The 456,595-nt window shown below is 66.1% G+C and carries 411 protein-coding genes, 10 tRNA genes and 2 pseudogenes (2 of these 423 cut by a window edge); 232 read left to right on the top strand and 191 right to left on the bottom strand.

Annotation, left to right across the window (positions count from 1 at the left end):
• Positions 1–222 carry the final stretch of a metalloprotease TldD gene (gene tldD, locus AC5P57_RS08610; RefSeq protein WP_099555017.1) on the top strand. The gene continues 1,224 nt to the left of window position 1, outside the view, so the window shows 222 of its 1,446 coding nt (coding positions 1,225–1,446); the start codon falls outside the window, past its left edge; it ends in the stop codon at positions 220–222.
• Between the two features lie 41 nt (positions 223–263).
• Here tldD and yjgA read toward each other — a convergent pair whose 3' ends face one another.
• Positions 264–851: a ribosome biogenesis factor YjgA gene (gene yjgA / locus AC5P57_RS08615; RefSeq protein WP_262234734.1), complete on the bottom strand. Its 588-nt coding sequence runs from the start codon at positions 849–851 to the stop codon at positions 264–266.
• Between the two features lie 68 nt (positions 852–919).
• Between yjgA and pmbA the strand changes: the two genes are divergently transcribed.
• Positions 920–2,287, top strand: coding sequence for a metalloprotease PmbA (pmbA, locus tag AC5P57_RS08620; protein ID WP_099555013.1), 1,368 nt, complete (start codon positions 920–922; stop codon positions 2,285–2,287).
• 87 nt (positions 2,288–2,374) lie between these two features.
• A complete protein-coding gene (locus tag AC5P57_RS08625; protein WP_142806490.1) occupies positions 2,375–2,749 on the top strand; it encodes a DUF4870 domain-containing protein in 375 nt (124 codons plus the stop codon).
• 81 nt (positions 2,750–2,830) lie between these two features.
• Here the strand turns inward: AC5P57_RS08625 and AC5P57_RS08630 are convergent, their stop codons facing one another.
• The 5 genes from AC5P57_RS08630 to AC5P57_RS08650 form a co-directional block, all read right to left on the bottom strand.
• The gene (locus AC5P57_RS08630) at positions 2,831–3,709 is read right to left on the bottom strand and encodes a polyprenyl synthetase family protein (protein ID WP_099555009.1); all 879 of its coding nucleotides are present in this window, start codon (positions 3,707–3,709) and stop codon (positions 2,831–2,833) included.
• Positions 3,699–3,959, bottom strand: a complete 261-nt coding sequence (locus AC5P57_RS08635; protein ID WP_005410522.1) for an exodeoxyribonuclease VII small subunit — start codon at positions 3,957–3,959, stop codon at positions 3,699–3,701. Before AC5P57_RS08635 ends, AC5P57_RS08630 begins: the two co-directional genes overlap by 11 nt.
• 36 nt (positions 3,960–3,995) lie before the next feature.
• Positions 3,996–5,282: a tRNA lysidine(34) synthetase TilS gene (gene tilS / locus AC5P57_RS08640; protein WP_262234735.1), complete on the bottom strand. Its 1,287-nt coding sequence runs from the start codon at positions 5,280–5,282 to the stop codon at positions 3,996–3,998.
• Positions 5,283–5,823: 541 nt separating this feature from the next.
• Positions 5,824–6,369 carry a WG repeat-containing protein gene (locus AC5P57_RS08645; protein WP_495219535.1) on the bottom strand — a complete coding sequence of 182 codons (546 nt, stop codon included), beginning with the start codon at positions 6,367–6,369 and terminating at the stop codon, positions 5,824–5,826.
• A complete protein-coding gene (locus AC5P57_RS08650; RefSeq protein ID WP_099555003.1) occupies positions 6,366–8,072 on the bottom strand; it encodes an alkaline phosphatase in 1,707 nt (568 codons plus the stop codon). The genes AC5P57_RS08645 and AC5P57_RS08650 overlap by 4 nt, the downstream gene beginning before the upstream one ends.
• A 154-nt stretch (positions 8,073–8,226) precedes the next feature.
• Here AC5P57_RS08650 and AC5P57_RS08655 point away from each other — a divergent pair, with 154 nt between their 5' ends.
• Positions 8,227–9,561 (top strand): dicarboxylate/amino acid:cation symporter, encoded by a 1,335-nt coding sequence (locus tag AC5P57_RS08655; RefSeq protein WP_099555001.1) that lies wholly within the window; start codon positions 8,227–8,229, stop codon positions 9,559–9,561.
• 255 nt (positions 9,562–9,816) lie between these two features.
• Here the strand turns inward: AC5P57_RS08655 and AC5P57_RS08660 are convergent, their stop codons facing one another.
• Together AC5P57_RS08660 and AC5P57_RS08665 are read right to left on the bottom strand one after the other, a co-directional pair.
• Positions 9,817–10,590, bottom strand: coding sequence for a C40 family peptidase (locus tag AC5P57_RS08660; protein ID WP_099554999.1), 774 nt, complete (start codon positions 10,588–10,590; stop codon positions 9,817–9,819).
• A 131-nt stretch (positions 10,591–10,721) separates the two neighbouring features.
• Positions 10,722–11,261, bottom strand: a complete 540-nt coding sequence (locus AC5P57_RS08665; RefSeq protein ID WP_049430125.1) for a C40 family peptidase — start codon at positions 11,259–11,261, stop codon at positions 10,722–10,724.
• 111 nt (positions 11,262–11,372) lie between these two features.
• Between AC5P57_RS08665 and AC5P57_RS08670 the strand changes: the two genes are divergently transcribed.
• The 8 genes from AC5P57_RS08670 (at position 11,373) to AC5P57_RS08705 (ending at position 18,750) form a co-directional block, all read left to right on the top strand.
• Positions 11,373–11,855 (top strand): FKBP-type peptidyl-prolyl cis-trans isomerase, encoded by a 483-nt coding sequence (locus AC5P57_RS08670; protein ID WP_099554997.1) that lies wholly within the window; start codon positions 11,373–11,375, stop codon positions 11,853–11,855.
• A 99-nt stretch (positions 11,856–11,954) separates the two neighbouring features.
• On the top strand, positions 11,955–13,199 hold the full coding sequence (locus tag AC5P57_RS08675) for a DUF418 domain-containing protein (RefSeq protein WP_262234740.1): 1,245 nt from the start codon (positions 11,955–11,957) through the stop codon (positions 13,197–13,199).
• Between the two features lie 3 nt (positions 13,200–13,202).
• Positions 13,203–14,453: an FAD-dependent oxidoreductase gene (locus tag AC5P57_RS08680; protein ID WP_262234741.1), complete on the top strand. Its 1,251-nt coding sequence runs from the start codon at positions 13,203–13,205 to the stop codon at positions 14,451–14,453.
• A complete protein-coding gene (gene gorA, locus AC5P57_RS08685) occupies positions 14,450–15,808 on the top strand; it encodes a glutathione-disulfide reductase (protein WP_099554990.1) in 1,359 nt (452 codons plus the stop codon). Before AC5P57_RS08680 ends, gorA begins: the two co-directional genes overlap by 4 nt.
• Before the next feature lie 160 nt (positions 15,809–15,968).
• Complete coding sequence (locus AC5P57_RS08690; protein WP_262234743.1) at positions 15,969–16,889, top strand: DMT family transporter; 921 nt, start codon at positions 15,969–15,971, stop codon at positions 16,887–16,889.
• Positions 16,889–17,224, top strand: coding sequence for an MGMT family protein (locus AC5P57_RS08695; RefSeq protein WP_262234745.1), 336 nt, complete (start codon positions 16,889–16,891; stop codon positions 17,222–17,224). The genes AC5P57_RS08690 and AC5P57_RS08695 overlap by 1 nt, the downstream gene beginning before the upstream one ends.
• Before the next feature lie 93 nt (positions 17,225–17,317).
• The gene (locus AC5P57_RS08700; RefSeq protein WP_262234747.1) at positions 17,318–17,992 is read left to right on the top strand and encodes a rhomboid family intramembrane serine protease; all 675 of its coding nucleotides are present in this window, start codon (positions 17,318–17,320) and stop codon (positions 17,990–17,992) included.
• 167 nt (positions 17,993–18,159) lie between these two features.
• The gene (locus AC5P57_RS08705; RefSeq protein WP_099554988.1) at positions 18,160–18,750 is read left to right on the top strand and encodes an imm11 family protein; all 591 of its coding nucleotides are present in this window, start codon (positions 18,160–18,162) and stop codon (positions 18,748–18,750) included.
• 65 nt (positions 18,751–18,815) lie between these two features.
• On the opposite strand, the gene AC5P57_RS08710 is transcribed toward AC5P57_RS08705, so the two are convergent.
• The 7 genes from AC5P57_RS08710 to AC5P57_RS08740 form a co-directional block, all read right to left on the bottom strand.
• Complete coding sequence (locus tag AC5P57_RS08710) at positions 18,816–20,399, bottom strand: phytoene desaturase family protein (protein WP_262234749.1); 1,584 nt, start codon at positions 20,397–20,399, stop codon at positions 18,816–18,818.
• A 76-nt stretch (positions 20,400–20,475) separates the two neighbouring features.
• Positions 20,476–20,970, bottom strand: coding sequence for a VOC family protein (locus AC5P57_RS08715; protein WP_262234751.1), 495 nt, complete (start codon positions 20,968–20,970; stop codon positions 20,476–20,478).
• 125 nt (positions 20,971–21,095) lie between these two features.
• On the bottom strand, positions 21,096–23,105 hold the full coding sequence (locus AC5P57_RS08720; protein WP_099554982.1) for a M13 family metallopeptidase: 2,010 nt from the start codon (positions 23,103–23,105) through the stop codon (positions 21,096–21,098).
• 222 nt (positions 23,106–23,327) lie between these two features.
• Positions 23,328–25,430: a M13 family metallopeptidase gene (locus AC5P57_RS08725; RefSeq protein ID WP_262234754.1), complete on the bottom strand. Its 2,103-nt coding sequence runs from the start codon at positions 25,428–25,430 to the stop codon at positions 23,328–23,330.
• A 170-nt stretch (positions 25,431–25,600) separates the two neighbouring features.
• Positions 25,601–27,634, bottom strand: coding sequence for an alpha/beta hydrolase family protein (locus AC5P57_RS08730; protein WP_099554980.1), 2,034 nt, complete (start codon positions 27,632–27,634; stop codon positions 25,601–25,603).
• A gap of 97 nt (positions 27,635–27,731) precedes the next feature.
• A complete protein-coding gene (locus AC5P57_RS08735; protein ID WP_099554978.1) occupies positions 27,732–30,680 on the bottom strand; it encodes a TonB-dependent receptor plug domain-containing protein in 2,949 nt (982 codons plus the stop codon).
• A gap of 381 nt (positions 30,681–31,061) precedes the next feature.
• On the bottom strand, positions 31,062–33,869 hold the full coding sequence (locus tag AC5P57_RS08740; RefSeq protein ID WP_049433599.1) for a TonB-dependent receptor plug domain-containing protein: 2,808 nt from the start codon (positions 33,867–33,869) through the stop codon (positions 31,062–31,064).
• Positions 33,870–34,081: 212 nt separating this feature from the next.
• On the opposite strand from AC5P57_RS08740, the gene apbC reads away from it, so the two are divergent.
• Complete coding sequence (apbC, locus tag AC5P57_RS08745) at positions 34,082–34,936, top strand: iron-sulfur cluster carrier protein ApbC (protein WP_099554976.1); 855 nt, start codon at positions 34,082–34,084, stop codon at positions 34,934–34,936.
• A 72-nt stretch (positions 34,937–35,008) separates the two neighbouring features.
• On the opposite strand, the gene AC5P57_RS08750 is transcribed toward apbC, so the two are convergent.
• On the bottom strand, positions 35,009–38,074 hold the full coding sequence (locus AC5P57_RS08750) for a TonB-dependent receptor (protein ID WP_262234755.1): 3,066 nt from the start codon (positions 38,072–38,074) through the stop codon (positions 35,009–35,011).
• Between the two features lie 421 nt (positions 38,075–38,495).
• Between AC5P57_RS08750 and dcd the strand changes: the two genes are divergently transcribed.
• Positions 38,496–39,068: a dCTP deaminase gene (gene dcd, locus AC5P57_RS08755; RefSeq protein ID WP_005410499.1), complete on the top strand. Its 573-nt coding sequence runs from the start codon at positions 38,496–38,498 to the stop codon at positions 39,066–39,068.
• Positions 39,069–39,166: 98 nt separating this feature from the next.
• On the opposite strand, the gene AC5P57_RS08760 is transcribed toward dcd, so the two are convergent.
• From AC5P57_RS08760 to AC5P57_RS08770, 3 genes are read right to left on the bottom strand one after another with little or no spacing between them, the layout of a single operon-like run.
• Positions 39,167–39,334, bottom strand: a complete 168-nt coding sequence (locus AC5P57_RS08760) for a LiaI-LiaF-like domain-containing protein (RefSeq protein ID WP_005418011.1) — start codon at positions 39,332–39,334, stop codon at positions 39,167–39,169.
• Positions 39,335–39,349: 15 nt separating this feature from the next.
• Positions 39,350–39,772 carry an HIT domain-containing protein gene (locus AC5P57_RS08765; protein ID WP_010483023.1) on the bottom strand — a complete coding sequence of 141 codons (423 nt, stop codon included), beginning with the start codon at positions 39,770–39,772 and terminating at the stop codon, positions 39,350–39,352.
• The gene (locus tag AC5P57_RS08770) at positions 39,769–40,440 is read right to left on the bottom strand and encodes a dienelactone hydrolase family protein (protein WP_262234756.1); all 672 of its coding nucleotides are present in this window, start codon (positions 40,438–40,440) and stop codon (positions 39,769–39,771) included. Before AC5P57_RS08770 ends, AC5P57_RS08765 begins: the two co-directional genes overlap by 4 nt.
• Before the next feature lie 204 nt (positions 40,441–40,644).
• On the opposite strand from AC5P57_RS08770, the gene rimO reads away from it, so the two are divergent.
• Both rimO and AC5P57_RS08780 read left to right on the top strand, forming a co-directional pair.
• The gene (gene rimO, locus AC5P57_RS08775) at positions 40,645–42,006 is read left to right on the top strand and encodes a 30S ribosomal protein S12 methylthiotransferase RimO (protein WP_262234757.1); all 1,362 of its coding nucleotides are present in this window, start codon (positions 40,645–40,647) and stop codon (positions 42,004–42,006) included.
• A complete protein-coding gene (locus AC5P57_RS08780) occupies positions 42,003–42,839 on the top strand; it encodes a DUF3025 domain-containing protein (protein ID WP_262234758.1) in 837 nt (278 codons plus the stop codon). Before rimO ends, AC5P57_RS08780 begins: the two co-directional genes overlap by 4 nt.
• A gap of 156 nt (positions 42,840–42,995) precedes the next feature.
• On the opposite strand, the gene greB is transcribed toward AC5P57_RS08780, so the two are convergent.
• Together greB and AC5P57_RS08790 are read right to left on the bottom strand one after the other, a co-directional pair.
• Positions 42,996–43,502, bottom strand: a complete 507-nt coding sequence (gene greB, locus AC5P57_RS08785; protein ID WP_262234759.1) for a transcription elongation factor GreB — start codon at positions 43,500–43,502, stop codon at positions 42,996–42,998.
• Between the two features lie 85 nt (positions 43,503–43,587).
• Entirely contained in the window at positions 43,588–45,093 is a 1,506-nt protein-coding gene (locus AC5P57_RS08790) for a DUF853 domain-containing protein (protein ID WP_262234760.1), read from the bottom strand.
• 122 nt (positions 45,094–45,215) lie between these two features.
• Between AC5P57_RS08790 and AC5P57_RS08795 the strand changes: the two genes are divergently transcribed.
• Together AC5P57_RS08795 and AC5P57_RS08800 are read left to right on the top strand one after the other, a co-directional pair.
• Positions 45,216–46,820 carry a transglycosylase SLT domain-containing protein gene (locus AC5P57_RS08795; protein WP_262234761.1) on the top strand — a complete coding sequence of 535 codons (1,605 nt, stop codon included), beginning with the start codon at positions 45,216–45,218 and terminating at the stop codon, positions 46,818–46,820.
• 24 nt (positions 46,821–46,844) lie between these two features.
• Complete coding sequence (locus tag AC5P57_RS08800; protein ID WP_262234762.1) at positions 46,845–47,192, top strand: ribonuclease E inhibitor RraB; 348 nt, start codon at positions 46,845–46,847, stop codon at positions 47,190–47,192.
• A 112-nt stretch (positions 47,193–47,304) separates the two neighbouring features.
• On the opposite strand, the gene asd is transcribed toward AC5P57_RS08800, so the two are convergent.
• Together asd and AC5P57_RS08810 are read right to left on the bottom strand one after the other, a co-directional pair.
• Complete coding sequence (asd, locus tag AC5P57_RS08805) at positions 47,305–48,147, bottom strand: archaetidylserine decarboxylase (RefSeq protein ID WP_099554933.1); 843 nt, start codon at positions 48,145–48,147, stop codon at positions 47,305–47,307.
• The gene (locus AC5P57_RS08810; RefSeq protein ID WP_142806470.1) at positions 48,144–48,794 is read right to left on the bottom strand and encodes an SCO family protein; all 651 of its coding nucleotides are present in this window, start codon (positions 48,792–48,794) and stop codon (positions 48,144–48,146) included. Before AC5P57_RS08810 ends, asd begins: the two co-directional genes overlap by 4 nt.
• Before the next feature lie 122 nt (positions 48,795–48,916).
• Here AC5P57_RS08810 and prmB point away from each other — a divergent pair, with 122 nt between their 5' ends.
• From prmB to AC5P57_RS08875, 13 genes are all read left to right on the top strand, one after another.
• Positions 48,917–49,846 (top strand): 50S ribosomal protein L3 N(5)-glutamine methyltransferase, encoded by a 930-nt coding sequence (gene prmB, locus AC5P57_RS08815; protein WP_005410487.1) that lies wholly within the window; start codon positions 48,917–48,919, stop codon positions 49,844–49,846.
• Positions 49,843–50,946 (top strand): chorismate synthase, encoded by a 1,104-nt coding sequence (gene aroC / locus AC5P57_RS08820; protein ID WP_142806469.1) that lies wholly within the window; start codon positions 49,843–49,845, stop codon positions 50,944–50,946. The genes prmB and aroC overlap by 4 nt, the downstream gene beginning before the upstream one ends.
• Positions 50,939–51,976, top strand: a complete 1,038-nt coding sequence (locus AC5P57_RS08825; RefSeq protein WP_099554929.1) for a 2-hydroxyacid dehydrogenase — start codon at positions 50,939–50,941, stop codon at positions 51,974–51,976. The genes aroC and AC5P57_RS08825 overlap by 8 nt, the downstream gene beginning before the upstream one ends.
• Before the next feature lie 92 nt (positions 51,977–52,068).
• The gene (locus AC5P57_RS08830) at positions 52,069–53,097 is read left to right on the top strand and encodes an aspartate-semialdehyde dehydrogenase (protein ID WP_053500248.1); all 1,029 of its coding nucleotides are present in this window, start codon (positions 52,069–52,071) and stop codon (positions 53,095–53,097) included.
• A 104-nt stretch (positions 53,098–53,201) separates the two neighbouring features.
• Positions 53,202–55,244 (top strand): motility hub landmark protein FimV, encoded by a 2,043-nt coding sequence (locus tag AC5P57_RS08835; RefSeq protein ID WP_262234766.1) that lies wholly within the window; start codon positions 53,202–53,204, stop codon positions 55,242–55,244.
• Positions 55,245–55,270: 26 nt separating this feature from the next.
• The gene (locus AC5P57_RS08840) at positions 55,271–55,633 is read left to right on the top strand and encodes a VOC family protein (protein WP_049429540.1); all 363 of its coding nucleotides are present in this window, start codon (positions 55,271–55,273) and stop codon (positions 55,631–55,633) included.
• Positions 55,634–55,665: 32 nt separating this feature from the next.
• Positions 55,666–56,436 (top strand): tRNA pseudouridine(38-40) synthase TruA, encoded by a 771-nt coding sequence (gene truA / locus AC5P57_RS08845; protein ID WP_049429514.1) that lies wholly within the window; start codon positions 55,666–55,668, stop codon positions 56,434–56,436.
• Positions 56,433–57,089: a phosphoribosylanthranilate isomerase gene (locus AC5P57_RS08850; RefSeq protein WP_019660598.1), complete on the top strand. Its 657-nt coding sequence runs from the start codon at positions 56,433–56,435 to the stop codon at positions 57,087–57,089. The genes truA and AC5P57_RS08850 overlap by 4 nt, the downstream gene beginning before the upstream one ends.
• Before the next feature lie 168 nt (positions 57,090–57,257).
• Positions 57,258–57,929, top strand: coding sequence for a YqiJ family protein (locus AC5P57_RS08855; protein ID WP_262234767.1), 672 nt, complete (start codon positions 57,258–57,260; stop codon positions 57,927–57,929).
• On the top strand, positions 57,929–59,947 hold the full coding sequence (locus AC5P57_RS08860; protein WP_197577770.1) for a hypothetical protein: 2,019 nt from the start codon (positions 57,929–57,931) through the stop codon (positions 59,945–59,947). The genes AC5P57_RS08855 and AC5P57_RS08860 overlap by 1 nt, the downstream gene beginning before the upstream one ends.
• Before the next feature lie 84 nt (positions 59,948–60,031).
• Positions 60,032–65,428, top strand: a complete 5,397-nt coding sequence (locus tag AC5P57_RS08865) for a DNA repair ATPase (protein WP_262234768.1) — start codon at positions 60,032–60,034, stop codon at positions 65,426–65,428.
• On the top strand, positions 65,425–66,132 hold the full coding sequence (locus tag AC5P57_RS08870; RefSeq protein ID WP_262234769.1) for a hypothetical protein: 708 nt from the start codon (positions 65,425–65,427) through the stop codon (positions 66,130–66,132). Before AC5P57_RS08865 ends, AC5P57_RS08870 begins: the two co-directional genes overlap by 4 nt.
• Positions 66,133–66,172: 40 nt before the next feature.
• Positions 66,173–67,282, top strand: a complete 1,110-nt coding sequence (locus AC5P57_RS08875) for a toxic anion resistance protein (RefSeq protein WP_262234770.1) — start codon at positions 66,173–66,175, stop codon at positions 67,280–67,282.
• Positions 67,283–67,354: 72 nt separating this feature from the next.
• Here AC5P57_RS08875 and AC5P57_RS08880 read toward each other — a convergent pair whose 3' ends face one another.
• On the bottom strand, positions 67,355–68,242 hold the full coding sequence (locus AC5P57_RS08880; protein WP_099554915.1) for a LysR family transcriptional regulator: 888 nt from the start codon (positions 68,240–68,242) through the stop codon (positions 67,355–67,357).
• Between the two features lie 96 nt (positions 68,243–68,338).
• Between AC5P57_RS08880 and trpB the strand changes: the two genes are divergently transcribed.
• The 6 genes from trpB to AC5P57_RS08910 all read left to right on the top strand — a co-directional run bounded on the left by trpB (position 68,339) and on the right by AC5P57_RS08910 (position 74,282).
• Positions 68,339–69,556 (top strand): tryptophan synthase subunit beta, encoded by a 1,218-nt coding sequence (gene trpB / locus AC5P57_RS08885; protein ID WP_142806463.1) that lies wholly within the window; start codon positions 68,339–68,341, stop codon positions 69,554–69,556.
• Positions 69,553–70,233, top strand: coding sequence for a hypothetical protein (locus AC5P57_RS08890; RefSeq protein ID WP_262234771.1), 681 nt, complete (start codon positions 69,553–69,555; stop codon positions 70,231–70,233). Before trpB ends, AC5P57_RS08890 begins: the two co-directional genes overlap by 4 nt.
• 1 nt (position 70,234) lies before the next feature.
• Positions 70,235–71,044 carry a tryptophan synthase subunit alpha gene (gene trpA / locus AC5P57_RS08895; RefSeq protein WP_262234772.1) on the top strand — a complete coding sequence of 270 codons (810 nt, stop codon included), beginning with the start codon at positions 70,235–70,237 and terminating at the stop codon, positions 71,042–71,044.
• 260 nt (positions 71,045–71,304) lie between these two features.
• On the top strand, positions 71,305–72,180 hold the full coding sequence (accD, locus tag AC5P57_RS08900; protein ID WP_005410473.1) for an acetyl-CoA carboxylase, carboxyltransferase subunit beta: 876 nt from the start codon (positions 71,305–71,307) through the stop codon (positions 72,178–72,180).
• Positions 72,180–73,541 (top strand): phosphoglucosamine mutase, encoded by a 1,362-nt coding sequence (glmM, locus tag AC5P57_RS08905; protein ID WP_262234773.1) that lies wholly within the window; start codon positions 72,180–72,182, stop codon positions 73,539–73,541. Before accD ends, glmM begins: the two co-directional genes overlap by 1 nt.
• Before the next feature lie 258 nt (positions 73,542–73,799).
• Complete coding sequence (locus tag AC5P57_RS08910) at positions 73,800–74,282, top strand: RcnB family protein (protein WP_142806458.1); 483 nt, start codon at positions 73,800–73,802, stop codon at positions 74,280–74,282.
• 19 nt (positions 74,283–74,301) lie between these two features.
• Here the strand turns inward: AC5P57_RS08910 and galE are convergent, their stop codons facing one another.
• From galE to AC5P57_RS08930, 4 genes are all read right to left on the bottom strand, one after another.
• On the bottom strand, positions 74,302–75,342 hold the full coding sequence (gene galE, locus AC5P57_RS08915) for a UDP-glucose 4-epimerase GalE (protein WP_262234774.1): 1,041 nt from the start codon (positions 75,340–75,342) through the stop codon (positions 74,302–74,304).
• A 68-nt stretch (positions 75,343–75,410) separates the two neighbouring features.
• On the bottom strand, positions 75,411–76,268 hold the full coding sequence (locus AC5P57_RS08920; protein WP_005410470.1) for a polysaccharide deacetylase family protein: 858 nt from the start codon (positions 76,266–76,268) through the stop codon (positions 75,411–75,413).
• A complete protein-coding gene (locus AC5P57_RS08925) occupies positions 76,261–77,406 on the bottom strand; it encodes a glycosyltransferase family 4 protein (RefSeq protein WP_262234776.1) in 1,146 nt (381 codons plus the stop codon). The genes AC5P57_RS08920 and AC5P57_RS08925 overlap by 8 nt, the downstream gene beginning before the upstream one ends.
• Before the next feature lie 18 nt (positions 77,407–77,424).
• Positions 77,425–79,305, bottom strand: coding sequence for a DUF3413 domain-containing protein (locus tag AC5P57_RS08930; RefSeq protein WP_262234777.1), 1,881 nt, complete (start codon positions 79,303–79,305; stop codon positions 77,425–77,427).
• Positions 79,306–79,456: 151 nt separating this feature from the next.
• Here AC5P57_RS08930 and AC5P57_RS08935 point away from each other — a divergent pair, with 151 nt between their 5' ends.
• The 27 genes from AC5P57_RS08935 to pnp all read left to right on the top strand — a co-directional run bounded on the left by AC5P57_RS08935 (position 79,457) and on the right by pnp (position 107,333).
• Positions 79,457–80,434 (top strand): isopenicillin N synthase family dioxygenase, encoded by a 978-nt coding sequence (locus tag AC5P57_RS08935; RefSeq protein ID WP_099554899.1) that lies wholly within the window; start codon positions 79,457–79,459, stop codon positions 80,432–80,434.
• Positions 80,435–81,133: 699 nt separating this feature from the next.
• Positions 81,134–81,889, top strand: a complete 756-nt coding sequence (gene tpiA / locus AC5P57_RS08940) for a triose-phosphate isomerase (RefSeq protein WP_099551937.1) — start codon at positions 81,134–81,136, stop codon at positions 81,887–81,889.
• 31 nt (positions 81,890–81,920) lie between these two features.
• Positions 81,921–82,358: a preprotein translocase subunit SecG gene (gene secG / locus AC5P57_RS08945; RefSeq protein WP_099551936.1), complete on the top strand. Its 438-nt coding sequence runs from the start codon at positions 81,921–81,923 to the stop codon at positions 82,356–82,358.
• Positions 82,359–82,409: 51 nt separating this feature from the next.
• Positions 82,410–82,494: transfer RNA gene (locus AC5P57_RS08950), tRNA-Leu, on the top strand.
• 111 nt (positions 82,495–82,605) lie between these two features.
• Complete coding sequence (locus AC5P57_RS08955) at positions 82,606–82,962, top strand: NADH-quinone oxidoreductase subunit A (protein ID WP_005414075.1); 357 nt, start codon at positions 82,606–82,608, stop codon at positions 82,960–82,962.
• Positions 82,953–83,507: a NuoB/complex I 20 kDa subunit family protein gene (locus tag AC5P57_RS08960; RefSeq protein ID WP_005410463.1), complete on the top strand. Its 555-nt coding sequence runs from the start codon at positions 82,953–82,955 to the stop codon at positions 83,505–83,507. The genes AC5P57_RS08955 and AC5P57_RS08960 overlap by 10 nt, the downstream gene beginning before the upstream one ends.
• 33 nt (positions 83,508–83,540) lie before the next feature.
• Positions 83,541–84,290, top strand: coding sequence for an NADH-quinone oxidoreductase subunit C (locus tag AC5P57_RS08965; RefSeq protein WP_262234780.1), 750 nt, complete (start codon positions 83,541–83,543; stop codon positions 84,288–84,290).
• Positions 84,287–85,594 (top strand): NADH-quinone oxidoreductase subunit D, encoded by a 1,308-nt coding sequence (locus AC5P57_RS08970; protein WP_099551934.1) that lies wholly within the window; start codon positions 84,287–84,289, stop codon positions 85,592–85,594. The genes AC5P57_RS08965 and AC5P57_RS08970 overlap by 4 nt, the downstream gene beginning before the upstream one ends.
• Positions 85,595–85,691: 97 nt before the next feature.
• A complete protein-coding gene (gene nuoE / locus AC5P57_RS08975) occupies positions 85,692–86,219 on the top strand; it encodes an NADH-quinone oxidoreductase subunit NuoE (protein WP_006381132.1) in 528 nt (175 codons plus the stop codon).
• A gap of 4 nt (positions 86,220–86,223) precedes the next feature.
• The gene (nuoF, locus tag AC5P57_RS08980; protein WP_005410459.1) at positions 86,224–87,564 is read left to right on the top strand and encodes an NADH-quinone oxidoreductase subunit NuoF; all 1,341 of its coding nucleotides are present in this window, start codon (positions 86,224–86,226) and stop codon (positions 87,562–87,564) included.
• Positions 87,561–89,795, top strand: a complete 2,235-nt coding sequence (gene nuoG, locus AC5P57_RS08985) for an NADH-quinone oxidoreductase subunit NuoG (protein WP_262234782.1) — start codon at positions 87,561–87,563, stop codon at positions 89,793–89,795. The genes nuoF and nuoG overlap by 4 nt, the downstream gene beginning before the upstream one ends.
• Positions 89,792–90,886, top strand: coding sequence for an NADH-quinone oxidoreductase subunit NuoH (nuoH, locus tag AC5P57_RS08990; protein ID WP_005410457.1), 1,095 nt, complete (start codon positions 89,792–89,794; stop codon positions 90,884–90,886). Before nuoG ends, nuoH begins: the two co-directional genes overlap by 4 nt.
• Before the next feature lie 4 nt (positions 90,887–90,890).
• On the top strand, positions 90,891–91,379 hold the full coding sequence (gene nuoI / locus AC5P57_RS08995) for an NADH-quinone oxidoreductase subunit NuoI (RefSeq protein WP_005410456.1): 489 nt from the start codon (positions 90,891–90,893) through the stop codon (positions 91,377–91,379).
• Positions 91,380–91,388: 9 nt separating this feature from the next.
• Positions 91,389–92,045: an NADH-quinone oxidoreductase subunit J gene (locus tag AC5P57_RS09000; RefSeq protein ID WP_099551932.1), complete on the top strand. Its 657-nt coding sequence runs from the start codon at positions 91,389–91,391 to the stop codon at positions 92,043–92,045.
• Entirely contained in the window at positions 92,042–92,347 is a 306-nt protein-coding gene (gene nuoK, locus AC5P57_RS09005; protein ID WP_005410454.1) for an NADH-quinone oxidoreductase subunit NuoK, read from the top strand. The genes AC5P57_RS09000 and nuoK overlap by 4 nt, the downstream gene beginning before the upstream one ends.
• A gap of 7 nt (positions 92,348–92,354) precedes the next feature.
• Positions 92,355–94,529 (top strand): NADH-quinone oxidoreductase subunit L, encoded by a 2,175-nt coding sequence (gene nuoL, locus AC5P57_RS09010; RefSeq protein ID WP_099551931.1) that lies wholly within the window; start codon positions 92,355–92,357, stop codon positions 94,527–94,529.
• Between the two features lie 23 nt (positions 94,530–94,552).
• Positions 94,553–96,061, top strand: a complete 1,509-nt coding sequence (locus AC5P57_RS09015; RefSeq protein WP_262234784.1) for an NADH-quinone oxidoreductase subunit M — start codon at positions 94,553–94,555, stop codon at positions 96,059–96,061.
• Between the two features lie 15 nt (positions 96,062–96,076).
• Entirely contained in the window at positions 96,077–97,537 is a 1,461-nt protein-coding gene (gene nuoN / locus AC5P57_RS09020; RefSeq protein ID WP_099551930.1) for an NADH-quinone oxidoreductase subunit NuoN, read from the top strand.
• A 127-nt stretch (positions 97,538–97,664) separates the two neighbouring features.
• Positions 97,665–97,741: transfer RNA gene (locus AC5P57_RS09025), tRNA-Met, on the top strand.
• An 82-nt stretch (positions 97,742–97,823) separates the two neighbouring features.
• Positions 97,824–97,900: transfer RNA gene (locus AC5P57_RS09030), tRNA-Met, on the top strand.
• Positions 97,901–98,266: 366 nt separating this feature from the next.
• Entirely contained in the window at positions 98,267–98,857 is a 591-nt protein-coding gene (rimP, locus tag AC5P57_RS09035; protein ID WP_100473464.1) for a ribosome maturation factor RimP, read from the top strand.
• A 4-nt stretch (positions 98,858–98,861) separates the two neighbouring features.
• Entirely contained in the window at positions 98,862–100,373 is a 1,512-nt protein-coding gene (gene nusA, locus AC5P57_RS09040; protein WP_006458580.1) for a transcription termination factor NusA, read from the top strand.
• 92 nt (positions 100,374–100,465) lie between these two features.
• Positions 100,466–103,108 (top strand): translation initiation factor IF-2, encoded by a 2,643-nt coding sequence (gene infB / locus AC5P57_RS09045; protein ID WP_099551929.1) that lies wholly within the window; start codon positions 100,466–100,468, stop codon positions 103,106–103,108.
• Between the two features lie 129 nt (positions 103,109–103,237).
• Positions 103,238–103,621: a 30S ribosome-binding factor RbfA gene (gene rbfA, locus AC5P57_RS09050; protein ID WP_005410447.1), complete on the top strand. Its 384-nt coding sequence runs from the start codon at positions 103,238–103,240 to the stop codon at positions 103,619–103,621.
• 109 nt (positions 103,622–103,730) lie between these two features.
• Positions 103,731–104,639 (top strand): tRNA pseudouridine(55) synthase TruB, encoded by a 909-nt coding sequence (gene truB / locus AC5P57_RS09055; protein ID WP_099551928.1) that lies wholly within the window; start codon positions 103,731–103,733, stop codon positions 104,637–104,639.
• 173 nt (positions 104,640–104,812) lie between these two features.
• Complete coding sequence (rpsO, locus tag AC5P57_RS09060; RefSeq protein ID WP_005410445.1) at positions 104,813–105,073, top strand: 30S ribosomal protein S15; 261 nt, start codon at positions 104,813–104,815, stop codon at positions 105,071–105,073.
• Between the two features lie 151 nt (positions 105,074–105,224).
• Positions 105,225–107,333: a polyribonucleotide nucleotidyltransferase gene (pnp, locus tag AC5P57_RS09065; protein WP_032128652.1), complete on the top strand. Its 2,109-nt coding sequence runs from the start codon at positions 105,225–105,227 to the stop codon at positions 107,331–107,333.
• Between the two features lie 125 nt (positions 107,334–107,458).
• On the opposite strand, the gene AC5P57_RS09070 is transcribed toward pnp, so the two are convergent.
• Entirely contained in the window at positions 107,459–108,454 is a 996-nt protein-coding gene (locus AC5P57_RS09070; RefSeq protein WP_262234787.1) for a tetratricopeptide repeat protein, read from the bottom strand.
• A 216-nt stretch (positions 108,455–108,670) separates the two neighbouring features.
• On the opposite strand from AC5P57_RS09070, the gene AC5P57_RS09075 reads away from it, so the two are divergent.
• Both AC5P57_RS09075 and AC5P57_RS09080 read left to right on the top strand, forming a co-directional pair.
• The gene (locus tag AC5P57_RS09075; protein WP_262234788.1) at positions 108,671–109,861 is read left to right on the top strand and encodes a glycoside hydrolase family 18 protein; all 1,191 of its coding nucleotides are present in this window, start codon (positions 108,671–108,673) and stop codon (positions 109,859–109,861) included.
• A 97-nt stretch (positions 109,862–109,958) separates the two neighbouring features.
• Positions 109,959–110,363 carry a VOC family protein gene (locus tag AC5P57_RS09080; protein WP_262234789.1) on the top strand — a complete coding sequence of 135 codons (405 nt, stop codon included), beginning with the start codon at positions 109,959–109,961 and terminating at the stop codon, positions 110,361–110,363.
• Positions 110,364–110,387: 24 nt separating this feature from the next.
• Here AC5P57_RS09080 and AC5P57_RS09085 read toward each other — a convergent pair whose 3' ends face one another.
• Genes AC5P57_RS09085 through AC5P57_RS09095 form a run of 3 tightly spaced genes read right to left on the bottom strand, consistent with a single transcriptional unit; the run spans position 110,388 to position 112,517 of the window.
• Positions 110,388–111,947: a PepSY-associated TM helix domain-containing protein gene (locus AC5P57_RS09085; RefSeq protein ID WP_099551924.1), complete on the bottom strand. Its 1,560-nt coding sequence runs from the start codon at positions 111,945–111,947 to the stop codon at positions 110,388–110,390.
• Between the two features lie 10 nt (positions 111,948–111,957).
• Positions 111,958–112,221, bottom strand: coding sequence for a hypothetical protein (locus AC5P57_RS09090; protein ID WP_099551923.1), 264 nt, complete (start codon positions 112,219–112,221; stop codon positions 111,958–111,960).
• A complete protein-coding gene (locus AC5P57_RS09095; protein ID WP_005410439.1) occupies positions 112,221–112,517 on the bottom strand; it encodes a hypothetical protein in 297 nt (98 codons plus the stop codon). Before AC5P57_RS09095 ends, AC5P57_RS09090 begins: the two co-directional genes overlap by 1 nt.
• A 429-nt stretch (positions 112,518–112,946) precedes the next feature.
• Between AC5P57_RS09095 and thrS the strand changes: the two genes are divergently transcribed.
• The 11 genes from thrS to AC5P57_RS09150 all read left to right on the top strand — a co-directional run bounded on the left by thrS (position 112,947) and on the right by AC5P57_RS09150 (position 121,432).
• Positions 112,947–114,848, top strand: a complete 1,902-nt coding sequence (gene thrS, locus AC5P57_RS09100; protein ID WP_142806442.1) for a threonine--tRNA ligase — start codon at positions 112,947–112,949, stop codon at positions 114,846–114,848.
• A 48-nt stretch (positions 114,849–114,896) separates the two neighbouring features.
• Positions 114,897–115,439 (top strand): translation initiation factor IF-3, encoded by a 543-nt coding sequence (gene infC / locus AC5P57_RS09105; protein ID WP_079222586.1) that lies wholly within the window; start codon positions 114,897–114,899, stop codon positions 115,437–115,439.
• 266 nt (positions 115,440–115,705) lie between these two features.
• Positions 115,706–115,903 carry a 50S ribosomal protein L35 gene (gene rpmI / locus AC5P57_RS09110; RefSeq protein ID WP_005410436.1) on the top strand — a complete coding sequence of 66 codons (198 nt, stop codon included), beginning with the start codon at positions 115,706–115,708 and terminating at the stop codon, positions 115,901–115,903.
• A gap of 11 nt (positions 115,904–115,914) precedes the next feature.
• Positions 115,915–116,274 carry a 50S ribosomal protein L20 gene (gene rplT, locus AC5P57_RS09115; RefSeq protein WP_005410435.1) on the top strand — a complete coding sequence of 120 codons (360 nt, stop codon included), beginning with the start codon at positions 115,915–115,917 and terminating at the stop codon, positions 116,272–116,274.
• Between the two features lie 194 nt (positions 116,275–116,468).
• The gene (locus AC5P57_RS09120; RefSeq protein WP_005417865.1) at positions 116,469–117,464 is read left to right on the top strand and encodes a phenylalanine--tRNA ligase subunit alpha; all 996 of its coding nucleotides are present in this window, start codon (positions 116,469–116,471) and stop codon (positions 117,462–117,464) included.
• A gap of 121 nt (positions 117,465–117,585) precedes the next feature.
• The gene (pheT, locus tag AC5P57_RS09125) at positions 117,586–119,967 is read left to right on the top strand and encodes a phenylalanine--tRNA ligase subunit beta (protein WP_262234792.1); all 2,382 of its coding nucleotides are present in this window, start codon (positions 117,586–117,588) and stop codon (positions 119,965–119,967) included.
• Between the two features lie 27 nt (positions 119,968–119,994).
• Positions 119,995–120,294 carry an integration host factor subunit alpha gene (locus AC5P57_RS09130; RefSeq protein ID WP_005410432.1) on the top strand — a complete coding sequence of 100 codons (300 nt, stop codon included), beginning with the start codon at positions 119,995–119,997 and terminating at the stop codon, positions 120,292–120,294.
• Positions 120,275–120,631, top strand: a complete 357-nt coding sequence (locus AC5P57_RS09135; RefSeq protein ID WP_005410431.1) for a MerR family transcriptional regulator — start codon at positions 120,275–120,277, stop codon at positions 120,629–120,631. The genes AC5P57_RS09130 and AC5P57_RS09135 overlap by 20 nt, the downstream gene beginning before the upstream one ends.
• Before the next feature lie 68 nt (positions 120,632–120,699).
• Positions 120,700–120,776, top strand: a tRNA-Pro gene (locus tag AC5P57_RS09140).
• Positions 120,777–120,893: 117 nt separating this feature from the next.
• Positions 120,894–121,094: a hypothetical protein gene (locus AC5P57_RS09145; protein ID WP_099551920.1), complete on the top strand. Its 201-nt coding sequence runs from the start codon at positions 120,894–120,896 to the stop codon at positions 121,092–121,094.
• Positions 121,091–121,432, top strand: a complete 342-nt coding sequence (locus AC5P57_RS09150; protein ID WP_099551919.1) for a low molecular weight protein tyrosine phosphatase family protein — start codon at positions 121,091–121,093, stop codon at positions 121,430–121,432. Before AC5P57_RS09145 ends, AC5P57_RS09150 begins: the two co-directional genes overlap by 4 nt.
• Here AC5P57_RS09150 and AC5P57_RS09155 read toward each other — a convergent pair.
• Together AC5P57_RS09155 and AC5P57_RS09160 are read right to left on the bottom strand one after the other, a co-directional pair.
• Positions 121,420–121,575: pseudogene (locus AC5P57_RS09155) on the bottom strand (GNAT family N-acetyltransferase); the annotation flags it as partial. The gene AC5P57_RS09150 and the pseudogene AC5P57_RS09155 sit on opposite strands and share 13 nt — an antisense overlap.
• 38 nt (positions 121,576–121,613) lie before the next feature.
• Positions 121,614–122,123, bottom strand: a complete 510-nt coding sequence (locus AC5P57_RS09160) for a DUF3011 domain-containing protein (protein WP_262234793.1) — start codon at positions 122,121–122,123, stop codon at positions 121,614–121,616.
• Between the two features lie 241 nt (positions 122,124–122,364).
• Here AC5P57_RS09160 and AC5P57_RS09165 point away from each other — a divergent pair, with 241 nt between their 5' ends.
• A complete protein-coding gene (locus AC5P57_RS09165; protein ID WP_099551917.1) occupies positions 122,365–122,760 on the top strand; it encodes a hypothetical protein in 396 nt (131 codons plus the stop codon).
• A 24-nt stretch (positions 122,761–122,784) separates the two neighbouring features.
• On the opposite strand, the gene AC5P57_RS09170 is transcribed toward AC5P57_RS09165, so the two are convergent.
• Complete coding sequence (locus AC5P57_RS09170; protein ID WP_142806437.1) at positions 122,785–123,477, bottom strand: aspartate/glutamate racemase family protein; 693 nt, start codon at positions 123,475–123,477, stop codon at positions 122,785–122,787.
• A gap of 153 nt (positions 123,478–123,630) precedes the next feature.
• Here AC5P57_RS09170 and AC5P57_RS09175 point away from each other — a divergent pair, with 153 nt between their 5' ends.
• Both AC5P57_RS09175 and AC5P57_RS09180 read left to right on the top strand, forming a co-directional pair.
• A complete protein-coding gene (locus tag AC5P57_RS09175; RefSeq protein WP_262234794.1) occupies positions 123,631–124,272 on the top strand; it encodes a LysE family translocator in 642 nt (213 codons plus the stop codon).
• Between the two features lie 94 nt (positions 124,273–124,366).
• Positions 124,367–124,540: a DUF1328 domain-containing protein gene (locus tag AC5P57_RS09180; RefSeq protein ID WP_005410424.1), complete on the top strand. Its 174-nt coding sequence runs from the start codon at positions 124,367–124,369 to the stop codon at positions 124,538–124,540.
• A gap of 22 nt (positions 124,541–124,562) precedes the next feature.
• On the opposite strand, the gene AC5P57_RS09185 is transcribed toward AC5P57_RS09180, so the two are convergent.
• The 4 genes from AC5P57_RS09185 to AC5P57_RS09200 all read right to left on the bottom strand — a co-directional run bounded on the left by AC5P57_RS09185 (position 124,563) and on the right by AC5P57_RS09200 (position 126,092).
• Positions 124,563–124,895 carry an SMR family transporter gene (locus AC5P57_RS09185; protein WP_005410423.1) on the bottom strand — a complete coding sequence of 111 codons (333 nt, stop codon included), beginning with the start codon at positions 124,893–124,895 and terminating at the stop codon, positions 124,563–124,565.
• Positions 124,896–124,908: 13 nt separating this feature from the next.
• Positions 124,909–125,481, bottom strand: a complete 573-nt coding sequence (locus AC5P57_RS09190; protein ID WP_099551914.1) for a TetR/AcrR family transcriptional regulator — start codon at positions 125,479–125,481, stop codon at positions 124,909–124,911.
• 89 nt (positions 125,482–125,570) lie between these two features.
• Positions 125,571–125,804, bottom strand: coding sequence for a DUF1653 domain-containing protein (locus AC5P57_RS09195; protein WP_019660549.1), 234 nt, complete (start codon positions 125,802–125,804; stop codon positions 125,571–125,573).
• Positions 125,805–125,816: 12 nt separating this feature from the next.
• A complete protein-coding gene (locus tag AC5P57_RS09200; protein WP_099551913.1) occupies positions 125,817–126,092 on the bottom strand; it encodes a hypothetical protein in 276 nt (91 codons plus the stop codon).
• Between the two features lie 402 nt (positions 126,093–126,494).
• Here AC5P57_RS09200 and AC5P57_RS09205 point away from each other — a divergent pair, with 402 nt between their 5' ends.
• From AC5P57_RS09205 to AC5P57_RS09215, 3 genes are all read left to right on the top strand, one after another.
• The gene (locus AC5P57_RS09205) at positions 126,495–126,701 is read left to right on the top strand and encodes a hypothetical protein (RefSeq protein ID WP_099551912.1); all 207 of its coding nucleotides are present in this window, start codon (positions 126,495–126,497) and stop codon (positions 126,699–126,701) included.
• 133 nt (positions 126,702–126,834) lie between these two features.
• Positions 126,835–127,398 (top strand): DUF3011 domain-containing protein, encoded by a 564-nt coding sequence (locus tag AC5P57_RS09210; protein WP_262234795.1) that lies wholly within the window; start codon positions 126,835–126,837, stop codon positions 127,396–127,398.
• A gap of 166 nt (positions 127,399–127,564) precedes the next feature.
• Positions 127,565–127,768: a hypothetical protein gene (locus AC5P57_RS09215; RefSeq protein WP_005410416.1), complete on the top strand. Its 204-nt coding sequence runs from the start codon at positions 127,565–127,567 to the stop codon at positions 127,766–127,768.
• A gap of 152 nt (positions 127,769–127,920) precedes the next feature.
• On the opposite strand, the gene dxs is transcribed toward AC5P57_RS09215, so the two are convergent.
• The 7 genes from dxs to AC5P57_RS09250 all read right to left on the bottom strand — a co-directional run bounded on the left by dxs (position 127,921) and on the right by AC5P57_RS09250 (position 134,665).
• On the bottom strand, positions 127,921–129,828 hold the full coding sequence (gene dxs / locus AC5P57_RS09220; RefSeq protein WP_099551941.1) for a 1-deoxy-D-xylulose-5-phosphate synthase: 1,908 nt from the start codon (positions 129,826–129,828) through the stop codon (positions 127,921–127,923).
• Positions 129,829–129,933: 105 nt separating this feature from the next.
• Complete coding sequence (locus tag AC5P57_RS09225; RefSeq protein WP_019336875.1) at positions 129,934–130,599, bottom strand: HNH endonuclease; 666 nt, start codon at positions 130,597–130,599, stop codon at positions 129,934–129,936.
• A gap of 584 nt (positions 130,600–131,183) precedes the next feature.
• Positions 131,184–132,974, bottom strand: coding sequence for an acyl-CoA dehydrogenase C-terminal domain-containing protein (locus tag AC5P57_RS09230; protein ID WP_106548805.1), 1,791 nt, complete (start codon positions 132,972–132,974; stop codon positions 131,184–131,186).
• A 65-nt stretch (positions 132,975–133,039) separates the two neighbouring features.
• A complete protein-coding gene (locus AC5P57_RS09235) occupies positions 133,040–133,516 on the bottom strand; it encodes an LEA/WHy family protein (protein ID WP_099604028.1) in 477 nt (158 codons plus the stop codon).
• 169 nt (positions 133,517–133,685) lie between these two features.
• Complete coding sequence (locus tag AC5P57_RS09240) at positions 133,686–134,237, bottom strand: lipocalin family protein (RefSeq protein ID WP_099551908.1); 552 nt, start codon at positions 134,235–134,237, stop codon at positions 133,686–133,688.
• A gap of 204 nt (positions 134,238–134,441) precedes the next feature.
• Positions 134,442–134,517: transfer RNA gene (locus tag AC5P57_RS09245), tRNA-Phe, on the bottom strand.
• Positions 134,518–134,589: 72 nt separating this feature from the next.
• Positions 134,590–134,665 (bottom strand) — tRNA-Phe (locus AC5P57_RS09250).
• A gap of 366 nt (positions 134,666–135,031) precedes the next feature.
• Between AC5P57_RS09250 and curA the strand changes: the two genes are divergently transcribed.
• Positions 135,032–136,057: an NADPH-dependent curcumin/dihydrocurcumin reductase gene (gene curA, locus AC5P57_RS09255; RefSeq protein ID WP_262234797.1), complete on the top strand. Its 1,026-nt coding sequence runs from the start codon at positions 135,032–135,034 to the stop codon at positions 136,055–136,057.
• A gap of 73 nt (positions 136,058–136,130) precedes the next feature.
• Here the strand turns inward: curA and AC5P57_RS09260 are convergent, their stop codons facing one another.
• Positions 136,131–136,973 (bottom strand): bifunctional transcriptional activator/DNA repair enzyme AdaA, encoded by an 843-nt coding sequence (locus AC5P57_RS09260; RefSeq protein ID WP_088429438.1) that lies wholly within the window; start codon positions 136,971–136,973, stop codon positions 136,131–136,133.
• A gap of 132 nt (positions 136,974–137,105) precedes the next feature.
• On the opposite strand from AC5P57_RS09260, the gene AC5P57_RS09265 reads away from it, so the two are divergent.
• A complete protein-coding gene (locus AC5P57_RS09265; RefSeq protein ID WP_099551905.1) occupies positions 137,106–137,867 on the top strand; it encodes an SDR family oxidoreductase in 762 nt (253 codons plus the stop codon).
• Between the two features lie 6 nt (positions 137,868–137,873).
• On the opposite strand, the pseudogene AC5P57_RS09270 reads toward AC5P57_RS09265, so the two are convergent.
• Positions 137,874–138,359 (bottom strand): annotated as a pseudogene (locus tag AC5P57_RS09270) (hypothetical protein).
• Positions 138,360–138,520: 161 nt separating this feature from the next.
• On the opposite strand from AC5P57_RS09270, the gene AC5P57_RS09275 reads away from it, so the two are divergent.
• The gene (locus AC5P57_RS09275) at positions 138,521–138,691 is read left to right on the top strand and encodes a hypothetical protein (RefSeq protein ID WP_262234800.1); all 171 of its coding nucleotides are present in this window, start codon (positions 138,521–138,523) and stop codon (positions 138,689–138,691) included.
• A gap of 61 nt (positions 138,692–138,752) precedes the next feature.
• On the opposite strand, the gene AC5P57_RS09280 is transcribed toward AC5P57_RS09275, so the two are convergent.
• The 4 genes from AC5P57_RS09280 to AC5P57_RS09295 form a co-directional block, all read right to left on the bottom strand.
• Positions 138,753–138,828, bottom strand: a tRNA-Ala gene (locus tag AC5P57_RS09280).
• Positions 138,829–138,922: 94 nt separating this feature from the next.
• Entirely contained in the window at positions 138,923–139,849 is a 927-nt protein-coding gene (locus AC5P57_RS09285; protein ID WP_262234801.1) for an alpha/beta hydrolase, read from the bottom strand.
• Positions 139,839–140,732: an alpha/beta fold hydrolase gene (locus AC5P57_RS09290; protein ID WP_262234802.1), complete on the bottom strand. Its 894-nt coding sequence runs from the start codon at positions 140,730–140,732 to the stop codon at positions 139,839–139,841. The genes AC5P57_RS09285 and AC5P57_RS09290 overlap by 11 nt, the downstream gene beginning before the upstream one ends.
• A 22-nt stretch (positions 140,733–140,754) precedes the next feature.
• Positions 140,755–141,810 (bottom strand): sugar phosphate isomerase/epimerase family protein, encoded by a 1,056-nt coding sequence (locus tag AC5P57_RS09295; protein ID WP_262234803.1) that lies wholly within the window; start codon positions 141,808–141,810, stop codon positions 140,755–140,757.
• Between the two features lie 101 nt (positions 141,811–141,911).
• Between AC5P57_RS09295 and AC5P57_RS09300 the strand changes: the two genes are divergently transcribed.
• Together AC5P57_RS09300 and AC5P57_RS09305 are read left to right on the top strand one after the other, a co-directional pair.
• Positions 141,912–142,493, top strand: coding sequence for a TetR/AcrR family transcriptional regulator (locus AC5P57_RS09300; RefSeq protein WP_262234804.1), 582 nt, complete (start codon positions 141,912–141,914; stop codon positions 142,491–142,493).
• Positions 142,494–142,673: 180 nt separating this feature from the next.
• Positions 142,674–145,004: a TonB-dependent receptor gene (locus tag AC5P57_RS09305; protein WP_262234805.1), complete on the top strand. Its 2,331-nt coding sequence runs from the start codon at positions 142,674–142,676 to the stop codon at positions 145,002–145,004.
• An 88-nt stretch (positions 145,005–145,092) separates the two neighbouring features.
• Here the strand turns inward: AC5P57_RS09305 and AC5P57_RS09310 are convergent, their stop codons facing one another.
• Together AC5P57_RS09310 and rnd are read right to left on the bottom strand one after the other, a co-directional pair.
• Positions 145,093–147,132, bottom strand: coding sequence for a DUF4034 domain-containing protein (locus AC5P57_RS09310; protein WP_239503784.1), 2,040 nt, complete (start codon positions 147,130–147,132; stop codon positions 145,093–145,095).
• 150 nt (positions 147,133–147,282) lie between these two features.
• Positions 147,283–148,362, bottom strand: coding sequence for a ribonuclease D (rnd, locus tag AC5P57_RS09315; protein WP_099551896.1), 1,080 nt, complete (start codon positions 148,360–148,362; stop codon positions 147,283–147,285).
• Between the two features lie 84 nt (positions 148,363–148,446).
• Between rnd and AC5P57_RS09320 the strand changes: the two genes are divergently transcribed.
• Positions 148,447–150,339, top strand: a complete 1,893-nt coding sequence (locus AC5P57_RS09320) for a formylglycine-generating enzyme family protein (RefSeq protein WP_262234806.1) — start codon at positions 148,447–148,449, stop codon at positions 150,337–150,339.
• Positions 150,340–150,427: 88 nt separating this feature from the next.
• Complete coding sequence (locus tag AC5P57_RS09325) at positions 150,428–151,324, top strand: M48 family metallopeptidase (RefSeq protein WP_262234808.1); 897 nt, start codon at positions 150,428–150,430, stop codon at positions 151,322–151,324.
• 539 nt (positions 151,325–151,863) lie between these two features.
• Here AC5P57_RS09325 and xseA read toward each other — a convergent pair.
• Together xseA and queG are read right to left on the bottom strand one after the other, a co-directional pair.
• Positions 151,864–153,195: an exodeoxyribonuclease VII large subunit gene (gene xseA, locus AC5P57_RS09330; RefSeq protein ID WP_262234809.1), complete on the bottom strand. Its 1,332-nt coding sequence runs from the start codon at positions 153,193–153,195 to the stop codon at positions 151,864–151,866.
• Positions 153,196–153,239: 44 nt separating this feature from the next.
• Positions 153,240–154,310 (bottom strand): tRNA epoxyqueuosine(34) reductase QueG, encoded by a 1,071-nt coding sequence (gene queG, locus AC5P57_RS09335; RefSeq protein WP_495219543.1) that lies wholly within the window; start codon positions 154,308–154,310, stop codon positions 153,240–153,242.
• Positions 154,311–154,333: 23 nt separating this feature from the next.
• Between queG and AC5P57_RS09340 the strand changes: the two genes are divergently transcribed.
• The 6 genes from AC5P57_RS09340 to AC5P57_RS09365 all read left to right on the top strand — a co-directional run bounded on the left by AC5P57_RS09340 (position 154,334) and on the right by AC5P57_RS09365 (position 161,874).
• Positions 154,334–155,818: an NAD(P)H-hydrate dehydratase gene (locus AC5P57_RS09340; protein ID WP_099551891.1), complete on the top strand. Its 1,485-nt coding sequence runs from the start codon at positions 154,334–154,336 to the stop codon at positions 155,816–155,818.
• Positions 155,815–156,297, top strand: a complete 483-nt coding sequence (tsaE, locus tag AC5P57_RS09345; protein ID WP_099551890.1) for a tRNA (adenosine(37)-N6)-threonylcarbamoyltransferase complex ATPase subunit type 1 TsaE — start codon at positions 155,815–155,817, stop codon at positions 156,295–156,297. The genes AC5P57_RS09340 and tsaE overlap by 4 nt, the downstream gene beginning before the upstream one ends.
• Before the next feature lie 82 nt (positions 156,298–156,379).
• Entirely contained in the window at positions 156,380–157,942 is a 1,563-nt protein-coding gene (locus AC5P57_RS09350) for an N-acetylmuramoyl-L-alanine amidase (protein WP_099551889.1), read from the top strand.
• Between the two features lie 134 nt (positions 157,943–158,076).
• Complete coding sequence (gene mutL, locus AC5P57_RS09355) at positions 158,077–159,981, top strand: DNA mismatch repair endonuclease MutL (RefSeq protein WP_099551888.1); 1,905 nt, start codon at positions 158,077–158,079, stop codon at positions 159,979–159,981.
• Positions 159,982–159,992: 11 nt separating this feature from the next.
• A complete protein-coding gene (locus tag AC5P57_RS09360) occupies positions 159,993–160,922 on the top strand; it encodes a DUF1684 domain-containing protein (RefSeq protein ID WP_262234811.1) in 930 nt (309 codons plus the stop codon).
• Between the two features lies 1 nt (position 160,923).
• On the top strand, positions 160,924–161,874 hold the full coding sequence (locus AC5P57_RS09365; protein WP_262234812.1) for a TraB/GumN family protein: 951 nt from the start codon (positions 160,924–160,926) through the stop codon (positions 161,872–161,874).
• Positions 161,875–161,948: 74 nt separating this feature from the next.
• Here AC5P57_RS09365 and phaR read toward each other — a convergent pair whose 3' ends face one another.
• The 3 genes from phaR to gluQRS form a co-directional block, all read right to left on the bottom strand.
• Positions 161,949–162,488 (bottom strand): polyhydroxyalkanoate synthesis repressor PhaR, encoded by a 540-nt coding sequence (gene phaR / locus AC5P57_RS09370; RefSeq protein ID WP_099551885.1) that lies wholly within the window; start codon positions 162,486–162,488, stop codon positions 161,949–161,951.
• 185 nt (positions 162,489–162,673) lie between these two features.
• The gene (phbB, locus tag AC5P57_RS09375; RefSeq protein ID WP_111202896.1) at positions 162,674–163,414 is read right to left on the bottom strand and encodes an acetoacetyl-CoA reductase; all 741 of its coding nucleotides are present in this window, start codon (positions 163,412–163,414) and stop codon (positions 162,674–162,676) included.
• 17 nt (positions 163,415–163,431) lie between these two features.
• Positions 163,432–164,352 (bottom strand): tRNA glutamyl-Q(34) synthetase GluQRS, encoded by a 921-nt coding sequence (gene gluQRS, locus AC5P57_RS09380; protein ID WP_099551883.1) that lies wholly within the window; start codon positions 164,350–164,352, stop codon positions 163,432–163,434.
• 93 nt (positions 164,353–164,445) lie between these two features.
• Between gluQRS and htpX the strand changes: the two genes are divergently transcribed.
• Complete coding sequence (htpX, locus tag AC5P57_RS09385) at positions 164,446–165,312, top strand: protease HtpX (RefSeq protein WP_010486600.1); 867 nt, start codon at positions 164,446–164,448, stop codon at positions 165,310–165,312.
• 762 nt (positions 165,313–166,074) lie between these two features.
• Here htpX and AC5P57_RS09390 read toward each other — a convergent pair.
• Complete coding sequence (locus AC5P57_RS09390) at positions 166,075–166,902, bottom strand: inositol monophosphatase family protein (RefSeq protein ID WP_005417749.1); 828 nt, start codon at positions 166,900–166,902, stop codon at positions 166,075–166,077.
• Between the two features lie 120 nt (positions 166,903–167,022).
• On the opposite strand from AC5P57_RS09390, the gene AC5P57_RS09395 reads away from it, so the two are divergent.
• From AC5P57_RS09395 to AC5P57_RS09405, 3 genes are read left to right on the top strand one after another with little or no spacing between them, the layout of a single operon-like run.
• Positions 167,023–167,793, top strand: coding sequence for an RNA methyltransferase (locus AC5P57_RS09395; RefSeq protein ID WP_099551882.1), 771 nt, complete (start codon positions 167,023–167,025; stop codon positions 167,791–167,793).
• Between the two features lie 46 nt (positions 167,794–167,839).
• A complete protein-coding gene (locus AC5P57_RS09400) occupies positions 167,840–168,772 on the top strand; it encodes a phosphate/phosphite/phosphonate ABC transporter substrate-binding protein (RefSeq protein ID WP_262234816.1) in 933 nt (310 codons plus the stop codon).
• Positions 168,769–170,895, top strand: a complete 2,127-nt coding sequence (locus AC5P57_RS09405; protein ID WP_099551880.1) for a putative bifunctional diguanylate cyclase/phosphodiesterase — start codon at positions 168,769–168,771, stop codon at positions 170,893–170,895. Before AC5P57_RS09400 ends, AC5P57_RS09405 begins: the two co-directional genes overlap by 4 nt.
• Positions 170,896–170,969: 74 nt before the next feature.
• Here AC5P57_RS09405 and epmB read toward each other — a convergent pair whose 3' ends face one another.
• Positions 170,970–172,010, bottom strand: coding sequence for an EF-P beta-lysylation protein EpmB (gene epmB, locus AC5P57_RS09410; RefSeq protein WP_262234817.1), 1,041 nt, complete (start codon positions 172,008–172,010; stop codon positions 170,970–170,972).
• A 96-nt stretch (positions 172,011–172,106) separates the two neighbouring features.
• On the opposite strand from epmB, the gene efp reads away from it, so the two are divergent.
• From efp to AC5P57_RS09435, 5 genes are all read left to right on the top strand, one after another.
• Positions 172,107–172,673, top strand: a complete 567-nt coding sequence (gene efp, locus AC5P57_RS09415) for an elongation factor P (RefSeq protein ID WP_006457340.1) — start codon at positions 172,107–172,109, stop codon at positions 172,671–172,673.
• 206 nt (positions 172,674–172,879) lie between these two features.
• On the top strand, positions 172,880–174,223 hold the full coding sequence (locus tag AC5P57_RS09420) for a TRZ/ATZ family hydrolase (RefSeq protein WP_099551878.1): 1,344 nt from the start codon (positions 172,880–172,882) through the stop codon (positions 174,221–174,223).
• A 25-nt stretch (positions 174,224–174,248) separates the two neighbouring features.
• Entirely contained in the window at positions 174,249–174,965 is a 717-nt protein-coding gene (ubiG, locus tag AC5P57_RS09425) for a bifunctional 2-polyprenyl-6-hydroxyphenol methylase/3-demethylubiquinol 3-O-methyltransferase UbiG (RefSeq protein ID WP_099551877.1), read from the top strand.
• Positions 174,962–175,657 (top strand): phosphoglycolate phosphatase, encoded by a 696-nt coding sequence (locus AC5P57_RS09430; protein ID WP_099551876.1) that lies wholly within the window; start codon positions 174,962–174,964, stop codon positions 175,655–175,657. The genes ubiG and AC5P57_RS09430 overlap by 4 nt, the downstream gene beginning before the upstream one ends.
• A gap of 11 nt (positions 175,658–175,668) precedes the next feature.
• Positions 175,669–176,373 (top strand): isoprenoid biosynthesis enzyme family protein, encoded by a 705-nt coding sequence (locus tag AC5P57_RS09435; RefSeq protein ID WP_134528709.1) that lies wholly within the window; start codon positions 175,669–175,671, stop codon positions 176,371–176,373.
• A gap of 102 nt (positions 176,374–176,475) precedes the next feature.
• Here AC5P57_RS09435 and AC5P57_RS09440 read toward each other — a convergent pair whose 3' ends face one another.
• The 4 genes from AC5P57_RS09440 to yidD form a co-directional block, all read right to left on the bottom strand.
• Positions 176,476–177,987 (bottom strand): gliding motility protein, encoded by a 1,512-nt coding sequence (locus AC5P57_RS09440; protein WP_099551874.1) that lies wholly within the window; start codon positions 177,985–177,987, stop codon positions 176,476–176,478.
• Between the two features lie 99 nt (positions 177,988–178,086).
• The gene (locus AC5P57_RS09445; protein WP_099551873.1) at positions 178,087–178,935 is read right to left on the bottom strand and encodes a M23 family metallopeptidase; all 849 of its coding nucleotides are present in this window, start codon (positions 178,933–178,935) and stop codon (positions 178,087–178,089) included.
• Entirely contained in the window at positions 178,935–180,281 is a 1,347-nt protein-coding gene (locus AC5P57_RS09450) for a dihydroorotase (protein ID WP_012480835.1), read from the bottom strand. The genes AC5P57_RS09445 and AC5P57_RS09450 overlap by 1 nt, the downstream gene beginning before the upstream one ends.
• Before the next feature lies 1 nt (position 180,282).
• Positions 180,283–180,537 carry a membrane protein insertion efficiency factor YidD gene (gene yidD, locus AC5P57_RS09455; protein ID WP_005414016.1) on the bottom strand — a complete coding sequence of 85 codons (255 nt, stop codon included), beginning with the start codon at positions 180,535–180,537 and terminating at the stop codon, positions 180,283–180,285.
• Positions 180,538–180,809: 272 nt separating this feature from the next.
• Here yidD and dksA point away from each other — a divergent pair, with 272 nt between their 5' ends.
• A complete protein-coding gene (gene dksA / locus AC5P57_RS09460) occupies positions 180,810–182,039 on the top strand; it encodes an RNA polymerase-binding protein DksA (RefSeq protein ID WP_099551872.1) in 1,230 nt (409 codons plus the stop codon).
• A gap of 601 nt (positions 182,040–182,640) precedes the next feature.
• Here dksA and AC5P57_RS09465 read toward each other — a convergent pair.
• From AC5P57_RS09465 to cysS, 3 genes are read right to left on the bottom strand one after another with little or no spacing between them, the layout of a single operon-like run.
• On the bottom strand, positions 182,641–183,888 hold the full coding sequence (locus AC5P57_RS09465) for an MFS transporter (protein ID WP_099551871.1): 1,248 nt from the start codon (positions 183,886–183,888) through the stop codon (positions 182,641–182,643).
• Positions 183,885–184,337, bottom strand: coding sequence for a SufE family protein (locus AC5P57_RS09470; RefSeq protein WP_005410372.1), 453 nt, complete (start codon positions 184,335–184,337; stop codon positions 183,885–183,887). Before AC5P57_RS09470 ends, AC5P57_RS09465 begins: the two co-directional genes overlap by 4 nt.
• Positions 184,338–184,391: 54 nt before the next feature.
• The gene (cysS, locus tag AC5P57_RS09475; protein ID WP_099551870.1) at positions 184,392–185,768 is read right to left on the bottom strand and encodes a cysteine--tRNA ligase; all 1,377 of its coding nucleotides are present in this window, start codon (positions 185,766–185,768) and stop codon (positions 184,392–184,394) included.
• Between the two features lie 203 nt (positions 185,769–185,971).
• On the opposite strand from cysS, the gene AC5P57_RS09480 reads away from it, so the two are divergent.
• The 11 genes from AC5P57_RS09480 to AC5P57_RS09530 all read left to right on the top strand — a co-directional run bounded on the left by AC5P57_RS09480 (position 185,972) and on the right by AC5P57_RS09530 (position 197,275).
• Positions 185,972–186,520: a glycine zipper 2TM domain-containing protein gene (locus tag AC5P57_RS09480; RefSeq protein WP_241896738.1), complete on the top strand. Its 549-nt coding sequence runs from the start codon at positions 185,972–185,974 to the stop codon at positions 186,518–186,520.
• Positions 186,521–186,839: 319 nt separating this feature from the next.
• Positions 186,840–187,850, top strand: a complete 1,011-nt coding sequence (locus tag AC5P57_RS09485; RefSeq protein WP_099551868.1) for an N-acetylornithine carbamoyltransferase — start codon at positions 186,840–186,842, stop codon at positions 187,848–187,850.
• Between the two features lie 68 nt (positions 187,851–187,918).
• Positions 187,919–189,112, top strand: coding sequence for an argininosuccinate synthase (locus tag AC5P57_RS09490; protein WP_010486639.1), 1,194 nt, complete (start codon positions 187,919–187,921; stop codon positions 189,110–189,112).
• Between the two features lie 148 nt (positions 189,113–189,260).
• Positions 189,261–190,349 (top strand): acetylornithine deacetylase, encoded by a 1,089-nt coding sequence (locus AC5P57_RS09495; RefSeq protein ID WP_099551867.1) that lies wholly within the window; start codon positions 189,261–189,263, stop codon positions 190,347–190,349.
• 25 nt (positions 190,350–190,374) lie between these two features.
• Positions 190,375–191,703 carry an acetylglutamate kinase gene (locus tag AC5P57_RS09500; protein ID WP_099551866.1) on the top strand — a complete coding sequence of 443 codons (1,329 nt, stop codon included), beginning with the start codon at positions 190,375–190,377 and terminating at the stop codon, positions 191,701–191,703.
• A 3-nt stretch (positions 191,704–191,706) separates the two neighbouring features.
• Entirely contained in the window at positions 191,707–192,309 is a 603-nt protein-coding gene (locus AC5P57_RS09505; protein ID WP_262234818.1) for a GNAT family N-acetyltransferase, read from the top strand.
• Positions 192,306–193,259: an N-acetyl-gamma-glutamyl-phosphate reductase gene (gene argC, locus AC5P57_RS09510; RefSeq protein WP_099551864.1), complete on the top strand. Its 954-nt coding sequence runs from the start codon at positions 192,306–192,308 to the stop codon at positions 193,257–193,259. The genes AC5P57_RS09505 and argC overlap by 4 nt, the downstream gene beginning before the upstream one ends.
• A gap of 20 nt (positions 193,260–193,279) precedes the next feature.
• Entirely contained in the window at positions 193,280–194,575 is a 1,296-nt protein-coding gene (gene argH, locus AC5P57_RS09515; protein ID WP_099551863.1) for an argininosuccinate lyase, read from the top strand.
• Complete coding sequence (locus AC5P57_RS09520; protein ID WP_099551862.1) at positions 194,575–194,838, top strand: YciI family protein; 264 nt, start codon at positions 194,575–194,577, stop codon at positions 194,836–194,838. Before argH ends, AC5P57_RS09520 begins: the two co-directional genes overlap by 1 nt.
• Positions 194,839–194,849: 11 nt before the next feature.
• Positions 194,850–196,007, top strand: coding sequence for a glutamate 5-kinase (gene proB, locus AC5P57_RS09525; protein ID WP_099551861.1), 1,158 nt, complete (start codon positions 194,850–194,852; stop codon positions 196,005–196,007).
• Positions 196,004–197,275, top strand: a complete 1,272-nt coding sequence (locus AC5P57_RS09530) for a glutamate-5-semialdehyde dehydrogenase (RefSeq protein WP_099551860.1) — start codon at positions 196,004–196,006, stop codon at positions 197,273–197,275. Before proB ends, AC5P57_RS09530 begins: the two co-directional genes overlap by 4 nt.
• Before the next feature lie 140 nt (positions 197,276–197,415).
• Here the strand turns inward: AC5P57_RS09530 and pgaD are convergent, their stop codons facing one another.
• The 10 genes from pgaD to AC5P57_RS09580 all read right to left on the bottom strand — a co-directional run bounded on the left by pgaD (position 197,416) and on the right by AC5P57_RS09580 (position 208,108).
• On the bottom strand, positions 197,416–197,886 hold the full coding sequence (gene pgaD, locus AC5P57_RS09535) for a poly-beta-1,6-N-acetyl-D-glucosamine biosynthesis protein PgaD (protein WP_099551859.1): 471 nt from the start codon (positions 197,884–197,886) through the stop codon (positions 197,416–197,418).
• On the bottom strand, positions 197,883–199,139 hold the full coding sequence (pgaC, locus tag AC5P57_RS09540; RefSeq protein ID WP_099551858.1) for a poly-beta-1,6-N-acetyl-D-glucosamine synthase: 1,257 nt from the start codon (positions 199,137–199,139) through the stop codon (positions 197,883–197,885). Before pgaC ends, pgaD begins: the two co-directional genes overlap by 4 nt.
• A gap of 1 nt (position 199,140) precedes the next feature.
• Positions 199,141–201,027: a poly-beta-1,6-N-acetyl-D-glucosamine N-deacetylase PgaB gene (pgaB, locus tag AC5P57_RS09545; RefSeq protein WP_099551857.1), complete on the bottom strand. Its 1,887-nt coding sequence runs from the start codon at positions 201,025–201,027 to the stop codon at positions 199,141–199,143.
• 1 nt (position 201,028) lies between these two features.
• Positions 201,029–203,056, bottom strand: coding sequence for a poly-beta-1,6 N-acetyl-D-glucosamine export porin PgaA (gene pgaA / locus AC5P57_RS09550; RefSeq protein ID WP_262234820.1), 2,028 nt, complete (start codon positions 203,054–203,056; stop codon positions 201,029–201,031).
• Between the two features lie 344 nt (positions 203,057–203,400).
• Complete coding sequence (locus tag AC5P57_RS09555; RefSeq protein ID WP_099551855.1) at positions 203,401–204,606, bottom strand: CynX/NimT family MFS transporter; 1,206 nt, start codon at positions 204,604–204,606, stop codon at positions 203,401–203,403.
• A gap of 221 nt (positions 204,607–204,827) precedes the next feature.
• A tRNA-Pro gene (locus tag AC5P57_RS09560) sits at positions 204,828–204,904 on the bottom strand.
• A 140-nt stretch (positions 204,905–205,044) separates the two neighbouring features.
• A tRNA-Pro gene (locus tag AC5P57_RS09565) sits at positions 205,045–205,121 on the bottom strand.
• 55 nt (positions 205,122–205,176) lie between these two features.
• The gene (cydX, locus tag AC5P57_RS09570) at positions 205,177–205,293 is read right to left on the bottom strand and encodes a cytochrome bd-I oxidase subunit CydX (RefSeq protein ID WP_005410354.1); all 117 of its coding nucleotides are present in this window, start codon (positions 205,291–205,293) and stop codon (positions 205,177–205,179) included.
• A 58-nt stretch (positions 205,294–205,351) separates the two neighbouring features.
• The gene (cydB, locus tag AC5P57_RS09575) at positions 205,352–206,503 is read right to left on the bottom strand and encodes a cytochrome d ubiquinol oxidase subunit II (RefSeq protein WP_099551854.1); all 1,152 of its coding nucleotides are present in this window, start codon (positions 206,501–206,503) and stop codon (positions 205,352–205,354) included.
• A gap of 15 nt (positions 206,504–206,518) precedes the next feature.
• Complete coding sequence (locus AC5P57_RS09580) at positions 206,519–208,108, bottom strand: cytochrome ubiquinol oxidase subunit I (RefSeq protein ID WP_262234821.1); 1,590 nt, start codon at positions 208,106–208,108, stop codon at positions 206,519–206,521.
• A 228-nt stretch (positions 208,109–208,336) separates the two neighbouring features.
• Here AC5P57_RS09580 and cydD point away from each other — a divergent pair, with 228 nt between their 5' ends.
• Positions 208,337–210,082, top strand: a complete 1,746-nt coding sequence (gene cydD, locus AC5P57_RS09585; protein ID WP_262234822.1) for a thiol reductant ABC exporter subunit CydD — start codon at positions 208,337–208,339, stop codon at positions 210,080–210,082.
• Complete coding sequence (gene cydC / locus AC5P57_RS09590) at positions 210,079–211,752, top strand: thiol reductant ABC exporter subunit CydC (protein ID WP_099551852.1); 1,674 nt, start codon at positions 210,079–210,081, stop codon at positions 211,750–211,752. The genes cydD and cydC overlap by 4 nt, the downstream gene beginning before the upstream one ends.
• A 90-nt stretch (positions 211,753–211,842) precedes the next feature.
• Here the strand turns inward: cydC and AC5P57_RS09595 are convergent, their stop codons facing one another.
• From AC5P57_RS09595 to ccmA, 11 genes are all read right to left on the bottom strand, one after another.
• Positions 211,843–212,187, bottom strand: a complete 345-nt coding sequence (locus AC5P57_RS09595; protein ID WP_142806394.1) for a DUF1294 domain-containing protein — start codon at positions 212,185–212,187, stop codon at positions 211,843–211,845.
• The gene (gene metX / locus AC5P57_RS09600; RefSeq protein WP_099551850.1) at positions 212,188–213,300 is read right to left on the bottom strand and encodes a homoserine O-acetyltransferase MetX; all 1,113 of its coding nucleotides are present in this window, start codon (positions 213,298–213,300) and stop codon (positions 212,188–212,190) included.
• Positions 213,301–213,443: 143 nt separating this feature from the next.
• Positions 213,444–214,430 (bottom strand): tetratricopeptide repeat protein, encoded by a 987-nt coding sequence (locus AC5P57_RS09605; protein WP_142806392.1) that lies wholly within the window; start codon positions 214,428–214,430, stop codon positions 213,444–213,446.
• Complete coding sequence (locus tag AC5P57_RS09610) at positions 214,424–214,873, bottom strand: cytochrome c-type biogenesis protein (RefSeq protein WP_142806391.1); 450 nt, start codon at positions 214,871–214,873, stop codon at positions 214,424–214,426. The genes AC5P57_RS09605 and AC5P57_RS09610 overlap by 7 nt, the downstream gene beginning before the upstream one ends.
• A gap of 4 nt (positions 214,874–214,877) precedes the next feature.
• Positions 214,878–215,495 carry a DsbE family thiol:disulfide interchange protein gene (locus AC5P57_RS09615; RefSeq protein ID WP_099551847.1) on the bottom strand — a complete coding sequence of 206 codons (618 nt, stop codon included), beginning with the start codon at positions 215,493–215,495 and terminating at the stop codon, positions 214,878–214,880.
• Between the two features lie 8 nt (positions 215,496–215,503).
• On the bottom strand, positions 215,504–217,423 hold the full coding sequence (locus AC5P57_RS09620; RefSeq protein ID WP_262234823.1) for a heme lyase CcmF/NrfE family subunit: 1,920 nt from the start codon (positions 217,421–217,423) through the stop codon (positions 215,504–215,506).
• Entirely contained in the window at positions 217,424–217,885 is a 462-nt protein-coding gene (ccmE, locus tag AC5P57_RS09625; protein WP_262234824.1) for a cytochrome c maturation protein CcmE, read from the bottom strand.
• Positions 217,882–218,070 carry a heme exporter protein CcmD gene (locus tag AC5P57_RS09630; RefSeq protein WP_099551844.1) on the bottom strand — a complete coding sequence of 63 codons (189 nt, stop codon included), beginning with the start codon at positions 218,068–218,070 and terminating at the stop codon, positions 217,882–217,884. Before AC5P57_RS09630 ends, ccmE begins: the two co-directional genes overlap by 4 nt.
• A complete protein-coding gene (gene ccmC / locus AC5P57_RS09635) occupies positions 218,067–218,837 on the bottom strand; it encodes a heme ABC transporter permease CcmC (protein WP_142806387.1) in 771 nt (256 codons plus the stop codon). Before ccmC ends, AC5P57_RS09630 begins: the two co-directional genes overlap by 4 nt.
• Before the next feature lie 43 nt (positions 218,838–218,880).
• On the bottom strand, positions 218,881–219,576 hold the full coding sequence (gene ccmB, locus AC5P57_RS09640) for a heme exporter protein CcmB (RefSeq protein ID WP_142806386.1): 696 nt from the start codon (positions 219,574–219,576) through the stop codon (positions 218,881–218,883).
• Positions 219,573–220,334 (bottom strand): heme ABC exporter ATP-binding protein CcmA, encoded by a 762-nt coding sequence (ccmA, locus tag AC5P57_RS09645; protein WP_430542859.1) that lies wholly within the window; start codon positions 220,332–220,334, stop codon positions 219,573–219,575. Before ccmA ends, ccmB begins: the two co-directional genes overlap by 4 nt.
• Before the next feature lie 55 nt (positions 220,335–220,389).
• On the opposite strand from ccmA, the gene AC5P57_RS09650 reads away from it, so the two are divergent.
• The 3 genes from AC5P57_RS09650 (at position 220,390) to AC5P57_RS09660 (ending at position 222,897) form a co-directional block, all read left to right on the top strand.
• Positions 220,390–221,538, top strand: a complete 1,149-nt coding sequence (locus tag AC5P57_RS09650; protein WP_262234825.1) for a pyridoxal phosphate-dependent aminotransferase — start codon at positions 220,390–220,392, stop codon at positions 221,536–221,538.
• Between the two features lie 14 nt (positions 221,539–221,552).
• Entirely contained in the window at positions 221,553–222,359 is an 807-nt protein-coding gene (locus AC5P57_RS09655; RefSeq protein WP_099551839.1) for an amidohydrolase, read from the top strand.
• Between the two features lie 103 nt (positions 222,360–222,462).
• Positions 222,463–222,897 carry a hypothetical protein gene (locus tag AC5P57_RS09660; protein WP_262234826.1) on the top strand — a complete coding sequence of 145 codons (435 nt, stop codon included), beginning with the start codon at positions 222,463–222,465 and terminating at the stop codon, positions 222,895–222,897.
• Here the strand turns inward: AC5P57_RS09660 and AC5P57_RS09665 are convergent.
• Complete coding sequence (locus tag AC5P57_RS09665) at positions 222,878–224,014, bottom strand: MFS transporter (RefSeq protein WP_099551837.1); 1,137 nt, start codon at positions 224,012–224,014, stop codon at positions 222,878–222,880. The genes AC5P57_RS09660 and AC5P57_RS09665 overlap by 20 nt on opposite strands.
• Before the next feature lie 78 nt (positions 224,015–224,092).
• Between AC5P57_RS09665 and AC5P57_RS09670 the strand changes: the two genes are divergently transcribed.
• Positions 224,093–224,893, top strand: a complete 801-nt coding sequence (locus AC5P57_RS09670; RefSeq protein ID WP_239503741.1) for an AraC family transcriptional regulator — start codon at positions 224,093–224,095, stop codon at positions 224,891–224,893.
• Positions 224,894–224,961: 68 nt separating this feature from the next.
• On the opposite strand, the gene AC5P57_RS09675 is transcribed toward AC5P57_RS09670, so the two are convergent.
• The 4 genes from AC5P57_RS09675 to AC5P57_RS09690 form a co-directional block, all read right to left on the bottom strand.
• Positions 224,962–225,252 (bottom strand): protein L, encoded by a 291-nt coding sequence (locus tag AC5P57_RS09675; protein WP_495219558.1) that lies wholly within the window; start codon positions 225,250–225,252, stop codon positions 224,962–224,964.
• 163 nt (positions 225,253–225,415) lie between these two features.
• Positions 225,416–227,050, bottom strand: coding sequence for a pseudouridine synthase (locus AC5P57_RS09680; RefSeq protein WP_262234827.1), 1,635 nt, complete (start codon positions 227,048–227,050; stop codon positions 225,416–225,418).
• Positions 227,043–227,918, bottom strand: a complete 876-nt coding sequence (scpB, locus tag AC5P57_RS09685; protein ID WP_262234828.1) for an SMC-Scp complex subunit ScpB — start codon at positions 227,916–227,918, stop codon at positions 227,043–227,045. The genes AC5P57_RS09680 and scpB overlap by 8 nt, the downstream gene beginning before the upstream one ends.
• A gap of 13 nt (positions 227,919–227,931) precedes the next feature.
• Complete coding sequence (locus AC5P57_RS09690; RefSeq protein ID WP_106550038.1) at positions 227,932–228,837, bottom strand: segregation and condensation protein A; 906 nt, start codon at positions 228,835–228,837, stop codon at positions 227,932–227,934.
• Between the two features lie 374 nt (positions 228,838–229,211).
• Here AC5P57_RS09690 and AC5P57_RS09695 point away from each other — a divergent pair, with 374 nt between their 5' ends.
• From AC5P57_RS09695 to AC5P57_RS09740, 10 genes are all read left to right on the top strand, one after another.
• Positions 229,212–229,511: a YciI family protein gene (locus tag AC5P57_RS09695; protein WP_005410329.1), complete on the top strand. Its 300-nt coding sequence runs from the start codon at positions 229,212–229,214 to the stop codon at positions 229,509–229,511.
• Positions 229,508–229,783 carry a BolA family protein gene (locus AC5P57_RS09700; protein ID WP_430542860.1) on the top strand — a complete coding sequence of 92 codons (276 nt, stop codon included), beginning with the start codon at positions 229,508–229,510 and terminating at the stop codon, positions 229,781–229,783. Before AC5P57_RS09695 ends, AC5P57_RS09700 begins: the two co-directional genes overlap by 4 nt.
• Before the next feature lie 149 nt (positions 229,784–229,932).
• The gene (locus AC5P57_RS09705; RefSeq protein WP_099551832.1) at positions 229,933–230,970 is read left to right on the top strand and encodes a LacI family DNA-binding transcriptional regulator; all 1,038 of its coding nucleotides are present in this window, start codon (positions 229,933–229,935) and stop codon (positions 230,968–230,970) included.
• Between the two features lie 76 nt (positions 230,971–231,046).
• Positions 231,047–234,103, top strand: coding sequence for a TonB-dependent receptor (locus AC5P57_RS09710; RefSeq protein WP_099551831.1), 3,057 nt, complete (start codon positions 231,047–231,049; stop codon positions 234,101–234,103).
• Between the two features lie 250 nt (positions 234,104–234,353).
• Entirely contained in the window at positions 234,354–235,958 is a 1,605-nt protein-coding gene (locus AC5P57_RS09715; RefSeq protein ID WP_099551830.1) for a glucoamylase family protein, read from the top strand.
• 4 nt (positions 235,959–235,962) lie between these two features.
• The gene (locus AC5P57_RS09720; RefSeq protein ID WP_262234829.1) at positions 235,963–237,303 is read left to right on the top strand and encodes a sugar ABC transporter substrate-binding protein; all 1,341 of its coding nucleotides are present in this window, start codon (positions 235,963–235,965) and stop codon (positions 237,301–237,303) included.
• Positions 237,300–238,181 carry a carbohydrate ABC transporter permease gene (locus AC5P57_RS09725; protein ID WP_005410323.1) on the top strand — a complete coding sequence of 294 codons (882 nt, stop codon included), beginning with the start codon at positions 237,300–237,302 and terminating at the stop codon, positions 238,179–238,181. Before AC5P57_RS09720 ends, AC5P57_RS09725 begins: the two co-directional genes overlap by 4 nt.
• Positions 238,178–239,014: a carbohydrate ABC transporter permease gene (locus AC5P57_RS09730; protein WP_262234830.1), complete on the top strand. Its 837-nt coding sequence runs from the start codon at positions 238,178–238,180 to the stop codon at positions 239,012–239,014. The genes AC5P57_RS09725 and AC5P57_RS09730 overlap by 4 nt, the downstream gene beginning before the upstream one ends.
• Positions 239,011–242,178 carry a discoidin domain-containing protein gene (locus tag AC5P57_RS09735; protein WP_142806376.1) on the top strand — a complete coding sequence of 1,056 codons (3,168 nt, stop codon included), beginning with the start codon at positions 239,011–239,013 and terminating at the stop codon, positions 242,176–242,178. Before AC5P57_RS09730 ends, AC5P57_RS09735 begins: the two co-directional genes overlap by 4 nt.
• 2 nt (positions 242,179–242,180) lie before the next feature.
• Positions 242,181–243,065 (top strand): endonuclease/exonuclease/phosphatase family protein, encoded by an 885-nt coding sequence (locus AC5P57_RS09740; RefSeq protein ID WP_262234831.1) that lies wholly within the window; start codon positions 242,181–242,183, stop codon positions 243,063–243,065.
• 285 nt (positions 243,066–243,350) lie between these two features.
• On the opposite strand, the gene rne is transcribed toward AC5P57_RS09740, so the two are convergent.
• On the bottom strand, positions 243,351–246,650 hold the full coding sequence (rne, locus tag AC5P57_RS09745) for a ribonuclease E (RefSeq protein WP_099551825.1): 3,300 nt from the start codon (positions 246,648–246,650) through the stop codon (positions 243,351–243,353).
• A gap of 407 nt (positions 246,651–247,057) precedes the next feature.
• Between rne and AC5P57_RS09750 the strand changes: the two genes are divergently transcribed.
• Complete coding sequence (locus AC5P57_RS09750; RefSeq protein WP_029550681.1) at positions 247,058–248,032, top strand: RluA family pseudouridine synthase; 975 nt, start codon at positions 247,058–247,060, stop codon at positions 248,030–248,032.
• Between the two features lie 51 nt (positions 248,033–248,083).
• Here the strand turns inward: AC5P57_RS09750 and zupT are convergent, their stop codons facing one another.
• The 3 genes from zupT to AC5P57_RS09765 all read right to left on the bottom strand — a co-directional run bounded on the left by zupT (position 248,084) and on the right by AC5P57_RS09765 (position 249,755).
• Positions 248,084–248,893 (bottom strand): zinc transporter ZupT, encoded by an 810-nt coding sequence (gene zupT / locus AC5P57_RS09755; protein WP_010486740.1) that lies wholly within the window; start codon positions 248,891–248,893, stop codon positions 248,084–248,086.
• A 98-nt stretch (positions 248,894–248,991) separates the two neighbouring features.
• Positions 248,992–249,408, bottom strand: a complete 417-nt coding sequence (locus AC5P57_RS09760) for an energy transducer TonB (RefSeq protein WP_262234832.1) — start codon at positions 249,406–249,408, stop codon at positions 248,992–248,994.
• Positions 249,405–249,755 (bottom strand): 4a-hydroxytetrahydrobiopterin dehydratase, encoded by a 351-nt coding sequence (locus tag AC5P57_RS09765; RefSeq protein WP_099551824.1) that lies wholly within the window; start codon positions 249,753–249,755, stop codon positions 249,405–249,407. The genes AC5P57_RS09760 and AC5P57_RS09765 overlap by 4 nt, the downstream gene beginning before the upstream one ends.
• A gap of 90 nt (positions 249,756–249,845) precedes the next feature.
• Between AC5P57_RS09765 and AC5P57_RS09770 the strand changes: the two genes are divergently transcribed.
• Together AC5P57_RS09770 and AC5P57_RS09775 are read left to right on the top strand one after the other, a co-directional pair.
• On the top strand, positions 249,846–250,445 hold the full coding sequence (locus AC5P57_RS09770) for an NfuA family Fe-S biogenesis protein (protein WP_049429107.1): 600 nt from the start codon (positions 249,846–249,848) through the stop codon (positions 250,443–250,445).
• 10 nt (positions 250,446–250,455) lie between these two features.
• The gene (locus AC5P57_RS09775) at positions 250,456–252,225 is read left to right on the top strand and encodes a hypothetical protein (protein WP_495219559.1); all 1,770 of its coding nucleotides are present in this window, start codon (positions 250,456–250,458) and stop codon (positions 252,223–252,225) included.
• A 141-nt stretch (positions 252,226–252,366) separates the two neighbouring features.
• Here the strand turns inward: AC5P57_RS09775 and AC5P57_RS09780 are convergent, their stop codons facing one another.
• Positions 252,367–252,780 (bottom strand): barstar family protein, encoded by a 414-nt coding sequence (locus AC5P57_RS09780; protein WP_142806369.1) that lies wholly within the window; start codon positions 252,778–252,780, stop codon positions 252,367–252,369.
• The gene (locus AC5P57_RS09785) at positions 252,780–253,232 is read right to left on the bottom strand and encodes a guanyl-specific ribonuclease (protein ID WP_142808067.1); all 453 of its coding nucleotides are present in this window, start codon (positions 253,230–253,232) and stop codon (positions 252,780–252,782) included. The genes AC5P57_RS09780 and AC5P57_RS09785 overlap by 1 nt, the downstream gene beginning before the upstream one ends.
• Before the next feature lie 221 nt (positions 253,233–253,453).
• Here AC5P57_RS09785 and AC5P57_RS09790 point away from each other — a divergent pair, with 221 nt between their 5' ends.
• Positions 253,454–254,065, top strand: coding sequence for a superoxide dismutase (locus tag AC5P57_RS09790; protein WP_005410310.1), 612 nt, complete (start codon positions 253,454–253,456; stop codon positions 254,063–254,065).
• A gap of 90 nt (positions 254,066–254,155) precedes the next feature.
• Here the strand turns inward: AC5P57_RS09790 and AC5P57_RS09795 are convergent, their stop codons facing one another.
• Entirely contained in the window at positions 254,156–255,004 is an 849-nt protein-coding gene (locus AC5P57_RS09795) for an endonuclease/exonuclease/phosphatase family protein (RefSeq protein WP_262234834.1), read from the bottom strand.
• Positions 255,005–255,166: 162 nt separating this feature from the next.
• Between AC5P57_RS09795 and AC5P57_RS09800 the strand changes: the two genes are divergently transcribed.
• Both AC5P57_RS09800 and AC5P57_RS09805 read left to right on the top strand, forming a co-directional pair.
• Positions 255,167–256,732, top strand: a complete 1,566-nt coding sequence (locus AC5P57_RS09800; protein WP_142806367.1) for a POT-type proton-dependent oligopeptide transporter — start codon at positions 255,167–255,169, stop codon at positions 256,730–256,732.
• Between the two features lie 7 nt (positions 256,733–256,739).
• Positions 256,740–257,366: a rhomboid family intramembrane serine protease gene (locus tag AC5P57_RS09805; RefSeq protein ID WP_057500143.1), complete on the top strand. Its 627-nt coding sequence runs from the start codon at positions 256,740–256,742 to the stop codon at positions 257,364–257,366.
• 43 nt (positions 257,367–257,409) lie between these two features.
• Here AC5P57_RS09805 and AC5P57_RS09810 read toward each other — a convergent pair whose 3' ends face one another.
• Positions 257,410–257,571, bottom strand: a complete 162-nt coding sequence (locus tag AC5P57_RS09810) for a hypothetical protein (RefSeq protein WP_165929939.1) — start codon at positions 257,569–257,571, stop codon at positions 257,410–257,412.
• A gap of 209 nt (positions 257,572–257,780) precedes the next feature.
• Between AC5P57_RS09810 and AC5P57_RS09815 the strand changes: the two genes are divergently transcribed.
• Genes AC5P57_RS09815 through cfa form a run of 3 tightly spaced genes read left to right on the top strand, consistent with a single transcriptional unit; the run spans position 257,781 to position 260,137 of the window.
• Complete coding sequence (locus tag AC5P57_RS09815) at positions 257,781–258,083, top strand: GNAT family N-acetyltransferase (RefSeq protein WP_006455911.1); 303 nt, start codon at positions 257,781–257,783, stop codon at positions 258,081–258,083.
• A gap of 37 nt (positions 258,084–258,120) precedes the next feature.
• A complete protein-coding gene (locus AC5P57_RS09820; protein ID WP_262234836.1) occupies positions 258,121–259,002 on the top strand; it encodes a DUF3298 and DUF4163 domain-containing protein in 882 nt (293 codons plus the stop codon).
• A gap of 19 nt (positions 259,003–259,021) precedes the next feature.
• Positions 259,022–260,137 carry a cyclopropane fatty acyl phospholipid synthase gene (gene cfa, locus AC5P57_RS09825; protein WP_142806365.1) on the top strand — a complete coding sequence of 372 codons (1,116 nt, stop codon included), beginning with the start codon at positions 259,022–259,024 and terminating at the stop codon, positions 260,135–260,137.
• Positions 260,138–260,340: 203 nt separating this feature from the next.
• On the opposite strand, the gene AC5P57_RS09830 is transcribed toward cfa, so the two are convergent.
• Positions 260,341–262,509: a M3 family metallopeptidase gene (locus tag AC5P57_RS09830; RefSeq protein WP_099551816.1), complete on the bottom strand. Its 2,169-nt coding sequence runs from the start codon at positions 262,507–262,509 to the stop codon at positions 260,341–260,343.
• A gap of 175 nt (positions 262,510–262,684) precedes the next feature.
• On the opposite strand from AC5P57_RS09830, the gene AC5P57_RS09835 reads away from it, so the two are divergent.
• Positions 262,685–263,164: a glutathione peroxidase gene (locus AC5P57_RS09835; RefSeq protein WP_142806364.1), complete on the top strand. Its 480-nt coding sequence runs from the start codon at positions 262,685–262,687 to the stop codon at positions 263,162–263,164.
• Between the two features lie 79 nt (positions 263,165–263,243).
• Here AC5P57_RS09835 and AC5P57_RS09840 read toward each other — a convergent pair whose 3' ends face one another.
• From AC5P57_RS09840 to AC5P57_RS09855, 4 genes are all read right to left on the bottom strand, one after another.
• The gene (locus AC5P57_RS09840; protein ID WP_046984352.1) at positions 263,244–264,023 is read right to left on the bottom strand and encodes a ferredoxin--NADP reductase; all 780 of its coding nucleotides are present in this window, start codon (positions 264,021–264,023) and stop codon (positions 263,244–263,246) included.
• A gap of 80 nt (positions 264,024–264,103) precedes the next feature.
• Positions 264,104–265,981, bottom strand: a complete 1,878-nt coding sequence (locus tag AC5P57_RS09845) for an ABC transporter ATP-binding protein (RefSeq protein WP_262234839.1) — start codon at positions 265,979–265,981, stop codon at positions 264,104–264,106.
• Positions 265,982–266,348: 367 nt separating this feature from the next.
• Complete coding sequence (locus AC5P57_RS09850; protein ID WP_108765615.1) at positions 266,349–266,798, bottom strand: carboxymuconolactone decarboxylase family protein; 450 nt, start codon at positions 266,796–266,798, stop codon at positions 266,349–266,351.
• Between the two features lie 36 nt (positions 266,799–266,834).
• Positions 266,835–267,731, bottom strand: a complete 897-nt coding sequence (locus AC5P57_RS09855) for an RNA polymerase sigma-70 factor (RefSeq protein WP_262234843.1) — start codon at positions 267,729–267,731, stop codon at positions 266,835–266,837.
• A 155-nt stretch (positions 267,732–267,886) separates the two neighbouring features.
• Between AC5P57_RS09855 and AC5P57_RS09860 the strand changes: the two genes are divergently transcribed.
• The 3 genes from AC5P57_RS09860 to AC5P57_RS09870 all read left to right on the top strand — a co-directional run bounded on the left by AC5P57_RS09860 (position 267,887) and on the right by AC5P57_RS09870 (position 270,558).
• On the top strand, positions 267,887–269,404 hold the full coding sequence (locus AC5P57_RS09860; RefSeq protein ID WP_142806360.1) for a fumarate hydratase: 1,518 nt from the start codon (positions 267,887–267,889) through the stop codon (positions 269,402–269,404).
• A gap of 121 nt (positions 269,405–269,525) precedes the next feature.
• Positions 269,526–269,864: a hypothetical protein gene (locus AC5P57_RS09865; RefSeq protein ID WP_099551812.1), complete on the top strand. Its 339-nt coding sequence runs from the start codon at positions 269,526–269,528 to the stop codon at positions 269,862–269,864.
• A 58-nt stretch (positions 269,865–269,922) separates the two neighbouring features.
• Positions 269,923–270,558 (top strand): glutathione S-transferase family protein, encoded by a 636-nt coding sequence (locus AC5P57_RS09870; protein ID WP_262234844.1) that lies wholly within the window; start codon positions 269,923–269,925, stop codon positions 270,556–270,558.
• Between the two features lie 92 nt (positions 270,559–270,650).
• On the opposite strand, the gene arsC is transcribed toward AC5P57_RS09870, so the two are convergent.
• From arsC to AC5P57_RS09885, 3 genes are all read right to left on the bottom strand, one after another.
• Positions 270,651–270,992, bottom strand: coding sequence for an arsenate reductase (glutaredoxin) (arsC, locus tag AC5P57_RS09875; RefSeq protein ID WP_099551810.1), 342 nt, complete (start codon positions 270,990–270,992; stop codon positions 270,651–270,653).
• Positions 270,992–272,146, bottom strand: a complete 1,155-nt coding sequence (locus tag AC5P57_RS09880) for a phospholipase A (RefSeq protein ID WP_142806357.1) — start codon at positions 272,144–272,146, stop codon at positions 270,992–270,994. The genes arsC and AC5P57_RS09880 overlap by 1 nt, the downstream gene beginning before the upstream one ends.
• 119 nt (positions 272,147–272,265) lie before the next feature.
• A complete protein-coding gene (locus AC5P57_RS09885) occupies positions 272,266–272,751 on the bottom strand; it encodes a DUF456 domain-containing protein (protein WP_049429424.1) in 486 nt (161 codons plus the stop codon).
• Positions 272,752–272,987: 236 nt separating this feature from the next.
• On the opposite strand from AC5P57_RS09885, the gene AC5P57_RS09890 reads away from it, so the two are divergent.
• Positions 272,988–273,197: a cold-shock protein gene (locus tag AC5P57_RS09890; protein ID WP_005410290.1), complete on the top strand. Its 210-nt coding sequence runs from the start codon at positions 272,988–272,990 to the stop codon at positions 273,195–273,197.
• Positions 273,198–273,270: 73 nt separating this feature from the next.
• Here AC5P57_RS09890 and AC5P57_RS09895 read toward each other — a convergent pair whose 3' ends face one another.
• Both AC5P57_RS09895 and AC5P57_RS09900 read right to left on the bottom strand, forming a co-directional pair.
• Positions 273,271–273,765 (bottom strand): glycine zipper 2TM domain-containing protein, encoded by a 495-nt coding sequence (locus AC5P57_RS09895; RefSeq protein WP_005410289.1) that lies wholly within the window; start codon positions 273,763–273,765, stop codon positions 273,271–273,273.
• Between the two features lie 136 nt (positions 273,766–273,901).
• The gene (locus AC5P57_RS09900) at positions 273,902–274,336 is read right to left on the bottom strand and encodes a cytochrome c (protein ID WP_049420899.1); all 435 of its coding nucleotides are present in this window, start codon (positions 274,334–274,336) and stop codon (positions 273,902–273,904) included.
• 80 nt (positions 274,337–274,416) lie between these two features.
• On the opposite strand from AC5P57_RS09900, the gene AC5P57_RS09905 reads away from it, so the two are divergent.
• Entirely contained in the window at positions 274,417–275,244 is an 828-nt protein-coding gene (locus tag AC5P57_RS09905; RefSeq protein WP_033835434.1) for a tRNA threonylcarbamoyladenosine dehydratase, read from the top strand.
• Positions 275,245–275,321: 77 nt separating this feature from the next.
• Here AC5P57_RS09905 and AC5P57_RS09910 read toward each other — a convergent pair whose 3' ends face one another.
• Positions 275,322–276,095 (bottom strand): TatD family hydrolase, encoded by a 774-nt coding sequence (locus AC5P57_RS09910; protein WP_099552512.1) that lies wholly within the window; start codon positions 276,093–276,095, stop codon positions 275,322–275,324.
• Entirely contained in the window at positions 276,092–276,310 is a 219-nt protein-coding gene (locus tag AC5P57_RS09915; RefSeq protein ID WP_005410285.1) for a DUF6116 family protein, read from the bottom strand. Before AC5P57_RS09915 ends, AC5P57_RS09910 begins: the two co-directional genes overlap by 4 nt.
• Positions 276,311–276,473: 163 nt before the next feature.
• Between AC5P57_RS09915 and AC5P57_RS09920 the strand changes: the two genes are divergently transcribed.
• The 11 genes from AC5P57_RS09920 to AC5P57_RS09970 all read left to right on the top strand — a co-directional run bounded on the left by AC5P57_RS09920 (position 276,474) and on the right by AC5P57_RS09970 (position 290,183).
• Entirely contained in the window at positions 276,474–277,319 is an 846-nt protein-coding gene (locus AC5P57_RS09920) for a glycine zipper 2TM domain-containing protein (protein WP_099552514.1), read from the top strand.
• A 126-nt stretch (positions 277,320–277,445) separates the two neighbouring features.
• The gene (locus AC5P57_RS09925) at positions 277,446–277,988 is read left to right on the top strand and encodes a GNAT family N-acetyltransferase (protein WP_099552511.1); all 543 of its coding nucleotides are present in this window, start codon (positions 277,446–277,448) and stop codon (positions 277,986–277,988) included.
• 175 nt (positions 277,989–278,163) lie between these two features.
• Positions 278,164–278,820 (top strand): glutathione S-transferase family protein, encoded by a 657-nt coding sequence (locus AC5P57_RS09930; protein WP_099552513.1) that lies wholly within the window; start codon positions 278,164–278,166, stop codon positions 278,818–278,820.
• 77 nt (positions 278,821–278,897) lie between these two features.
• The gene (locus tag AC5P57_RS09935) at positions 278,898–281,177 is read left to right on the top strand and encodes a transketolase C-terminal domain-containing protein (protein ID WP_262234845.1); all 2,280 of its coding nucleotides are present in this window, start codon (positions 278,898–278,900) and stop codon (positions 281,175–281,177) included.
• 3 nt (positions 281,178–281,180) lie between these two features.
• The gene (gene asnB, locus AC5P57_RS09940; RefSeq protein WP_099552509.1) at positions 281,181–283,124 is read left to right on the top strand and encodes an asparagine synthase (glutamine-hydrolyzing); all 1,944 of its coding nucleotides are present in this window, start codon (positions 281,181–281,183) and stop codon (positions 283,122–283,124) included.
• Positions 283,125–283,190: 66 nt separating this feature from the next.
• Entirely contained in the window at positions 283,191–283,751 is a 561-nt protein-coding gene (locus tag AC5P57_RS09945) for an NADPH-dependent FMN reductase (RefSeq protein WP_099603905.1), read from the top strand.
• Positions 283,752–284,070: 319 nt separating this feature from the next.
• Positions 284,071–285,501 (top strand): replicative DNA helicase, encoded by a 1,431-nt coding sequence (locus AC5P57_RS09950; protein ID WP_099552507.1) that lies wholly within the window; start codon positions 284,071–284,073, stop codon positions 285,499–285,501.
• Between the two features lie 173 nt (positions 285,502–285,674).
• Positions 285,675–287,918, top strand: a complete 2,244-nt coding sequence (locus AC5P57_RS09955; protein WP_099552506.1) for a TonB-dependent receptor family protein — start codon at positions 285,675–285,677, stop codon at positions 287,916–287,918.
• Positions 287,918–289,510 carry an alkaline phosphatase D family protein gene (locus tag AC5P57_RS09960; RefSeq protein WP_262234846.1) on the top strand — a complete coding sequence of 531 codons (1,593 nt, stop codon included), beginning with the start codon at positions 287,918–287,920 and terminating at the stop codon, positions 289,508–289,510. Before AC5P57_RS09955 ends, AC5P57_RS09960 begins: the two co-directional genes overlap by 1 nt.
• Before the next feature lie 215 nt (positions 289,511–289,725).
• On the top strand, positions 289,726–289,938 hold the full coding sequence (locus AC5P57_RS09965; RefSeq protein WP_010486834.1) for a hypothetical protein: 213 nt from the start codon (positions 289,726–289,728) through the stop codon (positions 289,936–289,938).
• Positions 289,935–290,183 (top strand): hypothetical protein, encoded by a 249-nt coding sequence (locus tag AC5P57_RS09970; RefSeq protein ID WP_099552504.1) that lies wholly within the window; start codon positions 289,935–289,937, stop codon positions 290,181–290,183. Before AC5P57_RS09965 ends, AC5P57_RS09970 begins: the two co-directional genes overlap by 4 nt.
• Positions 290,184–290,208: 25 nt before the next feature.
• Here the strand turns inward: AC5P57_RS09970 and gstA are convergent, their stop codons facing one another.
• Entirely contained in the window at positions 290,209–290,811 is a 603-nt protein-coding gene (gstA, locus tag AC5P57_RS09975) for a glutathione transferase GstA (RefSeq protein ID WP_099552503.1), read from the bottom strand.
• 123 nt (positions 290,812–290,934) lie between these two features.
• Between gstA and AC5P57_RS09980 the strand changes: the two genes are divergently transcribed.
• On the top strand, positions 290,935–291,831 hold the full coding sequence (locus tag AC5P57_RS09980) for a LysR family transcriptional regulator (protein WP_239503834.1): 897 nt from the start codon (positions 290,935–290,937) through the stop codon (positions 291,829–291,831).
• Between the two features lie 136 nt (positions 291,832–291,967).
• Here the strand turns inward: AC5P57_RS09980 and lpdA are convergent, their stop codons facing one another.
• From lpdA to purB, 6 genes are all read right to left on the bottom strand, one after another.
• Positions 291,968–293,404: a dihydrolipoyl dehydrogenase gene (lpdA, locus tag AC5P57_RS09985; protein WP_008264626.1), complete on the bottom strand. Its 1,437-nt coding sequence runs from the start codon at positions 293,402–293,404 to the stop codon at positions 291,968–291,970.
• Between the two features lie 63 nt (positions 293,405–293,467).
• Positions 293,468–294,670, bottom strand: coding sequence for a dihydrolipoyllysine-residue succinyltransferase (gene sucB, locus AC5P57_RS09990; RefSeq protein WP_099552501.1), 1,203 nt, complete (start codon positions 294,668–294,670; stop codon positions 293,468–293,470).
• A 40-nt stretch (positions 294,671–294,710) separates the two neighbouring features.
• The gene (locus AC5P57_RS09995; RefSeq protein WP_099552500.1) at positions 294,711–297,542 is read right to left on the bottom strand and encodes a 2-oxoglutarate dehydrogenase E1 component; all 2,832 of its coding nucleotides are present in this window, start codon (positions 297,540–297,542) and stop codon (positions 294,711–294,713) included.
• A 186-nt stretch (positions 297,543–297,728) separates the two neighbouring features.
• Entirely contained in the window at positions 297,729–298,625 is an 897-nt protein-coding gene (locus AC5P57_RS10000; protein WP_262234847.1) for a GNAT family N-acetyltransferase, read from the bottom strand.
• An 8-nt stretch (positions 298,626–298,633) separates the two neighbouring features.
• Positions 298,634–300,049 (bottom strand): ribosomal protein uL16 3-hydroxylase, encoded by a 1,416-nt coding sequence (locus tag AC5P57_RS10005; RefSeq protein ID WP_262234848.1) that lies wholly within the window; start codon positions 300,047–300,049, stop codon positions 298,634–298,636.
• A gap of 659 nt (positions 300,050–300,708) precedes the next feature.
• Positions 300,709–302,076 (bottom strand): adenylosuccinate lyase, encoded by a 1,368-nt coding sequence (gene purB / locus AC5P57_RS10010; protein ID WP_262234849.1) that lies wholly within the window; start codon positions 302,074–302,076, stop codon positions 300,709–300,711.
• Between the two features lie 293 nt (positions 302,077–302,369).
• Here purB and AC5P57_RS10015 point away from each other — a divergent pair, with 293 nt between their 5' ends.
• A complete protein-coding gene (locus AC5P57_RS10015) occupies positions 302,370–303,806 on the top strand; it encodes a class II fumarate hydratase (protein WP_262234850.1) in 1,437 nt (478 codons plus the stop codon).
• Positions 303,807–303,909: 103 nt separating this feature from the next.
• On the opposite strand, the gene AC5P57_RS10020 is transcribed toward AC5P57_RS10015, so the two are convergent.
• From AC5P57_RS10020 to AC5P57_RS10050, 7 genes are all read right to left on the bottom strand, one after another.
• On the bottom strand, positions 303,910–304,335 hold the full coding sequence (locus tag AC5P57_RS10020) for a hypothetical protein (protein ID WP_033833950.1): 426 nt from the start codon (positions 304,333–304,335) through the stop codon (positions 303,910–303,912).
• 100 nt (positions 304,336–304,435) lie between these two features.
• The gene (locus AC5P57_RS10025; RefSeq protein ID WP_099552632.1) at positions 304,436–305,047 is read right to left on the bottom strand and encodes a DUF2884 family protein; all 612 of its coding nucleotides are present in this window, start codon (positions 305,045–305,047) and stop codon (positions 304,436–304,438) included.
• Between the two features lie 30 nt (positions 305,048–305,077).
• Positions 305,078–305,965 carry a DUF4097 family beta strand repeat-containing protein gene (locus AC5P57_RS10030; RefSeq protein ID WP_262234852.1) on the bottom strand — a complete coding sequence of 296 codons (888 nt, stop codon included), beginning with the start codon at positions 305,963–305,965 and terminating at the stop codon, positions 305,078–305,080.
• A 25-nt stretch (positions 305,966–305,990) separates the two neighbouring features.
• Positions 305,991–307,019, bottom strand: a complete 1,029-nt coding sequence (locus AC5P57_RS10035; protein ID WP_099552634.1) for an ABC-2 transporter permease — start codon at positions 307,017–307,019, stop codon at positions 305,991–305,993.
• Positions 307,016–307,891 carry an ABC transporter ATP-binding protein gene (locus tag AC5P57_RS10040; protein WP_099552635.1) on the bottom strand — a complete coding sequence of 292 codons (876 nt, stop codon included), beginning with the start codon at positions 307,889–307,891 and terminating at the stop codon, positions 307,016–307,018. Before AC5P57_RS10040 ends, AC5P57_RS10035 begins: the two co-directional genes overlap by 4 nt.
• On the bottom strand, positions 307,891–308,250 hold the full coding sequence (locus AC5P57_RS10045) for a GntR family transcriptional regulator (protein WP_079222416.1): 360 nt from the start codon (positions 308,248–308,250) through the stop codon (positions 307,891–307,893). Before AC5P57_RS10045 ends, AC5P57_RS10040 begins: the two co-directional genes overlap by 1 nt.
• A 2-nt stretch (positions 308,251–308,252) precedes the next feature.
• Positions 308,253–308,492, bottom strand: coding sequence for a hypothetical protein (locus AC5P57_RS10050; RefSeq protein WP_142806340.1), 240 nt, complete (start codon positions 308,490–308,492; stop codon positions 308,253–308,255).
• 367 nt (positions 308,493–308,859) lie between these two features.
• Here AC5P57_RS10050 and AC5P57_RS10055 point away from each other — a divergent pair, with 367 nt between their 5' ends.
• From AC5P57_RS10055 to AC5P57_RS10075, 5 genes are all read left to right on the top strand, one after another.
• A complete protein-coding gene (locus tag AC5P57_RS10055) occupies positions 308,860–309,447 on the top strand; it encodes a glutathione peroxidase (protein ID WP_099552399.1) in 588 nt (195 codons plus the stop codon).
• A 96-nt stretch (positions 309,448–309,543) separates the two neighbouring features.
• On the top strand, positions 309,544–310,521 hold the full coding sequence (locus tag AC5P57_RS10060) for an FKBP-type peptidyl-prolyl cis-trans isomerase (RefSeq protein ID WP_262234856.1): 978 nt from the start codon (positions 309,544–309,546) through the stop codon (positions 310,519–310,521).
• A 23-nt stretch (positions 310,522–310,544) separates the two neighbouring features.
• Positions 310,545–311,894, top strand: a complete 1,350-nt coding sequence (locus tag AC5P57_RS10065; RefSeq protein WP_099552391.1) for a UDP-glucose dehydrogenase family protein — start codon at positions 310,545–310,547, stop codon at positions 311,892–311,894.
• The gene (locus tag AC5P57_RS10070; RefSeq protein ID WP_005410256.1) at positions 311,887–312,129 is read left to right on the top strand and encodes a SlyX family protein; all 243 of its coding nucleotides are present in this window, start codon (positions 311,887–311,889) and stop codon (positions 312,127–312,129) included. Before AC5P57_RS10065 ends, AC5P57_RS10070 begins: the two co-directional genes overlap by 8 nt.
• A 10-nt stretch (positions 312,130–312,139) precedes the next feature.
• Complete coding sequence (locus tag AC5P57_RS10075; protein WP_142806338.1) at positions 312,140–312,835, top strand: DUF2058 domain-containing protein; 696 nt, start codon at positions 312,140–312,142, stop codon at positions 312,833–312,835.
• A 48-nt stretch (positions 312,836–312,883) separates the two neighbouring features.
• Here AC5P57_RS10075 and AC5P57_RS10080 read toward each other — a convergent pair whose 3' ends face one another.
• The 4 genes from AC5P57_RS10080 to AC5P57_RS10095 form a co-directional block, all read right to left on the bottom strand.
• Positions 312,884–314,071, bottom strand: a complete 1,188-nt coding sequence (locus AC5P57_RS10080) for an MFS transporter (protein WP_262234857.1) — start codon at positions 314,069–314,071, stop codon at positions 312,884–312,886.
• An 85-nt stretch (positions 314,072–314,156) separates the two neighbouring features.
• A complete protein-coding gene (metH, locus tag AC5P57_RS10085) occupies positions 314,157–316,841 on the bottom strand; it encodes a methionine synthase (RefSeq protein WP_262234858.1) in 2,685 nt (894 codons plus the stop codon).
• A gap of 57 nt (positions 316,842–316,898) precedes the next feature.
• Positions 316,899–317,990, bottom strand: coding sequence for a homocysteine S-methyltransferase family protein (locus AC5P57_RS10090; protein ID WP_099552387.1), 1,092 nt, complete (start codon positions 317,988–317,990; stop codon positions 316,899–316,901).
• Between the two features lie 13 nt (positions 317,991–318,003).
• Positions 318,004–318,933, bottom strand: a complete 930-nt coding sequence (locus AC5P57_RS10095) for an ArsR/SmtB family transcription factor (RefSeq protein ID WP_014037755.1) — start codon at positions 318,931–318,933, stop codon at positions 318,004–318,006.
• A 153-nt stretch (positions 318,934–319,086) separates the two neighbouring features.
• Here AC5P57_RS10095 and AC5P57_RS10100 point away from each other — a divergent pair, with 153 nt between their 5' ends.
• Complete coding sequence (locus AC5P57_RS10100; protein ID WP_099552385.1) at positions 319,087–320,235, top strand: acyl-CoA dehydrogenase family protein; 1,149 nt, start codon at positions 319,087–319,089, stop codon at positions 320,233–320,235.
• 45 nt (positions 320,236–320,280) lie between these two features.
• Here the strand turns inward: AC5P57_RS10100 and AC5P57_RS10105 are convergent, their stop codons facing one another.
• Positions 320,281–321,198, bottom strand: coding sequence for a hypothetical protein (locus AC5P57_RS10105; protein WP_262234859.1), 918 nt, complete (start codon positions 321,196–321,198; stop codon positions 320,281–320,283).
• A gap of 287 nt (positions 321,199–321,485) precedes the next feature.
• On the opposite strand from AC5P57_RS10105, the gene AC5P57_RS10110 reads away from it, so the two are divergent.
• Positions 321,486–321,779: a hypothetical protein gene (locus tag AC5P57_RS10110; protein ID WP_099552383.1), complete on the top strand. Its 294-nt coding sequence runs from the start codon at positions 321,486–321,488 to the stop codon at positions 321,777–321,779.
• Between the two features lie 152 nt (positions 321,780–321,931).
• On the opposite strand, the gene AC5P57_RS10115 is transcribed toward AC5P57_RS10110, so the two are convergent.
• From AC5P57_RS10115 to AC5P57_RS10125, 3 genes are read right to left on the bottom strand one after another with little or no spacing between them, the layout of a single operon-like run.
• Positions 321,932–325,105, bottom strand: a complete 3,174-nt coding sequence (locus AC5P57_RS10115; protein ID WP_262234860.1) for a multidrug efflux RND transporter permease subunit — start codon at positions 325,103–325,105, stop codon at positions 321,932–321,934.
• 15 nt (positions 325,106–325,120) lie between these two features.
• The gene (locus tag AC5P57_RS10120) at positions 325,121–326,386 is read right to left on the bottom strand and encodes an efflux RND transporter periplasmic adaptor subunit (RefSeq protein WP_099552381.1); all 1,266 of its coding nucleotides are present in this window, start codon (positions 326,384–326,386) and stop codon (positions 325,121–325,123) included.
• Positions 326,386–327,042 carry a TetR/AcrR family transcriptional regulator gene (locus AC5P57_RS10125; protein WP_049428357.1) on the bottom strand — a complete coding sequence of 219 codons (657 nt, stop codon included), beginning with the start codon at positions 327,040–327,042 and terminating at the stop codon, positions 326,386–326,388. Before AC5P57_RS10125 ends, AC5P57_RS10120 begins: the two co-directional genes overlap by 1 nt.
• 250 nt (positions 327,043–327,292) lie before the next feature.
• Here AC5P57_RS10125 and AC5P57_RS10130 point away from each other — a divergent pair, with 250 nt between their 5' ends.
• The 3 genes from AC5P57_RS10130 to AC5P57_RS10140 all read left to right on the top strand — a co-directional run bounded on the left by AC5P57_RS10130 (position 327,293) and on the right by AC5P57_RS10140 (position 334,215).
• Positions 327,293–332,269 carry an NAD-glutamate dehydrogenase gene (locus AC5P57_RS10130; RefSeq protein ID WP_262234861.1) on the top strand — a complete coding sequence of 1,659 codons (4,977 nt, stop codon included), beginning with the start codon at positions 327,293–327,295 and terminating at the stop codon, positions 332,267–332,269.
• Between the two features lie 180 nt (positions 332,270–332,449).
• Positions 332,450–333,223, top strand: a complete 774-nt coding sequence (locus tag AC5P57_RS10135) for an NAD kinase (protein ID WP_049428363.1) — start codon at positions 332,450–332,452, stop codon at positions 333,221–333,223.
• A 47-nt stretch (positions 333,224–333,270) separates the two neighbouring features.
• Positions 333,271–334,215 (top strand): 5'-nucleotidase, encoded by a 945-nt coding sequence (locus tag AC5P57_RS10140; RefSeq protein WP_005410242.1) that lies wholly within the window; start codon positions 333,271–333,273, stop codon positions 334,213–334,215.
• Between the two features lie 443 nt (positions 334,216–334,658).
• Here AC5P57_RS10140 and AC5P57_RS10145 read toward each other — a convergent pair whose 3' ends face one another.
• From AC5P57_RS10145 to asnS, 11 genes are all read right to left on the bottom strand, one after another.
• Entirely contained in the window at positions 334,659–335,210 is a 552-nt protein-coding gene (locus AC5P57_RS10145; RefSeq protein WP_262234862.1) for a DUF2939 domain-containing protein, read from the bottom strand.
• Positions 335,211–335,265: 55 nt separating this feature from the next.
• Positions 335,266–335,952, bottom strand: a complete 687-nt coding sequence (locus AC5P57_RS10150) for a DUF2461 domain-containing protein (protein ID WP_005410240.1) — start codon at positions 335,950–335,952, stop codon at positions 335,266–335,268.
• On the bottom strand, positions 335,949–337,388 hold the full coding sequence (gene sbcB, locus AC5P57_RS10155; protein WP_099552377.1) for an exodeoxyribonuclease I: 1,440 nt from the start codon (positions 337,386–337,388) through the stop codon (positions 335,949–335,951). The genes AC5P57_RS10150 and sbcB overlap by 4 nt, the downstream gene beginning before the upstream one ends.
• Complete coding sequence (locus tag AC5P57_RS10160) at positions 337,388–338,755, bottom strand: FAD-dependent oxidoreductase (protein WP_099552376.1); 1,368 nt, start codon at positions 338,753–338,755, stop codon at positions 337,388–337,390. Before AC5P57_RS10160 ends, sbcB begins: the two co-directional genes overlap by 1 nt.
• A 31-nt stretch (positions 338,756–338,786) precedes the next feature.
• Positions 338,787–340,061, bottom strand: a complete 1,275-nt coding sequence (gene kynU, locus AC5P57_RS10165; RefSeq protein WP_262234863.1) for a kynureninase — start codon at positions 340,059–340,061, stop codon at positions 338,787–338,789.
• A 162-nt stretch (positions 340,062–340,223) separates the two neighbouring features.
• Entirely contained in the window at positions 340,224–340,745 is a 522-nt protein-coding gene (locus AC5P57_RS10170) for a 3-hydroxyanthranilate 3,4-dioxygenase (protein WP_099552398.1), read from the bottom strand.
• A 19-nt stretch (positions 340,746–340,764) separates the two neighbouring features.
• Entirely contained in the window at positions 340,765–341,427 is a 663-nt protein-coding gene (can, locus tag AC5P57_RS10175; RefSeq protein ID WP_014037740.1) for a carbonate dehydratase, read from the bottom strand.
• A gap of 72 nt (positions 341,428–341,499) precedes the next feature.
• A complete protein-coding gene (locus AC5P57_RS10180) occupies positions 341,500–342,138 on the bottom strand; it encodes an FMN-binding negative transcriptional regulator (RefSeq protein WP_262234864.1) in 639 nt (212 codons plus the stop codon).
• A 7-nt stretch (positions 342,139–342,145) separates the two neighbouring features.
• Complete coding sequence (locus AC5P57_RS10185) at positions 342,146–342,460, bottom strand: hypothetical protein (RefSeq protein WP_006453002.1); 315 nt, start codon at positions 342,458–342,460, stop codon at positions 342,146–342,148.
• A gap of 7 nt (positions 342,461–342,467) precedes the next feature.
• On the bottom strand, positions 342,468–342,767 hold the full coding sequence (locus AC5P57_RS10190; protein ID WP_005410232.1) for a hypothetical protein: 300 nt from the start codon (positions 342,765–342,767) through the stop codon (positions 342,468–342,470).
• A 29-nt stretch (positions 342,768–342,796) separates the two neighbouring features.
• Complete coding sequence (gene asnS / locus AC5P57_RS10195; RefSeq protein ID WP_099552373.1) at positions 342,797–344,191, bottom strand: asparagine--tRNA ligase; 1,395 nt, start codon at positions 344,189–344,191, stop codon at positions 342,797–342,799.
• Positions 344,192–344,319: 128 nt separating this feature from the next.
• Between asnS and AC5P57_RS10200 the strand changes: the two genes are divergently transcribed.
• The 7 genes from AC5P57_RS10200 to zipA all read left to right on the top strand — a co-directional run bounded on the left by AC5P57_RS10200 (position 344,320) and on the right by zipA (position 351,235).
• Positions 344,320–344,658: a HesB/IscA family protein gene (locus AC5P57_RS10200; protein WP_262234865.1), complete on the top strand. Its 339-nt coding sequence runs from the start codon at positions 344,320–344,322 to the stop codon at positions 344,656–344,658.
• Positions 344,659–344,742: 84 nt separating this feature from the next.
• A complete protein-coding gene (locus AC5P57_RS10205; protein WP_262234866.1) occupies positions 344,743–345,285 on the top strand; it encodes a CbrC family protein in 543 nt (180 codons plus the stop codon).
• Between the two features lie 169 nt (positions 345,286–345,454).
• The gene (rpsF, locus tag AC5P57_RS10210; RefSeq protein ID WP_005410228.1) at positions 345,455–345,892 is read left to right on the top strand and encodes a 30S ribosomal protein S6; all 438 of its coding nucleotides are present in this window, start codon (positions 345,455–345,457) and stop codon (positions 345,890–345,892) included.
• Positions 345,893–345,903: 11 nt separating this feature from the next.
• Positions 345,904–346,134, top strand: coding sequence for a 30S ribosomal protein S18 (gene rpsR, locus AC5P57_RS10215; protein WP_002804494.1), 231 nt, complete (start codon positions 345,904–345,906; stop codon positions 346,132–346,134).
• A 104-nt stretch (positions 346,135–346,238) separates the two neighbouring features.
• Entirely contained in the window at positions 346,239–346,688 is a 450-nt protein-coding gene (gene rplI / locus AC5P57_RS10220) for a 50S ribosomal protein L9 (RefSeq protein ID WP_014037734.1), read from the top strand.
• Positions 346,689–346,947: 259 nt separating this feature from the next.
• Positions 346,948–350,451: a chromosome segregation protein SMC gene (gene smc / locus AC5P57_RS10225; RefSeq protein ID WP_262234867.1), complete on the top strand. Its 3,504-nt coding sequence runs from the start codon at positions 346,948–346,950 to the stop codon at positions 350,449–350,451.
• 46 nt (positions 350,452–350,497) lie between these two features.
• Positions 350,498–351,235 (top strand): cell division protein ZipA, encoded by a 738-nt coding sequence (gene zipA / locus AC5P57_RS10230; protein ID WP_099552369.1) that lies wholly within the window; start codon positions 350,498–350,500, stop codon positions 351,233–351,235.
• Between the two features lie 95 nt (positions 351,236–351,330).
• Here the strand turns inward: zipA and AC5P57_RS10235 are convergent, their stop codons facing one another.
• Positions 351,331–352,461, bottom strand: a complete 1,131-nt coding sequence (locus tag AC5P57_RS10235) for a pyridoxal phosphate-dependent aminotransferase (RefSeq protein WP_262234868.1) — start codon at positions 352,459–352,461, stop codon at positions 351,331–351,333.
• Between the two features lie 119 nt (positions 352,462–352,580).
• Between AC5P57_RS10235 and ligA the strand changes: the two genes are divergently transcribed.
• From ligA to AC5P57_RS10270, 7 genes are all read left to right on the top strand, one after another.
• Complete coding sequence (gene ligA, locus AC5P57_RS10240; protein ID WP_262234869.1) at positions 352,581–355,073, top strand: NAD-dependent DNA ligase LigA; 2,493 nt, start codon at positions 352,581–352,583, stop codon at positions 355,071–355,073.
• 50 nt (positions 355,074–355,123) lie between these two features.
• Positions 355,124–355,609, top strand: coding sequence for a GNAT family N-acetyltransferase (locus AC5P57_RS10245; RefSeq protein WP_024957227.1), 486 nt, complete (start codon positions 355,124–355,126; stop codon positions 355,607–355,609).
• Complete coding sequence (gene epmA / locus AC5P57_RS10250; protein WP_262234870.1) at positions 355,606–356,562, top strand: EF-P lysine aminoacylase EpmA; 957 nt, start codon at positions 355,606–355,608, stop codon at positions 356,560–356,562. Before AC5P57_RS10245 ends, epmA begins: the two co-directional genes overlap by 4 nt.
• A 138-nt stretch (positions 356,563–356,700) precedes the next feature.
• Positions 356,701–357,429, top strand: a complete 729-nt coding sequence (locus AC5P57_RS10255; protein ID WP_099552365.1) for a DUF3011 domain-containing protein — start codon at positions 356,701–356,703, stop codon at positions 357,427–357,429.
• 47 nt (positions 357,430–357,476) lie between these two features.
• On the top strand, positions 357,477–358,541 hold the full coding sequence (mtnA, locus tag AC5P57_RS10260) for an S-methyl-5-thioribose-1-phosphate isomerase (RefSeq protein WP_262234871.1): 1,065 nt from the start codon (positions 357,477–357,479) through the stop codon (positions 358,539–358,541).
• A gap of 236 nt (positions 358,542–358,777) precedes the next feature.
• Positions 358,778–361,492: a DNA gyrase subunit A gene (gene gyrA, locus AC5P57_RS10265; RefSeq protein WP_099552363.1), complete on the top strand. Its 2,715-nt coding sequence runs from the start codon at positions 358,778–358,780 to the stop codon at positions 361,490–361,492.
• Positions 361,493–361,623: 131 nt separating this feature from the next.
• On the top strand, positions 361,624–364,152 hold the full coding sequence (locus AC5P57_RS10270; RefSeq protein WP_262234872.1) for a membrane-bound PQQ-dependent dehydrogenase, glucose/quinate/shikimate family: 2,529 nt from the start codon (positions 361,624–361,626) through the stop codon (positions 364,150–364,152).
• Positions 364,153–364,195: 43 nt separating this feature from the next.
• Here AC5P57_RS10270 and AC5P57_RS10275 read toward each other — a convergent pair whose 3' ends face one another.
• Positions 364,196–365,185, bottom strand: a complete 990-nt coding sequence (locus tag AC5P57_RS10275; RefSeq protein ID WP_262234873.1) for a zinc-dependent alcohol dehydrogenase family protein — start codon at positions 365,183–365,185, stop codon at positions 364,196–364,198.
• Between the two features lie 119 nt (positions 365,186–365,304).
• Here AC5P57_RS10275 and AC5P57_RS10280 point away from each other — a divergent pair, with 119 nt between their 5' ends.
• Complete coding sequence (locus AC5P57_RS10280; RefSeq protein ID WP_099552361.1) at positions 365,305–366,210, top strand: LysR family transcriptional regulator; 906 nt, start codon at positions 365,305–365,307, stop codon at positions 366,208–366,210.
• 63 nt (positions 366,211–366,273) lie between these two features.
• Complete coding sequence (locus AC5P57_RS10285) at positions 366,274–366,762, top strand: DUF4952 domain-containing protein (RefSeq protein WP_262234874.1); 489 nt, start codon at positions 366,274–366,276, stop codon at positions 366,760–366,762.
• 318 nt (positions 366,763–367,080) lie between these two features.
• Here the strand turns inward: AC5P57_RS10285 and AC5P57_RS10290 are convergent, their stop codons facing one another.
• The 4 genes from AC5P57_RS10290 to AC5P57_RS10305 all read right to left on the bottom strand — a co-directional run bounded on the left by AC5P57_RS10290 (position 367,081) and on the right by AC5P57_RS10305 (position 370,254).
• On the bottom strand, positions 367,081–367,482 hold the full coding sequence (locus AC5P57_RS10290) for a DUF3037 domain-containing protein (RefSeq protein ID WP_262234875.1): 402 nt from the start codon (positions 367,480–367,482) through the stop codon (positions 367,081–367,083).
• Positions 367,460–368,236, bottom strand: a complete 777-nt coding sequence (locus AC5P57_RS10295) for a HipA family kinase (protein ID WP_021202746.1) — start codon at positions 368,234–368,236, stop codon at positions 367,460–367,462. The genes AC5P57_RS10290 and AC5P57_RS10295 overlap by 23 nt, the downstream gene beginning before the upstream one ends.
• Positions 368,237–368,306: 70 nt before the next feature.
• Positions 368,307–369,734: an XVIPCD domain-containing protein gene (locus tag AC5P57_RS10300; protein ID WP_262234876.1), complete on the bottom strand. Its 1,428-nt coding sequence runs from the start codon at positions 369,732–369,734 to the stop codon at positions 368,307–368,309.
• Between the two features lie 13 nt (positions 369,735–369,747).
• Positions 369,748–370,254: a hypothetical protein gene (locus AC5P57_RS10305; RefSeq protein ID WP_262234877.1), complete on the bottom strand. Its 507-nt coding sequence runs from the start codon at positions 370,252–370,254 to the stop codon at positions 369,748–369,750.
• 506 nt (positions 370,255–370,760) lie between these two features.
• On the opposite strand from AC5P57_RS10305, the gene AC5P57_RS10310 reads away from it, so the two are divergent.
• The 3 genes from AC5P57_RS10310 to AC5P57_RS10320 all read left to right on the top strand — a co-directional run bounded on the left by AC5P57_RS10310 (position 370,761) and on the right by AC5P57_RS10320 (position 374,243).
• On the top strand, positions 370,761–371,090 hold the full coding sequence (locus AC5P57_RS10310) for a hypothetical protein (protein WP_142806309.1): 330 nt from the start codon (positions 370,761–370,763) through the stop codon (positions 371,088–371,090).
• A gap of 167 nt (positions 371,091–371,257) precedes the next feature.
• Positions 371,258–373,720, top strand: coding sequence for a S9 family peptidase (locus AC5P57_RS10315; RefSeq protein WP_262234878.1), 2,463 nt, complete (start codon positions 371,258–371,260; stop codon positions 373,718–373,720).
• A 202-nt stretch (positions 373,721–373,922) separates the two neighbouring features.
• Positions 373,923–374,243 (top strand): hypothetical protein, encoded by a 321-nt coding sequence (locus AC5P57_RS10320; protein WP_262234879.1) that lies wholly within the window; start codon positions 373,923–373,925, stop codon positions 374,241–374,243.
• 13 nt (positions 374,244–374,256) lie between these two features.
• Here the strand turns inward: AC5P57_RS10320 and AC5P57_RS10325 are convergent, their stop codons facing one another.
• On the bottom strand, positions 374,257–375,240 hold the full coding sequence (locus tag AC5P57_RS10325; RefSeq protein WP_262234880.1) for a hypothetical protein: 984 nt from the start codon (positions 375,238–375,240) through the stop codon (positions 374,257–374,259).
• 138 nt (positions 375,241–375,378) lie between these two features.
• Here AC5P57_RS10325 and AC5P57_RS10330 point away from each other — a divergent pair, with 138 nt between their 5' ends.
• From AC5P57_RS10330 to AC5P57_RS10345, 4 genes are read left to right on the top strand one after another with little or no spacing between them, the layout of a single operon-like run.
• Entirely contained in the window at positions 375,379–376,344 is a 966-nt protein-coding gene (locus AC5P57_RS10330; RefSeq protein ID WP_262234881.1) for a DUF2268 domain-containing protein, read from the top strand.
• Between the two features lie 53 nt (positions 376,345–376,397).
• A complete protein-coding gene (locus AC5P57_RS10335) occupies positions 376,398–377,219 on the top strand; it encodes a hypothetical protein (protein ID WP_142806305.1) in 822 nt (273 codons plus the stop codon).
• The gene (locus tag AC5P57_RS10340; protein ID WP_262234882.1) at positions 377,219–378,811 is read left to right on the top strand and encodes an FAD-binding protein; all 1,593 of its coding nucleotides are present in this window, start codon (positions 377,219–377,221) and stop codon (positions 378,809–378,811) included. The genes AC5P57_RS10335 and AC5P57_RS10340 overlap by 1 nt, the downstream gene beginning before the upstream one ends.
• A gap of 11 nt (positions 378,812–378,822) precedes the next feature.
• Positions 378,823–379,602, top strand: a complete 780-nt coding sequence (locus AC5P57_RS10345; protein WP_099552349.1) for an SGNH/GDSL hydrolase family protein — start codon at positions 378,823–378,825, stop codon at positions 379,600–379,602.
• Here the strand turns inward: AC5P57_RS10345 and AC5P57_RS10350 are convergent.
• Complete coding sequence (locus tag AC5P57_RS10350) at positions 379,577–380,461, bottom strand: LysR family transcriptional regulator (RefSeq protein WP_262234883.1); 885 nt, start codon at positions 380,459–380,461, stop codon at positions 379,577–379,579. The two genes, AC5P57_RS10345 and AC5P57_RS10350, sit on opposite strands and share 26 nt — an antisense overlap.
• A gap of 105 nt (positions 380,462–380,566) precedes the next feature.
• On the opposite strand from AC5P57_RS10350, the gene AC5P57_RS10355 reads away from it, so the two are divergent.
• On the top strand, positions 380,567–381,700 hold the full coding sequence (locus AC5P57_RS10355; RefSeq protein WP_099552347.1) for an agmatine deiminase family protein: 1,134 nt from the start codon (positions 380,567–380,569) through the stop codon (positions 381,698–381,700).
• Between the two features lie 6 nt (positions 381,701–381,706).
• Here the strand turns inward: AC5P57_RS10355 and AC5P57_RS10360 are convergent, their stop codons facing one another.
• Positions 381,707–382,252 (bottom strand): thioesterase family protein, encoded by a 546-nt coding sequence (locus tag AC5P57_RS10360; protein WP_262234884.1) that lies wholly within the window; start codon positions 382,250–382,252, stop codon positions 381,707–381,709.
• A gap of 69 nt (positions 382,253–382,321) precedes the next feature.
• Between AC5P57_RS10360 and AC5P57_RS10365 the strand changes: the two genes are divergently transcribed.
• On the top strand, positions 382,322–382,897 hold the full coding sequence (locus AC5P57_RS10365) for a TetR/AcrR family transcriptional regulator (protein ID WP_262234885.1): 576 nt from the start codon (positions 382,322–382,324) through the stop codon (positions 382,895–382,897).
• A 34-nt stretch (positions 382,898–382,931) separates the two neighbouring features.
• On the opposite strand, the gene AC5P57_RS10370 is transcribed toward AC5P57_RS10365, so the two are convergent.
• Positions 382,932–383,243 (bottom strand): hypothetical protein, encoded by a 312-nt coding sequence (locus tag AC5P57_RS10370; protein ID WP_262234886.1) that lies wholly within the window; start codon positions 383,241–383,243, stop codon positions 382,932–382,934.
• Between the two features lie 424 nt (positions 383,244–383,667).
• Between AC5P57_RS10370 and AC5P57_RS10375 the strand changes: the two genes are divergently transcribed.
• Genes AC5P57_RS10375 through AC5P57_RS10385 form a run of 3 tightly spaced genes read left to right on the top strand, consistent with a single transcriptional unit; the run spans position 383,668 to position 385,914 of the window.
• Entirely contained in the window at positions 383,668–384,513 is an 846-nt protein-coding gene (locus tag AC5P57_RS10375; protein ID WP_262234887.1) for an energy transducer TonB, read from the top strand.
• Positions 384,513–385,382, top strand: a complete 870-nt coding sequence (locus AC5P57_RS10380) for a hypothetical protein (protein WP_262234888.1) — start codon at positions 384,513–384,515, stop codon at positions 385,380–385,382. The genes AC5P57_RS10375 and AC5P57_RS10380 overlap by 1 nt, the downstream gene beginning before the upstream one ends.
• A gap of 13 nt (positions 385,383–385,395) precedes the next feature.
• Positions 385,396–385,914, top strand: a complete 519-nt coding sequence (locus AC5P57_RS10385) for a hypothetical protein (RefSeq protein ID WP_315974196.1) — start codon at positions 385,396–385,398, stop codon at positions 385,912–385,914.
• A 46-nt stretch (positions 385,915–385,960) separates the two neighbouring features.
• Here the strand turns inward: AC5P57_RS10385 and AC5P57_RS10390 are convergent, their stop codons facing one another.
• The 8 genes from AC5P57_RS10390 to hutI all read right to left on the bottom strand — a co-directional run bounded on the left by AC5P57_RS10390 (position 385,961) and on the right by hutI (position 396,440).
• Positions 385,961–388,072: a TonB-dependent receptor family protein gene (locus tag AC5P57_RS10390; RefSeq protein WP_495219561.1), complete on the bottom strand. Its 2,112-nt coding sequence runs from the start codon at positions 388,070–388,072 to the stop codon at positions 385,961–385,963.
• Between the two features lie 147 nt (positions 388,073–388,219).
• Complete coding sequence (locus AC5P57_RS10395) at positions 388,220–389,656, bottom strand: serine hydrolase domain-containing protein (protein WP_262234891.1); 1,437 nt, start codon at positions 389,654–389,656, stop codon at positions 388,220–388,222.
• 273 nt (positions 389,657–389,929) lie between these two features.
• Positions 389,930–390,586 carry a hypothetical protein gene (locus tag AC5P57_RS10400; protein ID WP_143567601.1) on the bottom strand — a complete coding sequence of 219 codons (657 nt, stop codon included), beginning with the start codon at positions 390,584–390,586 and terminating at the stop codon, positions 389,930–389,932.
• Between the two features lie 93 nt (positions 390,587–390,679).
• Entirely contained in the window at positions 390,680–390,901 is a 222-nt protein-coding gene (locus AC5P57_RS10405) for a hypothetical protein (protein WP_049443231.1), read from the bottom strand.
• A gap of 262 nt (positions 390,902–391,163) precedes the next feature.
• Positions 391,164–392,831: a urocanate hydratase gene (hutU, locus tag AC5P57_RS10410; RefSeq protein WP_262234892.1), complete on the bottom strand. Its 1,668-nt coding sequence runs from the start codon at positions 392,829–392,831 to the stop codon at positions 391,164–391,166.
• Positions 392,828–393,682, bottom strand: coding sequence for an N-formylglutamate deformylase (gene hutG, locus AC5P57_RS10415; RefSeq protein WP_262234893.1), 855 nt, complete (start codon positions 393,680–393,682; stop codon positions 392,828–392,830). The genes hutU and hutG overlap by 4 nt, the downstream gene beginning before the upstream one ends.
• Positions 393,679–395,220, bottom strand: coding sequence for a histidine ammonia-lyase (gene hutH, locus AC5P57_RS10420; RefSeq protein WP_262234894.1), 1,542 nt, complete (start codon positions 395,218–395,220; stop codon positions 393,679–393,681). The genes hutG and hutH overlap by 4 nt, the downstream gene beginning before the upstream one ends.
• On the bottom strand, positions 395,217–396,440 hold the full coding sequence (hutI, locus tag AC5P57_RS10425; RefSeq protein ID WP_262234895.1) for an imidazolonepropionase: 1,224 nt from the start codon (positions 396,438–396,440) through the stop codon (positions 395,217–395,219). Before hutI ends, hutH begins: the two co-directional genes overlap by 4 nt.
• Positions 396,441–396,507: 67 nt before the next feature.
• Here hutI and AC5P57_RS10430 point away from each other — a divergent pair, with 67 nt between their 5' ends.
• The 4 genes from AC5P57_RS10430 (at position 396,508) to AC5P57_RS10445 (ending at position 399,313) form a co-directional block, all read left to right on the top strand.
• Positions 396,508–397,878 carry a formimidoylglutamate deiminase gene (locus tag AC5P57_RS10430; protein ID WP_262234896.1) on the top strand — a complete coding sequence of 457 codons (1,371 nt, stop codon included), beginning with the start codon at positions 396,508–396,510 and terminating at the stop codon, positions 397,876–397,878.
• Between the two features lie 28 nt (positions 397,879–397,906).
• Complete coding sequence (gene hutC, locus AC5P57_RS10435) at positions 397,907–398,635, top strand: histidine utilization transcriptional repressor HutC (RefSeq protein ID WP_062607337.1); 729 nt, start codon at positions 397,907–397,909, stop codon at positions 398,633–398,635.
• A 94-nt stretch (positions 398,636–398,729) separates the two neighbouring features.
• Positions 398,730–398,912 carry a type II toxin-antitoxin system HicA family toxin gene (locus AC5P57_RS10440; RefSeq protein WP_099552393.1) on the top strand — a complete coding sequence of 61 codons (183 nt, stop codon included), beginning with the start codon at positions 398,730–398,732 and terminating at the stop codon, positions 398,910–398,912.
• Between the two features lie 23 nt (positions 398,913–398,935).
• The gene (locus AC5P57_RS10445; protein WP_262234897.1) at positions 398,936–399,313 is read left to right on the top strand and encodes a type II toxin-antitoxin system HicB family antitoxin; all 378 of its coding nucleotides are present in this window, start codon (positions 398,936–398,938) and stop codon (positions 399,311–399,313) included.
• 162 nt (positions 399,314–399,475) lie between these two features.
• Here the strand turns inward: AC5P57_RS10445 and AC5P57_RS10450 are convergent, their stop codons facing one another.
• The 3 genes from AC5P57_RS10450 to AC5P57_RS10460 form a co-directional block, all read right to left on the bottom strand.
• Positions 399,476–400,486, bottom strand: coding sequence for a restriction endonuclease (locus AC5P57_RS10450; protein ID WP_262234898.1), 1,011 nt, complete (start codon positions 400,484–400,486; stop codon positions 399,476–399,478).
• Between the two features lie 237 nt (positions 400,487–400,723).
• Positions 400,724–401,215: a phasin family protein gene (locus AC5P57_RS10455; RefSeq protein ID WP_099552331.1), complete on the bottom strand. Its 492-nt coding sequence runs from the start codon at positions 401,213–401,215 to the stop codon at positions 400,724–400,726.
• Between the two features lie 80 nt (positions 401,216–401,295).
• On the bottom strand, positions 401,296–401,571 hold the full coding sequence (locus tag AC5P57_RS10460) for a polyhydroxyalkanoic acid system family protein (RefSeq protein ID WP_005417302.1): 276 nt from the start codon (positions 401,569–401,571) through the stop codon (positions 401,296–401,298).
• A gap of 125 nt (positions 401,572–401,696) precedes the next feature.
• Between AC5P57_RS10460 and AC5P57_RS10465 the strand changes: the two genes are divergently transcribed.
• The 4 genes from AC5P57_RS10465 to aroA all read left to right on the top strand — a co-directional run bounded on the left by AC5P57_RS10465 (position 401,697) and on the right by aroA (position 406,466).
• Positions 401,697–402,503 (top strand): FHA domain-containing protein, encoded by an 807-nt coding sequence (locus tag AC5P57_RS10465; RefSeq protein WP_099552330.1) that lies wholly within the window; start codon positions 401,697–401,699, stop codon positions 402,501–402,503.
• Between the two features lie 236 nt (positions 402,504–402,739).
• Entirely contained in the window at positions 402,740–403,825 is a 1,086-nt protein-coding gene (serC, locus tag AC5P57_RS10470) for a 3-phosphoserine/phosphohydroxythreonine transaminase (protein ID WP_099552329.1), read from the top strand.
• A 51-nt stretch (positions 403,826–403,876) separates the two neighbouring features.
• Positions 403,877–405,082, top strand: a complete 1,206-nt coding sequence (gene pheA, locus AC5P57_RS10475; protein WP_057503311.1) for a prephenate dehydratase — start codon at positions 403,877–403,879, stop codon at positions 405,080–405,082.
• Between the two features lie 76 nt (positions 405,083–405,158).
• The gene (gene aroA / locus AC5P57_RS10480; RefSeq protein ID WP_099552327.1) at positions 405,159–406,466 is read left to right on the top strand and encodes a 3-phosphoshikimate 1-carboxyvinyltransferase; all 1,308 of its coding nucleotides are present in this window, start codon (positions 405,159–405,161) and stop codon (positions 406,464–406,466) included.
• A gap of 250 nt (positions 406,467–406,716) precedes the next feature.
• Here aroA and AC5P57_RS10485 read toward each other — a convergent pair whose 3' ends face one another.
• The gene (locus tag AC5P57_RS10485) at positions 406,717–407,289 is read right to left on the bottom strand and encodes an energy transducer TonB (protein WP_262234899.1); all 573 of its coding nucleotides are present in this window, start codon (positions 407,287–407,289) and stop codon (positions 406,717–406,719) included.
• Between the two features lie 119 nt (positions 407,290–407,408).
• The gene (locus tag AC5P57_RS10490; protein WP_099552325.1) at positions 407,409–408,047 is read right to left on the bottom strand and encodes an energy transducer TonB; all 639 of its coding nucleotides are present in this window, start codon (positions 408,045–408,047) and stop codon (positions 407,409–407,411) included.
• A gap of 113 nt (positions 408,048–408,160) precedes the next feature.
• On the opposite strand from AC5P57_RS10490, the gene serS reads away from it, so the two are divergent.
• Positions 408,161–409,441 (top strand): serine--tRNA ligase, encoded by a 1,281-nt coding sequence (gene serS / locus AC5P57_RS10495; RefSeq protein WP_262234901.1) that lies wholly within the window; start codon positions 408,161–408,163, stop codon positions 409,439–409,441.
• Between the two features lie 141 nt (positions 409,442–409,582).
• Here serS and AC5P57_RS10500 read toward each other — a convergent pair whose 3' ends face one another.
• Positions 409,583–409,933 carry an SH3 domain-containing protein gene (locus AC5P57_RS10500; protein ID WP_262234902.1) on the bottom strand — a complete coding sequence of 117 codons (351 nt, stop codon included), beginning with the start codon at positions 409,931–409,933 and terminating at the stop codon, positions 409,583–409,585.
• A 222-nt stretch (positions 409,934–410,155) separates the two neighbouring features.
• On the bottom strand, positions 410,156–410,743 hold the full coding sequence (locus tag AC5P57_RS10505; protein WP_099552322.1) for an FMN-dependent NADH-azoreductase: 588 nt from the start codon (positions 410,741–410,743) through the stop codon (positions 410,156–410,158).
• Between the two features lie 122 nt (positions 410,744–410,865).
• Between AC5P57_RS10505 and AC5P57_RS10510 the strand changes: the two genes are divergently transcribed.
• Complete coding sequence (locus AC5P57_RS10510) at positions 410,866–411,858, top strand: LysR family transcriptional regulator (protein ID WP_049429058.1); 993 nt, start codon at positions 410,866–410,868, stop codon at positions 411,856–411,858.
• An 81-nt stretch (positions 411,859–411,939) separates the two neighbouring features.
• Here AC5P57_RS10510 and AC5P57_RS10515 read toward each other — a convergent pair whose 3' ends face one another.
• A complete protein-coding gene (locus AC5P57_RS10515) occupies positions 411,940–413,010 on the bottom strand; it encodes a DUF4241 domain-containing protein (RefSeq protein ID WP_262234903.1) in 1,071 nt (356 codons plus the stop codon).
• Between the two features lie 124 nt (positions 413,011–413,134).
• Between AC5P57_RS10515 and AC5P57_RS10520 the strand changes: the two genes are divergently transcribed.
• The 3 genes from AC5P57_RS10520 (at position 413,135) to AC5P57_RS10530 (ending at position 418,561) form a co-directional block, all read left to right on the top strand.
• Positions 413,135–413,224: transfer RNA gene (locus tag AC5P57_RS10520), tRNA-Ser, on the top strand.
• A 593-nt stretch (positions 413,225–413,817) separates the two neighbouring features.
• Positions 413,818–418,173 carry an RHS repeat-associated core domain-containing protein gene (locus AC5P57_RS10525; protein ID WP_495219577.1) on the top strand — a complete coding sequence of 1,452 codons (4,356 nt, stop codon included), beginning with the start codon at positions 413,818–413,820 and terminating at the stop codon, positions 418,171–418,173.
• A complete protein-coding gene (locus AC5P57_RS10530) occupies positions 418,160–418,561 on the top strand; it encodes an ankyrin repeat domain-containing protein (RefSeq protein ID WP_099550971.1) in 402 nt (133 codons plus the stop codon). Before AC5P57_RS10525 ends, AC5P57_RS10530 begins: the two co-directional genes overlap by 14 nt.
• Before the next feature lie 1,218 nt (positions 418,562–419,779).
• Here the strand turns inward: AC5P57_RS10530 and AC5P57_RS10535 are convergent.
• The 3 genes from AC5P57_RS10535 to acuI form a co-directional block, all read right to left on the bottom strand.
• Positions 419,780–422,533 (bottom strand): UvrD-helicase domain-containing protein, encoded by a 2,754-nt coding sequence (locus AC5P57_RS10535; protein ID WP_262235183.1) that lies wholly within the window; start codon positions 422,531–422,533, stop codon positions 419,780–419,782.
• Between the two features lie 107 nt (positions 422,534–422,640).
• Positions 422,641–422,961, bottom strand: coding sequence for a hypothetical protein (locus tag AC5P57_RS10540; RefSeq protein ID WP_142806279.1), 321 nt, complete (start codon positions 422,959–422,961; stop codon positions 422,641–422,643).
• A 146-nt stretch (positions 422,962–423,107) separates the two neighbouring features.
• Positions 423,108–424,097, bottom strand: a complete 990-nt coding sequence (gene acuI / locus AC5P57_RS10545; RefSeq protein WP_262234905.1) for an acrylyl-CoA reductase (NADPH) — start codon at positions 424,095–424,097, stop codon at positions 423,108–423,110.
• Positions 424,098–424,199: 102 nt separating this feature from the next.
• Between acuI and AC5P57_RS10550 the strand changes: the two genes are divergently transcribed.
• Positions 424,200–424,538 (top strand): winged helix-turn-helix transcriptional regulator, encoded by a 339-nt coding sequence (locus tag AC5P57_RS10550; protein ID WP_099550975.1) that lies wholly within the window; start codon positions 424,200–424,202, stop codon positions 424,536–424,538.
• A gap of 86 nt (positions 424,539–424,624) precedes the next feature.
• Here AC5P57_RS10550 and AC5P57_RS10555 read toward each other — a convergent pair whose 3' ends face one another.
• From AC5P57_RS10555 to AC5P57_RS10590, 8 genes are all read right to left on the bottom strand, one after another.
• On the bottom strand, positions 424,625–424,822 hold the full coding sequence (locus AC5P57_RS10555) for a hypothetical protein (RefSeq protein WP_080355030.1): 198 nt from the start codon (positions 424,820–424,822) through the stop codon (positions 424,625–424,627).
• Between the two features lie 115 nt (positions 424,823–424,937).
• Positions 424,938–425,315, bottom strand: a complete 378-nt coding sequence (locus AC5P57_RS10560) for an EF-hand domain-containing protein (protein ID WP_099550976.1) — start codon at positions 425,313–425,315, stop codon at positions 424,938–424,940.
• Positions 425,316–425,342: 27 nt separating this feature from the next.
• The gene (locus AC5P57_RS10565; RefSeq protein ID WP_262234906.1) at positions 425,343–425,729 is read right to left on the bottom strand and encodes a hypothetical protein; all 387 of its coding nucleotides are present in this window, start codon (positions 425,727–425,729) and stop codon (positions 425,343–425,345) included.
• A gap of 90 nt (positions 425,730–425,819) precedes the next feature.
• Positions 425,820–427,772, bottom strand: coding sequence for a MacB family efflux pump subunit (locus tag AC5P57_RS10570; RefSeq protein WP_495219562.1), 1,953 nt, complete (start codon positions 427,770–427,772; stop codon positions 425,820–425,822).
• Between the two features lie 11 nt (positions 427,773–427,783).
• The gene (locus AC5P57_RS10575; RefSeq protein ID WP_262234908.1) at positions 427,784–428,971 is read right to left on the bottom strand and encodes an efflux RND transporter periplasmic adaptor subunit; all 1,188 of its coding nucleotides are present in this window, start codon (positions 428,969–428,971) and stop codon (positions 427,784–427,786) included.
• A 135-nt stretch (positions 428,972–429,106) separates the two neighbouring features.
• On the bottom strand, positions 429,107–429,529 hold the full coding sequence (locus AC5P57_RS10580) for a hypothetical protein (RefSeq protein ID WP_495219563.1): 423 nt from the start codon (positions 429,527–429,529) through the stop codon (positions 429,107–429,109).
• Between the two features lie 317 nt (positions 429,530–429,846).
• Positions 429,847–431,196, bottom strand: a complete 1,350-nt coding sequence (locus AC5P57_RS10585; protein WP_495219564.1) for a sensor histidine kinase — start codon at positions 431,194–431,196, stop codon at positions 429,847–429,849.
• Positions 431,196–431,870 carry a response regulator transcription factor gene (locus AC5P57_RS10590; RefSeq protein ID WP_495219565.1) on the bottom strand — a complete coding sequence of 225 codons (675 nt, stop codon included), beginning with the start codon at positions 431,868–431,870 and terminating at the stop codon, positions 431,196–431,198. Before AC5P57_RS10590 ends, AC5P57_RS10585 begins: the two co-directional genes overlap by 1 nt.
• Positions 431,871–432,081: 211 nt before the next feature.
• On the opposite strand from AC5P57_RS10590, the gene AC5P57_RS10595 reads away from it, so the two are divergent.
• Positions 432,082–432,363 (top strand): hypothetical protein, encoded by a 282-nt coding sequence (locus AC5P57_RS10595; RefSeq protein WP_010484816.1) that lies wholly within the window; start codon positions 432,082–432,084, stop codon positions 432,361–432,363.
• Positions 432,364–432,471: 108 nt separating this feature from the next.
• Here the strand turns inward: AC5P57_RS10595 and AC5P57_RS10600 are convergent, their stop codons facing one another.
• Positions 432,472–434,613 carry a TonB-dependent siderophore receptor gene (locus AC5P57_RS10600; protein WP_495219566.1) on the bottom strand — a complete coding sequence of 714 codons (2,142 nt, stop codon included), beginning with the start codon at positions 434,611–434,613 and terminating at the stop codon, positions 432,472–432,474.
• Between the two features lie 74 nt (positions 434,614–434,687).
• The gene (locus tag AC5P57_RS10605) at positions 434,688–435,332 is read right to left on the bottom strand and encodes a TetR/AcrR family transcriptional regulator (RefSeq protein ID WP_099550983.1); all 645 of its coding nucleotides are present in this window, start codon (positions 435,330–435,332) and stop codon (positions 434,688–434,690) included.
• A gap of 82 nt (positions 435,333–435,414) precedes the next feature.
• On the opposite strand from AC5P57_RS10605, the gene AC5P57_RS10610 reads away from it, so the two are divergent.
• Positions 435,415–436,944 (top strand): FAD-dependent monooxygenase, encoded by a 1,530-nt coding sequence (locus tag AC5P57_RS10610; RefSeq protein WP_262234913.1) that lies wholly within the window; start codon positions 435,415–435,417, stop codon positions 436,942–436,944.
• 45 nt (positions 436,945–436,989) lie between these two features.
• Here AC5P57_RS10610 and AC5P57_RS10615 read toward each other — a convergent pair whose 3' ends face one another.
• From AC5P57_RS10615 to AC5P57_RS10630, 4 genes are all read right to left on the bottom strand, one after another.
• The gene (locus AC5P57_RS10615; RefSeq protein ID WP_054172026.1) at positions 436,990–437,235 is read right to left on the bottom strand and encodes a hypothetical protein; all 246 of its coding nucleotides are present in this window, start codon (positions 437,233–437,235) and stop codon (positions 436,990–436,992) included.
• Between the two features lie 125 nt (positions 437,236–437,360).
• Positions 437,361–437,630, bottom strand: coding sequence for a hypothetical protein (locus AC5P57_RS10620; RefSeq protein WP_099550985.1), 270 nt, complete (start codon positions 437,628–437,630; stop codon positions 437,361–437,363).
• 103 nt (positions 437,631–437,733) lie between these two features.
• Positions 437,734–438,210 carry a hypothetical protein gene (locus AC5P57_RS10625; protein WP_262234914.1) on the bottom strand — a complete coding sequence of 159 codons (477 nt, stop codon included), beginning with the start codon at positions 438,208–438,210 and terminating at the stop codon, positions 437,734–437,736.
• Between the two features lie 94 nt (positions 438,211–438,304).
• Positions 438,305–439,543, bottom strand: coding sequence for an NADH:flavin oxidoreductase/NADH oxidase family protein (locus AC5P57_RS10630; RefSeq protein ID WP_099550987.1), 1,239 nt, complete (start codon positions 439,541–439,543; stop codon positions 438,305–438,307).
• A gap of 89 nt (positions 439,544–439,632) precedes the next feature.
• Here AC5P57_RS10630 and AC5P57_RS10635 point away from each other — a divergent pair, with 89 nt between their 5' ends.
• Complete coding sequence (locus tag AC5P57_RS10635) at positions 439,633–440,112, top strand: MerR family transcriptional regulator (protein WP_099550988.1); 480 nt, start codon at positions 439,633–439,635, stop codon at positions 440,110–440,112.
• Between the two features lie 16 nt (positions 440,113–440,128).
• On the opposite strand, the gene AC5P57_RS10640 is transcribed toward AC5P57_RS10635, so the two are convergent.
• Complete coding sequence (locus tag AC5P57_RS10640) at positions 440,129–441,340, bottom strand: MFS transporter (protein WP_262234916.1); 1,212 nt, start codon at positions 441,338–441,340, stop codon at positions 440,129–440,131.
• Positions 441,341–441,578: 238 nt separating this feature from the next.
• Here AC5P57_RS10640 and AC5P57_RS10645 point away from each other — a divergent pair, with 238 nt between their 5' ends.
• The 16 genes from AC5P57_RS10645 to AC5P57_RS10720 form a co-directional block, all read left to right on the top strand.
• The gene (locus tag AC5P57_RS10645) at positions 441,579–441,836 is read left to right on the top strand and encodes a hypothetical protein (RefSeq protein WP_099550990.1); all 258 of its coding nucleotides are present in this window, start codon (positions 441,579–441,581) and stop codon (positions 441,834–441,836) included.
• Between the two features lie 36 nt (positions 441,837–441,872).
• Complete coding sequence (locus AC5P57_RS10650; protein WP_262234917.1) at positions 441,873–443,552, top strand: type IV secretory system conjugative DNA transfer family protein; 1,680 nt, start codon at positions 441,873–441,875, stop codon at positions 443,550–443,552.
• A gap of 430 nt (positions 443,553–443,982) precedes the next feature.
• Entirely contained in the window at positions 443,983–444,429 is a 447-nt protein-coding gene (locus AC5P57_RS10655) for a hypothetical protein (protein ID WP_099550992.1), read from the top strand.
• Positions 444,430–444,518: 89 nt separating this feature from the next.
• Positions 444,519–445,565 carry a VirB8 family type IV secretion system protein gene (locus tag AC5P57_RS10660; RefSeq protein ID WP_142806264.1) on the top strand — a complete coding sequence of 349 codons (1,047 nt, stop codon included), beginning with the start codon at positions 444,519–444,521 and terminating at the stop codon, positions 445,563–445,565.
• Positions 445,562–446,341: a TrbG/VirB9 family P-type conjugative transfer protein gene (locus AC5P57_RS10665; RefSeq protein ID WP_049402208.1), complete on the top strand. Its 780-nt coding sequence runs from the start codon at positions 445,562–445,564 to the stop codon at positions 446,339–446,341. Before AC5P57_RS10660 ends, AC5P57_RS10665 begins: the two co-directional genes overlap by 4 nt.
• Positions 446,338–447,591 carry a TrbI/VirB10 family protein gene (locus tag AC5P57_RS10670; protein WP_142806263.1) on the top strand — a complete coding sequence of 418 codons (1,254 nt, stop codon included), beginning with the start codon at positions 446,338–446,340 and terminating at the stop codon, positions 447,589–447,591. The genes AC5P57_RS10665 and AC5P57_RS10670 overlap by 4 nt, the downstream gene beginning before the upstream one ends.
• A gap of 14 nt (positions 447,592–447,605) precedes the next feature.
• On the top strand, positions 447,606–448,649 hold the full coding sequence (gene virB11, locus AC5P57_RS10675; protein WP_099550995.1) for a P-type DNA transfer ATPase VirB11: 1,044 nt from the start codon (positions 447,606–447,608) through the stop codon (positions 448,647–448,649).
• A 3-nt stretch (positions 448,650–448,652) separates the two neighbouring features.
• Complete coding sequence (locus AC5P57_RS10680; protein WP_142806262.1) at positions 448,653–449,618, top strand: lytic transglycosylase domain-containing protein; 966 nt, start codon at positions 448,653–448,655, stop codon at positions 449,616–449,618.
• A gap of 73 nt (positions 449,619–449,691) precedes the next feature.
• Positions 449,692–450,114, top strand: coding sequence for a TrbC/VirB2 family protein (locus AC5P57_RS10685; protein ID WP_111113698.1), 423 nt, complete (start codon positions 449,692–449,694; stop codon positions 450,112–450,114).
• Positions 450,107–450,415 (top strand): VirB3 family type IV secretion system protein, encoded by a 309-nt coding sequence (locus AC5P57_RS10690; RefSeq protein WP_142806261.1) that lies wholly within the window; start codon positions 450,107–450,109, stop codon positions 450,413–450,415. Before AC5P57_RS10685 ends, AC5P57_RS10690 begins: the two co-directional genes overlap by 8 nt.
• Before the next feature lie 84 nt (positions 450,416–450,499).
• Positions 450,500–452,947 carry a VirB4 family type IV secretion/conjugal transfer ATPase gene (locus tag AC5P57_RS10695; RefSeq protein WP_495219567.1) on the top strand — a complete coding sequence of 816 codons (2,448 nt, stop codon included), beginning with the start codon at positions 450,500–450,502 and terminating at the stop codon, positions 452,945–452,947.
• Between the two features lie 51 nt (positions 452,948–452,998).
• Entirely contained in the window at positions 452,999–453,799 is an 801-nt protein-coding gene (locus tag AC5P57_RS10700; protein WP_142806260.1) for a hypothetical protein, read from the top strand.
• 74 nt (positions 453,800–453,873) lie between these two features.
• On the top strand, positions 453,874–455,031 hold the full coding sequence (locus AC5P57_RS10705) for a TrbL/VirB6 family protein (RefSeq protein WP_099551001.1): 1,158 nt from the start codon (positions 453,874–453,876) through the stop codon (positions 455,029–455,031).
• A 14-nt stretch (positions 455,032–455,045) separates the two neighbouring features.
• Positions 455,046–455,564, top strand: coding sequence for a DUF4189 domain-containing protein (locus AC5P57_RS10710; protein ID WP_223846428.1), 519 nt, complete (start codon positions 455,046–455,048; stop codon positions 455,562–455,564).
• Positions 455,565–455,674: 110 nt separating this feature from the next.
• Positions 455,675–456,076: a DUF4189 domain-containing protein gene (locus tag AC5P57_RS10715; protein WP_430542862.1), complete on the top strand. Its 402-nt coding sequence runs from the start codon at positions 455,675–455,677 to the stop codon at positions 456,074–456,076.
• Between the two features lie 275 nt (positions 456,077–456,351).
• Positions 456,352–456,595, top strand: the 5' portion of a protein-coding gene (locus AC5P57_RS10720) for a DUF4189 domain-containing protein (RefSeq protein WP_495219569.1). The gene runs 194 nt beyond the window's last position; 244 of the gene's 438 nt are visible here — the first part of the coding sequence; its start codon is at positions 456,352–456,354; its stop codon lies beyond the right edge, outside the window.

Genomic DNA, 456,595 nt, shown 5'->3' on the forward strand with positions numbered 1-456,595 from the left:
GCCTACCTGATCGAGGATGGCCGCATCACCGCGCCGGTGAAGGGGGCGACGCTGATCGGCAACGGTCCGGAAACCATGCAGAAGGTGCGCATGGTCGGCAACGACCTGGCCCTGGACGAGGGCGTGGGTATCTGTGGCAAGGACGGGCAGAGCGTGCCGGTGGGGGTTGGCCAGCCGTCGCTGTTGATCGAGGGCATCACCGTCGGCGGTACCCAGGCCTGAGCCGGGCGATGGCCAGCGCCACCGCCCCGCTCGGCGGGGACTCAGCCCTCGTCGGCTTCGTCGGTCTCGACGGGGTCGGCGTCTTCGGCGCTGGCCTTCAGGCCCAGCGCGGCCGGCAGCATCAGGGCGCGCAGCACCTGGAAGATTTCGCGGTAGGCGCGCGGCGGCTTGTTCTTGGCCTTCTCGGCCTGCGCATTGCGCACCAGCGTGCGCAGCTGCTGGCGGTCGGCCTGCGGGTAGTCGTCCAGCAGTGCAGCCAGCGCCTTGTCACCCTCGGCCAGCAGGCGGTCGCGCCAGTCTTCCGCGCGGTGCATCATCGCCACTTCACGGCGACCGGTTTCGCTGTTGGCGTCCAGCGCATCGCGGATCGCATCCAGCGTGGCGTCTTCTTCGCGGCGCATGTGCTTGGCCAGGAACGCCAGCTGGCGCTTGTGGGCGATGTGGGCGGTGATGCGCTTGCACTCGGCGATATGCGGCAGCAGGTCTTCCGGGATCGGCAGGCGTGCCAGCTGGGCCGGGGTCAACGACACCAGCTTCTCGCCCAGGGCCAGGACGTCGAGCGCGTCGCGCCGGTTCTGGCTGCGGCTCTTGTCGTGGAATTCACCGGTTTCTTCGTCGCGTCCGCGCATCGTTCCTACCTGATCTCAAAAAAAGTCGCCCGGCGTGATGCCGGGCCCAACCCGTACAGGATAAAGCATTGAACGTGATCGCCCCTGAAGTCGCTGTCGGCGACGACAGCCCGGCCCGGCTGGAACGGCTGGCCGACCTTTCCCAGCAGCTGCTCGACCGCGCCCGTGCGCTGGGCGCCAGCCAGGCCGAGGTCAGCTGCAGCGAAGACCGTGGCCTGGAGGTCAATGTCCGCCTTGGCGAGGTTGAGACCGTGCAGTCCACCCGTGACCGCGGTATCGCCGTCACCGTCTATTTCGGCCAACGCAAGGGCAGCGCCAGCACCGGCGACCTGAACGAGGCCAGCCTTGCCGCCACGGTCGAACAGGCCTGTGCGATCGCCCGGCATACCGAAGACGACCCGGCCGCCGGCCTGGCCGAGGCGGACCTGATGGCCACCCACTTCCCGGACCTGGACGGCTGGCACCCGTGGCCGCTGCAGGCCGACGAGGCGGTGGACCTGGCCCTGGCCTGCGAAGCCGCAGGCCGTGAGGCCGATGCGCAGATCCGCAATTCCGACGGCGCCTCGGTGTCGAGCATGCAGAGCCTGTCGGTCTATGCCAATTCGCATGGCTTCATCGGCCGTGAGCGCGGCACCCACCATTCGGTCGGTTGTGCGCTGATCGCCGGGCAGGGCGATGGCATGCAGCGAGATGGCTGGTACACCAGTGCGCTGGCCCGCGAGGATCTGGAAGAGGTGGGCCTGGTCGGTCGTCGTGCCGCCGAGCGCACTGTCGCCCGCTTGCAGCCGCGATCGCTGGCCACCGGCAGCATGCCGGTGCTGTTCGCCCCGGAAGTTGCGCGCAGCCTGGTCGGGCACCTGCTGTCGGCGGTGTCCGGCGGTGCCCTGTATCGCCAGGCCAGTTTCCTGCTGGACAGCGTTGGCCAGCGCCTGTTCCCGGAATGGATGCAGATCGAGGAGCTGCCGCACCTGCGCCGTGGCCTGCGCTCGGCGGCCTTCGACGGCGACGGCGTCGCCACCCGCGCCTCGGCCCTGGTCCGCGACGGCGTGCTGCAACGCTATGTGCTGGGCAGCTACTCGGCACGCAAGCTGGGCCTGCAGACTACTGCCAACGCCGGTGGCGTGCATAACCTGCAGCTGGCGGCCAATGCCGGCTCCCTGCAGGACATCGCGCGGCAGATGGGCGACGGCCTGCTGGTGACCGAGCTGATGGGGCAGGGCGTGAACGGCGTGACCGGCGACTATTCGCGTGGCGCGGGTGGCTTCCGGATCGAGAACGGCGAGATCCAGTACCCGGTGGACGGCATCACCATCGCCGGCAACCTGCGCGAGATGTTCAGCAGCATCGAGGCGGTCGGCAGCGACGTTGATCCCCGCTCGCACATCCGGACCGGTTCGATCCTGTTGGGGCGGATGACCATCGCCGGTAATGATTGATGCCGTCGATGGCGTAAGCTATGCCCGCCTGACGCAATCAGCTGGGTGCTGGTTGGTCAAGACCACCCAATGAAAAGGAGTTTTGTCGTGAGCGAATTCGATAACGTCCCGCCGCCGCCGCCGGCCATCACCGACGTCCCGGCCGACCAGCGCACCATGGCCCTGGCCGCGCACCTGCTGGGCATCTTCACCGGCTTCATCGGCGCGCTGATCATCTGGCTGATCAACAAGGATGACGCGGGCAAGGCCTTCGTGACCGACCAGGCCAAGGAAGCCCTTAACTTCCAGATCACCGTGACCATCGCCATGGTCATCAGCATGATCCTGATGATCGTGATCATCGGCGGTATCCTGGCGCCGATCGTCGGCATCATCAGCCTGGTGTTCAGCATCATCGCTGCGGTCAAGGCCAACAACGGCGAAGCCTACCGCTACCCGTTCGCGCTGCGCCTGATCAAGTAAGATCGTCCGCACGCGGAACTGAAAACGCCCGGCACTGCCGGGCGTTTTCGTGTGCGGGAAATGCCCGGCCGTGTATAGCGATCAGTGATCGCGTTCCACCGCCAGCGTCGCCAACGCGCGCAGTGCATCGGCTTCGTCGCCATGCCCGGCCAGGATCGACTGCATGCGTGCAGCGAGCTCGTGCAGCTGCGCCTTCGCACCGTCCATGCCGAGCAGGGCGGGGAAGGTGCTCTTGTCCTGTGCCTGGTCCTTGCCGGCGGTCTTGCCCAGCTGTTCGGAACTGGCTTCGACATCGAGGATGTCATCGCGCACCTGGAAGGCCAGGCCGAGCGCGTCGGCGAAGCTGTCCAGCTGGGCCAGCTGCGGTTCGTGGGCCTGGCCGCACAGCGCGCCCATGCGTACTGCCGCCCGGATCAGGGCGCCGGTCTTCAGGGCATGCATGCGGGTCAATGCTGCCAGCGTCTGCTGCTGGCCGGTGGCATCGATGTCCAGCGCCTGGCCGCCGCACATGCCTGAAGCACCCGAGGCATGGGCCAGGGTCTGCAGGCAGGCCACGCGCAAGGTGGCTGGCAGCGGTGCATCGGCCAGCAGGCCGAAGGCACGGGTCTGCAGGGCGTCACCGGCAAGGATCGCGGTGGCTTCGTCGAAGGCGATGTGGGTGGTCGGCTTGCCGCGACGCAGGGCGTCGTCATCCATTGCCGGAAGGTCGTCGTGCACCAGCGAATAGGCATGGATCAGCTCGACGGCCATCGCGGCCGCGTCCAGGCTTTCCGGTTGCGCGCCGAACAGGTGACCACTGGCGTACACCAGCAGCGGCCGCATGCGCTTGCCGCCACCCAGCACCGAATAGCGCATGGCCTGGTGCAGGCGCTGCGGTGCTTCGGCAGGCGAGGGCAGAGCGGCGTCGAGCTGGCTTTCGATACGGTCGCGCCAGCGCGCGAACAGAACCTCAGCCGTCATGGCTGGGCGGGTCGAAGGGCTCGGAGGCTTCCGGCTGCGCCGGATCGCTGAGCAGGCGCACGCGCAGTTCCGCCTGCTCCAGCGCCTGCTGGCACTGGCGGTACAGACCGACACCACGCTCGTAAGCGCTGAGCGAAGCTTCCAGGCTCAGCTCGCCGGTTTCCATCTGCTCCACCAGCTGTTCCAGCGATTCGAGCGACTGCTCGAACTGGGCGACCGGGGAGGCGTTTTCGGGGGACTTCTTGGCCATGCGGCAAGTGTGGACGGGCTGCGCGCGGGGGTCAATTCACCAGCCGCCGGGACGCCACTGCAGCTGTGCGTCGTTCGCCTGCATCCAGGCCTGCAAGGGCGCGCCGATGACCACGTCGGCGGCGGCCAGCAACTGCGGGCCATCAAAGATCAACGGCAGCTGCGCGCGCCGCCACGGGGCAAGGTGCTCACGCTGCAGGCAGTCCTTCAATGCGTGCGAATGCTGGCGGCCGGGCAGCAGAATGCGCTCACCGCCCACGCGTGCACGGACCTGCAGCGGGCGTTCGAAGGCCGGGGTGCCCTGCAGGCGCAGTTGTCCACCATCGGGCAATGGCAGCGGTGCGCGTCCATCCCATTCGGCCTGCCACGCGAGGGGAAGCGCAGGCAGCCGGGCCGGCAGCAGGTAGGCGTGGTCGCGCCATTGCTGGATCGCGTGATCGTGCCAGCTCACACGGGCCTGACGATCGTTGTCGGCCGGCAACAGCTCGTCCAGCGCCTGCTGCAGCACGGTGGCCGGCAGCGGTGCCGCACCGTGGCCGGCCGCCCAGGCACGCAGCACGCGTGCGGCGCGCCCTGGTGAGACCTGGCGCAGCAGCTGCAGCGACAGCACGCGCGGTGCCACTTCCAGGTGCGCGATCAGCTCGGCGTCTTCCTCGTCCAGCAGTTCACGGGTCTGCCGACAGTGCGTCGCGCTGCCCGCCAATGCTGCAGCCGCATGCGGCCAGCGCCGGCGCAGCAACGGCAGCACCTGCAGGCGCAGGAAGTTGCGATCGGCGTGGTCGTCGCCATTGCTGGGGTCTTCGATCCAGCGCAGCGCGTGCTGGCGCGCGTAGTCGAGCAGTGCACTGCGTGGCACCGCCAGCAGCGGGCGCCACAAGGAATGTTCGCCAAGGCGGCTGTGCATGGACATCGCCGCCAGGCCATCGACGCCGGAAGCGCGCAGGGCGCGCAACAGGAAAGTCTCGGCCTGGTCGTCCTGGTGCTGTGCCAGCGCCAGCGTTTCGCCGTTGCGCAGTTCGGTCGCGAACGCGGCGCGTCGCGCCAGTCGCGCGGCACCCTCGGTGCCCAGGCCTGTGCCGTTCTCGACCTGCACGCGGTGCACGGCCAGTTCGATGCCCCAGGCGTCGCATTGCTGCTGGCAGTGCAGCACCCAGTCATCCGCATCGGGCTGCAGGCCGTGGTGCACGTGCACCGCGCGCAGCGAAGTGCCGGAAGCCTGCGCGCAGCGCCACAGCCAGTGCAGCAGCACGGTGGAGTCGACACCACCGCTGTAGCCCACCAGCAGCGGCGCATCCAGCGGAACGAGGGCAGGGAAGGCAGTCACGGCGGCAAGTATAGGGTTGCTCGGCAGGGCTGCGCCCTGCACCCGCTACGAGCCAGAGCAACAGCAACAGCAGAAGCTGGTTTCCTGAAGGATGGCGGGGTGGGTCCGGTTGCGGGAGACGCCGTAAACCCATCCATGGGGGCTTGGCCGCCGCATCCATGCCGCGGACACTCCCGCAACCGGACCCACCCCGCCTTCGACAGTTGGCCGCGATCTGTTGGAACGACGTATTGCCTTGGTAGGTGTCGACCTTGGTCGACACAGTAGATCCACGCCATGCGTGGATGACTCATTCGATATCTGACAGATGTGTCGACCAAGGTCGACACCTACCAACAGCCGCCGGAATCTGTCGAAGGCGGGGCACTGTGGGTTTGCGGGGTGTGAGCCGCATGGATGCGGCGACCAAGCCCCCAGGGACGGGTTTACGGCGTCCCCGCAAACCCACAGTGCCCCGCCATCCCACGGAGCGCACGCTGTTGCTGTTGCTTCGGCCGTTGCCGTTGCGTCTGCAGGTGCAGGGCGCAGCCCTGCCGAAACCCTACTTCACCCGACGGCCCGAGCGGTCGATGCGGAACCGCTCTCCGCCTTCCATCGGCGTGTGGCCATCGCCATCCGGCGTGCCGCGACGGCAGCCGTTGCAGACCTCGGCCACGCCGTCCTGGAACGGCCAACCGAAATCGAAGGTGCCGGGCACCACCTGGCGGAACTTCAGGTCGAAGTAGCCCACGCGGTGGCCGACGCGGGCGCGCAGCAGGCCTTCCTGCGGTGTTTTCGGACCGTTGTCCCAGGTCAGCACCGGCAGGCTGCGACCCTTGCGGTTGACGTAGTGGAAGCCCTGGTCGGCGTACACCACCGCCAGGCCGTGGTCATCAAAATTCAGGTCCTTCAGCGTGTCGGGCTGGATCTTCGGCCGGTGGTCGACCACCTCGCAGTTGGGCAGCGGCCACAACCCGTGTTCGTCGGTCAGCAGCTTGCACGCCGGTGCCTGTGCCGCTGCATTGGCACTGACCAGCACGCCAAGCAGGGCCAGCGACCGCGCGGAGCGGCCGCTGGCAGGGGCAGGGCGGGCCTGCCGTGCGATCACTTGGCCTCGGCCTTGCGCTCGAAGGCCGTCGGTGCCGGCAGCTGAACCGGCACGCCCTTGTCATCGCAGGTGCCGGCCTGGCACAGGCGCTCGCGCAGGGCCGGCGTGGCCTGCACGATCATGTGGTAGATCGCGTTCTGTTCCAGCGTGCCGCGGATCGCCTTGCTGCCGGGGCCGCGTGCCCAGATACCGACGTCTTCGCCGCCGTGCGACTCGGACTTCATCGGCACCAGCGCTTCCTGCATGTAATCCGGATGCTCGGTGTCGACCTCGCGCAGGTTCGGGCGGCCGTTGGCCGGTTCGAAGCTGCTCGGGTTGTGCGGGTAGCGCTTCGGGCCGGCCGGCTGCTGGTTGCTGCTGCCGGTATGGCCCGGGCCGTTGGCATAGCTCAGCGTGGTGTACGGCTGGCCGGTGCCGTCCAGCGCGTAATCCAGCTTGCCGGCGCCATCTTCGCCGCCCTTGTCCTTCACCTTGCCCAGGATCGGGTTGCCGCGCGCCGGGTAGCCGACGAAGTTCAGCGTGTGCGAGTGGTCGGCGGTGACGATGATCAGGGTGTCGTCGGCCGAGGTCAGCTCGTTGGCCACGCGCACCGCGTCGGACAGGGCCACGGTCTCGGTCAGCGCACGGTAGGCGTTGCCGCTGTGGTTGGCGTGGTCGATGCGCGCGCCTTCGATCATCAGCACGTAGCCTTCCTGGTGCTTGGCCAGATTCCTGATCGCTGCGGCGGTCAGTTCGGCCAGGCTCGGCTCACCGCCCGGATCCTGCGGGCGCTCGTACTCGTAGCGCATGTGGTCTGGCTCGAACAGGCCGAGGATGGCCGGCGCGTTCGCGGCGGCGGCCAGCTGCTTGCTGTTCCAGACGTAGGCACCCTGCGGGTGTGCCTGCTGCCATTCCTGCACCAGGCTGCGGCCATCCAGGCGCTGGCCGACCTTGTCGTCGTACTCCGGATCGCGCTCTTCCACAGTGGTGAATTCACCGCGGCCGCCGCCGAGGGCAACCAGCGGGCCACGGCCATAGCGCGAGGTCGACAGCAGCTGCTGGGCGATGTCCTTGCAGCCTGCGGCCTTGGCCGCGTCGGTCAGGTCGGTGTCGTTTTCCCAGTTGCGCTCGGGCGAGTGCGCATAGGTCGCCGCCGGGGTGGCATGGGTCAGGCGCGCGGTGGACACCACGCCGGTGGCCAGGCCGGCGCTGTCGGCCAGCTGCAGCCAGGTCAGCAGGCCCTTGGACAGGCTGTCGGCGCAGTCGGTGCGGCTGCCGGCACTGACGCCGATTGCACCCATATGGGTCTTCACGCCGGTGGTGATGGCGGTCATGGTGCCGGCCGAATCCGGGGTCTGCGAATCGGTGTTGTAGGTCTTGCTGAACGCCGTGGCCGGGAAGCGCTCCCAGGACAGCAGGTTCTCTTCACCGGAGCCGCCCTTCTGCTGGCCCTCGTAGATGCGCGAGGCGGCCACCGTGGTCAGGCTCATGCCGTCACCGAGGAACAGGATGACGTTCTTGGCCTTGCCGGACATCGCACCGTTGGCGGCGGCCTGGGCGGCGCCACTGCGGTACCACCACTGCGGCGTCTCACCGGCCGGATGGGCGACGGGGTCGACGGCGACCTTCAGGCCGGTCGGGGCAGCGGCGGGGGTGGTGCTGGCGCAGGCGCCCAGCAGCAGGGTGGTGGCGCAGGCGGCCAACAGGGAGACGGAACGGCGCATGGACGCTGGGATCTCACAAACTGTAACGGGACGTTCATTATGCCCGGTGCCGCAAGGCACGCCGATGACACACTGATTTGCCGGCCGGGCGGTCGTTCTGCGGGCCGCCTTGGGCTATCGTGCCAGCATCCCTTCCTTCCCCTCTGGATTGCCTATGAAGCTGGTCTCTGCCTGGCTGCGGATTCCATTCTGGCAGCGCGTGGTCGGTGGCTTCGTGCTCGGCGCGCTGGCCGGCTGGGCGCTTGGCCCTGCCGCGGAAACGTGGTTCGGCCCGCTCGGCGAGCTGTACGTCACCCTGATCAAGATGATCGCCGTGCCGCTGGTGTTCTTCGCGGTCATCAACGCGATCTCGTCGCTGCACGGCCAGAAGTCGGTCGCCGCGCTCAGTGGCCGCACCTTCCTGTGGTTCGTGATCACCGCCGCGCTGGCGGTGTGCGTCGGCCTGGGCGTGGGCACCGTGCTGCAGCCTGGCGCCGGTGGACTGCAGCTGTCGATGGCCAGCAACTATGTGCCGCGCGAAGTGCCCAGCGTAGTGCAGGTGCTGCTGGACGTGGTGCCGGCCAATGTCTTCTATGCGCTGTCGGGCATCGGCACCAAGGTCAACGCGGCCGGTGAGACCGTGCTGGCCGCCGGCCGTGGCTCGATCCTGCCGGTGATCTTCTTCGCCGGCCTGGTGGGTTTTGCCATCGTCAAGCTGGGCGAGAAGGTGACCGAGGCGCGCAAGCTGGTCGGCCAGATGAGCGACATCATGATCCAGGTGACCCGCTTCGTGCTGGAAGTCACCCCGATCGGCACCTTCGGCCTGATCGCCGGCCTGGTCGGCAGCTATGGCTTCGAGAAGCTGCTGCCGCTGGGTCATTTCGTGCTGGCCCTGTACGTGGCCTGCGCCCTGCACATCGTGGTGGTCTACAGCGCACTGCTGCTGGCGCACGGCCTGAACCCGCTGAAGTTCTTCCGCGGCGCGGCGCCGGGCATGCAGGTGGCCTTCGTCAGCTCGTCCAGCTTCGCGGCGATGCCGGTGGCGCTGCGTTCGATCACCCACAACCTGGGCGTGAACAAGGACTACGGCTCGTTCGCGGTGCCGCTGGGTGCCAGCATCAAGATGGACGGCTGCGGTGCGATCTACCCGGCGCTGTGCGCGGTGTTCATCTCGCAGTACAGCGGGGTGCCGCTGACCCCGGAACAGTACGTGGTGGTGCTGATCGCCTCTGTGCTGGGCAGCTTCGGTACCGCCGGCGTGCCGGGCACCGCGGTGATCATGGCCACGGTGGTGCTGAGCGCAGCCAATCTGCCGCTGGAAACCATCGGCTACCTGTATGCCATCGACCGCATCCTGGACATGATGCGCACGATGACGAATGTGACGGGCCAGATGCTGGTGCCGGTGATCGTGGCCAAGGAAACCGGGCTGCTCGACCAGGCGGTGTATGACAACCCGTCCAGCAATGTCGGCGTGGACGATCCGGACCCGACACCGCCACGCGCCTGAGGTTGCGTGGAGATGAAAGGCCCGCCCTGACCGGCGGGCTTTTTGTTTTCTCCTGGTGGATCCACGCCATGCGTGTGGGTGGAAGCAGTGCCGACCAAGGTCGGCACCCACCAGAGGACAGTAGCTCCACGCCATGCGTGGATGAGGGCGATGCCGACCGAGGTCGGCAGCTACCCACCATTGCGCGGGCTCAACAAAAAAGCCGCTGCAGGGCAGCGGCTTTCTCGTGTCAGGCGGCGCCGTAGCGCCAGCGGGTCAGAGGTCGACCCGGCGGGCCTGCATGAACTTGTTGCCCCAGTAGCCACTGAGCAGGGTGTCCACGCGGACGTCCTTGCCCGAGCTCGGTGCGTGCAGGAAGCGGCCATCGCCGACATAGATGCCGACATGGTCGACGCGGCCCTTGCGGCCGAAGAAGACCAGGTCACCCGCCGCCAGCGCAGTGCGGTCGTTGATCAGTTCGGCATTGTCGTCGTGCGCCATCTCGCGGGAGACGCGCGGCAGCTCGATACCCAGGGCCGAGCGGAACACGTAGCCGACCAGGCCACTGCAGTCGAAGCCGCTGTCCGGGTTGCTGCCGCCCCAACGGTACGGGGTGCCCAGCAGGGTCATCGCGCGGCGCAGCAGCGACTGCACCTTGCCGTTGTCGGCCGCGGTGCCGACAACACTGCCATTGGCAGCGCTGCTGGTGTCGTAGTTGGCGAGGAGGCGGCTGAGGTCACCGGCCACCACGGCCGAGCGGTCCATCAGCGGAATGGTGTCGTTGGCGGCCAGGTGCGGCAGCAGGGCGGCCAGGGTAGCGCTGGCGGCGGCGTCGACGCGGCTGCGCTGCGGAGCGGCAGCTTCGGCCTTGGCGGCCGGTCGGGCGGTGTTCTCGGCCAGCGGGGCCGGGGTCACATCGGAACGGTTCGGAGCAGTCTGCGACCAGGCCGGGAGGCTGGTCAGACACAGTGCCAGGCCCAGCAACAACGGGCGGGCACTGCGTGAAGATACGGAAGTCTGGCCTTCGCTTTTCAGGTCGTCAGTCGTCACGCGTCGGTCACAGGAAAAAAACGATGGGGCATCATGCCCTGTAAAAGCGCGGATAAGTTAAAAATTCCGTTAGTAATTCGTTAGCTTCAAGGTGATGATCGTCACAGTTTTGAACATATCGCCTGTTCATTTTAGCGAAGGACACGTTTCGCGCCGGTGTAGTGGTCTTTCCAGTAGGGGCCGCTGAGCGAGTCCAGCCGCACGGTGCCACCGGTGCTTGGCGCGTGCACGAAACGCCCTTCACCTACATAAATACCAACGTGGGTGACGCTGCCGCGGCTGCCGAAGAACACTAGGTCGCCGGTGGCCAGGCGTTGCGGATCGATCTTCGGACCCTGTACCGCCGCCAGGTCACGCGAAGTACGTGGCAGCTTGAGGTCCAGCATCTCGCGGTAGACATAGGCGACCAGGCCGCTGCAGTCGAAGCCCGAATCGGGGGTGTTGCCGCCATAGCGGTAGGGGGTGCCGACCAGGCTGATGGCGCGCATCAGCACCGAGTTGGCCGCCTCCGGGTTGTCCGGCACGGTCTTTGGCCAGTTCGCCGTTGGCGGGGGCGGCGCAGGGCGGGTGGCCTTGCCACCGCCGCAGGCGGTCATCAGCAGGGGCAGGGCCAGCAGCAGGGCCGGGGCGAGAAGCCGGCGCAGGCCGGACGAAACTGGCGTGATGTGCATGATCTCCGGATAATGCGCCACCTTGGATTGGCCGTCATGATGGCGGCGTCCCCGCCGGGCGACAACCCGCCCCAACCCGCCTGCCTCCGGCAGATCCAGACAGAGTTGCGCATGAAGATCGAAAAAGACCGCGTTGTCCGCTTCCACTACACCGTTTCCGAAGTCGGCCAGGAGCCGATCGAATCGTCCAAGGACCGCGGCGAGCCGCTGGCGATCCTGATCGGCCACGGCAACATCATCCCGGGCCTGGAAAACGCCATGATGGACAAGGAAGCCGGCGCGACCTTCAGCGTCGATGTCAATGCTGCCGACGCCTACGGCGAGCGCCGTGAGGGCCTGTCCCAGCGCGTGCCGAAGAAGCACTTCGGCAACACCAAGCTGGCTCCGGGCCAGCAGGTCGTGCTGCAGACCAATTTCGGCCCGCGTGCGGTGACCGTGCAGAAGGTCGGCATGAGCGTCGTCGACGTGGACCTGAACCACCCGATGGCTGGCAAGGATCTGCACTTCGACGTGGAAATCGTCGATGTGCGCGAAGCCGGCCAGGAAGAGATCGATCACGGCCACGTCCACGGCGACGGTGGTCACCACCACTGATCGCAGCGCGATCGTGATGTCAGCAACGGCCCGCTTCGGCGGGCCGTTGCGTTTCTGGAATACGGCGCGCCCATCCACGGCGCGCGGGCCGGCGGCATAATGGTGGACCTGACCGACGGATGCCCCGTGAACGCCGCTTCTCCTTCCCTGCAGCCGTTGGCCTCCGGCGAACGCATCGCCGTGCTGGACGTGCTGCGCGGTGCCGCGCTGCTGGGCATCCTGCTGATGAACATCGAGGCCTTCAGCGGGCCGCTGGACCTGGCGTTCACTGCCATCGACGTGCATTGGCATGGCATCGACTACTGGGCCGATGCCTTTGTCTATGTGTTCGTGCAGGGCAAGTTCTTCACCCTGTTCTCGCTGTTGTTCGGCGCCGGCTTTGCGGTGATGGCGCAACGCGCCGAGCTGGCAGGGCGTGATTTCACCCCGTTCTACCTGCGTCGCAGTGCCGGTCTGCTGCTGATCGGCCTGTGCCACGCGCTGCTGGTCTGGTCCGGCGACATCCTTGTGCTGTACGCACTGGTCTCGTTGCCGCTGCTGGCCTGCCGCGAGGCGCCGCGCAGCTGGCTGCCGTGGATGGGCGCGACGCTCTATCTCGGCGGCGTGGCGATGATGCTGCTGGTCGGCGCGATGGTGTCGATGGCCTCGGCGGACGAGGTGCGGGGAATGCTCACCGAGGCGCAGCAGAGCATCGATCTGCAGCGCCAGGTGTACGGGCACGGCAGCTGGATGCAGGCCAATGCGCAGCGGCTGAGCGAGTTTGGCACGTCGATGGGGGCGATGCTGATCACCGGCCCGGAAGTGCTGGGCATGTTCCTGATCGGCAGCTGGTTTGCCGGTAGCGGTGCGCTGTCGGCGCCAGAGCGCTTCCCGCGGCTGTATGCGGTGTTGCGTTGGGTGGCGCTGCCCCTCGGCCTGCTGGTCACGCTGTTGGGTGTTGCCTGGAAGCCGTATCTGGCGCCGGGTGCCTACGATCTGCCGGTGACGGCGGCGATGGCGCTGCTGACGATCGGCGGCCTGCCGATGTGCCTGGGCTACCTGGCCTGGATCGTGCACTGGCGCGCGCGGCTGGGCTGGCTGGCGCCGGTCGGGCGCATGGCGTTGACCCATTACCTCGGCCAGTCCCTGCTGTGCACCTGGTTGTTCTACCACTACGGCCTGGGCGCGTTCGAAATGATGCCACGCAGTGTGCAGCTGCTGTTCGCGCTGCTGCTGTTCGCCGTGCAGGTGGGCATCTCGCACGTCTGGCTGCGCCACTTCCGCTTTGGGCCGATGGAATGGCTGTGGCGCGCGATGACCTACCGGCAGTGGCCGCCGATGCGGCGCGGAGCCGGGCAGGGCTGATCGATGCTGGGCGCGCGCGAGGATGTGATCGTGGTGGGCGCCGGTGCCATCGGTCTGGCCGCCGCGCTCGCACTGTGCGCGCAGGGCCGGCAGGTGCGTGTGATCGAGCGTGGCCGCATTGGTGCGGCAACCTCGCACGGCAACTGCGGCACCGTCACCCCCAGCCATGCACCTCCACTGGCTGCGCCTGGCGTGCCACTGCGCGCATTGCGCTGGATGCTCGATCCGCGCGCGCCGCTGTATGTGCGCACCCGGCTGGATCCGGCGTTGTGGCGCTGGTTGCTTCAGTTCGGTGCGCGCTGCAACGCGCGTGACTGGCTGCAATCCACGCGGGCACGGGGTGCATTGCTGAACGACTCGCGGTTGCGCTTGGCCGATTGGGTGCAGGCGCATGCACTGGAATGCGAATTCGATACGCGCGGGCTGGACTATGTGTTCGGCGATGCGCGCAACTTCGACCACTACGCGGCCGAGTGCGAAGCACTGAACAGGCAGGGTATCGCCACGGCCTGCATCGACGGGGCCGGCTACGCACGCGCCAATCCGGCCTTCCACGACCGTCTGGCCGGCGCGATCCACTTTCCCGGTGATGCGCAGCTGCGGCCGGACCGCTACACCGCGGAGCTGGCGCGTGTACTGCGCGCGCAGGGCGTGATGATCGACGAGCAGAAGGACGTGCAGGGCTTCAGCGACGATGCACAGGGGGTACGCGTGCAGGTTGGCAGGCAGACCCTGCGGGCACGTGAGCTGGTGCTGGCCACCGGGCCGTGGTCGCGCGACTGGGCACGGCAACTGGATCTGCGCGTGCCGATCCAGCCCGGCAAGGGCTACTCGCTGACCTGGTCGCGACCGGCGCAGGTGCCACAGCGCCCGGTGGTGCTGAAAGACCATTCCGTGTTCGTGATCGCCTGGCGCGACGCGCTGCGGCTGGGCGGCACCATGGAATTCGCCGGTGCCGATCCGCAGCTGCGCACGGCCCGCCTGCAGGCTTTGCAGCAGGCCGCCGACCACTACCTGCGCGCGCCACGCGGTGCGCAGCTGCAGGAGCAGTGGTGCGGGTGGCGCCCCATGAGCGTGGACGACGTGCCATTGATCGGCCGTGCACCCGCGCATCCTCACGTCTGGCTTGCAGCGGGGCATGGCATGCTCGGCATCAGCATGAGCGCCGGCACCGGCCAGCTGATCGCCGATCTCGTCTGCGGCCGCACCCCAGCGATCGATCCTGCCCCTTACCGACCCGAGCGATTCCGATGAGCACTGCACCCTATGATTACGACCTGATTGTCCTTGGCGGTGGCTCCGCCGGCCTGGCCGGTGCGATCCGCGCGGCGCAGCATGGCAAGCGCGTGGCGATGCTGGAGCCCGGTGAACTGGGCGGTACCTGTGTCAATGTTGGCTGCGTGCCGAAGAAGGCGATGTGGCTGGCGGCCGACCTGCACGAGCGCATCGGCCTGGCCAGTGCGATGGGTTTCGATGTCGAGGCACGCCCGGCGTTGTCGTGGAAGGAACTGGTGATCCATCGCCAAGCCTACATCAGCAATATCCACGTCAGCTACCACAAGCGCCTTGATGAAACCGGCGTGGTGCGCATTCCGGCGCGTGGCCATCTGCTTGATGCGCATACGGTGGCCTGCAGCGATGGCGTGCGTTACAGCGCCGAACACATCCTGATCGCCACCGGCGCGCACCCGCTGCGCCCGGATATTCCCGGTGCCGAACTGGGCCTGGTTTCCGATGACTTCTTCGATCTGCGCGCGGCACCGGCCGAGGTCGCGATCATCGGCGGTGGCTACATTGCAGTGGAACTGGCCGGCCTGCTGCAGGCGCTGGGCAGCAGGGTGAGCCTGCTTGTGCGCGGAAAGCGCTTGCTGGAACGCTTCGACTACGAGCTGACCGACCAGCTGGCCGAGAACCTGAAGCAGCAGGGCGTGCGCATCCATTTCGACTACCGCCTGCGCGAACTGCAGCGCGATGGCGAACGCGTGCGTGCGTTCGGCCATGACGGCCCGATCGACAGCGTGTTCGACGCAGTGTTCTTCGCCACCGGTCGTCGCGGCAACAGTCGTGACCTGGGCCTGGAAGCGCTGGGCATCGGGATCGGAGAGCATCAACAGGTGGAGGTGGATGAATGGCAGACCACGAGCGTGCCGAGCGTGCATGCAGTCGGTGACATCGCCGGCAAGGTCGGCCTGACGCCGGTGGCGGTGGCTGCATCGCGGCGCCTGATGGATCGCCTTTTCGGCGGCCGCCCGCAGTCGAAGATGGACTATGAAAACGTAGCCAGCGTGGTGTTCTCGCATCCTCCGCTGGGCGCGGTGGGCATGAGCGAAGAAGAGGCGCGCGCCCGTTTCGATCAGGTGAGCGTGTACCACAGCCGTTTCCGCCCGATGCTGCAAGCGCTGGCCAACGGCACCCAGCGCAGCCTGTTCAAGATGGTCTGCGCGGGCCCGGAAGAGCGGGTGGTGGGCATCCATCTGCTGGGTGAAGCGGCCGACGAGATCCTGCAGGGTTTCGCGGTGGCGGTGAAGATGGGCGCGACCAAGGCCCAGTTCGACGATACCGTGGCGATCCATCCGACGTCTGCCGAAGAAGTGGTGTTGATGCGCTGAGCTGGGCGGTTGTAGAGCCGAGCCTATGCTCGGCTGCGTTCCGTGCAGACATGGTGCAGCTGAGCGCAGGCTCGGCTCTACAGGTCACCTGGCGCCCCCATGCGATAATGGGTGCCCCCATGCGTTTCCGGGCCGCCCTATGCGGCCCGCCGTCGTCCTGATGTCCAGCCCCGCCTCCCGTATCGCTACCGCTTCCCCACGCATCGCGCTGGGGGGCATCGGCCTGGCCGCGATCGGCGCCATCGCCGCCTCCGGCAAGGCCATCATCGTCAAGCTCGGCCTGCGTCACGGCGTCGATGCCACCACGCTGCTGGCGCTGCGCATGCTGATGGCGCTGCCCTTGTTCGCGCTGATGGCGTTGTGGGCCGCGCGCCGGGCCGAGCCGCTGTCCTGGGCCGACCGCGCCCGCGTGCTGTGGCTGGGTTTCACCGGCTACTACCTGTCGAGCCTGCTCGACTTCCAGGGCCTGCAGTACATCAGCGTCACGCTGGAGCGGTTGATCCTGTACTTGAACCCGACCCTGGTGCTGCTGATCAACGTGTTGCTGGCGCGGCAGCGCCCCGGCCGCTGGCAGATCGGCGCGCTGGTGCTGAGCTATCTGGGCGTGCTGCTGGCCTTCGGCCATGACCTGCAGCGCGAGGGTGGGCAGATCATCGTCGGCAGCCTGCTGGTACTGGGCAGTGCGCTCAGCTACGCGCTGTACCTGTTCGGCAGCGGCCAGGTGGTGGCGCGCATCGGCGCGGTACGGCTGACCGCCTACGCCAGCTGCGTGGCCAGCGTGCTGGTGCTGCTGCACTTTGCGGTGACCCATCCGCTGCCGCTGCTGTGGCAGGCGCCGCCACCGGTGCAGTGGCTGTCGCTGGTCAATGCCACCGTGTGCACGGTGCTGCCGGTGCTGGCGATCATGCTGGCGGTGCAGCGCGTGGGTTCGTCGCTGGCCGCGCAGGTCGGTATGCTGGGCCCTGTTTCCACCATCGTGATGAGCCTATGGCTGCTCGACGAACCGATGGGGCCGGCGCAGATCGCCGGCACCGTGCTGGTGCTGATCGGCGTATTGCTGGTGACCCGCCTGCGGCGCTGATGCCTGAGCAGGCGCGTGCGCGCATCCTGGCGGTGATCCGCGCGATCCCGGCGGGGCAGGTGATGGGCTATGGCCAGGTGGCGATGCGTGCCGGCCTGCCGGGGCGTGCGCGCTTGACCGCTCGCATCCTGGGCCAGAACGACGATCCCGACCTGCCCTGGCATCGCGTGCTGCGCTCGGACGGGCGCATTGCCATGGAAGAAGGGTCGGCCGGTTGGCGAGAGCAGTCACAGCGGCTACGCGCCGAGGGCGTGGTGGTGGAGAAGGGCCGGGTGCGCATGCCGCCCACCGATCCGGCCGCGGCGCTGGATGCGGCCGTGTGGGGGCCCGGCTGAGCGCCGCTGGCGACTGAACGGGCCACGCCTGAGGGGCGCCAACAAGACACGGTGCTGCGGCTATGATGGAGGCCGTTCCATGCCGGTGCTCCCATGTTCCCGCGACTGCCTACCGTCACCAAGGCCCTGCTGATCGCCAACGCGATCCTGTTCCTGCTGCAGCAGCCGTTCCTGCTCGGCATGCAGACCTTCGAGCCGTTCATGCTGCAACCGCTGCAGCAGGGCTTCGACGCGTTCTCGCCGGGCGGTAATTTCCAGCCGTGGCAGCTGCTGACCTATGGCTTCCTGCATGGCAGCTTCGGGCATCTGTTCTTCAACATGCTGGCGGTCTTCATGTTCGGCGCACCACTGGAGCAGACCTGGGGCGAGAAGCGCTTCCTGCTGTATTACCTGGTGTGCGTGGCCGGTGCCGGTGTCTGCCAGCTGCTGGTGGGTACGCTGCTGGAAAACCCGGCGACGGTGCTGGGCGCCTCCGGCGGCGTGTTCGGCCTGCTGCTGGCCTACGGCATGCTGTTCCCGAACCAGCGGGTGATGCTGCTGTTCCCGCCGATCCCGATGAAGGCGCGGACCTTCGTGATCCTGTTCGGCGTGGGTGAGCTGGTGCTGGGCATGACCGGCTGGCAGCCGGGCGTGGCCCACTTCGCGCATCTGGGCGGCATGCTGTTCGGCTGGCTGCTGATCTGCTACTGGCGCGGGCAATCGCCGTTCAACAAGCGCCGCCCGCCGGGCCCGCCGAAGCGCCCGAACCATCTGCGCAGCGTCAAATGATCCGAAGGATCATTTGACGCTGTAGGTGCCAGAGAATCATCTGACGTCCGGGCGCTGTTCCGGGTTGTCGGATGGCGTTGAGAGTGGCTGTTGCACAGGCAATCAGGTAATTGACTTTGCATCCCCGGGCTTCGAATGATGTTTCTTACATCAATTGGAAATTCGGTATGGGCTATCTGCTGACGACTGTCGGAAACTCATACGGGCTATTGAATTATGCTCATGATGAATCGGAGGACTACCTGCTGTTCAGGGCGGGCATCCGGCTTGAAGGGCTAGAGCCTGTGCTTTCCTACCAGGCTACAAGCCGGGCGGCTCTGAAGCGCCTAAGGAAGCACCACATTGTCTCAAGCACTGGACCTGACCTGGTCAGCAGAGAGCTCAGGACAGCCTTGGAAGCCTTGGCGCCTTCGGATGTCGAATTTTTCGACGCCGCGGTTGTATTCGGTGACGATGTCGTAGAAGGCTACAGCGCGATCAATATCCCGAACCTCGCCGGTTGCTGCGACATGACGGTGAGCGAGTACGAGCTTACGAACTTTGATCCCGCGAACCCGAGCTATATGTTCTTGTATACCGTGATCAGGGAAGAGTCGCCCGACGATTTCGATGTTGTCAGGTGTCGTGAAAGGCCTGCTTCCATCATCGTAAGCAACCGCATGAAAGAGCAATTGATGAAGAGCGGCTTGTCGGGATTGGCCTTCTGCAGGTCGCTGGACCTAACCCCGCAAGGTAGAACTATCTACGAATACTGCTAGACGCGTTTGCTCTCCCCACGATCCATGCAGTCGCCGGTTGAGTACCGCATTCACACAGGGGCTGCCTACAGATCCTGCAGCATCACCTGCGCTGCATTATGTCCCGGTGCGCCGGTGACGCCGCCGCCGGGATGGGTGCCCGACCCACACAGGTACAACCCGGGCAGGGCACCGCGATAGCCGGCCTGGCCGACCATCGGCCGTGCCGAGAACAACTGGTTGGCACTGAGCGCACCGTGGAAGATGTCGCCACCGATCAGGCCGAAGGTACGCTCCAGATCCAGCGGCGACAGCACCTGACGGCCCAGTACGCTGTCAGCGAAACCTGGCGCATAGCGTTCAACGGTGGCGATCATCAGGTCGGCCACGGTCTCGCGGTGGTCATCCCAGTGACGCCCATCAGGCAGCACCGGCGCCACGTGCTGGCAGAACAGGCTGGCCACATGCTGGCCAGGCGGCGCCAGCGAATCGTCCAGCGTGCTGGGAATCAGCATTTCCACGATCGGTTCGCGCGACCAGCCGTCGCGTCGCGCATCCAGCCACGCGCGATCCATGTAGTCCAGGCTGGGTGCCATGATGATGCCGGCACTGAGGTGATCGCCGGGGCCGGGCAGGGCGCTGAACTCCGGCAGCCGCGACAGTGCCACGTTCATCCGGAAGGTGCCGGAACCGCAGCGCCAGTTCGTCATGCGCTCGCGCGTGGCCGCCGGTACCTGTGCCGGTTCCAGCAAGTGCTCGTACAGCAGTTTCGGATTGACGTTGGCAACCACCGCGCGGGCGCGCAGGGTTTCGCCGCTGGCCAGTTCCACTCCTGCTGCGCGGCCCTGTTCGGTCAGTACGCGCTGCACGCCGGCGTCCACCCGCAGTTCGGCACCGGCCTCGCGCGCCGCGCTGGCGATGGCCTGGCTTATCGCGCCCATGCCACCAATTGCATGGCCCCATGCACCCTTCACGCCATTGCACTGGCCGAACACGTGGTGCAGCAACACGTAAGCGCTGCCCGGAGTGTACGGACTGGCGTAGTTGCCGACGATGCCGTCGAAGCCGAACAGCGCCTTGATGGGGGCGCTCTCGAACCAGCGGTCCAGGTACTCCGCTGCCGAAAGCGTGAACAGGTCCAGCAGTTCCTGGCGTAGCGAAGCATCCAGCGCTGCCAGTTCGCGGCCGAGACGGCCCATCTGCAACAGCGCGGGCAGGGCGCGCCAGCCACCTGCAATGCCGATGTCTGGCGGCGCGCGCAGGGCCCACGCACGCAGTACGTCGGCGAAGATCTCCAGACGCGCTTCATACGCTGGCAGCACCTGCGCATCGCGTTCGGAAAATTTCGCGACTTCAGCCCGGGTACGGCCAGGTGCCGACAACAGGTAGCGGTCGTCGGGCAATGGCAGGAAGTTGTTGGCCGGACGCGCGACGATGCGCAGCCCATGCGCATGCAGCTGCAGGTCGTCGATCACCTTCGGCTGCAGCAATGACACCGTGTAGGACGCCACCGAGTTGCGGAAGCCGGGATGGAATTCCTCGGTGACTGCAGCGCCGCCAAGGACGCCGCGACGTTCCAGTACCAGTACCTGCTTGCCAGCGCGCGCCAGATAAGCCGCGCAGACCAGGCCGTTGTGGCCACCACCGATGATGATCACATCCCAAGACATCAACACCTCGGGAAAAGGGGACGGAGGGGATTAAGTCGCAATTGGCACGGGGCCAGCGGCGATGGGGAGAAACGACTTAATCCCCTCCGTCCCCTTTTTGGATTGCGGCCTGGATGGTGGCGATGTCGATCTTCTTCATCGGCATCATCGCGTTGAACGCGCGCTTGGCCAGTGCCTTGTCTTTGCTGGTCACCGCTTCGATCAGCATGCGCGGGCTGATCTGCCAGGAAATGCCCCAGCGGTCCTTGCACCAGCCGCACTGGCTCTCCTGGCCACCGTTGCCGACGATCGCGTTCCACAGGCGGTCGGTCTCGGCCTGGTCTTCGGTCTGGATCTGGAAGGAGAAGGCTTCGCTGTGCTTGAACGCGGTGCCGCCGTTGAGGCCGACGCAGGGAATGCCGCAGACGGTGAATTCGACGGTCAGCACATTGCCTTCCTTGCCGTCGGGGTAGTCGCCAGGTGCGTGATGCACGGCGGTCACCGCGCTGTCGGGCAGGAAGCTGGCATAGAAGGTGGCGGCCTCGAGTGCGCCGTTGTCATACCAGATGCAGATCGTGTTCTTGTGTGCCATGTCGGGTCTCCGCGATGGACGAAGCCGCAGCGATAGCACGCCGGGTGTTAACCCGGGATCGTGCTGCACCCGCAAAAAAAAGGGCGCCCGAAGGCGCCCTCTGCATTACCCGTGTGGCAGCTGGCTCAGCGCCAGACCTTGATCTGCTCGGCTTCGCTGCGCTGCATTGGCTGGCCGGCCTTGCAGCTGAAAGTAGCGCCGAACGCCGGCAGGTTGGCCAGCGTGCCGTTGCTGCGCCACAGGCCCGGCGCGCGGATGTCAGCAGTCAGGCGGCGCACGGCCTCGTTCGGTGCCAGCTGCTGTGCCCACAGCGCCGACCAGGCGCGGAAGAAGCCCTGCTGCTGTGCCTGCTTGGCCTTCGGCTCCTGCGCGGTGTACGCGGCCCAGGCCAGTTCCAGGCCGGCGATGTCGGCCAGGTTTTCTTCCTGGGTGAGCGTGCCGTTGACCTTGGCCCCCTTCACGCCCGGGAAGTCGTAGGCGCTGTACTGCGCGGCCACGCGGTTACCGAGCAGGGTCCAGGCGGTCTTGTCGGCCGGGGTCCACCAGCTGCGCAGCTCGCCCTTGGCGTCGACCAGCGCGCCCTTGGCATCGATCGCGCGGGTCAGCTCGTGGCCGACCAGGCCACCGAAGCTGCCGAACTTGTCGGCAGCATCGGCCTTGGCGTTGAACACCGGGCCCTGCAGGATCGCGGCGGTGACGATCAGGCGGTTCTGCGCCAGGTCGTAGGCCAGCGAAGGCTGCTGCGGCAGCACGTCCCAGCGGCGGTCGGCATTGCCCTTGCCGATGCGCTTCATTTCCTCGCGATGGCGCCAGGTCGAGGCGATCAGCATGTTGCCGCCGAACGAGCCGCGGCCCATCGGCTGCACGCTGTAGTCGAGGTCACGCAGCGGGGTGCCGATCTCGATCTTCAGCGCGGCCAGCTTGGCCTGCGCTTCGGTCTTGGCTTCGGCGCTCATCCAGCTGCTGTTCTTGACCGCTTCGATCTGCACTTCGCGCACCTTGTCGACGATCCACGCCGCCTGGCGACGGTCCTCGGCCGACAGGTAGCGGGCGGCGTACTCGCGGCCGACCATCGGGCCGGCGGCCACGTTGATCGCGTCCAGCACGTCTTCCCAGCGCTGCGGCGGCAGGGTTTCGCCACGCAGCACGCGGCCGCGGAATTCGAACTCGGCGTCGCGGTAGGCCTTGGACAGGTACGGCGCCATCGAGTCGCCCACGCGCCAGCGCAGGTAGGCCTTCCACTGGTCCGGCTTGAGCTTGGTGACCATGCCGTCGAGCTGCTTGAACAGGCCCGGGTCGGCCAGCGAGACCAGGTCGTCGTCCACGCCCTGTGCCTTCAGGAAGGCATCCAGCTGCAGGTTGCGGTAGCGGCTGTTGAGCTCCTTGGTGGAGATCGGCGCGTAGTTGTTGAACGGGTTGTTGATGCCGGCCAGCGACTGCGCGTTGCGTGCCAGCTCGGTTTCCAGCGCGATCACCGATTGCGACTCGGCATCCAGCTTGGCGGCCGGGGTACCGGTCAGTGCCAGGATCTGCTTGACGTAGTTGCGGTAGCGGCCCATCAGGGCCACGGTATCGGCGTCGGTGCGGGTGTAGAACGCCGGGTCCGGCAGGCCCATGCCGCCCTGCATGAAGTAGCCGATGTGGCGGTCCAGCGCCTTCAGATCGACGTCGGGGCCGAAGTTGAAGGCTACGGGAATGCCAACCTGGTGCAGTGCGGCGATCGAAGCTGGCACATCCTTGGCCTTCTTGATGGCGTTGATGCGGGTCAGCAGCGGGGCGATCGGATTGGAGCCGTCGGCTTCCACGGCAGCTTCGTCCAGGCCGCTGGCCCAGAAGTCGCCCAGCAGTTTCTGCACGTTGCCCTGCGGCGCCTTCATCGCTGCGTCGAGCAGTTCACGCTGCTGCTGGCGGCTGCGGTCGACCAGCTGGCCCAGCGCGGTGGTGGCACCGGTCTGCGGCACCGGGTTGGCCTTCAGCCAGCCTGCGTTGGTGGCGTCATAGAAGTCGCTGCACTGGGCACTGACAGCCGGGGCGCGGGCGGCCTTCTTCTTGGCGGCGGCGAACGCATCGTGGGTCGGGACCAGGGTCGCCAGGCTGATGCCCAGGGCGATGGCAAGCGGACGGAAATTGGGCATGTGGAACGAATCCGTGATGGATTGAGGGCGCGCGCACTATAGCAAGCCGGGCATGGGCGCGGGATGCACGCGTCGCGGTGCATTCGCCGACCAAGGTCGGCAGCGACCGGGGAGCGCCGGGATCAGTAGATCCACGCCATGCGTGGATGAAAGACACCCCAGAAAAACAAAGGCCCGGGAATTCCCGGGCCTTTGCAGGTCTGCAACAGCGTCAGCCGCGGCTTACCAGATCACCACCTGCTGGTCGCCGCTGCGGGCCATCGGCGAACCGGCCTTGCACTGGAACGCGGCCGCAAAGGTCGGCAGGTTCGACGGTGCACCCATGGCGCGGAACTGCGCCGGGGCGTGCGGGTCGGTCGCCAGGCGGACCTTGGCGTTCTCCGGGGTGTACTTGGTACGCCACACGGTGGCCCAGTTGAAGAAGAAGCGCTGGTCGCGGGTGAAGCCATCGACCTTCGCGTCTTCCTTGCCTGCGCTGGCCTTCTGCAGTGCGTCGTAAGCAGTGGCCAGGCCGCCCAGGTCGGCGATGTTCTCGCCCAGGGTCAGGTGGCCGTTCACCGCCTGGCCGTCGACCTTGTACTGGTCGAACTGCTTGACCAGCTTGCCGGTCAGGCCTTCGAAGTTCTTCTTGTCAGCGGCGGTCCACCAGTCTTCCATGTTGCCGGTCGGCCCGAAACGTGCGCCCTGGTCGTCGTAGCCGTGGGTCATTTCGTGGCCGATCACCGCGCCGATGCCACCGTAGTTCAGCGCGTCGTCGGCCTTCGGATCGAAGAACGGCGGCTGCAGGATGGCGGCCGGGAACACGATCTCGTTCTGCAGCGGGTTGTAGTAGGCGTTGACCGTCTGCGGGGTCATGCCCCATTCGGTCTTGTCCACCGGCTTGCCGATCTTGGACAGGTTGAACTTGTAGTTGAACTCGTTGGCTGCGCGCACGTTGCCCAGGAAGCTGTCGCGCTGGGTCTGCAGGCCCGACCAGTCACGCCACTTGTCCGGGTAGCCGATCTTCGGGGTGAAGGTTTCCCACTTGGCGATGGCCTTGGCCTTGGTCTCATCGCTCATCCAGCTCAGGCCCTGGATGCGTTCCTTCAGCGAGGCGGCCAGGTTCTTCACCAGCTCTTCCATCTTGGCCTTGGCTTCGGGCGAGAAGGCCACCTTCACGTACAGCTGGCCGAAGGCTTCACCGGCGTCGTTTTCAATGGTGCCCAGCACGCGCTTCCAGCGCGGCTTCTGTTCCTTCTGGCCGTTGAGGGTCTTGCCGTAGAACTCGTAGTTCTCCTGCACGAAGGCGTCGGCCAGGTACGGCGAGGCACTGTCCACGGTGTGGAAGCGCAGGTAGGCACGCCACACCGACGGATCGGTGTCGCCCAGCGCCTTGCTCACTTCCTCATGGAAGGCCGGCATGGCCAGCGAGAACTTCTCCGGTGCGGCCACGCCCTGCGACTTGAAGAACTCGGTCCAGCTGAAGTTCGGGGTCAGCTTGTCTGCGTCGGCCAGGGTGACCGGGTTGTAGTACAGCTCGACGTTGCGCGACAGTTCGACGCGCGACTTGGAGGCCTTGGCCAGGCGGGTCTCGAACTTGACCACGTCCTCGGCCTGCTTGGCAGCGTCGGCAGCGGCGACGCCGGACAGCTCCAGCACCTTGGCGACGTGTGCCTGGTAGGCCTTCAGCTTGTCGGCGTTCTTGGCGTCGGTGTAGTAGGTGCTGTCCGGCAGGCCCAGGCCGCCCTGGCTGGCGTAGGCCAGGTTCACGGCCGAGTTCTTGAAGTCGGCTTCAGCGCCAAAGCCGAACAGGACGTTGTCACCCTTGGCTGCGCTGGTGCGCAGGTAGTTGGCAATGGCCGCCTTGTCCTGCAGGCCATCGATCGCGGTCAGGTCGGCCTTCAGCGGCTCGATGCCCTGGGCGTTGATCTTGGCCTCGTCCATGCCGGTGGCCCACAGGTCGCCGACGATCTTCTCGATGTGGTTCGGGGTCTTCACCTGCGCCACCTGTTCGGCCAGCTGGTGCTGCACGGCCACCGAACGCTCGTCGAGGATGGTGAAGGCGCCCCAGCTGGTGCGGTCGCCCGGGATTTCATTGGCGGCCAGCCACTTGCTGTTGACGTAGTCGCCGAAGGCGCCACAGGCGTCCTTGCTGGTATCGAGGTCGCTGGGCTGGAAGGCGTTGTAGGCCGGCAGCTTGCTCTCGTCCAGGGTGTACTGGGTGGCTTCGGCGGCAGCCGGCGTGGAGGCGGTGGCGTCCTTGGCCGGGGTTTCGTTCTTGCCGCAGCCAACCAGCGCGGCCGAAACGGCCAGGGTCAGCAGCACGATCTTGGGAGTACGGGTCACTTTGATGGCCTCCAGGCCGAGTGAGTCAGGGAAGGGCCGCAGGGACGGCCGTGGGCCGAACGATACGCCGCCGGCCTGCCCTGCAAGGGTGTCGAAGGTCATGGCCGGGCGCAAGGGCCAGAACGAGCAAGGGCGCCCGGTGGGGCGCCCTTGCGTGGGTAACGCATCGATTACAGGCCGCCGCCGCCGCAGCCCTTGCCCAGGTAGTCGTCGATCAACCTGAGCTGGTCACCCATGATCGCGCGGGTCCAGGCGGGCCCATGCGCATAGTCGGCGATGGCGTGGAACTCGACCGGCTGCCCCGAGCCCTTGGCCTTGTTCACGAACCACTCCGACTGCTCGATGGGAACCGTACGATCGCGGTCACCGTGGTAGACCATCAGCGGAATCTTCATCTCTCCCGCCTTGTCCAGCGGGTTCAGGCCGTCCACGGTCTTCGACTGCGCTTGGCGGAAGAACGGATTGGTATAGAAACGCGCCCAGATCTTCTTGATGTCCGAGACGCCGGCGCCGGCAATCGCGCACTTGTACAGGCCGTTCGGGCGGACCGAGGCCGCAAACGCTGAGTAGCCGCCATAGGAGAAGCCGAACATGGCGATGTGGCCGGGCTGGGCGATCTTCTGGTCGATCATCCACTTGGCGCCATCATCCTTGTCGTCCTGCATCTTCTGGCCCCATTCGGCGTCACCGGCCATCCACAGCTTGCGGCTCCAGTCGGCCGAACCGCGGAACTGTGGCCGCAGGACCGCCATGCAGCGCGATGCCATCAGCGGCACCCACATCGAGCCATCGAAGTCCATGCCGTCGCGCGCCCATGGGCCGCCGTGCGGATGCACCACCGCCTTCCACGGGCCAGCACCGCACAGTTCGGTGTTCGGTGTGGTCAGGAACGCCGGAATATCCAGCCCATCGCGGGCCTTGTAATAGACCAGCCTGGTATCGCCCAGCGCAGCCGGATCAATCTTTGGATAGGACTTGGCCAGCAGGGTCAGCTTGCCGTTGCGCAGCAGGTGGTACTCAGGCGGATTGGCCGGTCCAGAGACGGCCAGCACGAAGGTCTTCAGGTCCTTGCTGTAGTCAACGACACGCACCGCACGGCCTGTGTCGGCCTGGGTGGTCGCGCGCTGGCCCGTCGCGGGATCGACCAAGGTGACGTCGCTGGACTGGATGCCCAGGGCCTGGCGCACGCCTTGGTTGAGGCCCTTGAATACCGGATGGGTCCACTCAACTTCGTTCTCGCGAGGGCCACTGTAGGTCACGCCAAGCAGTGCGCCGAAGGGCACGCCCTCCACATCCTTGTAGCGGTTCACATGAACCGAACCCGCATTGAAGAATTTGTGTTCGAACAGCACTTCCCGCTGTTTGCGCGCAGTGATGTCGTACTCGTAGATGATGGTCTTGTCGCGGCCGACGTTGCTCTGGATGAAGGCGATGTTCGGGTCATCGGCGAAACCGACGACCTGGGTGATGTCGCGGTCCTTCACGTGCGAGCGGAAGTGTTCTTCCCACGCGTTGGTGGCCGGGTTGCGGAATTCGGTGGCGACGTAGGCACCGGTACCGTCCACGTCCTGGCGCAGGCGTGCGCGCAGTTCGCTGTTCAGGTCGGTGAGGTAACCGGCGACGCGTTCTTCGGTCTTCTGGATGCGCTGGGATGTGAAGCTGCGCAGGTTGACCTTGTAGACGTCTCCCGAGTTGCTGCCCGAGCCGTTGACCACCAGGATGTGATCCGGGTCGTTGGGCAGCGTGTCCAGCACCGTGGCATTGGACAGTGCCTGCTCCAGTTCTTCATTGCGGCTGGTGGCACGTGGAACGCTGATCGGTTCCTTCCACTGCTTGCCTTCGGTATCAGTGATGAAGAACTTGCTGATGAACGTCTTGTTGACCCGGTCGGTGCGCAGGTCGAATGGCTGCCAGAGGGTGACTGCCAGCAGTCCGTCCTTGATGAAACTCACGCTCTGGAACTTCATGCGGCCTGCGCCGATCGTGGTAGGCGCTGCGCTGAGGTTGTCGGTCTTCCAGACCAGGATCACGCGATCTTCGCCGCGGGCTTGAAGCCCGGCGATCTGAGTACCGTCTGGAGACACGGAAAGACTTGATATGTCCGGGAAGGCGGCCAGCTGTTCGATCGTGGGGACCGTCGGCTTGGCATGGAGGTGCAGCGGCGCGGCGACGGCCAGCGCGGCCAGCAGCAGATAGTGCTTCATGCTACGTCTCACTGTATCCGAGCGATGGGAGAGTGGGCATTGCACCCACCCCAAAATACAGCCGCCGCCCGGAAGGGCGGCGGCTGGTGGTGCAGGCTTAGAACTTCTTGCTGAGGTTCACGAAGAACGTACGGCCGAAGTAGTCGTAGCCACTGTACAGCGGGGCATTGCCGATGGTGTTGTAGATGCCGGCACCCGGGCTGATGGTCGGCGGTTCCTTGTCAGCGAAGTTGCGCACGCCAGCGGTGGCCTGCCACTTGTCGGCGGTGTACTGAACCGAGAAGTCCTGGGTGATGTAGTTCGGCACGGCCAGCTTGTACGCCGAGGTTGCGGGATCTTCCTCGTAGTACGCATAGCTGGACATGTTGTCCACCCAGTTCATGCCATAGCGCACACGCCATTCCTTGAACTTGTAGGTCAGGTCCAGCTGGCCGGTGAACTTCGGGTTGTTGATCCGGCCGTTGGCATCAACCAGCGGATCGTCCTCGAACACCTTGCCGGACTGCTCCAGGAACCGCGAGACCTGCACGTTGGCGCGGAATTCGCCCGGACCGATGTCGCGAACGTAGCGGGTGGTGAAGTCCAGACCGCGCACCTTGTCGGTGGCCAGGTTGGCATAGCCGTTCTGGACGGTCAGGGTGTTGTTGGGCGAACGGCTGATCAGGCGGCACAGACCATTGTTGGCGGCGAAGTCGCCGGTGGTGCCGTTGTAGCAGGTGCTCAGGATGTAGGTGGCACCCATCTGGGCAACGCCGTTCTCCACTTCGATGTCGTAGTAATCGACGGCGAAGGACAGATCACCGAAGCCGCTGCCGAACTCCGGCTGCAACACCAGGCCGACGGTGAACGCGTCGGAGGTTTCGGCCTTCAGGTTGGCACCGACCAGGCCACCACCGATGGAGTCCACACGTACCGAGTTGGTCGCGGTGAAGCTGGTGGGCAGGCCCTGGGACGCGCAGTTGATGTAACGCGGGCTGGTCGGATTGCGCGACCCGTAGTTATTGCAGGGATCGCTGGAAGCGTTCAGGAAGCCGCTGGTGGCGCCCAGGAACTGTTCGAACAGCGCCGGGGCACGGTACGAGGTGCCGTAGGAGGCACGCAGCGACAGCCACTTGACCGGCGTCCACAGGCCACCCAGCTTCCAGGTGGTGTCCGAACCATACGACTTGTAGTCGGTGTATCGGGCCGAGGCGTTGAAGGTCAGTTCCTCGGCAGCGGTGACGCCGGACAGCAGCGGCAGCTCGATTTCGCCGTAGGCTTCCCACACCGAATCGCTGCCGCGGGTCGGGTCGGAGCTGGTCAGGTTGTACAGGTTGCGGTTGATCGAGTGGATGCTCGGGGTATCGTCGATCTTGGCCTTGCGGTATTCGACACCGAAGGCGCCGGCGGCGGTACCGCCCGGCAGGTCGAACAACGGACCATTGACGTTCAGGTTCGCGGTCGATTCCTTGTAACTGGTGTTGCCGGTGACCGGGGTGTAGACGAAGTTCTTCCACTCGTACGGCAGTTTGCCGGCCAGCGTCTGCGCGTTGAGCATCGGTGCGGCAACGCAGCCGTTGGCCGGGTCCACGCACCTGAAGCCACCGGCGCCGTCGGACACCACGTTCAGGCTCTGTGCCAGGCGATCAGTCAGGAACGTGTTGAAGGTGTAGTCCGCATCGGAGTCGGCATGGCTGACCATGAAGTCATAGTTCCACTCCGAACCGAGCCGGCCGCGCACGCCGGCGGTGGCACGGAAGAAGTCCACCGACTGCTTGCTGCGGTCGTTGCCGAAGCCGATGAAGGTGCGGGCCGACACGTTCTTGCCATTGGACGTTTCCGTCGGCAGGGCGAAGGCCGGCAGGTTGGCCAGGTCACCGAGCAGCGGATTGCCGACCGAGTAGTCATAGGACAGCTGGCGGTAGCCGGTCTGGGTGGAGTCGCGCTTGTTGCCGAGGAACTCGTAGTAGAACTCGGCATCTCCCATCACGCCCAGATCCACGCCACCCTGGAAGAACAGAGTGTGGGTGGTGGCCGGGGACACCAGCGATTCCTTCAGCAGGCCTGGATCGAAGGTGTCGCGGTCGTAGTAGCCGACAGACTCATAGCCCGGCAGGCGGCCGGTGGTGACGGCGGGATTCGGACGCCAGCGGTTGAACCCACCAAAGGTGGCGGTGCCCAGGGTATTGATGGTCACGCCGCCGGAATCGAGCGTGAAGCACTTCGACTTGCCGGTGGTCGGATCGATGTAGTCGCCGCTACCGAAGTAGTTGCCCACGGTCATGTCGCGCAGGTTGTCGGTCGGACAGCTGGCCCAGCTGCGATCACCCACGGTCATTTCATTGCGGCGGTAGTGCTCGTATGAGCCGGAGAAGTGCGAGCGTTCGCCGGTGCTGCCGAACACGATCGAGTATCGGGTTTCGTCACCGCCACCGCTCTCGGTGGCGTTGTGCTGGAACTCGGCCTCAACACCGTCCACGTTCTTGCGGGTGATGATGTTGACAACGCCGGCCACAGCGTCCGAACCGTAGATGGACGAAGCACCGTCCTTCAGGATTTCCACGCGGTCGACCATCGCGCTGGGCAGCACGTTCAGGTCGGCCGAGCCGACCGAGCCGCGCGAGCCTGCCGGTGCAACGCGGCGGCCGTTGAGCAGGATCAGAGTACGGGTGGCGCCCAGGCCACGCAGCGACAGGGTATTGGCACCCGGGCCGCCATTGGTGACATAGCCACCGAAGGAGTTGTTGATCTGTGCGCTGCCGGCAGTGACGCTGTTGCTCTGCAGCGCGGCGGCGGTCGAGTTGAAGCCCGCCAGGGTGGTTTCCTCACGGGTTACGACCTGCACCGGCGAAACCGAGTTGAACACGTCGCGGCTGATGCGCGAACCGGTGACGGTCACCGTGTCCAGGTTGGTCGCCTTGGACTTCGGTGTTTCTTTCGGTGTGTCTTGTGCCGTCTGCGTCGAACCCGCGTCCTGGGCGAATGCCGGAGCGGCTGCGATGAGCAGCACGGCAGAAGCGAGGGCAAAGCTCAGCGGATGCCTGCCGAGCGACTTGCGATTGATCATCTGAAATCCCCTTGAATCCAATGATTGCGTCGTACACCGGGGACATTGCCTTGCGGGCGTCTCCGTGTGCCCCTTGCCCGGTGTTGGCAGTGGTTCTGCCCCCGGTTGCACCGGCTTCACGGGCCGGTAACTCGAGATTAACATGACATTAACCGAGCCTGTCAAACGTTCATTGCGCAGTCATCAAATTTTTGCAAAGACGCTTTCCGTCCCCGGGAAATTCGCCTGTCGTTGTTGTATCTATTTGATTTTCAATAAATTTTATTGATACGCTTGATGGTGTCTGGATGCTGAATGGACGGGCGATCGGAGCCCGCCCCAAAAAAAAGGCCCCGCCGAAGCGGGGCCTGGTCCAGACACGAAGTCCGGAAAACGACGGGATCAGAAGTTGTACTTGACCTGGGCCGAGATCTGGCGGCCGTAGACGCTGTAGAAGCCGTCATTGAACGGGGTCGATTCGTTGCCCGGGTAGTTGTAGCGCTGGCCTTCCGGCAGCTTGTTGAACACGTTGTTGACCATCAGCGACAGGACCAGATCGTCCTGTGCCTGGTAGTTCATGCTCAGGTTGTACGTGGTGTACGAACCCCACTTGCCGGCCTTGGCGCCGGACGAGTGGACGTAGCCGTAGCTGCGGCCGGTGTAGGCCAGGTAGTTCGGAGTGCTGCCGACGTAGTTGGCGTACACGGTGGTGGTGAACTTGGCGATGTTCCAGGCCACCGACAGATCGCCACGGACCTTGGCGAAGTTGTCGTAGTACCACATGTTGTACGGATCGCTCAGCAGGTCGAGCTTGGCGGCGCCCGGCATCGGCTGCACTTCACGCTTCAGCATGTTGGTGTAGTTGCCGGAGAACATCAGCGAGCCGAAGCGACCGATATCCTGCTGGTACTTGGCCGCCACCGTCACCGCTTCCAGGTTCTGGCTGGCGACGTTGAGCTTCGGCGTGTACACGCGGGTCAGGTTGCCGCCGGCATCGCGCGACACCCAGTCGGTGACGTTCTGGCAGCTGGCCGAGGTGTTGTTCGGCAGGCCGTTGTGGCACTGGTACTCGGCCAGCAGCAGCTGGTCGGTGCTCAGGGTCTTGACCTCGTTCTTGATCTTCCAGTTGTAGTAGTCGGCCGACAGCGAGAAGTTGCTCACAGGGGCCCACACCACGCCTGCGCTCCACACGTCGGCGGTGATCGGCTTCAGGTCCGGATTGCCGGACTTTTCGCTGTACACCGAGGTGTTCTTGTAGAACGAGCAGGCCTCGTCACGCAGGCCGTAGCCCAGCTGGCTGCAGCGGTAGTAGTCGTTCTGGCCGGACGAGTACGAGCCGCTCATGCCCTGGAAGGCATCGGACAGGGTCGGTGCACGGAAGGCGGTGCCGTACTTGCCGCGCAGCAGCAGGCTCTCGATCGGACGGAATTCCAGACCGATGCTGTAAGTAGCCTTGTCGACGGTCTTGTCGGCGATCTTGAACGCGTCATAACGGCCCGAGGCGCTGACGGTCAGCTTCTCCAGCAGCGGCATGCGCAGTTCGCTGGTGACCGCGTAGTTGCTGCGGTGGCCGGCACCGGCGACGGCGGTGGTGCCCCACACGTTGCCGTCGACGAAGGCCTGGTCCGGCGAGTAGTCCCAACCTTCGCTGCCACCTTCCAGCACGACGGCCAGGCCGGCGTCACCGCCCGGCAGGCTGAACAGCGAGCCGTTGGTCACCTGCACGCGACCCAGGTTCTGCCAGGTCTTGCTGCGGTGGGTACCGTAGCCGGTGAAGCTGGCGAACTGGTCCGGGGTGATCGGCGAGTAGAAGGCAGCGTAGTTCGGGTTGTAGATGCCGAACGTGGCGGTCGGGTCCTTCGGGTCGGTGTAGGTGCCCAGGCGCGGGCCCAGCACGGTCTGGCCGAAGAAGTCCTCGATCTTGTCCTTCCAGCGCACGAAGCGGTTCTGGTCCAGGCGGTACTCGCCACGGGTGAAGCTGGCGCTGTAATCCCAGTCGCCGACCATGCCCTTGCCGCCCAGGGTGACCTGGTAGGCGCGGCTCTCATCGGAGTTCAGGATGTTGTTGTAGTCGCCCGCGCCGATCTCCTCCGGCGCGAAGGCGCGCTGCAGGTTCACGACCTTGCCGGCGCCCTGGTCGTAGAAGCCGCCCATGACCGACTTCGTGCCCCACCACAGGGCGCTGGAGCCGGAGGTGAACTCGGTCTTTTCCTTGCTGTACAGCACGTCGGCGAACAGCTGGAAGTTGTCGTTCACGTCGAAGGTCATCGACGAGTAGAACTGGCCGCTGTTCTTGCCGTTCTTCAGGGTCTTGTAGCCGGCGCTGTACACCGAACCGCAGGACTCGCCCGACGCGCGCTTGCCGACGACGGTGGTGCCGTCGTACAGGCCTGCCACGTTGGCGCAGCGGCTCGGGTCCATCATCAGCAGCTTGTTGTCTGCATTGGTGATGACGGCGAAGTCGTTCGACGGCACCTGCGCGGTGTAGCCGACCGGGTTGTTCTGCTTGGTGATGTCACGCTGGTAGCCCCAGATCGGGCTGCCGTTCTCGATCTGCACGTTGACCAGCGCGTGGAAGCGGTCGTCGAACGCGTTGAAGCCCTTGGCTGCGCTGAAGCGGATGTTGCTGCCGCCGCCTTCGGTGTAGGTGCCGCCACGGACGGTCATCGTACCGCCGTCCATGCGCTCCTTCAGGATGATGTTGACCACACCGGCGATCGCGTCCGAGCCGTACAGCGAGGACTGGCCACCCGGCAGCACTTCGATGCGCTCGACGATGTCGATCGGAATGCCGCTGATGTTGTTGAAGGTGTCGCTACCGTTGTACAGCGCCGGATACGAGAGCATCGGGCGGCCGTTGATCAGGTACTTGGTGTAACCCGGGTTCAGGCCGAACATGCCGGCTGCTTCAGCGCCCTGCGTGAACGAACCCGAGGTCTGGCCGCCCTGCAGGCCGCCGGTGGTCAGCGACGACTGCTGCAGCACTTCAGCAACGCTGCTGAAGCCGCGGGTCTGGATGTCTTCGGCGGTGATGGACATCACCGGGGTCTGGGTTTCAACCTGGGTCTGCGGGATCAGCGAACCGGTGACGGTGATCTTGTCCAGGTTGGTCGCCTTGTCCTGGGCCATTGCCGGGGCGGCGGCCATCAGGGCGGAAATCAGGGCGACAGCGAGCGTGTTGCGACGTGCGGTGTTGCTTACGTATTTCATGTAGTTCCAATAGAGAGCAAAAACAAAAACGGCACTGCGCATGCGCCATCGTGCGCGCTGGGAACCAGCTTCGCAGCCCAAAACAGTGCTTCAGGAACGTAACATGAACTTAACAATCTGTGCACGAATCTGTAGCAATCCTGAATTTCAGTCAGGCTACGTCCAGCTTGTATGATGTTGGGTTATTCCCCCTGATACAGCTGGTGCCCGTTGTGAACAGTTCCCCCCGCCGCCCCCATGCCAGCCAGGTCCAGAAGGGACTGACGCCACATGCCCGCATCCGCAATGTCATCGCGGTCGGCTCGGGCAAGGGCGGTGTGGGCAAGTCGACCACGGCGGTCAATCTGGCCGTCGCGCTGCAGCAGCTGGGCGCACGTGTTGGCGTGCTGGACGCGGACATCTACGGCCCCAGCGTGCCCGCCATGCTGGGCTTGTCCGGTCGCCCGGAAAGTCCCGACAACAAGAGCATCGAACCGCTGCGCGCGTTCGGTGTGGACACCATGTCGATCGGCTATCTGATCGAAGAGGACACGCCGATGATCTGGCGTGGGCCGATGGCCACCTCGGCAATGACCCAGCTGTTCAACGACACCCTGTGGGACGATCTGGATTTCCTGCTGATCGATCTGCCGCCAGGCACCGGTGACATCCAGCTGACCCTGACCCAGAAGATCCCGCTGGCCGGTGCGGTGATCGTCACCACGCCGCAGGACATCGCCACGCTGGATGCAAAGAAGGCGCTGAAGATGTTCGAGAAGGTCGAGGTGCCGGTGCTGGGCATCGTCGAGAACATGGCGGTGCATACCTGCAGCAACTGCGGGCATGTCGAGCACCTGTTCGGTGAAGGCGGCGGCGAGCGCATGGCGGCCCAGTACGGCGTACCGCTGCTGGGTTCGTTGCCGCTGCAGATCGGCATCCGCGAGCAGGGCGACAGCGGTACCCCGATCACCGTGGCGCAGCCCGATTCGATACCGGCCCAGGCGTACCGCCATGCCGCGCAGCGCCTGATCGAGGAAGTGGGCAAGCGCCCGCGGGCATCGATCCCGATCCTGTCGTCGCTGCTCTGACTGCGGCCGCAAAGAAAAAGCCGCCGGCGCGAGGCCGGCGGCAATCTGAGACGTTCCTGGAGAGGAAGCCGCTTACCAGTCGTACTGGACCTGGAAGCGGACGTAGCGCGGATCGTTGAAATACTTCGGCGTGTTGTAGTTGTAGTAGGTGCGGATGGTCTCGGCAGCGCTCGGGCGGCCGTACTTGGTCTCGTACACCTGCACGGGCTTGATGTTGTTGAAGGCGTTGAGCACGGACACCTGCACGCTCAGGCCTTCCATCCACTTCGGGGTGTAGGTGATGTTCGGGCTGACAGTGAACTGCCAGGGCGTGCGGCCGGCGTTTCCCACCTTGGCGATGTCATCCGCACTGGTGAAGCCGTCGGCCTGCAGCTGGCAGCTGTGGAAGACGCCGGTGTAGCCATACTCGGTGCCGAAGCTGCCCCAGCCGCCGCCCAGGCAGCTCTTGGGGGCGCCGGACTGCGCCAGCACATTCACGCCGACGGACCATTCATCGTTGAACTTGAAGCCACCGAACAGCTTGATGCTGTGGCGATGGTCATTGAACAGGTAACCGTCCGAGCCGTACATGATTTCGGCAAAGTCGAAGTCCGACGTGGTGCCGGTGTCGTCCTGGCCGTTGGTACTCTTGACCAGGCCCTCATAGTTGCCCTCCAGCTTGGACCAGGTGTACGAGAAGCTGGCATACCAGCGCTCGGTCTGCTTGTCCGCGCTGAGCGTGACGGCCTTGTAGGTACGCTTGGCCTTCGGGCCGAGGGTCGAGCCCGGCACGGTGATTTCCTCCGTGGTGCCATTGCCGTCCACGTCGAGCGTGACCTTCAGGTCGCTGCCCGGGTTGTAGATCCAGCAGCCCGGCAGGCCCTCCGGCACGGTCCATGGGTCGGACCAGTTGGACAGGTCGTAGCCGGCTGCGACGGCCGCGTTGTAAAGCGAACGCGAGTCACAGGTGTCATCGATCGCCTTGTTGATGCGTCGATAGGTGGCCTTGATGCCCAGCGTCCAGTCGTTGAAGAAGTCGATCGGCGAACTGATCTGCTGCTGGTAGCCCAGGATCACCTCGTCCTGCGTGTAGGGCTTCAGTCCCTTGGACGCCACGGCGCGGGGATCTGGAGTGGTGCCGCCCTCGCCGTTGATGACCGAGTCGATGGCGCCGTCTTCATAGCGGCCGGTGATGTTCGGCGCGCCGTTGGCGCCGATTCCATCGTAGGTGTAGTACTGATCCAGATAGTACGAAGCACTGGCTGCGCGCAGCGCCACGTTTGCAGCGATGGGCAGGGAGTAGCGGCCTACCGAAGCGAACAGCTTGCTGCGGCCATCCCCCAGCAGATCCCACGAGAAGCCCAGACGCGGCTGCCAGATGTTGTCCTGCTTGACGAAGCTGATGCCGTCCGAATTCTTGTTGTTGAAGGAATCGTTACGGACGCCGGCATACAGCATGAAGTTGTCGGTGATCTGCCAGTTGTCCTGCAGGTACCACGACTTCTGCTTGATTTCGATCGAACCACCATTGCGGAAGTTCACGAGGTTGGCGTACTCATCTTCCAGGTACCACAATGCGCCGCCGGAGTAGGACGTGCCCTGCACGGAGGTCCATTTCTCATCGCTGTAGCCGAAGCCGATCTTGTGGTCGCCCAGCTGCCAGTCGAAGTCAAGGCGGGTACCCTTGCGCTCGTTGCGGCCGCCGAACATGCCGACGGTGCTTGCCACGGCACAGCCGATACGGCGACCGGTGCCGCCGGTTTCCGACCGGTAGTCCAGCACATATGGGCATGCGCCCTGCGGGCTGTTGATGTCGCCGTTGTAGGCGTCGAAGACACCGTCAGGGCTGATGGTGTGCTCCGAAGCCCGGTTACGCATCTGCCCATACTGCAGCGATCCGGTCAGGTTCTCGGTCAGATAGCTGGTCCACTTGAACACGTCGGTCTGGCCGCCGCTCTTGCCGACCAGTTCGCCGAGATAGCTGGTCTTGGCCGGCTCGCCGCCTGCATCAGGACGGTCGTAGAGCGCGTTGTAGTAGTCATAGGAGTAGCGTCGGCTGTTGTCGAAGCCGGTGTACTCCAGGTGGTTGTTTTCGTTGAGGTACCAGTCAACCTTCAGCAGCCAGTAAGGCGTCTTGGACTCATAGTCGTAGGCCGTGGTGGACAGGGCTGCTGCCGACGGGGGGCGCCCGTTGGTGGTGTACTGGGAGCCACGATTGCTGAAGCTGGTGGTCTTCGAGTCGCTGAACTGGCCCATGGCGAACACGAACAGCTTGTCTTCGATCAGCGGACCGCCGACCCATACACTGTAGACGTTCGAGCTGCTGCTGTTCTTGTCATAGGAGCGGAAGATCGAGCCGTCGTCATAGTAGGTATCGGGCGCGCTCTCACGCAGTGAATCAGGTGCGCCAGTCCAGCTGAAGCCGCCTTTCCACTCATTGGTGCCACGCTTGACGTTGACGCTGGTCACGCCGCCGGTGGAGAAGCCGTACTGAGCACCATAGCCACCGGTCTGCACGTCCAGCTGGTCGATGGCCTGATAGGGGATTTCCGAGAAGGACAGGCTGTCGTACAGGTTGGTGACATTGAATCCGTTGACGTAGTAGCTGTTCTCCGCAGCCGATGCGCCACCGAAGGAGGCCGGGCCGAAGTAGCCGCTGGCCGCCACGGTGCCCGGGGTGAGCAGGGAGACGCTTGTGACATCGCGGGCGACCGGCAACGAGTTGAGTTTGTCGGCGGTGAAGGTGGTTCGCGATTCAACGCTGCCCAGATCGATCGTGTTGGCCGCGCCCAGTGCGCGCACGTTGACGGTATCGAGCGAAGTGGCATTGCCGCCGCTTGCAGAGGCGAATGTTGCGAAGGACTGTTGGCCCGCCACCACAGTGACGCGGGTGGTCGCAACCGGGCTGCCACCACTGACCGTGGTGACCTCGTAGGTGCCGGTGGGCAGCTGGGAGATGCGGAAACGGCCATCCGCGCTGACGTTCACTTCGCGGGTAGCACCGGAGGCCAGGCTTTTGACCTGCACTTTTTCAGCAGAAGCTGCGGTACCGACGATATCGCCAGAGGTGCTCTGGGCATAGCTGGTGCCGGCGAGGGCTCCCAGCACCATGGCCAGGGCGGTGCGCTTCAGGCTGCGTCCATTGAAGTTCAGATTCATCGTGTTCCTTTGCGGTTGCAGAGGGAAATCGGTTCAATTCAAGCGGACCTGAACGAATTGTTCAGGATGAATGAAACCGTAACGATGAAGTTTTTTTCGTGCAACGTTCATCTGGCGCTCATGAATAGCTTGGCGCTGAAAAATGCTCTCAGGTTGTTGAATTAAAAGAAATTCTATTTTTTGTTTCGGTTTGTTTCGTGTCTGACGAGATGATTGAAAGTGACACAAATGTATGCTAATTGAACTGAAGTGCGACGATAAGTCTCATTTGTTATTCATGGTTGTGAGGCATCGGTCTTGGGCGTGGTGCCGTGAAGTGGCTCTCTGGACCGAGGGGCAAGCATGGCCGCCGCAGGGAGGCCACCTGTAGAATCGCCGCCTCGGGCGCAGCCCCATTCCCCCTCGTTCAACAGGACAGAGCATGAGCATCAAGAGTGACCGTTGGATCCGCCGCATGTCCGAGCAGCACGGCATGATCGAGCCGTTCGAGGCAGGGCAGGTCAAGCAGGCCAACGGCGAGCGCATCGTCAGCTATGGCACGTCCAGCTACGGTTACGACGTGCGCTGCTCGCGTGAGTTCAAGGTGTTCACCAACATCAACTCGACCATCGTCGATCCCAAGCATTTCGACTCGGGCAGCTTCGTCGACATCACCGCCGATGAGTGCATCATCCCGCCGAACAGCTTCGCGCTGGCGCGCACCGTGGAGTACTTCCGAATTCCCCGCGACACCCTGGTGGTGTGCCTGGGCAAGAGCACCTATGCGCGCTGCGGCATCATCGTCAACGTGACCCCGCTGGAACCGGAGTGGGAAGGCCACGTCACCCTGGAATTCAGCAACACCACGCCGCTGCCGGCGCGCATCTATGCCAATGAGGGCGTGGCGCAGATGCTGTTCTTCCAGGCCGCCGCCGATGACATCTGCGAGACCTCATACCGCGATCGCGGCGGCAAGTACCAGGGCCAGACCGGCGTGACCCTGCCGCGGACCTGACCGGCGCGCCATCGCATGACGAGAAAACGCCGGGCATGCCCGGCGTTTTCATGGGTGCGGCCACATGCTGCGCTCGCCGGGCATGGCCCGGCACCAGCTTATTTCCCGCGACCGAACAGCATCGCGATGCCGACACCCACCAGCGCCACCGGCCACCAGGTCAACAGCAGCTTGGACAGGTTCAGGTGCGTCCAGCCGAGGTTGCTGGCGAGCATGAACAGGCCGATCAGGATCAGCAGGACGGCGGCAACGAGGTTGAATCGCATCGGGTCGGCAAACGCTCAGGACTGGGCTGGATATCCTAGCCGTTCCTTCCAGTAGGCGACATGCTGGTCCAGCGCACCCGGCTCGTAGCGGTGCGCGGGGCCGCTGCCCCAGACCGGGCCCGGCCACGCGGGGTCGCCGTCATGGCGGCCGATCACATGGAAATGCAGCTGGCGCACGATGTTGCCCAGCGCACCGATATTGATCTTCTCCACCCCGTCGGCGCCCTTCAGGGCCTTGCAGGCGCGGTTGAGCTCGGTGCGCAGCTTGTCCTGCTGCTCGCCGTCCAGCTCGATCCACTCGGTCACCCCGGCCAGGCGCGGTACCAGCACCAGCCAGGGGAATCGTTCGTCGTTCATCAGCCGCACTTGCGACAACGGTCCTTCCGCCACCAGCACGCTATCGGTGGCCAGGCGTGAATCGAGTTCGAAATCGCTCATCCAAGATGCTCCGAGAAGAAGTCCAGGGTGCGTTGCAGCGCCAGGGTGGCGCTGTCTGGATCATACGCATGTCCGACCTCCCGGTTGAAGGCGTGGTCGGCCGGATAGACGAAGGTGGCCATCTGCGGCAGCTTCTCGCGGTGGGCCTGGACGGCCTCCGGCGGGATGCTCCTGTCCTGGGCGCCGAAGTGGAAGATCACCGGTGCCTTCGGCGTCTCATCGAGGAACTGGACATTGCGCGCACCGTAGTAGCTGACAGAGGGGAGGCCCAGACGCACTGCGGACAGCATCGCCACCGTGCCGCCCCAGCAGTAGCCGACGGTGCCGACCTTGCCGTAGGGGGCCAGGCGGGTGGCCGCCGCGCGGACCACTTCCAGTGCCCGTTCGATGCCCAGCGCGGCTACCCGTTCCAGCCCCAGCTTCACGCCGTCGGCGTCGTAGGGCAGGGCATCCGGGTCGGCATCCGGGCCATCGACAAGATCGAAGAACGATGGGGCCAGCACTGCATAGCCTTCGGCGGCAAAGCGCTCGGCCACGCTGCGGATATGCGGGTTGGCACCGAAGATTTCCTGCACCACCACCAGCCCACCGCGCGCGGTGCCCTCAGGGAGTGCCTGCCAGGCCCGTACCGGGCCGTGGTGCGTATCCAAGGTGATCCACTCGGCCATCACCATCTACCTCGTTGTAGGGAACAGGGCTGCATTGTCGGCGCTGCGGCGGTTAGCGCGGCGTCAGAGGCTGTGCGCGATCGGGCGGCTGGCCATTCAGAGCGTGGCCGCCAACCCCGGTATACTGGCGCCCTTTCAGGCCCCGGCCCCCAGGAACCCCTGCCACGCCGGCAGGGGCCCAGGCCCCCAGAGTCCCGCGATTCCATGTCCCAGCTGAACCCCAAAGTCGGCTTCGTCAGCCTTGGCTGCCCGAAGGCCCTTGTCGATTCCGAGCGCATCCTTACCCAGCTCCGCTCGGAAGGCTACGACATCGTCCCGTCCTACGATTCGGCCGACGTGGTGGTGGTCAACACCTGCGGCTTCATCGATTCGGCGGTGACCGAGTCGCTGGACGCCATCGGCGAGGCGATGAACCAGAACGGCAAGGTCATCGTCACCGGCTGCCTGGGCAAGCGCCCGGAGCAGATCCGCGAGGCGTACCCCAACGTGCTGGCGGTGTCCGGCCCGCAGGATTACCAGAGCGTGATGGAAGCGGTGCATGAGGCACTGCCGCCCAAGCACGATCCGTTCGTGGACCTGGTGCCCGACTACGGCATCAAGCTGACCCCACGCCACTACGCTTACCTGAAGATTTCCGAAGGCTGCAACCACAAGTGCAGCTTCTGCATCATCCCGTCGATGCGCGGCAAGCTGGTTTCGCGCCCGGTCGATGAGGTGCTGCGTGAGGCTGAGCGCCTGGTGCGTGGCGGCGTGCGTGAGCTGCTGGTGGTGTCGCAGGACACCTCGGCCTATGGCGTGGACGTGAAGTACGCCGAGAAGATGTGGCGCGACAAGGCCTACCAGACCCGCCTGAAGGCGCTGTGCGAAGGCCTGTCCGAGCTGGATGCGTGGGTGCGCATGCACTACGTCTACCCGTACCCGCACGTGGACGAGGTGGTGCCGCTGATGGCCGAGAACCGCATCCTGCCGTACCTGGACATCCCGTTCCAGCACGCCAGCCCGCGCATCCTGCGCCTGATGAAGCGTCCGGGTGCGGTCGAGAAGACCCTTGAGCGTGTGCAGAACTGGCGCCGCATCGCCCCGGACATCACTGTGCGTTCGACCTTCATCGTCGGTTTCCCCGGCGAGACCGAAGCCGAGTTCGAAGAGCTGCTGTCGTTCCTCGACGAAGCGCAGCTGGACCGCGTGGGCGCGTTCGCCTATTCGCCGGTCGAGGGTGCCACCGCCAACGATCTGCCCGATGCGGTGCCGGAAGAAGTGAAGCAGGAGCGCCTGGCCCGTTTCATGGAGAAGCAGGCGCAGATTTCCGCCGCGCGCCTGGAAGCCAAGATCGGTACCGTGCAGCAGTGCCTGGTCGATGCCATCGAAGGTGACATCGCGGTGGCCCGTTCCAGGGCCGATGCGCCGGAGATCGACGGCCTGGTCCACATCCAGAACGCCGATCAGGTGTCGCTGCGCGTGGGCGAGTTCGTCGACGTGGAAATCACCGAGAGCGACGAGCACGACCTGTACGGCGATGCGCTGCCAGCCAACACCCGCCCTGCGTTCGACCTCAAGGTGCTGTGACCGCAGCGACGACCGCCGCTGGCGACGGCGGCGGTTCCCGGCGCTTCGTGCCGCCGCCGCGTGCGGCGGTCGATCTGCAGGTGTTTGAACATCCGCTGTTCGCCGGCTTGCACGACTTCCGTGATCTGCTGGTCTGCACGGCATGGCCGCCCATCGCTGCGCTCGATGCACGCCTGGCATTGCCCGGCAAGCGCCTGGTGGAACAGGACGCCGCGTTGCTGGCCGACGGCCTGCATTACGAAGCGCGCATCGCGCAGGGGCATATCGCCACCCGTGCCGGCAACTGGCATGACCTGTTCAATGCGCTGGTGTGGGCATGCCACCCGCAGCTGAAGCAGGCACTCAACGCACAGCAGTGCCTGCATATCGCTGTCATGCCGCCCGGCCAGCGCAATCGCGCACAGGCTGCACTGACGCAGTTCGATGAAACCGGCGTCATCGTGCGCGTGCGCGATGAGGACGTGTTGGCCGCATGGGACGTGCATGATTGGCCGGCGTTGTTCGAGCCTGCGCGCTGGCAGAGTGGTGACATCGCTATCGCTGCGATATTCGGGCACGCGCTGATGGAGCAGGCGCTGCTGCCGGGGCGCCTGCTGGTCGGCAAGTGTGTGGTGGTGCAGGGCGCCGATGACGATGCCTGCATTGCCACGGTGGCTGCGGCCATCGGCGAGGGCAGGGCGGCGACCGATCCACTGCAGCTGCGTCCGCTGCCACTGGCTGGCGTTCCGGGCTGGCACCAGAGGCAGGATGCCGCCTTCTACGCCAACAGCGATTACTTCCGCCCGTTGCGTACCGGGCGGAAGTACCCGTCGCCGCTGCACGTGCCCCTGTAAAGTCGAGTGTCAGTCGACTGCTCTTCGTTCCGAGGCCGTGAACGCCCGACAGATGGCTCCGGCGAGTCATCGCCGCGATGGGGACAACGGTGTGTTTGCCGTCCGGCTGCGGAGGTTTGTGCCGCGCTTCGCGCGGTAGTCGACTGACAGTCGACGCTACAGCGGTTCGTATTCCACGCTGATCACCGCGAAGGTGAACTGGCCGCCGGGCAGCTCCACTGAAAACTCGTCATCCACCCGCTTCTTCAGCAGCGCCCGGGCCAGTGGCGAATCGATGCTGATCCAGCCCAGTCCGGCGTCGGTCTCATCCGGTCCGACGATGCGGTAGCGGCTGGTGTCACCGCTGTCCACGTTCTCCAACTCCACCCACGCACCGAAGAACACTGCCTGCGGATCGGTCGGTGTGGTGTCGACCACGCGCAGCGATTCCAGCCGCTTGGTCAGGTAGCGCACGCGACGGTCGATCTCCCCCAGCTGCTTCTTGCGGTAGGTGTACTCGGCATTCTCGGAGCGGTCGCCCTCCGCAGCAGCGGCGGCCAGTGCCTTTACCACTTCGGGGCGGCGTACACGCCACAGGTCATCCAGTTCAGCTTTCAGCCGGGCGTGGCCGGAAGCGGTGATCAGGGCTGTACTTTTTTCTGCGGGCGGGCGCCAACGGGACATGCGGTAAGACTTCTTTCCAGGGGAACGATTGGGGTCGGAGCCCTTCCATCCGGAAGGAGTCCGACCCCAGCGGCGGCGAATCAGATCAGCGCTTGCCGCCGAAGATGCCACCCAGGATGCCGCGCACGATCTGGTTGCCCAGCTTGGTACCGACGGTGCGCGTGGTCTGCTTGGCCATGGTCTCGATCATGCCCTGGCGGCGCTTGGTGCCGAAGATCGCATCCTTGATCGACTGGCCGAAGCCTCCTTCCTGCGCCTCGTCCTGCTCACGGCTGCGGGCGGCAGGTGCCTCGGCCTTCTCGACCGCCTTCTGCGCGCGCTGGGCCAGCAGCTCGGCGGCCGACTCACGGTTGATCGCCGTGTCGTAGCGGCTGCCGACCGGGCTGCCGGCGCGCACCTGAGCGCGCTCGGCGTCGGTGATCGGTCCCATCCGGCAGCGTGGCGGAGCGATCATCGTCTGCTGCACCGGCATCGGCACGCCCTTGTCCTGCAGCGTGGACACCAGCGCCTCGCCGGTGCCCAGCTGGCTCAGCACCTTGGCCACGTCCAGTTTCGGGTTCGGTACGAAAGTCTCGGCAGCGGTCTTCACCGCCTTCTGGTCGCGCGGGGTGAACGCACGCAGCGCGTGCTGAACGCGGTTGCCCAGCTGGCCGAGGATGTTGCCCGGCACGTCGTCGGGGAACTGCGAGCAGAAGTACACGCCCACGCCCTTGGAGCGGATCAGCCGCACCACCTGCTCGATGCGCTGCACCAGCGAGGCGGGCGCGTCATCGAACAGCAGGTGTGCTTCGTCGAAGATGAAGACCAGCTTCGGCTTGTCCAGGTCGCCCACTTCCGGCAACTGTTCGAACAGTTCCGACAGCAGCCACAGCAGGAAGGTCGAATACAGCTTGGGCTTGAGCACCAGCTGGTCGGCGGCGAGGATGCCGATCATGCCGCGGCCGTCGTGATTGACCCGCATGATGTCGGCCAGTTCCAGTGCCGGTTCGCCGAAGAAATTCTCGCCACCGTCCTGCGCAAGGCGCAGTACCGAGCGCTGGATCGCGGCGATCGACTGCGCGCTGACCAGGCCGTACTCGGTGGAAATGTCCTTGCGCTCCTCGGCCACCAGGCCGAGCAGGGCACGCAGGTCGTCCATGTCCAGCAGCAGCAGGCCACGGTCATCGGCCAGCTTGAACACGATGTCGAGCACGCCGGCCTGGGTGTCGTTCAGTTCGAGGATGCGCGACAGCAGGGTCGGGCCCATCTCGCTGACCGTGGTGCGCACCGGATGGCCGAGCTTGCCGTACAGGTCCCAGAAAATGGTCGGGCTTGCCGCCGGCGCATACTCCGCCACGCCGATCTCGGCGGCGCGCTGGAGCAGGTTCTCGGCGCCAGTGCCGGGCACGGCCAGGCCAGACACGTCGCCCTTCACATCGGCCAGGAACACCGGTACGCCCAGCCGCGAGAAGCCCTCGGCCAGGGTCATCAGGGTCACCGTCTTGCCGGTACCGGTGGCGCCGGCCACCAGGCCGTGGCGGTTGCCGAGTTTCGGCAGCAGGGTGACGGCAATATCGTCGGTAATGCCTTTGCCGAGCAGAATCGGATCCATGGTCCAGCCCTTGTGGTGAATAGCCCAATGTTAACCGCCGGCGGTGACGGGCCGAAGGTCGGCTTGCCCGGACCTTGGCGGCGCCGCTACTCTGCCTGCCTGTTTCGCACACAGTGCCATCAATGCCCGTTCCTGTCCTGATTTCCCGTGGTTGGCCGCTGCTGGCCCTGGCCGGCCTGGTTTCCCTGGCGCCCGACGCCCATGCGCAGCGGGTTTCGGCCCGGGACAAGGTGAAGGTGGATGCGCTGCAGCAGCGCATGAGCACCGCCGAGAAGCGCTACAGCGACGCCCTGCTGCTGGTCGCCAATTCCGATCCGAAGGGCAGCAACGAGGCCGATGCCGCGCTGGAGGACATGGAAGACGTCCTCAACGACTGCGTGAAGCAGAAGGGCTGCCAGATGGGCACCCTGCTGGCCAGCTACAAGCGCCTGCTCAAGCACGACGCAGATGCGGCGGGCAGCGATGAGGTGACCGACGAGAGTGGTGACCGCCTGGAAGCCGACCCCGACCATATCGGCCCGCTCACCGCCGACGTGCCCGAGGCCGCCCGCGCCGCCGCGCTGCTCAACGACAAGCGGCACGCCTTCGACACCATGGTCGAGTACAACCCGGCCGTGCAGGCCGGCATCCGCCGCTGGCTGACCGACATGCGCCCGGCGCTGCTGACCAGCTACGAGAACTACCAGAACCTGCGCGCGGTGATGTGGCCGGAGTGGGAAAAGCGCGGCCTGCCCGAAGCGCTGCTGTTCGGCATCATGGCCAAGGAATCCAATGGCCGCGTGCATGCCTCCTCGCGCGCCGGCGCGGCGGGCCTGATGCAGTTCATGCCGGCCACCGGCCGCCGCTTCGGCCTCGGCCCGGACGGCACCGGCTTCGATACGCGCTTCGATGCACGCAGCGCCGCCGAGGCCAGCGCCAGCTATCTCAACGAACGCCTGCGCGAACTGAACAACAATGTGGAGATGTCGGTGGCCGCCTACAACGGTGGTGAGGGCCGTGCGGCGCGGGTGTTCAAGCAGAGCGGCGGGCAGAGCTTCTGGACCGACAGCGTCTACAACCAGTTCCCGGGCGAGACCAAGGACTACGTGCCGATGGTGATCGCCGCGGCGTGGATCTTCCTGCACCCGCAGCAGTACGGCGTGGAGTTCCCGAAGATCAGCGCACAGCCGGCCACGCTGCGCCTGGCCAAATCCACCACCATCTACGAGCTGACCATCTGCCTGGGCAGCCACGGCACGCGTGATGGTTACATGCGCGTGCTGCGCAACCTCAACCCGCGTTATGAGGCCGACGGCTGGATCCCGGCCGGCACGCTGATCAACGCGACGACGCGCATCGCCGGCCTGTACCAGCGCAACTGCGTCAGCGGCCCGCGCGCCGATCTGGCCCGTACGCTGATCACGGCCGATCTGAACGCGGCGATCAAGCGCCCGACCGCGGCCAGCTACACCGGCAGTGTGGCCGTGGGGGGCGTGGTGCCGGTGGCCGACGCCGCGGCCTCCACCAGCGTGCCGACCACACCGGTCGCTCCGGTAGCCACGCCGCGCCCGGCGGCACGGCCGAAGCCGGTGCGCAGCCACAAGGTGGGCAAGGGCGAGACCCTGGGCGCCATCGCGGCGAAATTCCAGTGCGACGTGCCCACCCTGGCCCGCGCCAACGGCCTGAAAGCCCCGGCCTACAGCCTGCGCCACGGCCAGACGCTGAAGCTGCAGGGCTGCGACAAGTAATCCCCCACGACCCCTGGAATCCGCATGGACCTCGAAGACACCCGCAACCTGTTCGCCAACCTCCGCGAAAACACCGACTGGGACATCACCGGCCCGTTGCTGTGGGGGTACTTCTTCGTGCACTCCACTGCTGAGCCGTTGCAGGCGCTGGCTGACCATCTGCAGGCGCAGGGCTACACCTTCGTGGAACTGTTCGAGCAGGAGCCGGAAGATGGCGACGCGCCGTTCCACGTGCTGCATGTGGAGCGCGTGGAGATTCACGACGAAGCCTCGCTGGACCGTCGCAACCAGGAGTTCGCGGCGCTGGCCGCGGAGAAGGGCGTGGAAGACTACGATGGCATGGACGTCGGCCCGGCCCCGTCCCTGCAGTAACGCGCGTACCGGTAGTGCCGGCCGCCGGCCGGCATTCCGTTGTGGAAAAAGGGGACGGAGGGGATTAAGTCGTTTATGCATAAACGACTTAATCCCCTCCGTCCCCTTTTTGTCAGCGCAGCCTGGCCAACGCCTGGCCCAGCTGCACCGGACTTTCAGCGCCCAGCTGCGCGGCGAAGTCGGCCACGCCCGGCGGCAGCAGCACGATCACGGTCGAACCGTAGTTGAAGCGCGCCATCTCGGCGAAACGCTCCAGCCTGATGCCCTGGCCGCGGTAATCCTTGCGGGTGATGCGGTCACCGTAGGCCGGGATCTCCTCCCCGCTCCATACGGTTTCCACGCCGGACACCAGCAGTGCCCCCACCATCACGCTGACCATCGGGCCGAAGCTGGTATCGAAATGGCAGACCAGGCGCTCGTTGCGCGCGAACAGGCGCGGCACCCCATTCACCGCAGCCGGGCCGACGCTGAACAGGCGGCCAGGCACGTGCACGGTCTCGCGCAGGGTGCCGGTCCACGGCATGTGCACGCGGTGGTAGTCGCGCGGCGACAGGTACACGGTGGCGTAGAGGCCGTCGTTGTACGGCTTGGCGTCTTCGTCGCTGCCCAGCAGCTCGGCGGCGGTGAACGACTGGCCCTTGGCCTGGAAGATGCGGCCGGCCTCGATCCTGCCGAGCTGGCTGATGCGGCCGTCGGCCGGCATCACCAGGCTGCGCGGATCGGCATCGGCCACGCGCGCGCCCGGCTTCAGCGCACGGGTGAAGAACTGGTTGAAGGTGGCGTAGCTGCGCGGGTCCGGGTTGGCCGCTTCGTCCAGGTTGACGTTGAACTTGCGGGTGACCGTGTCGATCAGCCAGCGCGACACGCGCGGATCGTCCGAGTACGCCAGCGAACGCGCCATCGAGGACAGCAGGCGGTGGGGCAGGGCGTACGTCAGGGCGGTGGTGAGGCTCATGGGGCGGTTTTCTCGGTCAGCTTCTGCAGGTCGCGGGCAATGGCCGGCGCGTTGAACGGGGGGCGTACCAGGCCGGCAAGCCGGCCCTGCGGGTCGAGCACGGCCAGGCTGGCCGAATGCTCGACGGTGTAATCCTCGGGGTTTTCGTCGAAGTGCTTGCCCGGCACCTTCTGGAACACGAAGCCCAGCGAGGTGGCAAAGCGCTCCAGCGAGGGCACATCGGCAGTGGCGGCCAGGGTGTCCTTGTGGAACCCGTGCACGTACTCGCCCAGCCGCGTGGCGCTGTCGCGGTCCGGGTCGACCGAGATGAACAGCACGCGCGGGCGCAGGCCGTCTGGCAGGGCTTCCCACTGGTTCTGCGCGCCGGCCAGCTCGGCCAGCGTGGTCGGGCAGACGTCCGGGCAGAAGGTGAAGCCCAGGAATACCAGGGTCCAGTGGCCCTTCAGTTCGCCCGGGATCAGGCGGGTGCCGTCGGACTGGGCCAGGTTGAAGTCGGGCAGTTCACGCGGCTGCGGGTACAGCGTGACCGCTTCGGTGGCCGGGGCGTTGGCCGGCGGCTTCGGCGCAAACACCTGCTGGGCGGCCAGCAGGCCCAGGCCCGCCGCCAGGGCGATCAGCAGGATGATGCCGGCGTTGCGATTGAACATGGGTGCCCCCGCGCGAAGTAGGCTCCATCATACCGGCTGCGGCCCGATCGTTTCCGCCGCAACGGATGCCGCCGCGGGCGCCAGCCCCTATAATCGGGGGCCACTTTGCCCGCAGTACCGCCATGACCGCTGAAACGGCCGCCGAACTCCACACGATCATCGATCTGATCCGCTACGGCACCAGCCGTTTCAACGAAGCCGGGCTGACCTTCGGTCACAGCTACGACAATGCGCTGGACGAGGCCACCCAGCTGGTGCTGCACAGCCTGCACCTGCCGCACGACCTCGGCCCGGCGTACGGCCAGGCGCGCCTGCTTCAAGCCGAGAAGCTGCGCGTGCTGGAACTGTTCCAGCGCCGCATCGACGAACGCATCCCGGCTGCCTACCTGACCGGTGAAGCCTGGTTCGCCGGCCTGAGTTTCAAGAGCGACAAGCGCGCCCTGGTGCCGCGCTCGCCGATCGCCGAACTGATCGAATGCGGCTTCGAGCCGTGGCTGGCCGGCCGCGATGTCAGCCGTGCGCTGGACCTGTGCACCGGTTCGGGCTGCATTGCCATCGCCATGGGCCACTACTACCCGAACTGGGAAGTGGACGGCGTCGACCTGAGCGATGACGCGCTGTCGTTGGCTGAAGAGAACAAGGAACGCCTGCAGGCGCACAACGTCACCCTGCTCAAGTCGGATCTGTTCAACGGCCTGACCGGCCGCCATTACGACCTGATCGTCACCAATCCGCCGTACGTCACCAACGACGAGACCGATGCCCTGCCGCAGGAATACTCCTACGAGCCGGAAATGGGCCTGCGTGCCGGCGATGACGGCCTGGACCTGGTGCTGAAGATCCTGCGCGACGCCCCGCTGCACCTGAGCGAAGACGGCCTGCTGATCTGCGAAGTAGGCGAATCCGAGCAGCACCTGATCAAGCTGCTGCCGGAAGTCGACTTCGCCTGGATCGAGTTCAAGGTCGGCCAGATGGGCATCTTCGCGGTCGAGTGCCGCGAGCTGATCGCCCACAGCGCACGCATCACCGAACTGGCGGCGCAGCGCCCGTGAGCTCCAATTCGTTCGGCAAGCTGTTCACCGTCACCACGTTCGGCGAGTCGCACGGGCCGGCCATCGGCTGCGTGATCGATGGCTGCCCTCCGGGGCTGGCACTGGACGCGGCCGAATTTGCCCACGACCTGCAGCGTCGCGCGACCGGCAAGAGCCGCCACACCTCGGCGCGTCGCGAGGCCGATGACGTCGAAATCCTGTCCGGCGTGTACGAGGGCCTGACCACCGGCACCCCGATCGCGCTGCTGATCCGCAACACCGACCAGCGCAGCAAGGACTACGCCAACATCGGCCAGCAGTTCCGGCCGGGTCATGCCGACTACAGCTACTGGCACAAGTACGGCATCCGTGACCCGCGCGGTGGTGGCCGCTCCTCGGCACGCGAGACCACCATGCGCGTTGCCGCCGGCGTGGTCGCCAAGAAGTGGCTGGCCGAGCGCTTCGGCGTGACCGTGCGTGGCTACCTGTCACAGCTGGGCGACATCACCCCGGCCGGCTTCGACTGGTCGGCGGTGGAAGACAACCCGTTCTTCTGGCCGCATGCCGCACAGGTGCCCGAGCTGGAGGCGTACATGGATGCGCTGCGCAAGTCCGGTGATTCGGTCGGTGCGCGCGTGGATGTGGTCGCCGACAACGTGCCGCCGGGCTGGGGTGAGCCGATCTACGGCAAGCTCGACGGTGAACTGGCCGCTGCCCTGATGAGCATCAACGCGGTGAAGGGCGTGGAAATCGGTGACGGTTTCGCCAGTGCCGCGCAGAAGGGCACCGAGCACCGTGACCTGCTGACGCCGCAGGGCTTCGCCAGCAACCATGCCGGCGGCATCCTCGGTGGCATCTCCACCGGTCAGCCGGTCGTTGCGTCGATTGCCCTGAAGCCGACTTCCAGCCTGCGCCTGCCGGGCCCATCGCTGGATACGGCCGGCAACGTGGTTGAGGTGGTCACCACCGGCCGCCACGATCCCTGCGTCGGCATCCGCGCCACGCCGATCGCCGAGGCGATGGTGGCGATGGTGCTGATGGACCAGGCGCTGCGCCATCGCGCGCAGTGTGGCGATGTCGGCACGATCACCCCGCGCATTCCCGGGCAGATCGATGGCTGACACGCGGCCGACCGTGTGGGTGAGCCAGCCGCTGATCGACGCGGCCATCGCGCCGTTGCGCGATCGCGTACAGCTGCGCAGCACCGACACCGTCACCGCCTGGACGCCCGCGCAGATCGCCGAACAGCTGGCCAGCGCCGACGGCGCGATCATCACCCTCAACGAGCGCATCGGTGCGGCCCAGGTGGCTGACGCGGCGCAGCTGCAGGTGATCGCCAATGTCGGCGTCGGCTACAACAATCTGGATGTCGACGCGCTCAGTGCGGCCGGCATCCTCGCCAGCAACACGCCGGACGTCCTGACCGAGACCACCGCCGATCTCGGCTTCGCGTTGCTGATGGCCACTGCGCGCCGGATCACCGAGTCCGAGCGCTGGCTGCGCGAAGGCCAGTGGCAGCAGTGGTCGTTCCAGACCATGCTCGGCGCGGATGTCCATGGCAGCACGCTGGGCATCCTCGGCATGGGTCGCATCGGCCAGGGCATCGCCCGCCGCGGTGCACACGGGTTCGGCATGAAGGTGCTGTACCACAACCGTTCGCGGTTGCCGGCCGATACCGAGGCGGCGCTCGGCGCGACCTACGTGGACCTGGACACGCTGCTGGCGCAGTCCGACCACCTGGTCACCGTGCTGCCCTACACACCGGCCTCGCATCACCTCATCGATGCGGCGGCGCTGGCGAAGATGAAGCCGTCTGCCACCCTGGTGAACATCGCCCGCGGTGGCATCGTCGACGAACTGGCGCTGGCTGACGCGCTGGCCCACGGCCGGCTGGCCGCTGCCGGCCTGGATGTCTACGAGGGCGAGCCGGTGGTGCGTCCGGAGCTGCTGGCGTTGCGCAACGTGGTGCTAACTCCGCACATCGGAAGTGCATCGCTGGCCACGCGCACGGCGATGGTACAGCTGGCCGTCGATAATCTGGTTGCCGGGCTCGGCCTGGATGGCGCACCCTCGTGCATGCCGAGCGCGATCAACACTGACGCGGCCATGGCTGCGCGCGTGACCCTGGGCAAAAAAACCGGGAAACGATAGGGAACCTCCGCGCGCCCCGCTTGAGGAGGTTCCCCGAACCCAGCTGTCGTGCGTGTTTCTTCCCCATTCCCGTTTTCGTGAGAGTTTCCCCCATGAGCAATGCACAGCGCAGTTTCCACGTCGCCGTCGTCGGTGCCACCGGTGCGGTCGGCGAGACCATGTTGTCGATCCTGGCCGAGCGTGATTTCCCGGTCGGCACCCTGAGCGTCCTCGCTTCGGAACGTTCGGCCGGCGGCGAGATCGAGTTCAATGGCCAGAAGGTCAAGGTGCAGGACCTGGCCACCTTTGATCCGACCGGTGTCGAGATCGCACTGTTCTCGGCCGGTGGCAGCGTTTCGAAGGAGTACGCGCCGAAGTTCGCCGCTGCCGGTGCAGTGGTGATCGACAACTCCTCGGCCTTCCGTTACGACGACGACGTGCCGCTGGTGGTGTCCGAGGTCAATCCGGAACAGGTGGCCAACCGTCCGCGCGGCATCATCGCCAACCCGAACTGCTCGACCATGCAGATGCTGGTGGCGCTGGCGCCGCTGCACCGCAAGTACGGCATCGAGCGCATCAACGTCTCCACCTACCAGTCGGTGTCCGGCGGTGGTCGTTCGGCCACCGAAGAGCTGGGCAAGCAGACCGGCCAGCTGCTCAGCTTCCAGGAAATCGATCCGCAGCGCTTCCCGGTGCAGATCGCCTTCAACCTGATCCCGCACATCGATGACTTCCAGGACAACGGTTTCACCAAGGAAGAGATGAAGCTGATCTGGGAGACCCGCAAGATCCTCGGCGACGACAGCATCCTGGTGAACCCGACCGCGGTGCGTGTGCCGGTGTTCTACGGCCATTCCGAGTCGGTGGCGATCGAGACCCGCGACAAGGTCACCGTGGCCGAAGCACGCGCGCTGCTGGAGCAGTCGCCGGGCATCGAAGTGGTGGACCGCCATGAAGCCGGTGGTTATCCGACTCCGGTCACCCATGCCTCGGGCACCGATGCGGTGTATGTCGGCCGTATCCGTGAAGACCTGTCGCACCCGCGCGGCCTGAACCTGTGGATCGTGTCGGACAACGTGCGCAAGGGCGCGGCGTTGAATGCCGTGCAGCTGGCGGAGCTGGTCGCCGCCGAGCAGCGCTGATCACCGCGGTTGCCTGACCGGCAGTGCCGGCCGCTGGCCGGCATTGCCGAAGGTCCCCCATCGGTGGGTGCGGACCCCGGTCCGCACGCTTTATAGTGTCGCCCATGAATAAACGGGCCAGGGGCGCAAAGCGCCCGCTCCTCTATCTTTCCACCGCGCTGCTGGCCCTGGCCAGCAGCTCGGCACTCGCATTGGGCCTGGGGGACATCCGTGTCCTGTCCAAGCCGGGGCAGCCGTTGCTGGCCGAAATCCCGGTGGTGTCGGCCGATCCGTCCGAGCTGGAGAACCTGCGCGTCGCGCTGGCCTCGCCGGTTACCTTCGAACGCGTCGGCCTGCAGCGGCCGACCGGGCTGGTCAGCGAGCTGCAGTTCGAGCTGACCCGCAATGCGCAGGGCAGGGCGGTGGTACGGGTGACCTCGCAGGCGCCAGTCGAGACCCCGTCGCTGAGCTTCCTGATCGAAGCCGACTGGGGCCAGGGCCGTCTGGTGCGCGAGTACTCCGCGCTGGTCGACGCGCCGTCCAGCGCGCTGGCCGTGACCGAGCCCGAGATCGTGGCGCCGGCCGGCACCCTGTCCAATACCATCGCGCGCGAGCCGGCACCTGCACCTGCTGCAGCGTTGCCCGATCCACCGTCACGGGCACCTGCCGCCGCAGCTGCGGCGGCACCACCACGGCCGCGTGCGGAACCTGCACCGGTTGCGGCAGCGCCGGCCGACGGCAGCATCACCGTACAGCGCGGTCAGACCCTGTCGCAGATCGCCAGCGCGGTGGCGCGTGGCAACCAGGTCAGCCGCGACCGCGCGATGATCGCCCTGCTGCGCGCCAATCCCGAAGCCTTCATCCGTGGCAACGTCAATCTGCTCAAGCAGGGCGCGGTGCTGCGCATGCCGGGCAGCGATGCGCTTGCCGCTGTCGATGCCGCCGAGGCCGCAGCGCTGGTGCGCGAGCACGCCGCGCAATGGCGGCAGGCGCGTACCGTGCCGCAACCGGCCGGTGCGGTCGCGCCGGCCGCCAAGGCGGCAACCGCGAACGCTTCTTCCCCGGCTGCCGCCAACGGGGCACGACTTGAGATCGCTCCGGCGCTGGCGTCCGACGCCGCGCACGCGGGCACAACCACCGGCACCGCTGCCGGCAGCGAGGGTGACATGCTGGGCAACGAACAACTGCGCCAGGCGCGTGAGGACATCGCCACCCGCGATGCCGAGATCGGTGAACTGAAGCAGCGCGTGGCCGATCTGGAGAAGCTGAAGGAGCAGCAGCAGTCGTTGATCGCGATGAAGGACAACGACCTGGCTGCCGCGCAGCAGCGCCTGGCACAGGCGCCGGGTTCCCGTGATGCAGTGACGCCGTGGTACTGGCTGGGCCTGCCGGTGCTGCTGCTGGCAGCAGCGGCAGCCTGGTTGCTGCGCCGTCGCAAGCCTTCGCCGCTGCCACCGCTGCGCGAAGAGGGTGATGCCGCCGGGCTGGCCGCTGCGGTTCCTGCGGGTGCGGCACTGGATACGCTGGCCGAGCAGTCTTCGTGGTCGTCGGCGGTGGTCGATGGCGGCCGCCAGGAACCGGCGATGCCAGCCTGGGCGAGCGAGCCCGAGGGCCATGCCGAAGCAGCGGTCGATCCGATCGCCGACCACGCGGTGCAGGCCGACTGGAAGGCTGACATGCTGCGCGACGAAGACGTGGTCGTACTGCCCGAGGCGGTGACCGATCTGCCGCGCTGGGACGAGCCTGCGGCCGAACGCGATGACGTCGCTGTGACGCCGGTACAGGACGAATCGGCCACACCAGCGACGCCATCTGAGGTGGCGGTGCCGGACTACGCGCTGCATGCCGAACAGCAGCCGCAGTTCCGCGGCGTGTTCGATCTGCCGGACGACGCGCATCAGAACGAACCCCCGGTTGATGCCAGGCATCATGACGGAATCGACGGTCTCGGCACGTCGCATCCCGAGGAGACCGCGGCGAGCGTGGCTGCGGACAACGGCGATGCTGGCTGGCTGCCGCGTGCCGGCCAGGAGCGCCTCGAGCTTGCCATCGCCTACCTGGACCTGGGCGACGCGCAGACCGCGCGTACCCTGCTGCTGGAGGTCGCCGAAGGCGGCGATCCGCACAGCCAGGCCCAGGCCCGCGAATTGCTGGCCCGCCTGCCGTGACCGAAACTGCCGACAAGGACCCTGCCATGAGCCGCGAGCGCCGCATCGACTACGTTGAATTCGCCTCCAGCGACCCGGCCGCCAGCCGTGCCTTCTTCGAGAAGGTGTTCGGCTGGTCGTTCGTCGACTATGGCAGCGACTACACCGCGTTCGACGATGGCCGCCTGCAAGGGGGCTTCTTCCGCGGCCAGCCCCAGCGGGCCAGCGACAGCGGCGCACCCCTGCTGGTGCTGTATGCCGACCAGCTGGTGCCGGTCGAAGCGGCGGTGCGCAACGCTGGCGGTGAGATCGTGCGGCCGGTGTTTTCCTTCCCCGGCGGCAGCCGCTTCCAGTTCGTCGAGCCCGGTGGCAACGAACTGGCGGTCTGGTCCGAACGCGATCCGGCCTGAGCGCCGCCCCATACGCAAGATCGAGGTAGCACATGCGTTACGCGCTTGGCGTCGAATACGACGGCAGCGATTTCAGGGGTTGGCAGAACCTGGGCGAGGGCGGTCCCAGCGTGCAGGCCAGCCTTGAGCAGGCCCTGTCGTCGGTGGCCGATGCGCCGCTGCAGGTGGTCTGCGCCGGCCGCACCGATGCCGGCGTGCATGGCCAGTGCCAGGTTGTCCATTTCGATACCGACGTGGTGCGCGACCCGCGCGCCTGGATGCTGGGCACCACCACCCGGCTGCCGCGCTCGATCGCGGTGCGCTGGTGCGTGCCGGTGGCCGACGACTTCCACGCTCGCTTCTCGGCACGCGCGCGCCGCTACCGCTACCGCCTGCTCAACCGCGAGGTGCGGCCGGCGCTGGACCGGCAGACCCTCAGCTGGGAGCGCCGGGCGCTGGACGAGACCCTGATGCACGCCGCCGGCCAGGCCCTGATCGGCGAGAACGACTTCAGCGCGTTCCGCTCCGTGCAGTGCCAGGCGCTGCATGCGCGGCGTGAGCTGCAATCACTGCAGGTCAGCCGCCAGGGCGAGGTGATTGAAGTGGCCGTGCAGGGCAATGCATTCCTTCATCACATGGTCCGCAATATCGTCGGATCGTTGATCCTGGTGGGTAGCGGCGAAAAACCGGTGGACTGGATCGCCGAACTGCTGGCCGGGCGCGATCGCACCGTAGCCGGTCCCACCGCACCGCCGCAGGGCCTGGTGTTCCTTGGGCCCCTGTACCCCGACAACTGGCATCTGCCCGCCGAGGTCACGCTATGAGCCGCTCCTACTACCGCACGCGCATCAAGTTCTGTGGCATGACCCGTGCCGGCGATGTCCGCCTGGCCGGTGAGCTGGGCGTGGACGCAGTGGGTTTCATCTTTGCCCGCGAGAGCAGCCGCCGGGTTGCTCCTGCCGAAGCACGCGCGATGCGCCAGGCGATTGCGCCGATGGTCGATGTGGTGGCCCTGTTCCGCAACAACAGCAAGGAAGAGGTGCGCGAGGTGCTGCGCACGGTGCGGCCGACCCTGCTGCAGTTCCACGGCGAGGAGGACGAGAGCTTCTGCCGCAGCTTCAACATGCCCTACCTGAAGGCGATTGCCATGGGCGGCCGGGAAGAGGTCAATGCGCGCACGTTGCAGCTGCGTTACCCGAGCGCGGCGGGGTTCCTGTTCGACAGCCACGCCCCCGGCGGCGGCGGTGGTACCGGCGTGGCCTTCGACTGGGGCCGCGTTCCGACCGGGTTGCACCGGCCGTTCCTGCTGGCCGGCGGCCTGAATCCTGAAAACGTCTACGACGCCGTGCTGGCGACGCTGCCGTGGGGCGTGGACGTGTCCAGCGGCATCGAACTGGAGCCGGGCATCAAGGACGGTTACAAGATGCGCACCTTCGTCGAGGAAGTGCGCCGCGCGGACTGCACGGTCCTGGAATGATCGGCGTCGCCATCTGCCGTGATCTGGACCTGGATTTGAGCCTGCACGTATTCTTCACATAGGATGGACCCAAGCGCGCCAGCCATGAGGGCCGGCGCGGGGATCCACGGGGCGCGCTGTGCGCGTTCCGAACGGGCGATCGCCGCCCACAGCCCAGGAAGGCAAGCGATGCAGGAATTCCTCAGCGTTGTGTTCGGTTTCCCGACCCTGCCGTACAGCATCGTACTGGCGGTATCGCTGATCTATTGGGGGCTTGCCGCATTTGGCCTGGTCGACGATGGCTTCGGCGATCTTGGCGCCGATGGCGCCCTCGACGGCGGCAACGATCTCAGCGGCCTGTCGGCCCTGCTGCAGCGCTTCGGCCTCGGCGGAGTGCCAGTCATGGTCGTGGTCACCCTGCTGGGTTTCTTCGGCTGGGCGCTGACCTATTTCATCCATCTTTTCGTGCTGCTGCCGTTGCCGGACCTGTTGCGCTGGACGATCGGTGCGGTCGTGGCCGTGCTGGCTCCCCTGCCTGCGGTGCCGGTCACCGCGCTTCTGCTGCACCCCATCCGCCGGTTCCTGCTGCGCCTGCGGCCGGTGGCCCAGGCCTCGTTGCTGGGGCGCGTCGGTGTGGTCGCCTCACCGAAAGTGAATGCCCGCAGCGGCCACGCCACCTTCGATGACGGTGGCGCCGGGCTGGTGCTGCAGGTACGCAGCGACATCGAACTGCAGCGTGGCGAGCGCATCGTGCTGGTCGAGCACGTGGCCGCACAACACCATTACCGGGTGGTCCGCGCCGATGCGGTCGCCCTCGACTTCCAGGACAACCTGCTTCCGGGCAACAAGGAGAATCACTGATGACGTTGGCAACCATGGCCCCCTTCCTGATCGGCGTGGCCGTCCTGCTGGTCGGGCTGCTCGGCCTGGCCGGCCTGTTCAAGGCCTTCTACCGCAAGGTCGACCAGGGCGTGGCCCTGATCGTCAACGACATGAGCTCCACGCCCAAGGTGCACTTCACCGGCGCGCTGATCATCCCGGTGCTGTACCGCGCCGAGCTGATGCGGATCAGCCTGATCACCCTGCAGATCGACCGCCGCGGCAAGGAAGGCCTGATCTGCCGCGACAACATGCGCGCCGATATCGCCGTGGCCTTCTATCTGCGGGTCAATGAAACCCAGGCCGATGTGTTGCGCGTGGCCAAGGCCATCGGCGCCGACCGTGCCTCGGACAAGCACGCCGTCGACGAGCTGTTCAACGCCAAGTTCTCCGAAGCATTGAAGACGGTCGGCAAGAAGTTCGACTTCACCGAACTGTTCGAGAAGCGCCAGGAATTCCGCGACGAGATCATCGCGGTGATCGGCAATGACCTGAACGGCTATGTGCTGGAGGACGTGGCGATCGACTATCTGGAACAGACGCCGAAGTCGCTGCTGGACCAGTTCAACATCCTCGACGCGCAGGGCATCCGCAAGATCACCGAGTTGACCGCCGCGCAGAACGTGGTGACCAACGAGCTGGAGCAGAACGAGAAGCTGGCCATCACCAAGAAGAACGTGGAAGCGCGTGAGGCGCTGCTGGCGCTGGAACGCCAGCAGGCCGAGGCCGAAGCCCGCCAGAAGCGCGAGATCGAGACCATCCGCGCGCGCGAGGAAGCCGAGACCGCCAAGGTGCAGGAAGAACAGCGCCAGCTGTCCGAGAACGCCCGTATCGAAGCGCAGCAGCTGATCGAGATCCGCGACCAGAACCGCCTGCGCGAAGTGGAAGTGGCCGAGCAGAACCGCCAGCGCGCGGTGGCCATCGAAGCCGAGCGCGTCGAGCGCGCGCGCCAGCTTGAGCAGGTCACTACCGATCGTGAAGTGCAGCTGCAGGGCGTGGAGCGTGACAAGGTGGTCGAGCAGGGCAAGATGGACGTGGCCAACATCACCCGCGAACGCATCTCCATCGACAAGACCGTGGCCCAGGAAGAAGAGCGCATCAAGGAAGTGCGCGAGGTCTCCGAGGCAGACCGCCAGAAGCAGGTGCTGATCCTGGAAGCCGAGGCCAAGGCGCAGGAAGCGCTGGTGCGTGAGGTGAAGGAAGCGCAGGCGCGCGAAACCGCCTCCAAGCATCGTGCGGTGGAACTGACCACGCTGGCCCAGGCCGAGCACGAAGCGGCCGGCAAGCAGGCCGAGGCCAAGCGCCTGCTGGCCGACGCGTTCCGTGCCGAACAGGCCGCGCCGGGCCTGGCTGAAGCGCAGGTGCGCGAGGCCTCGGCACTGGCCATCGAGAAGGTCGGTATCGCCGAGGCGCGGGTGATCGAAGCCAAGGCCGAAGCCAGCCTGAAGCAGGGCAGCAACGAGGCCCGCGTGCTGGCTGAGACCCTGCAGGCGCAGGCCCAGGGTGAGGAGAAGATGGGCCTGGCCCGTGCCACCGCCACCGAATCGCTGGGCAACGCCGAGGCTGGCGTGGTGCAGAAGAAGCTGCTGGCCGAGGCCGAGGGCCTGGTGCGCAAGTTCGAGGCCATCGCCTCGCTGAGCGACCAGGCACGCGGCCACGAAGAGTTCCGCATGATGCTGGACAACAGCCTGAAGCAGGCGCTGGCCTCGATCGAAGCCGGCAAGGAAGTCTCGCGCGAGAACGCCAACGTCATCGCCAGCGCGCTGCGCAACGCCGACATCGACCTGGTCGGTGGCGACGGTGGCATGTTCGAGAACCTGGTCAAGGCGGTGTCGCTGGGCAAGTCGATCGAAGGCTTTGCCGGCAAGAGCCCGATCGTGCAAGAGCTGATGCAGCGCTACCTGGGCGTGGCTGTGGCCGAGCCGGCACCGCGCCAGATCGCCGAGGACGCCGAAGCGGTGCCCACCGTGTCGGCCACCGTGGTCGACAGCGCCCGTTGATGCATCGGGCGATGGCCACGCCGCCATCGCCCGCCCGCGCCGGCCGCAACTGCGGCCGTCCGCCCGTGAGCCGGAAGCCTGCTGATGTCTGAAACCCAACCGACCGCCGAATCCACCGCAGCGGAGGCAGGCGGCACTACCGTCGACCAGGCCGTTGCCCAGGGCGGTGCCTACGAAGTCCTGCGCCGCCGCCTGGCCGAACAGGGCCAGCGCCTGCAGGGCCTGGCCGAAACGCTCAACCGCCAGCGCCTGGCCGAGTTCGGCGACAGCCGCCTGGAAGTGGTCGGGCGTTTCCGCATCCGCAGCGAGAACAACTGCGTCGGCCGCGACATCGTGCAGGTGGGCCCGGACCGCCTGCTGTTCGGCTACAACGTGTTCATCGGGCTGAAGACCCAGACCCGTATCGAGGACGTGTTCGGCCTGTACCGGCTGGTGCAGAGCAGTGATGGCTACGACGTCGCTGCGCTGGAGCTGAAGGGCAGCTTCCTCGACCAGCCCGGCTTCGTGCACGACTTCAATGAGCTGTACGCCTACTACAAGCACGCGCGCCTGCTGCAGCTGATCGTGGTCGGCGACAAGCTGCTGGCCTCGTTCCAGATCGGCGAGCGCAGCAGCGATGTGCGCGTGTTCCGCTGGGCGCTGTCGCGCGATGGTGAACTGACCTATCTGGATGCGCGCGGCGAACGTGATATCGCGCTGCCGCCGCCGTTCGACTTCGAATGGAGCAGGGCGACCCGCGACCTGGCGGTCAATGGCCGCCATTCGCACCTGAACATCCTCGACACCCTGTTCGTGGAAACCACCGGCGGCGACCTCACCATCAAGGTGGAGAACAACACCGAGACCGGGCAGGGCATCTACAGCGAACCGGTCGAAGACAGCACGCAGTCGCTGGACGACGCCCAGTTCGAATTCGCCCGCGTCGGTTCGCTGCTGCTGTTGAAGGTGCTGCCCTATCGCGAAACCGTGTGGCGTGGGCTGATCTACAACACGCTTACCGGCGACATCGTGCGCAACGATGCGATCGTGCAGGCCTGCGTGCAGCTGCCCGAAGACCACGGCGTGATCTTCCCGGGCGGCTACTACCTGCAGGGCGGCGAGCACAAGGCGTTCGATGCCTCGATGGCGGGCATGCAGTTCAAGCGCAGCATCCGCTCGCCCAACGGCGAGGACGTGCTGTACATCTTCTACGAACGCGAGGGCGGTCGCTCGGCGTTGTTCGTCTACAACACCATCCAGCGCGTGCTGCAGAACCCCGTGTTCGGCCACGGCTACGCCTTCCTGCAGGATGGGCGCATGGTGCTGTTCCATGCCGAAGGCACCGAACCGACCCGCATCCATCCGATGCAGGTGTGGCAGACGCCGTTCAGCAGCGACGAGTTCGCTGCCAGCCGTCCGCCTGGCAACACCTTCATGGGCCGCATCGGCAATGCCGAACTGGTGCGCGGCATCTCCAACCTGTTCAACCTGGCGCGCGAGATCGACGGCCAGGACGTGTCGGTGCAGCGCTACCAGCGCCTGGTAGCCGATACCCGCCGCCTGTTCGACACCCACCACTGGCTCGGTGACGAGGCCTGCGACGGTGCCGAAGCGCTGCTGCGGCAGATCAGTGCCACCGGCGAATCGGTGCTGGACGAATACGAGAAGGTGCAGTCGATCCGCCAACAGTCGGCGCAGGCGATGGTCGACGCCGAGGCCACGCACAAGGCCCTGCTGGGCCGCCTGCAGCCGCAGAACTGGAACGAGGTGCAGGCCTTCGTCGAGGCGCTGAACGAAATCACCGCGCTGCGCGGGCGGCTGCTGACCATCCGCGAGCTGCGCTATATCGATACCTCGCGCATCGAGACCATGGCTTCCGAGCTGGTGCAGGCGCAGGACCGCGTCGGCGCGGCAACCGGTGAATTCCTGGCCGGCGATGCCGCACTGGCACCGCTGGGCAGCCGCCTGCAGGCGCTGGATGAAGCCGCCCAGCAGGCCAGCAGCGCCCGCCAGCTGGACGAGCAGCTGGACGGCATGCGCGGCATGGCCGCCGATCTGGACATGCTGTCCGAACTGATGGCCGGGCTGAAGGTGGACGATGCCACCGCGCGCACCCGCGTGGTTGAATCCATTTCCGTGCTGTACGGGCGGCTGAACCAGGCGCGTACCCGCGCCGAACAGCGCCGCCGCACCCTCGGTTCGGCGGAGGCCGTGGCGCAGTTTGCCGCCCAGTTCGCGTTGTTCTCGCAGTCCATCACCAGCGCGCTGGCGATGGCCAACGATCCGGAAAGGGCCGACGAACAGCTGTCACGCCTGCTGGTGCAGCTTGAAGAACTGGAGAGCCAGTTCGGCGAGCATGAGCAGTTCCTCGGCGACATCCTCAGCAAGCGCGAAGAACTGGTCGAGGCCTTCGAAACGCACAAGCAGGCGTTGCTGGACGACCGCCAGCGCAAGGCGCGTTCGGTGCTGGATGCCGCCAACCGCATCCTCGACGGCCTGGCCAAGCGCACCGAGCGTTTCGCCACCGCCGATGAACTCAATGCGTTCTTTGCCGGCGACCCGCTGATCCTCAAGCTGCGCGAGCTGGCCGAGCGGCTGCGCACCCTGCGCGACAACGTCAAGGCCGATGACATCGAGGCGCGCCTGAAGGGCGTGCGCGACCAGGCAGTGCGCCAGTTGCGCGACCGCAGCGACCTCTACGAAGCCGGTGGCAACGTGGTCCGGCTTGGCCCGCGCCACCGCTTCAGCGTCAACACCCAGGCCCTAGACCTGACCCTGTTGCCGCGTGGCGATACGCTGGCCATCCACCTGACCGGCACCGACTTCCTGGAAACCCTGCACGACCCGGAACTGGAGGCACTCAGGCCGTTCTGGCCGGTGACGCTGGATTCGGAATCCGATGCGATCTACCGCGGCGAATACCTGGCCGGCAGCCTGCTGCTGGCCGCACAGCAGGGCCACGATGGGCTGGACCTGGCGCAGCTGCAGCACGATGTCGCCACACCCGAAGCACTGGACCAGCGCGTCCGTGCCTTCGCTGCGCCGCGCTATCGCGAAGGCTACGAGCGCGGTATCCATGACCATGACGCCGCGCTGATCCTGCGCGCGCTGCTGCCCTTGCAGCAGTCTGCGGGCGCGCTGCGTCACGGCCCGCGGGTGCGCGCGCTGGCCCTGTTGTTCTGGGCGGCGCAGCAGCGCGAAGAAGCGGTACTGCAGTGGCCCAGCCGCCAGGCCGGGGCGGAAACCATCGCCCGCCTGTTCGGCTCGGACGAAGGGCGTGTCGCTCTGCGCGCGGAAATGGCAGCTGCGCTTGGTGCGTTCGCGCAGTCGCAGTCGTTGCCCTTCGACGAAGACGCCGCCGAGGCGGCGGCCGCCTATCTGGGCGAAGAACTGGTCAACGGCGAACCCGTGTTCAGCACCAGCAAGCATGCCCAGGCCCTGCTGGAGGCCCTGGCCCAGCAACTGGACCAGGCCGGGCAGCGCGAAGTACTGGAGCGCGCGCTGCAGCGTACGCAGGATCCGCTGGCCGCACGCTGGGCACTGGCCGGGCAATGGTTGCGTGCGCTGGCCGGTCTGCCTGCACAGGCCGCGCATGCCGGTCATGCCGACGAGGCCGCTGCGCTGCTGCTGGTGCAGCGCCAGCTGCGCACGCGGGCCAGCGACGCGCCGCTGCGCGTGGACGTACCGGGCCTGCTTGGCGAACACCCGCGCATCCACAATGGCTCGCTGTCGCTGTCACTGGATGATTTCCTGGCACGCCTGCAGCACCACCTGAAGCGATTCGTGCCCGATTTCCATGCCTACCAGGCGGTACGCCAGGGCATCATCAACCGCGAACGGCAGACCCTGCGCCTGTCCGAGTTCAAGGCGCGGCCGCTGTCTTCGTTCGTACGCAACAAGCTGATCAACGATGTCTACCTGGGCGTGATCGGCGACAACCTGGCCAAGCAGATGGGCACGGTCGGCGAGAACAAGCGCAGCGACCTGATGGGCCTGCTGATGATGATCTCGCCCCCGGGCTACGGTAAGACCACGCTGATGGAATACGTGGCGCACCGGCTGGGCCTGGTCTTCATGAAGATCAACGGCCCGGCGCTGGGTCACGAGGTGCGTTCGCTGGACCCGGCACAGGCGCCCGATGCCACTTCGCGGCAGGAACTGGAAAAGCTCAACCTGGCGCTGGAGATGGGCAACAACACCATGCTGTACGTCGACGACATCCAGCACACCCATCCCGAGTTCCTGCAGAAGTTCATTTCGCTGTGCGATGGCACCCGTCGCATCGAAGGCGTGTGGCGCGGCCGCACCCGCACCTACGACATGCGTGGCAAGAAGTTCTGCGTGGTCATGGCCGGCAACCCGTACACCGAGTCCGGTGAGGTGTTCAGGATTCCGGACATGCTGGCCAACCGCGCCGACATCTACAACCTCGGCGATGTGCTGGGTGGCATGGAAGCGTCGTTCACCCTGAGCTACATCGAGAACAGCCTGACCTCCAACCCGGTGCTGGCGCCGCTGGCCACGCGTGACATGGCCGACCTGTATGTGCTGGTCGATCGCGCGATGGGCAAGGACGTGTCCACCAATGGCCTCAGCCACGCCTACAGCAGCGCCGAGATCAACGAGATCACCGCCACCCTGCAGCGCATGCTGCGCGTTCGCGACGTGGTCTACCGGGTCAACCAGCAGTACATCGCCAGTGCCGCGCAGGACGATCGTTACCGTACCGAGCCGCCGTTCCGGCTGCAGGGCAGCTACCGCAACATGAACAAGCTGGCGGAGAAGATCTCGCCGGTGATGAACGAGGACGAGCTGCAGCAGCTGATCTCCGACCACTACCTGGGCGAGGCGCAGCTGCTGACCACCGGCGCCGAGGAGAACCTGCTGAAGCTGGCCGAACTGCGCGGCGTGCTGGATGAGGTGCAGTCGCAGCGCTGGGCTCAGATCAAGAGTGATTTCCTGCGCAACAAGGCCATGGGAGCCGACGACAGCGATGTCGGTGGACGCGTGGTCGCGCAGTTGGCGGACATCGCCAGCGCGCTGCAGTTGCCGCCGGCGGCGCCGGACGTGACGCCCGTTGCCGTTGCCGATCCAGCGCCGTGGCCGGCATTGCTCGAGGCCCTGCAGCGCCTCTCCGAAACACGCCCTGCACCCGCTGCGCCGGAGCCGGTCGCGGTGGCCCACAGCGCGCCGGCCACGCTGCTGGCCGAAGATCTGCAGGCCGGATTGGCGCCTCTGGTCGAACTGCTGGTGGCATCACAGGCGCAGCAGGCACAGGTGTCGCAGACCCTGGCGGCGTTCGCCGGTTGGGCGCGGCAGCAGGTCGAGCGCGGCGGTTCCAGCGGCGCGGTGCCGCCGCGTGCTCGCGTACGCCGTGCCACGACGCCGGAAGAGCGCGCATTGGATGAAGCGCTGATGCGCCACTTCTACGGCGAGTCGCTGCCGCCGGAAGACGGCGAAGGCAGCCTGGCATCGACACCGCAGCCGCCGCCGCTGCCGTGATCCCGCAGGCGCCACTGCCGTCACCGGTATTGCCGGACACGGCCGATATCGCCGTGCTGGGCGATTACGGTACGCCGCTGCTGCAGGCACTTGCGCAGCGGGCCGTCATGTTGCCCTCGGTTGCGGGCGAAGGCCTGGTGGCCGCGCTGGCGCGTATCGCTCTGGCCCTGCAGGCGGGGAATCCTGCGCAGATCCGGCGACAGGAAGGCTGGTGGGGGCGCCTGCTTGGGCGCGATGTTGACCGCGAGGCGGAAGGGCATGCGCTGCAGTCGCAGTTGGGGGTGCTGGCCCTGCAGGCGCGCGAGCAGGCCCAGCACCTTCAGCATTGCCAGCAGCAGCGAGCTCTGGCCATCGATGAACGTTCAGAGGCGGCCACAGCACTGGACGCCTGGGCTGAGTTGGGCGCATCACGGCTGGCGAAGTGCGACGCGGCCGGGCATGCCGCGCTGTCGCAACGGTTGGATCACCTGCGCCGGCTGGCGACCCTGTATCGCGTCGAAGCCGGTCAATGGCAGCTGCTGCAGGACCAGGACACGGTGCTGCTGCAGCGTTTCGCGCGCATCCATGATGTCCTGCTGCCCGCCTGGCGACAGGCCGCACTGGCCGACCAGAGCGCCGCAGGTGCTGCATTGACGGGGAAGGCGGCTGCGCTGCACGCCCAGATCGATGACGAGGTTGCGGCCGCTCAGGCTAGACTGCGCTGAACCGGCCACAGCCGCTTACCCATTTCAAGGAGATCGCCCGATGGCCCAGGACAGTCAGAGCCCCGGCACGCTGGTACCCACCAACACTGCCGTTTCCACGCTCGACGAAGGAACGCTGAAGGCCCTTGGCCTGGTCCATGAGGATCTGCCGCGTATCGCCGAGATCCGCCGTGAGCTGGATGACCTGCGTCCAGGCAACCTGCAGGTGTTCGGTCGCGACGCCGCCAACCGCACGGCCGCGTTCTCCAGCCAGCTGCTGGACCAGGTGCGCAATCGTGATCTCGATGCCAGTGGTGAAAAGCTGGGCGAAGTCGTGCGCATCGCACGCAGCCTCAAGCTCGACGGATTCGCGCAGCGTTCCAGGGTGCCGTTGATTGGAGGTCTGATCGATCGGTTGCGCGCATCCAAGGGTGAACTGGTGCAGAAGTTCAGCGACACCAATGCGCAGATCGAGCAGCTGCTGGGAGACGTCGGCGCGCAGCAGGTGCTGATGGGCAAGCGTGTGGGCGAGTTCGACCGCATGCACGATATCGTCCGTGAGGAACGCCATGCCCTGGGCCTGTACGCCGCTGCGGGCAAGCAGCGGCTGGCCGAACTGCAGACCGAGCAGCTGGCCGGGCAGGGCAGTGAGGATCCGCAGCAGCGGATCCGCCTGGGCGAGGTCGAAAATGCGATCCGCCTGATCGACAAGCGGGTGTCCGACCTGCAGCTGATGCAGCATGCCGCCGACCAGTCGCTGCCGATGATCCGCTTGATCCAGGCCAATGCACTGCAGCTGATCGAGAAGTTCAACACGGTCCGCGAGATCACCATCCCGTCGTGGAAGCGCCAGTTCGCGATCCAGCTGTCACTGGGCGAGCAGAAGACCGCCGCGGAGCTGGCCAGCGCCATCGACGACGCGACCAACGAACTGATGCGCCGCAACGCGGACCTGATGCGCCAGGCCTCGGTGGATACCGCACGCAGCAACCAGCGCGGCGTGATCGACGTGGCCACGCTGCGCCATGTTCACGACCAGCTGATCGCCACGGTGGAAGAAGTGCGCAGCATCCATCGTGAGGGGATGCAGCAGCGGCAGCAGGCGGAAGTGGAACTGTCGCGCCTGCGCGAAGACCTGCAGCAGCGACTGGCCACCCCGGCCGCCAGCTGAGAAAAAGGGACGGAGGGGATTAAGTCGTAAGTGGCACAAACGACTTGATCCCCTCCGTCCCCTTTTTCATTGTCAGCGCAGCTGCTGGCTCGCCCAGTCCGCCAGTGCTTGCACGCGCGAGTTGGCCGGACCATCCGGCCATGCCAGTACCCAGAAGCCGCCGGTGGCGGCAAATCCCCAGGGCGCGACCAGGCGGCCCGCGGCCAGGTCCTCGGCCACCAGCGGCTCTGGCGCGATCGCCGGACCCAGCCCGGCTACAGCGGCTTCCAGCAGGTAGTACAGGTGCTCGAAGGCAGTGCCCAGCTGCAGCTTCGACACGTCCAGAGCGTGCGCCTGTGCCCATGCCGGCCATGCCTGCGGCCGTGAGCTGGTGTGCAGCAGCGTCTCCTGCAGCAGCGCCGAGGGCGGTGCATGCCGCAGGCGCTGCGCCGCCGGATGCGATGGTGCCACCACCACGCCAACCCGTTCCGGTGCCAACTCGCATACCTGCCAGCCCCGTGGCCACGGGCCCTGCGCCAGCAGCAACACGGCGTCCAGCGCCGCCTGCGCTTCGGTGAAACTGCCATCCAGCGCCGACCACTGCAGGCGCACGCCGGGCAGGGCGGCCTGCAGCGCTGGCAGGCGTGGAATCATCCAGCGCGCCAGCACGCTGCCACTGCAGCCCAGTACCAGCGCTGGAGAGGCTGCCGGCCGTCGCAGTTCGCGCACGCAGTCTTCGATGCCGCTGAAGGCCTCGCCGCAGGCTGCCTGCAGGCGGGTGCCGGCGACGGTCAGGCGCAGGCCACGGCCGGCCCGCTGGAACAAGGCCAGGCCAAGGTGATCCTCCAGCAGCTTCAACTGCCGACTGACCGCACCGTGGGTGACATGCAGATCCTGCGCGGCGCGACCAACGCCGCCGAGACGGGCCGTGGCCTCGAACGCGCGCAGTGCATTGAGTGGAGGCAGCAGGGAACGGCTCATGTGAGATTTCCTGACGATATGCGCCAGATAATATCCATTTTCCGGTCACGACCCGTGCGCTAGAGTATCCACCTGTCTGAACCATCGGTCGTATCCATGTCTGCCTCCCCCATTGCCGACTATCACGCTTTCCCGGATGCCCAGGGCCACTTCGGCCGCTACGGCGGCAGCTTCGTCGCCGAAACCCTGGTCGGCCCGCTGCAGGAACTGGCGCAGGCCTATGACCAGGCGCGGCAGGATCCCGCATTCCAGCTGGCCTACGACCGCGACCTGGCCCATTACGTGGGCCGGCCGAGCCCGATCTACCATGCTGAACGCCTGAGCGATCACGTCGGCGGCGCGCAGATCCTGCTCAAGCGCGAGGACCTGAATCACACCGGCGCGCACAAGATCAACAACACCATCGGCCAGGCCCTGCTGGCGGCGCGGATGGGCAAGAAGCGCATCATTGCCGAGACCGGCGCCGGCCAGCATGGCGTGGCCAGCGCCACCGTCGCCGCGCGGCTGGGCCTGGAATGCGTGGTGTACATGGGCGCCACCGACATCGAGCGGCAGAAGATCAACGTCTACCGCATGAAGCTGCTCGGTGCGACGGTGGTGCCGGTCACCTCCGGCTCGGCCACCCTGAAGGACGCGCTCAACGAAGCCATGCGCGACTGGGTGACCAACGTGCAGGACACCTTCTACATCATCGGCACCGTGGCCGGCCCGGATCCGTATCCGCGCATGGTCCGTGACTTCAATGCCATCGTCGGCCGTGAGGCGCGCGAGCAGATGCTGGCCGAGTACGGCCGCCTGCCGGATGCGATCACCGCCTGCGTGGGCGGCGGCAGCAATGCGATCGGCCTGTTCCATGCCTTCCTCAACGATCGCCAGGTCGAGATCGTCGGCGCTGAAGCGGCAGGTGATGGCATCAGCACCGGCCGTCACGCAGCATCGATCGCTGCCGGTCGCCCGGGCGTGCTGCATGGCAACCGCACCTATGTACTGTGCGACGACGACGGCCAGATCATCGAGACCCATTCGGTGTCGGCCGGCCTGGACTATCCGGGCGTCGGCCCGGAGCACGCGTTCCTGGCCGATACCGGTCGTGCACGCTACCTCGGCATCACCGACGAAGAAGCACTGCAGGCCTTCCACCTGCTGGCCCACACCGAAGGCATCCTGCCGGCGCTGGAGTCCAGCCATGCGCTGGCGCAGGCGATCAAGCTGGCGCGCGGTCGTCCGCGTGACCAGATCGTCCTCTGCAATCTGTCCGGCCGTGGCGACAAGGACGTGCACACCATTGCCGCGCGCGAAGGGCTGGTGCTGTGAGCGCGCTGTTGCGGAACAGTGGCGTGCTGCTGCTGGCGCTGGGGTTGGCCGCGTGCCAGCCGCCGGAGCCGCCGGTGCTGGCACCGGCCGCCAAGGCCACTACGCAGCCGGCACAGCAGCCGGCAGCGAATGATGACCTTGACCCGATGGCGCGTACGCCGATCGTCGATCCGCCGTCAGTGGAAGACACGGACAGCGATGGCGCGCCCGCGGTGGTCTCGGTGGCGCTGGACCATGCCGGCGAGGTGCTGATCGGCCAGCATATGACCGATCTGAAGGCACTCGGGCCGTGGACTGCGCAAGGGGCCGTCGAAGCCATCGGTGGCAGTTGCGAGTACTACGACGGCAAGGGGCTGCCGCCTGGCGTGTCGATGATGACTGATGAAGATCGCGTCGTCCGTTTCGATCTCGGCCTGGATCCGGAGAGCGGGGCGCCGACCCAGCAGCCCGGTCCGTTCGGCCTGCGTGTCGGCATGACCCGCGTCCAGGCCATGGCCCAGTTTCCGAAGCCGCCGGTATCCAGCCCGCATGCCTACGACGGTGACCAGGGCGAGTACCTCACCTGGCAGGACCCGGGTTCGGACCTGGGTATCCGCGTGGAACTGTTTGAAGGGAGGGTCACTCAGATGTACTGGGGAACCAGCGATGCGATTGAACTGATTGAAGGATGTGCCTGAGATGCCTGTATCCCGACTCGATGCCTGTTTCCAGCGTCTGCGCGAACAGCAGCGCAAGGCACTTATCCCCTTCGTCACGGCCGGTGATCCCTCGTTGGAGGCCACTGTGCCGGTCATGCACGCGCTGGTCGAGGCCGGTGCCGATGTGATCGAACTGGGCGTGCCGTTCTCTGATCCCATGGCCGACGGCCCGACCATCCAGCGCAGCTCCGAGCGCGCGCTGGCACAGGGCGCCGGCAGCCGTTACGTGCTGCAGGCCGTGGCGCAGTTCCGCGAGCGTGACGCGCAGACGCCGGTGGTACTGATGGGCTACCTGAACCCGGTGGAGATCCACGGCTACGCGGCCTTCGCCAAGGCAGCCGTGGAGGCCGGCGTGGATGGTGTGCTGCTGGTCGACCTGCCGCCGGAAGAGGCCGGTGAAGCGCAGCAGGCCTTCGATGCGGCCGGCCTGGCGCTGGTGCTGCTGGCCTCGCCGACCACCAGCGAGGCGCGTGCCGACAAGCTGCTGGCGCTGGCCCGTGGCTATCTCTATTACGTCAGCTTTGCCGGTGTCACCGGCGCCTCCGAGCGCCTGGACAGCGATGCCGCCAGTGCCCGCCTGCAGGCGCTGCGCGCGCGCGCCTCAGTGCCGGTGGTGGCCGGCTTCGGCATCAAGGATGCCGACAGTGCCGCTGCCATGGCCCGCCAGGCCGACGGCGTGGTGGTGGGCAGCGCGCTGGTGGCGGTGCTGGCCGAAGCGGACTCGGTGGGAGACGCAGCCCAGCGCGCCCGAACCTTCCTGGCCCCGCTGCGGCAGGCGCTGGATGCGTAACAGGACGGCCGGCCGCTGGCCGGCACTACCCATGGGTCTGTACGTAAGGGCTGCCGGCCAGCGGCCGGCACTACCCATGGGTCTGTACGTAAGGGGCTGCCGGCCAGCGGCCGGCGCTACCCGACACCTAAACGTACGTCCCAGCATGGTTTTTTCCAGCACCCCCATGCCCGGCAAGGGGGTGCACGGGCAGGGAAAGCGGAGCTAGACTGTCCGCCTTTGCGGCCCCTGGGCCGCCCTGAACGGAAGTGTCCTCCCGCATGAGTTGGCTCAGCAAGTTGATGCCGTCCGGCATCCGCACCGACAACACCCCCAGCAAGAAGCGCAGTGTCCCCGAGGGCCTGTGGGAAAAGTGCAGCAACTGCGGCAGCGCGTTGTACCGTCCGGAACTGGAAGAGAACCTGGAGGTCTGCCCGAAGTGCGGCCATCACATGGCGATCCGCGCGCGCGCGCGCCTGGCCGCCCTGTTCGACGCCGACAGCACCACCGAGATCGGTGCGCGCCTGGGTCCGACCGACCTGCTCAAGTTCAAGGACCAGAAGAAGTACAGCGAGCGCATCAAGATCGCGCAGAAGAACACGGGTGAGTACGACGCGCTGATCGCCATGCGCGGCCTGCTCAAGGGCCGTGCGCTGGTCGCCTCGTCGTTCGATTTCGCCTTCATGGGCGGTTCGATGGGCTCGGTGGTGGGTGAGCGTTTCGCGCTGGCTGCTGAAACCGCAGTGGAGATCGGTGCGCCTTACGTGTGCTTCTCGCAGAGCGGCGGCGCGCGCATGCAGGAAGGCCTGTTCTCGCTGATGCAGATGGCCAAGACCTCGGCCGCGCTGGGCAAGCTGCGCGAAGCCGGCCTGCCGTACATCTCGGTGTTGACCCACCCGACTACCGGTGGCGTATCAGCGTCGTTCGCGATGCTGGGCGACATCAACATCGCCGAACCGCAGGCGCTGATCGGCTTTGCCGGCCCGCGCGTGATCGAGCAGACCGTGCGCGAGAAGCTGCCGGAAGGCTTCCAGCGTTCGGAGTTCCTGCTGGAGCACGGTGCCATCGACCAGATCTGCGACCGCCGCGAGATGCGCGACCGCCTGTCCGATCTGCTGGCGATGCTGGGTCGGCAGCCGGCGCCGGAGGTGGCTTGATGGGTGCTCGCAAGTACTTCGGTACTGACGGCATCCGTGGACGGGTCGGCCAAGGCGTGATTTCGGCCGACTTCGTGCTGCGCCTGGGCAATGCCCTGGGCCGTGTCCTGGTGGCCCAGCGTGGGCAGGACGGGCGCCGACCGATCGTGGTGATCGGCAAGGACACCCGCATTTCCGGTTACATGTTCGAGGCGGCGCTGGAGGCCGGCCTGGTCGCTGCCGGTGCCGATGTGCAGCTGCTGGGGCCGATGCCGACGCCGGCAGTGGCATTCCTGACGCGCACGCTGGGCGTGGACGCCGGCATCGTCATCAGTGCCTCGCACAATCCGCATTACGACAACGGCATCAAGTTCTTCTCCGCCCAGGGCGAGAAGTTCGACGATGCCACCGAACTGGCCCTGGAAGCGGCACTGGACGTTCCGTTCACCACCGTTGAGTCGGAAAAACTGGGCAAGGCATCACGGGCGCGCGAGGCGGTCGGCCGCTACATCGAGTTCTGCAAGGCCAGCGTGCCGCGCACATTCGACCTGCGTGGCCTGCGCCTGGTGCTGGATTGCGCGCACGGTGCCACCTACCAGATCGCGCCGCTGCTGTTCCGCGAACTGGGTGCCGAGGTGATCGGCATCGGTGCCGAGCCCAATGGCGTGAACATCAACGCCGGCGTGGGTTCCACCCATATCGACAACCTGGCGGCCAAGGTCCGCGAGACCCGCGCCGATCTCGGCATCGCGTTCGACGGTGATGGCGATCGCGTGCTGATGGCTGACGACCAGGGCAACCCGGTGGACGGCGATGACCTGCTGTACATCCTGGCCCGTGCGTGGAAGGCTGAAGGCCGCCTGCGCGGCCCGGTGGTCGGGACGCTGATGAGCAACTACGGCGTGGAGAAGGCGTTTGCCGACCTGCAGATACCGTTCGTGCGCAGCAACGTCGGTGATCGCTACGTGCATCAGGCACTGGTCGAAGGTGGGGGCGTTCTCGGCGGCGAGGCCTCGGGTCACCTGCTGTGCCTGGACCGGGCCACCACCGGCGACGGTATTGTCAGCGCCCTGCAGTTGCTGGTGGCACTGCGCAACAGCGGCCAGACCCTGCGCCAGGCGCTGAAGGGCCTGGAGCGGGTGCCGCAGAAAACGGTCAACGTGCGGTTGGGCAATGTCTCGGCCAAGGCCACGGTGCAGGCCGACAGCGTGCAGGCTGCGCTGGCGGCCGCGCAGCAGTCGGTTGCCGGTCGCGGTCGCGCGTTCCTGCGTCCGTCCGGTACCGAGCCGGTGGTACGGGTTACCGTCGAAGCCGATGATGCCGCGCTGATGCAGGAAACGCTGGATCGCCTGTCCGCTGCGGTGCGTGAAGCAGCGGCCTGAGTGCCGCGGGAGTCCAGCGTGTTGCACCCGACATGGCCGCGTTTGCGGCCATGTCGTTTTCTGGGGATGGTGACTGAACCGTGCGCGACCCGCGATCGCGTTCAGCTGCGGCTGTGCACTTTGTGACGCGTCGTGAACGAGGCGGGGCGTATTCCCGGCATCAGGATCCCTGGTTGCAATGCATGACCTGTGCAGGCGGGGACCCGGCCGGAGCGGACCGCGCTCCATCCTTCTTCTTTGGTTGCAAGGACCCTGACCATGAACACCTCACTGCGCTACAGCCGCTGCCTGCTCGCAGGAGCGCTGCTGGTGATGCCGTTGCTGGGTGGTATCTCCATTGCGAGTGCCGAACGCCGCCCCGAAGGAGGGCCGCATATGTCCGCACCGCGCGAAGAGCCGATGCGGGCGCCCTGGGGCTACCCACGGATGGAGCGCCCACGCGAACTGGGCAATGCGCGGCCGGTCTTCCGCGATGAGTACCGGCACAACTTCCGCGCCGATCATGCCTTCCGCATCGGGCCTTACCATCCGCCGATCGGCTATGCCTACCAGCGTTGGCACTACGGCCAGATCCTGCCGCGCCCGTACTGGGTCGGGGACTACATCCTCAACGACTTCTGGCTGTTCGGCCTGGACATGCCGCCGATGGGCTACGAATGGGTGCGCTATGGCCCGGATGCGCTGCTGATCAACACCGGCAATGGTGAGATCGTGCAGGTCGTGTACGGGCGTTTCTTCTGACCAACGGTGCCTGCCCGCATCAGCACACGGGCAGGTGCGTTGGCATTGCACCTTGCGCGGCCTGTGACATCGCCCGCTGCCATTTCCAGGTGTCCCGGCACATGTCGGTGAGATCGTGACGCGCCTTCCAGCCCAGCTCGCGCAGCGCCAGCGAGGTATCGGCGAAGCTGACCGCGATGTCGCCATTGCGTCGCGGCACGATGCGGAACGGAATCCGCATGCCGGTGGTGAGCTCGAAGGCCTGGATCAGTTCCAGCACGCTGTGGCCCTGGCCGGTGCCAAGGTTGAGGGTGATGCTGCGCCGCTGGTCACGGAGGAACTGCAGGGCCAGCACGTGGGCGCTGGCGACGTCCTGCACATGGATGTAGTCGCGCACGCCGGTACCGTCATGGGTCGGATAGTCATCCCCGAAGACCTGCACTTCCGGCAGCAGCCCGGCGGCAACCTGCGCGATGTACGGCATCAGGTTGCTCGGCGTGCCATGCGGCAGCTCGCCGATCAGCGCGCTGGCGTGGGCGCCGACCGGGTTGAAGTAGCGCAGCGTCGCGACATGCAGGTCCTGGCCCGTTGCCGCCAGGTCGGCGAGCAGCTGCTCGACCACCAGCTTGGTGCGCCCATAGGGCGTCATCGCACAGGTTGAAGCGGTCTCGGCCACCGGGCAGTGGTCCTGGTTGCCGTACACCGTTGCCGAAGAGCTGAAGACCAGCAACTGCACGCCTGCATCCTGCATGGCGCCGAGCAGGGCAATCGAACCGCTGATGTTGCTGTCGAAGTACTGCAGTGGAATCCTCTGGGATTCGCCCACGGACTTGAGCGCTGCGAAGTGCAGCACGGCATCGATCGCGTGTTCCTGCATCAAGGCGGCCATGCGCGGTCGATCCCGGATGTCAGCCTGCACGAACACCGGTGCCGTGCCGGTGATCCGTCCGATGCGCTCGACCACGCTGGCGTCGCTGTTGCACAGCGAGTCCACGATGACCACGCCGTGCCCCCGCTGCTGCAGCTCCACGCAGGCATGCGAGCCGATGTAGCCAGCACCGCCGGTCACCAGTACGTTCATTGCCTTCACTTTTCCTTGGAGTCCATTCGAAAACCGGGTGCTGCCTTGATGAGGATGGACGTGGCCTCTCAAGGGCCAGGTACCATCTTCTTCTGTCGTGCCTTGAATCCGTTGAAGATCGGCGCGATCAACGGGTTGTAGCTCCATGCTATGCGCTTGCGCAGCCAGCTGGCCGGCCGGTTGCGGATCGCGAAGCGATAGATGCGCTCCGGATCGCCACCAATCACGTTGCGGCCGAACGGGTGGGTGGTGTGCAGGTAGCGGAAGCCCTGTTCGCGTGCCACTTCGATGTAGTCATCGTCGAAGTCACCATAAGGCCAGCACAGCGTATCGGAGACTTCGCCGAGCTTTTCCAGCAGTGTCTGCTTCGCCATGGCCAGGTCGCCGCTGATGCCTTCGCGGCGCTGTGCACGGTCCAGGTCATCGCGCTTGAGCCAACGGGTGTGGCTGTGGGTATGGCAGTGGACCTCGAACGTGCCGGCTTCGATTGCCGCACGCGCTTCGCTCCAGCGCATCATTACCTCGTCGCTGCGGCCCTGCTTGTAGATCAGGTCTTCGCAGGCACGATGTTCCGGCGTGGCCGGCAGTTCGGCACCTTCGATGCCTGCATGCGGGCGGATCGGGCCTTCGTGCATCCAGCCGGTGACCACGAACACCACCGCATGCATGCCGTACTTCTGCAGGATCGGATGGGCGTAGACCCAGTTGTCCAGGTAGCCGTCGTCGAACGTGATCACGATCGACTTGCGCGGCACCGGCTTGCCGGCGAGAAAGCCGGCGTACTGGTCCAGCGTCAGCGAGGTCCAGCCGGTACGTGCGAGCCAGGCGATCTGGCTCTCGAAGTTCTCCGGGGACACGGTGATCATGCCCGGCGAGTTGCTGACATGGTGGTGCATCAGCACCGGTACGGTTCTGGCGTTAGCCATGACCCAGCTCCTTCAACCATTGGAGGTAGTAGTTTTCGGTGGCCTCGCCGTGGCCGGTCGCGCTGAACTGCCTGGCGCTGCGGATCCAGTCCCAACCGGCGCGGCCCATCTGCCGTCGACGTTCCTGATCATCCACCAGCAGCCGCAACGCGCCAGTGAGGGCGGCGTCATCACCCAGCCGGGTGAGGATGGCATTGCTGCCTTCCACCACCATTTCAGGCACGCCGCCAACGTGATGCGAGACGATCGGCAGTGCCGCCTGCGCAGCCTCGAGGAACACGGTGCCCGAGGCTTCCTTGTGGGTGGCCAGGGCGAAGATGTCGAAACCGGCCATCAGCCGGTGGGCATCGCTGCGGAAGCCGAGCAGGTGGACCTGCTGCTCCAGGCCGAGTTCGCTGCGCAGGGCCTGCAGGCGGCCCATTACCGGCTCGCCGTCACCGACCACGGCCAGGTGCAGGTCGGGATTGGCCTTGCACAGGGGGGCCATGGCGCGCAGCAGATCGGCATGACCCTTGGGCTCGCGCAGTACGGCCACGCAGCCGACCACGATGTCGCGCTCGGCGAAACCGAGTTCGGCGCGGACCTGTGCGCGGGTGTCCTGCAGGTTCTTCCAGGGATCGCCCTGCTCGGTCATGCCCCAGCGCGGGGGCGTTGCCATGGGGGGCACGATGCCGATGTGTTCGGAGGCAATGCCGCGATCGACCAGCAGGCGCTTGACGAAATCGCTGACGGTGATGATCCGGTGCGGAAGACCGGTATAGGTCAGCAGCGAATTGACCGGGCTCATCAGGTGGCGCGAGCGCACCACCAGTGGCGTGCCGCCCAGGCGTGCGCCGGCCGCGGCGATCAGTGCGTCGCGGCGGCTGGTGGTGTTGACCACGTCGTAGCGCTCGCGGCGCACCAGGCGTGACACCGACCAGATGCCGCGCAGCAGCCGTGCCAGGCCGCCCATGCGCAGGGTATGCACGGTGAAGCCATCGTCGCGCGCGAGTTGGGCCAGGCGGGCATCGGGCTGGCACAGCAGCGACACCTGGTGTCCACGCGCACGCATCACCTGCATGTGGCGGAAGATGTAGATCTCCTGGCCACCCATTCCCCGGGCGGCTTCGGTATGCAGGATCCGCAGCGAGCGTTTCATGGAATCCATCCTCTGTGGTCAGCGGTTGCGGAAGCGGGTAAGCGCTTCCCATGCGGTACGGACGGCGCCGGCATCCGGGGCCTGTTGCGGCAGCGGGCGATAGTGCAGGTCAAGCGCCGTTGCATTGCCGAACTTGTCGAACACGTAGATGGCGTTGCCGTGCCGGACGGCACGTTGTGACCAGCTTTCCACCACCAGTGCGCGCTCGCCTGCGGGTTCGGCCAGCAGATCCTGGCCGGTGCTGAAGTCGCTCAGTGCGTTCTCGCAACCCAGGGCGTGCCGCATCAGGGTCGGCACCCAGTCCTCGTGCGAACTGATGCGTGCTTCGTGGCCGCTGCCCTGGCCGGGCCAGTGCAGCACGAACGGCACCTGGAGCTGGTAGTCGGAGAAGTTGCCGTTGTGGCCCCAGTAGTTCAGCTTCAGGTCGTTGAACTCCTCGGCGTGGTCGCCGGTGACCAGGACGATGGTGTTCTGGTCCAGGCCCTGCGCGCGCAGATCGTCCAGCAGGGTGCCGACGAGGCTGTCGGCGTAATGCACGGCGGTCCGGTAGCGGTTCAGTTCCGGGGCCGGGTCGTGGTCCGGGCCGAACTTGAGGAAGTCGATTTCCTGCGCCATCGGGGTCGCCAGCGGCGGGTAGCCTGCGGGCATGTGGTAGGGCGCATGGGTGGAATCGAGGAAGACGAAGCCGAACCACGGCGTGTGCGCTGCCTGGCTGGCACGGATGTCCTTCTGAAGCGAGGCCACGATGCTGCTGTCACGGCCTTCCGAACCCAGCTCGGAAGGTCCCTGGTGCAGCTGGTCGCGGACATCCGCAAATGCAGTGCGGTCGAATTCCGGGCTGTACATCGGCGCGCTGCCGTACAGGTGCAGGTCGTACCCCTGCTGGCCCAGCACCTTGAACAGCTGTGAGCCGCGCTGCTCGTCAAGCATGCTTTGCCAGTAGCCGCCCGGCAGGCCGTAGAGCAGGCCGAACAGGCCATAGCGGGTGGCGTTGCCTGTGCTGAAATGGCGGTCATAGACGCGAGCGGACGTCGCCAGTGCCGAGGTGTTCGGCATGATCTGCGGGGTAAGCGCATCGTGGCGCAGCGATTCCAGCACGACCATCAGTACGTTGGGCCGCTGCGGGCTCTGGCAGCGCAGCGGCTGCAGCGGATACAGTAGCTGCGCATGGCGCGGATCGGGCAGGCCGACCTGTTGTTCACTGACCACGCCCAGCCTGCGCATGAAGCTCTTGGCGGTGATCGGCTGGGCCCACGGCAGGTAGTTCCACTGGGCAATCACGTCACGGTCGCCGCGTGCGTCGTAGTAGGCGGTGGCCACCTGGCCGCTCGCCATCAGCAGGGCGGCCGCGGCCCAGGCCTGCAGCACCCTGCGCCGGCGGGGCGCGGCCGGCAGCAGCTTCCAGCACGCCCAGGCCAGGATGCCCTCGGCGGTGAAAATGGCCGCCACCAGCAGGCCGACCTGCACCCAGGTCTTCCACGACAACGCAACCTGGTCCTGCAAGGCGCCGCCGAACACCATGTTCACGACCATGGCATTGAGGTGGAAGCGGTACAGGGTGAACACCTTGGCATCGACCAGCAGCAGGCACAGCCACACGCCCTGCAGCAGTACGGCACTGATGCTCAGCGTGCGCGCGCTGCGCGGCCACAGGCCCAGCAGCAGTGGCAGCGCACCGGCCAGCGCGCCGAAGGCGAGCAGGTGCCCCGGCAGGGCAATCGCGAGATAGGCCAGGCCCTGGTGGCCGCCCGGGTTGTCGTGCAGCGGCACGTTGCCGAGGGTGATCACCGTCGCCAGCAGTGCATTGCCCAGGACGAACAGTGACCACCACGCAAGCCGGCGCCAGCGAAGGGCAGGGCCTGCGGGGGGGAGGGCGATGGCGGCTGGGGCGTCGGGCATGGTGCTTCGGGTCGGGAGGCGCGGTCGGGGCTTGCGCTACCAACGTGATGGATTCGTTAAATGTGCGCAGGTCGCGCATTGTATCGATTTGTTTCCGAGGATCGAGTAGCGTCCGCCGGGCGATCTGTCACAATGTTCAGGCGGGCCATGAATGCGCGGGCCCCCCAGACCCAATGACAAGCCAGGAATCGCTGTGAGCCAGATCCCCACCCTCGACATCACCCGTTTTGACAGCGACCGCGAGGCCTTCGTGGCCGAGCTGGGCGCGGCCTACCGCCAATGGGGATTCGCGGGCATCCGCAACCACGGCATTCCGCAGGCCGACATCGACGCGGCCTACGATGCCTTCAAGGCCTTCTTCGCCCTGCCGGACGAGGTCAAGCGCAAGTACCACGTCGCCGGCAGCGGTGGCGCCCGTGGCTACACCCCGTTCGGCGTGGAGACCGCCAAGGGCTCCAAGCACTTCGACCTGAAGGAGTTCTGGCACATCGGCCGCGAGATCGCCGATGACTCCAAGTACCGTGAGGTGATGGCGCCGAACCTGTGGCCGACCGAGGTCGAGGGTTTCCGTGAGCGGGGTTACGGCCTGTACCAGGCGCTGGACAACCTGGGTTCGCGCGTGCTGTCGGCCCTGGCCCTGCACATCGGTCTGCCGGAGACCTTCTTCGCCGACAAGACCAACTTCGGCAATTCGATCCTGCGCCCGATCCATTACCCGCCGATCACCACCGACGACATCCCGAACGTGCGTGCCGGCGCCCATGGCGACATCAACTTCATCACCCTGCTGGTCGGCGCCAGCGCCGCGGGCCTGGAAGTGCAGTCGCATGAGGGCGAGTGGGTGCCGTTCACTTCGGACGCGGACACCATCGTGGTCAACATCGGCGACATGCTGCAGCGCCTGACCAACCACGTGTATCCGTCCACCATCCACCGCGTGGTCAACCCCCCGGGCGAGCTGGCCCGCCAGCCGCGCTACTCGGTGCCGTTCTTCCTGCACCCGAACCCGGATTTCCTGATCGATGTGCTGCCGTCGTGCATCACCGCGGAGAACCCGAGCCGGTACCCGGAGCCGATCACCGCCCACGGCTTCCTCGAAGAGCGCCTGCGCGAGATCAAGCTGAAGTAATGAAGAAGCCGCCGAAAGGCGGCTTTTTCATTACGGGTAGCGCCGGGCCGTGCCCGGCGAGCGCAGCGGAGGGTGTTCGGCAGGGCTGCGCCCTGCACCCGCAGAGGCCAAAGCCAAAGCGGCTCTGGGTTTCTGCGGGTTGGGCGGGGCGGTGTGGGTGGGCAGGACACGCCGTAAACCCGTCCATGGGGGCTCGTAGGCGCCATCCATGGCGCCTGCGGTCCTGCCCACCCACACCGCCCCGCCTTCGACAGTTGGCCGGTGGCCAGTAGATCCACGCCATGCGTGGATGGAATCTGTCAGATCGACGTGGGGTAGGGGTCAGATCCCTTTTCCTGCGGAAAAGGGATCTGACCCCGGAACAGGCCGGGATGCTGCTTTTGCTTCTGCTCTTCTTTTTTCTTTCCGTGGCGGCCAGAACCGCCGCGATGTGTCAGAGGCCGGGCGGGTGGGTTGCGCAGGGGCGCAGGCGCCATGGATGGCGCCTAAGAGCTTACAGGGACGTACTTGCAGCGTCCCCTGCGCAGCCCACCCGCCCGGCCAATCCCACCAACCCAACCGGGCCTTCCGCGACAACCCAACCCCCGCCACGAGGGGCTGCGCCGTTGGCTGAAAATCCATGTAACCGCTTACACGGAAACGGATTTTTGCCGTAACGGGTATCATGACCGGCTGACTTCACACAGGAGCCACCCGCTCATGCGCCGCAAGATCGTCGCCGGAAACTGGAAGCTGCATGGCAGCCGTCAATTCGCCAATGAACTGCTGGGGCAGGTGGCCGCCGGGCTGCCGCTGGACGGGGTGGACGTGGTGATCCTGCCGCCGCTGCCGTACCTGGGCGAGCTGGTCGAGGACTTTGGTGACACCGGGCTGGTGTTCGGTGCCCAGGACGTCAGCAGCAACGAGAAGGGCGCCTACACCGGCGAGGTCTGTGCCGCCATGCTGCACGAGGTGGGTGCCCGCTATGGCCTGGTCGGCCACTCCGAGCGCCGCCAGTACCACCATGAAAGCAGCGAACTGGTCGCGCGCAAGTTCGCCGCGGCCCAGCACGCCGGCCTGGTGCCGGTGCTGTGCGTGGGTGAGACCCTGGAGCAGCGCGAAGCGGGGCAGACCGAGGCGGTCATCGCCAGCCAGCTGGCACCGGTGCTGGAACTGGTGGGTGCCGCCGGTTTCGCCCAGGCGGTGGTTGCCTATGAGCCGGTCTGGGCCATCGGTACCGGCCGTACCGCCACCAAGGAGCAGGCACAGCAGGTGCACGCGTTCATCCGTGGCGAAGTCGCGCGTATCGATGCTAGAATCGCTGATTCACTGCCCATTGTTTACGGCGGTAGCGTGAAGCCCGACAATGCCGGGGAACTGTTCGCGCAGCCGGATGTCGATGGTGGGCTGGTCGGCGGCGCCTCCCTGGTGGCCGCGGACTTCCTGGCCATCGCAAGGGCGGCGGCCGCGAACTAATCCTAGAAGTATTGTCCGAGGGCGGTTTCCAATGCTGATGTTGATCCTCAATGTCGTCTACGTGCTGGTCGCTGTGGCCATGATCGCGCTGATCCTGATGCAGCGTGGCTCGGGTGCGGCGGCGGGTTCGGGCTTTGGTGCCGGTGCCTCGGGTACGGTGTTCGGTGCGCGTGGCGCCTCGAACTTCCTGTCCAAGTCGACCAAGTGGCTGGCCGTCGTGTTCTTCGGCATCAGCCTCTTCATGGCCTGGTATGCCGGTCATGGCAGCCGTCCGGCGGCCGACCAGGACCTGGGCTTGATGTCCGCCCCGGCGGTGGCTGCTCCGGCGGCTCCGGCGGGCGAACTGCCGGCCGTTCCGAAGGCCGATACGGTCCCGGCAGCCCCGGTTCCGGCCGCGAATGTGCCGGCTCAGGCGGAATCTTCGGTTTCTGGTGAAGAAAAGCCTTCGGAAGGCTCCCAGAAACACTGAAGCCGGTTACAATACGCGGCGCATCGGAAAGATAGTCTGATGTGATCGTTTGCCCAGGTGGCGGAATTGGTAGACGCACTACCTTGAGGTGGTAGCGACTTAGGTCGTAGGGGTTCGAGTCCCCTCTTGGGCACCATTTGTAAGTAAAGCGGGTTCGCCTGGCGCGCAAGGCGCCAGGTAGATTCCCGTCCACTCCCCCATGCCAAAGCGCCTGCAGGCGCAGCGGCAGAGGCAAGAGAGAATCGCTGTGCTGGCCGAATATTTGCCGTCTCTGCTGTTTCTGATCGTTGCCACCGGTATCGGCATTACGCTGATGCTGGTTGGTCGATTCCTCGGTCCCCGCCGCCCCGATCTGGAAAAGCTGTCGCCGTACGAGTGCGGCTTCGAGGCCTTCGAAGACGCGCGCATGAAGTTCGACGTGCGCTACTACCTGATCGCGATCCAGTTCATCGTCTTCGACCTGGAAATCATCTTCATCGTGCCGTGGACCCAGGTCTTCATGGAGCTGGGCGCCCGTTCGCTCGTCACCATGGGCCTGTTCGTCGGCATGCTGTTCCTCGGTTTCATTTACGTCTGGAAGAAGGGAGCGCTGGAATGGGAGTGATTCAGACTCTCGATGGCCTCATGAACAACCCCACGCCGGAAGGCCGGGTTGATGACATCCTGCGGCCGGAAGGCGACAACCCGCTGCTGGAGAAGGGCTTCGTCACCACCAGCGTCGACGCACTGCTGAACTGGGCGCGCACCGGCTCGATGTGGCCGATGACCTTTGGCCTGGCCTGCTGCGCGGTCGAGATGATGCACGCCGGCGCCGCGCGCCTGGACCTTGACCGCTACGGCGTGGTGTTCCGCCCGTCGCCGCGCCAGTCCGACGTGATGATCGTGGCCGGTACCCTGGTCAACAAGATGGCCCCGGCGCTGCGCAAGGTCTACGACCAGATGCCGGACCCGAAGTGGGTCATCTCGATGGGTAGCTGCGCCAATGGTGGCGGTTATTACCACTACTCCTATTCTGTCGTGCGCGGCTGTGATCGCGTGGTGCCGGTGGACGTCTACGTCCCGGGTTGCCCGCCGACCGCCGAGGCGCTGGTGTACGGGATCCTGCAGCTGCAGAAGAAGATCTGGCGTACACAGACCATCGCCCGCTGACCCTTCCACACTACAAGAGCGCGCCAAGCCCCCATGGCAGAGCAAGCATCCTTCATCGACCGACTCTCCGCACGTTTCGCTGGTGCGAAGGTCATCGTGGTCGAACCCCGCGGCGAAGTGACGCTGGAGGTGCCTGCCGCCGAGTGGCATGCCACCGCGCTGGCGCTGCGTAACGAGTTTGGTTTCGAGCAGGCCGTGGATCTCTGCGGCGTCGACTACCTTGGCTATGGCTCCGACGAATGGGACACCGCCGACGTGTCCTCGCAGGGCTTCAGCCGTGGTGTCGAAGGCAAGGCCCAGGGCCGTTTCGCGTGGGGCGAGTTCCCCACCGAGGAAAACGGTGCCGACGGTGCCCGCCCGCAGCACATGCCGACCCAGCGCTTCGCCGTGGTCGCCCAGCTGCGTTCGTACCAGCACAACCTGATGATGCACCTGCGCTGCTTCGCCCCTGACGAAGCGCTGCCGGTGGTGTCCTCGCTGACCGGCATCTGGCCGGGCCTGAACTGGTTCGAGCGCGAAGCGTTCGACCTGTACGGCGTGATCTTCGAAGGCCACCCGGACCTGCGCCGGATCCTGACCGACTATGGTTTCGTCGGCCATCCGTTCCGCAAGGACTTCCCGCTGATCGGCAATGTCGAAGTCCGCTACGACGAAGAAAAGAAGCGCGTGATCTACGAACCGGTCACCTCGGTGGAGCCGCGTGTCGGCGTGCCGCGCGTGATCCGCGACGACGCCCGTCTGCAGACCGCAGAAGGTGAGCGCGCGCAGGAGGCAGTGAAGTGAGCCACGTACACCAGGCCGGCGAAGCATTCGCCAGCAACACCGCCGAAAGCCGGCAGGAAATCCGCAACTACACCATGAACTTCGGCCCGCAGCATCCGGCCGCGCACGGTGTGCTGCGCCTGATCCTGGAAATGGACGGCGAAACCATCATGCGCGCCGACCCGCACGTGGGTCTGCTGCATCGTGGTACCGAAAAGCTGGCCGAGTCCAAGCCGTTCAACCAGTCGATCGGTTACATGGATCGTCTGGACTACGTGTCGATGATGTGCAACGAGCACGCCTACGTGCGCGCGATCGAGACCCTGATGGGCATCGAGGCGCCGGAGCGCGCGCAGTACATCCGCACCATGTACGACGAAATCACCCGCATCCTCAACCACCTGATGTGGCTGGGCTCCAACGCGCTCGACCTGGGTGCGATGGCGGTGATGCTGTACGCCTTCCGCGAGCGCGAAGAGCTGATGGACTGCTACGAAGCGGTCTCCGGCGCGCGCATGCACGCGGCGTACTACCGTCCGGGCGGTGTCTACCGCGACCTGCCGGACCACATGCCGAAGTACAAGGAATCGCGCTGGCACAAGGGCAAGGCGCTGAAGCAGCTCAATGCTTCGCGCGAAGGCTCGCTGCTGGACTTCCTGGAGAACTTCACCGTCGAGTTCCCCAAGCGCATCGACGAATACGAAACCCTGCTGACCGACAACCGTATCTGGAAGCAGCGTACCGTCGGCATCGGCGTGGTCACTCCGGAGCTGGCCCACCAGTGGGGCATGACCGGCGTGATGCTGCGCGGCTCGGGCATCGCCTGGGACCTGCGCAAGAAGCGTCCGTACGCCAAGTACGATGCCGTCGATTTCGACATCCCGCTGGGCAAGGAAGGCGACTGCTACGACCGCTACCTGGTCCGCGTTGCCGAAATGCGCGAATCCAACCGCATCATCAAGCAGTGCGTGGCGTGGCTGAAGGCCAACCCGGGCCCGGTGATGGTGAAGAACTTCAAGGTCGCTCCGCCCAAGCGCGAGGACATGAAGGACGACATGGAAGCGCTGATCCACCACTTCAAGCTGTTCAGCGAAGGCTACTGCGTGCCGGCCGGCGAGACCTACTCGGCGGTGGAAGCCCCGAAGGGCGAATTCGGCTGCTACCTGGTCTCCGATGGCGCCAACAAGCCGTTCCGCGTGCACCTGCGTGCGCCGGGCTTCGCCCACCTGTCCTCGATCGATTCGATCGTGCGCGGCCACATGCTGGCCGACGTGGTGGCGATGATCGGTACCTACGACCTGGTGTTCGGCGAGGTTGACCGGTAATGCCGTCCGCCACGCCAACGCCCGCTGCAGGCAGCCGGCGCAAGCCGGCGCCGCAGTTTCTGGAATTTCACGTTATGCATTTCGCTGAGGTCGGCCGATGAAGGCGACAGGTAATTTCGAGGCGGCGCGCGACGTCGACCCGATGGTGGTGCTGAGCGACAAGACCCGCGCTCACATCGATCACTGGCTGTCCAAGTTCCCGCCGGACCGCAAGCGCTCTGCCGTGCTGCAGGGCCTGCATGCGGCCCAGGAGCAGAACGAGGGCTGGCTGACCGACGAGCTGATCGCCGGCGTGGCCAAGTACCTGGACCTGCCGCCGGTGTGGGCCTACGAGGTCGCCAGCTTCTACTCGATGTTCGAGACCGAGAAGGTGGGCCGCAACAACGTGGCCATCTGCACCAACATCAGCTGCTGGCTCAATGGCGCCGAGGACATCGTGCGCCATTGCGAGAAGAAGCTGGGCATCAAGCACGGTGAATCGACCCCGGACGGCCGCGTCTACCTCAAGCGCGAGGAAGAGTGCCTGGCCGGTTGCGGTGGCGCGCCGATGATGGTCATCAACGGTCACTACCATGAGCGTCTGACCCTGGAAAAGGTCGACGAGCTGCTGGACGGGCTGGAGTAAGGGCATGGCACATCACCACGAATCCAAGGGTCCGGTCGGCCCCGCGCCGCTGCCGCACCAGGTGGTCTATACCACCCTGCATTACGACACCCCGTGGTCGTACGAAAGCTACCTGAAGACCGGTGGCTACGCCGCCCTGCGCAAGATCCTCGAAGAGAAGATCCCGCCGGAGCAGGTCATCGAGATGGTCAAGGCCTCGGGCCTGCGCGGCCGCGGTGGCGCAGGCTTCCCGACCGGCCTGAAGTGGTCCTTCATGCCCAAGGGCAACATGCAGAAGTACATCCTCTGCAACTCGGACGAATCCGAGCCGGGCACCTGCAAGGATCGCGACATCCTGCGCTACAACCCGCATTCGGTGGTGGAAGGCATGGCGATCGCCTGCTACGCCACCGGTTCGACCGTGGGCTACAACTACCTGCGCGGTGAGTTCCACCACGAGCCGTTCGAGCACTTCGAGCAGGCCCTGGCTGACGCCTATGCGAACGGCTGGCTGGGCAAGAACGTGATGGGCTCGGGCGTGGACATCGACATCTACGGTGCGCTGGGCGCCGGCGCGTACATCTGCGGCGAAGAAACCGCGCTGATGGAATCGCTGGAGGGCAAGAAGGGCCAGCCGCGCTACAAGCCGCCGTTCCCGGCCAATTTCGGCCTGTACGGCAAGCCGTCGACGATCAACAACACCGAAACCTATGGCTCGGTGCCGGCGATCATCCGCAACGGTCCGGAGTGGTTCAAGGGCCTGAGCCTGACCGCCAACGGCGGCCCGAAGTGCTTCTCGGTGTCCGGCTGCGTGCAGAATGGCGGCAACTTCGAAGTGCCGCTCGGCACCAAATTCCACGACCTGCTGGAAATGGCCGGTGGCCTGCGTCCGGGCCGCACGCTGAAGGGCGCGATCCCGGGCGGCGTGTCGATGCCGGTGCTGACCGCGGCCGAGCTGAAGGACCTGCCGATGGACTACGACACCATCCGCGCACTGGGCTCCGGCCTGGGTTCGGGTGCGATCGTGGTGCTCGACGACAGCGTCTGCTGCGTGAAGTTCGCCTGCCGCATCAGCCAGTTCTTCCACAAGGAATCCTGCGGCCAGTGCACCCCGTGCCGTGAAGGCACCGGCTGGATGCACCGCGTGCTGGAGCGCATCGTCGCCGGCAAGGCCACGATGGAAGACCTGCACCAGCTGAAGGCGGTGGCCGGCCAGATCGAAGGCCACACCATCTGTGCGTTCGGCGAAGCGGCTGCATGGCCCATCCAGGGCTTCCTGCGCCAGTTCTGGGACGAGTTCGAGTACTACATCGTCAACGGTCATTCGATGGTTGACGGCAAGAAGGTGGAGGCAGCCGCCGCATGAGCGCGCAACCCGTAAATCCGAGCGTCCCACCCGATCACGTCACCATCGAGATCGATGGCAAGTCGCTGGTCGTGCCCAAGGGCTCGATGATCATCCAGGCCGCCGACAAGGCCGGCATCTCCATTCCGCGCTTCTGCTACCACGAGAAGCTGCCGATCGCCGCCAACTGCCGCATGTGCCTGGTGGACGTGGAGAAGTCGCCGAAGCCGGCGCCGGCCTGCGCCACCCCGGTGATGGACGGCATGAAGGTCGCCACCCGCAGCGAGAAGGCACTGAAGTTCCAGCGCTCGGTGATGGAGTTCCTGCTCATCAACCACCCGCTGGACTGCCCGATCTGCGATCAGGGCGGCGAGTGCGAGCTGCAGGACGTATCGCTGGGCTATGGCCGTTCGGTCAGCCGCTTCAACGAGCGCAAGCGCGTGGTGCCGGACGAGGACATGGGTCCGCTGGTCGCCACCGAGATGACCCGCTGCATCCAGTGCACCCGCTGCGTCCGCTTCACTGCTGACGTTGCCGGTACCTACGAGCTGGGTGGCATGTACCGCGGTGAGAACCTGCAGATCGGTACCTTCGACGGCAAGCCGCTGACCACCGAGCTGTCGGGCAACGTCGTCGACGTCTGCCCGGTCGGCGCGCTGACCAACAAGGTGTTCCAGTTCCGCGCCCGCCCGTGGGAACTGACCGCGCGCGAGTCGCTGGGTTACCACGACGCGATGGGTTCGAACCTGTTCCTGCACGTGCGTCGCGGCGAAGTGCTGCGCACCGTGCCGCGCGACAACGAAGCGGTGAACGAGTGCTGGCTGTCCGACCGTGACCGCTACTCGCACCAGGGCCTGTACAGCGAAGACCGTGCGGTCAAGCCGCTGCGCAAGGTCAATGGCGAGTGGAAGGAAGTGAGCTGGGCCGAAGGCCTGGCCGCGGCCGTCGAGATCCTCAAGGCCAACCAGGGCGACAACCTGGGCGTGCTGGTGCACCCGTCCACCTCGAACGAGGAGGGCGCGCTGCTGGCCCGCCTGGCCAAGGGCCTGGGCTCGAGCAACATCGACCACCGCATCAACAACCGCGATTTCTCCGACGCCGCAACCGCCGAAGTGTTCGGCCTGCCGCTGGCCGAGATCGAAGGCGCCGACCGCATCGTCGTTCTGGGCAGCAACATCCGCCACGAACTGCCGCTGCTGCACGCCCGCCTGCGCAAGGCGCAGACCACCAACGGTGCGAAGATCCACGTCGTCAACCCGGTGGACTTCGACTTTGCCTTCAGCATTGCTGGCAAGCAGATCGTCGCGCCGTCGAAGTTCGTCGACGCGCTGGCCAACGCCGAGCTGCGCTCGGCGGTGCAGGGCGGCAACAACACCGTGCTGATCGTCGGTGGCATCGCCGAGAACCACCCGCAGGCTGCCGCGATCCGCGCTGCCGCGCGTGAGTTCGCAGCCGCCACCGGCGCCAAGCTGTGCCGCATCCCGCAGGGCGCCAACGCCGTTGGCCTGACCCGCGCCGGCGTGCTGCCGGCCGGCAAGGACGTCGCCGCGATGCTGGCGCAGCCACGCCAGGCCTACGTGGTGTACGGCCTGGAGCCGGGCCTGGACTTCGCCGACGCTCCCGCCGCGCGCAAGGCGCTGGCCGGTGCCCAGGTGGTGGCCTTCAGCCAGTTCGCCTGCGTGTCCACCCGCGACGTTGCCGACGTCATCCTGCCGATCGGCGCGCTGCCGGAAATCGACGCCACCCTGACCAACCTCGATGGTCGCGAGCAGTCGGCCCGTGCCGGCGGCAAGCTGCCGGGCGAGGCCCGTGAGGGCTGGCGCGTGCTGCGCGCCCTGGGCGGCGAGCTGGCGGTTGCCGGTTTCGACTTCACCGACCTGGCCGGCCTGCGTGCCAGCCTGGCCCCGGTGTCGGTCACCGTTGCCGCTTCGGCGCAGCCGGTGGTTGCCGGCGAAGGCCTGGAAGTGGCTTCGACCGCCGCGATCTACCGCACCGATGCGGTGGTCCGCCGTGCGCCGGCGCTGCAGTCGCATCCGCTCAACAACGCCCCGCGCATCGTGCTGAACGCTGAAGATGCCGCTCGCCTGCAGCTGCAGGAAGGGCAGATGGCCAAGGTCGGCACCGATGCCGGCAAGGCCACCCTGCCGGTGGTGGTCGACGCCCGCGTCGCTGCGGGTTCGGTCTGGATTGAATCGGGCCACGGCGCGACCGCGCCGCTGGGTGCCGCTCGTGTATCGGTGGTGGCTGCATGAACGAATTGCTGTTGAACGCGGTCGACCCGCTGCACCAGTGGCTGCTTGGCCTCGGTGACATCGGCGCGCTGATCTGGATCATCCTGAAGATCCTGGTGATCACCGTGCCGGTGATCATCTCGGTGGCCTTCTACGTGGTCTGGGAACGCAAGCTGATCGGCTGGATGCACGTCCGTCACGGCCCGATGTACGTGGGCATGGGCATCTTCCAGGCCTTCGCCGACGTCTTCAAACTGCTGTTCAAGGAAGTGGTCCAGCCGAGCAGCGCCAACAAGGCGATCTACCTGCTGGCGCCGCTGATCACCCTGGCCCCGGCTTTCGCGGCCTGGTCGGTGGTGCCCTTCGATTCGCAGATCGTGCTGTCCAACGCCAACGCTGGCCTGCTGTACCTGTTGGCGATGACCTCGCTGGGCATCTACGGCATCATCCTGGCCGGTTGGGCGTCCAACTCGAAGTATGCGTTCCTGGGTGCGATGCGCGCCTCGGCGCAGATGATCAGCTACGAAATCGCCATGGGCTTCGCCTTGGTCGGCGTGATGATCGCCGCCGGCAGCCTGAACCTGAGCAACATCGTGATGGCGCAGGCTGGCAGCTCTGGCTTCTTCGACTGGTTCCTGCTGCCGCTGTTCCCGCTGTTCGTCATCTACTGGGTGTCGGGCGTGGCTGAAACCAACCGCGCGCCGTTCGACGTGGTGGAAGGCGAGTCGGAAATCGTTGCAGGCCACATGGTCGAATACTCCGGCGGCGCGTTCGCCCTGTTCTTCCTGGCCGAATACGCGAACATGATCCTGATCAGCTTCCTGATCTCGATCTTCTTCCTCGGTGGCTGGCTGAGCCCGGTCCAGGGCTGGGTCAACTTCGGCGATGTCTCGCCGCTGGTCGACTGGATCTGGAAGGGCGGTGCACCGTGGCTGTTCGTCAAGGTGTTCTTCTTCGCCAGTGCCTACATCTGGTTCCGTGCCAGCTTCCCGCGCTTCCGCTATGACCAGATCATGCGCCTGGGCTGGAAGGTCTTCATCCCGCTGGCCATTCTGTGGATCGCGGTTACCGCCGTCATGGTGTTCTTCGGCGTGATTCAAAAGGGCGTCTAAAGTGATGAACAGGATTACCCATTACTTCAAGAGCCTGCTGCTGCTCGAACTGCTGGCGGGCCTCTGGCTGACGCTGAAGTACAGCTTCAAGCCGAAGTACACGATGATGTACCCGATGGAGAAGTTCCCGCAGTCGCCGCGCTTCCGTGGCCTGCACGCGCTGCGTCGTTATCCCAACGGCGAAGAGCGCTGCATTGCCTGCAAGCTGTGCGAAGCGGTGTGCCCGGCCCTGGCCATCACCATCGACTCGGCCAAGCGCGAGGACGGCACCCGCCGCACCACCCGCTACGACATCGACCTGTTCAAGTGCATCTTCTGCGGCTTCTGCGAAGAAAGCTGCCCGGTGGACTCGATCGTCGAAACCCACATCCTCGAGTACCACTTCGAGAACCGTGGCGAAAACATCGTTACCAAGCCGCAGCTGCTGGCCCTTGGCGATCGTCTCGAAAACGAGATCGCCGAGCGTCGTGCCGCCGATGCCGCTTACCGCTGAGGTCGAGAGATGGATTGGGTAAATATCGCTTTCTGGGTGTTCGCCATCGCGGCAACGGTTTCGGCCGGTGCGGTGATCAGCGTGCGCAACCCGGTGCATGCAGTGCTGTGCCTGGTGCTGACCTTCTTCTCCATTGCCTGCGTGTGGCTGCTGGTGGGCGCCGAGTTCCTCGGCGTGGCGCTGGTGCTGGTCTACGTCGGCGCGGTGATGGTGCTGTTCCTGTTCGTGGTGATGATGCTGGACATCGACCCCACCAAGATGCGTGAGGGGTGGGTGCGCTACCTGCCGGTCGGTCTGATCGTGGCGGTGGCGATGCTGGTGCAGATGCTGATCCTGATCGGCGTGAAGGGCAGGGCGGTCACCCCGTTCCCGGCCGACAACGCCGCTGCGGTCGCTGCCGACAGCTCCAACGTCACCTGGCTGGCGCGCACGCTGTTCACCGAATACCTGCTGCCGTTCGAGTTCGCCGCCGTCATCCTGACCGTGGCCGTGGTCGCCGCCGTGATGCTGACCCTGCGTCGCCGTACCGGCGTGAAGAGCCAGAACCCGGGTGAGCAGACCATGGTCAAGGCCGACCAGCGCCTGCGCATGGTCAAGATGGGCGCCGAAGCACCGGTCGTGCACAGCAACAGCAAGCCGGCCACCGGCGAGGAGACCCAGCCGTGATTACCCTTGGCCACATGCTTGCGCTTGGCGCGGTGCTGTTCGCCATCAGCCTGGCCGGCATCTTCCTCAACCGGAAGAACGTCATTGTCCTGCTGATGTCGATCGAGCTGATGCTGCTGTCGGTGAACATCAATTTCGTCGGCTTCTCGCGTCAGCTGGGCGATCCGTCCGGCCAGCTGTTCGTGTTCTTCATCCTGACCGTCGCCGCCGCGGAAGCCGCCATCGGCCTGGCGATCCTTGTGACCCTGTTCCGTACCCGCCGCACGATCAATGTCGGCGAAGTCGATTCGCTGAAGGGCTGATCCACAGATGGAAATCACTCTCTCCAAGAGTCTGTTGATCGCAGTGGTGCTTGCACCGCTGTTCGGCAGCATCATCGCCGGCCTGTTCGGTCGCCAGGTCAAGCGCTTCGGCGCGCAGACCATCACCATCCTCGGCGTCGCGGTAGCCTGCGGCCTGTCGATGTACACGTTCTACCAGCTGATGTGGGGCGGCGCGCAGCCGTTCAACCAGAACATCTACACGTTCTTCGAGGTTGGCCAGTATTCGGCCCATGTCGGCTTCATGGTCGACAAGCTGACCGCGATGATGATGGTGGTGGTGACCTTCGTGTCGCTGCTGGTCCACATCTACACGATCGGCTACATGCAGGACGATCCGGGCTACCAGCGGTTCTTCAGCTACATCTCGCTGTTCACCTTCTCGATGCTCACCCTGGTGATGAGCAACAACTTCCTGCAGCTGTTCTTCGGCTGGGAAGCGGTGGGCCTGGTGTCGTACCTGCTGATCGGCTTCTGGTTCAAGCGCCCGACCGCGATCTTCGCCAACATGAAGGCGTTCCTGGTCAACCGCGTCGGTGACTTCGGCTTCCTGCTGGGCATCGCCGGCGTGCTGTGGGTGTTCGGCACCCTGGACTACTCGCAGGTGTTCTCGCAGGCCGGCATGCTGGCTGACCCGCGCGCCCAGCTGCAGATCTGGGACGGCACCATCCTGGGCATGCAGCTGCTGAACGAGCCGGTGATCTGGTCGATCGCCACCGTCATCTGCATCTGCCTGTTCATCGGCGCCATGGGCAAGTCGGCCCAGGTCCCGCTGCACGTGTGGCTGCCGGACTCGATGGAAGGCCCGACCCCGATCTCGGCACTGATCCACGCCGCGACGATGGTGACCGCCGGTATCTTCATGGTCACCCGCATGTCGCCGCTGTTCGAGCTGTCGCAGACCGCGCTGAACTTCGTGCTGTTCATCGGTGCCACCACCGCGTTCTTCACCGGCCTGATCGGCATCGTGCAGAACGACATCAAGCGCGTCGTCGCGTACTCCACGCTGTCGCAGCTGGGCTACATGACCGTCGCCCTGGGCGTGTCGGCCTACTCGGCCGCCGTGTTCCACCTGATGACCCACGCCTTCTTCAAGGCCCTGCTGTTCCTGGGCGCCGGTTCGGTCATCATCGCGATGCACCACGAGCAGGACATGCGCAAGATGGGCGGCCTGCGCAAGTACATGCCGATCACCTTCATCACCATGTGGATCGGCACGCTTGCCCTGGTCGGCACGCCGTTCTTCTCCGGCTTCTACTCGAAGGACACCATCATCGAGGCGGCCGAGATCCACGCCCACATGCAGAACAGCTGGGTGGCCACCTATGGCTACTGGGCGGTGCTGGGTGGCGTGCTGGTGACCAGCTTCTACAGCTTCCGCCTGCTGTTCATGACCTTCCATGGCAAGGAGCGCTTCCGTGACGCGCATGATGACCATGGCCACGGCCATGACGATCACCATGCCGCAGATGCGCACCATGCCGATGCCCACCACGGCGATGCCCATGATGACCACGGCCATGGCCACGGTCCGCATGAGCCGCACGAAACCCCGTGGGTGGTGACCCTGCCGCTGATCCTGCTGGCCATCCCGTCGATCGCCATCGGTTTCTTCAGCATCGGTCCGATGCTGCACGGCACCGACTGGGCCGGCCACCATGCGCACGAGGCGATCAAGGGCCAGGCACAGACGTTCTTTACCGGCATCGTCGACTTCTACGATCCGGCCAAGAACACCGTCGCGTTCCTGGGTGAAGAGTTCCATGGCCCGGTCGCGTTCGCGCTGCACGGCATGATGCTGCCGCCGTTCTGGCTCACCCTGGCGGGCTTCCTGCTGGCCGCGTTGTTCTACCTGTGGAAGCCGGACCTGTCGGGCAAGGCGCGCAAGACCTTCGCCCCGATCGTTTCGGTGCTGGAAAACAAGTACGGCTTCGACAAGCTGTGGATCGATGGCTTTGCCGGTGGCAGCGTCAAGCTGGGCAAGGTCTCGCGCTGGATCGACAGCAACATCGTCGACGGCGTGGTCAATCTCTCGGCACGTGTTGTGGACGTTGCAGCCGGCGTGCTGCGTCGTACCCAATCCGGTTTCCTCTATCACTACGCCTTCGCGATGATCATCGGCCTGATTGCCCTGCTGGGCGTGCTGATGCATTACCTGCGTTGATGACCTGTACGGAATAAGAAGACGTGTCGAACTGGCCTCTACTCAGTGTCCTCATCTGGCTGCCGATCATCGGTGGCGCCCTGATCCTTGCGATCCGTGATGCACAGACTGCCCGCTGGGCGTCGCTGGGCGTCGCGGTGCTCACCTTCGTTGCAAGCCTCTCGCTGCTGAGCGGCTACAATGCGGGCATCGACGGTCTGCAGTTCGTCGAGACCCATGCGTGGATCCCGGCGTACAAGATCGGCTACAACCTGGGCGTGGACGGCATTGCCGTGGCGCTGATCCTGCTGACCACCCTGGTCAGCGTGCTTGCCCTGATCGGTGCCTGGAGCGCCATCGACAAGCGCGTGAACCAGTACGTGGCCGCCTTCCTGATCCTGGAAGGCGTCACCGTCGGCATCTTTGCCGCGACGGACGCGATGCTGTTCTACGTGTTCTTCGAAGCCATGCTGATCCCGATGTTCCTGATCATCGGTGTCTGGGGCGGCCCGCGCCGCATCTACGCTGCGCTGAAGTTCTTCCTGTACACCTTCCTCGGCTCGGTGCTGATGCTGGTGGCGCTGATCTACCTGTACATGAAGGGCGGCAGCTTCCAGCTGGCCGACCTGTACGCGCTGCCGCTGTCGGCCAAGGAACAGACCTGGATCTTCTTCGCCTTCCTGATCGCCTTCGCGGTCAAGGTGCCGATGTTCCCGGTCCACACCTGGCTGCCGGACGCCCACGTGGAAGCGCCGACCGCCGGTTCGGTGATCCTGGCCGCCATCGCCCTGAAGATCGGTGGCTACGGCTTCCTGCGCTTCAACCTGCCGATCGTCCCGGACGCGTCGCAGGAATGGGCCTGGCTGGTGATCGCGCTGTCGCTGATCGCGGTGATCTACGTCGGCCTGGTCGCCCTGGTGCAGGACGACATGAAGAAGCTGATCGCCTATTCGTCGATCGCGCACATGGGCTTCGTCACCCTGGGCACCTTCATCGCCCTGTGGCTGGTGCGTGAAGCCGGCAACGCCGATGCGGCCCGCCTGGGCCTGCAGGGCGCCATGGTGCAGATGATCTCGCACGGCTTCGTGTCCGGTGCGATGTTCTCCTGCGTCGGCGTGCTGTACGACCGCATGCACAGCCGCCGCATCGCCGATTACGGCGGCGTGGTCAATGTGATGCCGTGGTTCGCCACCTTCGCCATGCTGTTCTTCATGGCCAATGCGGGCCTGCCGGGCACCAGCGGTTTCGTCGGCGAGTTCATGGTCATCCTGTCGGCCTTCCAGCGTAATCCGTGGATCGCACTGGGTGCGGCCACCACCCTGATCATCGGCGCCGCCTACACCCTGTGGCTGTACAAGCGCATCTTCTTCGGCGAAGTGGCCAACAGCCACGTGGCCGAACTGAAGGACATCAGCGGCCGCGAATGGCTGGTGCTGGGCGTGTTCGCCATCGGCGTGCTGGCCCTGGGCATCTACCCCAAGCCGCTGACCGACCTGATGGAGCCCTCGATCGCGAAGCTGGCGATGCAGATCGCATCCAGCAAGCTGCTGTAATTCCAGGATTTGATGATGACCACCTCGCCGCTGCTGCCATTGACCGCCGCTGACCTGCCACCGCTCGCTCCCGAGCTGGTGCTGATCGGCAGCGCCTTCGCCCTGATGATCCTCGACCTGTTCGTCAGCAACCGGAACAAGATCGTCACCCACCTGTTCTCGCTCGCTGCGCTGGCCGTGGTGCTGTTCATGCTGGCCACCGGCGTGGGCGGGCAGGGGGAGGTCTTCCATGGCATGTTCGTGCGCGATACCGCCGCGGACGTGATGAAGACCGGGATCGTGCTGCTCAGCGGCCTGACCCTGGTCTATGGCTGGCGCTACCTGCGTGACCGCAACCTGTTCCAGGGCGAGATCCCGGTGCTGATCCTGTTCGGCACCGCCGGCATGATGATCCTGGTTTCGGCCGGCAGCCTGCTGATGGTCTACCTGGGCCTGGAACTGCTGGCGCTGTGCTCCTACGCTCTGGTCGCCAGCAACCGCGAGAACGGCCTGGCCTCCGAGGCGGCGATGAAGTACATCGTGCTCGGCTCGCTGGCCTCGGGCCTGCTGCTGTACGGCATGTCGCTGATCTACGGCGCCACCGGCAGCCTGCATCTGGACGTCATCCGTGACGCCATCCCGCACTCGGAAGAGCGCGTGCTGCTGATCACCGGTGCGGTGTTCATGATCGCCGGCGTCGCCTTCAAGCTGGGTGCCGCGCCGTTCCACATGTGGCTGCCGGACGTGTACCAGGGTGCCCCGGCACCGATCGCACTGTTCATCAGCTCGGCGCCGAAGCTGGCCGCCTTCGGCATGGCCTACCGCCTGCTGGAAATGGGCGTGGGTCCGCTGTCGACCGAACTGCAGCTGCTGATTGCCGGCCTGGCCGCGGTCTCGCTGGTCATCGGCAACCTGATGGCCATCGCGCAGAGCAACCTCAAGCGCATGCTGGCGTTCTCCACCGTCTCGCACATCGGCTTCCTGCTGATGGGCATCGCCGGTGGTGGCGCGCAGGGCTATGCCGCTGCGCTGTTCTACGCACTGGCCTACGCCATCATGTCCACCGCCGCCTTCGGCGCGATCATCGCGCTGTCGCGTGCCGGCTTTGAAGCCGAGAACATCGAGGACTTCAAGGGCCTGAACGCCCGCAACCCGTGGATGGCCGGCCTGGTGCTGTGCATCATGGCGTCGCTGGCCGGCATCCCGCCGTTCCTGGGCTTCTGGACCAAGCTGGCGGTGCTGGGCGCAGCCGTCAATGGCGGCCTGCTGTGGCTGGCCATCCTCGGCGTGCTGTGCGCCGTGGTCGGCTGCTTCTACTACCTGCGCGTCATCAAGGTCATGTACTTCGATGAGCCGGTGGGCGAGGCCATGCCGCGCAGCAACGACCGCGTGCTGGGCGTGGTGCTGGGCGTGAATGCACTGGCGCTGCTGGCCCTGGGCCTGTCCTGGAACCCGATCATGCTGTGGTGCCAGAAGGCTTTTGCGCATCTTGCATAAAAGTTGACACAAAGCTGCGCGATTCGTGTAATATGCGCAGCCTGAGTTGTCACTGCAGCGGTTCAGCCAGAACATCGTTGCGGTAGCCCTCCTCGAAAGAGCAGGGCAGCAGTTCAAACACTTCCGGTGCGGGGTGGAGCAGTCTGGCAGCTCGTCGGGCTCATAACCCGAAGGTCGCAGGTTCAAATCCTGCCCCCGCTACCAACATCGAACCGGCGCCAACCGGGTTGATGAATGAGGGAAGGCTTGCATGTTTTGAAGCTATCACTCATAATTCCGCTTCTGATGCGGGGTGGAGCAGTCTGGCAGCTCGTCGGGCTCATAACCCGAAGGTCGCAGGTTCAAATCCTGCCCCCGCTACCAAGTAAAGAGATCGCCTTCGAAGTCCTGCTTCGAGGGCGTTTTTCTTTGGGATTTGTGTCGTTCCTGCGTGATCGGGGGCAGATCCCTTTTCGCGGGAAAAGGGATCGGACCCCTGGCCCCGCACCTTGCACCAGCGCGGTGCAGCCGCTATCATCAGCGGCCTAGCAGTACCCCTGAAGGCGGTCTCCCGGCGGGAGGCCGGACCCGGAAGGAGGGCCGCAACCGGCAGGCAATGCAGGTTGCAACCGGAATCCAGTCACCGGAGTCTTTCCGGAAAAGGGGCCCAGCGGGCCCTTTGTCGTTTCCGGGGCGTCATGTTTTCACGCCGGCCAAGGCCGGCACCCAACCAAGAGATCAAGGCAGGCTGTGAGCGACAAGGCAACCGACATCGCGAATCTGCTCGCCCCGACCGTTGTGTCGCTGGGCCTGGAGCTGCTGGGCGTTGAGTATCTGCCGGCCCCCGGCGGTGCGACCCTGCGCCTTTACATCGACGTGCCGCTGGCTGAACAGCCAGAGCGCATCATCAATGTCGACGACTGCGAGCGGGTCAGCCGCGAAGTGTCGGCGCAGCTGGACGTCGAAGACCCGATCAGCGGCAATTACACGCTGGAAGTGTCGTCGCCTGGCGTGGATCGCCCGCTGTTCAACCTGGAGCAGTTCGCTCGCCACCAGGGTGAATCGGCCAAGGTCACGCTGAAGCTGCCGCAGGACAACCGTCGTCGCCTGCAGGGCCGTATCGAGGCGACCGACGAGGTCGCAGGCACCATCACCTTCATCGTCGACAAGACCGAAGTGGTGGTGTCGGCCGACAACATCGACAAGGCACGGATCATGCCCGACTGGGTGGCGCTGGGGCTGGCCCCGAGCAAGCCGACCGGTCCGGCACCGAAGCGTCCGAAGCCGAACACGAATTCTTCTTCCAACGAGCCGGCGGCAAAGAAGCCGCGCGCGGAGTGAGCCAATGAGCAAGGAACTGTTGCTGGTAGTCGACGCGGTCGCCAACGAGAAGGGCGTGCCGCGTGAAGTGATCTTCGATGCCATCGAGGCCGCCCTGGCCTCGGCAGCGAAGAAGCGCTATCCCGACGAGGAAGTGCTGACCCGCGTGGTCATCGACCACAAGGATGGCAGCTACGAAACCTACCGCCGCTGGGAAGTGGTGGCCGATGACGTGGTCATGGAATCGCCGGACCGCCAGATCCGCCTGATGGACGCCGTCGATGAAGCCGAAGGCGTGGACGTCGGCGACTACATCGAAGAGCAGATCGAGAACCCGGACTTCGGCCGCATCGCTGCCCAGGCCGCCAAGCAGGTCATCGTCCAGCGCGTGCGCGAAGCCGAGCGCCAGCAGGTCGTGGATGCGTGGAAGGATCGCGTCGGCGAACTGATCACCGGTGTGGTCAAGCGCGCCGAGCGCGGCAACATCTATGTCGACCTCGGTGGCAATGCCGAAGGCTTCATCCCGAAGGACAAGGGCATCCCGCGCGACGTGCTGCGCGCCGGCGACCGCGTGCGCGGCTACCTGGCCGAAGTCCGTTCGGAACCGCGTGGCCCGCAGCTGTTCATCAGCCGTGCCGCTCCGGAATTCATGATCGAGCTGTTCAAGCTGGAAGTGCCGGAAGTCGGCCAGGGCCTGGTGGAAATCAAGGCCTGTGCCCGCGATCCGGGCGACCGCGCCAAGATCGCCGTGCTGGCCCACGACCAGCGCACCGATCCGATCGGCGCCTGCATCGGCATGCGCGGTTCGCGCGTGCAGGCCGTGTCCAACGAGCTCAATGGCGAGCGTGTGGACATCGTGCTGTGGAACGACAACCCGGCCAACTTCGTCATCAACGCGATGGCGCCGGCCGAAGTGCAGTCGATCATCGTCGATGAAGACAAGCACTCGATGGATCTGGCCGTCGCCGAAGACCGCCTGGCCCAGGCGATCGGCAAGGGCGGCCAGAACGTGCGCCTGGCCAGCCGCCTGACCGGCTGGCAGCTCAATGTGATGACCCAGGACCAGGTCACTGCCAAGTCGGAAGCCGAGCAGGCTTCGGCCCGTCAGCTGTTCATGGACAAGCTGGAAGTGGACGAAGAGATCGCCGGCATCCTGGTCAGCGAAGGCTTCGGCACCGTCGAGGAAATCGCTTATGTCCCGGTCGGCGAACTGCTGGCCGTGGAAGGTTTCGACGAAGACATCGTCGAAGAGCTGCGCGCTCGTGCCCGCGATGCGCTGCTCAATGAGGCCCTGGCAGTCGAGGAAGGCCTTGAAGACGGCCAGCCGGCGCAGGACCTGCTGTCCCTGAAGGGCATGGACGAAGCCACCGCATATGCGCTGGCCGGCCACGGCGTGCGTACCAGTGAGGACCTGTCCGACCTGGCCGCCGACGAGGTCATGGACTTCGGCATCGAAGGACTGGATCAGGCGCGCGCCGCTGCGCTGATCCTGGCCGCCCGTGCCGAAGAGATCGCCCGACTGGAACGCGGCGAATGAGCCGGCAATGAACAGGGCCCTGAGCCGCTCAGGGCGTAGAATCCGCGCCACCTCCAGATGCGGGGGGGCGCCCACAAGATCATAGGATCCGAATGTCGCAGCAAACCACCATCCGCAAGCTTGCCGAACTGGTCAACACGCCGGTCGAAAAACTGCTGGAACAGCTGGCCGGTGCCGGCATGAAGTTCAGCGGTCCCGACCAGGTCGTGACCAGCTCCGAGAAGGTAAAGCTCCTGGGCTTCCTTCGTCGTTCGCACGGCAAGCCCGAGCAGGCCCCGGAAGAGACCGATCAGTCTGCAAAGAAGATCACGCTCAACCGCCGGAAGCAGCAGGAAGTGACGGTCAATTCCGGTCGCAGCAAGACGACCGTGAATGTCGAGGTCCGCCAGAAGCGGACCTACGTCAAGGATGGTGCGCGCGCCATGACGCCGGACGAAGAGCGCGCCGACATCCTGCGCAAGCTGGAAGAGTCGCGTGCCCGCAACCTCGCCGAACAGCAGGCCCTGGCCGAGAAGGATCGTCTGCGCGACGAAGCCATCGTCCGTGCCCGTGAGGAAGAGGTTGCGGCCAAGGAGCGCGCAGAGGCCGAGAAGAAGGCCGCCGAGGAAGCTGCGGCCGCCGCCAAGGCCGCCGAGGCGCTGGCTGCCAGCAAGCCCAAGCGTGCTCCGATCGATGAAACCGCACCGCGCCCGCCGCGTGCTCCGGCTGCCGCTGCGGCTGCGCCGCGCAGTGCACCGCCGCCGCGCAACGACGACCGCAACAACCGCAGCGCGCCGCGCAACGAGCGTGGCCCGGGCGACCGTTTCGCCGGCCAGATGCACCTGTCGGCTGCCGACCGCGCGCGTCGTGGCAACAGCAACAACAGCAACACCCGGGGTCGTCCGGGCGGGCGCAACCAGGCCGGTGGCCGTCGCGACATGTCGCGCGGTGGCAACAATGCCGGTCCGCACGCCTTCGAGCGTCCGACCGCGCCGGTGGTGCGTGAAGTGGCGATCGGCGACACGATCACCGTGGCCGACCTGGCGCAGAAGCTCGCGCTGAAGGGCGGTGAGGTGGTCAAGGCGCTGTTCAAGATGGGCGTGATGGCCACCATCACCCAGTCCATCGACCATGACACCGCCGCGCTGGTGACCGAAGAACTCGGCCACAAGGCGATCCGTGCCAACGACAACGACGCCGAAGACGCACTGCTGGCCTCGACCGGTGAAAACCAGGGCGAAGCTACCCAGCGTCCGCCGGTGGTCACCATCATGGGCCACGTCGACCACGGCAAGACCTCGCTGCTGGATTACATCCGCCGCACCAAGGTCGCCACCGGCGAAGCCGGCGGCATCACCCAGCACATCGGTGCCTACCACGTGGATACGCCGAAGGGCGTGATCAGCTTCCTGGATACCCCGGGCCATGCTGCCTTCACCTCGATGCGTGCCCGCGGTGCCAAGCTGACCGATATCGTGGTGCTGGTCGTGGCCGCCGATGACGGCGTCATGCCGCAGACCAAGGAAGCGATCCAGCACGCCCGTTCGGCGGGTGTGCCGCTGATCGTGGCGATCAACAAGATCGACAAGTCCGACGCCGACCCGATGCGGGTCAAGAACGAACTGCTGTCCGAGCAGGTCGTGGCCGAAGATTTCGGTGGCGATACCCAGATGGTGGAGATCTCGGCCAAGACCGGCCTGGGCATCGACGACCTGCTGGACGCCATCTCGATCCAGGCCGAACTGCTGGAACTGAAGGCCGTCGACGAAGGCCGCGCCTCGGGCGTGGTGATCGAATCGTCGCTGGACAAGGGCCGCGGCCCGGTCGCGACCGTGCTGGTGCAGCAGGGCCGCCTGAAGAAGGGCGACTACCTGGTGTGCGGCATCCAGTACGGCCGCGTGCGTGCGCTGTTCGACGAAACCGGCAAGCAGCCGGAGTTCGCCGGCCCGTCCATCCCGGTGCAGGTCCTGGGCCTGTCCGGCGTGCCGGAAGCCGGTGACGACTTCGTGGTCGTCGAGGACGAGCGCCTGGCCAAGGACGTTGCCCAGCAGCGTGAGACCAAGCGCCGCGAATCGCGCCTGGTCGCCACCGCTGGCAGCCGTATGGAAGACATCATGGCGACCCTGGGCAAGGGCGAGGGCCAGCAGGTTCTCAACCTGGTCATCAAGGCCGACGTGCAGGGTTCGGTGCAGGCCCTGAGCCAGGCACTGGTCGCGCTGTCCAACGAAGACATCCGCATCAACGTGATTCACTCCGGCGTGGGCGGCATCACCGAATCGGACGCCAACTCGGCGGCCGCTTCGAAGGCCACCGTCATCGGCTTCAACGTGCGTGCGGATGCTTCGGCCCGTCGCATCATCGAATCCAACGGCGTGGACCTGCGTTACTTCTCGATCATCTATGACGTGATCGATCAGGTGAAGCAGGTAGCCTCCGGTCTGCTGGGCGTGGAGATCCGCGAAGAGATCATCGGTATCGCCGAGGTCCGCGACGTGTTCCGCAGCTCCAAGCTGGGCGCCGTTGCCGGCTCGATGGTCATCGAGGGCGTGGTCAAGCGCAACAAGCCGATCCGCGTCCTGCGCGACAGCGTGGTGATCTTCGAGGGCGAGCTGGAGTCGCTGCGCCGCTTCAAGGAGAACGTCGAGGAAGTCCGCAACGGTACCGAATGCGGTATCGCGGTGAAGGCCTACAACGACGTCAAGCCGGGTGACCAGATCGAGTGCTTCGAGCGTATCGAAGTGCCGCGCACCCTGTAATGTGATGTGGCCCGACCAACGGTCGGGCCCCACCATGCACATGTAGCGCCCGACCGTTGGTCGGGCGACAATCGAATCAAAGGTAGCGCCCGACCGTTGTTTGGGCGACAACTGAACCAAGAGCTCCTCGTGCCCAAGACTTTCCATCGAACCGACCGTGTCTCCGCCCAGCTGCGCCGTGAACTCGGCACCCTGGTGCACAACGCCGTGCGCGAGCACGGGTTGCCCTCGGTGAGCGTGTCCGACGTGGAAATCACCCGCGACATGGCCCATGCCAAGGTATTCGTCACCGCGCTGATGCCGGAGCGTTCGGCCGAGGCCGTGGCCGGCCTGAAGGAGCTGGGCTACCGCCTGCGCATGGACCTGGCACGCGCGATGAAGCTGCGCCACGTGCCGGAGCTGCATTTCCACTACGACGATTCGGTCGACCGTGGTGAGCACATCGACAACATCCTGCGCGACCTGCCCGATACGCTGGCCGCGGAGAAGCGCCGCGAGAGCGACGAAGAATAACCGCGCGACGCCGGGCATGCCCGGCGTTGTTGCATTCCGGCTGTGCGATGTCTGATGCAGACCGCGCTGCGCGCTCGCCGGGCATGGCCCGGCGCTACCCGTACCTGTCATGACCCGAATTCAGTTCCGCCGCCTGGATGGCATCCTGCTGCTCGACAAGTCGACCGGCATGAGCTCCAACGCCGCCCTGCAGGTGGCCCGTCGCCTGTTCCGCGCCGAGAAGGGCGGCCACACCGGCAGCCTCGACCCGTTGGCCACCGGCCTGCTGCCGCTGTGCTTCGGCGAGGCGACCAAGATTGCCGGCCTGCTGCTCGGCTCGGCCAAAGCCTACGACGCCGAGATCGTGCTGGGACAGACCACCGATACCGATGACGCCGAAGGCCAGGTGCTGCTGCAGCGCCCGGTGCCGGCCATCAGTGCCGAGGCGCTGCAGGCCGCACTGGCGCCGCTGACCGGCAACATCCGCCAGCGTGCCCCGATCTATTCGGCGCTGAAGCAGGGCGGTGAGCCGCTGTATGTGAAGGCCCGCCGTGGCGATGTCATCGAAGCGCCGGAACGCGAGGTCCAGGTGCATGCCATCGCGGTGCTGGAGCAGCAGCCGGAACGGCTGCGCCTGCGCGTGACCTGCGGCTCGGGTACCTATATCCGCAGCCTGGCCCGCGATCTGGGCGAGGTGCTGGGCTGTGGCGCCCATATCAGCGCGCTGCGCCGGCTCTGGGTGGAGCCGTTCCGCGAACCGGCCATGGTCACCCTGGACCAGCTGCGGGCAATGGTCGAGGCCGGCGACGAGGCGGGCATGGACGCGCTGCTGCTGCCGCTGGCGGCCGGGCTGGCGGAATACCCGCGGGTCGACCTCGATGCGGACCAGACCCACCGCTTCTGCGTTGGCCAGCGCCAGCGCGACCCGTCCTGGCCGCATGGCCTGGTCGCCGTGTTTGGTCCGGACGATGCTGTCCAGGGGCTCGGGCAGGTCGATGACAGCGGGCTGCTGGCCCCGCAGCGCCGCTTCAACCTCTGAACCGGGCAGGGCGGTTCAGCACCGGACCTTGTTCCCGGCCCCCCCGACCGTTACAATTTCGCGGCCGTTTTCCGGCAGCCTGCCTCGCGCAGGTTTCATCCTCGTAGTCCACGGCGAGCCTGGCGGTGCGCGAAGCGCGTTCCTGCCGGCCACGCATCACAGAGAAAAAAGAAATGTCGATCGACACCCAGAAGGTCATTGAAGACAACAAGCGCAGCTCCGCTGACACCGGCTCCCCGGAAGTCCAGGTTGCCCTGCTGACCGCCCGCATCGAACTGCTGACCGGCCACTTCAAGACCCACAAGAAGGACCACCACAGCCGCCGCGGCCTGCTGCAGATGGTCAACCGCCGTCGCAGCCTGCTCGACTACCTGAAGAAGAAGGACGTCGAGCGTTACAAGGCCCTGATTGAAAAGCTTGGCCTGCGTCGCTAAGCAACGAATCCCCCGCGGCGCAGCGATGCGCCGCGGTTTTGTTTTGTAGCACCGCAATCCCCGATTCAGGCCGGAACGATCCGGCCACCCGCTGGCGGCAAGGGTCGCCGACGGTCCAAATTCGCAGACAGCATCCCCAAGGACACCCTCCGTGGCAAAAATCACCAAAACCTTCCAGTACGGCAAGCACACCGTCACGCTCGAGACCGGCGAAGTCGCCCGTCAGGCCAGCGGTGCCGTCATCGTCAAGATGGACGACACCGTACTGCTGGTCACCGCCGTCGCCGCCAAGAGCGCGCGCGAAGGCCAGGACTTCTTCCCGCTGACCGTCGATTATCAGGAAAAGTTCTACGCCGGCGGCCGTATCCCGGGTGGTTTCTTCAAGCGTGAAGGCCGTGCGACCGAGAAGGAAACCCTGATCTCGCGTCTGATCGACCGTCCGATCCGCCCGCTGTTCCCGGAAGACTACAAGAACGAAGTGCAGATCATCGCCACGGTCATGTCGCTGAACCCGGACGTGGACGGCGACATCCCGGCCCTGATCGGCGCCTCGGCTGCCCTGGCCCTGGCCGGCACCCCGTTCATGGGGCCGATCGGCGCTGCCAAGGTCGGTTACAAGAACGGCGAGTACATCCTGAACCCGACCGTCAGCGAACTGGCTGACTCGCAGCTGGAACTGGTCGTCGCCGGTACCTCCAACGCCGTGCTGATGGTCGAATCCGAAGCCGCGCTGCTGTCCGAAGAAGTGATGCTGGGCGCCGTGACCTTCGGTCACCGCGAAATGCAGAAGGTCATCAACGCGATCAACGAGCTGACCGTCGAAGCCGGCACCAAGCCGTCGACCTGGGAAGCCCCGGCCAAGAACGACGCGCTGATCTCCGCCCTGAAGGAAGCCATCGGCCCGCGCCTGGGCGAAGCCTTCCAGGTGCGCGACAAGCTGCAGCGCCGCGACGCCATCTCGGCGATCAAGAAGGACGTGGTCGAAACCTTGGCTGGCCGCGTGGCTGCCGAGGGCTGGAACCCGGCGGAGCTGTCGAAGGAATTCGGCGAGCTGGAATACCGCACCATGCGTGACTCGGTGCTGGACACCAAGGTCCGCATCGACGGCCGTGCGCTGGACACCGTCCGCCCGATCGCCGTGAAGACCGGCGTGCTGCCGCGTACCCACGGCTCCTCGCTGTTCACCCGCGGCGAAACCCAGGCCATCGTGACCATCACCCTGGGCACTGCCCGTGACGGCCAGGTCATCGACGCCGTTGCCGGTGAGTACAAGGAAAACTTCCTGTTCCACTACAACTTCCCCCCGTTCTCGGTGGGTGAGTGCGGCCGCATGATGGGCCCGAAGCGCCGCGAAATCGGCCACGGTCGCCTGGCCAAGCGCGGCGTGCTGGCTGTCATGCCGTCGCTGGAAGCCTTCCCGTACACCATCCGCGTCGTCTCGGAAATCACCGAGTCGAACGGTTCCTCGTCGATGGCCTCGGTCTGCGGTTCCTCGCTGGCCCTGATGGACGCCGGCGTGCCGGTGAAGGCGCCGGTTGCCGGTATCGCCATGGGCCTGGTCAAGGAAGGCGAGCGCTTCGTCGTCCTGTCCGACATCCTGGGTGACGAAGATCACCTGGGCGACATGGACTTCAAGGTGGCCGGTACCGCTGAGGGCATCTCTGCCCTGCAGATGGACATCAAGATCGAAGGCATCACCGAAGAGATCATGAAGCAGGCCCTGCAGCAGGCCAAGGCTGGCCGTCTGCACATCCTGGGCGAAATGGCCCACGGCCTGACCGCTCCGCGTGAAGAACTGTCGGACTACGCGCCGCGCCTGCTGACCATCAAGATCCACCCGGACAAGATCCGCGAAGTGATCGGCAAGGGTGGTTCGACCATCCAGGCCATCACCAAGGAAACCGGCACCCAGATCGACATCCAGGATGACGGCACCATCGTCATCGCTTCGGTCAACGCGATCGCTGCCCAGGCCGCCAAGGCCCGCATCGAGCAGATCACCTCGGACGTCGAGCCGGGCCGCATCTACGAAGGCAAGGTCGCCAAGATCATGGACTTCGGTGCGTTCGTCACCATCCTGCCGGGCAAGGACGGCCTGGTCCACGTGTCGCAGATCTCCAGCGATCGCGTCGAGAAGGTCGGCGACGTGCTGAAGGAAGGCGATGTGGTCAAGGTCAAGGTGCTGGAAGTCGACAAGCAGGGCCGTATCCGCCTGTCGATGAAGGCCGTGGAAGAAGGCGACGCCGTCAGCGCCGAGTAATCGGCGGTGGGTGTCAACCTTGGTTGACACGCTCCTGGAATCGCTGAAATGAAAAAGCGGGCTTCGGCCCGCTTTTTCTTTGCCTGCCGCCATCAGGTAGCGCCGGGCCATGCCCGGCGGGGCAGCTACGCTTTCTCGTCTTCCTCCTCCCCCAGCCACCACACCTGACCCGGCTCGGGGTCACTCAGCGGATGCTCTCGCTGTTCGATGGCCTCCAGCACGCGTCCCGGGGCCGCGGCGGTCCACGTCGCCAGCAGCTTCTCCACCGCAGCCCGGCCCTGCGCGGCAATGCCCAGATCTCGCCCGCGCGCCCAGGTACCTTCTTCGACGGCCTCTGCATCGTCTTCATGTTGATGCGGGGTGCCATAGCTGCAGCGGCGGCATAGCCGGCGCACGGTCGCGGTCCAATCCTCGACCATGCCGATGCCAGGCAGGTTCATGGCCCCCAGGGCAGCGATGTCATCGGCTGAATCGCACTGCACGAACACGGTGAAGGTCGCCATGTCCGATGGCTGCAGGCGCTGCATTGCATTGAACACCGGTACCTCGTGATCGCCGTACGTACGTCGGCCGGTCGATGCACCGTCATGCAGCACGATGTCGCCGAAGCGGAAGCCGCTTTCGGGCAGCGGCACGTTGTCGATGCGTGCACGCACCGGATCAATGCGGCTCATATACACCACTTCGGCATCGGACCACGGTGCCAAGCGCACACAGGCCACGCCGAAGTTGCCCTCGATCGGACCTTCGCCCTCGGGCAGGGTGATGCCGCAGCGGGTCCACTGGCGTCGTGCTTCGGCCCAGTCCGCCATGCCGGTGGCCGCGATCCCGGCATTCCAGGCGGTGGCGACATCGAATTCCCCGCGCAACTGCTCCGATCGCAGGTTGTCCTGCAGCGACGCCGGCCAGTCGCGCAGGTACTTGTGCGCCAGCCCGCGCATGTAGTGCAGGTAGGGCACCTCGGGAGCGATGGCGATCAGTTCGCCGAACAGCTCCACCGCCTGCGGCAGGTCGCCTTCGTGGAATGTGTCGTAGGCGCGCGCTTCCAGTATCTGGTGTTCGTCGAGGATTTCGTCGTCCAGCAGGTCGCCGTCGTCAATGTCGTTGTGGTCGGTGCTCATGTCCATGCACGGTTGGAGGTCCGCGGCTACCTTAGCCGATGCATGGGAGACCGGCGTCGGTGTGTGTCCTGCTGCAGTGCATGACGGCAATCGCATGTCTGCCCCGATGTCGTCAAGGGATGCGGCGCGCCTGTCCACTGGACGACATGCCGCGACAACCGTCCCACAGCCGCATCCGTTTGCTAACGTGGCTGCGCCTTCGAACCGGGAGATCCCATGTTCCGCCAGACCGTGGCTGTCCTTGCCGTGCTGATTGCCGGTGCCTTGCCCATTGCCGTGCATGCGGCGCACGCGCAGCCACCGATCTTCGGTGCCTACTACCCCGGTGGTTCGGCCGAGCGCTACCCGGTGTCGAGCATTCCGGCCGAGCGCCTCACCCACCTGTTCTACGCGTTCTCGACCATCAAGGACGGGCGCTGCACGATCGGTGCCGAAGCGCCGAAGAATTTCGCTGCGCTGGCCGAGCTGAAGAAGGCGCACCCGCATCTGCGCACGCTGATCTCAATCGGCGGATGGGGCGCAGGTGGATTCTCCGATGCAGCGCTGACCGAGGCCAGCCGCAAGCGGTTGGTGGATTCGTGCATGGCGCTGTTCTTCGATCGCCACGCCGGCAGCTTTGATGGGGTGGATATCGACTGGGAGTTCCCGGTCAGTGGCGGCCCCAGGGAGCTGGCGCACCGTCCGCAGGATCGCGCCAACCTGACCCGGCTCGCGCAGGCGTTCCGCGTGGCACTCGATGCGCGCGGTCGCAAGGCGGGGCAGCCGATGCTGCTGACCGCCGCGCTGGCCGCCGGTCGCCTGCAGACCGATGGCCCCTACGATCCGGCCGCCAGCTACGACCTGCCGGCGCTGGCCAAGGTGTTCGATTTCATCAACCTGATGAGCTACGACATGGGCACCGGCTTCTCGGCGGTGTCGACCTTCAACGCGCCGCTGCATGAGGTGGCGGCCGACCCACTGGCACCGGAGCTGCGGCGCTGGAACAACGTGGCCGGCGCGGTGCAGTACTACCGCGAGCACGGCGTGCCGGCCGGCAAGCTGGTGCTGGGCGTGCCGTTCTACGGGCGCGGCTTCAAGGTCACCGGCGACGCCCCGGATGGGCTGTACCAGGCCTACAGTGCACCGGCCGATGCCGGCGACTGGCGGGTGATCAAGGCGCGCTATCTCGACCAGCCGGGCTGGACGAAGCACTGGCAGCCGCAGGCACAGAGCCCGTGGCTGTACAACGCCGCGCAGAAGATCTTCATCAGCTATGAGGACCCGCGCTCGATCGGCCTGCGTGCGCAGTTCGCGCGCGAGCAAGGCCTGGCCGGCGTGTTCATGTGGGAGCTGACCGGCGACGACGAACAGGCCAGCCTGCTCAACGCCATGCTCGCCCCGTGGCAGAAGGCACGCGTCGGCGATTGAGCCACCCGCTGGCGGTGGGTCATGCCCGACGGATGCCGCAACGTCATCGGCCCAACCCCGCACATCGAAGCAATGCCCGCAGCGCTAGGCTGCGGGCATGATCCATCTCGAACGCCTGGACCATCTGGTCCTCACCGTGGCCGACATCGAACGCAGCTGTGATTTCTACCAGCGCGTGCTCGGCATGCAGGTCGTGCGCTTCGGCGCCGGCCGTACCGCGCTGCAGTTCGGCCGGCAGAAGATCAACCTGCATCCGGCCAGTGCCCCGCTGCAGCCGCATGCGCTGCAACCCACGCCGGGCAGCGCCGATCTCTGCCTGATCACACGTACCGCCATGGCCGATGTGCTGGCGCACCTGCAGGCGCAGGCCGTCGCGGTGGAGGAAGGGCCGGTGGCCCGCACCGGCGCACTGGGTCCGATCGAATCGGTGTACTTCCGCGACCCGGATGGCAACCTGATCGAAGTCAGCCGTTACCCGGACGAAGCGCACCTGCTCCGATAGCGCCGGGCCATGCCCGGCAAGGCTTCAGTTCGCCCAGACGCTGTTCGGATCGCCGTTGCGGGCGCGATGCTGGCTGGCGACTGCCAGGCGGGCGAAGCCAAAGGCCATGGCCAGCGCGATGGCATCGATCCAGAACAGCGGCCAATGGCCCTGCGCGGCGGCGCGCCACAGCCAGTCGCCACTGAGTGTGCCGTGCAGCACCGGCACCAGCGCGGTGCTGATCGCCGCAGCCCACAGCAGCTCGCGTGCGGCCTGTGCCGGGCGGCGCAATGCCGCCCACAACGCACAGGCTGCCCAGCTGCCGAAGCAGGCCCAGCGGATGCCGTGATCGACCGCCGCCGGTGCCAGCCGTTCCAGCACCAGCGCGCTGGCGAATGCCACCGAGATCGCCACGCACAGGCCGATGCACACGCCGACCGTGGCCCGCGCCATGTTCACACCGGCGCGTGGCTGCTGCGGCTGGCGTCGCTTGCGCCGCGACTCGATCCACAACAGGTTGCCGGAGTAGAACAGGAAGGCGCCGCCAAGGCCGAGCAGGAAATACAGCCAGACCACCACGCCGTTGCCGAACTCGCCGAAGTGCAGCGCATAGGCGGCGCTGAGCGTGGCGTGGTTGGCGTCACGCTGGCCCGGCAGCTGGGTCGCCAGTACATTGCCGGTGGCAACGTCCAGCGCCACGGCGCCGAGTGGGCCGAGCGTGCCAGTGGATTCACCGGTGATCTCGATGGTGGCGTTGGCGTCGCCGGCGTTGGCCAGCTTCAGGTAGGCCGGCTCGAAGCTGGTCACGCCCTGCGCGCGTGCTACTTCCAGCGCCCGCGCATGCAGCACGCGCAGGCTGCCCGGCGGCGACGGAATGCCGGTGGCTTCCCGGACCGGCGCGGTGTCCATTGCTGTTGGCACCGCCTGCAGGGCCTTGCCGTCGAAGATCAGCGGGTTGAGCAGGGCCATCTGCACGAATACCAGGCAGAGCAGGGCGCCGGTCACCGCGAACATCAGGTGGAAGGGCAGGCTCAGCACGCCGATCACGTTGTGCGCGTCCTGCCACAGCTGCTTCAGGTTGCGGCCCGGACGCAGCGCGAACAGGTCACCGAACAGCTTCGGCAGATGGATCACCAGGCCGCTCAGCAGCGCCATGCCATACAGCAGGCTGACAATGCCCATCACGTAGATGCCGGCCACCGGCAGGCCCAGGCTGTAATGCAGCTCGTTGACCAGTTCCGCCAGCCCGGTCTGCGGTGGTGTGGGGCTGCCGGCGATCTGCCCCGGCCAGGCGTAGCGCCAGCTGCCGTCATCGGCCTGCCAGTACGCCAGAGGTTGCGGATGGTCGGCGCCGGGGAAGGTCATGCCGACGTGGCGGCGGGCTTCCGGATGTGTGGCCAGCACGTCCTCCAGCAGGTACTGCGCATCGTCCAGCCCGGCCGGCAGCGCGGTGGCTGCGCCAGGCGTCTGCCACAGCGGCAGGTCGTGGTGGAACAGGGTCAACGCGCCGGCATAGAAGGCCACGAACAGGCCGAAGCCGGCGACCAGGCCGACCCAGGTGTGCAGGGTGGTAAACGTGCGCAGGGTCTGCGAACTGAATTTCATGGGGCGGGTCTCATTGCACCGCGCCGGTGAGGCGCAGCAGCCCGAGCACGGCGAAGCCGGCGGCGGCGCTGCCGGCCAGCACCAGCCAGGCGCGCAGCGCGCTGCGGAAACTGAACGCCCACAGGGCGGCCAGCATCCACAGCGGGATGAAGGCGATGAGGGTCGGCACCAGCGCCCGCTGCCAGGGGCCGGGCGGCAGCCACGCCAGCAGGCCGGTGGCGGCTGCGGCGAGGAGGAAGCCGGCGATGATGCCGGCAAGGGCGCGCGGCCACATCAGGGCGACTCCGTGCCGGGGCGGTGCCAAGCGGCCAGCGCCGGTAGCAGCATGGCGGCCAGCATCCAGGTGCACAGCATCGCCACCAGGCCTGCGGCAAAGCCGAGCTCGGCCATCCACAGCCACAGCGCGGCGGCAGCGGCGACCAGGCCGATCTGGCGGCCAAGGCGGCCGGCGCGGCGCAGGCGCGGCCAGCGGCAGTGCGGCGAGGCGGCATAGAAGGCCAGCGCCGAGAACATCGCTGCCAGCATGCCCAGGCTGCAGAAGCCGAGCGTGGAAAGGCCGACGGTGATCATCGCGGGCGGCCAGCGTGGCAGCGGGCCGGCGAACGCGGGGCACGGGCGGGGCCGGCGGGAGCCGGTCGGAGCGGGTGGCGCATCACGGGGTCCTGGGGGAAAGCGGGCAGGCTGGCACGGGGCGGCCTGCGCCGACATGGTAATCATTGCAATTTCACGCCGCCAGCGAGACCCATTCAGGGGACCGTACGGTGGGCCTTGGGCTTTCCCGTGCACTGGTTTAAGATCATCGCCGAACCCTGACTGGAACAAGGTGGCCCGCGCCCAGCGCCGGCCGAGCGTGTGACATGAGCACTACCACCGCCCACTGTTGACCTGCCCCCGAAGGCCCTGTGTTCCAGGCGCCCTCGCGGCGCTTTTTTATTGCCCGGGCGCCGCCCCGGGAACGCTTTCCAGCCCGCCCCGCGGGCCCCGCACGAAGCCACTGCGATGATCAACATTACTCTTCCCGACGGCAGCCGCCGCGAATTCGAAAACCCCGTCAGCGTCATGGACGTCGCCCAGTCGATCGGCGCCGGCCTGGCCAAGGCCACCATCGCCGGTGCCGTGGATGGCGTGCTGGTCGATGCCAGCGACGTCATCGACCACGATGCCAGCCTGCGCATCATCACTGCCAAGGACGAGGAGGGCGTGGAGATCATCCGCCACTCCTGCGCCCACCTGGTCGGCCACGCCGTCAAGCAGCTGTACCCGGACGTGAAGATGGTGATCGGCCCGGTGATCGCCGAAGGCTTCTATTACGACATCTACTCCGAGCGCCCGTTCACCCCGGACGACATGGCCGCGATCGAGAAGCGCATGGGTGAGCTGATCGCCCAGGACTACGACGTCATCAAGAAGATGACGCCGCGCGCCGAAGTGATCGAGATCTTCAAGTCCCGCGGCGAGGACTACAAGCTGCGCCTGATCGAGGACATGTCCGACGACATCCAGGCGATGGGCATGTACTACCACCAGGAATACGTGGACATGTGCCGCGGCCCGCACGTGCCGAACACGCGCTTCCTGAAGGCCTTCAAGCTGACCCGCATCTCCGGCGCCTACTGGCGCGGCGACGCGCAGAACGAGCAGCTGCAGCGCATCTACGGCACCGCCTGGGCCGACAAGAAGCAGCTTGAGGCGTACATCAAGCGCATCGAAGAAGCTGAAATGCGCGACCACCGTCGCATCGGCAAGCAGCAGGACCTGTTCCACCTGCAGGAAGAAGCGCCGGGCCTGGTGTTCTGGCACCCGAAGGGCTGGGCGCTGTGGCAGGTGGTCGAGCAGTACATGCGCAAGGTCTACCGCAACAGCGGCTATGGCGAAGTGCGCTGCCCGCAGATCCTGGACGTGAGCCTGTGGAAGAAGTCCGGCCATTGGGACAACTACCAGGACAACATGTTCTTCACCGAATCGGAGAAGCGCACGTACGCGGTCAAGCCGATGAACTGCCCGGGCCACATCCAGGTGTTCAACCAGGGCCTGCACAGCTACCGCGACCTGCCGATCCGCTACGGTGAATTCGGTTCCTGCCATCGCAACGAGCCGTCCGGCGCGCTGCACGGCATCCTGCGCGTGCGTGGTTTCACCCAGGACGACGGCCACGTGTTCTGCACGGAAAGCCAGATCGAGTCGGAAGTGACGGCCTTCCACCAGCAGGCGCTGGCGGTCTACCAGCACTTCGGCTTCGACGAGATCCAGATCAAGATCGCCCTGCGCCCGGAATCGCGCCTGGGCGACGACGCCACCTGGGACAAGGCCGAAGGCGCGCTGCGCTCGGCGCTGACCGCCTGTGGCGTGGAATGGCAGGAGCTGCCGGGCGAGGGCGCTTTCTACGGCCCGAAGATCGAGTACCACCTGAAGGACGCCATCGGCCGTACCTGGCAGCTGGGTACGATGCAGGTCGACTTCATGATGCCGGGCCGCCTGGGCGCCGAGTACGTGGACGAGAACAGCCAGAAGAAGCACCCGGTCATGCTGCACCGCGCCATCGTCGGCTCGATGGAGCGCTTCCTGGGCATCCTGATCGAGCACCATGCCGGCCAGTTCCCGGCCTGGCTGGCGCCGACCCAGGTGGTGGTGGCCAACATCACCGACGCCCAGGCCGACTACGTCTCGGGCGTGACCAAAACCCTTGCGGAGCAAGGCTTCCGCGTCAGCTCGGATTTGCGTAACGAGAAGATCGGCTATAAAATCCGCGAGCATACGTTGCAGCGCGTGCCCTACCTGCTGGTCATTGGTGACCGCGAGAAGGAAAATGGGGCTGTGGCGGTGCGTACGCGTTCTGGCGAAGACCTGGGCAGCATGAGCCTGCAGGCCTTCATCGAGCGGCTCCACGCCGAGGGCGCGTAAGCAAAGGTCCGGTCCGGGGGCACAGGCACCCGGGCCGGTTCGATACCCTTGGGAGAACGTAATATCAGCACCCCTGACAACAAACAGAACCGCAAGAATCAGGAAATCCGTGTGCCGCGCGTCCGCGTGATCGGCAGTGACGGAGAAATGATCGGCGTGTTGTCGCGCGACGAAGCGCTGTCCATGGCCGAAGATGAAGGCCTGGACCTGGTCGAAATCCAGCCGCAGGCCGATCCGCCGGTCTGCAAGATCATGGACTTCGGCAAGTTCAAGTTCGAAGCGCAGAAGAAGGCCAGCGAGGCCAAGAAGAAGACCAAGCAGGTCGAGATCAAGGAAGTGAAGTTCCGTCCGGTCACGGACGAGGGCGACTACCAGATCAAGCTGCGCAAGATGCGCGGTTTCCTTGAGGAAGGCGACAAGATCAAGGTCAACATCCGCTTCCGTGGCCGTGAAATGAGCCACCAGGAACTGGGTCGCGAGATGGCCAACCGGATCGAGACCGATCTGGGCGAGGACATCGTCATCGAATCCCGTCCGCGCCTGGAAGGGCGTCAGATGGTCATGATGATCGCGCCGAAGAAGAAGACCTGAGGCCTGACGGGCCGCCTTCCGGGGCGCCTGGCTGAATGGTTCAGGGTAAGGGGGCGCCGCTGGCGTCCCTTTGCTTTTGCGGCAGGCCGGTGAATTGCCGGCGAAAGGGTTGCGGGGGCTGGTGGCAGGGCGGTTTTGCCTGTATCATGCCCGGCTCGACCCACCCAGGACGGGTCGTACGCCGATCATGGCAGGACGGAAAGAGCGGCCCAGGCCGCCGCCAGATCAGTCAGAAACCAGGGTCATATCCCATCAAGGACATTGCAATGCCCAAGATCAAGACCAACCGGGCAGCGGCCAAGCGTTTCCGCAAGACCGCCTCGGGCAAGTACAAGTGCGGCCACGCCAACCGTAGCCACATCCTCACGAAGAAAGCGACCAAGCGTAAGCGTAATCTGCGTCAGACGGGCCATGTCCGTGCAGAAGACGCAGGCCGTCTGGACCGCATGCTCCCTTACCTCTGAGGAACTGAAAAATGGCACGAGTTAAGCGTGGCGTACAGGCGCGTCGCCGCCACAAGAAGATTCTGGATCTCGCCAAGGGCTATTACAACGCCCGTCGCAAGGTCTTCCGCGTCGCCAAGCAGGCGGTCATCAAGGCACAGCAGTACGCCTACATCGGCCGTAAGCAGAAGAAGCGCAACTTCCGTTCGCTGTGGATCACCCGTATCAATGCGGCTGCCCGCATCAACGGCCTGAGCTACAGCCGCTTCATGAACGGTCTGCTGAAGGCCGGCATCACCCTGGACCGCAAGGTCCTGGCTGACATCGCCGTGCACGACGCAGCCGGTTTTGCTGCGCTGGCCGAAAAGGCCAAGGGCGCGCTGGCGGCATAAGTCCTTCCCGATGCCGTAACCGTTCACTCGGAACGGTGTCAGGTCAAGGCAATGCATGGGGAAGGGCGCAAGTCCTTCCCCATTCTTTTTTGGGTCCCGGCGAGGCCACGACGGCAGCGCGGGGACGGCGGTGGCGACAGGGGTCGGCCCTTCGCGCATCGCGATGGCAGATCGACTGGAGTTCCGGCCCCCCCATGAGCGACATCCAATCCCTCACCACCCAGGCGCTGGCCGATGTGGCCGCCGCACAGAGCCCCGACGTGCTGGAACAGCTGCGCGTGGCCCTGCTTGGCAAGAGTGGCAGCATCACCTCGCAGCTCAAGCAGCTTGGCGCCTTGCCGGCCGACGAGCGCAAGGCCGCCGGTGAAGCGATCAACCAGGCCCGCGACGCGCTGACCCGCGCGCTGGGCGAGCGCAAGGCGCTGCTGGAAGACGCGGCACTGGATGCGCGCCTGGCTGCCGAAGCCATCGACATCACCCTGCCGGGCCGCAATGGCGACCGTGCCGGCCTGCACCCGATCACCCGCACCCTGGAGCGCATCACCGGCATCTTCGGCCGGCTGGGCTACGAGCTGTCGGAAGGACCGGAGATCGAGGATGACTGGCACAACTTCGAGGCGCTGAACTTCCCGCCGCACCACCCGGCGCGCGCCATGCACGACACCTTCTACTTCGGCGACGGCCGCCTGCTGCGCACGCATACCTCCGGTGTGCAGGTGCGCTACATGGGCGACCACGCGCCGCCGCTGCGCATGATCGCCGCCGGCAAGGTGTACCGCAGCGACAGCGACCAGACCCATTCGCCGATGTTCCATCAGGTGGAAGGCCTGCTGGTGGACGAGCATTCGACCTTCGCCGACCTGAAGGGCACGTTGGCCGAGTTCGTGCGCGCGTTCTTCGAGCGCGACTTCGAGATGCGCTTCCGCCCCAGCTACTTCCCGTTCGTTGAACCGGGTGCGGAAGTGGACATCGCCTGGCAGCAGCCCGATGGCAGCACCCGCTGGCTGGAAGTGCTCGGCTGCGGCATGGTGCATCCGAACGTGCTGCGCAATGTCGGCATCGATCCGGAGCGCTACACCGGCTTTGCCTTCGGCATGGGCGTGGAGCGCTTTGCGATGCTGCGCTACGGCGTCAACGATCTGCGCGCGTTCTTCGAGAACGACGTGCGCTTCCTGAAGCAGTTCGCGTAAGCCGCAACCGTGTAGAGCCGAGCCATGCTCGGCTGCTTTTCTGGATGGACGCATCCTTGCGCATGCGCTGGGCGACCACAAAAACCGCAACGGGAGGCACGCCTCCCACCAGGGTGACACCATGAAATTCTCCGAAAACTGGCTGCGCAGCCACGTCCCGACCTCCGCCCCGCGCGATGAACTGAGCGCGGTGCTGACCGCCATCGGTCTGGAAGTGGAAGAGGTGACCGCGCTTGGCGACGGCCTCGACCACGTGGTCGTGGCACGCATCGTCGAAGCCGTACGCCATCCCGAAGCCGATCGCCTGCAGGTGTGCAAGGTCGATGCCGGGCAGGGCGAGCTGCTGCAGATCGTCTGCGGCGCACCGAACGCGCGTCCGGGCCTGGTCGCGCCGCTGGCGATGGTCGGTGCGCAGATCGGCGAGCTGAAGATCAAGCCGGCCAGGCTGCGCGGCGTTGAGTCCAACGGCATGCTGTGCTCGGCCAAGGAGCTGGGCCTGGACAATGATGCGTCCGGCCTGCTGGAGCTGCCGGACGGCGCACCGGTCGGCCAGTCCCTGGTCGAGTACCTGGGGCTGCCGGACGCCAGCATCGAGATCAAGCTGACCCCGAACCGCGCCGACTGCTTCAGCCTGCGTGGCATCGCCTACGACGTGGCTGCGGCCACCCGCAGCGCAGTGCTGGATTTCGCCGCCGATGCCATTGCGCCGGTCGGCAGCCGCGAACTGTCGATCCAGCTCGACGCCGGCGCCGAAGCGCCGCGTTACCTGGGCCGCGTCATCGAAGGCGTCAACGCCGCCGCCTCGACCCCGCTGTGGATGGCCGAACGCCTGCGCCGCAGCGGCGTGCGTCCGGTCTCGCTGCTGGTCGACATCACCCAGTACGTGATGCTGGAGCTGGGCCAGCCGATGCATGCCTACGACCTCGGCACCCTGCAGGGCAGCATCGCCGTGCGTCGTTCGCGCGCTGGCGAGAGCCTGAAGCTGCTGGACGGTCGCGATGCCACATTGGACGACAGCTTCCTGGTGGTTACCGATGCGGACCGTGCGGTCGGCCTGGCCGGCCTGATGGGCGGCTTCGACACCCGTGTCACCGATGCCACCACCGCCGTGTTCCTGGAGGCCGCGCACTTCGCTCCGGCCGCGATCATGGGCCGTGGCCGCAAGCTCGGCCTGCACACCGATGCCGGCCACCGCTTCGAGCGCGGCGTCGATCCGGCGCTGCCGCGCACCGCCATCGAATACGCCACCCGGCTGGTGCTGGACCTGGCCGGCGGTACCCCGGCGCCGGTCACCGAGGCCGTGCGCGTCGATGACCTGCCGCAGCCGGCGACGATCGAGCTGCGCCGCGCCCGCATCACCCGCGTGCTCGGTATCACCATCGACGACGCCGAAGTCGAGCGCATCCTGCGCGCGCTGGGCATGGACGTGGTCGCCACCGCCGACGGCTGGCAGGTCGCCGCGCCGAGCCGTCGCTTCGACATTGCCATCGAAGAAGACCTGATCGAAGAACTGGCCCGCATCCACGGTTACGAGCAGATCCCGACCACGCTGCCGGGCGGTGCCTCGCGCGTGGCGATGCCGAGCGAGACCCAGCTGGACGCGCTGAGCGTGCGTCGCCAGCTGGTCGCTCGTGACCAGCAGGAAACCGTCAACTTCGCCTTTGTCGACGACGCGCTGCTGACCCAGTGGCAGCTGCGCGACGGCCTGGTGCCGCTGGCCAACCCTCTGTCGGCGGAGTTGGCGGTGATGCGTCCGTCGCTGCTGCCCGGCCTGGTCGCCACGCTGGGCCGCAATGCCGCGCGCCAGCTGGGCCGCGTGCGCCTGTTCGAGATCGGCCGTGTGTTCGCCCAGCAGGCTGGCGACGGCCAGCCCGCACCGCTGGAAACCCCGCGCGTGGCCGCTGCCGTCTGTGGCGATGCGCAGGCGGTGCAGTGGGGCCTGCCGACCCGCAAGGTCGATTTCCATGACCTGAAGGGCGACCTGGAATCGTTGGCCGCCGCCAGTGGCGCGCAGCTGGAGTTCCGTCCGTCGGCCCGTGCCTACGGCCACCCGGCCCGTTCGGCCGAGGTGTTCCGTGATGGCGTGGCGATTGGCTGGATTGGCCAGGTCCACCCGCGGCTGGCCAAGGCGATGGACATCGAAGCCGATGTGTACGCCTTCGAGCTGGACCTGGAGCCGCTGACGGCCCGCCGCCTGCCGCGTGCCGGCGAGCTGTCGCGCTTCCCGGCGGTGCGTCGCGACCTGGCGTTCCTGGTGCCTGAACAGGTGGCCTGGGCCGATCTGGCGGCCACCGTCCGCCAGGCTGCCGGCCCGCTGCTGCGCGACCTGAACCTGTTCGACCGTTACGTCGGCCAGGGCGTCGAGCCGGGATTCAAGAGTCTCGCTATGGGCTTGATTTTGCAGGACAAGTCGCGCACTCTGACGGACCGCGACGTGGATGCGGTGGTGGCCGAGGCGGTCACTGCCATCGAGCGTGAACACCACGCCCGGATCCGCGGCTGAGCGGGCAGCACTCGGGGGTAGCAGGCAATGGCATTGACCAAGGCGGAGATGGCGGAAAAGCTGTTCGACGAAGTCGGTCTGAACAAGCGGGAAGCCAAGGAATTCGTCGACGCGTTTTTCGATGTGCTGCGTGAAGCATTGGAACAGGGACGTCAGGTGAAGCTGTCGGGCTTCGGTAATTTCGATCTGCGGCGCAAGAACCAGCGCCCGGGTCGCAACCCAAAGACCGGCGAGGAAATTCCGATTTCCGCCCGTACGGTGGTCACCTTCCGTCCGGGCCAGAAGCTCAAGGAGAGGGTGGAAGCTTATGCTGGATCCGGGCAGTAACCGCGAACTACCGCCGATCCCGGCCAAGCGCTACTTCACCATCGGTGAGGTCAGCGAGCTGTGCGACGTCAAGCCGCACGTCCTGCGCTACTGGGAAACCGAGTTTCCCAGCCTTGAGCCGGCCAAGCGCCGAGGCAACCGCCGCTACTACCAGCGCCACGACGTGCTGATGGTGCGGCAGATCCGCAGCCTGCTGTACGAACAGGGCTACACCATCGGTGGTGCACGCCTGCGCCTGGACGGCCCCGATGCCCGCGAGGAATCGGCGCTGAGCAACCAGATCATCAAGCAGGTGCGCATGGAGCTGGAAGAAGTGCTGCAGTTGCTGCGCCGCTGATCCCATTTCCATCGTAATCCGCTATACTTCACGGCCCGCCGCACTGGCGGGCACATCGCAGCATCAGTCGGGGCGTAGCGCAGCCTGGTAGCGCATCTGCCTGGGGGGCAGAGGGTCGTCGGTTCGAATCCGGCCGTCCCGACCACTGTGATGAATCAAGAAGCCTGCGCAGCGATGCGTGGGCTTTTTTGTGCGCGCGGTGTATGCTGCGCGCCACTCGTACTACCGCGGCTGCTGAACCCGGTACTCACGAGAACACATCATGGAATCTGCAAGAAACCGTGCCTGGCGTCGCAGCCAGGCTCGCAACCGCGGTGGCGACCGCGCTACGACCGCCTACAGCTACAAGCCCGAGAAGAACTGGAAGCTGCTGTACACGCGCGATGCCAAGCTCGCGCGTGCACGCCAGCTGGGCTTCACCTATCCGGTCCTCGGCGCCCGCCAACTGCAGGAACAGGAATGATCAACCTGCTGTTCGTCTGCAGCCGCAACCAGCTGCGCAGCCCGACCGCCGAAGCCATGTGGCGACGGCGGCCCGGCTTCGCAGCGCTGTCGGCCGGCACCAGCCCGCATGCACGACGCCCCATCGGCCCGGCGGATATCCGCTGGGCCGATGTCATCTTCGTGATGGAGGCCAAGCACCAGCATCGCCTGCAGGCCACGTACGCGCGCCTGCTGGAGCACAAGCGCCTGCATTGCCTGGACATCCCCGACGACTATCGCTGCATGGATCCGGTGTTGATGGACCTGCTGGACGCCAAGGTGGCCGTGTATCTCGAGCAGCTGCCGGCAAAGCGGTAGATCAGCTCCGGATCGCCTTCGTCCAGTCCATGCACGATGCCGTGGTCGATGAAACCGGGCGTGGCGAGCAGGCGTTGCATGCTGGTGGTGGATGCATGGGGCGAAGTGAAGCGCTTGCCGTGGTCCTGCAGCGCGATGGCGTGCGCATGACCAATCGCTGCAGCCAGCGCGCGGCCGGCAGTCAATACACCCGGAACTCGGCCCTGCAGCCATCGCTGACCCAGATACCACGGCGGTCCCAGCCCCAGTTGTGGTCTTCGACGCAGGTCGTCACCGATTTCTGCTTGACCATGCGCACCTCATGACGCACGCGGATGCGGCATTCCTTGTCCTTCTTTTCGTAGGACTCACAGACCAGGCGTTCACCCTCGTCGTCGCGATCACGGCCCCGGCCGCGTCCCGGCCAGTGGCCATGGTCGTCGGCGACGAACTCGGCACGGCAGCCATCGGTCACCCACAGCATGCGACGGCTCTGGCCCCAGTTCTGGTTTTCCACGCAACGGGTGACCGACAGTTGCCTGGCCAGGCGCATCGGGCCCGCGATCGGGCATTGCTCGGTCTTGTTGAACTGGGATTCGCAGCGAAGCGCGGGAATGTGCGCTGCGTCGTAATCCTGGGCGGCCACGGTGGTGGCTGCAAGCAGCATGGCCAGGGAGATGCCGCCAATGGGCAGCAGCAGGCGATGGGTCATGGGGGCCTCGTTGAGGGAACGGGGCGGCAAGAATGACCCAGCCCGGGTCCATTGGAACGCTTCGTTCCCGACGTGGCTCAGTGGGGATTTAGTAGTGCGCGCGGGTCCATGCAGAGGCTTACATCCCGTATCATCGCTGCACATCCGATCGCATCGGGTTACACCTTATTACACGTCTTCCACGCCTGTTGGCGCGGCCTGTGGCGGCCGTCACTGGCGCGCGGCCGGGCTGTGGAGGACGATGCGCGGACCACGACGACCACAGGGGGTTGCGTTGATCAGCAGTATCGTCATTCATCGCTCGGTAGGCGCAGGCGCCGCCGAGGTGCAGGTCCTGGACACCACGTTCAAGGGCAAGCATGTGTTCGTTGCCTGGGGGCTGCGCGGGCCGGAACTGACCCGCAGCGCGGACCCGGCTGCCACTGTGGCTGCGCGCAAGGCGTTGCAGGCCGTGGCAGGCCACAGCGAGGGGCCGCGCAGCCCGGAAGTGTTCATTGCCAACCAGTCGGCGGTGGCGATCACCGTCTATCGCCTGCTCACCGAAGCGCGCTCGGGAGATGGCGTCTTTTTCCTGTGTGATTCACAGGCCGTGGTCGACTGGTTGATCACCGCGCTGGAAGTCCGCGACGCAGGCTGATTCCGCGTCGCGCATTGCGCCGTCTCAGCCGAGTGCTGCATCCACCGCAGCCAGCGCATGCAGGGTGGTGGTGTCGAACAGCGGTACTGCGCTGTCTTCCGGCCGTACCAGCAGCATGATCTCGGTACAGCCCAGGATGATCGCTTCAGCGCCGCGCTCGACCAGGCGCGCGATCACGCCGGCGTAGAGCTGCCGCGAGCGCTCGCTGACCACGCCGGCAATCAGCTCCTGATAGATGATGTCGTGCACGTTGCGGCGGTCATCGGCATCAGGCACCAGTACCTCCAGGCCGAAGCGTTCCTGCAGGCGGCCTCGATAGAAGTCCTGCTCCATGGTGAAGGCAGTGCCGAGCAGGCCCACTTTGCGCGCACCTGCCTGCAGGATCGCGGTCGCGGTCGGATCAGCGATGTGCAGCAGCGGCAGCGTGCAGGCCGCCTCGATGCGATCGGTCAGCTTGTGCATGGTGTTGGTGCAGATCAGCAGCAGGTCGGCGCCACCCGCCTGCAGGCGGCGCGCGCCATCGACCATGTGATCGCCCAGGGTGTCCCAGTCGCCGTCGTGCTGCAGCTGCTTGATACCGGCGAAATCCACCGACCACAGCAGTAGCTGTGCCGAATGCGCGCCACCGAGGCGATGCCGCACCGCCTCGTTGATGAGCCGGTAGTACTGCGCCGAGCTTTCCCAGCTCATGCCGCCGATCAGGCCAAGAGTCTTCATGCGCTGCTCCAGGGAAGAGGCTGTCATTGCAGCACAGATGGGCACGGGCGTGCGGTGCGTGCCATCTGTAACCTCCACATCCGTGCCGTGCTGTATGTGCCGCGCGGCGCGCCCACGGCCTATGCTGGTGCGGTCTTCCGAGGTGGGTGTCGAATGGCCCTGCATACCTGGTGGTGGTTCCTGGCCACGGTCTTTGTCCTGTGCGGCACGCCGGGGCCGAACATGCTGCACATCCTGGGCCGCAGCGTCGGGCTGGGTTTCCGTGGCAGCGTTCCGGCGATGGCAGGATGCCTGCTGGCGATGCTGCTGGTGCTGGCCGCGTCCGCTGCCGGCCTGAGCGCGCTGCTGCATTCCTCGCCGATGCTGTTCGAAGTGCTGCGCTATCTGGGCGTGGCCTACCTGGCCTGGCTGGGCCTGAAGGCATGGCGCGACAGCTGCCGACCTGCGCCACCGGTGGCGGTGGATGCCGCAGTGCCGATGACACCGGCGCTTGGTGCCTGGACGGTGTTTCGAGGTGGGCTTCTGGTTGGCCTGAGCAACCCCAAGCTGCTGTTGTTCGCTGCTGCGTTCCTCCCCCAGTTTGTCGATCCGTCGCGCAGCCAGGCCGTGCAGTACAGCGTGCTGGTGGCCACCTTCGCCGCCTGCGAACTGTTCTGGTACGTGATGTACGCGGCGGGTGGGCACGGCCTGCGCCGCTGGTTGGCCAGGCCGTTCGCGCGGCGCTGGTTCGAGCGCCTGGTCGGAAGCGTGTTCCTGGCATTCGCGGTCGCGCTGCTGCGCTTCCGGCCGCGTTGATTCACGCCGCGCACGCGGCCTGTTCACGATTGCGGCATCGGCCAGGGCCTAGCCTGATCATCCAGTACGCAGTCCCCGCAGGGAAAGGTTTGACATGATCAAGTGGGCCATCATCTTCGCCGTCATCGGTGTGATCGCAGGCGTGCTCGGCTTCGGCGGCATTGCCGGTGCGGCGGTCGGCATCGCCAAGTTCCTGTTCTGGGCCGGCATCATCATCGCCGTGGTGCTGTTCCTGCTCGGCATGACCGTAGCGAAGAAGGTCAGCTAGTGTTGATCGCGCAGCAGCGTGCTCAGTGTGCGCTGCTGCGCGAGAACAGGTTGATCACCAGGACGCCGGCGCAGATCAACCCGATGCCGATCAGGGCCGGCGCATCCAGGCGCTGCTTGAACACCACCAGCCCGATCAGCGAGATCAGCACGATGCCGACGCCGGACCAGATTGCGTAGGCGATGCCGGTCGGGATCGACTTCATGGTCATCGACAGCAGGTAGAAGCACAGCCCGTAGCCGACCAGTGCGCCCAGTGTCGGCGCCAGTCGGCTCATGCCGTCGGACGCTTTCAGCAGTGATGTGGCAATCACTTCCAGCACGATGGCAGCGGCAAGGTAGAGGTAGGGATTCATCGAGCGCTCCAGCTCACTGCGGGTCGCACAGTTTCAGGGCCTGTTCGGCCATGGCCAATGCGTTGGCACGTTCTTCCTCGTCCAGCGGACGTCCATAGGCCGTGGCCCAGTAGCCGTCGGCAGCGCAGCGCGCCGCATACAGTCGGGGATCGTTGGCTTCGTCGGCGAATTCGGCCAGCATCGCGCGCTTCCATGTACGCCAATGCGCGAGCAGGGCCGGTTCCATCAGGTTGCCCAGGGTCAGGCCGATGTCGTTGTCCTGTTCCTGCTGCAGCAGATGCTCGAAATTGGCCTGCACATAGGCGCGGCTGAAACGGCCATGGCCTTCGGGGTTTTCCTGCAGCAGGGCACGAACCCGCGTTTCGAACTCGCCGATGAGTGCGCCGATGGCTTCATCCACCAGTGCCTGCTTGCTGCTGAAATGATGGAACAACGCACCCTTGCTGACACCGGCGGCCTGCGCGACGTCCTGCACGGTCAGCGCGGCCAGGCCGTTACGGCCGATCACTTCAATGGTGGCCTGCAGCAGTGACTGGCGCACGCTGTCGGGCGCCTTGCGGCGCGAACGGGAGGGGGATGCGGACATGGCAGGAAGAAACCGACTGGACGGTACGATTGTAACGCAGGCCCCGCCGCGTTACCGCGTGCTGCCGGCCAAGGCCGGCAGCGGAACCGTCATGCGTCGATGCGGGCGAAACGCGGTTGCGGTCCGTGCTCGCCGGGCACCTGCTCGACGAACATGGCGTACGGGCGTACCCACAGGCCACCTTCGCCATACAGCGCGCGGTACAGCACCATCGGCTGCAGGGTCTCACTGCTGCGGACGATGTCGAGCACTTCGTACTCGCCGCCCTTGAAGTGGCGGTAGCGGCCTGGGGCCAGGGTGGGTAGCGGACTCAGCTCAGCCATGGTGGGCGCGACTCACTTGCGCGCCGGGCTGGCCGGCTTTGCGCAGTAGGCATTGATGGCCTCGGCGGTATTGGCCAGGCCCTGTGCCTGCGCCAGTTCCCACGGGCGCTCGCAACGCTGGCTGTGCTCGCACCACTGGTAACCGGCCGAACCGATGCAGCCATGGGCATCGCGATCGCCACCGACGACCGGTGTGGCGGCTGCAGCATCGGCGCGCGCAGCTGCCTGATCCTGGCTTGCGCAGGCGGCCAGGGCCAGCAGGGCTGGAATCAGAAGAAGCGCTTTCATCGGGTGGGCTCCGTGCCTAAAGCAACAGTGTCTGCCGCAGCCTTGCCGACAGCAAGCGCTCAGTGCACGGCGGCTCGGATCAGTTCCTCGATCAGCACGAGGTAGCTGGCCACGAAGTAGAACTTCAGCAGCGTCCAACGCTGCTGCGAGAAGAAGGTGCGCATGTGGAAGGGGCCCCTGTTGATGACGGTAGTGTGAAGCCCTGCCAACTCCGTGACAAGGGTCACGAAAGGGATTCACTAAACGGCCTCAGGGATGTGAGGGCGGGGCGGTCTGACAGTGTGGCGCGGCATTTTCGTACAAATCTGATGGGCCATCCCGGAGGCACTCGCTAGCCTGATGGTGTACCGGCGCTCAGGGTCTTCCGCTGCTGGCGTGCCTTCATTCCGCAGGAGTCTTCCAATGGTCATTACCGTTCAATGCAACGCCCGGCACTGGTCCGTGCTGGATCCGCAGGCGCATGACGCCACCCGTTATGCACGAGGCACCGAGGCCTTCGATGTCGCCGCGGCGCGGGCCCTGGAGCACCACCGCCGTACCGGCCAGCGCAGCACGGTACGGGTCGAGGCGTTCGGCAGTTCCGTGGACGCGCTCCACGTCGGAGGTTGACGCCATCGGCCGGGGCCGCAGTCAGCCACGGTTGAGTTGTTTGAATGGGGAAAAAACCGCCATGGGGCGCCCCCCTGTGCGCCGCGCCACGAATCCCGGATGCTTGCGCCATCGTATTCATCTGGAGATATCGATGGGCAAGGCACTCACCTGGCGCACCCTGGCCTGCACGCTGCTGCCGATGCTGGCCGCCGCAGGCGGCGCGCAGGCGCAGAGCTATGGCTACGGTTACGACGATGATCGCTATGGCGGTCGTGATGGCGGCGGCATCGTACGCTGCGAATCGATCAAGAACCGCAGCAATGAATGCCGCCTGGAAGGCCGTGCCCGGATGATCCGCCAGTTGTCGGGTTCGCCGTGTGTCGAGGGTGAGACCTGGGGGCAATCCCGCTACGGCGTCTGGGTGACCCAGGGCTGCCGGGCCGAGTTCGTTGGCGAGTACCGTCGTGGCGGTGGCTGGGGTGGTGGCCATGGCAACGGCTGGGGCAATGGCGGCAGTGGCTGGGGTGGGGGTGAGGTGATCACCTGCCATTCCAACGGCCACCGCCAGGAGTACTGCGATGCCCGCATCCGTCGTGGTGTGCGCCTGGTCCGCCAGGATTCGCGCAGTGCCTGCATCGAAGGCCAGACCTGGGGCTGGGACCGCCGTGGCATCTGGGTCAGCGACGGCTGCCGGGCGCAGTTCCAGGTGAATTGAGCGCGCCACTCGAAAATCAGAATAATCTGATACAGCTCACATTTTGAACGTCGTATCTTCTGCGATCAGGGCACCCCTGCGTGCCCCTGATCCGTCGTGATGAAGTCTGCCGTAACCGGCACGCCGTCCCGCTACCGTCGATACGCTGCCTCAAGGAGTGAGCCGCATGTTGATCCGCCTGCAATGCGAACAGCGCCAATGGCGCGTGCTGCATCCGGACCGGCCGGAGCCGATCGATTTCCGCGACGGTGCCCGGGCCTTCGACTTCGCTGAAACCCTCGCACGCCTCCACTTCGTCGACACCGGGCAGCGCGCTGCCGTGCGCGTGGAAGCCAGCGGTGCCTTCGTGGAAGCGGTCAGCTACGGCTGAGGGCTGGGGCTCCCGGCCAGATCCTGTTCCCGGAGCCCGCTATCCACGCATGGCGTGGCTCTACTTCGCATTTGCTTCCACGCATGGCGTGGATCGACCCTTGTTCCGCAGTAGAACCACGCCATGCGTGGATCCACTGGGTCGTGGCCGGCTCAGCCTGCCGCGCTGAGCGGCGGGGTGCCGGCGGCCAGCTGTGGCCAGCGCTTGAGTACCGCCGCGCGGATGCCCGCGGCATCGATACCGGCTTCGGCCAGCAGGTCCTCGCGGCTGGCATGGTGCTGGTAGCTGTCGGGCAGGCCCAGGTGCAGGATCGGGCGCAGCACGCCCTCGGCATTGAGCAGCTCACCGACACCGGAGCCGGCGCCACCGGCCACCACGTTGTCTTCGATCGTGACCAGGCCCTCGTGCTGAGCGGCGACAGCCAGCACCAGCTCGCGGTCCAGCGGTTTGATGAAGCGCATGTTGACCACGCTCAGGCCCAGTTCGCGGCCGACCTGTTCGGCAGCGGCCACGGTGCTGCCAAACGCCAGCAGGGCGACGCGGCTGCCCTGCTGGCGCAGCTCGCCCTTGCCGATCGGCAGGGTGGCCAGATCGGTGCCGGCTGCAACGCCGGTGCCGGTGCCACGCGGATAGCGCACAGCGGCCGGGCCCGGGTGCTGCAGGCCGGTGCTGAGCATCTGGCGGCACTCGGCTTCGTTGGATGGCGCCATCACCACCAGGTTTGGCACGCAACGCAGGAAGCTCAGGTCGAGGTTGCCGGCATGGGTTGCACCGTCCGGTCCGACCACGCCGGCGCGGTCGATCGCGAACAGCACGTCCAGGTCCTGGATCGCCACGTCATGCACCAGCTGGTCGTACGCGCGCTGCAGGAAGGTCGAATAGATCGCCACCACCGGCTTGCCGCCCTGGGTCGCCATGCCGGCGGCCAGCGTGACCGCGTGCTGTTCGGCAATCGCCACGTCGAAGTAGCGCTGCGGGTATTCCTTGCTGAAACGCACCAGGCCGGAGCCTTCGCGCATCGCCGGGGTGATGCCGTACAGGCGCGGCTCGGCGGCGGCGGCATCGCACAGCCAGTCGCTGAACACATCGGTGTAGGTCGGCTTCTTGGCGCCGGCCTTGGCCACCAGGCCCTTGTCCGGATCGAACGGGCCGACGGCGTGGTAACCGATCTGGTCGCCCTCGGCCGGCTCGTAGCCCTTGCCCTTGGTGGTCATCACGTGCAGCAGCTTCGGGCCCTTGGAGGCACGCAGCGTCTTCAGCGTGGACAGCAGGGCCGGCATGTCGTGGCCGTCGATCGGGCCGGTGTAATGGAAGCCCATTTCCTCGAACATCGTGGACGGCACGAACATGCCCTTCCAGTGCTCTTCCCAGCGCTTCACGAAGCGTGCCGGGTTGTTCTTCTTGTCGCCGAGGATCTTCTTGCCGCCTTCGCGCAGCGCGTTGAGCGTGCGGCTGCCGGTGGCACGGCCGAGCATCTTGGTCAGGCCGCCGACCGCCTCGGAGATCGACATGTTGTTGTCGTTGAGGATCACCAGCAGGTTCGGTTCCGGGTCCATGCCGCCGGCGTGCATCAGCGCTTCGAAGGCCATGCCGGCGGTCATCGCGCCGTCACCGATCACCGCCACGATCTTGCGATCGTCGCCTTCGGACTGGCGCGCGATGGCCATGCCGAGTGCGGCCGAGATCGAGGTGGAGGAGTGGCCGACGCCAAAGGTGTCGTACTCGCTTTCCTCGCGCTTCGGGAATGGCGCGACGCCGTCCTTCTGCTTGACGGTATGGATCTCGTCGCGACGGCCGGTGAGGATCTTGTGCGGGTAGGTCTGGTGGCCCACGTCCCAGACCAGCTGGTCGTGCGGGGTCTGGTACAGGTAGTGCAGTGCCACGGTGAGTTCGATCACGCCCAGGCCGGCGGCGAAGTGGCCACCGCTCTTGCCGACCGATTCGATGAGGTAGGCGCGCAGCTCGTCGGCGACCGCCCTCATTTCGGATTCGTCGAACGTGCGCAGGTCATCCGGTGTCTGGATGCGCGCGAGGCGGGGATAGCGGGCAGAGTCGATCATCATGTTCGCACTTGTTCTGAACGCCCATTTTCGCCCTCAAACGGGGGTGGGGCAAGCAAACGCCGCCGCCCGTGACAGGACGGTGAGGGTTGCATTTTCGGCGATTCAGGTGCTCAGTTTTGACCGCTTCGGCAATTGCGCCTTCAGGAAGGCCATCTGGTCGGCCAGGATGTTGCGGTTGGACAGGATCAGATGCTCGATCCAGCTGGGCCGGTAGGGCACCGCCAGCAGTGGCATTCCGGCCTGCTGCGGGGTGCGGTCGCTCTTGCGCGAGTTGCAGTGGAAGCAGGCGGTGACCACGTTTTCCCAGCAGTCCAGGCCACCCTTGGACAGTGGCATGACGTGGTCGCGGGTGAGCGTGGGGCGGTTGAACTGCTGGCCGCAGTACATGCACAGGTGGGCGTCACGGGCGAACAGGGCCGGGTTGGTCAGGTTCGGCGTCGGATCGATCGCGCGGGAGCGGGCGTGGCCGCGCGCGGCGATGATCGGGTGCAGGTCCATCCCGCTCTGCAGGCCGCTGAAGCGGTTGGTACCGCCGTGGATGTGCAGGCAGGGATCGCCGAGTGTCCAGGCGACGGCTTCGCGGGCGTAGAGGCACGCCGCATCCTGCCAGGTGATCCAATCCAGTACGCGTCCGTGGGCATCAAGTGAGAGCAGCCGGACGGAACCGGGTCGATGCAGCGTCGTGGCGTTGGGCGATGCTTCGGCGCCCGGAGCAGAAAACGGAGCTCCGGCTTCGATCAGACCCAAGCGTGTAGTGTCTGTCTCCATCGGGAGAACAGCTTATACCTGAATGTTGACGATTTGTGTATCGCCTGTCGGCGATACGCAAATCGTCAACATTCAGGTCCGCGCATTCGGCATCCCAGCCCGCCGTCGGCGGGCTGGGATGCCCACGCATTCTTCCTATTCCCCGCACCTGTCGGTGCGCCCCCTTTAACAAAAGGGGGCTTTTCTCCAGAGGGATGATCGAGGGCTGCCGGGCCGGGGTCGGATCCCTTTCCGCAGGAAAGGGCTCTGACCCCTTATCCACGCGTGGCGTGGATCTACTGTGTCGACCAAGGTCGACATCTACCAACAGCAGCAGAAATCTGTCGAGGACGGGGTGGGTCCGGTTGCGGGAGTGTCCGCGGCATGGGCCCGAGGCATGCCTCGGGCGGGTTGGGCAGGACGCCCAACCCCGGTCCTGCCGTGTGCGCAGGACAGCGCACACGAGCAAGCGGCGACCGAGGCTACAGGGACGTACTTGCGCCGTCCCCCGCAATTGGATCCGCCTCGCCATCCCGCAGGAAGCCGGCTTTTGCGGTTGCCGGCCAGCGGCCGGCACTACCGCGGGTGCCGGGCGGCCGCCCGGCTCAGGCGCCGAAGCGCTCGTCGTCCATGGCCATCAGCGGGGCGGCACCGGCCTGGATCGCGGCGGCGTGGCTGAGGGTGCGCGGCAGCACCCGGGCGAAGTAGAACCGTGCGGTCTCGCGCTTGCCCTGGGCGAAGGCGGCGCCGTGCGCGCTGGCATCGGCGGCGGCCACGCTGCGGGCCCACCAGTAGGCCAACACCACGTAACCCGAATAGAACAGGTAGTCGTAGCTGGCCGCACCCAGTTCGTCCGGGTTGGCGGCCGCGCGCTGCAGCACGTCCAGGGTCAGCTTGCCCCATTCGGCAGCCTTGGCGCGCAGTGGGCCGATGAACTCGGCCAGCGCTTCGTTGCCTTCATGTTCCTTGGCGAAGGCTTCGATCTCGGCCAGCATCAGCTTCAGGCCGGCGCCCTGGCTGGAGGCGGTCTTGCGGCCGATCAGGTCCAGTGCCTGGATGCCGGTGGTGCCTTCATACAGCGTGGTGATGCGGGCGTCGCGCGCCAGCTGCTCCATGCCGTGCTCGCGGATGTAGCCGTGGCCACCGAAGCACTGCAGGGCGTTGTAGGTGTTCTCGATGCCCCATTCGGTCTGGCAGGCCTTCGAGATGGGCGTGAGGAAACTCACCAGGGTGTCGGCGCGCTCGCGCTCGGCGGCGTCCTCGGCGTGGTGGGCGACATCGATCAGGGTGGCGGCGTGCAGGGCCAGCAGGCGGCTGCCCTCGACCAGTGACTTCACCGTCAGCAGCATGCGGCGCACATCCGGGTGGACCAGGATCGGGTCGGCCGGCTTGTCCGGGAACTTGGCGCCGCTGAGGGCGCGCGACTGCAGGCGCTCACGGCTGTACTTCAGCGCGTTCTGGTAGGCACGCTCGGACAGGCCGATGCCCTGCAGGCCGACGCCCAGGCGCGCGGTGTTCATCATGGTGAACATCGCCTGCAGGCCCTTGTGCGGCTGGCCGACCAGGTAGCCCTGTGCGCCATCGAAGTTCATCACGCAGGTGACCGAGCCCTTGATGCCCATCTTGTGCTCGATCGAACCGCAGCGCAGTGCGTTGCGCTCGCCGACGTTGCCGTCGCGGTCGACCTTGAACTTCGGGGTGACGAACAGCGAGATGCCCTTGGCGCCCGGAGGGGCGTCGGGCAGCTTGGCCAGCACCAGGTGCACGATGTTGCCGGTCAGGTCATGCTCGCCGGCAGTGATGAAGATCTTGGTGCCGGTGATCGAATAGCTGCCATCGGCGTTCGGCTCGGCCTTGGTCTTCAGCAGGCCCAGGTCGGTGCCGCAGTGCGGCTCGGTCAGGCACATGGTGCCGGTCCAGCGGCCCTCGATCAGCGGCTTGAGGAAGGCTTCGTGCTGCCAGGCCTCGCCGTGCTGCTTCAGTGCTTCGATGGCGCCGTGCGAGAGCAGCGGGAAGTTGCCCCACGCCAGGTTGGCGGCGTTGATCATTTCGTTGAGCGGCACGCCCAGGGTGTGCGGCAGGCCCTGGCCACCCAGTTCCGGCGAGGCGGTCAGGCCGGTCCAGCCGCCATCGACGAACTGGTCGTAGGCCTGCTTGAAGCCGGGCGGGGTGGTCACTTCACCGGTGGCCTGGTCGAGCACGCAGCCGATCTCATCGCCAACGCTGTTGAGCGGGGCCAGCACGGTGGCGCTGAAACGGCCAGCTTCTTCCAGCACGGCATCGACCACGTCGGCGGTGGCGTCGGTGAAGCCCAGGCGGGCGAACAGGGGTTCGACCTTGAGCACGTCGTGCAGGGCGAAACGGAGGTCGGAAAGCGGGGCGGTGTAGCTGCTCATCGGTACGTCTCGATTTGATCAGGGCAGGGGAGAGCGGCGCCAGGCGCCGCGACGGAAGGTGGAAATCAGCGCAGCACGCCCGGCAGGCCCGGAGCCTGGTTGAGGGTGCTGCGGCTGCTGATATCGAAGCTGCGCTGCTTCTTTTCCTGCGGCGTGGCCGCGACCGTTCCCTTCAGGCCATAGGCCAGGGTACGGTTGCTGGCCAGTGCATCGGCCACCACCAGGCGTGCGGCCGAACTGGGTACCAGGTCGACGTTGATGACGTCGGCCGAGGTGCCTCCGATGGAAATGCCCGGCTTGGCCTGCAGGGTGCCGGCGTCGCTGTCGCCAACGGTCAGCGCCAGCGAGACATCGTCGAAGGTCATCGGCATGGAGCTGAAGTTCTGCAGGCGCAGGGCCACGGTCCAGTTGCCGTCGGCGCGCACGGTCAGCTGCTGCAGGCTGGCCGCCGGTTCCGAAACACGCTTGACGATGCCGTTGCCACAGGCGGCAAGGGCGAGGGTGCTCAGGACGATCAAGGCGATACGGAAACGGTGGAGCATGGGCGCAGGTCCTCTGGAGGCGGTGCGTTGGAATAAGCATACTACGGCGTATGGTCGTTTGGATCGCCTGTGGCGACCCGTCGCAGAGGGTAGCGCGTGAAGGTGGCGGCCGGGCATGCGCAGCGCTGGATCTTCGGGCGCACGGTGCGCGTGCGGATTGAACTGCAGTTCAATCGGCGGGCGTATCGCGAAGCGGGGCCATCAGGCGCAGCGGGCCCAGGTCGTAGCCCATGGCTTCTGCTTTTTCTTTCAACTGTTCGAACCGGGTGCGATCCATTTCCGGCAGGCGCGAGAGAATCCACAGGTATTTCCGGTCCGGTTCACCAACCAGCGCCCACTGGTAGTCCGGGTCCAGCGCCAGCACCCAGTAGTCGGCCCAGACCAGTGGCACCCAGCTGAGCCAGTCCGGCACGAAGCGCACCTGCAGCTGGCCGGGATGGCCGGCCACCGGGCGTGCCACGCCTTCAGCAACCACGCGTTCGCCATCGCCGTTGCGGCAGGCGTTGGTGACACTGATGCGGCCATCGCGGCGCAGCCCGTAGTTGGCGGTGATCTCGCCGACGCACTGCCTCTGGAATGACACCGGCAGGTGCGCGATCTCGTGCCACTGGCCTGCGTAGCGATCGATGTCCAGCGTATCGACCGCGCGTACCGGCTCGGCGGCGATCACCGGGGCGGTGGCCAGCAGCAGCCAGGTGAGCAGGGTGGGGCGCAGTTGCATCGGCAGGCTCCGGCAGGAATCTGCAGCGTAGGTGCCGCGCCGGGTGCCGGTGTAAATGTTTCGTCAACCAGAAGGCGGTGGCCTGGCATGGATCGACGCCATGCCTGGATAGCGGATGGCGCCAGCGCCAGGTAGATCCACGCCATGCGTGGATGGCAGGCCGCAGACAAAAAAAAGACCTGCATTTCTGCAGGTCTCTGAAACTGGTGGCCGAAGACGGAATCGAACCGCCGACACGGGGATTTTCAATCCCCTGCTCTACCAACTGAGCTACTCGGCCAAATTGTGTGGCGACCGCATTGAACGCGGTATCCGGAAAAAAAAGACCCGCATTTCTGCAGGCCTTCGAAAGTGGTGGCCGAAGACGGAATCGAACCGCCGACACGGGGATTTTCAATCCCCTGCTCTACCAACTGAGCTACTCGGCCACATGTTTCGTAGCAGCGAGGTCGCTGCCAAGGAGGCGTATATTACGGAGGTCGGCAGTCTTCGGCAAGCGTTTTGCCAAGAATTCTTCACATTGCCGTCTGCGCACCTGCAAGTTCTTGATCCGCCGTCGCTGTGCAGGGTGGGAAGGGCCAGGAATCGATCCGGGCGCCCGGCGCGATCCTGATCATCCCCTGTGGCGGAAATCAGCGGGCCGCGGTGATCGGCAATGGCGCAACGGCAAGGCTTGTGCCGGTGCCGTGCCGGGGCGGGCGATGGAACGCTGTTTTCGTGGCCGTTGCCGGCGATCGTTGCGGCGTAGTGTCGGCATTCCTTTCCTGATGCTGGCAACAGCAGAGCCGGTCACCATGTCCGATTCCCTCGTTACCTCCCGTATCGTGCTGGCCTCGCGTCCACAGGGCGCACCAAGCGCGGCCAACTTCCGACTGGAGCAGGCTGCACTGCCGGAGCTTGCAATCGGCGACGTGCTGCTGCGCAACCGCTATCTGTCGTTGGACCCGTACATGCGTGGTCGCATGGACGAGGGCCCCTCGTATGCCGCGCCGGTGGCCATCGATGCGGTGATGGAAGGCCAGACCGTGGCCGAGGTGCTGCAGTCGAAGGCTGATGGCGTGTCGGTGGGCGACCTGGTACTGGCGCCAGGCGGATGGCAGACCCATGCGGTACTGCCGGGCAAGGCGCTGGGGCGTCGCCTCGATCCGGCCGGGCTGCCTCTGAGCACGGCACTGGGCGTGTATGGCATGCCCGGATTCACTGCGTATTCCAGCCTGCATGAAATCGCCCGTTTGAAGCCGGGCGAGACGCTGGTGGTGGCCGCCGCGACCGGACCGGTGGGCGCGACCGTGGCCCAGCTGGCCAAGCTGCAGGGCGCGCGCGTGGTCGCCATCGCTGGTGGCGAAGCCAAGCGCGCCTATCTGCAGACGCTGGGGGTGGACGTGGCGCTGGATCATCGCGCCGCTGATTTTGCGGACCAGCTGCGCGCGGCAGTGCCTGCGGGCATCGACGTGTACTTCGAGAATGTCGGTGGCCATGTGCTGGATGCAGTGCTGCCGCTGCTCAACGACTTCGCCCGCATTCCGGTGTGCGGCACCATCGCCACCTACAACGAGCGGGGCGTCGAGCAGCCCGGCCCGGACCGGTTGCCCGCGCTGTTCAGCCAGATCCTGCGCCAGCGCCTGACCGTGCGCGGTTTCATCGTGCACGACTTCAACCATCTATGGCCGGACTTCGAACGCGAGATGCCGCAGTGGTTGCGCGAAGGTCGCATCCAGTACCGCGAGGATGTGGTGGAAGGGCTGGAGAATGCGCCGGAGGCGTTCTTTGGGCTGTTGCAGGGGCGCAACTTCGGCAAGTTGGTGGTGAAGCTGGATTGAGGGCTTGGCGGTGTGCCGACCAAGGTCGGCACCTACCGGAAGCTGAGCGTGCCGATCAAGGTCGGCACCCACTTCAGGCAGTCGAGGCCTTTTCCCGGCGCAGCAGTTCGCGCTTGCGCGCTACGCCCCACGCATAGCCGGACAGGTCGCCGTCGCGGCGTACGACCCGGTGGCAGGGCACTGCCACCGCCAGCGGGTTGCTGGCGCATGCGCGGGCAACCGCACGGCTCGAGCGCGGGGCGCCGATGCGCGCGGCGACATCCGCATACGACGCGGTCTGCCCGCGCGGAATCTGCTGCAGTGCCTGCCACACCCGTTGCTGGAACGCGGTGCCGCGGATATCCAGCGGCAGCGTGGCGCCTCGCGAAGGATCCTCGACCAGGCCTACCACCTGTGCCACCAGTTGCTCATAGCCCTGGTCGGCACCGACCAGTTCGGCCTGGCGGAAGCGTTGCTGCAATGACTGCAGCAGCGTCTCCGGATCGTCGCCGAGCAGGATCGCGACCACCCCGGTGGCACTGCTGGCCACCAGCACGCTGCCCAGTGAACTTTCGGCAAGCGCGAAGTGGATGACTTCGCCGCGACCACCTGCACGCCATTGCTTGGGAGTCATGCCCAGCAACTTCGGTGCGTTCTCGTAGAAACGTCCACTGGAACCGAAGCCGGCATCGTGGAAGGCGTCGGTGATGCGTTCCTGTTGTTCCAGCCCGGTGCGCAGGCGGTCGGCGCGCAGCGCGGCAGCGTACTGCTTCGGGGTCAACCCGGTGGCTTGCTTGAACAGGCGATGCAGGCGCGTGGGGCTGCAGCCGGCGATGTCGGCCAGTTCCTGCAGCGAGGGTTCGTCGAGGCTCGCCTGAAGGTGGCGGCAGACCCGTTCGACGCGGGCATCGAGGGCGGTGGTGGCGGTACTGTCCATGGCCGGATTCTGGCACGTGCCGGTTCTGCGGAAACTCCGTTTCCTGCACCGACGGGCCAGGCCCGGAAACGGAGTGTTGGCAGGGGAGAGGCGCGGCATCGTGGTGGCTACTTCACAACCGATACCACGACCATGCGCCTGAACAACAAGATCGCCCTCATCACCGGTGCCAGCGCCGGCATCGGCCGCGCCAGCGCGCTGCGTTTCGCTGCCGAAGGGGCAAAGCTGGTGCTCAACGCACGGCGGCCGGAGCCGCTGCAGGCGCTGGCCGAGCAGATTCGTGCCGCCGGCGGCGAGGTGGTGGTGCATGCCGCCGATGTGGCTGATCCGGGCACGGCACAGGCGCTGGTCGATCTGGCCCAGCAGTCATTCGGCGGCCTGGACATCGCCCTCAACAATGCCGGCATGCTCGGCCCGGGCGTGCCGGCGGCGGAGTTCCCGGTGGACGCCTGGCGCGAGGTGATGGCGACCAATCTGGATGCGGCCTTCCATGCCGCACGTGCGCAGTTGCCGGCACTGCTGGCGCGCGGCGGCGGCTCGCTGGTGTTCGTCGGCACTTTCGTCGGCCACACGGTGGGCTTCCCCGGCATGGCGGCCTATGCGTCGAGCAAGGCCGGGCTGATCGGCCTGAGCCAGGTGATCGCCGCCGAATACGGCGCGCGCGGCGTACGCAGCAACGTGCTGTTGCCCGGTGGCACCGATACCGAGATGGGCCGGCAGGCTGCACCCACCGGCGATGCCCGCGACTTCGTGCGCTCGCTGCACGCACTGAAGCGCATGGCCGAGCCGGAGGAGATCGCCAACGCGGCGCTGTTCCTGGCCAGCGATGAAAGCAGTTTCGTTACCGGTACCGCGATGCGCGTGGAGGGGGGAGTGTCGATCACCCGTACCTGAGCGGGGTCAGGGGCGTGGCGCGTAGCGGATACCGCTGCTGGCCATGAAGCCTTTCGGATCGAAACGGGCCCAGGCTTCGCCCCAGTCGAACCGGGCGTGGCCGCCGGCCAGTTTGCGACCCAGCGCCGCACCCAGGGTGCGACGCATGAAGGCGACTTCGGCATCGATCGCGGCCTGGGTCGGTCAGCCGTCTTCCAACGTCGCACCAGGCAGACTGACACCCATTGTCACCATGTCGAGCTGTTGCCCGTGGAAGCACAGGCTGATGCCAGCGGGTGCGCCGCCCAGGCTGAGCCGGTGCAGGCTGAGCCAGACGTAGCCGGTGCCGACGTCGCGCTCGCCATGCATCAGCGTGGCCAAGGCGACACGCGCCTCATCCCGTGACAGGGCGGGGCCGATCAGTGTTGGCAGGTTGCCGAGCCGGATGCTGCCGTCGGTCGCATCGAGGAGCATCGGCAACGCGTGGGCTGGGTGCTGGGCAGAAGAGGGCATGGCATACCGGTGGGCGTGGTGCCTCGGATTCTGGCTGCGCGGATGCCGCGGCGGCAAGCCAGTGCCTGCACATGACGTTGGCGCAGGGCTGACCTGCGGCTTACCCGGCAACCTCTAGCGTGGTGGGCAACGTGGGCCCGCCGCCGGCGTGGGAGATTTCGATGAACGAGCGAGGCAAGGATCAGGACCCGAAGCAGGGTATCCAGGAAAGCCGCCAGGACAGGAAGCAGGACGATGTGGCCAAGCAGCGGCCGGGGCAGCACGATCAACAGGTGCGTGATGCGCACTCGCGCAGCCCCCGGCGCAAGGATGGCGGCCAGGAGCCCGGCTGAGCCGCGGGCGCTAAAAGAAAAAACCCGCAGATCACGGAGATCTACGGGTTCTTCTGAATAGTGGTGGAGCCAAGGAGGATCGAACTCCTGACCTCGTCATTGCGAACGACGCGCTCTCCCAGCTGAGCTATGGCCCCACGGCAGGCTTTCAGTGTAGCGCTGCCTGCCGGGCTTGCCAAGCGCCGGGCCGGGACGGCGGCAGGCGTGGGTCTGCCGCCGCCCCCAGCCGGTTCAGGCCAGGGCCCGGCGCAGCAGATCGCCCGCGCGCTGTACCGCTACGCCGGTGGAATCAGCCACTCCCTGCAGATGGATGCAGGCGTGGATCATTCCGGGCAACCGCTCGAGCGTGCAGTCGATACCTGCCGCCTGCAGCCGCCGCGCATACTGCTCGGCCTCGTCACGCAGCGGGTCGTGCTCACAGCTGAGCACGGAGGCCGGCGCCAGTCCCCGCAGGTCGGTTGCGTGGGCGGGCGAGGCCAGTGCCAGCGGCGGGTGCAGGTCACCAAGATAGGCCTGCCAGCAGCGCCGCATCAGTTCGGCGCTGAGGTAGTAGCCACTGGCGTACTCGCGATAGGAGTCGCTGCTCATGCCGGCGTCCAGTGCCGGGTACAGCAGCAACTGGTGGCACGGTTGCGGCAGGCCCCGTTCGCGCAGCAGCAGGCAGCAGGCGGCTGCGAGGTTGCCACCCGCGCTGTCGCCACCGATCGCCAGCCGCTGTGGGTCCAGCCCGAGGCGCCTGGCGTTGTCCTGCAACCAGTGCCAGGCGTCGGCGACGTCATGCAGTGGAACCGGGAACCGGTGTTCCGGCGCCAGCCGGTAGCCCACGGCGGCGATCACGCTGCCGCTGGCACTGGCCAGGGCGCGGCAGGGACCGTCGTAGACCGCCAGCGAACACTGGAACCAGCCGCCGCCATGGGCGAACAACAACGCCGGCGCCGGTCCATCGGGCAGCCCTTCCGGTGTGTAAAGGCGGACGTCCAACGCATGCCCGTCGCGTGCGATCACCGTGTGTTCGATCACATGTGCAACCGGCTGCGGCGCCCCCTGCAGCTGTGGCAGCGCGCTCTCGCTGATCGCCCGCAGTTCGCGCAGGTCCTCCGGCAGCGGATGGGCCGCGACGGCGTCGACGAACTGCTGCAGCGCCGGTTCAAGCTGCATGGTGTGCCTCCTGCAGGAACGGCAGCAGCTGTGCAAGAAATGCCTGCGGCGATTCTTCCATGATGAAGTGGCCGCAGCCCGGCACGATGCTGCCGCGCACGTTGTCGGCATGCGGTTGCAGGGTCAGCATCGGCGCATCGCCGGTGGCGTGTTCGGCGCCGATCGCCAGCACCGGCATCGGCAGGCGACGCCGCGCGCGCAGCTTGTTCTGGCGGATCGTTTCCGGAATCGCGCGGTACCAGGCGAAGCCGGCGCGCAGCGCCCCGGGGCGACTATAGGCAGCAATGTAGGTGTCGGCAGCCACGGCATCGCGGCGATACGACCAGCGATCGAACATGAATTCCAGGTAGGCGCGCTCGCGCCCGCTGATCAGTGCTTCGGGCAGGTCGGCCACCTGGTTGAACATGAAGTGCCAGAGGAAGATGTTGTCGGCCGGTGCAGCGAAGATGCCCGGCTCCGGCGCCAGGCCGGGAATCACCGCTTCGGTGACCGCCAGCTGGCGCACGGCCTGCGGCTGATCGCTGGCCAGTGCATAGGCAATCCACATGCCGATGTCATGCCCGACCACCTGGTAGCTGTCGTGGCCCAGTGCCTGCATGGTCTGGTGCAGGACGGCGGCGGCACTGCCGGTGTCGTAGCCGTGGGCGGGGCGGTCGGATTCGCCGATGCCCGGCGGATCAACCGCGATGGCTTCGAAACCGGCCTCGGCCAGGGCGTGCAGCACATGGCGCCAGGCATACCAGGTCTGCGGCCAGCCGGGAATCAGCAACACCGGTTCGCCCTGGCCGGCGGCGACGCAATGCACGCGTTGGCCATCGATGCGCAGGTAGTGGTGGCGCAGAGCGTCGTCGCCGGCAGCGCCAGCGGGAAGGGAAGTCGTCATGGGGGAGTGCTCCGTTGGGGGCTCAGGCAATGCCGAGCATCTGCTGCATCTGCGCGGTGCTGATCGGTGCACCGGCGAAGTCGTCGAAAATCTTGTCGGTGACCGGAATGATGTGGTCGCGGATGAACGCGGCGCCCTCGCGCGCGCCAGCTTCCTGGTCCTTCAGGCAGCACTCCCATTCCAGCGTTGCCCAGCCCGCGTAGTCGTACTGGGCCAGCTTGGAGAAGATCGACTTGAAGTCGACCTGGCCATCGCCCAGCGAGCGGAAGCGGCCCGCACGTTCGGTCCAGTCGGCATAGCCGCCATAGATGCCCTGGCGCCCGCTCGGACGGAATTCGGCGTCCTTGACATGGAACATGCGGATCAGCGGGTGGTAGATGTCCAGGTACTCCAGGTAGTCCAGCTGCTGCAGCACGAAGTGGCTGGGATCGAACAGGATGCGGCAGCGCTGGTGCTGGCCGACGCGCTCGAAGAAGCGCTCGAAGCTGGTGCCGTCATGCAGGTCTTCGCTGGGATGGATCTCGTAGCAGAGGTTGATGCCGTTGTCCTCGCAGGTATCGAGGATCGGCTGCCAGCGTCGTGCCAGTTCGTCGAACGCGGCGTCGATCAGGCCCGGTGGGCGCTGCGGGAACGGGAACAGGTAGGGCCAGGCGAACGAGCCGGAGAAAGTGCCCATGTCCTGCAGGCCGAGACGGCGTGACGCGCGGGCGGCCAGGTGCAGCTGCTGCTGCGCCCATTCGCTGCGGGCCTTCGGATTGCCGCGCAGTGCTTCGGGTGCGAAACCATCGCAGAGTTCGTCGTAGGCGGGATGCACGGCGACCAGCTGGCCGAGGATGTGGGTGGTCAGCTCACTGACCTGCAGGCCGTGCTCGGCCAGGGTGCCGCGGAGGTCGTCGCAGTAGTCCTGGCTGTCGGCAGCGGTGGCCAGGTCGAACAGGCGTGCATCCCAGGCCGGGATCTGCAGGGCCTTGAAGCCGTGGCCGGCGGCCCACGCGGCAATGCCGGCAAGTGAGTTGAATGGGGCCTGGTCGCCGGCGAACTGCGCCAGGTGCAGGCTGGGGCCCTTGAGGGTCTGCATGTGTTGCTCCAATTGTTTGTCGAGTGACAAAGAATAGGCACGGCCCTCGCGGTGGTCAACACCCGCGTTACACTGCGCGCCTCACTGGAGCAGGCAGGCAGATGGCAGGGCGACCGCGCGAATTCGACAGGGACCAGGCGTTGCGCAAGGCGATGCTGCTGTTCTGGCAGCACGGCTATGAAGGCACGTCGATGTCGGCACTGGCCGAAGCACTGGGCATTGCCTCTGCACGCATCTACGCCGCGTTCGGCAGCAAGGAGCAGTTGTTCCGCGAAGCCGTTGCGCTGTACGAGGAAGGCGAGGGCGGCTTCGCGCCGCGCGCGCTGGAGCAGGCCACGCTGCGTGAGGCGATCGGCTCCATGCTGCGCGAAGCGGTGCTGACCTACACCCGGCGCGGGCGGCCGCATGGTTGCCTGGTGGTGTCCTCGGCCAGCAGCGTCTCGCCCGATGGCGAGGGCGTGCGGGACTGGTTGGCCAGCCATCGTCGCCAGCGTACGGCGGCGATCATCGCGCGCCTGCAGCAGGCGCAGTCCGAAGGGGAGCTGGTCGGCGATGTGGCGGTGCAGGCACTGGGCGATCACTTCGCCACGGTGCTGCACGGCATTTCGGTGCAGGCGCGTGACGGCATCAGCCGCGAGCGGCTGCTGGCGATGGTCGATGTGGCGTTGGGCCCGCTGCCCTGAGTCAAGCCTTCAGGGCGTGCGGAATGCCCGGTGACTGTGCCGAAACCGCTTGTTTCGCCGGGTTTGGGTGCCGCGCAACGAAATCGTAACAATTTGGGGGATAATGGCCGCTTGCGCAGTTTTCCTCCTTTTTGCCGCCCGGCTCGCGCAGGCCGCACGGACGCCTCCTCAGAGCATTGCATGCCCTCCCATACCGATTCCCGCCGCCTGTCGGGTCTGTCGTCTTCCCTTGTTTCCTTCCGCCGCCACCCGCTGGCACTGGCCTGTGCCGGCCTGGCCCTGGTTGGCAGCTTCGGTGCCGCCGCGCAGGAAAGCGCGCCGACCCCGACCGGGCTGGACACGATCACCGTGACCGCCGAACACCGCGAGCAGAACCTGCAGGAAGTGCCGGTCTCGGTCGGCGTGGTGCAGGGCGAGCGCATGCGCGACTTCACCGCAGGCGGCGACGACACCCTGCTGGCGCTGTCCGGCCGCGTGCCGAGCCTGTATGCGGAAACCACCACCGGCCGCATCTTCCCGCGCTTCTACATCCGCGGCCTGGGCAACATCGACTTCTACCTGGGTGCCTCGCAGCCGGTGTCGATCATCCAGGACGACGTAGTGCTGGAGCACGTGGTGCTGAAGTCCAACCCGGTCTATGACGTCGACCAGGTGGAAGTGCTGCGCGGCCCGCAGGGTTCGCTGTTCGGCCGCAACACCACCGCCGGCATCGTCAAGTTCGACACCCTGAAGCCGACCCAGGACTACACCGGCCGCGTCAGCGCCAGCTATGCGACCTACAACAGCGTGTCGATCGACGGCGGCTTCGGCGGCCCGATCAACGACATCGCCTCGTTCCGCGTGTCGGCCCTGTACCAGCACCGCGACGACTATGTCGACAACACCTACAAGGGCCCGAGTGCCGATGGCACGGTCAGCCCGAAGAAGAACGCCATGGGCGGCTTCGATGACCGCAACGTGCGCGCGCAGCTGCTGCTGACCCCGAGCGACCAGTTCTCGATCCTGGCCTCGGCCCACGCCCGCGATTATGAAGGCACCTCGACCCTGTTCCTGCGCGGTGCGCTGACCAAGGGCTCGAACAAGACCGACGTGCCGCGCGACAAGGTCGCCTACGACGAAGCCGACAACAACCCGCAGGCGTACAAGACCTACGGCGGCTCGGTGAAGGCACGCTACGACTTCGGTGCGATCGACTTCACCTCGATCACCGCCTACGAGACCACCTCCGGCTACAGCCGTGGCGACACCGACGGCGGTGCTGCGGTGAACTTCCCGGTGAACGGCGTGCCGAACGGATATGGCCAGTCGATGGGCCGCATCCGTGATCTGGACCAGTGGACCCAGGAATTCCGCCTGGCCAGCCATGATGACAGCGCCCTGCAGTGGCAGGCTGGTGCGTTCTACTTCAACGGCAGCGACACCACCGACTTCTACCAGCGCGCGTGGTTCCTGCAGGGCGCGGCACGTAACCCGAACAACTGGGTGCGCCTGCGCAACAAGAACACTTCGTGGGCCGGTTTCGGCCAGATCAGCTACGCATTCACCGACAAGTTCACCGTCACCGCTGGCCTGCGCCAGACCAAGGACGAGAAGCACACGCGCCTGCTGAAGACCGCTGATACCGCTGCCGGCGTGGTTACCTACAAGGGCCGCACCGACGTCAAGATGTCCGACACCACCCCGAGCTGGGATCTGAGCGCGATGTATCAGATCACGCCGGACGTGAGCGTCTACGCCAAGGTCGCACGTGGCTTCCGCGGCCCGACCATCCAGGGCCGTTCGGCGGTGTTCAATGCCGATTTCACCACCGCCGATTCCGAGACGATCCTGTCCTGGGAAGCGGGCGTGAAGAGCAGCCTGTGGGACAACCGCCTGCGCCTGAACGCCACCGCGTTCACCTACACCGTCAACGACATCCAGCTCAACGGCAACGATTCGGACGGCAATGGCGTGCTGTTCAACGCCGACAAGGCCAAGGCCTACGGTTTCGAAGCGGACATGGAACTGCGCCCGATCCCGAACCTGACCCTGAGCGCTGGCCTGAGCCTGCTGCACAGCGAGATCAAGGACAAGCGCGTGTACGCGCAGGTCTGCGGCCTCAACGGCCAGGTGGTCTGCACGGTGAATGATCCGACCATCAAGGTCGGCGCCAACACCTTCGCGCAGATCGACGGCAACCCGCTGCCGAATGCGCCGAAGTACAACGTGAACCTGGCCGCCCGTTACGACTTCCCGGTCAGCGACGCTGGCACCATGTTCGTCTCCACCGACTGGAACAAGCAGGGCTACACCAGCTTCGTGCTGTACGACAGCAAGGAGTTCAACTCCAAGGGTGACTTCGAGGGTGGCCTGAAGATCGGCTACTCGGGCAACTACGGTGCCTACGAAGTGGCGCTGTTCGCGCGCAACATCACCAACGAGAAGAACCTGAAGGGCGTGATCGAGAACTACATGGCCGCGGTCTACAACGAACCGCGCACCGTGGGTGTCTCGCTGAACATGAACTGGTAAGGCGCTGGCGCGGTGACGGGTTCTCCCGTCATCGCACCGCTGGAATGCAAAGGGCGGCCCGGAGTTCCGGGCCGCCCTTTTCGTTGTTTCAGACTGCGGTAAGGTCGCTGTCCTGGCTGCGCTGGCCGAAGGTCAGGGCCCAGGTGGCGCTGTCCACCTGCTGGCGGTCCTGCGCCTGCTGCTTGCGCGCGCGGCTGGCGCCGAACCAGCGGCCTTCGCCGTTGATCAGCGGCGCCATGCGCACCACATCCACGTACTCCGTGTCGATCTCGCTGGCGCGCTGCAGCCAGGTCAGGGCAAGGAAGGCGTTGGCCGGCACGCCGTTGCCGAAGTGGTACACGTCGGCCAGGTAGCCGGCCGCCCACAGCTTGTCATCGTCCTCACCGCGCCACCACAGCGGAATCAAGGCGCGTTCGACCGCTTCGCGCTTGTGCGCGTCGTTCTGGCCATCGAAGGCCAGGCAGGCCAGGTTGCGGCAGGCCGGGCCCCACACGCGTTCACCGGCGTCGGCTTCGCGCAGGCAGCGCAGGTACAGTTCGCGCGCACGCGCTTCGTTGTCAGCGCCACCGGCGGCAACCAGGCGCACGCCAAGGTTGTAGGTGGCGATCAGGTCGCCGCCTTCGACGGCACGCTCCTGCCAGTACAGGGCTTTCTGGGCATCAACGAAGTCCGGCTGGTCGCGGCCGCCCAGCCGGCCCTTGTACAGGTCGCACAGCGCGGCCATCGCACCGGCGTCTCCGTCGTCGGCCATGCGCTGCAACAACGACAGTCCCGCGTCCTGCGAGACATCGCAGAACAGGTTGGACGCAAAGGTAACCGTGGAGGTCTTCTGTTGCGCCGCCAGTTCCAGGGCGCGCTGCAGCAGGGGCCGGGCACGTGCCGGATCGGCTGCCTGGCCCAGCATCCCATGCTCGATGGCGGTGGCCGCCCAGAGCAGGCCGAGCGCCGAATCGCCTTCGCGCGCGGCGTAATCCACGACCTGCGCGAACAGCGCTTCGGCGCCGTCAACATGGGCGAACCAGGTGCAGGCCTCCAGACTGCTGAAACCACCGTGCAGGACCATGTCACGATCCAGTGCCCACGCGTGCTGCAGGTCCTCAAGCGCGGCCTGCATGCATCCGGTGTCCCATTGCACCTGGTCTTCGATCTCCTCGATGCGCCCGAGATGAAAGCGGAGTGCGGCACGCTGGGTCAGGACTTCAGCACGCACGTAGCCCTCCAGGTGCCAGTCCAGGATCTGTTCATACGCGCGCTCGTGCACGGCCACCGCTTCGGCATCGCCGCGACGCGGCAGCTCGCCCATCCAGTCCTGTTCCTTGCACCAGCGCAACGCATTGCGCTGTGCCAGCTCCAGGCCGCGGCACCAGCTGCCTTCGATGAAATCCTCCATCGCCTCGTGGCTGCCGCCCCAACGCGGGTACAGGTAGTAGAGGGTGTCTTCCAGCGTGCCCAGGTCGTCCGGACGCTGTTCCAGCACCAGGCGCATCCAGTACGCGAGGGGGGCATCGAAATCGTCCTCGCTGCGATCGCGCAACAGCGGCGGCAGGCATTCCGGCAGGTGCTGCAGGGGCGAACCGAAGCGCGACAGCAACTGCAACGCCTGCGGCCACGCCTGCGGATAGTGCTCGGCCAGGGCGGCTTCATCGGACTCCGGCGGTTGCCCCGCCTGGAGCGCGCGCAGCCAGTTTGGTTCGCGCAGGTAGCTGGTGATGCGCTTGATGCCATCCAGCGCCAGCGCCGGGCGCTGCGACAGCGCAATTGCCTGCAGATAGGCATGCACGGCGTGGTCGCGCGCCTGCTGTGCGGCCAGCCACTGGCTGTCTTCCACCAGTGCGGCCACGTCGGCGCTGCGCAGGGCCCCAGCGGCCGATTCCCAGCAGGCACCCAGGCGCAGGTGTGCGTAGTAGCTGTGCGGAGCGGCGGCAACCCACCGTTGCGCCTGCTGCAGGCGTTCATCCAGGGGCAGCGCCGCGTCCTGCAGGTTGCGCAGGCGCCAGCGGATGCCGGGCAGCGGCCGGGCGCCGTTCAGCCAGGCCTGTTCGTGTGGGGCAAGCAGCGCCTCAAGTGCTGCATGGTCGTGTTCCTGCAGTGCGCTGCGCGCCTGCACGCGCCAGGCCAGGTCGTCCATGGAAAGGCCGTCTTTCGCAAGTCCATTTGTCATCTGATGCAATCCAACAGTAGCGGGGACGCTATTGGACAGGTCCACGCGCACGCCGGCAAGCGTGGCAGATGCTCATGTTTGCGGTACCGGCGCCGGGTTGCCCGGCGCCGGTTGATCTCAGTGCGCGGGCAACAGTGCCTGCAGCCGCGACTCCAGTTCCTGCTGGCGCCAGCCGGCCAGTGCGGCCGGCCATTGGCGACGTTCCAGATAGCTTTCCAGATGCTTGCGCGAGGCGAGGATGCCATCCGGCAGCCCCAGCTCACGGCTGCGCTCGGCCACCGCATCCTGCAGCTTCTTCAGGGCCTGCTTGTTGCTGTCGTTGGCCGGCAGTGCCAGCGGCGCGTCGGCTTCATCGGCCAGCGGCGTCTCCAGTGCCTGCCACACGGCGCCGGCCAGCTTGCGCGGTGCCTTCGGGAACTGCTCGAACAGCTTGCCCAGCGCCGCCGCGTCGGCCGGAGGCGTGCGCGCGAGGGTGGCGGCCAGCTCGTTGTCCAGGATCCAGCTACGCGGGCGGTCGCTGCTGCGTGCCTGCACATCGCGCCAGCGCAGCAGGCGCAGCAGGCGGCGCTGTGCAGCGGCATCAAGGAACTGTGCCGAGCGCATCGCCAGGTGCGGCCAGCGGTCTTCATCATTGGCGACGCTGGCCAGCAGCCGCTCACCATCGTCGTGCAGCCACTGCTGGCGGCCCAGCGCCTGCAGCCTGGCATCGATGGCGTCGTGCAGTGCGAACAGATGCTCGACGTCGTCGGCGGCGTACTGCAGTTGCGACTCGGACAGCGGGCGGCGCATCCAGTCCGAACGGGTCTCGCCCTTGGCCAGCGCCACCCCGGTGATCTCCGCGACCAGCTTCTGGTAGCCCATGCCGCCGCCGATGCCGGCCAGCGATGCCCCGATCTGGGTGTCGAACAGCGGCCGCGGCAATACGCCGCAGGCCCACTTGAAGGCAACCAGGTCTTCGCTGGCGCTGTGCATTACCTTGGTGATCGATTCATCGGCCAGCCAGGGCGCAAGCGCTTCGGTCATGCCGGGAATCAGCGGGTCGATCAGCAGGATGTCCTGCCCAACGGCCATCTGCACCAGCGCCAGCTGCGGCCAGAACGTGCGTTCACGGATGAATTCGGTGTCCAGGCCGATGCGGGTCGGTCGCTGCTGGAAGTACGCATCCAGCTCGGCGGGGGTGGTGATCCAGGTTGCCACGGGTCAGGGCCTACTACTCGGGTTTGCTCAGGCAGGGGAGAATAGCCTAACGTCGGTCCGCGTCCGTGCCGAAGGAGGCTCTGCTTGCGTTTTCCGTTGTCGCCCGTGCTGTGCACCGCCCTGGCCGTGGCCCTGGCCGGCTGCACGCCGTCGCCGTCCGCGCCGGCGGACAGGGCCGCCAGCGGAGAGGCGCCCGCGGCCGAGGGGGCCGACACCGGCACCGATGCCAGTCCGCAGGCCCGGCAGGGCAGCGTGACCATCGCCGGTGAAGATGCCGCCGAGGACGTACAGCAGTGGACGCCGCCACGGGTGGACCGCCAGGGCCGCAGCCTGGTCCAGTTGCGGCGTGCTGCCGAGCAGGCGTTCGCCGAAGGGCGGCTTTATGAAGATGCGGATGCTGCCATTCCGTTGTGGCTGGCGGTGCAGGAAGAAAACCCGGATGACCGCCAGGCCCGGCTGGGCCTGCAGCGTGCCCGTCAGCGATTGCAGCAGTTGGCCGATGCCCTGCTGGTGCGGCCGCTGAAGCAGCGCGAGGCACTGGCCGAGGCCAGCCGCCAGGCACTGGTGTTGCTGACGCTGGCGCCGAAGGATGAGAAGGTGCGTGCGCTGCAGGCGCGGGTGGAGCTGGCGCAACGCGTGGTGGCCTACAACCGCGCTGGCGAGGAAGACCTTCGCTCGGACCGTATCGGCGAGGATGGCGACGGTGCCATTGGCAATTTCCGTGAGGCACTGGCGCTGGATGAAGGCAACAGCCGCGCACGGCAGGGCCTGGCCGCTGCCGAGAGCGGGTTGATCCGCCGTGCCGAAGATGCCGCGCGGGCGCGCGATTTCGCCAGCGCGGGTACCTGGCTGGCCGAAGCCAGCAAAGTGCGCGATTCGTCGCCGACGATCGCCGACGCGTTCGAGCGCATCGAGCAGATCCGCGCCGCCACGCTGCTGCAGCTGCGTGATGACGGCCTGCGTGACCTTGCCACCCCACAAGGGCTGAAGCCGGCGCGCGAGAAACTGGCCGAGGCACTTCGCATCGCTCTGCCGGGTGATGCAGTGGTAGGCCAGCTGCGCGAGCGCATCGACCTGGCCACCCATTACGGCAGCTTCCGGCCAGGACAGGTGTTCAGTGATGCGATGCGCGATGGTGGGCGCGGACCGCAGATGGTGGTGGTGCCCCACGGTGGCTTCCAGATGGGCGCGGGCGATGCCGAACCGGGCTCGAGTGATGCCGAGCGTCCGTCGCACTATGTGCGCTTCGATCGCGGCTTTGCCATGGCGATCACCGAGATCACCGTCAGCGACTTCGAGCGCTACGTGAAAGCGTCCAATGCGCGTCCACGCGCGACCCGGCGTGGCCATTCGGTGGTCTACGACGAACGCAGCGGCAATTTCATCCGCCGCAGCGGCGTGGACTGGCGCTCGGACTATGACGGCGGCCGCGCGCTGGGCAACTCGCCGGTGATGCACGTCAGTGTGCGTGATGCCGAGAACTATGCGGCGTGGCTGTCCGAGCAGACCGGCCGCAGCTACCGGCTGCCCAGCGAAGCCGAGTTCGAGTACGCGCTGCGCGCTGGCAGCAGTGGCCGCTATCCGTGGGGCGATGCCGGCGTGCCGCCGCCGGGCAGCGGCAACTTCACCGGCAGCAAGGACGTTTCGCCTTCGGGCCGGCATTGGCACAACGCGTTTATCGGGTACGGCGATGGCTGGTGGGGGCCGGCGCCGGTGGCCAGCTTCCAGGCCAATGCCTTCGGCCTGCACGATATGGGCGGCAACCTCAGTGAATGGGTGGCCGACTGCTGGCATGCCAGCTACCGCCGCGCACCGTCCGATGGCGTCGCCTGGTTCAACCCGGGCTGTCGGTCGCGGGTGATCCGCGGTGGCAACTGGGCCAATGCCCCCGAGCAGACCCGTGCGGCCTGGCGGCAATCCCAGGATTCGGATACCACCAACGCCCGCATCGGCTTCCGCCTGGTGCGCGGCATCTGAGCGGCACCCGGCTTCACCCGCTGCGGGCAGTGGCGCACTAAGATTGCGCCGTGCCCGCCGGCCGGCGGGGCCAGCAGGAAGTCCCCCGATGCGCAACGATCCGTTCTCCCGCTCGTCGCAAGGCCCGCAGCGGCGTGGCCTGTTCGGCAACATCCGCTGGTGGGTGCTGCTGCTGGCCGCCGGCTATGCGCTGTTCTACTGGTTCTCCAACCGCACGGTCGATCCGTACAGCGGCGAGAAGGTGATGATCGACAGCAGCCTGGACGCGCGCCAGGAAACCGCGCTGGGGCTGCAGGCCTACCAGCAGATCCTGTCGCAGGAACGGCCGATGGACCCCAATGCGCCTATCGCGCGCGATGTGCGCGACATCGCCCAGCGGCTGATCGCCAAGGTGGACGTGGTGGAGACCGCGCTGGCGCAGGAGCATGGCGTGCAGCCGGCGCATTTCGCGCGGGATTTCCAGTGGGAAGTGAACGTGATCCCGTCCGAGCAGGCCAATGCGTTCTGCCTGCCGGGCGGCAAGATGGCGGTCTACACCGGACTGGTGCCGGTAGCGCGCACCCGCGATGCGATGGCGGTGGTGATGGGCCATGAGATCGCCCATGCGCTGCTGCGCCATGGTGCACAGCGCATGGCCCAGCAGAAGCTGACCCAGATCGGGCAGGTGGCCGGCGCCGCCAGTGGCATGGATGTGCAGCAGCAACAGATGATGATGTCGGCGATGGGCTATGGGTATCTGCTGCCCTATGCGCGCAGCCACGAGACGCAGGCGGATGAAGTGGGGCTGATGCTGGCCGCAGCTGCCTGCTTCGATCCCCGCGAGGCGGTGCCGCTGTGGCAGCGCATGGGCCAGGCCAGTGGTGGCCAGGCACCGCCGGAGTTCGCGTCCACCCACCCGAACCCGGGCACCCGCATCCAGAACCTGCAGGCGCTGATGCCGAAGGCGCTCGAGTACCGGCAGAAGTTCTGCGAGCAGGCGAAGTAGGAGGTTGGTCGGCAGGGCTTGCAGCCCTGCACCCGCTGCGAACCAAGGCAACAGCAACAGCCGAAGCAGAAGCGGGTTTCCTGTTGGTAGGCGGGGTGGGTCCGGTTGCGGGGGCCGCTGCAAGTACGTCCATGTAAGCTCGGTCGCCGCATCCATGCGGCTCACGCCCCCGCAACCGGACCCACCCCGCCTTCGACAGATTCTCGCGATCTGTCGGAATGGCGTGGGGTCAGATCCGTTTTCCTACGGGAAACGGATCTGACCCCGAATTGATTCGATATCTGACAGAGATTCATCCACGCGTGGCGTGGATCTACCGACCGTCATCGGGAAACTGTCGAGGGTGGGGCGGTGTGGCTGTGCAGGACCGTTGGCGCCATGGATGGCGCCATCGAGCCCCCAGGGATGGGTTTACGGCGTGTCCTGCACAGCCACACCGCCCCGCCAAACCATCAGCAATCCAGAGCCGCTTTGGCTGTTGCTTCGGCCGTTGCTTGAAGCCTCTGCAGGTGCAGGGCGCAGCCCTGCCGAACACCCCTTTACTTGACCTGCACGTCGATCACGCCGTCGCCGACGCGCGCCTGCAGCGCATCGCCAGGCTGCACCTGGCCGACCTTCCGTACCAGGGTGCCATCGTCACTGCGGGTCAGGATGCTGTAACCACGGGCCACGGTGGCCAGCGGGCTGACCGCCTCCAGCGAACGCGCCAGCCCGCGCAGGCGCAGCGCATCGCGTTCCAGCAGGCGCTGCATTGCAGCCTGCGGACGGCCACGCAGGGCGGCGAGGCGGCGCTGCATCGAGTCGAGCTGGCGCTGTGGATGGTGCCCGCGCAACACCGCCGCTGCATGACGCAGGCGCGCGGCACGACGCTCCTGCTGCTGGTTGAATGCAGCATGCAGGCGCCGGCCCAGTTCCAGCTGGCGGCGACGCAGCAGATCCAGTCGCGCCTGTGGGCTTTGAGCGTTCAGGCGCAGCAGGGCGCGATCGGCGCGCTGCATCGCCTGCTGCATCGCGTGCCGTTGCAGCTGCACCATGCGTGCGGCCGTGCGGCGCAGGCGCAACGCCAGTTCGCGCTGGTCCGGGACCAGCAGTTCGGCGGCCACCGACGGTGTCGGCGCGCGCAGGTCGGCGGCGAAGTCGCTGAGGCTGAAGTCGGTTTCGTGGCCCACCGCCGACACAACTGGCGTGTGGCTGGCCGCAATCGCGCGGGCCAGCGCTTCATCGTTGAACGCCCACAGGTCTTCCAGCGAACCGCCACCGCGGGTCAGCAGGATCACGTCGTAGCGGCCACTGGCATCGGCGGCCTGCAGCAGGCGGGTGATCTGTGCAGCGGCGCTGCTGCCCTGGACCAGGGTCGGCAGCAGGTCCACTTCCAGCAGCGGGAAGCGGCGGCCGAGCACGCTCAGCACGTCGCGCACGGCGGCGCCGGTGGGCGAGGTGATCACCGCCAGGCGCTGCACGTGCGCCGGCAACGGCCGCTTGCGTGCCGGGTCGAACAGGCCCTCGGCCTCCAGGCGAGCCTTCAGCTCTTCGAAGGCGCGGCGCAGCGCGCCTTCGCCGGCTTCCTCCATGTGGTCCAGCACCATCTGGTACTCGCCACGGGCGTCGTACAGGGTCACCTTGCCGCGCACCAGCACGCGCATGCCTTCGCGCGGCACGAACTTCAGGTACTGCGCCTTCATCCGGAACATCGCCGCACGCAGCTGGGCGCGGGCATCCTTCAGGGTGAAGTAGAGGTGCCCGGAGGCGGGGCGTGCCACGCTGCCCAGCTCGGCCTCGACCCAGATCGCCGGAAAGCTGCCTTCCAGCAGGTCGCGGGCCAGGGTGTTGAGCTGGCTGGGGGTGAGGATGTCGTCGTTGCGTGGCTGCATGGGAACGGCGTGCTGCGGGCGGAACGGGGGCTCAGGATCGCACGTCAGCGCACCGTGTGCTGGCCCAGCGCCCACTGCACGTGTTCGCGCACCAGGGGGGATGGATCGTCGGCACGGGTGTGCAGTGCGGCCAGCGTTTCGGCCGTGGTCGGCGCATTGCCCAGTGCCACGGCGATGTTGCGCAGCCAGCGCTCATGGCCGCTGCGGCGGATCGGGTTGCCTTCGGTGCGGCGCAGGAACTCGGCTTCGTCCCAGGCGAACAGCTGGTCCAGACGGGCAGTGTCGAGGTTGTTGCGTGCGCGGAAGTCGGCTTCGTCGGTGCGCTTGGCGAACTTGTTCCAGGGGCAGACCAGCTGGCAGTCGTCGCAGCCGTAGATGCGGTTGCCCATCAATGGCCGCATGTCTTCGGGAATGGCGCCATCGTGCTCGATGGTCAGGTAGGAAATGCAGCGCCGTGCGTCCAGTCGATGCGGGCCGGTGATCGCACGGGTGGGGCAGACATCGATGCAGCGCGTGCAGGTGCCGCAGTGCGCAGTGGCCGGTGTATCGATCGGCAGCGGGATATCGATGTAGATCTCGCCGATGAAGAACCACGAACCGCCGTGGCGGTCGATCAGGCAGGTGTGCTTGCCGATCCAGCCCAGGCCGGCGTTGCGCGCCAGTGCGCGTTCCAGCACGGGGGCGGAATCGACGAATACGCGGTAGCCCAGCGGTGCCACTTCATCGTTGATCTGCGTGGCCAGCTTCTGCAGGCGGTTGCGCATCAGCTTGTGGTAGTCGCGGCCCAAGGCGTAACGGGCCACGTAGGCGCGGCCCGGGTCGGCCAGGGTTGCCCAGGCTTCGGTGTCGTCCTTGTGGCTGTAGTCCATGCCCACCGAGATCACCCGTACGGTGCCGGGCAGCAGCTCGGCCGGGCGCGCGCGCAGGGTGCCGTGGCGCGCCATCCAGTCCATCGTGCCGTACAGGCCCTGGCCCAGCCAGTCGGCCAGATGTGCCTCATCCTCGCCCAGCTCGATGCCGGCGATGCCGCAGCGCTGGAAGCCATGCGCACGGGCCAGTTCGCGGATGCGCTGTACGGCCTGGGCCGGATCGACAGGGGCGGGGACGGGGGACATGTGCACCAGTATAAAATCCCCGCATGGCCAACCTTGCCGATCTGTTCGATTCCGCTGCCGCGCGTGCGCTTGATGCGCAGGCCTCGGCGCTGGCCGCCGAGGGCGGTTGGGGCCTGATGGCGCAGGCCGGCCAGGCCGCCTGGCAGTGCCTGCTGCAGCATTGGCCGCAGGCGCGGCGGATCGGCGTGGTGGTCGGTGCGGGCAACAACGGCGGCGATGGCCATGTGCTCGCCCGTCATGCGCTGCAGGCCGGGCGCGAGGTTCTGGTGATCGCCATGCCGGGGAAGTCGCCGTCAACCGTGCTGGCGCAGCGTGCAGCATCGGAATTCACGTCCGGCGGCGGCACCATCACCGATTTCGACGGCGCGCTGCCCGAGGCCGACATCTGGGTTGATGCCCTGTTCGGTCTGGGCTTCGATCGCGCGCCGGAAGGCGTGGCGCAGGCGCTGATTGTCGCGCTCAACGCGCAGGCGGCACCGGTATTGGCCCTGGACGTCCCCAGTGGCGTCGATGCCGACCGCGCTGCCGTACCGGGCGTGGCCGTGAAGGCCGCTTTGACCCTGCAGTTCATCGTGCCGCATCGCGGGCTGTATACCGGCGACGCGCTGGATCATTGTGGTCAGAAGGTGCTGGCGCCGCTGCAGCTACCCGCGGCCGCATGGCAGGGCGTGTCATCCGCCGCAGAGCATTGGACCCAGGCTCGCTTGCCGGCACTGCTGCCGCCGCGCCGCGCCAACACTCACAAGGGCGAATCCGGGCACGTGCTGTGCGTCGGCGGCAACCATGGCAGCGGCGGTGCCATCGCCATGGCGGCCGAGGCCGCTTTGCGTGCGGGCGCGGGATTGCTGAGCCTGGGCACCCGCCGCGATCACGTCGGCCCATTGCTGGCGCGCCTGCCGGAGGCGATGACCCATGCGCTGGAAGACGGCGATGTGCTGCCGGCATTGCTGGACAAGGCCAGGGTGGTGGCGATCGGCCCCGGGCTGGGCCAGGACGAATGGGCGCGCGCACTGTTTGCACGGGTATTGGCGTGTGGCAAACCGCTGGTGGTCGATGCCGATGCCCTGAACCTGTTGGCGCAGGATCCGCGCGCCCTGCCCGACGCCATCCTTACGCCGCATCCGGGCGAGGCCGCACGCCTGCTCGGCTGCAGCACCGCCGACATCCAGGCCGACCGCTACGCCAGCGCGCAGGCACTGGCCGAGCGCTTCCACGCCGTGGTGGTGCTGAAGGGCGCCGGCAGCATCGTTGCGGCGCCCGGGCAACGGCCACGAGTGATTGCCGCAGGCAATCCCGGCATGGCCGTGGGGGGCATGGGCGACCTGCTCACCGGCATCATTGCCAGCCTGTGCGCGCAGGGGCTGGCCGCCTTCGACGCCGCCGCCGCTGGTGCACTGCTGCATGCGCTCGCTGGCGACGCTGCGGCCGCCGACGGCGCCCGCGGCCTGCTTCCCACTGATCTGCTGGTGCCGCTGCGGCGACTGGCCAACCCGGAACGCTCTTCATGACTGACTTCTTCCTTGCCGACAGCGACGCAACCGAACTGCTCGGGCAGTGGCTGGCGGCGACCCGACCGCCGCAGGCGCTGATCGAACTGCGCGGCGACCTCGGGGCCGGCAAGTCCACCACGGCCCGTGCACTGCTGCGCGCGCTGGGCGTGCAGGGTGCCATCCGCAGCCCGACGTATACCCTGGTCGAGCGCTATCCGCTGGCCAGTGGCGGCGAGGCCTGGCACCTGGACCTGTACCGCATCGGCCAGGCTGGCGAGCTGGATTTCCTCGGCCTGGACGAGGGCAGTGCGGTGCTGTGGCTGGTCGAATGGCCCGAGCGGGGCGCCGGCGCCTTGCCGCCGACCGACCTGGTGGTGGCGCTGGAAATCGAGGGCCAGGGGCGTCGCGTGCGTCTCACTGGATCCAGCGACGCAGGGAATGAATGGCTGAAACGGCTCCCTCAAGGGGGTGACTTGCAGGCCATTTCTGTCGGCTGACGAGAACAAACACCGGCAGGTTACGGATTATTAAGGAAAAAGGTGTTGCATTCCGTTCAGCGCGGTGATTGAATGCTGAGCCATGCGCCCGGGGAACCGTCTCATCGCCATCTGTGCCGCCGTCGGACTGGGTCTGGCGAGCGTCAGTGCGTGGGCCGGTGAAGTCCGCCAGGTCCTGCTGAATACGGGCGCCACCGGCACCCGTGCCGAGATCTCGTTGGTCGGCAGTGGCGGTTACAAGACCCTGTCGCTGGCCGGACCGAACCGCCTGGTGGTCGATTTCCCGGACTCCAGCGCCGTACGCAACCTGAAGATGCCGGCCGCGCAGGGCGTGGTGACGGCGGTGCGTACCGGACAGCCGGTGCCGGGAACCTTCCGTGTCGTTTTCGACCTCGCTGAATCGGTGGCGCCGTTCCGCCCGCAGATGCAGCGCGAGGGCAATGAATCCAAGCTGGTGATCGAATGGCCCGGCGATGGCCCTGCCGTGGCCGCCAGCCGTCCGGCAGCGACGCCGGCGGTGCAGCCGCAGGCACCAGTCAACACGCCCGCGCCGACGCCGGCGGAGAGCGCGCAGTCGCGTTCCGATGCCGCGCGTGCGACCGCGCTGCTGACTGCCCAGGTTCGCCAGCAGGCCAGTGCCACTGCCGCCGCGCCAGCCACGCCCACCCCGGCGCCGTCCACCGCGCCGGCCCAGGTTGCGGCTGCCGGAACCGTGGCCAGCAGCTCGCCTTCCTCCTCGCCGGCCGCGATCCTCGCCGGCCAACGCACCGCCGCCGTGGTGACCACGCCGCCGGCGACCGTGCCGGCACCGGCACCGACGCCGGTGGAACCGCCGCGTCCGGCCATGCCCAGTGATGCCTCGCGCATCCGCATGCAGGCCGGCATGCGTCATCTGGTGGTCGCCATCGATCCCGGCCACGGTGGCCAGGATCCGGGCGCGATCGGCCCGACCGGCAAGCGCGAAAAGGATGTCACCCTGGCGGTGGCCCGTGAGCTTGCCCGCCAGGTCAACGCCACGCCGGGCCTGAAGGCGTACCTGACCCGCGACAGCGACGTGTTCATCCCGCTGCCGATGCGCGCGCAGAAGGCGCGTGCGAACAAGGCCGACATCTTCATTTCGATCCACGCCGATGCGGCTGAAAACCGTTCGGCCACCGGCTCGTCGGTCTATGTCCTGTCGACCAAGGGTGCTTCTTCGCAGCGCGCCCGTTGGCTGGCGGACAAGGAGAACGCGGCCGATCTGGTGGGTGGCGTACGCCTGCAGCAGACCGAGGGCACGCTCGCCAACGTGCTGCTGGACCTGGCCCAGAGCGGTTACATGAAGGCGTCTGAAGATGCCGCCGGCCACGTGCTGGGCGGCCTGAAGCGGATCGGCAACAATCACAAGCCGAACATCGAACGCGCCAACTTCGCCGTGCTGCGCACCTCGGACATGCCGGCGATGCTGGTGGAAACCGCGTTCATCTCCAATCCGGACGAAGAGCGCCGCCTGATCGACCCGGCCTACCAGCGCAAGATCGCCGGTGCCGTGCTCGATGGCGTGCATACCTTCTTCAGCCGCCAGCCACCGCCGGGCACGCTGTACGCGGCCCGCGCCCAGGCCGAGATCGACGCTGCCGGGACCATGGCCGGCGGCAGCAAGTAGAATCGACTGTCGATCGACTACGCGCGTAGCGCGGGGTTTCCGGTGCCCGGCGAAGAGCAGTCGACTGACAGTCGACTCTACATGCGGCGCCTCCGCTATCATCGACCCATGAAGTCTGCTGCCCATCCTCTCCCATGAGCGCGCCCGGCCCGCGTCCGATCCGGCCGTTGCCGGAAATCCTGATCAACCAGATCGCCGCCGGCGAAGTGGTCGAACGTCCTGCATCGGTGGTCAAGGAGCTGGTCGAGAACGCGATCGATGCCGGTGCCAGCCGTGTCGATATCGACCTCGAGGAGGGGGGTGTCCGCCTGATCCGCATCCGCGACAACGGCAGTGGCATCGCACCGGAACAGCTGCCACTGGCGGTATCGCGCCATGCCACCAGCAAGATCGCCGACCTCGACGACCTCGAATCGGTGGCCACGCTCGGTTTCCGTGGCGAAGCACTGCCCTCGATCGCCTCGGTCAGCCGCTTCACCCTGTCCTCGCGCCGCGCGCACGACGAGCACGGTTCGGCACTGCAGATTGAAGGCGGCAAGATCGGCGAGGTGACCCCGCGCGCGCATGCACCGGGCACCACGGTGGAAGTGCGCGAGTTGTTCTACAACGTACCGGCGCGACGCAAGTTCCTGCGCGCCGAGCGTACCGAACTGGGCCATATCGAAGAATGGCTGCGTTCGCTGGCGCTGGCGCGACCGGATGTCGAGCTGCGCGTGTCGCACAACGGCAAGGCCTCGCGCCGCTACAAGCCAGGCGATCTGTACTCCGATGCGCGGCTGGCCGAAACGCTGGGCGAGGACTTTGCCAACCAGGCCGTGCGCGTTGACCACAGCGGTGCCGGCCTGCGCCTGCATGGATGGATCGCGCAGCCGCATTACTCGCGGGCCAGCGCTGATCAACAGTACCTGTACGTCAACGGCCGTTCGGTGCGGGATCGCAGTGTCGCCCACGCAGTGAAGATGGCTTATGGCGATGTGCTGTACCACGGCCGGCAGCCGGCCTATGTGCTGTTTCTGGAGCTGGATCCGACCCGCGTCGATGTCAACGTGCATCCGGCCAAGCATGAAGTGCGCTTCCGTGATTCGCGGCTGGTGCATGACTTCGTCTACCGCACACTGAAGGACGCGCTGGCTGATACCCGCGCCGGCACGTCGGTGCAGGAGATCGGTGCGGGTCCGTTGCATCCGGTGGACGCCGCCGCTGCACCAATGGCATCGAGCGCGGGCGCGTCGGGTTTCGGGCTGGTGCGTGGGCCTGCGCCCGGTGCCGGCCCAGGCGGCGGTGGTGGTGGTTTTTCCGGCTGGCGCCCGCAGCAGCCCCTTGGGCTGCAGGTGGCTGACGCGCCGGCGGCCTACGCCGCACTGTATGCCACGCCGTCCGGTGCCGAACGCGGGGCGGCGCTGCCGCCGATGCCCACCGAGAATGGCCTGCCGGTCACCAGTGCCGATGCCGGTGTGCCGCCGCTGGGCTATGCGATCGCGCAGCTGCACGGCATCTACATCCTGGCCGAGAACGCAGAAGGCCTGATCGTGGTCGACATGCATGCCGCACACGAGCGCATCGGCTACGAGCGCCTGAAGAACGCGCACGATGGTATCGGCCTGCAGTCGCAGCCGCTGCTGGTGCCGATCACGCTGGCAGTGGGCGAGCGCGAGGCCGACACTGCCGAAAGTGAAGCCGGAACGTTGGCGGCGCTCGGCTTCGAGGTGACCCGTGCCGGTCCCGGATCGCTGCACGTGCGCAGTATTCCAGCGCTGTTGGCGCATGCCGAACCGGAGGGGCTGCTGCGCGATGTGCTGACCGACCTGCGCGAGCATGGCCAGAGCCGCCGCGTGGCCAGCGCACGTGACGAACTGCTGTCGACCATGGCCTGCCACGGTGCGGTGCGTGCCAACCGGCGCCTGACCGTGCCGGAAATGAACGCGCTGCTGCGCGACATGGAAATCACCGAGCGGTCTGGCCAGTGCAACCACGGCCGACCGACCTGGGCCCGTTTTTCGCTGGCGGAAATCGACCGCTGGTTCCTGCGCGGACGTTGAGGGGAGCATCGATGCGTTATCGGGGAATGGGCGGCCTGCTGGCCGCCTTGCTGTTGGCCGCGTGCAGCCCGGCGACACCGCCGGCGCCGAAGGTCACTGAAGATCCGGCCTATGCGGCCGCGCAGCAGCAATGGCGGGTGGCCCGCTACCAGGACCTGACCCGGCCCGATGGCTGGACGGCCCTGGTGGGCCTGCATTGGCTGCAGAACAAATCACATTTCGTCGGTAGCGGCGCCACCAATGGCATCCGCCTGACGGTCGGCCCGGACAAGCTGGGCCTGCTGCGTCGCGAGGGCAGCCAGTGGTGGTTCACGCCCGAAGCCGGTGTGGACGTCAGCCATGACGGCCAGCCGGTACGCGGCCGTATCCGCATCGACACCGACAAGGATCCGCAGCCGACCCTGTTGGCCTTCGACGGCGGCAAGGGCCAGCTCAGCATCATCCGGCGCGGGCCGCGCGATGCACTGCGGGTCAAGCACGCCGATGCGCCGGCGCGCCGTGATTTCGCCGGCCTGGAGTACTGGCCGGGTGGCCCGGACTGGCAGGTGCAGGCACGTTTCATCCCGCATCCGGCGGGCAAGACCCTGCCCATTGTCGACATCACCGGTCTGACCACCGAAATGCCCAATGCCGGTGCGGTCGAATTCGAACGTGACGGCCGCACATGGCGGCTGGAGGCGATCGGAGCCGCCGGGCAGCCGTTGTTCCTGATCTTTGCCGACCGGACCAGTGGCCGCGGCAGTTATCCGGCCGGTCGCTACCTGGATACCGACGCGCCCGCTGCCGACGGCACGGTACGCATTGATTTCAACCATGCCTACAACCCGCCGTGTGCATTCACCGCCTATGCCACGTGCCCGCTGGCGCCGCCGGAAAACCGGCTGGACCTGCGCATGGAAGCGGGCGAGAAGGCCTACCACCTGTCTGAAGGAGAAGGCTGAGATGCCGTTGAAGCGACTGTTCCGTGCAACGCTGCTGATGGCAGCGTTTGCAATCGCGCCGCTGGCACCGGCGCGCAATGCACCGGCCACCGACACCACGGCGGCGGCCAAGCCGCCGGTGCCGCTGCTGTGGAAGGTGACCGGCCCGGGGGATTCACGCGTGTACCTGCTTGGATCATTCCATCTGTTGAAGCCGCAGGACTACCCGCTGTCGCCCGATGTCGAGCAGGCCTTCGAGGCTTCGCAGCGGGTCGTGTTCGAACTGTCGCCGGAGGACATGCAGTCGCCGCAGCTGGCCAGCCGCATGGTGCAGGCCGCGGTGCGCACCGATGGCAGCGAGCTCAAGCGCGATCTTGACGCGGCCACCTGGCAGAAGCTGCAGGCGTTTGCATCCGAGAACAAGCTTCCGCTGGCACAGATGCAGGGCATGAAGCCCTGGTTCGTCGGCCTGAGCATTTCGGTTGGGCAGATGCAGAAGATGGGCCTGGACCCGGCGCTGGGCCTGGACCGTCATTTCATGGAGCGTGCGCAGAAGACCGGCCGCAAGACTGCCGGGTTGGAAGACATCGATACCCAGATCGGCATGCTCGACGGCATGACCGTGCAGGAGCAGCGACAGATGCTGTCCGAGGCGCTGGATCAGGCGGGCAAGGGCGATGAGCAGGCACGTCAGCTGCACGACGCATGGCGGCGCGGCGATGAGCGCGTGTTGTGGACGAAGATGGCCGCGGAAATGCGCCAGCAGTACCCGCAGCTTTACCAGCGCATCAACACCGGGCGCAACGATGCCTGGGTGCCGAAGCTGCTGCCGTACCTGCAGGCCGGGCAGGGCGGCACGCTGGTGGTGGTCGGTACCCTGCACCTGCTGGGCAACGACGGCGTGGTCGAGAAGCTGAAGGCGAAGGGCTACAAGGTCGAGCGCGTATGCACGGGGTGCAAGGCGAAACGCTGACGTATCGTTGGCACGATGCCAAACAAAACGGCGCGCCAGGGGCGCGCCGTTTTCGTATCAGCCGATGCCGCAGCTCAGCGGCGGGTCTTGCCGCCGGTGCCGGTGCCCGGCTCGTTCGGCTTGTTGCCGGTACCTGCGCCGGTTCCCGTTCCGGTGCCACCCGGTCGCGGACCACCGAAACCGGTGCCCATGCTGCGCTGGAATTCCTGCCACAGCTCCAGGTTGCGCTCGGTCAACTGGTTCATCATCGCCCACGGGGTCTGGCCCAGCAGGTTGCCCATCTGCTGGCGGAACTGCTGCTGCTGGTCGAGGAAGACCTGCATGCTGCGCTCCAGGTAGTTGCCCATGAAGCCCTGAAGGGAGTCGCCGTAGAAGCGGATCAGCTGGCTCAGCAGCTGGGTGGACAGCATCGGTTCGCCGTCCTGTTCCTGGTCGGCGATGATCTGCAGCAGGACCGAACGGGTGAGGTCGTCGCCGCTCTTGGCGTCTCGGACTTCGAAGTCTTCACCGTCCAGGATCAGTTGGCGCACGTCCTCGATGGTGATGTAGCTGGAGATCTCGGTGTCGTAGAGACGGCGGTTCGGATACTTCTTGATGATGCGGGTCGCAGCCATTGAAGCGGTCACTCGTCACAGTAGATGCGCAGCATGGCGCAGTGCAGCAGCCGTTGCAACCGCCTCAGCCCCCGCCAGGCTTGGCTTTCACGGGGGATCATGTTGCGCAACAAGGGTTTGCGTGCTGCGCAGCATGACCATCGGCAGGGGCGGCGGGTGTGCGCCGCTGTGGCCGTTGGCGCGGCTTACCAACCCATATGGTGGCCGCCATTGATGTCCAGGTTGCTGCCGGTGATCCACGAGGCTTCCTCCGCCACCAGGAAGGACACCCCGTAAGCGATTTCCTCCGGCTTGCCGAGGCGCCCGGTGGGAATGTCGGCGACGATCTTGGCGCGCACTTCTTCCGGCACCGCCATCACCATGTCGGTGGCCACGTAGCCGGGCGAAATGGTGTTGACGGTAATGCCGAAGCCGGCGTTCTCGCGGGCCAGCGAGATGGTGAAGCCATGCATGCCGGCCTTCGCGGCCGCGTAGTTGGCCTGGCCGTACTGGCCCTTCAGGCCGTTGATCGAGCTGATCTGGATGACCCGGCCCCAGCCCCGCCGGCGCATGCCCTCGATGACCGGGCGGGTGACGTTGAACACCGAGTTGAGGTTGGTGTTGATCACATCGTGCCACTGGTCCGCGCGCATGCGATGGAAGGTGGTGTCGCGGGTGATGCCGGCGTTGTTGACCAGGATTTCGACCGGGCCCAGTTCGGCCTCGACTGCACGCACCAGTGCTTCGGCACTGTCCGGATCAGAGACATCACCCGGGAAGATCGACACGCTGTAACCGCGTTCGGCCATCGCCTGCTGCCAGGCGCGGGCCTTGGCCTCGTCGCGGTAATTGGTGGCGACCCGGTGGCCCTGGTCGGCCAGGCGCTGGCAGATGGCGGTGCCGATGCCGCCGGTTCCGCCGGTGACCAGTGCGACGCGAGATGTCATGGAATGCTGTCCGGAAATCAGGTGGGGGAGGGGTGATTCTGCAACATCGGCGCAGAAAGTGCGCCGGGTGGCAGCAGGATGTCGGTACGTGGCAGTAGTGCTGGGTCGAAGGCCTGCCGGGCGGCCGCCAGCAGCGTGTCCAGATCGTGCGCAGGTTCCAGCGCCCCGGGTGCCTGGCCGAGCAGCTGCCAGAGCTGGCGCAGCACCGGCAGTGGGCGCGAACTGTCCACCGCCAGTGCCGCCAGCGACTTGGATAGTTTGTGGCCCGGCGCATCCAACAGCAGCGGCAGGTGCCAGTAGTGCGGCACCGCCAGCCCCAATGCCTGCTGCAGCAGGATCTGCCGCGCTGTAGAGTCGAGCAGGTCGGCACCACGTACCACCTCGGTCACGCCCTGTGCGGCGTCATCGACCACGACAGCCAGCTGGTAGGCCCAGCAGCCATCCGCACGGCGCAGCACGAAGTCGCCGACCTCGGCATGCACGTCCTGCTGCTGCGGTCCACGCAGGCCATCGGTGAAGCGCACGATGCTGCCGCGTGGAACACGGAAGCGGACGGCGGGGTCCGGCCGAGGTTGACGGGCGACGCAACGATGGTGGATGCCACTGCTGGCAGCCAGGTCGCTGCGGCTGCAATGGCAGACAAAGGCCTGGTCGCTGGCCAGCAGCACGTCCAGGGCGGCCTGGTAGGCCTCGCCGCGCGCGCTCTGCCAGAGGATCGCACCATCGTGGGCCAGCCCGAACGCTGCCAGCGCCTGTAGTTGTGACTCGGCGGCGCCGGGAACGGTGCGCGGTGGGTCGACGTCTTCGATGCGCAGCCGCCACAGGCCGCCGTGATGGCGCGCGAGCAGCCAGCTGCCGAAGGCGGCGAGCAGGGATCCGGGGTGGAGCAGGCCGGTCGGCGAGGGCGCGAAGCGGCCGCAGGGAATGGGGGAGGTCATGCTGGCTGAATCGTCGGTCAGGTTGGCGCTTGAATTCAAGCTGACCACACCGCAAATTGACCGGTATCGACCCCTTCCGAGCCGGATTTTCCCATGTTTACCCGCATTGCCCTGTTCCTGGCGACCAATTTCGCGGTCCTGATCCTCGCCAGCATCGTGATGTCGTTGCTGGGGGTCAATTCGAACCAGATGAGCGGCCTGCTGGTCATGGCCGCGATCTTTGGTTTTGGTGGCTCCCTCATCTCGCTGCTGCTGTCCAAGTGGATGGCCAAGCGTTCCACCGGCGCGGTGGTGATCACCGAGCCGCGCAACCAGACCGAACGCTGGCTGCTGGCCACCGTCGAGCGCCAGGCCAAGGCGGCCGGCATCGGCATGCCCGAAGTGGCCGTGTACGAAGGTCCGGAGATCAATGCCTTCGCCACCGGCGCCAACCGCAACAATGCGCTCGTGGCGGTGTCCACCGGCCTGCTGCACAACATGAGCGAGGATGAGGCCGAAGCGGTGCTGGGCCACGAGATCGCCCACGTCGCCAACGGTGACATGATCACCATGGCGCTGTTGCAGGGCGTGCTGAACACCTTCGTGATCGTGCTGGCCCGCGTGGTCGGCGGCATCATCGACAGCGCGCTGTCGGGCAACCGCGAAGGCGGCGGCCGCGGCTTTGCCTACTACATCATCGTGTTCGTGCTGGAGATGGTGTTCGGTCTGTTCGCCACCATGATCTCGATGTGGTTCTCGCGCCACCGCGAGTTCCGCGCCGATGCCGGCGGTGCCTCGCTGGCCGGCCGCCAGAAGATGATCGCTGCGCTGGAGCGCCTGCAGCTCAACCACGGCCAGAGCACGCTGCCGACCCAGATCGCGGCCTTCGGTATTGCCGGTTCGACGGCGAAGAAGCTGTTCATGAGCCACCCGCCGCTGGAAGAGCGCATCGCCGCGCTGCGGGCGTCGACGGTGGCGTAAGCCTCCGCTTCCACGGTAGTGCAGGAACGCCCGGCCCCGCGCCGGGCGTTTTTGTTTGCGCGCACGCATCGGTGACGCCGGGTACGACTCGGCGAGAGTCATTTCCGCGACTGCGGAGGGGTGTCACTTTCTTTGCGCGCAAAGAAAGTAACCAAAGAAACGCTCCGCCGGCCGCGAGCCGACGTGCTGCGCACGCCGGTACCCTGCGCTTCTCGGAGAATCAGGGGACGGCGCCGAACTCGCTGCGCTCAAACACCGGCGCCTCTCCGCCCCTGATTCCCCTGCGATGCTCGGCTCGCTCAAGGCGGACTGGAAGTCAAGATCAACGGCAAAGCATCCACGCGTGGCGTGGATCTACTGGGTGCAGCTGTGGCGTTTGACCTTGGGTCCGCCTTGAGCGAGCCGAGCACCGCAGGTCCGGCGAGGGCGAAGAGGTGCGGGTGTCTGAGCGTAGCGAGTTCCCGCACCGTCCCTCGGCGGGCCGAGGAGCGCAGGGTACCGATGCGCAGCATCGGCTCGCGCCCTGGCGGCGTGTTTCTTTGGTTACTTTCTTGATGGCGCACATCCATGTGCGCCACCCTACGGGCCGGCTACGCCGTTCCACGCTGCTCCTGCAGCGCGGTGCACGAGCAAAGAAAGTGACACCCCTCCGCAGTCGCGGAAATGATCCCCAGGCATCGCCTGGCGCGCCAATGCGTCGGCGCACAAACGAAAACGGCACCCTCGCAGGTGCCGTCTCCATGAACCGCTTTACACGGAACCTCAGAACTTCGCGTCGAACTCCGCCGCGTAGCCAGTGTTCACCAGCACCTTCTGCAGCGACTCGGCCACCTTCAGGTTGCCGGCCACGATCTGGTGGGTCTCCGGGCCGCGGTTGTCCATGCGGCCCAGGGTGGCGCCCTTGAAGTCGCAGACCTTGCCGCCCGCTTCGCGGACCAGCAGCAGGCCGGCGGCGATGTCCCACGCCTTCACACCGGCCTCGAAGTAGGCGTCGGCACGGCCGCAGGCCACGTAGGCCAGGTCCAGCGCGGCCGAACCGGTGCGGCGGATGTCCTCGCCGTGCACCAGCAGGGCGTCGACCGCCTTCAGCTGGGCGCTGGCGCGGCTGCGCTCGCGCGGGGCGAAGCCGGTGTGGATCATGGTGCCTTCCAGGTCCTTGCGGTCGGCCACGCGGATGCGGCGGTCGTTCAGCACGGCACCAGCGCCCCGGCTGGCGGTGAACAGTTCATTGCGCAGCGGGTCGAAGATGACCGCATCGGTCGGCTCGCCGTTCTCGACCAGGGCGATCGACACGCAGTAGTGCGGCACGCCGCGCAGGTAGTTGCTGGTGCCATCCAGCGGGTCGATGACCCACATCTGGCGGCGCTCGCCCTGCACGCCACCTTCTTCACCGAAGATGCCGTAGTCCGGGTAGGCGCGCTTGAGTTCCTTGACGATGACCTTTTCCGCGTCCGCATCCACTTCGCTGGCGTAGTCCATCCGGCCCTTCTGCACCACGTTCAGTGCCTCGAGCTTGTTGATGTTGCGCAACAGGACGTTGCCGGCGAGGCGGGCGGCCTTGACCATGACGGTGACGGCGGGTTTCTGCATGGCGTGGGCTCCCGGAAAGGCAGAAGAGATGGACTGGCGGGGGAAAAGAGCGGGTCCGGCGCAGTGGCCGGCCGCACAGTTTACCATTGGTCATCGTCCAGCTCGACCTTTTCCCTGTTCATGTCCCAGTTTCCTGCCGCCACCCGCCTCCGATTCGTCCTGGTCGGTACCCAGCACCCCGGCAACATGGGGGCTGCCGCCCGCGCCCTGAAGACCATGGGCCTGGCCCGCCTGGTGCTGGTCGCCCCCGAAAAACCGCTCGACGAAGAGGCCTTCCGCCGTTCGGCCGGTGCCGAAGACGTGCTGGGGGACGCCCCGGTGGTGGCTACCCTGGCCGAGGCTGTGGCTGACTGTCGCCTGGTACTGGGCTGCACGGCCCGTGCCCGCCGCGTCCAGCTGGAGGAATACCTGCCGGCCGATGCTGCCGCCCGTGCGGTGGCCAAAGCGGGCGAAGGTGCCGAGGTGGCACTGGTATTCGGCCGCGAGCGCACCGGCCTGACCAACGAGGAACTGCAGCTCTGCCATGCGGCGGTGCATATTCCGTCCGACCCGGAGTTCAGCTCGCTCAACCTGGCCGCCGCGGTGCAGGTGCTGGCGTACGAAACGCGCATGCAACTGCTTGGGGCGCAGCCGGTTGCAGAAACCGAACCCAGCTTCCGCGAGCAGGCGGCCAGCCATGAGCAGATGGAGAGCTTCTTCGCCCAGCTTTCCGACACCCTGGACGAGATCGATTTCCACAAGGGGCGTGCCCCGGAATCGGCGATGCGCAAGCTGCGCCGCCTGTTCCTGCGCAGCGAACCGAGCGAGCAGGAAGTGCGCCTGCTGCGCGGCATCCTCGCCGACACCCAGCGCATGGCGCGTCTGGCACAGGCCGGTAGCAAGGACAGCTGACGGCGTTCTCATTTTTTCGGGTAGTCTGTCTGGATACCCAGGGGGGATGACGTCTGTGTCGGGTCTGCGAAAGGCAATGCAGGGGGGACTGCTGAGCCTGGCCATGGTCCTGCTGGCCGGAGCCGTGCATGCAGCACCGGATCCGGTGCTGGTGCTGGGCCGGATCAGCGATGACCCCAAGGCCCACTGCGAGCAGCTGCAACCCCTGCTGGACTACGTTGTGGCTCGCATGCATGACGTCGGCATCCAGGAGGGGCGGATACTGATGGCCCGCGACCCGCAGCAGATGGCGAGCTATCTGCGGCGGGGACGGGTCGACTGGGTCACGGAAACCTCCGGTACGGCAGTGGCGTTGGGCCAGCGCAGCGGCGCTCGCCCCTTGCTGCTGACCGAACGCAACGGGGTGCGCGAGTACCAGACGGTGTTCTTCGTGCGCAGCGACAGTCCCATCCAGCGGGTGCAGGATCTGCGCGGCCATCGCCTGGCCCTGCAGAACACGGCTTCCACCAGCGCCTACCTGGTGCCGGTGATGACCCTGCTGAACCATGGCCTGTCGCCACAGATCCTGGCCGGGGTCTGGGACGTGCCAGGGCGTGACAGCGTGGGGTATGTGTTCGCGCGCAGCGAGTTGAACATCGCGACGTACGTGCACAAGGGGATGGCGGATGTGGGGGCGGTGAGCAGCGTGGACTGGAATGACGAGCGGCGGGTGCCGGCTGCATTCCGGCGCGATTTCCGCGAACTGCTGCGTACCGAACCGTACCCGCGTGCGGTGGAGATGGTCCGCGCCGACCTCGATGCCCGGGTGCGTGATCGCCTGCAGGAAGTCCTGCTGCAGGCAGCCAGCGACCCGCAGGCGCAGGGCGCGTTGCATCGGTTTTTTGGCACTTCCGGTTTCCACCGTGTCGATGCGCATGCGCAGCAGCGGTTGGATGAATTGAAACAAGGATTGACGCGCGTGCGGATGGAAGTGGAATGAAGTGGCTCGGCTCGGGGATGCAGGCCCGGTTCCTGCTGGCGATGGGCGGAGCGATGGTCGTGGTGGTCGCGATCCTGGCGGTGCTGCTGGGGCGCCAGACGGCGATGCAGAGCGAGGTGCGCACCCTCAGCGGTGGCGTCATCCATGAATTGTTCGACCGCAGCGTGCGCAGCCGCGGCGAAGCGATGGCGCGCGAGTTGTCCGATGCGCTGGCCAACCCGCTGTATTACCGCGACCTGGACCAGGTCGGCGTACTGGTGCGCAGCACGGCGCGGCAGCCAGTGGTGCGTTATGTACTGGTGTTCGACGAGCGTGGCCGGCTGGTGCACGACGGCTCGGTCGAGGTCCCGGGATTCGGCCAGCCGATGGCCGATCCCCTGGCGCCCAAGGCTGCGGCGGCGCAGGCATTGCTGGTGCAGGAATCGCCGAAGGTGCTGGACAACACGATGCCGATCATGGTCGGCAACCAGCGCATCGGCGGCGTCCGCGTCGGGATGGCGCTGGACGAGGTGCAGCAACGCGAACAGGCGGCCAATGCCACCCTTGGCGAGCGCCTGCAGCTGGTCGGCAGCCGCCACCTGGGATGGTTGCTGCTGATGCTGGGGTTGCTGGTGGTGATTGGCGTGGTGGTGATCCTGTACGTGCAGCGCACGCTGGTCGCGCCGATCCGCGACCTGGCCGCGGCCGCGCGTCGCATCGAGGCGGGGGACTATCAGACACCGCTGGCCGAGAACACCCGTGACGATGAAGTGGGTGAGCTGGTGCGCGGCTTCGCCCGCATGCGCGATGCGATCGCCCGCCATGACCGCGAAGTGCGGCACATGGCCTACACCGATGCATTGACCGGGCTGACCAACCGGCTGGCGTTCCGCGAAGCGCTGGACCATCGGCTGATGGCGGCGCGTGCCGCCAATCATCGGTTGGGACTGCTGTTCGCCGACATCGACGATTTCAAGCGGGTCAACGACACGCTTGGCCATGAGGCCGGTGACGAGGCGTTGCTGCAGTTTGCACAGCGCATCGGTCGCGCGGTCGCGGAAGCGGGCGGTGACGAGGCCCTGCTGGCCCGCTTCGGTGGCGATGAATTCGTGATTCTGGTCGGCGACGGTGACGTGGCCGCCAACGCGCGGCTGCTGGCCGAGGTGCTGGTGCGTGAGCTGGGCAGGCCGCTGGTGGTGCAGGGCCGGGAGCTGTTCCTCGGTACCTCGATCGGCGTGACCTTGTTCCCCGATGATGCGGCCGACGCGACGACGCTGCTGAAGAACGGCGACATCGCCATGTACCAGGCGAAAATGGCGGGCAAGAACTGCTACCGCTACTACAGCCGGGCGATGGACCATGCGGTCGAGCGTCGTGTGCACATGGAGCAGGAGCTGCGCGGGGCCTGGGAGCGCGGGGAACTGCGCCTGGCCTACCAGCCGATCTTCCGCATGCGCGACCGTCGCATGGTCGGCGTCGAAGTGCTGCTGCGCTGGCAGCATCCGACCCTGGGCACGATTCCGCCGTCGGTGTTCATCGAAGTGGCCGAGCAGAGCGGGTTGATCGAGATCATCGGCCCGAAGGTGCTGCGTGCGGCCTGCATGGAGGCCTCGCAATGGCCACGTGGCGTGGCAGGCGACGACCTGTTCGTATCGGTCAATGTGTCACCGCGGCAGCTGCGCGGCGGTGAACTGCCGGCGCTGGTCGCGCAATGCCTGCATGAATCCGGGCTGCCGGCCTCGCGCCTGCACCTGGAGCTGACCGAGACCGCGGTGATCGGTGACGAGATGGTCGCCGCGCAGCTGCTGGACAAGCTGCATCGCACCGGCGTGAAGGTCTGGCTGGACGATTTCGGCACCGGCTTCTCCGGCCTGAGCCACCTGCGCCAGGTGCCGGTGGACGGCGTGAAGATCGACAAGAGTTTCGTGGCCGACATGCAGCGTGATCCCGATGACCTCGCGCTGACCACGGCGATCATCGCCATGGCCCACGCGCTGGGCATCACGGTGGTGGCCGAGGGCATCGAGCAGCAGGCGCAGTTTGAACTGCTGGCGCAGCGCGGCTGCGATCTGGGGCAGGGCTACTGGCTGAGCCACCCGGTCACCGCCACCGAAGTGGTGCGGATGATCGAATCGGGCCTCTGACCCCAAAAAAAGGGGACGGAGGGAATTAAGTCGCAAATGCATAAGCGACTTAATTCCCTCCGTCCCCTTTTTTGTTACAGCGGGCGCTTGCTCGGGTCGCCGGGCAGTTCGCGCACCAGCTTCGGGATCAGATAGCCGGACAGGCGTGCGGTCAGGCTGGCAATCAGCGCCTTGGCCTGGGCATCGTCCACTTCGAAGTGGGCCACGCCCTCGACCCGGTCCAGCTGGTGCAGGTAGTAGGGCAGCACGCCGGCGGCGAAACTGCGCTCGCTCAGGTCCTGCAGGGCCTGCACGCTGTCGTTGACCCCGCGCAGCAGCACCGCCTGGTTCAGCAGCTGGGCGCCGGTGCCGCGCAGGCGTGCCATCGCGGCGTCCACGCTGGCGTCGAATTCGTTGGCGTGGTTGGCGTGGACCACGATGGCCAGCGGCCACGGCAGGCCACCCAGCCAGGCCAGCAGTTCCTCGTCCACGCGCTCGGGCAGCACGATCGGCAGGCGGCTGTGGATGCGCAGGCGGCGGATGTGCGGAATCGCGCGCAGGGCATCGGTCAGCTCGACCAGCTTGTGCGTGGCCAGTGACAGCGGATCGCCGCCGGACAGGATCACCTCGTCGATGTCAGGGTCGGCCGCAATGGCCGACACCGCGTCCTGCCAACCGCCCTTGGCAGCATTCTCCGCGCCATAGTCGAAGTGGCGGCGGAAGCAGTAGCGGCAATTGATCGCACAGCTGCCCGTCGCCACCAGCAGGGCGCGGCCTCGGTACTTCTGGATGACGCCGGTGGCCTTCTTGGCCGCGCCATCGCCCACCGCATCGAAGCTGAACCCGGGCGCGGGACGCATTTCCTCGTCGATCGGCAGCACCTGCCGCAGCAGCGGATCGGCCGGATCGCCCTTGCGCATGCGGGCCACGAACCCCTCCGGCACGCGCAGCGCGAACTGGGCCATGGCCGCGTCCGAGACGCCCAGCGCAGCCGGGTCCAGCTGCAGCCGGGCCAGCAGGGCCTGCGGGTCGCGCAGTGCCTGGCGCCAGAGCTGCTGCCAGCGCGCGGGCGCGCCTGGCGACTGGGGCCGGGGGAAGGCGGAAAGCTGCATGGAGAGGGGGCCTGCGGTTATCATGGGGGCAGAAAAACAGTCGCCCACCGGCATCCGGTGGGCTTTCCATTCTAACGGCTCGCCGCACCCGCGGCGTTTTTGCCACTCAGGAGTTTACGCATGGCCAGCTACGGCATGAACGACGTCAAGAACGGGATGAAGATCCTGGTCAACAACCAACCGGCCGTCATCATCGACACCGAATACGTCAAGCCGGGCAAGGGCCAGGCCTTCACCCGCGTGAAGTACCGCCTGATCAAGGACGGCCGCACCCAGGAAGTGACCATGAAGTCGACCGACTCGCTGGATGCAGCCGACGTCGTCGATACCGACATGAACTTCATGTACAGCGATGGCGAGTACTGGCACTTCATGGACCCGGAATCCTTCGAGCAGGTCCAGGCCACCAAGGCCGGCATGGGCGGCGCCGAGAAGTGGCTGAAGGGCGAAGAGTCCTGCGTGGTCACCCTGTGGAACGGTGAGCCGATCTTCGTGCAGCCGCCGAACTTCGTCGAGCTGAAGATCACCGAAACCGATCCGGGCGTCCGTGGCGACACCTCGGGTGGTGGCGGCAAGCCGGCCACCCTGGAAACCGGCGCCGTGGTCCGCGTGCCGCTGTTCGTCAACCAGGATGAAATCATCAAGGTTGATACCCGTTCGGGCGAGTACTCCGCACGCGTCAAGTAAGGTTCCGGCCATAGGCCGACCTTACTGTAGAGCCGAGCCATGCTCGGATACGCGCCATCGCATCCGCGCTGGCGCTCCCATGATCTGCTTCGGCAGATCATGGGTCCCGCTTCACGAGTCTCCAGACCCCGCCGCTTCGCGGCAGCCCCTGACTCAGGGGCGTGTCCCCCAGAAGTATCTCGCCGCCCCCCAGCCAGTGAGCCAGCATGAGCGATAGCCCGCACCTCCCCGAAGCCTGCGACCTGCTCATCGAAGCCGGTTATGTCGTTCCGATCGAGCCGCATGCGGTGGTGCTGGAAGACCATGCCGTTGCCGTGCGTGGCAGCGAGATCGTTGCCATCCTGCCGCGTGCCGAGGCGCGTGCGCGCTTCCGCGCCGCGCAGGTGGTCAGCCGGCCCGAGGCGGCGCTGATGCCGGGCCTGGTCAACGCGCACACGCACAATCCGATGACCCTGCTGCGCGGCGTCGCCGACGACCTGCCGCTGATGACCTGGCTGCAGCAGCACATCTGGCCGGTGGAAGCGGCGGTGATCGGCCCCGAATTCGTCGCCGACGGCACCACCCTGGCCATCGCCGAGATGCTGCGCGGCGGCACCACCTGCGCCAACGAGAACTACTTCTTCGGCGACGTGCAGGCTGCGGTCTACAAAAAGCACGGTTTCCGCGCGCTGGTCGGCGCGGTCATCATCGATTTCCCCACCGCCTGGGCCAAGACCGACGACGAGTACTTCGCCAAGGCCGGTGAACTGCATGACCAGTGGCGAACCGATCCGCTGATCGGTACTGCGTTCGCGCCGCACGCGCCATATACGGTCAACGATGCCAACTTCGAGCGGGTGCGGATGTTGTCCGACCAGCTCGACATGCAGGTCCACCTGCACACCCACGAGACCGCGCAGGAAATCACCGATTCGATCAAGCTGCACGGCCAGCGCCCACTGGCGCGGCTGGATCGGCTCGGCCTGGTCAACGACCGCCTGATCGCGGTGCACATGACCCAGCTGACCGACGCGGAAATCCACCTGTGCGCCGAACGCGGCGTCAGCGTGGTGCATTGCCCGGAATCGAACCTGAAGCTGGCCTCCGGTTTCTGCCCGGCCTGCGCCCTGCAGCGTGCCGGCGTGAACCTGGCGATCGGCACCGATGGCTGCGCCAGCAACAACGACCTGGACATGTTCAGCGAGAACCGCACCGCGGCGATCCTGGCCAAGGCCGTGGCCGACGATGCCACCGCGCTGGACGCGGCCACCACGCTGCGCGCCTCCACCCTGGGCGGCGCCCGCGCACTGGGCTTCGGCGAGCGCATCGGTTCGATCGAAGTCGGCAAGCAGGCCGACCTGGTCTGCGTTGACCTGTCGGCGCTGGAAACCCAGCCGCTGCACAACGTGCTGTCACAGCTGGTGTACGCCACCGGCCGCCAGCAGGTCAGCGACGTCTGGATCGCCGGCAAGCCGAAGCTGGTGCAGCGCGAGCTGGTCGGCATGGACCTGCCGGGCATCATCGCCAACGCGCGCCAGTGGCGCGAGCGTATCCGTCATATCCGCGCCTGAACCCCGGCGCTGCAAGGACTTCCCCATGACTGCCCCCCACGCATCCTCCAATTTCGATCAGGCCGAGCTGGACAAGTTCGCCGCACTGGCCAACCGCTGGTGGGACGCTGACGGCCCGCAGAAGCCGCTGCATGCGCTGAACCCGGTGCGGCTGAAGTACGTGGCTGACCGCGTGCCGCTGCGCGGTGCGCGCGTGCTGGATATCGGCTGCGGTGGCGGCCTGCTGAGCGAGGCGCTGGCGCAGTCCGGTGCCGACGTCACCGCCATCGACCTGGCCCCGGAACTGGTCAAGGTCGCACGCCTGCACGCGCTGGAAAGCGGTGCCAAGGTCGAATATCGCGTCCAGGCTGCAGAGGACCTGGCTGCCGAGCAGCCGGGCAGTTTCGATGTGGTCACCTGCATGGAAATGCTCGAGCACGTGCCGGATCCGGGCGCGATCATCGAGGCCTGCAAGCGCCTGTTGAAGCCGGGCGGCCACCTGTTCCTGTCGACCATCAACCGCACCGCTGCCGCCTTCGCGGTGGCGATTGTCGGCGCCGAGTACGTGGCGCGGCTGCTGCCCAAGGGCACCCATCACTACCAGGAATTCATCAAGCCGGCCGAGCTGGCGCGCTGGCTGCGCGAGGCCGACATGCAGCTGGTGGATGTCAGCGGCATGGCCTACGAGCCGTGGCGCAATCATGCCCGCCTGAGCAGCCGCACCGACATCAACTACCTCGCCTACGCGGTCAAGCCGGCATGACCTCCACCGGTTTCCCGCGTGCGGTGCTGTTCGACCTGGACGGCACCCTGCTGGACAGTGCGCCGGACTTCGTCGCCACCTGCGATGCGATGCTGGCCGAGCGTGGTCGTGCACCGATCGATCCGGCGTTGTTGCGCCCGGTGGTGTCGAAGGGCTCGCGTGCGATGGTCTCGGCAGCCTTCCCCGATCTGGACACGGCGGCGCGTGATGCGCTGATTCCGGAGTTCCTGCAGCGCTACGAGGCGTTGATCGGCCAGCACGCGGTACTGTTCGATGGCGTTGCAGACATGCTTGCTGCACTGGATGACGCCGGTACCGTGTGGGGCATCGTCACCAACAAGCCCGAGTACCTGGCGCGCCTGATCCTGCCGCAGCATGGCTGGCAGCAGCGCTGTGCGGTACTGGTGGGCGGTGACAGCCTTGCCGAGCGCAAGCCGCATCCGCTGCCCCTGCTGCACGCCGCGCAGGCGATTGCCGTTGCCGCCGAAGACTGCGTGTACGTGGGCGACGACGAGCGCGACATCATTGCTGCGCGGGCTGCGGCCATGCCGTCGGTCGCGGCGCTGTGGGGTTACCGCCTGCACAGTGACGACCCGCTGGCGTGGCAGGCCGACGTGCTGGTCGAGAACGCCGGACTTCTGCAACTGGCCAGCCTCTGGCCGACCCGGCCGGCAACCCCGGCCCAGCCGTAAGGAATGACGTAGTGAGCAGTACCGCGCTGGACAGTTTCCTCGACAAGTGGCGCAGCCGCTGGCCGGAATGGTCGGTGGCCGCCCCGTTCGTGGCCGAATCGCAACGCGAGCTTGCAGTGGCGTGGTTCGCGCTGCTGCAGGAATTCGACGACATGCTCAACACCAGTGGCGACCCGATGCCAGCCGATGCCAAGCTGGCCTGGTGGGGCGAGGAGCTGCGCAGCTGGGCTGCGCACCGGTCGCGTCACCCGTTGGGCCGCCTGCTGGAGCCAGTGCGTGCGCCGTGGGCGCAGCTGGCCGAGGCGCTGCCGGATCTGGTTGAAGCGCGCACCGTCGCACTGGATGCGGCCAGCGCCGAGCGCGCGTTGGCCAACTACGCCGACGCGGTTGCCACGGTGGAAGCGGCGCTGTTCAACGACAGGCCGCGCACCGGCGCCGGTCGCGCGGTGCAGCTGCAGACCCTGGCCCAGCGCCTGCAGGATGCCGGCGTGGCCGGTGTGCCGCGCAGCCTGTTGGATGAGGATTCCAGCACGGCCGCGCAGCGCTGGGCGCAGTACCTGTTGAAGGGCTGGGGCAGCCGCGTATCCGGTCCGCGCCCGCGCCGTATCTGGTCCAGCCTGGCCCGCGCCCGCGTGGCCGCGCAGGCTGCAGGCAAGCCGATTGAAGCGACACCGGTGCGCACCTTGCTGCGCGTGTGGTGGGCCGCGCGCGGTTGATTCAACTGCCTGGTAGTGCCGGCCGCTGGCCGGCTGCCCGGTCGTGCCGCGAAGGGTCATGCGGTTGCCGGCCAGCGGCCGGCACTACCGCCCTCTGGCGTCTCAGAACGTCCTGACCTCATTCATTGCAGCGCGCAGTACTTCGCGGTCCAACGCGATTTCACTTCGCGCATCCACTGCATCGACGATGCCCATCCACGCCGTGTAGATCTGCTCGCGTTCCTCGGTTTCGATGAAGCCGCTGCGGCGGTCCAGTGCGTTGAAGCCCTCGGTGTAGGCGCGGCCGATCTGCGCCAGGGCTGCGGTCAGTTCCGCGGCATCGCCGCCGCCGGTGTCCAGCTTCAGGGCATCGGTGCAGGCGTTGCGATACAGCGCGGCTGCCTTTTTCGCCTGCGCAGTACTGATATGCGTGCCGCCCTCCCAGTCGCGGAAGGGATTGTCGAGGTTGGCGGCCAGCCATTCGGGCTTGCGCAGTTGTCCTACGTCCAGATCCAAGCCTTTCGCCACCTCGCCCTTGTACGCCTTGCGGATGGCGCTGCCGAGCGCGGCCGGCAGGCTGTGCAGCCACAGCCGGCAGAGGCTGGGCCAGCACTCCGGTGCGGGAAACACGGCGTCCTCCGCTGGAAATACATCGCTGGCGCTGAGCGTATGCAGCTGCCGTAGATCGCCCAGGTGCTGCAGGCCCTGCAGCACGCAGGGGGCGCCGGCGATTCGCAGCGCCCGCAGCTGCGGGAAACGCGCGGCGATGCGGCTGGCATCCACCTCGCGCACCTCGCGCAACTGTAGTTCGCCCAGCTGCGGCAGACCGGACCACGGCAGGCCGGCGTCGCTGCTGATCACGGTCAGCCAGCGTCCGTCGTCCTCGCCGTGGATGACCAGGTCGGGGCTGATCGAACCCTGCAGGGTGAGCCGGGACAGACTGGCATTGAGGTGCAGGCTGCGCAGGCCGGTGACATCAATGACCAGTTGCAGCAGCCCGGTACCGCGCAGGTCCAGCGCGGGTGCGTACTGGCCGCTGATGTCCAGGGAATGGATCAGCGGCCGCGTGCGCAGCCACGGCAGCAGGTCGGGCACCGGTTCGGCGATATCCAGCCGGGTGAGCAAGGGCAGGGCATCAAACAGGGCCAGCGAAGGCGCCAAGTTCATGGCCTGGCCATCCAGCCGCGTGGCACTGCGGCGTACCGGGTACTGGCCGCGTTCCAGCAGCACCGTGTGGTTTTCGGGCGCGCGCGCGGCGGTCTTGAAGGCCTGCACGGCCGCCGCGTCCTGCGCATTCCAATGGCGTTGCCGTTCCACTTCCGAGCCGTCCGGCCAGGTGCCGTAGCTGTCGGGTGCGCTGCCGACCAGCGGCGCGCGCCAGCCCATATGCTGGAAATCGCGCGGCACGCGCCTGCCCACCCACAGATGGTCCAGGGCGTTGTCCTGGTGCAGGTAGTCGAAGCGCGCGGGCTGCATCGCCGCCACGGCGGCCGGGTCGGGCAGGGTGGTGCCGGTCCAGTCCAGGGTCAGGATGGCGAAGCCGCCTTCGCGATCGTCCTGATGGGTCAGCTGGTAGGCGACGAACGCCTGCAGGCGTGCGTTGTGGACAGTGTAGATATCACCCGGGGCGGGCATGCAACGTTCCTTGTTTCCTTGTTCGCCGGGCATGGCCCGGCGCTACCGCGCGCGTCGATCGGCCGGCGCCGGGGCAAGCCCGGCGACGGTGCGCGCGCGTTACTTGCGTTCCAGCACCAGCAACGGATCGATACGGGTATCGAACCAGTTCATGCCCCAGTGCAGGTGCGGGCCGGTTGCACGGCCGGTGGCGCCGACGGCGGCGATTACCTGGCCCTGGCTCACCCGGTCACCCACCTTCACGTCGATGCGCGACAGGTGCAGGAAGTTGGAACTGACCCCGAACCCGTGGTCGAGCAGCAGCGTGCCGCCGGTCAGGTACAGGTCCGGGCCGGCGAAGGTGACGATGCCGGCGGCCGGTGCCTTCACCGGAGTGCCGGTCGGCACCGCGATATCCATGCCGGAATGGCCGGCACCGGGCTGGCCGTTGTACACGCGCGCATTGCCGAAGCGGCCGCTGATGCGGCCCTGCACTGGCCAGATGAAGGTCTGGGTGAAGTCGGTGCGGTCATCATCGCGGGCACGCGCGGCGGTCACCTGCGCCTGTTCGCGCTTGATCCGTTCGGCAATGGCCGGCGGCGGATTGACCGTCTTCGGGGGCACGCCGTTGACGCGCTCGGTGGGCCAGTCGCGCGGGGTCACGGTGATGGTGGCGGTCTCGCTGCCACCGTCGGGGCGTTGCACCTGTACGCGCAGCGGACCCTTTTCGTCGCGGCCGATGCCGAACACCACGCTGCCGTAGCTGCTCACCCGCAGCTGGCGGCCGGCGTACTGCACGCGGCTGCCGGCGGGCACCTTGCCGATCACCAGCGCGCCCTGCGACGCGCTGGCCGGGAATACCACGCGGCTGTCGATCAGGCTGCCGATGCCATCCTGGGCCTGCGCTGCCGGTGCGGTGAGCAGGGGCGCGGCCAGCAGCAGCGCCCCGATCATCAGTGCCGAACGCATCAGCGGTCGTAGGTCATGCGCTGACCGGCCGGTTCGCCGACCAGTTTGCTGCCGTCCCACACCAGCTGGCCGTTGACCCAGGTCGAGGCCACGCGCGAACGGAAGGTGGTGCCTTCAAACGGCGACCAACCACACTTGGAAAGTACGTCCTCGCGCTTGACCGTAAACGGCACGTCTTCCACCAGCACCAGGTCGGCGAAGTAGCCTTCGCGCAGGAAGCCGCGCTCTTCCACGTCGAACAGCTGTGCCGGCGCGTGTGCGAATTTCTGCACCACCTGTTCGCGGGTCAGCTTGCCTTCGTGCACGCGCTCCAACGCGGCCACCAGTGCGTACTGCACCAGCGGCAGACCCGACGGCGCCTGCGCGTAGGGCTTCTGCTTCTCTTCCCAGGTGTGCGGTGCGTGGTCGGTGGCCAGCACGTCCAGTACGTCGTCGGCCAGCGCGGCGGTGATCGCTTCGCGGTCGGACACTTCCTTGATCGCCGGGTTGCATTTGATCAGGTTGCCCTTGGTCGCGTAATCCGGGCGCGCGAAGTGCAGGAAGTGCACGCAGGTCTCGGCGGTGATCTGCTTGCGGCTGCCGTCGGCACGGATCAGCGGGCCCTTTTCGAACAGCGCCAGCTCATCGGCGGTGGAGATGTGCAGCACGTGCAGGCGGGTGCCGTGCTTGCGCGCCAGCGACATCGCCAGGCGGGTGGACTTGATGCAGGCCTCGCGCGAGCGGATGTCCGGGTGCATGTCCGGGGTCAGCGCGTCGCCGTACTTTTCCTGGAAGGCCTTCAGGTTGGCGTCGATCATCGGCGTGTCTTCGCAGTGCGTGATGATCGGGGTCGGGCATTCGCGGAAGATCGCATCCAGTGTTTCCGGGTTGTCGACCAGCATGTTGCCGGTGGAGGCGCCCATGAACACCTTCACGCCCGGGGCCTTCTTCGGGTCCAGGGCGCGGATCGCGTCCAGGTTGTCATTGCTGGCACCGTGGTAGAAGCCGTAGTTGGCCCAGGCGCGGCCGCGCGCGAGCTCGTACTTGGCTTCCAGGATGGTCGAATCCAGCGTCGGCGGGTTGGTGTTGGGCATGTCCATGAAGCTGGTCAGGCCACCGGCCACGGCCGCCGCCGATTCGCTGGCGATGTCGCCCTTGTGGGTCAGGCCCGGTTCGCGGAAGTGCACCTGGTCATCGATCATGCCGGGCAGCAGCCAGCGTCCGGCCGCGTCCACCACCTGCTCGCCGTCGCGCGGCGCCAGCCCACTGCCTATCTGCGCGATGCGGCCGTTCTCGATGCGCAGGTCGCCGTCGAAGGTGCGGCCTTCGTTGACCATGCGGGCGTTGGTGATGAGGGTGGAGGACATGTCAGTGTTTTCCTGTGCAACGGCAAGAGGGGGCGTTGGGAGACTCGGGCACGGGGTCGAAGCCGCCGGGATGGAACGGGTGGCAGCGACCGAGCCGACGCGCAGCCAACCAGCTGCCGCGCAGCGGGCCGTGCCGCGAGATGGCTTCCATCGCGTATTCAGAACAGCTCGGCACGAAACGGCAGCGTGGCCCCAGCAAGGGGCTGATGAAGCGCTTGTAGAAGCGCAGCAGGGCGATGAGCAGGCGCGAGATCACCCAGTCATCTTATGCCAGTTGGCATGAAGGCCGCATTTGTGCAGGATGGGCCGTTGGTCGCATGTCGCCGATGGCCTGCGACCGGTACCAGCACTCTCGGGTGCTGGCCAGGTTCCGTACCGCGCAAGGCGGTCCGTGTTCGTCGGACCGCCCCTTGGCTGGCTTGGCTCCAGGACTGAATGGAGCAGGGTCGCTGAGGTTGCTGCTGCGGGTCGGGTAGGCTATAAAGGCCCGCTTTCCCGGGCCCCGGGGAATCCAAGGAAGAGCGTTTCGTGGCTGCTAAAAAAACTGCAAAGAAGGCCGCAACGGCCGCCAAGAAAACCGCCAAGCCTGTTGTGAAGAAGTTGGCGGCAAAGCCCGTTGCCAGGAAACCGGCCAGCAAGCCGGCGACCAAGGCAGCGTCCTCGCAACCGGCGGCCAGGAAGGCCACCGCAAAGAAAACGCCGGTCAAGGCAACCAAGCCGGTGGCGAAGAAGGCCGCTGCGCCCGCCAAGGCCAAGCCTGCCGCTGCCAGCAAGAAGGCGCCGGTGGTGAAGAAAACCGCCAGCAAGGCCGCGCCGGTGAAGAAGGCCGCCGCCAAGCCGGTGGCGAAGAAGGCAGCAGCCAAGCCGGCGCCGAAGGCGGTGGTGAAGAAGGCTGCAGCCAAGCCGGTCGCCAAGCCCGCGGCAAAGAAGGTCGCTGCAGCTAAACCGGTTGCCACGCCTGCCGCTGTAAAGAAGGTTGCCAAGAATGTTGCCGCGCCGGCCGTCAAGCCGACCCCGGCCCCAGTAGTGAAGTCCGCACCGAAGCCAGCTACCAAGCCGGCTCCGGCCAAGCCTGTCCCGGCCAAGACCGTGGCAGTGGCAGCAGCCCAACCGGCCTCCAAGCCGGCCCCGGCCGCCGCTCCTGCCGCTTCGAAGGCCCCGCAATCCAAGAATCCCGTGCCCGTTTCGAAATCGCCTGCCAAAACCGCCGTGAAATCCGATTCCGCCCCGAAGACCGTGTCGCGCCCTGTCGGCAAGGTTGCCGTGGCCGTCGCCGCCCGCTCGGCGGCACCGGCCCCGCGCAGCAAGTACAAGGTGGTCGAGTACAAGACCGACGAGGCCACCGGCCGCCCGATCCTGCCGGCTGGCTACAAGCCGTCCTCGGAAGAGGAATACATGAGCTCGCTGCAGCAGGAGTACTTCCGCCAGCGCCTGCAGAACTGGCGTGCGGACCTGGTGGAAGAGTCCAAGCAGACCATCGAGAACCTGCGCGAGGAAGTGCGTGACATCGGCGACGAAGCCGAGCGTGCGACCCGCGAGACCGAGAACTCGCTGGAACTGCGTACCCGCGACCGCTACCGCAAGCTGATCGGCAAGATCGACAGCACCCTCAAGCGCCTGGAAGCAGGTGACTACGGCTACTGCGTCGACACCGGCGAAGAAATCGGCCTGGAGCGCCTGGAAGCGCGCCTGACCGCCGAGCGCACCATCGACGCCCAGGAGCGTTGGGAGCATCTGCAGAAGCAGCAGGGCGACTGATTCCCGGTTGTTATCTGGTCATGCGAAAAACCCGGCCTCGGCCGGGTTTTTTGTTGGGTTCGAGTTGGCTGTCTAGAGCAGCGCCTTCCGGGTATCGGGTGGAGCCTGCGGGTGGGTCCGGGCAGGACACGCTGCAAGTACATCCCTGTAAGCTCGGCCGCGGCATCCATGCCGCGGACGGTCCTGCCCGGACCCACCCGCAGGCTCTAGACGGTTTCCTGCGTGCGCGGCTGATGTAGATACCGTGTCGCCCTTGCCTAGGCAAGGGCGACACGGTATCTACCAGGAGCGGTCATACGTGCGCTCGCGGCTGTTGAGTCCGCCTTGTAGCGAGCCGAGCACCGCAGGGGAATCAGGGGCGAAGAGGCGCCGCTGTTTGAGCGCAGCGAGTTCGGCGCCGTCCCCTGATTCACCGAGGAGCACAGGGCACCGGCGCGCAGCGCCGGCTCGCGGATGGCGGAGCGTTTCTTTGGTTACTTTCTTTTCGCGAAAAGAAAGTGACACCCCGCCGCGGTCGCGGAAAAGGGCCGCCGGGCATGGCCCGGCGCTACCAATGCGTCGGCGCACGTAAAGCGGCTGTCGCGGAAACGACGAGCCGACGCTACTGCAGATCACGCAAATTCAACTTCCGCAGCGTCGGGTTCTTCCATGCGGTAATTCCGGCCACGCTCAGCACCGCGAACCCACCCAGCACCACTGCCGGTACCAGACCGAGCAGCTTGGCCATCGTGCCGGCATAGAACGCGCCCAGCTCGTTGGACGAACTGATGAAGATGCCGTTGATCGACGACACGCGACCGCGCATCTCTTCCGGCGTGGCCAGCTGCAGGATGGTCGAGCGGATCACCACCGAGACGCCGTCGAAGGCCCCGTAGAACAGCAGGATCAGCGCCGACAGCCAGAAGTGCTGCGACAGGCCGAAGCTGATCACGCACAGGCCGAACCCGGCCACCGCGAACAGCAGTACGCGGCCGGCATTGCGGTGCAGTGGGTGGCGGGCCAGCCACAGGCCTACGCACACCGAACCCAGCGCCGGCATCGCGCGCAGGATGCCCAGGCCTTCCGGGCCGTGGTGCAGGATTTCGTGCAGGAACGCAGGCAGCATCGCCACCACGCCGCCCAGCAGCACCGAGAACATGTCCAGCGCCATGGCACCGACCATGATCCGGTTGCCGACCACGAAGCGCGCACCCTCGGCGATGCTCTTGAAGATCGGTGCAGCTGGACCGGTGTGCACAGGCTCTTCCACTTTCAGCGTGGCCAGGCAGGCCATCGCCACCAGTGCGAAGCCGGTAGCCACGGCATAGGACAGGCCCTTGCCGCCGAAGCCGACCAGCACGCCGCCCAGCGCTGGGCCGGCGACCATGCCGGCCTGGAACACCACTGCGCCGAGCCCGGCACCGCGCGCGAACTGATCGCGCGCCAGCACGCGGGCGAACAGTGCGTTGTAGATCGGCGACAGGAACGCACGGACCATGCCGGTCAGGGCGATGGCCGCATAGATCGGCCATACCCCTTCAAACGGCAGCCAACCCGTGGCAACGCCGGTCAGCACCAGCGCCGTGGCGATCAGCCCGGAACAGGCCACCATGCCCAGCCGGCGCCGTGGCAGGTGATCGACCAGATAGCCAGCGAACGGGGCCACGCAGAAGAACGGCAGCACCTCGGCCAGGCCCACCAGGCCCAGCGAGAACGGATTGCGGGTGACTTCGTAGATGTGCCAGCCGACGGTGACCGCAACCACCTGGTAGGACAGCATCGCGAAGATGCGGTAGGCCAGCAGCTTGGCGAAACCGGGCCGGGACAGCAGGCCCAGCGCGGTGTCTTCGGCTGTGGCAGGCTCGCTCACGACGGGTCGCGCTGCAGCTGGGCCTGCGCGGTCTCGCGGATGAACGCCAGCATCGCCGCCACGCCGTTGCTGCGGGTGGGTGAGAGGTGACGGGCCAGGCCGATGTCCTGGATGTAGCTGGGCTCGGTATCCAGGATCTCCTGCGCCGAGCGCCCGGAGTACACGCGCAGGGCCAGGAAGATCAGGCCGGAAACGATGGCCGAATCACTGATGGCGTGGAAGCGCAGTGACTGCGCGTTGCCTTCCGGCACGATCCAGACCATCGACTGGCAGCCCAGCAGACGGTGCTCTTCGGTCTTCCATTCGTCCGGGAAGGCGGGCAGCTTGCGGCCGAGGTCGATCAGGTACTGGTAGCGCTCGGACCAGTCGCCGAAGAAGCCGAATTCCTCGGCGATGGCGGTCTGGGCCTCGGCGGCGGTGGGTTCAAGCGGGAACGGGGAGTCGGTCACAACAGTCTCTACAGTGGGGGCGTGGCCGGCAGGCCGGCCACGGGGCAGGGCGGGTCAGCCGCGCTTGCGCGACCAGCGAACGCCCTGCGGAGTGTCGTCCAGCACGATGCCTTCGGCGGCCAGCTGGTCGCGGATGGCGTCGGCACGGGCAAAGTCACGCGCCTTCTTGGCCGCAGCGCGCTCGTCGATCAGGCCCTGGATGCGCGAATCGTCACCATCATCGCCGGCGGCGGTACCGAACCACTGCGCCGGATCGGCCTGCAGCAGGCCCAGTGCCAGGCCCGCACCGAGCAGCTCGCCCTTCAGGCGCGCCTGTTCGGCCGGATCGGTGGCACGACGCGCGTCGGCGGCAATGCGGGCCACTTCGGCCAGCGCCTGCGGGGTGTTCAGGTCGTCATCCAGGGTCGCCTCGACGGTGGCCGGGATCACCGCGCTGGCTTCGATCGACGCCAGTTCGCGCAGGGTGCCGTACAGGCGGTCCAGGGTGCGCACCGACTGCTCGATCAGGCCATCGGACCAGTCCAGCGGCTGCCGGTAATGGGCCGACAGCAGGGCCAGGCGCAGTGCCTCCGGCGGATGCTGGCGCACCAGGTCATGCACGCGCTCGATGTTGCCCAGCGACTTGCTCATCTTGGCGCCGCCGAAGTTGAGCATGCCGTTGTGCAGCCAGTAGCGGGCGAAGATCCTGCCGCCGTGCGCGCATTCGCTCTGCGCGATCTCGTTCTCGTGGTGCGGGAACTGCAGGTCGACGCCGCCGGCATGGATGTCGATGGTCTCGCCCAGATGGGCGGCGGCCATCGCCGAGCATTCGATGTGCCAGCCCGGGCGGCCACGGCCCCAGGGCGATTCCCAGCCGGGCAGGTCGTCGGTGGACGGCTTCCACAGCACGAAATCGCCCGGATCGCGCTTGTAGGGGGCGACATCGACGCGGGCGCCGGCCAGCATCTCTTCCGGGTCACGGCGCGAGAGCTTGCCGTAGCCGTCGAAGCTGGCCACCGCGAACAGCACGTGGCCCTCGGCGGCATAGGCATGGCCGTTGGCGATCAGCTGCTCGATCATGGTGATGATCTGCGGCATGTGCGCGGTCACCTCCGGCTCGATGTCCGGCGGCACCACGCCCAGCGCGGCCATGTCTTCACGGTAGGCGGCGGCGAACTTGTCGGTGATGGTGCTGATCGGCACCCCCTGCTCGCGCGCGGCGGTGTTGATCTTGTCGTCCACGTCGGTGATGTTGCGGGCGTAGCGCAGTGCGCCGAAACGCCGCCGCAGCAGGTCGGCCAGCACCCCGAACACCACCGGGCCACGGGCGTTGCCGATGTGCACGTAGTTGTAGACCGTGGGGCCGCACACATACAGGGTCGGACAGGCCGGATCGAGCGGGGTGAACGGTTCGAGCTGGCGAGTCAGGTTGTTGTGCAGGCGCAGGGTCATGGGGGTGTGGCTGGGGGACAAGCCCGTGATTTTAGAACGTGTCGGCCCCCTTTGGGTGCACCGGTTGCCACCGGTGGACGCCGGCTTCACCCAAGGTGGGGTGGGCAGGAGCGGCGTGGACGGGTAATGTTCAGCCCCTTGCGCTCGTCACTGCCTACACTATTGCCGTGTCCTTGCTCCCGTCGCCACTGAAATCCACCGTGTTGCTGACCCTGGCCTGCCTGTCGGCGACGGCCGCCGTGGCCCAGGCGCAGGACGCCGAGCCGCGCAACCGTGTGGTGATCGTCGAGAACGTGAAGTTCGACTATGCGCAGGTGCTGAACGTCGAGCCGGTGTTCCAGACCCTGCGCGCGACCCGCACCGAGGAGCACTGCGAGCCGATCTCGACCCGTACCCTGGCCCCTGTCAACGTGACCGGCGAAGAGCCTGTCGAGGACAAGGGCCGGATCGGCCGCTTCTGGGATTCGGTGCGCTCGATGTTCAAGCGCAGTGACGAGGAGATCCCTGAGGAGGCCGCGACCGAGACGCCGACCCCGGCGCCGGCCAACAATGGTCCGATGCTGACCCGTGACTGCCGCATCGTGCCGGTCGGGCGTGAATTCCGCCGCCCCATCGCCTACGACGTGGACTACGTCTACAAGGGCACCAAGTACCGCTCGCGGCTGCCGGAAGACCCCGGCAACCGGCTCAAGATCCGGGTCTCGATCACCCCCTGGGTCGGCCCCGAGCAGGGCGCAGCCGGCAATCCCTGATTCTGCGACCCCGGCCCCTTGCGCCGGCTCCGGCCGCATGCAAAGATTGTCGACCATGAAGCTCACCGACTTCCAGCACGACAGCAGCGCAGCCCGACAGGCGTCGGGCATGACCTCGCGTGCGCGTCGACCGGAACCCCACATCCTCGCTGGGTAACCGGAGCTTTTTGCTGTTCGTCCGAAAAAAACCCAGCCCGCCGGCTGGGTTTTTTCGTTTCCGCGTTCTGAAAGCTGCAACTGCAACCTTTTCGATCCACCTTTGGTTCCTGCTTTTCCCTTCCACTGCGCCGAACCCGGCGCCGCCACGCAAGGAAAGATGATGTCCCCCAAGCACTTCCTGAACACCCAGGACTGGAGCCGCAGCGAACTTGACGCGCTGCTGACCCAGGCCGCGCTGTTCAAGCGCAACAAGCTCGGCGACCAGCTCAAGGGCAAGTCGATCGCGCTGGTGTTCTTCAACCCGTCCATGCGCACCCGCACCAGCTTCGAACTGGGCGCGTTCCAGCTCGGCGCCCACGCGGTGGTGCTGCAGCCGGGCAAGGATGCGTGGCCGATCGAGTTCAACCTCGGTACGGTGATGGACGGCGACACCGAAGAGCACATCGCTGAAGTGGCCAAGGTGCTGGGCCGTTACTGCGACATCATCGCCGTGCGTGCGTTCCCCAAGTTCATCGACTGGGCCTACGACCGCCAGGACATCGTCCTCAACAGCTTCGCCAGGTATTCGCCGGTGCCGGTCATCAACATGGAGACCATCACCCATCCGTGCCAGGAGCTGGCCCACGTCATGGCCCTGCAGGAGCACTTCGGCACCCAGGACCTGCGCGGCAAGAAGTACGTGCTGACCTGGACCTACCACCCCAAGCCGTTGAACACTGCGGTGGCCAACTCGGCGCTGACCATCGCCACCCGCATGGGCATGGACGTGACCCTGCTGTGCCCGACCGCCGACTACATCCTCGATGACCGCTACATGGGCTGGGCCGAGCAGAACGTGGCCGAGAGCGGCGGTTCGCTGAAGATCAGCCATGACATCGACAGCGCCTACGCCGGCGCCGACGTGGTCTACGCCAAGAGCTGGGGCGCGCTGCCGTTCTTCGGCAACTGGGAGCCGGAAAAGCCGATCCGCGACCAGTTCAAGCACTTCATCGTGGACGAGCGGAAGATGGCGCTGACCAACAACGGTGTCTTCAGCCACTGCCTGCCGCTGCGCCGCAACGTGAAGGCGACCGACGCGGTGATGGATTCGCCGCAGTGCATCGCCATCAACGAAGCCGAGAACCGCCTGCACGTGCAGAAGGCGATCATGGCCGCGGTTGCCGGGCGCTGATTCCCAAGCATTGAAACAATCCGCCGGGCATGGCCTGGCGCTACCCCACCTGATTGGACATTACCCCCATGAGCAACAAAGACGTCGTTCTCGCCTTCTCCGGCGGCCTGGATACCAGCTTCTGCGTGCCGTACCTGCAGGAGCGCGGCTACAACGTGCACACCGTGTTCGCCGACACCGGCGGCGTGGATGATGAAGAGCGCGATTTCATCGAGAAGCGCGCCGCCGAACTGGGCGTGGCCAGCCATGTCACCGTCAACGGTGGCCCGGCCATCTGGGAAGGCTTCGTCAAGCCGTTCGTGTGGGCTGGCGAGGGCTACCAGGGCCAGTACCCGCTGCTGGTGTCCGACCGTTACCTGATCGTCGATGCCGCGCTGAAGCGTGCCGCCGAACTGGGCACCAACATCATCGCCCACGGCTGCACCGGCATGGGCAACGACCAGGTCCGCTTCGACCTGGCCGTGAAGGCCCTGGGTGACTACCAGATCATCGCGCCGATCCGCGAAATCCAGAAGGAGCACACCCAGACCCGCGCCTACGAGCAGAAGTACCTGGAAGAGCGCGGCTTCGGCGTGCGCGCCAAGCAGCAGGCCTACACCATCAACGAGAACCTGCTGGGCCTGACCATGTCCGGCGGCGAGATCGACCGTTGGGAAGCCCCGGGCGAGGGTGCCCGTGGCTGGTGCGCACCGCGCAGCGAGTGGCCGGAACAGGCGCTGACCGTCACCCTGAAGTTTGTCGAAGGCGAAGCCGTTGAACTGAACGGCAAGGCGCTGCCGGGTGACCAGATCCTGGCCCAGCTCAACAAGCTGTTCGCCCCGTACGGCGTTGGCCGCGGCGTGTACACCGGCGACACCGTGATCGGCCTGAAGGGCCGCATCGTGTTCGAGGCCCCGGGCCTGGTTTCGCTGCTGGCCGCACACCGCGCGCTGGAAGATGCGGTGCTGACCAAGCAGCAGAACCGCTTCAAGCCGGACGTGGCGCGCAAGTGGGTGGAGCTGGTGTACGAAGGCTTCTACCACGACCCGCTGAAGACCGACATCGAAGCCTTCCTGAAGTCCTCGCAGGCCAAGGTGAACGGCGAAGTGGTGCTGGAAACACGTGGTGGCCGTGTTGATGCAGTGGCGGTGAAGTCGCCGCACCTGCTCAACACCAAGGGCGCCACCTACGCGCAGTCGGCCGACTGGGGCGTGGAGGAGGCGGAGGGTTTCATCAAGCTGTTCGGCATGAGCTCGACGCTTTACGCGCAAGTCAATCGCTGAGCGATTGAATTGCGCGCGCGTCTCCCGCGCATTCCGCCTTAACCCTGCGCCGTTGGCGCGCCCCCTTCAACAAGAAGGGGGCTCTCCACCAGACGCATCACGGTAGCGCCGGGCCATGCCCGGCGGAATTCCACAGGATCTTTGTTTCATGCTTGAACAGACGCTCGATCACCTGCAGGCGCTGGTGTCCTTCGACACCCGCAACCCGCCGCGTGCGATCACCACCGGTGGCATCTTCGATTACCTGCGCGCGAACCTGCCCGGGTTCAACGTCGAGGTGATCGACCACGGTGCAGGTGCAGTCAGCCTGTACGCCGTGCGCGGGACGCCGAAGTACCTGTTCAACGTGCACCTGGATACCGTGCCGGACTCGCCGCACTGGAGTGCCGACCCGCACGTGATGCGCCGCCTGGATGACCGCGTGGTCGGCCTGGGCGTGTGTGACATCAAGGGTGCGGCCGCTGCGCTGGTGGCTGCGGCCAACGCCAGCGATGGCGATGCCGCCTTCCTGTTCTCCAGCGACGAAGAAGCCAACGATCCGCGCTGCATCGCCGCGTTCCTGGCGCGTGGCCTGCCGTACGAAGCCGTGCTGGTGGCCGAGCCGACCATGAGCGAGGCCGTGCTGGCCCACCGTGGCATCAGTTCGGTGCTGATGCAGTTCGCCGGCCGTGCCGGCCATGCCTCGGGCAAGCAGGATGCGGCCGCCAGCGCGCTGCACCAGGCCATGCGCTGGGGTAGCCGCGCGCTGGACCATGTGGAATCGCTGGCCTCGGCACGTTTCGGTGGGTTGACCGGCCTGCGCTTCAACATCGGCCGCGTCGAAGGCGGGATCAAGGCCAACATGATCGCACCTGCGGCTGAAGTGCGTTTCGGCTTCCGCCCGCTGCCGTCGATGGACATCGACGCCCTGCTGGCAACCTTCGCCGGTTTCGCCGAACCGGACGCCGCGCTGTTCACCGAAACCTTCCGTGGCCCCAGCCTGCCGGCCGGCGACATTGCCGAAGCCGAGAACCGCCGCCTGCTGGCGCGCGACGTGGCCGATGCGCTGGACCTGCCGATCGGCAACGCGGTGGATTTCTGGACCGAAGCCTCGCTGTTCTCCGCCGCCGGTTACACCACCCTGGTGTTCGGCCCGGGTGACATCGCCCAGGCCCACACCGCCGATGAGTTCGTGACGCTGGACCAGCTGCAGCGCTACACCGACGCCGTGCAGCGCATCATCGCCGCCGGCGCCTGATTCTTCCCTTTCCGACGAAACCGAAATGTCTCCTGCCCTCCAGCCCCATCGCCAGACCCGCCAGACCATCGTGCGCCTGCTTTCCAGCATGGCCAGCGCGAAGGAGATCAGCCAGTACCTCAAGCGCTTTTCGCAGCTGGATGCCAAGCGCTTCGCCGTGGTCAAGGTCGGCGGCGCGGTGCTGCGCGATGACCTCGACGCGCTGACCTCCTCGCTGTCGTTCCTGCAGGAAGTCGGCCTGACCCCGATTGTGCTGCACGGCGCCGGCCCGCAGCTGGATGCCGAGCTGTCGGCGGCCGGCATCCACAAGCAGACCGTGAACGGCCTGCGCGTGACCTCGCCGGAAGCGCTGGCGATCGTGCGCCGGGTGTTCCAGCAGTCCAACCTGCGGCTGGTCGAAGCCCTGCAGCAGAACGGCGCGCGTGCCACCTCGATCACCGGCGGCGTGTTCGAGGCCGAGTACCTCGACGTGGACACCTACGGCCTGGTCGGCGAAGTGAAGAAGGTCAACCTGGCACCGATCGAGGCCAGCCTGCGTGCCGGCTCGATTCCGGTCATCACCAGCCTGGGCGAGACCGCCGGTGGCCAGATCCTCAACGTCAACGCCGACTTCGCCGCCAACGAGCTGGTGCAGGAACTGCAGCCGTACAAGATCATCTTCCTGACCGGCACCGGTGGCCTGCTGGATGAGCAGGGCAACGTGATCGATTCGATCAACCTGTCCACCGAGTATGACCACCTGATCGCGCAGCCGTGGATCCACGGCGGCATGAAGGTGAAGATCGAACAGATCAAGGATCTGCTCGACCGCCTGCCGCTGGAATCGTCGGTGTCGATCACCCGCCCGGCCGACCTGGCCAAGGAACTGTTCACCCACAAGGGCTCGGGCACGCTGGTGCGCAAGGGCGAAAAGGTGCTGCGCGCCACTGCCTGGAACGAACTGGACCTGCCGCGCCTGAAGGGCCTGATCGAATCCAGCTTCGGCCGCACCCTGGTACCGGAGTACTTCGAAAAGACGAAGCTGCTGCGTGCCTATGTCAGCGAGAACTACCGCACCGCGGTGATACTCACTGACGAAGCCGAAGGCGTGTACCTGGACAAGTTCGCCGTGCTCGACGACGCACAGGGCGAAGGCCTCGGTCGTGCGGTCTGGAACGTGATGCTGGAGGAAACCCCGCAGCTGTTCTGGCGCTCGCGCCATGGCAACCCGATCAATCACTTCTACTACGCCGAGTCCGATGGCTGCTACAAGCAGGATCAGTGGAAGGTGTTCTGGTTCGGTGCCGATGGCATCGATCGCATCCGCACCTATGTCGACCACTGCGCCAAGCGCACACCAAGCCTGCAGGGCTGAGCGATGAGCAACCCCGACGCCTGGAGTTCGGTACCCACCCTGCGCGGCCAGCACGTGATGCTGCAGCCGCTGCAGATGGAACATGTGCCGGGCCTGCGCGCTGCGTTGGACGGCAGCGGGCTGGACCAGCTCTGGTACACGCAGGTGCCGTCGCCGGAGCGGGCCGAGGCCTATGTGCAGGCCGCGCTGCAGGCGCAGGCCGAAGGCAAGGTGCTTCCATTCGTGATCCGCGATGCTGCCGGTGAGATCATCGGCAGCACGCGCTTCTACGATATGGATGTCGGCGTGCCGAAACTCAGCCTCGGCTACACCTGGTACACGCCGCGCGTGCATCGTACCGGTGCCAATACCGAAGCCAAGCTGTTGTTGCTGCAGCACGCCTTCGAAACGATGGGCTGCATCAGCGTGGTGCTGGAAACCAGCTGGTTCAACGCCACTTCGCGTACCGCCATTGCCCGCCTCGGCGCCAAGCAGGATGGCGTGCTGCGCAACCACAAGCGGCATGCCGATGGCACGCCGCGCGACACCGTCATCTTCTCCATCATCGATGCGGAATGGCAGGGCGTGAAGCGCCACCTGCAGTACCGCCTGGACAGGCACGCATGAACGATTCGACTTTCACCCTGGGCATCGTCGGTGCCCGCGGCCATACCGGCGCCGAGCTGATCAAGCTGGTGGCAGCCCATCCACGCCTGAAACTGGCCTTCGTGTCCTCGCGCGAGCGCGCCGGGCAGCGCCTGTCCGATCACCATCCGGAATTCCAGGGTGACCTGCAGTACGAGAACCTGGACGCCGACGCGGTGGCCGCCAAGGGCGTGGATGCGGTGATCCTCGCCCTCCCCAATGGCCTGGCCGCACCGTTCGTGGCCGCGCTTGAAACCGCGAAACCGGACACCGTCATCGTCGACCTCTCGGCCGACTACCGCTTCGACAGCAGCTGGTACTACGGCCTGCCGGAGCTGACTCGCGGCCGCTACAACGGTCAGAAGCACATCAGCAACCCGGGCTGCTATGCCACGGCGATGCAGCTGGCGGTGCAGCCGCTGCTGGACCTGCTGGCCGGTCCGCCGCAGTGCTTCGGTGTCTCCGGCTATTCCGGCGCCGGTACCACGCCGTCGGACAAGAACAACGTCGAACTGCTGGCCGACAACCTGATGCCGTATGCGCTGACCAACCACGTGCATGAGCGCGAGGTGTCGGTGCAGTTGGGCGTGGCGGTCGAGTTCATGCCCCACGTCGCGCCGCATTTCCGTGGCATCACGCTCACCGCCAACCTGTGGCTGAACCGCGTGCAGACCCGCGAGCAGATCATCGAGCGCTTCCAGCAGGCCTATGCCGGCGAACCCCTGATCGAAGTGATGGATGAAGCGCCGTGGGTCAGCCGCATCGCCGGCCGCCACGGTGCCCAGGTCGGTGGCTTCACCCTGGCCCCGGGCGGCAAGCGGGTGGTGGTGGTGGCGACCCTGGACAACCTGCTGAAGGGCGCGGCCACCCAGGCCATGCAGAACCTCAACCTCGCGCTGGGCATCGACGAACTGACGTCGATCCCGCACTGATCCCGCCTTCCGGAGCCCCCATGGCAGACCTTCTTTGGCAGAAGCCCGGCGTCGCTGTCGACGCCCAGATCCAGACCTTCCTCGCCGGTGACGACGTGATCCTCGATCGCGAGTTCTTCCTGCATGACATCGCCGCCAGCGCAGCGCATGCGCAGGGCCTGCAGCACATCGGCATCCTCGGCGCCGATGAGCTGGCCGGCCTGCTGCGCGAGCTGGAGGTGCTGGCGCAGGACTTCCGCGAAGGCCGCTTCGTGCTCGATGCCCAGTACGAGGATGGTCACTCGGCGATCGAAGCGCGCCTGACCGAACGGCTCGGCGATGCCGGTCGCAAGATCCACACCGGCCGCAGCCGCAACGACCAGATCCTGGTGGCCACCCGTCTGTGGCTGAAAGAGAAGCTGCAGCGCGTGGCCCAGCTCAGTGCCGAAGTGGCCAAGGTCGCGCTGGACCGTGCGCAGGCCGAGAAGGACCTGCCGATTCCCGGCTACACCCACATCCAGCGCGCCGTGGTGTCCTCGGCCGGCATGTGGTGGGCGGGCTGGGCCGAGGCCTTCATCGACAACGCCGTCCGTGCCCGCGACACCCACGCGCTGGTCGACGCAAATCCGCTCGGCACGGCTGCCGGCTACGGTGTGAACCTGCCGCTGGACCGCGCACACACCACGGCTGCACTCGGCTTCGCGCGCATGCAGATCTCGCCGATCTACGCGCAGCTGTCGCGTGGCAAGTTCGAACTGGCCGCGCTGGAAGCGCTCGGTGGTGCCACGCTGGACCTGCGCCGCATCGCCTGGGACCTGTCGCTGTTCACCAGTGCCGAGTTCGGTTTCGTCGCGCTGCCGGCGCAGTACACCACCGGCAGCTCGATCATGCCCAACAAGCGCAACCCGGACGTGATCGAGCTGATGCGCGCGACCCACGCCAGCGTGGCCGCTGCACGTACCGAGATCGAGCAGCTGCTGTCGCTGCCGTCGGGCTACCATCGCGACCTGCAGTCGTCCAAGGGCGCCATCTTCCACGGCTTCGGCCGCGGTCTGGCTGCGCTGGAACTGCTGCCGGCGTTGCTGGCCAACCTGGAATGGCGTGACGACAAGCTCCGCGCGGCGATTGATTCAGGCATGTATGCCACCGACGTTGCCGTGGAAGCGGCCGTGGCCGGCGTGCCGTTCCGCGAGGCCTACAAGGCCGCTGCGGCCGGTGCGGACAGTGCAGGGCAGGGGCGCACGCCGGAAGGCAGCCTGGCCGCCCGTGTGTCGCCGGGTTCGGCCGCCGACCTGCGCCTGGATGAACTGCGCGCGCGCTGGCAGGCGCTGGCCTGATGGCGACCACCGTCTATCTGGTGCTGGCCATGCGCCGGCCCGATTTCAATGCCGCCGCCGTGCAGCCGCACCGTGACTTCCTCGATGCGTTGCAGGCGCAGGGCAAGCTGCAGCTGACCGGCGGCTTCGCCGATGGCAGCGGTGGCGCCTACGTCCTGTGCAACGTGGACAGCCTGGCGCAGGCACAGGCCATCGTTGCCACCGATCCGCTGGTGACGATGCAGGCCTCTGACCTGACCGTGCACGAATGGAACACCCGCTGAGACCCTGACCGATGACCCTGCACGCTGCCAACGCCGCTTCGCCGTTCCCGCAACAGGCGCTGCCACCGTGGCGGCGTGCGGTGCTGAAGGTCGGCAGCAGCCTGCTGGCGGCCGATGGTGGCGGACTGTCGCCACGTCATGCGCTGGGCCTGGCGCAGTTCGTCTCGGCCAACGTACTGGCCGGGCGCGAAGTGGTGATCGTGTCATCCGGCGCAGTGGCGGCCGGGCGCGCGATCCTGCCGCGCGCCGATGAGCCGGGCGCAGCGATGGCGGCGCGGCAGGCCTTGGCGGCCCTTGGCCAGGCCCAGCTGATCGGCCTCTGGCAGCGCTTCTTCGAGCGCCCGGTGGCGCAGGTTCTGCTGACCCATGACGACCTGCGCAACCGTCGCCGTTACCTCAACGCCCGCGCCACCCTCAACGAACTGCTGCGGCTGGGCGCGTTGCCGGTAGTCAACGAGAACGACACCGTGTCGGTGGACGAGCTCAAGCTCGGTGACAACGACAATCTGGCGGCGACGGTGGCGGCGCTGGTCGATGCCGATGCGCTGTTCATCGCCACCGACATCGATGGCCTGTACAGCGCCGACCCGCGCACCGTGGCCGATGCACGGCCGCTGCACGACGTTGCGGAATTGAATGATGAAGTGCTGGCGATGGCGGGGGGGGCGGGATCACGTGCCGGTACCGGTGGCATGCGCACCAAGCTGGAAGCGGCGGCCAAGGCGGGCCGCCTCGGCATCGAGACCTACCTGTTCAATGGACGCAGTGGGGAGGTGGTGCGCGCGCTGGCACAGGATCGCCTGTTCGGCACCCGCATCCACGCCGCGCGCAGCCGCGAGGCCGCGCGCAAACACTGGCTTCGGCACGCACCGCTGGCCGAAGGCGCGATCCTGGTCGATGCCGGTGCTGCACAGGCGATGCGCGAGAAGGGCGCTTCGCTGTTGCCTGGCGGCATCACTGGTGCGGAAGGGACGTTCCGCCGTGGCGATATGGTGCAGGTGTGCTGGGACGCATCGCAGGGGCGCGTGTGCATCGCCCGCGGTGTCAGCCAGTACGCGGCCGACGACGTGCGCCGCATTGCTGGCCGCCATTCGCGCGACATCCAGGCCGTGCTCGGCTACAACTACGGCGGCAGCGTCGTCCATCGTGACGACCTGGTGCTGCCATGACCGCATTGAAGGACATTCCGATGAGCGACATCGAAGCGCAGGCGCGGGCCTGCCGTGACGCGGCCCAGGTGGTCGCCGGTCTCGACAGTGACGCCCGGCGCGCGCTGCTGCTGGCGATGGCACAGGCACTGGAAGTGAACGCCGGGCTGATCCTGGCCGGCAACGCGCGCGACCTTGCCGCTGCACGCGGGAAAGGCGTGGGCAGCGCCATGCTTGATCGGCTGGCACTGGATCCGCCGCGCCTGTTCGCGATGGCCGAGGCCGTGCGCGAAGTGGCCGGATTGCCAGATCCGGTCGGCCAGGTGACCCGCGATGACGTGCGCCCGAACGGGATCCGCGTGCAGAAGGTGCGCGTGCCGCTGGGCGTGATCGCGATGATCTACGAGGCGCGCCCGAACGTGACCGCCGAAGCCGCTGCGCTGTGCCTGAAGGCTGGCAATGGCGTGATCCTGCGTGGCGGCTCCGAAGCGATCCATTCCAACACCGCCATCGCGCAGGCGCTGGCGGGAGCACTCAAGGCCAACGGCGTGGCACCGGCCGCAGTGACGGTGCTGACCGACCTGCGCCGCGAGGCGATGCTGGAACTGCTGCAGCTGCACGAGCTGATCGACCTTGCGATTCCGCGTGGTGGCGAAGGCCTGATCCGTTTCGTCGCCGAACACGCACGGGTGCCGGTGATCAAGCACTACAAGGGCGTCTGCCACCTGTTCGTGGATGCCAGTGCCGACCTTGGCAAGGCGCTCGATCTGCTGGTGGATGGCAAGTGCAGTCGTCCTGCAGCCTGCAATTCGCTGGAGACGTTGCTGGTGCACCGTGACGTCGCCGGTTCGTTCCTGCCGCGCGTGGCGAAGGCGTTGGGCGAGCGCGGCGTGCAGCTGCGTGCCGATGCGGGTGCGCAGTCCCTGCTGCCGGGCAGCACGCTGGCCACCGAAGACGACTACGCCGCCGAGTTTCTCGACCTGGTACTGGCGGTGCGCGTGGTGGACGATCTCGATGCGGCCATCGCGCACATCCGTGCCTACACCTCCGACCATACCGAAGTGATCGCCACTGAAGATGCCGGTCAAGCCGAACGCTTCGTCAACGCGCTGCGCTCGGCGGTGGTGATGGTGAATGCCTCATCGCGCTTTTCCGATGGCGGCCAGCTCGGCCTGGGCAGCGAGATCGGCATTTCCACCACACGGCTGCATGCGTATGGCCCGATGGGCCTGGAAGCACTCACCGTCGAACGATTTGTCGTGCGCGGTGAAGGGCAGACGCGCAAGTAGATCCACGCCATGCGTGGATGCTCTTCGCGGTAGACCCCGGTGCCGACCAAGATCGGCACCCACCAGGCCAAAGCGCCGACCAAGGTCGGCAGCTACCAAAGCGAGCGCCGACCAAGGTCGGCAGCTACCAGACTGTCGGGCTACACCACCTCGCGGCGGATGCCCACCGGCCGCGCATGCTCATCCATGTGCAGCGTAGCGGACTTGCAGCCCAGCAGCCGCTCGGCCAGGCCGGTGCTGGCGCCGAGATCGGCGGCTACTTCATTGAGGCTGGCCAATGGCCGTGGCAGGCGCCGTTCGTGGCCACGGAAACGCGCACGGTTGTACTCGGCCCAACCGATCAGCAGCACGCTTGCACACAGCAGCATCAGCGGCAGCGCGACCAGCACGTAGGGGTCGAACTGGTTCTTGCGTTCATACAGCTGCTGCCAGGCCATCTGTCCGCCGATCAGCCACGACACCAAGGTCACCAGTGGCGCCCACAGGTAGAAGTAGAACCCCCAGAACGCGAGGGTGACAAAGCCCCAGGCGGTGCGCTGGAAGCGCGGTTGATGATGTGGCTTGCGGATCATCCGCGAGTCGAAGCGGTTGGACGGGTGTTGTGCGTTCATCGGATCCCCCGGTCAGGGCTGGTCCAGGTAGCGCGCTTGCTGCGACGGCGCAGCAGGGTCTTGGGAAGCGCCACCAGGGTGGTGGAAAGGCTGATCAGCCAGTACGCCATCGGGTACCAGATGACCCAGAAGTAGTTGCGTCCAATCTGTGTTTCGTAACGACGGTCGATGATCAGGCTGCTGGCGAACTGCAGCAGGCAGACCAGGGCCAGAATCACGCCATGCCATTGCGGCAGCAGGCTGGCGATGTACAGCTGCGGCGGCATGTCGATGAGCTTGCCCAGCACCCACAACACCACGATGAACAGCATGGTGTAGGCCCAGATGACGCTCAGCACATACTCCAGCAGCACGCCCCACATGCGCCGCTCCTTCCAGTGCAGCAGTGAACGCGCATGCCGCAGCATCACTTCCACGCCGCCCTGCGCCCAGCGCAGCCGTTGCCGCCACAGGCCTTTCAGCGTTTCCGGCATCAGGATGAAGCACAGCGCGTTGGGCTCGTAGCGGATGTCCCAGTGCGCACGCTGCAGGCGCCAGCTGATGTCGATGTCCTCGGTCACCATGTCGTCCGACCACCAGCCGACCTGGTGCAGTGCGGTACGACGGAAGCCGGCGATGACCCCGGAGATCGTGAAGATGCGCCCGTAGACACGTTGCGCGCGCTTGATCATGCCGATGATCGAAGAGAACTCGGCCACCTGCAGGCGCCCGAGCAGGGTGGAACGGTTGCGGATGCGTGGGTTGCCGGTGACCGCGCCGACCCGGCTGCCACTGACCAGGTGCCAGACCATCCAGTGCAGGGCGTGTTCCTCCAGCATGGCATCGCCATCGATGCACACCAGGTACTCCGAGCGTGCCGCCAGCGCCCCCATTCGCAGCGCATTGGCCTTGCCGAGGTTGCGGTCCAGGTGCAGCACGCGCAGCCGGGGATGCTTCGCCGCCAGCACATCGAGCCGGGCGCCGGTGTCGTCACTGCTGCCATCGTCGATGGCGATTACCTCGTAGTCGGCCGGATAGCGCTGCGCCAGCGCGGCCCCCAGGGTGTCGTCCAGGTTCTCCGATTCGTTGTGGCAGGGAATCAGCAGGCTAGCGAACGGTGGATCGACCATCAACGGAGGATCATTGCGCGGCCGCGAATGGCGTTCGCGCCGGAAGTAGTAATACAGACCGCCCGACATCCAGAAGAACGCCATCACCATCGGGTAGTAGAAGGCGAACTGGAACAGGACCTGCAGCAGCGGATGCATGTCCATGTCACTTCTCCGGGTACGGGAAGTTGCCGGCGGACATCGCCGCGCGGGCATCATGGGTAGAAGGCTGGCCGGCGATGAAGTCATCCGGGTACCAGGCGAAATGGTGGACGCCCTGCGCCTGCAGCTGGCGGATCTGCGCGCGCAGACGTTCGGCGGGAATCGGCTGGCCGCTGCGCCAATCCACGGTCTGCAGTTCGAACAGGGTGTGCTGCAGCTGGGGATCGTGCGCGCGCACCGCGGCCAGCAGCTGGTCAAGCCAACGTTCCGGGTGCCTGCTGCCTTCCATCCATGGCATCGCCATCAGCGCGGTCTGGTCGTAAGCCTTGTTGAACAGGTCCAGGCGCTGTGCAAACCAGGCCTCACTCTGCGGGCGCAACACCGGCTCGGCATACAGGTTGCGCACTGTCGCCAGCTTCGGTCGCCAACGCTGCGCACTGTCACGCAGGGCCAGGGTGAAGTCGATCAGCGCCCGGGTGCGTGCGCTGCCATCGTCGCCTGCTGCCAGCGCCGGCAGTTCTGTGTCGCGCAGGTAACCATCATCATGGAAGAGCAGGCCTTCGAAGTACGAGTTGACGGCCAGATCCTCGTAGATGTCGAGCATGATCTGGCGTGCCTTCGGGTTGGTGAAGTCCAGCCGGTACATGCCGTCGGCATCACCGTTTTGGATCGCCAACGTCTTCCGCTGCACCGGATCGGGCAGCTCGAACCCGAGCACCGGCAGCCAGGCGTACACCTTCACCCCCGCGCGCGACTTCAGCTGCCAGGCGACCCGGCTGAACAGGTCCGCGCGCATCGGCATGTGCCGGTTGGGGAAGTACAGTGCGTCGGCGGTGTTGTTGCCGTCGGGGTCGGCGAAGGCCTGCAGGTAGACGTGGGTGGGCGAGATGCGCTTGACCCGCTCGATCAGCGCATCGAGGTTGCGCGCCTGCTGTGCCGGGTCCGGGTCGTATACATCATCCAGGTCGACCTGCAACGCGCGGATGCCATCGAGCGCAACGTCGCGGCGCAGCTCGTAGGCCAGGCCCTCCACGGTCGGGTTGTCGCTGACCAGGAAGCGCGCCAGCCCATGCAGGTCGCTGGCCACCGGTGTGCTGCGGCCTTCCAGATCGAAGGATACCGGCATGCCCAGCTGCTCGGCGATGTCGTTGCTCAGCTGGTTGTAGGCGGCATAGGGCCAGACGATGGCGCGCGGGCGGATGCCCAGGTGCTGCTGGATGCGCTGCACGCTGCGCGAGAGGTCGGCGCGCAGGCGTTGTTCGTACTGGGCTTCGCTTTCGTAGCTGTGGGTGGCCGGGCTGTAGACGCGGGTCACCACGGCCGGCGTGGAGTTGCCCTGTGGATTGGCAAGCACACCGTGATGCAGGTCGTCGGTATGGCTGGCCACTTCGATCAGGCCGCTGCCGTGCATCTGCTTCAGCTGCGCCCAGGTAACGAAGTCATCGTGGCCGAACGGGCGGTAGCCATAGTCGATGGTGCGCCCGGGCGCCATGTCCACGTAATCGGTGATCACTGCCACCAGCGCCGGGTAGCGGTAGGCCTGCAGCAGCGGGAACGCTTTGTCGTAGACGCTGCGCAGGCCGTCATCGAAGGTCAGCAGCACGGGCTTTGGCGGCAGCGTGGCGCGGCCCTGTGAGGCGTCGATCACCTGCGACAACGACACCGGGTGATAGCCGTGCGCACCCAGCCAATCCAGGTGCGCGGCGAAGTTCTGCGTGCTCACCGCGTAGGTATCGGCATCACCCTTGGCCGCGACCTGGTCGCGGATGTCGTGGTAGCTGAGGATCAGCAGGCCGTTGTCAATGGCATCGAGATGCAGGGCCTGCTGCGCGAACGCCGGCGGTGCGGCAGCCAGCAGCAGGAGCACGATCAGTCGCAGGATGCGGGCCATGTCACTCTCCCCAGCGCAGTGCGGCTTCGAAGCCGATATGACGCTCGCGGTGGCCGTCGTAGACCGGCCGCGACCAGCGCACGCCGTACTCGAACACGCGGCCCTGGCCCAGCTGCCATTCGTGCATGTAGGACACCGAAGGGACCAGCGCGCTGCCGAAGCCATCCTGCCAGTAGTCACCCAGCGAGACCGTCAGCCGGTGCCGGAAGTGGCGCTCGTAGTGCCGCCACAACTGCTGGTCGATGCGCATTCCGATCTCGACCATGCGGTCGCGCTTCGGGTTGAAGTAGGGCGCGTCGTCGCGGCTGCCCCGGCTGGTGTAGGCACTGGCGAGGCCATCGATCAACCAGCGTGGGCGGGTCAGCAGGCGCTGTTCAATGCTGGTGCTGAACAGTTCGCGGTGGTTGCCGTCGTCGTAGCGGAAGCGGCTGGCACCGAACGTCCAGTGGGTCAGCTCGCTGCGCCGGTAGTCCACCTGCGCGCTCACGCTGTCAGCGGTGATGCCGGCTACGCGCGCCTGCATCGAGGCTTCCGGATCGTTGCGCACGGCCACCAGCCCGGCATGCCAGTAATCGTTGAACTGCCAGCCGACACCGAGACGCAGACCGGTATCGCCGACGTGGTCGTTGGCACGCAGCGCGGCGGCTTCGGCATCCAGTCGGCCGAAGCGGTAGCGCACGCCCGCACCCAGCCACAGCGGGTCGATGCGCTGATCCTGGAAGTCGACCGAGCGCCTGTCGGCGAAGGCGAACAGCCGCCAGCGGTCGTCGAGCACCGGCGTCTGCACTTCCATGCCGTAGTGACGGTCGTTGTTGCCCAGCGGCGATGTGCCGCCGCCGCCGGAGCTGCGGCCAATGTCGGTCCATGCCTTCAGCTGCCAACCGCGATGTACGCGCCAGGCCTGGTCCATGCGCTCGACGGCGGGCTGGGTCGGGTAGCGTGCTACCAGATCGTCGTGCAGCGGCCGCGCCAGATCATCGCGTTGCAGGGCAACGTATGCCTCTTCCATGCCGAGCCGCGGCTCGATGTCGCGTGGGTCCAGCGCATGTGCCATCTGCTGGCGCTGCAGGGCCATGCGTGGCCATCCGCGCATCATGTACACGCTGCCCAGTGCGCTCTGCAGGCCGCCGTTGCCCGGTGCGATGTCGACCATCGATTCCAGGTCGTGCTGTGCGGTGCGCAGGTCGCCGCTGTAGGCGCGCACCATTGCCAGGTTCAGGTCGGCCTCGTAGCGCGACCAGTTCGCATACGGCGACTTGCCGTTGCTCCAGCGCCACGCGGGTTCCTTGTCGCGCCATGCCTGCAGCAGGTCGATGGCCTTTTCCTGCTGTTCGCTTTCCAGATAGGCGTACGCCAGTTCCGAGTGCGAGGCATCGCGCGTGGGATCGCCGGCGACGGCTGCCTGCAGCACCGGAATGGCTTCCTCCGGGTGCAGGGTGCCCATCAACGAATCGCCTACTGCGGGCAGCACGTAGTCGGGCAGAGTGTGGCCTTCGGCCTGCAGTGCCCGTGCTTCCTCGCGGACCTGCGCATGGCGGCCCAGCCGGTTGAGCAGGATCAGCCGGTCGATGCGGATCCGCAGGGGGGCCTGGGCGGGCGGTGTGCCTTCGCTGCCGAGGTAACGCTGCATGCGCGCCAGGGTCGATTCAGCCTCTTCCAGGCGGCTGTCCTCGCTGCTGCTGTAGGCCAGGCTCCACACCACCAGCTTGGCCAGGTAGTCGCCTTCCAGGCGTTGCTTCTGGGCCGCATCGAACAGCTGCGGGCGCTGCTGGTACAGCTCCCATGCGCGCCAGGCATTGCCGATGTCGCCCAGGGTCAGCACGCGCAGCTTGAACAGTAGATCGTCGTTGGGCTGTTGCTGGCTGGCACGCTCGATGGCGCCCAGCGCATCCAGCCATCGGGCCTGGTCGCGGTAGCGGCCGATCTCGGCCAGGGCCGCCTCGCGATCGGGCGGGGCAGCGCCGCTGGCCCAGGCCAGGGCAGTGCAGGCGAGGCCGACGCAAAGCGCCAGCCGGCGGTGGACAACCATTGGGGACCCCCTTGGCTTCCTGACCAGACAACTGTGAAAAATGTGACGCACATCACATGCCAGTTTTGGGGATGGCCGTGCCCTGCGTCACTCCCTTCGTGCACTCCCGTCCAGCAAGGACGGGTACAACCCGGACAGCGACCTGCAATGTCTTGTCTGAAGCGAGAATCCCCCGCACACCGAGTGGTGGCCTGGGCGGCCAGGCCGCCCCCATGCCCAATGCCGGCACGCGGCAAGGATGGGCATTCGTGGGCACTATCCGCCCGGAATTGTCAGTCCGGCGTCAATTTTCCTGGAATGGCTGACCAGCGGCAGGCGGGGCCGGCGCGCGGCCCCTCAACGGCTTACCAGAGGTCTTCCAGCTTGCGTGGCTTGCAGGCCACCCAGGAGGCGCACAGCATCAGGGTGGCGCAGCCGAACAGGAAGCTGAACGGGAGTGTCCAGCCGTCGCTGACCGTGTGCAGCCAGCCGACCAGGAACGGCCCCAGGCAGCTGAAGCTGTAGCCCACGCCCTGCATGAAGCCGGACAGCGCCGCCGAGCCGGTGGGGGTGCGCGTGCGCAGGTTGATCAGGGTCAGCGCCAGCGGGAAGGTGGACGGACCGACGCCGAGCAGGCAGGCCCACAGCAGCGGGGCCTTCATCGGTGCCAGCAGCAGGCCGGTGAAGGCGATCACGAACGAGAAGAAACCGATCAGCACCAGCGGGAACGGGTTCTGCAGGCGCACCGCCATCGATGGGATGACCAGCGACGGCAGCAGGCCCAGTGCCGAGAACACGGCCACCATCACGCCGCCGAACGCGGGCGTGCCCCCGGCCTCGACCACGATGCGCGGCAGCCAGGTGAACATCGAATAGGTCATCAGCGAGGTCATGCCGAACATCAGCGTCATGCTCCAGCCCAGCGACGTGCGCCAGACCTTGCCGTGCGGTTGTGCGGTGGGGTCGGTGGCGTCGGCCAGTGGCTTCGGCGCGCGCCTGGCCAGCAGCAGCCACGGCAGTGCGGCGGCGAGCGCCAGCAGCGCCCACATGCCCAGCGACACGCGCCAGCCCGCAGCATTGGCCACTGGTACCGCCAGCAGTGCCGGCAGCATCGTGCCCAGCTGCAGCACGCTGATGTACAGCGTGCTCATGGTGCCGACCTTGTTGGCGAAATAGCGCTTCACCAGCGGCGGCACCACCACGTTGCCGATGCCCATGCCGGCCAGCGCCACCACCGAACCGAGCAGCAGCGTGCCGACGTTGCCGGCGCTGGAGCGCAGAAGCAGGCCGGCCATCGCCATCACCATCGCCAGCAGGGTGGTGCGTTCCAGGCCCAGGCGCCGCGCCAGTGCCGGCGTGGCCACGCCGAACAGCGCGAACGAGGCGGTCGGCAGCATGCCCAGCACGCCGGTCATGGTGGTACCGAAGCCGAACTGCTGGCCGAGCACGTCCAGCAGCGGGGTGATCGAGGTGACCGCAGTGCGCAGGTTGACCGCTGCCAGCAGGATGGCGGCGAAAGCCAGCACGCGCCCGTGCAGCAGCGACGGCGAATCGGAAGTGGAGGAACTCATCGGTGGTCCTTGCAGGTGTCGCACGCCGGGGCGATGGCATGCAGCGCCGGCATCGGTCTACGCCGAAGCGGCAGGTGGGGGAGTGGCTGCAGATGGGCCGGCAGCGCGGCCATTGTACGTGTGCGCTCCGGCAAGGTCCCGTCATGCGGGCGGCCTGGCACTTGGTACAAAAAAACCCGGAGGACAGTGATGTCTTCCAGGCTTCTTGGTGACCACCGAAGTGGTCGGGGAGACAGGATTCGAACCTGCGACCTCTACGTCCCGAACGTAGCGCTCTACCAGACTGAGCTACACCCCGAAGGGAGCCGCCTATTCTAGCGATTCACCCCGATGGCGGCAAGGGGAGAATGCTGTTTTCTTCACACTGCCGAAGCAGTGCCACTTCAGGGAACAAAAAAGCCTGGACGACTTCACCAGGCTTCAATGCGGCCACGTGAGTGGTCGGGGAGACAGGATTCGAACCTGCGACCTCTACGTCCCGAACGTAGCGCTCTACCAGACTGAGCTACACCCCGAAGGAGCCGCCTAAGATACCGTGTGAAGGCCAAGGCGGCAAGGCTTTTTTACAGCTCAGCGACGATTTTCCTTCTCGATGCGGTTCTGCTCGCGGGCTTCGAACCACATGCCGTTGAGGATGGCCACCGTCGAGGCGAGGCCGGCACCGAGAATCCAGGCGAAATACCACATGATCAGTCTCCTTCATTCCGGGTAGGTGCCGGCCGTTGGCCGGCACACGTGCAAGCAATCAATACGCGTTGGGGTTGTTGCCCATCTCTTCGGTGGTGGTCTTGCCCTTCAGCACGCGGTACACCCAGGTGGTGTAACCGATGATGATCGGCAGGAACACCGCCGTGGCCAGCAGCATGATCCACAGGGTCAGGTGGCTGGACGAGGCGTCCCACACGGTCAGGCTGGAGGTGGGCTGGCTCGAGGACGGCAGCAGGAACGGGAAGATGGCGAAGCCGACGGTCAGGATGATGCCGGCGATGGCCGCACCGGAGGCGATGAAGGCCAGGCCACCACGACGGGCACGCAGCAGCACCGCACTGGCCAGCAGGCCCGCCAGGCCGAGCAGTGGGGCCAGGATCGTGGCCGGCATCGTGCTGTAGTTGCGCATCCAGCCACCGGCGGCGCCGAGTTCGGCGGTCTTCAGCAGCGGATTGGTGGCGCCATCTGTAACCACCTGCGAGGTGATCTGGTACCCCGGCAGGCCGAAGGCCACCCATGCGCCGCCCACGGCGAACAGCACGAAGGCGATGATCGCAGCGATGCTGCCAAAGCGGGCTGCACGTTCGGCCACCGGGCCGTCGGTCTTCAGTACCAGCATGGCGGCACCGTGGGCGACCAGCATGGACACGCTGAGCAGGCCGGCCAACAGTGCGAAGGGCATCAGCAGGCCGAAGAACGAGCCGGTGTAGAAGATGCGCATGCTGTCATCGAAGTGGAACGGCACGCCCAGCAGTACGTTGCCCACCGCCACGCCCATGATCAGCGCCGGGATGAAGCCGCCGATGAACAGCGCCCAGTCCCAGGTGTTGCGCCAGCGCTCGCTCGGCATCTTGCTGCGGAACTTGAAGCCGACCGGACGCAGGATCAGGGCGAACAGGATCACGAACATCGCCAGGTAGAAGCCGGAGAAGCTGACCGCATACAGCGGCGGCCAGGCGGCGAAGATCGCACCGCCACCGAGCACCAGCCACACCTGGTTGCCTTCCCAGACCGGGCCGATGGTGTTGATCACCAGCCGGCGCTCGGCGTCATTGCGGGCAACGAAGGGCAGCAGGGTGCCCACGCCCAGGTCGAAACCGTCCATCACGGCGAAACCGATCAGCAGGATGCCGAGCAGCAGCCACCAGATCACGCGCAGCGTGGTGTAGTCCAGAAGAATGAAATCCATCTTGGTTCTCCTGCCTCAGGCCTGGCCGGCGGCCGGCGCCGAGGCATTGTGGGAAGCATGCGGCTGGGGGGACTGCAGCGACGGCAGCACCTCGTCCGGACCCTTGCGGATCGCCTTGAGGATCAGCTTGATCTCGACCACGATCAGCGCGGTGTAGATCGCGGTGAAGCCGGCCAGGGTCAGCACGATTTCGTGCAGGGCCAGGCCCGATGCCGCATAGAAGGTCGGCAGCACGCCATCCACCGCCCACGGCTGGCGACCGTACTCGGCCACGAACCAGCCGCACTCGATCGCGATCCACGGCGCCGGCAGCGTCCACAGGGCCAGGCGCAGGAACCAGCGCTTGTCCTGGAAGTTGTTGCGGCAGGAGTAGTAGAAGGCCAGCGCGAAGAACGCGATCAGGTAGAAGCCGAGACCGGCCATCACGCGGAAGGTCCAGAACAGCGGCATCACGCGCGGCACGGTGTCCATCGCCGCCTGCGAGATTTCCTGCGGGGTGGCGTTGAGGATGTCGTCGCGGTAGCGCTTGAGCAGCAGGCCGTGGCCCAGGTCCTGCCAGTGGCGGTCGAACATCTCGCGTGCTTCAACGTCGTTCTTGTTGGCGCGCAGGCGTTCCAATGCACCGTAGGCCAGCTGGCCGCCGCGCACGCGGTGTTCGGCGCGCTCGACCAGTTCCAGGATGCCCGGAATCGGCTGGTTCAACGAACGGGTGGCGATCAGGCCCATCAGGTACGGGATCTTCACCGCGTAGTCGTTCTGGTGGGTTTCCTGGTTCGGGATGCCGAAGGCGGTGAAGTCGGCCGGTGCACGCTCGGTTTCCCACATCGCTTCGATCGCGGCCAGCTTCATCTTCTGGTGTTCGCTGGCGGCGTAACCGCTCTCGTCACCCAGCACCACCACCGACAGCGAGGACAGCAGGCCGAACGCAGCCGCCACCGCGAACGAACGACGGGCCAGGTCCTTGTGCTTGTTGCGCAGCAGGAACAGGGCACTGATCGCCATCACGAACACCGCACCGGTCACGTAGCCGGCACTGACGGTATGCACGAACTTGGCCTGTGCCACCGGATTGAACACCACGGCCATGAAGTCGACGACTTCCATGCGCATGGTTTCCGGGTTGAACACCGCACCGGTCGGGTTCTGCATCCAGCCGTTGGCGATCAGGATCCAGATCGCCGACAGGTTGGTACCCAGCGCCATCAGCCAGGTCACCATGAGGTGCTTGACCTTGCTCAGGCGGTTCCAGCCGAAGAAGAACAGGCCGACGAAGGTGGCTTCCAGGAAGAATGCCATCAGGCCTTCGATCGCCAGCGGCGCACCGAAGATGTCACCCACGTAGTGGCTGTAGTAGGACCAGTTCATGCCGAACTGGAATTCCATGACGATGCCGGTGGCAACACCCATGGCGAAGTTGATGCCGAACAGGACGCCCCAGAACAGGGTCATCCTGCGCCAGATCTCCTTGCCGGTCATCACGTACACGCTCTCCATGATGGCCACCATGAAGGACAGGCCGAGGGTGAGCGGTACGAATAGGAAGTGGTACATCGCGGTCAGCGCGAATTGCAGCCGCGACAGTTCTACGACTGTCTGATCAATCATGGCCTGGCTACCTCGTTGGATAGTGCCGTTGCAGGTGGCGGGAAGGGTGGTCTACGACGTGAATGATGTGACCGACTACTTCAAACAGCCTTGATCCAGATCAATGTATGAACAGGTGCCCCGGTTGATCGTATGCCAACCTGATGAAGACTGCGACCGCTGGCCGCAGAGGCCGGCTGTTGCCTGCGCCTACAATGCCGTGTCTCCCCCGATGCCCGTGAAGACCCCTTGAGCGCTGCCGAAACGACCCCTGACGGCCTTTCCCCGGAAGCTGAAACCGCCCGCCAGCGGCGCGTACGCGCGGCCTGGCTGGCTGATCTGGCGCGCGCCGCTCGAGGCCGCCAGCGCCTGGCGGCGCTGTGCATCAGCCTGTCCGGAGCGCTGCTGATCGGCCAGGCTGCCGCCATTGCCTGGCTGGTGCAGCAGGTGCTGGTAGAGCGCGCGCCGTTGGCATCGGGCCTGCCGGTGCTGGGTGGGCTGGCGGCGATCCTGGTCGTGCGCACGTTGCTGGGCAGTGCCACCCAGGCGGCTGCCGGTGATGTGGCCGATGCCGCGCGGCTGGCCCTGCGCGAGCGCGTGTTCGCGCGACTGCTCGGGCATGGCCCGCTGTGGCTGCGGCAACGCCGCACCGGTGAGCTGGGCGAACTGATGCTGCATCACGGCGATGCGATCGAGAGCTATTACAGTGGCTTCCTGCCGGTGCGCACCGAAGTGGTGGTGGTGCCACTGCTGATCCTGGCCGCAGTGGCCTGGGTGGACTGGGTGGTGGCGCTGATCCTGCTGTTCACCGCACCGCTGGTGCCGTTCTTCATGATGCTGGTGGGCTGGGGCGCGGAAGCGGCCGGCCGTGCGCAGCTGGGCGAGCTGGCGCGGATGAGCGGCCACTTCGCCGACCGCATCAAGGGCCTGGGCCTGCTGCGCCTGTATGGCCGCGGCGAGGCCGAACTGGAAGGGATCGAGGCCGCCGCCGAAGGGGTGCGCGTGCGCACCCTGAAGGTGCTGCGCATCGCCTTCCTGTCGTCCACGGTGCTGGAATTCTTCGCCTCGGTGAGCGTGGCAATGGTCGCGTTGTACCTGGGCCTGAGCTACCTGGGCATGATGTCGCTGCATGCGACCGTGCCGACGTTGGGCGCGGGCCTGTTCTGCCTGCTGCTGGCACCGGAGTTCTACGCGCCGCTGCGGCGCCTGGCCGCGCACTACCACGACCGCGCCAATGCACTGGCAGCGGCGGCCGAGGTGGAACGCCTGCTGCAGTCTCTGCCCGAGGAGCAGGGCCTGATCGAGAACGAGATCGCACCGCTGGTGGCGGAACCGGCCGAAGCTGCATTGCCGCCGCTGCAGGCACAGGATCTGGTTCTTCGTCCGTTGGGCGCGCCGCACGATGTGCTGCAGGATCTGGATGTGCTGCTGGAACCGGGCCAGCGTCTGGCCCTGGTCGGCCCCAGCGGGTCCGGCAAAAGCACGCTGCTGGAAGCGCTGGCCGGCTGGCTGCCGCCGCGCGCCGGCAAACTGCAGCTGCGTCCTGGTGTGCAGGTGGCCTATGCCAGCCAGCGCCCGTACCTGTTCCACGGCAGCATTGCCGACAACCTGCGCCTGGCCGATCCCGGTGCCAGCGATGCGCGGTTGCGCGCAGTGGCCGAGGCCTCGCAGGTGCTGCAGTTCGCGCAGCGCCTGCCGCAGGGACTGGATACTGTGATCGGTGAGCGCGGCTTCGGTCTGTCCGGTGGTGAAGCACGCCGCATCGGCCTGGCCCGCCTGCTGCTGCGCGACCCGCAGGTGCTGCTGCTGGACGAACCCACTGCGTTCCTCGATGCCGATACCGAAGCCGCGCTGCTGCGCAGCCTGGCCGCCTATGCCCGCGGGCGCAGCGTGGTGGTCGCCACCCACAGCCCGGCGGTGATCGCCTGGGCCGACCGCTGCCTGCTGTTGCCGGAAGGCCGCCTGGTGGAACCGTCACAGGCGGTGCGCGCATGAGCCGTTCGCCCGATTCGCTGCGCGCCGTGTTCCTCCGCCATCGTCCGCGCCTGTTGCTGACCGTGCTGCTGCTGTGGACCACGATGCTGGCAGGCACCGCACTGCTGGGCCTGTCCGGTGGTTTCCTCACTGCAGCCGCGCTGGCCGGTGCGGCGGGCCTGGGGCAGGGATTCAATTTCTTCTCGCCATCGGCGGGTATCCGCGGCTTGACCATGGCGCGCATCGTGTCGCGCTATTTCGAAAAGCTGGTCGGTCACGATGCCACGCTGCGCATCGCCCGCGATCTGCGCGTGTGGTTCTTCCGCCGCGCGCTGCCACTCGCACCGGCGCGGTTGGGTGCCACGCGTACCGGCGAACTGCTGGCACGCCTGCTGGGTGACATCAATGAGGTGGATGGCCTGCTGGTGCGTGCGATCGGGCCGCTGGTGGCATTGGGTGCGCTGACGCTGGTGGCGGTTGTATCGGCGGCGCTGATCCTGCCGGCGGCGGCGGTGCTGCTGGCGGTGCTCGCCTTGCTGATCGCCTTCGGCGTGCCGTGGCTGGGCGTGCGTGGCCACGACGATGAAGAGGCGGACCGTGCCGCGCATCGCGCTGCCCTGCGTACCGCGGCCTTCGAAGGACTGGAAGGCGCGGGTGACCTGGCCGCGTTGCACGCCGATGCAGCGTGGCAGTTGAAGGTGCGCGTGGCCGCCAAGCAGCTGGCTTCTCGGGATCGCCGTCGGCGCTGGCGCCTGATCGCGGCCTCGACCCTGCATGGCCTGGTCGCCGGGCTGGGGCTGGTGGCGATGCTGGCACTGGCCCTGCATGCGGCCGAACAGCAGCGCATTCCGCCGGAAATGGCGGCGGGCCTGGTGTTCCTTACCGTGGCACTGATCGAACTGTGGGCGGGCATGGGCCTGGCCTGGCAGTCGCTGCAGTCCGGGCGCATCGCCGCCGATCGCCTGCAGGCCATCGTCGAGCAACCGCCGACGGTGGAGGATCCGCAGGCGCCGCAGGCGGTGCCGCAGGCCGCGCGCGTGCATTGGGATGACGTGCATTTCCAGTGGCCGGGTGCAGCGCGGCCGGTGTTGTCCGGCCTGCAGCTGACCCTGGCGCCGGGCGAGCGCATCGCGATTCGCGGCGACAGCGGCAGCGGCAAGACCACGCTGTCGAGCCTGCTGTTGCGGCTATGGGATCCGCAGCAGGGACGGCTGACCTACGGTGGCCGCGATCTGCGTGATTTCGCCCAGGCCGACTGGCACCGGCAACTGGCGTGGCTGCCGCAGAACGCGCCGGTGTTTGCCGGCAGTGTGGCCGAGAACCTGCGATTGGGTGATCCCGATGCCAGCGACGCAGCGTTGTGGGCGGTGCTGCGTCGCGTGCGCCTGGGCGAATGGGCCGAGCGCAACGGCGGCCTGCAGACCTGGGTGGGCGAGAACGGCGCGACGATGTCGGCCGGCCAGGCACGACGTCTGGCGCTGGCGCGTGCGCTGCTGCGCAATGCGCCGATCCTGCTGCTGGACGAACCGACCGAAGGCCTGGATGTGGATACCGCACGTGCGTTGCTGCAGGACCTTTCCGGGTTGCTGGACGGGCGCAGCCTGTTGATGATCACCCACGACGACCTGCCCGAAGGCGTGGTCGATGCGCAGTACCGCCTGCGTGACGGCGTCCTGGCGCGGGAAACGTGAATGGTAGTGCCGGCCGCTGGCCGGCAACCTCATGGGCTTCACACCGATACGTGATTGCCGGCCAGCGGCCGGCACTACCCGTTCGAACGGTTACCGCGAGAACTCGCGCAGCATCACCGCGATCGAGGCCACGTTGGCCAGCACGCACAGCCAGAACACCCACTGGAACGCGGCTTTGCGGTGCTTGTGGCGGAACATCGCCTGGCCCAGCAGCGCGCCAGGCCAACCGCCGGCAAAGGCCAGCAACTGCAATGTGCGCTCGGGAATGCGCGACTGCTTTCGCTGCGCCGCACGCTTGTCGTGGCCGTACAGGCCGAACGACACCGCGCTGGCCAGCAGGCACCAACCACCCAGCCACAGTGGCAGCACGCCGCTGATCATCAGCGCGACCAACGCGCCGAACGCGGCCAGCGCGAGATTACGCCGCCATGCCACTTACAGCGCGTCGAGGAAGCCGCGCACGGCCGGGCCGAAACGCTCGAAATCGACGAGGAAGGCATCGTGGCCCTGCGGCGACTCCAGGCCGATGAAGCGCGCATCGGCGCCGCCGGCACGCAGGCCGTCGGCGACCTGTTGCTGCTGCTGCACCGGGAACAGGATGTCGGTGTTGGCGCCGATCGCCAGCGCCTTCTGCACCCGGATCTTCGCCAGCCCGGCCAGCACGTCGCCGTCGGCATACTCAGCCAGGTCGAACCAGTCCATCGAGCGGCTGAGGTACAGATAGCAGTTGGGATCGAAGAAACGCACGAAGCGCCGTGCGTGGCCTTCCAGATAGCTTTCCACCTGGAATTCCAGGCCGAACGGATCGTCATCGGTCTGGTCCGAATCCAGCCGCACACGGCCGAAGCGGCCATCCCATTCCAGGGCGGAGCGGTAGGTGATCACGCCCAACTTGCGCGCCATGCGCATGCCGGACTCGGGGTATTCGGCATCGTCGTAGTGGCCACCGTTCCAGCGCGGATCAAGACGGATCGCCTCGCGCTGCAGCGAACGGATCGCGATCGAGAAGGGAAGCGCCTGCGCACTGCCGGAAATGTTGACGTGGCTGCGCGCGATGCCCGGGTGCAGCATCAGCACGGCCAGTGCGGTCATGCCGCCCATCGAATTGCCGACCACGCAGGCCAGCTGTTCGATGCCCAGGGCACGCACGACTTCGATCGCGGCGCGCGCGCCGTCTTCGATCGACAGCTCGGGGAAGTCGAGGCGATACGGTTCGCCTGTGGTCGGATTGAGCGAAGCGGGGCCGGTGGAGCCTTTGCAGCTGCCCAGCGAGTTCACGCAGACCACGAACCAGCGGTCGGTATCGATCGGCTTGCCGGGACCAACCATGCCTTCCCACCAGCCCGGCGCCGGATCGGCGTCGTTGGCCGCTGCGTGCGCATCCGGCGAAAGGCCGGTCACGATCAGGATCGCGTTGCCTGCGTCGGCCGCCAGTGTTCCCCAGGTTTCATAGGCCACGCGCGCGCCGTGCAGGGCGCCGCCGCGCTTGAACGGGAAGGGCGAGGGCAGGGCGTGGAAGCGGCTGCCGGGCGGGATGAATTCAGTCATGCGGGCATTCTAGCGGGGCAGACAACGGTAGTGCCGGCCGCTGGCCGGCAAGCGCGTCGTTTGCCGGCCAGCGGCCGGCACTACCGGTGGTGGGTACGCATGCATCCGCCGGGCCATGCCCGGCGAGCGCAGCGGCACGGGATTTACGGGAACCGCAGCTCCACCAGGCCGTCATGCGGCAGGCTCACCTTCACCGGCACGCTCTGCAGGTCGCCCTCGCTGCGGTTGGCGCTACCGGTACGCGAGATGCGTGCCAGCACTTCCACCTCGCGATGTGCCGACAGCGGTGCGGTTGGCATCGGACTGTCACCGTCGCCCAGCCCGACCGTGGCCGGGAAGCCGGCCAGCGGCAGCTTGCGAGCGGCCACCGGCATCGGCGGTCCACCCACGGCGCGGGCCAGCACGAACACCTGGGTGCTGGCTGGCCACTCGTTCGCCTTCATTGCAGGCAGCTGCACGCGTACCTGCAGCAGTGCCGCCGCCGCAGGGGCAGTACCTGGCGTCTGGCCTGCGGCTTCGCGGGCGATGGCGATCTGCGCCTGCAGTGCCTGCGCGGCACCCGGCTCCAGTCGCGGCAGCAGGCTGCTCCAGACGTCGGCGGCTTCGGCATTCCGGCCCCGCTGGCGCAGGGCGATGCCCAGCAGCCAGCTGGTGCGCTCGGCATCGGGTGCCAGCGTGCGCGCCTGCTGCAGCCATGCCATTGCGGTGTCATCGAACTGCTTGCCGGCATCGGCCTGCGCACGTGCCTGTGCGGCTTCCACCAGTACGCCCGGATCATCCGGTGCCAATGCTGCGGCACGCGCGAACGCGTCCGCCGCAGCTGAGGTATTGCCCAGTTCGGCCTGCGAACGACCCAGCAGGGTCCAGCCATCGGCCCGCTGTGGGTCACGCTTCAACGCATCCTGCAGGGCCTGCACGCCATCGCGCAGGGTGGCCACCGACGGCGGCGGCTGCACCTGCGCAGCACGTGGATCACCGACCAGAAGGTAAAGGCAGGCGCCGGCCACGCCGAGCGCAATCACGCCCACCGCGAAACCACGACGACCGTGGTGGCGCAACGGCCACAGCACCAGCGCTGCCATCAGCGCAGCAACCAGCCCGGCCAGCAGCGGCAGCCAATGGCTCACCATCCGTCTCCTTCTTCGGCCTTGCCGGCCGGTGCTGCGCCAACGGTACGGCCACGGCGGCGGACAATGCCCAGTACCACCAGTGCGCCGGCGCCGAGCATCAGCAGGGGACCGCCCCACAGCAGCCAGGTGCCCGGCTGCAACGGTGGCTGATAGAGCACGAACTCACCGTAGCGCGCGACCAGGAACTGCTTGATCTGCGCATCGTCGTGGCCCTGCTGCATCAGCTGCAGCACCTCGCGGCGCAGGTCCTGGGCGATCTGTGCGTTGGAATCGGCCAGCGACTGGTTCTGGCACTGCACGCAGCGCAGCTGCGCGGCCAGGTCGTGGAAGCGGCGTTCTTCGGCGCCATCGCGGAACTGCAGCGGCTGCGGATCATGCAGCGGCTGCTGTGCCACCACGGCCAGCGGCAGCATCAGGAACAGCAGCACCAGCAGCCAGCGCATGGGCTCAGGGCGCCGTGTGCAGGGTGTTGCCGGCATTGCCCTGGGCCTTTTCGATCTTTTCCAGCGCCGGGATCAGCTTCTCGTCGACCACGCGCTGGGTCATCGCGCCGCTGTATTTCCAGCGCACGATGCCACTGCCGTCTACCAGGAAGGTTTCCGGTGCAGCGGTCACGCCCCAGTCGATCGCCGTGCGGCCTTCGACATCGCTGAGCACCACCATGAACGGATTGCCCAGCTGTTCCAGCCAGTGCAGCGCGTCGGTGGGGTCGTCCTTCCAGTTGTAGCCGATCACGCGCACGCGCTTGCTCTCGGCGAAGCGGGTCAGCACCGGGTGTTCCTCGCGGCAGGCCGCGCACCAGCTGCCCCACACGTTCAACAGGTAGGGCGCGCCGCGCAGTTCGTCGCTGTGCACGATCATTTCCGGGTCGTGCAGCACCGGCAGCGCGAACGCTGGCGCCGGCTTGTCGATCAGCGCCGAGGGCAGCACGTCACGCTGCGGATCACCCGATTTCATCACCCCGTAGATCATCAGCCCAAGCAGGCCGAAGAAGAACAGCACGCCGATCACGATGGCTACCGGCGGCAGCGGGCGGGAAGGGCGCGGGGCGGGGGACTCGGACATGGGAACTCCTACGGACGACGGAAACGGCGGTCGGCGGCGGTGATGAATCCGCCCAGGGCCATCAGCAGCGCGCCCAGCCAGATCCAGCGCACGAACGGCTTGATGTGCACCCGTACCGCCCACGCATTGTTGCCCAGCGGCTCGCCCAATGCCACGTAGACATCACCGTCGAAGCGTGCATCGATGCCGGCCTCGGTCATCACCTGGCCGCCGCTGGCGTACTGGCGCTTCTCCGGGTGCAGCAGGGCCTGCTCGCGGCCGTCGCGGAACACCCGCAGATGGCCTCGATCGGCGATGAAATTCGGCCCTTCGCGATGGTCCACGCCTTCGAAGCGTACTTCGTAGCGACCGACCACCAGCTGCTGGCCCGGCGCCAGCGCCACTTCGCGCTGCACGTTCAAGGCTTCCACCAGCAGCGCGCCAGCCAGGAACACGGCGATGCCGGTGTGGGCGACGATCATGCCGAGCATTTCGGCGGTGAAGCGGCCGTTGCCGCGCAGGCGCTGCCAGACGAAGCGCGCAGTGCCGATTCCAACCCAGGCCGCCGCGGCGACGCCAAGGCCTGCCTTCCAGCCGTTCTGCGGCGCCTTCCACCAGGCCAGCGCGCCCAGCAGCACTGCAAGCCCCAGCCATGGCGCCAGCAGCGCGAATGCACGTGAAGGTTGGTCGCGCTGCCACTTCACCAGCGGGCCGAACGGCAACAGCAGCACCATCGGGGCCATCAGCAGCAGGAACAGGCTGCCGAAGTAGGGCGGGCCGACCGAGATCTTGCCCAGCGACAGCGCATCGGCCAGCAACGGATACAGCGTGCCGAGCAGCACCATCGCACAGGCGGTGGCCAGCAGCAGGTTGTTGGCCAGCAGCAGGGTCTCGCGCGAGGTGGCGGTGAAGCCACGGCGCGGATCGTCGGCGTCCACGCTGAGCTGGCTGGCGCGCAGCGCGTACAGCAGCAGGCTGCCGCCGACCAGCACCGACAGGAACACCAGGATGAACAGGCCGCGCGACGGATCGGCGGCGAACGAATGCACGCTGGTCAGCACACCGGAGCGCACCAGGAAGGTGCCCAGCAACGACAGCGCGAAGGCGGCGATCGCCAGCAGCAGGGTCCAGCTGCCGAAAGTGCCGCGCTTTTCAGTGACGGCCTGCGAATGGATCAGTGCCGCACCGACCAGCCATGGCATGAAGCTGGCGTTCTCCACCGGGTCCCAGAACCACCAGCCACCCCAGCCCAGCTCGTAGTAGGCCCACCAGCTGCCCAGGGCGATGCCCAGGGTCAGGAAGCCCCAGGCGACGTTGGTCCAGGGCCGCGTCCAGCGCAGCCAGCGCGCATCCACGCGACCTTCCAGCAGCGCGGCCACCGCGAACGCGAACGGCACCGCAAAGCCCACGTAACCGATGTAGAGCATCGGCGGATGGATGATCAACCCCGGATCCTGCAGCAGTGGATTGAGATCGCGCCCTTCCAGCGGCGCCGGGTTCAGGCGCAGGAACGGGTTGGAAGTGAAGATCAGGAAGGCGAGGAAGCCGACGCTGACGATGCCCATCACCGCCAGCACGCGCGCCTGCACCTGCGCTGGAAGGTGCCGTGAGAACAGCGCCACCGCGCCGGTCCACAGCGCCAGCACCAGCGCCCACATCAGCAGCGAGCCTTCATGCGCACCCCATACCGCCGAATAGCGGTAGATCATCGGCAGCAGCGAATTGGAGTTCTCGGCCACGTAGCGCACCGAGAAGTCCTGCTGCACGAACGCGACGGTGAGCGCCGCGAACGCACCGGCGAGCAGCAGCAGCTGCGCGAAGGCCGCCGGCCGTGCCACCGCCATCCACGCCGTGTTGTTGCGCTGCGCGCCGACCAGCGGCAGGCCGGCCTGCAGCAGCGAGGCCAGCAACGCACACAACAGCAGGATCTGACCCAGTTCGGGCAGCACTCAGCGCACCTCGGGTGCCGTCACCGGCACGTCGTGCTTGCGATGGGCATCGCCCATCTTGTCGGCCACTTCCTTCGGCACGTATTTTTCATCGTGCTTGGCCAGCACTTCGTCGGCGACGAAGACACCGTCCAGCAGGCGGCCACTGGCGACCACCGCGGTACCTTCGGCGAACATGTCCGGCAGGATCCGCGACGTGGTCACTGCCAGTTGCGCGTCGCCGTCGGTGACTTCAAAGCGTGCCTCCAGCGAGCCTACCGGTCGGTTGAAGGAGCCTTTCACCACCATGCCGCCCAGGCGGAAGCGCGATTGTGCATCGACATCGCCGCGCAGTACTTCGGCAGGCGTGTACAGGTAGGCGATGTTGCGCTCCAGCGCCATCGCCACCAGCGCGGTGGCCAGGCCGGAGGCGAGCAGGGCCAGCAGCACCCACACCAGGCGGCGGCGTTGTACGGGCGTCATCGTTCCAGCTCCGTCGGCAGCGATGCCGCTGCGTCCTGCCTGCCGGCGCGGGTCTGCTGCCGTTGCTGGCGGGCCAGTGCCAAGCGGCGCGCCACGCGCAGGCGCAGCCACGAACCGATGGCATCGGCGCCGAGCACCAGCACGAACACGGCGTAGGCGCCGATCACATAGGGCAGGTGGGTCATGATCGGGCCTCCCCGGCCGCGCGTGCGGCATCGACCCGGCCACCGACCCAGGCCTTGCCGGCCTCGCGGTCGAGATTGTCGGCGCGGGCCTTGGCCAGCACCGAACCGGCGAACCAGAACTTGGTGCCGATCACCATCCACCACAGCGGCGCGATCATCGCGCTGCTGATCGCCGATTCACCGAATACGTTGATCGACTGGCGCTGATGCAGGCCGCCCCACCAGTCCACCGAATAGCGGATCACCGGCAGCAGGCTGACGCCGACGATGGCCAGCAGGCCGGCCGCGCGCGCGGCGCTGCGGCGGTCCTCGATGGCGTGGTACAGGCCGATCACGCCCAGGTACAGGAACAGCAGCACCAGTTCACTGGTCATGCGCGGGTCCCAGTCCCACCAGGTGCCCCACGTGCCCTTGCCCCAGATGCTGCCGGTCAGCAGGGTGATCAGGGTGAACCCGGCACCCATCGGCGCGCAGGCCATGGCCAGGATCTCGCAGACCTTGATCCGCCAGATCAGCGCAATGGCCGCATACAGCGCCATCAGCGCGAATACGAACAGGCTCATCCAGGCACTGGGCACGTGGATGTAGAGGATGCGGAAGCTGTCCAGCTGCTTGGCTTCCGGTGGCACCACCAGCAGCGCCTGCCACATGCCGACCAGCAGCACCGGCACCGCCGCGAGGTAGAAGACCCGCGACCAGCGGGCAGCGAAACGGTCGAACGTGGGGGGCGAACCGAGTTGGTGGAACCAGCGGACAATCGGATTCATGCGTGGCGGCTATCCAGCAGGGGTGGATTGGCTCTCAGCTCGGTCAACTCAGAGAAATGCGTATTGCAGCGGCGGTGGCCAACGGCGCCAGCACCAGCGCGACCAGCAGGCCGGCGCCCAGCATCAGCAGCGCACCGACCGGATCCTGTCCGCGTCCGGCTGCCGCCAGGCTGCCCGCGCCGAACACCAGCACCGGCACGTACAGCGGCAGCGACAGCAACGCCACGAGAATACCAGAGCGTCGGATGCCTACGGTCAGCGCGGCGACCACGCCACCGATCAGGCTCAGCAACGGCGTTCCCAGCAGCAACGATGCCAGCAACATCGGCAGCTGGTCATGCGGCAGATGCAGCATTTCGGCCAGCAACGGGCTGACGATGATCAGCGGCAGGGCAGTGGTGGCCCAGTGCAGCAGCACGCGCACCAGCACCAGCCAGGCCAGCGGCACCGGCGCCAGCAGCCATTGTTCCAGCGAGCCGTCTTCGGCATCGGAGCGGAACAGCGAATCCAGCGACAGCTGGCCGGCCAGCAGCACCGCAAGCCACAGCACCGCGCCTGCGGTGGCGGCGAGAAGTTGCGGCTCGCGGCCTTGGGCCAGCGCGAACAGCACCACCACCAGCACCGCGAACAGCAGCGGCTGCAGCGCATCGCCGCGACGGCGCCAGAGCAGGCGCACGTCGCGCTTGAGCAGCGCGCCCGCGGTCTGCCACAGGCCCGGTTCGGTGCCCGGCGCGATCATGCGGCACCGCCGAGGTCGAGCTGGCGGGTACGCACCGGCGGTGCGGCATAGGCGCCGTGGGTGGTGACCAGTGCCGCGCCACCGGCGCGCAGGTGCGCGGAAATCATCCGGTTGACCAGGGTGATGCCCTCCAGGTCGAGGTTGGCGTAGGGTTCGTCGAGCAGCCACAGCGGCGCCGGCGACAGCCAGATGCGCGCCAGTGCCAGCCGGCGCTTCTGCCCGGCCGACAGGTGGCGTACCAGGGTGTCCTCGAAGCCGGCCAGGCCGACGATGGCCAGCGCGTTACCCGGCATCTGCCGCGCACGGCGACCGTGCAGGCCACACAGGAAGTGCAGGTTCTCCAGCGTATCCAGGTCCGGCTTCAGGGCCGGCAGGTGGCTGAGGTAGGCCACATAGCGTGCACGCTCGGCATTGCTGGCCGGCTTGCCGTCGATCCGCACCTGGCCGGCGCCGGGCCGGGCCAGGCCGGCCAGCACGCGCAGCAGGGTGGTCTTGCCGGCGCCGTTGCCGCCCTGCACCAGCAGGGCTTCGCCGGCGTCCACATGGAAATCCAGCGGGCCGAACACCGGCTCGTCATTGCGGGAGAAGCTCAGGCCGCTGGCGGCCAGCAATGCAGGGGTGTTCAAGGGCCAGGGGTCTTCATGCCGGAGTGCGGCGGCAATTGTAGCGGTGAATTCACAGGGTAGTGCCGGCCGCTGGCCGGCAGGCGCGACCAAGCGTCGCAGATCGTCCCGGGGTTGCCGGCCAGCGGCCGGCACTACCGAAGCAGGGATTGCGTAAACTCAGTGGCCTGTCTCCCCATATCCCAGGCCGATGCAACCCAACACCAAGCTGCCCAAGGTCGGTACCACGATCTTCACCGTGATGTCCCAGCTCGCCGCCGAACACGGCGCGGTCAACCTGGGCCAGGGTTTTCCGGACTTTTCCGCGCCGCAGCGCCTGATCGACGAAACCACCAGGGCGATGGCCGCCGGCCTGAACCAGTACCCGCCGATGACCGGCGTGGCGCCGCTGCGCCAGGCCATCGCGCAGAAGGCGCTGGATTGCTACGGCGCGCAGGTCGATGCGGACAGCGAGATCACCGTCACCAGCGGCGGCACCGAGGCCATCTTCAATGCCATCCACGCCGTGGTGCGTGCGGGCGAGGAAGTGATCGTGCTCGACCCGGCCTACGACTGCTACGAGCCGGCGATCGACCTGGCCGGTGCCAGGGCCGTGCACGTTTCGCTGGACCCGCAGACGTTCGCGGTCGATTGGGACCGCGTGCGTGCGGCGATCACCCCGCGTACCCGCATGCTGATCGTCAACACCCCGCACAACCCGTCCGGTGCGATGCTGTCGGCCCAGGACATGCAGGCGCTGGCCGAACTGCTGCGCGGCACGCAGATCTACCTGATCTCCGATGAGGTGTACGAACACATCATCTACGACGGCCGCCGCCATGAATCGGCGCTGCGCTACCCGGAACTGCGCGAGCGCGCGTTCGTCATCTCCAGCTTCGGCAAGACCTACCACTGCACCGGCTGGAAGATCGGTTATGCGATCGCCCCGCCGGCGCTGACCGCCGAGTTCCGCAAGGTGCACCAGTACAACACCTTCACCAGCTTCGGCCCGGCGCAGTACGGTTTCGCCGCGATGATCCGCGACGAGCCGGAACACCATCTGGAGCTGGGCGCGTTCTACCAGGCCAAGCGCGACCGTTTCCGCGAGCAGCTGGCCAGTACCCGCCTGAAGGCGCTGCCGGTGCCGGGCGGCTATTTCCAACTGGTCGACTACTCGGCCATCAGCGATCTGCCCGACCACGAATTCGTGAAGTGGCTGACCATCGAGAAGGGCGTCACTGCCATCCCGCTGTCGCCGTTCTACGAGAATCCGCCGGCCGGCCAACGCCTGGTGCGCCTGTGCTTTGCCAAGAATGAAGCGACCATGGACGCGGCGATCGAACGCCTGCGCCTGCTGTGAGCGGAGGCGTGGACATGCAGGACCTGCGCATTTCCCTCGTCCAGGGCGACACCCGTTGGCACGACCCGGCCGGCAACCGCACCTACTACGGCGCGCTGCTGGCACCGCTGGCCGGCACCACCGACCTGGTGATCCTGCCGGAGACCTTCACCAGTGGCTTCTCCAACGAAGCCATCGCCCAGGCCGAAGGCATGGATGGGCCGACCGTGGCCTGGGTGCGCGAACAGGCCAAGGCCTTGAACGCGGCAGTGATCGGCAGCGTGCAGTTGCGTGATGGCGAAGGCGTCTACAACCGCCTGCTGTTCGCCACGCCCGATGGCAACCTGCAGTACTACGACAAGCGCCACCTGTTCCGCTACGGCGGTGAACACGAACGCTATGCCGCCGGCCGTGAGCGCCTGAGCGTGGAATGGAAAGGCTGGCGGATCAATCCGCAGGTCTGCTACGACCTGCGTTTCCCGGTGTTCTGCCGCAACCGCTACAACGTGGAGCGGGCAGGGCAGATGGATTTCGACCTGCAGGTTTTCGTCGCCAATTGGCCGTCGGCACGCGCCTACGCGTGGAAGACCCTGTTGCGCGCACGGGCGATCGAGAACCTGTGCTTCGTGGCGGCGGTCAACCGCATCGGCGTGGACGGCAACCAGCTGCACTACGCCGGCGACAGCGCGGTGATCGATTTCCTTGGCCAGCCGCAGGTGGAGATCCGCGAACGCGAACAGGTGGTCACCACCACCATCTCGGCCGAAGCCTTGGCCGCGCACCGCGCGCGCTTCCCGGCCATGCTTGATGCCGATGCCTTCCACCTGGACGAACAGGCCTGAACGACGGCCTGAACGTTGCCGCACCAGGGCGCGCGCCTGCATCCAACCTGCACGCGCGCGCTGCTAGATTCGCGGCCAGTCCGACCGAACTGGAAGTCCTGCCATGAACACGTCCTTCGCCCTGCTGCTGGCCCTGTCCGCCGCATCGTTGGCCCCGGCCGCGCACGCTGCCGGCAATCTCGATTGCGAGCTGCGCTACAACCTGTCCGGTTGGTCGCTGATCTACAAGACCGCATCCGGCAATGGCACGGTCTCCTGCAGCAATGGCGCCAGCATGCCGGTGCGCATCCAGATGAAGGGCGGTGGCCTGACCGTGGGCAAGTCGAAGATCACCAACGGGCGTGGCAGCTTCACCGGCGCCGTGAGCGTCAACGAGCTGCTGGGCACTTATGCATCGGTTGGCGCGCATGCGGGCGCGGTGAAGTCCAGCAATGCGCAGGTGATGACCAAGGGCGATATCTCACTGGCCCTGTCCGGCACCGGCAAGGGCTGGGATCTGGGGGTGGACGGCACGGCGTTCACCCTGAGCCGGCGTTGAGCAGGGCCGGCCGCTGCAGCCACAGTGCAAGCAGGCCGCACACGATGAGTGTCGGTGCCAGCAGTTGCAGTGCACCGACCACGGCCATCGCTACGCCGATCAACAGGTAGTAGAGCAGTCCGAACAAGGCGCCCGCACTGCCCAGGCAGTGCGGGTATCCGCGCAGGGCCTGGCCCAGCACATTGGGGATGGCCAGGCCGAAACCGGCCACCACCGGCACCATCGCCGCGACCAGTGCTGGTTGATTGCGCAGCAATCCAGCCAACAGGCCACCGGCCAGGACCAGCCCTGCGGCGAGCCGGATACGCGTGACGGAAGCAACGCCCGCGCGCAGCAGGCGACCATTGCCCCAGGCACCCAGCGCCGAACCCAGTGCAAGCACCGCGCCGCTGGCGCCGAACCAGGCCAGCGGCCAGTGCAGGCGTTCGAACACGAACGGGCCCAGCGCGTACCAGCTGTACATGGCTACGTTGAACGCCATCACCAGCAGTGCCTGTGACCAGATCCAGCGATCACGCAGCAGTTGCCGCAGCAGTGGCAGCAGTGGCGTGTGCACGACTTCGGCAGGGCGGCTCTCCTGCAGGCCGGATGCGCATCCGAGCATCAGCAGGATGACAATCAGCAGCAGGCCGGCCTGCACGCCGGCATAGCCATGGCTGTCCACCAGCAGCACACCCAGTGCCAGCCCGATCGCCGGGCTCAAGGCCAACGCCATGCCGATCCACGAGAACGCCTGCGCCAACGCCGGTCCCTCCAGGTGGTCGCGCAGTACGGTCTGGGTTACCACCGAGGCCGCTGCCGCACCCAGTGCGGCCAGTGCCTGTGCCAGCAGGACCTGGCCGAATGTGCTGGCCAGCAGGCCGCTGCAGGCCGCCAGTGCGAACACGGCCAGGCCGCAGAGCAGGGCAGGGCGACGGCCGATATGGTCGGCCAGCCGCCCCCATAGCAGGACACCGATGGCAAAACCGAACAGGTACAGGCTCATGGCCTGGCTGGCGGCGCCGGGTGGCAGTGCGAAGCGCCCGGCGAGATCAGCCAGGGCAGGGCTATACAGGGTCTGCGCGAGCTGGGGGAACATCAGCAGCGCGATGGTGAGCAACAACAGGCGACGCGACATGCGGGCGCTCCGCAAACAGGGCCGCGCATTGTGGTGGCTGGCGTACTGGCGTACTCTGTCGATCCGGTCAGGAAGTGGATGAAATCGGACATGGCCTGGCTGCAGCCGGATGCACACTTCGATGCCGACGCCTGGAGCGCACCGGTGCTGGGCATCGCGTCGTCGCTGGCCGATCATGATTCGGGTTGGCACCAGCACGCGCGGGCGCAGTTGCTGTACACGCGGCGGGGCTGCACGCGTCTGACCTTCGGTGACCGCATCAGCCTGCTGCCGCCCTCGCGCGCGGCGTGGATTCCCGGCGGGCTGCGTCATCGGGCACAGATGCGCCAGACCGTGGACTACCGTTCCTTGTATTTCGATGCCGCATTGTCGGCACAGCTTCCGCAGCAGCCTGTGATCATCGGCGTCGGTCCCCTGCTGCAGGCTCTGCTGGAGCCGATCGCGCAGGCACCGTTCGACCATGACTGGCAGTCGCCGCGCGCGCACCATCAACTGGCGTTGTGCGTGCTGGAAATCGCCGCTGCACCGGTGGCGCCGATGGATCTGCCTTTACCGCGCGATCCGCGGATCGCACGTTGCCTGCCGCTGGCCGGACAGCTGCCGCCCGAACTGGACGAGTTGGCCGCGCGTGCGGGCCTGAGCGTGCGTACCGTCGGCCGGCTGATGCAACGCGATACCGGCATGGGCTACCAGGCCTGGCGCCAGCAATGGCGGCTGATGCGGGCCATGGAGCTCCTGCTGCTGGGTCATCGCGTCGCACATGTTGCGCAGGACATCGGCTTCTCCGCGGAAAGCCCATTCATTGCGTTCTTCCGCAGCATGGTGGGCACCACGCCTGCCGCTTTCCAGCGTCATGCAAAAGGGGACGGAGGGGATTAAGTCGTTTTTGCCTTGCCAATTCGCAATGTGGCAAAAACGACTTAATCCCCTCCGTCCCCTGTTTTACATCAGGCGCCGTCGGTGTTCGTGCGTACATTGAGTTTCCAGCGGATGCTGCCCTGCTGGGTGGAGTGCTGATGATGCGACTGGGGCGGGAAGGGGTCGTTCTGATTGCTCGTGATCTCGCGTCTGCAGCCGAGGCAGACGTAGATGCCTGAAACGGGAACAATGTTGCCCGGGCCGTAGACTGTGTTCCACCAGGTATTGGTGGGGTTTACCGCTGTCAGCACAGAGCCGCTGGTATGCCATGCCATCGTCGTTTCCTTGTACGGGGATGAGGGGTCACGATAGGCGTTCATCGCGTTGCCCGCGTCGACCCGTGGCACTGATTTCAGGTTTTCAAAGAATTCCTAATGCACGCTTTTCATCCACGCGTGGCGTGGATCTACCCGCGGATCGTTGCACCAGACAAAGAAAAACCCCGGCCGGAGCCGGGGTTCTTTATTTCAGCGAGGGCAGCGATCAGCCGCCGCGCGGGCCGCTGCGGCGCGGGCCGCCCGGACCGCGGTTGCCGCCGGGGCCACCCGGGCCACGGTTGCCACCCGGACCGCCGGGGCCGCGATTGCCGCCCGGGCCACGGTTGCCGCCGCCCGGACCGCGACCGCCCGGACGGGCGCCCTGCGCCGGCTTCGGGCTGCCATACGAGTTGAAGCCCGGGGTGGCGTGGTCGGACGGGAAGCTCGGGGCATTGCCCGGATGGCCATACGGGTGCTTGTTGCCCTGGCCCTGCGAGCGGTTGCCCGCACCGGCCGGACGACCCTGGCCGCCTGCGCCGCCGCGGCCTTCACCGCCGAAACCGCCACGGCCCTGGCCGCCACCGGCGCCAGCGCCCGGGCCCTTCGGCTTGCCGTACGGACGGCCCTGGCCGCCCGCGCCCGGACCACGGGCACCCGGGCCGCGTGCGCCCGGACCGGCATTGCGATGGCCGCTCGGGCCGGTGCTGACACCGTCCGGCACGTACCAGGTACGGAATGCGGCCGGGTTGCCTTCCGGCAGCGAACGGTCGTTCTTCTGGGGGCGCTGCTTGAACGGCTTCTGCGACTGCTTGGCCGCGGCTTCACCACTGACCGTCAGGCCACCCTTGAAACCGCCGCCCTTGCCACCGCGGCCACGGCCGCGGTCTTCGCGGACGTTGTCGAAACGACGCAGCTCGCGGCCTTCGTCGGCAGTGTTGTGGCCGTTGACGTAGGCATTGCCACGGCCACCTTCGCGCACGCGCACGGTGGTCTTGGCGGCGCGGCGCTGGCCGATCACCGGCTGCAGGGTCAGTGCCGACGGCGCGCCTTCTTCCAGCTTCAGCTGCGCACGCAGGGCTTCCACCTGGGCGGTGCCCAGTTCCACCGAATGGCCGCGGGCCAGTTCGCGCGGCAGGCTCACCTTGCCATAGCGGGTGCGCTTCAGGCGGCTGACCTGGCAGCCCTGCGATTCCCACAGGCGGCGCACTTCGCGGTTGCGGCCTTCCTTCACCACGACGCGGAACCAGTCGTGCGAATCGGTGCCGCCGATGCGTTCGATCTCGTCGAACTTGGCCGGGCCGTCTTCCAGTGCCACGCCGCGGGCGAGGCGGTCGACGATGGCGTCGGAGACCTTCTCCTCGCCTTCCGGGGCGCGCACGCGCACCACGTACTCGCGCTCGACCTCGAACGACGGGTGCATCATGGCGTTGGCCAGTTCACCGTCGGTGGTGGCCAGCAGCAGGCCGGTGGTGTTGATGTCCAGGCGGCCGATCGCGATCCAGCGCGCGCCCTTCAGCGGCGGCAGCGATTCGAACACGGTCGGGCGGCCTTCGGGGTCTTCGCGGGTGGTCACTTCGCCTTCCGGCTTGTTGTAGACCAGCACGCGCGACGGTTCGGCCAGTGCGGTGGCGACGAAGCCGCGGCCATCCAGCTCGATCTTGTCGCCGCTCTTGACCGACATGCCGGTCTGCGCGACTTCACCGTTGACCTTGACCAGGCCTTCGGCGATGCGCTGTTCCAGCGCGCGGCGCGAACCCAGGCCGGCCTGGGCCAGCACCTTGTGCAGGCGCTCTTCCAGCTTGAACTGTTCGGAGGTGGCTTCGCGCTTGAGCGAGAGCTTGTTACGGGGGGTGTCACTCATCAGTTTTGCTCCGGCCGACGGTTTCGAGGTCGGCCTCTGGTTCGGAATCGGCTTGGTCAACAGCCACGGTCGTCATCGCGACGGCGTTGTCTTCGCGTTCGTTCAGGGGCACCGCGCGCTCGCCCGGCGCGGAATCGGGGTGCCCATCATCGAGGGGCGAAGGTGCTTGCTCATCGGAAGCCGACGCAGACGCAGCGTCGGCGGAATCGGGGGTATTGCTGCCGGCCAGGCCGGCGTCATCGTTCGCGGCAGCGCCATCGGCGCCAGCCGAAATGTCCGGACCGTCGGCACCGGCGGCGGCCGGTGCGTCACGGTCCAGGGCCAGCTGCGGTTCCAGCTCGCCCAGGTCCTTCAGCTCCGACAGCGGCGGCAGCTCGTCCAGGCGCTTCAGGCCGAAGTAGTCCAGGAAGCCCTTGGTGGTGCCGAACAGGGCAGGCTTGCCGGGCACGTCGCGGTGGCCGACCACGCGGATCCACTCGCGTTCTTCCAGTGCCTGGATGATGTTGCTGCTGACCGCCACGCCGCGCACCTGCTCGATCTCGCCGCGGGTGATCGGCTGCCGGTAGGCGATCAGCGCCAGGGTTTCCAGGGTGGCACGGGTATAGCGGGTCTTGCGTTCGGTCCACAGCCGGCTGATCCAGCCATGCACTTCGCCGGTCACCTGGTAGCGGAAGCCGGAGGCGACCTCGACCAGTTCCACGCCACGGCCTTCGCAGGCTTCGCGCAGGCGCTCAAGCGCACGTTCGATGCTGCCCGGCGGTGCCGGCTCCTCTTCCGGGAACAGGTCTTTCAGCTGGGCCAGGGTGAGCGGCTGGCTGGAGGCCAGCAGGGCACCCTCGACAATGCGGTTGATCAGCGTTTGGTCCATCGGCAGTCAGCGCTCACTCGTTCTCGTTGGCGGCGTCGTTGTCGTCGAACTCGCTGCTGAACTGCAGCGGGGCATTGGTGTTGCCGGCTGCCAGCGACTTCACGTAGATCGGCGCCAGCGGTTCTTCCTGCACGATGTCCAGCAGCTGTTCCTTGGCCAGTTCCAGCACCGCCAGGAACGTGACCAGCACGCCCAGCTTGCCTTCTTCGGCCGTGAACAAGCCTTCAAAACGATAGAACTTGCCATCTTCCAGGCGTCCCAGCACTTCGCCCATGCGTTGCCGCACGCTCAGTGCCTCACGCTTGATGGCGTGGCCGCTGAACAGCTCGGCGCGCTTGAGCACGTCGTGCAGGGCCAGCAGCATCTCCTTCAGGTCCACCGGCGGCGGCAGCTTCACCGCAGCGCGTTCGGGCATGAAGGCGTGGGCCAGGCTGGTGTCGCGGTCCTGGCGGGGCAGGGCATCGATGTCCTCGGCGGCCTGCTTGAAACGTTCGTACTCCTGCAGCCGGCGCACCAGCTCGGCGCGCGGGTCGGCCTCATCGCCTTCCTCGCTGACCGGGCGCGGCAGCAGCATGCGTGACTTCACCTCGGCCAGGATCGCCGCCATCACCAGGTACTCGGCGGCCAGCTCGAAGCGCAGCTCGCGCATCACGGTGATGTATTCCACGTACTGCCGGGTGATCTCGGCCACGGGAATGTCCAGGACATCCAGGTTCTGGCGGCGGATCAGGTACAGCAGCAGGTCCAGCGGGCCTTCGAAGGCATCCAGGATGACTTCCAGCGCGTCCGGCGGGATGTACAGGTCCTGCGGGATCTGCAGGACCGGTTGCCCATGCACCACGGCCAGCGGCATTTCCTGCTGCTGGGGGGCGGGCGGCCGGGTTGGCGGGTTCGCGTCGAGCGCGAGTTCGGAAGTCATCTAATGGACATCAGGATTGCAACGGACCAGTCGCGGCACCGGGGTCGCCGGGCCAACGCCACGGAGCCCCAGGGCACCAGACACGCCGGGATCGGCGCGATTCCACACAGGTAAAACAGCAGGACGCGCCGCAGGAAACGGCAGCGACGGAACTACGGGGAGGTCGTCTACGTGGCCCGGCCGGATGGCCCGGTTTGAAGCAGCGGAACGGTCGTCGGGGGCTGCGTTGGCCGCAAAAACCGACGGGCTGCTGCATCCAGCCACGTGCAATGGAGTCTAGGGTAAGCCTTTGTCGCGCCAGTGTCCAGCCGGGCCGGGGCGGGGGCCGCATTGGCTAGAATCTGCGCATCCGACAACGCAAGCGAGGAAATGCCGTGTGGTATGTGATTGAAGGCTATGACGGCCAGGATGTGCTGGCGCAGCGGCTGCAGGCGCGGCCGGAACACCTGGCGCGCCTGCACGCGCTGCGCGACGAAGGCCGCCTGCTGCTGGCCGGGCCGTGCCCGGCAGTAGACAGCGAGGACCCGGGCCCGGCCGGTTTCAGTGGTTCGGTGGTGATCGCGCAGTTCGAGTCGCTCGTGCAGGCCCAGGCCTGGGCCGATGCCGACCCTTACGTAGCCGCGGGTGTCTACACCCATGTACAGGTGCGTCCGTTCCGCAAGGTCCTGCCGTGAACGCGGAGCGCATCGAGCGGATGCGTGATGCACTGCAGCAGGCGCTGGCCCCCAGCGTGCTGGATATCGAAGACGACAGCCATCGGCATGCCGGCCACGCCGGTGCGCGCGATGGCCGCGGTCACTTCAACCTGCATATCGTCAGCGAACGCTTCGCGGGACTGGGTCCGCTGGCCCGGCATCGCGCGGTATATGCCGCGCTGGGGGCGATGATGGAGACCGACATCCACGCGCTGTCCATTCGCGCATTGACCCCGTCAGAACAGGGCTGAGCCCTTGTCCCACGCTGTCCTGGCGGGTCTCTCTGCGGGCCTGCCACAGACAGATTTCCATGTCCATTTCAGGACATTCGCCTAACGGACTGTTTACAAGCCCAGATGGAAACGCTTACATTCCGCGCCAATGCTGGTAGGTCCAAGCCGTGGAGGGCGGCTTCGTGAACAAGGCAGCTATCACAATCAAAGACGTCGCACGCGAAGCCCGGGTCTCCGTGGCCACGGTTTCCCGCGCGCTCAACGGGCATGAAAATGTCGCCGAACCGGTCCGCCAGCTTGTGCTGGAGGTGGCCGCACGGCTGCGTTATACCCCGCACGCCGCCGCCCGCAGCCTGAGCAGCCGCCGCACCAATACGGTGGGCGTGGTGCTGCCTGACCTGTACGGTGAATTCTTCTCCGAGCTGATGCGCGGCATCGACAACGTCGCCCGCAACCGCCGCCAGCATCTGCTGGTGTCCAGCTACCACGGTGACCAGGAACAGCAGGGCGCGGCCCTGCGTGCCATGCGCGGCCGCGTCGACGGCCTGCTGGTGCTTTCGCCCTATGCCGAGAGCCCCGGCTTCCTGACCGACAACCTGCCGCAGTCGCTGCCGACGGTGTTGATCAACACCTATCTGCCCGGGCAGGACCACCCGGTGCTGAGCATCGATGACCATGCCGGTGCGATGGCGATGACCCGCCATCTGCTCGACGCCGGTCACCGCCGTATCGCTTTCATTTCTGGCCCGGACCTCAACTTCGACGCGCGCGAGCGCCTGCGCGGCTTCCGTGACGCGCTGGCGGCTTTCGGCAGTGACGCCGAAGGCATCGAGCTGCCCGGTGATTTCGACGAAGCTTCCGGCCATCGCGCCGGTCAGGAGTTGCTGGCAGCCGGAGCGCTGCCCGATGCCGTGTTCGCCGCCAACGACATGATGGCCCTGGGTTGCCTGTACGCCTTCACGCAGGCAGGGGTCCATGTGCCGTCCGATGTCGCCCTGGCGGGTTTCGATGACATTCCACTGGCGCGTTTCGTCCACCCGTCGCTGACCACCATGCAGGTCAGCATCGCCGAGCTCGGCGATCGGGCCATGACGCGCCTGATGCAGTTGATGGACGGCACCTCCACGGATGGGGCAGGGGACAAGCAGACCCTGGTTCCCCGCTTGATAGTTCGCGATTCCACCACTCCGCCATCGGGCCGTTGAAGCCAGAGGCGTTCCTTCTTTTTTGATTGATCGCAGGGACCGCGCGAGCGGTCACCGCCACCCGGAGATTGAGTTGATGATGCATACCACCTTCCGCACGCCGGCGCGCCGGCTGCTGAGCACCGCACTGGTCAGCTGCCTGATGCTGGCCGCCGCTCCGAACGTCATGGCGCAGTCGGCCAACGCCAGCCTGCGCGGCCAGGTTGCCGGCGCCCAGGCCGGCGCTGAAGTCACCGCCACCAACGTGGCCACCGGTACCGTCCGTCGCGGTACCGTGCGCGCCGATGGCAGCTACTCACTGATGGGCCTGGACCCGGGCACCTACGACGTGGTCGCCAACGGTCAGACCCAGAAGGTCACCGTTACCGTGGCCTCGACCGCCACCCTGAATTTTGCCGGTGCCGCCAGCAGCACGCCGGGTTCGACCGCGGCGACCAACCTGGACACCGTCAACGTCGTGGCGCCGACCCTGCTGCAGGAAGTGCGTACGTCGGAAGTCGGCAAGACCGTCAGCCTGCAGCAGATCCAGACCACCCCGCAGGTCTCGCGCAACTTCCTGGAGTTTGCCGACGCGGTGCCGGGCCTGATCTTCACCCGTGATGCCAAGGGCAACACCTCGCTGCGCGGTGGTGCCACCAATGCCGATGGCACCAATGTGTACATCGACGGTGTTGGCCAGAAGAGCTATGTGAAGGGCGGCGGCGTGGCCGGCCAGTCCGGCAGCGCGGGCAATCCGTTCCCGCAGCTGGCCATTGGCGAGTACAAGGTCATCAGCGGCAACTACAAGGCCGAGTACGGCCAGGTATCCAGTGCTGCCGTCACCGCTGCGACCAAGTCGGGTACCAACGAGTTCAAGGGTGAAGCCTTCTACCGTTACACCAACGACAGCATGCGCGCGATGACCCCGGCCGAACGCCAGCCGAACAAGGGCAAGGAGGATTCGGCCGAGAAGGAATACGGCTTCGCCCTGGGTGGCCCGATCATCCAGGACAAGGCCCACTTCTTCGTGACCTACGAAGCCAAGCGCTTCGACCTGCCGGTGACCATCGCGCCGGATGGCGCGGTCACCGCTGCTGCCGGTCTGCTGCCGGCCGCCGGCGCCGCCGGCCTTGGCCCGGCCAGCCAGCCGTTCCAGCAGGATCTGATCTTCGCCAAGATCGACTTCGAGCCGACCGATAATGATCGCATCGAGCTGACCTTCCAGGACCGCGACGAAACCCAGTCGCAGTTCAGTGGCCAGACCTCGCCGCAGGCCGGGCGCGAAGTGGTCAATACCGACCGCCGCTACGCCCTGCGCTGGAACCACAGCGGTGAGCGGTACTACAACGAATTGATGGTTACCCACGAGGATTCGTTCAACAACCCGACCCCGCTGACCCTGGCCAACGGCATCACCTACACCGCACCGGACGGTCCCGAAGACCGCACCGTGGTGAAGATCGGCGGTGCATCGGCACTGGATTCGCAGGTGAAGGGCCAGAAGGGCTGGTCGATCGAAGACAACCTGACCCTGGATGGCATCCAGTGGGCCGGTGACCACACCATCAAGATGGGCGTGAAGTACAAGCAGATCGACCTGTACGCTTCCGATGCGGCGCAGATCAACCCGACCTTCACCTATTCCCTGGGTGATCCGGACTTCCCGGATTCGATTCCGTACAAGGCGCAGTTCGTCAAGCCGGTGACCGGCGTGTCGGGCGTGTCCGGCGAAGTGCGTTCGAAGTCCAAGCAGTACGGCGTGTTCATCCAGGACGACTGGCAGGTCAACGACCACCTGCAGCTGAACATCGGCCTGCGCTGGGACTACGAAAAGACCCCGACCTACCTGAACTTCGTAACCCCGCAGCAGGTGGTCGACGCCATCTATTCGCAGGATCCGCGTGCGCCTGCCGGCCAGACCTACGCCGATTCGCTGGCACTGGGTGGCCTGGACATCAGCGACTACATCAGCAACGGTCACAACCGCAAGGCGTTCAAGGATGCCTGGCAGCCGCGCCTGGGCTTCTCGTATGACATCAACGCCGACGAGCAGCACGTGATCCACGGTGGTGCCGGCCGTTCCTACGACCGTGACCTGTTCGACAACCTGCAGCTGGAAACCACCAAGCTGGCCCTGCCGCAGCCGACCATCTACTTCCGCAACCCGGCCACCGGCACCTGCATCAACGGCCAGGCCGCCTGCTATGACTGGAACCCGAACCTGCTCAACGGTATCGGCAACCTGCAGTCGCTGGTTGGCGCGACCAGCAATGCCGGTCTGGAAGTGGACCTGCTGAACAACAAGCTGAAGGCGCCGTACTCGGACCAGTTCAGCCTGGGCATGAGCAACCGGATCGGCGAGTGGCTGACCGATGCCACCATCGCTCGCACCCTGAGCTACGACGGCTTCGCCTTCACCCTGGGCAACCGTTACCCGACCGGCCAGTTCTTCGATGACCCGCGCCTGTGCGGTGGCACCGACCCGGGCCTGAGCCAGGCGTGGAGCTGCAACGTGCCGGGCTTCGGCAGCCTGATCATCGGCCAGCAGGGCATCAAGACCCGTGCCACCCAGGTGCTGCTGTCGGCGCAGAAGCCCTTCACCAAGGAAAGCGGCTGGGGTACCTCCATCGCCTACACCTGGACCACCGCCCGCCACAACCGCGACATCAACGAGAAGTACGCATTTGACCGCGGCCTGATCGGCGACTATCCGACCATCCGCTCCAACGGCGCGCCGCGCCACCGCCTGGTGGTGACCGGTTCGTATGCGGGCTTCTGGGGCATCACCTTCGGCGGCAAGATCACCCTGGCAACCCCGACTGCCGTCAACGACTGGTACCCGGTGATGCAGGCCAGCGGCTACACCCTGCCGACGCCGCAGGCGGCCGTGCCCAACGCCACCGGCAAGTTCCTGGTGGGTGGCAAGATCTTCGGCTACCGTTCGGTCGACCTGCAGGCGACGAAGACGTTCAAGATGCCGGGCGATACCGAGCTGTACGCACGTATCGACATCATCAACGTGTTCAACTTCGACAACTTCTCCACCTACAACTACGTCAAGACCAACGGCAAGCTGCAGGCCAGCTACAACGAGACCGGCGAAATCATCGGTACGCCGCGTCAGATCAAGGCCGAAGTGGGCTTCCGCTTCTAAGTCTGGGTGTAGATGCACGACCCGATGCCGCCGGTCCGCCGGCGGCATCGGCTGAATGGATACATGGCAATGGCCGGCTTCGTGCCGGTCCATTGCCCACGCCGCTGCCGGCCAGGGGGCAGCGGCGTGGGCAATGATCGCGGTGTCAGGCCACGATTTTCGTGGTTTTTTAAGAACGCACCTTGTAAACGATTTCAGATCATTGGACGTTATGCTTTCCCATCGATCAGACCACCGGAGAAATCGCGCCATGCAGGCACGCCATCTGTTGTCCGCCGCAGCGTTGAGCCTGGCCGTGGCCGCCTGCCAGCCGGCCCAGCAGGAACCTGCCAAGCCGCGGCCGCCGGTGATCCTGATCGAGGCCGACGCACCGCCGCGGCCGATGAAGCCGGTGCTGCCGCCGCTGTTCGATGACATCGAGCGTCGTACCTTCCAGTTCTTCTGGGATACCACCAACGAGATCAATGGCCTGACCCCGGACCGCTATCCGTCGCGGCCGTTCGCCAGCATCGCCTCGGTCGGCTTCGCGCTGACCGCGTATCCGATCGGTATCGAGAACGGCTGGGTCAGCCGCAACCAGGCGATCGACCGCACCCTGACCACCCTGAAATTCTTCCGCGACGTGCCGATGGGCCCGCAGCGTACTGGCAAGGCCGGCTACAAGGGCTTCTACTACCACTTCCTGGACATGCAGGAAGGCCGTCGCTACGACAGCTGGGTCGAACTGTCCTCGGTGGATACCGCGCTGCTGATGATGGGCGTGCTGTTCGCGCAGTCGTACTACGACGGCGACGATCCGCGCGAGAAGGAAATCCGCCAGATCGCCGACACGTTGTACAAGAAGGTCGACTGGCCGTGGCTGCAGCAGCGTGCGCCGCTGATCTCGATGGGCTGGTTCCCGGAGAGCGGCTTCATCGACCATGACTGGATGGGCTACAACGAGGCGATGATGGTCTACATCCTCGCCCTGGGTTCGCCGACGCACCCGGTCAGCCCGGATGCGTGGACCGTGTGGACGCGTACCTACGACAACGACTGGGGTGTCTACCAGGGCCAGGAATACCTGTCCTTCGGCCCGCTGTTCGGCCACCAGTACAGCCACGTCTGGATCGACTTCCGCGACATCCAGGATGCGTACATGCGCGAGCGCGGCAGCACCTACTTCCTCAACAGCCGCTCGGCTGCCCTGGCCCAGCGCGAGTACGCCATCGCCAACCCGATGCAGTGGAAGGACTACGGCGAGAACGTATGGGGCCTGACCGCCAGCGACGGCCCGCAGAACACCACGCAGGAATACCGTGGCGAGCAGCGCCAGTTCCGCCACTATTCTTCGCGCGGTGCAGGCCTGCGCGAGAACTTCGATGACGGCACCATCGCACCGACCGCCGCGATTGCTTCGGTGGTGTTCGCGCCCGAGCAGGTGATCCCGGCCACGCTGGAAATGCACAAGCGCTACGGCGACTACATCTATTCCAGCTACGGCTTCCTTGATTCGTTCAATCCCAGCTTCAACTACGACATCCCGATCAAGACCGGCCGCCTGGTGCCGGATCGCGGCTGGGTCGCCAGCGATTACATCGCCATCGACCAGGGTCCGATCCTGACCATGATCGCCAACTACCGCGATGACTTCGTATGGGAAGTGATGAAGAAGAACCCGTACATCCGCAAGGGCCTGGAACGGGCCGGGTTCAGTGGTGGCTGGCTGGCACCGGAAGGTTCGTTCCAGCCACTGGAACTGCAGAAAGACGAAAAGGCCGCGGCGGCACGCGCGGTGGGTATCGCCGAATCACGCGCGGCTGCCGCGCAGGAACAGAAGAACAATGCCAACCGCACCACAGGCCAGGGCAAGTAACCCGATGCCGAACTGGATCGACCGCCTGCGCCGCTGGGCGCTGCCTGCCCTGGCCGCACTGGCCGTGGCTGGCTGCGCCCGTACCGAACCGGGCACCACCACCGTGCGCTTCTGGGCGATGGGCCGCGAAGCCGAGGTGGTCAGCGAACTGATCCATGAGTTCGAAGCCGAAAACCCCGGCATCAAGGTGGATGTGCAGAACATTCCGTGGACCGCCGCGCACGAGAAGCTGCTGACCGCGTTCGCCGCCGATGGCCTGCCGGACGTCTGCCAGCTGGGCAACACCTGGGTGCCGGAGTTTGCCGAGCTCGATGCGCTGACGCCGTTGCAGCCTTTCGTTGATCATTCGGCCGTGGTCGATGAGAAGGATTATTTCCAGGGCATCTGGGATACCAACGTGATCCACGGCGAGCTGGTCGGCGTGCCGTGGTACGTCGATACGCGCCTGATCTACTACCGCAAGGACCTGCTGGCCAAGGCCGGCTACGACCACCCGCCGCGCACGTGGCAGGAGTGGGACGAGCAGATGGCGGCGATCAAGCGCATGCAGGGCCCGAACCGCTATGCGGTGCTGATGCCGATCAACGAGTTCGAGCAGCAGCTGTCGCTGGCGCTGCAGCAGCCCGACCCGCTGCTGCGCGACGACGACACCCGCGGCAACTTCGCCAGCCCGGGCTTCCGCCGCACGCTGGCCTTCTACGCCAACATGTTCGAACAGGGCTGGGCGCCGAAGATGTCCGAGACGCAGATCTCCAACGTCTGGGACGAATTCTTCCGTGGCTTCAATGTGTTCTACATCTCCGGCCCCTGGAACATCCGCGAGTTCAAGAAGCTGCAGCCCAAGGAACTGGAAGGGCAGTGGGGCACGGCCGCGCTGCCGGGTCCGGACGGCCCGGGTGCCGGCATTGCCGGAGGCACCAGCCTGGTGATCTTCCGCAAGTCGCAGCAGAAGGAAGCGTCGTGGAAGCTGATCGAATTCCTGTCGCGACCGGAAATCCAGGCGCGCTTCCATTCGATCATCGGCGACCTGCCGCCGCGCCGCAGTACCTGGAACGCGCCGTCGCTGGCCAACGATCCGCTGGCCGCCGCGTTCCGTGACCAGCTGGAGCGGGTCAAGCCGACCCCGAAGGTGCTCGAATGGGAGCGCATCGTGCAGGAAATGCGCATCGTCACCGAGAAGGTGGTGCGCGGCGGCCTGCCGCAGGACAAGGCCGTGGAAGAGCTGGACCAGCGCGTGGACAAGGTGCTGGCCAAGCGCCGCTGGATGCATGAACAACAACGCCTGCAGCAGCGCGTGTCGTCGCCGCGATCAAGCAGTGCCGTCGCCGCCGGGAGCGCGCAATGAAACGTACTTCGCTTGCCGGCTGGATCTTCGCCGGCCCCTCGCTGATCGTGCTGGGCGTGTTCTTCGGCCTGCCGGTGGCCTCGGCGCTGGCGCTGAGCGTGACCGACTTCGACCTGTATGCGCTGGCCGACAGCAGCAACCTGCGCTTTGTCGGGCTGGGCAACTACATCGACCTGCTGCAGACGCCGATGTTCTGGAAGTCGCTGTGGAATACCACCTACTTCGTGCTGATCGGCGTGCCGTTGTCGATCGGCGTGTCGCTGGGCGCGGCGATGCTGCTCAATGCGCCGGCCGCACGCTTCAAGGCGCTGTTCCGCACCGCGCTGTTCGCGCCGGTGGTGACCACGCTGGTGGCGGTGGCGGTGATCTGGCGCTACCTTTTCCATACCAGCTACGGCCTGGTGAACTATGGCCTGGGCCATCTGGGTATCAGTCCGATCGACTGGCTGGGTGATCCCAACTGGGCGATGCCGACCATCATGCTGTTCGCGGTATGGAAGAACTTCGGTTACAACATGGTGATCTTCCTGGCCGGCCTGCAGGCGATCCCGCATGACCTGTACGAGGCCGCGCGCATCGACGGCGCCTCGCGCTGGAAGCAGTTCCTGCACATCACCCTGCCGATGCTCGGCCCGGTGCTGCTGGTGGTGGGGGTGATCACCGTGTCCGGGTACTTCCAGCTGTTCGCCGAACCGTACGTGATGACCCGCGGCGACCCGCTGCAGAGCACCGTCAGCGTGCTGTATTTCATGTTCGAGGAAGGCTTCAAGTGGTGGAACCTGGGACGCGCCTCCGCGGTGGCGTTCCTGCTGTTCCTGATCATCCTGGCGGTGACCACCGTGATGCTGCGTTTCGGCCGCAAGAGGCAGTTGGTATGAGTCGTGAAATCGGCCAGTCGCGCTGGTACCCGTGGTTGATCAATGGTGCGTTGCTGGTGCTGGCCCTGGTCAGCCTGGCGCCGCTGCTGTGGATGGTCTCGGTCTCGTTCATGCCGCAGGGCGAGGCCAGCCATTTCCCGCCGCCGCTGCTGCCTTCCAGCGTCACTACGCACAACTACCATGAGCTGTTCGCGCGTACCGGCATGGGCGGCAACTTCGCCAACAGCCTGCTGGTGTCGCTCGGCATCACGTTCGGTTCGCTGCTGCTCAACACCATGGCCGGCTACGCGTTCGCCAAGTTGAACTTCGTCGGCCGCGAGCGCCTGTTCCAGGTGCTGATGGCGGCGCTGGTGATTCCGGCGCAGGTGGCGATGCTGCCGTTGTTCCTGCTGATGAAGCAGCTGGGACTGGTCAACAGCTTCGGCGGCGTGATCGTGCCGGCGCTGGCCAGCGTGTTCGGTATCTTCCTGGTACGCCAGTACGCGCGTTCGATTCCGGACGAACTGCTCGAAGCGGCGCGCATCGACGGGGCAGGGGAGCTGCGCATCTTCTTCCAGATCGTGCTGCCGATGCTCAAGCCGGTGCTGGTGACCCTGGCGATCTTCACGTTCATGGGCGCATGGAACGATTTCATGTGGCCGTTGATCGTGTTGACCGACCAGGAGCACTACACTTTGCCGGTGGCACTGGCCACCCTCTCGCGCGAGCACATCATGGACGTGGAAATGATGATGGCTGGCGCGGTGGTCACCGTGGTTCCGGTGCTGGCGCTGTTCCTGGTGCTGCAGCGGTACTACATCCAAGGTCTGTTGCTGGGGAGCGTCAAGGGATGAAGCGAGCGATCGCCGTTGGACTGGGCCTGTTGTGGACCTCCCTGGCGATCGCCGCACCACCGGCGCTGCCGGCACCGAAGGTGCTGGACGACTTCGACGACATCGCGGCCTGGAAGCTGGTGCTGTCCGACCAGGTCAGCGGTTCGCTGCGCCCGGTCAGTGGAGCCGGCGGTGGCCGCGCGCTGTGCCTGGACTACGATTTCCACGATGTCTCCGGCTACGTCGGCATTCGTCGCGCGCTGAACATCGAGTACCCGGTCAATTACCGCTTCGGCTTCCAGCTGCGCGGTGATTCGCCGGGCAACGACCTGCAGTTCAAGCTGATCGATGCCAGCGGCGACAATGTCTGGTGGGTCAACCGGCCCGGCTACAGCTTCCCCAAGGCATGGACGCCGGTCGAGTACCGGCGCCGGCAGATCGACAAGGCATGGGGGCCATCGCCCGAGAAGGAGATGGCACGCAGCGCCGCCGTCGAGTTCACCATCTACAGCAAGGTCGGCGGCCGTGGCACGGTGTGCTTCGACAGGCTGACCCTGCAGGGCCTGCCGCCGCAGGATGATTCGGCGCTGGTGCCGTCGGTGATCGCCGATACCGCCACCGCGCTGCAGGATCGCATGATCGACGGCAAGAGCGATACGTTCTGGATCAGCGGTGGCGTCAAGCAGCAGACCATCAGCCTGGACCTGCACAAGAGCCGTGAAATCGGCGGTGTGGTGATCGACTGGCTGCCGAACCTGGAGGCGCGCCGCTACACCGTGCGCACCTCCGAGGATGGCCGTGACTGGCGTAGCGTGCGCGAAGTCACCAGCGGTGCGGGTGGCCGCGACTGGCTTGCCCTGCCGGACACCGACGCGCGCTACGTGCGCTTCGATCTGCAGGATGGCCCGAACTGGCGCTACGGCATCCGTGACATCGCGCTCAAGCCGCTGGCGTTCGCGGCCACGCCGAACGCGTTCCTGTCCTCGGTGGCCGCCGACCTTCCGCGCGGCTCGCTGCCACGTGCCTATGTGGGCGAGCAGCCCTACTGGACGCTGCTGGGCCTTGATGGCGGCCAGGAACAGGCACTGATCAGTGAGGACGGTGCACTGGAGCCGGCCAAGGGCAGCTTCAGCATCGAGCCATTCATCCGCCTGGATGGCAAGTTGCTGGACTGGTCCAAGGTGGCCATCACCCAGTCGCTGCAGGATCACTACCTGCCGATCGCCAATGTCGACTGGGTGCATGAGAAGGTCGGCCTGGCGGTGACCAGCTTCGTGCAGGGCACGCCTGAGCGTGCGCAGCTGATCGGCCGCTACCGGCTGAGCAATCCGGACAAGGTCGCTCACGAATACACCCTGGCACTGGCGATCCGGCCGTGGCAGGTCAATCCGCCCACCCAGTTCCTCAATACCGTCGGTGGCTTCAGCCGCATCGATGCACTGGATGTCGGCGAGCAGCTGGTGCGGGTCAACGGAGAGCCGCGCATCTACCCGCTGCAGGTGCCGGATGCGCGCTTTGCCAGCACGTTCGATGGCAAGCTCGATGCGATGCATCTGGCGGACGGCAAGTACCCGGCGGCCACCGCGGTGAAGGACAGCACCGGCATGGCGTCGGGCGCGTTGATCTACACGATCAAGCTCGAGCCCGGCCAGAGCCGCGAGGTGGCGGTGGTGCTGCCGCAGACCGGTGGCTGGGCGCCGAAGGCGCTGGACGTGGCCAAGGCGCAGGCGCAGGTGGCCGAGCAGTGGCGGCAGAAGCTGGGCGTGGTCTCGCTGCAGGTGCCCGCTGCGGGCCAGCCGCTGGTCGACACCCTGCGCACGGCAGTCGCGCACATGCTGATCTCGCGTGTCGGGCCGCGCCTGCAGCCGGGCACGCGGTCGTATGCGCGCAGCTGGATCCGCGATGGCGCGATGATTTCCGAGGGCCTGCTGCGCATGGGGCGCAGCGATGCGGTGCGTGACTACATCAACTGGTATGCGCCGTACCAGTTCGAGAACGGCAAGGTGCCGTGCTGCGTCGACGCGCGCGGCAGCGACCCGGTGCCGGAGAACGACAGCCACGGTGAGTTGATCTACAGCATCGCCGAATACGGGCGCTATACCGGCGACAGTACCTTCACCGAGCTGATGTGGCCGCACGTGCAGGGCGCTTACAGCTACATGGAGCAGCTGCGCGCCAGCGAGCGCACCGAGGAGAACCGCGCGCGCAACCCGGCCTTCTACGGGATGATGCCGGCCTCGATCAGCCACGAAGGCTATTCGGCCAAGCCGATGCATTCGTACTGGGACAACTTCTGGGCGTTGCGCGGCTACAAGGACGCGGCGCTGCTGGCGACCCAGCTGGGCAAGGTCGAGGCGATGCAGATCGCCGAATCGCGTGACCAGTTCCGTAATGACCTGCAGGCCTCGCTGCTGTCGGCGATGCAGCAGCACAACATCGACTACCTGCCAGGCTCGGCCGAGCTGGGCGATTTCGACGCGACCTCGACCACCATCGCGCTGGCGCCGGGTGGCGAACAGGGCCGACTGCCGCAGCAGGCGCTGGAGGCGACCTTCGAACGCTACTGGAAGGAGTTCGTGGCCCGCCGCGATGGCAAGCGGGAGTGGAAGGACTACACCCCGTACGAGTGGCGCAACGTGGCGGCGTTCGTGCGCCTGGGCTGGCGCGAGCGCGCCTGGCAGGCCACCGAATTCTTCTTCAAGGACCGTGCGCCGCAGGCCTGGAACCAGTGGGCCGAAGTGGTCTCGCACACGCCACGCAAGCCGTTCTTCGTCGGTGACCTGCCGCACGCGTGGGTGGCCTCGGATTTCGTGCGTTCGGCGCTGGACATGTTCGCTTACAACCGCGATATGGACGATGCGCTGGTGCTGGCCGCTGGCGTGCCGACCGCGTGGCTGCAGGGTGAGGGCATCGCTGTTCAGGGCCTGCGCACGCCGCAGGGCCAGCTGAACTACCGCCTGCAGCGCAGCGACAAGCAGCTGGTGCTGGAAGTGCAGCCGGGCCTGCTGCCACCGGTTGGTGGCGTGGTGTTGCCGTGGCCGTACGCCGGTGATCCGGGCGAGGCCACCATCAACGGCGAAGCGGCGGAATGGGTCAACAAGGAACTGCACGTGCACCAGCTGCCGGCGCGGGTCGAGATCGATGTACCGAGCGCGGTGCGCCGCGCCGAGCGCAAGGGGCAGTAACGATGAAGCAGCAGGGGGCAAGGGTGCGCACGATGGTGCGTGCCCTGGGGCTGGCAATTGCATTGGCATTGCCGGGCGTGGTGATGGCGGCCGAGCCGGTCGCCGCGGCAGCGGCTGACGTCGCCACCGCGCCGGGCATGAGCATGGTCACCTTCAACCTGCATCATGACCGCGAAGACTGGCCGAGCCGGCGCCGCACCATCCTGGCCGAGCTCAAGCGCCTGCAGCCGGATGCGGTTGCCTTGCAGGAGGTGATCCAGCGCCGCAACGTGCGCAACCAGGCGCAATGGCTGGCCAGCCAACTCGGCTACAGGTATGTGTTCGTGTCCACCGATCCGGTGGGTGCACCGAAGCGCTACGGCAATGCGCTGCTGACCCGGCGGCCGATCCTCGCCCAGGGGGACCATCTGCTGCAGCCGTTGGACGACTACCGCACCGTCGCTCACCTGCGCATCGACGTCGACGGCGCGCCGGTGAACGTCTACGCCACGCATCTGAACGAGCGCAGTGACGAGAGTGGGCAGCGCATCCGTCGCAGCCAGGTCGAGGACCTGCTGCGCTTCATCAGCGCGACGTCGGCGGGCGCACCGGTGGTGATCGCTGGCGACTTCAATGCACTGGTGGATGCAGGCGACCTGAGCGAGCTGCGCAGCCACTACGGCGACAGCTACGGCAGCGTGCACGTGAACACCGACCTTGCCGGGGTCAGTACGCTCAACCGCCACTATTACCAAGCGCCCTCCCGGATCGACCACATCTTCTTCCAGCAGGACGAGTTGGTTGCGCGCGAGGCGATGCTCCTGTTCGACCAGCCCGACGACAGCGGTCGCTGGGCCTCGGACCATTACGGCGTGTGGACCCGCCTGCAGTTCGCGCCGAAACCCTGACGGAGCGCGCTTCGGTAGGCGCCAACCCTGGTTGGCACGGACGAGTCCGCGTGCACTCAATCAACGGCGCCAACCAAGGTTGGCCTCTACCAAAGCAGTGACCCTGCGCGGGTTGTGCCCTGGTGGGTGCCAACCTTGGTTGGCACGGACGTGTCCGCGTGCACTCAATCAACGGCGCCAACCAAGGTTGGCTTCTACCAAAGCGAAGCCAGCGCCAAACGCACAAACAGAAACGGCGGGGATCATTGATCCCCGCCGTTTCGTTTTCACGCGATCAAAGAGCGATCAGTTCGCCGGCGGCGTGCGCTTGGCGGCCTCTTCGTCTTCTTCGTCGGCCTTGGCTTCCGCAGCCTGGGCCGCCGCGTCGGCATGGCCATCGGCCACCGGGTCGATCGACGGCGTCAGCACCGCTTCGGTGACCGGGGCGGCGGCCTCGGTCGGCGCGGCTTCCACCGCGACCGGAGCGACCGGCTGTTCGGCGACCACGACGGGCTCCACGACCGGCTTCGCTTCAACCACCGGAGCAACCTCAACGGCCACCGGCGGCTGGGCTTCGACTACCGGAGCGGCTTCAACGATCTCCGGCTTCGATTCCACGACCGGCGCGGCCTCGACCGCCACCGGCTTGGCTTCGATCACAGGAGCGGCGTCAACCACCGGGGTTGCTTCAACCACGACCGGCTTTGCTTCGATGACCGGCGCAGCAGCGTCCAGCGCCGGAGCGACGTCGGCGACCGGTGCGGCAACGGCCACCGGCTGTGCCGGGGTAGCTGCGTCGATGGCATCGAGCATGCTGGTCTGCACCGGCGAGGACGCGGCTTCGGTCTTCGCCGCAGCTGCGACCGGGGCCTGCACTTCAGCCACGACCGGGGCGGCGGCTTCGACCACGGCGCTGCTCACCACCGCGACCGGCGCGGCGACAACGGCGGCGGCAGCACGGGCCGGCTTCTCGGCGTCGACAGCGGCGGGTTCGACTTCGTCATCGAAGTCGAACTCCGGCTGCGAACGGGCCGGCTGCGCAGCAGCGACCGGCGCAGTGCCGGCAGCGCTGTCGATGTTCGGCTCGGCGCCGTCGGCGTCATCTCCGTCATCACCCTCGTCCTGGTCATCACCCAGAGCGTCGCTGCCGGCGGCGTTCTCGGCGCCACCACGACGACGACGACGGCCACCACGACGGCCACGACGACGGCGGGTCGCGCCTTCGCCGGCCTGCTCGCCATTGGCGTCGGTTGCAGCCTCTTCACCATCAACCGCAACCACCTCGGTCGCGCTGGCAGTATTGGCAGCTGCGTCGACCGGTGCGGCCGCTTCCGCCGGAGCGGTGGCCACCGGAGCCACCGGTGCGGTCGCTTCCTGCGCGGTCACGCCATTGGCGGCGACGGTCGTAGCGGCCACGGCTGCCGCTGCGGTCATGGCTTCAGCAGTGGCCTCGGCGGCGTTGCGCTGCGGCTTCTCGGCCGGCTTGTCACCGTCCTGCTGCTGCGGACGCGGCTGCTTGGGCTGCTTCAGCTTCGGCTGCTGCTGGTTCTGGTTCTGGTTCTGACCCTGCTGCTCGTTGCGCGGCTTGTTCTGCTGCTGCGGCTGCTGCTGGCCATCCTTCTGCTGCGGCTCCTTCTGCTTGCCCTGCTGCGGCTGCTGCTGGGCATTGCCGTTGTTGCCGTTGCGGCCGTCCTTGCGCTGCTCACCGCGGTCCTTGCGGTTGCCGCCGTCCTTCTGCTGCTGCGCGTTGCCGTTGCCGCCGTTGCCGCGATTGTCGTCGCGACGGTCCTTGCGGTCCTTGTTGCGATCCTTGTTGCGGTCCTTGCGGCCGCCGTCCTGCTGCTGGCGTGCAGCCGGGGCTGCCGGCGCCGGCGCGGGCGCCGGTTCGCCACCGAACACGCGCTTGAGCCAACCGATCACGCCGCCCGCCGGGGCCGGCGCAACAGGCGTTGCAGCGACCGGAGCCGGGGCCGCTGCGGCCGGCTCCACTTCCTCGCGCACCGGGGCGGGGGAGGTGTGCTTGACCTGGGTCACCGCCGGCGGCGGGATGTTCAGCTGGCCCTTGGTCAGGGCGTGCACCGGCAGCTTGCGCGGGGTGCCGCGCTGGTAGCTGGGCTTGTTGCTCTCTTCACCCAGCTCGTTTTCGCGCAGGCGGGTCACGGTGTAGTGCGGGGTGTGCAGCTGCTCGTCGGCGACGATCACGATCGGCGCCTCGTGGCGCTGTTCGATCTCGCGCAGGGCGCTGCGCTTCTCGTTCAGCAGGTAATTGGCGATCTCCACCGGGGCCTGCACCAGCACCTGCCCGGTGTTCTCCTTCATCGCATGCTCTTCGGCGACGCGGATGATCGACAGCGACAGCGACTCGACGCTGCGCATGCGGCCGTGGCCGTCGCAACGCGGGCAGACGATCTGGCTGGACTCGCCCAGGCTCGGGCGCAGGCGCTGGCGGCTCATTTCCAGCAGGCCGAAGCGCGAGATGCGGCCGACCTGCACGCGCGCGCGGTCGTACTTCAGCGCGTTGGCGAGGCGGTTCTCGACTTCGCGCTGGTGCTTGTTGGAGGCCATGTCGATGAAGTCGATCACCACCAGGCCGCCCAGGTCACGCAGGCGCAGCTGGCGGGCCACTTCCTCGGCCGCTTCCAGGTTGGTCTGGAACGCGGTGTCCTCGATGTCGCTGCCCTTGGTGGCGCGCGAGGAGTTCACGTCGACCGCGGTCAGCGCTTCGGTCTGGTCGACCACGATCGAGCCGCCCGACGGCAGGCGCACGTTGCGCTCGTAGGCACCTTCGATCTGCGATTCGATCTGGAAGCGGTTGAACAGCGGGATGTCGTCCTTGTAGTGCTTGAGCTTGCGCAGGGTCTGCGGCATCACCTGCTGCATGAATTCGCGGGCGTGCTCGTACATCTCCTCGGTGTCCACCAGGATCTCGCCGATGTCGGCGCGCAGGTAGTCACGCAGGGCGCGCACGATCAGGCGCGATTCCTGGTAGATCAGGAACGGGGCCGGCTTGCTCAGCGCGGCCTCGGCGATGGCGCGCCAGACATTGAGCAGGTAGTCCAGGTCCCACTGCAGCTCTTCCGCATCGCGGCCGACGCCGGCGGTACGGATGATCACGCCCATGTCATCAGGGATGTTCAGCTTGTCCAGGGCGTCCTTCAGGGCGGCACGGTCTTCGCCCTCGATGCGACGGGAGACGCCGCCGGCGCTGGGCGAGTTCGGCATCAGCACCATGTAGCGGCCGGCCAGCGAGATGAACGTGGTCAGGGCGGCGCCCTTGTTGCCACGCTCTTCCTTGTCGACCTGGACGACGATCTCCTGGCCTTCCTTCAGCAGCTCGCGGATGCCGGCCTTGTTGTGGTCGACACCGGCCTGGAAGTAGTCGCGGGAGATTTCCTTCAGCGGCAGGAAGCCATGGCGGCCACCACCGTATTCGACGAAGGCCGCTTCCAGCGAGGGCTCGATGCGGAAGATCCGGCCCTTGTAGATGTTGGACTTCTTCTGTTCCTTCGACGGCTGTTCGATGTCGATGTCATACAACGACTGGCCATCCACGATGGCAACACGCAGCTCTTCAGCCTGCGTGGCGTTGATCAGCATTCGCTTCATTGTTGCGTTCCTCGCAAGCGGCTACCGCGCGGAACGCCATGGGGTTTCGCCTCTGGACACGGTTCGCCGCCCATTCGCGCAAGCGCGGGGAGGGCGGCTTGGGTTTCCAGCGCTACGACACCACGGCAGGCCGCGGGAGCGCTTCACTCTTATGGGTTTTGGGGTGTTACAGGCCGCAGGCAGCTGTCAGCCAGGCTGGAGCGCCACGCGGGACATGTTCAGCACGGTTGCGTGTCAGGCATCCGGCGATGGCCGGGAAGGCCGGTGAGCCGCTAACATGGCCGCCCCGCGGGCGGTGGTCGCGCACTGTGCCGGATTCGTCGGAAGCTGGGCTTCTGGCCCTGAGTAACTTCCAACGAAATCAATCCCTTATCTCGCCCCCCGAGTGTAACAGAATAAACAGCCTGATGACCGCCCAAGACCCGACCAAACCCGCTGGCGACAAGCCTTCCGTGCGCATGATCACCGTTCCCGCCGACCGCGCCGGCCAGCGCCTGGACAACTTCCTGCTCGGCCAGCTGAAGGGGGCCCCGCGCAGCCTGGTCTACAAGCTGGTGCGCAGCGGCCAGGTACGGGTGAATGGCGGCCGTGCCAAGGCCGAACGCAAGCTGGAGGCGGGTGATGAGGTGCGTGTGCCGCCGGTCCGTCTCAGTGAAGAGGGAGACAAGGCCGGTCCTCCGGAAGCGTTCATGCGCCGTCTGGAGCAGGCCATCGTCTTCGAGGACGCCCGCCTGCTGGCCCTGAACAAGCCCACCGGCGTGGCCAGCCACGGCGGCAGTGGCATCAGCTTCGGTGCCATCGAGACCTTGCGCGCACTGCGCCCGGGGCAGACGCTGGAGCTGGTCCACCGGCTGGATCGCGACACCTCGGGCCTGCTGATCGTGGCCAAGAAGCGCTCGGCGCTGAGCGAACTGCAGGCCCTGCTGCGTGAGGACCACGGTGCCGGCATCCGCAAGCGCTACCTGACCTTGCTGGCCGGGCGCATGCCTGACGGCGTGATGACGGTCGATGCGCCGCTGCATGTCGGCCTGCGCCAGGGCGGCGAGCGCCATGTGCAGGTCAACGCGATCGGCAAGGAATCGATCAGCCACTTCCGGGTACTGGAACGCCGCGGCGGCCATTCCTACTGCGAGGTGCGCATCGAGACCGGCCGCACCCACCAGATCCGCGTGCATGCCCAGCACCTGGGCCATCCGGTGGCCGGTGACGACAAATACGGCGATCCAGCGGTCAACAAGCGGCTTCGTGAGCAGATCGGGCTGAAACGCCTGTTCCTGCACGCGGCCTCGCTGGAGTTCGCACTGGACGACGGCAAAAGTCCATATGTGCTGAACGCGCCGCTGGCCGATGAGCTGGTAGAGGCGCTGGATCGGCTGAAGTAGCCCCTGCGGGGCTGACCGGCCAACGGGCTCAGCCCGTTGGCCGCAAACCCTTCACCACTTGAACAGCACCAGGCTGATCGCCAGCGTGCCCATGCCGGCCACCAGCCCATACACCGTTTCGTGGCCCTTGGCATAACGCTTGGCCGCAGGCAGCAGCTCGTCCAGCGCCAGGAACACCATCACGCCGGCGATCAGTCCGAACACCCAGCCGAACGTGGCGTGCGACAGCGATCCTGACAGCAGCCAGTAGCCCAGCGCGGCGCCCACCGGCTCGGCCAGGCCGGACAGCAGGCTGGCACTGAACGCATAGAACTTGTTCTGGGTGGCGAAGTACACCGGCACCGCGATCGCGATGCCCTCGGGAATGTTGTGGATGGCGATGGCGAAGGCCAGCGGCATGCCCACCGACGGGCTTTCCAGCGTAGCGAAGAAGGTCGCCAGCCCTTCCGGGAAGTTGTGCGCGGTGATCGCGACCGAGGTCAGCAGCGCGACCCGTTTCAGGTACTCGCGGCTGTTCTCGCGGAACGCAGGGTCCTGCTTGTCCAGGCTGTCATGCGGGTTGGGAATGAAGTGATCGATCAGCACGATCACGATCACGCCCAGCAGGAACGCCAGGGTGCCGTAAGTGAAGCCTGTGCGCTCGCCATAGGCCAGGGCGAACGATGCGATGGACTTGTTGAGGATTTCCGACAGCGACACGTAGACCATCGCGCCCCCAGCGAAGGCCAGGCCGAACGCCAGCAGGCGCGGATTGGGGCGGCGCGAGAACAGCACCAGCAGGCTGCCGATGGCGGTGGCGAGGCCGGCCGCAAGGGTGACCGCCAGCGCGATCCAGATGTTTTCGGGGGGAATCTGCAGCATGTACCGACGCGGTCCTGGTCAACAGACAGCCGCCCCGGGCAAGGCCGGGGCGGCGGGGGCGAGGCGGGCGTCGGCTGGCCTCGTCGGGGCGCGGGCGATCAGCCGCCGCGGCGCAGGCGTTCTTCGATGGCGAAGCACTGGTCCGGCTTCGGCTGCGGCGGGTTGAAGCTGACCGGCACCTGGATGGTGGCCGGTACCGGCTGGCCGTTGCGGGTGGCGGCATTGAACTGCCAGCCCTGCACGGCGGTCTTGGCCAGTTCGTCCAGCTGCGGGTTGCCGGCGCCGGTGAGCAGCGCAACCTCGCTCGGCTTGCCGTCGGTGCCGATGGTCACCTTGAAGGTGCTGGTGCCGCCTACACCCATGCAGGCCAGTTCGAGCGGGTACTGCGGCGGCGGCGTCTTCACCGCGGCCACTTCGGTCGGCGGCGGCGGCGGTGGTGCCGGCGGTTCCGACGTGCCGCAGCCGGCCAGGCTGGTCGCAGCGATCAGGGACAGGCTCAGCAAACGTACGTTCATGGCAGTTGCTCCGTCAGGGCCGAAGTCTTTGCAGCGCAGATGAAGTCGTTCTCGCTCAGGCCGCCCACGTCGTGGGTGGAAAAGCGCACGACCGCGCGGTCGTAGTGCACGCCCAGGTCCGGATGGTGGTCCTCGTGGTGGGCAACCCAGGCCAGCGCGTTCACGAAGGCCATGGTGGCGTAGTAATCCTTGAAGCGGAAGGTGCGCGTCAGGGCCTGTCCGCCCTCGCTCAGCTCCCAGCCGGGAATCTGCGGCAACAGTTCGGCCAGGCGGGCCTCGCCGAGCTTGTGGTCGCTGCCTTTGCGCGGCACGCAACGGGCCTGGGCCAGTGGAATCAGGTCGGCCATGGGAATCTCCACCTCGTGTTGACTGAACAATGCGCCGGACGGTGTATAAACCGAATGAGCGGCTGACGCTTACTTGGCTAGAATAGCCTGATGATCCAGATCTCCGACACTGCCCAGACCCATTTCCGCAAGCTGATCGAACGCGAGGGCGTGCCCGGCATGGGCGTGCGCCTCAGTGCGGTCGATCCTGGCACTCCGCGCGCCGACGCCCGGCTGGAGTTCGCCGAGCCGGCCGACCTGCTCGGTGACGAGTGGGCGGTGGACTGCGATGGCTTCACCCTGTATGTCGACGCCAGCAGCGTCGGCTGGCTCGATGGCGCCGAGATCGACATCGTCGCCGGCAGTGCCGGTACCCAGCAGCTGACCATCAAGGCGCCGCGCATCAAGGGCGAAGCACCCGGCGATGCCGCCTCGCTGGTCGAGCGCGTGCACTGGGTGGTGGAGAACGAAATCAATCCGCAGCTGGCCTCGCATGGCGGCAAGGTGGCCGTGCAGGAAGTCTCGGCCGAAGGCGTGGTGCTGCTGCGCTTCGGTGGTGGCTGCCAGGGCTGCGGCATGGCCGACGTGACCCTCAAGCAGGGCATTGAAAAGACCCTGATGGGCCGCGTGCCGGGCGTGACCGCCGTGCGCGACGCAACCGACCACGACAGTGGCCACGCGCCGTACATCCCTCGCGGCAACGCCGCCTGACCGCTGACGCGTGCCTCTGACCCGGGCCGAGCAATTCATCGACCTGCTGCTGGCCCGCCAGCAGCCCAGGGCCGTCCTCGAGAAAACCACGCGCCTGCCGTATGGCTGGGCGTTGTGGCTGCGCTCGCTCGGTCCGTTGCCGCGGCCGCTGCACGCCAGCGAGTTGATCGCGGTGCTGCTGCCGCGTCCGCTGCCAGGTCCGCCCGGGCAGTTGCCCCCGTTGTCGCCCTGGCAAGCGCTGCGCCGTCTGTTCTGGCAGGACTGGGATGCTGCGCCGCGCGACCAGCGCTGGATGCGCTGGATCTCGGCATTGGCCAGTGCGCTGCTGCATCTGCTGTTCTTCATGCTGCTGCTATGGGTGGCAGTGATCCGCACCACGGCACCGGAAGAAGAAGGTGCCGAGGGCGAGCGCGTGCAGGTGGAGTTCGTCGGTCGCGCCACCCAGGAGGGCGGCGGCGATCAGCCAGGTGCCGACGCGGCGGCTGCACCGCCGGGCCAGGTTGCAGCTGGCCAGAACGCAGGGACCGCAACGGCGCCTGAGCCGCGTCCGGCGTCCGCGTCGGCAGCTGCATCCGCTCCCGCTCCCGCTCCGGCTGCAACGGCCAGCGTGCCACTGCCGCCCGCCGAATCCGAGCCGGCGCCGGTCGCGGCACCGCCACCGTCACCGGTGCAGGCCACCGAAGTAGCTGAGGCCAGTACGGATTTCGTGGTGCCGCCGGTCAGCGTGCCGCGCACCGAGGTCAGCATCGTGCCGCGTGACACCACACCCGCGGTGCGCGAGCGCAGCGTGCAGCCGGTGCAGGCGCCGCCAACCCGAACCGCACTGCGTGCGCCGGAGATCGCGGTGCGGACGCCGCAGTTGCGTGACATCCCGGTGCAGGAGCGCGAAGTCAGTACGGTCGATGCACCGACGGTGTCGCAGCCGCTGCGCACGGCCGATGTACAGGTCCGTGTGCCGCAGCGCGACGTGCAGGTGCGCGAGCGCGAAGTGCAGGCCGTGGTCGATCCGCAGGTACGGATGGCTGCCGTGGCCGGGCGTGAGCCGACCGTGCGTGCGCCGGCGGGCCGTGACCTGCAGGTGCGGGAGCGCGAAGTCGCGTTGGCACCTGCGGCGGCTTCTTCAACGTCCAGCGGCAGCGCGCCAGAGGCGACGGCGACGCCTGCGGCCAGCAGCAGTGCGAGCCAGGCCAACAGCAGCACGCCACGGCCTTCCGCCTCCAGCACGACACCGGCCCAGGCCGGCGCGCGTCCGGCTCCCAACCCGGGCAACTGGGCTACGCCCGCCAAGGGCGACGACTGGGGCGCGTCGAGCCGCAACCACGACGGCGTCAACAAGGGCGCAAGCCAGGCCAGTGCCGCCGGCAAGGGCAATGGCCTGTTCAATGCCGATGGCAGTGTGCGCGTGCCGGGGCAGGAGGGTGACGGGCACGCCGAGCGTGGTGCCCCCGGCGGCGCCAACGATGGCTGGAGCAAGGAGCGCATCGCGCAGTCCGGCACCTGGTTGAAGCGGCCGCCGTACGACTACACGCCGACCTCGTTCGACAAGTACTGGGTGCCGCAGGAATCACTGCTGGCCGAATGGGTGCGCAAGGGCATCAAGTCGATGGAGATTCCGTTGCCGGGCACCGGTACGAAGATCTCCTGTGTGATCTCGATCCTGCAGGCCGGTGGTGGCTGTGGCCTCACCAATCCGAACATGCAGGACCAGCCGGCCGTGGCACGGCCGCCGCCGGACATTCCGTTCAAGAAAGAGCTGCAGGAAGATAACGGCAGCCGCTAGGCAAGGCGCGCGCCCCACGCTGGCCGGCTCGCGCTTGGGTAGGTGCCAACCTTGGTTGGCACAAAAGCGCCGACCAAGGTCGGCATCTACCAAGGCACCAGCGCATGCCGACCTGGGTCGGCATCCACCAGGGCAGCGACCTCACGCGCTCTGCGACAGGAACACCCAGAACGGCACATCGCGGCCGACCCAGTCGCGGCTGGCTTCATCCATCACATCCAGCAGGGTGTCGAAGTCCTTCTGGGTGGCGGCACGCAGTGCATCCACGTCGGCCAGGAACAGCGCGTAGCCGTTGGCCGGCAGCCATTGCAGGTCTCGCAGGTTGTCCGACAGCGCATCCCAGTTGCCGCCGAAGCCCGCCGGAAAATCCAGCTGCGCCGCCAGCCGCGCCAGCAGGGTGCGCTTGTCGGCCACGCTTTCCAGATCGATGCGGATCACCTTCAGCCCGGCATCGCGCATCGCGGCGGCCAATGCGCTGATGTCGTCGCTGTCGATGGCGTAGACGCCAGCGTTGTTGATGTCATGCAGGCCGAGGCCGAAATCGTCATGGCTCATCACTGCGCTCCCTGGGCCGGTACGGTGAAGCTGCGGAATGATTCGTAGTGGTCGTCGGTGTAGTACCACGCCTCGGCCGGATCACCGCCGGTGACGATGCGGCGCGCGCCACGGGTGCGTGCGCCGGGGGTGTCCACGGTGTATTCGCGGTAGTAGCCACGCGGGCGCTGCGGCAGCTGCTGTTCGCGGTTGCCGAAGGTGCTGCCGTCCTGGCGGTGCGGGAACGGCCCGCCGCGCTGGATCAGGGCGATCGTCTGCCGGGCTTCGGCGGGCAGGAAGGCGGGCAGGCCGTGGTCATTGCCTGCACCGGGTGCGGCCGACGCACGCGCGGCGGGTGTGCCCTGCAGGTCCGGTGCGAACTGCGGCGCCGGTGGACGCTGCATGAAATGGTTGACGACCAGGCCGAGCAGCAGCAGGGCGATGGCGGTGAGCAGCAGCCGGGGGTTGCGCATGGGCAGGGGGCGGGCAGAGGTGGTGGCAGGCACTGTAGCGCTCCTGCGCTGCACGGTGCATGAGGAGCGTGGTGCGTCACCGGTGCGTAACAATTGCCGTCGTGCTCACTGGCAGGACGCAATTTCCTTTACATCCCCCTTGGTAATCTGGTGGTCTGTCCCCATCATTCACCGCGCAACGCCCGACACCGTCGGGTGCCCTCGCAATCAGGAGATGCATCATGGCCTACACCCTGCCCAAGCTGTCCTACGCCTACGACGCGCTGGAACCGCATATCGATGCGGCGACGATGGAAATCCATCACACCAAGCATCACCAGACCTACATCAACAACGTCAACGCGGCGCTGGAAGGCACCGAGTACGCTGACCTGCCGGTCGAAGAGCTGGTGAAGAAGCTCAAGTCGCTGCCGGAGAACCTGCAGGGCCCGGTGCGCAACAACGGTGGCGGCCATGCCAACCACTCGCTGTTCTGGACCGTGATGGCTCCGAATGCGGGCGGCAACCCGGTGGGCGACGTGGCCAAGGCCATCGACAAGGACCTGGGCGGCTTCGACAAGTTCAAGGACGCCTTCACCAAGGCAGCGCTGACCCGTTTCGGCAGCGGCTGGGCGTGGCTGAGCGTGACCCCGGACAAGAAGGTCGTGGTCGAGAGCACCGGCAACCAGGACAGCCCGCTGATGGAAGGCAACACCCCCATCCTCGGCCTGGACGTGTGGGAACACGCGTACTACCTGAAGTACCAGAACCGCCGTCCGGAATACATCGGCGCGTTCTTCAACGTCATCGACTGGAACGAAGTCGAGCGCCGTTACCAGGAAGCGATCGCCTGATCCGCGTCACTGGATGAACAGAAAAGGCCGGGGGCAACCCCGGCCTTTTTGTTTTCCGCATTGGTAGTGCCGGCCAGCGGCCGGCACTACTTATTCGGTTGTAGCCGGCACACCCTGCAACCGCAGCGTGGCCATCACGCCCAGGCGCAGGCCGGGCAGGTCGCCGTCGGCCGGCAGCAGGATCGGCTGCTGGCGGATACCGCCGAAGTGCTTGACCTGGAACAGCACGTCCAGGCCGTGACCACTGGCGCCACCGCCGCTGGCCGCAGGCGGCTCCGGGCGACCGCCAGGATTGCGCCGGGCCGGCTGGAAGCCAGGGGTACTGCGTACCAGTTCCACGGTGTTGGCGGAGAAATCGCCGGCGATCAGGCTGGGCATGCCCTCGGCGGTGGCGCCGATCCAGGTCATCAGGTCGCTGGTCTGATGCTGGCGGGCGGTGGCCTCGTCCGGGTCCGGGCGCAGCCGTGCCACATAGATGTTGACCAGTGCCTCGCCCAGCTTCAGCCGCATCATGCCGGCGGCGCTGAAGGTGCCGGGTGGGTGCAGCAGGGTCACGCCGTCCTCGCTGACCGGCAGCCGGGTCAGCATCGCGTTGCCATGCCGCAACGGCTGGCTGGGCGGGTCGGCGGTAACGAAGTCGCAGCTGTAGCGCAGTCGGCTGGCCAGCCAGCAGGCCGGGTTGCGGCCCTGCTGCTGCAGCACCTGCTGCACCGAGATCACGTCTGGCTGCAGATCGGTCAGCAACTGTGCGACCTGCTCGCGGCGCAACTTCCACTGCGCATCATCGCGGCTGGGCAGCTCCAGCGCGGCCACGGTCAGCTGGCGGGGCTCGCTTTCGCTGGCCGTCGTGGTCGGTGCCTGTGGCCGCGCCTGTGCCTGCAGCGCCATCAGCAGCACTAGGCAACTGAGCAGGAGACGGGCGTAGGCGAGGGGGCGCATAACGATAAGTTTACGCTTTTGTCGTGCAGGTGCCGTGACTTCCGGCACGGCCAACACTGCCTGCCATGGATTGGCACCGTTGTCATGCAGCCCTGCAGCGTGCTTCGCAAGCCCTGCTTCCGGTAACCTTGCGCCTTTCGCTTTGCAGGATTGCCTTACAGGATGAGCCACGACGCAGTTGCCCCCATCGCCGGCCAGGGAAAGATGCCGCGCCAGATCCCGTACATCATCGGCAATGAGGCCTGCGAGCGGTTCAGTTTCTACGGGATGCGCAACATCCTGGTGCAGTTCCTGATCACCTCGCTGCTGCTGCAGGAAATCACTGCAGAGGGCCGTGCCGGTGAAGCCAAGGACATCATGCACAGCTTCATGATCGGCGTGTACTTCTTCCCGCTGCTCGGTGGCTGGCTGGCCGACAGGTTCTTTGGCAAGTACCACACCATCCTCTGGTTCAGCCTGGTCTACTGCGCCGGCCACCTGTGCCTGGCGTTGTTCGAGAACAGCCGCGAGGGCTTCTTCCTCGGCCTGGGCCTGATCGCGCTCGGTGCCGGTGGCATCAAGCCGCTGGTGGCCTCGTTCATGGGCGACCAGTTCGACCAGAGCAACAAGCACCTGGCCAAGATCGTTTTCGACGCCTTTTACTGGATCATCAACTTCGGCTCGCTGTTCGCCTCGCTGCTGATCCCGCTGGCGCTGAAGAACTGGGGCCCACAGTGGGCGTTCGGTATTCCTGGCATCCTGATGTTCGTGGCCACCTTCGTGTTCTGGCTGGGCCGCAAGCGCTACGTGCTGGTGCCGCTGCCGCCGAAGGATCCGCATTCGTTCGCCAACGTGGTGCGTACCGCGCTGACCGCGCGCGTGGCAGGCCAGGGCCGTCCGGGCCTGGTGATCGCCGCGCTCGGCCTGGTGCTGGCAGTGGCCTCGTTCGGCCTGGTCGGCTCGCTGGGCATCGTCATCTGCCTGTGCCTGGCGCTGGTGTCGATCCTGGCGGGCATCGGCGGTGGCACCTGGCTGCAGCTCGATCGCGCCCGTGGCCAGCATCCGGCCGAAGCCGTGGAAGGTGTGCGCTCGGTGCTGCGCGTACTGGTGATCTTCGCGCTGACCACGCCGTTCTTCTCGCTGTTCGACCAGAAGGCCTCGACCTGGGTCCTGCAGGGCCAGCAGATGCAGATGCCGAGCTGGTTCACCGCCTCGCAGATGCAGGCATTGAACCCGCTGCTGGTGATGATCCTGATTCCGTTCAACAACCTGGTGCTGTACCCGGCCCTGCGCCGCTTCGGCTTCGAGCCGACCGCGCTGCGCCGGATGACCGCCGGCATCGCCTTCAGCGGCCTGGCCTGGATCGTGGTAGGCGGCATCCAGGTGGTGATGGACGGCGGCAACGCCATGTCGATCTTCTGGCAGATGCTGCCGTACGCGCTGCTGACCTTCGGTGAGGTACTGGTCTCGGCCACCGGCCTGGAGTTCGCCTACAGCCAGGCGCCGCAGGCGATGAAGGGCGTGGTGATGAGCTTCTGGAACCTGACCACCACCATCGGCAACCTGTGGGTGCTGCTGTCCAACGCTGCCGTGCGCAACGACGCGGTGACCCACAAGATCGCCAGTACGGGCCTGAGCGAAGCGGCATTCCTGATGTTCTTCTTCGCCGGTTTCGCCTTCGTCGCGGCGTTGGCCTTCGGTTGGTATGCGAAACGCTATCGTATGGTCGACAACTACCGTAGCGCCTGAGCCTGACATGACCCCCGTCAATCTGCTGTTGATCGCCATCACCGCCATCCTGTCGTGGATGGCGTTCAACAACCGCAAGCTGGCCGATCGCCTGATCCTGTGGCCGCCGGCCATCGACCGTCACCGCCAGTACGACCGGCTGGTGACCTATGGCTTCATCCACGCCGACTGGTCGCACCTGATCTTCAACATGATCACCCTGTTCTTCTTCGGGGGATTCATCGAGAGCGTTATGGTGCAGCTGACCGGCAGCTACCTGACCTACCCGGCGTTCTACATCGGTGCGCTGCTGGTCTCGATCCTGCCCAGCTACCTGAAGAACCAGAAGAACCCGAACTACCTCAGCCTGGGTGCGTCCGGGGCGGTGTCGGCGGTGCTGTTCGCCTTCATCCTGATCAAGCCGTGGTCGATCATCCTGGTGTTCTTCATCCCGGCGCCTGCGATTGTCTATGCCGCGTTCTACGTGGGCTACAGCATCTGGATGGACAAGCGCGGTGGTGATCGCATCAACCACAGCGCGCACCTGGCCGGTGCAGCGTTCGGCGTGATCTTCATGCTGGCCATGCAGCCGAGCATCTTCAACCACTTCCTGCGCGAGCTTTCCAACCCGACCTTCCGCCTCGGCGGCGGTTGAAACAGGCGACGGGGCGGATCGGTACCGATCCGCCCCGGCTGTTTCAGAGCGTGGGCTGCTGGCCGTAGGTATCCAGCAGGCGGGCGAACACTTCTTCGCCGATGCGCTGGAAATCCTGGTCCTGGGTCTGCCCTTCCACCGCCAGTTGCAGCAGGCCCTCCAGCAGGGCGCGGTCGGTATCTGAATGGGAATCGCTGGGGTGCATCGGAGCCTCCGCGGTGGTGCGCATGATCAACGGTCGCAAGGGTCGTGCCAGCCTGGCTGTACCCCTCCACAGGCGATAGCGGCCGCCAGCGCTCCAGCTTGAGGGTCGCAATCTGACGTGAATGGATCGGACTTGCCCCTGTTCAGGCTTCACGCGATCATGTCGCCCGGCTGCGCACCATCCACGCAGTCGCCGCAGGAGACAGTTCCATGGCTTCGGTCACGCCCCCCGGTCTGGCCTACGAGGTCGAACACGACCTGGCCAACCATCGCTTCACCGCCCGTGTGCGCGGACAGCTGGCGGTGCTGGATTACCAGATCAAGCGCAGGCGCATGGTCATCACGCATACCGAGGTCCCCGAGCCGATCGCCGGCCGTGGCATCGCCGGTGAGCTGACCCGTGTGGCGCTGCGTTTTGCCCGTGAGCAGAAGTACAAGGTGGTGCCGGCGTGTTCCTACGCAGAGGCCTTCCTGCAGCGGCATGAGGAGTACCACGACCTGCTCGTTGGCTGAATGCCAGCGGGCCACGCTTCAGCCATGGCAGGCGATGATGTACAAACATGAACAGGGGATCCCGATGAAGATTGGAAACAACCGGCCATTGCACGGCAGCGTGCTGGCCGGCGTGGTGGGCGTGCTGTTGCTGGCCGGTTGCCAGCGTGAAAGCGAGCCGGCACCGGCGACCGACGCGGCCCCCGCCGCCGAGGCCACCGCCGCAGGCGAAACGCCGGCCACGGAAGCGCCGCTGGACCTGCGCGATGTGATCGAGAACAACGAGCGCGAAGTGGTGGGCATCAGCTACCCGGCCGGCATCGACCGTTACCCGGGCCTGGCGCGCGCGCTGCAGGACTATGCCACCAGCGCGCGCAGCGACCTGCAGCAGGCGCTGGACGGGCTTGGCAACGACAAGCCGACCATGCCTTACGAGCTGTCGCTGAGTTTCGAGAAACTGCTGGAAACACCGCAGCTGGTGGTAGTCAGTGCCGATGGCAGCCGTTACACCGGTGGCGCCCACGGTGAACCGCTGGTCGCGCGCTTCGTATGGCTGCCGGTGCAGCAGCAGATGCTCAGTGCCGACAAGCTGGTGGCCGATGCGAAGGGCTGGAAGGCGATCAGTGATTTCGTCGCCGACCAGCTGCGCGAACGCGTGGCCACCCGCCTCAGTGGCGAGGACATGGACCCGGCCCAGCTGCAGGAATCGCTGCGCAACGCATCGCGCATGATCGCCGACGGTACCGGCCCGCAGGCCGACAATTTCAGCCAGTTCCAGCCGCTGACCGACGACAAGGGGCAGGTCACCGCGCTGCGCTTTGTTTTCCCGCCGTACCAGGTGGGTCCATACTCGGACGGCACCCAGACCGCCGATGTTCCGGCGGCGGTGTTGTTGCCGCACGTGGCCAAGGACTACGTGGAGCTGTTCGCACGCGGTTGACCGCAGTCGAGGAGGTGGCGTGGATACAGGGTTGCAGGAGCGGGTCGCCGGCCTGCTGCAGGAAGCCGGGGTCCGCCTCGGCGGTACCCAGCCACAGGACATCCAGGTGCATGACCCGCGCTTCTTCGCGCGGGTCATGGGCCACGGTTCGCTGGGTCTCGGCGAGAGCTACATGGAGGGTTGGTGGGATGCCAACGTCCTCGATGAATTCCTTGTCCACCTGATGCAGGCGCACCTGGACGAACGGGTGCACGGCTGGCGCGAAGTGGCCGATGCGCTGAAGGCGCGCCTGTTCAACCTGCAGGTGGGGCAGGGCAGCTACGAAGTCGGTCGCCGCCACTATGACCTCGGCAATGATCTCTACCAAGCAATGCTCGGCCAGCGGCTGGTGTACAGCTGCGGCTACTGGCGCAATGCCGGTGATCTGGATGCAGCGCAGGAAGCCAAACTGGACCTGGTCTGCCGCAAGCTGGGCCTGCGCCCGGGCCAGCGCGTGCTGGACATCGGTTGTGGTTGGGGCGAAGCACTGAAGTTTGCCGCCGAACGCTACGGTGTCAGCGGTGTCGGCGTGACGATTTCGCAGGAGCAGGCCGGGTTCGCGCGTGAACTGTGCGCGGGCCTGCCGATCGAGATCCGCCTGCAGGACTATCGCGAACTGGATGAGCCGTTCGATGCGATCTTCTCGATCGGCATGTTCGAGCATGTCGGCGACAAGAACTACGCGAGTTTCTTCGAGGTGGCCCGGCGCTGCCTGTCGCCGCGCGGGTTGCTGCTGCTGCACACCATCGGCACCAACATCTCGCGGCATCGCACCGATCCCTGGATCGCGCGCTACATCTTCCCCAATTCGATGCTGCCGTCGGCGGTGCAGATCAGCAAGGCATTCGAAGGACGTTTCGTGCTGGAGGATTGGCACAACTTCGGCACCGACTACGACCTGACCCTGCAAGCCTGGCGGCGCAACGTGGAAGCGGCGTGGCCACGGCTGGACGCGGGTTACGACGAGCATTTCCGCCGCATGTGGCGTTTCTACCTGGCCGGGTCGATGGCGACCTTCCGCACCCGGCATGCGCAGTTGTGGCAGCTGGTGCTGTCGCCGGAAGGCGTGTCGGGTGGGTATGTGGCGCCGCGTTGATCTGGAGGATCATCCACGCATGGCGTGGATCTACTGGAGTGCGTCATGTGTGGATCGATGATGCCGGGGTTCGTGGCGCGAATGGATCGTGCCGACCAACGGTCGGCACCCACCAGTAGATCCACGCCATGCGTGGATGGCCCAACGAAAAAAAACCGCCCGGTCTCCCGGGCGGTTTTCGTTTCAGGCTATCGCGCGGGCGATCAGTTGCCGGCGCCGGTCAGGCCACGCTTTTCCAGCAGCGGTTCGATCTGCGGCTCATGGCCGGCGAAATCGCGGAACAGCTGCATGGCATCCACGCTGCCGCCCTTGGACAGCAGGGTGGCACGGAAGTGGTCGCCGTTCTTGCGGCTCAGGCCACCGTTGTCCTTGAACCACTTCTGGGTGTTGGCGTCGAGCACTTCCGACCAGATGTAGGCGTAGTAGCCGGCCGAGTAGCCGCCCATGATGTGGCTGAAGTACGGGGTCTTGTAGCGCGGCGGAACCGGCGCGTAGTAGATGCCGTCCTTCTCCAGCGCAGCGCGCTCGAAGGCCATCACGTCCTTGGCAGCCGGCACCTGGTCGGCGCCGATCTGGTGCCAGCGCTGATCAAGCATGGCTGCACCCAGGTACTCGGTGGTAGCGAAGCCCTGGTTGAACTTGGCCGCCGCCAGCACCTTGTCCAGCAGTGCCTGCGGCATCGCCGAACCATTCTGGTAGTGCTTGGCGTAGTTCTTCAGGATGACCGGGTTGTCCGACCACATCTCGTTGACCTGCGAGGGGAATTCGACGAAGTCACGCGGCACCGAGGTGCCCGAGAAGTACGGGTACTTCACGTTGGAGAACATGCCGTGCAGGGCGTGACCGAACTCGTGGAAGGTGGTGTTCACCTCATCCCAGGTCAGCAGGGTCGGCTGGCCGGCCGGCGGCTTCGGGATGTTCAGGTGGTTGGCGACCACCGGCTTGAAGCCGGTCAGCTTGGACTGCGAGACGTAGGAGTTCATCCACGCACCACCGCGCTTGGAGGCGCGTGCATACGGGTCGAAGATGAAGATCGCCAGCTGGCTGCCGTCGGCGTCGAACACGTCGTAGACGGTGACGTCATCGTGGTAGACCGGCAGGTCGGTGCGCTGCTTGAAGGTCAGGCCGAATTCCTGGCCCGCGGCGTAGAACACGCCGTTCTCCAGCACGTTCTTCATTTCGAAGTACGGCTTCAGCTGCGACTCGTCGAAGTTGTACTTTGCCTGGCGCACCTTCTCGCTGTAGAAGGCCCAGTCCCACGGTTCCAGCTGGAAGGTCGGCTTGCGCGCGGCCTTCTGTTCCTTGTCGATCATCGCCTGCAGGTCGGCGGCTTCGCGCTTGGCGTTGGCCACGGCGGCCGGGGCCAGCTTGCCCAGCATCGCGTTGACCGCTTCCGGGGTCTTGGCGGTCTGGTTGGTCAGGTTGTAGGCGGCGAAGTTCGGGAAGCCCATCAGCTTGGCCTTGTCGGCACGCAGCTGCATGATGCGCGAGACCAGCGCGGTGTTGTCGAACTCACCGCCGCGGCTGCCACGGCTGACCGACGCTTCGTAGATCTTCTGGCGCAGGGCGCGGTTGGCCAGGTTGGTCAGCGGCGGCTGGCCGGTGGTGTTGAGCAGGGTAATCACATACTTGCCGTCCTGGCCGCGGGCCTTGGCGGCTTCGGCGGCGGCGGCGATCTGCTCCTTGGACAGGCCGTCCAGTTCCTTGACGTCGTCGACGGTGATCGCCGAAGCGTTCACTTCCGACTGCACGTTCTGGCTGAACCTGGTACCCAGGTTGGCCAGCTCGGCGTTCATCTCCTTCAGCTTGGCCTTGTCGGCCTCGGACAGCTTGGCGCCTGCGCGCACGTAGTTGTCGTAGTACTTCTCGACCAGGCGCACGCCTTCCGCGTCCAGGCCCAGCTGGCTGCGGGTGTCATACAGTGCCTGGATGCGCGCGAACAGCTTGCCGTTCAGCGCGATCGCATCGCTGTGCGCGGCGAACTTCGCCGAGTAGTCGGCCTGCAGCTTCTTGCGGGTGTCGTTGGTGTCGGCACCGACCAGGCTGAAGAACACGGTGGTTGCGCGGTCGAGGATGTCACCGCTCTTTTCGAGGGCGATGATGGTGTTGTCGAAGGTCGGCTTGGCCTTGTTGTTGGCGATCGCTTCCACTTCCTTCAGCTGCTGCGCCATGCCGGCGTCGAAGGCCGGGGCGAAGTCGCTGTCCTTGATCTTGTCGAACTGCGGGAAGTGCAGCGGCAGCGGGCTTTCGGCGAAGAACGGATTGGCCTGCTGGGCATTGGTGCTGGCAGCCGGGGTGGCGGCGCCGGCCGAGAAGGCGGGCAGGGCAAGGCCGAGGGACATGGCCACGGCAAGGGCAAGGCGAGTGGTCAAGGTAGGAACTCCGGTAAGGCAAACAAGGGCCCGAGGGTAACCCGGCTGGCCGCGCCCGCACTTGTGTCAAAAGGCATGCTGGCAATGCCGACGGCGGTAGAGCCACCCCATGGGTGGCTGCCGGGTACGTGGCTACCCCGGTACCATGCCGGTATCATCTCCCCGGGCCACCTCCATGACCACCGCCTACGATTTCAGCTTCAACGACCTGGACGGCCAGCCGCAGGCCTTGGAGCAGTACCGCGGCAAGGCGCTGGTGCTGGTCAACGTGGCCAGCAAGTGCGGCTTCACCCCGCAGTACACCGGGCTGGAGCAGCTGTGGCAGGAGTATCGCGAGCGTGGCCTGGTGGTGATCGGCTTCCCGTGCAACCAGTTCGGTGCGCAGGAGCCCGGTGACGCCACGCAGATCCGCCAGTTCTGTTCGCTGGATTATCCGGTCAGCTTCCCGCTGTCGGAGAAGATCGAGGTCAACGGCGAGGGGGCTGATCCGTTGTGGGCCTGGCTGTCACGCGAGAAGCGCGGCCTGCTTGGCAGCGCCCGCATCAAGTGGAATTTCAGCAAGTTCCTGGTCGATCGCCAGGGGCGGGTGGTGTCGCGGCATGCGCCCACCACCAAGCCAGAGCAGCTGCGCGACGAGATCGAAGCGCTGCTGTGAGGTCGTGCCAAAAAGGAGACGGAGGGGATTAAGTCGTTTGTGCCACAAACGACTTAATCCCCTCCGTCCCCTTTTTGGATCATTTCTCGACGAACGCGCGCTCGAACACGTAGTGGCCCGGCTGGCCGATGCGCGGCGAGACCTGGAAGCCGCGCGCATCAAGCACGCTGCGCAGGTCGGCCAGCATCTGCGGGCTGCCGCAGATCATCGCGCGGTCGTTTTCCGGGCTCAGCTCCGGCAGGCCGAGGGTGCGCTGCATCTCGCCGCTCTCCATCAGCTGGGTCAGGCGGCCCTGGTTGGCGAACGGCTCACGGGTGACCGCCGGGTAGTACAGCAGCTTGTCGCCGATCATCTCGCCCAGGAACTCATGCTCGCGCAGTTCCTTCTCGAAGTAATCGCGGTAGGCCAGGTCCTTTTCGTAGCGCACGCCGTGGCACAGGATCACCTTCTCGAAGCGCTCGTAGGTTTCCGGGTCCTTGATCACCGACAGCCACGGTGCCATGCCGGTGCCGGTGCCCAGCAGGTACAGGTTCTTGCCCGGGTGCAGGTCGCTGATCAGCAGGGTGCCGGTGGGCTTCTTGCCGACCAGCACCTTGTCGCCCGGCTTGATGTGCTGCAGGCGCGAGGTCAGCGGGCCGTCCTGCACCTTGATGCTGAAGAACTCCAGGTGCTCTTCCCAGTTGGCGCTGGCAATGGAATAGGCGCGCAGCAGCGGCCGCGCCTCGGTTTCCAGGCCAATCATCACGAACTGGCCGTTCTCGAAGCGGAAGCCGCTGTCGCGGGTGAGGGTGAAGCTGAAGTAGGCGTCGGTCCAGTGGCGGACCTCAAGCACCGTTTCGGCGCCGAAAGCGGAGGACATGGGCGTATCTATCGAAAGTCGTCGGGGGTGATTCTATCTCAAATGAGACAGGTTCTCATTAGGCGGAACGAGAGGCGTTCTCAGCGGTAACCCGCTGCCTGCAGCTCGAACAGCTCGGCGTACCGCCCTCCCTGGGCCATCAGCTGTTCGTGGGTGCCGCTGGCCTCGATCCGGCCATCGGCCAGCACCAGGATGCGATCGGCCATGCGTACCGAAGAGAAACGGTGGGAAATCAACACTGCCGTACGATTATCCGCCAGCTCCCTGAACCGCTGGAACACCTCGAACTCACTACGCGCATCCAGCGCTGCTGTTGGCTCATCCAGGATCATTACCTGCGCATTGCGCATCCAGGCGCGGGCGATGGCGATCTTCTGCCATTGGCCGCCGGACAGGTCCACGCCCTGCTTGAAGCGGCGGCCGATCAGCTGGTCGTAGCCGCCGGGCAGGGCATCGATCACTTCCTCGGCCATGCCACGCCGCGCGGCGTCGGTGATGCGTGCCTGGTCGTCCATCGCCTCGACCTGGCCGACGCCGATGTTCTCGCCGGCGCTGAGGTTGTAGCGCACGAAGTCCTGGAAGATCACCCCGAGGTTGGCGCGCAGGTCGTCCAGGTCGTAGTCGCGCAGGTCGCGGCCATCGAGCAGGATGCGGCCCTCGTCCGGTTCGTACAGCCGCGCCAGCAGTTTCACCAGGGTGGTCTTGCCCGCTCCGTTCTCGCCGACCAGGGCCAGCACTTCGCCGGCCTGCAGCTGGAAATCGAGGTGGCGCACCGCCCATTGCTCGGCATCCGGGTAACGGAAACCGACATTCTCGAACACGAAGCCCTGCTGGATCGGCTGCGGCACGCGAACGGCCCCTTCGCGCGAGTGGATTTCCGGCTCGATCTGGAAGAACGAGAACAGGTCATCCAGGTACAGCGCCTGGCTGGCCACCTGCGAAAAGCCGATCAGCAGGCCTTCCAGCAGCTGGCGCAGGCGCAGGAAGCTGCCAGCAAGGAAGGTCAGGTCGCCGATCGAGAAATCGCCGCGCACCGTGCGCCAGGCGATGTAGGCGTAGGCGGTGTAGTAGCCCAGCGTGCCCAGCGCGGCCAGCAGCGTGCCCCAGAACGCGCGGCGCCGGGCCAGTGCACGGTTGGCCTGGAACAGCGCCACCGACAGCCGCCGGTAACGCTCCACCAGGAAACGGTGCAGGTTGTAGATCTTTACTTCCTTGGCTGTTTCCACGCTGGCGCCGAGCTGGCGCAGGTAGTCGAGCTGGCGGCGCTCGGGCGTCCACTGGAAGTTGAGGCTGTAGCCGGCCGCGTTGAAGTGCGATTCGCCGATGAAGGCCGGCACCAGTGCCAGCGCCAGCAGCAGGATCAGCCACGGCGCGTAGACCAGCAGGCCGACGGCAAGGCTGGCCACGGTGATCGCGTCCTGCACCTGGCCGAACAGCTGGCTCATCAGGTTCATCCGGCCCATGGTCTGGCGCCGCGCACGGTCCAGCTTGTCCTGCAGGTCCGGGTCTTCGAAGTCCTCCAGATCCAGCGTCGCCGCGTGCTCCATCAGCCGGATGCTGGTGACGTTGGCGAACAGCTCCGAGAGCAGGGCATCGGCGTAGCTGACCAGGCGGCCCAGCAGGTCCGAGGCGATGGCCAGGCCGAACTCCAGCGCCAGCAGGCCAAGCAGCGGATTGAGCACGCCGCTGGACAGTGCCTCGCCCAGCGGCGGGAAGCCCGCATCGTGCTGGCTCAGGTGCAGCGCGCTGTCGATGATCAGCTTGCCGACGTAGAGCATCGCCACCGGCAGCAGCGCACGGATCAGGCGCAGCCCCAGGCTGGCCAGGGTAAGCGCGGGGCTGGTCTGCCAGACCATGCGCAGGAACGGTGGCAGGTTGCGCATCGCCCTGAAGCGCTGGCGCAGGCTGGGTTTCTTCGCGGCGGCAGCGGCAGCGGCAGCGGTGGGGGTAGCAGGCATGCGCGTATTGTGCGCGCCTGATACGTGCAGATGGGGTCAGTGCAGCCGTGTGGCCGGCATCGGGGTCAGATCCCTTTGCGAAGCGAAGGGATCCGGCCCTCCTGCATCCACGCATGGCGTGGATCTACCGTGTCGACCAAGGTCGACACCTACCAACAGCAGTAGAAGTCTGTCGAGGGCGGGGTGGGTCCGGTTGCGGGAGTGTCAGCCGCATGGATGCGGCTGCCAAGCCCCCAAGGACGGGTTTACGGCGTCTCCCGTAACCGGATCCACCTCGTCATCCCTCAGGAAACCAGCTTCTGACGTTGCTGTTGTTTCGGCTGTTGCCTCTGCGGGGGCCGGGCGGCAGCCCGGCCGGACCCTCCTTTTACGGCAGCGGCGGCAGCAGGCCCGCGCCCAGCCGGTTCCAGGCATTGATCACCGCAATGCCCATGCTCAGGTCACTGATGCCCTTTTCATCGAAATGCGGTGCCAGTGCGTCGAACGCCGCCTGCGACGGCGCACCGTCGGTCAAGCGGGTCAGCGCCTCGGCCCAGCCCAGTGCAGCACGTTCGCGTGCATCGAAGAAGCGGCTTTCGTGCCACGCGGGCAGGGTGTCCAGCTTGCGCGGCTCGATCCCGCCCTTGCGCAGCGCGGTGCCGTGCATGTCCATGCAGTAGCCGCAGCCATTGAGCTGTGACACACGCAGGAACAGCAGTTCCATCAGGGTTGGATCGATCGAGCTGTCATGCACCGCCTTGCTGGTGGCCAGCAGGCCCTTGAACGCATCGGCGGCCAGGCGGGTGTAGGGAACGCGGGGAGAGGCATGGTCGGACATCTTCAGCTCCACGGCGGCCACGGTGGCCGCCTTTCACTACAAGGACGCCGCGCCGTTCCCGTTCGTGACAATCTGCGGCAGCTTTTCCGGATTCAGCACGCTGTACACATTGGCAATTCGGCCATCGACCACCTCGATGGTGGTGACCGAGTGCAGGCGGTCGCCGATGAAACGCAGAATCGCCGGCTCGCCGTTGACGTAGCCCAACTGCGCCGGATGTGCCGCGCCGCGGCGGGCGATGGCCCAGAACAGGCGGCCGATACGCTCGGCGCCCAGCAGCGGGCGCACCGCTGCGGTGACCACGCCGCCGCCGTCGGACACCAGTAGCGCATTGGTGTGCAGCAGGGCCTGGATCGCCTCGCTGTCGCCGCGCTGCGAGGCGTCCATGAAGCGCGCCAGCAGCTGCCGGTGCTGGCTGGCATCGGCGTTGAAGCGCGGTCGTCCGGCCTGCAGGCGCTGCCGCGCACGGTGCACCAGCTGCCGGCAGTTGGCCTCGCTGTGGCCGATCAGGTCGGCAATCTCGCGATAGTCGTGGTCGAAGGCCTCCTTCAGCAGGAAGGCGGCGCGTTCTTCGGGGCCGAGTTGTTCGAGCAGGGTCAGGAAAGCCACCGAGACATCGTCGGCCAGCGCATGCAGCTGCGCCGGGCCGGGCGCCGGGTCGGGCTCCAGGGTGACCGCCAGCGGCTCGGCCAGCCACGGGCCGACGTAGTGCACGCGCTCGCGCTGGGCCGCGCGCAGCCGGTCCAGGCCGAGCCGGGTGGTGGTGGTGACCAGCCAGGCCTCCGGATCGCGCACGCTGGCCGGATCGGCGCCGGACCAGCGCAGCCAGGCGTCCTGGACCACGTCTTCGGCGTCGGCGCGGCTGCCGAGCAGGCGGTAGGCCAGCGCCATCAGGCGCGGGCGGTGGATCTGGAAGGCGGTTTCTGAGTTCATGTCGACCAGGACGCCGAAGAGGGGGCAAGCGTGACAGGGAGGATGGGGTCAGAGCCCCGTGCAGGGGATCCGACCCCATGATTGTGATCCTGCGGCCGGGGGAGGGGGTAAAATGGGCGGATTACCCCCGCCAGCCTCGAGCAAGCGAGCAAGCCGTGACATCGATCAAGCAGGAAGACCTCATCCAGTCCATCGCCGACGCGCTGCAGTACATCTCGTACTACCACCCGGTCGACTACATCAAGAACCTCGCCGCCGCCTACGAGCGCGAGGAGTCGCCGGCCGCGAAGGAAGCGATGGCCCAGATCCTGATCAATTCGCGGATGTGCGCCGAAGGCCACCGTCCGATCTGCCAGGACACCGGCATCGTCACCGTGTTCCTGGAAATCGGCATGGACGTGCGTTGGGACGACGCCACCATGGGCGTGGAAGACATGGCCAATGAAGGCGTGCGCCGCGCCTACATGCACCCGGACAACAAGCTGCGCGCCTCGGTGCTGGCCGATCCGGCCGGCAAGCGCATCAACACCAAGGACAACACCCCGGGCGTGGTCAACGTCAAGGTGGTGCCGGGCAACACCGTCGACGTCATCGTCGCTGCCAAGGGCGGTGGTTCCGAAGCCAAGACCAAGTTCGCCATGCTCAACCCGTCCGACTCCATCGTCGACTGGGTGCTGAAGACCGTGCCGACCATGGGCGCCGGCTGGTGCCCGCCGGGCATGCTTGGCATCGGCATCGGTGGCACCGCCGAGAAGGCGATGCTGCTGGCCAAGGAAGCGCTGATGGAGCCGATCGACATCACCGAGCTGCAGGCCCGCGGTGCGTCCAACCGCATCGAAGAGCTGCGCCTGGAGCTGTACGAGAAGGTCAACGCGCTGGGCATCGGCGCGCAGGGCCTGGGCGGCCTGACCACCGTGCTCGACATCAAGATCAACGATTATCCGACCCACGCGGCGAACCTGCCGGTGGCGATGATCCCGAACTGCGCGGCCACCCGCCATGCGCACTTCACCCTGGATGGCAGCGGCCCGGTGATGCTGGACCCGCCGTCGCTGGAAGACTGGCCGAAGCTGACCTATGACGCGTCCAAGGGCACCCGCGTGGACCTGGACACGATCACCCCCGAAGACGTGGCCAATTGGAAGCCGGGCCAGACCCTGCTGCTCAACGGCAAGCTGCTGACCGGCCGCGACGCCGCGCACAAGCGCATGGTCGACATGCTCAACAAGGGCGAGGAACTGCCGGTCGACCTCAAGGGTCGTTTCATCTACTACGTGGGCCCGGTCGATCCGGTGCGCGACGAAGTGGTGGGCCCGGCCGGCCCGACCACCGCCACCCGCATGGACAAGTTCACCGAGCAGGTGCTGGCACAGACCGGCCTGCTGGGCATGGTCGGCAAGGCCGAGCGCGGCCCGGCCGCCATCGAGGCGATCAAGAAGCACAAGTCGGCCTACCTGATGGCCGTGGGCGGTTCGGCCTACCTGGTGTCCAAGGCGATCAAGGCGGCCAAGGTCGTCGGCTTCGCCGACCTGGGCATGGAAGCGATCTACGAGTTCACCGTGCAGGACATGCCGGTGACGGTGGCGGTGGATTCCGCCGGCGAATCGGTGCACAAGACCGGCCCGCGTGAATGGCAGGCCCGCATCGGCAAGATTCCGGTGGTGGTGGAGTAAGCATTCCACCCCGGACCAGGCAACGGCGCCGTGTGGCGCCGTTGTTGTGTGGGCAGAAAGATTAACGCTCCTGTAGCTGTTGCTCTGCTACGGTCGGCGCACTACCGCACAGGACGTGTCCATGGCCCTGCATCGATTCATCGTGGTAGGGGTGCTGCTGGCCCTGGCCGGCTGCAGCACCCCAGCGTCGTACGAAGGCGCGGACTTCCCCGCATCGGCGCAATGCCGCGTGCAGTGCCAGGCCGGCTATCGCAGCTGCATGGCGCAGAATGATTCCCTCGGCAGCCGCCAGAGCAATTGCGAGCAGCAGGTGGTGCCGGCGCCGGACAAGCGCTGCAAGGACGTGGACAACCCGGACCTGCGCCGTGCCTGCGAACTGAAGACGCATGACTGCACGATGCGCGCGCCGATGATGTCCTGTGGCGAACGCCGGGATTCCTGCATGAGCAGCTGCGGCTGAGCAACGATCGCACGCGTAAGCGCATAATCGGCTGATCTACCTGCACAGGATCTTCCGCATGGGCACCACGCTGTATGGTTCGACCAGTACCGCCGCCCTGGTCGTGCACTGGCTGCTGATCGAGCTGGGCATCGAACACGAACTGGTGCTGCTGGATTTCGACGCGCGCGAGCACAAGTCGGCGGAGTACCTGGCACTGAATCCGGCCGGTGTGGTGCCGACGTTGATGATCGATGGCCTGGTACTGACCGAAGCGGCGGCGATCGCCTTGTACCTGGCCGATCGCCATCCGGAATCCAACCTGCTGCCAGCACTGGGCACGCCGCAGCGCGCCGATGCCTACCGCTGGATGTTCTGGTGCGCCAATACGCTGCAGCCGGCCTACCGTGCCTGGTTCTATCCGAACGAGGTGGCAGGCGAGGCGAACGTCGAGGCCAGCCGCGAGATGGCACGTCAGCGCCTTGAAGCGGCCTGGCAGCATGTCGCCACGCACCTGCAGTCACATGGTCCGTACCTGCTGGGCGCCACGCCCCGCGTGGTCGATTACATGCTGGTGATGCTGATGCGCTGGTCGCGCAACATGCCCAGGCCCAGCGACACCTGGCCGGTACTGAAGGCGCATGCCTCGTCGATGAAGGCGCGCCCGGCGTTCGCCGAGGTGTACCGCCGCGAAGGCATCACCGACTGGCGGTAATCTGTTCTGTAGCCGAGCCACGCTCGGCTGCTGTTCGCGTGCAGTCCATGAATGCAGCCGAGCATGGCTCGGCTCTACCAAAGCAGTGCGGGTTACAGGATCTCCAGCACCGTTTCCGGTGGACGGCACAGCCGGGTGCCCTTGAGCGTGCGCACCACGGGGCGGTTGATCAGCCGCGGGTGTGCGGCCATCGCGGCCAGCAAGGTGGCATCGTCGGCCTCTTCCAGTCCCAGTTCGGCGAACTGCGCTTCCTTGCTGCGCACCAGATCACGCGCGCTCAATCCGGATTCGGCCAGCACCTGGCGCAGCGTGGCCACGTCCGGTGGAGTGCCCAGGTACTCGATCACCAGTGGATCGAAGCCTGCATCACGTATCAGCTTCAATGCGCCGCGCGAGTTGCTGCAGGCCGGGTTGTGCCAGATCGTCACGTGCATCAGAACCACTCCAGCAGGGACACGCCCACGCCCACGTAGGTGGCCTTGTGGTTGTAGTCGATCAGGCTTTCGCCGTAGCCGTCGAACACCTGTACATGGCCGCGCAGCAGATTGCTGATCGGGAAGCCGTAATCCAGCTGCAGGGCACCGTGCGAGCGGCTGCCGGTGCGCAGCGAATGGCGCGCCATCAGCGACACTTCATGGCCGTTGCGGTTCCAGATCAGGGTCGCATCACCGCGGCCCATGTAATCCTCGATGTCCGGGTTGTTGTCGTCGCTTCGGGTCTCGGGAATGCGGTACCAGGGGCGCAGCACCAGTGCCCAGTTCTCGCGGTCCAGGCCGATGTTGAGCATCACCCGGTTCCAGCTGCGCGACAGCGGGTCGGCGCGGCCATTGGACTGGTGGTTCAGCGCAATGCCGGTCATGCGCCCGCGCCAGCCACCGATCGAGTAGCCGTTGCGGAACACCATCATCACTTCCGGCTCGTAGTTGGTTTCGCGGAACGGGCGCGAATCCTCGCCGTTGTAGGCCTGCCAGCGCGAGCTCTGGGTATAGCCGGCCCAGATGTCGCCGTTGTCGCCGAACAGGTTCTCGGCGATCTTGGTCTTGAAGCTGATCTGGAACTTCAGTTCGGCGCTGTCCAGCACCTGCGGCGTGGTGACCGTGTTGGCCGGGTTCGGCGAGTGCGGCGTGGTGTTGCGGTCGCTGGTCCAGAACGCCGGCAACAGGTACACCGGCTTGTAGGCGCGCAGCTGGAACGGGCCGAGCTTGGAGTCCTCGGCCAGCTCCCAGCGGCTGTCCAGCAGCGAGCCACGGCCGGCATTGGCCAGTGCGCTGTCAGGGGCTGCTGGACGGAACAGATCACTGACCCGCTCGCGCAGTTTCTCTTCCCCCTGGCTTACGCGTGCGGTCTGGCGTTCTTCGCGACGGGCCTGCGCGGCCGCCTCGGCCGCAGCGTCGGCCTCGGCGGTGGCTTGTGGGGTACGCCCGAACTGGCGGTCATAACAGGCCAGGCGGGCAGCATCGGTGGTAATCGCCGCGCACGCGGCCGGCGAGGCTTCGGCACTGGGCGCGAACTCCTGCGCGGCCAGTGGCGCACTGGCCAATGCCAGCGCCAGCGGCGCGAGGCGGGGAAGCAGCGGAGGCAGGGTCATTGCAGCAGGCCCTTCGGTGAATACGGGAATCGCACAGTGTGGCGGCTGCACCGGATCACGGCCAGCCCCCACGGTTTATGCACGGCCACCGCGTGCGCGTGGCGTGAAGGAGAGGCAGGTCACAGGAACCAGGCGAAGGCGAACAGCCCCAGCATCGCGATCACCACCGCCAGCTTCAGCGCCAGGCCAAGCAGGATGCCAAGCCATGTGGCCAGCCCAACCTTGGTCGAGCGCCCCAGTTCGCGGGTGTGCCAGTACTCGCCCAGCAGAGCGCCGATCAACGGGCCGGCGAACAGGCCGATCGGCATGAAGAACAGGCCGACGATGCTGCCGACGAAGGTTCCCCACAGCGCCTTGCGGCTGGCACCGACCCGTTGCGCCCCCACGACGGTGGCCAGCACGTCCACCAGCAACGAGAGCAGGGTCAGTACCCCCAGCGCAACCAGGGTCGGCCAGCCGACGTGGGCGAAGCCGTCAGCCCAGGCCGCCAGCAGCAGCCCGATGAACACCAGCGGGATGCCGGGCAGGGCCGGGAGGATGATTCCGGCGATGCCGACAAGGACAAAAATGACCGCTAGCAGATATAAGATGAATGAGAGTCCCATGCTGTCCCGTATGGTGGTCGTTTTGGGGTTGACAGTGAAAGATTTTGCCAGTTGCTTTTTCGTTTTGGGCGGGTTAAGTTGCAGTCGCTGAGCTTGGCAAGGTCACCGTGGATCGTGGCCTGATGAAGCAAGATCTTCCCGATCCGCTGCATCGATGCACCTCGCTTCCCCCTTGCTTGTCAGCCGCCCACCAGGCGTTTCCTACAACAAGAGAGAGTCACCAGGGAGTTAGTGAGATGTCTGATCGCGAGACCGGTACCGTCAAGTGGTTCAACGATGCAAAGGGCTTCGGCTTCATCAGCCGTGAAAACGGCGAAGACGTGTTCGTGCACTTCCGTGCCATCCAGACCCAGGGCTTCAAGAGCCTGAAGGAAGGCCAGAAGGTCACCTTCACCGTCGTGCAGGGCCAGAAGGGCCTGCAGGCCGACGCTGTGCAGCCGACCTGATCGCGCTGCAAGCCGTCACATGAAAAAGGCCCGCGCAAGCGGGCCTTTTTCTTTGCCGTCGGCCCGGTGCAGGTCAGCGCAGGATGACCTTGCCGTTGACCACGCGCACATAGGTGTTTTCGCGGATGCCGCCGAGGTCGCGCTGGTTGACCACGATGGTGCGGCCATCATCCATGCGCACGCTGATGTCGTAGGTATCACTGGTGACGTTCTTCTGGATCTGATTGCCCGCCAGCGCACCACCGACCGCACCTGCGGCCGCAGCGATGTTCTTGTTGCCACGGCTGCCGCCGGTGTGATCGGAGATCTCATGGCCGGCCACGGCACCGACGATGCCGCCGAGGATGGCGCCGGTTGCGCTCGGCGCAGTGCGGCCCGACGGCACGGTGTTGATGCGGGTGACGATGCCACAGTCGGCGCAACGGCCCTGGTTGTAACCGCCGTTGTTGCCGTAGCCGCCATTGTTGTAGCCGTTGTTGTAACCACCGCCACCGTAGCCGGGCGAGGTGGCACAGCCAGCCAGGGCGAGGGTAGCGATGGCGCTGGCGGCAATGAGCTGGATCTTCATGGGGCGTCTCCTGGCCGTGAAGGCGGGTGTCTGGGGTGGTACTGCGTCATGCAGCAGGGTGGACGAATCGTCCTCTTTTGAACGTGAACAAGGTGCCAACCACGCAACCCTTGTCCGGCTGCAGGATGAATGCGGCTCAGCGGAAGTCCTGGTGGCAGGCGCGGCAGTCGGCCTGCACCGTTTCCACCACCTGGGCCAGGGCCGTGCAGTCGCTGGGCGGTGCGGCCAGAGCGGCGTTGAGGTTGCCGCGCAGCTGGCTGGCATGCTGCTGGAACTGCGCGCTGTCCTTCAGCCCGGGGAAAGCCAGGTCCAGGTCGTTGGACAGCAGGCGCATCGCCTGCAACCGCGGCACGCTGTCGGCCAGGCTGCAGCGGTTCTGCTGCTGGGCCTGCTGCAGCAGCTGCGATTGCCGTTGCATCACCTGCATCAGGCTGTCCGGGAAAGGGTCGCGGCGCGCCTGCAGGGCACGGCCCACCATCACCGTGGCGATCAGGCCGATCAACAGGCCCAGGCCGAGCACGAACAGATAGCGGTAGGCGGTGGACGGGCGGCGGGGCGGGCTGGCGTTCATGGCGGGCTCTCCGGGCGTGCAACGGTGGGTTCGATGCCGGCGCGCTGCAGGCGCTGGCGCCTGCACGTTAAAATAGCCGGATGAACGAACAGGTCAAACAACGCTTCGCCGGCATCGAACGGCTGTATGGCGTGGGTGCGCTCGAGCGCCTGCAGGGCAGCCGCGTGGCGGTGGTGGGCATGGGGGGCGTCGGCTCGTGGGTGGTGGAGGCGCTGGCCCGCTCGGCGGTCGGCCACCTGACCCTGATCGATGCCGATGACATCTGCGTGTCCAACACCAACCGGCAGCTGCCGGCGATGGAAGGCAACTACGGCCGCAACAAGGCCGAGGCGATGGCCGAGCGCTGCCGCGCGATCAACCCGGACATCGAGGTCGATGCCGTGCAGGCGTTCCTGACGGTGTCGAACATGGCCGAACTGCTGGACCGTGGGTTCGATCTGGTGATTGATGCCTGCGACAGCTTCCGGGTCAAGGTCGAGACGATTGCCTGGTGCCGTCGCCGCAAGCTGCCGCTGCTGACCGTCGGTGCCGCCGGTGGCCGTACTGATCCGACCCTGGTGCGCATCCGCGACGTCTCGCGCACCGAGCACGATGCCATGCTGGCGCTGATCCGCAAGAAGCTGCGCAGCGAGTTCAATTTCCCGAAGAACGCCAAGCGCTACTTCGGCGTGCCGGCGGTGTACTCGCTGGAAAACGTGAAGTATCCGCAGGCCGATGGCAGCGTATGCGGCATCCGCCCGAACCTCGGTGCCGATGCAGCGTTGAAGCTGGACTGCGGCGCCGGCCTGGGTGCGGCGACCCATATCACCGGCGCCTTCGCTTTCGCGGCGGTGGGCAAGGCGTTGGAAATGCTGCTGGAGCCGAAGAAGGTGAAGGCCGAAGTGGTCGAGGATCACGCCGACGCGTGACGGTAGTGCCGGCCGCTGGCCGGCATCTGCGCTGATCGAATCATTCCGGAGTTGCCGGCCAGCGGCCGGCACTACCCTCAGTTCGCCGGCAAAGCGAACAGCCGTCGCGCGTTCTGCGTCGTGGCATATGCCACGGCTTCAACGTCCATTCCGCGCAGTGCGGCCACGTGGCGGGCAATGGTCGCCAGCCGCGCCGGTTCGTTGCGCTGGCCGCGGATGCCGGCATCAGGCTGATCCGGTGCATCGGTTTCCAGCAGCAGTTGTTCCAGCGGCATCCCGCGTACCAGGCGCTGCAGCCGTTGCGCGCGTTCGTAGGTCAGCGGGCCACCGAGACCGAGCAGGAAGCCTTGCCGATGCAGTTGCGCGGCCTGTTCCGGGCTGCCGGAAAAGCTGTGCACCACGCCGCGCAGGCCGCCGATGCGACGGATCGCGGCAATGACCGCATCCACCGCGCGCCGCGCATGCACGATCACCGGCAGCTCGAACTCGCGCGCCAGTTCCAGCTGGCCGATGAAGTACGCCTGTTGTGCCTCTGCATCCAATCCCTCGACGAAAAAATCCAGCCCGCATTCGCCGATCGCACACGGTCGTTCGCGCTCGATCCACTCGCGCAGCAGCGGCAGATGGCCGGGCCGGTGCTCGGCCAGGAACATCGGATGCAGGCCGTACGCCGGGTACAGCCCCGGTGCCAGCCGGCAGACCTCGCGCAGCTTCGGCCAGCTGGCGGCGGTGACGGCCGGTACCACCTGCGCGCGCACGCCCGCGGCGCCTGCGCGCTCGATCACCGCCGTGCGATCAGCATCGAATTCACTGGCATCCAGATGGCAGTGGCTGTCGACCAGCGCGCTCAACGCTGTTCCAGCGGCGGCGGGGCCGGGACCGTATTGCGGCTTTTCCAGTTGGCCAGCAGCAGGGTGCCGAAGCCGAGCACCAGTTCATCGACGAACGGGATCGGGTCGGGAATGAACAGGGTCAGCACGAACAGGCCTGCGGTGAGCTTGAACAGGGTGGGGTAGCGCAGCCGGCGCGCCCATTGCAGTACCGGCAGCAGCATCGGGTTGGCCATGGCGGGGGTCCTCCTGGGGAATATGCAAACGCTACCACGGGCCCAGCATTTCCCGATGCTGAATGGGTTACGGGAATGAGCAGGAAATGTGGAGATTCCGTTCAGGCAGCGCATGCTGCAATCTGGCCCGAGAACGTTGCGGATGGTCCGCAAGGAGCAGGTCATGAAAAGCACAACTACAACTGTCCTGGTCGCAGCGGGCGCGCTGCTGGTCGGTGGTATCGCCACCGCCGCCTTCATGAAGAGTGGCGGCACATCGCCCGATTCCATCAGCGCCGGAACCCCCAACGGTGAATCGCGCCTGGTCGATGGCAACGCCACTGGCGATGGCGCGCGTGGTGACACGCTCGATCCGTCGGCACCGCGTGGGCTGGAATATGCCGATGTGCTGAAGGTCGACCCGATCACCGAGAAGCAGAAGGCCTACGCCACCGTGATCGGCACCGATGCGGTGCGCGAGACCTCCACCACCCAGACCCCGCATGAAGTCTGCCAGGACGTGACGGTGCAGGAGCGCCTGCCGGAACGTGACGGCAATGTGGGCGGCACCGTGGTCGGTGCTGTGGTGGGTGGCCTGCTGGGCAACCAGGTCGGCGGCGGCAATGGCAAGAAGGCGGCCACTGCGGCTGGCGCGGTGGCCGGTGGCTTCATCGGCAACCAGATCGACAAGCGCCATGTGGGTGGCCGCGTGGTCAACCGCACCGAGCGCCAGTGCCACACCGAGACCGCGACCTCCGAGTCGAGCCGCGTCACCGGCTACAACGTGACCTATCGCAACGAAGACGGCACCACCGGCACCATGCGCATGGCCAGCAAGCCGGGCAACCGCATTGCCATGGGTACCAACGACGTGGTGAAGGGCTACAACGTGACCTACCGCTACGACGGCGCCGAGAAGACCGTGCGCATGGACAACAAGCCGGCCAGCGATCGCCTGCCGGTGGTCGATGGCCAGCTGGTCACGCAGACCGCTGCCGCCGGTGCCACTGCGGCCACCACGCGCCAGTAATCCAGGTGCAGCATGCAGTACTCGACGGGCCGGCTCATGCCGGCCCGTTTCGTTGCGACCGGCGGAATTCATCCGCGCGGGGCGCGAATCCACCATCATGGACGCTTCCTTCGACATGGAGCCGGCATGAGCATCTTCGACCTGCGCATTGAAACCGAGCGCCTGATCCTGCGCCCGCTGCTGCGCGAGGACTACGAACCCTATCTGGCGTTCTGCGCCGACGAGGAAACGATGCGCACCCTCGGTGGCGTGCAGCCGCCTTCGGTGGCCTGGCGTGGCTTCTGCAGCCTGGCTGGCGCCTGGCAGCTGTTCGGCTTCTCGATGTTCAGCGTGATCGAGAAATCCAGCGGTGACTGGATCGGGCGCATGGGTCCCTGGCAACCGCAGGACTGGCCCGGTACCGAGGTTGGCTGGGGCATCCGCCATGCCAGCTGGGGCAGGGGCTATGCGCCGGAAGCCGCGGTCGCCGCGATCGACTGGGCGTTCGACACGCTCGGGTGGGACGAGGTGATCCACACCATCGCCGAGAACAACGACAACTCGCGGGCGGTCGCGCGCAAGCTCGGCAGCACGATGCTGCGCATGGGCGAACTGCCGCCACCGTACAACGACAAGCCGATGCAGATCTGGGGCCAGTCGCGCGCGCAGTGGCGGCAGCGCACACGCTGAGCGTTGCCCGGTAGTGCCGGCCACTGGCCGGCAACCTCGTCCAGCAGGATTCATGCGATTGCCGGCCAGCGGCCGGCACGACCGGGTCGCCATGCTGCACCCGCGCTTGGCATTCACAGACGCGCTTGCCAGACTGCACGCAGCCGGCCGCCGGCCGGATGTGATGGAGCAGGCAATGGTGGAAGAGCGCGTCCCGCTGACGGTGCATGGCATGTCGGTCTCGGGCAATTGCCACAAGGTCCGCCTGCTGCTGGAGCAGCTCGGCAGCCGTTACCGCTGGGTGGAAGTGGACAGTGCCCACGGCCAGACCCATACCCCCGAATTCCTGGCGCTCAACCCGAATGCCAAGGTGCCGCTGATCGTCCGCGACGATGGCCGCGTGCTGACCGAATCCAACGCGATCCTGTTCTGGCTGGCCGAAGGCACGCCGTACCTGCCCACTGATGGTTGGGAGCGCGCGCAGGCGTTGAGCTGGATGTTCTTCGAGCAGTACACGCACGAGCCGTGCGTGGCAGTGGCGCGCTTCATCCGCGGCTGGACCGCGTCCGATTCGCCGCGCCGCGCCGAACTGCCACGGCTGCACGAGCGCGCAGCCACCGCGCTGGCAGTGATGGAGCAGCACCTGCGCCAGGCGCAATGGTTCACCGGCAGCGGATACGGCATCGCCGATATCGCCCTGTTTGCCTATACCGATGTGGCGGGCGAGGGCGGCATCAGCCTGGAGCCGTTCCCGGAAGTCCGCGCCTGGCTGCAGCGCGTGCGTGAGCAGCCGCGCTTCCTGCCGATGCCGGCAGTGACCGCCGAAGTGCGCTCGCGATTCGAGGCCGCGTGACTCTCACCAGGGTGACCCCCACAGGGTAGCGCCGGGCCATGTCCGGCCGAATGCAACAACGACACGGAGGGTGTTCGATGTTCGCTGTGGTTCCAGATCCGATTCCCGCACGCATGCGCGTGCTCAACCGCGCCGAAGTGTGCGACGCCAACTTCCTCGATGCGGTACGTGGCTGGCGCGGCACCCCGCGTCCGCGCCCGGCACCGGATGCGCCGATCCTGCCGGGCAGCACGCTCACCGCGGCTGCCTTTGGCGAACTGTTCGAATCGCAGCTGGCCAGCCGCCAGCTGGACCTGATGGCACGGGTGCTGCGCGTGCAGAACAAGGTCTTCTACACCATCGGTTCCTCCGGCCACGAAGGCAATGCGCTGCTGGCGCGGGCCTGCCGGCATACCGATCCAGCCTTCCTGCACTATCGCTCCGGTGCCTTCATGGCCGAGCGTTCGCGCCAGGTGCCGGGTATCGATCCGCTGCGCGATGCGGCACTGTCCTTCGCCGCCAGCGCGGATGATCCGGCCAGCGGTGGCCGCCACAAAGTGTGGGGCAGCAAGCCATTGTGGGTGCTGCCGCAGACCTCGACGATTGCTTCGCACCTGCCGAAGGCGCTGGGCACCGCGCTGGCCATCGAGAGTGGCAAGCGGCTGGGGCAGTCGTTGCCGATTCCCACCGACAGCATCGTGCTGTGCTCGTTCGGTGATGCCTCGGCCAACCATGCCACCGCGCAGACCGCGTTCAATACCGCGATGTGGTCGGCCTACCAGAAGCTGCCGGCGCCGGTCCTGTTCGTCTGCGAGGACAACGGGCTGGGCATTTCGGTGAAGACGCCGGAAGGCTGGATTGCCGAGCGCTTCAGCTGCCAGCCAGGGCTCGACTATTTCTTCGCCGATGGGCTGGACCTGGCCACCGGGCACGCCCAGGTGCAGGCCGCGGTGGAGCACTGCCGACGCACCCGGCGGCCGACCTTCCTGCATCTGCGCACCACGCGCCTGATGGGCCATGCCGGCACCGACTTTGAAGTGGAATGGCGCGCGCTGCCGGAGCTGTGTGCAGCCGAAGCCCAGGACCCGCTGCTGCGTTCGGCGCAGATCGCGCTGGAATCAGGCTGGATGGATGCGGCCGCCATCGAGGTGGCCTACGAGAGCATGCGCGCGCGCTGCATGGCGGCGGCCGCCGATGCCGAAGGCCGCCCGACGCTGCAGTCGCTGCAGGAAGTGATGGCGCCGCTGGCGCCGTACACGCCAGCGGCGGTGCTGGCCGAAGCGCGGCGCGAGGTGCCCGCCGAGACGCGCGAAGCGCTGTATGGCGGTGCGGAGACCCTGCCCGAGCGGCAGGCACCACGGCACCTGGCCATCCAGATCAACCACGGCCTGCAGGAGCTGCTGGCGAAGTATCCGCAGAGCCTGTTGTTCGGCGAGGACGTGGCGCAGAAGGGCGGTGTCTACACCGTCACCAAGGATCTGCTGCGCCGCTTCGGGCCGCGCCGGGTGTTCAACACCCTGCTGGACGAGACCATGATCCTGGGCATGGCACAGGGTCTGGCCAACATGGGCATGCTGCCGATTCCGGAAATCCAGTACCTGGCCTACCTGCACAACGCCATTGACCAGCTGCGTGGCGAGGCCTGTTCGCTGCAGTTCTTTTCCAACGACCAGTACCGCAACCCGATGCTGGTGCGGGTCGCCGGGCTGGGGTACCAGAAGGGCTTCGGTGGCCATTTCCACAACGACAACTCGATCACCGCGCTGCGTGACATCCCCGGGCTTGTGGTCGGCTGCCCATCGCGCGGCGACGATGCGGTGTTGATGCTACGCACGCTGGCGGCGCTGGCGCGGGTGGATGGGCGCGTGGCCGTGTTCCTGGAGCCGATCGCGCTGTACATGAGCAAGGACCTGCACGAACCCGGCGATGGCCAATGGCTGTTCGACTACCCGGCCCAGGGCCAGGCGCTGGTACCCGGGGAGGGCCGGGTCTATGTGCCGGAGGCGGGCGACCTGCTGGTCTACACCTACGGCAATGGCGTGCCGATGGCGCTGCGCGCGGCGCGGGCGATCGAGCAGCAGCTGGGCTGGCAGGTGCGGGTGGTCGACCTGCGCTGGCTGGTGCCACTGGATGCCGGCTTCATCGCCAGCCAGGCCGCCAGTGCACGGCGGGTGCTGGTGCTGGACGAGGGTCGCCACAGTGGCGGGGTGGGCGAGGGCGTGGTCACCGCACTGGTCGAGGCAGGTTTCGGCCACCTGCCGCTGCGCCGGGTCTGCGGTGCCGATACCTATACCCCGCTGGCGGGGGCAGCAATGTTCGGGCTTCCAAGCGACAATGCGGTGATTGGCGCCGCCCTTGAACTGGCGCAGGAACCTTGATGCATGTGTGGATTGGCGGGAATGTTGTTGCCGGCGCCTGTGGCGTCGGCCGAGGTGCTGCAGGCGCAGGTCCTGGCCATGGGCGAGGCGCTGCACCACCGCGGGCCGGATGATGGCGGCAGCTGGGTCGATGCCGGGGCAGGCATCGCGCTGGCGCACCGTCGGCTGAGCATTCTCGACCTGTCGCCGCTGGGCCACCAGCCGATGGCCTCGTCCGATGGTCGCTACGTGATGGCCTACAACGGCGAGGTCTACAACTTCGCTGCCCTGCGTGCCGAACTGGAGCCGCTGGGGCACGCCTTCCGCGGCCATTCCGATACCGAGGTGCTGCTGGCAGCGATCCTGCAGTGGGGTATCGAGGACACCCTGCAGCGTGCCAACGGCATGTTCGCCATCGCGCTGTGGGACCGCCAGCAGCAGTGCCTGTGGCTGGCCCGCGACCGCGTCGGCAAGAAGCCGCTGTACTACGGCTGGGCCGGTGACACCCTGGTGTTCGGCTCTGAACTGAAAGCGCTGTGGCAGCACCCGGCGTTCGACAACGACATCGACCGGGATGCACTGACCCTGCTGCTGCGGCTGGACTACATTCCTGCACCGCACAGCATCCACCAGCGCTGCTACAAGTTGATGCCCGGGCGCGTGCTGCGCCTGGACGCCGAAGCCGTAGCGGCGGGTGCGGCCGCGCACCGCCCGGAGCAGGCACAGCGCCCCTACTGGGATGCGCGTGCGCGCATGCAGGCCGCGCTGGCGGCCCCGTTCCAGGGTCGCATCGAGGAAGCCGAGGAGCAGCTGGATGGGCTGCTGCGCGATGCGGTCGCGCTGCGCATGGTGGCCGACGTGCCGGTTGGCGTGTTCCTGTCCGGCGGTACCGATTCGTCGCTGGTGGCAGCGCTGATGCAGGCGCAGAGCGGGCAGCCGGTGCACAGCTTCAGCATCGGCTTCACCGGTTCGGGCCACGACGAGGCACCGCTGGCAAGGGAACTGGCCACGCATCTGGGTTGCGACCACACCGAGCTCTATGTCAGCGGCGCGGATGCACTGGCAGTCGTGCCTCAGCTGCCGGCAATGTTCGACGAGCCTTTCGCCGACGCTTCGCAGGTGCCGACCGCGCTGGTCGCGCGCCTGGCGCGGCAGGGCGTGACTGTGGCGTTGTCTGGTGACGGCGGTGATGAGCTGTTCTTCGGCTATACCCGCTACGTGCGCGCGCTGCGCAACTGGCAGATGCTGGGCCGCGTGCCAGGCCCGCTCCGGCGCTGGATGGGCGCGCGCTCGCAGCAGCAGGGCGAGGCCTCGCGGACCGGCGGCCTGGCCGCGCTGCTGGCCGAGTCCGGCGCGCGTGGCATCGGCGACGTGTACCGCAACCGCATCTCGCGCTGGCGCGATCCGGCGACGGCGGTGCCGGGCGCGCAGGCTGCCGGCAGCTTCTACGACCTGGCCGATCCGTTGCACGGTGCCGGCACACCGGCCGACGCGATGATGCTGGCCGATTACGTGACCTACCTGCCGGATGACCTGCTGTGCAAGGTCGACCGCACCTCGATGGCGGTCAGCCTGGAGGCACGCGCGCCGCTGCTGGACTGGCGCGTGGCCGAGTTCGCCTGGTCGCTGCCGCTGGGCTTCAAGCGCAGCGAAACCACCAGCAAGGTGCTGCTCAAGCGCGTGCTTGGCCGCTACGTGCCGCAGTCGATGGTGCACCGGCCCAAGCGCGGATTCGGTGCGCCGGTCAGCGATTGGCTGAAGGGCGACCTGCGGCCATGGGCCGAAGACCTGCTGCAGCCGGCACGCCTGGAGCGCGAGGGCGTGCTGTCGGCGGCGGCGGTGCAGCCGCTGTGGCAGCAGTTCCTGGGCGGCCAGCGCAAGTGGCATACCCACCTGTGGAACGTGCTGATGTTCCAGGCCTGGCAGGCGCATTGGCGGCAGGTACGGACCGGCGTGACCGGCGGCTGATCTTCACCGGACGGCACGGGCCCGGCGTCTAGGCTGGGCCTCCCGCACCGTGAGGAGTACGTCCCGATGTCCGTCCCCACCATCGCCGTGTTCGTTGGCAGCCTGCGCAAGGATTCCTGCAACCGCAAGCTGGCCCATGCGCTGGAGAAGATCGCCGGCGACCGCGCGCGCTTCCAGTACGTGCAGATCGGTGATCTCCCGCTGTACGACCAGGATTTCGATGGACAGTACCCGCCGCAGGGCACCCGGCTGAAGGATCAGGTGCGTGCCGCCGACGCGGTGCTGTTCGTGACCCCCGAATACAACCGGTCAGTGCCGGGCGTGCTGAAGAACGCCATCGACATCGGCTCGCGCCCCTACGGTGACAGCGCGTTTGCCGGCAAGCCGGCGGCGGTGATCGGCGCTTCCATCGGCCAGATCGGTACTGCCGTGGCCCAGCAGCACCTGCGTATCAGCCTGGCCTTCCTGGACATGCACGTGCTCGGCCAGCCCGAAGCGTTCATCCACTTCAAGGACGGCCTGATCGATGCCGACGGCACGATCCACAACGAGGGCACGCAGAAATTCCTGCAGGGCTACGTGGACCGGTTCCTGGCACTGATCGCGGTGCACGTGAAGGGCGATTGAGACCGATGGGGTCGGAGCAGCCACGCCCGGGGACGGATCCCGGCGCGCAGCGGCGGGCTCTGCCCCCATGTCCCGCTGAGCGGGCCGGAGCCCGTGCGCTGCACGGAATCCGACCCAGGCCCCCTGATCTGCGATAATGACCCATTCGGGCGTCGCAACGGCGCCCGTCGCAGGCATTGCGACGCCCCCGCGCCAGACTGGCCAGGCACCGGCGGATATCCCCCGTTTCTCCACGGCTTATCCACAGGCTTGTCCATGGCCGCCGGGGTCGGCGCATGCCTACACTCGTCCGGCCCACTTTTGCAGGAAACACCGCAGCATGTCCGCTCGTCCCGGCTTCCGTTCCAACCGCAGAGAGCGCGGTGATGGCTTCGATCGCGATCGCGACGAATCGCGTATCGACCAGCTGCGCGTGCCGCCGCATTCGGTGGAAGCCGAGCAGGCGGTGCTGGGTGGCCTGATGCTGGCGCCGGAGGCCTATGACCGGGTCAACGACCAGCTGACCGAGGGCGATTTCTACCGCCGCGATCATCAGATGATCTACCGCGCGATCCGCGAGCTGTCCGAGCGTGAGCGGCCGTTCGACGCGGTGACCCTGGGCGAGTGGTTCGAATCGCAGGGCAAGCTGGAGCTGGTGGGCGATGGCGCCTACCTGATCGAGCTGGCGAGCACCACGCCGTCGGCGGCCAACATCGTGGCCTATGCCGAGATCGTGCGTGACAAGGCGGTGCTGCGGCAGCTGATCCAGGTCGGCACCGACATCGTCAACGATGGTTTCCAGCCGGAGGGCCGTGACAGCAGTGAGCTGCTGGCTTCTGCGGAGAAAAGCGTGTTCGCCATCGCCGAACAGGGGGCACGCGGGCGTACCGACTTCGTGGCCATGCCTGGCGCGCTGAAGGATGCCTTCGAGGAGCTGCGCAACCGCTTCGAGAACGGCGGCAACATCACCGGCCTGCCGACCGGCTACAACGACTTCGATGCGATGACCGCCGGCCTGCAGCCGACCGACCTGATCATCCTCGCCGCGCGCCCGGCCATGGGCAAGACCACGTTCGCACTGAACATCGCCGAGTACGCAGCGATCAAGTCGAAGAAGGGCGTGGCGGTGTTCTCGATGGAAATGTCGGCGTCGCAGCTGGCGATGCGCCTGATTTCCTCCAACGGCCGCATCAACGCACAGCGCCTGCGTACCGGCCAGCTGGAAGACGAAGACTGGAGCCGCGTCACCAGCGCGATCAAGATGCTGAAGGAAACCAAGATCTTCATCGACGATACGCCGGGCGTGTCGCCGGAAGTGCTGCGTTCCAAGTGCCGCCGGCTCAAGCGCGAGCACGACCTGGGCCTGGTGGTGATCGACTACCTGCAGCTGATGAGCGTGCCGGGCAACAGCGAGAACCGCGCGACCGAAATTTCGGAAATCTCGCGTTCGCTGAAGGGCCTGGCCAAGGAACTGCACGTGCCGGTGATCGCGCTGTCGCAGCTCAACCGCTCGCTGGAAACACGTACCGACAAGCGCCCGGTGATGGCTGACCTTCGCGAATCAGGCGCAATCGAGCAGGATGCGGACATGATCGTCTTCATCTACCGCGACGATTACTACAACAAGGAAAATTCGCCGGACAAGGGCCTGGCCGAGATCATCATCGGCAAGCACCGTGGTGGCCCGACCGGTTCGTGCAAGCTGAAGTTCTTCGGCGAATACACCCGCTTCGACAATCTGGCCCACGACTCGGTCGGCTCATTCGAATAGCCGTAGTGCCGGCCGCTGGCCGGCAACCACTCCACGGCCGGCAAACCATTCGAAACGCCAATCTTCCGTATGTGGCGTGTAAATGACATGTAACGCGACGCTTCTACGATTCCGCCGCTGCTGCCCTTCGACGCCGCCCTTCGGCGTCCAGCGTGCCCAAGGAATCCGCCCCCATGCCGTCCCACGCTCCGCTCCGCCGCAATCTGCTGGCCCTGCTGGTCTGTGCTTCGCTGCCGTCGCTTGCCGCCGCTGAAACCGCCCCCGCCGCCGACGCACCGTCGGCCACCACGCTCGATTCGATCTCGGTGATCGGCCGCGGTGAAGCGCGCCAGGTCCAGCGCGTGACCGCCGAGGACATGAAAGTGCTGCCGCCTGGTGCGAACCCGCTGAAGCTGCTGGCGACCAAGCCGGGCGTGCATTTCGAATCGGCCGACGCGACAGGTGCCTACGAGTGGTCCACCACCATCAGCCTGCGTGGCTTCAACCAGAACCGCCTGGGCTACACGCTCGATGGCATTCCGCTGGGCAACATGGCCTACGGTAACAGCAACGGCCTGCACATCAGCCGTGCGGTGATCAGCGAGAACCTGGGCGGTGCGGAGGTCTCCACCGGCATTGGCGCGCTGGGTACGCCGTCCACCAGCAACCTCGGCGGTGTGTTCCAGTTCTATTCGATCGATCCGTCCACCGAGTATGGCGTGGTGCTGGCACAGAGCTTCGGCAGCGACAACGCGCGCCGCAGCTATGCGCGCCTCGATACCGGCGACCACCAGGGCTTTGCGGCCTACCTGTCCGGCGCGTACTCGGAAGGCGACAAATGGAAGGGCAAGGGCTCGCAGGAGCTGAAGCAGTTCAACGGCAAGGCTACCTACAACTTCGGCGCGGACAGCAGGATCACCGCGCTGTTCAACGCCTCGCGCCGCGTTGAGGCCGACTACCAGGACCTGTCGCTGGAGATGATCGATCGTCTCGGCTGGGACTGGGACAACTACGCGCCGGACTGGGATCGCGCCGTTGCCGCGGCACGCGGAAAGTACACGGGTGGCGTCAACAGCCCGTGGGACGCGTATTACTCCGGCCACGGCCTGCGCAATGACGACCTGTCCAGCATTGCCGGCGATTTCGGCCTGAACGAGTCGATGCGCCTGAAGGTCAATGTCTACAACCACAGCAACCGTGGCCAGGGCCACTGGTTCAGCCCGTCCAATCCGTCCAACCCGGGCACCAGCCGCGAGATCCCGATCTCGATCCGCACCACCGAGTATGCGATCGACCGCACGGGCGTGACCTCGGCGTTCACCTGGAACGTGGCGGGCCACGAACTGGAAGCGGGCCTGTGGTACGAAGACAACGGCCACAGCGTGCAGCGCAACTTCTACTACATCGACGGCCCGATCACCGACGATTTCTTCCTGCGCAATCCGGACCAGCGCGTGTGGCACCAGCGCTACACCACCATCACCCGCCAGTTCTACGTGCAGGACCGCTTCCGCCTGTTCGATGACCGCCTGACCATCGACATCGGCGCGAAGTCGCCGCACACCCGCACCAGCGTGCGCACGCCGCTGGGCAGCTATGCCAACAACAGCAGCCTGACCTCGAAGAAGGGCTTCCTGCCGCAGGCCGGCTTCAACTTCAAGCTCAACGAAGGCAACGAGATTTTTGGTTCGTTCGCCAAGAACATCGCGGCCTATGCGCTGGGCGTGGGCAGCCCGTTCAACGTACCGCAGGCCGCATTCGATGCCAGCGCGAAGAACCTGAAGCCGGAACAGTCGCGCACCATCGAGCTGGGCTGGCGCGGCTATGGCCAGGGCTATGAAGCCTCGGTGGCGGTGTATGACGTGAAGTTCGACAACCGCCTGCTGGCCATTGCCCAGTGCGTGGGCATCCTCGGTTGCCCGGCGCTGTTCTCCAACGTCGGTTCGGTGACCAGCCGCGGCGCCGAGGCGACCCTGCAGCTGAAGCCCATGCAGGACCTGGCGTGGTCCAACGCGCTGTCGTGGAATGACAGCACCTACGACAACGACTACGTGAACAACGGCGTGGTGCCGACCCGCGGCAAGAAGACCGTCGATACCCCGGAATGGATGTTCGCCAGCACCCTGGCCTGGACGCCGGGCCCGTGGGACATGCGCCTGTCGGCCAACCACGTCGGCAAGCGTTTCGTGACCTATACCAACGACGTGTCGGTGCCGAGCTACTGGCTGGTCAATGCTTCGGTGGCCTATGACTTCGGCAAGCTCGGCCCGGCACAGAACCTGACCGTGGCGCTGAACCTGACCAACCTGACCGACAAGCGCTACCTGTCCTCGATCAACACCAACGGCACCTACGCCGCCGACCCGACCCGCAGCCTGGCGACCATGCAGGTCGGTGCGCCGCGGCAGGTGATGGCCACCGCCACCGTGCACTTCTGATGCGCGGGCCTGTCGATCCGGAAAGCCGTCGTCGCCTGTTGCGCATGGCATGGCAGGGCACGGGGGCAGCGATCGCACTGGCGGCGATGCCGGGGCTGGCTACGGCCGGCCCACGCCCGCGGTTGGGACGTGATCCGTTCACCCTGGGCGTCGCTGCCGGCGATCCGGATCCGCAGGGGGCAGTACTGTGGACGCGTCTGGCGCCGGACCCGCTCAACGGCGGTGGCATGCCGTCGCGGGCGGTGCCGGTGCGCTGGTTCGTGGCCGAAGACCCCGGCATGCGCCGGCTGGTGCAGCGTGGCGTCGCCGCGGCGGTGCCGGAGCTGGCGCATTCGGTACATGTGGAAGTCAGCGGCCTTCGCCCGGGCCGTGACTACTACTATCGTTTCGCCTGCGATGGCGATGAGGAAAGCGCGGTCGGTCACTTCCGCACCGCGCCGCTGCTGGACACGCAGCTGCAGCAGCTGCGGCTGGCGTTGTGCACCTGCCAGGCCTGGAACAGCGGCTACTACCCGGTGTTGCGCGATATCGCGCAGAGCGATGTCGACCTGGTGCTGCATGCCGGCGACTACCTGTACGAATACAGCCCGCTGCAGAACGCACGCGGGCGCACGCTGGATGCCGGGCGCTTCAGCGGCGAGACCGTCAGCCTGGAGCGCTACCGCGACCAGTACGCGCTGTACAAGCTCGATCCCGATCTGCAGGCCGCGCACGCCGCACACGCGTTCGCGGTGATCTGGGACGACCACGAGGTGCAGAACGATTACTCGGGCATCCATCCGGAGAAGCCCGGCGTCTCGACGGAGGACTTCATCGTTCGCCGCGCGGCGGCCTACCGCGCGTTCTACGAACACCTGCCGATGCGCAGCACGCCTGCGGGCAACGGTGGCCTGCGCGTGCATCGGCGCCTGCGTTACGGCGATCTTGCACAGCTGACGCTGCTCGACTGCCGCCAGTTCCGTCCGGCCAACCCCTGCGGGGTGGGCGAGTCGCCGCGCTGCGAGGCCGCCTTGGACCCGCGCATGAGCATGCTGGGCGTGGGCCAGGAAGCCTGGTTCGCGCAGTCGATGGCGGCCGCACGCGGCACGCGCTGGAACGTGGTGGTGCAGCAACTGTTGATGGCACAGCTGCGGCTGGACGGTGGCACGCCACGCGAACGCTTCTGGAACGATGCCTGGGATGGTTATCCGGCGGCTCGCAACCGCCTGCTGCAGGCGATGCAAGCGGGTGGGCAGGGTAATGCCATCGTGCTGGGCGGGGACTGGCATTCCACCTTCGTCAACGACCTGAAGCTGGACTTCGATGCCGCCAGTGCGCCAGTCGTGGCCACCGAATTCATCGCCCCGGCGATCAGCAGCGGCGGCGACGACACGCCGTACGGTCCGTACTACGGACCGTCGATACCGCAGAACCCGCATATCCGCTATTTCGACGGAGACCGCCGCGGCTGGTGGAAGCTGCAGCTGAACCGGCAGACCGTGGATGCCGAGCTTCGCTTCGCCGACAGCGTCCTGCGCGCCGATGCGCCGGCGCGAACCGCGGCCCGCTTCCAGGTCACCCACGGCCGCCCGGGCGCAGTGCAGCTCCTGTAGAGCCGAGCCCACGCTCGGCTGCTCTCTGCCTCCGGTGGGTGCGGACCGTTGGTCCGCACATTCCCATGAGCAGCCGAGCGTGGGCTCGGCTCTACAACAGCGCTGGATCGGTTTCATCGCTCCCAGCCCGGTTTCGTCGCAAACCGTTTGCGCGCGGCAAGGGCAGGGCGCCAAGGTGTCCGCAGGCGGCAGGGTGCCGCCACAAGGAGACCGTGATGAAGACCCTGTTCGCGCTCGGTGTGTGGTGCCTGCTGTTCGTGCTGTGCTGGCCGCTGGCGATCCTCGCTCTGATCGCCTGGCCGTTCGTGTGGCTGCTGAGCCTGCCGTTCCGCCTGGTCGGCATCACCTTCTCGGCCCTGTTCGCCTTCCTGCGTGCGCTGTTCATGCTGCCGGCGCGCCTGCTGGGTGGCCGGGCGGTGGCGGCATGAGGGCCGTGCTGCTGGTGGGTCTGGTTCTGCTTGCGGGGCCGGGACTGGCCACACCTCCAGCCCCGCCATCGGTGTGGCTGGAGCGCCAGCAGACTGCTGCGGCTGACGAGGCGAATGCTGCAGCGGTCTCTGTGCCGAAAGCCAAGGAGCGCTGCCGGGTCACGAAGGAATGGAAGGTCGGCGAGACGGTGGTGCAGCACAAGGTCTGCGACGATCCACCCAGGAAGCCGGCTGGAAAGGTGTAGAGCCGAGCCTACGCTCGGCTGCACATCATGCTGCCTCTGCGCGCAGCGCCGCCTGCACGGCCGGTCGCGCATTGACCCTGCGGATGTACGCAGGCAAGGCCGGCCACGCCGCAAGGTCGATGGCGAAGAACCGGCACCAGCCCAGCACGGTGAACAGATAGGCGTCGGCCACACTGAAGGACGGTCCCATCAGGAAGTCCTGTTGCGCCAGTGTCTCCTGCAGCATGTCGAAACGCTTGAACAGCTTCTCGCGGAAGAATGCCTTCGCGTCCTTCGGGAGTGCCGCATTGAACAGCGGTGCCGAGCCAGCGTGGATTTCGCTGGTGACGAAGTTCAGCCATTCCTGCAGTCGTACCCGCTCCCAGCTGCCGACGGGCGGGGCCAGCGCGCATTCGGGTTTCAGGTCGGCCAGGTACTGGACGATGGCCGGGCCTTCGGTCAGCACCTGACCGTCATCCAGTTCCAGCGCCGCCACATAACCTTTGCGGTTGATGCTGCGGAAATCGCGGCCATCGGCGGTCTGTTTGGTGGTGTTGTCGACCTTGACCAGCTCGAAGGGCAGGCCAAGCTCGCGCAGCACGATATGCGGCGAAAGCGAGCAGGTGTAGGGCGCGTAGTAGAGCTTCATGGACGGTCTCGAGGCGGAAAGGACGGCTGGGCCAGCCGATGCGAAGGAGTCTGCTGGGTGAGCGGCATCCGGTAAAATCAATCTTCGATTTTCCTGCCATAAGCCGAGCTACTGCCTGCCATGATGAATCTTGCCCATTGGCGCCTGTTGGTTGCTGTGGCCGACGAGGGAACCATCTCGCGCGGCGCTGATCGCGTCGGCATCAGCCAGTCCGGTGCCAGCCAGGCGCTTGCCCAGCTGGAGTCCTCCCTGGGCTTTGCGGTGTTCGTGCGCGAGCGGCGGCAGGTGGAGATCACCGCGCTCGGGCAGCGGGTGATCGAACACGCACGCATCATGCTGGGCGGTCTGCAGGCGATCCGCGCGCTGGCCGATGACAGCCAGGGGCTCAATGGCGCACGCATCCGCCTGGCGACCTTCCCGTCGCTCGTTTCCAGTGTGCTGCCCGCGCTGCTGCGTGACTTCCAGCGCCGTCACCCGGGCATCGAGGTGGTGGCGGTGGAGGGCACCGACGAGGAGGTGGAGTGCTGGCTCGAATCAGGCACGGTCGACGCCGGCGTGGTGATGAACCCCGCTGCCGATCGCACCCCGTTGATGCTGGGCAGCGATGGGTGGATGGCGGTGCTTGCGCAGTCGCATCCGCTGGCGCGGCGTGCCACGGAAAGCGGGGTGGCCTTGAGCGAGCTGGCGGCCGAGCCCTTCATCCTCGCAACAGGGGGCTGTGCGGTGAACGGTCAGCGCCTGATGGCGGAGGCCGGTCTACAGCTGAGCGACGTACGGGTGACCGTGCGGGACTGGGCCAGCGCGTGCGTGCTGGCCCGCGAGGGCCTGGGAGTCTCGCTGGTGCCGGAATCGACCTTGCCGGACGATCTGCACGGCCTGCGCGTGCTGCCGGTGCAGCCGGGCATCCGGCGCGTGTTCGGCCTGGTCTGTTCGCAGGCGGGGCGCGCATCGCGTGCAACGCAGGTGTTCATGCAGGAGCTGGGCCCGGCCGCTGCGGGCCGGGCGTCCGGATCAGCGTGAACCCGCTGCCGGCGAGGAGCCGGAGCGTGGGGGCGTCGGCTGCCCGGCAGGGTTGCGGGCAACAAAAAAACCCCGCCGAGGCGGGGCTTTTTGTATCCAGCCATGCCGGCCAGCGGCCGGCACTACCCGCGAACGATCAGTTCGCCTTGTGGATGGCGCGCTTGCTGACTGCCATCGCCGCGTCGTGGATCACTTCCGACAGCGACGGGTGGGCGTGGCAGATGCGGGCCAGGTCATCGGCCGAGCCGCTGAACTCCATGGTCAGCACGCCTTCGTGCACCAGCTCGGAGACGTTGGCGCCGACCAGGTGCATGCCGAGGATGCGATCGGTTTCGGCATGGGCCAGGATCTTCACGAAGCCTGCCGGCTCGATCATCGCCACGGCACGGCCGTTGGCGGCGAACGGGAAGCTGCCGGCCTTGTACGGAATGCCCTCGGCCTTCAGCTGGGCTTCGGTCTTGCCGACCCAGGCCAGTTCCGGCTCGGTGTAGATGACCCACGGGATGGTGTCGAAGTTGACGTGGCCCGGCAGGCCGGCGATCAGCTCAGCTACCGCGATGCCTTCCTCGAAGCCCTTGTGCGCCAGCATCGGGCCGCGCACGCAGTCGCCGACCGCCCACACGCCGTTGACGCCGGTGTGGCAGTGCGCGTCGACTTCGATCTGGCCGCGCTCGTTGATCTTGACGCCGGTGCCTTCGGCCAGCAGGCCCTTGGTGGCGGCGCGACGGCCGACGGCCACCAGCAGCTTGTCCACGGTCAGGGTCTTTTCGCCTTCGCTGTCGGTGTAGGTGACAACGACTTCCTTCTTCTTGCCCTTGCCGGTGATCTCGGTCTTGGAGACCTTGGCACCGAGGCGGATGTCCAGGCCCTGCTTCTTGAATTCCTTGGCAGCGGTCTTGGCCACTTCGGCGTCGGCCACGGCCAGGAATTCCGGCAGTGCTTCCAGGATGGTGACTTCAGCGCCCAGGCGCTTCCACACGCTGCCCAGTTCCAGGCCGATGACGCCGGCGCCGATCACGGCCAGGCGGTTCGGCACTTCGGTGAAGTCCAGGCCGCCGACGTTGTCGACGATGGTCTCGCCGTCGAACTTGGCGAACGGCAGTTCGATCGAATCCGAACCGGCCGCGATGATGACGTTGGTGCCCTTCAGCTCGACGATGGAACCGTCATGCTGGGTGACCTTGACCACGTTGCCCGGCTGCAGTTCGCCGAAACCGTAGTAAGCGGCGACCTTGTTGGCCTTGAACAGCATGCCGATGCCGCCGGTGAACTGCTTGACGATCTTGTCCTTGCGGCCAACCATCGCCTCGACGTCGATCTTGGCATCCTTGAAGCTGATGCCGTGGTCGCCAAAGATGTGGCCCATGTTCCAGAACTGGCGCGAGGAATCCAGCAGCGCCTTGGACGGGATGCAGCCCACGCGCAGGCAGGTGCCGCCGAGGGCCGGCTTGCCGTCCTTGCCCAGCGCTGCGTCGATGCAGGCGGTCTTCAGGCCCAGCTGGGCCGCGCGGATGGCAGCGTGGTAACCGGCCGGGCCGGCACCGATGACGACGACGTCGAATTGTTCAGCCATTGAATTATTCCTTGATGCATTACCAGAACCCCTCCGCGCAGGCGCGGAGGGGCGGGAGGTGTCTTACAGGCCGAACAGCATGCGGCCCGGGTTTTCCAGCTGGTTCTTGATGTCCACCAGGAACTGCACCGAATCCTTGCCGTCGATGATGCGGTGGTCGTACGACAGCGCCAGGTACATCATCGGCGCGATCACGACCTGGCCGTTCTGGGCGATCGGACGCTCCTTGATGGCGTGCATGCCCAGGATGGCGCTCTGCGGCGGGTTGATGATCGGGGTCGACAGCAGCGAACCGAAGGTGCCGCCGTTGGTCACGGTGAAGGTGCCGCCCTGCAGTTCTTCCAGGCTCAGCTTGCCGTCACGGGCCTTCTTGGCGTAATCGGCGATGGTCTTCTCGATGTCGGCGAACGACATGCGCTCGACGTTGCGCAGGACCGGCGTGACCAGGCCCTTCTCGGTCGACACGGCGATCGAGATGTCCGAGTAGCCGTGGTAGATGATGTCGTCGCCGTCGATCGAGGCGTTGACCAGCGGGAAGCGCTGCAGGGCATTGGCAGCGGCCTTCACGAAGAAGCTCATGAAGCCCAGCTTGATGCCGTGGGCCTTGACGAACTCGTCCTGCAGTTCCTTGCGCGCAGCCGAGACCTTGGACAGGTCGACTTCGTTGAAGGTGGTCAGCATCGCGGTGGAGTTCTTCGACTCCATCAGGCGCTCGGCGATGCGCTTGCGGATGCGGGTCATCGGCACGCGTTCTTCCGGACGTGCGCCACCGGCCTTGCCGGCGCCGCCGTTGCGGGCGAAGTTGACGATGTCTTCCTTGGTGACCGCGCCGCGACGGCCGGTGCCGTCGACGTCGGCCGGGTTCACGCCTTCGGTGATGGCGGTGAAGCGGGCGCCCGGCGGCAGGGTGTCGGCGGCCGACTTGGCAGCCGGGGCCGGAGCGGCGGCAGCGGCCGGCGCAGCAGCGGCCGGGGCAGCGGCTGCAGCCGGAGCGGCTTCAGCGGCCGGAGCCGGGGCAGCAGCGACGGCGCCTTCTTCGATGATCGCCACGACCTGGCTGGAGGTCACGGTCGAGCCTTCGGCGAACTTGATCTCCTTCAGCACGCCGTCGACCGGCGACGGCACTTCCAGGACGACCTTGTCGGTTTCCAGGTCAAGCAGGTTTTCGTCGCGCTTGACGGCGTCGCCCACCTTCTTGTGCCAGGTGGCGATGGTGCCGTCGGCGACGGATTCGGGCAGTACCGGGGCTTTGACTTCGGTGGCCATTGCGGGAGCTTCCTGGTTTGTCTTCTAAATAGGGGGAGGATTATTCAGCGAACGTGTCGTTGAACGGGTTGACCAGTGCGTCGGCGACCAGCTGCTGCTGTTCGCGGACGTGGTCAGCCATGTGACCGGCAGCCGGCGAAGCCGAACGTGCGCGACCGGCGTAGTGCAGGTTCTGGCCATCGGCCAGGCAGAACTGCAGGTGGTGGCGGATCTGGTACCACGCACCCTGGTTCTGCGGTTCTTCCTGCGTCCACACCACGTCGGTGGCCTTGCCGTACTTCTTCAGTTCGGCAGCCAGCAGCGCACGCGGGAACGGGTACAGCTGCTCCACGCGGATGATCGCCACGTCGTCCTGGCCACGCTTGGTCTGGTCTTCCAGCAGATCGTAGTAGACCTTGCCCGAGCACAGCACCACGCGCTTGACCTTCTTGGCGTCCGCGTTGGCGTCGCCGATCAGGTGCTGGAACTCGCCGTTGGCCAGCTCGTCCAGGGTCGACACGGCCAGCTTGTGGCGCAGCAGCGACTTGGGCGACATCACCACCAGCGGCTTGCGGGTGGTCAGGTGCTGCTGGCGACGCAGCATGTGGAAGGCCTGTGCCGGGGTCGACGGCACCACCACCAGCATGTTCTCCAGCGCACACAGCTGCAGGAAGCGCTCCAGGCGCGCCGAGCTGTGTTCCGGGCCTTGCCCTTCATAGCCATGCGGCAGCAGCAGGGTCAGGCCGGAAATGCGGCCCCACTTGGCTTCACCGGCGGCGATGAACTGGTCGATGACGACCTGGGCACCGTTGGCGAAGTCGCCGAACTGGCCTTCCCAGATGCACAGCGTATTCGGATCGGTGGTGGAGAAGCCGTACTCGTAGGCCATCACCGCTTCTTCGCTCAGCAGCGAATCGATGACGGTTGCCTTCTCCGGCGAATCCACCAGCTGCCGCAGCGGCATGTAGTAGTTGTCGGTCTTCTGGTCGTGCAGGATCGCGTGGCGGTGCGTGAACGTACCGCGGCCCACGTCCTGGCCGACCAGGCGCAGTGCATTGCCTTCGTCGAGCAGGGTGGCGTAGGCCAGGTTCTCGGCAAAGCCCCAGTCGCCCGGGATCTCGCCGGCGGCCATCTTGCGGCGGTCGTCGTAGACCTTGGCCACGCGCGAGTGCAGCTGCACGTCTTCGGGAATGGTGTTGATCAGCTTGGCCAGCTCGACCAGCTTGTTCTTCTCGACCTTGGTCGAGATCGGATCGGATAGCTTGCCTTCCAGCAGCTTCGGCCAATCGACGAACAGCGGGCTGGTCGGCGGGGTCTTCTCGACCTTGGCCAGCTCGGTGGTCACTTCACCGGCATCGAGCTTCTCGCGGTACGCATCGACCATCGCCTTGCCGGCGCCGGCGGCGATCACGCCTGCCTTTTCCAGCTGCTCGGCGTACATCTCGCGGGTGGTGGCGTGCTTGCGGATCACCTGGTACATCAGCGGCTGGGTGATCGCCGGCTCGTCGGCCTCGTTGTGGCCCCAGCGGCGGTAGCACATCAGGTCGATGACCACGTCCTTGGCGAACTTCTGGCGGAACTCGAAGGCCAGCTGCGCGGCGAACACCACCGCTTCCGGATCATCACCGTTCACGTGCAGCACCGGGGCGGCGATCATCTTCGCCACGTCGGTGGCATAGCGCGTGGAGCGCGTATCCAGCGGGTTGGAGGTGGTGAAGCCGACCTGGTTGTTGACCACGATGTGCACGGTGCCACCGACGGCGAAGCCGCGGGCCTGCGACATCTGGAACAGTTCCATGACCACGCCCTGGCCGGAGAAGGCCGCGTCGCCGTGGATCAGGATGGGCATGACCTGCTTGCGGGCGGTGTCCTTGCGGCGCTCCTGGCGCGAACGCACGGAACCGGCCACGACCGGGTCGGCGATTTCCAGGTGCGACGGGTTGAACGCCAGCGCCAGGTGCACCGGGCCGCCGTCGGTAGCCACGTCGGCGGAGAAGCCCATGTGGTACTTCACGTCACCGGCCGAGGCGTGCTCGTCGTGCTCGAACTTGCCTTCGAATTCGTCGAACAGCTTGCGCGGGTTCTTGCCCAGGGTGTTGACCAGCACGTTCAGGCGGCCGCGATGGGCCATGCCGATCACCACGTCCTTGACGCCATCCTTGCCGGCGCTGCGGATGATGGTGTCCATCATCGGGATCAGCGAGTCGCCGCCTTCCAGCGAGAAGCGCTTCTGGCCGACGTACTTGGTGTGCAGGTAGCGCTCCAGGCCTTCGGCTGCGGTCAGGCGCTCCAGGGTGCGGCGCTGGGTGTCAGCGTCCAGCTGGTAGTTGCCACCGGCCAGTTCCAGCTTCTTGTAGATCCACTGGCGCTGCTCGACCTCGGAGATGTGCATGAACTCCGCACCGATCGAGCCGGTGTAGGTCGCCTTCAGGCGTGCCAGCAGGTCGCGCAGCTTCATGCGCGGCTGGCCACCGACGCCGCCGGTGCTGAATTCGCTGTTGAGGTCGCCATCGGACAGGCTGTGGAACGGCAGGCCCAGGTCCGGGGTGTTGACCGGTGCGGCCAGGCCCAGCGGGTCCAGGCGGGCGTCCAGGTGGCCACGCGAGCGGTAGGCGGTGATCAGGCGACCGACATTGCGCTCACGCTCGTCGCCCGCACCGCTGCCGGTGCCGGCTTTCAGCGCATCCTTGGCCGCGTCCGCGATGTGGGAGATGACAGCCGAGTGCGGGATGTCACCTGCTTCGCGGCCCTTGAAGCCGTCGAAGTAGGTTTTCCATTTGGGATCGACACTATCCGGGGAGACCAGGTACTGCTCGTACAGGTCCTCGACATAGGAGGCGTTGCCGCCGGCGAGTTGCGAAGATTGCGCAAACTGCTTCAGTTGATTGTCCACGATGGAGGGTGCTGATTCGCTTTGTGGGGTATGGCTTCAGAAGGACCCGGCACGAAGATGAATAGCCATGCACGGGCGCGTTCAAACAGCCAAATTGTACCCCCAACCGGACACGAAGGGGCACCACCAGAGGCATCGCGCCTCCCCCGGTGCCGCTCCCAGACAGGTTGGCGCGGTGGCGCGCGCTCAGATACCGAGAGCACGCAGTTCGCTGCAATCGCGCGAACGGTCCCAGACACGCTGCAATTGCTGCTCGAACGGCTGCGAACGTGCTGGCAGCGCGATGCCGGCCTCGCCGTCGAGGCGATGGCCGATCAGACGAAAGTAGAAGTCGCCCGCATCGTTGAGCAGGCAGGCCGAGGCCAGCGCGCGGTCGACCGGATCGCTGACCTCGCGGAACTGGATCACGCTGGGCAGGCGCTGGGACAGCGCCAGCAGCGGCGCGCCGGCAGCGGCGATCGCTGCCGCGTCGTGCACGATCACCCGCAGCTGCTTGTCGTGACGGGCGGTGACGAAGCGGCGCAGGGCGGCCTGCACCGGCGGCGCGTCAAACAGCCCCGGGTCCAGCTGGCGGCTGTGCAGCCACAGCTGGCGGCGGGCGCGGTGGACGATGGCGGTGGTGATGGCCACCGCTTCGGCGCGGCTGTCGATCGCGCTGGCCGCGCCCAGCCGGCGGCGCATCTGCTGGTGGCCGATGCCGGCCTCTTCGAACACCTCGCCTTCGGGCAGGAAGCCCTGGCGGGCATAGAAATCGCGGGCCGGCAGCTGGGCGTGCAGGTGCAGTTCGGCCAGGCCCAGCCTGCGCCCGGCCTCGACCAGAGCCTCCAGCAGGGCCTCGCCGACCCCGTGGCTGCGATGGCTGGCCAGCACGGCCATGCGGCCGATGCGGCCATCCGGTGCCAGCCGGCCGGTGCCGACCGGCTGGCCGTCACTGTCCAGCGCCAGCACGTGGGCGCTGACCGGGTCCAGCGCGTCGCGCTCCAGTTCGGCGGCGATGCCCTGTTCCTGCACGAACACCCGCTGCCGCACGTCGTGGATGGCGACGTGGGCGTCGGCGTGGCTGACCTGCTGGACCCGGACCATGGCAGATCTCAGGCGCGACCGTCGTCGCTGTCGTCTTCGTCGTGATCCTCGAAGTTGACGATGACCTCTATACCGTCGTCGTGCACGGTCACGGTGTGGACATCGTCGGACACCGCGTTGGCGTCGATCGCGTCGACACGGTCACGGCCTTCGACCACTTCGCCGAGCACCACGGCGTCCTCGCCGTCCTCCTCGTCTTCGGCCTCGTACATCTCGTTCGGATCGATCAGCTGGAACACGCCACCGACCAGCAGCTGCTGGACCACGGCGCGGCCCTTGTCGGACAGGCCGCGATAGGCGGCGGCGTCGAGCTGCTCGGCACCGGCCAGGCGCTGTGCGTCCTTTACCGGCAACGCGAAATCCTGGCCGCTGACATACAGGCTGGCGCCACGCTTGGCCCGGCGCCAGGCCAGTCGCGCCCACGGGTGGCGCTGCAGCAGCAGGCCCGAGGCCAGCGCCTGGACCACTTCCTCCGGCGCCGGCGCGGCCTGGTGCGCCATCACTTCGCCCGCGGCGCGGTAGGTGGTGATGAAGCGGCCGAACCAGTCACCCAGCTTGTCCGGGTCGTTCATGCGGATGGCATTGAGCGCGGTGATCACCCGCGCCATCGCCACCGTGTCGATTTCGTTCGGGTCGGCCGGCACCTTCAGGTCGGCATCCTGGTAGCGGATGTTCTCGTCGGCATCGGCGATCAGGGTGTCCAGGTAATCGCTGATCAGCTCGGCCGAGGCCGGCGCACGCATGCCGAACGAGAAGGTCAGGCAGGGATCTTCGGCCACCCCGTGGTGCGGCACGTTCGGCGGCAGGTACAGCATGTCGCCCGGCGCCAGCACCCAGTCATGGGTGGGCTTGAACACTTTCAGCAGCTTCAGTTCCACGTCCGGGCGGAAGCCCAGCGGCGGCTGCTTGCCCTTGATCGATTCGCTGGCGTCGATCTGCCAGCGGCGATGGCCGTGGGCCTGCAGCAGGAACACGTCGTACTGGTCGACATGGGCGCCAACCGAGCCACCGGTGGCGGCGAAGCTGATCATCACGTCATCCATGCGCCAGCGCGGCAGGAAGCGGAAATGCTCGATCAGGGCGCGCACGTCCTTGTCCCACTTGTCGACGTCCTGCACCAGCAGGGTCCAGTCGTGGTCGGGCAGGGCGGGGAAGATGTCTTCCTGGAACGGGCCGCTACGCACGCGCCAGCCGTCCTGGGCCTTGTCGTGCTCGATCAGGCGCGCCAGCACGCCTTCCTCGCAGGCCAGGCCGGCGAGGTCTTCCGGCTGAACCGGGGTCTGGAAGTCGGGGAAGGCGTTGCGGATCAGCAGCGGGCGTTTCTGCCAGAAGTCGCGCAGGAAGGTGGCCGGCGCCATGCCCAGCGGCTGGCCGGGGCGGGCGGTGACTTCAATGAGCGGAGCGGAGGACTTGCGGGCGGCCATGGGGGAATCCTTGCAGCGGAAAGCGGGAGGGGCGGCGCAGCGGGCCGCCAAGGGTTCCATTGTCCGCCGTTCGTGGGGATTGCGCACGTGCGCGGGTTTGTCGCGGGGTGTCCGGCCAACGGCGGAGCCCCTCGTGGCGGGGTGGTTGGTCGCGCAAAGCGCCGGCTTCCTGGGCTGGGCCGGGCGGGGTGGGTTCGCGGGACACGCCGTAAACCCATCCATGGGGGCTCGATGGCGCCATCCATGGCGCCAACGGTCCCGCGAACCCACCCCGCCCGGCCCCTGACAGTTTCCTGCGCGGCCCGCCACGGAATGGAAGAAGAAAAAGCAAGGCAAAAGCGGGTCGCGCGCTGCGCTTGCTCATCCCAAAACAAAAGAGGGACGCGGCGAAGCCGCGTCCCTCTTTCAAATTCCGTCCCGACAACCCAATGCTCTTCGATCCGTCACCGGGAATCTGTCAGAGGTGGGGCGGGTTGGGTTCGCGGGGGTGTCCGCGGCATGGATGCCGCGGCCAAGCCCCCAGGGACGGGTTCACGGCGTCCCCCGCGAACCCAACCCGCCCCGCCAAGCGAGGCAACAACCCAGAGCCGCTCTTGACGTTGATGTTGCCGTTGCCTGCCGCAGGCAGCGCCCGCGGCCGCCGCCGCAAAGGAAACCCCTTAGATCTTCTTCGCCAGCGACTCGGCCAGGCCGGTGTAGCTGCCCGGGGTCATCTCCAGCAGGCGCTGCTTCGCATCCGCCGGCAGCTCCAGCCCCTGCACGAACGCACGCATCGACTCAGCGGTGATGCCCTGGCCACGGGTCAGCGCCTTCAGCTGCTCGTACGGGTTCGGCAGGCCGTGGCGGCGCATCACCGTCTGTACGGCCTCGGCCAGCACTTCCCAAGCCGCGTCCAGATCGGCGTCCAGGCGCTGCGGGTTCACTTCCAGCTTGCCCAGGCCCTTGGCCAGCGAATCCAGTGCCACCTGGCTGTGGCCGAACGCGGTGCCCAGCGCACGCAGCACGGTGGAGTCGGTCAGGTCACGCTGCCAGCGGCTGATCGGCAGCTTCGCGCTGAAATGCTCGAACAGCGCGTTGGCGATGCCGAAGTTGCCTTCCGCATTCTCGAAATCGATCGGGTTGACCTTGTGCGGCATCGTCGACGAGCCGACTTCGCCTTCCTTCAGGCGCTGCTTGAAGTATCCCAGCGAGATGTAGCCCCAGATGTCACGGGCCAGGTCGATCAGGATGATGTTGGCGCGACGCGCGGCATCGCCGATCTCGGCGATGTTGTCGTGCGGCTCGATCTGAGTGGTGTACGGGTTGAACACCAGGCCCAGGCCGGTCACGAAGCGCTCGGCGAAGGCCGGCCAGTCCACGTCCGGATAGCTGGCGATGTGGGCGTTGTAGTTGCCCACCGCGCCGTTGATCTTGCCGGTCAGTTCGACCGCGGCGATCTGTTTGCGCTGGCGCTCCAGGCGGGCGACCACGTTGGCCAGTTCCTTGCCCAGGGTGGTCGGCGAGGCGGTCTGGCCGTGGGTGCGCGACAGCATCGGCTGGCCGGCCTGGGCGTGCGCCAGGGTGCGCAGGGTGGTGGCGATGCCGTCCAGGGTCGGCAGCAGCACTTCGCGGCGGGCCTGCTCCAGCATCAGGCCGTAGCTGAGGTTGTTGATGTCTTCGCTGGTGCAGGCGAAATGCACGAATTCCAGCGCCGGAGCCAGCTCGGCGTCGTCCTTCAGCTGTTCCTTGATGAAGTACTCCACCGCCTTGACGTCATGGTTGGTGGTGCGTTCGATCTCCTTCACGCGCGCGGCCTGTGCCGGGCTGAAGTTGGCGGCCAGGGCGCGCAGGCGGGCGATGGCGGCGTCCGAGAACGGCGCCAGCTCGACGATGCCCGGTTCGGCGGCCAGGGCCAGCAGCCATTCCACCTCGACCACGATGCGGGCCTTGATCAGGCCGTATTCGGAGAAGATCGGGCGCAGGGCGTCGACCTTGCCGGCGTAGCGGCCATCGAGCGGGGACAGGGCGAGCAGGGCGGAATCGGACATGTCGGCAGGGCGGGGACGAGCGGCGGGGCCAATATTCTACGACGTGCCGGTGAGGTAGTGCCGGCCGCTGGCCGACACCCCCTGCAATCGCGGGCGTGGCGCCTTTGCCGGCCAGCGGCCGGCACTACCCCTGTGTGCGCACAACGGCCCTGCAGCCGGAACGATCTGGCCCGCCCTCGTCATCCCACCCTGCAGGCAAGGGAGTATCGTTGTCGCAGCCGCCAGCCCGGGAAGCGACACCCTGCCAGCCGCCGCTTCCCTTTCCCCAACTGAAGTAGTGCGGAGTCGATGCAATGAGCAAAGCTGCAAGCAAGGGTGGAACCACCGGGTTCCGGATCGAACACGACAGCATGGGCGAGCTGCAGGTGCCTGCCGATGCCCTGTGGGGCGCGCAGACCCAGCGTGCCGTGCAGAATTTCCCGGTCTCGGGCCAGCGCATGCCGCGCGGTTTCATCCGTGCGCTGGGCCTGGTCAAGGGCGCCGCTGCCGGCGTCAATGCCGAGCTGGGCCACCTGCCCAAGACCGTGGCCAAGGCCATCCAGACCGCCGCCGCCGAAGTAGCTGCCGGTGACTGGGACGCGCATTTCCCGATCGACGTCTACCAGACCGGCTCGGGCACGTCGTCGAACATGAATGCCAACGAGGTCATCGCCACCCTGGCCAACCGTGCCGGCAAGGCAGGCAAGACCGTGGTGCACCCCAACGACCACGTCAACCAGGGGCAGAGCTCCAACGACGTGATTCCGACCGCATTGCGCGTGTCGGCGGTGCTGGCGACGCATGAACAGCTGCTGCCGGCGCTGGTGCACCTGCGCAAGACCCTGGACAAGAAGGGCCGCAGCCTGCGCAAGGTGGTCAAGACCGGCCGCACCCACCTGATGGACGCGATGCCGCTCACCTTCGAGCAGGAGTTCGGCGCGTGGTCGGCGCAGCTCGCGTCGGCGCAGGAACGCATCGAGGACAGCCTCAAGCGCGTGCGCCGCCTGCCGCTGGGTGGCACCGCCATCGGCACCGGCATCAACGCCGACCCGCGTTTCGGCGCGCAGGTCGCCAAGGCGCTCAAGCAGCAGACCTCGATCAAGTTCGACAGCGCCGAGAACAAGTTCGAAGGGCTGGCGGCGCAGGATGACGCGGTGGAACTGTCCGGCCAGCTCAATGCACTGGCCGTGGCCCTGATCAAGATCGCGAATGATCTTCGCTGGATGAATGCCGGTCCGCTGGCCGGGCTGGGCGAGATCGAACTGCCGGCGCTGCAGCCGGGCAGCTCGATCATGCCGGGCAAGGTCAATCCGGTGATTCCGGAAGCGACCGTGATGGCCTGTGCGCAGGTGATCGGCCACCACACCGCGATCACCGTGGCCGGGCAGACCGGCAACTTCCAGCTCAACGTCACCCTGCCGCTGATCGCAGTGAACCTGCTCGATGGCATCGGCCTGCTGTCCAATGTATCCACCCTGCTGGCCGACAGCGCCATCGCCGGCCTGAAGGTGCGCGAGGACCGCGTGGCCGAAGCGCTGGCGCGCAACCCGATCCTGGTCACCGCGCTGAACCCGATCATCGGCTACGAGAAGGCGGCGGCCATTGCCAAGCGTGCCTACAAGGAACAGCGCCCGGTGCTGGATGTGGCGCTGGAAGACAGCGGGCTTGACGAGGCCGAGCTGCGTCGCCTGCTGGATCCGACCGCGCTGACCGCGGGTGGCATCCAGGCTGGAGGCGGCGGCGGCGGTTGATCTGCCGGTTGTAGCGTCGAGCCATGCTCGACTGTTGTTCCGGAGTCGAGCATGGCTCGACTCTACGGAAACGAAGAACGCCGCCCTCGGGCGGCGTTCTTCTTCAGCGACGGTCGGCGACGATGTTGCCGAACGTGTCGGTGTAGTCCTTGAACTCGGGGATGCGCTGGATGAGGTCGGCCGGGATCACCTCCATGCCCTCCGGTGGCTGGATCTTCACCGGCTGCATGTTCGGGTCGGCCGGCGCAGCCACCAGCGTGTTCTGGCGCAGCACCTGCAGCTTGCCGAACATCGTCTGCAGCATCTGCTTCTGTCCGTCGTCCAGCGGAATCTGGATCTCGTCCACCTTCATCGTGCCATCGCCGAGGATGATGATGTTCGGCGCGGGCGGGCGGCGCACGGTCACCATGCCTTCGCTGACGGAAATCTTGGGCTTGCCACGCTCGGCGCGGTGGTTGCGGTAATCCTTGTCGCAGCCGACCAGGCCCAGGCAGAGCAGGGCGGCCAGCAGCAGGAACAACTTCTTCATGGCGTTCGGTTAGGGGGCATCCGGGGCCCCCATTGTAAGCCCGTCGACGCAGCCGGACCGGCAACGGAAGGCCGCTGCCGGTCGGGTGCGTCGATTTGTCTCAGTTGGAGAACGTGACCGAGTTGTTCTTGCCGCAGTCGTCCACGTCGCTCTGGTCCATCGTCGCGTAGGGCTTGAATGCCGGCAGCTCGCGCGCCAGTGCCTGCTGGCTGGCCAGCATCGCTGGCAGGCGATCACAGATGCGCTTGGCCTGGACCTCGATCTTGGCGGCTTCGGCGTTGATGCGCTTCTCCACACCTTCACTGTCGCCGCTGAAGATCCCCTTCAGCGCTTCGCCGGCCGCATTGGCACCGAGCTTGGCACCGGCCAGGCCGACATCCATGCCGTCCATTGCGATGGCGACCACGTGGCCGCGGTACTCCTGCAGGTGGCGGCGCTGGGTGTCGTTGGCCGCGACCTCCTTGCCAGCGATCAGCAGGCGGCCGTCGGGCGTGATCTCCGCACGCGGCTGCTTGTCCGCGGAGATCTTGATGTTGCCCTGGGTGATGTCCTTGCGGGCATCGTCCATGGCTTCCTTGACAGTCTGGCCGACGCCGCTGGTGGCTTCGGCGACGCTCTTGCCGACGGTCTTGTCGGGGGCGGAGGACGTGCCGCCGCAGGCGATCAGCGGCAGGCAGAGCAGAGTGGTGGGCAGCAGGCGCAACAGATTCATGATGTTCCCCTGGACGTGTCTGGAAGAGGTTTACTTGCCGCGCGGCAGGGTGACCCGGCCGCTGACGTTGCGGTGTTCGACATCGCCGCTGCCGCTGTGATCGACGGTCAGGCTGCCGCGTACGCCGTCCACCTGGATGTCGCCCGAGCCGTGGCTGCGCACATGCACGTTGCCGCCGATATCGGCCAGGTCGACGCCACCGGAGCCGACCACGCCCACTTCAACGTTGCCCTGCACGCGCTTGAACTCGATGTCACCCGAGCCCACGGTATCCAGCCGCGCGTTGCCGCGCACATCGGTGATCTTCAGGTCACCGGAGCCGACGGTGCCGGTGCTGGCGTCGCCGCTGATGTTGCGTACGGTGACGTCGCCGGAACCCAGTGACAGCAGATTCAGGGAGCTGCCGCCATCGATGTTGAGGTCGCCGGAACCCACTGCAGCGTGGATGCTGCCACGGGTGCCGCGGGCCACCGCGTCACCGGAGCCGACGTCCACGCTCAGCGACTGTGCGTTCTCTACGCTGGCATCGCCGGAGCCGACCTTGAACTGCAGCGGCAGGTTGTCCGGCACGCTGCCGTGGATGTCCAGCCAGGCGTAGCTGTTGCCCAGGCTGATGCCGCTTTGGCGGCCGTCGCGGCGCAGGCTGACGACCAGCTTGTCGCCCACCTTGCGCTGGTCCAGTACCAGCTGGTCCAGCCATTCCTGGCTGGACGCGCAGGCGCGGCCGTCCAACTGGCCGCCGCCGGCGCTGGCGACCACCTTCAGGTCGTGCTGGTTGACTTCGAACACCACCGTTTTGGCACCGGCCACGTCCAGCTTCAACGCGCGGGCGGCAGTGAACTTGCAGTTCGGAGCATCGGCGGCCAGCGCCGACAACGGCAACAGCAACAACGCAGAACAGGCGAGCAAAGAACGCATGGGTGGTGCCTCCGGATGGATGGGATCAGATCTCGCCGGCGCGCTTGCGCAGGCGTATGGCGAGGAAGATGAACACTGCACCGACGGCCGCTCCGATCCACAGTTCCGGCATCGCCAGCGACTTCAGCTGCGAGGCGGGGGACATCAGGCTGACCACCGAGTCCAGGTCGCGGCGCGAACCTTCACCTGCGCCGAGGCGGTACAGCAGGTCCATGCCGGGCACGCCGCCCAGCAGCAGGCGGCCGACGATGTTCTGCCAGAACCAGCCGGTGGTCAGGCCGAACAGCGGCATGATCTTGGTGGTGCTGACGATGACGCCGGCAAACAGTGGCAGCATCACCGCCCACAGGAACGGCTTGCTCTTGGCCCAGGCAGAGCACAGCAGCAGCCAGCCTGCAGTGGGCAGGGCCCACAGCGCGTAGACCGGAATCCAGCTCAGGTGGCCAGCGGCCAGGGTCAACGGGCTGGCGGGCCCCCAGATCAGGGCCATCGGGCTGCCACCGTGCATCAGCGCGACGATGCTGATGATCAGCATGAAGCCGAACATGGTGATGATGCCGGCAATCACCGCGATCAGCGGCGCCACGACAAGTGCGCTGATCACCTTGGACAGCACGGTCTGGGTGTCCGACAGCGGCAACGACTTCCAGAACAGGATGCTGCGGTCGCGGCGGTCGTCGTACAGGGCGCCCAGGCAATAGAAGAACACCACGAAGGCCAGCACCAGGAACGGCCAGGCCGAACTGAGCACCAGGGTCAGGTCGAGGCCGTTGCCGAGGTCGGCAAGGTCCTTGCTGTCGATGTTGCGGGTGAGCAGGGCCAGGTCCAGGCCATTGACGTTCACGCTTTCGCCATCGACATGCAGCGCACCGTTGCGCGCCGCGCGGTTCAATGCGAACAGGCCGAAGGCGATGCCGACGGTACTCATCACCAGCGAGATCAGGCCGGCGATCAGCGGGGCATACAGGAAACCGCCGCGGTTTTCCCAGTACTCGCGCTTGAGCAGCCAGCGCAGGGTGCCGAGGGGACTGACGGGGTGGTTGACGGCATTCATGCGTAGGTCCCCTTCATGACGGCGACGAACAGGTCGGCCAGGCCCGGGCTGCGGGTCTCGCCAAGGGTGGAAAGCTGGGCGCGCGGTACGCCGTCGAACAGCATCACGGTCTTGCCGAACGCCAGGCTGCGCTCGTCGATCGGCTTCAGGGCGCGTGCGGTTTCCAGCTGGTCGGCGTTGACCAGCAGTTCGGTGTAGCGCTGGCCGACCTCGTCCATTTCCGCATCGAGCACGATGCGGCCGTCGCGGATGAACATGACGTCGCTGAGGATGTGCTCGATCTCTTCCACCTGGTGGGTGGTGACGATGATGGTCTTCTGCTCGTCGAAGTAGTCTTCCAGCAGGCGCTGGTAGAACTCCTTGCGGTACAGGATGTCCAGGCCCAGGGTGGGCTCGTCCAGTACCAGGACACGGGCATCGATGGCCATCACCAGCGCCAGGTGCAGCTGCACGATCATGCCCTTGGACAGTTCGCGCACGCGCTGCTTCGGCTGCAGCTTGGTATTGGCGAGGAAGCGTTCGCAGCGGGCGCGGTCGAAGCGCGGATGCACGCCGGCGACGAAGTCGATCGCCTCGCGCACCTTCAGCCAGCGCGGCAGCACGGCGACATCGGCGATGAAGCAGATGTCGTTCATCAGCTCGTCGCGGTGCAGGCGTGGATCGCGGCCAAGCACGCTCAGCTCACCTTCCACCGAGGTCAGGCCGAGCAGTGCCTTCAATGCCGTGGTCTTGCCGGCACCGTTGGGGCCGATCAGGCCGACGATGCGCCCGCTCGGGATGCTGAAGCTGGCATTGTCGAGGGCAACGGTGGACTTGTAGGCCTTGCGCAGGCCTTTTGCGGTGATGACGGCTTCGCTTGCTACGGTACTCATCAGATCTTCCCCTGGGGCAGCAATTCGTCGAGGCTCAGGCCCAGGCGCTGGATGCGCTCCAGCACGGCCGGCCATTCTTCATTGAGGAAGCGCTCGCGCTCGCTGCTGCGCAGCTGCGTGGCGGCCTGCTCGGTCATGAACATGCCCAGGCCGCGGCGCTTTTCGACCAGGCCTTCGTCGGCCAGTTCCTGGTAGGCGCGCGAAACGGTGATGGGGTTGAGTTGGTAATCGGCGGCCACCTGGCGCACCGAAGGCAGGGCATCGCCCGGCTTGAGGATTCCGTCGAGCATCATGGCGATCACGCGCTCCTTCAACTGACGGTAGATGGGAGCGCCGTCGCTCCACTGGATGTCGCTCATATTCAGCTCCGTGGGGTCAGCGGCTGGGCGAACGAGAAATACGGCATGGACAGGGAGCTGTGCAGCCGACGCGGGGGAGGGGGGGAGGGAGCAGTGGCGTTCCCTGCCGGCGAGGCGGTCGCGTCCTGCGCACTGTCAGCGGAGTCGGAGAAGCTGGGCGCGGCCAACCAGGCCAGCACGATCAGGGTCGAAACGGCAGCGGCCGCAGGTGCGGTGAGGTTGCGACGGATCCGGACGTTCATGGCTTCCCCCTGTCTCAGGTGACTGGTGTTGTATGCAACTATAACACCGGCACGCCCAGGTGCAACCCCCTGCCGTCCCCAACTGATGGCAGGGGTGGTCAAAGTGCTGAAATAATCACTTACATCGTTGATTTAAAAAGAAAATAAAATTGTCGCCTGGGGCGATCCAGTGCGGCCTTCCATTCAGCGATGTCCATACCATGTCATCCCTTCGCCATCGAAGATCGGCGAAGGGCGTAGCCGCCACGCCGCGCAAAGCCTGGGTCGCCCCCTGCCATCTGGGCCATTGAAGCCCGGTGCTATAGTTCGGCCGATTCCCGGCCGCTGCTGGCCGGGCCCTGTGAATGGCTACCGCGGACCGCTCCTGATGCCCCTGTCGACCGTTTCTCCGCGCCGCCTGCGCGGCCTGTCCCTGCTGGCCCTGATGGTGGCCGGTGTCGCCGGTTCCGCCAGCGCCCTGGCCGCCGACCTGCTCGACCTGGACTACCGGCCGCTGGCCAGCAAGCAGCAGGTCAACCTGCAGCAGCGCTATCACGGCCAGGTGCTGCTGGTGGTCAATACCGCCAGCAAGTGCGGCTACACCCCGCAGTACGAAGGACTGGAGGCGCTGCAGAAGCGCTACGCAGGCCGTGGTTTTGCGGTGCTCGGTTTCCCCTCCAATGATTTCAAGGGGCAGGAGCCGGGCGACGAGAAGCAGATCCAGGATTTCTGCACGCTCACCTACGGGGTCAAGTTCCCGATGTTCGAGAAGGTGCATGTGGTCGGTGCGGAGGCGACGCCGCTCTATCAGCGGTTGACGGCGGCCACCGGCGTGGCACCGGGCTGGAATTTCCACAAGTACCTCGTCGGCCGCGATGGCAAGGTCATCGCCCAGTTCGCCAGCAAGGTGACGCCGGATGATCCGCAGCTGACCGCGGCCATCGACAAGGCGCTGGCTGCAGCCGCCACTCATTGATATCCGGCACGGATGCCTCGACATCGACGGCATGCGTGCGACAATGTTTCTTTTCGCGCCGACGTCGGCGCCCAGACACTTCCAGGAATGCAGCGAATGAAGATGGGAATGCGCGGCGCCGCGGCGTCGGTTCTGATTCTGGCGATGGGCACTTCGGGTGTCGCTCTGTCGCAACAACCGGCTGCCCCCGCAGCCGCCAAGGAGACCGCAACCTTGAATTCCCCCAAGCAGAAGCTCGGCTACGCCATCGGCCTGGACGTGGCCAAGTCGTTCACCCCGATCGCCGATGAGATCGACGTGGCCGCGCTGCGTACCGCCGTGGAGCGTTCGTTCGAAGGCCTGCAGCCGCAGATCACCCAGGAACAGGCCAAGGCCACCGACGCGGCCCTGCGCCAGGTCGTGATGGCCCGCAGCGGCCAGCAGGTGCCGGGCTTGGCGCCGGGTTCGCAGCCGCCGAAGGTCGACCGCGTCAAGGTGTCGCAGATGATCGGTTCCTACTCGGTGGGCCCGTCGCTGGCGCAGCTGAAGGACGACATCGACGTTGCCTCGCTGTTTGACGCGATCAGCACCGGCCTGAGCAAGGGTCAGCCGAAGATGACGGAAGCTGACGCGACCGCCACCATCCAGGCCTTCATGGGCAGCAAGCAGGCTGAAATGCAGGCCAAGGCTGCCGCTGCTGCGCAGACCAACCGTGAGGAAGGCAATGCCTTCCTGGCCAAGAACAAGACCCAGCCGGGCGTCGTGACGACTGCTTCGGGCCTGCAGTACCAGATCATCCGCCCGGGCAGCGGCGAGCGCCCGCTGCCGAGCAGCAAGGTGCGCGTGAACTATGAAGGCAAGCTGCTCAACGGCACCGTGTTCGACAGTTCCTATGGTCGTCAGCCGGCCGAGTTCGGCCTGGACCAGGTGATCAAGGGCTGGACCGAGGGCGTTGCGCTGATGCCGGTCGGTTCGAAGTACCGCTTCTGGATCCCGGGCAATCTGGCTTATGGCGAGAATGGCACCCCGGGTGGCCCGATCGGCCCGAACGCGACTCTGACGTTCGACGTCGAGCTGCTGGGCGTCCTGCCGTAAGCCACCACGGAGCCTGCACGGACATGCGCGTTGCGATTTTCGGTACCGGTTATGTAGGTCTGGTGACCGGTACCTGCCTGGCCGATGTCGGTCATCAGGTGGTCTGCGTCGATATCGACCAGGCCAAGGTGGATGGCCTCAACCAGGGCATCATCCCGATCTATGAGCCCGGCCTGGAGCCGATGGTGAAGGCCAATCACGCCGCGTTGCGGCTGGCATTCACCACCGATGCCGCGTCCGCGATCGCGCATGGCCAGGTGGTGTTCATCGCCGTTGGTACCCCGCCGGACGAGGACGGCAGTGCCGACCTGCAGTACGTACTGGCCGTGGCCCGTACCATTGGCCGGCACATGAGCGTGCCGACCGTGGTGGTCAACAAGTCGACGGTGCCGGTGGGCACCGCCGACAAGGTGCGTGCCGCCATTGCTGAAGAACTTGCCGCGCGTGGCGCGGACATCGCCTTCGATGTGGTGTCCAACCCGGAATTCCTGAAGGAAGGCGACGCGGTTGCCGACTGCATGCGCCCGGACCGCATCATCATCGGTGCGACCAGCGAGGAGTCGGTGGCGGTGATGCGCCGCCTGTATGCGCCGTTCAACCGCAATCACGACCGCGTGGTGGAAATGGACGTGCGCTCGGCCGAGCTGACCAAGTACGCGGCGAACGCGATGCTGGCGACCAAGATTTCGTTCATGAACGAAATCGCCAACATCGCCGAGCGTGTCGGTGCCGACGTCGAGCAGGTCCGCCAGGGTATCGGTTCGGACCCACGCATCGGCTGGCACTTCATCTATCCGGGTGCCGGTTACGGTGGATCCTGCTTCCCCAAGGACGTGCAGGCGCTGGCCCGCACCGCGCAGCAGCATGGTCTTGAGCCGAAGCTGTTGAACGCGGTGGAAGCGGTCAATGATGCGCAGAAGGGCCACCTGTTCGCCCTCATCCAGCGTCATTACGACAAGGGCGAGGACGAAGGCGTGCGCGGCAGGACTTTTGCCGTGTGGGGCCTGGCATTCAAGCCGAACACCGACGACATGCGTGAAGCCTCCAGCCGTCGCCTGCTGGCCCAGCTGTGGGAAGGCGGTGCCACGGTGCGTGCCTACGACCCGGAAGCGATGCATGAATCGCAGCGCATCTTCGGCGAGCGCGATGACCTGGTGTTCTGCAACAGCGCCGATGAAGCCCTCGAAGGGGCCGACGCGCTGGTGGTGGTTACCGAGTGGAAGCAGTTCCGCAGCCCCGATTTCCAGAAGCTGCGCGAGCAGCTGAAGGACGCGGCGGTGTTCGACGGGCGCAATCTGTACGATCCGGCCGAAGTGGAAGCTGCTGGCCTGGCGTACTACGGCATTGGCCGGGGGCGTTCGTTGCATGTCTGACCTGCTGCCGACCGAGCGCGAGCAGGCGCTGGAAGCGCGCCTGGTCGAACTGGAAATGCGCGTGTCCTTCCAGGAACAGGCGCTTGCCGAATTGAGCGATGCGCTGGCCGATGCGCGCATGCAGGGCATGCGCAACGCCGACGTGCTGCGCGTGCTGCTGGAGGACCTGGGCAAGGTCCGCAACGCACTGAATTCTTCCGATCCGGCGAGCGAACCGCCGCCGCCGCACTACTGATCCGAATCCTATGAGCGATACCCTCCGCGACCAGCTGATGGGCCTGGGCTTCAAGCCGGCGCCCAAGCCCGAGCGCAAGAATGATGGCCCCCGCCGTGATGGCCGCCCGCAGGGCAAGGGTGGCAATGGCAATGGCAATGGAAAGCCGCAGGGCGCAGGCCGGGGCGAGCACAAGCCTGGCGAGCGCCGTGGGCATGGCCCCGGCAAGTCGGGTGGCCCGGGCAAGCCCGGCCAGTTGCGTGGCCCGGGCCCGCAGGGCCCGCGCAAGCCGCGCAGCGCCGAAGAGATGGATCTGGCCAAGGCCTATGCCATCCGTGCCCAGCGCGAGAAGGAAGAGCGCATCGAGACCGAGCGCCTGAAGCAGGAAGAAGCACGCGTGCGCCGCGAGGCGAAGGCCAAGCTGGAAGAACTGCTGAAGGACAAGAGCCTCAATGCCGAGGCGGCCGACATTGCCCGCCACTTCCCGTATGGCGGCAAGATCAAGCGTATCTACGTGACCGCCGAACAGCTGACCGCGCTCAATGCCGGTGAACTGGGCGTGGTCCAGCTCAATGGCCGTTACCTGCTGGTGACCGCCGAAGTGCTGGCACAGTCCGAAGCGGTGTTTGCCGCATCGGTGGCGCTGAAGGTCGACCCGAACGCGCCGGCCGAGGAAGATCCCTACGCGGACCCGCAGTACCAGGTGCCGGACGACCTGGTCTGGTAACTGAACCTGCTGCACGATGAAAACGCCGGGCATTGCCCGGCGTTTTCGTTACCGGGCCCGCGCAATGCTGCGGCGTGCACGGATCAACGGCAGGCTCAGCGCGAAGAAGCACAGAAGGGCGCCGACCAGAGCGAACCCGCTTCCCGCGAGGAAGGCCGTGCGTCCCTCGTCGATCTTCCACAATTGGCCGGCGATGAGCGCGCCCAGCACGCCGCCGACACCGGACGAGAAGCCGTACAGCAGGCCCTGGCCATGGCCGTTGAGGCGACCCGGGAAGTAGGTCGCCAGCATCTGCATCGCCGCCGCGAAGAACGCCGCAAAGCCCAACGCGTGCGCGGTCTGCGCCAGCAGCATCACCGGCAGGTTTTCCGGGAACAGTGCGGTCACCGCCCAGCGCAGGCAGGAGCTGACCAGCGCGATCAGCAGCATCCAGCTGGCGTCGTAGCGGCGGAAGAAGCGACCGATGGTGAAGAACACGCCCACTTCGAACACCACGCCGATGGTCCAGAGCAGGCCGAGCGTGGACGTGCGATAGCCGTGGTGGTCCATGTAGACCGAGAAGAATGTGTAGTACGGGCCGAACGAGAGCTGTTCCATGAAAGCGGCCAGGAAGAACGCCAGCACCGGCGGGCGTCGCACGATCTGCCAGAAGCCGCTGGCATCGCCGCCGGTCCTGCCGATGTCGCGTGCGTAGTGGTTGCTGAAGGCCGAGGCAACCAGCAGGGCGAACAGCGGCAGCATCATCCACGGCAGCAGCCCGGCGCGGCTGGCGGTGCCGTCACCTTCGATCAGCCAGCCGAACAGGGTGACGATGGCGATGAATCCGAGCGAACCCCAGACCCGGATCAGGCCGTAGCGATGGCTGTCGCTGCCGAGATGGGTGAGGGTGATCGATTCGAACTGAGGCATCACCGCGTTGTAGAAGAAGCAGAACACGATCATCGCTGGATACATCCATGGCTGCGGCAGGGGCAGCAGGAATGCGGCGAAGCTGATCAGGGTCAGCACGCAGCCGATGCGCAGCAGGCGGATCGGCCGCGGCGAGGCCGCCGCCAGCGAGGTCCAGGCGCTGGGCGCGATTACGCGGGTGGCATACCACAGGCCCATCATCACGCTGATGGCGGTCACGCTCATGCCGCGCGCGGTCAGGAACAGGCTCCAGTACGGAGTGAACGCGCCCAGCGCCGCGTAGTAGAACAGGTAGAAGCTGGACAGGCGGGCAACGGGAACGGTCATCGCGGAATGATGAGGCAAAAAGGGGACGGAGGGGATTAAGTCGCTTATGCACAAACGACTTAATCCCCTCCGTCCCCTTTTTGTGTCATTCGGGGTCGTAGTCGAGGTTGGAGGCCAGCCAGCGTTCGGCCTGGGCACGGTCCACGCCCTTGCGCCGGGCGTAGTCGCTGACCTGCTCGCGGCTGAGGCGCCCGACCACGAAATACTGGCTTTGCGGATGGCTGAAGTAGTAACCCGACACTGCGGCGGTCGGCAGCATCGCGAAGCTTTCAGTCAGTTCCATGCCAGCGTTGGCCTCGGCCTGCAGCAGATCGAACAGTCGGCGTTTCTCGCTGTGCTCGGGGCACGCCGGATAGCCGGGGGCCGGGCGGATGCCACGGTACTGCTCATCGATCAGGGCCTCGTTGTCCAGCGTCTCGGCCCGGGCGTAACCCCAGAATTCGATGCGCACGCGCTGGTGCAGGCGCTCGGCCAGCGCTTCGGCGAAGCGGTCGGCCAGGGCCTTCAGCAGGATCGCGTTGTAGTCGTCATGCTCGGCTTCGAAGCGCGCGACATGCGCGTCGATGCCGATGCCGGCGGTGACCGCGAATGCGCCGATCCAGTCGTCCCGGCCGCTGTCGGCCGGTGCAATGAAATCGGCCAGGCAGAAATCCGGGCGCTCGGCCGGCTTGTCCACCTGCTGGCGCAGGAAGTGCAGGGTGGTTTCGCCCTGCGGGTGCTGCACGCGCACATCGTCGCCGATGCTGCTGGCCGGCCACAGGCCGAACACCGCCTTGGCGGTCAGCCACTTCTCGCCGACGATGCGGTCGAGCATCGTGCGGGCGTCCTTGTACAGATCGCTGGCCTGGGTGCCGATGATCTCGTCGGTGAGGATGGCCGGGAACTTGCCGGCCAGCTCCCACGCCTGGAAGAACGGCGTCCAGTCGATGTAGTCCACCAGCTCGGCCAGCGGATAGTCATCGAACACGTGCAGGCCCGGCTGCTTCGGTGCGGGCGGCGTGTAGCTGTCCCAGTCGCCTTGGAATTTCTGCCCGCGTGCGTGCTCCAGCGATACCAGGCGCTTGGCATCGCCACGGTTGCGATGACGCGCACGGATCTCGGCATAGTCGGCCTCGTTGGCGGCAACGAAGGCGTCGCGCAGGTCGCGCGAGATCAGCGACTGGGCCACGCCGACCGCGCGCGAAGCATCCTTCACCCAGACCGTCGGCGCGTGGTAATGCGGGTCGATCTTCAGTGCGGTGTGCGCGCGTGAGGTGGTCGCGCCACCGATCAGCAGCGGAAGGTCGAAGCCCTGTCGCTGCATCTCGCGGGCGACGTGGCTCATCTCCTCCAGTGATGGAGTGATCAGGCCGGACAGGCCGATCAGGTCGGCGTTGTGTTCGCGCGCGGCATCGAGGATCTTCTGTGCCGGAACCATCACGCCCAGGTCGACCACCTCGAAGTTGTTGCAGGCCAGGACCACGCCGACGATGTTTTTGCCGATGTCATGCACATCGCCCTTCACCGTGGCCATGATGATCTTGCCGTTGCTCTTGGCGGTGTCGCCACTGCGCGCCTTTTCCGCTTCGATGTACGGCAGCAGGTAGGCCACCGCCTTCTTCATCACGCGCGCGGATTTCACCACCTGCGGCAGGAACATCTTGCCGGCGCCGAACAGGTCGCCGACCACGTTCATGCCGTCCATCAGCGGGCCTTCGATCACGTCCAGCGGGCGGCTGGAGGTCTGACGGGCGAGCTCGGTGTCTTCCTCTACGAAGGCATCCAGGCCGTGCACCAGCGCGTGCGCCAGGCGCTGCGCCACCGGCTTCTCGCGCCAGGCCAGGTCCTCGGTCTTCGCTGCGCCCTTCCTGCCCTTGTAGCGCTCGGCGATTTCCAGCAGGCGCTCGGTGGCGTCGCTGCGGCGGTTGAGGATCACATCCTCCACGCGCTCGCGCAGCTCCGGCTCCAGCTCGTCGTAGATCGGCATGGCACCGGCATTGACAATGCCCATGTCCATGCCGGCGGCGATCGCGTGGTACAGGAAGACCGAGTGGATGGCCTGGCGTACCGTTTCGTTGCCACGGAACGAGAACGACACGTTGGAGACGCCGCCGGACACATGGCAGTGCGGCAGTGTCTGCTTGATGATGCGGGTGGCTTCGATGAAGTCCACCGCATAGTTGTCGTGCTCTTCGATGCCGGTGGCGACGGCGAAGATGTTCGGATCGAAGATGATGTCCTGCGGCGGGAAGCCGATCTCGTCGACCAGGATGCGGTAGGCGCGGGTGCAGATCTCGACCTTGCGCGCGCAGGTATCGGCCTGGCCGCTTTCATCGAAGGCCATCACCACCGCAGCTGCGCCATAGCGCAGCACCTTGCGTGCATGCTCGCGGAACAGCGCCTCGCCTTCCTTCAGCGAGATCGAGTTGACCACGCTCTTGCCCTGCAGGCACTTCAGGCCGGCCTCGATCACGCTCCACTTGGAGGAGTCGACCATCACCGGGATGCGCGCGATGTCCGGCTCGGACATGATCAGGTTGAGGTAGCGGGTCATCGCCGCTTCCGAATCGATCAGGCCCTCGTCCATGTTGACGTCGAGGATCTGCGCGCCGCTGGCCACCTGCTGGCGGGCCACGTCCACCGCCTCCTCGTAGCGGCCTTCCTTGATCAGCTTGCGGAACTGTGCGCTGCCGGTGACGTTGGTGCGTTCGCCGACGTTGATGAACAGCAGGTCCGGGGTGATGACCAGGGGTTCCAGGCCGGACAGGCGGGTAGGGCGGACAGGCGTCATGGCAGGCGTCGGCTCAACAGCAGTAGGGCGGGAAGTGCGGGACGGTGGCGGCAACGTTCATGCGGCCTGCTCCCGGGTGCCGGGCAGCGCGCGCGGCGACAGCCCGGCCATGGCATTGGCAATCGCACGGATATGGTCGGGCGTGGAGCCGCAGCAGCCACCGACCAGGTTCAGCAGGCCATCTTCGGCGAAGCCTCGCAGGGTGCTGGCCATGTCCTCCGGCGTCTCGTCGTACTCGCCGAAGGCATTGGGCAGGCCGGCATTGGGGTGTGCGCTGACGTAACAGTCGGCGACCTGTGCAAGGGTTTCCACGTGCGGGCGCATCGCATCGGCGCCCAGCGCGCAGTTCAGTCCGATCGACAGCGGCCGTGCATGCGCCAGCGACGCATGGAACGCTTCGGCCGTCTGCCCGGACAGGGTGCGTCCGGACGCGTCGGTGATGGTGCCGGAGATCATCACCGGCAAGCGCGCGCCGCGCGCATCGAACGCTTCCTCCAGCGCATACAGCGCCGCCTTGGCGTTGAGCGTGTCGAAGATGGTCTCGACCATGATGGTGTCGGCGCCGCCATCGATCAGGCCGTCGATGGCTTCGCGATAGGTGTCGCGCAGCTCGTCGAAGCTGGTGTTGCGGAAGCCGGGATCGTTGACGTCAGGGCTGATCGAGGCGGTGCGGCTGGTCGGCCCGATCACCCCGATCACGAAGCGCGGTTTGCCCGGTGTGGTTGCGGCCACCGTATCGCAGCAGGCCCGTGCCACTGCAGCGCCCGCCTTGTTCAACTCGTACACCAGGTGTTCGAGGTGGTAGTCGGCCTGGCTGACCGACGTGGCGTTGAAGGTGTTGGTCTCGACCAGATCCGCGCCCGCTTCCAGGTAGGCGGTGTGGATGTCGGCGACGATCTGCGGCCGGGTCAGCAGCAGCAGGTCGTTGTTGCCCTTCAGGTCATGTCCTTCCGGCGCCGCATGGTCGCAGCCCGGGCCGTGCGCGTGGTCGTAGCCACCGGCGAAGCGCTCGCCGCGGTAGTCGTCTTCCTGCAGGCCATGGCGCTGGATCATCGTTCCCATCGCGCCGTCGATGATCAGGATCCGATCGCGCAGGGCGTCGAGCAGGGCGTTGGCGCGGTCAGGGTGCAACCAGGGCAGGGTGGACATGGCGATTTCCGGCTCAGGGCTTGTTGGCGATCAGCGAGATCACTTCGAAGTGCGGCGGGCGCTTTTCGCGGGTGACCGTCTCCAGGCTCGAGACCTGCAGGCCGGCCTTGTCGACGAATTTGCGCAGTTCCTTGTCGCTGAAGCCGAGGTTGACGTGGCCATAGGCCTCCACGGCCGCCTTGTGCTCATGACGGGCCAGGCTGCACAGCAGCAGGCGCCCCCCCGGGCGCAGCACGCGCGCGGCTTCGGTCACCGCCTGCGCCGGCTTGCTGGCATAGGTCAGCGCGTGCATCAGCACCACCAGGTCGAAGCTGCCGTCCTTGAACGGCAGCGCATGCATGTCGCCCTCGCGCACTTCCACATTGGGCAGGCGACGCAGCCGCTCGCTGGCCGCGGCGACCACGCGCGCGCTGGTGTCGATGCAGATATAGCGCTTGGCATGCGGGGCCACCAGTTCGGCCAGCACGCCGTCGCCGGAAGCGATGTCCAGCACGTCGCCGGTTTCCAGCAGCGGCAGCGCGGTACGCGCCAGCGCCTCCCAGGTCCGTCCGGGAGAGTAGTGGCGTTCCATGTCGCCGGCCACGCTGTCGGCCCAGTTCTGGTCGGAGGCACGGTGGGCCAGCACCGCGGCCACGCGCTCGGCATCCTGGCGCAGCAGCGGGTCGTCGCTTCCGTTGCTCAATGCATGCCACAATGCACGCTGCGCCGGGTCCAGCTGGGCTTCGTCGAAGCGGTAATAGGCCGACACGCCGGCGCGGCGGTCGCGAACCAGGCCGGCTTCCTTCAGGCGCGCCAGATGGGTGGACACGCGCGGCTGAGCCAGTCGGGTGATCGCCGACAGTTCGGCCACGGTCAGTTCCTCCTGCTCCAGCAGCGCCAGCAGGCGCACGCGGGTGGCATCGGCGAACACCTTCAGGCGGGTCGACCAATCTTCAAGATCCATAAATATCTACCTATCGCGATATAGAGATATATTCGCTGAGAAGGCCTGCCGCGGTCAAGTCGCTGGCGTACGGAAGCCGCCGGGCCCCGGTACAATCGGTGCACCTGGGCGCGCCCTGCGCGGCCCATAACATCATGTACCCGGGAGGGTGTTGTGGATTTCAGCTTTACTGAAGAGCAGTTGATGTTGCAGGACGTCGCGCGGCGCATCGCGCAGGAAAAGATCGCCCCCAGCGCGGAGCATCATGACCGTACCGGCGAGTTCCCGCTGGACAACATCCGCCTGCTGGGCGAGAACGGCCTGATGGGTATCGAAGTGCCCACCGAATACGGTGGTGCGGGCATGGACCCGGTTGCGTACGTGCTGGCGATGGTGGAGGTCGCCGCCGCCGACGCAGCCCATTCGACCATCATGTCGGTCAACAATTCGCTGTTCTGCAACGGCATCCTCACTCACGGTACCGAGCAGCAGAAGCAGACCTACGTGCGTGCCATCGCCGAAGGCACGGCCATCGGCGCGTTCGCGCTGACCGAGCCGCAGTCCGGTTCCGATGCCACCGCCATGCGTTGCCGCGCGGTGAAGCAGGCCGACGGCACCTTCGTCATCAATGGCAAGAAGAGCTGGATCACCTCCGGCCCGGTGGCCAAGTACATCGTGCTGTTCGCGATGAGCGAGCCGGACAAGGGCGCGCGCGGCATCACCGCCTTCATCATCGATACCGACAAGGCCGGTTTCGGTCGTGGCAAGACCGAGCCCAAGCTGGGCATCCGTGCCTCGGCCACCTGCGAGATCGAGTTCAACGACTATGTGGCGCAGGCCGAAGACGTGCTGGGCCAGGAAGGCGAGGGCTTCAAGATCGCCATGAGCGTGCTCGACGCGGGCCGCATCGGTATCGCCTCGCAGGCCATCGGCATCGCCCGTGCCGCCTATGAAGCGACCCTGGAGTACGTGAAGGAGCGCAAGGCGTTCGGCGCGGCCATCGGTACCTTCCAGATGACCCAGGCCAAGATCGCCGACATGAAGTGCAAGCTGGACGCAGCGCTGCTGCTGACCCTGCGGGCGGCGTGGGTGAAGGGCCAGGGCAAGCGCTTCAGCACCGAAGCGGCGGTGGCCAAGCTGACCGCTTCGGAAGCCGCGATGTGGATCACCCACCAGGCCGTGCAGATCCATGGCGGCATGGGCTATTCAAAGGAAATGCCGCTGGAGCGTTACTTCCGTGATGCCAAGATCACCGAGATCTACGAAGGCACCTCGGAGATCCAGCGCCTGGTGATCGCCCGCAACGAGACCGGGCTGCGCTGATGGACACGACGGGGCGGCGATTGCCGCCCCGTATCGCTGGTGCGATCAACGTGGCAATCGGCAGACGATATCCCTTCCATTCCATTCACAGACGACCTGCAGCGACTCAGGTGGAGCACCCGGGAACATGTTCACCCCATAGAGGCGCCCGGAGTCGACCCATCGATCCAGATCGTCCCGGCTGTTGAAGTTGTAGATGCCGGCGAAGTGTTGGGCCAGGCCGGGGCTGGTTGCCGCGCCGTCGGGAATCATGTTGCCATTGGCGTCCTTGCTCTCGCCCTGCACGTATTTGGCGGTGTCCACTGACGAGGGGACGATGACCAGCGTGGTCTTCGAGCCATCGCGCCAGGTGATCCTGTAGAGTGCACTGTCGATTCCCAGGGCCTTGCTGACGAAGCTCAGGCCGATCGAGGACAGGAATGTCGCCATGCTGTTCCAGGCCCTCGACGATGTCGTGGCGCCGGTGAATGCCTTGCCCATGGCGCTCTCCAGTCTGAAACGCTCGGTTGCCATCTGCACGACATCGTAGGCATTGAGGTTCCTGTGTTCTTCCGGGAATCGTATGCCGTTGGCCGATTGCGGGTCATCCGGATGCACTTCGAACTGGGCACCTCTGCCTGCCGTCTGCCGCGAGGCGAACTGAGTGATCGGCACATTGTTGTCGAGCATGCCCATGATCCGGTTGAAGGATGCACTGATCGATTCGGGAATCTGCGCCCTTGTTGCGCGATAGCGGCGCAGCTCGCGATCGTATTCCACGTCGAAGCCATGGATCCGGCGCTGTTGGAAGTCGGCGACGATGGTGGGCCCCGTTCCCGAGGACAGCGCCAGCGCGCGTGGATCGCGACAGTTGTCGCAGACGAGGACGCCTGCCGCATGGGCGTCCTGGATGCTGCTGGCCGCGAAGAGGGCGCCAAGCAGCAGGGCGGGACGGCTGAAGAGTCGTAGTGGTGCTCTTTCCATGAACGGTCTCCTGGACGGCATCGGATCGATTGCCTTGGAGGTATCTGGATAGCAACGATCCGGGCGTGCCGCACTTCTGCGCGCCCATGAATCCAAAGCGGGGGACTTCTGCGAAACCGGTAGACGCCTTGAGCGCCTCGGTGTCGGGGACTCCCACCGCTGCAGTGGAAGGGGCTTTCCGGTACAGGCCATATGCGACCGGTCTCTGGGCAGTCGGCAGGCCAACGATCAATTGGCATTCCGGCTCGATGATCGCAGAATGCCCGGCCGTTCATGGACACCACCACATGCTCATCTATCGAGGCGCAGGGCTGCTGACCCTGCTCACGCCGATTGCTGCCGTGCTGCTCATCCTGGTTCTGTTCCCCGATCCTGCGGTGGGTCGGGGCAATACGTCACTCGGCCAGGTCCTGTTGGCGTTCGGCCTTGGCTCGGCAATCAATACAGTGCTGGGTTTCGTGCTCAATCGAAAGCCGCGTGCACATGGCCAGCATGCTCCGCATCACTTCTTCTTCCTGCCGATGCAATGGCCTGCGATGGCGGTTGTGGCCGTGTGCGTGGTGGTGGCGCTGCTGCGCTGAGACGTTGCCCGAACAGCGCCAACCAAGGTTGGCGGCTACCGGGCATGCCGTTGCCCTGGTAGATGCCAACCTTGGTTGGCATGGATTCAAATGTGGCAAGAAAAAAGGCCCCGGATCGCTCCGGGGCCTTTTCGTTTCAGCTCACCGCCGGATCAACGATCCGGACGATGCGCGGATTCCGCGTCGCGCTGGCGTTCCAGGAACTCCTTGGAAGGTTCATCCAGCTTGTCACCCAGCATGCGGCGCACGACCACGAAGAACACCGGGATCATCAGCAGGCCGAGCAGGGTGGCGAACAGCATGCCGCCGATCACGCCGGTACCGATGGCGTGGCGGGAGTTGGCGCCGGCGCCGGTGGAGATCGCCATCGGGATCACGCCCATGATGAACGCGAACGAGGTCATCAGGATCGGGCGGAAACGCAGGCGGGCCGCCTCGATGGTGGCATCGCGCAGGTTCTTGCCGGCTGCACGCTGCTCCACCGCGAACTCCACGATCAGGATCGCGTTCTTCGCTGCCAGGCCGATCACGGTGATCAGGCCGATCTTGAAGAACAGGTCGTTGGGCAGGCCACGCAGCATCGACAGGCCGAGTGCACCGAGCACGCCCAGCGGCACCACCAGCAGCACCGCCACCGGGATCGACCAGCTTTCATACAGCGCGGCCAGGCACAGGAACACCACCACGATGGACAGCACCAGCAGCAGGGTCGCGGCGTTGCCGGCCAGGATTTCCTGGTAGGACATGCCCGACCAGTCGTAGCCGAAGCCGGCCGGCAGGTCGTCGTTGACGATGCCTTCCATGGTCTGCATCGCTTCGCCCGAGCTGGTGCCCGGCGCCTGCGAACCGACGATGTTGATCGCCGAGTAGCCGTTGTAGCGGCTCAGCGACGGCGGCGCGGATACCCACTCGGACTTGACCACCGTGTTGAGCGGGATCATCGCGTTGGTGCCGTCGGCATTGGTGGTCAGGCTGGACGGGCTGTAGAAGCTCTTCAGCGACTCCTGGCCGGTGCGGTACGGGCCATCAGCCTGCATGGTCACGCGCTTGATGCGGCCTTCGTAGAAGAAGTCGTTCACGTACACCGGGGCCAGCATCAGCTGGATGGTGCTGTACACGTCCGACACCGACATGCCCATGGACTGCGCCTGCACGCGGTCCACGTGCAGCTGCAGCTGCGGCGCGTTTTCCAGGCCGTTCGGGCGCACGCCGACCAGGTGGTCCGGCTTCTGCGCGGCCTGGCCGAGCAGGATGTTCCGGGCCTGGGTCAGCTGCTCGTAACCGGCACCGCTACGGTCCTGCAGCCACATGTCGAAACCACCGAACTGGCCAAGGCCCTGCACGGTGGGCAGGTTGACCACGAAGATCTGCGCTTCCTTGATGCCGTAGAGCGCGCCATTCATGTTCTGGATGAACTCCGGCGCGGTGAACTTGCGTTCCTCCCACGGCTTCAGGCGGATGAAGCCCATGCCCACGTTCTCGCCGGAACCGACGAAGCTGAAGCCGGCCACCTGCAGCATGCCTTCATAGCCATCCTGCTTTTCCAGGATGCCACGCATCTGCGCGAACACTTCGTTGGTCTGGCCCTTGGTCGAGCCCGGCGGCAGCTGCACGATCGCCAATGCATAGCCCTGGTCTTCTTCCGGCAGGAAGCTGCCCGGCATGCGGGTGAACAGGAAGCCGCACAGAGCGGTCAATACCACGAACAGGATCATCCAGCGCGGCGCATGGCGCACCGCCGAGGTGATGTGGCCCACATAGGTGTGGCTGATCTTGTCGTAGTACTTGTTGAAGGTGCGGTAGATGATGTTCGGGTTGTCGTTGTGCGTCGGCTTGAGGAAGGTCGCGCACAGCGCCGGGGTGAAGCCCAGGGCCAGGAACGCCGAGAACGCCATCGAGATGGCGATGGTCAGCGCGAACTGCTTGTAGATCTCACCGGCGGCGCCGCCCTGCAGGGCGGACGGAATGAACACCGCAGCCAGTACGACGGTGATCGCCACCACCGCGCCGGTGATCTGGGTCATCGCCTTCTGCGTGGCCGGCTTCGGCGCCAGGCCCTCCTCGGTCATGATGCGTTCGACGTTCTCGATCACCACGATCGCGTCATCGACCACGATGCCGATCGCCAGCACCATCGCGAACAGGGTCAGCTGGTTGATCGTGAAGCCGATCATCCACATGCCCAGGAAGGTGCCGAGCAGGGCCACCGGGATGACCAGGGTCGGGATCAGGGTGGCGCGGAAGTTCTGCAGGAAGATCAGCATCACCAGGAACACCAGGAACACTGCTTCGAACAGGGTCTTGACCACTTCCTGGATCGAGATCTTGACGAAGGTGGTGCTGTCGTACGGCGAGAACCAGGTCACGCCGGACGGGAAGCTGGGCTGCAGCTCGTCCATCTTGGCGCGCACCGCATCGGCCACGTTCAGGGCGTTGGCGCCCGGCAGCAGCTGGATGGCGAAGGCGCCGGTCGGCTTGCCGTTGTACTGGGTGTCGAAGCCGTAGTTGTTGGCACCGAAGGCAACGCGGGCGATGTCCTTCAGCAGCACCCGCGAGCCGTCAGGATTCGCGCGCAGGATGATGTTCTCGAACTCCTGCGGCGAGCTGAAGCGGCCTTCGGCCGAGACCGTGGCGGTGAAGTGCTGGCCTTCCGGCGACGGGTCCGAACCCAGCGCACCGGCGGCGAACTGCACGTTCTGCGCGCGCACTGCCGCCAGCACCTGGCTGGCCGACAGGCCGTAGCCCTGCATCTTTTCCGGGTTCAGCCAGATGTTCATGGCGTACTCGGAACCAAACTGCTGGGTGCTGCCGACGCCGGGGATGCGCGAGACCTGGTCGAGCACGCGCGAACCGACGATATCGTTCAGGGCATCACGGTTGATGGCCGGCGTATCGGACTGCAGCGCGATCACCATCAGGAAGCCGGCATTGGCCTTGGCCACCACCACGCCCTGCTGGGTCACTTCCGAAGGCAGTCGGGGCGTGGCCAGCGAGACCTTGTTCTGCACCTGCACCTGGGCGATGTCCGGATCGGTACCGGTCTCGAAGGTCAGGGTGATCTGCGCACGGCCGTTGGAGGCGGACGAGGAACTGAAATACAGCAGGTGATCGATACCGGTCAGCTGCTGCTCGATCACCTGGGTAACCGATTTTTCCGTGGTGTCGGCACTGGCGCCCGGGTAGGTCGCCGAGACGGTGACCTGCGGCGGGGCGATGTTGGGATAGGACTCCACGCCCAGGTTGAGGATCGCGATCACGCCGCTGAGCGAGATCAGGATCGCAACCACCCAGGCGAAGACTGGATGTTCGATGAAAAATTTAGGCATGACGGAAGGTTCCCGTTACTGCTTGTTCGAATCGGTGGCGGCCGGCTTGGCCGCATCGGCCTGCTCGGGCTTGGCCGCGTCGGCTGGTGCCTTGCCTGCGGCCGGTGCTGCACCTGCCGGCGCGCCGCCTGCGGCAGGCTTGCCGTTGGCGTCCTGGCCAGGGGTCCACGGCTTGGCCACCGCCGGTGCACCTTCCTTGACCTTCTGCACGCCGGCCACGATCACCTTGTCACCGGCGGCCAGGCCGTCGCTGACCAGCCAGTTGCCGTTCTGCGCGCCGTCGGTCTTGACGTTCTTGCGAACGACCTTGCCATCGGCGCCCACCACCATCACGTAGCCGCCGGTGGTGTCACGCAGCAGCGCCTGCTGCGGCACCAGGTAGGCGTTGTTGCGCTCGCCCAGGTTGGCCTGGAAGCTGACGAAGGCACCCGGCAGCAGGATCTGCTGCGGGTTCGGCAGCAGCGCACGCAGCGACACCGCGCCGGTGGCCGGGTCGACCGTGGTCGAGGAGAAGTCCAGGGTGCCCGGCTCGCTGTAGGTGCTGCCATCGGCCAGCTTGACGCTGACGGTGGCCTTGCCGTCACCGGACAGTGCCAGCGCACCCTTGGCCTGCTGCGCGCGCAGCTGGCTCAGTTCGTCCACGCTCAGCGAGAAGTTCACGTACAGCGGATCGAGCTGGTCGACGGTGGTCAGCAGGGTCACGTCGCCCTGGCCGACCAGCGCGCCCTCGGTGACCTGCTGCTTGTTGGCCACGCCGCTGATCGGTGCGGTCACTTCGGTGTAGCCCAGGCTGATGCGCGAAGAGGTCACCGCCGCCTCGGCCTGCTTGACCGCGGCCAGCGCGGTGCGCTCGGCCGATTCAGCGTTGTCCAGGTCGGACTTGGAGACGAACTGCTGCGGCGCCAGGGAGCGGGCGCGATCAGCGGCCACCTTGGCATTGGCATAGGTGGCGCGGGCCGAGGCCAGCTGTGCTTCGGAGGCGTTGAGCGAGGCGCGCAGCGGGGCCGGGTCGATCAGGAACAGGGTCTGGCCCTGCTTGACCTGCGAGCCTTCCTGGTAGACGCGCTTGAGCAGCACGCCCGGCACGCGCGCGCGCACGTCGGCGCTGCGGAACGGCGACAGGCGGCCGACCAGCTCGCGCTGCAGCGGCAGGGTCTGCGGCTTGGCGTCGATCACGCCCACCTCCGGCGGCGGGGGCATCTGCTGTTCCGGCTTCTTGCAGGCAGCCAGCGCGACAGCAACGGCGCACGTCAAGGCAAGGGTGCGGAGTGGGGCGGTCATCAGGAGGAACTCCGGGGTTGGTTTGTAGGCGGGGCCGGCAACGGCTGTGGCGCGAATGCGCGCAGGAAGCTGTCGACGGAGAACTCTGCCCAGCGCCGACGCAGCAGCGCGTCATCACGATGGGGGGTATGGAAGCGCTGTTTGTCGAAATCCTGACCGGCGATCATGCTCAGCAGCAGTTCGGCCATGAAGTGCGGGTCGTCATGCCGGAGCTGGCCGCGCATGCAAACGGTTTCAATCCATTCAGCAAGATGAAGCGTCAGCGCGCCGGCCCCATGCCGGTACAGCGTACGCGCCTCTTCGGGAAACTGGGCCGCGTCGGCAGCGATCAGCCGGCAGGCCTGTCCTACGTGCGGTTGGTTGAAATGCTCCAGGAAGTCGGTGGCGAACTGGAGCAGGCTGGCACGCAGGTCGTCAGTGCGGAGTGCACGGACCATGGCGCCGGTGGCGTGGCCGACATGGCGCTGCATCACCCGGCGCAACAGATCCTGCTTGCTGCCATAGCGCGAGTACAGGGTCTGCTTGGAGCAGCCGGCGTGCTGGGCCACCGCCTCCATGCTCATCTGCATGCCCTGCTGGGCCAGCAGTTCGCGTACGGCGTCGAACACGCGCTCATCGCGTGCATCGAGGGCAACGGGGAGGTAGGCCGGGTTCACGCGGTGGACTATACCGTCCAGTTCAGGATTGTGGAATCGCATCGGCGTCGCCGCGTGTGTCTTCCGGTAACACGTTTTGCCGATCCTGTCGGCAGTGCTGAAACAGGCGCCAGCACCATACCGGTGCGAACTGAATAGGCGTCTAAACCGCAGCAAACCCGAATCTGCTTATTCCGTCCTGCAGCAAGGCCTTTTCGTGCGGTAGGGCTACAATTTCATTTTCCCAACTGAGCAAGCGCATCGCTCTGCCATGAAACCGCAAAAAACCGCAGCCAAGACCGTGAAAAACAAGACCAAACCAGCAGAGTCGGAGGTCGCAGTGACCGCTGGTTTCTCCCTGGAGCCGGTGTACACGGCATTGCGCAAGCGCTACCCCGCGGCCGCACAGGCCGAAGCAGTGGCGTTCGCCACTGACTTCTACAAGCGCATGGAGTCGGACGAGTTCCCGCACCACAGCGCTGAAGAGTGGGCCGCTCTCGCGGCTGAGACGCTGGAATTCGCCCGTGCCCGCAAGGCCGGCAAGGCCAACGTCCGCGTGTTCAATCCGACCGCGAAGGCCAACGGTTGGGAATCGCCGCACACCGTGCTGCAGATCGTCAACGACGACATGCCGTTCCTGGTCGATACCGTCACCATGTCGCTGGCCGAGCAGGGCGTGGGTGTCCACGTGCTGGGCCACCCGGTGCTGCGCTTCAGCCGCGACAAGGCCGGCAAGCTGGTCAAGGTCGGCGAGGGTGATGCCGAGTCGGTGATGCTGCTGGAGATCGACCGCCAGCCGGCCGAAGCCATGGCCGCCATCGAACAGGCCATCAACAAGGCGCTGGACGAAGTGCGCGCGATCGTGCGCGACTGGCAGCCGATGAAGGACAAGGCGCTGGCGCTGGCCGACGACCTGGGCAAGCGCCAGCTGCCGGTCGACGACGCCTCGCGCAAGGAAGCACAGGAATTCCTGCGCTGGGCCGCCGACAACCACTTCACCTTCTTCGGCTACCGCGAGTACCGCGTCGAGAAGCAGGGCAAGGAAGAAGTGCTGGCGCCGCTGAACGACACTGGCCTGGGCCTGATGCGCGGCAAGGACAAGTCCGCCGCCCGTCCGGTCAAGACCTTGGCCGCGCAGGGCCTGAACGCCACGTCCGGCCTGAAGGACGCGCTGATCCTGACCAAGACCAATGCCCGTTCGCGCGTGCACCGCGCCGGCTACATGGACTACATCGGCGTGCTGGAATTCGACGCCAAGGGCAAGATCATCGGCGAGCAGCGCTTCCTTGGCCTGTTCACCTCCAGCGCCTACAACCGTCGCCCGTGGGAAATCCCGCTGGTGCGCCAGCGCCACGAGCACGTGATGAAGCAGTCGGGCCTGGCCCCGGCCAGCCACAGTGGCAAGGCGCTGCGCCACATCCTGGAAACCCTGCCGCGCGAAGAACTGTTCCAGTCCAGCGAGGACGAACTGTTCCGCACCGCCATGGGCGTGCTGGGCCTGCAGGAGCGCGTGCGCAGCCGCCTGTTCCTGCGCCGCGACAAGTACAGCCGTTTCATTTCCGCGCTGGTCTACCTGCCGCGCGAGCGCTTCAACACCGACGTTCGCCTGCGCATCGAAGCGATGCTGAAGGAAGCGCTGCACGGTGAGTACGTGGACAGCTCGGTGGTGCTGGGCGAATCGCCGCTGGCCCAGGTGCACCTGATCGTGCGCCCGAAGCCGGGTGAAATGCTCGACGTCGATACCGCTGAACTGGAGAAGAAGCTGGCCCAGGTGCTGCGCAACTGGCAGGACGACCTGCGTGAAGCGCTGGTCACCCGCCACGGCGAGAGCGAAGGCCTGCGCATCGCTGCCCGTATCGGCAAGGCGCTGCCGGCCGGCTACATCGAAGACAACAGCACCGCCGTTGCCGCCAACGATGTCAGCCAGCTCGACGCCCTGACCGGCCCGGACGACCTGCGCCTGAGCCTGCAGGCCGTGCCGCGCGAAAGCGGTGACGGCCTGCGCCTGAAGCTGTACCGCCAGCTGGACGACATCCCGCTGTCGGACGCGCTGCCGATGATGGAAAACATGGGCCTGCGCGTGATTGCCGAGCGTCCGTACCGCCTGTCGGTCGACAACGCCCCGGTGTACGTGCAGGACTTCGAGGTCGAATCGACCGCCGGTGCGATTGATGCCGCCAGCGTCGATGAAGCCTTCGGCGAGACCTTCGCCCGCGTCTGGCACGGCGATGCCGAGAACGATGGCTTCAACCGCCTGGTGCTGGCCGCCGGCCTGCACTGGCGCCAGGTCGCCATGCTGCGTGGCTACTGCAAGTACCTCCTGCAGACCGGCGTGCCGTTCTCACAGGCCTACGTGGAAGGCACCTTCGCGCGCTACCCGCTGCTGGCCCGCCTGCTGGTGGAACTGTTCGAAGCGCGCTTCGATCCGGCCACCGGCCATGAAAGCAAGGAAGACATCGCTGCCGGCCAGGCCCAGCTGAAGGCCCACCTCGACGTGCTGGCTGCAGGCGACGACGCCACCCTGAAGGTGCTCAAGACCGTGGTCGACGCCCGCAAGGGTGACCGCGACGCGCAGATGCAGGCCGCGCGCGATGCGCTGCTGAAGCTGATGGACCGCGTGTCCAGCCTGGACGAGGACCGCATCCTGCGCTCGTTCATGGGCGTGATCGACGCGACCCTGCGCACCAGCTACTACCAGACCGATGCCAACGGCCAGCACGGCCACGTCATCAGCTTCAAGTTCGATTCGGCGCTGGTGCCGGACCTGCCGAAGCCGCGCCCATACCGCGAAATCTTCGTCTACGGCCCGCGCGTGGAAGGTACCCACCTGCGCTTCGGTGCCGTTGCCCGTGGCGGCCTGCGCTGGTCGGATCGTCGTGAAGACTTCCGTACCGAAGTGCTGGGCCTGGTCAAGGCGCAGATGGTCAAGAACACCGTCATCGTGCCGGTCGGCGCGAAGGGCGGCTTCTTCGCCAAGACCCCGCCGGTGAACGGCGACCGTGATGCGATCTTCGCCAACGGCGTGGCCTGCTACAAGCTGTTCATCCAGGGCCTGCTGGATATCACCGACAACATCGTCAACAACAAGATCGTGCCGCCGGTGGATGTCGTGCGCCACGACATGGACGATCCGTACCTGGTGGTGGCGGCCGACAAGGGCACCGCGACCTTCTCCGACATCGCCAACGGCCTGGCCATCGCGCACGGCTTCTGGATGGGCGATGCGTTCGCCTCCGGTGGTTCGGTCGGTTACGACCACAAGGGCATGGGCATCACCGCACGCGGTGCGTGGGAGTCGGTCAAGCGCCACTTCCGTGCGCTGGGCCGTGACAGCCAGAGCCAGGACTTCACCGCGGTCGGCGTCGGCGACATGTCCGGCGACGTGTTCGGCAACGGCATGCTGCTGTCGCGCCACATCCGCCTGGTCGCTGCCTTCGATCACCGCCACATCTTCCTGGACCCGAACCCGGATGCGGCCACCACGTTCGTCGAACGTGAGCGCCTGTTCACCGTGCCGCGTTCGAGCTGGGCAGACTACGATGCCAAGCTGATCAGCAAGGGCGGCGGCATCTATCCGCGCAGCCTGAAGTCGATCGAGATCACCCCGCAGGTGCGTGAAGCGCTGGGCCTGGACGACAACGTCAAGGCGCTGTCGCCGAACGATCTGATGAGCGCGATCCTGAAGGCGCCGGTCGACCTGCTGTGGAACGGCGGCATCGGTACCTACGTCAAGGCCGCCAGCGAGCAGCACAGCGATGTCGGCGACCGCGCCAACAACGCGCTGCGCGTGAATGGTGGCGAGCTGCGCTGCAAGGTGGTGGGCGAGGGCGGCAACCTGGGCATGACCCAGCTGGGCCGCATCGAGGCCGCCCAGGCCGGCGTGCTGCTCAACACCGACTTCATCGACAACTCGGCCGGTGTGGACACCTCCGACCACGAAGTCAACATCAAGATCCTGCTCAACGATGTGGTGCGGGCCAAGAAGCTGACCGTCGAGCAGCGCAACAAGCTGCTGGCCTCGATGACCGATGAAGTCGCCGAGCTGGTGCTCAATGACAACTACCGCCAGAACCAGGCACTGAGCCTGATGGAGCGGATGGCGGTCAAGCGCCTGGGTTCCAAGCAGCACTTCATCCGTACCCTGGAACAGCAGGGCCTGCTCGATCGCCAGATCGAGTTCCTGCCGTCCGACGCCGAGCTGTCGCAGCGCAAGGCACGCGGCCAGGGCCTGACCCGTCCGGAACTGTCGGTGCTGCTGTCCTACTCCAAGCTGGTGGCGTTCGCCCAGCTGCTGGATTCGGACATCCCGGAAGATCCGTACCTGTCCAAGGAACTGCAGCGCTACTTCCCGACCCCGCTGCAGAAGAAGTACGCCGACGCGATGGAGCGTCACCGCCTGAAGCGCGAAATCATCGCCACGGCCGTGACCAACCAGACCATCAACCGCATGGGCGCCACCTTCCTGATGCGCATGCAGGAAGACACCGGCCGTTCCATCGCCGAGGTCGCCAAGGCCTACACCATCAGCCGCGAAACGCTGGATGCACGCGCGCTGTGGGCGCAGATCGATGCCCTCGACGGCAAGGTGCCGGAGTCGGTGCAGATCGATGCACTGGAAGTGATCTGGAAGCTGCAGCGTTCGTTCGTGCGTTGGCTGCTGTCGCGCCCGGGTGCGATGCCGGGCATCACCGAAGCGGTCAACCGCTACCAGGGCCCGTTCAACGACATCCGCGTTGCTTCGGGTGTGCTGCCGGATTCGCAGCGTCCGACCTACGAAGCCCTGGTGGCCGAGTGGAAGGAAAAGGGCCTGCCGTCCGCGCTGGCGCAGCAGCTGGCCGAACTGCACTTCCTGGAGCCGGCGTTCGACATCATCGAACTGGCCCGCACCCGCAAGCTGAAGCCGGTGGACGTGTCCAAGGTCCACTTCCGCCTGGGCGATGCCCTGCAGCTGCCGTGGCTGTTCGAGCAGGTCGACGCGCTGGAGGTCAACGGTCGTTGGCACGCCGTGGCACGTGGCGTGCTGCGTGACGAACTGGCGGCCAACCACCGCAACCTGGCCGGCCAGGTGCTGGGCACCAAGGGCAGCAGCGCGGAGGCCAAGGTCGCAGCCTGGATGGGCCGTGACGACAACAGCCTGCGCTTCACCCTGGCGATGCTGGCCGAACTGGCCGAGCAGAAGACCCTGGACTACCCGACCGTCTCGGTCGCGGTGCAGCGCCTGGGCCAGCTGGCGGCACACGGTGCGTAAGTGATGTAGTGCCGGGCGCTGCCCGGCATGCTTGAAACAGAGCGGCCCCGCGAGAGCGGGGCCGTTCTGTTTCTGCCCTTGACCTTTGCGACCACCTGACCCGATGCCGGCCATCCGCCCCACGGGGTCCAACTCCCGGCGCTCGGTTATGCTCTCCATCAAACCCACCCGGATCCACCGATGAGCGACACCCCCCGCATCGCTTTCCTGGCCAGCACCACCGAGCCCGCGCAGATGGCCCGCGCGGCCATGGTGTCGCGCTATGGCGACTACGCGCCCGAGCAGGCCGACGTGCTGTGCCCGCTGGGTGGTGATGGCTTCATGCTGCAGACCCTGCACCGGCATGGGCATCTGGGCAAGCCGGTGTTCGGCATGAAGCTGGGCACGGTCGGTTTCCTGATGAACCAGTACCGTGGCGACGAAGACGTGCATGCCCGCATCGCCCGCGCCGAGCCGGCCCATCTACGCCCGCTGGAAATGGTGGCGCTGACCGAGTCCGGTACCAGTACCGGTTCGCTTGCCTACAACGATGTTTCGCTGCTGCGCCAGACCCGGCAGGCCGCGCATATCGGCATCGACCTGAACGGCCAGGAGCGCGTGGCCGAACTGATCGGCGACGGCGTGCTGGTGGCCACCCCGGCCGGCAGCACCGCCTACAACTATTCCGCGCATGGTCCGGTGCTGCCGCTGGGCTCGCACACCATCGCGCTGACGCCGTTGGCCCCGTACCGGCCGCGGCGCTGGCGCGGCGCGATCCTGAAGGCCGATACCGAGGTGCGCTTCCGGGTGCTCGATCCGTACAAGCGCCCGGTCAGCGTGACCGCCGATTCGCACGAGACCCGCGACGTGGTCGAGGTGACCATCCGCGAGTCGAAGGACCGCCGCGTGACCCTGCTGTTCGACCCGGAGCACAACCTGGAAGACAGGATCCTGAGCGAACAGTTCGTTTTTTGAGGACAATGGCCGGCCGGCCACGCCGACCGCTTGAAGGACCCCCACCGATGGGCGACAACTCCCCCCGTTTGCTGACCGTTGCGGTGACCTCGCGCGCCCTGTTCGACCTCGAGGAAAGCCACGCGCTGTTCGAGAGCGATGGCGTGGCGGCGTACGCCGAATTCCAGCGCCAGCACGAGGACGACATCCTCGGTCCCGGCGTGGCCTTCCCGGTGGTGCGCAAGCTGCTGGCGCTGAACCAGGGTGCCAGCCCGGAGAACCCGCGGGTCGAGGTGATCCTGCTGTCGCGCAACTCGGCCGATACCGGCCTGCGCATCTTCAATTCGATCCAGCACTACGGCCTGGGCATCATCCGCGCCACGTTCACTGCCGGTGAACCGACCTGGCCGTACGTGAAGCCATTCGGTACCGACCTGTTCCTGTCGGCCAACCCCGAATCAGTGCGCAGTGCGCTGCGTCATGGCATCGCCGCGGCCACCATCCTGCCCAAGCCGCCCGGCGAGACTGCAGCAGCAGCGGCCGACCAGATCGATACCGGTCGCCCGGCCGGGCAGCTGCGCATCGCCTTCGACGGTGACGCTGTGATCTTCGGCGACGAGAGCGAGCGCATCTCGCGCGAGCAGGGCGTGGAGGCGTTTGGCCGCCACGAGCGTGAACGTGCCCGCGAACCGCTCAGTGGTGGACCGTTCCGCGGCTTCCTTTCGGCGCTGCATACGCTGCAGGAAGTGTTCCCGGCCGGCGAGAGTGCGCCGATCCGTACCGCGCTGGTGACCGCGCGTTCGGCGCCGGCCCATGAGCGGGTGATCCGCACCCTGCGGGAGTGGGGTGTGCGCCTGGATGAGGCGCTGTTCCTTGGTGGGCGCCACAAGGGCCCCTTCCTGCAGGCCTTCGGCGCCGACATCTTCTTCGACGATTCGCAGCACAACATCGACAGTGCGCGCGAACACGTGGCCGCCGGCCATGTGCCGCATGGCGTCGCCAACGAGGGGTGAAACCATGCCGGGTGGGTGCCAACCGTTGGTTGGCACTGCCATGCATCGGCGCCCACCAAGGTGGGCATCTACCAGAGCGCTGTACCCCGGTAGTCGCCAACCTTGGTTGGCGCCGTCCTGGATCCATGCCCATCAAGGTGGGCATCTACCAGAGCGCTGTGTCCCGGTAGTTGCCAACCTTGGTTGGCGCCGTCCTGGATCCATGCCCACCAAGGTGGGCATCTACCAGAGCGCTGTGTCCCGGTAGTTGCCAACCTTGGTTGGCGCCGTCCTGGATCCATGCCCATCAAGGTGGGCATCTACCAGAGCGCTGTACCCCGGTAGTCGCCAACCTTGGTTGGCGCCGTCCTGGATCCATGCCCATCAAGGTGGGCATCTACCAGAGCGCTGTGTCCCGGTAGTTGCCAACCCTGGTTGGCATTGCCGTCAGGCCACGGGTCCGATCAAGGGCTGCCTGACATCCCCAACTGCAGGTCCACCACCTTCCAGCGCAGGCCCTGCGGTTCCAGCACCACCTTCAACGGCCGCTGGCCCGGGCCGCGATCAACGTCGATCACGAAGCGGTCCAGCGCTTCAAAGTGATGCTCGGCGTTTTTCAACGGCCGTGCCGGTTCGGTCGGGCCGAAGGCTTCGCCACCCTGCAGTTCATTGCGGCCGCGCTTCCACAGCACGTGGCCCTGCAGCATCGCGCCGATGCCGGTCGGGGTCACCATGGTGTCCACCGCAGCACCGCCGAGCTGCTCGCCCAGGCCGTAGAGCAGGGCGCCGAACGGGCTGGCCGCTACATCCGGGCCGGCCTGGCGCACCATATAGTCATTGAGCTGCGCGCGCAGGCTGCTGCGCACGCGCGGGAAATCGACGTAGCGTTCCAGTCGCGCCGTGTCACGTTCTTCGATGGCCTTGGACAGGCCATGCACGGTCATGTACGGGCCACCGAACCACCACGCAGCCAAGGCCAGGACCAGCAGCACAGCCAGTGCAGTGAGCTTCTTCATGCTGTCCAGACTGCCGCAAGTGAGGCAGCCAGTGGTGAACGGCAGGTGATGCGGCTCAGAACTCCAGGTCCAGCGCCGCGCACAGGTAGTCGACGAACGGGCCGAGCCCAGCCAGGTCCTTGCCCAGCGTGGACAACAGGCGCGGGCCGGTCATGGTGGCATCGTCCAGCGAGCGCCACATCACCCAGTTGCGGTGCTTGAGGTCGTCAATGAATTCGAAGTCGGCCGGGAAGCCACGTGGCGGGCGCACTAGCTTCTCGCTCTCCTCGAAGTCGAAGCGCTTGCGCAGCGCCGGAGCATGCGCGGCGGCCTTCCAGCTGCCCGGGTTGTCGAGAATGAAGTGGCGCACGCGGCGCTGCGTCTCGGGTTCTGGGTGCCACAGGCCAGCGCCGACGAAGCTCTCGCCCGGCTGCAGGTGCACGTAGAACGAGGGCGCGGCCACTTCGCGGCGGCGCTCATGGAACAGGCGTGCACCCTGCCAGGTCTTGTACGGCGACTTGTCGTTGGAAAAACGCGCGTCACGATGGATGCGGAACAACGAGCCACCGACGCCGCGGGTATCGGCGCGGAAGTGTTCGCTGACCTCGGCCAGCGCCGGCTGGAGGTCGCCAAGCAGGCGCAGGAACGGCTGCCGCACGTGGTCTTCGTACTGCTGGCGGTGATCGTTGAACCAGGCCTTGTCGTTGTGCCGCGCAAGGCTGCGCAGGAACTTGAAGCTGGCGTCCGAGAAATAAGTGCTCACAGCGTCTCCTGCAGGTGCTGGCCCCAGTCGCGCAGCGATTGCAGCAGGGCCTGGCGCCGGGTGTCCTCGGGCGCTTCGGCGGCCAGTGCATCCAGCTGCTGCTGGTACTGGGACAGGTTGAGTTCGCCCAGGCCGCCGTCTCCGAGCAGGCGCTGGCGGCGGTAATCCTGCCAGCGCTGGCGTTCAGCCGGCGCGAGGCTGCCGGGATGGTTGCGCGCACGGTAACGGAACAGCAGTTCGGGCAGGCGCGGGTCACGGAAGCGGCCTTCCAGCGCGGCCAGCTGATCAGGCGCGGTGGTACGGGCCAGGGCCAGCAACGGCTTGTCACCGTTGCCGAGGAATCCGTCGTACAGCGATGCATCGACATCGGCCACGGTGGCCACGCGCGGCTGGTTGTAGACCTGGCGCGCCTTCTCCGCCAGCTGTGGGGCGAATTCGCGCAGGCGCTCGATCCTGGCTTCGATGGCCGCCACGTCCAGGCCCAGGCGCTCGTGGTCGTCGGCACGCAGGTGGTTCCAGGCGATCAGCGCCGGCACCTTGTTGACGTGCACCTCCTTCAGCGGCACCCGTGCAACGCCCTCGGGCAGCTCGCTGGCGCGCATGTACAGGCGCTGTGCGATCACGTCGGCCGGCAGTGCCAGCAGGTCGTCGATGTCGCCGTCCAGGTCGAACACGATCACCCGGTTGCTGATCGTTGGGTGCATGGCCAACGGCAGCACCGGCGCCGCGCACAGGCGGCTGGCTGGATAGCGCATGGAAATGTGCAGCACCGGCTTCATCGCGGTTACATCCAGCAGGCTGCCGACAAAACGCTTGTCGCGCAGCTTCAGGGCGTAGTCCCACAGGCGCGGTTGCGACTGCTTGAACAGCCGCGCCATGCCGATCGTGGCGCGCACGTCGGACAGCGCTTCGTGCGCATCGCCTTCGCGCACGTTGTTGGCCTCGGCCAGGTGTTCGAGCTTGAAGGAGGTGGCACCGTCCTCGCGCAGCGGCCACTGGATGCCGTCCGGACGCATCGCGCGCATCAGCCGCAGCATGTCCAGCAGGTCCCAGCGCGAATTGCCGTTGCGCCACTCGCGTTCGTACGGGTCATGGAAGTTGCGGAACAGGCCGTAGCGGACGAATTCATCGTCGAAGCGCAGCGTGTTGTAGCCAAGTGCGCAGGTGCCGGGGCGCGACAGCTGCTCGTTGATGCGGTCGAAGGCTTCGGCCTCGCTGATGCCCTCGGCCAGTGCCTGCTGCGGGGTGATGCCGGTGACCAGGGTGGCCATCGGCGAGGGCAGCAGATCGTCGGCCGGGCGCACGAAGAAGCTGACGGGGGTGTCGATCTCGTTCAGATCGGCGTCGGTACGGATCGCGGCATACTGCGAGATGCGCGTGCGCCGCGGGTCCTGTCCGAAGGTTTCCAGGTCGTAGAACAGGAAGCTGTCAGCCATCAGTGCGCGCCCTCCAGGACCGGCAGCTGCGCATGGATCTGCGCTTCCAGTGCCGCCCAGTCGATGTTGTCCAGTGAATCGAGGCCGGCCGTGGCCGCCACCAGCATGTCGCGTTGAAGCTCGGTGCGGCGCAGGGCTTCCGCGTACGGCGTATGCAGGAAGGTGACCATCGTGTAATGCGGCACGAAGCGGGTCGGCCAGCGCCGCTGCAGTTCCTGCTCCAGCTCACGCTGCAGCAGGAAGGCGGGATCGGCCACGCGGTCGCGCATTTCCAGGTAGTTCTCCAGCGCCATCTGCTGGATCGCACGCGCGTTCGGCTTGCGCTCGGCTTCGAACGCGGCGAACGCACCCTCCAGATCATCCGCTTCCATCAGGTGACGGGCCAGAGCCACGCAATCCTCGAACGCGCAGTTCATGCCCTGTCCGTGGAACGGCACCATCGCATGCGCGGCATCGCCGATCAGTACGGCACGGCCCTGCTGGTGCCAGCGATCGAGCGTCAGCGTGCCAAGCAGGCCCGGCGGGTGCTGTTCCCAGTCCGCGCGCAGGTTCGGGATCAGCGGCAGGGTGTCGGCGAATTCGCGCGCGAACAATGCTTCGGCCTGTGCGCCGGTGTTGATCGTGGCAAAACTGGGGTCGCCCTGGTTGGGCAGGAACAGCGTGACGGTGAAGGTGCCTTCGTGATTGGGCAGGGCGATGCACATGTAGTGGCCGCGCGGCCAGATATGCAGCGCGTTGCGCTCGATGCGGAAGCTGCCATCGGCGGCCGGCGGAATTTCCAGCTCCTTGTAGGAGTGGTCGAGGAAGGCGATGTCCTCACCCAGCGGCGCCCGCCGGTTCATCGCCGCGCGCAGCGCCGAGCCTGCACCATCGGCGCCGATCAGGGTGTCGAAGCGGATGTCGTGCGGGCTGTCGTCGCGGTCATCGATGAAGCGTGCGTAGCCGGCATCGAAATCGACGGTGTGCAGGCGGCGGTGGAAGTGCACGGTCGCGCCAGCCTGTTCGGCCAGTTCCAGCAGCGTGGTGTTCAGGTCGCTGCGGTGGATCGACCAGATCACTTCGCTGTCGTCGCGGCCATAGCGCTGCAACTGAGGTTCGCCTTCGCGCGGATGCACCATGCGGCCGCGCATCATCACCGCGCGCGCCATGACCTCGTCTTCCACACCGGCCTGGCGCAGCGCGTTGCGCCCACGCTCGGCCAGCGCCAGGTTGATCGAGCGGCCGCTCTCGTAGTCGGCCACGCGCGGATCGCCGCGGCGTTCGTACAGGGTGATGCGCCAGCCCTGGCGTGACAGCAGGATGGCCAGCAGGGACCCGGCGAGGCCGGCACCGATAATGCTCAACGAGCGGGAGGCGTGTGCGATCAACGAACTGTCCAGCAGTAGGGGAGGGGCCGGCTCAGAGGCCGGCCCAGGCTTCCACTTCCTCGACGAAATGGTGCACGTCCAGGTAGCGGTTGTAGAGCGGGGTGGGCGAGATGCGGATCACGTCCGGCTCGCGCCAGTCGCCCAGCACGCCGATGCCGCGCAGGTGCTCGAACAGCGCGCGGCCGCGCTCGCGGCCACCGATCACGCGCAATGACAGTTGGCAGCCACGGCGTTGCGGCTCGGCCGGGGTGATGATGTCGAGCACGCCGGACAGGCGTGCGCGTACAAGCGCTTCGAGCATGCCTGTCAGGGCCAGCGACTTGCTGCGCAGCGCCTCCATGCCGGCGCGCTCGAACAGGTCCAGCGACGCGCGCAGCGGCGCCAGGCCGAGGATCGGCGGATTGCTGAGCTGCCAGCCTTCGGCACCGATGGCGGGGGTGAACTGCGGTGCCATCTGGAAGCGGGTGGATTCCTCATGGCCCCACCAGCCGGCAAAGCGCGGCAGGGTGGTGTCGCGGTGATGGCGCTCGTGCACGAAGGCACCGGCCACGGCGCCCGGGCCGCTGTTGAGGTATTTGTAGTGGCACCACACGGCGAAATCGGGTGCGACGTCATGCAGGCGCAGCGGCAGGTTGCCGACCGAATGTGCCAGGTCGAAGCCGATGCGCGCGCCCTGCAGGCGGGCAGCACGGGTGATTGCATCGAGGTCGAAGGCCTGGCCGGTGCGGTACTGCACGCCGGGCCACAACACCAGGGCCAGGCGCGGGCCGTGTTCGGTGATGGCGCGCTCGATCGCGGTGAGCGAGATCGTTCCGCTGGCTTCGTCCGGTTGCACTTCCACCAGGCACTCGGCCGGGTCGAACCCATGGAAACGGATCTGCGCTTCCACCGCGTGGCGGTCGGTCGGGAACGCACCGGCTTCCATCAGGATCACCGGGCGCTGCGCGGTCGGCCGGTAGAAGCTGACCATCATCAGGTGCAGGTTCACGCTCAGCGTGTTCATCGCCACCACTTCGCTGGGCAGCGCACCAACCACGCGGGCCAGCTGCGCGCTCACCAGGCGGTGGTAGGACAGCCACTGCGTCGGGCCGGTGAAGTGGCCTTCCACCGCCAGCTCGCCCCACTGCTTCATCACTTCCTGCACGGCGGCCTGAGCGCCACGCGGCTGCAGGCCCAGCGAGTTGCCGACGAAGTAGGTCTGCTCGCCGCCGCCATGGCGCGGAATCAGGAATTCGTTACGCAGCGGGCGCAGCGGATCGGCGGCGTCCAGGGCAATGGCGTGGGTGCGGCTGAGCAGGTCGGACATGGTCGGGCAACAGGCTGCAACGGGGCTGCCAGTGTAGCGCCTGGGGCCTGGCCGGGGCGCTGCCAACCTTACGCCAGCGCCACATGACCCGGTAGTCGCCAACCTTGGTTGGCGCACGTGCGAGCAAACGCCCACCAAGGTGGGCAACGACCGTTCTCTGGCTCAGCCCGCGGCTGGCACCGGCAGCGGGTCCACATGCCCGCATTCGCTGCAGGTGCGCAGCTCCAGGCTGGCGTGGTAGCGCGCGAACACCTTGGGCAGGTCGGTTTCGATGTTCTGCAGCGGGAAATACTCTTCGTGCAGCTTGTGGTTGCAGCGTTCGCAATGCCAGATCACGCCGTCCTTCTCGTGCGGCAGGCGCTTGCGCTCGACCACCAGGCCGATGCCACCGGGAGGGCGCCGCGGCGAATGCGGCACCTTGGCCGGCAGCAGGAAGATCTCGCCGGCCCGGATCGGGATGTCGCGCACCGCGCCGTCCTCCTGCACCTTCAGCACCATCTCGCCTTCGAGCTGGTAGAACCACTCCGGGCCTTCGTCGTAGTGGAAGTCGGTGCGCGAGTTCGGCCCGCCCACCACCATCACGATGAAGTCGCCGTTGTCGATCATCTTGTTGCCCACCGGCGGCTTCAGCAGGTGGCGGTTTTCTTCGATCCAGGCGTGCAGGTTGATCGGCGAAGCGAGCATGGTGGTCATCCGTAAGGGATCAGTCGCGCTTGCCCTTGCGCGGGACGTAGGACAAGGCCTTTTCATACGCCGGCTGCAGCTCTTCCTGCGAACCGACGTCGATGCCCATCTCGCGCACGCGCCCGTCCTTCAGGCTGTAGACCCAGCCGTGCACCATCAGCTTCTGGCCGCGGGCCCAGGCGTCCTGCACGATGGTCGAGCGGCACAGGTTGGCAACCTGCTCGATCACGTTCAGTTCGCACAGGCGTGCGTGCTTGAGCTCATCGGTCTCGATCGCATCGAGGATGCCGGTGTGCTTCTGCATCACATCGCCCACGTGGCGCAGCCAGTTGTCGGCCAGGCCGACGCGGGTGTTGTGCAGGCAGGCATGCACGCCGCCGCAGCCGTAGTGGCCGACGATCAGGATGTGCTTCACTTTCAGCTGGTCCACCGCGTACTGCACCACGCTCAGGCAGTTCAGGTCGGTGTGGGCGACCACGTTGGCGACGTTGCGGTGCACGAACACTTCACCCGGGGCCATGCCGATGATCTGGTTGGCCGGCACGCGCGAATCGGAGCAGCCGATCCACAGGTACTCGGGGTGCTGCTGCTTGGCCAGCTGGTGGAAGAACTCAGGGTCTTCCTTCTCGATGCGGTCGGCCCAGTCGCGGTTGTTCTGCAGCAGCTTGTGGATGTCTTTCATGTTCGGGTCCCTGGCGTCGGGTGTGGGCGCGCCGCAGCCATCCGGCTGCGTCATCGCGGGAATCTGGGGCGTTCAGTCGCTGCGGGCGGCCTGTTCGCGATGCCAGCGCATCCACTGCGCCAACTCGGTGGAAGAGGGAGTGCCCAGCTGTTCCAGCTCGGCGATCACTGCGCGCTGGTTGGCATCGGGATGGTTCTGGCTCAGCTTGAGCTTCAGCTGCACCTGCTCGACCTGGAAACGGAAGCCGACGATGGCGCGCAGCTCGGGGCCATGCTCGGCACGCGTGGCATCGAACTGCCAGGCCTGGCCGACGCTGGCCTCGAAGCGGTCACTGATCGCGCCGACCAGTTCGGCCAGTGAACCGGTGTCGTCGAAGGTCTGCAGCTGGCCACGCAGCTCGGCGGCGGCGTAGTTCCAGGTGGGTACCCGCGCGGCGGGCTCCTTGTCCGGATACCAGCTGGCCGAGACATAGCCGTGCGGGCCGTCGACCAGTACCTTGGCCGCGCCGCTTCGGCGCGACTGCGGGTTGGCGCGGGCCCAGTGGCCGCGCAGTTCGATGTGTTCGCCATCGCGGTGGTACAGCACCGGCATCCGGGTCAGCTCGGGCAGGCCGTCGCTGCCGACGGTGAGCACGGTGACGAACGGGTCACGCACCAGCAGGCGATCCAGCCAGAGCAGGTCGGTCTCGGCGAAGGCGCGCGGGGTGAACATGCCGGGGTCAGGCGCGCCCGCCCAGCGACTGGATCATGCGGCCACGCAGGCCCTCGTCGCTGTCGGCCTGCGGCGGCTGCACTTCGTGCAGGCTGAAGCCGCGCACCAGCGCGTCCTCCTCGTCCAGGCCGTCGTACTCGACGAACTCGGCGTCGAACAGCTGCGAACGGGCGGTGTCTTCGCTGTCATAGCTCAGCGTGTTGCCATCGCTGTCGAGCACTTCGGCGGTGCCGGCGGGGCGCACGCGCAGGCGCGCCCAGATCAGGGTGTTGCCGAGGCTGGCCAGCCACCAGCTGTCGCGCGAGGCGGTGATGTCATTCATGAGCGTATTACCAGAGCGAGGCCAGCCAGAGCAGGGCGGCCATGCCCAGTCCGGCCAGCAGGGTCAGCAGCGATACCCAGGCCGGCGTCGCCAGACCGGACAGCGAGCGGTCCGGCTGCTGGCGATAGTCACGGCGCAGCAGCCAGGCCAGGGCATCGGGCTTGAGGAAGGCGCCGCTGCCGAAGCGCGCGGCGAGCGCCGGATGGCGGTCGCGCACATGCACCAGGGTCAGCGGCCAGAAGATCACGAAGGCACTGAACCCGGCCACTGCAACGCCGACGAAACAGAGGGCGAAGAACAGGGTCATGGGGGCAGTACCTCCGTGTCGTATGGGGCTTAGAAGTCCGCGCTGCCCGGGGCGCGCGGGTAGGGGATCGCATCGCGGATGTTGGACAGGCCGCAGACGTACACCACCAGGCGTTCGAAGCCCAGGCCGAAGCCGGCGTGCGGCACCGAACCATAGCGGCGGAAATCGCGGTACCAGCTGTAGTGCTCACGATCCAGGCCGAACTGGGCCATGCGCGCGTCCAGCACGTCCAGGCGCTCTTCGCGCTGGCTGCCGCCGATGATCTCGCCGATGCCCGGGGCCAGCACGTCCATCGCGGCAACGGTCCTGCCGTCGTCGTTCAGGCGCATGTAGAAGGCCTTGATGTGCTCCGGATAGTTGGTCACCACCACCGGGCGGCCGACGTGTTCCTCGGTCAGCCAGCGCTCGTGCTCGGTCTGCAGGTCCAGGCCCCATTCGACCGGGAAGTCGAACTTCTTGCCGGACTTCTGCAGCAGGCTGACCGCATCGGTGTAGTCGATGCGCTCGAACGGTGCGTTGATGAAATCTTCCAGCTTGGTGATCGCGTTCTTGTCCACGCGCTCGGCGATGAAGGCCAGGTCGTCGCTGCGCTCGTTCAGCACCGCGCGGAACAGGTACTTCAGGAACTCTTCGGCCAGGCGTGCGTCTTCGGCCAGGTCGGCGAAGGCGATTTCCGGCTCGATCATCCAGAACTCCGCCAGGTGGCGGGTGGTGTGGCTGTTCTCGGCGCGGAAGGTCGGGCCGAAGGTGTAGACCTTGCTCAGCGCCAGGCAGTAGGCCTCGACATTCAGCTGGCCGGACACGGTCAGGAAGGTTTCCTTGCCGAAGAAGTCGCGGCTGAAATCGATCGCGCCCTTCTCGTCACGCGGCAGGTTCACCATGTCCAGGGTGGACACGCGGAACATCTGGCCGGCGCCTTCGGCGTCGGAGGTGGTGATGATCGGGGTGCTGATCCAGTTGAAGCCGTTCTCGTGGAAGAAACGGTGCACGGCCTGGGCCAGGCAGTTGCGGATGCGGGTGACCGCACCGAACAGGTTGGTGCGCGGGCGCAGGTGCGCCACTTCGCGCAGGAACTCCGGCGACATCGGCTTGGGCTGGATCGGGTAGGTGAGCGGGTCTTCGACCCAGCCGACCACCTCCAGCGCGCTGGCCTGGATCTCGAACGACTGGCCCTTGCCCTGCGACTTCACCAGGGTGCCGGTGGCGATGACCGAGCAGCCGCTGGTCAGGCGCTTGATCTCGTCGAAGTTGGCCAGGCTGTCGCCGGCCACGACCTGGATCGGGGCGAAGCAGGAGCCGTCGCTCACATTCACGAAAGCCAGATTCGCTGAACCGCGCACCGTGCGCACCCATCCGCGTACCGTGACTTCGCCGCCTTCCGGGATCTTCCCGGCAAGCGCATGTTCAACGCTGACCACCGTCATGACTTGAATCCTCTGCTGATCGACTCGATCTGTGAACACGGGAGTTTACCGGTTGCAGCGTTCTGCTTGCGAGGCATTTTTCGCGGCAACGGCTCCTTATAATGTCCCCGTACCTCTGGAGTAGCCCCATGGCCGTCAGCCTGACCCCCATTGCCTTCGAGCGCGTGCAGCGCTTTGTCGCCCAGACCCCCGGCGCGCTGGGCCTGCGTTTCGGCGTGACCAAGACCGGTTGCTCGGGCTGGGGTCACATCACCGACCTGGCCTGCGACGAGCGCGAGGGCGATACCGTGTTCGACCAGGACGGCGTGAAGATCTACGTCGATGCCAAGAGCCTGGCGCTGGTGGACGGCACCGTGATCGACTTCGGCAAGCACGGCCTGAGCGAGACGTTCACGTTCAGCAACCCCAACGCCACCGCCGAGTGCGGTTGCGGTGAGAGCTTCACCACCGACGCCGACAAGGCCTGAGGCCCGGCCGCCGGGCATAGCCAAGGCGTGCTCTGGTAGGTGCCGACCTTGGTCGGCACGCTGGGCTCGGCAGGGATCCCACGGATGGAACGACCGGCTTTTACCTATTACCCCAACGCCTACACCCTCTCCTTCGAAGAGGTCGTCGGGGTCTGCGACTGCTGCGGTCAGCCGCGCGCACTGCGCTACCGGGGGCCGTTCTACTCCGTTCTGAGCCCCGATTACCTGTGCCCCTGGTGTATCGCCGATGGCAGGGCGGCGGCCAGCTACGAGGGTGAATTCACCGGCTGGAGCGATATCGAAGGGGTGTCTCCGGACCCGGCCGACCCGCCGCCGACCATCGCCCGCGAGCTGCTGCTGGAAATCTGCGAGCGCACGCCGGGCTACTCGTCCTGGCAGCAGTCGGTCTGGCTGAGCCACTGTGAGCGGCCCTGCGCCTTCCTCGGCTTCGCCGGCAACGAAGACCTGCTGCCCATCCTCGACCAGATCCGGCCCGATGTGGCGGCGGTCAATCCACGCGACGCCGATTGGGTGCTGGCGCACCTGAGCCGGGACGGGATGATGGTCGGCTGCCTGTTCCAGTGCCTGGAATGCGGCCAGCATCGCCTTCACGTCGATCTGGGCTGAATACGCTGGCGGGTTCAGGTTGTGCCGTGGCCGCCCGGTTGCCCGCCATCCCCATCTGCGCCATAATGCGCGGCTTCCTGCCTCCCTGGCGGGAATCCTTGCCCCACCGCGGTCTCAACGGCGGGGGGCTGTCCGGCCGCAAGGCCACATCCGAAAGGTAGAAAAAAACATGAGTCGTCATTACGAAATCGTGTTCATGGTCCACCCGGACCAGAGCGAGCAGGTCCCGGCCATGATCGAGCGCTACAAGTCGCTGGTCGAGAACGGCAACGGCACCATCCACCGTCTGGAAGACTGGGGCCGCCGCCAGCTGGCGTACCCGATCCAGAACCTGGTGAAGGCCCACTACGTGCTGATGAACATCGAAGCCGACCAGGCCGTTCTGAACGAACTGACCGAGAGCTTCCGCTTCAACGACGCCGTGCTGCGCAACCTGGTCATCAAGCGTGACGAGGCTGACACCGAGCAGTCGCTGATCATGAAGAGCAAGGACGAGAAGGGTGACAAGCCGGAGCGCGGTGAGCGCCGTCGTCGTGACGACGAAGAAGGCGAGTCCAACAACACCGCTGACAACGAAGCCGGCGACGACGCCGCTTCCGCCGCCTAAGGAGCCTTCCCATGTCCAAGTTCTTCCGTCGCCGCAAGTTCTGCAAGTTCACTGCTGAAGGTGTGAAGGAGATCGACTACAAGGATCTCAACACCCTGCGCCAGTACCTGACCGAGAACGGCAAGATCGTGCCGAGCCGCGTCACCGGTACCAAGTCGAAGTACCAGCGCCAGCTGGCGACCGCCGTCAAGCGCGCTCGCTTCCTGGCCCTGATTCCGTACACCGACAACCACGACGTCTGATGCCCGGCGGGGCGGCCCGGTGCCGCCCCGCTGTGCCAGCTATTCGGACAGCCTTTGTTGCGGGGCATCGCCTCGCTAACGAATAACTCATCTGGAGCAATACCATGCAGCTGATCCTCCTGCAGAAAGTCACCAACCTCGGCAACCTGGGCGACCTGGTCGACGTGAAGCCGGGCTACGGCCGTAACTTCCTCGTGCCGCAGGGCAAGGCCGTTCCGGCCACCGAGAGCAACAAGGCCGAGTTCGAAGCCAAGCGCGCCGAATACGAAGCCAAGGCCCAGGCCATCCACGCCGACGCTGACGCCCGCAAGGCGAAGCTGGAAGGCGCGAGCGTGACCATCCCGGCCAACGCTTCGACCGAAGGCAAGCTGTACGGCTCGGTCGGCGCCCGCGAAATCGCCGATGCCTTCACCGCTGCCGGCCTGCCGGTCAGCAAGAGCGAAGTCATCCTGGGCGAAGGCGCCTTCCGCAACATCGGCGAATACGACGTGCTGGTCCACCTGCACGCCGACGTCGAGACCACCGTCAAGGTCGTCGTCGTCGCCGAAGCCTGATCCCGCGCCGCAAGGCCTGGAATCACCGCAGAACGGGCGCCCGCAAGGGTGCCCGTTTTGTTTTATGGCTCCGTTTCGTGGCGTCGGGCCACGTCCGGCGGACGGGGTGGGGCTGGACAATGTTCCACGCCCATTCGTAGAACACGGCCACATCGGTATACTCAGGGCGTCACACCCGTTCCACGGGCATCGATCCCAACAGGATCAATGACTTGGAGGGTAAACGCAGGCCGCTTGCCGGCCCCAGTCCGGAACCCCTATGCGTCTTTCCACGATCAAGCTGTCCGGCTTCAAGTCGTTCGTCGACCCGACCACCCTGCACCTGCCGACCAACATGACCGGCGTGGTGGGGCCCAATGGCTGCGGCAAGTCGAACATCATCGACGCCGTGCGCTGGGTCATGGGTGAGAGTTCGGCCAGCCGCCTGCGTGGCGACTCGCTGACTGACGTGATCTTCTCCGGCTCCAACGCCCGCAAGCCGGTGTCGCAGGCCACGGTTGAGCTGATCTTCGACAACTCCGACCACACGATTTCCGGCGAGTACGCCTCGTTCAACGAAATCTCGGTCAAACGGACGGTCAGCCGCGACGGCACCAGCAACTATTACCTCAACGGCACCAAGTGCCGCCGCCGCGATATCACCGATCTGTTCCTCGGCACCGGCCTGGGCCCGCGCAGCTACTCGATCATCGAGCAGGGCATGATCAGCCAGATCATCGAGGCGCGCCCGGAAGACCTGCGCGTGTACCTGGAAGAGGCGGCTGGCATCTCCAAGTACAAGGAGCGCCGCAAGGAGACCGAGACCCGCATCCGCCACACCCGCGAGAACCTGGACCGGCTGGGTGACCTGCGCGACGAGATCAGCAAGCAGCTCGAGCATCTCAAGCGCCAGGCCAAGCAGGCCGAGCAGTACCAGGCGCTGCAGGAAGAGCGACGGGTCAAGGACGCCGAGTGGAAGACGCTGGAGTTCCGTGGGCTCGACGGGCGCTTGTCGAAGCTGCGCGAAGGCCTGTCGCAGGAAGAGACCAGGCTGCAGCAGCTGATCGCCGACCAGCGTGACGCCGAGGCCCGCATCGAGACCTCGCGCGTGCGCCGCGAAGAGGCTGCCGATGCGCTGAACACCGCACAGGCCGCGGTCTACCAGGTCGGCAGCACGCTGGCCCGCCTGGAACAGCAGATCCAGCACCAGCGCGAGCTGTCGCAGCGCCTGCACAAGGCGCGCGACGAGACCCGCCAGGCGTTGGCCGAACTGGGCCAGCACATCAGCGGCGACGAGGCCAAGCTGATGGTGCTGCGCGAGGCGGTGGAAGCTGCCACTCCGCAGCTGGAGGAGCTGCAGGAAGAGAACGAGATCAAGCAGGAAAGCCTGCGCGAGGCCGAAGACCGGCTGGCCAGCTGGCAGCAGCGCTGGGAACAGCACACCTCGCAGAGTTCGGAGGCCTCGCGCGCCGGCGACGTCGAGCGCACGCGCGTGGACTACCTGGACAGGCAGATTCTCGACGCCGACCGGCGTCGCGAAGCGCTGGCCGCCGAACGCGCCGGCCTGGACGTGGACGCGCTGGAAGAAGCCTTCGAGCAGCTGCACCTGCAGCACGACACGCAGAAGACCGCGCTGGATGAATTGAGCGAAGACGTCGAGCTGCGCAAGCAGGGCGTGGCGGCGGTGCAGGAACAGCAGCGCAATGGCCAGAACGAACTGGCGGAACTGCGCAAGCAGGCCAACGGCCTGCGTGGCCGCCTGGCCTCGCTGGAAACCCTGCAGCAGGCCGCACTGGGCCAGGAGCAGGGCGCGGCCGTGGCCTGGTTGAAGGCGCGTGGGTTGGACTCGGCGGCGCGTGTCGGCGAACGCCTGGACGTTGATGCGGGCTGGGAAAACGCGGTGGAAAGCGCGCTCGGCCAGTTGATCGAAGGCGTGCTGGTCGACGACCCGGCCAGCCTGGTCGACGCCCTCGGCGAACTTGGCGAGGGCCACATTGCGTTGGTCGCCAACGCGGGTGCCGACGTCAAGGTTGCCCCGACCTCGCTGGCCGCCCGCCTGCGTGGCCCGGCAGCGATCCGTCGCCTGCTGGCGCACCTGCACGGTGCCAAGGATCTGTCCGAGGCCAAGGCGCTGCAGGCCAGCCTGCCGGAAGGCGATTCGATCATCACCCAAGGCGGCGAGCGCCTGGGCGAGGGCTGGCTGGGTGTGTCGCGTTCCGGTGCGGCCCAGCAGGGCGCGCTGCTGCGCGAACGTGAGATCAACGAACTGCGTGAGCAGATCGAGCAGCTGCAGGACCGCGAAGCCGAGCTGGAAGAACAGCTGGCAGGCTTCCGCGAGCAGCTGCAGGCCGCCGAGCAGCAGCGCGAAGACGCGCAGCGTGCGCTGTACCAGACCCATCGTGCGGTCTCTGAACTGGCTGGCCAGTTGCAGGGCCAGCAGGGCAAGGTGGAAGCGGCGCGCACGCGCATCGACCGCATCGAAGGTGAGCTGAAGCAGTTGCAGGAAACGCTGGAAGCCAACAACGAGCAGGCGCGAGAAGCGCGCTCGCGGCTGGAGAACGCGGTCAGCAGCATGGGCGACCTGGAATCGACCCGGCAGCGGCTGGAGGGTGAGCGTCGCCAGTTGACCGAGGCGCGCGACCTGGCCCGCGACGCCGCGCGAGCGGTGCGCGAGCGGTCGCACTCCCTGGCCCTGACCCTGGAATCGCAACGTGCGCAGCTGGCCTCGTTGAGCCAGGCGTTGGAACGCATGGGCACCCAGCGCGGGCAGCTGGATTCGCGCCTGGGTGAACTGCATTCGCAGCTGGATGAAGGTGATTCGCCGGTCGAGTCGCTGCAGGCCGAGCACCAGAATGCACTGGAAGAGCGCGTGCGGGCTGATCGCGTGCTGACCGAGGCGCGCACGCTACTTGACGGCATCGACGCCGAGCTGCGCAATTACGAACAGACCCGCCACCAGCGCGACGAACAGGCGCTGGCCCAGCGCGAGCGTATTTCGCAGCGCAAGCTGGACCAGCAGGCACTGGTGCTCAGCGCGGATACCCTGCAGGGCGCGGTGGAGAAGGCCGGTTTCGTGTTGCAGGACGTGCTCAACGCACTGCCCGAGGATGCCCGCCTGGGCGACTGGGAGCAGGCCGTGCACCAGATCGATGGCCGCATGCGCCGGCTGGAGCCGGTCAACCTGGCTGCCATCCACGAGTACGGCGAGGCCTCGCAGCGCTCGGATTACCTGGATTCGCAGCACACCGACCTGACCACGGCGCTGGAAACCCTGGAAGATGCGATCCGCAAGATCGACCGCGAGACCCGCGGCCGCTTCAAGGACACCTTTGATCGTGTCAATGCTGGCGTGCAGGCGCTGTACCCGCGCCTGTTCGGTGGCGGCCACGCCTACCTGGAGCTGACCGGTGAAGACCTGCTCGACACCGGCGTGACCATCATGGCGCGCCCGCCGGGCAAGCGCGTGTCCAGCATCTCGCTGCTGTCCGGCGGCGAGAAAGCGATGACCGCAGTGGCGCTGGTGTTCGCCATCTTCCAGCTGAATCCCGCGCCGTTCTGCCTGCTGGACGAGGTGGACGCGCCGCTGGACGAAGCCAACGTCGGCCGCCTGGCCAACATGGTCAAGGAAATGAGCGAGAAGGTGCAGTTCCTGTTCGTCAGCCACAACAAGGCGACGATGGAGGCGGCGCACCAGCTGTCGGGCGTGACCATGCGCGAGCCGGGCGTCAGCCGCCTGGTCAGCGTGGACCTGGAAGAAGCCGCGCGATTGGCGGGCGCGGCCTGACGTGCCATCCTAGTTACCTGAATGAACTAGCCGGAGAACCTATCGAATGTCCGACACGGCACTGTTGCGCATCGGCATCCTGGCCGCCGGCCTGCTGTTGATCGCCGCGATCTTCCTGTTTGGCCGTCCGAAAAAGAAGCCCCAGGGGCGCCGCGTGGAAGGCGCGGAACCGACCAGCGGCGAGCGCCGCGAACCGGTGCTGGGCGAAGACGGCGTCACCGTGGCCGATGGCCGCGTCGAACCGGGCATGGGCGCGGAAGGCGAGCAGGCCGAACTCGGTCTGGGCGAAACCGACCCGGGTGCCAGCGACCTCGGCAAGCGCGCCACCCAGGATTTCGACAAGATCGTCTCGCTGTTCGTGGCCGCCCGCGCCGGCGAGCAGCTGCGTGGCGAGGACATCGTGGTGGCGGCCGAGAAGACCGGCCTGGTGTTCGGCCACATGAACGTGTTCCATCGCTTGGTGGAAGGCCACCCCGAGCGCGGCCCGATCTTCTCGATGGCCAGCATCATGAAGCCGGGCAGCTTCGACATGGCCAACATCCGCGCCATGGAAACCCCGGCCATCGCTTTCTTCCTGACCCTGCCGGCGCCGCTGACCGCGCTGGACGCCTGGGAGAAAATGCTGCCGACCGTTCAGCGCATGGCCGAACTGCTGGATGGCGTGGTGCTGGATGACAGCCGCAACGCCCTGGGTCGCCAGCGTATCGCGCACATCCGTGACGAGCTGCGCGCTTACGACCGCCAGCACCAGGCCCCGCCGCTGACCAAGACTCCGCGCTGGTAAGCGCTATGGTGTGCCGACCAACGGTCGGCACCCACAACAGTAGATCCACGCCATGCGTGGATGGGGCGAACCAAGGTTCGCCCCCACCAACAGGGTCAGGCCGGTACGCCGGCCACCTTCGCGAATGCGCGGCGGAACGCGGCCATTTCGTCTTCGGTGCCCACCGTTACGCGCACGCGCTGCGGCCAGATCGGCCAGCTTCGCCCGATCACCACGCCGTTGTCGGCCATTGCCTTGGCGAACGCGCTGCCGTCGCGCTGGACGTCGACCACGAAGCAGTTCGCTTCCGACGGCACGCAGCTGAAACCACGCTTGCCCAGCCACGCGATGGTGGCCTGCCGCACCTTGGCATTCTGCAGGCGGCGCTGCGGAATCAACTGCGGATCGCGCAGGCTGGCCAGTGCAGCGGCCAGCGCTGGCACGGGCAGCGGGTTGTCGCCCAGGCTGGCCAGTTCGCGCAGGCGGTCGGGATGCGCGGCCGCCACGCCCAGGCGCAGGCCGGCCATGCCAAAGAGCTTGGAGAACGTGCGCAACACGATCAGGTCATCGCGCTGCGCCACCTGAGCGATCAGGCTCGGCTGTTCGCTGTACTGCAGGTAGGCCTCGTCCAACAACACGCGGGTGGAGGCTGGCTTGTGGGCCAGCAGCCAGGCGAGCTCATCCGGCGGGCTGATCGAGCCGGTCGGGTTGTTCGGGTTGCACACATACAGCAGCCCGGTCGGGCGTGCGTGCGCGGCGGCGACCATCGCGCGCAGGTCGTGTGCGCCGTCGGTTCGCAGCGGCACCTTCTGCACGTGCGCGCCATGCGCGGCGGCGACGTCACCCAGCGTCTCGAAGGTCGGGTCGGCCACCACCAGCCCGGCCTGCGGGCCGGTCCATACGACGGCTGCGCGATTGAGGGGTTCGCTGGAGCCAGGGTAGAGGCGGACATGATCAGCCGGCAGCCCTGCTTGTTCGATGAATGCGTCGCGCACCTGGCCGGCCAGCGCGAAACGGTAGCGGCCGCAACCGGCGATGCTGTCGCGCGCAGCCTGCTGCGCTGCGGGCGAGGGGCCATACGGGCACTCGTTGAAATTCAGCAGCACCGCGCCTTCGCCTGAAGCCGGCACAGCTGCCGAAGCCGCAGCGGGTTGGGCCTGGGCAAGGCGGGGCAGGCCGGTGCCGGCCAGGGCGAGGCCGGCACCGGCCAGTTGCAGGAAGTGGCGGCGGGAGGCAGGCAGGGTCACGGGTGGGATTCCGAAGGGCAGCCCGCGCACGCTAGCGCTGGTTGGAGTTGCTCGCAAGATGCCTCTCCATCACCTGGCGCGCGGTAGAATTCGACGCCCGATTTCAGCTTGGCACTCACATGAGCCTTTCTCCTCTAGAGCAAATCAATAAGCTTCGCCGCAAGATCGCGGCGGCGAGTGAGGCCTACAACGAGCGTGATGAGTCACTCATTACTGATGCTGAGTACGACAGGCTGGTTCGAGAGCTAGAAGCTCTCGAACAGGAGTTTCCTCAGTTTGATTCGCCTGATTCGCCATCCCACTCGGTGGGTGGTAGGGCATCTCGGTCATTTGGCAAGATTGTTCACGACATGCCAATGCTTTCGCTCTCGAATGCTTTTAACGAGAGTGAGGTTCGTGCGTTCGTTGAAAAGGTTGTCCGCCAAATCGGAGACAAGAGCCCAAGATTTAGCGTCGAACCAAAGATCGATGGCTTGGCTATTAGTCTCACCTATCAAGACGGGATCTTGAAGCGCGCCGCAACCCGTGGGGATAGCGGCGTCGGTGAGGACGTCACTGCAAATGCGAGAACGATTTCTCAGATTCCAAAGAAGATCTCGGGAGTCGGTGTTCCGTCGGTGCTGGAAGTTCGCGGTGAGGTTTATATGCCTCACAAGGGGTTCAATGAGTACAACGAGCGAGCAAGGGCGAGCGGTGGAAAACCGCTCGCCAATCCACGTAATGGTGCGGCTGGATCTCTACGCCTTCTTGACTCGCGAATGGTCGCCCTAAGGCCACTTGCATTCTTTACCTACGGCATTGGCGTGGTGGAGTTTGAGGCGGATCTTTTCCGCGAAAGTGATGACTGGAGCGAACTGGCCCACTCGGAGATCTTGGCAAAGCTGAAGAAATGGGGGTTTCCGGTCAGCGATTTGGTTACCGTCGTGGAGGGATACCGTGGGCTGATTGAGTACTACCGTCATCTTGGCGAAATTCGAGACGATCTGGGATTCGACATCGACGGCGTTGTCTACAAGCTCGATGATCGTGCCGGCCAGCAGGCGATGGGCTTCGTCTCGCGTGCACCGCGCTGGGCCATCGCGCACAAGTTCCCGGCGCAGGAACAGAGCACCACGGTGGAGGCGATCGAGATCCAGATCGGCCGCACCGGTGCCGCCACCCCGGTCGCGCGCCTGGCGCCGGTGGCCGTGGCCGGCGTGATCGTGTCCAACGCCACGCTGCACAACGCCGATCAGATCGCACGCCTGGACGTCCGCGTCGGTGACAGCGTGATCGTGCGCCGTGCGGGCGACGTGATCCCGGAAGTGGTCAGCGTCATCCTCGACCGCCGTCCGCAGGGCACTACGCCGTGGCAGATGCCGACGCGCTGCCCGGTGTGCGGCTCGGAAATCGTGCGCGAGGAAGGTGCAGCCGCATGGCGCTGTTCGGGTGAGCTGTCCTGCCCTGCGCAGCGCAAGGAGGCCATTGCCCATTTCGCCTCGCGCCGCGCGATGGATATCGATGGCCTCGGCGACAAGTACATCGAAACCCTGGTCGACGCCGGCATCGTCAAGAGCGTGGCCGATCTGTACCGCCTCAGCCGTGACCAGCTGTTGCACCTGAAGCTGGTGCTGGACGCCGAGGATCCGTCGGAACTGGCCGCTGCGCTGAAGTTGCACCTGCCCGCCGAGGGCAGTGGTGCGGTGCTCAATGCGGTGCTCAAGCTGGACGGCAACGATCCGGGCTGGCGCGCGCAGGCGCTGGCGCAGCCGGCCAGCTTCGAATGGAACACGAAGAAGATCGCCACCAAGTGGGCCGACAACCTGATCGCAGCGATCGACGCCAGCCGAGCCGCCACGCTGGAGCGCCTGCTGTTCGCGCTCGGCATCGAACATGTGGGCGAAAGCACGGCCAAGGCGCTGGCGCAGTGGTTCGGTGACCTGGAACTGATCCGCCACCTGCCGTGGCCGTTGTTCAAGCGCGTGCCGGACATCGGTGGCGAAGTGGCGCGGTCGCTCGGCCACTTCTTCGAGCAGCAGGGCAACCAGCAGGCCATCGATGACCTGCTGCAGGTCGGCCAGGTGCGCATCAGCGATGTGCACGCGCCCAGCGCCAAGCTGCGCGAAGGCCTGGATCTGGCGCAGCTGCTGGTCGAGTCGGAGATCCCCGGCATCACCCGCCTGCGCGCGGAAAAGCTGGTCGCCGTGTTGCCTGGTGCTCAGGCGGTGCTCGACGCCGAGCATGGCCAGTTCGTCAACGCCGGGTTGCCGGATGACACCGCGCGCGGGCTGGCCGAGTGGCTGGACGCCGATGGCCACGGTGCGATGCTGTTGGCCGCCGAGAACGCGATGCGGCAGATCCTGGCCAAGGCGCCGGCGCTGGCCGAGATCGTGGCCGGTCCGCTGGACGGGCAGACCGTGGTGCTGACCGGCACCCTGGCCCAGCTCACCCGCGATGCGGCCAAGGAGCGCCTGGAGGCCCTCGGTGCCAAGGTGTCCGGCAGCGTTTCAAAGAAGACCAGTTTCGTGGTGGCCGGCACAGAGGCAGGCTCCAAGCTGGACAAGGCGCAGTCGCTGGGTGTGCCGGTGTGGGACGAGGACCGCCTGCTGGCCTATCTTGCCGAACACGAATGATGACCCCGTCGGGTGCCCCCGCACCCGGCATGAAACACGAAGGAACACCGATGCAGACCGCCCCGCTGGATTTCCGCCTGGCCACCCGTGCTGACGAGGAGCTGCTGATCGCGTTGATGCGCGAGTTCTACGCCGAAGACAGGATCGACTTCGACGACGCGCGCGTGCGTCGCGGCGTGGATGCACTGCTGGCCGACCCACGCAACGGCGAAGTGCTGTTGTGGCTGGACGAGGCGGGCGAGGTGGTCGGTTACGCAGTGATCGCGATGGGCTTCAGCCTGGAACAGGGCGGCCACTTCATGCTGCTGGACGAGCTGTACCTGGCCCACCGTGCGCGCGGTCGTGGCCGCGGCAAGCAGGCGCTGGCGATCTGCGAACAGCGTGCGCGCGGCCGTGGTGTCAGCCGCCTGCGCCTGGAAGTGAACCACCACAACGAACTGGCACGGCGCCTGTACCTGGCCAGCGGCTATATCGATGACACCCGTGACCTGCTGACCCTGCCGCTGGACCATCCGCGCCCGGAGGGCATCCTGTGAGCGAGGCCCTGCTGCGCACGCTGCAGCAGCGTGCCGCGCTCAATGCGCTGGTGCGCCGCTTCTTCGCTGAGCGCGATGTGCTGGAGGTGGAGACGCCGATCCTGTCGGTGGCCGGCAACACCGAGCCGAACATCGACAGCTTCCATACCGATTTCACCGGCCATGTCGATGCGGGTGGCCGTCGCCGTTGGCTGCGCACCTCGCCGGAGTACCCGCTCAAGCGCCTGCTGGCCGCCGGCGTCGGCGACTGCTACGAACTGGGTCGGGTGTTCCGCAACGGCGAGGCCGGTGGCCGCCACAATCCTGAATTCACCATGCTGGAGTGGTACCGGGTTGGCTGGGATCATCATCGCCTGGTGCAGGAGACCGCCGAGCTGGTTGCCCAGGCGCTGGCGCTGGTCGGACGCAGTGCGACGCTGCGCGTGCTGAGCTACCGCGAGCTGTTCCGGCAGTACGTGGGTGTGGACCCGTTCGAGGCCGATGAGGCTGCATTGCGGGTCGCGCTGGGTGATGTGCACATCGATCCGGTCGGCTTGACCCGCGACGACTGGCTGGACCTGTTGATGACCCATCGCATCCAGCCGCACTTCGATGACGCGGTGATGACCGTGGTCCATGATTGGCCCGCCAGCCAGGCCGCGCTGGCGCGCATCCGCCCCGGCACGCCGCCACTGGCCGAGCGTTTCGAGCTGTACCTGGGCGCGGTGGAACTGGCCAATGGCTATCACGAACTGAACGACGCCGGCGAACAGCGCGCGCGTTTCCAGCGTGACCAGCAGCGGCGCCACGAGCGCGGCCAGGTGCAGCCGGCACTGGACGAAGCGTTGCTGGCCGCATTGCCGTCGATGCCGGCCTGCGCCGGCGTTGCGGTGGGTGTGGATCGCCTGCTGATGGCGATGAACCGCACGCCGCGCATCGCCGACGTGCTGGCCTACGACTTTGCCCACGCATGAGCGACGTGCGTTCCTGAACGTCGAAGACTGAACGGAATTCCGTGTTTCCGCGCTTGCTTCGGTAAGCAGGATGATGCTCTTATCACGGCAGATGCCGGACACTGGCACGCAGTTCATCCATTCCTGCTGGGGAAGGCTTTGGTCAAGTGGTTTGCGGTTGTCGCTGCACCGGTGTACTCCATCGCGCTCTGGGGTGCCTGGCTGCCGTCATCGGCATCTGCCCAGCAGGCCGGCTACGACGGTGAAGTGGTGACCTGTGAATCACGCGACATGGGCTGGGTGCATTGCGATATCGATGTCAGCAACGGCATCGACCTGGTGCGCCAGCTCTCCAACAGCAGCTGCATCCGTGGCAGCGAATGGGGCACCGACCGCAGCGGCGTGTGGGTCACGCTGGGCTGCCGCGCCGAGTTCCGCGCGCGCCGCGCTGCAGGTGCCGCGCCCGCAGCCAGCGAGGGCAAGCGCCTGGTCCGTCGCGTGGTGCGTTGTGAATCCAATGGCCGCCCGCAGAGTTGCCCGGTGCGCCTGGATGGCGCGCCAGTGCGCCTGCTGCGCCAGCTGTCGGCGCTGCCATGCCGCGAAGGGCAGGGCTGGGGCTACAAGCGCAATGAAGTCTGGACCAGCCGCGGTTGCCAGGGGGACTTCGAAGTGGCTGACGAGGATGGCCGATTCGTCGACGTACCACGCCGGCTGACCTGTGAATCGAAGTCGAAGAAGCGCCGCTTCTGCGGTGCCAGCATCTCTGTCGGCGCGGCCGTGTTCGAGCAGCTGTCCAGCACGCCGTGCGAGGAAGGCAGTACCTGGGGCTGGAGTCGCAACGGCATCTGGGTGGACGGCGGCTGCCGCGCCGAATTCTCGGTGAATTGAGTCCGGGCGGGCTCCAACCCCGGGGGGCGTGGCCCTACAATGGGCCCATGAACACTGCCTCCGACATCGACTACGCCCGTTACGACCACATCCGCCCGATCCTGTGGACCGGCGATGCCCTGCAACTGCTGGACCAGCGCAAGCTGCCGTTCGTGGTCGAGCATGTGGTCTGCCATGACAGTGACGAAGTGGCTGCGGCCATCCACGCGTTGACCGTGCGTGGTGCGCCGGCAATCGGCATCGCCGCCGCCTGGGGCGTGGTACTGGCGGCGCGCGAAGTGCAGGCCGCCGACGGTGCACATGCCCTGCAGCAGCTGGAGCCGGCGCTGCAGCGCCTGAACGCCTCGCGTCCGACCGCCGTCAATCTGGCCTGGGCGCTGGCGCGCATGCGCCGTTGCCTGAATGCCGCCGGTGCTGACTGGAAGGCGAGGCTGGAGGCGGAAGCGCAGGCCATCGCCGAGGAAGACCTGGCCGCCAACCGCCACATGGGTGCGCTGGGCGCAGGCCTGATCGAAGCCGGCAGCGGCGTGCTGACCCACTGCAACACCGGCTCGCTGGCCACCGCCGGCTTCGGCACCGCGCTGGGCGTGATCCGTGCCGGCATGGCCCAGCATCGCATCGCCCGCGTGTTCGCCGGCGAAACCCGGCCGTGGCTGCAGGGCGCGCGCCTGACCGTGTGGGAGCTGCAGCAGGATGGCATTGACGCCACGCTGATCGCCGATTCGGCTGCCTCGCACCTGATGAAGACCGGTGCTGTGCAGTGGGTGATCGTCGGTGCCGACCGCATCTGCGCCAACGGCGATACCGCCAACAAGATCGGAACCTACCAGCTGGCCATCGCTGCGCGCCATCACGGCGTGAAGTTCATGGTCGTGGCGCCGTCCTCGACGGTGGACATGGAGACTGTTGACGGCAGCCAGATCGAGATCGAGCAGCGCGATCCGGGCGAGCTGTACGGTGTGGGCGGCACCCGCACCGTGGCCGAGGGCATCGCTGCCTGGAACCCGGTGTTCGACGTCACCCCGGGCGAGCTGATCGACGCCATCGTGACCGAGCGCGGGGTGATCCTGAACCCGACCGCCGGGAACATGCGCGCCGCCTTCGGCGGCTGATGGACAGCGGGGTCGGAGCCCTTTCCGCAGGAAAGGGCTCCTACCCCGGCCCCGGTGGTGCCGGCCGCTGGCCGGCAACCCCCTAAGTTCCTGATTTGTGCAGGTAAAATCCCCGTAAAGGGAGGCGGAAAACGGCCTGTTGTGGTAGTATCCACAGGTTGAATCGAGGTTCCGGCGCGACCCCCTCCCGCAGAGGGCTGCGCCGGACTGGACCGCTACCAGACAACGGAACCCGAATGGCAGAAACCGCCAAGGAAATCATCCAGGTCAACCTGGAAGACGAGATGCGCAAGAGCTACCTCGATTACGCCATGAGCGTGATCGTGGGCCGCGCGCTCCCGGATGCGCGCGACGGCCTCAAGCCGGTGCATCGCCGCGTGCTGTTCGCGATGAATGAACTGAACGCGCACAGCAACAAGCCCTACTTCAAGTCGGCGCGTATCGTCGGTGACGTCATCGGTAAGTACCACCCGCATGGCGACCAGTCGGTGTACGACACGCTGGTGCGCCTGGCACAGCCGTTCTCGCTGCGCTACATGCTGGTCGATGGCCAGGGTAACTTCGGCTCCATCGATGGCGACTCCGCCGCGGCGATGCGATACACCGAAGCGCGCATGTCGCGCCTCGCGCATGAGCTGATGGCCGACATCGACAAGGAAACCGTCGATTTCCAGCCCAACTACGACGAAAAGGAACTGGAGCCGACGGTCATGCCGACCCGGTTCCCGAACCTGCTGGTCAATGGTTCGGCCGGTATCGCGGTGGGCATGGCGACCAACATCCCGCCGCACAACCTGAGCGAATCGATCAACGCCTGCATCGCGCTGATCGACAACCCGGAAATCGACGTCGACGGCCTGATGGAGTACATCCCGGGCCCGGATTTCCCGACTGCCGGCATCATCAATGGCACCGCCGGCATCGTCGCCGGCTATCGCACCGGCCGCGGCCGTGTGCGCATCCGTGCCAAGGCCGATATCGAAGTGGCCGACAACGGCCGCGAATCGATCATCGTCACCGAAATTCCTTACCAGGTGAACAAGGCGCGTCTGATCGAGAAGATCGCCGAGCTGGTCAAGGAAAAGAAGATCGAAGGCATCAGCGAGCTGCGCGATGAGTCCGACAAGGACGGCATGCGCATCTACATCGAGATCAAGCGCGGTGAATCTGCCGAGGTTGTGCTGAACAACCTGTACCAGCAGACGCAGATGGAATCGGTGTTCGGCATCAACATGGTGGCGCTGGTCGACGGCCGCCCGCAGTTGATGAACCTCAAGCAGATGCTGGAGGCGTTCGTCCGCCACCGTCGCGAAGTGGTCACCCGCCGCACTGTGTTCGAGCTGCGCAAGGCGCGCGCCCGTGCCCACGTGCTGGAAGGCCTGACCGTCGCGCTGGCCAACATCGACGAGATGATCGAACTGATCAAGACCTCGCCGAACCCGAACGAAGCACGCGAGCGCATGCTGGCACGCGTGTGGGAGCCGGGCCTGGTCGGTGCCATGCTGGGTGCTGCCGGTGCCGAAGCCTCGCGCCCGGAAGACCTGCCCAAGGGCGTGGGCCTGATCGAGGGCGGCTACCAGCTGACCGAGATCCAGGCCACCCAGATCCTGGAAATGCGCCTGCACCGCCTGACCGGGCTGGAGCAGGACCGCTTGACCGACGAGTACAAGCAGCTGCTGGAAGTGATCGCCGGGCTGATCCACATCCTGGAAGATCCCGACCGCCTGCTGCAGGTGATCCGCGAAGAGCTGGTCAGCGTCAAGGCCGAGTTCGGCGACGAGCGTCGTACCGAGATCCGCCACAGCGAAGAAGACCTGGACATCCTCGACCTGATCGCGCCGGAAGACGTGGTGGTCACCGTGTCGCATGCCGGTTACGTGAAGCGCCAGCCGGTCAGCGTTTACCGCGCGCAGCGCCGTGGTGGCCGTGGCCGCAGTGCGGCGGCGACCAAGGAAGAGGATTTCATCGAACAGCTGTGGCTGGTCAACACGCACGACACGCTGCTGACCTTCACCAGTTCGGGCAAGGTGTTCTGGCTGCCGGTCTACCAGCTGCCCGAAGCCGGTTCCAACGCTCGTGGCCGTCCGATCATCAACTGGATTCCGCTGGAGCCCGGTGAACGCGTGCAGGCCGTGCTGCCGGTGCGCGAGTACGCCGATGGCCAGTTCGTGTTCTTCGCTACGAAGAACGGTACGGTCAAGAAGACCCCGCTGGGCGAGTTCGCCTTCCGTCTGGCCCGCGGCAAGATCGCGATCAACCTGGACGAGGGCGATGCGCTGGTCGGCGTCGGCCTGACCGACGGTGAGCGCGACATCCTGCTGTTCGCCTCCAACGGCAAGACCGTGCGCTTCGGCGAGGACAAGGTCCGCTCGATGGGCCGTACCGCCACCGGCGTGCGTGGCATCAAGATGCCGGCTGGCGAGGAAGTGGTCAGCCTGATCGTGGCCGAAAGTGCCGGTGGCATCGAGGACGAGAACGAGGACGACAACGGTGTCGAGGAAGCCGCCGCCAATGGCGATGCGGTGATCGACGGCGCCGACGACGCCAGCGTGCAGTACATCCTCACCGCGACCGAGAACGGCTACGGCAAGCGCACCCCGCTGCCTGATTACCCGCGCAAGGGCCGTGGCACGCAGGGCGTGATCGGCATCCAGACCACCGAGCGCAACGGCAAGCTGGTCGCCGCGGTGCTGATGGGTTCGGATGACGAAGTGCTGCTGATCTCCGACGGTGGCACCCTGGTGCGTACCCGTGGCTCGGAAATCAGCCGCGTCGGCCGCAACACCCAGGGCGTGACCCTGATCCGCCTGTCCAAGGACGAGAAGCTGCAGGCGGTGGAGCGCATGGATGCCTCGATCGACGAGGACGAGGATGAGGTGGCTGCTGCCGCCCCGGCCACGACCGACGGCGCACCGGCTGCTGCCAGCAGCGAGGACGCCGCGCAGGAGTGATCCTGCCGCGAGCCTGAGGTACCCGACGACGCCGGCCCCGTGCCGGCGTCGTCGTATCTGGATGCCGCACATACGCGCGCGCTTCACGCAGGCGGTGGGATAAGGGCGCATGCTGCCCCCGGAGATCGACGATGTCCGCCACGCCGCAGTCCGCTCCTGTCCCCGTCCGCGCCTCGCGCCATCCCCTCGTCACCGTGCTGTCGCTGTTGCTGGTCGTGCTCGGCCTGGTCATCGGTGGTCTCGGCGCGTGGCTGCTCAGCCTTGGGGGCTCTGCGTACTACACCATCGCAGGATTCGGCCTGCTGGCCAGCGGCATCCTGTTGTTCGGCAACCGCCGCAGCGGTGCATTGCTGTATGCGCTGGTGTTCATCGGCACACTGCTGTGGACCTGGTGGGAGTCGGGCAGCGACTACTGGCGCTGGGTGCCACGGCTGGGCCTGGTGACCGCACTTGGCATCGTGCTGGCCTTGCTGGCGCCCACCCTGCACGAGCCGGTCTCCAAGCGCTTGTCGCGCAGTGTGGCGGGCGTGCTGATGCTGGTGTTCGTGGCCGCCTTCGGCCTGGCCTTTGCGCCGCATGGTGAAGTGGACGGGCACCTGCCGTTCCCGGAAGGCGCAGTCAGCGCCGGACTGGAACCTACGCGCGATACCACGGGCCTGCAGCCGGTTGACCAGCCCGCCGAGGGCGACTGGCCGGCGTGGGGCCGCAGCAATGCGGCCACCCGCTATTCGCCGCTGCAGCAGATCACCCCGGCCAATGTGGCCACGTTGCAGCTGGCCTGGCAGTTCCGCACCGGCGATATGCCGAAGAAGCGCTGGGGCGCGGAAACCACCCCGCTGAAGATCGGCGACCGGCTGTACCTGTGCACCGCGCGCAACCGACTGATCGCGCTTGACGCTGCCAGCGGCAAGGAACTGTGGCGGTTCGATCCAAAGGTGAAGGATGCCTCGATTCCCTATACCGCTGCCTGTCGTGGTGTGAGTTATTACGAACAATCGAGCGCACCGACCGTGGCCGATGCGGTGCTGGCCGATGTCGCCGCTGATCTGGCGCTGCCGGAACCGCCGCCCAGCGTCACCCGCAGCGCTGCACCGGGCAGTCGTCCGGCGTGCTGGGCGCGCATCATTGAAGGCACGCTGGACGGTCGCATCATCGCGGTGGACGCGGACAGCGGCCATCCCTGCGCCAACTTCGGCAACAACGGCCAGGTCGACATCACATTGGGGATGGGCGAGGTGCCACCGGGTTACGTGTCGATCACCTCGCCACCGGCCATCGTGCGCGGCGTGATCGTGACCGGTCATCAGGTGCTGGACGGGCAGCGCCGCGATGCGCCGTCGGGCGTGATCCAGGCGTACGACGCCATCACCGGCAAGCTGCGCTGGGCGTGGGACATGGACCAGCCCGAGCGCAGCGGCCTGCCGCCGCGCGAGCAGACCTATACGCGCGGCACGCCGAACATGTGGACCACCGCCACCGGTGATGAAGCGCTGGGCCTGGTCTACCTGCCGCTGGGCAATTCAGCCGGCGACTACTGGAGCGGCTCGCGCACGGAGAACCAGAATCGCTATGCGACCTCGCTGGTGGCGATCGACGTGGCCACCGGCAAGCCGGTCTGGCATTTCCAGGCGGTGCGCAAGGATGTGTGGGACTACGACCTGGGTTCGCAGGCCAGCCTGATCGACTACCCGACGGCGGCGGGCAAGGTGCCGGCGATCCTGCTGCCGACCAAGCAGGGTGACATGTACATCCTCGATCGCCGCAACGGCCAGCTCCTGACCGCCGCCGAAGAGCGCAAGGTGCCGGTCGGCGGCGTCGAACCCGAGCAGCGTTCTCCGACCCAGCTGTTTTCGCTGTACCACACGCTGCGCCGCGAACATGACCTGACCGAGCGTGACATGTGGGGCATCACCCCGATCGACCAGCTGGTCTGCCGCATCCAGTTCCGCAAGGCGTACTACGAGGGTTTCTATACGCCGCCGAGCAGCGAGCGCCATTCCATCGAGTACCCCGGCTACAACGGCGGCTCGGACTGGGGCAGCGTGTCCATCGATACGCGCCGCGGCGTGATCGTGGCCAACTACAACGACATGCCCAACTACAACCGGCTGGTGCCACGTGCCGAGGCTGACCGGTTGGGCTGGCTGCCACGCGAGAAGATCCGGTTTGACAAAGGCGGTGCCGAAGGCGCGGGCGACCCGCAGGTGGGCACGCCGTATGGCATCCAGGTCAACGCTGGCTGGCGACTGCCGTTCACCGGCCTGCTGTGCAAGCAGCCCCCCTATGGCGGCATCCGTGCCATCGACCTGCGCACCGGCAAGCTGCTGTGGGACCGCCCGTTCGGCAGTGCGCGCGGCAACGGACCGTTCGGCATCCGTTCCGGCCTGCCGATCGAGATCGGCACGCCGAACAATGGCGGTTCGGTAGTCACCGCCAGCGGCCTGATCTTCATCGCCGCTGCCACCGATGACCTGCTGCGCGCGATTGATCTGAAGACCGGCAAGGAGCTGTGGCACGCCAAGCTGCCGGCGGGCGGGCAGGCCAACCCGATGGTGTACGAACAGGGTGGCCGCCAGTACGTGGTGATCATGGCCGGCGGCCACCATTTCATGGAAACCCCGAACGGCGATTACGTGATGGCGTTTGCATTGCCGAGGTAACCGCAACGGGGGCGGTGGGCCGCCCCCATTGCACGACACGGGATTACACCGTGACCACCACCTTGCCGATCTGCTCGTTCGATTCCAGGTAACGGTGTGCTTCCTGGATCTGCGCGAACGGGAACACCTTGGCGATCATCGGCGCCAGCACGCCCTTGTCCAGGCCATCGAGGATGAAGGCTTTGGCACGCGCCAGCGCGGCATCGTCGGAGACGATTTCCGAGTACAGGTAGCCCTTCAGCGTCAGCGACTTGCCCAGCACGTTGAACAGCGGGAACGGCGTGGGTTCGCTGCTCAGCGCGCCGTATTCCAGCAGGATGCCGCCACGTGCCATCGCTTCGGTCAGCGGAACGAACTGCGGGCCACCGATCGGATCGAACACCACGCGGGCGCCGGCGCCACCGGTGATGCGCGCTACTTCGGCCACCAGATCCTGCTCCTGGGTGGCGATGACGTGGGCGGCACCGGCATCGAGCAGGGCCTGGCGCTTGCCCGGGCCACGGGTGACCGCGATCGGCGTGGCGCCCACCGCATTGGCGATCTGGATCGCGGCCAGGCCAACGCTGCTGCTGGCAGCGGTGATGATGACGAAATCCCCGGCGGACAGGTGCGCCTGCTCCAGCAGCGCGCCCCAGGCGGTGACGTACTGCATCCACACCGCAGCAGCCGTTTCAAAGTCCAGCGCCTGCGGGTGCTTGACCGCCAGTCGAGCCGGCACATTGGCCAGCTCGCCGTAGGTGCCCCAGCGCGCGATGTCCAGCGGCGGTACCACGCTGACCGCATCGCCTGCTGCGAAGCCGCTCACCGCACTGCCGACCGCTTCGACAATGCCGGCCGCTTCGTAGCCCAGCCGGCTGGGGAACTGCGCTTCCTGCAGATAGGCGCCGTTGCGGAACATCACCTCGGCGCGGTTCAGGCCGATCGCCCTCACCCGGATCTGGACCTCGTCAGTGGCGGGTGCGGGAACGTCGATATCGTCGATGCGCAGCACATCGGCGGTGCCATATTCGTGGATGCGGACAACCTGGCTCATGGGGGACTCCGAGGAAGGGCCGACGAGGGCGCCGGCGAAAGGGTGGGCACTACTGTGCGCGTAGTCTGCAACCAGAATAAGGGGTAATCTGGTGTTTCATTGGAAAACATTTGTTTGCAATGGACCTGATCGTTCCCCTGCGGACCTTCGCCAAGGTAGCCGAGGTCGGCTCTTTCGCCGCCGCTGCCGAGGCATTGGACCTGTCGCCGCAGCTGGTCGGCAAGCACATCCAGGCGCTGGAGCAGCATCTGGGCGTGCGCCTGCTCAACCGCACCACGCGCAAGCAGAGCCTGACCGACTTCGGCCAGGCCTATCTGGCACGGGCACGGGTGATCCTGGAGGAAGTGGAGGGCGCCGAGCAATTGGCGGAAGTGGCGCGCGGACGGCCGATGGGACGCCTGCGCATCAGCGCGCCGGTCACCTTTGGCGTGCACGCGCTCGGCCCGGCAGTGGTGGCTTACATGCAGCAGTACCCGGATGTGCAGGTCGATCTGAACCTGTCCAACAGCCTGGTGGACATCGTCGAGGACGGCTACGACCTGGTGTTCCGTACCGGTGACCTGGCCGACAGCGGGCTGGTGGCACGGCGATTGGGGCCGTATCCGCTTGTGCTGTGCGCATCGCCGGCCTACCTGGTGTCGCGTCCGCCGATTACCCACCCGAGTGACCTGAGCCGGCACGAGTGCCTGGGCTTCGCGCATTCGATCATCCGCACCCGCTGGAGCTTCCGCGATGCCGATGGCAGCGTGTTGAGCGTGCCGGTGTCCAGCCGCTTCATGGTCAATCAGGCCGAGCCGCTGTTGACGGCGGCCGTGGGTGGTCTGGGATTGATCCTGCAGCCCTACGAAATGCTTGCCGCCGCGCTGGCGCGTGGTGAGCTGGTCGAAGTGCTCCCGGACCATGTGCCGGTATCGACCTGGATCAACCTGGTATACCCGCGCGATCGCCAGCTGACCCCCAAGCTGCGCAGCTTCCTGGACTTCTGCGTGGCACGATTTACTGAGCAGACGATGGCAAGGCGATAGCGTGGCATCGATCAGCGTCCCCATGTTCCCATGCGAAGGACTCGCCCCGTGATGTCTCTCCCGTTGCCGCAGCATGCCACCCGCTTCCTGCTCCTGGCGTCCTTTTCCAGCGCCAGCGCGCTTGCGCAACAGACACCTGCGCAGGCGTTGGCCGAGTGGGAGGTGCAAGGGCGCGCGGATGGCCTGGCGCGACCTGATATCGAATGCCAGGATTTCCTGCAGGCGATGGGCCGGAAGCCGGCAGGGCTGGAGTACGTGGGCTGCAGCCAGGACGACGCGTCCTACATCAAACCCATGCAAGCCCACTACCGCGTTGCAGGCGCCCGTGCCGAGCGGGTCGAGGCGTATCTGCATGCGACGTTCGGCATGCCGATGTTGCGCTACACCTGCTGTGGCTGGAGCAATGGTGCGCCGTACAGCTGGTGCGAAGGTGCAGACACGGTGAGGTACCAGATCGGGATGGGTGTGGAATCGCTGCCGCATGAGCGGAGCGAGTGGGAACGCATCGAAGCATTCGACGTGACGGTTGAGGTTTTGCGGCAGAGTCCCTAGCGTGGCTGCGGCGGCGGATCCTTGGCCTGGGATGCGTACAGGGATCCCAGAAAAGGAACTGCCACGAAGGCTGTCGGATGCCTGCTGCTCTGCACTGCGCTGGCGCTTCCGGTTCTGACGCTTCGCCGGTTTCTCCTGCCGCAGGTGCAACCGCATCCGGGCGTCCACTCCTGCACTGGATGTGGGAAGCGCGGAGTGGGGCGGGTAGAGTCGACTATCGCGCAGAGCGCGGGCTCTTTGATCTTTCCGCAAACGGCAGTCGACTAACTGTCGACTCTACCCAATCGACGTCACTCAGGCATCGTCACCCAATCGACGTCACCCAGTCGGCGCCGGCACCCGCACCATCTTCGTCATCAAGTGTTCCACAACACCCGCCGGGTCGGCCGTGCGGCCGACATGCGTGCTCGACATCTGCACGACCGAGCTACGCTTGGCGGTGAGGAAGTGGAAGCGGGCGCGAGCGGGCAATTGCGCGATGGGGCCGGCGCTGGCGTCGCCGCGGCAGATGGCCACGATCGCATCCAGCCACGGCTGCAGCGCCTCCTGGTCCAGCGCCGGCGCGAAGGCCTGCAGGCGCGCAGGATCGATCTCGATGGCCGCCTCCAGATGTCGCGCGCCAGGACAGGAGACGATCACCCCGACGTTGATGAATTCCTCGCGTTCCACCCGCGGTACCACGCGGATGACCGCGTAGTCATACGTGTGCAGCGTGGGCACGGATGGCCTCCTGCACGAACACCGCACGCACTTTCAGGCGATGCTTGAGATAGTCGATATAGCCTTGGCGATAGGCCTGCGGACTGTCGAATGCCGGCTCGTTGACCAGCCAGCTGTCCGGCACCAGGCCGACGATGCGCTCGATCTCGGCATCGGTCAGGCGCGCGGCCAGCTCGGCATCCACCTCGGCGATACGGCTGGCGAACGACAGCAGCACATGGTCGCGGATCAGCACGAACGGCTTTTCGCAGGCATCGCCAGCGTTGGCCCAGTCGTGGTGGAAATACATCGCCGCGCCGTGGTCGATCAGGTACAGCTTGCGGTGCCACACCATCAGGTTGGGGTTGCGCGTGGTGCGATCGACATTGCTGGTGAATGCATCGAACCAGACGATGCGCGAGGCCAGGTCCGCATCCACCGGCATCGCCGCCGGGTCGTAATTGATCGCGCCGGGCAGGTAGTCCAAGCCCAGGTTCAGGCCCTCGCTGGCGCGGATCAGCTCCTGGATCTCCGGGTCCGGTTCGGTGCGGGCGAACTCGCGGTCCAGTTCCACAAACAGGATCTCTGGAATCGGCAGGCCCAGCGTGCGCGCCATCTCGCCGGCGATCAGCTCGGCAATCAAGGCCTTCGGGCCTTGGCCGGCACCACGGAACTTGAGTACGGCCATGCCGTCGTCGTCGGTCTCGACCACGGCCGGCAGGGAGCCACCTTCCCGCAAGGGAGTGATGTAGCGGAGGGCATGTACGGTGCGCATGGACGCATTCTAGCGTGCTGCCGGGACGGGAGCGCCGGGCGATGCCGCGGCGGCTCCCCGCCCTCTGCCCTCAGTGTGACAACGCGCTACGCTGCTGTTCCTGCACCTGCGTGCGGGTCTGCTCCTGCAAGGCCTGATCGGCCTGTCGCTGGTTGACCACGGCAAGCGTATCCAGGCTGTCCTGTACGGGGCGTTGCACAGCCTCGGCGGTGGGCGATGACGCGCGCAGCGAGGCCGGATCATCCAGCGGCCCCTTCACCACGAAGATGCTCTGCGCCGCGCCCGCACCATCGGTCTGGCGGCTGAGCACCACATGGTCGACCCGGTCCAGCCCGTTTTCGCGGGCCAGCACCAGCAGGCTGGCGCTCAGGCGCTCGCTGGACGCATCGAAACTGCGTCCGTTGGCAGCATCCAGCGCCGCTACCTTGTCGCGGATCTGCTCGTGCAGGGTACGGTCACGGCCTTCCGCAATCGGCAACGCCATTGCATCACCTGCGGAGGCCTGCTTTGCGGTGATGGGGACATGTGCATGCGTGCCTTCGGTGTGGTCGAAGTAATGCAACGTCGACGGCGAGGTGCTGGTGTCGAAGTAGGGCTGGCGCGGGGGCGAGCCCTCGCCGAGGTTGAGCCCGTTCTGCTCCAGCAGGCGCTCGTCCAGGCCCAGCTTCTTCATGTTCACTTCCATCCGGCTGACGCCGTCGGGCGCTGGATTCGCGGCCTCGTATCCGCTGGCCAGTTCGATCGCCTGGGCGCCGTAGAAATTCTGGTAGTCCGAATTCCCATGATGGCCCAGGCCGGTGCTGACGCCCTGATCGTAATAGTGCCTGGCCATTCCCTCGATGTTGGCTGCGGTGGGGGAGATGGTCAGGTCCGCATTGAGGGTCAGCTCCGGGTGCGGGGCATAGGTGATCGGCGGGCCGGGGCGCGACTGGATGACGTCTGTCGAGCGGGTGCTGGCTTCATACAGGTCGCGCAGGGTAGCGTCCGGATTGTTGGCACGTACCTGGCTGACCAGCGCATTCCAGCCCGCGATGTTCGAAGAGGCCTCATCGCGGCGGTTGGCCGCGAGCAGCGTGCCGATGGCCTCGGTGTAATCATGGCTGGTGGTACGGCCTGCGATCTGCTCCACGTCGGCATCGAACTGCACGTAGGCTCGCTCGACATCAGCATCGTTGAAGCCGTGCTGGATCTCGTGACCGAGCACAAAGGCAACCTCGGCGGCGTCGAACCTGTCCGGTGCCGCCGGGGTCGACAAGCTGCTGGCGGGCAGGTTGATGGATTTCGTGCTGGTCTCGTAGGTGCCACCCGCATTGCTTGTGGCGGGCAACAGTTCGAAGCGTTCCAGATGGCCTGCCGCGATGGCGGCGTCCACCTGCTTTGCCAGCACCGGCGAGCCCGCGATGACGCTGCGCAGGTTGTCGACCTGGTCGCTGGTGACGTCGGTCCTGCCGGCGAACTCGCCCAGCAGGCGTTCCGTTTCTGCGGAGAGGATCGTCATTTGATGGCTCCCCTTACTGCACGGTGACAAGACGCACGCAGGCATGCGTGGCGTCGCCGAGGGCGTGGGGGTTCTCGGGCATCGTGTCGACCTTGATGCTCAGCTGCGGTCGATCGAAGCGGTCGTAGATCACCCGTCCGTGTTCGCCGCGAACCGTCTCGCGCTTGAAGCCGGCGGCATCCAGTGCCGAGGCGAAGTGGTTGAAGTCGACCTGGCAGATCGCCGCAGCCGAGGCCTTGCGATCGCTGCTGGTGTCCATGAAGTTCAGGTCGAGCCGCGCGTCGGCGGTGCCGGCCCGCCGCACTTCCAGGCCATAGCCCCATTCCGGCGTCAGCGTGCCGCCATAGCCGAAGTGGCCGGGGCCGAAGGTCTGCGCTGGCGCCTGCATTGCCGCGGACAGGCGTTCGACGGTGAGCTCGCGGGTGGAGGTCGTTGCCTTGATCAGGTCCAGCAGGCGCGACAACAGTTGCTCGGCATTGAGCGGGGAGGGCGAAGTGGTCTCGGATACGGCAGGGGTCATGGCGTCGGTTCCTTGAGAAGTCGGCATGCGGTCGGCGGCATGTGCGCAGGCGCTGAGCGCGGCCGCTGAAAATGCGAGCGTCCACGGTCGTATGAATGCGTACCGGGGCATGTGCGTTCCTTGCAGATTGAAGGCTGACCCTAGGGCCATCCGGATGAAGCAGAGGTTAAGCGCGCTTGAAGCGTGGTCTTCACTTCGTCCTTCCTTCAGCGGTGGCAGCATCGGTTTCCAAGGAGCGTTCCACACGCGTGTGACCTTCAACAGGAGGCCGTCATGCAGCTACAGCGTAGCCGTCACGCTTCACCCTGCATGCAGCACGGGTGGTGTTGACCCTGGCCCGATAGGGCCTTCCACCGGCAAGGAGGCCGCCGTACGCGCCACTTGTCCAGACGTGTCCATCGTGTATCCGGACCTCGGCAGTTGTCTGCCGGCTCCGCGATTCCGCTGGACGCCCGCTTTCAATGTGCCTTGTCCATGATGTTCCTGCAGGCTTTGGAGGTGCACCGATGAGCGACGAATTCAATCCAATGCTGCCACCGCTGGATGATGCCAAGGTCGAGGAAATGATCGGCAAGCTGGTGCTGGTCGGGGTTACCCGTTATGGGGGGGACGGTCAGGTGCAGGGCCTTGAACAATATGCCGGCACCGTGCTGCGCATCAGCGCCGACGAAGGCGTGGTCCTGGCTGATGAGAACGATGGCCATGAGCGCTACCTGCCGCCGATGCTGGACCAGTACCAGCCGGCCGAGCCCGGCGAGTACCGCATGCGCAACAGCGGCATGATCGTGATTGACCCGGATTATCTGGCCACCTGGGACCTGCACGCCCAGCAGTAGTGCCAGGCCATGCCTGGCAGGTGCCGGCAATTTCCCGGCACCTCCCGGAGCTGCACTTTGCTCCATCCGGCCACTAGCCCTTCCGGCCCATTCACGACAACCCCTGCGGTGCTAGATTCGGGCCCTTGCCCGTCCTCGGGCGCCCAATCACACCCCAGGGGATAAGGATGCTGATCCGTCGAACCTCTCTGGCGGCGGCCATTGCCGTTGCCACAGTCGGCCTGTTGGCCGCTGGCCCGGCCCTTGCCGATTACGCGAAGCCGCCGGAACACCTGCTCAAGGTGCTGAAGGCACCGCCACCGCCGGCGCCGAACGTGGCCCCGGGCGGCCAGCGCCTGCTGCTGACTACTGCGCAGACCTATCCGTCGATCAGCCGCGTTGCCCAGCCGTACCTGAAGCTGGCCGGCGTGCGCCTGGAGCCGAAGAACCGCAGCCGCCATGACACCCCCGGGGGCTACGGTATTCCGGCCTGCGTGGCCGACTTCACCCTGATCGACATCGGCAGCGGCAAGGAGACCAAGGTCAACCTGCCGCAGGGCTGCGCCACCGGCGCGCTGTGGTCGGCCGATGGCAGCCACTTCGCCTTCCAGAACGCAGTCGATACCAGCGTGCAGCTATGGGTGGGCGATGCCGCCACCGGTCAGGTGAAGCAGGTGCCGAACGTGCAGCTGAACCCGATCTTCGGTTACACGGTGCAGTGGCTGGGCGGCAGCCAGAACCTGCTGGTGAAGCTGGTGCCGGCCAATCAGCGCCCGGCGCCGTCCAACGGTGGTGTGCCGACCGGTCCGGATGCGCAGGAGTCGCTGGGCAGCAGTGGCGAGAGCAGCACCTACGAAGCCCGCGACACCCTGACCAGCGTGCATGACGAGAAGCTGTTCGCCTATTACGGCGCTTCGCAGCTGGCCGTGGTCGATACCGCCGCCAACAGCGTGCGTCCGGTCGGGCAGCCGGCGCTGTTCAACGAAGTCAGCGCCGCGCCCGATGGCGTGCACGTGCTGACCGAATCGATCAAGGCGCCGTACTCGCATGCGGTGACCTACCAGCGCTTCGCCAACGACGTGGCGGTGTTGGACGTGAGCAATGGCCGCAGCACGCCGATTGCCAGCCTGCCGCTGGCGGACCGCGTGCCGGTGCACGGCGTACCGGAAGGCCCGCGCGGTTTCGACTGGCGTGCCACCGATCCGGCGACCCTGGTCTATGCCGAAGCGCTGGACAAGGGTGACTGGAAGGTGAGCGTGCCGCATCGCGACCGCGTGCTGATGCTGAAGGCACCGTTCAACGGCAAGCCGACCGAAATCACCCGCACCATGCAGCGCTTTGAAGGTTTTGCGTGGACCGCCGATCCGGCCGTGGCGTTCCAGTACGAGAACGACGAGAACCGCCACTGGATGCAGACCCGCATCGTCGATGTGGACCAGCCGAAGAAGGAAGGCCGCCTGCTCTGGGACATGTCCAGCGATGAGCTGTACGGCAACCCCGGCAACCTGGTCTTCACCCGCCTTCCGAATGGCGCGCAGGTCGTGCGCCGTGAGGGCAACCATGTGTTCCTCAGCGGCCGTGGCGCGTCGCCGCAGGGCGACCGTCCGTTCCTGGACCGCCTGGACCTGGGCACGCTGAAGAGCGAGCGCCTGTTCCGCAGCAGTGCCGACGCCTACGAACAGTTCCTCGGTTTCAGCAGCACGCCGGGGCGCTACCTGACCTGGCACCAGTCGGTCATCGATCCGCCGAATGCCTTCATCCGCCAGCAGGGTGAGGCAGTGGCCGATGCGAAGACCGGCGAGGCGCAGTTCGCCTCCACCGCGACCGCGCTGACCAAGCTGGTCGACCCGACCCCGGAAGTGCGCCAGATCAAGAAGCAGCTGGTGACCTACAAGCGCGCCGACGGCGTGGACCTGTCGTTCACTCTGTACACGCCGCCGGGCTACAAGGAAGGCCAGCGCGTGCCGGCGATCCTGTATGCGTACCCGGCCGACTTCGCCAACGCCGCTCAGGCCGGCCAAGTGTCCGGTTCGCAGCAGACCTTCACCCGCCTGCAGCCGTACCGCCTGATGCTGCTGGCCGGCTACGCGATCATCGACAACGCCTCGTTCCCGATCGTGGGTGACCCGAAGAACGCGTACGACACCTACCTGGAGCAGCTGGAAGCCGACGCCAAGGCGGCGGTGGACAAGGCCGTGGACATGGGCGTGGTCGACCGCAACCGCATCGGCGTGACAGGCCACAGCCACGGCGGCCTGATGACCGCCAACCTGATCGCGCACACCACGCTGTTCAAAGCCGGCGTGGCGACCAGTGGTTCGTACAACAAGACCTTCACCCCGTTCGGCTTCCAGAACGAACGCCGCTCGGTGTGGCAGGCGCAGGACGTGTACCTGAAGGCCTCGCCGTTCTTCTACGCCGACAAGATCAAGCTGCCGCTGCTGCTGGTTCACGGTGAGGACGACGCCAATCCGGGCACCGAGCCGTTCCAGTCGCGCAAGCTGTACCAGGCGATCCGTGGCAACGGCGGCACCACCCGCCTGGTGATGCTGCCGAACGAGCCGCACTGGTACACCGCGCTGGAGTCGAACGAGCAGCTGGTATCGGAAATGCTGAACTGGTTCGACACCTATGTGAAGAACGCCAGGTAAGGGAACAGGAAGGCCACCTCCGGGTGGCCTTCCTGCATCCTGCTGCAGCGCCGAGCCTAGGCTCGGCTGCCCGTTCGCCTGTAAACAGCTGCAAGTGCTCTGCAATCAACTGTGGAGACTCGGTAACGACGTGTTACCGGCACATTCGCGTGCCATGCAAATGGTCTAGGCTGAACCTGTAAGTCCGTCCCGGGTCGGTGCAATGAAAGCCATCCTTCTTGCTGCAACGTTGTCGTTGTTCCTGGTCTCAACTGCGGGTGCTCAGCCGCTGCCCGCCGAACTGGCGCAGCTGGGGATCATCGCCGGCATGCCCTACGCCAAGGCCAAGCGCCTGCTGGACGCGGCCGGTTGGCAGGTGAAGCCGGTGGAGGGCGCGCCGGAATCACTGGAGGGCTTTCCGGAAGTGGGGTGCCAGAAGGGCGGGAAGCAGTGCGCGACGACCTTCGAGAAGGGCGAACAGCAGATTGCCGTGCGGCTGGGCACTACCCTGGCAGGGCAGCCCTTCGTGCAGGGCGCTGACTGAAGGCCTGCCATCCTCACGCCAGCGGCAGGCGCCCCTGCACGTGTGCCAACCGGTCGTGCAGTTCGCGCACGTGCTCGGCCTTGGCATGGATGCGCGTGGTATCACCGAAACTGCGCAGATAAGCGCAGGCGGCAAAGCCAGCACTCTTTTTTTCGTACTCGGCAATCCAGGCCAGGCGGTCCGGGTTGTTGGCCTGTTCGGCTGACCACGCCGCCACCGGTGGGCGGATGCGGTATTTCAGGCCGACGCGCCACGGTTTCGGTGTCAGTCGTGCACGGAAGCAGTGCTGCAACCGGCACATGCGCGCGTACAGGGCGTCGGTGCCCAGTGCCTTGAAGAACGCCTGCAGCTGCTCGTCCTCGGGTGAGAAGGTGGCATGCATGGCCAGCACGCGCAGTCCGGCCGGCGTGCGGTAGGCGCGCAGATGCCAGTCCGGGTGCTGTTCGCTGAAGGCCGCGACCCGCTGCAGGGCCACGCCTTCGGCGCCGCCGGCCGCGGCCAGGCGCCGCTTGCGCTGCATCAGCATCGCAGTGTTGACCAGCAGTACCGCTGCCACCCCCAGTACCAGTCCCACCAGCCAGTGCCAGAGCAGGGTGCCGATGATGGCGCCGGCGAACAGCAGCACTGCCGCGATGATCGCAGGCATCACGCAACCCGCAGGCGGCTGCGCATGGTCGATGTCGGCGAACAGCACGTCCGGGGAGTTCAGGCACAGTGCCCCGTAACTGTTGCGGGTGATGATGACATCGCCGTCGCGCTGCACGATCTGCTCGCGGATCGGTACGCCCTCCACGCCGTAATTGCTGCGTACTTCGCGGCGCGGCAGCGCCTGCCCGGCAAGGATGGCATTGAGTGCTTCGTTGGCACGCCGGTCGGCGTGACCCTGGGCCTCGGCAGGGCCCTCGTCTGACCAGCCGAAGCGGCGCACGACCACCGGCCGGCCGCGGAAACGGGCCTGCAGGCGGGCTTCGGCCCAGTACGCGGGAACGATCATCATCGTGCGGTGCTCCATCTTCCATGGCAGGTGCCGAAGCGAGTCTGGCACAGCGCCGGGGCGCCCGCATCCGCCTGCTGCAGTGGGCCGGGCGGAGTGATAGATTGCGCGCTTCGCATGCACTCCACCAAGGACGGAGCGATGTTCATGATCCTGCGCGGCCTGTTGGCCCTGGCCTGTGCCGGGGCGATGGGCGTGGCGACCGCAGCGGTACCGGCGGGGCCGCAGATCCTCACCGAGGATGTCAGTCGTTTCTATGCGCTTTACGACAGCGCCGGCGGTAAACCCAGTGTTGCGCAGTTGCGTGGCTACATGGCCGAAGGCTCGGCTGGCCTGGCGGAGCTGGCCAAGGCGCGCCGGGTCACCGCAGAGCGTATTGCCGAGTCCATCGCCAGCCAGCCGGAGCTGTACGCGCAGGGCCGGAACTGCCTGGCCGAGCTGCCGGCGGTGAAGCAGCGCCTGGTACAGGTGTTCGCCAACCTGCAGGCCATCTACCCGCAGACCCGGTTCCCGCCGGTGACCATCGCGGTGGGCCGCGGCCGTCCCGTGGGGCTGACCTCGAAGAGCGGGGTGATCATCGGTCTGGAAGCGCTGTGCGCGGCCGACTTCATGAATGCCAATGTGCAGGACCGCTTCGTGCATGTGATCGCACACGAATACGTGCATATCCAGCAGACCGGCCTGACCGACTTCGAGCCGGGTGACCCGCGCGCGACAGTGCTGCGCGTGTCGTTGGGCGAAGGCATCGCCGAATTCATCACCGAACTGATTTCCGGCAACGTCGGCAACGGGCGCCACGCCGCCTGGACCCGTGGCAGGGAAGTGCATATCGAAAGCGCGTTCGCGCTGGATCTGGACAGTACCGATCTGTCGCCGTGGCTGTACAACTACAAGCCGGGCTCGCCGGAGCCCTACGACCTGGGGTACTGGGTGGGCTACCGCATCGCCAAGGCCTACTACCTGCAGGCCAAGGACAAGCGTGACGCAGTGCGTGCGCTGATCCAGCAGGACAATCCGAAGACGATCCTGGCGGCCAGCGGCTGGTCGCCGGGCATGTGGATGCCGGCGAAGGTGACCGGTGTGGCGGCGCGTACGGCTGCACGCTGAGCTGTTAGACACGAACGAAACCATGATCGCAGCAACGCGGAAGGAGCACGGACGTGCACAGATTTGATCCAAACGAAAATCCATTCGTGGAGGACCTGCTTCGCCTGTTGGGCCCGCGGAGGCGCGGATTCCCCTATCGGTGGCACCCTTCAGATCCAGTGAAGGGGCGATTCTCCCCTTCCCAGTTCCGTGCGCTTGCACGGATTTTCCTGTCGCGGTTGTACGGCGTGGATCAGGGCGGCTACCTGAAAAACACGTATGTATGGCACGACGGCCCCGTGCGCTGCAGTGTTCGCGTGGTGCTGGATCATGAAGATGGATACCTGCGCCAAATGCTCGGGTCGATGCGCCGTGAACAGATGTCTGGTCTTGTGCCGGAAGACACACGGGTGGTCCTGGTCCATGTGGGTTTGGACGGTGTAACCGAGCTTTTCAGCGGCCGGCGTGACGTACTTGTCCGTAGCCTGATTGAGTTGTTTGGCGACAAAGATCCCTATGGTGAAGTTGATCGCGAACCGCACCGGTGGCCTTTCGGCGCGTGGATGCACGATGTAATGGATTCAATCGTGGACCCAGAGGGACGCGTTCCACCGCTTGATGGCGTCGAGGCGCGGGATGCCTACTGGGGCGACATCTCCTACGATGACGATGACGCATGGCCGCGGCATCGCAACGAGCCACCGGGTGCTGTGGCGAATGACGGTCGCGGTCGCCACGGTGGTTCCGGAGACGGAGGAGACGGTGAAGGACCACGAGGCCCCGATGATCGCGATGGACCAGGGCCGGGGCGTGGCGGCGTGATGGAAGTGCTTGGTCACCCGGTTCTGTTTTCAGCCGATCCGCAGTTGTTGGCCGATATTCTGGAGAACCTGTGATGAGCGCCGTCATCCCTGTTTCCGCACCTGACGACGCACTGGATGTGCTGACCCTGCTTGCGCTGAAGATCGCGCCGCGACAGTTCGACCTGAGCTATCGGTTCTCCAACATCAGCATCCGCGACCAGATCGTGCGGGCGCAGATGCTGATCCAGCAGCTTCACGCCCTGGGTGCGGTCGGCGCCGATGCAGTGAAGACAGATCCCGGTCCGTCCTTCGACCTGCTCATCTGCGGTGCCGGGGCAGCGGGCCTGGCCGCGGCGCTTGAGGCCGAACGGCTCGAGTTGCGCTTCGTTCTCATGGACACCGACTCACAGGCTGGCGTGGGCGGAGTACTGCGTTCACCCGCCGCCAGATATGTCAGTGCGGCCATGTACGAATGGCCGCACAGCAATCATGCCGACCACCGTTACCCGCTGCGGTCAGCCGCGTTTGGCGCTGCGGGCGTGGGGCTGCAGATTCATATGGATGAGCCCCTGCCGGCGGCAGCTGTAGGCAGCGCGATCGATACAGCCTACGCAACCACGGTGGCTGGCTGGATCCAGCATGCGGCGAACTGGGGTTCGCAATCTCACATCCGGAGTGATTCCTGTTTCATCAGGGGAGCAACGCTTGAGCAGCGGTCAAAGGAAGGTTTGAAGCAGATGACAATCGGGCCGGCGAGTGTTCATGCGATTCCACTGAAAGCGCGCCCGTTGCCTGCCCTGTATATCACCGCCGCATCGAACACCGAGGCGCACCACTTCCGCTTCGTGATTTACGCCATGGGCTACGCGAAAGAGAAGAACCAGTATGCCGAGGGCCTGGAGTGCCCACCGGCCTACTCGAATACGGGATTCTGGGACTGCGACGAGGTCATGAAGCCTCGTCTGGGGTTCACGCCTCCTGCGGGGAACGAGCACTGGCGTCCACGGGTGGCCATCCTGGGTTCCGGCGACGGCGCTCTGCAGGATGCACTGCGCTGCCTGTTGAAGGTTGCTCATCCGCTTGAGGCATGGGACGAAATCGTCAAGGATGCTGCGGTGGGCGGGTCAGTCGAAATCAGCCAGGCAATGCGCGAGCTGGCAACGGCGGACATGCATGCGACGATGGCAGCCACCTGGAGTTCCTCGCCGACGATCTACAAACGTCTGGACAGGCGCTTTGCCCTTGTCGCCAGGAAGCTGCTGAATTCTGGCGATGTCGGCGGGAAAGTGACCACGGCCGTACTGGATAAGCTCCGCGACGATGTCGAGGAAGTGATGCTGATTACCCATTCTGGGCACTTCAGCAAGGCGTACGCATTGAACAGGTTCCTGCTGATCCTGCTCCGTCGCATACTGAGGCGCGAAGCCGCTGGCAACCGGCCCCGCTTGATTCTCAGGTCTGGGCCGGTGAATCAATTCAGTGTCAATGGCACCCCCCCAGGACCGCGAGGCGGTACGCTGCAGTTCGCCTCCGGCCCCAAGACATTTGATCTGATCATCGTCCGGGGTGGATTGAAGACGGATACCGAAAACGCGTTTCCCCACCGGGTCGGTCTGTCCGGCCGGGATACAGGGCGGGCGGGCCTCGGACGTGTTCCCCTGCCGATCCGGCCGCCACTACTTTGAAGGAAAAAAACATGCGAAGTGCAACGCGTTGCAGCCTTCTGTTCGGCTTGCTTGTTGTCTGCACAAGTGTGGAGGCGGGTGAGGTTCCAGCGGTATCGGGACTGCTGGCCACGCCCGTCGAGCAACTCAGCCAGGACGAACTGCAGTACCTGCAGCGAACCGTTGCGGATTTCGGGCAGCTGCAGCGCTATCGCGGTGCCAACGCACAGTTGCCTGCCACAGTATCCGGGCAGCCACGCGTAGTGTTCTTCGGCGATTCCATCACCGAAGGCTGGGGCAGGGAAGGCAGCGCTGGATTCTTCCCCGGCAAGGGGTGGCTCAATCGTGGCATCAGCGGCCAGACCACGGCACAGATGCTGGTGCGGTTTTCCCAGGACGTGCTGGCGCTCAAGCCGCAGGTGGTGGTGATCCTGGCCGGCACCAACGACATCGCCGGCAATACCGGCCCATCCACGCAGGGGATGATCGAAGACAACCTGCACGCGATGGTTGAGCTGGCCCGTGCACATGGCATCGCCGTGGTGCTGGCCTCCGTGCTGCCGGTGAGCGAGTACCCGTGGATGCCGGGCATCACGCCTGCGCCGAAGGTGCGCGCATTGAATACGGCCTTGAAGCGCTACGCCGAGGCGAAGCAGCTGGTCTATCTGGACTACTACACGCCGATGGTCAATGCCGCCGGCGGCCTGGATCCGCAGCTGGCCGAAGACGGTGTGCATCCCACCACGAAGGGGTATGCGGTGATGGCGCCGTTGGCCGAGGCAGCGGTCACACGCGCGCTGGAGCAGCGGTAGCCGCAGCGGGCAGGCTCGCCAGCAACCACTCACAGAAACTGATCATCAGCGGATCGGCAGCGCTGTCCTGGTGGACCAGCCAGCTCCAGCGCGGGCCGCGCACGCGTGCCTCATCCAGCGGCTGCAGCAGGCCCTGATCGCAAGCACGAGCGGCAAGCAGTTCACTGACCAGCGCGATGCCGAGACCCTGGCATGCGGCATCCAGCAGCTGCCCGGGCTCGGAGAAATTCATGCCTTCGCGGCGCTGACCGACATCGACGCCGCCTTGGACCTGCCATTGGCTCCAGTCCATCTCGCGCTCGCCATGCAGGGTCAGGCGCTCATGCATGGGCGTGGCCAGCAGGTCGGGATGGCAGGCTGGGAAGAGGCGATCCTGCAGCAGCACGCGGTGCTGGCACTGGGCCTGTGAGTCCAGGTCGTCGCGTACCGCCACGTCCAGCGTCTGCGTGGTCATATCCGGTGCTTCCTCGCTGGTCAGCAGCCACAGGTCGGCGTCGGGGTGCAGGCGGTGGAAGCTGGCCAGGCGCGGCACCAGCCAATGGCGGGCGAAGGCCGGGGTGGTGTTGACGATCAGTTGATTCGGCTTGCGGTACTGATCGAGTCGGCGGATACCACTGGCCAGCTGCCGCAGCAGCGCCTGCGTGGTTTCCAGCAGGTCGATGCCGGCGTCGGTGAGGGTGACGCTGCGGCCCTGCCGGAAGAACAACGGTTGCTGCAGCGAGGCCTCCAGGCCACGGATCTGCTGGCTGATGGCCGATTGGGTCAGGTGCAGTTCCTCAGCCGCCCTGTGGAAGCTACCCAGGCGGGCGGCGGCCTCGAAACCTCGCAGCGCGTTCAGCGGTGGCCAGTGCTTGAGCATTGCTGATAAGGAGAGCTGTTCAATTGTCGGCTGAATCTATCGTTTGTTCTTATGTGTCTGCAAGCGCAGCATGGTGTCCATCCCACACCGGCCATGGAGCCTGTCATGAACAGCCGTCGTCACTTCCTCACCCAACTGGCCGGCGCCGCTGGTCTTGGCGGCTTGGCCGCCCTCGGCCTGGCAGGGTTGCCGGGCCGCGTCGCTGCGGCGGGGCCGGGCGCGGGTATCTGGCGGATGCCCGACGAGCACGGCCCGCAGGAGCGCGTCTTCCTGGCCTTCGCCGCGCAACCGCGGGTGTGGGGTGCGCAGGCCGACGCGGTGAATACCGCCGTCGCCCGCCTGGCCCGCACCATCGCTCGCCACCAGCCGGTCAGCGTGCTGTGCCGTCCGGCGCAGCGGAAGCTGGCGCAGGATCGCTGCGGCCGCGACAACATCGAGTTCCTCGAGGTGCCGCTGGATGACATCTGGGTGCGCGACTACGGCGGCTGCTTCGTCACCGATGGCCAGGGTGGGCTGGGCCTGGTTGATTTCAACTTCAATGGCTGGGGTGGCAAGCAGAGCGCCCGCAACGATGGCGCGGTGGCGCCGTGGCTGGCGCAGGTGACGGGTGCCACGCTGCTGGAAAGCGATCTGGTGGGCGAGGGCGGTGGTATCGAAGTCGATGGCCACGGCACGGCCATCCTCACCGAAAGCTGCTGGGTGAACCGCAATCGCAATCCGGACTGGTCGCGCGCGGATATCGAAGCCGAGCTGAAGCACCACCTCGGCCTGCGCAAGGTGATCTGGCTGCCCGGCATCGCCGGCGAAGACATCACCGATGCGCACGTGGATTTCTATGCGCGTTTCGTGCGGCCGGGCGTGGTGATCGCCAACCTGGACAATGATCCGGAGTCCTATGACTACGATCTGACCCGCGAGCACCTGGACATTCTGCGCGGGGCCACCGATGCCGATGGCCGTCGCCTGCAGGTGCACACCCTGCCGCCGCCACTGGACGGGCGCGACAACGTGCATACCCGCGACAACGACGATCTGGCCATGGGCTACATCAACTACCTGCCGATCAACGGCGCGGTGGTCGCGCCGCAGTTCGGTGACGACGCAGCCGATGGCTACTGCCGTGAACTGCTGGAAGACATGTATCCGGGCCGGGTGATCGAACAGGTGGATATCGATGCGATCGCCGGTGGTGGTGGCGGCATCCATTGCGTGACCAAGAACATGCCGAAGGTCGGCTGAGCTGCCTCAGGCATCGTCCAGCTTCAACGCCGCATCGGCGGCCAGCAGCGCTTCGGCGGCCGCACTGAGCGGCGGCGACGGCGGGGCGGCCACGCCGATCGCTTCCATCATCTTTGGCATGCCGAGGAACTGGCGCGCGCGGCGGTCGTAGATGCCGGTGACCAGCAGCGCGCGCGTGGCAATCTTCTGCTCGGCACCGATCAGCACGCGCTGCTCCATGATGCCGCGCGAGCCGACCCAGCCCACCAGGCGCGTTTCCAGGGTGAAACGCTGGAACGGTTTGAGCTCGCGGCGGAACTGGATGGTGCCGGCGCCGACGATCGGTGCCCACTTCTCGCGCAGCGCCACCCGGCCCAGGCCCATGCGCAGGATCAGGTCCAGCCGGCCCAGGTCGAAGATGTTCCAGTAGCGGCCGTTGGTCATGTGCAGGTTGCTGTCCAGATCATTGGGCAGCACCCGGAACTGCAGGCGCGAGACCCCGAACGGGGCCTCCAGCTTCGGCCGGAACAGGCTGCACAGCAGCAGATGGAACAGGCGGAACCAGAGATTCATGATTATGACGACTGTTATAGAATCGCCGATACGCTAATCTATGACGACTGTCCTGGCAAGGAGCCTGCCATGAGCCCGCGCCCCTCTGATGCGCCACAACGCGTGATTGATGCTGCGGCACAGATGCTGGCGCGCGTGGGTCTCAATGCCACCAGCATCCGTGAAGTGACCAAGCTGGCCGAGGCGCCGCTGGGCTCGACCTACCACCACTTTCCCGGCGGCAAGCAGGAGCTGCTGGCGCGCGCTACCCACATGGCCGGCGACAAGGTAGAAGCGCTGCTGGTGGAGCTGCTGAAGGGCGGGGCGGTGCAGGGCCTGCAGCAGTTCCTGGCGATGTGGCGCGAGCGTCTGCTGCGTTCCGACTTCCGCGCAGGCTGCCCGGTGCTGGCTGCGGCAGTGGAAGAGCCGGTGGAAGCCGTGCCCAGCCAGCCACGTGTTGCCGCTGCCGAAGTGTTCGCGCGCTGGCAGGGGCATCTGGCCGCAGCCTTCATCGCCGACGGCCACGAACCTGCTGTGGCGGATGGGCTGGCCAGCCTGGTGATCGCCAGCGTGGAAGGCGCCGTGGCGATGTGCCGCGCACTGCAGGACGTCGCCCCGTTCGACCAGGTCGCAGCGCAGTTGCTGAAGGCGACCGCGCCGCCTTGATCCGGCTATTCGTGTGCGGGAGACGCGCAGCAGATCATCTGAAGATCAGCATGTAGCTCCAGCCGAGCGCGATGGGCAGGAAGGCCGCGATGGCCGACGCGCCAAACCAACGCAGGTAGCTGCGAGAGGCGGGGGCTCCCTGCCGCTTGAGGGCCCAGGCATGCATCGGGAGCACCAGCAACGCCTGCACCGCAAAGGTGGCCACGGCGGCAAGCCATGCCAGCAGGATGCCGAGGCAGCCATCGCTGAAGCAGCGGCTACCGAACCACGAACCCCAACCGGCGAGGCCAATCATTGGAACGAACATCGCGAGGGCGGTGGCGCGGGTGAACTGGGAGGCGTGCATGCCGTGGCGCTTGCTTTTTCTGGTGCAGAATCATAATCCAGCCGCCGGCGCGCGGGTCCAAGGCCGGCGCCAGTGCGGCCCGTGGGTGATGGACCCGCGGCCCCATCGCGCTAGAATCCGCCCACCACCGCCTACGCATGCCCGGCAAGGATGTCCGCATGCAGTATCAGGTTTCTGAGGTCCCTGGCCGCAATGCCACGCGCCCGCTGGCGGCGGCATGAAGAACTCGCGGCATTTTTCCATCAGTGCATTGAAGTTGCCCAGGAGCCGCGGCAGTGAAGTCGTGCGTGCGGCTGGCCGCGCACGCGGGTGGCCCTGATCGTCGCGTTGACCGGCGCCTGCGCTGCCCGATGGCGGTAGTGCTGGACGGGTAGTACTGCAGTTCCGGGCGATTTCCCCTGTGCTTCACTTTTCCAGGATCTTCATGCGACAGCGCATTGCACCGAAACGCGTCCTGGCCACAACGGTCGTTCTATCGATGGTTGCAGTCTTAGCGCTGATGGCCAGCGTGCGCCCGCAGTGGCGGCAGGATGTCGGCCCGCCTCCGATCAATCTGGGAACGGCACGGATGCAGGCCGAGGTGATGGCAGAGCTCATCGACCTGCGACCGACACCACCAGGAAATCCGCCCGTACCACCGACTCCAATCAAGGCAGTCTCCTTCCCGATGCTGACCGGTAACAGTGGGGTCGCGACCGCGGCGGTGCCGCTGGAAGACGTCGAGCCAGCACACTTCGAGCCGCGCGGCTGGGAGCCCGACATACCATTCGCTGTGATGGAATGGACCGTGCCTTCGTGCCATGAAGGAGAACCCGCCCAGGTCTGCCAGGTTCGCCACAGCGTCGTCGAGTGGCGCGATGATGACAGTGCAGCGTCCTTTCAACTGCAGCAGCATCTGGAGTCGATGCTGCAGGTTGTGAACCGTCGGGCTGTACGGGTACCCGACCTCGCGTTTGAGCTTGCACACGTGCGGGCGCAGCGGATGACGTGGGACGAGCTTCAGCAACGACGCGCGCGCGGTATCGAGGGATGCATGGGCGGACCGGGCAATCCGGATCTGGGCGTTGTCTATCTGCAGCGTCCTGTGTTCAGCCTGGACGGGAACTGGGCAATGGCATCGATCGCCTCGGATCTGTGCAGCGGCGGAACGGGTATGCGTGGCCTCTACCTTCTGCACCGCAGGAAGGGCGGATGGGAGCGCATTCGAGTGGAGCCTGTCCGCCATATGAGCGTTGGACACGGCCTGTGGCCCGCGTTGCCGGAGCCGTGATGACAGATACGTCTTTCAAGCCAGGCCGTGACTGCCAACAACGGATCGCCTGGCGGCGCATTGCATCGCTGGCGGCGGCGCTGTCGGCTTTGGCTCTCATGGCCGGGATCTGCAGCCTGCGCCCGAGGTGGCAGCAGGCGATCGGTCCGCCACCGGTTAACCTGGGAACGGCGCAGATGCAGGCTGAGGCGATGGCGCTGGCGATCCGGCAGAGGCCGCCATTTCCCCTCCCACCCGCATTGCCGCAGCCAACGCCAGTTCTGCCAACCTCGCTGAGCGCGGTGCCCAGCGCACCGCAGACGCCGTCCACGCGCGTCGATCAATGGCGCCCGCAGGAGCAGCCGCAGTTGACCGACGCGGTGGGGGAGGACATCTACGTGATGGAGCAGACCTTGCCCTATTGCTGGCCGGGCAGCAGTGCCTCCACCTGCCAGGAGGTGGACGATCTGGTCCTGCCGCTGGACGACCGGTGGCCGCCTGACATCCATGCGCTGCGGTTGCAGCTGCAGGCGGACCTGGTTCCCGCCAATCGCCGTTCCATGTCAGTGCCAAGCGCCGCATTGGCTGGTGCGCAGCGGATGGACAGCGCGGGGCTTCGAGCGCTGCGGGAGCAGGGATGCGGGGCAACGGAGCATGGGCCGACTCGGACATACGACCACTTCGCCTATCTGACCCGGCCCGTTTTCAGCGTCGATGGGCAGTGGGCTATGATCGCGGTCGCCTGGGATTCGTGTTCCGGCGATTTCGTCTACCGGGAGCTTGTCGTACTGCATCGCGAACAAGGACGCTGGATGGCCGCCCCCCCGGAACGAGGTCTTGGCGGCGTATGGGACGGCCGCGTACTGCGGCCCTGGACGTACAACCACTGACGAGGAAGAGCGCATGGATGTCGCTGCACGCAGGAACAGGACGTTGTTTCGTTGGATCATGGTGACGCTGCTGGCAGTACTGATGCCGTTTGCAGCACTGGCGCAGCCTGCAGCCGGGCAGGCCGATACCGCCGAAGCCGCTACCGCCGCGGAGGAGGCCCAATGCCGCACCTGCAGCTATGAGCGTATCGGGCACAAGGTCGATATCGGGCTGGTTGCACTGGTGTCGCTGCTGGTGGTGGGCCTGCTGATCGCGGCGTCGCGGGAATGGGGCACCACGTCGCAGCGCTGGACCTGCCGCACGCTGTCCCTGCTGCTGGTGGGTGTCGGTGCGGCGTTGCTGTGGTGGGCTGGCAGCGTCGTCTACCTGGGTTACAACCCGTGGCAGGAAATGGCCACCCCCGTCGATGGCTCGCTCACCTCGACACTGCTCAATACCTCACCGAAGTGGCTGGCGGCGCTGGTGTTGATTGGTTTCGCGCCCTCCATCTGGAAGCGCAGCGAACGCCTGCCGGCCTGGCGTATTGGCTGACCCTGGAATGACGGCGCCGGATCACATCCGGCGCCGCCTGAGGCGATCAGTCAAAGCGCCAGCGCACGCCGGCATAGACGCCACGGCCTTCGCCTGGCGTCGAGCGCGCGACATCCTTGCCGGCGTCGTCGTAGCCCGGCGTGACCGTGGCGGCATAGTGGCGGTTGCCGATGTTGCGCATCTCCGCCCACGCCTGCCAGCGGCCACCGGGTGCGTCGTAGCCGATGCGGCTGCCGAAGATCACATGGCTGTCGGCCCAGTAGCTGTTGGCGTAGTCCACTGCGATGCGCGAGGCGTATTCGGCGTTCAGTGCAGCATAGAGGCCGGAGGCGTGATCGAAACGCAGCTCGGCCTGGTAGCTGTGGCGCGGCAGGCCCGGCAGGCGGTTGCTGCCGAAGCGCGCGTCGTGGCGGTAACGGAAATCACTGAAGGTGTACGCCTGGCGCAAGGACAGGCGCCCCGGCGCGGCCTGCCACAGCGTGCTGTCCAAGCCGGCTTCGATGCCACGGTGCACGGTGGGGCTGGCGTTGTTCTCTGCGATGAACAGGTTCGGTACCGGTTGCAGCTCCACGCTCAGCAGCTCGTGGTTGATGTGCGCGTAGTAGCCGGTCAGTTCCCAGCGCCCCAGCACAGCGTCGCCGCGCGCACCCAGTTCCAGCGTGGTGGCGGTCTGGTTCTGCATCGGTACCGGCGCGCGCTGGCGGCCGGTGGAGGGGCCATTGCCCGGCCCGAAGTACTGGTTGGAACCCCAGATCATCGACCACGGATGCGGCGCCTCCACCGAGCGGCTGAGGTTGCCGAACCATTGCGTGTGCGGGCTGTACTGCCAGGTGAAGCCCAGCCGCGGCGCGTAGTCCCAGTCATGATCGCGCAGTTGACCGCCGCTGTTTGGCCAGGTCACCTGCACGTCGCGGCGGGTGTTGATCAGCGCCAGCCCGGTCTCCATGCGCAGGCGGTCGTTGAAGGTGAGGGTATTGCCGACGTGCAGCGTGCTGTCGGTGCCGTGGTGGCGGAAATCACGCGTGCGCGTGCCGGCGGCATAGCCGTTGCTGGCAAAGCGCAGCGACTCGCGCACGTCGGCGTCCAGGTCGTGGGTGACGCGCAGGCCGACGGTGGTTTCACTGTCCAGCCCGAACAGCCGGTGGCGGTGGCGATAGTCCAGCGTGGCGTTGAGGTTGGCGTAGTCCAGTTGCTGGCGGTACAGGCTCTCGTTCAAGTCCATCGGGTACTTGTGATAGACCAGCCCGGCCTGCAATGAGGAGTCCTCATCGATCTGCAGCGTGGTGACATTGCCCACCCAGGTGCTGCCGGGTTGCGGGCGGCGCGCATCGATGGCCAGGTTGGCTGCGTTCGCCGCGTGCGGGTCATTGCGGATCTGGTCGCGGGTCAGGCGTCCGGGTGTTTCGTGGTTGGTTTCGCGATAGCGCACGAAGAAGCGCGTCTGCAGGTCGGGCGTGATCTGCCAGCCGATGTTGGCCATCGCGCCCTTGCCGTCGCCGCGCGCATGGCGCTGGTAGCCGTCGAATTCGGTATCGGTGTAGGCCAGGAAGTAATCGACGTCGCTGCTGACGCCGCCCCAGCTGAGACCGCGCTTCTGGTAGCCACGGCTGCCGGCCTCGTAATGCAATTGCACGCCAGCCGAATCACGCCCGCTGCGGCTGACGTAATCGATGGCACCGCCAAGTGCCAGCGCGCCACGTTCGAAACCATTGGCCCCGCGCAGCACCTCCACGCGCGACAGCCACAGCGGTTCCAGCAGCTCGTAGGGCGTGCCGCCCGGTCCGGTCAGCGGCAGGCCGTCGATCGACACGGCGATGCCCGAGGCATGCGCGCCCGGCCCGCGATTGATGCCCGAGCCACGGATCGAGATCTTGGTGCCCTCGTTGCCCGGCGACTGCGCGCTGATGCCCGGCTGGTAGGCCAGCACATCGGCGCTGGAGGACAGGCGGCTGCCGGCCTTGGCCACGTCGATGACGTTGCTGGCGCCGGGCACGCGCTTCAACGCCTCGCGCGCCTGGGCGCTGGCATCGGCGGCAGCGGTGACCCGTACGGCACCGAGGGTGGTGGCCTGCGGGGCGGCGGCGGCGGTGGAAGCCAGGCCGAGGGAAACAGCCAGGAACAGCAGGGACGGGGTGGGGCGGTGAGACGGGAGCGACATGCGGAATGCTGTAAACCACGAAAGTTGCGCGCAAGTTAACAGGTCGCGGACGGTACGTCACCCATCACCGGCGTATGGGGGCTGGTGCGTCTGTAGAGCCAAGCCCATGCTCGGCTGCTTTTTACGGAGCCGAGCATCGGCTCGGCTCTACAAAGACGGTTTCGCCAGCGCCTTCGCCTTCGCGTACAGCGCCTTTGCAGTCTCGGCATCACCCAGCGCGGCGTGGCACTCGGCCAGGCTGTCCCAGACGTTGGCCGAATCCGGATACAGCTCGGTGTTGAGCGTGAACACCTTCAACGCCCTGCGTGCACCAAGGCTCTCGCGGATGGCATAGCCATCGGCATTGATCGCACGCTCCAGTTCATCGGTCGCAATGCCGCTGCTGTCGCGCAACCATGCGCGCAGGGCTGGTGCAGCGCCCGCATCATCATCCAGCGCATAGGCAATCAAGCGTTCGGACAACACCGCGTGCGGGAATTCCTTCGGCGCGGCCACCGCCATCGTGCTCTCCACCAGTGTGCTCGACCAGACATTGCGGGCACTGCCGTTGGTCAGGTACACGAACACCCAGTAGCCACTGTCCAGGGTGTCCTTGTAGGCCAGCCGCGCACGTACGCGGGTGCCGCCATCGTGGCCGACCTGGGTGTAGCCGTCACTGCGCACAGTATCCCAACCGGTGGAGTAGTAATTGCGGCCGCCGCCGCTCAGCGTCTGCGGCTGCCAGAGCTTTTCCAGGGTGGCCGTGCGCAGCAGCTTGCCGGTGGCCAGTGCCTGCAGGAAGCGGTTCATGTCGCCTACGGTGGTCTGCAGGTCGGCATGGCCCCAGCCGTAGTGCGGCCACGGATCTTCGTTGGCCGGCTGCAAGGTGCCGTCCTTGCCGATGTAGGCCACCGCCGCACGCTGCGCCGGCACGCTGGCCACGCCCCATGAGGTGCTGGTCATCTTCAACGGTTGCAGGATGCGTTCGCGCGCGATGGCCGGGTAGGGCTTGCGATAGTGCGCTTGCAGCAACGCCGTCAGCACCAGGTAGTTGGCCTGGGTGTACTGCACGCGGCTGCCGGTCGCGAACTGCATCGGCGCCGCGCCGGCCACCTTCAGTGCAGCGGCAAGATCGGGGGCAACGCCGGGGTAGCCCTTGCTCACCCAGCGGTTGTCCACGCGGTCGTAGTACTCGGCGATACCGGAGCTGTGGTTGAGGAAATCGCGCACGTGGATCGCCTGCCATGCAGTCGGCAGGTCCGGAACATAGCGGCTGGCTGGTGCGTCCAGATCCACCTTGCCTTGATCGACCAGCTGCATCACCAGCGTGCTGGTCAGCAGCTTGGCCATCGACTGCGCTGTGAAAATGGAATCGATGGTAGCCGGCGCGTGGGTGGCCGGGTCACGCTCGCCGCTGGCGCCCTGGTAGAGCACCTGACCGCTGTGGGCGACCAGCACCGCTTGCCCGGCGATGCCGTAACGCTCGCGGTTGGTCTGCAGTTGGGCTTCGAGCTGTGAAGAGAGGCCGACGGGAAGCCCACGCGCAGAAGCGGGTGGAGCAGCGAACAGGGCGCAGAGCAATGCAGCAGCAAGGGTGCGGTACATCGCGGTGATCCGTCAGCGGAGATGGCGCATGTTGGTCACGGCTGCAGGTGGGGTCAAGCGGGCCCTGTTCGATGGATCACGCATGCATGAGCGGATGGGCTTCGTGCCACACGGGATCATGCGGGTATGCCCGGATAGAAGGCGTGGCGGCAGTCGAGCGTTGCACGCAGGTCCGTAGCGGTCATGAAAGGCGTGCTGTGCGTGGTTTCCTGTATTTCCTGATGGCGGTGATGCCGGCCGGTGGCCGACACCCTATCGATTGTGGCTGAGGCCTTACCTGGGGCTCTTGTCCATGAGCCAGCCACGGCCATAGCAGTTACGCATGAACCCGCGGGTCGGACAGCGCTCCTCCAGGGTGTTGCTCAGCAGCTCGATGAGGCGCGGCAACGGGGTCGGGCCAATGAAGTTCATATCGCCGAGCTTGGTAACGGTCCACATCTGGTCCTTGCTGAGCTCAATCGTGCCAAGCAGCGGGCGTTCGCCGTCGCCTGGTCCGGACAGATTCATCACCAGGTAGCTTTGCTTTCTCTCGTCCACCAGTCCGTGGTAAGTCAGCACGTACCGATCGGGGTACTTTTCAATTACGCCTCGCTTCCACTCAGCGAACGCGGCGTAATACTCCTTGTAGCCGATGGGTGCATCAGGCGTGAAGGATTCCATTTTTGCGTCGAAGCCGCGGGTAGTGAGTGACGCAAACAGGGCTTGTGCAAGGATGCTGCAACGCTGCCTGAGATCAGGGAAGTAGGGAGTGCGGCGACGCCCATCCGGCGAGGGCAGTGCGCAGGAACCCTCATTGTTCGCATCCAGAATAACGAGCGGGCTGATCCGGGTCTCGTATGGGAGCTTTGTGCTGATCTGGTTTGCTGCGCTCGCAGGCCCGGTGACCGCAATGCAGGTGGCGACAAGTAGCAGACGTTGAAGAACGCTCATTGGAGAGAACATCTCGATGGTGCAGAACGGGATTCAGACGAAGTCCTGGCACTGAGACTCCGTCGCAGGGCGATGTGGCAATCCGCGATCGATCTACTTGATCTTCACATCCTTGCCCTGGTCCTGCATCAGCTCAGCAAACCTGGCCCAGCTCAGCCGCTTCTTGTTCACCGAATTGCCTGCGGGCACCCATTCGATGTTGCCTTTGCTGATCAGAGCGGTACCGAGCAGCTTTCCATCTTTCCTGACGGCAAGTTCGACGTCCTTGTGCAGTACGAACTTGGTGGCAAGATCCATGGTGATTTCGTGAGCCATACAGTGGATTCCTTTCAGCAGAAGAGTTCATCAGAAAGGAATGAGCCCACAGGGGCGCTGGCCCGAGTAAACAGGCCGGAGGGCAACATTCCTTGTTGATCTCCGGTATCGGCAGGGCACCGCGCAACTTTAGGTGCGATGCCACTGAAGCTGGCGCAAGCCTCTTCCATGGCATGCACGCCGGCGGATCGGGGACACTGCCGCGCATTGCCCTGATGGCACCGGATGATGTGCGTGCCGGCCGCTGGCCGGCAACCCCGCATTAGCCCAGAATTCCCGGCAGATCCAGCCCCTTCTCCTTCGCGCATTCCACCGCGATCTCATACCCCGCATCGGCATGGCGCATCACGCCGGTGGCCGGGTCGTTCCACAGCACGCGGCCAATGCGCTTGGCCGCTGCCTCGGTGCCGTCGCAGACGATCACCATGCCGGCGTGCTGCGAGAAGCCCATGCCGACGCCGCCACCGTGATGCAGCGACACCCAGGTCGCGCCGCTGGCGGTGTTGAGCAGGGCGTTCAGCAGTGGCCAGTCGGAGACCGCATCGGAGCCGTCGGCCATTGCTTCGGTTTCGCGGTTCGGCGAGGCAACGCTGCCGCTGTCCAGGTGGTCGCGGCCGATCACCACCGGCGCCTTCAGTTCGCCGTTGGCGACCATTTCGTTGAAGGCCAGGCCCAATCGATCGCGGTCGCCCAGGCCGACCCAGCAGATGCGCGCCGGCAGGCCCTGGAACTTGATCTTCTCGGCGGCCATGTCCAGCCAGCGGTGCAGGTGCGGGTTGTCCGGAATCAGTTCCTTCACCTTGGCATCGGTCTTGGCGATGTCTTCCGGATCGCCACTCAGTGCCGCCCAACGGAACGGGCCGATGCCGCGGCAGAACAACGGGCGGATGTAGGCCGGCACGAAACCGGGGAAGTCGAAGGCATTGGCCACGCCTTCTTCCAGCGCCATCTGCCGCAGGTTGTTGCCGTAGTCCACGGTCGGCACGCCCAGCGCGTGGAAGCCGAGCATGGCGCGGATGTGGTTGGCCATCGATGCGCGCGCGGCCTTCTCCACTTCCTTGGGGGCGGAAACGCGCTTCTCATCCCACTGCTCGACCGTCCAGCCCTGCGGCAGATAGCCGTTCACCGGGTCGTGCGCGGAGGTCTGGTCGGTCAGCAGGTCCGGCTTCACGCCGCGCTTGAGCAGTTCAGCCAGTATATCGGCGACGTTGCCGAGCAGGCCCACCGACTTCGGCGTACCGGCCTTGCACGATTCGTCGATCAGGCGCAGCGCTTCGTCAAGATTGTCGGTCCAGGTATCCAGGTAGCCGGTGCGCAGTCGCATGTCGATGCTGCTCTTGCGGCATTCGACGGCCAGGCAGGAGGCACCGGCCATCACGGCAGCCAGCGGCTGTGCGCCACCCATGCCACCGAGGCCACCGGTGAACAGCCATTTCCCGGTCAGGTCGCCACCGAAGTGCTGGCGGCCCATTTCCACGAAGGTCTCGTAGGTGCCCTGCACGATGCCCTGCGCGCCGATGTAGATCCAGCTGCCGGCGGTCATCTGGCCGTACATGGCCAGGCCCTTCCTATCCAGTTCGTTGAAGTGGTCCCAGTTGGCCCAGCGCGGCACCAGGTTGGAGTTGGCGATCAGCACGCGCGGCGCATCGGCGTGGGTGCGGAACACGCCCACCGGCTTGCCCGACTGCACCAGCAGGGTCTGGTCGTCGTCCAGGCGCTTGAGCGTTTCGACGATGGCATCGAAGCTCTCCCAGTCGCGCGCGGCGCGGCCGATGCCGCCGTACACCACCAGTTCCTGTGGGCGCTCGGCCACGTCCGGGTGCAGGTTGTTCATCAGCATGCGCAGCGGCGCTTCGGTCAGCCAGCTCTTGGCGTTCAGCGTGGTGCCGGTCGGCGCGGCGATGGTGCGGGACGGGTCGTTGCGGGTCATGCGGCGCTCCGGTTCGTAGCGAATTCAAGGCAGGCGTTGAGCACCTGCGCCAGGGTGTGGCGCAGCGGTGCGGCGTGGTCGGGGTCGAGCGGGGTGGGCCAGCTGTGTTCGTCCACCTGGTCCGGCAAGGGTTCGTGCATATAGCCGCGGCAGGCCAGCTCCATCTGCAGGCTGTGCACGCCGCCGGCGACGTTGCTGTAGTGGCGGGTGATCCAGCCGCCCTTGAAGCGGCCGTTGCGCACCTGGCTCATGCCACTGATCTTCAGCAGGTTCTCTACCACATCGCTCAACGCGTTGTCGCAGGAGGTATCCGGCGCACCGGAGGGGCCGGCGGTACCAAGGTTGAACTGCGGCAGCTCGCCTTCGAACAGGTGCGGGATGTGCGAGCGGATGGAGTGTGCGTCATACACCACGACCGTGCCGAACTTCGCGCGCAGGCGCGTGATCTGTGCGGCCAGCGCATCGTGGTAAGGCAGGAAATACGTGTCGCGGCGACGGGCGATTTCTGCTTCGTCCGGTTCGCGCCCGGCGTGGTACAGCGGCTGGTTGTCGAAGGTCGTCAGCGGGCACAGGCCGGTGGTGTTCTGGCCCGGGTACAGCGACACGCCGCTGGGATCGCGGTTGAGGTCGATCACCGAACGTGAGATCGCCGAGCGCACCGTGGTCGCGCCCATGCCACGCACGAAATCGTACAGTTCGTGTACCCACCAGTCGGCATCGCGGCGTGCCAGCCACGGCGAGTGGTAGTCGCCGATCAGCTCGTGCAGCAGCTCGCTGCCGGTATGCGGGAAGCTGACGATCAAGGGGGCATCGCCCTCGTGCACCGTCAGCCATTCGGGATGGGCGTTCATACCTGCGGTTCCACGGTTGGCAGCAGGTCGGCCAGGCCCTGCGCCAGCGCGCCACTGCGCACCAGATTGGTGGCGGTCACCATGTCCGGATGGAAGTAGCGGTCTTCTTCCAGCGTCGGCACCTGCGCACGCAGAGTGGCGCGCACGCTTTCCAGCGCGGCGCTGGAGCGCAGCGGGGCGTGGAAGTCGCAGCCCTGCGCAGCGGCCAGCAGTTCGATGCCGATCACGTTGGCGGCGTTCTCGGCCATCTGCATCAGGCGGCGCGCGCCATGCGCGGCCATCGACACATGGTCTTCCTGGTTGGCCGAGGTCGGGATCGAATCAACACTGGCCGGGTAGGCGCGCTGCTTGTTTTCCGAAACCAGCGCGGCGGCGGTCACCTGCGGAATCATGAAGCCGGAATTCAGGCCAGGGCGCGGGGTCAGGAACGCCGGCAGGCCGGACAGTGCGGGGTCCACCAGCATCGCCAGGCGGCGCTCGCTGATCGAGCCGATCTCGCACACCGCCATCGCCAGCATGTCGGCCGCGAAGGCCACCGGCTCGGCGTGGAAGTTGCCGCCGGACAGCGCTTCGCCGGTATCGGTGAACACCAGCGGATTGTCGGACACGCCGTTGGCTTCGATTTCCAGCGTGGTCGCAGCCTGGCGCAGGATGTCCAGCGCCGCGCCCATCACCTGCGGCTGGCAGCGCAGGCAGTACGGGTCCTGCACGCGCACGTCGTTGTCACGGTGCGATTCGCGGATGTCCGAACCCTGCATCAGTGTGCGCAGGGTGGCGGCAGTGGCGATCTGCCCGCGCTGGCCGCGGATGGCATGGATGCGCGGGTCGAACGGTGTGTCGGAACCCTTGGCTGCTTCCACCGACAGCGCGCCGGTGACCAGCGCCGCCTGGAACACGGTCTCGATCTCGAACAGGCCGGCCAGTGCATAGGCGGTGGAGAACTGGGTGCCGTTGAGCAGGGCCAGGCCTTCCTTTGCGCCCAGCTCGATCGGCTGCAGGCCGGCACGCGCCAGTGCGTCGGTTGCCGGCAGACGCTGGTCACCCATGAAGGCTTCGCCGACGCCCAGCATCACGCTGGCCAGATGCGAGAGCGGCGCGAGGTCGCCCGACGCGCCGACCGAGCCCTGCGCCGGTACCACCGGCAGCACGCCCTTGACCAGCATCGCTTCCAGCAGCAGCAGGGTTTCCTCGCGGATGCCCGAAGCGCCCTGCGCGAGGCTGACCAGCTTCAGCGCCATCATCAGCCGCACCACGCTGGCCGGCATCGGTTCGCCCACGCCGGCAGCGTGCGAGAGCACGATATTGCGCTGCAGGGTGGCCAGGTCCTCGCGCTCGATGCGCACGCTGGCCAGCTTGCCGAAGCCGGTGTTGATGCCATACACCGGCGCGCCCTTGGCGACGATGGCGGCCACCGCCGCAGCACTGGCGCGCACCACCGGCAGTGCAGCCGGGTCCAGTGCAAGCGGCGCACCGCGATAGACCTGCCGCCACTGGGCGAGAGTGACATGGCCGGGGCGAAGAACCAGGGTGTTGCTCATGTGTTGCTCCAGGAGGCAGGCAGGTCGGGCTGTCCGCGCACCACGCGCGCGTGCAGCGGGTTGAATCCAATGCGATAGACCAGGTCGGCGGGGGCATCGATGTCCCAGATCGCCAGGTCGCAGTCCAGGCCGACGGCGAGGCGGCCAATGCGCTCGCCATGGCCAAGCGCGCGCGCCGCTTCACGGGTGAAGCCGGCGATGCATTCATCCACGGTCAGGCGGAACAGGGTGGCACCCATGTTCATCGCCAGCAGCGGGCTGGTCAGCGGCGAGGTGCCCGGGTTGCTGTCGGTGGCCAATGCCAGCGACACGCCGGCCGCGCGCAATGCAGCGATCGGCGGCAGGGTGGTATCGCGGGTGAAATAGAAGGCGCCCGGCAGCAGCACGGCGACGGTGCCGGCGGCGGCCATCGCGGCGATGCCGGCGTCATCCAGATGTTCGATATGGTCGGCCGACAGCGCGCCGAAACCGGCGGCCAGTTCGGCGCCGTGCTGGTTGCTCAGCTGTTCGGCGTGGATCTTCACGGCCAGCCCGTTCGCACGCGCAGCCTCGAACACCTGCCGCGCCTGCGCCGGGGAAAACGCGATGTTCTCGCAGAACACATCCACCGCTTCGGCCAGGCCTTCGGCGGCGATGGCCGGAATCATCACCTCGCACACCTCATCGGTGTAGTCCTGCGCCTCGCGGCCGGGCGGAATCGCGTGTGCGCCAAGAAAGGTGGTGACCACGTTGACCCGGCATTCCTCGCCCAGTGCGCGTGCGACCTGCAGCTGCTTGCGCTCGTCGGCCAGGGTCAGGCCGTAGCCGGACTTGATCTCGATCGTGGTCACGCCTTCGGCGCGCATCGCCAGCAGGCGCGGGCGGCTTTCGCTGGCCAGCTGCTCGGGCGTGGCGGCGCGGGTGGCGCGCACGGTGGAGACGATGCCGCCGCCGGCGCGGGCTATCTCGGCGTAGCTGACGCCCTGAAGGCGTTGCTCGAATTCGTTGGCGCGGTTGCCGGCGTAGACCAGGTGGGTGTGGCAGTCGATCAGGCCCGGCGAGATCCAGCGGCCTTCGCCGTCGATGCGGGTGGTCGGCCGCAGGTGGGTATCGCTGCCGGCGGCACCTACGTGGACGATGCGCCCGTCCGCGCAGGCCAGTACGCCATCGCGGATGACACCCAGGCCCTCGCCATCGAGGGTGATCAGGTGAACGTTGGACCAGAGGGTATCGACGTGCATGGCATCCACAACGCGGCTGTGCTTATATGTCTATACAATATAGGCGTCCATTTCGGGTTGTCCAGCCATGTCCGATTCGCGTTCCCCGCACTGTTTCCATGCCGCCCACGCCCTGCTGGCCGACGGCTGGGCCCGCGATGTCCGCCTGCAGGTGCAGGACGGCCGCATCACGGCGATCCACACGGGGCAGGGCGCCCAGCACGGCGACACCTGCGTCGGCATCCTGGTGCCGGGCCTGCCCAACCTGCACAGCCATGCCTTCCAGCGCGGCATGGCCGGGCTGACCGAGATCGGCGGCGGTGACGGTGACAGCTTCTGGAGCTGGCGCGAGCTGATGTACCGCTTCCTGGCCCATCTGCGCCCGGACGCGGTGCAGGCCATCGCCGCCCAGGCCTACATGGAAATGCTGGAAAGCGGCTTCACCCGCGTCGGCGAATTCCATTACCTGCACCACGACGCCGATGGCCATGCCTATGCCAACCGCGCCGAAATGAGTGCGCGGATTGCCGCTGCGGCCGATCAGACCGGCATCGGCCTGACCCTGCTGCCGGTGTTCTACGCGCATGCCGATTTCGGCGGGGCAGCGCCGAATCCGGCGCAGCGTCGCCTGATCCACGATGTGGACGGTTTCGCACAGCTGCTGGACGCCGCGAAGCCGGCGCTGGCCGCGCTGCCGGATGCAGTGCTCGGCATCGCGCCACACAGCCTGCGTGCAGTCACCGGCGAGGAACTGAGTGCGTTGCTGCCGCTTACCGACGGCCCGGTGCACATCCATATCGCCGAGCAGGTGCGTGAAGTCGAAGCCTGCCTGGCCTGGAGCGGACAGCGCCCGGTGCAGTGGCTGTACGACCATGCACCGGTCGATGCGCGCTGGTGCCTGGTGCATGCCACCCACATCACCGATGACGAGCGTGCGGCCATCGTGGCCAGCCAGGCCGTGGCCGGGCTGTGCCCGATCACCGAAGCCAACCTGGGTGACGGCCTGTTCCCGATGCAGGCGTTCGCGCGCGAGGGCGGGCACTTCGGCGTCGGCTCCGATTCCAATGTGTTGATCGATGCGGCCGAAGAGCTGCGCCTGCTCGAGTACGGTCAGCGGCTCACCCTGCGCGGGCGCAACGTGCTGGCGCCGGATGCCACCCGCAGCACCGGTCGTTTCCTGTTTGAAGGTGCATTGCAGGGTGGCGCACAGGCGCTGGGCGTGGCCGCTGGCCTGCAGGTCGGCGCCAGTGCCGATCTGGTTGAACTGGATGCCGCACACCCGGCGCTGCAGGCGCGGCAGGATGACGCATGGCTTGACAGCTGGGTGTTCGCCGCACGTAATGGCGCGCTGCGATCGGTCTGGCGCCATGGCCGCCAATGTGTGGCCGAGGGCCGCCACCTGCAGCGCGAGGCGATCACCACCGCCTTCGCCGCCGCCCTGCGTGGCGTGCTGGGCTGATCGCCTCCCGCTACCGAGACCCCATTACGTGAAGGCCAGCAAGTCCGCCACGCTCAACCAGCGTATCCGCAGCGATCTGGAAAGCCGCATCCTCAGCGGAGAGTGGGCGCCGGGCTTCCGTATTCCCTACGAGCACGAGCTGATGGAACAGTACGGCTGCTCGCGGATGACGGTGAACAAGGTGCTGACCGCGCTGGCCGAGAGCGGCATGATCGAACGCCGCCGTCGCGCCGGTTCCTTCGTGGCGCGGCAGCCGCCGCACCTGGAGCAGGTGGCGCTGGAGATTCCGGATATCGCGATGGAGGTCGGCTCGCGCGGCCACCAGTACGCCTATCGCCTGCTGCAGCGCGACCTGCGCCTTGCCGATGCCGGCAATGCCGGTGAAGTCGAGCTGGCAGGGCAGGAGAACCTGCTGGCAATGCGCTGCCTGCACCTGGCCGATGGTCGCCCGCTGGCACTGGAGCATCGGCTGATCAGCCCGGTGGGCGTACCCGAGGTGCTGGAGGTCGATTTCAGTACCACCGCGCCGGGCAGCTGGCTGCTGCAGAACGTGTCGTGGACCCGTGCCCAGCACCGCATCAGTGCCTGGGGCGCGGATACCGCCACCGCCAAGCTGCTGGACGTGAAGCCCGGAACCGCCTGTCTGGTGATCGAGCGCTTGACCTGGCGCGGCGAACAGCCGATCACCCGCGTGCGCCAGGTGTTCCTCGGCGATGCCTGGGACCTGGTTGCGCGCTTCGCGCCTGGGGCAAGGTAGGGATTCCATCCACGCATGGCGTGGATCTACTGGGCCGGAACGGCTGTCGCCTTGAACTCTGTCGGGGCGTGTGTACGATGTGTATCGTCCCTGCATGAAGAGCAGGGACCTCATCCGGGATCTGGAAGCGGCAGGTTGGACCTGTTGCCGGATTCGCGGATCCCATCATGTATTCGTGCACCCGCAGCACCCTCACATCCTCACCGTGCCTCATCCAAGGAAGGATCTGGGGAAAGGGCTGGTGCAGGCGTTGCGGAAGCTCGCAGGACTGACGTAGGAGGGCCCATGCGATATCCAGTCTTGATCGAGGCAGGCGATGAGCGCACTGCATGGGGTGTGGTCGTTCCAGATCTGCCAGGGTGCTTCTCGGCGGCCGACACGCTTGATGATGCGCTCAGTGCTGCCGAGGAGGCTGCGCTTGCCTGGATCGATGTGGCCCTGGATGAGGGGCGCTCGATTCCGGCACCTTCTGCGCCACAGAAAATCGTGGCCGAGGCATCCAAGGACATCCGTTGGATTCTTGCGTACATCTGCATTGATCCGGCGTTGCTGGACGACACCATCGAGCGGGTCAACATCAGTCTGCCGCGTCGGATCCTGGCGAGGCTGGATGCGCAGGCCAGAGCGGCGGGTGAATCGCGCTCCAGTTACATCGCCCATCTTGCGGCATTGGGCTGAGCAGGCGCCTTGTAGAGCCGAGCCCATGCTCGGCTGCTGTTCGCGCGTGGCTCAACTCTGCAAAGGCATCCACGCGTGGCGTGGATCTACCAGAGGTTCGAGCGCATCGCCCAATCGCAACCGGGGTTCAGTAGATCCACGCCATGCGTGGATGCTGCCCCATCAATACGTAGCGCACTGCCGCCAGCGTACCGGCTCATCCACACCGGGGCGGGCATTGAGCTGGATGCGCACGTTGCGCAGGGCGGGATAGTGCAGCACTTCCTCACAGACCTGCGGCCAGACCTTTTCCAGCTCGCCGGTGCGGTTGATCGCCAGTGTCTGCCGGGTCAGCCAGACACCGCTGGCGATGCCGGGCTTGCCGGCCAAGGCGCGGGACAGATCGGCCTGGAAGCGCTCCAGGGTGGCGGCATCCGGGTTGGGGTTGCTGCGTGCATCGGTTGAGGGCGTGGCCGGTGCGGGCGTAGCGGTCGGCGGCATGGTGGCGGGGGGCAGTGCCGGTTCGGGCGCCGCTTCAACCGCAGGCGCAACCGGCGCAGGGGCGTCCGCCACCTCGGCAACAGGCCGGGTGTCCTGCACATGCAGCCCTTGCAGGCTCAATCCCACCAGCAGGCCCAGCGTGACCGCGCCGAGCGCGGCAATGGCGATCCGGCGCAGGGCCTCATGGCGGGCGCTGGCGCGCACACGGGTTTCGATTTCCGCCGGCAGATAGGGCTGCAGCAGTGGCCACAGACGCGGGCCGTCCAGTACCTCGACCGCCTGCTTCTCGGCGGCGCCGCGGCCATCGCGTTCGATCCGGCCTTCGGTCAGCAGCACGCCGCCCTTGGCGCCGGCCAGGCGCGCGGCCGCACCCAGTTCGTTCACTGCGGCGGTACCGATGCGATAGGCCAGGCCGTGCTTGCATGACACCAGCCAGGTGTTGGGGCCATCGCTGAGCAGGAAGTCGCTGCTGGGCTCACGGGATTCCTCGCCCGGGTCGTCCAGTTCGCGCAGGCCGCGCTGCTCGCGCAGCATGCGCTTGACCAGTACCGAGAATTCGCGCCAGTGCATGCCAGCCAGGGCCTGCAGGCCGAGTTGCATCTCCTTCTGCCGCCGTTTGATCCACCACAGATAGACAACGGCCAGGGAACAGGTAAGCAGGGCCGACAGCAGGGCCAGGATCCAAGGGAGCATGCAGGAGGTGCGCGGAAGGGGCGAATGCGAAGGCGACAGTGTAAAGGTCGCGCCGTGCCGCTGAGTCAGGAGGTTCCTGACAGGAAGCGTGATGGAGCACGCAGTTCGGAATACCGCGGGCACGAAAAACCCGCCAATCCTGAAGCCGTGAGGGGAGGGAACAAACGGCAGCCGAAGCGATTGGCGGGTTGCTCGCGATTGTCAATCAAAATTTATTGCATTGCAACATATGCCCGGTCAGGGCACGCTGCCTGGCGACTGATGGCTGCCCGGTGGAGGTGCATCAGTGCCCGAGGCGTCGCGATTCTCCAGCTTGGCCAGCCGCGCGTGCAGGGCGTCGATACGGGCTTCCAGCGCGGTCACCTCGTCGGCAGTGGGCACGTGCAGGCGCTTGAGCACGCCCTGCACCTGGTCATCAAAGGCCTTTTCAACCTTGGTCCAGGTGCCGGAGGCCTTCTCGCGGGCCTCATCCAGTGAGGTTTCCACGTTGTCGCGCCAGCCCGGACCCTGTTCACCATTGCGCTCACGGCGGCGGGCCTCCCAGGCTTCGCCTTCCTTCACCAGGCCGTCGAAGAAGCGGCTGCCTTCGGCCTGTGCGCGGCCCAGGGCACCCAGGCCGGCCAGCCAGACCTGCTGCGCCGAGTCACTCAGCTTGCGCGAGAAGCGCTCGGCCTGGTCACCGAACGAGGCGTCGTCGTTGCGGCGGTCATCGTTTTCGTACTGGTTCATCGTACTTCCCGTGGGAGTTGGGCCTGTCCCGAGAGTAGCGCGCGTTGGCGTTGCACGGCCGTGACGGCCGCCGCCGGGGTTCAGCCCAGCTTTTCCTTCAGCACGCGCTGGATCTCGCCTTCGACCATGCCTTTCATCGCCGACAGCAGGAAACCCAGCTTGGCGGTCACGCGCACGGCGCCCGGCTGCAGCTCGATCGCACCATCCACGCCGCTGCCGGAGAAGTTCAGCACGTCGGCGGTCCAGGACGACTTCAGGCCGAAGCGCTCGGACAACTTGGCGGCAACCTGTTCGATCGCGGCGCGCGCCTGTGCGTCGGGCAGGGCGTGGGCGTGGCGGACATCGATGGTGGACATACGGGCTCCTGGCGCAGGGCGGGGATGGTCAATGAGGGCGAGCATTGTGCGCATCGAGGGCCGTCGCGCCAAGCACTCATCGCAGGTTCTTCTTCGTTGGCGGCCAACCTGCTAGGCTGCGCCGCGTGCAGAACCTGCTTGTTCACTTCAGTCAACAACAACAGCCCGACCAGCCGCTGAGGCCCGGGGTGCAACGCATCGTGCGCCAGGCCAACGGCAGTGTGCGGCTCGGCGATGCCGGCAACGGTGCCCTGCTGCTGGCGCAGTTCTGCATGGACGATCGCGGTCTCTGGCTGCAGGTCGGCAACGGCATCCGCGGCATCCACGTGAACGGCCGCCCGGTGCGGCGCATGGCGCTGCTGCGTGCAGGCGATGCGGTGTACGTGGATGGCGTGGAGATGGTCCTGCAGGGTGAGGTGGAGAGCCTGCTGCAGGCGCCTGCACCGAAGAATGACGATGGCTCCGATGAGCAGCAGCGTCTGCTGCGCGGCGTCGGGGGACTGCACCATGGCCGCAGCTTTACCCTGTCGCGAACCCGCTTGGTCGGTCGCGGCGGCGACGCCGACATCGAGATCAATGAACCGGCCTTCGCCGAACAGCACGCCCGTGTGGAAGTGCATGGCGAGCGCGTGCTGCTGCGTGACCTGGGCAGTGCCGACGGCACCCGGGTCAACGGTGTGGCCGTGCGCCACTGCTGGCTGCAGGCGGGCGACCAGGTGGTGTTCGATGGCCAGCACCGGTTCGTGCTGGAAGTGCCGCATGACCCACGTCGGCGGCCGCTGCCAGCCGAGGACGAGTCCAGCGAGGACGCCGAGCAGGCGCCTGTGCTGCCGGCCGTGCCGCGCAAGGTCCGGCGCTGGCCGTGGCTGCTGGTCAGTGCGCTGCTGCTGGCCGCGCTGCTCAGCCTGCTGCTCTGGTTCGGCGCGCGCTGATCTGCTTCCGCCGGGCATGGCCCGGCGCTACGGGCCTTCGCTCTGGTAGATGCCGACCTTGGTTGGCAGGCTCCACCCGCGCATGACGCCTTGCGGCGTACGCCAACCAAGGTTGGCGGCTACCGGTGCTGTGCGCGCGGCCAATGGATTCCAATGAAACCAAATTTCCCTTGCGCCACAAGGCCGCAAGGCTGGTGCACTGCGGCATACTACGGGTCTTGCCCCACAGGTGTGACATGACGCGCGCGTTCAACTTCAGTGCCGGCCCTGCGACCTTGCCGGAATCGGTCCTGCGCCAGGCGCAGGCGGAAATGCTGGACTGGCACGGGTCCGGCGCCTCGATCGTGGAAATGAGCCATCGCGGCGCGGAATTCATGTCCGTGGCCGCCGAGGCTGAGGCCGATCTGCGTCGCCTGCTCGATATCCCCGACGACTATGCGGTGCTGTTCCTGTCCGGTGGTGCCACCACCCAACAGGCGCTGATCCCGCTGAACTTCGCAGCCCCCGGCCAGCGCGCCGACTACGTGGTCAGTGGCCACTGGGGCAAGACCGCGGTCAAGCAGGCTGGCGTCTATGCAGACGTGAACATTGCCGCCAGCAGCGAGGCCAACGGCTACCGCGAGTTGCCGGCGCGTGCCGACTGGCAGCTGTCTCCCGATGCCGCCTACGTGCACATCACCGCCAACGAGACCATCCACGGTGTCGAGTTCCGTGATGTACCCGACACCGGCAACGTCCCGCTGATCGCCGATTTCAGCTCGTCCATCGCCAGCGAGCCGCTGGACGTGCGCCGCTATGGCGTGATCTACGCCGGCGCGCAGAAGAACCTCGGCCCGGTCGGCATCGCGGTGATGATCATCCGCCGCGACCTGCTCGAGCGCAGTGGCCAGCCGCGCGCGGACATCTTCGACTACCGCTCGCACGTCGCCCGCGATTCGATGCTCAACACGCCACCGACCTGGAACTGGTACCTGGCCGGCCTGGTGTTCAAGTGGATGCTGGCCGAAGGCGGCGTGGCCGAGTTCGCCAAGCGCAATGCCGCCAAGGCAGCACTGGTGTACGGCGCCATCGACGGCTCCGGCGGCTTCTACCGCAACGAGGTCGCACACGCGGCCCGTTCGCGGATGAACATCCCGTTCTTCCTGCCCGATGCCGAGCTCGATGCCCGCTTCGTCGCCGAAGCCAAGGCCGCCGGCCTGCTGGCGCTGAAGGGCCACAAGGTGGTCGGCGGCATCCGGGCCTCGCTGTACAACGCCATGCCGCTGGCGGGGGCCGAGGCGCTGGTCGCCTTCATGGCCGATTTCCAGAAGCGTCACGGTTGAGCAATGAACGGCGCGCACCGTCGGGTGCGTGCCCCGCAACAGGGAATTCCGATGGCAAGCAGCAAATCCAGCAAGAAGGCGCCGAAGAAGGCCGAACCGGCCAAGGACAGCGCCTCCACCAAGGCCAAGGGCAAGAGCACGTCCAAGGCCGCGTCGAACCCGGCGCCCACCCTGGCGCCGCTGGCGCTGGCCGATGTGCGCTCGAAGATCGACCAGATCGACCGCGACATCCAGAACCTGATCGCCGAGCGCGCGCGCTTCGCCCACCAGGTCGGCAAGGCCAAGGGCAAGCTGGCTGCCGCCGTGGACTACTACCGCCCCGAGCGCGAAGCGCAGGTGCTGCGCATGGTGGTCGATCGCAACGAAGGCCCGCTCAGCGATGAGCTGCTGGTGCACGTCTACCGCGAGATCATGTCGGCCTGCCTGGCCCAGCAGGAGCCGCTGAAGATCGGTTACCTCGGCCCGGAGGGCACCTTCAGCCAGCAGGCCGTGCTCAAGCACTTCGGCCGCTCCGCGCTGGGCCTGCCGATGGCCAGCATCGAGGAAGTGTTCCAGGAAGTGGAAGCGGGCAACGCCGATTTCGGCGTGGTGCCGGTGGAGAATTCGGGGCAGGGCACCATCCAGATCACCCTGGACATGTTCCTGACCTCGAACCTGAAGATCTGTGGCGAAGTGGAACTGCGTGTGCAGCAGTACCTGATGTCGCGCAGCGGCCGCATCGAGGACATCGAGCGCATCTACGCACACCCGCAGTCGTTCATGCAGACCTCGGCGTGGCTGCGCGCCAACCTGCCGAAGGCCGAGAAAATTCCGGTATCCAGCAATGCCGAAGGTGCACGCCGTGCGCGCAACGCCGACGACGCGGCGGCCATCGGCGGCGAGAGCGCCGGCCATGTGTACGGCCTGAAGAAGGTGGTCACCAAGCCGATCCAGAACGATGCCGACAACACCACCCGCTTCCTGGTGGTGGGCCGCAACATCTTCCCGACCTCCGGCCACGATCGCACCTCGGTGCTGGTATTCATCCACGACAAGCCCGGTGCGCTGTTCGACGTGCTCAGCCCGTTCGCCCGCCACGGCATCAGCATGAACCGCATCGAGTCGCGGCCGTCGCACCACGGCAAGTGGGAGTACGGCTTCTTCATCGACCTGGCCGGCCACATCGACGATGCGCCGATGCAGGCCGCGCTGGCCGAACTGGAAGCGCACTCGGCGCAGATCAAGGTGCTGGGCTCCTATCCGGTGGCCGTGCCCTGAGTGCTGCTGCGGCGGCCCTGGCCGCCGCTCCCTGATGCATCGCCGGCGCTGCCGGCGTTTACGGAATGATCGAACGATGAGCAACGCGCAACACTGGATCGCCCGCAAGGGCCAGCCGCTGCAGGGCAGCCTGACCATTCCCGGCGACAAGTCGGTCTCGCACCGCTCGGTGATGTTCGCCGCGCTGGCCGATGGTACCTCGCATATCGAAGGCTTCCTGGAAGGCGAAGACACCCGCGCCACTGCGCGCATCTTCAGCCAGCTCGGCGTGCGCATCGAAACGCCCAGCCCGTCGCAGCGCGTCGTGCATGGCGTCGGCATCGACGGCCTGAAAGCGCCGGAGGCACCGCTGGACTGCGGCAACGCCGGTACCGGCATGCGCCTGCTGGCCGGCCTGCTGGCGGGCCAGGCGTTCGACTGCACACTGATCGGCGATGAATCGCTGTCCGGCCGCCCGATGCGCCGCGTCACCGGCCCGCTGTCGCAGATGGGCGCGAAGATTGATACCCAGGATGACGGCACGCCCCCGCTGCACGTGCATGGCGGCCAGTCGCTGCAGGGCATCGACTTCGCCTCGCCGGTGGCCAGCGCGCAGATCAAGTCGGCGGTGCTGCTGGCCGGCCTGTACGCGCAGGGTGAAACCCGGGTGACCGAACCGCATCCGACCCGTGACTACACCGAGCGCATGCTGTCGGCGTTCGGCGTGGACATCGAATTCTCGCCGGGCAAGGCCCGCCTGCGCGGTGGCCAGCGCCTGCGCGCCACGGATATCGTGGTGCCGGCCGACTTCTCGTCTGCGGCGTTCTATCTGGTCGCCGCCAGCATCATTCCCGGTTCTGCCCTGCGCCTGAAGCAGGTCGGCCTGAATCCACGCCGCACCGGCCTGCTGCATGCGTTGCGCCTGATGGGCGCGGACATCACCGAAGAGAATCCGGCCGAGCAGGGCGGTGAGCCGGTGGCGGACCTGGTGGTGCGTTATGCACCGCTGAAGGGCGCACGTATTCCGGAAGAACTGGTGCCGGACATGATCGATGAGTTCCCGGCGCTGTTCGTGGCCGCCGCCGCCGCCGAAGGGCAGACCGTGGTGAGCGGTGCGGCCGAGCTGCGGGTGAAGGAATCCGACCGCCTTGCGGCGATGGCCACCGGCCTGCGTGCGCTGGGCATGCAGGTGGACGAAACCGAAGACGGTGCCACCCTGCATGGCGGCGTGCGCCTGGGCAGCGGCACCATCGAAAGCCATGGAGACCATCGCATCGCCATGGCGTTTGCCATCGCCGGCCAGATCAGCGACGGCGAAGTACGCATCAACGATATCGCCAACGTCGCCACGTCCTTCCCGGATTTCGACGGCCTGGCGCGCAGCGCCGGGTTCAACCTGGCCTGACCGGCACCGCGGCCGCCGGGCCATGCCCAGCGGATCGCGCGCCTTGGTAGGTGCCGACCAAGGTCGGCACACTCACATCAGCCGGTAGGTGCCGTTCTTGGTCGGCACACTCACATCACCCGGTAGGTGCCGTCCTTGGTCGGCACGCTCACTTCTCTCGGTAGGTGCCAACCTTGGTTGGCACGCTTTTCCGCATAAAAGGACGGAGGCCGAAGCCTCCGTCTAAACATCACGAACCCCTCGTCCGCGATCAACGCTGCTCGGTACGGAAATCCACCGGGACCCGCACCACGCTGGCGACGGCACGGCCTTCGTGCATCGCCGGCTGGAACTTCCAGTTCTGCACAGTGCCCAGCACCGCGCGGTCCAGATCGCGACTGCGCTCGCCGCTGCGCGAAACGATCGCAGCATTGGCGACGTTGCCGCGGGTATCGACACTCAGGCTGGCGATCACGCTGCCCTGCACGCCGCTACGCAGCGCGGCGGCGGGGTAGGTGGGCATGCGGTTGCTGGCGAGCGGGCGGGCCTCACGATTGCGCACTGCCGGCGCGGCCTTCCGCGAAGCTGTAGCCGGGGCTGCCTGGCGCGCGGCAGGAGCCGCCGCATCTGTCACCACTGCCTGCTCGGGGGCTGGAAGCATGCGCTCACCGACCGGCGCCGGTGCCACGTCTTCCTGGTTCGAATGACGCAGCCAAAGCAGGGCGGCAGCAAACATCGCTACGATCAGCGCGATCCACATCCAGGGCGACGTGGGTTTGTGCTGCAGGCTGGAATCCTCCTGCAGATGCGGCGAATGAAGGTCTTCGTGGATGGTGGCAGTCATCGCTAACTCCTTCCGTCAATGGACGACGTAGGAAGTGTTGCGCGAGCCACGGACGAGAAGTGTCAGCGTTGCGTCAACGCCACCGGCAGGGTTCAGTTTGCCTGCCGGGAAGCGTTCAGTTACTGCGTCTTGAAGTCGAACGGCACTTCGATGCTGCCGGGTACGGCCTGGCCGTTGCTCTGCGCCGGAGTGAAGCGCCAGCGACGCACGGCGTCGGTGGCGGCACGGTCGAGCTCGCGTGAGCCACTGCGCTGGATCACGGTGGCGTTGTTCGGGTAGCCAGTGGCGTCCACGTCCACCCGCACCACCACGGTGCCGGTCTCGCCGGCGCGGAGCGCGGCGGCCGGGTAGGCCGGTGGCGGCGACTGACCGGCAATCGGCATCGGCTGGCTGTTGCCGGTGGCCGCAGGTGCAGGGCCCGGCGCAGCCGGGGCTGCTTCAGCCACGGGGGCGGGCGGCGGGGGAGCGGTTTCGACCAGCTTCGGCGCTTCTTCCTCGACCGGGGCCGGCTTGGCATCGGGCATGTCGCTGGAACCGGCCGCAGCGGCCAACGGCTCCGGCAGGGGCTCGATCTGGGCGGTTTCCTGCGGCGTCTGGGCGGCAGGATCGGCGCGGAAGAACTCCTTGTCGCGACCGGTCAGCCAGACCAGCACGAACAGCAGCACGCCCACCCCGAAGGCGATACCGGCGATCTTCAGGGCATTGCGCGGGATATGCACAGTGAACGACTTGGCGGACGACGAGCGGGGTGCAGACATGGACCGGACCAGTACGGAATGGCTCGATTCTGCCACGGCGGGAATGAACCGGGCGGCAGAAATCCGTATAACAAGCGATAATCCCATCCCTGATACCCACCACGACACCTGCCATGCTTGATCCAGCCCTGCTCCGCCACCAGCCCGCCGACCTCGCCGAACGCCTGCGCACCAGCCGTGGCTTCGAGCTCGACGTGTCTGCCCTGGAGTCCCTGGAGGCCGATCGCAAGCGCATCCAGGTGCGTACCCAGGAGCTGCAGAGCCTGCGCAACAGCCGTTCCAAGGCCATCGGCCAGGCCAAGGCCAAGGGCGAGGACGTTTCGGCCATCATGGCCGAGGTTGCCGCCTTCGCCGACGAGCTGAAGGCCTCGGAAGTGGCGCTGGATGAACTGCGCGAGAAGATCGAAGCGATCTCGATGGGCATACCGAACCTGCCGGCCGATGACGTGCCGGCCGGTGCCGACGAGAACGACAACGTCGAGCAGGCGCGTTGGGGTAACCCGCGCCAGTTCGACTTCAAGGTGCTGGACCACGTCGAACTGGGCGCCCGCAACGGCTGGCTGGACGGCGAGACTGCCGCCAAGCTGTCCGGCTCGCGCTTCACCGTGCTGCGCGGCCCGATCGCGCGCCTGCACCGTGCGCTGGCCCAGTTCATGGTTGACCTGCACACCGGTGAGCACGGCTACGAGGAAACCAACGTGCCGCTGCTGGTCAACGCCGATTCGCTGCGCGGCACCAGCCAGCTGCCGAAGTTCGAGGACGACCTGTTCAAGACCGCCGTGGGCGACTCCACGCGCTACCTGATCCCGACTTCGGAAGTGCCGCTGACCAACATCGTGCGTGACGAGATCGTCGATGCCGAGCGCCTGCCGCTGCGCATGACCGCCCACTCGATGTGCTTCCGTGCCGAGGCTGGCAGCGGTGGCCGCGACGTACGCGGCATGATCCGCCAGCACCAGTTCGAGAAGGTCGAGCTGGTCTCGATCAGCCGCCCGGAAGACAGCGACGCCGAGCACCAGCGCATGACCCGCTGCGCCGAAGTGGTGCTGGAAAAGCTGGGCCTGCCGTACCGCAAGGTGCTGTTGTGCACCGGCGACATGGGCTTCTCGGCGGTGAAGACCTACGACCTGGAAGTCTGGCTGCCGTCGCAGGAGACCTACCGCGAGATCTCCTCGTGCTCGAACTGTGGTGATTTCCAGGCCCGCCGCATGCAGGCGCGCTGGCGTAACCCCGCCACGGGCAAGCCGGAACTGGCGCACACGCTGAACGGCTCGGGCGTGGCGGTTGGCCGCGCGATGATCGCGGTGATGGAGAACTACCAGAACGCCGACGGCAGCATCACCGTGCCGGAGGCCCTGCGCCCGTACATGGGCGGCCTGGAAACCATCGCCTGATTCCCTGGTCGGGCGGGTGCCATGCTTGCATGGCACCGAATCCACGCATGGCGTGGATCTACTGGAGGATGTTGCACGCGCCCGGCATGAATTCACCGATGCCCCAGTAGATCCACGCCATGCGTGGATGAACCACCGTGATCACTCCACAGCGCGCAGCTTCTCCAACGGCACCCATCCCGGTTCGCCCGTCGCCGGCACGCACCACGCCCAGCCATTGAGCGTGCGCTCCCCGCGCAGCAGTTGCCCGGGATCCACATCCAGTTCCCGAGCGCAGTAGTCCTCCGTGGCAAATGCGCCACCCTGCGCGTCGCGGCCGATTACCGGCGCCGGTACGAATCCAGGCTGCTGCCCTTCGGCTTCGCACAGGAACCAGTCTTCCCAGCCCTCGGGGCCTTCATAGCGTTCGCCCACCACCAGTGCCTGGCCACGGCTCAGGGTGATCGGGTGCGGAAATTCGCTGCGGTGTGCAGCGGTCACGATGTAGTTCATGACTCAGCCTAACGCCCTGGTGAGCGTCGCGCATGGCACGGAATCCACGCGAACGGACAGTAGATCCACGCCATGCGTGGATGGCGCAGCAGCCACGCCATACCCCATAGAAAAAACGGCCCCGCAAAGCGGGGCCGCCAGGGTGGGCCGGGATGGGGGAGGGGATCCCGGCCCGCGTTCAGCGCCTCGACGAGGAGAGAGCGGCGCCGAACGCTGGAACGCTTATGCAGCGGCGGCTTCGGCCGCTTCGTGCGACGGCAGCGCAGCCAGTGCGCCAGCAATGGCGTCTTCGCGGTGCTGCGGCGAGTAGGCAATGCCTTCGGCGCGTACGAACTCGACATCGTTGATGCCCCAGAAGGCAAACGTCTGGCGCAGGAACGGCTCCTGGAAGTCCGCGGGCGAATCGGTGTAGATGCCGCCACGGCTGCTGGCGATGATCACCCGCTTGCCACCGGCCAGGCCGATCGGGCCGTTCTCGGTGTACTTGAAGGTGCGCCCGGCCACGGCCACACGGTCGATCCAGGCCTTCAGGGTGGACGGAATGCTGAAGTTGTACATCGGCGCGCCGATCACCACGATGTCGGCCGCCAGGAACTGCTCGAGTACCTGTTCAGCATCGGCGGCTTCGGCAGCGTCGGTCTTGGCAAGCGATCCGCTGCGCAGATGCGGTACCGGATTGGCGTCAAGATCGCGATAATCAACCTGCAGGCCGTCGATCTGCTGCGTGAACTGGGCCACCACGGCGGCGGTCAGGTGGCGGGAGACGGAGTTGTCGCCAAGCACGCTGGCGTCGATGTGCAGAAGCTTCATGGCAGTACCTATGTTCGGGAGAGGTGGCGGGCTTGCCGCCGACGGAGAGAACGATAGGTTGTTGCAAAGACGGAATAAAGGTGGTTGAATGCCACGTATTGTTCTAGATATGGAACTCGGGCATGCATGACCTGAATGATCTGTACTACTTCGCGATGGTGGTCGACCACGGCGGGTTCGCCGCCGCCGAGCGCGCACTGGGTATCCCCAAGTCGCGCCTGAGCCGCCGCATCAGCCAGCTGGAAACCGACCTGGGCGTACGCCTGCTGCAGCGCTCCACGCGTCGTTTCGCGGTTACCGATGTCGGCACCAGCGTGCACCGCCACGCGCAGACGATGCTGGCCGAGGCACAGGCCGCACGTGAAGTGGTGGACCGCCTCAGCGCGGAACCGCGCGGCGTGGTGCGTGCCAGTGTGCCGGTGTCGCTGGCGCAGATGCAGCTGCCCAAGCTGCTGCCCAAGTTCCTTGAGCAGTACCCGAAGGTGCGCCTGCAGCTGAACATCAGCAACCGCCGCGTGGACATCATCAATGAAGGTTACGACGTGGCCCTGCGCGTGCGTTCGCGCCTGGACGACGATGGCAGCCTGGTGATGCGCAGCTTCGGCCAGGTGCAGGAACTGCTGGTGGCCAGCCCGAAGTACCTGGACCGCGCCGGTCGGCCGAAGGACCCGGAAGAGCTGACCCAGCACGTCACCCTCAGCATCAGCGAAGACGAAGCCCGCCAGCGCTGGGAGCTGCACGGCCCCGAAGGCGAAGTGCGCCGGGTCGACCTGCAGCCGCGCGTGGCCGGTTTCGACTTCCCGTTGCTGCAGAGCATGGTGAAGGACGGCTTCGGCATCACCATGCTGCCGGAAACCGTGTGCGCCGATGCCGTGCGCAATGGCGAGCTGGAAGTGGTGTTGCCGGACTGGTCGCTGCCGCAGGGCGTGTGCCATGCCGTGTTCGCCTCGCGCCGTGGCCTGTTGCCGGCGGTGCGCGTGTTCATCGACTTCCTGGCCGAGCACCTGCCGCCGCAGCTGGAGGCCTCGCGCCTGCATTGCGATGGTGCCTGTGAGAAGGCCAAGGAGCGGATCAAGGCCAGTGCATTGGGCGCGTTGGCAGTGGATGCGGGCTGAGGAACCTCCCCGCACCTGCACTGCCAATCTGTGAAACGGCAGCGCCGGGCCATGCCCGGCGTTGCTGCTTTCCGGCCCCGGTCAGTTCCGGCCGAACAGCCGGTCCCAGAAGCCGCGCCGCAGCGGTGCGGCCGGTGTGGGCTCGGCAATGACCGGTGCTTCCAGCACCGCCATCAGTTCCGCGCTGCGTGGCTTCTTCAGGAAGCGCGCGTAGTCCAGGTAACTGGTCACCTTGCTCATGTGCAGGCGCTCGGGCATTGCCGGCAACGCGCCGCCCTGCAGCAGCACCCGCAATGCCTCTGGGCGGTCCAGACGGATCGCCTCGAACACGGCGGTGCCGCCGCATCCGGGCTCGATCTGGTTGGCACGCTGTGGCGCATCCTTCAGCAGGTCGCGCAGTACGTTCGCGTCATCGCGTTCCACCGCCGCTACCAGTCGTGCCAGTGCTTCGGCTTCTTCGGGCGGAAGACCGTCGCGATAGGCCTGGTCGGCGATCTCGCGCTCGTCGCGCCCATCACCGCCCTGGATGCACAGGAAATCGGTGACCAGAGCGACCGGAATGCCGGACGTATCCAGCGCCCAGTAGCTGGGATAGACGCCGTCGCCCCAGCCGCTGGTGAATACGACCAGGCCGTGTGGTGAGTCCTCGCCCCAGGGGCGGTATTCGGCGCCCTCATCCAGGCCGTCATGGTCGATCAGTGCATCAGACCACTCGCTGCCTTCGTCGCCATCGGCCTGTTCGATCAGGGCCAGCAGTGCCTGCTGGGTGTCGGTATCCATGAAGCAGCCGATGCCGGCGTCGACCGGGTAGCCGATGAAGCTGTCCTCATCCAATCCGGTCAGGTCCTGCGTGGTCCAGCGCGCCATCTGCCAGTGCAGGGCAGACGCAGTGAGGGATTCGCGAGGCTTGAACCAGACCACGGCCAGCGCCGGGCGGCCGCTGTGCACGATGATCTCGACCGGATGCCGGCCCAGCGGGGCGGTGTAGTCGGCCAGCGCAGGTGCCTCGGCCTGGACCAGCGGATCGCAGACCACCAGATGCCCGCTGCTGACCGGCAGGTGCCCGGCCAAGGTGCGGTGCAGGGCCACTGCGGCCAGCTGGGTGTCGTCCAGCAGGGTGGTGCGCAGGTTGGCCAGATCGAGATGGGCCATGGTGGCTCCGATTGCAGTGGAGGCCCCACCGTGCCGGATGCGAAGGGCGGGAGCAAGGGTGGTCTTGGGCAAATGGCCTTCACGTGCGAGAATACGCCGCTGCCCGGGCGACCGGGACCCGATTGGAGAGATGGCCGAGCGGTTTAAGGCACCGGTCTTGAAAACCGGCGAAGGGTCAAACCTTCCGTGGGTTCGAATCCCACTCTCTCCGCCAAGAAGTACAGATGAGCCCCTGGAAGCAGGGGCTTTTTTGTTTTTCCGAGCAGTGCGAGACGGATCCCTCGGGCGAATGCCGTCAGTTGAGGGCTCGTGTCATCAGTCTGACTCCGGTTGTGCTGGATGTTGCTGCACAAAACTGGTGGGTCGATCTCGTTCGGCTATGCCCAGATTCGCTGCTAATTGTCTCAGTTGACGCTTATGGGCAATGTCATTGATGCGGCGATAGTGTAGGTTTCCTTCGATGTTGTTTGTCCCCTTCTGCGATCGGGTATCACGATTGATAGCGGGGGGGGGCGGACTGTAGCGTGACGAGGCGGGAGCTCAACTCGATCTATTCAATTGGCTTCATCACGTGCGCTGCTTTTGTACGGCCTGCGCATGATGTTGTGGTCGAGGAGAGCTGATCCCAATTTCATGGAGGAAGTGCAGTGTTAGATATCGAACGAACGATGGATTCACGCATGCGGTCATGGTGCCGCAGCAGGACGTCAGATGCCATCCTGCACAGGGTGCTGATCCTCTTTACTGCTGGTAGCTGGATGTGCCTCAGCATCTAGTGCATTGGCTGAAACAACAATGCATCAGGCGATGTCTTGGTGTGAGTCCGCGCGCGCCCGTCTTTCAGAGCCAAGCTACTGCACTCCCGGCTTCGGAGTTATTAGGCAAGGTTATCCGCCAGAGTCGGGAATCTTCTTGCGCCCTGTAGGCCAGCCGTCACAATACTATGCCTCTTGGCGTTTTGGCTGCCTCGCCGGGGAACGGTGGAGCAGGCGTGCAGGGCGATGCGTTCAAAATGACGGCCCACCCGAGTATCCGCTTCCCGGTCTCGAGGATCCTGAAACTGGCGAGTACGGCTCACCGAAATGCGACAGCAATTGTCTCATTGCGGGAGGCAACGGAAGCAATCCCATTGACAGCGCCACCGGCAACAAGCGGCAGCATGAAGTCGACTTTGTTGGTGCGGGCGTCTTCCCGCTGAGCCTGGAGAGGACATACAACAGCGGTCGGGCGCTTGAAGGTGATCCTCTGCCGATGGGGGCGGGTTGGACGCATTCGTACTCAGCACGCCTTTATCCGGTGACGGATGGCAACTATGTGATGTATCGGATCATTGCGCGGCGCTCAAATGGAGCGCGGCAGAGCTTCACTCGCGTTGGCGATGAGTGGCTGAGCGATGCAGATGTTGCAGGTAGGATCAGTGTTTTCATGAGTGGAGGGGCACTCAGCTCATTCACCTATTCGCGCGGCGACGGCACTGTAGAAACCTATGATCGTGATGGTCTGCTCACATCGATCACCGATCTTGGCGGTCATCGACAGGTACTGTCCAATGCTTATGCGGATGGCATCAAGAGGCTGGAGAAGGTAACCGACCCCGAAGGGCGAAGTCTGGTCTTCACGTACAAGGATCGAATGGTCGCATCGGTTACGTTGCCAACCGGGCGTGCTATCCGATATGGCTACGCCGATGGGGATCTGGTCAGCGTTTCCTATCCGGAAGCGCCAGCCGGTGAGTCCGTCCGTCGCTACCACTACAACGAATTGGATCAGACGACTGGTGTTTCCCAGCCCCACACGTTGACGGGCATCACCGATGAAAGTGGTCAGCGCTACGCGAGCTGGGGTTACGATGGCTATCGGCGTGGTGTTTTGAGTGTCCACGGTGACTACGCGACGGGTACCATCGATAGAACCTTGCTAGCGTTCAATGACGATGGCACGACGACTGTCACCGACAGCTTGGGGAAGGTGCGCCACTATGGCTTCGATGTGAAGCATCGTGTCGCCCGGCTCGCGTCCCTCGATGAGCTGTGTCTGGGGTGCAGCAACACCGCCAGGGCCAAGACCTATGATGGGAATGGCATGGTGCAGTCATCGGTGGACTTTGCCGGTAACGAGACAACATTCAGTCACAACGCGCGCCTGCTCGAAGTCCAGCGTGTCGAAGCTGCCAACGATGCAACGGGTCTGCGGCGAATCGTGCAGACCGACTGGCATCCAAGTTTGAGGGTGCCGGTCGAGCGCCGCATTCTTGATGCGGCGAACGTATTGGTATCCAGGTCCACCTGGACCTATAACGCACGGGGGCAAGCGCTCGCTGCTACGCAGGTCGATCCGGCGACGGGCGAGGCGCGAACCACAACGAGCACCTACTGCGAAGCGGACGATGTGGCGGCAGGGCGGTGCCCATTGCTCGGTCTGCTTACCCAGGTCGACGGACCCCGATTGGATGTCACTGACACGACGTCCTATATCTACTATCCCAGCAGTGATGCAGGCTGCGCCACGGGCTCCGGCTCATGCCTCTACAGGAAAGGCGACCTCTGGAAGGTCATCAATGCAGCGGGTCACATCTCCGAGCTGCTCGCCTATGACGGGGCTGGAAGACCGACGTCTGTCAAAGACCCCAATGGCATCGTTACCGAGATTGCGTACCATCCACGTGGCCGGCCAACCATTGTCAGATTTGATTCGGCATCCGGCGCTGGCGCACGCACCACTCGCCTCGACTACTGGCCCACAGGCCTCGTCAAGCGGGTAACGCAGCCAGATGGATCCTCTGTTTCCTACTCCTACGACGTAGCCCACCGATTGACGGCGATTTCCGATAGCCAAGGAAACTCAATCACATTCGTCCTGGACAATGCAGGGAATCGAGTCGTGGAAGAGACGCGGGACGTCAATGGCGTGCTGAAGCGGGCGCTCAGCCGGATCTACAACCAGTTCGGGCAATTGACCACAGAGGCAGATTCCGGCGCCAACCCCACCGATTATTCCTACGACGCCAACGGTAACATCGCTTCCAGGACCGATGCTCTGGGTCGCAAGAGCCGGCAGCAATACGATCCATTGAATCGCCTTGTGCTGTCCCTTCAGGACGTTGGCGGTTTGGATGTGGAAGTCCGTACGCACTACAACGCCATGGACCAGGTGATCCGGGTAACTGATCCCAAGGGGCTGTCTACAACCTATTCCTACAACGCCTTTGGCGACCTGACTGGGCAAGTCAGCCCAGACAGCGGTGCCAGTCAGTACACGGTTGACTCTGGCGGCAACCGTCGGACGTTCACCGATGCCCGTGGCGTTACTGCTTCGTATCAGTACGATGCTCTGGATCGGGTGATTGGAATTGCCTACCCGGATGCCAGTCTTGACGTGAGCTACAGCTATGACCTGGCGCCAGAGTCGTGCCCTGCCGACGAGCGGTTTGCAAAGGGGAGGCTCGGCCAGGTGCAGCATGCTGGTGGCAGTACGCTGTATTGCTACGGTCGCCTTGGCCAGATCACCCGGAAGGTGCAGACCATCAATGGTCTGACACGGACAGTGCGATACTCCTATAGTCCATCCGGAAACCTTGTGACACTGGTGTACCCGGACGGGAGCATCGTCGACTACGTCCGGGATGGCTTTGATCGTGTGAATCAAATCGGCCTGACCCGGCCTGGTCAGGCCCGGCAGGTCGTGGTGAACGACGTAGCCTACGCCGCCTTCGGTCCGGTGATCGGCTGGACGTATGGCAATGGTCGGCGGCTGGATCGTCCTCTGGATCTCGACTATCGCGCACAGGCTGTGAATGATCCGACCCCCGGGGGGCTCTCCCAGAGCTACAGCTACGATCCCGTTGGCTCCATCGTTGCGCTGAAGAATGGCAGTGGCTCGCAGGTGATGGCCCGCTATGCCTATGATGCCCTGGGGCGCCTCACGCAGACTCAGGATGGGCTCACCGCAACGCCCATCGAAACCTATGCATACGATTCCACCGGCAATCGCACGTCGCTGAAGACCGCGGGTGGCCTCTCGCTCTACACCTATCCCGCGACGAGTCATCACCTGACGGCCGTGGATGGTGTGGGGCGCGATCATGATGCCTCCGGCAACACCGTCCGCATGGAAGGCAAGGAATACGAGTATAACGACGCCAATCGCATGGCAGCGGTGAAGCAAGACGGGAATGTGCTTGAGGGCTACGCGTACAATCACTTAGGGGAACGCATTCTTCGCGTTCCGTTCGGCGGTGATAAGCAGATCACGCTCTATGACGAAGCAGGGCAATGGCTGGGCGACCACTTTGAATCAGGGCGGTCGCAGCAGGCGATCTGGCTTGATGACTATCCAGTGGCATTGATCAGCTCAGCAGACGCTGGTTCTCCGGAGTTGGTCTACATCCAGCCCGATCACCTCGGAACGCCGCGCGTCGTGGTCGATCCTGTTCGAGACACTGCCATATGGGAATGGAGCAGCAGGAGCGAAGTATTCGGTAATCAGATGCCGAACCCGGATCCTGACGGTGACGGCGTTAAATTTGACCTTTCACTTCGTTTTCCGGGGCAGCAGGCGACGGAAGCGACCGGGTTGTTCTACAACTATCAACGTGAGTATGACCCAGCAGTGGGGCGCTACTCCCAAAGCGATCCGATTGGGCTCGCTGGGGGTATTTCAACATTCAGTTATGTAAGTGCTCGGCCTGTCCAGCGCGTTGACCCAAAGGGTCTTCGCGAGCTGCAGCGCTTGGCTGGACAGCTGGCCGATACAGGGCGGAGCTCGGAGATGGATGCCGCAGGCGTTGTGGCATCGAGTGCAACGGCAGCGCAGTTCATGGATCTCGGTGCGTGGCTCGATCCGACAAGCGGCAACGCGTCGCTGTTGGGGGCGCTGATGAATTCGGCGTGGTTGACCGATAAGGAACGAAGGGACCTCGAGTACCGTAAGTACAAAGAGTTGAATCAGCAGGGATATAAGCGGGATGAGGATCCATGCAAGAATCTTAGGAATAGAATCGAGTGCATGAAAAAGCTCGCATTAGCGAGGCATTCATGGGACATGCGATGGATGACGCCAAAGTACCCTGGGGGTCGCCACGCTGCGGTGAACGCAAGAGATTGGGCGGAGCTGAAGATCCTTGAAGAGAGACTTCGTAGGGAGTGTCCCGATGAGTGCAACTGATCCGGAACTGAAGAGGCTGCTTGCGAGGTTCGATGATTACCACGCCTTCGAAGGCTGCGAGTTGACGTGTCCTGAAAGCCATGGAATCGACGACGATACGCCACTGCATATAGCGGCGTTCAACAATGACGTGGAGCTGCTCAAGGAGCTGATGCCGTTCGTGACCAATATTGACGTGCTCGGAGATATTGGGCTGACGCCGATGGCGAACGCGGTGATTAATGAAGGTTTCGAGGCCGTTGTCTATCTTCTTTCCTGTGGTGCGGACCCCATGATCTTGGATGAGGTGGGCGATTCGGTGCTGGAGATAATGAAGAGGAGACCCATCTTCAATGAGCTGGTCGAGCAGATCGAGAGCGGGATGCCAGGGAGGGTTCAAGGTGGATGAGGTGTGGGTACTGGGGCGTGCTCGTCACTCCGCAGCTCAGGGTAGCCTGAGATGATCACGGAGTCAGGATGGCGCGCCATTGCACGTAGGTGCCATCGTGGTTCGTCGGCGGCACTTCCACCGGCGCGCCAGGTTGGGTCAGCTCGTTCATATCGACTGTTGATGCAGTGCGCCCAACCTACGCATCGAACTCCCGCTTGTTCTTGCGCCCTCGCGCAAGCAGATCGCCGACCGCCCTGGCATGAGGACGGGCATCGTTTTTCTCCACATTTTGCTTCAGCGCATCGCAATGGGTTCCTCGCAGCATGGCCTGGTGCGCATCCTCTGCGCGATCGCGCTCCTGGTTGATGCTGGGCAGGCGCTGAAAGCACGGCGGCAAATGCGAATGCAGTCATTGACAGCTCGGGTGTTCCGGCAGCGATGGGAATCCGACGCATGAGAGTGGTGGTGGCTTGAGGTCGCCGCCGCCCGTGGCGCATCGCTGCGCGTTCACCGCTCTTTGCAGGATGGAGGGGCATCAACTGCAGCTGCGTGAAATCTGAGGGGTTCGAATCCCACTTTTTCAGCCAAGAAGTTCAGAGGAGTCCCTGGAAACAGGGGCTTTTCTGTTTCTACAGCTCTTGCGGGCCAGCCATCCGGTCACGAGGGTCAGGTGAAAAAATAGACCGGTGCATTCCTCTGGCTGCAGGGAATTGCTTCATTCAAGGACGGTAATCGTTCCAGGTGCCCAAGCGCTGACGCTGGCGGCAGGAAATTTGAATGTGCCAGACACCCGCGCTAGGCTTCGGATGCCCAAGGAGGGCGACCAACGGAGTCATGGCATGAAGATTGGATTCAAGCTTTCTGTTGCTGTTGCGGCCTGTGCGTTGACCTTTGGAATCGGCAGCGCCACGGCGAAAGCCCCCGGCCCTTGTTCCGTCTGCGAGGTCCAATACATTGCATGCGAGGCGTCGGGTACAGACTTGAGCATCTGTACCCGGAACTATATGCAATGCTTGCGTCTGAATGGCTGCATTATCCCGTAATAAGACGCGGCGAGGACGTGTGGGGACCTTGCGATACCCTGCAGCCTCGCCACCATCCAGACAAAAGCCTCGGTCCTGCCGGGGCTTTTTCGTTTCCGGAAAGGCCATGGCGCGCATCATGCCGGGGGCGAAACCGAGACGGTGCCTGTGTGCCCTGATGCAGACAGGCATATGTGGAGGGAGCGGGATGCATTCATCCCCGACGCGCACCCTTCGGCTTGTTATGGCACAACGGGTAGCTCGAGCACGACCGGAACACTCCATGCGGTCCATTGCGGTCCACGAACACGCCCACCTTGCACACCGGGCAGCGCTCTTCATGGATGGCCACGCCCGACAGGCTTGTCACTTCCACCGTGCCGTCCCACACCAGCTCATCAAGGAAGGGCGAACGTTTCCCCTGCAGAGTGAACATGGCCACCGACCGCCGCGCACGGGTAAGTGCGACATAGAACAGGCGCCGCTCTTCACTCAATGGGTAGCTATCGCCATCCGGCATTGCCAGGGAAAGCACCGGGTCATCCGAGCGCAGGCTCGGGAAGCCACGATTGACCATGCCAGGCAGGATCACATAGTCCGCCTCGCATCCCTTCGATCGATGGACCGTGAGGAACTCTACGTCCATCGTGCTGCCGAAGGCTGCCTTCCAATCCGAAGGCATCGCGCTGCGATCGGCGCGGTAGCGCCCCAGGATGAAGACCGTCACGCGTCCATTGCGCCCTTGCGGCACCGCTCCGGACAACAACTGCTGATGCAGCTTGGCGAGGTACTGGCGAACGCCATCCTGCAGCTCCTCGCGTCGATTCATCTGGAACGCCTGCAGCACCGGGCCCATCGCCGGTGTAGTAGAACGAACCTCCTTGACGATCTGCGCGGGGTTGCGGCTGATGAAGTGGCTTGAAGCATCGCAGAGCGCCTGCGGGCAGCGGAATGTCTGCTCCAGCTTCAGCACCTGGCCCTGGCCCATCCATTCGCGGAATCCGGTCATCACTGAGACGTCGGCGCCGGCGAAGCGATTGATCGACTGCCAGTCATCGCCTACCGCAAACAGGTAGCGCCCTGGTTTGCTGACCAAGGCGCGGCAGAGCCGGGCGCGGGCACGCGAGGCATCCTGGAATTCGTCGGCCATCACCAGTTCGTAGGGCGATTCATAGCGGCCCTGCTCCAGCAGTCCGGCCGCCATGTTGAGCATGTCTTCGAAATCGATGCCGTGCTCGTCAGCCAGTGCGTTGTCCCAAGCCTGGAAAACAGGGCTGGCGATTTCCAGGAAGCGCCGATGCCGTTCCTTGAACTGATCTTCGGGCGTCTGCCGCAGGCGCTCGGCCATGTCATCCAGCGTCAGGCAATTGCTCTTTGCGTGGGCAATGAATGTGCGCATCAGCCCGATCAGGTCCGCGTCCGGCATCGGCTTTGCGCCCTGCTCGGGTAGCTCGCGGTCGGGGTTGGGGTCGAGTTCGACACCCGACCCGCCAAGCCTCTCCGCAAGATCCTGCAGGGCGTATCCACTGCGAAGACCAAACGAGGTGGTCTCGACAAGGGCGGTGCCGCGTGCCGCATGCTGCTGGCGCTTCCAGTGCATGCCCTCGGCGTAATGGGCGAAATGCGCCGGCGGCTGGCCATCGGCATCCAGCGCAAAGTGTTCGTGATACAGCCCGGCGTCCGGGTAATAGAAGTCGGGGCGATACTGGCGATGGGTGTCGGTGGCCGTATCGAATTCGTAGCGCCGCTCGTAGTCGTACGTCACGCCGTTGTAGAACAGCCAGTCAGCGATGACGCACTCTTCCAGGCTCTTCACCCGCTCACCCTGCAGGGCGCGGATGTAGGGCGTGCCATCGCGGTCGTAGCCGTCGGCCTCCATTTCCGCACCGAGTGGCGGCAAGTCGCGCCCGAACACCAGGCGGAACATGTCCCATTGGGTGCGGAAGTAGGTCGAGCGGTCCTTCAGGTCGTCCACCAGTTCGGCCAGCTTGTTGAAGCCCAATGTGGCGTCAGTGGTCCATTCCGGGATATCGGGCTTGCGCCCGGTGGCTTTGGCGATGATGGCCAGGCCCAGGGCGTGGAAGGTCCGCGCCTCAACCACGGTGTCGCCCATGCCGAGCCGATCGAAGGATCGCTGCGCGCGCTCCTCCAGCTCCTTGGCAGCGTCCTTGTTGAAGGCGAGCATCACGATGCGTTCGGGTTCGACAAAGCCCCGATCAATGGCATAAGCGGCCTTGGCGACCATGGTGGAGGTCTTGCCGGAACCGGCCGCGGCTACGACCTGCACCCGGTTGTCGAGGCAGATGACGGCGCGGGCCTGTTCTTCGGTCAGCGGCTTGCTCTCGACCCGGTCCAGGAAGTCCTTGGCCAACGCCAGCTCGCGCTGGGTCATGGCTTCATTGGCTTCGGCCCAGGCAGCGGACCAATCCAGGTTCCAGTCGCGCAGGGCGTCCAGCGCTGCACGATGGCTGTCCGCGCGCAGGTCTTCATGCACGTTTTCATCGCGGAACAGCTGCTCCAGCTCCGGCGGCTGCAGGGGCAGGGCGCAACGCTCAGCCAGCAGCGCCTGCTGCTGTTCGTGGGTGATCCAGCGGCGGCCGGCATTGCCTCGGTCAATGAGGGCGTCCGCGTCGTTCAGCCACGACTGGACCTGCTCCAGAATCGTGTCGAACAGGGCCTTGCGCCCTCGCGTGGTGCGCACAAAGAGCACGTGTTGCAGCTCAGCCGCAAGCCGGGACGCTTGTCCATTGGGGAGCCCGTCTACGCACAGCCCAGCAGCATCGCCGGTCTGCAGCTCGACCCGTGACCAGAAGATCCCTGGATGGATCTGCACCCGCTGATCATCATCCACGCGCAGCCGGTACTGCTGGCCGGAGACACTGAGTTCAACATGCTCGCCATCAAGCCGCAGCGACCAATGAGGCGAACGGGTCACGCGTCGGCCCCAGCCCGAGGGGCACCATTCCATAGACATCCAGATACTGCCTTGCAAGCGTCAATAGGGCGTATTGGGCCCCCAAGCCCACATGATAAGGGCCCTTGACGATGCGTGCGGCCTTGCCTGCAGGCACGGCGTCACTCGTAGGCGCGATCCTGCTTCGTGGGCGGTACTTCGACTACATCTCCGCGCCGGATCAGCTCATCCAGATCCACCGCCGAAGCGGCCAGGGCATCCTGTGCATCGAAATCCCACTTGTCCTTGTACTCGCGTGCCAGCAGATCGCAGACCGCCTTGGCACGCGGATAGGCATCGTCCTTGCCCTCGTTCTGCTTCAGCGCATCACGATGGATCTGGCACAGCGTGAGCTGGTGCGCATCCTCGGCGCGCTCGCGCTCCCAGGTGATGTCGGGCAGGCCCGAAAGCGCAGCGGCAAGTGCGAACGCGGTCATTGGCATGTCGGGTGTCCAGGCGGCGATGGGAACCCGAGCGTATGCGAGCGGCGTTGGCTTGAGGTCACCGCCGCCCGCGTCGTTTCACCGCGTGTTCACCATTCGCCGCAGCATGGGAGCTGCATCAACTGCAGTTGATCCAGACGATCCGCTCACGCATTCACATCCACCACAATCCGCCCGCGCACCTTGCCCGGAATGATCTGGTCGTAGACGTCCAGCACCCCGGCAAGCCCGATCAACTGTACGGTGCTTTCCAGCTTCTGCGGGTCCAGGTCGGTGGCAAGCCGGTCCCATGCACGCTGGCGGACGGCCTGCGGCGCATTCACCGAATCCACGCCGGCAAGCGTTACGTTGCGGAGAATGAAGGGCAGCACCGAGCCATGCAGCTCATCACTCTGCGCCAGCCCGCAGGCGGCCACCGCGCCGCGGTACTTCGTTTCGGCAATGGCGTTGACGAGGGTGGGGCCGCCTGCCACATCGATCACACCGGCCCAGCGTTCGGCGCTCACCGGCCGGTCGCGCGGTTCTGAAAGCTGCGCGCGGTCGATGATCTCGGCGGCACCCAGGCTGTGCAGGTACCCGGCGTGTTCCGGGCGTCCGGTGGCGGCCACCACGCGATAGCCCAGCTTTGAAAGGATCGCTACCGCAATCGAGCCGACGCCACCGTTGGCGCCGGTGACCAGCACATCGCCCTTGTCAGGCGTCACGCCGGCGTCTTCCAGTGCCAGCACGCACAGCATCGCGGTGTAGCCGGCGGTGCCGATGGCCATGGCGTCACGGGTGGTCAGGTTGTCGGGAATCCTGTTGAGCCATTCGCCACGCACGCGCGCACGCTGGGCGAGGCCGCCGTGGTGGCCCATGCTGAGATCCCAGCCGTTGAGCACAACGCGGTCACCGGGTTTGAAGTCGACGCTGCTGGAGTCCAGCACTACACCAGCCAGGTCGATGCCAGGAATCAATGGGAACGTCCGGATCACTGGGCGCGTGCCGGTGAGGGCCAGCGCGTCCTTGTAGTTCAGCGTGGAATACTCGACCTGCACCAGCACGTCGCCATCCATCAGGTTGGCCTCGTCGAAATCGACCAGCTCCGTGGAAACGCCGGCGTGGGTCTTGCGGGTCAGCAGTGCCTTGAAACTCATGGTGCGGTCTCACGTTCAGTGGATGAGCCCATGCTAGGCTCGCACCACTATCGCAACAAGAACGATGATTTTCCGTAGGTACTATGGTTTTCCGGAGTATGCATGCGTAGCAGGCGTTGGGACGGCAAGAGCGGTTGCGCGGTGGAAGTCACGCTGTCGGTCATGGGCGGCGTGTGGAAGCCGATCATTCTGTTTCACCTGATGACAGGCAAGCGACGCTTCATGGAGCTGACGCGGCGTGTGCCCAACGCCACACAGTCCATGCTGACCAGCCAGTTGCGGGAACTGGAGGCTGACGGCGTGGTGATCCGCCATGTCTATGCAGAGGTGCCACCGAAGGTGGAGTACGAGCTTTCCGAGTTCGGGCGCACGCTGGTTCCGGTGCTGCTGGCCATGCGCGAGTGGGGTGAAACCTATCGCGGTTTCCAGCGTTCTTCCTGAGTTGATTGCGGACTGGGCATCGAATCTGGCGCATGCCAATGCCAGCCCCCGGATGGGGGCCGGCACACGTCACGGCAACGCGTGACTTACGGGATGGTGCAGCCGCTGTTTCTCAGGCAACGGGCGAACGCCGGGTAACAGACGTTTTCGCCATTACCCGCCGCCAGGCATGCATCGTAGGCGGTGTAGCACGGGGTACAGCGGGACTGCGCGGAGGCACTGCCGATTCCCAGGGTCAGTGCAGCAGCCGCAATAGCAACAGACAGCTTGAATCCAATCTTCATGCTTCACTCCGTTGATAGCCCTCCTTGGGCACCTCGGAGGCTAACGCGGGAAGAGGGTGCATTCAACCCGCACCGCGCCCGGATCAGCATCCATCTTCAGTGCCTGGCCCTGAATCTACTTTGTTGGCGTATCTGCAGTCTGTGCGGCAACCATGGCCTGCTGCATCTCCTTCAGCGACAGATAGCCGTCACCATCGGTGTCCAGGCCCGCAAAGTACTTCGCGATCTCCGGCACCACGGTGGCTTCCTCCTTGCTGATCCTGCCGTCTTTGTTCTTGTCCATGGCAGTGAACGCGGCGTCGATCGAATCGGCCTGCTTGCTGAAGCGTCCCTGCTGGAACCTCGTGTACTCGGCCTTGTCGACGCGTCCGTCGTTGTTGGTATCCATCGCGGTGAACGTGGAATCGATGTAGGCCTGTTTCGGGTCGGCCGGTGCGGCCCCGGCAAGCAATGGGGCAGCGCACAGTGCAATCAACAGAGCAGTTCGGGTCATGGGGTGTTTGTCCTTGTTGAGGGTCAATCAGCGGCAGGGATAGGTGTAGCCGTCGGCGCCGCGATAGGTATCGTTGCGGCGGTCGTAGTTGCCATAGCGGTTCATGCAGTAGTCGGCGCGCTCGCGGACTTCCCGTTCGCGCTTGGCAGCAGCGGCAATCACGCCGGCCACCACTGCTGCACCAACCACGCCCATCACCACGCCGGCGGTCTTGGCGTCGTGCCGGCGCTCGCGTTCCCGCTCACGTTCGCGCCGCTCCCAGGCATCACGATCGCGATCACGGTAGTCCTGGTTCCACTGCGGGGCGTAGCGATCGCCTCGTTGCGCATGGGCGTCGCCGGAGTAAGGCAACAGCACAACCAGTTGTACGGTTGCTGCCAGCAGTAATGCGGTTCTTCCTGGTTTCAGAAACATCGTCCGGCTCCTGTGCAGACATTGTGGGTAGCTGCAGTAGACCGCGCAGACATTGCGCGAACCTGCCGTCACTGCTGGCAGATGCCGTGGCTATCGAACCAGTGCCTCCACTGGATCCAGCTGGGCGGCGCGGCGTGCGGGCAGGAAGCCGAAGCCAATACCAATCAGGCTGGAACAGGCGAAGGCGGCCAGAATCGAATGGACGGAGAACACCAGGCTGAAGCCCACGTTGGCAAACTCCAATGCGGCACCCAGCGCCAGGGCCACGCCGATGCCGAGCACGCCACCGAGCAGGCACACCAGCACCGATTCGATCAGGAACTGCTGCAGGATGTCACTGCGACGCGCGCCCACCGCCATGCGTACGCCGATCTCGCGGGTGCGCTCGGTCACCGAGACCAGCATGATGTTCATCACGCCGATCCCGCCCACCACCAGTGCGATGGCGGCGATGGAGCTGATCATCATGGTCAGGATGCCGGTGGTCTGTTCGATGGATTCACGGATCTGCGCGTTGTTGCTCATGTAGAAGTCGGTGCTGCCGTGGCGCCGCGTCAGCAACCGTGCGATGGCCTGCTCGGCCGCTTCCATGCTGATCGCATCGGAGACGCGCACGGTGATGCTGGAAACATGCCGCTGCCCGAGCATGCGCGCCATGGTGGTGGTGTAGGGCAGCCACACCCGCAGCAGCGAGGCATCGCCGGCCGCGCCGGCGTCCTTCTTCACCACGCCCACCACGCGTACCGGCACGTTGCCCAGCAGCAGGCTCTGGCCGATGGGATTGTCCGCCGCAGCGAAGAAGTGGGCGCGGGTATTGGCGTCGATCACCACCACCTGCTGGTAGCCGGCCACGGCGGGTGGCCCGAAGAAGGCGCCTTCGCCAAGCTTCAGGCCATGTACGCGGAAGTACTGCTCGCTGACGCCCTGCACCTGCACGCTGGCCGAGCGGTTGGCGCGCAGGGCGGTTCCGCTGGTAGCCACTCCGGGCGTGGCACTGTCCACGAACGGCTGCCGGGCCAGAGCCACGCTGTCGCCGGGGGTGAGGGTTTCCACGCGTGCCGAATGCAGGTCGCCAAAACCGGATCCGGGATAGATCTCGATGGTGTTGGTGCCCAGCGATGAGATGTTGGACAGGATGGCCTGCCGCGCCCCGGCGCCCAGCGCCACGACCGATACGACCGACGCAATGCCGATGATGATGCCGAGCATGGTCAGGAAGGTGCGCATGCGGTGCGCATTCATTGCGCGCAGGGCCATCCGGAACGCCTCTGCGAAGCGGTCACGCATCGCCTGGAGGCCGCTGCCATGGCCGCGCAGCGGCAAGGCCGCTGCTGGCGCTTCTGTGGCCGGGCCCCTGCCCGTGGCACGATCATCGACAATCCGGCCGTCGCGGATTTCGATGATGCGCTGGGCATGGTCGGCCACGGCCATGTCATGCGTTACCAGCACCACGGTATGGCCCTCGGCATGCAGTTCGCCGAGGATCTTCATCACCTCCTTGCCGGAGTGTGTGTCCAGTGCACCCGTGGGTTCATCGGCGAATATCACAGCGCCGCCGTTCATCAGTGCGCGCGCAATCGAAACGCGCTGCTGCTGGCCGCCTGACAGTTCGCCCGGCAGATGTCGCAGGCGCTCACCCAGGCCCAGCCGCGCCAGCAGTTCGCCCGCCCGGGCGTGGCGCGCGTTGGCCGGCATCCCCGCATAGATCGCGGGCACTTCCACATTGCCCAGTGCGGTCAGATCGGTCAGCAGGTGGTAGCGCTGGAAGATGAAGCCGAAGTGCTCGCGGCGTAGTTCGGCGAGTTCATCGGGCGACATCCGTGCGGTTTCGCGCCCGCCGATCTGGTACTGGCCCGCAGAAGGGCGATCCAGGCAGCCGAGAATGTTCATCAGCGTGGACTTGCCCGAGCCGGACTGGCCGACGATGGCCACCAGCTCACCGGCACGGATATCCAGGTCGATGCCATCGAGCACGACCAGGGTCTGTTCGCCGGCCGCGAACTCGCGGCGGATGCCGCGCACGCGCAGCAGCGGTGTGTCCATTTCTTTGCCCGTCATGGCTGTGCGGGAACTGAGGCGGCCGCATCGCCGGTCTGGGCCAGCACCACCTGCTCGCCTTCCTGCAGGCCGCTACGCACTTCCACGTTGATCTGGTCGTCCAGCCCGGTGGTGATGCTCCGTGGGGCTGGGTGGCCATCCTTGCCGCGAACCTGCACGCTGTAGCGGCCATCGGCGGCACGTGCACCCAGTGCTGCCGAAGGAATGATCAGTACGCCTTTCGCATGCCCCAGCACGATGCGCACCTGTGCGGTCATGTAGCTGCGCAGGCGGCCATCTGCATTGGACACGTCGAACTGCCCGTTGTAGTACATGGCCGTGCGGCTGCCACCGGCGGTCGCGGGAGAAGCCAGGCCGGAAGCATCTTCCCGGGTGATCGATTCGGGTGCCGGTGCGATGTCGCGCAGTTTGCTGCTGTAGCGTCGGCCACTGTCTCCCAGGATGGTGAAGAACGCTTCCTGGCCAACCGATGTGTGCACAACATCAGCCTCGGAAATTTCCGCATATACCGTCATCACGTCCTGGTTGCCCAGCATCACGATGGTCGGTGCGCTCTGTACCGCGTTCACGGTCTGCCCCTGGCGTGCCACCACGGCCAGCACGGTGCCGTCGGTGGGCGCGGTGATGCGGGTGAACTCCAGGTTGGTCTGTGCGATATCCACGTCGGTCTGCCGCTGCACGATCTCTCCTTCCAGTGCGGCGATCTGTTCGCGGGTGGCATCGACCTTTGCCTTGGCCGCATCGAAGTCGGCGCGGGCCACCAGTTGCGTGGCCACCAGTTGCTGCTGCCGATGCAGGGCCAGCTCGAACTGGCGCAGGTCGGTGGCCAGTGCATCGCGGTTGGCGCGCGCAGTGCGCTGTGCAGCCTGCGCGCTCAGCAGTGCATTGCGCTGTGTTCGCGAGTCGATATCGGCGATGGGATCGCCAGCCTTCACCTTGTCGCCCAGCTTCACATGCAGGGTCTCGATGCGGCCGGAAACCTGCGCACCAACGCTTACCAGTCGCGAGGGCTTCAGCGTGCCAGTGGCTTCCACCACCTGTTCGATGTTGCCGCGAACGACCGGCGCAACCTGGAGTTGCGGTGGTGGCGTGGGCCGCAACCATGCAAGCAGAATCAGCGCGCTGCACAGCAGGCCGGCAGCAATGATGAGCGCACGGCGGCGCTTGCGCGGTACGGCGCTCATCGGCGCAGCATCCAGAAAAGACAGGTCATCGGGGGTCCTCGCGACAGAAGAGACACACGTCTGTCGTGGCAGACGTGGTTGGCCGTCGAGTCTCGATGCGCTGGGTTGCGCGAACCTTGCGGGACTATCGTTGTGTCAGCGTGCGGCAAGAAGGGCGAGCAGTGCCACGGCGATGAACTGCAGGGCGCTACCGAGAACCAGCAGCGTATTGCGCAGGCGGTGGCCTGGCATTCGCGCACCGCAGAGTTGACTCGCCGCGCCGGCCACCAACCAGGAGAACATTGGACCAGGCAGCTTCGTCATCCCTGCACCGATGGTGATCATGAGCGCACTGGCAATCATTATCCCAGCGGCATGTCCATCCAGGACGCGTAGCAGTGGTGGCGTCGGGCGCGAGGTTGCCGCGCGCCATGCCGCCAACCCGTGCAGCGCAGCGTGCAAGCCAACGAACAACAGCACGGCCGCCGCCGGCGCTGTGCTCGCGTGCCGATACGTTGAAGCCGCAAGCGCAATGCCGGGCAGCAGCAGGAACAAAGCGCCGAACAGCCGTATCAGCACGCCAGCGCGCTCGGTATCAGGAACTGCCCGCAGCCAACGCGGCCAATGTTGCAGGCCGGGCGCGCGGCCATCGCGCGGGCGGCGATTCCATGCGGCAGCGGTAAGTCCCGGCGAACTCCGTGGTGGCACAGTGCGCCTGGAAGAGGACGGTGGAGGAGCTCCCTGGGTCACATGCAGGCTTCCTGTCAGATCGGAACGCGGTGGCACGGCAGGTGCCACCCCCCGATGCTGTCCAGCGAACATTGCCGCAACCTTGCCTGTCCTCGCTGCTGGCCACGCATGGACAGGTGCCGGTTACACAGGTGCATGCGATGTGTTCAGTGCTCCAGCGGTGGCATGCTGGTCACGCCTGGATGCAAAGGAAACTCAACACGGATCAGTGCACCACCGCCAGGCGCATCCAGAATCGTGACGCGGCCACCGTGGCGGTCGATCACCTGGCGCACCAGGTTCAGCCCCAGGCCCGCGCCGGTCTGCCTCGGTCTCAGCCGCTGGAAGGGTTCGAAGACGCGTTCGCGCTGGTCGAGGGGTATGCCGGGACCGTCGTCCTCAACCTCCAGGCAGCTGCCCTGGACGCGCACGACGATCTGGCGTCCGCCATGTTCGGCAGCATTGAGTACCAGGTTGGAGATCACACGTTCCACCGCGCCGGTCTCGCCGAGCACCGGGAAGTGGGGTTCCACCGCCACGGCTACCGCCTTGTCCGACTGGATCAACAGCGGCGCCATATCAGCGGCCACCCGTTTGGCCACCCGCGCCAGGTTGATGGTTTCCTTCGGTCCGTCCTCGTCCATGCGGTGCAGATCCAGCAGCTGCTCTGCCAGCGTCGCCAACCGTGCCACTTCCACGGCCAGGCTGCGCGAGGTGGCATCGTCGGCCGCATCGACCTTTACCCCCAGAATCGCGATGGGTGTGCGAAGCTCATGTGCGGCGGCGGCAATGAAGCGGCGTTGCCGTTCGTGTCCCTCGTCCAGCCGGTCCAGCGCCTCATTCACCGCTGTCACCAACGGAGCGATCTCTACCGGTACAGCGGTTTCCGTCAGGCGGACACCGCGGCGGCTGGCGGAGATGTTGCGGGCTTCCTGCGCGATGCGCTCCACCCCGGCCAGGGCTCGTCTTACGATGACCGGTGTCAGGACGATGGTGGCCAGGCCCAGCAGCAGGAAGATCGGCAGGGTGATGATGTGTGCCGCCAGCGCCATCTGCCAGGTCAGCGTATCGGTTTCGCCGTGGGCCATGATGGTCAGCTTGCCGGCCGGGCCGCTGTGCTGGCGGATCACGACGGCCAGGCCATCGCTGCGGTCGCGCCCGCGCAGGTCGCCAAAGGGAATGCCATCCAGTGCGCCTACCAGCGAGGCATAGGCCGGCGGCACAGGCCCGAACGTTACGTGGTGGCCGTGCTCATCCTCGGCGATGAACCATGCACCGGGAACGATCTTCAGCAGTTCGGCCAGTTCCGGCGTGTTCTGCACGTACAGTTCGCCATTGCGGTCGCGGTGCACCGCGTCGGCAGCCACCGGCGCGAAGGTCTGGATGGTGTAGTAGCCACCGCTGTCGGCACGTATCAGTACCATCAGCAGCGCGAAGAACGCCACCAGCAACGCCAGCAGCTGATAGATCAGCGTTTTGACGATCAACGGGCGCTTCAGCGATGGACGACGCGCCATTACTTGGCTTCCCGCATCAGATAGCCGACGCCGCGGATGGCGTGTATCTCTACTCCTGCTTCGGCATCGGCCAGCTTGCGGCGAAGGCGCGAGACATGTGAATCGAGCGTGTTGGAATGGATGCCGTCATCGAATCCATACACCGCCATTTCAATCGACTCGCGCAGCACGGTGCGGCCCAGCCGCCGGGCCAACGCGGCCAGTACACGTATCTCACGGCGCGGCAGCTCCAGCCGTTGCCCGTCCACGCTGGCCTCGCCCGATGCCGGATCGAACACCAACCGGCCGATGCTCACCAGTTCCACCTGCATGCCGCTCGGGCGGCGCCCGGCAGCGCGGATGCGGGCGAACAGCTCTTCGAGTGCGAAGGGCTTGGCCAGATAGTCGTCCGCGCCCTCATCCAGGCCGGCGATGCGGTCCGGCAGCTGCCCCAGCGCGCTCAGCACGATGATCGGCACCCCGGGGTTGCGCTCACGCAACAGCGGAATCAATCCCAAGCCATCGCCGTCGGGCAGGGTGCGGTCCAGCAATACCAGGTCGTGCGATCCGTACAGGGCTGCTTCGCGGGCCAGCGCCAGCGTGTTGGCCAGATCCACCACGTAGCGCTCGCGCTGCAGGGCGGACTTCAGGGTGGCGGCCAGTTCGACCTCGTCTTCAATCAGCAGGATGTGCATCGGCAGGGCTTGCGCAGGAAGGGGGCGTGGCAGGGCGGTTCGGCACGCGCCGGCACCGTATTACAGGAACATTGCGTGAACATGGCGTGCCGTCCGGATGCCCCGTAGGCCCCTGATGCCGCATGAAAGAGGGCATGGGCGCAAGGTTCGCGCAATCCGGGCACTCCAGCCTTGGCGCCCTTCCGCTGATCCCCAACCCCTTGGAGTACCCATGAAGCTGTTTGTTCCGTTGTTGTTCGTGGCCGCGCTGAGTGGCTGTACCACCGCCAGGATGACCGTTACCCCCGATGGCCGGCGCGGCGTCTCCATCGACTGCAGTGGCTCCAGCTCCTGGAGTGGCTGCTACGAAAAGGCCGGGCAGATGTGCCCAGGCGGCTATGTGGTCTTCAGCAAGGATGGCGACGACGGCAACGCCATCGCGGTGGGCAACAAGAACGGCTTCACCTCCACCCAGATGGCGACCCGCTCGATGCTGGTGGCCTGCTCGCACTGACGCCGGGAGGGGAGGTGGGTTGCCACCTCCCCCTGTCATCATGGTTCGCAGCCCTGCCTCAGAAGCTGTAAGCCGCCTCCCCCTGTCATCATGGTTCGCAGCCCTGCCTCAGAAGCTGTAAGCCGCCTGCACATACACCCGCCGAGGCTCGCCAGGGAAGTGCCCGTTGCGTTCGATGAAGCCACTGGCCGCGTACACCTTGTCGAACAGGTTCTTGACGTTGGCCTGGAACTGCCACTGCTTCCACGTGGTCTTCCAGCTCATGTCGAACACGGTGTAGGCCTTGACGGTCTGCCCGTCCAGGCTGACACGCTCGCCCACATGGTCTGCTCCGAAGCCGATGGCGGAGTTGATTGCCGGCAGGTCGTAGCGGGTCCATAGGCCCAGCTTGTTGCGCGGCGCATTGGCGAAGCGGTCGCCGGCGGCGTTGGTGATGCCATTCGGGCCGGCGTCCTTCACCCGCGCATCGTTGTAGGCGTAGGTCAGGTTCAGCACCCAGCGCTCGGTGAGATCGGCCAACAGGTCCAGCTCCATGCCGGTACTGCGTACCAGGCCCAGCGCGGCCAACTGGTTCACGCCACCAATCACCTCGCCGGTGGCCTGCACGATGTTGCTGCGGTCGATCCGGTAGGCCGCCATGTTCAAGGTCACACGGTCGGCCAGCAGGGACTTCAGGCCCACCTCCCACTGCTTGCTGCGTTCGGCATCGAACGGTCCGCCGGCGGCTGGGTTCTGGTTGGCGGCACTCTGCGGCACGAAACCACTGGCGACGTTGGCGTAGACATTCAGGCCCTCGCGCACGGTAAACGTGCTGCCCAGCCGCCAGCTGAGATCGTTGCCATCCACACTCGTGCCAGTGATGCGATCCTCATCCTTGAAGCCATCCCAGCGCAGCCCGGCCAGCACATGCCAGCGCGGGCCCAGTGCCAGTTCGTCCTGCAGGTAGCCGCCATAGCGCTTGCTGCGGGTGGACGTGCTGCGCCAGGGCAGGGCAGCCAGGTTGTAGTCGTGCCAGGTACTGGCGCCGTACACGGGATTGAACAGGTCGATGCCGCGCACCGGCCCGGCACCACGCGCAAGGTCAGCGCTGTTGGCGGTCTGTGCGGTGAAATCCGCATCCAGCTGGTACACATCGGCGCCGAACAGCACCTTGTGCTCAACTGCGCCGGTGGTCACCCGCCAGACTGCATTGCCGTTGGCAGTGAATGCTTCGTTGTCACGGATCTGGTTGCGCAGCTGGCGGGTCATCCATTCGGCCACGCCATCGCGGTCACGATCGATCAGACCCATCGGCTCGTGGTACATCTGGTGCTCGTTGTTGCTGAACCAGCGGGCGGCGAAGTCCAGGTCCAGAGTGTCGCTCGGCGCGAAACGGTACTGCGCCAGCGCCACCTTGGCGCGCATGTCGAGGAAGTCGCTGGCCTCGTTGTGGTTCCAGCGCCGGTCGGTCAGGAACGTGCCTGCATCGTTGACCGGCACGCCGCGCAGGCGGTTGCCGCCAAGGTTCTGGGTAATGTCGGTGAACTGGAGCACCAGTTCGCCGGTCTGGCCGACGTCGAAGGCCAGCGAGGCGTCGCCGATCACAGTCTCGCTGTCGGTGTTCCAGCGCACGCCCTTTTCACTGTCGGCATAGAGCCCGGCGCGATAGCGCACGCTGCCGGCGGCATTCAATGGCCCGGTACCCTCGATCGATCCGGCACGGAAGTCCTTGTCGCCCAGCTGGACCTCGATGCGGCGTTCGGCGCTGGCTTTCGGTTTGCGGGTCACGTAGTTGATGACACCGCCCGCATCACCCCCGCCATACAGTGCACCTGCCGGCCCCTTCAGCACTTCCACGCGCTCGATGTTGAACAGCTGCGGCACCGAAAATCCTGCATACGGGTCACCGCGCAGACCGTCATACAGCACGTTCTCCTGGCGGAAGCCGCGCAGGGTCACCCCGGCATAGCTGAAATAGCTGATGCCGCTGATGCTGCGATAGAGGTCGGTCACCTGACGCGCAGCCTGGTCGTCGATCAGTTCACGCGGGATGACCTGGATCGACTGCGGGACCAGTTCCAGCGGCGTATCCGTGCGGGTACCGACCGCGGCATCGTCTACCCGATACAGCGTCTGTGCACGTCCGCGGACCTCGACCTTGTCCAGGTCCTTGGGCGCGGTAGTCGAGGGCTCGGCAGCATGGGCAAGGGCGGCCAGGGGCAGGGTCAGTGCCAGGCACAGGGTGCGCTGCAGGGGCGTGGAAAGGGGCATTGGGGGAAGGTCATGTGTCTGCAAATGAGAAAGATTAGCATTTGCAACACTTCGAAACCTATCCCCCGAATGCGCTATGGACGCGCGCCGGGATCCGTATACGGGGTGCCCGCCAGGGCCACCAGTACCCCGGTGGCACCGCGCACGATCAGCTGCAGCATGGCCTCGCGCGGGTCCTCGTGCTGAAGCTGGCTTGCCAGTCCTTTCTCATAGGCCGCCACCATCGACGCCAGCAGCATGGCCGCGCCCAATCGCGCTTCGGCGTCATGTGCAGGCCGGCCGACAGCGTCGGCCATCAATCGCGCCAGATCGTCAGTCAACTGCGCCTGCAGCCGTCGCGCGTGCGCGACCAGTACCGGGCTCTCGGCCACGGTGCCCCAGAAGGCGGCAGCGCCGGTATTGATGCGCAGCAGCGGATGGCCGGCCTCCAGCAACTCACGAACGAGTGACTGGAAGGCCGCGAGCGGGGTCATGCCGCCGCGCGCCATCATGCCCTCGCGCAGCAGCATGCGCGCCTCCTCATCGCGATCGAACACCAGGTCTTCCTTGCTGGCGAAGTAGTTGAAGACCGTCTTGCGTGAGACGCCCGCGGCTTCGGCGATCTCGGACATGGAGACGGCCTCGAAGCCGCGCCGGATGATCAGCTCGGTGGCGACGTCCGAAATCGCTTGTCGGGTCTCGGCCTTGCGTTGTTCGCGACGACCAGGGGGCGAGGTCATGGGCGGTTCACTTGTGAAAACGTACACCGAGTGTAACATTTGGCCGGCCAGAGCGCCGACCCGGTGCTCACAAGGAATCTCCATGCTGTACGACGTTGTCATTGCCGGTGCTGGCCCGGTTGGCTTGTTCCTGTCCTGCGAACTGGCCCAGGCCGGGTGTTCGGTGCTGGTGCTGGAACAGGCCGGATCCGCTGATTCGCCGTTGAAGCGCCTGCCATTCGGGCTGCGCGGCCTGAACGCCCCCACGCTGGAGGCACTGGATCGGCGCGGCCTGTTGGACGCGGTCGCCGCGACACAGGTCCTCAAGCCCGACAAGGGCGCGCCGCCGCCCGGCACCGCCCATTGGCTGGCGCAACCGCGGGCGCTGGGTGGCCACTTCGCCGGCATTCCGTTTGCGTTGAACGACGTCGACCGCACGCGCTGGACCTGGCGCCTGCCGACGCCGGTGGGCACCCAGATGGCGGTGGAGCTGCAGGCCCTGGAAACGGTGCTGGCCGAACGTGCGACCAGGCTGGGCGTGCGCATCGAACGCGGGCGTGCGGTACAGGCGGTGCGCGCCGGTGCAACCGAAGTGGAGATAGAGACCGCTGACGGAGTGGTACGTGGTCGCTGGCTGGTAGGTTGCGACGGAGGCCGTAGCACGGTCCGCAAGCAATGCGGTTTCAGTTTCATCGGCACCGATCCCGAATTCACCGGTCATTCGCTACTGGTCGATCTGGAGGATCCCGGCGTGCTGACCCCGGGCCGTCAGTACACCGCGCAGGGCATGTGCAATTTCAATCCACCCGGTGTGCTCGCGCTTGCCGATTTCGATGGCGGTGCCGGGCATCGAAAGCCTCTCGCGCTGGACGAAGCGCAGTCGCTGCTGCGGCGTGTGTCTGCCCGCGACGTGACCATCACCGCGCTGCATCTGCACAGCACCTGGACCGATGGCGCGCGCCAGGCCAGCGCCTATCGCAACGGCCGCGTGCTGCTGGCAGGCGACGCTGCGCATGTGCATTCCCCGTTGGGAGGGCAGGGCCTGAATCTGGGCATCGGCGATGCGATGAACCTGGGCTGGAAACTGGCCAGTGTGGTACGCGGTGACGCTGGCGTGGCGCTGCTGGACAGTTATCACGCGGAACGGCATCCGGTTGGCGTCAGAGTACTGGACTGGTCGCGCGCGCAGGTTGCATTGATGCGTCCTGGCGCCGGTTCGCGCGCGTTGGCGGCGGTGATGGCCGATCTGGCCGGCACCCGCGATGGCGCCACCTATCTGGCCGAACGGGTGTGGGGCGTGTCGCAACAGCTCGATCCCGGTGATGGCCATCCACTGGCCGGTCGCAGCGTGCCGGACTTCCTGCTGGCCGATGGTCGCCGCATGGGGCAGGTGCTGAGGACGGGGCAGGGGGTGTTGCTTGTGCTCGATGAGAACGGCGCTTCGTACGACCCCGTCGACCGTTGGCGGCAGCCGATTACCCGCATTGCCTCGGCGACGGACGATGCGCTGGGCCTGGGAGCGGTGTTGGTGAGGCCTGATGGAGTTGTTGCGTGGGCCTGCGATGCGGGAGGCGATCAGGCTGGGTTGCGCCAAGCGTTGCAGCGCGGGTTCGGGCTGCCGGAAGCAGGCTGACGCACAGGGTGGAGGCGCAGCCGATGTGGGCTGCGCCGGGTGCGGTTACAGGTCCTTCTTCTTGCCGCTCAGGTCGATCGGCCTGTCACTGCCCTTGCGCTCGCTCGACCACACTTCCATGCTCTTGTTGCAGCGGCTCTCGCGGGCAGCGACTTCGCGCGGCAGGTCCTTCAGATGCGGCGACTCCTGGCAGGCCTGATGCATGTTGCTGTCGTCATAGGTGGCACAGGCGCTGAGCGAGGCCAGGGCAACGGCGGTGAGGGAAGCGCGGAGCAGGGGCTGCAGGTTCATGGGGAGGTCTCGGGTGGTGCCGGGCTGGCCATGGAATTCAAATCCGTGACACCTGGCGCAGACAATCCGACCAATCGCACTTGTTATTATGTAACGAATGCGCGATAGTCCGGCGCCTCCTGCTGTCAGGCGACGCAGATCATCAGCATCATGCTGAGCGCCAGCATCAGCACGAATACGCGTCGGCTCAGCGCAAGGCAGGCCAGGCAGGCTGCCAGTGCCCAGATGGCCAGCAGCGCGCAGGCCAGCAGCCACAACCCGATCACCATCAAGGATCCACTCGCCAGTGCGGACAGTGCGATCGCCTTGAACAACGTCACGCCCAGCACACTGCCGAGCACGCCTGCCTGCAGGGCGATGGCATCGTGACGGGCAGGGGTGGGCGGGTGGTGCATGTCGGCGGCGTTCGTTCGTTGCAAGGGACGCGTAGCCACTGTGCCCGACCGCATATCCACGCCATGTGTTTTTCGCGCACGCGATGCGCAGCCGGCGCAGGCCTCAGTCGAATTCGCCCTCGGCCGATTCCAGCCGTTGCCGGTAGGCAGCGCGGTGCTGATACAGGCGCTGGCATTCGGCCGACCTGTGGATGCGGCTGCCGGGTTCGTTGGCTACCGAGTCGCACATCCGCGCAATATGGTTGTTCTCTGCCAGCTCGGTGACGAAGAACACGGCGGTGATGCCGGTACCGAGCAGCACGACATAGAGCAGGCGGCTGAGCCAGCGTGACAGCTTGCGCTCGAAGTGTTGCTGGATGGTCAGGTCGAAACGGATGATGCTGAGCACGATCCAGATGATTGCGACCAGGAAACAGAGTGTAGGCAGCAGGCCACGCCAGAGCCCGGCCTCGTAGACCGATTCGTTGTAGTGGATGGCCGCGCCGGCACCGGCGATGGCGATGGCAAGTGCCCAGTTGCGGCCCAGCGAGAGCAGGTCGTCGAGCAGCTTCTCGCGGTTCTTGGTCGATCCTGCTGCCACGTGGGTTCCATCTCCATGCTGCGACCGGCGGCGGAACTGCCGCCGATCCTGCAGATGGTGGAGCATCGCTGCGGCGATGAGAAGACCGCGCGGCTCAACGTGCGATGGCGCGGGCGCCGATCCAGCGCCGGTAGCGGCGGGTCCGACACTTTGCGGCCGCCTGTGCCAGCAGCAGTGCCCATACCGGTGAGACCGTGGGTGCGGTGGGGCGGCGCCGGCTCAGGCGGCCCAGCTGATACTTCACTGCGGCCATGTGCGCGCTGGCCGCCAGCGGCTTGCTGCGCCAGTTGATGTCGCGCAGTGTCGGCACCGGGTCGCGGCCCTGCTGCCAGTGCTGCGGCAGATCCGGCTCGATTGCCAGTGCGGTGGCGATGCCGACCATGGCTACGCCGCTGGCCAGCACCTGCTCTGCCACTTCGCGGCGGCGGATGCCGCCGGTGACCATCAGCGGCATTGTTGCCACTGTGGCGATCTCACGTGCGAATTCGAGGAAGTACGCTTCGCGGGCCACGCTGCGTTCGTCGCGTGCGGCGCCGGTCATGGCCGGTGCTTCATAGCTGCCGCCGGACAGTTCGACCAGATCCACGCCGAGGGGCGCCAGCATCTCCACCACTTCGCGCGCGTCCTCGGGCGAGAAGCCACCCCGCTGGAAGTCGGCGGAGTTGAGCTTCACCGCCACCACGAACGTGGGCGCCACCGCCGCGCGTACACCCTGCACGATCTCCAGCAGCAGGCGCGCACGGTTCTGCAGGCTGCCACCCCAGCGGTCGTCGCGGTGGTTCGACAGCGGCGACAGGAACTGGCTGAGCAGGTAGCCATGTGCGGCATGGATCTCCACGCCACTGAATCCGGCGCGTTCGGCCAGCTCGGCACTGCGGATGAAGCGCGCGATCACCGCGTCAATGTCGTCCCCGGTCATCGCCTTCGGTGGTGCGAACTGCTTGGACAGCGCGCCCATCTGCAGCGCGACGGCTGACGGCGCGAGCGCAGGTTGGCCAAGTGCGGCCGGCATCTGCCGCCCCGGGTGATTGATCTGCATCCACATCTGCGCGCCCCGCGAGCGGGCAGTGTCCGCCCAGGCCGTGAAGCGGTCGAGGTGGCGGTCGTCCTCCAGCACCACGCCGCCCGGCCCGGTCATGGCGCGTCCATCGACCATCACGTTGCCGGTGATGATCAGTCCGGCGCCGCCGTCGGCCCAGCGCTGGTACAACTGCAGCAATGCTTCGGAGGGCGCGTGGTCGGCGTCGGCCATGTTTTCCTCCATCGCCGCCTTGGCGATGCGGTTGCGGATGACGGCACCGGAGGGTAGTGCCAGGGGCGAGAACAGCGACATCGGACAGCTCCAGGACAGGGGAATGGCGCTACGCTAACCTTCAAGCCTGATTGAAGGTCAACAGGTTCCGATGTCGAGGATTCAGGCAGATGAAAATCGGTGAGCTCGCCCGCCGCACGGGCCTGGCAGCGTCGCGCATCCGCTTTTACGAGGAGGCCGGGTTGCTGGTGGTCCAGCGGCAGGCCAACGGCTACCGCGACTACCCGGAGCAGGCGGTGCTGCTGCTGGAGCTGATTACCGGTGCGCAGCGCGCCGGCTTCAGCCTGGAGGAAATACGCGCATTGCTGCCACCGGACATGGGCCAGTGGCAGCACGATGCGTTGATCATGATGCTGCAGCAGAAGGTGGCCGACATCGAAGCGCTGCAGTCGCGGCTGGCACAGAGCCGGGCGCACCTGCTGGCCCTGATCGAAGACATCCAGGCACGGCCGGAGGACATCGACTGCGCGGCCAATTCGCGGCGGGTGCTGGACCGCGTGCAGCGCGGTGAGCTGGCGCGACCGACGCTGGCGGCCGGTGATACAGCGTTGCTGCGGCCGGATCGCCGCCGCCGCGCGGGCAGCAGCTGACGATCCGGCGCGAAGGTCAGTGGCTGCCCGCGCCGGCTGCCTTGCGCTTCCTGTCCAGCATCACCGCCACGCACCACAGCAGCAGGCCGCCGATCGCGGTGGCCGCACCGACATAGCCGGTGCTGGCCGGGCTGAAGCCGGCGCTGATCGCCATGCCACCCAGCCACGGGCCGAGTGCATTGGCGGTGTTGAAGGCGGCATGGTTGGAGGCAGCGGCCAGGGTCTGCGCTTCGCCCGCCACGTCCATCAGGCGCGTCTGCAGCACTGCCGCCAGCGCGCCCATGGTGCCGACGGTGATGATCATCGGACCGATCGTCCACACCGACTGCGCGGCCAGCGGGTACAGCAGCAGCATCACGATCGACCACAGCAGCACCACCGCGGCCGCCTTGAAGTGGAACTTGTCTACCAGCCGCCCACCGGCGATGTTGCCGATGATCGCGCCGATGCCGAACACGCCCACCGCCAGTGGCATCCAGGATTCGGCTACGCCGGTGACCTGCACCAGGGTGGGTGCCAGGTAGGTGAACACGCAGAACATACCGGCGAAACCAACGGCGCCGATTGCCAGCGCCAGCCACACCTGCGTGGTATTGAACGCGCGCAGTTCGCGCATCGGTGAGGTGCGCACTTCATCCGGATCCGGCAACAGGAAGCGCGCGATCATCGCCACGGTGGCGACGGCCAGCACGCTGACCAGGGCGAAGGCGGTGCGCCAGCTCAACTGCTGGCCCAGCCAGGTGGTCAGCGGATTGCCGACCAGGATCGCAATCGACAGGCCCAGCAACACGCGCGACATCGCCTGGCCGCGCTGGCCGGCCGGGCTGATTGCCGCCGCCACCAGCATCGCTACGCCGAAGTAGGCGCCGTGCGGCAGGCCAGCGACGAAACGGGCCACCAGCATCGTGCCGTAGTTGGGCGCCAGCGCACTGGCCAGGTTGCCGATGGCATAGAAGCCCATCAGCGCAAGCAGCAGCTTGCGGCGTGGGAAGCTGGCGCCGACGAAGGCGAGGATCGGCGCACCGACGACCACGCCGATGGCATAGGCACTGATGAGGTGGCCGACCTGGGTTTCGGAGATCGACAGGCCACGGCTGATCTCCAGCATCAGGCCCATGCTGGCGAATTCGCTGGTGCCGATGGCAAAGCCGCCCAGTGACAGGGCGAGGATGATCAGGGTGCGCTGACGGGGCGTCAGCCGCGCAGCCAGGGAAGAGTTGGGGCTCATGCGGAGGGCGCGAAGGGGCGGGGGAGCCGGTCATTGTACTGCTGCACCGCAACAGGGGCAGCCACGCCGGGGGGCAAATCAGCGTTTGATCGATGGGATTGTGGCCAGCCGAGCGCGGGCCCGGGGCGGCAGGAGGTGCGGCGCGCTGCGGCTGGCGTCCTGCATGTGGTGACGACATGGGGGGCGGCATGATGGTGCACGCAGGGGATCGTGGAGCGCTTGAGCAAGGAGGAAATCGATGCAGGAATTCAGGCATGTGCTGGAGACGCGTGGCCGTTATCAGCTGGTAGCGGTGTCCTACGAGCCGGTGTACGCTCCGGGCGATGTGGTCGGCCATGCGGTCGTCGCCGACGATGGGGATCGTCTGACCGACCTTGTATCACTGGCCGAAGCGCGCCAGCTGCTGTTGCAGCGGGTGCGTGAAGAGGGCGAGGAGCCCGGGCTGGAGAACGAAAACCACCTGCGGAAGAAGGCGTCGCGCTGGCGCCGCCGCTAGGCCGTCGCGCCCTTGTGCGCATCATGGAGGATCCGGGTGTTGCCCAGTAAGAAGTATTCGCTCATCGCCATCATCACGCTGGCGACCCTGCTGCTTGGTTTCGTGTTTTCCGGCTACCTGACCCTGCTGTTCCTGGGGTTGGACACCAAGCTGTTCACCTGGAACACGTACTACCAGTACTACCACGCCATTGGCCAGCCCCAGGTTGCGCCGTTCGTGGGCAAGATCAAGTGGGCCGGCTACGTGGGCTTCGGCCTGCCGCTGCTGGTCCTGCTGGTGACCGGCCTGGTGCTGCTGCTGAAGAAGGACAAGCGCTCGCTGCATGGCGACGCGCGCTTTGCCACCGGCGCCGACCTGTCCAAGCATGGCATGTTCAAGAAGACCGGCCAGAGCATCGTGGTCGGCAGCCACGGCGGCAAGCTGGTGCGGCTGGACGGCCAGCAGTTCGTGATCCTGGCCGCGCCGACCCGCTCGGGCAAGGGTGTCGGCGTGGTCATCCCGAACCTGCTCGAGTACGGCGAATCACTGGTGGTGCTGGACATCAAGCAGGAGAACTTCGACCTGACCAGCGGCTGGCGCGCCAGCCAGGGCCAGGAGATCTACCTGTTCAATCCCTTCGCCGAGGATCGGCGCACGCATCGCTGGAACCCGCTCAGCTATGTCTCCGATGACCCGGCGTTCCGGGTGTCGGACCTGATGAGCATCGCTGCGATGCTGTATCCGGATGGTGCCGAGGACCAGAAATTCTGGGTCAGCCAGGCGCGCAACGCGTTCATGGCCTTCACCCTGTATCTGTTCGAGAACTGGGACGACGAGCGCAGCAGTGGCTTCCCGGGCGGCTCGGGCACGCCGACGCTGGGTTCTGTCTACCGGTTGTCATCCGGCGACGGCACCGATCTGAAGAAGTACCTCAAGGCCTTGTCGGAGCGTTCGTTCCTCAGCGCCAACGCGCGCTCGGCGTTCGCCAACATGCTGTCCCAGGCCGACGAGACCTTCGCCTCGATCCTGGGCACCTTCAAGGAACCGCTCAATGCCTGGATCAACCCGGTGCTGGACAAGGCCACCAGCAGCAACGACTTCCTGCTGACCGACGTCCGCAGGAAGAAGATGACCATCTACATCGGCATCCAGCCGAACAAGCTGGCCGAGAGCCGCCTGATCATCAACCTGTTCTTCAGCCAGCTGATCAACCTCAACACCAAGGAACTGCCCAAGTCCAACCCGGACCTGAAGTACCAGTGCCTGTTGCTGATGGACGAATTCACATCGATCGGCAAGGTCGAGATCATCGCCTCGGCGGTGTCCTACATGGCCGGCTACAACATCCGCCTGCTGCCGATCATCCAGAGCATGTCCCAGCTCGATGCCACCTATGGCCGGGAAGTCTCGCGCACGATCATCACCAACCACGCGCTGCAGATCCTGTACGCGCCGCGCGAGCAGCAGGACGCCAACGACTATTCGGACATGCTGGGCTACACCACCATCCGCAAGAAGAACGTCACCCACGCCCGCGAGAAGACCCACAGCTTCACCGAAGAGCGGCGCGCGCTGATGCTGCCGCAGGAGCTGAAGGCGATGGGGCCGGACAAGGAAGTGTTCCTCTACGAGGGCATACCGCATCCGGTGAAATGCGACAAGATCCGCTACTACAAGGACCGCTACTTCACCTCGCGGCTGCTGCCAACGGTCAATGTTCCGATGCTGAAAGTCTGATTTCACAAACATAAAAATGTGAAGTGAATTCATATTCACTGACGTGAAATGGTGCGCTCCGTCAAAAAAACAACACGTTTCGATAGATTTTCAGGTTTTCCTGACATGGAATTGACGCGCAGTTGTGTAACCCTGTGTGCGACATCCAGAGATGTGTGCTGGATGTCAAAGTTTTGAAGCAGGGTGGCCAGGAGTTTGTGCCATGGAAACAAGGATGGTTTCGACGTTGGTATGGGTGTGCAGGTGCGTGACGGGGAAGCTCCGTCGCTCGGCCTGCAACCTGGTTGGCAGCCTTCGGGCTGCAGGGGAGCCGGAGTGGGTGTGCTGCATGCCAGTGCGTCCCTCCGATTCCGGCGTGCGCCATGCAGCGCCGGACGGCCAGGGAACCAACGTTCGAAACTGCTTTTTCGTACGTCAAAGTGAAGCCCGTATGAATCAGGCGTTTATCGCGAAAATGTCCATCGCCGCAGTCGCGGCGCTGATGGTGGCAGGGTGTGCCACCAAGCCCGCCCCCGATTTCGGAGGCCGCTGGAAGCCGGTCAACCGCTTCGCCGCGGCCACAACCGAGATTCCGCTGTACTCCAGTTACGTCTACCAGGCCTCGCCGATGGATGGCACGCTCAAAGCCATGCTCGAGCGTTGGGCCAAGGATTCCGGACGCACGCTGGACTACCGCCTGAGCTCGGATTTCACCCTGTACGGCGCGGTCTCGAACATCGATACCACCAATGCGCAGCAGGCCGTGATCGACCTCACCGCAGCGTATGCGGCGCAGGGTATCTCCGTCTCCATCGTAGGCAACCAGATCGTTGTGCAGAGCGCTGGCTCGACGCCCACCGCGTCGGCGCAGGGCGCTGATTCCAACAGCGGCACCTGAGTCCACCTCGAAACCATCGAACGTGCTGCTCCCCGCGCCTGTCGCAGGGGCTCCACGCCCATTGATGTTTCAGCAGTACGGAAGAATCCATGTTCCGCAAGAAGGATCCCGGCAATAGTCCCAAGGTCGAGCAGTCGGTCGCCAAGGCGGTCAGCTACGAGATCACCGTGGCCGACATGGCGCGTCGCAGCGAGCGACGTGCGTGGTGGGTGGCCACCGGCTCATTGCTGATGTCGCTCGCACTGGCTGGTGGCTACTACTACATGCTGCCGCTGAAGGAGAAGGTGCCGTTCCTGGTGATGGCCGATGCCTATACAGGTACGGCCACGGTGGCGCGCCTGAGGGGCACGTTCCAGGGCGAAACGATCACCACCAATGAAGCGGTCAACCGCAGCAATGTCGCCCAGTACGTGCTGGCGCGCGAGTCGTACGACTCCGCGGTGATGGGGTTGCGCGACTGGGAGCTGGTGTTCGTCATGTCCAGCGATCCCGTCGGCGCAAGCATGAAGCAGCGCTATGCCGGCAACAATCCGCAGAATCCCTTCGTGATGTACGGAAGGGGCAAGGCGATCAGGGTCAAGATCCTCAGCATCACCCCGCTGGGCGCGCAGGCGAATGGCAGCTTCCGCGGTGCGTCCGTGCGCATCCAGCGCAGCCTGCTCGACAAGCGCACGGGTGCATCGACCTACCTGGACAACCAGCTGGTCACCATGCGCTTCCAGTACAACCAGAATCTCGCGCTTTCCGAACAGGACCGGGTGCTCAACCCATTGGCGTTCCAGGTCACGGAGTACCGTGTCGACAACGACTATGCGCGTGGTGTGCCCGTGCCGGATGACGGCGCCATGCAGCAGCAGGCCCAGGATGCTGCGCAGCAGGCCCAACTCGCCGCGCAGCAGGCGCAGGGCATGTACGACCCGAACAATCCGGCCGCCGCCACCATGATCGACCCCGCCACCGGTCAGCCTGTCGCGGTGCCGGCCAATGGACAGATGCAGCCGATGCAGGGTGCGCCCATGCAGGGCCAGCCGGTCCAGGGGCAACCGATGCAGGGGCAGGGCGCGCCGGGGCAGCCGGCAATGACGCCGGCACCGAACCATTCCACCGGAAATGCTGATGGAGCAAGCAACCGATGAGTAGTCGAAAAGTCAGGGGAAGCGCGTGGGCGCTGCTGTCGTTGCTGTCGCTGGTGTTCTCCAGCGCGGCGATGGCACAGGCAGTTGACCACTACGAGTACGAGAAGGACCGCATCTACCCGGTTCGCACCGGCCTGGGCCTCACCACCCAGATCGAGCTGAGCCCGAACGAGAAGATCCTCGACTACAGCACCGGCTTCAGCAGCGGCTGGGAACTGACCCGGCGCGAGAACGTGTTCTATCTCAAGCCGAAGAACGTCGACGTCGACACCAACATGATGGTGCGTACCGAGACCCATTCGTACATTTTCGAGCTGAAGGTCGTTGCCACCGACTGGCGCCAGCTTGAGCAGGCGCGTCGCGCCGGCGTGCAGTACAAGATCGCCTTCGTCTATCCGAATGACACTGTGTTCGGGCCTGCCCAGGCAGCGGTCGAGGAAGAGGCGCAGCCGCTGCTGAGTACCGAGCTGGCCAAGGACCGCCAATACAACTTCAACTACTCCTATTCGACCAGCAAGGCGAAGAAGATGGGGTGGCTGATCCCGGTCAACGCCTACGACGATGGCCGTTTCACCTATCTGAAACTGCCCAACTCGCCCGAGTACAAGACCGGTATCTTCCCGGCCGTGTTCGGTCGCGAGAAGGAGTACGGCGAGGATTTCGTGGTCAACACCACGGTTGAGGGCAATACGCTGATCGTGCACGGGACCTACCCGTACCTGGTCATCCGCCACGGCGACTTCGTCGTCGGCCTGCGAAGGAACGTGAAGAAATGAGCCAGCAGAACACTCCCGGCAACGATCCAAATCCGTCTCCGTACGGGCAGGGCCCTGCGGCTCAGGAGCCACCGACGAACCCCTATTACGGGCATGCGCAGGCCGAGCCAACCCCGGACCTGGATGCCAGTGCTCCGCAGCTTCGCTCTGCGGAAGAGCAGCGTTTGAACCGCAAGGCGCTGTTGTTCCTCGGCGGCATCCTGGTGTTGTTGCTGGCCATGGGCTTCCTGCTGCTGCGCAAGGGCAAGGACGACGCTGACGACGCCAAGGCGCCGCCGCAGGTCGCACGTTCGAGCACCCCCGATCTGCCGACCATGGCGCCCTCCGCGATTCGCGAGGCCGCCCGGGAGGCCGCCGAGCCCATTCCGATGCTGCCGCCGCCGCCGCAGGAAACGATGGGCCCGACCTACATTCCGCGTGCCGCACCCGAGCGCGAGATCGATCGCGGCCCGAGTCTGCTGGATCGCCGCATTGCCGGTAGTGGTGGCGCAGGCGTGGGCACGGGCGACGCTGGCGGCCAGGCCGCAGCAGGGGACAACGACGATCCCTACATGCAGGCCACGCTGGCTGCGATACAGGCGCAGAGCGGCAATGCTCCGCCGGCCAAGGTGCGCCGCGGGCCTGACGTGGATGATGTGTCCAATGCGTCCTACATCCGAAGCCCCGATGCACTGCTGGTGCGTGGCACCTATCTGCGTTGCGTGCTGGAGACCCGCATCATCACCGATCTTGCAGGTTATACGTCGTGTCTGTTGACCGAGCCGGTCTACTCGATCAACGGCCGCAGCCTGCTGCTGCCGAAGGGCTCCAAGATCTACGGTGCGTACGGCGGCGGTCCCAAGGGCAAGCGCGTGGAAGTGATCTGGGATCGCATCACCACGCCAAATGGCATCGACGTAGCCATGTCCAGCCCGGGCGTGGATCAGCTGGGCGGTGCCGGTCATCCAGGCCAGTACAGCGCGCACTGGGGCAGCCGCATTGCGTCTGCACTGATGATCAGCCTGATCGCCGACGCCTTCAAGTACGCCGCAGCCGAACATGGCCCGGAGTCCACGACGGTTTCCAGCAACGGTTTCGCCGTTCGTTCGCCCTATGAAAGCGCCACCGCGCGCACGATGGAGCGTCTCGCCAACGAAGCCCTGACCAGTTCGAACCGCCCGCCGACCGTCACCATCAACCAGGGCACCATCGTGAACGTCTACGTCGCCAAGGACGTTGACTTCACCAACGTGCTCAACCCGCGCCGGTAACCCGAAGAACAACCATGGACGCCGAAGTGTCACCCCTCGCCCTCGTCTCCAGCGATTTCCTGCGCTATCAGTACGAAGTGCTGGGCATCGCCGAGTACATGACATCCCCGGAAGTGACGGAAATCTGCATCAACCGTCCCGGTGAGCTGTACCTGGAAACCCGGGCCGGGTGGCAGCGGGTGGACGTGCCGGGCCTGACCTTCGAGCGGGCCCGGCAGTTCTGCACCGCCGTCGTCAATGAGAGCAACACGGGCCAGCGCATCACCGATGCCGATCCGGTCGTCTCGCTGACCTTCCCGACCGGCCAGCGTGCGCAGTTCGTGATTCCACCTGCCTGTGATGCCGGCAAGGTTTCGATCACGATCCGCCTGCCGTCCAAGCACACCAAGTCGCTCACCCAGTACCACGAGGATGGCTTCTTCAACCAGATCCTGGAACAGGATGGCAGTCTGAGCGAGCAGGATCGCGAGTTGCTGGAGCTGCGGCAGCAGCGCGAGTACGCAGAGTTCTTCCGTCGTGCGGTGATGTACCGCAAGAACATCGTGGTATCCGGTGCGACCGGTAGCGGCAAGACCACCTTCATGAAAGCGCTGGTCAATCATATCCCGGACAGCGAGCGCCTGGTCACGATCGAGGACGCGCGCGAGCTGTTTCTGACCCAACCCAATGTGGTGCACCTGCTGTACTCCAAGGGCGGACAGAGCACCAGCAATGTCAGCGCAAAGAGCTGCATGGAAGCCTGCCTGCGCATGAAGCCCGAGCGCATCATCCTCGCCGAGCTGCGCGGTGACGAGGCGTTCTACTTCATCCGCAACTGCGCATCGGGCCATCCGGGTTCGATCACCAGTTGCCATGCCGGCAGCCCGGAGCAGACCTGGGATCAGCTGGCGCTGATGGTCAAGGCCTCGACCGAAGGTTCGGGCCTGGAATTCAACGTGATCAAGCGACTGCTGATGATGACCATCGACATCGTCGTGCATATCAAGGCACACGCAGGCTCGCGCTATATCACCGGTATTGATTTCAATCCTGGGCGTGCCCAGGGGCAGGAGGGCTGACCAATGCTGCCAGGACTGGAAATGATGGCGTGCCCGGAAATGGCCGTCTCGATGGACGTGATGCAGCACGTCATCAACGTGGAATCGTCGCGCAACCCCTATGCCATCGGCGTGGTCGGCGGCGCCCTGGTGCGCCAGCCCAAGGCACTCGACGAGGCGCTGGCCACCGTTCGCATGCTGGAGGAGAAGGGCTACAACTTCTCCATTGGCCTGGCCCAGGTCAATCGCTACAACCTGGCCAAGTATGGTCTGGATTCGTACGAGAAGGCGTTCCAGCAGTGCCCGAACCTGCAGGCGGGCTCCCGCATCCTCGCCGAGTGCTACAACCGCTCGGGCAAGGACTGGGGAAAGTCGTTCAGCTGCTACTACTCGGGCAACTTCGAGACCGGTTTCCGCCACGGCTACGTGCAGAAGGTCTACGACTCCATCCGTCGTGGCCAGCAGGTCGCCTCCAATGGCGTCGCGCCGATCGACGTGGTCAGTCGTGGCGAGCGTCGGGTAGTGAAGGTCGAGCATCATCCGCAGACAGTCTCGCCGGCCCAGGCGCGCATCGTCGCCCAGGCCAGTGCGCCGGTTTACGTACCGTCCAATGACCCGGCCCGGGCCTACACCGTCTACCCATCAACCGGTGCGATGGCCCGCGGCAGCCTTCTGAACATCGCCGACCAGGCGGTATCGCGCGTAGTGCTGGGCTCGGTCGATCGAATGATGCAACCGCAGGCGCAGGGCGCGAACGGCATGCCGCAGCAGGCCCCACAGCAGTATCCGCAACCCGCAGCGGCGCAGGGCCGGTCAGCCATGCCGCAGCAGCTTCCCGGGATCGCTGCCGGGTCGGATGCGCCGGTGATGCTGCGCCCCTGGAACGAGCGCAACGCGCCGGCAGCGGATGCCCAGAATTTCTACAACGCACCGGCACCCCGTGCCCCGGTGCAGCAGATTCCCGCAGGGGATGCGGCCTTCGTGTTCTGACGAAGTCGTGGTGCGACCGGTCCCCCGGCTGGTCGATTCAGTTGTGTTAGTCCATCAACAAGGAAATCAATCCATGAAGCGATTCAATCTCGACCTCGTCCAGGCCCAGCGCACGCTGAAGACCATGCTGATGGCGGTCGCATTCGCAGGTGCTGTGTTCGCTCCCCAGGCCCTGGCCGGCACCGACTTCGGTGGTACCGATGGCAAGGTCTGCGGCTTCTTCTCCAACATCAACGGCCTGCTGAACATGGCCTCGATCGCCGTGGTCACGATCGCCGTGATCTTCGCCGGTTACCAGATCGCGTTTGCCCACAAGCGCATCGGTGACGTGGCCCCGATCCTGATCGGCGGTGTGCTGATCGGCGCGGCGGGCCAGATCGCGCGCATGCTGCTCGGCAAGGAAGCTGGCAACTGCGACAACGTCGGCGGTGGCGGCGACGGCGCTGGCATGGCGTTTGAAATGATCAAGCACGCCGTCCAGTACTACAGTGCATAAGAACGTCCTGTTCCGGGGCTGCACGCGCCCAGCGATGTTCCTGGGCGTTCCCTACCTGCCATTTTTCATGGTGGCGGGTGGGTTGTTGCTGCTGAGCATGTACACGAATTTCTGGTTTCTGCTGACCATTCCGGTGGCGATCTTCATCATGCGGCAGATGGCCAAGCGTGACGAGATGATCTTCCGCCTGCTGGGCCTGCGCCTGATGTTCAAGCTCAAGACACGCAACGTGCAGGAGCACGATGGCATGTGGGTGTTCAACCCGAATCACTACCGCAGCAAGCCAGCCCCCAGGGATTGAGGGCTGGATCCGGCCAGGTGGGCGTTGAACGCCCGCCTGGCCAACTCCGGATCTTTGTCGGCAGTACCTTTTGGAAGCAGTCGCATGTTCAACCCAGATACCTCCATCAGTGAATTCATCCCCCTGTCGTCGCACGTGGCTCCGAATGTGGTGAAGACCACAGGCGGCGACTACCTGTTGACCTGGCACCTGGAAGGGCTGCCGTTCGTGGGGCGCGAAGAATGGGAGCTTGAGCATCGGCACAGTACTTTCAACCGGTTGCTGCAGACGCTGCGTGCGCCGGATTTCGTCAACGTCGCCTTCTGGGTGCATGACATCCGCCGCCGTCGCACCCTGAAGGGAAAGAGCCACTACAAGCAGCGCTTCAACCAGGATGTGTCCGACCAGTACATGGGCATGCTGTCCTCGCAGCGCATCATGCAGAACGAGCTGTACCTGACGATGATCTATCGTCCGGTGGTGGCGGGAAAGCGCTTCGTGGAGAAGTCTGCGAACGTGGACAAGCTGCGCGCCGAGCAGGAGCAGGCGGTCGAGAAGCTGATGGAGCTGGCCGGCAACGTCGAGGCGGTGATCCGCGACTACGCGCCGTACCGGCTCGGCATGTACGAAGCCAAGAACGGCGTGGTGTTTTCCGAAACGCTGGAGCTGTTCGGCTACCTGATCAACCGCATCGATGAGCCGGTGCCGGTACTGTCGGCGCCAGTGAAAGACTATCTTCCGGTCAGCCGGCACATGTTCTCGGCCAAGACCGGCGATTTCGTGATCAATACGCCCAATGGCGTCAATCATTTCGGCGCGATCCTGAATATCAAGGAATATGCCGAGGGGACCTATCCGGGCATCCTCAATGGTCTGAAGTATCTGGACTACGAGTACGTCATCACCCATTCGTTCAGCCCGATGGGGCGCCAGGACGCCTTGAAGGTGCTGGACCGGACCAAGGGCATGATGATCTCCTCGGGCGACAAGGCGGTCAGCCAGATCGTTGAACTCGACCAGGCGATGGATCATCTGTCGTCAGGCAACTTCGTGCTGGGCGAGTACCACTTCATCATGGCGGTCTACGGCGACAGCCAGGCCAAGCTGTCGCAGAACGTGGCCTCGACCCGTGCCGAGCTGTCCAACGCCGGATTCGTGTCGACCAAGGAAGATCTGGCGGTCACCTCGTCGTTCTATTCGCAGCTGCCGGCCAACTGGCGCTTCCGCACGCGGCTGGCCAACGTCAGCTCGCTGAACTTCCTCGGCCTGTCGCCGCTGCACAATTTCGCCACCGGCAAGCAGCACAACAACCCGTGGGGTGACTGCGTGACCACGCTGCAGACCACCAACGGCCAGCCGTACTACTTCAATTTCCACGCGACCCATCCATCCGAGAATTCGCTGGGTGAGAAGGCGATCGCGAATACCATGGTGATCGGCAAGTCCGGTACCGGTAAGACCGCGCTGATCAACTTCCTGCTCAGCCAGGTGCAGAAGTACGAACCGTCGCCGACCATCTTCTTCTTCGACAAGGACCGCGGCGCCGAGATCTTCGTGCGCGCCTGTGGTGGCAACTACCTGGCCCTGGAGAATGGTGCGCCGACCGGCTTCAACCCGTTCCAGTGCGAGAACAGCGAATCCAACGTGCAGTTCCTGGCCGACCTGATCAAGGTGCTGGCCGGCAAGCGCGAGTACAGCGCCCGCGAGGAAGAGGACATCTACCGCGCGGTGGAGAGCATGCTCGATACGCCGATGCACCTGCGCAGCATGACCAATTTCCAGAAGAGCCTGCCCAACATGGGCGATGACGGTCTCTACGCGCGCATGCGTCGTTGGACCTCGGGCAATTCGCTGGGTTGGGTCTTCGACAATCCGATCGATACGGTGGATCTGAGCAAGGCCAACATCATCGGCTTCGACTACACCGACATCATCGACAACCCCGAAGTGCGCGTGCCGGTCATCAATTACCTGCTGCACCGCCTGGAGTCGCTGATCGACGGTCGCCCTTTGATCTATGTGATGGACGAGTTCTGGAAAATCCTGGACGGCGAGGGTGGCCTGAAGGAGTTCGCGAAGAACAAGCAGAAGACCATCCGTAAGCAGAACGGCCTGGGAATCTTCGCCACCCAGAGCCCGGAAGACGCGCTGAAGAGTGATATCTCTGCTGCCCTGATCGAGCAGACCGCCACGCTCATCCTGCTGCCGAACCCGAACGCCAGCAAGAGCGACTACATGGATGGCCTGAAGTTGACCGAGGCGGAGTTCAAGGTGGTCACCGCGCTGGACGAGCGCTCGCGCTGCTTCCTGGTCAAGCAGGGCCATGCTTCCAGTGTCTGCCAGCTCAACCTGCGCGGCATGGACGACATCCTGTCGGTGATCTCGGCCTCGACCGACAACATCGACATCATGCATCGGGTGCTGCAGACGGCTGCGGTCCGCAATCGGATCACTGTGGACGAGCTCACGCCGGAACAGTGGCTGGAGGACTTCTACAAGAACCGAAAGGGCTCTGGTAAAGCCAAGGTCTCTGCCGAAACCGATGCGGCTTGAAAGCCTTCGATCAAACAGCGCTGAATGAAATCCATTCCATTGGAGAAGAACATGAACATGACATCCCGTAATAACAAGCGCCAACGCGGTCTGCGTCAGAAGCGCCTGGCAGCCATCCTGCTGGGGAGCATGGTCATGTTCTCCACGACGTCGGTATCAGCCGGTGGTTACCCTGTCTTCGACCTCAGCAACCTGATGCAGGCGCTGAAGGACGTTGCTCAAGGAAAGGCGCAGATCAAGGCTGATGGGCTGGAGTACGCGGCTCAGGTGACTCGCTGGAAAAAGACGTTCCAGGAATATCAGGACGCGCTGGTCCAGATCCAGGGTCTGATCAACAATTTTGGGCTGCCACCCGGGGCAACGCTCGAGCGTGTTCCAGATGACTACATGGTTGCAGACGTCTGCCGTACTTCAGCAGGCTTCAGTGCAGGAAGCCTGCTGAAGAAGTTCGTCCTCGACACCTCTGGCGACCTGTATGCGCAGCAGCAGCAGCTTTGCGTGAACATCCAGATGATGGAGAACCGCAAGCGCAACGAGACGGTTGAGTTCCTTGAGAAGACCATCCCCAGCATCAATTCGACGCTTGGTGAGATCATGGGTTGGCGTTTTGGCGGGGACGGAAACCTGGCCGGCACGATGTCCGCAGTGAACAGTGACTCCCTGCGTACGGCAAACGACATTGCCAAGCTGCAGCAGGAGTGGGAGGCGCGCATGCGGTCCTACGACGCCTATGAGGAATCAATGAAGGCCAATCAGCGCGTGTTGGCGCGCGTGGCATTGAAAGGCAAGCCGGGCGTCATCTCGCAGCTGGTCAAGACCGCTGCGTTGAAAGGTGCTTTGCACATCGACTGACGTCGCTTGGGGCAGGGGTATAAGCACTTGCCTCATGAGGTTGTCCGGTAGGGATACATCAAGGGATTGCGGAAATGATCAGGTCGATTGCCAATTTTGACTTCAATGGCGGATTCCAGGATTTGATGGGGCACGTGGCACGTGTCCAGTCGATCGGGGATTTCGTGTTCTTCAAGTTCATCTTCGACTTCCTGCGAAGCAAGATAAACAAGTTTGGCATCGACATGATGGGGGAAATGATGCAGTGGGTCGGCGGCATCGCCCTCACGCTCATGACCCTGTGGGTGCTGGTGCAGGGCTTCCGCATCGTGACCGGCCGCAGCCGGGACTCAATGATGGTACTGGTGACCAATATGGCGCGTGCGGCGTTGATCGTCAGCGCGGCCACCACGATGGGCGCGTTCGGCACCAACCTGCAGAGCTTCCTCACCCACGACGTCAAGGAAGAAATCACGAAGGTCGTGACGGGCTCGAACGAATCGCCCGAGGATCAGATCGACAAGAGCCTGGCATGGATGCAGGTCGCGCTTTCCAGTATCGACGCCATTCAGATCATGAATGACGGGGAGCTGCTGGAGGACAAGAAGCGGGCACTGTTCTTCATCGGGATGGGCACCGCAGGTCCGGCCATCACCGCTGGTGCAATGCTGATGCTGTATGAAATCGCCATGGCGTTGTTCATCGGCTTCGGCCCATTGTTCATCCTCTGCCTGCTGTTCGAACAGACCAAGCAGCTGTTCCAGCGCTGGCTGTTCTACGGTATCGGCACGATGTTCTCGATGGCCGTACTTGCAGCGATGGTCTCCATCGCGCTGGACATGGTGGTACGTGTAGCGGCCACCTTCTGGACCACGGCGCTGGTGCAGGAGTTCATCCTCAAGGAAAGCATGTCCGACGGCATGACCAGCCAGGCAATGCAGCAGGGAGGCATGGGCCTGATCCTCACCGCGTTGATCCTGACTACACCCCCAATGGCAGCGATGTTCTTCCAGGGTACCTTGGGCACCTTCATGGCATATTCGCAGATAGGTGGTGGCGCCAGTGCCTCGCCAAGTGCTGATGGTCGTCCGCCGGGCATGTCGGCTCCGCCGCCGGCGGCTCCGGAGGCCGCGTCGGGCCACAATGCAGCAAATCCTCAGAACAGTCTGGGCCGAGTGTTTGACGGCACGGGCGGGGCGGGAGGAACCACACCTGGTCAACGTGGCGCGGCGAACGCCAATCAAGGAAATTAGAGGCTGGACTGACGATGAGCGCCAACGGTTTTCTGAAATATCTTTGCTTGTCTTTCGTGTTTATGGGTTCTGCATACATCAATTCTGCGTTAGCAGAAGGCCGCTGCCCGCCGGGCCAGTATCCGATCGGCGATCAGGGAGTGGGCGGCTGTGCTCCCATCCCTGGGGCAGGCCGGAGCGCGCCTGATGAGAATCCCGGGCACTGGGTTAAGACGTGGGGAGCCGTTGCGGGATCCATGAATGGCGATGCGGGTGCATCGACTGGCCATCAGGCCAAGGCCTCGGCCGAGCGACAGGCGATCGAGCGCTGCGGTCACTGGGGAGCAACTGATTGCAAGGTTCTGTACACCTATTACAACCAGTGCTATGCGTCCATCAGAACCGGCCGGCCGGACAATGGAACGATGTTCAACGCGGGTGCTACCAAGGAACAGGCGCTGGAAAGGGCGACGCAGGATTGTCGGAATTCGGGAAGCCAGGAGTGCACGTTCGTCCACTCGGACTGCACCAAGCCCTTCTTTCAGGAGGGCTGATGTGGCGAATCATATTGCCTCCCGTTCTTTGGATGTCGCTTGAAGCACTGCGGAAGGCTTCAAGGAAGATGACGGGTGCGGAGCATCAGACCGCCGAGTGATCAACAGTGATGTCCCAAAAGTCTTGGCAATGGCCGGATTCAAGCATTTGGGTAACATTTCTTGGGTTTTTGACGCTGGCGTTTGCCGTGCTGGTCGTTACTGAAAATGCCAATGCCGAAGGTCGTTGCCCTGGGGGCCAGTACCCGATTGGCGACCAAGGCGTTGGTGGCTGCGCACCCATACCCGGCGCGGCTCAGAGCGCCCCGCAGGAGAATCCCGGGTACTGGGTCAAGACATGGGGTGCTGTCGCCAGCTCGCCTGGAGGAGATGCAGGTTCTGCTACTGGGCATCAGGCCAAGGCTTCGGCAGAGCGCCAAGCCGTCGAACGATGCCGGCAGGGCGGAGCTATCGACTGCACAGTCGTTTTTACCTACTACAACCAATGCTATGCGGTTGTCCGGGCTGCATGACCGGACAGTGGCATGAGATTCAACACCGGGGCGACGAAAGAACAGGCGCAGGAGGGGGCAGCCAAGAACTGCAAGGATTTGGGAAGTCAGGCTTGCTCCGTTTTCCATTCTGACTGTACCAAACCGTCCTTCCAGCAAGACTGATCGGTTGTGACGTCATGGAAATTCAAGACAATGGCCGATTTCAAACCTTTACGCGGTAATCCGGCGCTCGTGATTCTGGCGCTGCTGTTTGCTGCACTCCTCGTTGCCAATAACGCCAATGCCGAGGGCCGATGCCCGGCCGGCCAGTATCCCATCGGCGATCAAGGGGTGGGTGTGCCCCCATCCCTGGAGCGGGGGGGAGCGCCCGTGGGGCGGAACCCGCTGGCCAGTGGCATAAGACGTGGGGTGCCATTGCTTCCTCGCCCAGTACGAACGAAGCAGGCGTGGCGACAGGGAGGGCGACGAAAGAGGATGCGGAGCGTGTCGCTCTCGAGGGATGCGGCATGCACGCTGCTCGCGATTGCCGAATACTCA

This window comes from Stenotrophomonas sp. YJH_SMC_79, assembly GCF_059367995.1.

Coding starts and splice junctions, on each gene's coding strand:
- yjgA (WP_262234734.1), bottom strand. CDS start 851: ATGCGCGGACGCGACGAAGAAACCGGTGAATTCCACGACAAGAGCCGC.
- AC5P57_RS08630 (WP_099555009.1), bottom strand. CDS start 3,709: ATGACGGCTGAGGTTCTGTTCGCGCGCTGGCGCGACCGTATCGAAAGC.
- AC5P57_RS08635 (WP_005410522.1), bottom strand. CDS start 3,959: ATGGCCAAGAAGTCCCCCGAAAACGCCTCCCCGGTCGCCCAGTTCGAG.
- AC5P57_RS08650 (WP_099555003.1), bottom strand. CDS start 8,072: ATGCGCCGTTCCGTCTCCCTGTTGGCCGCCTGCGCCACCACCCTGCTG.
- AC5P57_RS08655 (WP_099555001.1), top strand. CDS start 8,227: ATGAAGCTGGTCTCTGCCTGGCTGCGGATTCCATTCTGGCAGCGCGTG.
- AC5P57_RS08665 (WP_049430125.1), bottom strand. CDS start 11,261: ATGCACATCACGCCAGTTTCGTCCGGCCTGCGCCGGCTTCTCGCCCCG.
- AC5P57_RS08670 (WP_099554997.1), top strand. CDS start 11,373: ATGAAGATCGAAAAAGACCGCGTTGTCCGCTTCCACTACACCGTTTCC.
- AC5P57_RS08675 (WP_262234740.1), top strand. CDS start 11,955: ATGGTGGACCTGACCGACGGATGCCCCGTGAACGCCGCTTCTCCTTCC.
- AC5P57_RS08680 (WP_262234741.1), top strand. CDS start 13,203: ATGCTGGGCGCGCGCGAGGATGTGATCGTGGTGGGCGCCGGTGCCATC.
- gorA (WP_099554990.1), top strand. CDS start 14,450: ATGAGCACTGCACCCTATGATTACGACCTGATTGTCCTTGGCGGTGGC.
- AC5P57_RS08690 (WP_262234743.1), top strand. CDS start 15,969: ATGTCCAGCCCCGCCTCCCGTATCGCTACCGCTTCCCCACGCATCGCG.
- AC5P57_RS08695 (WP_262234745.1), top strand. CDS start 16,889: ATGCCTGAGCAGGCGCGTGCGCGCATCCTGGCGGTGATCCGCGCGATC.
- AC5P57_RS08700 (WP_262234747.1), top strand. CDS start 17,318: ATGTTCCCGCGACTGCCTACCGTCACCAAGGCCCTGCTGATCGCCAAC.
- AC5P57_RS08705 (WP_099554988.1), top strand. CDS start 18,160: ATGGGCTATCTGCTGACGACTGTCGGAAACTCATACGGGCTATTGAAT.
- AC5P57_RS08710 (WP_262234749.1), bottom strand. CDS start 20,399: ATGTCTTGGGATGTGATCATCATCGGTGGTGGCCACAACGGCCTGGTC.
- AC5P57_RS08715 (WP_262234751.1), bottom strand. CDS start 20,970: ATGGCACACAAGAACACGATCTGCATCTGGTATGACAACGGCGCACTC.
- AC5P57_RS08720 (WP_099554982.1), bottom strand. CDS start 23,105: ATGCCCAATTTCCGTCCGCTTGCCATCGCCCTGGGCATCAGCCTGGCG.
- AC5P57_RS08730 (WP_099554980.1), bottom strand. CDS start 27,634: ATGAAGCACTATCTGCTGCTGGCCGCGCTGGCCGTCGCCGCGCCGCTG.
- AC5P57_RS08735 (WP_099554978.1), bottom strand. CDS start 30,680: ATGATCAATCGCAAGTCGCTCGGCAGGCATCCGCTGAGCTTTGCCCTC.
- AC5P57_RS08740 (WP_049433599.1), bottom strand. CDS start 33,869: ATGAAATACGTAAGCAACACCGCACGTCGCAACACGCTCGCTGTCGCC.
- AC5P57_RS08750 (WP_262234755.1), bottom strand. CDS start 38,074: ATGAATCTGAACTTCAATGGACGCAGCCTGAAGCGCACCGCCCTGGCC.
- dcd (WP_005410499.1), top strand. CDS start 38,496: ATGAGCATCAAGAGTGACCGTTGGATCCGCCGCATGTCCGAGCAGCAC.
- AC5P57_RS08760 (WP_005418011.1), bottom strand. CDS start 39,334: ATGCGATTCAACCTCGTTGCCGCCGTCCTGCTGATCCTGATCGGCCTG.
- AC5P57_RS08765 (WP_010483023.1), bottom strand. CDS start 39,772: ATGAGCGATTTCGAACTCGATTCACGCCTGGCCACCGATAGCGTGCTG.
- AC5P57_RS08770 (WP_262234756.1), bottom strand. CDS start 40,440: ATGGCCGAGTGGATCACCTTGGATACGCACCACGGCCCGGTACGGGCC.
- rimO (WP_262234757.1), top strand. CDS start 40,645: ATGTCCCAGCTGAACCCCAAAGTCGGCTTCGTCAGCCTTGGCTGCCCG.
- greB (WP_262234759.1), bottom strand. CDS start 43,502: ATGTCCCGTTGGCGCCCGCCCGCAGAAAAAAGTACAGCCCTGATCACC.
- AC5P57_RS08790 (WP_262234760.1), bottom strand. CDS start 45,093: ATGGATCCGATTCTGCTCGGCAAAGGCATTACCGACGATATTGCCGTC.
- AC5P57_RS08795 (WP_262234761.1), top strand. CDS start 45,216: ATGCCCGTTCCTGTCCTGATTTCCCGTGGTTGGCCGCTGCTGGCCCTG.
- AC5P57_RS08800 (WP_262234762.1), top strand. CDS start 46,845: ATGGACCTCGAAGACACCCGCAACCTGTTCGCCAACCTCCGCGAAAAC.
- asd (WP_099554933.1), bottom strand. CDS start 48,147: ATGAGCCTCACCACCGCCCTGACGTACGCCCTGCCCCACCGCCTGCTG.
- AC5P57_RS08810 (WP_142806470.1), bottom strand. CDS start 48,794: ATGTTCAATCGCAACGCCGGCATCATCCTGCTGATCGCCCTGGCGGCG.
- prmB (WP_005410487.1), top strand. CDS start 48,917: ATGACCGCTGAAACGGCCGCCGAACTCCACACGATCATCGATCTGATC.
- AC5P57_RS08825 (WP_099554929.1), top strand. CDS start 50,939: ATGGCTGACACGCGGCCGACCGTGTGGGTGAGCCAGCCGCTGATCGAC.
- AC5P57_RS08830 (WP_053500248.1), top strand. CDS start 52,069: ATGAGCAATGCACAGCGCAGTTTCCACGTCGCCGTCGTCGGTGCCACC.
- AC5P57_RS08835 (WP_262234766.1), top strand. CDS start 53,202: ATGAATAAACGGGCCAGGGGCGCAAAGCGCCCGCTCCTCTATCTTTCC.
- AC5P57_RS08840 (WP_049429540.1), top strand. CDS start 55,271: ATGAGCCGCGAGCGCCGCATCGACTACGTTGAATTCGCCTCCAGCGAC.
- truA (WP_049429514.1), top strand. CDS start 55,666: ATGCGTTACGCGCTTGGCGTCGAATACGACGGCAGCGATTTCAGGGGT.
- AC5P57_RS08850 (WP_019660598.1), top strand. CDS start 56,433: ATGAGCCGCTCCTACTACCGCACGCGCATCAAGTTCTGTGGCATGACC.
- AC5P57_RS08855 (WP_262234767.1), top strand. CDS start 57,258: ATGCAGGAATTCCTCAGCGTTGTGTTCGGTTTCCCGACCCTGCCGTAC.
- AC5P57_RS08860 (WP_197577770.1), top strand. CDS start 57,929: ATGACGTTGGCAACCATGGCCCCCTTCCTGATCGGCGTGGCCGTCCTG.
- AC5P57_RS08865 (WP_262234768.1), top strand. CDS start 60,032: ATGTCTGAAACCCAACCGACCGCCGAATCCACCGCAGCGGAGGCAGGC.
- AC5P57_RS08875 (WP_262234770.1), top strand. CDS start 66,173: ATGGCCCAGGACAGTCAGAGCCCCGGCACGCTGGTACCCACCAACACT.
- AC5P57_RS08880 (WP_099554915.1), bottom strand. CDS start 68,242: ATGAGCCGTTCCCTGCTGCCTCCACTCAATGCACTGCGCGCGTTCGAG.
- trpB (WP_142806463.1), top strand. CDS start 68,339: ATGTCTGCCTCCCCCATTGCCGACTATCACGCTTTCCCGGATGCCCAG.
- trpA (WP_262234772.1), top strand. CDS start 70,235: ATGCCTGTATCCCGACTCGATGCCTGTTTCCAGCGTCTGCGCGAACAG.
- accD (WP_005410473.1), top strand. CDS start 71,305: ATGAGTTGGCTCAGCAAGTTGATGCCGTCCGGCATCCGCACCGACAAC.
- glmM (WP_262234773.1), top strand. CDS start 72,180: ATGGGTGCTCGCAAGTACTTCGGTACTGACGGCATCCGTGGACGGGTC.
- AC5P57_RS08910 (WP_142806458.1), top strand. CDS start 73,800: ATGAACACCTCACTGCGCTACAGCCGCTGCCTGCTCGCAGGAGCGCTG.
- galE (WP_262234774.1), bottom strand. CDS start 75,342: ATGAACGTACTGGTGACCGGCGGTGCTGGCTACATCGGCTCGCATGCC.
- AC5P57_RS08920 (WP_005410470.1), bottom strand. CDS start 76,268: ATGGCTAACGCCAGAACCGTACCGGTGCTGATGCACCACCATGTCAGC.
- AC5P57_RS08925 (WP_262234776.1), bottom strand. CDS start 77,406: ATGAAACGCTCGCTGCGGATCCTGCATACCGAAGCCGCCCGGGGAATG.
- AC5P57_RS08930 (WP_262234777.1), bottom strand. CDS start 79,305: ATGCCCGACGCCCCAGCCGCCATCGCCCTCCCCCCCGCAGGCCCTGCC.
- AC5P57_RS08935 (WP_099554899.1), top strand. CDS start 79,457: ATGCGCGGGCCCCCCAGACCCAATGACAAGCCAGGAATCGCTGTGAGC.
- tpiA (WP_099551937.1), top strand. CDS start 81,134: ATGCGCCGCAAGATCGTCGCCGGAAACTGGAAGCTGCATGGCAGCCGT.
- secG (WP_099551936.1), top strand. CDS start 81,921: ATGCTGATGTTGATCCTCAATGTCGTCTACGTGCTGGTCGCTGTGGCC.
- AC5P57_RS08960 (WP_005410463.1), top strand. CDS start 82,953: ATGGGAGTGATTCAGACTCTCGATGGCCTCATGAACAACCCCACGCCG.
- AC5P57_RS08965 (WP_262234780.1), top strand. CDS start 83,541: ATGGCAGAGCAAGCATCCTTCATCGACCGACTCTCCGCACGTTTCGCT.
- nuoE (WP_006381132.1), top strand. CDS start 85,692: ATGAAGGCGACAGGTAATTTCGAGGCGGCGCGCGACGTCGACCCGATG.
- nuoF (WP_005410459.1), top strand. CDS start 86,224: ATGGCACATCACCACGAATCCAAGGGTCCGGTCGGCCCCGCGCCGCTG.
- nuoG (WP_262234782.1), top strand. CDS start 87,561: ATGAGCGCGCAACCCGTAAATCCGAGCGTCCCACCCGATCACGTCACC.
- nuoH (WP_005410457.1), top strand. CDS start 89,792: ATGAACGAATTGCTGTTGAACGCGGTCGACCCGCTGCACCAGTGGCTG.
- nuoI (WP_005410456.1), top strand. CDS start 90,891: ATGAACAGGATTACCCATTACTTCAAGAGCCTGCTGCTGCTCGAACTG.
- AC5P57_RS09000 (WP_099551932.1), top strand. CDS start 91,389: ATGGATTGGGTAAATATCGCTTTCTGGGTGTTCGCCATCGCGGCAACG.
- nuoL (WP_099551931.1), top strand. CDS start 92,355: ATGGAAATCACTCTCTCCAAGAGTCTGTTGATCGCAGTGGTGCTTGCA.
- nuoN (WP_099551930.1), top strand. CDS start 96,077: ATGACCACCTCGCCGCTGCTGCCATTGACCGCCGCTGACCTGCCACCG.
- nusA (WP_006458580.1), top strand. CDS start 98,862: ATGAGCAAGGAACTGTTGCTGGTAGTCGACGCGGTCGCCAACGAGAAG.
- infB (WP_099551929.1), top strand. CDS start 100,466: ATGTCGCAGCAAACCACCATCCGCAAGCTTGCCGAACTGGTCAACACG.
- truB (WP_099551928.1), top strand. CDS start 103,731: ATGACCCGAATTCAGTTCCGCCGCCTGGATGGCATCCTGCTGCTCGAC.
- rpsO (WP_005410445.1), top strand. CDS start 104,813: ATGTCGATCGACACCCAGAAGGTCATTGAAGACAACAAGCGCAGCTCC.
- AC5P57_RS09070 (WP_262234787.1), bottom strand. CDS start 108,454: ATGAGCACCGACCACAACGACATTGACGACGGCGACCTGCTGGACGAC.
- AC5P57_RS09075 (WP_262234788.1), top strand. CDS start 108,671: ATGTTCCGCCAGACCGTGGCTGTCCTTGCCGTGCTGATTGCCGGTGCC.
- AC5P57_RS09080 (WP_262234789.1), top strand. CDS start 109,959: ATGATCCATCTCGAACGCCTGGACCATCTGGTCCTCACCGTGGCCGAC.
- AC5P57_RS09085 (WP_099551924.1), bottom strand. CDS start 111,947: ATGAAATTCAGTTCGCAGACCCTGCGCACGTTTACCACCCTGCACACC.
- AC5P57_RS09090 (WP_099551923.1), bottom strand. CDS start 112,221: ATGTGGCCGCGCGCCCTTGCCGGCATCATCGCCGGCTTCCTCCTCGCC.
- AC5P57_RS09095 (WP_005410439.1), bottom strand. CDS start 112,517: ATGATCACCGTCGGCCTTTCCACGCTCGGCTTCTGCAGCCTGGGCATG.
- thrS (WP_142806442.1), top strand. CDS start 112,947: ATGATCAACATTACTCTTCCCGACGGCAGCCGCCGCGAATTCGAAAAC.
- rpmI (WP_005410436.1), top strand. CDS start 115,706: ATGCCCAAGATCAAGACCAACCGGGCAGCGGCCAAGCGTTTCCGCAAG.
- rplT (WP_005410435.1), top strand. CDS start 115,915: ATGGCACGAGTTAAGCGTGGCGTACAGGCGCGTCGCCGCCACAAGAAG.
- AC5P57_RS09120 (WP_005417865.1), top strand. CDS start 116,469: ATGAGCGACATCCAATCCCTCACCACCCAGGCGCTGGCCGATGTGGCC.
- pheT (WP_262234792.1), top strand. CDS start 117,586: ATGAAATTCTCCGAAAACTGGCTGCGCAGCCACGTCCCGACCTCCGCC.
- AC5P57_RS09130 (WP_005410432.1), top strand. CDS start 119,995: ATGGCATTGACCAAGGCGGAGATGGCGGAAAAGCTGTTCGACGAAGTC.
- AC5P57_RS09135 (WP_005410431.1), top strand. CDS start 120,275: ATGCTGGATCCGGGCAGTAACCGCGAACTACCGCCGATCCCGGCCAAG.
- AC5P57_RS09145 (WP_099551920.1), top strand. CDS start 120,894: ATGGAATCTGCAAGAAACCGTGCCTGGCGTCGCAGCCAGGCTCGCAAC.
- AC5P57_RS09150 (WP_099551919.1), top strand. CDS start 121,091: ATGATCAACCTGCTGTTCGTCTGCAGCCGCAACCAGCTGCGCAGCCCG.
- AC5P57_RS09160 (WP_262234793.1), bottom strand. CDS start 122,123: ATGACCCATCGCCTGCTGCTGCCCATTGGCGGCATCTCCCTGGCCATG.
- AC5P57_RS09165 (WP_099551917.1), top strand. CDS start 122,365: ATGCGCGGACCACGACGACCACAGGGGGTTGCGTTGATCAGCAGTATC.
- AC5P57_RS09170 (WP_142806437.1), bottom strand. CDS start 123,477: ATGAAGACTCTTGGCCTGATCGGCGGCATGAGCTGGGAAAGCTCGGCG.
- AC5P57_RS09175 (WP_262234794.1), top strand. CDS start 123,631: ATGGCCCTGCATACCTGGTGGTGGTTCCTGGCCACGGTCTTTGTCCTG.
- AC5P57_RS09180 (WP_005410424.1), top strand. CDS start 124,367: ATGATCAAGTGGGCCATCATCTTCGCCGTCATCGGTGTGATCGCAGGC.
- AC5P57_RS09185 (WP_005410423.1), bottom strand. CDS start 124,895: ATGAATCCCTACCTCTACCTTGCCGCTGCCATCGTGCTGGAAGTGATT.
- AC5P57_RS09190 (WP_099551914.1), bottom strand. CDS start 125,481: ATGTCCGCATCCCCCTCCCGTTCGCGCCGCAAGGCGCCCGACAGCGTG.
- AC5P57_RS09195 (WP_019660549.1), bottom strand. CDS start 125,804: ATGGCTGAGCTGAGTCCGCTACCCACCCTGGCCCCAGGCCGCTACCGC.
- AC5P57_RS09200 (WP_099551913.1), bottom strand. CDS start 126,092: ATGAAAGCGCTTCTTCTGATTCCAGCCCTGCTGGCCCTGGCCGCCTGC.
- AC5P57_RS09205 (WP_099551912.1), top strand. CDS start 126,495: ATGGTCATTACCGTTCAATGCAACGCCCGGCACTGGTCCGTGCTGGAT.
- AC5P57_RS09210 (WP_262234795.1), top strand. CDS start 126,835: ATGGGCAAGGCACTCACCTGGCGCACCCTGGCCTGCACGCTGCTGCCG.
- AC5P57_RS09215 (WP_005410416.1), top strand. CDS start 127,565: ATGTTGATCCGCCTGCAATGCGAACAGCGCCAATGGCGCGTGCTGCAT.
- dxs (WP_099551941.1), bottom strand. CDS start 129,828: ATGATCGACTCTGCCCGCTATCCCCGCCTCGCGCGCATCCAGACACCG.
- AC5P57_RS09225 (WP_019336875.1), bottom strand. CDS start 130,599: ATGGAGACAGACACTACACGCTTGGGTCTGATCGAAGCCGGAGCTCCG.
- AC5P57_RS09230 (WP_106548805.1), bottom strand. CDS start 132,974: ATGAGCAGCTACACCGCCCCGCTTTCCGACCTCCGTTTCGCCCTGCAC.
- AC5P57_RS09235 (WP_099604028.1), bottom strand. CDS start 133,516: ATGCTCCACCGTTTCCGTATCGCCTTGATCGTCCTGAGCACCCTCGCC.
- AC5P57_RS09240 (WP_099551908.1), bottom strand. CDS start 134,237: ATGCAACTGCGCCCCACCCTGCTCACCTGGCTGCTGCTGGCCACCGCC.
- curA (WP_262234797.1), top strand. CDS start 135,032: ATGTCCGATTCCCTCGTTACCTCCCGTATCGTGCTGGCCTCGCGTCCA.
- AC5P57_RS09260 (WP_088429438.1), bottom strand. CDS start 136,973: ATGGACAGTACCGCCACCACCGCCCTCGATGCCCGCGTCGAACGGGTC.
- AC5P57_RS09265 (WP_099551905.1), top strand. CDS start 137,106: ATGCGCCTGAACAACAAGATCGCCCTCATCACCGGTGCCAGCGCCGGC.
- AC5P57_RS09275 (WP_262234800.1), top strand. CDS start 138,521: ATGAACGAGCGAGGCAAGGATCAGGACCCGAAGCAGGGTATCCAGGAA.
- AC5P57_RS09285 (WP_262234801.1), bottom strand. CDS start 139,849: ATGCAGCTTGAACCGGCGCTGCAGCAGTTCGTCGACGCCGTCGCGGCC.
- AC5P57_RS09290 (WP_262234802.1), bottom strand. CDS start 140,732: ATGACGACTTCCCTTCCCGCTGGCGCTGCCGGCGACGACGCTCTGCGC.
- AC5P57_RS09295 (WP_262234803.1), bottom strand. CDS start 141,810: ATGCAGACCCTCAAGGGCCCCAGCCTGCACCTGGCGCAGTTCGCCGGC.
- AC5P57_RS09300 (WP_262234804.1), top strand. CDS start 141,912: ATGGCAGGGCGACCGCGCGAATTCGACAGGGACCAGGCGTTGCGCAAG.
- AC5P57_RS09305 (WP_262234805.1), top strand. CDS start 142,674: ATGCCCTCCCATACCGATTCCCGCCGCCTGTCGGGTCTGTCGTCTTCC.
- AC5P57_RS09310 (WP_239503784.1), bottom strand. CDS start 147,132: ATGGACGACCTGGCCTGGCGCGTGCAGGCGCGCAGCGCACTGCAGGAA.
- AC5P57_RS09325 (WP_262234808.1), top strand. CDS start 150,428: ATGCGCAACGATCCGTTCTCCCGCTCGTCGCAAGGCCCGCAGCGGCGT.
- xseA (WP_262234809.1), bottom strand. CDS start 153,195: ATGCAGCCACGCAACGACGACATCCTCACCCCCAGCCAGCTCAACACC.
- queG (WP_495219543.1), bottom strand. CDS start 154,310: ATGTCCCCCGTCCCCGCCCCTGTCGATCCGGCCCAGGCCGTACAGCGC.
- AC5P57_RS09340 (WP_099551891.1), top strand. CDS start 154,334: ATGGCCAACCTTGCCGATCTGTTCGATTCCGCTGCCGCGCGTGCGCTT.
- tsaE (WP_099551890.1), top strand. CDS start 155,815: ATGACTGACTTCTTCCTTGCCGACAGCGACGCAACCGAACTGCTCGGG.
- AC5P57_RS09350 (WP_099551889.1), top strand. CDS start 156,380: ATGCGCCCGGGGAACCGTCTCATCGCCATCTGTGCCGCCGTCGGACTG.
- mutL (WP_099551888.1), top strand. CDS start 158,077: ATGAGCGCGCCCGGCCCGCGTCCGATCCGGCCGTTGCCGGAAATCCTG.
- AC5P57_RS09360 (WP_262234811.1), top strand. CDS start 159,993: ATGCGTTATCGGGGAATGGGCGGCCTGCTGGCCGCCTTGCTGTTGGCC.
- AC5P57_RS09365 (WP_262234812.1), top strand. CDS start 160,924: ATGCCGTTGAAGCGACTGTTCCGTGCAACGCTGCTGATGGCAGCGTTT.
- phaR (WP_099551885.1), bottom strand. CDS start 162,488: ATGGCTGCGACCCGCATCATCAAGAAGTATCCGAACCGCCGTCTCTAC.
- phbB (WP_111202896.1), bottom strand. CDS start 163,414: ATGACATCTCGCGTCGCACTGGTCACCGGCGGAACCGGCGGCATCGGC.
- gluQRS (WP_099551883.1), bottom strand. CDS start 164,352: ATGACCTCCCCCATTCCCTGCGGCCGCTTCGCGCCCTCGCCGACCGGC.
- htpX (WP_010486600.1), top strand. CDS start 164,446: ATGTTTACCCGCATTGCCCTGTTCCTGGCGACCAATTTCGCGGTCCTG.
- AC5P57_RS09390 (WP_005417749.1), bottom strand. CDS start 166,902: ATGCAGAAACCCGCCGTCACCGTCATGGTCAAGGCCGCCCGCCTCGCC.
- AC5P57_RS09395 (WP_099551882.1), top strand. CDS start 167,023: ATGTCCCAGTTTCCTGCCGCCACCCGCCTCCGATTCGTCCTGGTCGGT.
- AC5P57_RS09400 (WP_262234816.1), top strand. CDS start 167,840: ATGACGTCTGTGTCGGGTCTGCGAAAGGCAATGCAGGGGGGACTGCTG.
- AC5P57_RS09405 (WP_099551880.1), top strand. CDS start 168,769: ATGAAGTGGCTCGGCTCGGGGATGCAGGCCCGGTTCCTGCTGGCGATG.
- epmB (WP_262234817.1), bottom strand. CDS start 172,010: ATGATAACCGCAGGCCCCCTCTCCATGCAGCTTTCCGCCTTCCCCCGG.
- efp (WP_006457340.1), top strand. CDS start 172,107: ATGGCCAGCTACGGCATGAACGACGTCAAGAACGGGATGAAGATCCTG.
- AC5P57_RS09420 (WP_099551878.1), top strand. CDS start 172,880: ATGAGCGATAGCCCGCACCTCCCCGAAGCCTGCGACCTGCTCATCGAA.
- ubiG (WP_099551877.1), top strand. CDS start 174,249: ATGACTGCCCCCCACGCATCCTCCAATTTCGATCAGGCCGAGCTGGAC.
- AC5P57_RS09430 (WP_099551876.1), top strand. CDS start 174,962: ATGACCTCCACCGGTTTCCCGCGTGCGGTGCTGTTCGACCTGGACGGC.
- AC5P57_RS09440 (WP_099551874.1), bottom strand. CDS start 177,987: ATGCCCGCCCCGGGTGATATCTACACTGTCCACAACGCACGCCTGCAG.
- AC5P57_RS09445 (WP_099551873.1), bottom strand. CDS start 178,935: ATGCGTTCGGCACTGATGATCGGGGCGCTGCTGCTGGCCGCGCCCCTG.
- AC5P57_RS09450 (WP_012480835.1), bottom strand. CDS start 180,281: ATGTCCTCCACCCTCATCACCAACGCCCGCATGGTCAACGAAGGCCGC.
- cysS (WP_099551870.1), bottom strand. CDS start 185,768: ATGACCCTGCGCCTGCACAACAACCTGACTCGCCAGCTCGAACCGTTC.
- AC5P57_RS09485 (WP_099551868.1), top strand. CDS start 186,840: ATGTCCCCCAAGCACTTCCTGAACACCCAGGACTGGAGCCGCAGCGAA.
- AC5P57_RS09490 (WP_010486639.1), top strand. CDS start 187,919: ATGAGCAACAAAGACGTCGTTCTCGCCTTCTCCGGCGGCCTGGATACC.
- AC5P57_RS09495 (WP_099551867.1), top strand. CDS start 189,261: ATGCTTGAACAGACGCTCGATCACCTGCAGGCGCTGGTGTCCTTCGAC.
- AC5P57_RS09500 (WP_099551866.1), top strand. CDS start 190,375: ATGTCTCCTGCCCTCCAGCCCCATCGCCAGACCCGCCAGACCATCGTG.
- AC5P57_RS09505 (WP_262234818.1), top strand. CDS start 191,707: ATGAGCAACCCCGACGCCTGGAGTTCGGTACCCACCCTGCGCGGCCAG.
- argC (WP_099551864.1), top strand. CDS start 192,306: ATGAACGATTCGACTTTCACCCTGGGCATCGTCGGTGCCCGCGGCCAT.
- argH (WP_099551863.1), top strand. CDS start 193,280: ATGGCAGACCTTCTTTGGCAGAAGCCCGGCGTCGCTGTCGACGCCCAG.
- AC5P57_RS09520 (WP_099551862.1), top strand. CDS start 194,575: ATGGCGACCACCGTCTATCTGGTGCTGGCCATGCGCCGGCCCGATTTC.
- proB (WP_099551861.1), top strand. CDS start 194,850: ATGACCCTGCACGCTGCCAACGCCGCTTCGCCGTTCCCGCAACAGGCG.
- AC5P57_RS09530 (WP_099551860.1), top strand. CDS start 196,004: ATGACCGCATTGAAGGACATTCCGATGAGCGACATCGAAGCGCAGGCG.
- pgaD (WP_099551859.1), bottom strand. CDS start 197,886: ATGAACGCACAACACCCGTCCAACCGCTTCGACTCGCGGATGATCCGC.
- pgaC (WP_099551858.1), bottom strand. CDS start 199,139: ATGGACATGCATCCGCTGCTGCAGGTCCTGTTCCAGTTCGCCTTCTAC.
- pgaB (WP_099551857.1), bottom strand. CDS start 201,027: ATGGCCCGCATCCTGCGACTGATCGTGCTCCTGCTGCTGGCTGCCGCA.
- pgaA (WP_262234820.1), bottom strand. CDS start 203,056: ATGGTTGTCCACCGCCGGCTGGCGCTTTGCGTCGGCCTCGCCTGCACT.
- AC5P57_RS09555 (WP_099551855.1), bottom strand. CDS start 204,606: ATGAGTTCCTCCACTTCCGATTCGCCGTCGCTGCTGCACGGGCGCGTG.
- cydX (WP_005410354.1), bottom strand. CDS start 205,293: ATGTGGTATTTCGCCTGGATTCTCGGTGCCGGCCTCGCCTCGACGGTG.
- cydB (WP_099551854.1), bottom strand. CDS start 206,503: ATGGATTTCATTCTTCTGGACTACACCACGCTGCGCGTGATCTGGTGG.
- AC5P57_RS09580 (WP_262234821.1), bottom strand. CDS start 208,108: ATGATTGATCAGACAGTCGTAGAACTGTCGCGGCTGCAATTCGCGCTG.
- cydC (WP_099551852.1), top strand. CDS start 210,079: ATGAGCCGTTCGCCCGATTCGCTGCGCGCCGTGTTCCTCCGCCATCGT.
- metX (WP_099551850.1), bottom strand. CDS start 213,300: ATGACTGAATTCATCCCGCCCGGCAGCCGCTTCCACGCCCTGCCCTCG.
- AC5P57_RS09605 (WP_142806392.1), bottom strand. CDS start 214,430: ATGGTGAGCCATTGGCTGCCGCTGCTGGCCGGGCTGGTTGCTGCGCTG.
- AC5P57_RS09610 (WP_142806391.1), bottom strand. CDS start 214,873: ATGCGCTGGCTGCTGGTGCTGCTGTTCCTGATGCTGCCGCTGGCCGTG.
- AC5P57_RS09615 (WP_099551847.1), bottom strand. CDS start 215,495: ATGTCCGAGTCCCCCGCCCCGCGCCCTTCCCGCCCGCTGCCGCCGGTA.
- ccmE (WP_262234824.1), bottom strand. CDS start 217,885: ATGACGCCCGTACAACGCCGCCGCCTGGTGTGGGTGCTGCTGGCCCTG.
- AC5P57_RS09630 (WP_099551844.1), bottom strand. CDS start 218,070: ATGACCCACCTGCCCTATGTGATCGGCGCCTACGCCGTGTTCGTGCTG.
- ccmC (WP_142806387.1), bottom strand. CDS start 218,837: ATGAATCCGATTGTCCGCTGGTTCCACCAACTCGGTTCGCCCCCCACG.
- ccmB (WP_142806386.1), bottom strand. CDS start 219,576: ATGATCGCGCCGGGCACCGAACCGGGCCTGTGGCAGACCGCGGGCGCG.
- AC5P57_RS09650 (WP_262234825.1), top strand. CDS start 220,390: ATGCAACCCAACACCAAGCTGCCCAAGGTCGGTACCACGATCTTCACC.
- AC5P57_RS09655 (WP_099551839.1), top strand. CDS start 221,553: ATGCAGGACCTGCGCATTTCCCTCGTCCAGGGCGACACCCGTTGGCAC.
- AC5P57_RS09660 (WP_262234826.1), top strand. CDS start 222,463: ATGAACACGTCCTTCGCCCTGCTGCTGGCCCTGTCCGCCGCATCGTTG.
- AC5P57_RS09665 (WP_099551837.1), bottom strand. CDS start 224,014: ATGTCGCGTCGCCTGTTGTTGCTCACCATCGCGCTGCTGATGTTCCCC.
- AC5P57_RS09670 (WP_239503741.1), top strand. CDS start 224,093: ATGAAATCGGACATGGCCTGGCTGCAGCCGGATGCACACTTCGATGCC.
- AC5P57_RS09675 (WP_495219558.1), bottom strand. CDS start 225,252: ATGAACGCCTATCGTGACCCCTCATCCCCGTACAAGGAAACGACGATG.
- AC5P57_RS09680 (WP_262234827.1), bottom strand. CDS start 227,050: ATGAGTGACACCCCCCGTAACAAGCTCTCGCTCAAGCGCGAAGCCACC.
- scpB (WP_262234828.1), bottom strand. CDS start 227,918: ATGGACCAAACGCTGATCAACCGCATTGTCGAGGGTGCCCTGCTGGCC.
- AC5P57_RS09690 (WP_106550038.1), bottom strand. CDS start 228,837: ATGACTTCCGAACTCGCGCTCGACGCGAACCCGCCAACCCGGCCGCCC.
- AC5P57_RS09710 (WP_099551831.1), top strand. CDS start 231,047: ATGATGCATACCACCTTCCGCACGCCGGCGCGCCGGCTGCTGAGCACC.
- AC5P57_RS09715 (WP_099551830.1), top strand. CDS start 234,354: ATGCAGGCACGCCATCTGTTGTCCGCCGCAGCGTTGAGCCTGGCCGTG.
- AC5P57_RS09720 (WP_262234829.1), top strand. CDS start 235,963: ATGCCGAACTGGATCGACCGCCTGCGCCGCTGGGCGCTGCCTGCCCTG.
- AC5P57_RS09725 (WP_005410323.1), top strand. CDS start 237,300: ATGAAACGTACTTCGCTTGCCGGCTGGATCTTCGCCGGCCCCTCGCTG.
- AC5P57_RS09730 (WP_262234830.1), top strand. CDS start 238,178: ATGAGTCGTGAAATCGGCCAGTCGCGCTGGTACCCGTGGTTGATCAAT.
- AC5P57_RS09735 (WP_142806376.1), top strand. CDS start 239,011: ATGAAGCGAGCGATCGCCGTTGGACTGGGCCTGTTGTGGACCTCCCTG.
- AC5P57_RS09740 (WP_262234831.1), top strand. CDS start 242,181: ATGAAGCAGCAGGGGGCAAGGGTGCGCACGATGGTGCGTGCCCTGGGG.
- rne (WP_099551825.1), bottom strand. CDS start 246,650: ATGAAGCGAATGCTGATCAACGCCACGCAGGCTGAAGAGCTGCGTGTT.
- AC5P57_RS09750 (WP_029550681.1), top strand. CDS start 247,058: ATGACCGCCCAAGACCCGACCAAACCCGCTGGCGACAAGCCTTCCGTG.
- zupT (WP_010486740.1), bottom strand. CDS start 248,893: ATGCTGCAGATTCCCCCCGAAAACATCTGGATCGCGCTGGCGGTCACC.
- AC5P57_RS09760 (WP_262234832.1), bottom strand. CDS start 249,408: ATGAACGTACGTTTGCTGAGCCTGTCCCTGATCGCTGCGACCAGCCTG.
- AC5P57_RS09765 (WP_099551824.1), bottom strand. CDS start 249,755: ATGGCCGACCTGATTCCACTGGCCCAGGCCCGTTGCGTGCCGCGCAAA.
- AC5P57_RS09770 (WP_049429107.1), top strand. CDS start 249,846: ATGATCCAGATCTCCGACACTGCCCAGACCCATTTCCGCAAGCTGATC.
- AC5P57_RS09780 (WP_142806369.1), bottom strand. CDS start 252,780: ATGAGCCATGACGATTTCGGCCTCGGCCTGCATGACATCAACAACGCT.
- AC5P57_RS09785 (WP_142808067.1), bottom strand. CDS start 253,232: ATGCGCAACCCCCGGCTGCTGCTCACCGCCATCGCCCTGCTGCTGCTC.
- AC5P57_RS09790 (WP_005410310.1), top strand. CDS start 253,454: ATGGCCTACACCCTGCCCAAGCTGTCCTACGCCTACGACGCGCTGGAA.
- AC5P57_RS09795 (WP_262234834.1), bottom strand. CDS start 255,004: ATGCGCCCCCTCGCCTACGCCCGTCTCCTGCTCAGTTGCCTAGTGCTG.
- AC5P57_RS09800 (WP_142806367.1), top strand. CDS start 255,167: ATGAGCCACGACGCAGTTGCCCCCATCGCCGGCCAGGGAAAGATGCCG.
- AC5P57_RS09805 (WP_057500143.1), top strand. CDS start 256,740: ATGACCCCCGTCAATCTGCTGTTGATCGCCATCACCGCCATCCTGTCG.
- AC5P57_RS09810 (WP_165929939.1), bottom strand. CDS start 257,571: ATGCACCCCAGCGATTCCCATTCAGATACCGACCGCGCCCTGCTGGAG.
- AC5P57_RS09815 (WP_006455911.1), top strand. CDS start 257,781: ATGGCTTCGGTCACGCCCCCCGGTCTGGCCTACGAGGTCGAACACGAC.
- AC5P57_RS09820 (WP_262234836.1), top strand. CDS start 258,121: ATGTACAAACATGAACAGGGGATCCCGATGAAGATTGGAAACAACCGG.
- AC5P57_RS09835 (WP_142806364.1), top strand. CDS start 262,685: ATGACCACCGCCTACGATTTCAGCTTCAACGACCTGGACGGCCAGCCG.
- AC5P57_RS09840 (WP_046984352.1), bottom strand. CDS start 264,023: ATGTCCTCCGCTTTCGGCGCCGAAACGGTGCTTGAGGTCCGCCACTGG.
- AC5P57_RS09845 (WP_262234839.1), bottom strand. CDS start 265,981: ATGCCTGCTACCCCCACCGCTGCCGCTGCCGCTGCCGCCGCGAAGAAA.
- AC5P57_RS09850 (WP_108765615.1), bottom strand. CDS start 266,798: ATGTCCGACCATGCCTCTCCCCGCGTTCCCTACACCCGCCTGGCCGCC.
- AC5P57_RS09855 (WP_262234843.1), bottom strand. CDS start 267,731: ATGAACTCAGAAACCGCCTTCCAGATCCACCGCCCGCGCCTGATGGCG.
- AC5P57_RS09865 (WP_099551812.1), top strand. CDS start 269,526: ATGGCCCTGCATCGATTCATCGTGGTAGGGGTGCTGCTGGCCCTGGCC.
- AC5P57_RS09870 (WP_262234844.1), top strand. CDS start 269,923: ATGGGCACCACGCTGTATGGTTCGACCAGTACCGCCGCCCTGGTCGTG.
- arsC (WP_099551810.1), bottom strand. CDS start 270,992: ATGCACGTGACGATCTGGCACAACCCGGCCTGCAGCAACTCGCGCGGC.
- AC5P57_RS09880 (WP_142806357.1), bottom strand. CDS start 272,146: ATGACCCTGCCTCCGCTGCTTCCCCGCCTCGCGCCGCTGGCGCTGGCA.
- AC5P57_RS09885 (WP_049429424.1), bottom strand. CDS start 272,751: ATGGGACTCTCATTCATCTTATATCTGCTAGCGGTCATTTTTGTCCTT.
- AC5P57_RS09890 (WP_005410290.1), top strand. CDS start 272,988: ATGTCTGATCGCGAGACCGGTACCGTCAAGTGGTTCAACGATGCAAAG.
- AC5P57_RS09895 (WP_005410289.1), bottom strand. CDS start 273,765: ATGAAGATCCAGCTCATTGCCGCCAGCGCCATCGCTACCCTCGCCCTG.
- AC5P57_RS09900 (WP_049420899.1), bottom strand. CDS start 274,336: ATGAACGCCAGCCCGCCCCGCCGCCCGTCCACCGCCTACCGCTATCTG.
- AC5P57_RS09905 (WP_033835434.1), top strand. CDS start 274,417: ATGAACGAACAGGTCAAACAACGCTTCGCCGGCATCGAACGGCTGTAT.
- AC5P57_RS09915 (WP_005410285.1), bottom strand. CDS start 276,310: ATGGCCAACCCGATGCTGCTGCCGGTACTGCAATGGGCGCGCCGGCTG.
- AC5P57_RS09920 (WP_099552514.1), top strand. CDS start 276,474: ATGAAAAGCACAACTACAACTGTCCTGGTCGCAGCGGGCGCGCTGCTG.
- AC5P57_RS09925 (WP_099552511.1), top strand. CDS start 277,446: ATGAGCATCTTCGACCTGCGCATTGAAACCGAGCGCCTGATCCTGCGC.
- AC5P57_RS09930 (WP_099552513.1), top strand. CDS start 278,164: ATGGTGGAAGAGCGCGTCCCGCTGACGGTGCATGGCATGTCGGTCTCG.
- AC5P57_RS09935 (WP_262234845.1), top strand. CDS start 278,898: ATGTTCGCTGTGGTTCCAGATCCGATTCCCGCACGCATGCGCGTGCTC.
- asnB (WP_099552509.1), top strand. CDS start 281,181: ATGTGTGGATTGGCGGGAATGTTGTTGCCGGCGCCTGTGGCGTCGGCC.
- AC5P57_RS09945 (WP_099603905.1), top strand. CDS start 283,191: ATGTCCGTCCCCACCATCGCCGTGTTCGTTGGCAGCCTGCGCAAGGAT.
- AC5P57_RS09950 (WP_099552507.1), top strand. CDS start 284,071: ATGTCCGCTCGTCCCGGCTTCCGTTCCAACCGCAGAGAGCGCGGTGAT.
- AC5P57_RS09955 (WP_099552506.1), top strand. CDS start 285,675: ATGCCGTCCCACGCTCCGCTCCGCCGCAATCTGCTGGCCCTGCTGGTC.
- AC5P57_RS09960 (WP_262234846.1), top strand. CDS start 287,918: ATGCGCGGGCCTGTCGATCCGGAAAGCCGTCGTCGCCTGTTGCGCATG.
- AC5P57_RS09965 (WP_010486834.1), top strand. CDS start 289,726: ATGAAGACCCTGTTCGCGCTCGGTGTGTGGTGCCTGCTGTTCGTGCTG.
- AC5P57_RS09970 (WP_099552504.1), top strand. CDS start 289,935: ATGAGGGCCGTGCTGCTGGTGGGTCTGGTTCTGCTTGCGGGGCCGGGA.
- gstA (WP_099552503.1), bottom strand. CDS start 290,811: ATGAAGCTCTACTACGCGCCCTACACCTGCTCGCTTTCGCCGCATATC.
- AC5P57_RS09980 (WP_239503834.1), top strand. CDS start 290,935: ATGAATCTTGCCCATTGGCGCCTGTTGGTTGCTGTGGCCGACGAGGGA.
- lpdA (WP_008264626.1), bottom strand. CDS start 293,404: ATGGCTGAACAATTCGACGTCGTCGTCATCGGTGCCGGCCCGGCCGGT.
- sucB (WP_099552501.1), bottom strand. CDS start 294,670: ATGGCCACCGAAGTCAAAGCCCCGGTACTGCCCGAATCCGTCGCCGAC.
- AC5P57_RS10000 (WP_262234847.1), bottom strand. CDS start 298,625: ATGGTCCGGGTCCAGCAGGTCAGCCACGCCGACGCCCACGTCGCCATC.
- AC5P57_RS10005 (WP_262234848.1), bottom strand. CDS start 300,049: ATGGCCGCCCGCAAGTCCTCCGCTCCGCTCATTGAAGTCACCGCCCGC.
- purB (WP_262234849.1), bottom strand. CDS start 302,076: ATGTCCGATTCCGCCCTGCTCGCCCTGTCCCCGCTCGATGGCCGCTAC.
- AC5P57_RS10015 (WP_262234850.1), top strand. CDS start 302,370: ATGAGCAAAGCTGCAAGCAAGGGTGGAACCACCGGGTTCCGGATCGAA.
- AC5P57_RS10020 (WP_033833950.1), bottom strand. CDS start 304,335: ATGAAGAAGTTGTTCCTGCTGCTGGCCGCCCTGCTCTGCCTGGGCCTG.
- AC5P57_RS10025 (WP_099552632.1), bottom strand. CDS start 305,047: ATGAATCTGTTGCGCCTGCTGCCCACCACTCTGCTCTGCCTGCCGCTG.
- AC5P57_RS10030 (WP_262234852.1), bottom strand. CDS start 305,965: ATGCGTTCTTTGCTCGCCTGTTCTGCGTTGTTGCTGTTGCCGTTGTCG.
- AC5P57_RS10035 (WP_099552634.1), bottom strand. CDS start 307,019: ATGAATGCCGTCAACCACCCCGTCAGTCCCCTCGGCACCCTGCGCTGG.
- AC5P57_RS10040 (WP_099552635.1), bottom strand. CDS start 307,891: ATGAGTACCGTAGCAAGCGAAGCCGTCATCACCGCAAAAGGCCTGCGC.
- AC5P57_RS10045 (WP_079222416.1), bottom strand. CDS start 308,250: ATGAGCGACATCCAGTGGAGCGACGGCGCTCCCATCTACCGTCAGTTG.
- AC5P57_RS10050 (WP_142806340.1), bottom strand. CDS start 308,492: ATGAACGTCCGGATCCGTCGCAACCTCACCGCACCTGCGGCCGCTGCC.
- AC5P57_RS10055 (WP_099552399.1), top strand. CDS start 308,860: ATGCCCCTGTCGACCGTTTCTCCGCGCCGCCTGCGCGGCCTGTCCCTG.
- AC5P57_RS10060 (WP_262234856.1), top strand. CDS start 309,544: ATGAAGATGGGAATGCGCGGCGCCGCGGCGTCGGTTCTGATTCTGGCG.
- AC5P57_RS10065 (WP_099552391.1), top strand. CDS start 310,545: ATGCGCGTTGCGATTTTCGGTACCGGTTATGTAGGTCTGGTGACCGGT.
- AC5P57_RS10070 (WP_005410256.1), top strand. CDS start 311,887: ATGTCTGACCTGCTGCCGACCGAGCGCGAGCAGGCGCTGGAAGCGCGC.
- AC5P57_RS10075 (WP_142806338.1), top strand. CDS start 312,140: ATGAGCGATACCCTCCGCGACCAGCTGATGGGCCTGGGCTTCAAGCCG.
- AC5P57_RS10080 (WP_262234857.1), bottom strand. CDS start 314,071: ATGACCGTTCCCGTTGCCCGCCTGTCCAGCTTCTACCTGTTCTACTAC.
- metH (WP_262234858.1), bottom strand. CDS start 316,841: ATGACGCCTGTCCGCCCTACCCGCCTGTCCGGCCTGGAACCCCTGGTC.
- AC5P57_RS10090 (WP_099552387.1), bottom strand. CDS start 317,990: ATGTCCACCCTGCCCTGGTTGCACCCTGACCGCGCCAACGCCCTGCTC.
- AC5P57_RS10095 (WP_014037755.1), bottom strand. CDS start 318,933: ATGGATCTTGAAGATTGGTCGACCCGCCTGAAGGTGTTCGCCGATGCC.
- AC5P57_RS10105 (WP_262234859.1), bottom strand. CDS start 321,198: ATGGAAAGAGCACCACTACGACTCTTCAGCCGTCCCGCCCTGCTGCTT.
- AC5P57_RS10110 (WP_099552383.1), top strand. CDS start 321,486: ATGCTCATCTATCGAGGCGCAGGGCTGCTGACCCTGCTCACGCCGATT.
- AC5P57_RS10115 (WP_262234860.1), bottom strand. CDS start 325,105: ATGCCTAAATTTTTCATCGAACATCCAGTCTTCGCCTGGGTGGTTGCG.
- AC5P57_RS10120 (WP_099552381.1), bottom strand. CDS start 326,386: ATGACCGCCCCACTCCGCACCCTTGCCTTGACGTGCGCCGTTGCTGTC.
- AC5P57_RS10130 (WP_262234861.1), top strand. CDS start 327,293: ATGAAACCGCAAAAAACCGCAGCCAAGACCGTGAAAAACAAGACCAAA.
- AC5P57_RS10135 (WP_049428363.1), top strand. CDS start 332,450: ATGAGCGACACCCCCCGCATCGCTTTCCTGGCCAGCACCACCGAGCCC.
- AC5P57_RS10140 (WP_005410242.1), top strand. CDS start 333,271: ATGGGCGACAACTCCCCCCGTTTGCTGACCGTTGCGGTGACCTCGCGC.
- AC5P57_RS10145 (WP_262234862.1), bottom strand. CDS start 335,210: ATGAAGAAGCTCACTGCACTGGCTGTGCTGCTGGTCCTGGCCTTGGCT.
- sbcB (WP_099552377.1), bottom strand. CDS start 337,388: ATGGCTGACAGCTTCCTGTTCTACGACCTGGAAACCTTCGGACAGGAC.
- kynU (WP_262234863.1), bottom strand. CDS start 340,061: ATGTCCGACCTGCTCAGCCGCACCCACGCCATTGCCCTGGACGCCGCC.
- AC5P57_RS10170 (WP_099552398.1), bottom strand. CDS start 340,745: ATGCTCGCTTCGCCGATCAACCTGCACGCCTGGATCGAAGAAAACCGC.
- can (WP_014037740.1), bottom strand. CDS start 341,427: ATGAAAGACATCCACAAGCTGCTGCAGAACAACCGCGACTGGGCCGAC.
- AC5P57_RS10180 (WP_262234864.1), bottom strand. CDS start 342,138: ATGTTCACCCCGCGCGCCTTCGCCGAGACCGACCTGCTCTGGCTGGAT.
- AC5P57_RS10185 (WP_006453002.1), bottom strand. CDS start 342,460: ATGAATGACATCACCGCCTCGCGCGACAGCTGGTGGCTGGCCAGCCTC.
- AC5P57_RS10190 (WP_005410232.1), bottom strand. CDS start 342,767: ATGACCCTGTTCTTCGCCCTCTGTTTCGTCGGCGTTGCAGTGGCCGGG.
- asnS (WP_099552373.1), bottom strand. CDS start 344,191: ATGACGGTGGTCAGCGTTGAACATGCGCTTGCCGGGAAGATCCCGGAA.
- AC5P57_RS10200 (WP_262234865.1), top strand. CDS start 344,320: ATGGCCGTCAGCCTGACCCCCATTGCCTTCGAGCGCGTGCAGCGCTTT.
- AC5P57_RS10205 (WP_262234866.1), top strand. CDS start 344,743: ATGGAACGACCGGCTTTTACCTATTACCCCAACGCCTACACCCTCTCC.
- rpsF (WP_005410228.1), top strand. CDS start 345,455: ATGAGTCGTCATTACGAAATCGTGTTCATGGTCCACCCGGACCAGAGC.
- rpsR (WP_002804494.1), top strand. CDS start 345,904: ATGTCCAAGTTCTTCCGTCGCCGCAAGTTCTGCAAGTTCACTGCTGAA.
- rplI (WP_014037734.1), top strand. CDS start 346,239: ATGCAGCTGATCCTCCTGCAGAAAGTCACCAACCTCGGCAACCTGGGC.
- smc (WP_262234867.1), top strand. CDS start 346,948: ATGCGTCTTTCCACGATCAAGCTGTCCGGCTTCAAGTCGTTCGTCGAC.
- zipA (WP_099552369.1), top strand. CDS start 350,498: ATGTCCGACACGGCACTGTTGCGCATCGGCATCCTGGCCGCCGGCCTG.
- ligA (WP_262234869.1), top strand. CDS start 352,581: ATGAGCCTTTCTCCTCTAGAGCAAATCAATAAGCTTCGCCGCAAGATC.
- AC5P57_RS10245 (WP_024957227.1), top strand. CDS start 355,124: ATGCAGACCGCCCCGCTGGATTTCCGCCTGGCCACCCGTGCTGACGAG.
- mtnA (WP_262234871.1), top strand. CDS start 357,477: ATGAACACTGCCTCCGACATCGACTACGCCCGTTACGACCACATCCGC.
- gyrA (WP_099552363.1), top strand. CDS start 358,778: ATGGCAGAAACCGCCAAGGAAATCATCCAGGTCAACCTGGAAGACGAG.
- AC5P57_RS10270 (WP_262234872.1), top strand. CDS start 361,624: ATGTCCGCCACGCCGCAGTCCGCTCCTGTCCCCGTCCGCGCCTCGCGC.
- AC5P57_RS10275 (WP_262234873.1), bottom strand. CDS start 365,185: ATGAGCCAGGTTGTCCGCATCCACGAATATGGCACCGCCGATGTGCTG.
- AC5P57_RS10280 (WP_099552361.1), top strand. CDS start 365,305: ATGGACCTGATCGTTCCCCTGCGGACCTTCGCCAAGGTAGCCGAGGTC.
- AC5P57_RS10295 (WP_021202746.1), bottom strand. CDS start 368,236: ATGCGCACCGTACATGCCCTCCGCTACATCACTCCCTTGCGGGAAGGT.
- AC5P57_RS10300 (WP_262234876.1), bottom strand. CDS start 369,734: ATGACGATCCTCTCCGCAGAAACGGAACGCCTGCTGGGCGAGTTCGCC.
- AC5P57_RS10305 (WP_262234877.1), bottom strand. CDS start 370,254: ATGACCCCTGCCGTATCCGAGACCACTTCGCCCTCCCCGCTCAATGCC.
- AC5P57_RS10310 (WP_142806309.1), top strand. CDS start 370,761: ATGAGCGACGAATTCAATCCAATGCTGCCACCGCTGGATGATGCCAAG.
- AC5P57_RS10315 (WP_262234878.1), top strand. CDS start 371,258: ATGCTGATCCGTCGAACCTCTCTGGCGGCGGCCATTGCCGTTGCCACA.
- AC5P57_RS10320 (WP_262234879.1), top strand. CDS start 373,923: ATGAAAGCCATCCTTCTTGCTGCAACGTTGTCGTTGTTCCTGGTCTCA.
- AC5P57_RS10325 (WP_262234880.1), bottom strand. CDS start 375,240: ATGATGATCGTTCCCGCGTACTGGGCCGAAGCCCGCCTGCAGGCCCGT.
- AC5P57_RS10330 (WP_262234881.1), top strand. CDS start 375,379: ATGTTCATGATCCTGCGCGGCCTGTTGGCCCTGGCCTGTGCCGGGGCG.
- AC5P57_RS10340 (WP_262234882.1), top strand. CDS start 377,219: ATGAGCGCCGTCATCCCTGTTTCCGCACCTGACGACGCACTGGATGTG.
- AC5P57_RS10345 (WP_099552349.1), top strand. CDS start 378,823: ATGCGAAGTGCAACGCGTTGCAGCCTTCTGTTCGGCTTGCTTGTTGTC.
- AC5P57_RS10350 (WP_262234883.1), bottom strand. CDS start 380,461: ATGCTCAAGCACTGGCCACCGCTGAACGCGCTGCGAGGTTTCGAGGCC.
- AC5P57_RS10355 (WP_099552347.1), top strand. CDS start 380,567: ATGAACAGCCGTCGTCACTTCCTCACCCAACTGGCCGGCGCCGCTGGT.
- AC5P57_RS10360 (WP_262234884.1), bottom strand. CDS start 382,252: ATGAATCTCTGGTTCCGCCTGTTCCATCTGCTGCTGTGCAGCCTGTTC.
- AC5P57_RS10365 (WP_262234885.1), top strand. CDS start 382,322: ATGAGCCCGCGCCCCTCTGATGCGCCACAACGCGTGATTGATGCTGCG.
- AC5P57_RS10370 (WP_262234886.1), bottom strand. CDS start 383,243: ATGCACGCCTCCCAGTTCACCCGCGCCACCGCCCTCGCGATGTTCGTT.
- AC5P57_RS10375 (WP_262234887.1), top strand. CDS start 383,668: ATGCGACAGCGCATTGCACCGAAACGCGTCCTGGCCACAACGGTCGTT.
- AC5P57_RS10380 (WP_262234888.1), top strand. CDS start 384,513: ATGACAGATACGTCTTTCAAGCCAGGCCGTGACTGCCAACAACGGATC.
- AC5P57_RS10385 (WP_315974196.1), top strand. CDS start 385,396: ATGGATGTCGCTGCACGCAGGAACAGGACGTTGTTTCGTTGGATCATG.
- AC5P57_RS10390 (WP_495219561.1), bottom strand. CDS start 388,072: ATGTCGCTCCCGTCTCACCGCCCCACCCCGTCCCTGCTGTTCCTGGCT.
- AC5P57_RS10395 (WP_262234891.1), bottom strand. CDS start 389,656: ATGTACCGCACCCTTGCTGCTGCATTGCTCTGCGCCCTGTTCGCTGCT.
- AC5P57_RS10400 (WP_143567601.1), bottom strand. CDS start 390,586: ATGAGCGTTCTTCAACGTCTGCTACTTGTCGCCACCTGCATTGCGGTC.
- AC5P57_RS10405 (WP_049443231.1), bottom strand. CDS start 390,901: ATGGCTCACGAAATCACCATGGATCTTGCCACCAAGTTCGTACTGCAC.
- hutU (WP_262234892.1), bottom strand. CDS start 392,831: ATGACCCGCAACGACCCGTCCCGCACCATCGCCGCGCCGACCGGCACC.
- hutG (WP_262234893.1), bottom strand. CDS start 393,682: ATGAACGCCCATCCCGAATGGCTGACGGTGCACGAGGGCGATGCCCCC.
- hutH (WP_262234894.1), bottom strand. CDS start 395,220: ATGAGCAACACCCTGGTTCTTCGCCCCGGCCATGTCACTCTCGCCCAG.
- hutI (WP_262234895.1), bottom strand. CDS start 396,440: ATGCACGTCGATACCCTCTGGTCCAACGTTCACCTGATCACCCTCGAT.
- AC5P57_RS10430 (WP_262234896.1), top strand. CDS start 396,508: ATGTCCGATTCGCGTTCCCCGCACTGTTTCCATGCCGCCCACGCCCTG.
- AC5P57_RS10440 (WP_099552393.1), top strand. CDS start 398,730: ATGAAGAGCAGGGACCTCATCCGGGATCTGGAAGCGGCAGGTTGGACC.
- AC5P57_RS10450 (WP_262234898.1), bottom strand. CDS start 400,486: ATGCTCCCTTGGATCCTGGCCCTGCTGTCGGCCCTGCTTACCTGTTCC.
- AC5P57_RS10455 (WP_099552331.1), bottom strand. CDS start 401,215: ATGAACCAGTACGAAAACGATGACCGCCGCAACGACGACGCCTCGTTC.
- AC5P57_RS10460 (WP_005417302.1), bottom strand. CDS start 401,571: ATGTCCACCATCGATGTCCGCCACGCCCACGCCCTGCCCGACGCACAG.
- serC (WP_099552329.1), top strand. CDS start 402,740: ATGACGCGCGCGTTCAACTTCAGTGCCGGCCCTGCGACCTTGCCGGAA.
- pheA (WP_057503311.1), top strand. CDS start 403,877: ATGGCAAGCAGCAAATCCAGCAAGAAGGCGCCGAAGAAGGCCGAACCG.
- aroA (WP_099552327.1), top strand. CDS start 405,159: ATGAGCAACGCGCAACACTGGATCGCCCGCAAGGGCCAGCCGCTGCAG.
- AC5P57_RS10485 (WP_262234899.1), bottom strand. CDS start 407,289: ATGACTGCCACCATCCACGAAGACCTTCATTCGCCGCATCTGCAGGAG.
- AC5P57_RS10490 (WP_099552325.1), bottom strand. CDS start 408,047: ATGTCTGCACCCCGCTCGTCGTCCGCCAAGTCGTTCACTGTGCATATC.
- serS (WP_262234901.1), top strand. CDS start 408,161: ATGCTTGATCCAGCCCTGCTCCGCCACCAGCCCGCCGACCTCGCCGAA.
- AC5P57_RS10500 (WP_262234902.1), bottom strand. CDS start 409,933: ATGAACTACATCGTGACCGCTGCACACCGCAGCGAATTTCCGCACCCG.
- AC5P57_RS10505 (WP_099552322.1), bottom strand. CDS start 410,743: ATGAAGCTTCTGCACATCGACGCCAGCGTGCTTGGCGACAACTCCGTC.
- AC5P57_RS10510 (WP_049429058.1), top strand. CDS start 410,866: ATGCATGACCTGAATGATCTGTACTACTTCGCGATGGTGGTCGACCAC.
- AC5P57_RS10515 (WP_262234903.1), bottom strand. CDS start 413,010: ATGGCCCATCTCGATCTGGCCAACCTGCGCACCACCCTGCTGGACGAC.
- AC5P57_RS10525 (WP_495219577.1), top strand. CDS start 413,818: ATGTCTTGGTGTGAGTCCGCGCGCGCCCGTCTTTCAGAGCCAAGCTAC.
- AC5P57_RS10530 (WP_099550971.1), top strand. CDS start 418,160: ATGAGTGCAACTGATCCGGAACTGAAGAGGCTGCTTGCGAGGTTCGAT.
- AC5P57_RS10535 (WP_262235183.1), bottom strand. CDS start 422,533: ATGGAATGGTGCCCCTCGGGCTGGGGCCGACGCGTGACCCGTTCGCCT.
- AC5P57_RS10540 (WP_142806279.1), bottom strand. CDS start 422,961: ATGCCAATGACCGCGTTCGCACTTGCCGCTGCGCTTTCGGGCCTGCCC.
- acuI (WP_262234905.1), bottom strand. CDS start 424,097: ATGAGTTTCAAGGCACTGCTGACCCGCAAGACCCACGCCGGCGTTTCC.
- AC5P57_RS10550 (WP_099550975.1), top strand. CDS start 424,200: ATGCGTAGCAGGCGTTGGGACGGCAAGAGCGGTTGCGCGGTGGAAGTC.
- AC5P57_RS10555 (WP_080355030.1), bottom strand. CDS start 424,822: ATGAAGATTGGATTCAAGCTGTCTGTTGCTATTGCGGCTGCTGCACTG.
- AC5P57_RS10560 (WP_099550976.1), bottom strand. CDS start 425,315: ATGACCCGAACTGCTCTGTTGATTGCACTGTGCGCTGCCCCATTGCTT.
- AC5P57_RS10565 (WP_262234906.1), bottom strand. CDS start 425,729: ATGTTTCTGAAACCAGGAAGAACCGCATTACTGCTGGCAGCAACCGTA.
- AC5P57_RS10570 (WP_495219562.1), bottom strand. CDS start 427,772: ATGGACACACCGCTGCTGCGCGTGCGCGGCATCCGCCGCGAGTTCGCG.
- AC5P57_RS10575 (WP_262234908.1), bottom strand. CDS start 428,971: ATGAGCGCCGTACCGCGCAAGCGCCGCCGTGCGCTCATCATTGCTGCC.
- AC5P57_RS10585 (WP_495219564.1), bottom strand. CDS start 431,196: ATGGCGCGTCGTCCATCGCTGAAGCGCCCGTTGATCGTCAAAACGCTG.
- AC5P57_RS10590 (WP_495219565.1), bottom strand. CDS start 431,870: ATGCACATCCTGCTGATTGAAGACGAGGTCGAACTGGCCGCCACCCTG.
- AC5P57_RS10595 (WP_010484816.1), top strand. CDS start 432,082: ATGAAGCTGTTTGTTCCGTTGTTGTTCGTGGCCGCGCTGAGTGGCTGT.
- AC5P57_RS10600 (WP_495219566.1), bottom strand. CDS start 434,613: ATGCCCCTTTCCACGCCCCTGCAGCGCACCCTGTGCCTGGCACTGACC.
- AC5P57_RS10605 (WP_099550983.1), bottom strand. CDS start 435,332: ATGACCTCGCCCCCTGGTCGTCGCGAACAACGCAAGGCCGAGACCCGA.
- AC5P57_RS10610 (WP_262234913.1), top strand. CDS start 435,415: ATGCTGTACGACGTTGTCATTGCCGGTGCTGGCCCGGTTGGCTTGTTC.
- AC5P57_RS10615 (WP_054172026.1), bottom strand. CDS start 437,235: ATGAACCTGCAGCCCCTGCTCCGCGCTTCCCTCACCGCCGTTGCCCTG.
- AC5P57_RS10620 (WP_099550985.1), bottom strand. CDS start 437,630: ATGCACCACCCGCCCACCCCTGCCCGTCACGATGCCATCGCCCTGCAG.
- AC5P57_RS10630 (WP_099550987.1), bottom strand. CDS start 439,543: ATGTCGCTGTTCTCGCCCCTGGCACTACCCTCCGGTGCCGTCATCCGC.
- AC5P57_RS10635 (WP_099550988.1), top strand. CDS start 439,633: ATGAAAATCGGTGAGCTCGCCCGCCGCACGGGCCTGGCAGCGTCGCGC.
- AC5P57_RS10640 (WP_262234916.1), bottom strand. CDS start 441,340: ATGAGCCCCAACTCTTCCCTGGCTGCGCGGCTGACGCCCCGTCAGCGC.
- AC5P57_RS10645 (WP_099550990.1), top strand. CDS start 441,579: ATGCAGGAATTCAGGCATGTGCTGGAGACGCGTGGCCGTTATCAGCTG.
- AC5P57_RS10655 (WP_099550992.1), top strand. CDS start 443,983: ATGAATCAGGCGTTTATCGCGAAAATGTCCATCGCCGCAGTCGCGGCG.
- AC5P57_RS10660 (WP_142806264.1), top strand. CDS start 444,519: ATGTTCCGCAAGAAGGATCCCGGCAATAGTCCCAAGGTCGAGCAGTCG.
- AC5P57_RS10665 (WP_049402208.1), top strand. CDS start 445,562: ATGAGTAGTCGAAAAGTCAGGGGAAGCGCGTGGGCGCTGCTGTCGTTG.
- AC5P57_RS10670 (WP_142806263.1), top strand. CDS start 446,338: ATGAGCCAGCAGAACACTCCCGGCAACGATCCAAATCCGTCTCCGTAC.
- virB11 (WP_099550995.1), top strand. CDS start 447,606: ATGGACGCCGAAGTGTCACCCCTCGCCCTCGTCTCCAGCGATTTCCTG.
- AC5P57_RS10680 (WP_142806262.1), top strand. CDS start 448,653: ATGCTGCCAGGACTGGAAATGATGGCGTGCCCGGAAATGGCCGTCTCG.
- AC5P57_RS10685 (WP_111113698.1), top strand. CDS start 449,692: ATGAAGCGATTCAATCTCGACCTCGTCCAGGCCCAGCGCACGCTGAAG.
- AC5P57_RS10695 (WP_495219567.1), top strand. CDS start 450,500: ATGTTCAACCCAGATACCTCCATCAGTGAATTCATCCCCCTGTCGTCG.
- AC5P57_RS10700 (WP_142806260.1), top strand. CDS start 452,999: ATGAACATGACATCCCGTAATAACAAGCGCCAACGCGGTCTGCGTCAG.
- AC5P57_RS10705 (WP_099551001.1), top strand. CDS start 453,874: ATGATCAGGTCGATTGCCAATTTTGACTTCAATGGCGGATTCCAGGAT.
- AC5P57_RS10710 (WP_223846428.1), top strand. CDS start 455,046: ATGAGCGCCAACGGTTTTCTGAAATATCTTTGCTTGTCTTTCGTGTTT.
- AC5P57_RS10715 (WP_430542862.1), top strand. CDS start 455,675: ATGTCCCAAAAGTCTTGGCAATGGCCGGATTCAAGCATTTGGGTAACA.